This is a genomic window from Actinomadura gamaensis (genome assembly GCF_042652125.1).
GTDB lineage: Bacteria > Actinomycetota > Actinomycetes > Streptosporangiales > Streptosporangiaceae > Spirillospora > Spirillospora gamaensis.
In genome coordinates, this window is the sequence record NZ_JBHSIT010000001.1 from 278641 (window position 1) to 732119 (window position 453479).

Below are 453479 nucleotides of genomic sequence, written 5' to 3' on the forward strand. Positions count from 1 at the left end.
GCTTCCCCGAGACCGAGCGGGCGATCGCGCGGTCCTGCCGGGCGAGCTCCGGGAAGGACGCCTCGACGCGTCCGGTGCCGGAGCCGAGCGCGACCGTCGCCGAGGCGCGCTCGGGCAGCCGGACGGCGACGTCGGCCGTCACGGTCTGGATCTCGGTCCGGGCGTCGCCGAGCAGGTCCACGTCCACGGAGATCCGGCCGCTGATCGTGCGGGCGGTCAGCCGTTCCGGCGAGCCGCCCGCGAGCGCCAGCTCGCCGGACGCCGAGACGAAGCCGACCCGGCCGTCCAGGCCCTGCGCCTCCACGTCGCCCGAGACCGTGTTCGCCTCGATGTCGCCGGTCACGTCGTGCAGCGTGACGTCGCCGGTCGCCGACCGGACCTGGGTGCGGGCGGAGATGCCGGAGATCACGGCGTCCGCCGAGACCAGGTTCAGGCTGACCGGGCAGTCCGGCGGGACGGTCACGGTGACGTGCGCGCTCGCCTGCTGCGTGCGCAGCCAGCTCAGCACGCCCTCGATCAGCTTCTCGTGCGTGATGGACAGCATCCCGGCCTCGTGCGCGATCTGGAGCGGCGGCCCGTCCACCCCCTCGACGTGCACGGCGGGACGGCCCGTCCCGGCGACCACCGAGACGCTCCCGGCGATCAGCGTGGCGCGCAGCGCCACCACCCCGTCGAACTCGAGCGTGGTCGGCTCGTCGATCGTCCACCGCGACATCGCGCCTCAACCCTCCGTCCGGAACGCGTCACCCTACCGAACACACGATATGTCGCGTCGCCGGAAAGTCAAGATGTATCGCGTTGTCCGGACGGCGCGCCGGGCGCTACTCGTCGTCCGGGTCGTCGTCGTCCAGGCGGGCCATCCAGGTGGCCAGCCGCTCGACCGGCGTCTCGAACTCCGGGTTCAGGTCCACGAACTCGCGCAGCCGCTCGGCCAGCCAGTGGAAGCTCACCGACTCCTCGCCGCGCCGCTCCGCCAGCTCCTCGATGCCCCGATCCGTGAAGTACATGATCCTCCCTGCCGACACGGGAGGGGGTCCCGGCGCGCCGCGCCGGGACCCCCTCGTCGAACTCCGCTCGCTACTTGTCGCCGAACAGGCGGCCGAGCAGCGCCTCCTGCTCCGCCTGGTGCAGCTTCGCCGAACCGACCGCGGGGGAGGACGACGCCGGGCGCGACACCCGCGTCATCTTCAGCCCGTCGATCAGGTGCGGCAGCTTCAGCGCCATGAACGGCCAGGCGCCCATGTTCGCCGGCTCGTCCTGCACCCAGACGACCTCGACGCCCTCGGGGTACTTGGCCAGCTCGGCCTTGATCTCCTCGGCCGGCGCCGGGTACAGCCGCTCGACCCGCACGACGGCGGTGTCGGTGCGGTTCAGCTTGTCCCGCTGCGCCACCACGTCGTAGTAGATCTTGCCCGTGGTGAGCAGCACCCGCCGCACGCCGCCGGGGTCGATCTCGGCGTTGCGCTCCGGGATGACCGGCTGGAACGCGCCCTCGGTGATCTCGCTCACCGCGGACGTCGCGGCCTTCAGGCGCAGCAGCGACTTCGGCGTGAACACCACCAGCGGCTTGCCCCGGCCGGACAGCACCTGCCAGCGCAGCAGGTGGAAGTAGTTCGCCGGGGTGGTCGGGTAGGCGACCGTCATGTTGTCCTGCGCGCACATCTGCAGGTAGCGCTCGATGCGCGCGGACGAGTGGTCCGGCCCCTGGCCCTCGTAGCCGTGCGGCAGCAGCAGGACGACGCTGGAGCGCTGCCCCCACTTCTGCTCGCCGGACGAGATGTACTCGTCCACGACCGACTGCGCGCCGTTGGCGAAGTCGCCGAACTGCGCCTCCCACGCGACCAGCGCGTTCGGGCGGGTCATGGAGTAGCCGTACTCGAAGCCCATGGCCGCGTACTCGCTGAGCAGCGAGTCGTGCACGTAGAACTTCGAGGTGCCCTGGCCGAACTGCTTGAGCGGCGTGTACTCCTCGCCGGTCTTGCGGTCGACGAGCACCGCGTGCCGCTGGCCGAAGGTGCCGCGCCGGGAGTCCTGGCCGACGAGCCGGACCGGGTGGCCGTCGATGAGCAGCGAGCCGAACGCCAGCAGCTCGCCGGTCGCCCAGTCGATCGCGTTGTCGTCGACCGACTGCACGCGCCGCTGGAGGATCGGCTGGAGCCGCGGGTGCACCGAGAAGCCCTCGGGCAGGTTCACCTGCGACTGGATCAGCCGCTTGACCGTCTCGTCGGGGATCGCCGAGCCGGCCGCGCCGTGGTCGATCGGGATGATCTCCTCGACGTCCGGCTTGACGACCGCGCCCGGTTCGAGGGGCTTCTTGGCCGCCTCGCGGGTCTCGGTGAACGCGCGCTCCAGCTGCTCCTGGTAGTCGCGCAGCGCGGCCTCGGCCTCCTCGACGGTGATGTCGCCGCGGCCGATCAGCGCCTCGGTGTAGAGCTTGCGCACCGACCGCTTGGCGTCGATCAGGTCGTACATCAGCGGCTGGGTGAACGAGGGGTTGTCCGACTCGTTGTGGCCCCGGCGCCGGTAGCAGATCATGTCGATGACGACGTCCTTCTTGAACGTCTGGCGGTACTCGAACGCGAGCCTCGCCACCCGGGCGCACGCCTCGGGGTCGTCGCCGTTCACGTGGAAGATCGGCGCCTGGATCATCCGGGCCACGTCGGTGGCGTACACGCTGGACCGCGAGTACTCCGGCGCGGTGGTGAAGCCGACCTGGTTGTTGACGACCACGTGCACCGTGCCGCCGGTGCGGTAGCCGCGCAGCTGGGACAGGTTCAGCGTCTCGGCGACCACGCCCTGGCCGGCGAACGCGGCGTCGCCGTGGATGAGGATCGGCAGGATGGTGAACCCGGCCTCGCCGACGTCGAGCAGGTCCTGCTTGGCGCGGACGACGCCCTCCAGCACCGGGTCGACCGTCTCCAGGTGGGACGGGTTCGCGACCAGCTCGGTGTGGATCTTGGAGCCGTCGGCGGCGGTGAAGTCGCCCTGCGCGCCCAGGTGGTACTTGACGTCGCCGGAGCCCTGCGCGGACCGCGGGTCGAGGTTGCCCTCGAACTCGCCGAAGATCTGCCCGTAGGACTTGCCGATGATGTTGGCGAGCACGTTCAGCCGGCCGCGGTGCGCCATGCCGACGACGACCTCGTCCAGGCTCGCCTGGGCGGCGGCGGAGATCACCGAGTCGAGCAGCGGGATCAGCGACTCGCCGCCCTCCAGCGAGAACCGCTTCTGGCCGACGTACTTGGTCTGCAGGAACGTCTCGAACGCCTCGGCGCTGTTCAGCCGCCGCAGGATGTGCAGCTGCTCGTCGCGGTCGGGCTTGCCGTGCGGGATCTCGACGCGGGCCTGGATCCAGGCGCGCTCCTCGGGATCCTGGATGTGCATGTACTCGATGCCGATCGTCCGGCAGTAGGCCATGCGCAGGACGCCGAGGATGTCGCGCAGCTTCATGGTCGGCTTGCCGCCGAACCCGCCGGTCGCGAACTCGCGCTCCAGGTCCCACAGGGTGAGGCCGTGCTGGAGGATGTCGAGGTCGGGGTGGCGGCGCTGCTTGTACTCCAGCGGGTCGGTGTCGGCCATCAGGTGGCCGCGGACCCGGTAGGCGTGGATCAGCTCGTGCACGCGCGCGACCTTGGCCACGTCGTCCTCGTGCGTGGCCGAGATGTCCTTCACCCAGCGCACCGGCTCGTACGGGATGCGCAGCGCGGCGAAGATCTCGTCGTAGAAGCCGTCCTCGCCCAGCAGGAGCTGGTGGATCCGGCGCAGGAAGTCGCCGGACTGGGCGCCCTGGATGATCCGGTGGTCGTAGGTCGAGGTCAGCGTCATGACCTTGCTGATCCCCATGCGCGCGAGGGTCTCCTCGGACGCGCCGGAGAACTCGGCCGGGTACTCCATGGCGCCGACGCCGATGATCGTGCCCTGGCCTGGCATGAGCCGCGGCACCGAGTGGACGGTGCCGATCGTGCCGGGGTTGGTCAGCGAGATCGTGGTGCCCTGGAAGTCGTCCAGCGTCAGCTTGTTGCCGCGCGCCTTGCGGACGATCTCCTCGTAGGCCGCCCAGAACTGGCGGAAGTCCAGCGTCTCGGCCGCCTTGACGGACGGCACGACCAGCTGGCGGGTGCCGTCCGGCTTCTGCAGGTCGATCGCCAGGCCGAAGTTCACGTGCTCCGGCTTGACGAGGGTCGGCTTGCCGTCGACCTCCGCGTAGGCGTAGTTCATCTCCGGCATCGCGGCCATCGCCTTGACGATCGCGAACCCGATGAGGTGGGTGAAGGAGACCTTGCCGCCGCGGCCGCGCTTGAGGTGGTTGTTGATGACGATGCGGTTGTCGATCAACAGCTTGGCGGGCACCGCGCGCACGGACGTGGCCGTCGGCACCGACAGGCTCAGGTCCATGTTCTGGGCGGTGCGGGCCGCGACGCCGCGCAGCTTCTCCTGCTCGCCCGGGGGGACGGGCGGACCGGCGGGCTTGGCCGCCTTCGTCGCGTCAGCGCCGGCCGTGGCCTTCGGCGCGGCCGGCGCCGGCGTCGGCGGGGCCGCCGGGGCGCCCGCCGTGGGGGCCGTGGCTACGGGTGGAGTCGCGGCCGGCCGGGATCCCGGCTGGTAGTCCGCGAAGAAGTTCCACCACGCCTCGTCAACGGAGTTGGGGTCTTCGAGGTACTTCTGGTACAGCTCGTCGACCAGCCACTCGTTGGCACCGAAGTCTGTGGTCTTGGGGTCGGCACTTGATGGCGCTGACTCTGTCGACACGGCGGAGATCGCCCTCTTCCGCAGCTCGCAGGTGAGTTCTGAGACGAGTCAAGGCTACTCGCCTTTGGGCCCCCACCATGCCAGCGCGGCGCCGCGCTCGCGTCCGAGTCCCTAAAACAGGGGATTTTGCCCACTATTCGGGGGTTTAATCAGCGACGCCTGCCACACCCGTGTCCGCGCAGGCCACGGGTGTGGCGAGGGTCTCAGCGCCGGGGCCGGTCCGGGCTCCGCGGAAGGCTCCGCGGGACGGACCGGCCGCGGATGATCAGTGGCTGTGCTCGGGGACGGTCGGTCCCTCGCTCGACTGGACGAGCACGAAGCCCTGCCCCTGGAAGGCCAGCTGCATGGCCTCGCCGCTGCCGCGGCCGATCAGCGCGGCGGCCTTCATCGTCCGGTTGACGCCGACCTGGAGGCTGGTGCTCCACGCCACCGCCGCGTCGCCGTCGGCGAAGGTCGGGGCCCGGCCCGCGTCCAGCATGACCGGGGCGCCGTGGGTGTGCACCGCGACCCAGCCGGTGCCGCCGATCGTGGTGTTGAACAGGCCGCCGGACATCATGCCCGCGCCCTGGACGCGCTTGATGTCGGTCTGCAGGTGCGCGTCGTAGGCCAGGATGTTGGCCCCGTTCACGGTGATCTGCTCGTTCTCCAGGTAGAACAGGTGGACGTCCTCGGCGTTGTGCGCCAGGAACAGCAGGCCCTGCCCCTTCGCCCGCATCAGCGGCGCGCCCTCGCCGGTCAGCGCCTTCTTGAGGAACTTCCCGACGCCGCCCGCGCCCTGGTACTCGAAGTCCATCTGGCCCTGGAAGGCGACCATCGCGCCCTGCCGGGCGATGACGTCCCCGTTGAGGTGGACGCGGAGCATCTTTCCGTTCTGGAGCGCGAAGTGTCCGGGGACGGGCTCGCCCTGGTCCATGTTGTTGAAGAAGGGGCTGCGCATTTTCTGAGGGCGACCTTTCGGGGGTCCGATCGATGGGTGGCGCCGCGGGGAGGCGCGTTCGAGAGGTCCGACAGCGTAGTGATCGAACCTGAACGCTACCTGAAGGGATCCTCTAAGCGTTTAAGCAGGTGTTTAACCGGAATCGGACGAAGCGGCCGGGGCGGGCTCAGGCGGGTCCGAGCCGGGCGCGGTCGTGCGGCGCGGTCCAGTCGGTGAGCGGGCCCCGCGGGACGATCCCGGACGGGTTGATCATCTTGTGCGTCTGGTAGTAATGGCGCTTGATCTGGTCGAAGTCGGTCGTCCCGCCGAACTCGGGCCGGGCGTAGAGGTCGCGCGCGTAGCCCCACAGGTTCGGGTAGTCGACCAGCCGCCGCAGGTTGCACTTGAAGTGGCCGTGGTAGACGGCGTCGAAGCGGGCGAGGGTCGGGTAGAGGCGGACGTCGGCCTCGGTCAGCCGGTTCCCGACCAGGTAGCGCCGGTCGGCGAGGCGCTCCTCCAGGCGGTCGAGGGTGGCGAACAGGGCGTCCACGGCGTCCTCGTAGGCGTCCTGCTCGGTGGCCATCCCGGCCTTGTAGACGCCGTTGTTCACGTTCGTGTAGACCAGCTCGTTCACCTCGTCGATCTCCGGGCGCAGCTCCTCGGGGTAGAGGTCGGGCGCGCCGGGCCGGTGGAAGGCGGTGAACTCGGTCGCGAACATCGTCGTGATGTGCGGGAAGTCGTTGGTGACCAGGCGTCCGGAGACCGTGTCCCAGACGCAGGGGACGGTGTACCGCTTGCCGGTGTACTCCGGGTCGGTCGCCAGGTACAGCTCGGACAGGAAGGTCGCGCCGGTCACCGGGTCGGGCTCGGGGAAGCGCCAGCCGCGCTCGTCCCGGATCGGGTCGACCACGCCGAGCGAGATCACCTCCTCCAGGCCGAGCAGCCGCCGGACGATCATGCTCCGCTGCGCCCACGGGCAGGCGTAGGACACCAGCAGCCGGTACCGCCCGGCCTCGGCCGGGTACGGGGTCGAGCCGTCGGCGGAGAACCGACCGGTGAACCGGTTCGGCTGCCGGACGAACCGGCCGCGCTCCATCTCCTTCGGGAGCTCCGAGACTTGCTCCGCGGTCTCCCGCGCCTGCTTCTCCGCCTGCTTCTCCGCCTGCTTCTCGGCCTGCTCAGAGGTCTTCTGCTGCGCGGTCACGTCCGTGGTCCTCTCGATGGGCGTCGGTTTCCCGGACCCCTCCAAAGTAGGGCCTCGCCTGCGACCTCAGACGGATCCGGCGCGAAGGGGCCGCTGACTACGATGGCCGGAAAGGAACGCACCGCGAACCGCGCGGGGCGACGGCCACGGGGGACGGAATGCTCGAGAACTTCAACGCCCTGGTGGACGGCCTGCCGCCCGCGCTCATCTACCTGGTGATCGCGGCGCTGGTGTTCGCCGAGGCCGCGCTGTTCTTCGGGTTCGTCCTGCCGGGCGAGACGGCGATCGTGGTCGGCGGCGTCCTGGCGAGCCAGCACAAGCTGTCGCTGCCGCTGCTGCTGGTCATCGCGGTCGTCGCGGCCGTCGCCGGCGACTCGGTCGGTTACGAGATCGGGCGCAAGCTCGGGCCGCGGCTGCTCACGACGAGGGTCTTCGTCCGGCACGAGGGCAAGGTCTCGCGCACCCAGGACATGATCCGCAGGCGCGGCGGGCTCGCGGTGTTCATCGGCCGCTTCACCGCGCTGCTGCGCGCGCTCATGCCCGCGCTGGTCGGCTGCTCCAAGATGCCCTATCCGAAGTTCCTGCTGTTCAACTTCATCGGCGGCGTCGTCTGGGTGGTCACCTTCACGCTCGGCGGCTTCTTCGCCGGGAACGCGTTCGAGCACGTCGCCAAGCTCGCCGGGCGCGGCCTGGCGATCGGCGTCGCGGTGCTCGCGGTCGTCGCGCTGGTCGTCTGGCACTTCCGGAAGAAGAAACGCGAGGCGGCCGAGGAGGCCGGCGCGCACGCCGAGCGGGACGCGCAGGAGACCGTCCGGAGCTGACGGCCGGCCGCCCGGTTCAGGCGTTGCCGCCCGGCTCAGGGGGCGCCGCCCGGCTCAGGCCGCCAGGCTCGGGCATCGCCGCCAGGCTCAGGCGTCGGCGAGGTGGTGGACGGACGCGCGGCCGAACACCGGCGGCAGGTCCAGGAACGTGCGGATGCCGGGCGGCGCCGCGCAGACCACCGGGACGGCGTTCACCGCGTGCGCCGCCGCCGCGGCGATGCCGTTGGTGACCCAGTCCTCCTCGGTGGTGAGGGTGATCGACGGCCGCCCCTCGACCCGCACCGCGTAGCCGGGCCGTCCCCATTCGGGCGCGACGGCCGGGTCCGCCTTGTAGACCGTCTCCAGGCCGATCACGGGCCGCCCGCCGACCATCGCGCTGAACGTCCAGCGGACGGCCGCGACCGTGCCCCGCCGGACGGTCCCGGCGGCCACCTCGACGTCCTCGGCGGCGAGCCGGTAGGCGACGTCGGTGTCCACCTCGGGCGGGGCGAGGCCGAGCCCGGCGGCGACCAGGTGCAGGCTCTCGCCGAAGTTCAGGCGCATCATCGGGCGGGCGCGGCGCAGGAACGCCGCGAACTCCTCCTCGCCGCGTCCGAGCCCGACCAGATCGTGCAGCATCCGCCTGGACGGGTGCCCGGAGAAGTCCGAGCACTCGCGGGCGAACACGTGCGTGACCTGCCGCGACAGGCGGGACAGCAGCAGCGGCATCACATCGGACATGAAGCCGGGGTTCACGCCGCTGCCGTGCAGGGACGAGCCGCCGGCCGCGCAGGACTCCTCCAGGTCGTCCACCAGGCCGGGCCCGTGCGCGTGCGGGTAGACGTAGCCGGTCGTCGAGATGACGTTCTTGCCGGAGGCGAGCAGCGCGCGGACGGTCTCCAGGTCGGCGAACGGCGCGCCGCCGGGGGCCGGGGCGTAGATGACGCAGTCGGCGTCCAGGTCGAGCAGGGCCTCGGTGGACAGGGTCGCGGCGACTCCGGTCTCGGCGCGGCCCGCGAGGGCGCCCGCGTCGATGCCGTCCTTGGCGGGGTCGAACACCCGCACCCCGGCGAGCTCCAGGTCCGGGCGCTCCAGCACGGCGCGGATCGCGCTGCGGCCGAGCGCGCCCGTCGCCCACTGGATCACGCGGAGCGGACGGTCGCCGGAAGGGTCGGTCATTCCTGTCCTCCGTACTCGCCTGGCTGGGGTGGGTTCGAGTGGTAAGTCGGAGATCTCGAAGCAGAGGAGACTACGCGGCATACCTCGTGACGTGGGCTGGTCGGCGATATTTCTCAGCGGAATCCCAGACTGGGCCGCCGCCGGCCACCGGAGGAGCGCCGCCCGGACCGCGATCGCGGTGTGAGGTACGCCACCCCGAAGCCGAGCGCGATTCGGTTGGATGGTATGCAGTAACCGCCCAGTGATTACCTGGGAGTAGCAGCCGCCGCGAGGTGAGGAGAACCGGATGTCGGAACTGCGCTATGACGGACGCGTCGCGATCGTGACGGGCGCCGGGCACGGACTCGGCCGCCAGCACGCGCTGGAGCTGGCCGCGCGCGGTGCGAAGGTCGTGGTCAACGACCTGGGCGGGGACCGCTCCGGCGTCGGCGCGTCCGCGGGCCCGGCCCAGGAGGTCGTGGACGAGATCAGGAAGAACGGCGGCGAGGCCGTCGCGAACCCGGACAACGTCGCGACGCCGGAGGGCGCGGCGGCCATCGTCCAGGCGGCCGTCGACAACTTCGGCAAGGTCGACATCGTCGTCAACAACGCGGGCATCCTGCGCGACAAGTCGTTCAAGAACATGAGCGTCGAGGAGTGGGACGGGGTCATCGCCGTCCACCTGCGCGGCTCGTTCCTGGTCACCAAGGCCGCGTGGCCGCACCTGCGGGAGAACGGCTACGGCCGGATCGTCAACACCTCGTCCCCGGCGGGCCTGTTCGGCAACTTCGGCCAGGCGAACTACTCCACCGCCAAGATGGGCCTGGTCGGCTTCACCAAGACGCTCGCGCACGAGGGCGCCAAGTACGACATCAAGGCCAACGCGATCGCCCCCGTCGCGTGGACCCGCATGACCGAGGACCTGCTGCCCGCCGACTTCAAGGACCAGCTCGGCGTCGACAAGGTGACGCCGCTCGTCGCCTACCTCGTGCACGAGTCCAACCCGGACTCGGGCGAGGTCTACACGGTCGGCGGCGGCCGGATCGCCAAGATCCTGGTGGCCGAGGGACCGGGCTGGGGCACCAAGGACGAGCTCAGCGTCGAGGCCGTCCGGGACAACTGGGCCGCGATCAACGCGACCGAGCCGCACATCGTGCCGCGGAACGTGGGCGAGCAGATGGGACCGCTGATCCAGCAGCTCACCTCCTGAGCCCGTGGGCTCGCTGAGGCTCGACCGGCGGGACGGGGTGCTCACCGTCACCCTGTCCCGCCCCGAGCGGCTGAACGCGGTCACCGCCGAGCTGACCGAGGAGATGCTGGACGTCCTCAACGGGCTGACGGGCGACGCGGCGACCCGCGTCGTCGTCCTGACCGGGGAGGGCCGCGGCTTCTGCTCGGGCATGGACCTCCACGCGGACGCGCCGGACACCGGCGAGGGACGCGTCCAGCGGCTCTACCGGGGCATCGCGCGCGGCGGCGAGGTCACCGCGCGGCTCCGCGAGATCCCGCAGCCCGTGATCGCGGCCCTGCACGGACCGGTCGCGGGGATGGGCGTGTCCTGGGCGCTCGCGTGCGACCTGCGCGTCGCCGACCCGTCCACCCGGTTCGTCCTGCCGTTCACCGACCTCGGCCTGTCGGCGGGCGACTGCGGCCTGTCCTGGCTGCTGCCCCGCCTCGTCGGCCCGGCGAAGGCCGCGGAACTGGCCTACCTGTCCGAGCGCCTCGACCTGCCCGCCGCGGACGCGCTCGGCCTGATCACGAAGCGGGCCGCCCGCGGCGAGGACGTCCAGGAGGCGCAGGCCCTCGCCGGCCGGCTGCTGAGCAAGTCGCCGTACGGCCTGCGCCGCACCAAGGAACTCCTGAACGCGTCCCTCGACGCGCCGGGCCTGCGCGCGCACCTGCTCGCCGAAACCGGCGTCCAGACCCTCGCGTTCTTCACCGAGGACCTCGCGGAGGGCATGGCGGCGGCCCTGGAGAAGCGCCCGCCCGACTTCCACGACCGGTGACCGAAACGAAGATGCCGGTGTCGGACGACACCGGCATCTTCGTTGTGGACTCCTAGCCCGCGAGCGCGGCGGCGAGGGCTTCGGCGTAGCGGAGGGCGGCGAGGCGCGCGAGCGCCGGGTGGGCGCCCAGGGGGGCCGCGGCGGTGCCGCCGACGGCCGCCGCGGCGCGGGTGATGCGGTCGGGGGAGACCTCCGGGCCGATCAGGTGCGGCGCGAGCGCGACCGTCCGGACGCCGGACGCCCGCAGCTGGTCGGCGGCGCCGCGCAGCCCGGCCTCGTCGTCCAGGGACGCGGTGAAGACCGGGCAGGCGAGCCGGGACGCGAGCAGCACGCTCGTGATCTCGGCCTGCCGGACCGCGGACGCGTCGCCCGGCGGCGCGACGACCACGCCGCCCGCCTCGGTGACCATCGTCATCATCCGGATCCGGTCGGCGCGGGCGAGGCCGGACTCGGCGAGCCGGTCGTGCAGCGCCTCGGCGATCAGCGGGTGCGGGCCGAGCGGGTCGGCCGCCACGACCGGGACCGGCGCGGTGGCGACGGCCGCGCCCACCACGCTCATGATCGCCGGGTCGGGGCCGGTGACCAGCGGGACCACCACGGCGGCCGGCTCGTCCGGGCGGGCCGGGGCCAGCCGGGACAGCACCGCGCCGAGGCCGTCCGGGCCGCCGCCGATGCTCGCGACCACGGCGGGCTGGCCGGTGTTCTCCAGCTCCACCGCGCGCGCGAGCTCGGCCGCGACCGCTCCGGCCTGGCCGCTCGCGGGTCCCGGGACGGCCAGGACGAGCGCGGGCGAGCCCGGGGGCAGAAGGAAGGATTCGTCTCCGCGGTGCCGTCCGCCGCGCAGGGCGCGGCTCCGGCGCGACGGAAGTGCCTCGGATGCCTGGCTTTCGGGAGTCACGGCGGGAATCGTAACGCCGTCGGTAGCGCACCGGAACTCACGGTGTCGGAGACGTCCCCGTTCGACCGGGGGTATCGCGCCCGTCCGGAACCCGGACAGCGCCCTCGACAGCGGCGCTGCGGCCGGGTGGACAACGGCCCGGTCACGAACAGATCGCGGACGGGGCGGCGCTTCGTGATCGCGGCATAGTAGGCTCCGCAGACCCCCGCACAATACGCATCGGGAGGTAATCCCGCAGATGTCGTCTAAACGACGGCGGTTCTCCTCGATTCGGACGAGGATCGCCGTGCTGGCCCTGGTGCCGCTCGTGTCGCTGATCGCCCTCTGGGCGTTCGTCACGACGGTCCTGTTCGGCAATGCCAACAGCCTGCTGCAAGGGGGCAAGTTCCAGGACCGGTCGCTGCTGCCCACGCAGCGGCTGATCGTGGAACTCCAGAAGGAGCGCCGCCTCACCCAGGTCTACATCGGCTCCCGCGGCGCGCGCGACCAGGTGGACCTGGCCGCCCAGCGCGACCACACCGACGAGGCCGCCGCCGCCGTCCGGGCCGGCGCCCGCGACAAGGGGCTGCGCGGCAGCGTCGGCACGCAGGCGCTGCGCGCCATCGACGGGCTGGTCGCCAAGACCCAGACGCTGCCCGCGATCCGGCGCTCGGTCGACTCCGGCAACCTCCAGCGCGCCGGCGCACTCACCGACTTCAGCGAGATCATCGACGCGGGCTTCGGGATCTACAACAACGGGACCCCGAGCGGCAACGGCAGCCTCGCCGTGGACGCCCGCACCCTGACCTCCCTCGCCCGCGCCCACGAGTACCTCTCCCGCGAGGACGCCCTGCTCGCCGGGGCCCTCGCCGCCGGCCGGGTCACCGTCGCCGAGCGCGGCGAGTTCGCCCGGCTGAGCGGCGCGCAGCGCACCCTGTACGCCGACACCGCGCCCATGCTCAAGACCGAGGACCGCCTGGAGTGGGCCCAGATCGAGCAGTCGCCGGTGATGTCGCAGCTGCGCGAGATGGAGGACGACGTCGTCCAGAACATCGCGCCGGCGGAGAAGCGGCTGCACCGCCTCCCGCCGGTCGACGACGACGCCTGGCGCTCCGCGTCGGAGATCATGCGGGACCGGCTGTACAAGTTCGAGAACCAGGTGCTCGACCACATCGTCCGGGACGCGCGCGGCGTCGGCATGGGCGTGTTCCTGCGCCTCGGCGTCGCCGGCGGCCTCGGCCTGGTCGCGGTCGTGCTCTCCTCGCTGATCGCCTGGCGGGTCGCGCGGCGGCTGGTCGAGGAGTGCCGCCGGCTGGCGTCCCAGGTGGGCGACTTCGCCCGGGACCGGCTGCCGGTGCTCGCCGAGGCCGCCCGGCGCGGCGAGGCGTTCGACCCCGCCGAGGTGATCGGCGGCGAGGAGAACCGGGACTACAGCATCCGCGAGATCCGGCGCATCTCCCACGCGTTCGTGCGGACCCGCGACGCCGTCCTCACCGCGGCGGCGGGCGAGCTCGCCGCGCGGCGCGGCGTCAACGAGGTGTTCGTCAACCTCGCCCGCCGCAACCAGGCCCTGCTGCACCGCCAGCTCGGCCTGCTCGACACCCTGGAGCGGCGCACCGAGGACCCGGCCGAGCTGGCCGACCTGTTCAAGCTCGACCACCTCGCCACCCGCATGCGGCGGCACGCCGAGGGCCTGGTCATCCTCGCCGGCAAGCACGCCGGGCGCGGCTGGCGCAACCCCGTCCCGCTCGTGGACGTGGTGCGCGGCGCCGTCGCCGAGGTGGAGGACTACCCGCGCGTCCGGGTGCAGCCGCTGCCCCGCGTCTCGGTCGTCGGCTCCGCCGTCACCGACGTGGTGCACCTGCTCGCCGAGATCGTGGAGAACGCCACCGCGTTCTCCCCGCCCGGCGCGCCCGTGCTGGTCACCGGCCACCGCGTCGGGCACGGCCTGGCCGTCGAGGTCGAGGACCGCGGCCTCGGCATGGACGAGGCGGCGCTCGCCGACGCCAACGCCCGGCTCGCCGACCCGCCCGACTTCGACCCCGCCGACAGCGCCCGGCTCGGCCTGGCGATCGTCGGCCGGCTCGCCGCCCGGCACGACGTCAAGGTCACGCTGCGGCAGTCCCCGTACGGCGGGACGACCGCGATCGCGCTGCTGCCGGACGCGCTGCTCGTCGACAACCCGGAACCGGTCGCGATCGCGCGCCGTCCGACCGGCTCGATGACCCCCGCGCCGCTGTCGGAGGGCGCGGGCGGCGGCCGCTCGCTGGCCACGGCCCCGGCCGTCGTCCGGCTGGTCTCCGAGCCGGCCGCGGACGGCGCCCCGGACGGCGCCCCGGCCGCCGGCTCGCCGCCCGAGAACGGGCCGGAGATCCCCGTCGGCCCGGACGGCCTGCCGCGCCGCCGCCGCAAGAGCCCCGACCCGACCGCGTCGGTCCGTCCGGGCCGGTCGCTGACCGGCTCGAACGGTGTGACCGGCGCGAACGGTCTCGCCGGCGCGGACGGCCTTGCGGGTGATCCGAAGCGGACGGCCGTGGACGCCACCCTCACGGGCGACGCGCCGTCCGGCGGTGCCGAGCCGGACACCGGACCCGGCGGGCTGCCCCGCCGCAAGCGGCAGACGCACCTCGCCCCGCAGCTGCGGGACCGCGTGGACGCCCGCCTCGCCGCCCGGGGACGCCCCGCCGCCCAGCCCCGTCCGGACGCGCCGGACGGCGGCTACCCGGCCGAGCCCCACGTCGCCCCCGGCGACCTGGACGCCGCGACGACCGGCCCGCTACCGATCCAGTCCGACGTCCGCGCCTCGACCACGAGCGGCCCCTTCGCCGCCCCCGTGCCCACCGGCCCGGCGGACGGCGAGCGCTCGCCCGAGTCCCTGCGCTCGATGCTCTCGGCGATGCAGGCGGGCTGGCAGCGAGGCCGCGCGGAATCCGCCGAAGGCGAGTCCCCGGCCCCCGCCGACCCGTCCCGACCCGCCGACCCGTCCCGACCCGCCGACCCGTCCCGCACCGTGGAGTCGTCTCGACTCGCGGAGTCGCCTCGACCTGCCGAGCCGTCCCGCCCCGCGGAGTCGTCCCGACCTGCCGGGTCGTCCCGCACCGCGGAGTCGTCTCGGCCCGCCGAGCCGTCTCGACTCGCGGAGTTGTCTCGGTCCGCGGAGTCGTCCCGGTCCGCCGAGGCGGCGTCCGTGGGGCGCTCGGGCGAAGGCGCGGATCGCTCGGACGAGCGGGACTCCGGCTCGGCCGTCCCCTCGGAAACACGCGGCGCTGGCGCCGGACAGGACGCGCCGGAGCCGCCCACGACCCGCACCGCGGGGCCCGACGCGGCGCGCACACCCGCCGCGGGAGGCGACGCGGCGCACACACCCGCCGCTCCCGCAGGTTCCCCGGAACCGACCACTCCGTCCGACCAGGAGGATCAACGTCCATGACACAAGCCCAACAGGCCGGTGGTGCGGCGGCAGGCGAGCTGAACTGGCTGCTCGACAACCTGGTGCAGCGCGTCCCGCAGGTGCAGAACGCGGTGGTGCTGTCCAGCGACGGCCTGCGGATGGCGTCGTCCAGCGGGCTCAGCCGGGAGGAGTCCGAGCACATGTCGGCGGTCGCGGCGAGCTTCCAGAGCCTCGCCCGCGGCGCCGGGGAGACCTTCGGCGGCGGAGCCGTCCGGCAGACCATCGTCGAGATGGAGAACTCCTTCCTGATCATCTCGGCGGCCGGGCACGGCGCGTGCCTGGCCGTGCTCGCGGACGCCGGCGCCGACCTCGGCGTGATCGCCTACGAGATGGCCATGCTGGTCACCCGGGTGGGGCAGCACCTGTCGGCCGACCCGCGCTCGGCCGTCTCGGCCGGACAGCAGGGCGGCGCCTAGCCATGGCGCCGCCCGAGCAGCCGCCCGAGCCCGGCGTGGACGGGACCGGGGGCGACGCGTTCGCGGACGCGGGGGAGCGCCTCGCCGACCCGTCCGGCCCCGGCCCCGGCGGGACGCCCGCCCCGGCCGCGCCGCCCCAGGGCGGCCACGGCTGGTTCGACGAGGCGGCCGGGCCGGTCGTGCGCCCCTACGCGCTGACCGGTGGCCGCACCCAGTACGACGGGCACGACCTGGACATGGTCGCGCTCATCGAGACCGTCCCGGAACCGGGTGAGTCCGAGCAGGTCAGGGGCCTTCGGACCGGCGGGCGCGGCGACGCGCTCGACCCGGAACATGAGATGATCTTGTCGCTTTGCCGCACTCCGTTGTCGGTCGTCGAGATAGCGTCGGACCTGGAACTCCCCCTCGGGGTCGTCCGGGTGCTGCTCGGCGACCTGCTCGACCGCTCGCTGGTCCGGGTCCGCCGCCCCGCACCGGTGGCCCAGTTCCCCGGCGAGCGCGTACTCAAGGAAGTGATTGATGGAATCCGTGCGCTCTGATCCTTCCCCACAGGGCGATTCGGCGCTGACCGTCAAGATCCTCGTCGCCGGGGGCTTCGGTGTCGGCAAGACCACCCTGGTGAGCGCGGTCAGCGAGATCCGGCCGCTGCGCACCGAGGAGGCGCTGACCGAACGCAGCATCGGGATCGACGACACCTCGGCCGTGGCGGGCAAGACGACCACGACGGTGGCGATGGACTTCGGCCGCATCACGCTGCCGAACGGCCTGGTCCTGTTCGTGTTCGGCACGCCCGGCCAGGACCGGTTCTGGTTCATGTGGGACGAGCTCGCCAAGGGCGCGCTCGGCGCGGTCGTGCTGGTGGACACCCGCCGGCTCGCCGACTGCTTCCCGTCGGTGGACTACTTCGAGCGGCGCGGGCTGCCGTTCATCATCGGCGTGAACCAGTTCGACGGCTCCGGCCTGCACACCCCCGACCAGGTCCGGGACGCGCTGGACCTGCCGGCCGACATCCCGGTGATCAACTGCGACGTGCGCGACCGCGAGTCGGCCAAGCAGGTGCTCATCACCCTGGTCGAGCACATCATGCGGTCGATGGTCCGCCGCGACCCGGGCGCGCTCACCCGCTGAGCGCGCCGTCCCGGCCCCGCGCGCACCCCGGCGCGCGGGGTGGTGGACGCATGCCCGAAACCCCCTCGCCGGCGGGGCGGGCGCAGGAGGTCAGGCGCGGAAGTCGGCGAAGTCGAAGCCGGGGGAGACGACGCAGCTGACCAGGACCTCGCGGTCGCCGGACGGGCGCGCGGCCTGCCAGTGGCCCGCCGGGACGAGCGCCTGCGGCACCTGGCCGCCGGTGACGTCCGGGCCGACCACGACCGTCTCCGGCGTGCCGGACGGGGCGTCGCCGTCGCCGCCGAGGACCAGGTCGAGCGGTCCGCCGGAGTGCCACAGCCACAACTCGTCCGAGCGGACGGCGTGCCACATGGACTCCTCGCCGGGCGGCAGCAGGAAGTAGATGCCGGTCGCGCTGCTGCGCGGGCCGGGGTAGCCGTCCGGGGTGAAGGACGGGGACGTCCGCCAGGTCTCGCGGTACCAGCCGCCCTCGGGGTGCGGGAGCAGGTCGAGCGCCTCGGCCGTCGCGGGCCGGTCGAGCAGCGCGGAGTGCCGTCCGTCCGGGCCGCGCCGCAGGTACCGGACGCGCCGGGCGGACGAGGCGTCCACCAGGCCGCGCGGCGGGCCGGGCGCGGTGTCGAGGTCGACCGCGACCACCTGGCCGCCGCCCGCGAACGCGCCGTCGGCGAGTGCGAGCAGGTCGGCGGGGTCGGCGCCGTCCGGCACGTCGGGTCCCCACACCGCGCCGTTCTCGTCCAGGACGAACCTGTCCCCGGAACGGCCGTTCCACGCGTCGAGCGTCGTCAGCAGCACCACGGGAGACGACTGTAGCCCCCCGCCTTCCGCCGAGCCGCGCCCCACCGGGACGGGCGGCGCGCGCGGGTCGATCAACGTGCGGTGTGACGTGCGTTGATCGGATGTTGATCGCGGGCGGGCAGAGTGTGGGACGCACGGTCGAGGACCGCGCCGGGACGACTGCGGGCTCGGGGGAGGCCGCACGGGGGCCGTCCGGTCGCGGCGGGATCGTGCGGACTTGCGCCGGGTGGACGGCCGCGCCTCAGGGGATTCGGCGCGGCCGTCCACCGGCCAGGCCACCCTCGGAACTCCCCTCTCGGAACTCCCACCCCGGAATCTACGGCTCGGAATCCACGGCCCGGAATCCACAGGCTGGAATCCGGACGCGCCGGAAAACCGGTTGCCCTCCGCGCGCGGCGCGGGCATCGTGGGACGGTCAGGCAGCCGAGTGGGGGGAACGGTCCCGAATGCGCCAGGTCCAGGTGATCTCTCAGAGCCGTATCCGGACGAGCGTTCCCAAGGACCTGACCACCCATGACCACCCTGAATCTCGGCGTGCTCGCGCACGTGGACGCGGGGAAGACCAGCCTCACTGAACGACTCCTCTTCGACGCCGGGGCGATCCGCCGGCTCGGCAGCGTGGACGGCGGCGACACCCACACCGACACCGGTGACCTGGAGCGGCGCCGCGGCATCACGATCCGCTCGGCCGTCGCGTCGTTCGCGCTCGGCGGGCTGACCGTCAACCTGGTCGACACGCCCGGCCACACCGACTTCACCGCCGAGGTCGAGCGCGCCCTCGGCGTGCTGGACGCCGCCGTGCTGGTGCTGTCGGCCGTGGAGGGCGTCCAGGCGCGGACCCGCGTGCTGGCCCGCACGCTGCGCCGCCGGAACGTGCCGACGCTGCTGTTCGCCAACAAGATCGACCGGACGGGCGCGCGCGACGCCGAGCTCCTGGCGGCCGTCCGCCGCCGCCTGTTCCCCGGCGCGATCGCGCTGAACTCCGTGCGCGGCGTCGGCACGCGGGACGTCCGGACGGCGCCCCGCGACTTCGCCGACCCGGAATTCCGCGAGGCGGTCGCGGAGGTCCTCGCCGAGCACGACGACGCCCTGCTCGCCGACCTGGTGGACGGTCGCGTGCCAGGTCCCGGCCGCGTCCGCGCCGCGCTGCGCGCCCAGACCGCCGCCGCGCGGGCGACGCCGCTCGTGTTCGGGTCGGCCCTCAACGGCGAGGGCACGCGCGATCTGCTGGACGCGATCGCCGCGTACCTGCCGTCCGCGCGGGGAGACGCGTCCGCTCCGCCGCGCGGGACGGTCTTCGCCCTGGAGCGGAGCGCGACCGGCGAGAAGACCGCCTTGCTGCGGCTCTTCGAGGGTGAACTCCGTCCGCGCGACAAGGTGATCCTGCGCAGTCCCAGCGTGCCGGACCGGGGAGCGCGCGTCACCGGCCTCCGCGTCGGCCGTGGCACCGAACGCTGCGCCGGGCCGGGCGACATCGTGCGCGTGCGCGGGTTGGCCGAGGCACGCGTCGGGGACATCGTCACGACGGCCGAAGGCACGGCCGCGACCGACGACATCGAACCGGAGTTCGGGCGTCCGACGTTGGAGACGATCGTGCGCGCGCACGACGGCGCGGACGCGTCGCGCCTGCGAGCGGCGCTGCTCCGGCTCGCCGAAGAAGACCCGCTGATCGACGTCTCGCCGCTGCCGGACGGGACGACCTCCCTGCGGCTTTACGGAGAGGTCCAGAGGGAGGTCATCGGCGCGACGCTGCGCGAGACGTTCGGCGTGGAGGCGGCGTTCGAGGAGAGCCGGATCGTCCATCTGGAGCGTCCCGCCGGGGTGGGCGAGGCGGTGGAGGACATGGACTGGCGCTGGCGGCGTCCGGACTTCTGGGCGACCATCGGGCTCCGCGTCGAGCCGGGGCCGCCCGGTTCGGGCGTGGTGTTCCGGCGCGAGACCGAACTCGGCGCGCTGCCCGCCGCGTTCGACCGGGCGATCGTGGAGACCGTCCACCTGACCCTGCGGCAGGGGCTGCACGGCTGGCCGGTGACCGACTGCGCGGTGACGCTGACGGCGTCGGGATTCGGCGGGCCGGTCAGCACGGCCGCCGACTTCCGCGGGCTCACGCCGATGGTCCTCATGCGGGCGCTCGCGCAGGCCGGGACGCGCGTGTACGAGCCGTACAGCCGGTTCGAGGCGGAGATCCCGGAGGACGCGCTGAGCGCCGTGACCGCGCGGCTCGCGGCGCTCGGCGCCGACGTCCACGACACCAAGCCCGACCCGGAGGGCTGGCGCGTCGAGGGCGAGCTGCCGACCCGCCGGATCGCCGCGTTCGAGCGGGAGCTGCCGGGCCTGACCGGCGGGGACGGCGTGTGGTGGCCGCGCCCGTCCGGCGACCGGCCGGTTCCCGGGCGTCCTCCGGCGCGTCCGCGCACCGGCCCCGACCCGCGCGACCGCGACGCCTACCTCCGCGCCCTCTGACCGCGAGGACGCGTCATTCCATCTCGGAGAGGCGCGCCGGATCGAACTCGACGGGGAACGGCAGCTCCAGCCGGACCTCCTCGCCCGCGCGGGCGCGGCGGCGCGCCCGGTAGGCGGGACGGTCCGGCGCGCCGTCCAGATGCAGGACGGTCACCGAGGGACGCGGCTCCAGGTCCACGATCCAGTAATGCGCGATGCCGGTGGCGGCGTACTCGGCGACCTTCCGGACGCGGTCGGTGCGCTCGCTGGCCGTGCGCGGCGTGACGATCTCGGCGACGAGCAGCAGGTCGGGGCCGTAGTAGGTGCGCGTGCGGCGCTCCAGCGCGAGCCGGGCGACGTCGCGGTCCACGACGAACGCGTCCGGGCGGCGGATGCCCGCCGAGGTCGCCACCTCCTGCGGCGCGCCCGCCACGTGCACGTCCGCGTTGGCCTGCCGCGCCGCCTCCTTGAGGATCCTGCGGAGCTGCTCGGCCGCGTTGTCGTGCCACAGGTCGCCGGGCAGCTCGTGCAGCCAGCCGTCGGCGAGCTCGTGGCGGCGGCCCTCCTCGGGCAGCTCCTCCAGGTCGTAGAGCGTGTAGGGGCCGTGCGGATGGCCCGCGCCCGCGGTCATGACCGCCCGGGCCGGTGCCGGGTCCGCGGCCGGCGGCGGAGCCGGCGCCGGGGACGAGTGATCATCATCTCGCCGAGCGTAGTGGACCGTTCCCATCGGTCCGGGGAGACGCGGCCGGACGAACCTCTCGAAAGTCGAGGAAATTTGAGTTAAGATACATCGCGATTTGGAAGGAGCCTCCCATGAGCGTCGAGCCGTCGAACACGGCCGCCCGCGCGGACGACGGCACCGCCGTCGCGTCCGCGGGCGGGATGCGGGCGTCCGACCGGGACCGGGACCGGGCCCTCGTCCGGCTGCACAGCGCGTTCGCCGAAGGCAGGCTGACCGAGCCCGAACTGGACGAGCGCATCGAGCGGGCCCTGGCCGCGCGCACGATGGCCGACCTCACGAGCCTGTCCGCCGACCTGCCGGACCCGGGGACGGCGCACGCCGCGCCCGTCGGGACGTCCGGCAAGAGCGGTTTCGGCGGGCGGTTCCAGCTCGCCTACAAGAGCGGCATCCGGCGCGGCGGGCGCTGGCGGCTGCCCGAGAGCCACACGTCCGTCGTCTACAAGGGCACCGCGCTCATCGACCTGCGCAACGCCGAGTTCGAGTCGGCGGAGACGGTGCTGCGCGTGCTCGCCTACAAGTCGAACGTGACGGTCATCGTCCCGAAGGGCGTCCGGGTGGACGCGGGCGGGCTGGGCGTCTCGGCCGAGGTGCACGCCGATCCCACGCCGGACGCGCCGCTGATCCGCCTCAAGGGACTCGCCTACAAGGGCGCCATCGACATCACCGACCAGCAGCGCGAGCCCGAGCCGCGCCGCCTGCCGTCCTTCCACCGGTACGGCCACCACGGCCACCACGGCCACGCCTGACGGACGGCACCACCGGCGGACGGCGCGCCTGGCAGGCGCCATGCCTGGCAGGCGCCATGCCTGACGGGTGGCACGCCTGACGGTTGGCGTGAAGAAGCCCGCCGTCCGGGCGCGGACGGCGGGCATCGGTCGGTCGGTCGGGGGTCTCGGTCAGCCGTTGCAGCCGCAGGAGCAACCCTTCGGGCAGGAGCAACCGCCACCGTGTCCGCAACTGCATCCACCACTCGTCATGTCTCGGAACGTACCCTCCTCGTCGCGGTGGGGATAGTGGCCGGAGCGGGGAGGGAACTCTGGCCCTCCCGTCACATCGCCCGACGTCAGCCGTGGATGTGCAGGTCCGCGCCGAGCAGCACCAGGAACCAGAGCAGGATCGCCAGCAGCGCGCTCGCGACGCGGCGCAGCAGGTCGCTGGTCAGGTAGCCCCGGTTCCAGGCCACGAACACCCCGACCACCAGGTAGAGCGCCCCCAGCAGTCCGATGTGGGGCCGGATTCGGTACGCCATCGCGGCGGCCTCCTTCCGTGGTGACGGCGGACGCCGTCGCCTCACGGCTGCCCCGGCCGGTCGGCCGCGAAACGGCGACCGGATTGGGTGTCCGGCCCCCGGACGAGTTTCGGCCCCGGCCAAATCCCGACCAGGACACCGACCGTACGTCAGGGGACGGCGGGAATCGGGGCGCGGAGCCAGGGCGCGGAATCGGGGGCGCGGGGTCAGGGCGCGGGGAGCGGGGCGTCCGGACGCTCGGCGGGACCGCCCGGCTGGGCGACCGGGTCGGACGCCGGTTTCGCGGGCGGCGCGAGGGTGATGCGCACGAGCGACGGGTCGTGGTCGCCGGCGCGGTCGGCGAACTCCGACGCGCGGTGGACGATCTGGTACCGGTGCGGGCGCTTGGCGAGGGCGGGGCTGAGCAGGATGTGGTCCAGGTCCTCGGCGGCGCCGCCGGAGTCGGCGGTGTACCGGTCGCGCGGGGCCAGCTCGGACGACAGGTCGCGCAGGCCGACGTCCGGGGCGGTGAGGGCGCGCAGCGCGGGCGAGCCGTCGCCGGTGCCGAGGTTGCCGGTGACGATCACGTCGGCGTCGGGCGCGGCGCGGCGGACCGTCCGGACGAAGTCGGCGACGACCTTCGCCTGCGCCTCGCGCCGCGCCTCGCTCGGCCGGTCGAGCGGCTGGCGGCGGCCGTAGGCGATCGGGTCGGCGGACGTCCGCCCGTACCAGTGGTTCGCGACGACGACGATCCGCCGTCCGCGCCAGGTCAGCTCGCCCGCGAGCGGCTTGCGGGTCTCGGCCCACGCGGGGTCGGACGGCGCGACGCGGCCGGGGCTGAGGGTGAGCCGCGCGCCGCCCCGGCCGTCCGGCTGGACGTGCGTCGGCGCGACGGCCAGGTCCGGGACGCCGGGCGCGCCCAGATCGGACGATCCGGACGGACGGTCCGCGAACGCCAGCCCGCGGTCGGACCGGAACAGGAAGCCGATGCGTCCGTTCCCGCCGCGCTCGCCGCCGTCGGCGTTGTCGTGCGGGGCGACCGAGCGCCACTCGTAGGCCGGTCCGCCCGCCGCGCTGATCGCGGTGATCAGCTCCGAGACGGTCTGGTCGGCGGCGACCGTGCCGTCGTCGGCCGCGCCGGAGTTGTCCTCGACGCCGGTCACCGTGACGAGGTCGGGCGAGGCCAGGCCGTGCACCAGGTCGTCGGCGAGCTGGCCGATCCGGTCGGACGGCGTGTCCGGGCTGATGCCCTCCAGGTTGAGCGTGCCGACCGACAGCTCGTCCTGCCCGGCCGGGGGCGCGGCCTGCGGCTTCAGGCCGCCGTTCGCGCGCGCCGGCGTGGCGGTGGGCAGCAGGACGAACCCGGCCGCGGTGTAGTCGAGGACGCCGTCCACCGGGCCGGGCAGGCGGTCGCCCACGTCGGCGGACGGCAGCGGCGCGAGCGCGTCGCTCAGGACGATCCGCGCCGGGTCGGGCAGCCCGCCGGGGCCCGCGAGCGATCCGCCGCGCCGCGTCCGGTCGCCCGCGCCCGCGCCGCTGTTGCCCGCGCCGTCCGCGCCCGCGCCGCTGGTGCCCGCGCCGCTGGTGCCCGCGCCGCTCGTGCCCGGGCCGCTCGTGCCCGCGCCGCTCGTGCCCGCGCCGCTCGTGCCCGCGCCGCCCGCGGGCAGGACGGGCAGCGCGCCGTCCCGCGTCGGGCCGACGACGACGGCGTTCTCGACGCGGACGCGCATCCCCTCCAGCGAGGAGTAGAACGCGAGCGGGTCGGACTTCGGGTCGAACGTCCGGTCCGTCTCCGCGTCGCGCGGGACGGCCGGGAAGGACGCCGGGGCCCTGCGCCCCTTCGGCCCGCCGAGCACGACCGGCGGCGGAAGCGGCTGGTCGTGCGAGGACACGACGGTCTCGGTCGCGTCGATCTCGGTGCGGCTCAGGTTGGACGACCCGGACCCGCCGGGCCGGAACTCGCTGACCCGCCCGCTCACGCGCACCGCGTCGCCCGGACGGACCTGCGGCCGGGTACGGGTGAAGACGAAGATCCCGGAAGAGCCGGTGCCGGTTCCGGCGGGGGCCGGGTCCTGCATCCAGAAGCCGCCGTCGGTGACGGCCGTGGCGACGCCGCCGACGCCGGTGACGTCGCGTCCGTTGAGCGGGGAGACGTGCCCCGCGCCCTGCACGTCCCGGACGCGCGCGCTCACCGGCGCGCCGCCGGGATCAGCGGGCGCGACCGCGCCGGCGAGTGCGACCGCGCCGGCGGGCGCGGCGGCGAGCGGTACCGCGAGCACGGCCCCGGCGAGGCTCGCCGCGGCCCGTCCGATAGGCGCTGACCTGGTCAATCATCGCTCCACACGGGTTCCCCTCCGACCGACCGTGCCAGCATGGCACGCCGTCCGAGCGGCACGGTAGCCGTCGCGCGGAACTCTCAGCGGACTTCAAGTTCCCGGACGATTCCGGCCCGTCCGTAAAACGCCCCTCGACCGGCGAAACACCCCGCGCACGCGGACGCACGCCCCGCCGGGCAGGAACCGGTCGAAGCGTGCGTCTCGCACGATAGCGGGCGGGCCGCTCGCGCAGCGCGACCCGCCGGATCGTGACCTTCCGGATGACTCGGTCGAACAGCGCAACCTGCCGGACGGCTCGGTCGAACAGCGCAACCTGCCGGACGGCTCAGTCGAACAGGACGACCTGCCGAATGACGTCGCCCTGCTCCAGGGCGCGGACGGCGTCGTTCAGGTCCTCGAACCGGATCCGGCGGCTGATCAGGCCGTCCAGGTCGAGCTTCCCGGCCCGCCACAGGTCCACGAACAGCGGCACGTCGCGCTTGAGGTCGCTGCCGCCGTAGAGCGACGCCTTGACGTTCTTGCCCTCGAACAGCAGCGAGAACGCCGACATCTCCCAGTTGTCGTCGGCCGCGCCCGCGCCGACCACGATCACGTCGCCGCCGCGCCGGGTGAGGTTCCACGCCGTGGTGATCGCGGCGGACTTCCCGACCACCTCGAAGACCTGGTCGAAGCCCTGGCCGAGGGTGAGCAGGCCCTTGGTCTCCTCCAGCTTCTCCAGGGTGGCGGTGTGCGTCGCGCCGAACTGCTTGGCGGCCGGGTGCTTGGCCTCGTTCGGGTCGACCGCGAGGATCGTCGAGGCGCCGCAGATCCGGGCGCCCTGGATGACCGACAGCCCGACGCCGCCCGCGCCGACCACCGCGATCTTCGAGCCCGGCCGCACCTTCGCGGTGTTGAACGCCGCGCCGACGCCGGTCGGGATGCCGCAGCCGAGCAGCGCGGCGTACTCGAACGGGACGTCCTCGGCGATCTTGATGACGCCCTGGCTCGGCATCACCAGCTCCTCGGCCCAGGTGCCCGCGCCCGCCATGCCGAACGCCGGGGTGCCGTCGCCGAGCCTGAACCGCGGCTCGGAGAACGCCTGCCCGATGAAGCCCATGCACAGGTAGGGCTCGCCGCGCAGGCACTCGGGGCAGACCCCGCAGTCCGGCGTCCAGTTGACGACCACGTGATCGCCCACCTGGACGTTCGTCACGTGGTCGCCGACCGCCTCGACCACGCCCGCGCCCTCGTGGCCGATCACCGCGGGCGGGACCGACGGGAGCACGCCGGACATCGTGGACAGGTCCGAGTGGCAGACCCCGGTCGCCCTGATGCGGATCTTCACCTGGTCGGGACCCGGATCGACGGTCGTCACGTCGTCGCGCAGGTCCAGTTCCTTGTCGCCGACCGCGTGCAGTACCGCGGCACGTGCCATGAGACGCCTCCACAGTGAGGACGGACGCCGGCCCGTGCGCGGGCGCGGCGTCCCGATGGGGTGGGTTGGATGTGGCGTTCGAGAAAGGATCGGCGTGCGAGAACGGACGGCGTGCGACGGGACGGCCGGGCCGCGGGCCTCTGGCTTCGGCTCGGCGTCCCTACTCCTCCAGGCTCAGCGCCGCCTTCGGGCAGGACCGCACCGCGTGCCGGACCTTGTCCTGGAGCGCCGCCGGAACCTCCTCCTGGAGGATGACCAGCTCGTCGTCGTCGGTGAGATCGAAGACCTCCTCGGCGATGCCGACGCAGACGGCGTTGGCCTCACACACCAGCGGGTCGACTTTCACTCTCATCGCCTTCTCCGTTCACTTGCCGGTGAGCGCGCGGAGGGCCCAACATACCGATCGCGGTTCGGCGGGGGCCATGGGTCGGCGGCCCGCCGCGCTCGCCCACGCAGAAAGTAGAACACGTTTCAGTCTGGTGTCACAAGACCTCGGCCGACCGGATAAAGTGCGCGGCGGAGGAGATCAATGAGCGACACGACGGCGTCCACCCCCGCGGGGACGACCACAGCCCATGCCGACCCGTCGGCGCAGCCCCGGCCGCCGCAACCGGCCGACGTCCCGGACATGCCCGCCCACCTGCTGCGGATCGCCCGCGCGGCCAAGGGCTTCATGCCGGACGACGAGGGCCGCGCCCTGTACGAGACCGCCTTCGTCTACGGCTCGAAGTTCGGCGCGGACGCCCCGCTGCTGGAGATCGGCTCCTACTGCGGGAAGTCGGCCGTCTACTTCGGCGCCGCCGCCGGGCGAACCGGTTCCACGGTCGTCACCGTGGACCACCACCACGGCTCGGAGGAGAACCAGGCGGGCTGGGAGTACCACGACCCGTCCCTGGTCGACCCCTGCACCGGCCGCATGGACACCCTGCCGAGCTTCCGCAAGACGATCGCCGCCGCCGACCTGGAGGACGTCGTCGTCGCCGTCGTCGGGACGTCCAGGACCGTCGCGCGGTTCTGGCGCACCCCGCTCGCGCTGCTGTTCATCGACGGCGGCCACGCCGAGGACCTCGCGCAGGCCGACTACAGCGACTGGGCGCACCACGTCGCCCCGGGCGGCGCGCTCGCGATCCACGACGTCTTCCCCGATCCGGCGGACGGCGGCCAGGCCCCCTACCACGTCTACCTGCGCGCGATCGAGTCCGGCGACTTCGAGGAGCGCCGCGTCGTCGGATCCCTGCGCATCCTGGAACGCCGCCCCTGACCGTCCTGAGCGCACCCGACCGCCCCTGACGGCGTCTGAACGCTCCCACCGGCCTCCGAGCGTTCCCCGACCTCGCCGAGCCGCAAAGGCTCACCAGGCCGCGCCCGGGCGGCTCCCAGCCGCACCGGGCGCCCCTGGCGCACACCGCGCGCTCCAGGCGCACCGGGCGCTCCCGCCCCGGCCGGTGCCGCCGCCTCCAAAGAAGGCTCCCGGCCGCACCGTGGCGCTGCTGGCCGTACCTGGCGCTCCTGGTCGCACCGGGGCGCTTCCGGCCACACCGGACGCTGCTGGCGCATACGAGGCGCTCCCGGCGCACACCGGGCGCTTCTGGCACACCGGGCGCTTCTGGCGCACTGGGCGCTTTAGGCGCGGCGGGGCGCTCCTGGCGCGGCGGGGCGCTCTCGCGCCGGCCGGCGGCGGCGCATCTGAAGAAGGCTCCCGCGCGATCGCGCGGGAGCCTTCTCTGTAACGGGTTCTAGCGGGAGCCGGGTGCGGTCAGCGCCGGGTCCGGACGGGGTTGGCGAGCTGCCGCGGCACCCCGACCGCGCAGCCGCACGCCGCCGGGTCGGACGGCGCGGACGGCCCCAGCGGACGGCCCGCGATCTCCTTGAACAGGCGCGCGCCGGGTGAGGCGTCGGCCAGCACGTCGGCGGCGAGGATCACGGCCGCCGCCGTGTAGGTGGAGCGGTCGCCGGGGAAGTGCCGCCGGTTCTCGAACTGCCAGCCCGTCCAGTACGAGCCGTCCTCGTGCCGCAGGTGCTGGACGGTCGCGAACAGCTCCAGCGCGCGGTCGCGGTCGCCCGCGGCGTCCAGGGCCATGACCAGCTCGCAGGACTCGGCGGCCGTGACCCACGGCTGGTCGGAGACGCAGCGGCAGCCCAGGCCGTCCACGACGAAGGCGTCCCACTGCGAGGCGAGCCGCGCCGCGGCGGCCTCGCCGCGCACCGGGCCCGCGAGGACGGGGTAGTACCAGTCCATCGACCAGCGGGACTTGTCGGCGAACGCCTCCGGATGGGCGGCGACGACGTGGCCGAGCTGGTCGGCGGCGAGCTCCCACTCCGGCTGCGGCTCGCCGAGCCGCTCGGCGAGCGCGACCGCGCAGCGCAGCGACTGGTAGATCGACGAGCAGCCGGTCAGCAGCGCCTCGCCGGCGACCGAGCCGTCCTCGTGCCGGATCCACATGATCTCGCCGCGCCGGGTGCGCAGCCCGAGCGTGAAGTCGACGGCGCGGCGCACCACCGGCCACATCTCGCGGGCGAACACCTCGTCCCCGGTGACGAGCAGCTCGTGCCAGACGCCGACCGCGACGTAGGCGGCGTGGTTGGACTCGCCGCCCGGCTCGGTGACCTCGCCGAGCACCCACTTCGCGGGCCACGAGCCGTCCGGGCGCTGCACGGACGCCAGCCACGCGTACGCGCGCCGGGCGTGCTCGCCGAGGCCCGCGACGGTCAGCGCCATCGCGGCCTCGACGTGGTTCCAGGCGTCCACGTGGCCGGGCACGCCGTCCAGCGGGGCGAACCAGGGGATCGCCCCGGACGGCTCCTGCTGGCGGGCGATGCTCTCGGCGGTCGCGACGATGTCGGCCGAGGTCACGACGCCGGCGACGGACGGCGGCGCGACCTCAGAGCGCATCCGCCGGCTCCCTGTCCGCCGGACGGCCGGACGGCGCGGACGGCCGCGCGGGCTTGGTCACGTACACCACGACGCTCTTGCCGATCACCGGGTTCAGCGCCTTCTCCGCCAGCCGGGTGGCGAGCGGACGCTTCATGATGTCCCAGACCAGCACCTGGTGGTACGCCTTGGCGAGCGGGTTGCCGTCGTTGTTCACGCCGACCGCGCACTTGATCCACCAGTACGGCGAGTGCAGTCCGTGCGCGTGGTGGTGGCCGTCCACCCGGAAGCCGGTGGACTTCAGCTTCGCCTCCAGCTCCGCGCGCGTGTAGATGCGCACGTGCCCGCCGGGGGCGGTGTGGTAGTCCTCCGACAGCGCCCAGCACAGCCGCTCGGGCAGCCAGGACGGCACGGTCACCGCGAGCTGCCCGCCGGGCTTCAGCACGCGCAGCAGCTCGCGCATCGCCCGCATGTCGTCGGGGATGTGCTCCAGCACCTCGGACGCGACGATCTTGTCGAAGTGGTCGTCCGGGAACGGCATCGTCAGCGCGTCGCCCTGGACGGTCTCGGCGGACGCGTCCTCGGGGACCTCGCCCTCCAGCCGCATCGCGCCGAACATCTTCTCGACGCCCGCGAGCTCCTCGGCGTCGAGGTCGAAGGCCACGACGTGCGCACCCCTGCGGTACAGCTCGAAGGCATGCCGTCCGGCGCCGCACCCCATGTCGAGGACGCGCTCTCCGGGGGTGACGCGGAACCGCTGGAAATCCACGGTCAGCAGGGTCGTGCTCCTTCCGTACTGGGGACCTCCCCGGGGGCCGGTCCCGCATCCGTACCCGCGCGGCGGCCCGCGTGGGGCGCCGCCGCCGCTCGGGGCCGCCGCTACTTCCGCGCGGCTTTCCGCAGGTACTCGCGCTGGGTGATCGCCTCGCGGTAGTGGCCCACGGTGGCCTGCGCCACCGCCCGCCACGCGAACCGCTCGCGGACCCGCGCGAGTCCCGCCTCGCTCCACCTCGCCCGCTCCTCGGGGGAGTCGTGCAGGCGGCGCAGGACGGCTGCGAGTTCCTCAACATCACCGGGCTCGACGAGGATCCCGGCGTCGCCGACCACTTCGGGCAGCGCGCCCGCGCGGCTGGCGACCAGCGGCGTGCCGGACGCCATGTGCTCCACCGCGGGCAGCGAGAAGCCCTCGTACCGGGACGGCACGACCGCGACCTCGGCGGACGCCAGCAGCTCGCCGAGCTCGTCGTCGCTGATCCCGGAGACGAACCGCACCCGGTCGCCGAGCGCGAGCTCCTTCACGAGCTTCTCGGTCGGGCCGCCCTCCTTCGGGCGGGACACGACGACGACGTGCACGTCCCGCTCGGTGGCGACCTTGGCGACCGCGCGCAGCAGCACGTCCACGCCCTTGATCGGGGCGTCCGCGCTGGCCATCGCGACGATCCGGCCGGGCACGCGCTCGCCGCGCGGGTGGAACACCGAGGTGTCCACGCCGAGCGGCAGGATCTCGATGTCGCGCGGGTCGACCTTGAAGTCCCGGACGATGTCGATCTTGGACGACTCCGACACCGTGAGCACCGTGCCGATCCGCCGCGCGACCTGCGCCTGCATCGCCACGAACCCGTACCAGCGGCGCTTGCCGAGCTTGGCCTTCCAGTCCTGGGCGGCGTCCAGCTCGATCTGCCGGTCCACGCTGATCGGGTGGTGGATGCTCGTCACCAGCGGCAGCCCCAGCCGGGAGATGCCGAGGTTGCCGACGCCGAGCACCTGGTTGTCGTGCGCGACGTCGAAGTCGCGCCGCCGCCTCCTCAGCTCGCGCAGCACGCGGATGCTGAAGGTCAGCGGCTCGGGGAACCCGCCGGTGCGCATGTGCGCGAACTCCAGGACGTCGACCCAGTCCCGGAACTCCTCGCGCTTCGGCGTGCGGAACGGGTCCTCGTCCCGGTACAGGTCCAGGCTCGGCACCTTCGTCAGCACGATCTCGTCGCGGTCCAGCTCCGGATAGGGCTGCCCGGACAGGATCTCCACCGAGTGCCCGAGGTCCACCAGCTCCCGGCTCAGATGCCGGAGGTAGACGCCCTGGCCGCCGCAGTGCGGCTTGCTCCGGTACGACAGCAGCGCCACGCGCAGCGGCCGCTCATCGGCCCCGGACCCCGCCTCAGTCACGACCGCCCCAGCCCACGCGTCACTCCTGTCCGTCGGATGGACGCCGGGACCGTCGGCCGCACCGGCATCGCGAACGCCTCGTCAAACCAGACCGTTGAAACTAGACCTTAGCCTCCGCACGTTACCGGAGAGTTCAATACTGGGCATCGCGTCCAAAAGTGTTTCGAAAAGCACATGAAGTTCCAGGCGGGAGCGGGTTGCGCGCGGCTCCCTCCGCACCCGCCGCGCGCGTCCCTCCCACCAGCCCCACGACTCCCCGCGCCTCACCGCGCGGTCGCTCCGCCCTCACCGCGCGGTTGCTCCGCCCTCACCGCGCGGTCGCTCCAGGTCTCGCCGCGCGGTCGCTCCGGGTCTCGCCGCGCGGTTGCTCCGGGTCTCTCGGACGGCGTCCCGGTCAGCGGGGCGACGGGGTGAAGCGGACCGGCATGTCCTTGGTGCCGTTGACGAAGTTGGAGCGCAGCCGGCGCGCCGGTCCGGCGGGCCGGATGTCCGGCATCCGGGCCGACACCGTCTCGAAGATCATCTTCAGGTTCATCCGGGCCAGGTGCGTGCCCAGGCAGAAGTGCGGCCCGCCGCCGCCGAACCCGAGCTGCGGGTTCGGGTCGCGGGTGACGTCGAACCGGAACGGGTCCTCGAACACCCGCTCGTCGCGGTTGGCCGACCCGTAGAACAGCACGACCTTGTCCCCGGCGCGGATGCGCTTGCCGCCGAGCTCGGTGTCCTGGGTGGCCGTCCGGCGGAACTGGTTGATCGGGCTCACCCAGCGGACGATCTCCTCGACCGCCGTCGGCAGCACCGCCGGGTTCGCCTTGAGCAGCTCCCACTGGTCGGGGTGCTCGAACAGGGCCTGCATGCCGCCCGCCGTGGCCGTCCGCGTGGTCTCGTTGCCCGCGATCGACAGCATCAGGACGAACAGCTGGAACTCCTCGACGGTCAGCGTGTTGCCGTCCGCGTCCGGCTGGACGAGCTTGGTCGCGATGTCGTCGCCGGGCTCGCGGATGCGGCGTTCCCGCAGTTCCGACGCCCACTCCATGAACTCGGCCGCGCACGCGATCGACTCGCTCTTGTCCCCGATGAACTCGGGGTCGTTGAACGCGACCAGCGTGTTCGACCAGTTGAAGATCTTCTCCCGGTCCGCCAGCGGCGCGCCGAGGATCTCGCAGATCGTGTAGAGCGGCAGCGGCGCGGCGAAGTGCTCGACGAAGTCGCACTCGCCGAGCGGCGCCGCCGCGTCGATCAGCTCGTTGCAGATGGCGCGGATGTGGCCCTCGAGCTTCTTGATCATGCGGGGCGTGAAGCCCTTGTTCACCATGGACCGCAGCCGGGTGTGGTCGGGCGGGTCCTGGAACAGCATCATCTGCCCGTACAGGGCGATCTCGTCGTCGGTGAACTCCTCGAACATCGCCGTCCGGGTGTGCGAGGAGAACAGCTCGGGGTGCCGCGACACCCACGTCACGTCCTCGTGCCGCGTCACGGCCCAGAAGCCCGGCACGGACGGGTTGGGGTCGGCGTGCCAGTGCACCGGGTCGTGGTCGCGCAGCCACCGGAACTGCTCGTGCGGGATGCCGCCCGCTTCGTACACGCCGGGGTCGATGACGTCGATGACGGGCGGGTCGATCGTGCCGATCTCAGAGGGCATGGAGAGATCCTTCGCCGGGGTGGGAGGGCAGGGGTCGGCGACCGGTCGCGCCTTCGCGGTCGGGAGGTTCGTGCGGTGGGCGGGCATCTGACGTGGGAGGACGTGCGCGCGCACGCCCTCGACTAAGCGCTTGCTTGGCTAGCCGGGCCTACCGTGATTCTCACATGAGACTGGAGTCTCATCAAGGGTCTAGCCTGCCGACCAACTGTGCCCTGCGCCACGTTTCGGACGGCCGAAGCCGCGTCTCAGGCCGCGGTGTAACGCAGCGGAGCGTCGCCCGCACGGGCCGCTCTCCCACGCTTCTCCAGGACCCGGAGGTGCGCGGCGGCCTCGCCGGCGGCCATCTGGCGGGACTGGAGCGACATCGCGTCCCACGCCTCGCGCCAGGCGAGCGCCGAGGCCAGCTCCCACAGCGAGCGGGGCTCGTCGCCGAGCAGGGACGCCAGTTCGGTCAGCCGCGCCTCGTGGTGGGCGGCGATGTCCCGGGCGCGCGCGGCGAGGCCGTTGAAGCGGAACTGGTGGGCGGGGAGCACCTCGTCCACGGGCAGCGCGCCCACCCGGTCGAGCGAGGCGAGGAAGTCGCCGAGCGGATCGGTGTCGGTGCGGTCGTAGGGATAGAGGCCGATGTGCGGGGTGATGCGCGGCAGCACGTGGTCGCCGGTGAAGATCCGGCCGGCGTCCTCCAGGTGCAGGCAGAGGTGGCCGGGAGAGTGGCCGGGCGTCCAGACCGCGCGGAGCCGGCGGGCGGGCAGGTCGATCAGCTCGCCGTCCTCCAGCTCGCGGTCGGGCTGCGCGGGCGGGTCCACGTGGCGGCGGCGGGGATGCGAGGCGAGGTCGCGGTCGTCCGCCCCGGCGCGCCGGAGCGAGTCGGAAACCCACGCGCGGTCCGCGTCCTGCTCGACCATCGCCCGGAACCTGCGGACGAGGTCGGCGTCCGCGCGGTGCATCGCGATCCACGCGCCGGACGCCTCGCGCACGCGTCCCGCCAGCCCCGCGTGGTCGGGATGGTGGTGCGTGACGACCACGCCGTACACGTCCGCGACGGACATGCCGAACGCGGCGAGCCCGCCGGTCAGCGCCTCCCAGGCGTCCTCGTGCTGCCAACCGGCATCGACCAGGACGGGTCCGCGCGGGCTCTCCAGCGCGTACACCAGCGTGTACGCGAGCGGATTGCCCGGAATCGGCACCGGAACGCTCCACAGGCCGCCGCCGAGGTCCTCCGGTTCCGGCCGCACGCGCGCCCTCCCTTCACGGGGATGGATCGGGATGGATGACGGGAGCGATGAATGACGGGAGGGATGGACGTCGGGAGGGGATGGACGTCGGGAGGGTTAGACGGCGGGAGCGATGGACGTCGGGTCGGTGGAAGTCGGGAGGCTCAGCCGGAGCAGCGTTCGAGGACGGTCGCCGTGGAGAGGGCGCCGCCGCAGCACATGGTGACAAGGGCCGTCCCGGCGTCGCGGCGTTCCAGCTCGTGCAGGGCGGTCGTCAGGAGCCGCGCGCCCGTCGCGCCGACGGGATGGCCGAGGGCGATCGCGCCGCCGTTGACGTTGACGGTGTCCATGTCCGGTTCGTGGACGGACGCCCACGACAGCACGACCGACGCGAACGCCTCGTTGATCTCGGTGATGTCCATGTCGCGGATGGACATCCCGGTCCGGGCGAGGACGCGCTCGGTCGACTGGATCGGGCCGTCCAGGTGGTAGTACGGCTCGGACCCGACGAGAGCCTGCGCCTTGATGCGCGCGCGAGGACGCAGGCCCAGCGCGCGCGCCTTCGCCTCGTCCATCACCAGGACGGCCGCCGCGCCGTCGGAGATCTGCGAGGACGACCCGGCGGTGTGCAGCGCGCCCTCGCCCATGACCGGCTTGAGCTTGGCGAGCCCCTCGCGGGTGGTCTCCCGCAGGCCCTGGTCGCGGGTGACGGTGCGCGTCTCGCCGGTCGGTTCGCCCTCGGCGTCGAGGACGGGCGCGTCGATCGGGGCGATCTCGCGCTCGAACCGTCCGTCCGCCCAGGCCTTGGCGGCGAGCTGCTGCGAGCGGAGGCCGAACGCGTCCACGTCGTCGCGGGTGAGGCCGCGCCGCTTGGCGATCCGCTCGGCCGCCTCGAACTGGTGCGGCATGTCGATCGACCAGTCGTCCGGGCGCGGCTTGGCGGGCAGCACGTTGCTGCCGAGCGGCGAGCGGCTCATCACCTCGACGCCGCAGCCGATCGCGACGTCCACGACCCCGGCCGCGACCTGCGCCGCCGCCAGGTGGACGGCCTGCTGCGCCGACCCGCACTGCGCGTCGATCGTGGTCACCCCGGCCTGCCACGGCAGTCCCGCGTAGAGCCACGCGTACCGGCCGACGTGCCCGCCCTGCTCGCCCGCCTGCGTCACGCAGCCCGCGAAAACCTGTTCCACTTCCGCGCCGTCCAGGCCCGCGCGTTCGAGCACGGCGTTGAGCGCGTGCGCGAGCACCGCCTGCGCCTTGAGCCCGGCCAGCCAGCCGTTGCGCTTGCCGAGCGGCGTCCGAACCGCCTCCACGATCACCGGGGTGCCCATCCGCGACTCCTTGCTGGAACGACGTTCGGATTCCGACTGTAACGTGTTCTAGTTTTGGGTGGAAGGGGGCGCGGCGGGCGGGCGGCGCTTGCGACGTTCCGGACGGGTGGGGAACCATCGGCCTCATGCCGGACGAACTGCCGCCTTTCGACGACGACTTCATCGCGGGCGCGTCCATCTCCGAACCGTCCGCCCGCGAGCGCTCCCGCCGGCGCTCGCGCCTGCCCCGGCTGCCCCGGCCACCGCGCCGCCGGCGCCGCCGCCCGGACGGCGAGACGATGAGCTACCTGAAGGCGTCCGGGCTGGTCGGCGGGGCCGTCGTGGTGCTCGGCGCGGCGGCCACCGGGATGTGGTGGCTCGGCCGGGACGACTCGCCCGGGCCGTCCTCGGTGACGCTGAAGCTCCAGAGCCCCACGGCGAGCGCGCCGCCGTCCGACCCGTTCGCGGGCAGCCCGGCCGCCTCCTACGAGGACGGCGAGGCGGGGATCGTCATGCCCGCCGCCAAGGCCACCGCCGGTCTGACCGGCACCGACGTCGAGGCCGCCTACGCCCGGATCAAGCGCATCCTCGTCGCCGCCGACCTCGACCCGGCGACCGTCTACTCCGGGGACGGCAAGCCGCTCGCCGCCGCGCTCGACCCCGAGCAGGCCAAGAGCCTGCCGTCCCACCGGACCTGGGCGACCGCGTTCGCGCCCGGCACCGTCGTCGCGGCGACCGGGACGGTGAAGGTCCACGGCACGGTCACGCCGTCCGCCGGGAAGGACGGCCTGACCGTGCGGACCGACCACAACTTCGTCTACGCCGTCCACCGGCCGAAACGCGCCGAGGTGGTGCAGCGCGTCATCGTCCGGCGCACGGCGACGTTCACCGTGACGCGCGAGGGCGACGACGTGCGCGTCTGGATGAGCCGTTCGGGCCGCAGCGTCGCCCCCGCGCCCTGCGCGTCCGCGAACGACTGGATCCGCCCGACGTTCCCCGGCGACCCCGGCGGGGGTGATTCCACGTCTCCCCGCGAGGACCCCTACGACATGTCCAAGCCGCCCGCCTACGACGAGGGCTGCCGCCAGGTGATCCGTACCTGACCCTCACAACGGCGGCGGCTTGCGCGCCATGTGCGGTCCGGGGTGTTCCGTGGTGATCCGCGGGCGGAGCGGGCCGGGGGCTGCCAGGATGGCTGCTTTCGGAAGGGGCCGATCATGACGATTCCGCCGCCGGACCTGCTGTGGGCGCACGGCGCCGTCCGCGCCGCGCTCGGGCGCGGGTTCAGCCTGGACGCGGAGGGCGTCGCGTCCGAGGACATCGGGAACGGCTGGTGGCGGCTGTTCTGGGGCGAGGGCGGACGCGCCGTGCTGCTCGGCTTCGACAACGACTACAGCGACACCGCGGTGGGCGGCCCGCCGCTCGACCTGCTCGCGGACGCCCCGGACTGGCTGCCCTGGGAGCGGGTAACCACCCACCTGCACCGTGACTGGCCCGTCGGCTTCGTCTACTGGTGGGACGGTTCGTCCTGGGGGCGGACGTCCTATACGTGCGAGGACGGCGCCGAGTCCACGCTCCCGACCGACGACGGCGAGCTGGCGGAGCAGGCCGGGCTCGCGGGCGGGTCCGTCCGGCCGGAGGTGCCCGCGGGGCGGGGCGAGCCGCCCGGGCGGAAGGTGCCGTGGGACGGGCTGCCCGAGGTCCACGCGACGATCGTCGGAAGCGCCATGAAGCGGGCGGAAGAGCGCTCGCGTCCGGTTCGGCCGCCGAGCGAGGCGCTCTCGGCCGTGGTCGAGTTCCTTCGCGCGAACGGTCAGGACGAGATCCTCGCGGGCTACATCGGCGACCAGCACCTCCCGTATCGCGAGCCGCAAGGCCCGTTCGTCAAAGGCGAGCTCGGCACGCTGCTCGACGCCTTGCGCGCGCACGAGGCGGACCCAGAATCGGGACGCTGGCTTTACGTTCGCGTCACGGCGGACGGTCGCGTCTCGCGCGCGTACGACACGCTGCCCGACTGGTGGCACCCGTCGACCGAACACACGTGGGCTTGGCCGGACATGCTCAAGCTCGAACTCGCTTCGCGTGCCGAGCCGTGGCGTCCCGACTGGGAATGGCTCCTCGACGCGGCCGCCTTGGGCGACGGCGTCCCGCCGGACCTCTGCGCCAAGACGCGCTCGTAGACCGCGCTCGTAGAGAGGCGCGTCTGTGCGGACGAGGAGCCTCACGCGTTCGTGCGGACGCGCAATGTCACATGTCTGGGCGGACGAGGAGCCTCGCGTGTCTGTGCGGACGAAGAGACTCAGGTGTCCGTGCGGACGAGGAGTTTCTTGTAGGTCGGGACGAGGGCGCGGCGCGCTTCGAGCCGGGCCTCGATGCGGTAGGGACGTCCTGAGGCGAGCAGGGCGCGGAGCGTCGCGGCCACCTGCGCCCGCGCGACGGCCGCTCCCAGGCACAGGTGCCGCCCCGCGCCGAACCACAGTTGCCGCGTCTCGGGCACGTACGGACGCGTGACGTCGAACGGCCCGACCGCGTTGTTCGCCAGGTGCGTGAGCACGAGGATCCGCTGTCCCGGCCGGAGCCGGGCGCGCGGGGTGAGCTGGACGTCCCTGGCCACGTGGCGTCCGATCAGCGGAGCCGGGGTGGCGACGCGCAGACCCTCACGGACGACCGCGGGGAGCAGCGCTTCGAAGTCGTCCAGGACGAGGCGCTGCTGGTTCGAGTCGTGCAGGAGCGCGACCGTGCGCAGCGTGCCGGACACGCCGGTCTCGGTGCCCGCGACGACGAGCAGGGTCGCGAGGCCGCGCGCCACGTCCTCGCTGAGCCCGAGCATGCGGCATCGGCCCAGCAGGGTGGGCGGCCCTGCCGAGCGAGGCCCGGAAGGCCCGGACGGCGCGGCCGAGCGGTAGGCGGACGGGACGGCGGCGGTCAACTCGTCCACGATGGCACGCGCCTCCGACAGAACCGGCGCGGGCAGGTCGGTGGACGCCGTGGTGCCGAGCGCGAGCGACGCCAGGCGCTCTCCGAGCGTGAACATGCGGCGATAGTCGTCCGCCGGCTGCTCGGCCGGGAGTCCGAGCAGGTCGCAGACCATTCGTCCGGCCAGGACGCGGGCCGTGTCGGCGATGTCGATCGTCGCGCCGTTGGTGAGGTCGGCGGCGAGGCGCGCGTGGTGGGGGCCCTGCGTGCGCGCGATCAGGTCGCGCGCGGCGTCCTCGGTGAACAGGTCCCGGACGGCCGTGCGCAGCTCGGCGTGGCGCGGCCCGTCGAAGAAGCCGCCCATCTCCGGGCCGAAGAGCTGCGCCCACAGGTGTCCGACGCCGCCCTCGCCGCCCATCGTGAACGCGGCGTGGTCGTTGAGCACCCGGCGCGCCAGGACGGGATCGGTCACCACCCATCCGACGCGCGGGACGCGGGTGAGCGGCCCGGCATGCCGGAACGCGCACAGCAGGACGTAGAGCCACGGGTTGGCGGCCCAGATCAGCCGGGCCTCAGGTCGGGTCAGCACACGCCGATCCTCCCCGGCCGCGTCCGCCGGAGGCATGCGCCATCCGCCCGTGCCGGGTGGGCGAAGGTACTCAGGCCGGGGTGAGTGCCGTACGCAGCCGCTTTTCCGTAGGAAGCCCCTGTCGGGGCGCCGGCCCGCGGGCCACGCTGGTCCCCATGCCGGGCGGAGAGAAGTGGACCGAGATCGGGGGACCTGGACCGTGATCAGAGCGCGTATCGCCGGCGCCGCCGCGTATTTGCCCGAGACCGTGCTGACCAGCGCGGAGGTGGAGGAGCGGATCGAGGGGTACCGGCCGCACCCGACCATCGTCGAACGGATGACCGGAATCCGGGCCCGCCATGTCATGCGGCCCGACCAGCAGGCCTCGGACCTGGCCGTCGAGGCGGCCCGGCGGCTGGGCGCCGACCCCGCGGCCCTCGACCTGCTGATCTTCGGGTCGGCCTCGCAGGACCTGGTCGAGCCCGCGACCGCGCACATCGTCGCGGACAAGCTCGGCGCGTCCTGCCCGGTCTTCGACGTGAAGAACGCCTGCAACAGCTTCCTGAACGGGCTCGAGACGGCGGACGCGCTGATCCGGACCGGCCGGCACGAGCGGGTGCTGGTCTGCACGGGCGAGGCGCCGTCGCGGGCCGTCCGGTGGCGGGTGCGCGACCGGGCGCAGTTCGTGGACGCCTTCGCCGGGTACACGCTCGCGGACGCGGGCGCCGCCGTGCTGGTCGAGGCCGACCCGGACGGCCGCGGGATCTTCTACCGGGACTTCGCCGCCGTGTCGTCGGCGTGGCGGATCGGGACGCTGCCGGGCGGCGGGTCGATGCGTCCGCGCGACCCGGACGCCACCTACTTCAGCGGGGACGGGCGGCGGCTGAAGGAGGCGTTCCTCGCCGCCGGCCCCGAGATCTTCCTGACCGCCCTGGAGAAGACCGGGCTGACCTGGGACGACTTCGCCGTGGTGGCCGTCCACCAGGTGACCCTCCCGTACCTGGAGGTGCTGCGGTCGCTGCTCGGCATCCCGGCCGACCGGCTGGTCGTGACGCTCCCCGACCACGGGAACATGGCGTCCGCGACGCTGCCCGTCCAGCTCGCGACCGCCTGGCGGGACGGCCGCTGCGGCCCCGGCGACCGGGTCGCGATGATCGGGCTGGCGGGCGGCGTCAGCCTCGGCGTGATCTTCATGGAGCTGTGATGGACCTCTGGGTCGTGGTCCCCGCCTACAACGAGGAGCGGTCGATCGGCGCGACGCTGCGCCGGCTCGCCGAGCAGACCGACACCGGCTTCACCGCGGTCGTCGTCGACAACGCGAGCACCGACCGGACCGCCGCGGTGGTCCGCGAGTTCGCCGCGATACATCCGAAACCCGAGATCCGGATCGTCCTGGAGACGACGAAGGGGACCGGGGCCGCCGCCGACACCGGCGTCCGGCACGCGATCTCCGCCGGGGCCACGCACGTCGCCCGCACCGACGCCGACTGCCTGCCCGACCGCGGCTGGATCGCCGCGCTGAAGCGCGCGTTCGACGACGGACTGGAGATGGTCAGCGGGCCGCTGCGACCGCGCACCGACGAGTTCCCGCTGAGACTGTGGGAACGGCGGCTGCTGCCGTCGGTCATCGCGCTCGCCGCCTGGTTCGGGCGCTTCCGGCCCGGCAACCAGGACCCGCTCTACCTGGGCCCCTACGTGATGATGCCCGGCTGCAACGTCGCGATCACCGCCGACCTGTACCTGCGCTCCGGCGGCTTCCCGCGCACCCGCATCGAGGACGTCCACGAGGACCGCGCGCTGGTCAACCGCGTCCGCTACCTCAGCGACCGGTACGGCCTGCGCCCGGACGTGATCGTCTACGGCTCCGTCCGCCGGCTGCGCGCGTTCGGCCTCGTCCGGACCCTCGGCTGGTACGCCGACCACCGCTACCGCCCTCCGATCGTGGACATCCGATGACGCCGGCACCGCTGACGGGAGGGAGCGCCATGACCAGCGAGGCATTTCCGGCCGCTCGTCCGGCGCGGGGGTTTCGGCCGGCTTCTTTGAGCTGGGAGACGCGGTTGTATCTGGCCGCGCACCCGGTGGCGTACCCGCTGCTGCGGGGGCTGGCGCGGTGCGGTCCGGTGGTGCGCGTGCCGGGGGTCGGCGTGGTCGTGAACGACGCGTCCTGTGCCCGGTCGGTCCTGATGGACGGCGAGACCTTCCGCAAGGACGGCCCGGGCTCGCCCGGTGATCTCTGGACGCCCGTCCTGGGGCCGTCGGTGCTGCTCAACATGGAAGGCGAGGCGCACCGCGCGCTGCGCCGCCGCCTCACCGAGCTGTTCACTCCCGGCTACGCCGAAGCCCTGGTGGACGACGTGCTCGCCGTCCCGCTCCAGGCGGTCTCGCGACGCCTCGCCTCGGGCGAGACCGTCGATGTCGTCGCGATGATGCGGGTGATGGCGGGCGCGGTGATCAGCCGGGTCATCGGCCTGGAGACGGCGTCCGAGAACGACTTCCGGTCCCTGTTCGAGGCGGGCGAGCGGATCGTGTCCATGGTCTCGCTCCGGACGCGCCGCCTCTCGCCCGCCCAGATCGCCCGCGCCCGAGCCGTCCTGGACCCGCTGGGCGACATCGCGGCGAAGGCCTACGCGGACGGCTCGCCCTCGACGGTGATGGGCCGCATGCGCACTTTGGGCCTCTCCGAAACCGAGGCTCGCGGAGCCGCCGCGGCCTTCTTCCTCACCGGGACCGAAACCGTCGCGACACTCGTCCCGCGCCTGATAGCGCTCCTGCACGACACTTCCAGAGCCGTCTCCGGAGATGCGTCCCACCGGCCAGGCGGCTTTGCGGACGGTCCGGAAAGGCCGTTCGGCGGCGCGCACGAGGCGGCCGACTTCCTTGATCGCGCGATCGACGAGGCCATGCGCGCCACCACCCCGACCCCGGTGATGCTGCGCAGCGTGCACGCCGAAACCCGGATAGCGGACGTGCCGGTGCGACCGGGCGACCGCGTCCTGATCGCGACGCACAACTGCTGCCGCGCGTACGGGCCGTTCGATCCTTCCCGTCCGCAACCTCCCGAGCTGCGGCGACTCTGGTTCGGAGCCGGTCCGCACTTCTGCCTCGGCTACCCCCTCGCCATGGCCGAGATCCGGACCGTCACCCGGACGCTCCTCGCCGCCGGGCCGCTGACCATCACCCGTCGGCAGGCCGCCCGCGGCGTGCTGATCCCGACCTACCGCCGCCTCCACATCAAGCGCGGTCCCGAGGAGGGGCCCCGATGACACTGATCCGACGGCTCCTGGAGCAGGCCGAGCGGACGCCGTCCGCCGTGGCGCTCATCGCGGGCGACGACACGGAACTGACCTACGGCGAACTGCGCCACCGGGTTCTGGCCGTCCGAAACGGGCTGCGGGCCAACGGGCTGCGTCCCGGCGACGGCGTGCTCTTCTCGGTGCGCCCGTCCCCGGACAGCCTGGTCCTCGCCCTCGCGGTCGTCGCGGCCGGGGGAGTGGTCGTCTTCGCCGACCCCGGCGCGGGCCCGGAGATGTTCGCCGCCCGCCTGCGCCTGGCAGATCCCCGCTGGTCAGCGGCCGAATCCGGGCTCTACGCGGCGAGCCGCCTCCGCCCAGTCCGCGCCCTGGCCCGGCGCCGGGGCCTGCTCCTGCCTGACCTCGCCGACCTCCCGCTCCGCCACATCCACACGGGCCGCCGCCTCCCCGGCGTCCCGCGCTCGTCCCTCTCGCTGCACAGCCTCCTCACCACGCCGCACGCCGTCCCGGACGAGCCTGACCTCGATCTCGACCCTGACCCCGATCTCGACCCTGACCTCGATCTCGACCTCGACCTGGATCTCGGCCTCGATCCGGACGCGCCCGCGGCCGTCATCTTCACGTCCGGAACCACCGCGAAACCGCGCGCGGTCGTCCACACGCAGGCGTCGCTGGTCGCAGCGCTCGACCTCTTCCGCGAACGCCTGCCGCTCGGCCCCGGCGACGTCGTCCACACCGACCAGCTCATGCTGGGGATTCCGACGCTGGCGTCGGGCGCGCGCTGGTCGATGCCGCCGCTGTCGGCGTCACCGACGCGGTTCGCGCTGCAACTGCGCGAACGCCGTGTTACGCACACGTTCTGCGTCCCCGTCCACCTCGCCGAGATCCTGGACGTCGAACCCTCGCTGCCGAAGACCCTGCGCTACGTCCTGCTGGGAGCCGCGCCCGCACCGGCGGCTGTCCTCCGCCGCGCGATCGAGGCCGCGCCCCACGCCGAGGTCCTCTCCGTATACGCGATGACCGAAATCCTGCCCGTCGCCATAGCGTCCGCCTCGGAGAAGCTCGCGCACGCCGGAGAGGGCGACTACCTGGGCGCCCCGCTCGCCCGTGTCCGCGTCGCCCCGGACGGCGAACTCTGGCTCTCGGGCCCCAACCTCTGCCGCGGCTACCTCGGCGACCCTCCGTTGACCGAACTCCCCACCGGCGACCTGGTCCGGCTGGAAGGTGACCGGCTGGTACTCATGGGCCGCAAGAAGGACATGCTCATCCGCGGCAAGTTCAACTTGTACCCGGGCCTCTACGAACCCGCGATCACCACCCTGGACGGCGTGGACGACGCCGCCATCATCGGCGTCCCCGACCCCGAGACCGGCGACGAGCAGGTCGTCCTCGCCGTCACCGGCACCGCCACGCCCGACACCCTCCGCCGCCGCCTTCCCCACCTCATAGACCACGCCGCCCTCCCGGACCGCATCGTCGTCCTCCCCTCCTTCCCCTACACCGGCCGAACCCGGAAGCTGGACCGCGCCTCCCTCAAACAAGCCCTCCAATAACCCCCCATTCGCCTCCCTGGCTCACCCGCACCAGCCGCGCTTCGGAGCCCCCACCAGCCTCTTTGCGCCTGCATGGCTTCCTTCCCGTCGCCGGCGAAGCAGCGCGCTGCCCGCTCTGCGCGTCCCGCCTCCGACCCGCACGAACGCCGCCACCTGACCACCTCACCCACAGGGAGATCAGCTGATGAGGATCGCGGTGACCGGAGCGTCCGGTTTCGTGGGCGGTGCCGTCGCCCGCGCGCTCGCCGCCGACCACGACGTCCTGGAGTTCGGACGCCGCCCCGGCTACCGCTTCTGGGACCTCACCCGAGGCCCCCTGAGCGCGCCACCACCTGTCGACGCGGTGATCCACTGCGCGGGGAGCGTCACCGACTGGGGACCGTCCGCCGAACTCTTCGCCGTCAACCTGACGGGCACCCGCCACGCCTTGGCCACGTGGCCGGGCGCACGCTTCGTCCACGTCAGTACGGCCAGCGTCTACGACCCTCACGTCCCGCACGTCATGACCACCGAGGCCGAGGGACCGTCGCGCCGCCACCTCAACGCCTATGGCGCGTCCAAGGCCGCCGCCGAACGTCACGTGCTACGGCATCCGGACGCCGTCATCCTGCGCCCGCACGCCGTCTACGGCCCGGGTGACACGACCCTCCTCCCACGCGTCCTCTCGGCCGTGCGCGGCCGGTTCCTCCCCGCAGTGGGCACCGGCCGCCAGCGCATCAGCCTGACCTCGATCGACAACCTCGTCCGAGCCTGCCGCCAAGCCCTGACCGCCCCGCCCGGCGTCTACAACATCACCGACGCCGAACCCATCACGCTCGACTCCGCCCTCCGGACGCTCCTCCGAGAACGAGACATCGACGCCCGCCCGCTGTACCTCCCGCACCGTCCCACCAGAGCCCTCGCCGCCGCCGTCGAAGCCGCGTTCCTCCTGGCACGCAGCCCGCGCCCACCCCGCCTGACCCGCTACGCCATCAGCCACCTGGCCCAAGAACGCACCTACGACATCACCGCCGCCCGCAACGCCTTCGCCTACGCACCGACCCCGACAAGCTTCACCTCCGCATCCACCTGGTAACCCGAACCGCCCCGCCCCCGCCCAGGAAACGCCACCTCACCCCCACCACAAGACCGCGTACCGGACTGCGCGCCTCGGACCGGCTAGCCGGACACCTTCAGGTGGAAGCCGCCTCGGATGACCGGAGAGGCCGCCGCAGGAGCCATGCACTTGGTGAGGGACCCGAATCCCATGAACCTCGTCGCGCCGGAGAGCCCGATCCGGCTCGGCCCGCCGTGCCGTCCGGCGACGTAGAAGCTGACTCCCATGCGCGTGCCGATCTCCTTCTTCCAGTACGGTCCGGCGTCCTTCAGGATGCCCGTCACCGTCGCGTTCGGCCCGCCGGCCGTGACGCAGTCGACCGCGAGATCCCCCCAGTTGAACTTCGGCGGCTGACCGCCGGGCTGCGCCATGAGATGGGTGATCCGCACCGTCCCCCAAGCCCGTGTGGGGAACGCCCCGCCGCCGTAGACGGCGTGGGCGTCCACCTTGACCTCGACATCGTCGTCCTTCGCGCCGAAGGCCATCCGTCCCGCCCCGGAGATGTGGGCCGTCGTCTCCTGCCCCGGCCCCTTGGCCGTCTCCGGCACCGCCGCAGCCGCCGTCGCCGCGACGGCCGACGCGGCGGCAACGGTGGCGACACCGACCAGAACCCGAGTCCGTCCTTTGAGCATGTCTTCCCCGTTCCCTCTCAGCCGGCCCGGCGCCGCAGCGCACCCACCAGCCCGAACATCGACACCTCATGATCGTTAACGGGCCGATCCCCGAGCCTCCCCCGCAAGTCTCCGCCACCTCACCCCCAAGGGTGAATCTCCCGCCTCACCCATCCCGCCGACGCTCGGATCGCGGCCGGTTGCTCGCCCTGGCCCGCCAGCTCCTCAGCTTGCGCGCCCACGCGCCCCCTTAGTTCTGCTAGTTCTGCGTTAGTTGGAAGACATTCCAGCCTCCTCCTTGGCGGATGTTCCGAAGGGATTGTCGATGATGTAGCGCCAGTGGCCGTCCTTTCCGCGGCGGGCGACATCGGTGGCTGTTCCTTCGATCCGAACCGGTCGTCCCTCCGCGTCCGTCCCTTCGATGACCCAGTCGACGATGAGCAGCGCGGTGTCACCCGCGGCGTAGACGTGGCGCGGGCGGACGGTGATGGGGAGTCCCAGGCTCACGAACTGGCTGTTCGCGGCCTGGGCCTCCTCGCCGGTCAGCGGCGTGCCCGGCTCCGGGACGAACACGGCGCCGTCCTCGTAGACCTGCGCCAGTGCCTCCAGATCGCCGCTGTTGAAGCGTTCAGCGAATACCGTCGGCACGTCTTCGGGACGCTCGGCGAGCCCTCGCATTTCCTGCACCACCTTCCGACTGAGAAAATGCATCGGAACGGACGTTAGGAGGCGCTTTCGTGGCTCACCAAACGGTTGGTCACCCGGAACACGCCGGTGAGCGGATCGACACGGCCGAGCCCCGCCCTGGTCTTCCGGACGATCCACACGCGCACGTCGCAGCCCCGACGCCGAGCTGTCCCGTCGAGATCGCCCTCGACGTGCTCCGCGGACGCTGGACGACCCTCGTCATCCGCGAACTGCTGCGCGGCGAACGCAGCTACACGCAACTCCGCGAAGCGCTCCCCGCCCTCTCGGACAAGGTGCTCTCAGACCGGTTGACGCACCTCACCCAAGCCGAGGTCGTCGCCCGCCACCGAACCCCGGGCTGGCCACCGACCACGCGTTACGAACTCACGCCACGAGGCCAAGCCCTGGGCCCCGTCCTCCAAGCCCTCTGGGACTGGGGCACCAAAGCCGCCTCTCCCACCCCCGAAGCAAGTCCCCATCTCTGAACACCTCGGACAGGCACGGACCAGCTCGGTCCATGTCTGACCAGCTCGGACCAGCTCGCTCCATGTCTGACCAGCTCGGACCAGCCCGACGGGGCGGCCCCGCGGTCTTCGGGCGGGGGTCAGGCCGTGGCGGGGTAGGCCGATGACTCGCGGGTGGCCTGGTAGGCGGCTTCGTGGGCGTCCACCAGTTCGTCCCAGTGTTCTTCGGCCCAGGCGCAGGCGGCGGCGATGGGACCCAGGAGGCTGCGGCCCAGCGGCGTCAGGGCGTACTCGACGGAGCGGTGCTGCTCGTGGCGGGAGATCAGGCCGCTTCGTTCGAGGGAGCGCAGGGACTGGGTGAGGGACTTCGGCGTGACGTTGCGCAGGGCGACGCGCAGCTCGGAGAAGCGGCGCGGGCCGCCCTCCAGGCAGCGGATGATCATGCCTGCCCATTTGTCGCCGAAGCGGATCGGGCTCACGGAGCTCGGGCAGAGCTCGTCGAACATGTCCGCGGGGAGAGGTGTGCGCACGCGTTCACGGTATCCAATCGGATACCTCCCTTCTGGTTAGCGTCCTGCCATGACCGAGATCACCGTTTTCGGAGCGGGCGGACGCGTCGGACGCGCCGTCGTCCGCGAGGCCCTGGCCCGTGGCCACCGCGTGACCGCCGTCGTCCGCGATCCGTCCGCCCATACCAGCGTGGCCGACGACGCCACCGACCCGAAAGTCGACGCCCATCCTGTGGATAACTCCGGCGCGAACGAGGACGGCCGTAGCGCAGGCGTCGTCACGTACGTGCGGGGCGACATCCTTGACGCGGAGGCCGTCGCGCGATTCACCGAGGGGAAGGCCGCGGTCGTGAACGCCGCGGCCGACCTCAGCGCGGATCCCGGCGAGCACTTCCCGGCGGCCAACCGCGCGCTGCTCGCGTCCGAGGCGCCGCGGGTCATCGCCATCGGACTGGGGTCCTACCTGGAGATGAGCGACGGCGGCACCTGGATGGACCTGCCGGACTTCCCGCCCGAGTACCGGCCGTTCAACGAGGGGCACCTCGCGGGCGTGAACGTGCTGCGCGAGGGCGGGAACCGCCTGGACTGGCTGATCCTCAGCCCGTCCGGCGACTTCGACCACGACGCCGGACGGACGGGCGAGTACCGCGTCGCGCCCGGCTCCCCGTCCAGCCGGATCTCCCTGCCCGACTTCGCCATCGCGGTGCTCGACGAGATCGAGAAGCCGTCGCGCTCGCACACGCATGTCGGCGTCGAAAACGGGATGCGTTCATGAAAACCCCCGGATAGAACGTCCACATGGACGAACAAGCCCTGCCCGGCGGCAGAACGACCGGTACCGTGCGCGTCGGCGACACCGTCCGGCGGACGGTCCAGCCGTGGACGCCGTCGGTGCAGGCGCTCCTCCGCCACCTGGAGGCGGCCGGATTCGAGGGCGCGCCCCGCGTCCTCGGGTTCGACGACCGGGGACGCGAGGTGCTGACCTTCATGGAGGGCGACGTCATCGGCGACCTCCGACCCTGGCCCGCGTGGGCGGTAGCGGATGATTCGCTCGCGCAGGCCGGGGCCTGGGCGCGTCGCCTTCACGACATCACGGCCGATTTCGTCCCTCCGGCGGACGCGCGCTGGTTCACCGGACGTCCCTGGCGGCCCGGCCTGATCCTCGCCCACAACGACGCCGCGCCCTACAACGCCGTCTGGCGGGACGGACGCCTCGCCGGATTCGTCGACTGGGACACCGCGAGCCCCACCACCCGCGAGTTCGAACTCGCCTGGATGGCCCTGACCTGGGTTCCGCTCAACACCCGCAGCTATGCGGACGTGCTCGCTCCAGGCGACGCGACCGAGCGGTCACGTCGCCTGCACGTCCTGCTGGACGGCTACGGATACGACGGCGACCGGGCGTCCCTCCCCGAAGTGATCGCTCGCCGCGCCCGCGTGAACGCCCAGGTCATCCGCCAGATCGCGGCGGGCGGCGACCCCGTTTACAAGGCCCTGCTCCCGTTCGCGGACGACCAGGACCAAGCCGCCATCGACGTCCTCTCCCTCCCTGCCTCCTTCTGGGAGCCCTGACCCCGCCGTTCCCGGCCTCGACCACCGCGTCAGCTACCGCGCTCGGAGGCCGCGCGTCGCATCGTGTCTCGCCGCGGAACGGGCGCGGGGGCCGGTGGAGGGTCAGGAGGTCAGGGAGATGAAGAGGGCTTCGCCTTCCTTGCGGTAGCCGACTCTCGCGTAGACGCGGGCGGCCTGGTCGTCGGCGGGAGTGAGGAAGAGGGTCGTGATCCCGGCCTTGGCTCCGGCGCGGGTGAGGAGAGCGGTGACGGCGCCGGCTATGCCCCGGCGGCGGTGGGTCGGGGCGGTGGCGATGCCCGCGACCTCGGCGACGCCCGCGCGGGGGGCCAGGAGCTGTCCGGCGCCGACGATCTCGCCGGTGGCCGTGTCGCGGGCGGCGGCGATCAGGCCGTCCTCGGCGAGGAGCCTGAGCATCCGGGCCAGGTCGTGGTCGGCGGGCGGGGGCGCGTCGAAGGCGGCGTTGGTGACGCGGGCCACGGCCCACAGGTCGTCCGTCGCGGAGGCGGGGACGAGGTCCACGCGGAGGGACGGGTCGAGCGGGACGTCCGTGACCTGCGAGGGCGGGCAGACGAGCAGCGGGTAGCGGCCTTCGGGGGTGAATCCGGCGGCCAGCAGGACGGGTTCGACCTCCGGCGCGGCCCGCGGGATGTATTCGAGGCGGGGGACGCGGGAGCGGGCGCGGAAGGCGGCGACCAGCGCGGCGACGTCGGCGGGGGTGGGGACGGCGCCGTCGTCGGGGACGGCGTGGTTGAACGGCAGGTCGGGGTCGTCCGGATCGATCTTGGCGGTGAACGGGCCGACCCGCAGCCGGTGGTCGTCGGGGATGTTCCGCAGGAAGCCCTGCACGTCACTGATCAGCACGTTGCCGCACGGTACGCGCGGTGAGCGGCGGCGGGCCAGCGAATTATCGAGCGCGGTGAGCGGCGGCGGCCGGCGAATTATCGAGCGCGGTGAGCGGAGGGCCGGCGAAATATCGAGCGCGGGGAGCGGGGGCGGCCCGGCGAATCATCCGATGCAAGATCATCGGTTTTGTCATGATCAGCCGTTGTCCGGGGGAGACGTCCGTGTTGGTCTGCTGGGGGACGCGGACGGAAGGGGTCGACGATGACCGGCAGGCCGGAAGTGATCAACGCGGAGCACCGCCGCTACCACGAGCTCGGGTGGTGGCGGAGGGAGACCTTCCTGGACGACCTGGACCGCTGGGCGCGCGAGGCCCCCGACCGGCTCGCCGTCGTCGGGCACTGCTGGGAGACCTCGCGCGGGCCCGACCGCCTCCTCACCTACGCCGACCTCCACGACGCCGTGAACCGGTGCGCCGCGGGCCTCGCCGAACTCGGCGTCCGGCGCGGCGACCGGGTGGCGATGCAACTGGTCAACCAGTGGCAGACGACGGTCCTCGCGCTCGGGTGCGGGCGGATCGGCGCGGTGGTCGTGCCGTACTTCATCGCGACCGGGGCGTCCGACACCGAGTGGATCCTGCGGCGCAGCGGCGCGCGGGTCGCGGTGACGATCGACGGGGTGCGCGGGCTCGAACCGGCCGCGGTGATCGCCGGGATGCGCGACCGGCTGCCCGATCTGCGGCATCTGGTGGTCGTCGGGGAGAACGTCCCCGAGGGCGCGTTGCGGTTCGACGAGGCGCTGCTCGCGCCGTCCGTCCGGCTGGACGACCTCGACCTGGAGCGGCCCGGCCCGGACGACCTCTTCCAGATCATGTACACGTCCGGAACGACCGGGCGTCCGAAGGGCGTGCGGCACTCGTTCAACACGCTCTACGCGATGGCGCGCGGCTACGTCGATCCGCTCGGGCTGACCGGCGAGGACGTCATGACGACGCCGTGCGTGGTCGGCGGCCAGGGCGGTTGGCTGTACGGGATGCTCGCGCCGCTGCTCGCGGGCGGGACGGCCGTCTGGGCGGACGCGTTCGACGCCGCGGACCTGCTGGACCTGGCGCACGATTACGGGATCACCGTCGCGTACATCACGCCGTCCGTCCTCGGTGACTTCATCGAGGAGCAGGACGCGAACCCGCGGAAGGTAAGACTCAGGTATCTCGTCTCGGGATCGCTGCCTATCCCACCGGCCATGCCCGCGCGCGTGCACGAGGTGTTCGGTCTTCCGCTGCTGCCGCTATGGGGGATGACGGAGAACGGCGGCGTCACCATCGGACGTCCGGGCGATCCGGACGACATCGCCGTCCACAGCGACGGACGTCCCGTCGACTGGATGGAGGTGCGTCTCGTAGGAGACGACGGGCGCCCCGTCCCGGAGGGTCAGCCGGGACGGCTCGAAGTGCGCGGCGCGAACATGTGCCTCGGCTACCAGGACGACGACGCGCTGTTCGCCGCGTCCCTGCACGACGGCTGGTTCGCGACCGGCGATCTCGCGCGGCCCGACGGACGCGCCGGCATCAAGATCGTCGGACGGGTGAAGGACATGGTCAACCGGGGTGGCGTGCACGTTCCGGGCGTCGCGGTCGAGGGCGTCCTGCGGGAGCATCCGAACGTCGCCGAGGTCGCCGTCGTCGGCGAGCCCGATCCGGTGCTCGGCGAGCGCGTCGTCGCCGTCGTCGTCCCGGCCGGCGAGCCGCCGACGCTCGACGACCTGCGCGACCTCGCCCGCACGGCCGGGCTCACCCGCGGTTTCGAGCCCGACCGCCTCGAACTGGTCGAGGAACTGCCGAAGACCCCCACCGGCAAGGTCCGCAAGCGCGACATCGAGGAGGCCCTGGCCCGCCGCGCGGCGGACCCCGCCGCCCGGTGAGCCCGCGCCGCGCCCCCGCCGGACCGCTGGCCCCGGCCGCCGGGCCGGACCGGGGGCGGCGGGTCCTCGCGCTCGGATCGGTGCTGGTCGCGCAGGTCATGGCGGTCGTGGACTACAACGTCGTCAGCGTCGCGATCCCGTGGCTGCTCCGCGACTTCCCCGGCAGCACGCTGGCCGGGCTGTCCTGGACGATCACCGGGTACACGGTGGTGTTCGCGGCGGTGCTCCTTCCGGCGGGCGGCCTCGCCGACCGCTACGGGCCCCGCCGGATCTACCTGACGGGGCTCGCGGTGTTCACCACCGGGTCGCTCGCCTGCGCGCTCGCGCCCGGACCGGGCGCGCTCATCGGCGCGCGGCTGCTCCAGGCGGGGGGCGGCGGCGGGGTCGTGGCGCTCGGGATGTCCATCGGCGTGGACGCCTTCCCCGGCCGCCGCGCGCAGGCGTTCGCCCTGTTCGGGGCGGTGTCCGGGATCGCGGCGGCGGCCGGTCCCGCGCTCGGCTCGGCGCTGGTCGCGCTCGGCGGCTGGCGGTGGATCTTCCTGATCAACGTGCCGCTCGGCGTGCTCGCGTTCGGCTGCGGCGCGTTCGGGGTCCGGGCCGTCCGGCGGGACGGGACGCGCGGCCTCCCGGACCTGCTGGGCGCGGCGATGCTCGCCGTCGGCGTCGCCGGGATCGTGCTCGGCCTCGTGCGCGGACCCGACTGGGGCTGGACGTCCGGACGGGTGCTCGGACCGGTCGCGGCCGGGGCGGCGACCACGGCGCTCGGCGTGCTCGCGTCGCTGCGTCACCCGCGTCCGTCGGTGGACTTCACGCTGCTCAGAGCGCGTTCGACCGCGCTCGGGAACGGCGGGATGGTGCTGGCGAGCGTCGTGTCGTTCGCCGTGCCGCTCGCCGCCGCGCTGTTCCTCACCGCCCGCTGGGACTACTCCACGCTCGGCGTCGGGCTTGCGCTGACCCCGGCGCCGCTGACGTCGGCGCTGTCGTCGTGGCTGAGCGGCCCGCTGCTGCGGCGGCTCGGGACGCGGGCCGTCCTCGTGGGCGGCGGGATCGCGGGCGCGGCGGGCTGGGCCTGGCCCGCGGCCATCGGGTCGGACGGCCCGTACGCGCTCGTCCTGCTCCCTGCGCTGATCGTCGGCACCGCCGGGACGACCGTGCTCACGATCGCGCTCCAGACGCTGTCGATGGCGGCCGTCCCGGCGGGACGATCCGGCAGCGGCAGCGCGCTGATCATGCTCGCCCGGTCGGCGGGCTCGGCGATCGGCATCGGCGGGCTCACCGCCCTGCTGCACAGCGCGTCGGCGGCCGGGTTCCGGGCGGTATGGGCGGGGATGGCGCTGTCGCTGCTGCTCACCGCGCTCATCGGCGGCACCTGCGCGGGGCGCCCGCCACCCGGAGCGGATGGCGGGCGCCGGGACGCGGCCGAAGGGGGCCACGCCGCTGACAGCGTGCCGTGACCGGGCCGTCCGGCCGGACGAGAGCGAGCCCTCGATCCCGGCGGAACCCCGGCGGGCGCCGTTCGGAATCTTTACCACGGAGGCGTGCGCATGGCGGTCACTCCTTTCTTTCAAAGCGTGCCGTGAATTCGTGCTCATCGCGTTCTGGGGACGTTGAATTGTTTCGGCGACACACGGCCCATCGCCGAAAGAAACGTTCCCGAGTGGTTACCACGGGGGCGTGCGCATGCGGCTCACCTCCAATTCTGCCGGGAGCTGGCCCGGGGATGTCCGGGACGCTGGGAAGCGGGAGCGGAAAGGCGGCTCGGCGGGCGGCGGACGAGGAAGTCGGGAAGCGGACGGCGACCGGAGCCGAAGCCCGGAAACGCGAAGTCCGGGCGGCGGGGAGTCCGGGCGGCGGGGAATCGACGAAGGCGGGGGCCGGGAGGCGGGAGTGGCGAAGTCGAGAAGGAGGGCGGGGCCGGGAGGCGGGAAGCGGAAGCAGCGAAGTCGAGGACGAGGCCGAGGACGAAGTCGAGGTCGAGAGGCGGAGCGGCGAGGTCGAGGTCGGGAGCCGGGCGGGTGCGTCAGAGTTCGAGCAGCAAGAAGTGCTGGGGCAGGTGCAGGGCCAGGCCGAGCCGCATGGTCGCCACGATCACGGCCGCACCGTCCGACCCGGCGAAGCCGTCCGGTCCGGCGGAGTCGCCTGGCCTGGTCAAGCCGTCCGAGCCGACCGAGCCGTCGGAACCGGCCGAGCCGTTCGCTCCGAGCGAGCCGTCTGAACCGGCCGAGCCGCCGGGTCCAACGGAGCCACGTGGACCGGCGGAGCTGCCGGGGCCGATCGAGCCGTGTGGATCGGCCGAGCCACCCGCTCCGGCGGAGCCGTGTGGACTGGCCGAGCTGCCGCGGACGATCGAGGCGTCCGGGCTGGCCGAGCTGCCGCGGCCGATCGAGGTATCGGGGCCGGCTGAGCTGCCGTGGCCGATCGAAGTGTCGGGGCCGGACGAGCCGTTGGGGGCGGTGGAGCGTCGTAGCGCGAGCGTCGACTCCTCCCCGTCCAGCAGGGTGATGCCGGCGCGGAAGTCGCCGAGCAGCACCGTGTCGCGTTCGATCATGCGGGTGCGGGTGATGCGCAGGCCGGCCGCGTCCAGCGCGGCGAGCGCGCTGGAGCCGACCAGGCGCCAGTAGTTCGCCGGGTGCATGACCAGCCCGTCGCACGAGCCGCCCATCTCCTCGACCTCGGCGCAGCCGTCCATCAGCGCGTCCAGCAGGCGTTTCGGGCCGGCCGAGGCGCGCCGCACGCCGGGCGCGGCGAGCAGGCCGGTGATCGCGCCGTCCGGGGAGCCGCGCAGCAGCGCCTCGTTCTCGACCGTGCACAGCCGCACCACGACCCGATGCTCGACGAACCGGGCGAGCAGCGCGGGATCGGCGCACAGGTCGGCCGGGACGGGCACGCGCACCGACAGCTCGGCCAGCTCCGCCTTCGCGACGGACGGCCGGAACACGGCCTCGGGCGTGGCGGCGTAGGCGGTGTCGGAACGTTCCCCGGACCCTTCGTCGCGGAGTTCGCGCACGTAACGGAGGGCGTGGTCGGTGACGGTGCCGCCCTTGGTCTGCTCGCGGACGGTCGGCCGGGGCCGGGTGGAGGCGAGCGGGAAGAGCGTGGTCAGTGGCGTCCGCACCCGGACGACGGCGTCGCCGCCGCCCGCCCGCGCCACCGCGAGCGCGAACTCCTCGCCCACGCTGCGGCTGCGGAGCGCCGGGTCGTCGATGAGGTAGTCCAGCACGGGGAACTCCCCTCGTGTATTGCCGTTTCCCGGCCGTTCCGGATCGCGGACCGGCCGAGTCGGCGCACTCGATCTTGTCTGCGCCAGTTCGGAGACTAAGCAACCGGCGCACAAATGGAAAGGGGTGGGCGCAATCTTGTTGGATAAATACCCGCCGTGATAGAACGGGCCCTGCCGATTGGTCTCGGACCGTTCGAGGTGATGAGGTGCCGGAATTCAACGACGAGCCGAACGCGGAACGTCACCTTTTCCCTCGGGACCAGCGGAATATCTCATCCTCCTTCCCGCGTCCCGGCGGCGTCCCGACGGCCGCGTCCTCACTTCCCGGCACCGACCCGCATCGGCCCGTAGCCGTACACTCCGCGTTCACCGTTCCGTCCCTCGCCGACCCGGTTCTGGACCCCCTCACCGGGACCGGCCCGCGCCCATCCCGCCACCCGGCTCCCGCCTGTCCTCCACCCCATGGCACCACCGCCACCGCCGCCTCCGCCACCGCCGCCCCCGCCTCCGCCTCCGCCGAGGACAACGTGGAGGGCGATGGTCACCCGCGGATGGACGGAGATGCGGGACGCGATCGTTGGCGAGAGGACGCCGGGACGACGGAGTGGGGGATTCCCTGGTGGGAGGCGTTGCGGGCGGGGGAGAGCCGGGCAGCCGAGCCGGGGTGGCATCGGACGTTCCGGGCCGCCTACGAGAGTCCCGCGCCGGTGGACGGAATGCCATCGGACCTGGGGCTGCTCGAAGTGGCCCGTCCTCTGATCGCCGCCGCACGCCGCTCGCTCGCCGCCGATCTGCCCGCCGGCCTCGTGGACGTGCTCACGGCCGAGCCGCCTTACGGCTGGCTCACGATGGCCGTCGAGCCGTCGCTGGCTCATGAGCTTCGCCTGAGTGCGGCGCCCGCGCGTGCCGGTGGGACGGCTTCCAAACCGGACGAGTCATCCGCCAACGAGGGCGTCGGTTCCGAGGAGGGTTTCCGGGAGTTCGTGCGGGCGCTGAGGGAGGCGAAGCGGTCGCTCGCCGTGTGGGAACGGTATCCGGTGCTCGCTCGGCAGGTGGTGGACGTGCTGGACGGGTGGGTGGGCGCCCGGCGCGCGTTCGCGAGGGATCTCGCAGCCGACCTGCCCGCCCTCCGGGAGACGTTCGGCGGTGAACTCGGTGGGCTCGGTGATGGGCTCGGTGATGGGCTCGGCGGTGGGCTCGGCGAGCTTCGCTCGGTGCGGTTCGGGTCGGCCGAGACGCACCGAGGGGGACGGTCGGTCGCGCTCGTCGCGTTCGAGCACGTCACGCTGGTGTACAAGCCACGCGGTCTGGGCATCGATCTCGCCTTCGATCGGTTGTTGGGATGGTTCAACGAGCGCGGGCCCCGGCACCGGCTGCGGCGGCTGAGGCTGCTCGACCGCGGGGATCACGGGTGGACCGAGTTCGTGCGGGCCGCGCCGACCAGCGAGCGGGACGCGCCCGCGTTGCTGTGGCGGACGGGCGCGCTGCTGGCGCTGATGCACGCGGTCGGTGGCTTCGACCTGCACGCGGAGAACGTCATCTCGGACGGCGCGGATCCGGTCGTCATCGACCTGGAGGCGCTGTTCCACACCGAGCACACGCAGCCGCTCGTCCGGCGCGCGCGGCTCGGAGACCCGGCGGCGGAACGGCTCGCGACGTCCGTCCTGCGCACCGGGCTGCTGCCCGGGCCGCTGGTCATGCCGGACGTGTTCACCGAGCGTCCCTTCGGCGTGGACATCAGCCCCTTCGGCCCCGCGGAACGCCGCACGCTGATCCCGACGCCGAAGGTCGAGAACCCCGGGACGGACCGGATGCGGGTCGGCCGCGGTTACCGGACCGTGCCCGCGCCCCCGGGACGGGCACGCCACGAAGACGGCTCACCTCTCGATCCGCGCCCGCACCGCGACGCGCTGCATGAGGGACATCGCTTCGCCTACCGGCTCCTCGCCAGCGCAGGCTCCGCCCTACTGCGCTCCGCAGACACGCTGCCTTCCAGGGACGTGACGGCCTCCGCTGATACCGGGTGCTGTGAAGGCGCGTCGGCTCCTGCAGACGGGGTGGCCTCGGTGGGCGAGGCGGGTTCTCAGGGTGCGTTGACCTCCGGGGATGCGGCGGTGGCCGGGTTCGGGTCTGGTGGGGCCGGCTCCGATCTTTTGATGGATGAGGGAGCGGAGGATGGGCCGCTCGCGGGGTGTGGGGACGTGTCGATTCGGCTCGTGCAGCTTTCGACCTTTCTCTATGTGCGGTTGTTGCTGGAGAGCTGGCGTCCGGAGGCCATGCGGCGCGCGGACGAGCGGGAGCGCGGCCTCGCCCGGCTGGATGCCGGATGGCCCGGTGTTCCGCAGCGCGCGCGGCTGACCGCCGTCGAGCGCGATGCGCTCTGGCGTGGCGAGGTGCCCGTCTTCGAGCTTCGTCCGGGGCACCGCCATCTCTGGCTTGAGGACGGCACCCGGCTCGACGACGTCCTGCCGAGCACGCCGCTGGCCGAGATCGCCGAACGGCTCGACGGTCTGAGCGAGGACGACCTCCTCTTCCAGGAACGCGTCATCGACGCCGCACTCGGAACCATGCCGCCGCCCGCCCCCGCGAACGCCGACAAGCAGCCGTCGCCCGCGCGGGCCAGGGCTAACGAGCAACCGCCGCCGGTGCCGCCGAACGCCGACGAGCAACCGTCGCCAGCGCCGCCGGAGGCGGGCAAGCAACCGTCGCCCGCACTGTCGAATGCTGGCAAGCGGCCGGCGGCCGCGCTGGCGGAGGTTGGCGGGTGGGCTTCGGTAGGCGGCCAGGGGTTTTCGTTGGTGCCTCCTTCGGGATCTTCGAGCGGCCGGAATGAGGAGTGGGCGGCTCGGGTGGCGCTTGCGATTGCTCAGGAGCTCGACCGCAGCGCGCTGCGCGACGGCGGAGGACGGATCGGTTGGATCACCACCGAGGCGGTGGACGCGACGACGCGGCGCGTCTCGGCGGCGGGGCTTGATCTGTACGGCGGGCTGCCCGGGATCGGCATGTTCCTCTCCTACTTCTCGACTCTCACTAGTAACAACGTGCGACTGGCCGAGAACGTTGGGTACGAAGTCGCACGACGTTGCGAACTCGCCACCGCCCTGTCGCCCGGGGACCCCCGCTTCCATCTCCACGGGCTCGGCGCGATCTACTACCTGGCCCACGCCTCGGCCGTCCATCAGCGGCCTGAGCTGGCCGAACGCGCCCGCGCAACACTCCTCGCCCTGCCCCCGCCCCAGGAATCGGACGTGCTGGACGGCGCGGCGGGCACGCTCCTGTCAGCGCTCGCGCTGCACGCCGTCCTGCCCGACGAGGCCGTCCTCGATGTGGCGCGTGCCTGCGCCGATCACCTGCTCCAGGACGCTCCGGACGGCCCCGGTTTCGGTTACGGAGCACCGGGAGCCGCTGTCGCGCTGATGCGTTTCCATCGGCTGGTCCCGGACGCCCGGTACGCCGATCGGGCCAGGCGACTGCTCATGTCCGTCCGCCCGGAGGACGGAGCCGCAGCCACAGCCGCAGCCGGAGCCGCAGCCGCATCCGGAGCCGCAGCCGCATCCGGAGCCGGAGCCAGAGCCGGAGCGGGTTGGTGCCGGGGACCGGAAGGCACGGCACTCGCCCTCAGAGAGCTCAGTAGCGGTGACGACGACCTCGCTCACCTGCTGGAACGTGCCCTCTCCGCCGTCCGGCACGCCCGGGATCCACAGGACGACTCGCTCTGCCACGGCACGCTCGCCCGCCTCGAACTCGCGGCGCCACCGGCCCAAGGATCGGACCTTGGATCGCGATGGGTCCCCGAAAGCGGCGGATGGCGGACGGCGCTGCCGGCGCCCGTGCCGGGGCTGTTCGCCGGGCTGTCGGGGATCGGGTTCGGGATGCTCCGGCGGGTGTGTCCGGATCTGGTGCCCAGCCCGCTCACCCTCGCGCCGCCGCGCCGCCGACCCGCCCACGACCCGCCCGCTCCCTGGAGGATCCCCGATGTCCGTGGACGTTGAGCCGGACCAGCTCGCGATCGACGGCGCGCGACCCGTGCGCGCCGAACCGTGGCCCACCTACGACAAGGGCGACGTCTTCATCGAGGACGAGGATCTCGACCTCGTCCTGGAGACGATCCGGGCCCGCCTGTACTTCCGTTACGACCACCGCCCCTACGAGCTGACCCAGACCGGTGGCCTGGAGCGCGACCTCGCCGCGTTCTTCGGCGTCCCGCACGCGCTGACCTGCGCGAGCGGCACCACCGCGATCGCTCTCGGGCTGCTCGCGCTGGACCTGCCGCCCGGCTCGGCGGTCGCCTGTCCCGCGTTCACGTTCGCCGCGACGCCGAGCGCGATCCGGCTGGCGGGGCACCGGCCCGTCCTGGTCGAGTGCGACGACGACCTGCACCTGGACGTCGCCGACCTGCGCCGCCGCATGACGCCCGAGATCAGGGCGATCGTCGTCGTGCACATGCGCGGTTTCGCCTCCGACATGGACGCGGTGCTGGAGGTCGCGCGCGAGTTCGGGGTGCCGGTCGTGGAGGACGCCGTTCCGGCGCTCGGCGCGCGGCTGCGCGGGCGCCCGCTCGGGACGTTCGGCGATGTCGGGGCGTTCAGCACGCAGTCCGACAAGTCGCTGAACACGGGCGAGGGCGGGTTCATGCTGACCCGCGACCCGTCCGTCCACGCGCGCGCGATCGTGTACGCGGGGGCGTACGAAGGGCGCATGTCGCGGCATTTCGACGGTGATCCGCCGCCGGTGGACGACCTCGCCATGCCGATCTTCGGCCTGCGCATGGACGAGATCCGCGCGGCCCTGGCGCGGGGGCTGCTGCGCCGGCTGCCCGAGCGGCTCGCGGCGCACCACCGCAACTACGACCGCGTCGCGGCGGGTCTCGCCGACCTGCCGGACGTGGCGCTCCGCCGTCCGGTGGCCGATCACGCCTACCTCGGCGAGGCGCTGGTCTTCCGCGTGCCGGACGCGACGTCCGCGCAGACGGCGTGGATCGCGGCGGCCCTCAGAGCGGAGGGGATCGCTGCGCGCGCGCTCGGCGATCCCGGAGACACCAACGTGCGCGCGTTCTGGAACTGGCGGTTCCTCTTCCCCGACGCGGCGAAGGCCCGCGCCGAGTATCCGGTCACCGCGCGGCGCCTGGACGAGGCGATCGACATCCCGCTGTCGGCGAACCTCGCGGAACGCGACTGCGACCAGCTCGTCCACGCCGTCCGGAAGGTCCTGGCGGCGCGCGGCGGGAGGGGCGCGTGATCCGCGTCCTGTACGTCACGGGCTGGTGCCGGAGCGGGACGACCCTGATCGGCAACCTGCTCGCCGAGCTGGACGGCGTGGAGCACGTCGGCGAGCTGCGCTACCTGTGGACGAACGGCGTGCTCGGCACCGGCACCAACCGGCTCTGCGGCTGCGGGGACAAGATCGAGGACTGCGGGCTCTGGTCGGCCGTCCTCACCCGCGTGGCGGGCGGCGACCCGGACCGGCGGCGCGAGTACGCCGAACGGGCCGTCCGCCGCCAGGACGCGTCGCTGCGCACGCGGCACACGCGCGCCCGGCTGTCGGCCGCGCGCGCCCGCTCACTCGCGCTGCCCCCGGCGGTGACCGACATGGTCCGGCTGTACGAGGCGATCGCGGAGGAGTCCGGCGCGTCGGTGATCGTGGACAGCGGGAAGTTCCCCGCCGAGGCCGCCGCGCTCTGCGGCGCGCCCGGAGTGGACGTCCGCGTCCTGCACGTCGTCCGCGACCCGCGCGCGACGGCCGAGTCGTGGCGGACGGTCAAGGAGTACATTCCGGCCATGGCCCCGCTGCGGAGCACGGGCTACTGGGTCGGGTTCAACCTCGCGTCCGAGCTGATCGGACGCGCCTTCCCCGGCCGCTACCTGCGCGTCCGCTACGAGGACTTCGCCCGCGACCCGCGCGCCGCGCTCGCCCGGATCATGCGGCTCGCCGACCTGCCGGGCGATCCGCCCGTGGACGGCGAGGGCAACGCCGTCCTACACGTCAACCACACCGTCACGGGCAATCCGGACAGGCTGCGGCGCGGCCCGCTGCGCGTCCGCCGCGACGACCGCTGGCTCGCCACCCAGCCGCCGCGCGACCGAGCCGTCGCGACCGGCGTCGCCCTGCCGCTCCTGCCCGTCTACCGCTACCCCCTCGTCCCCCGCCGAAAGGGAGCTTGATGGATTACAGCGAGGTGCTGTCCCGTCGCCGGATGGTCCGCCGGTACCGGCCGGACCCCGTTCCCGAGGACGTGCTGGAGAGCGTCGTCGGGGTCGTCCGGCGGGCACCGAGCGCGGGCTTCAGCCAGGGGCACCGGGTCGTCGCCGTCACCGACGCCGCGACCCGGAGCCGCATCGCGGAGATCGCCGACGAGCGCTGGTACCTGGAGCGCGGCCGCGAGCCGTGGCTGTCGGTCGCGCCCGTCCTGCTGGTGCTCGGCGTCAGCGAGGACGCCTACCACGAACGCTACCGGCGGCCCGACAAGGTGGACGCCGAGGGCGAGGAGATGGCCTGGCCGACGCCGTACTGGTGGGTCGACTCGGGCGCGCTGATGATGCTGCTCCAGCTCGCCGCCATCGACGCCGGGCTCGCCGCCGGGTTCGCCATCGTCCACCGCACCGACGAGCTGAAGGACCTCCTCGGCCTTCCCGAGGACGTCGCGATCGTCGGCGTCATGACCCTCGGCTACCCGGCCGAGCCCCCGGACGGCGATCCCGCCGACCGCGCCCGCCTCCGCGCGATGCGCAAGCCGCTCGACGACCTCGTCCGGCGCGAACGCTGGTCCTGACCGCGAACGCCGGGCCTGAACGCGAAGACTGGTCCCGTCCGCGAAGGCCGGGCCTGCACGCGACGCTGGTCCTGAACGCGAACGCCGGGCCTGAACGTGACGCTGGTCTTGAACGCGAACGCTGGTCCTGGCTCCGAAGGCCGGGCCTGAACGCGATGCTGGTCCTGAAAAAGCCCTGGTCGGGTCGCGTCACGCGGCCCGACCGGGGCGCATTGCCCTCGCCGTAAGGTTAGGAAATCGTGGCGCCGCCGTCGACCGGAAGGATCGTCCCGGTGACGTACTCGGCGGACACCAGGTAGGCGATCGCGTCCGCGACCTCCTCGGCCTTCCCGGCGCGCGGCACCGGCAGCGCGGCGGTGAACTGGTCGAACGTGCCCGAGCGCTGCTCCTCCGGGATGAACGACCACCACGGGGTGTCGATCAGCCCGGGCGAGACGACGTTCACCCGGACCGGGGCCAGCTCGGCGGCCAGCGGCGGGACGATCCGCTCGATCGCGCCGTTCACCGCGGCGAGCACGGCCGTGCCCGGGTTGGCCGCGCGCGCCGACGCGGCCGACAGCAGCGTGATCGAGCCCTTGACCTTGCCGTGCGCGAGCCGGATCACCGACAGGTAGGCGAACAGCTTGCCCTCGAACGCGTCCCGGACGGCGTCGGCGCCGACCTCGGCGACCGGTCCCATCGCGGTGCCGCTGCGGCTGAAGGCGAGCACCAGGTGGTCGATCTCGCCCGTCCGCTCCAGGAACTCGCGGACCTGGGCCTCGTCGGTGCCGTCGACCTGCTCGGCGCCGGCCACGACGGCCTTCATCTCGGCGAGCCGTTCCGGGTCGCGGCCCGTGACGATCACCTCCGCGCCGCGCGCGGCGAGCCGCTCGGCCGCGGCGCGGCCGATGCCGGAGGTACCACCCATGATGACGACGCGCATCTGCGCACTCCTTCTTTCTAAGACGTTGCGTCTCGATATTAATCCGAGACGCGCCGTCTTGTAAAGTGGCGGCATGAACGGACAACGCGGTCCCGGCCGTCCGCGCAGCGAGGCGGCACGGCGGGCGATCATCGACGCGGCCATCGCCGAACTCCACGAGCGCGGGTACGCCGCGCTGACCATGCAGGGCATCGCCGCCCGCGCGGGCGTGGGCAAGCAGACGGTCTACCGGTGGTGGCCGTCCAAGGCCGACGTCGTGCTGGAGGCCGTCGCCGAATGGGCGGAGGAGCAGGTCGCCGTCCCCGACGAGGGCTCGCTGGAGGCCGACCTCGACGCCTTCCTCGCCGCGACGTTCCGGCAGCGCGGGCAGCGGCCGCTGCTGCTCGGGCTGATGGCCGAGGCGCTGCTCGACCCGGCGTTCGCGGTGCAGCTCCGGGACCGCTTCCTGCTCGCCCGCCGCGCCGCGTTCCGCTCGATCTTCGAGCGTGCCGCCGCCCGCGGCGAGGTCGCGCCGGACGCCGATCCCGAACTGCTCATGGACCTCGTCTACGGCACCCTCTGGTACCGGCTCATGCTCGACCACGCCCCGGTCGACGACGAGCTGGGCCGCCGCCTGAGCCGCCTGGTCGCCCGCGAGGCGAAGGCCACCCCGAGCGCCTGACCTGCGGCGAAGGGACGTTTCCGAGGGGCGACCCCGGGCTTCGTGCGGGTCGGCGGACGCGCGTCAGTCGTCGATGGCGATGCCCAGGGCGGCGGCCAGCGAGGGGAGCAGGGAGCGGGCGTCGGACGGCCCGACCGTCGCGCCGTCCAGCCCCTCCACGCCGCCGAGGCCGGACAGGTCGCAGCCCTCGAACCGGACGTCCCGCACCGACGCCTGGCTGAACTGGGCCGCGACCAGGGTGCAGTTCTCGAACCGGACGTCGCGCAGCTCGGCGCTCTGGAAGTTCGCCTCGGTGAGGTTGCAGTCGCGGAAGACGACGTTGCGGAGCACGGCGAAGCGGAAGCCCGCGAGGTCGGCGCGGCAGCCCTCGAACGTCACGTCGCGCAGGCCCGACTCGCTGAACTGCGTGCCGGTCATGCGGCACGTGGTGACCGCGGTGTTGAAGAAGCGGGCGTCGAAGAGCCGCAGGTTGGCCAGGTCGCAGCCGTGGAACGCCACGTCCGCGAAACCCGCGCGGTGCAGGGTGAGGCCCGCGAGGCCCGTGTCGGTGAAGCGGCAGCGCTCGAACGTCACGTCCTCCGGATCGTCGTCGGGCGTGAACAGGTCGAGCGCGCCGAAGGCGAGCGCGAGGCGCTTGGCGTCGTGGACGAGTTCGGCGTCGTCGCGTCCGGCGAGGGTTAGCTCCTGCGGCAGGCGCGGCGCGCGCGGGGACTTCGGACTCGTGCGTGACCCGGACATGCCGCCGACCGTACCCGACCCCACCGACCGCCCCGTCCGCCCCGATCTGCCGGGTAAGCCCGACGCCTCCGAGGCCCCGCCCCCGCTGCCCCCGTCATCCCGCTGCCCCCGTCGTCCCGCTGCCCCCGTCGTCCCGCCGCCTCCGACGTCCCGCCGCCTCCGACGTCCCGCCGCCTCCGACGTCCCGTCGTCCCGACGCATGAGACGTCCGGACGTCGGTGAGGGCGCGTCCGTGCTCGGACCTCGGGGCGGCCGTACGCTGGCCGGATCGGTTTCCCCAGAGACGGAGGGCGCGGCGCGGTGCCGAAGAAGGTCGATCATGAGCAGCGGCGCAGGCAGATCGCCGGGGCGCTGCTGCGGATCGCGGGCGAGCGCGGTCTGCGGGCCGCCACGATGCGCGAGGTCGCGGCCGAGGCCGGGGTGTCGCTGCGGCTCGTCCAGTACTACTTCGACACCAAGCAGGAACTGCTGCTCGGCGCGGTGCCGTACCTGGGCGAGCAGATGTCCGCGCGCATGGTCGCGCGCATCGGCGAGGAGAGCGGGGGCGCGTCCCCGCCCCCGCCGCGCGCGGTGCTGGAGGGCGCGCTCACCGCCGTCATGCCGCTGGACGACGAGGGCCGCCGTCTGTGGCGCGCCTACAACGCCTACTTCGTCCTCATGCTGGACGACCCGGAGTTCGCCGCACGGGTCGGCGCGCCGCACCACAGCGCGACCGACAGGTTCCTGGCCGAGCACATCGCGCGCGCGCAGGAGGCGGGCGAGATCGATCCCGAGCTGGACGCCCTGACGACGGCCGCCGGGCTGTTCACGATGGCGCAGGGGCTCGGGTCCGGGGTCATGGCGGGGCACCGGGACGGTCCGGCGGCGCGCGAGATCCTCGTCTACCACCTGGACCGGCTCTTCCGCCGATAGTGATACGCCTGTACCATCTCTTTCGGGTACAGGCGTATCACCATGCTCCGGGAGGACCGCATGACGACCGCGTCCGACGAGTTCCAGGCCCCCGGCGGCGAGCTGTTCCAGTGGGGGCCGCTGTGGCCGGGCGTGCTGCCCGACTGGATCACCAAGCCGGTGCTCCTGATCGTCCTGTCCGCCGTCGCGGTATGCCTCGTCTGCCGGCGCGCGTTCGGCCGTCCCACGCTCGTCCCGCGCGGGATGCAGAACCTGGGGGAGGTCGGCTACCTGTTCGTCCGCGACCAGATCGCGCGGCCGATGATCGGCGCGGACGGCGACCGCTGGATGCCGTTCCTGCTGCCGCTGTTCCTCTTCGTCCTCGCCATGAACCTCATGGGGGACGTGCCCGTCCTGCAACTGCCCGCGACCTCGCACTTCGCGATGCCGCTGCTGCTGGCCCTCGTCTGCTACGCGCTGTACCTGGTCATCAGCATCCGGACGCAGGGGTTCGTCGGGTACTTCCGGAACATCATGTTCCCGCCCGGCCTGCCGGTCTGGGTGTACGCGTTCTACGCGCCGATCGAACTGCTCCAGCACCTGGTCCTGCGGCCGTTCACGCAGTCGGTGCGGCTGTTCGCGAACATGTTCGCCGGGCACATCCTGCTGGCGTTCTTCGCGACCGTGGCCTGGTGGTTCCTTCTGGAGCGGCCCACCGTCGCGGGCTTCGGGCTGGGCGTGGTCGGGGTGCTGATGTCGGTGCTGCTGACCGCGTTCGAGATCTTCGTGCAGGTGCTGCAGGCGTACATCTTCACGCTGCTCGCCGCGTCCTACGTCGGCGGCGCGCTCCACCCCGACCACTGACCGCCCGGTCAGGGACGCGCGGTGACCCGGGTCGGCAGGGCGACGAAGCCGCGGTCGTTGGAGGAGTAGATGCGCTTCACGCCCGCCTCGTCCAGCTCGAAGTCGGCGACCGCGGACGCGATCTCGGTCAGCGCGACGCGCGCCTCCAGCCGGCCGAGCGCCGCGCCGAGGCAGTGGTGGCGGCCGATGCCGAAGGAGAGCGAGCGGCCGGTGTCGCGGTCGAGGTCGAAGGCGTCCGGCTCGTCGAACACGCGCGGGTCGCGGTTGGCCGACCCGAGCAGGGACAGCACGCGGCCGCCCTTCGGGATCGTCACGCCGTGCAGCTCGACGTCCTCGGTCGCGGTCCGCGCGAGCGCCTGCGTGGACGGGTCGTACCGCAGCGTCTCCTCGATCCACGCGTTCACGCGGCCGTCGCGGAGGGCGGCGGCGCGGGCGTCCGGGTGCGTCCAGGCGGCGTGCCAGCAGTTGCCGAGCAGCAGCATGGACGTCTCGATCCCGGCCCCGACCAGCAGGATCAGCACCCCGACGATCTCCTCGGGGGTGAGCCGGTCGTCCCCTTCCGAGGCGTCCAGCAGGCCGGAGAGCAGGTCGTCGCGGCGCTCCTTCGCGCGCTCGACCGTGAGCTGGGTGTAGTAGCCGACCAGCTCCCCGATCGCGGCGAGCGCCTCCGGCGGCAGGTCGGTGACCGGGCCGGGCACGTCCTCGGGCCGGTGCATGATCGCCGAGCCGAGGTCGCGGACCCGGTCCCGGTCGGCCTCCGGGACCCCGACCAGCTCGGAGATCACGTCGGTCGGGAACCGCGCGGCGAAGTCCGACATCAGGTCGAACTCCCCGGCCTCCAGCAGCGGCGCGAGGTGGCCGCGCGCGATCTCGCGCAGCCGCGGCTCCAGCGCGGCGACCCGCTTGGCCGTGAACGCCCGGGACACGAGGCCGCGCATGCGGGTGTGCTTGGGCGGGTCCATGGCGACGAAGGAGAAGAAGCGCTCGGCGTCCGGGCCCCAGAACGCGGGCTCGATGCGCAGCCCGTTCACGCTGGAGAAGCGCGCGGAGTCGCGCAGGACGGCCTCGACGTCCGCGTGCCTGGACAGGACCCAGATGTCGTCCTCGTCGTTCCGGTAGACCGGCGCCTCCTCGCGCAGGCGGGCGTACACCGGATACGGGTCCTTCTGGACGTCGAAGTCGAAGGGGCTGTAGCGGACACTCATGGGAAGGGCCTTCCGCGTCGTCGCGACCGAAGCGAGTCGATCATGACCGGAAAACCCCCCGCAATCCACCATGAAACGCGCCGACCGCCCGGCGTCCGGCACAATGATCACGCAGGACTACCCGAATCGAGGTGCCGTGTGAACGCCGAGCGCGCCCCACGTGGGATCGACCCGAGCAGGCCGCATCCCGCGCGCCGCTACAACTACTGGCTCGGCGGCAAGGACAACTTCGAGGCCGACCGCGTCTCCGGCGAGGCCGTGGCGTCCGGGTTCCCGACGATCCGCCTGGCCGCGATCGAGAACCGGCGGTTCATGCAGCGCGCCGTCCGGTACCTCGCGCGCGAGGCGGGCGTCCGGCAGTTCCTCGACATCGGCACCGGCCTGCCCTCGGCGGGCAACGTGCACGAGATCGCGCAGAGCATCGACCCGGCGTCCCGCATCGTCTACGTGGACAACGACCCGATCGTCCTGGTCCACGCGCGCGCCCTGCTGACCAGCTCGCCCGAGGGCGCGACCGCCTACCTCGACTCCGACCTGCGCGACCCCGAGCGCATCCTCGCCGACCCGGCGCTGCACGAGACCCTCGACCTCTCCCGGCCGGTCGCCCTCATGCTGGTCGCCATCACCCACTTCCTCACCGACGAGGACGACGCGTACGGCAAGGTCCGCACCCTCGTGGACGCCCTCGCCCCCGGCAGCCACGTCGCGATCACCAACGCCACCACCGACTACCTCACCCCCGAGGAGCTCGCCGCGGTGGACGAGGCGAACCGGCGCAGCGGCATCCCCTTCCGCAACCGCTCCCGCGCCGAGTTCACCCGCTTCTTCGACGGCCTCGACCTCCTCGAACCGGGCGTCACGTCCGTCGTCGAATGGCGCCCCGACACGCCACCCGAAGACCGTCCGCCGGTGGAGCAGGTCTCCATGCACTGCGCCGTCGCCCGCGTCCCCTGACCTACTGGCGGGAGAGGACGCGGGAGGCGCCGGCGATGATGGTCGTGGCGAGGATCCAGCCGGACGCGGTGAGGACGGCGGCCAGCCATTGGTAAGCGCCTCGCGGGGCGAAGGCGCCTTCCTGGCCGAAGCCCACGATCGGTAGGAGCAGGTCCAGGGCGTAGAGGAACGGGTTGAACTGCGGGGCCTCGTCCTTCTTGAGGGGCGGCGGGTGATGCAGCGCGAAAACGGTCGTGCCCACAGCCAGGAGGGCGAGCAGCCAGGCGGCGGCGCGCATGGGGCGGTAGCCGTAGCCGACCGTCCAGTCTTGGAGGTAACCCCAGGTGCGCTGGGGAAGCTGGTGCACGGCCCGGCGGCGGCGCTGTTTCGCTAGGAGGACGCCTCGGGCGGCGCCGTCGTGGCCTGTTCGGCGGTACACGGCTGCGAGTTGTTCGTACGGGTGGGGAATGTAGCCGTCGGTGTCTCGGGCTAGGAGCCGTAGGCGAGCGCCCACGGGCAGGGGGCGGTGCAGCCTTTCGTAGGTGAAGCCGTCGAAGCGGACGGATTGCGGCCAGGAGCTTGGGAAATCCGCTAGGACGTCGGTCGAAGCGTGCCGCAGGTCGGCCTTGCCTAGGAGTTTCGTCGTTTCGCCTAGGCGGAGGATGCCGGAGCGGGAGCGTTTCAGTTCCAGGTCGCCGTCGATGGTCGCGCCGTCGAAGCAGAGGTCGCGGCCGATCTCGGCGGACGTGAACGAGACGCGGCCCGAAGCCGCGAAGCCCTCGCAGCAGTCGGCCGCTCCGCCGACCTTGAGGCGGGCGGCGGTGACGGCAGCCAAGCCGGGGTTGTCGATGCGGGCCTCCTTGAGGATCAGTCCGGCGGCCACGGTCGTGTCGGTCAGGTCGATCCCACCGGTCAGCCTGGCCCGGCGCAGGGTCAGGCGGCTGCCGAGGGACGCGCCGGGAAGCGCCAGGGCGATGCCGCGGGGTTGGGAGATCCGGGCGTCGTGCAGGAGGAACGTGCCGGACACGCGGGCTCCGCCGAAGGTCAGCTGGCCCTCGGACGAGAACCCGTAGGCCAGCCGGACCCCCTCGCCGATCTCGCTGTGCGGGGCGAACAGGGCCGAGCCGCCGGGGTTGGAGAGGGTCGCGCCGTTCATGAGCAGCCCGCCGGTCAGGACGGCTCCGCGCAGGGTGAGGCGGCCTTGGGAGACGAACTTCCCGGACATCTCCAGGAGGCCGTCCACCTTGAGGGCGTCGGCGGCGAGGGCGTCGCCGCCGGGATTGGACAGGCGGGCGTCGGTGAGGTCGCAGCGGCGGCCGAGCCGGGCGTGCTGGAGGCGGATCTCGCCCGACGCGCGCAGGGCGCGGCCGAACAGGCCGGCCTGGACGGTGAGGTAGTCGGCGCGGACGGCCGGCGCGCCGCGCAGGTCGGCGCGGGTGAGGTCGAGCATGCCGGCGACGTCCGTGCCGTCCAGCCAGAGGGTGCCGTCGCAGCGGCATTCGCGCAGGCTGAGCGCGCCGTCGATGCGGGTGCCGAGGGCTTGCAGGCCGGGGAGGCGCGAGCGGACGAGCGTGACCGCCGCCATCTGCGCGCCGTCCAGGACGGGCGGCTCCTCGAACTCGCAGCCGACCAGGATCAGCGCGTTCGGGACGGCGGCCGGCGAGAGGTCCAGCCGTCCGGTGACGCGGGCGTTGAAGAGGCGGACGGCGGGGGCGCGGCCCGGTTCGGCGGGGAGGACGCCGAGGGCCAGGGCGGCGATGACCGACGCGCGGACGGGCGCGCCGGCGAGGTCGGTGACGCGGGATTCGGGGAAGGCGTCCCAGACGCGCTGTTCGGGCTCGGTCAGGTCGTCCACGGAAATGGGACGCCGCGCGCCCGCGCCCGGTTGCGGCGCGAATCTCCCGCCCGCGGCGGAGGCCCGCCCGGCGCGGAGGCCCGCCCGGCACGGAGGTCCGCCTGGGGTGGAGGTCCGCCTGGGGCGGAGGCACGGGACGACGTGCAGGCGTAGCCCGACGCGGAGGCCCCGCCCGGGGTGGAAGTCGGGCGGGGCCGCGCGTGGTGTCCGGTCATGGGGAACCGGACGGGGGTCCGTCAGGAGCGGCGCTCCTTGACGGCCGTCTCGACCGCGTGGCCGTACGCGGGGTCGGCGGCGCGGAAGTGGGCGACGGCGCGGTCCACGATCGCGTCGTCCGAGACCCGGGAGAGGCCGCCGGCGATGTTGGCGACGAGGCGGGCCTGCTCGGCGGCGTCCATGAGGCGGTACAGGGCCCCGGCCTGCGAGAAGTGGTCGTCCTCGCGGTGCCGGACGGGCTCGTGCGCGCCCGTGAGGCCGGAGACCTCGTAGCCCGGAGCGAGCGGTTCGCCGGTCTGGGCGGGGCCGCCGAAGCTGTTCGGCTCGTAGTTCTTGGCGCGTCCGCCGTTGCCGTCGAAGCGCATCGCGCCGTCGCGGCCGTAGTTGGACGCGGACGTGGCGTGCGGCGCGTTCACCGGTAGCTGCGTGTGGTTGATGCCGAGCCGGTAGCGGTGCGCGTCGCCGTAGGCGAAAAGGCGGCCTTGAAGCATCTTGTCCGGGGACGGCCCGATCCCCGGGACGAAGTTGTTCGGCGAGAACGCCGCCTGCTCGACCTCGGCGAAGATGTTCTCCGGGTTGCGGTTCAGCACGAGCTTCCCGACGCGGACGAGCGGGTAGTCGGCGTGCGGCCAGACCTTGGTGAGGTCGAACGGGTTGAAGCGGTAGGCGGGCGCGTCCTCGACCGGCATGAGCTGCACGTACAGCGTCCAGGACGGGAACATGCCGCGTTCGATGGCCCGGTGCAGGTCCTGCTGGTGCGAGTTCGGGTCGCGTCCGGCGAGCTCGGCCGCCTCGTCCGAGGTGAGGCACTTGATGCCCTGGTCGGTCCTGAAGTGGTACTTGACCCAGTGCGCGCGGCCCTCGGCGTTGACCCACAGGTAGGTGTGCGAGCCGAAGCCGTGCATGTGCCGGTAGGTCGCGGGGATGCCGCGGTCGCCCATCAGCCAGGTGACCTGGTGCGTCGCCTCGGGGGAGTGCGACCAGAAGTCCCAGACGTTGTCCGGCTCCTGGACGCCGGTGAACGGGTCGCGCTTCTGCGAGTGGATGAAGTCGGGGAACTTCAGCGGGTCCTTGATGAAGAAGACCGGCGTGTTGTTGCCGACGAGGTCGTAGTTGCCGTCCTCGGTGTAGAACTTCACCGCGAACCCGCGCGGGTCGCGGACCGCGTCCGCGCCGCCGAGCGAGTCGGCGACGGTGGAGAAGCGCACGAACACCTCTGTCCGCTTCCCGATGCCGGACAGGAACGCGGCGCGGGTGTAGGAGGTGACGTCGTCGGTCACCTCCAGGTGGCCGTAGGCCCCCGCGCCGCGCGCGTGCACGACGCGTTCGGGGATCCGCTCGCGGTTGAACCGGGCGAGCTTCTCGATGAGCTGCTGGTCCTGGATGAGAAGCGGACCGCCGGGCCCCGCGGACGCGCTGTTCTGGTTGTCCGCGACGGGCGCCCCGGACTCGGTCGTCAAGTGGCTCACTGTCACCTCCGTGGTGACGCCGACCGTACGGAAGCGACTCCGGGGACGGTCAAGGCGAGCCGGGCAACTCTGTACGAAGCTCCTCCTGGACGGGTGGGACGCGCCGGAGAAGTCCGCTCGATCCTCCAAAACCCGGAACTCAGCCGAGGCGCAGGGCGAGGAAGAAGTCCACGCGGTCCTCCAGCCGGGACAGGTTGCGCCCGGTCAGCTCCTCGATCCGCTGGATCCGGTAGCGGACGGAGTTGACGTGGAGGTGGAGCTGCTCGGCGCAGCGCGTCCACGAGCCGGAGTGCTGGAGGAACGTCTCCAGGGTCAGGATCAGGTCGGCCTTGTGCACCTCGTCGTAGGTGCGCAGCGGGTCGAGCAGCCGGACCTTGAACATGTGCCGGACGTCGTCGGGCACCGACGCGAGCAGCAGGACGTGCGTGGCCAGCTCGTCGTGCCCGACGACCGACACGTCCTCGCCGCGCCCGGTGGACAGCCGCCGGGCGTAGCGGGCCTCCTCCACCGCGCCGCGCAGCTCGCCCGCCGCGACGACGTCGCTCACCCCGACCGCGAGCCGGTCGCCGCCGAGGCCGGGGGCCAGCGCCCGCAGCGCCCGGTGCACCTCGCCCGCCACGTCGTGGCCGCGCTCGACCTGCACCAGCGCGATCGCCTCGTCGTCGAGCAGGCCGATGACCGGGCTCGGGCCGGGCATCGCCTCGCGCAGGACGGTCCGCAGCTCGCCGGGCCGCAGCCGGCCCGACGACGCGGCCGAGACGGCGGCGAACGTCGCCGAGGCGTCCAGGCCGGTCAGCTCCAGCCGGGGGACCACCTCGTCGGCCGCCGCCCCCGACACCACCAGCCGGACGAGCTCCTGCGTCAGCCGGCCCTCGACGCTCAGCCGGTCGTCCAGCCTGGCCCGTTCCAGCGCGACGATCGCGGTCAGCTCGGCGACCAGCGCGCGCCGCTCGGCGGGCCAGTCCTCCACGTCGCCCGCGCAGGCGAGGAACCAGTCGGCGACGCGCGCGGTCGTGTCCGGCGCGACGGGGAACAGCGAGAGGTCCGGCGAGGTCAGCCGGTGCGGCAGGCGCGGCGCGGTGAGGAAGACCCGCGCCAGCTCGGCCGGGTCGGCGGGCGGCTCGGCGCCGCCCGCGACGACGCGTCCGGCCGGGGTCAGCACCCAGCAGCGCATCCCGAGGTCGCGGTCGACCAGCTCCAGGACCGGGCCGAGGCCCGCGCCCTCGGTGACGCCCGCGACGAGCTGCCGGTGCCGGTCGAGGACGGCCGTCAGGTCGGCGGCGCGCGCGCCGGACAGCCGCCGGACGACCTGCTCGGTCACCGTCGCGAACGCCAGGTCCTCCGGGACCCGGAACAGCGGGATCCGGTGGCGCGCGCACGCCTCCACGAGGTCGGCGGGGATCGTCCCGTTCACCGCGTCCCAGGCGGCCAGCGCCGAGACCCCGGCCCGGGCGAGGGCGCGGACGAAGACCTGCGAGTCGTCCGGGGACGTCCGCCAGACCAGCCCGGTCAGCACCAGCTCGCGCCCGCTGAGGTAGCGGCCGGGGTCGAGCAGGTCGGTCGTGACCACCCAGCGGACCACCCGGTCCAGCTCGTCGTCGCCGGTCACGAGCTCGAGCCGGAGCTCGGGCATCGCCAGCAGGGAACGCAGCCTCATAGAGGCGAACGTTAACCCACGGTTCACGTGCGGGGGCGATTGGAGCAACGCACGAAATCGGTGGCGCGGCGGCGCGGCGACTTCGGACTTCCTGTCTCTCGACCCGCCGGGCGGGCGCTGTGTGTACTCGTGGCAACCCACCCGGAAGGGAGCCCGAGTGCTGGACCGGTTGAACGCGCTGCCGGCGGACGCGGCGGAGGCGGAGCTGCTGACCTGCTGCGCCTCCCGGCGCTGGGCGGCCGAGATCGCCGCCGGACGCCCCTACGCGGACGCGGCCGAGCTCGCCGCGGCGTCGGACGGGGCCCTCGCGGCCCTCGACTGGACCGACGTCCGGGAGGCGCTCGACGCGCATCCCCGGATCGGCGAGCGGGCGGCGGGCGCGGACCGCGAGGCCCGCTGGTCGCGCGGCGAGCAGTCCGCCGCCGCGACCGCCGAGGACGGCGTCAGGCGCGCGCTGGCCGAGGGCAACCGCGCCTACGAGGAGCGCTTCGGGCACGTGTTCCTGATCTGCGCGACCGGGAAGACCGCCGCGGAGATCCTCGCCGCGCTGCGCGTCCGGCTGGGGCACGACACCGGGACCGAGCGGACGACCGTCCGCGCCGAGCTCGCCGCGATCGTGCGGCTGCGGCTGGCCAAGCTGATCGAAGGGGTGTGAATGTCGCTCTCCACGCACGTGCTGGACGCCGCGCGGGGCCGGCCCGCCGAGGGCGTGCCCGTCCGGCTGGAACGCCGGGAGGACGGCGGGTACCGCGGGCTGGCCGAGGCCCGCACCGACGCTGACGGCCGGATCCGCGACTGGGGCGGGGCCGAGCTGGGCGCCGGGACGTACCGGCTGGTCTTCGACACCGCCGGCCTGTCGGACTTCTATCCCGAGGTGGCGGTGGCGTTCGTCGTCGCCGATCCCGGACAGCACCACCACGTGCCGCTGCTGCTGAGCCCGTTCGCCTACTCGACCTACCGAGGGAGCTGATCCGATGGCCATCGTTCTCGGCCCGAACCGCTACGGGAAGGCGGAGACGCGCGTGGTGCGCGTCACCAAGGACGGCGGGACCCACCGCATCAAGGACGTGAACGTCAGCGTCTCGCTCTCCGGCGACATGGACGTGGTGCACCTGACCGGGGACAACGCCCCGGTGCTGCCGACGGACACGCAGAAGAACACGGTGTTCGCGTTCGCGAAGAAGTACAACGTCGGGGAGATCGAGGAGTTCGCGCTGCTGCTCGCGCGGCACTTCGTCGACTCGCAGCCGACCGTCCACCACGCGCGGGTGGAGATCGAGGAGTACTCCTGGGACCGGATCCCGGTGGAGGACAACCCGCATCTCGGGCTGCGCGACGAGCAGCACTCGTTCGTCCGGAACGGCTCGGAGACGCGGACGTGCCTCGTGCACAGCGACGGCACCGGCGGCGAGGAGTCGGTGGTGTCGGGGCTGAAGGACCTGGTCGTCCTGAACTCCACGGGCAGCGAGTTCCACGGCTACATCAAGGACGAGTACACGACGCTGGAGGAGACCGACGACCGGATCCTGGCGACGGCGGTGACGGCCCAGTGGCGGCACCGGGGCACCTCGTCGGACTGGGGGCGGTCCTACCGGCGGGCCAGGACGTGCCTGCTGGAGGCGTTCGCGGAGACGCACTCCCTGTCGCTGCAGCAGACGCTGTACCAGATGGGCCGCCGCGTGCTGAACGACCGCAGGGAGATCTGCGAGGTGCGGATGGCGATGCCGAACAAGCACCACTTCGTCGTGGACCTCTCGCCGTTCGGCCTGGACAACCCGAACGAGGTCTTCTTCGCGGCGGACCGTCCGTACGGGCTGATCGAGGGCTCGGTGCTGGACGACGACGCCCCGCGGTCACCGTCGGCCTGGAAGTGAAAGGCTGAAATATGGAGTTTCTACGGCCCTTGACCTGGGCGGACGCGCTCGCCGCCAAGGCGGGGCAGCCGGCCGCGGTGCCGATCCAGGGCGGCACGGACGTCATGGTGGAGATCAACTTCGACGTGCACCGGCCGGCCGCGCTGCTCGACCTGAACCCCGTCCGCGAGCTGGCGGAGTACGAGACGCTGCCGGACGGCACGCTCCGGATAGGCGCGGGCGTCCCGTACGTGCGATTGATCGCCGAGCTGGGGGACCGGCTGCCGGGGCTCGCGCAGGCGTCCCGGACGGTCGGCTCCCCGCAGATCCGCAACCGGGGCACGGTCGGCGGGAACCTCGGCGCGGCCTCGCCCGCCGGGGACAGCCACCCGCCGCTGCTCGCGTCCGACGCGGTGATCGAGGCCGAGTCGTCCGCGCGCGGCACCCGGCTGATCCCCGCTGTGGATTTCTACAAGGGCGTGAAGCGGAACGCACTGGAGCCGGACGAGCTGATCCGCGCGATCCGGATCGCCCCGGCGTCCGGCCCGCAGTACTTCTCCAAGATCGGCACCCGGAACGCGATGGTGATCGCGGTCTGCTCGTTCGCGATCGCGCTGCATCCGGCGGAGCGCCGGGTCGGGACGGGCGTCGGGTCGGCCGCGCCGACACCGCGCCGCGCGACCGCCGCCGAGGAGTTCCTTTCGGCCGAACTGGACTGGGACGGCCGCGGACCGCTCTCGGTGTCGGCCGCGCAGCGGTTCGGTGAGCTGGTCCGCGAGGCCGCCGCGCCGATCGACGACGTGCGCGGCACCGCCGACTACCGGAAGCACGCCCTGTCGGTGATGGCGCGCCGCACCCTGACCTGGGCCTGGAACGACTACCGCGCGACCCGAGAGGAGGCGTCCTGATGCGCGTGAACGTGACCGTCAACGGCTCGAAGGAGACCGTGGACGACGTGTGGGAGGGCGAGTCCCTGCTGTACGTGCTGCGCGAGCGGATGGGCCTGCCCGGCTCCAAGAACGCCTGCGAGCAGGGCGAATGCGGCTCCTGCACCGTCTACCTGGACGGCACGCCGGTCTGCTCCTGCCTGGTCGCGGCCGGGCAGGTCGAGGGCCGCGAGGTCCGCACCGTCGAGGGGCTCGCCGCCGGACACGACGATCTGGACCCGGTCCAGAAGGCGTTCCTGGAGGCGGGCGCGGTGCAGTGCGGGTTCTGCACGCCGGGCCTGATCGTCCAGTCGCACGACCTGATCGAGCGGAACCCCGAGCCGTCCGACGCGGAGATCCGCGAGGCGCTCGCCGGGAACCTCTGCCGCTGCACCGGCTACGAGAAGATCCTCGACGCCGTGCGGCTGGCCGCGAAGCGGAAGGCCGACGCCAAGTGATCGTCATCGAGAACGCCCATGTCGTGACCGTGACCGGGGACGAGTACCCCGGCGGCCACATCGTCATCGAGGGCGACCGGATCACCGCGGTCGGCCCCGGCCCCGCGCCGGTGACCGGCGGCGAGCGGATCGACGCGCGGGGCTGCCTCGCCACGCCCGGCCTGGTCAACTCGCACCACCACCTGTACCAGTGGGCGTCGCAGGGCCTCGCCGCCGACAACACCCTGTTCGAGTGGCTCGTCGCGTCCTACCGGGTCTGGGGGCGGATGGACGCCGAGGTCGTGGCGGGCGCGGCGTCCGCCGGGCTCGGCTGGCTCGCCAAGTCGGGCTGCACGACGTCCACCGACCACCACTACATCTTCCCGAAGGGGCGCGGCGACCTGTTCGCCGCCGAGATCGAGGCGGCGCGGGAGCTCGGCGTCCGGTTCCAGCCGTGCCGCGGCTCGATGGACCGGGGCGTCTCGGACGGCGGCCTCCCGCCGGACGAGGTCGTCGAGGACATCGACACGATCATGGCCGAGACCGAGGCCGCGATCGACCGCTACCACGACGCGTCGTCCGGGTCCATGCTGCGGATCTCCGTCGCGCCCTGCTCTCCGTTCTCGGTGACCAAGGACCTGCTGGTCAGGTCGGCGGAGCTGGCCCGCGCCAAGGGCGTCCGGCTGCACACCCACCTCGCCGAGACGCTCGACGAGGAGCAGCACACGCTGGAGCAGTTCGGCATGACGCCGACCGAGTACATGGACTCGATCGGCTGGCTCGGCCCGGACGTCTGGCTCGCCCACTGCGTCCACCTGCACGACACCGACATCAAGCGGCTCGCGGAGACGAAGACCGGGACCGCGCACTGCCCCTCGTCCAACGCGCGGCTCGGCGCGGGCATCGCCCGGGTGTCGGCGCTGCTGGAGGCGGGCGCGACCGTCGGGCTCGGCGTGGACGGCGCGGCGTCCGCCGAGATGGTCCCGCTCGCCGGGGAGATCCGGCAGGCGATGTACTTCCAGCGCGCCAAGCACGGCCCGACCGCGCTGACCGCGCGGCAGGCGCTGGAGATGGCGACCATGGGCGGCGCGCGCTGCCTCGGCCGCCAGGACGAGATCGGCTCGCTGGAGGCGGGCAAGCTCGCCGACATCGCGCTCTGGCGCGTGGACGGCTTCCACGCCGCGATCGACGACCCGGTCGTCGCGTTCGGCTACGGCGGGACGCCGCCGCTCGCGCGCCTGCTCGTCGGCGGCCGGACGATCGTCCGGGACGACACGCTCGTCTCCGTCCCGCAGGACGAGGTCGGACGCCGCGGCGCCGCCGCCCACCGCCGCCTCATGAGCCTCGCCGAGGAGGTCCTGTAGCCATGCGCCCTGTAGCCATGCGCCCTGTGGACATGCGTCCGGGAGCCATGCGCCCCGTACCCCTGCGCCCGACCAACCAGTCCACACCGATCAAGTCGCCGGGACGCGTCGTCGCGCCGGGCAAGGGCGGCGTCGGCGACAGCCCGCTCCGCCCGGACGGCACGCTGAAGGTCGCGGGCGAGTTCGCCTACTCCTCCGACCTGTGGATCGACGGGATGCTGTGGGGCGCGACCCTGCGCAGCCCGCACCCGCGCGCCCGCATCACGCGCCTCGACATCGGCCCTGCGCTGGCCATGCCCGGGGTCCGGGCCGTCCTCACCCACGAGGACGTCCCGGGCACCAAGTACTACGGCCTGGACGACACCGAGGACCAGCCGGTCCTCGCCATCGGCGAGGTCCGGCACCAGGGCGAGCCGATCGCGCTGGTCGCCGCCGACCACCCGGAGAAGGCGCGGCGGGCGCTGGAGGCCATCGACATCGAGTTCGAGGTGCTCGAACCGATCACCGACCCGCGCCTGGTGATCTCCGATCCGGACAGGTACAAGGTGCAGCGGCTCGGCGGGATCACCCGGTACCAGCCCGTCCGGGTGGGCGACGTGGACGCGGCGCGCGAGCGGGCCGAGGTCGTCGTCCAGGGCGAGTACGAGGTCGGCATCCAGGACCAGGCGTTCCTCGGACCCGAGTCCGGGCTGGCGATCCCCACCGAGGGCGGCGGCCTGGACCTGTACGTCTCCACGCAGTGGATGCACTGGGACCTCAAGCAGATCGCTCCCTGCCTCGGCCTCGCCGAGGACGAGATCCACATGACGCTCGCGGGCGTCGGCGGCGCGTTCGGCGGACGCGAGGACCTGTCCATGCAGATCCACGCCGGGATGCTCGCGCTGCACACCGGCAAGCCGGTGAAGATGTCCTACAACCGGTACGAGTCGTTCTTCGGGCACGTCCACCGGCACCCGGCGCAGATGCGCTACGAGTACGGCGCGACGAAGGACGGCAGGCTGCTGTACGCCGACGTCGAGATCGTCCTGGACGGCGGCGCGTACACCTCGTCCACCCTCAACGTCACCGGCAACGCCGCCTCGCTCGGCGTCGGGCCGTACGAGATCCCGAACATCAGGATCGACGCGTACGGCGTCTACACGAACAACCCGCCGTGCGGCGCGATGCGCGGCTTCGGCGCGGTGCAGGCGTGCTTCGCCTACGAGTCGATGATGGACCGGCTCGCCGCCGCGACCGGCCTCAGCCCGGTCGAGGTGCGCCGCCGCAACGCGGTCTCGGAGGGGTCCAAGCTCGCGACCGGGCAGGTCATCGACTCGCCCGCGCCGCTGGCGGAGATGCTGACCCGGCTGGAGGCGATGCCGCTGCCGGCGGAGGCCGACCGGAGCGACATCCGGAACCTGCCCGGCGGAGCGTCTCAGACCACCCACGGCGAGGGCGTCGTGCGCGGCGTCGGGTACGGCGTCGGGATCAAGAACATCTGCTTCTCCGAGGGCTTCGACGACCTGTCCACCGCCCGCGTCCGGCTGGAGGTGATCGGCGGCGAGGCGACCGCGCTCGTCCACACCGCCGCCGCCGAGGTCGGGCAGGGCCTGGTCACGCTCGAAGCGCAGATCGCGCGCACCGAGCTGGGCGTGCGGAAGGTGACGATCGCGCCGGCCGACACCACGGTCGGCAGCGCCGGGTCGTCCTCGGCGTCCCGCCAGTCGTACATGACCGGCGGCGCGGTGCAGAAGGCGTGCCACGCCGTCCGCGACGAGCTGCTCGCGCTGGCCGAACGCAAGCTCGGCACCTCCTTCGGCCAGCTCTACCTCGCGGACGGCATGGTCGTCTCGCGCTGGAACGGGATCGTCGCCCCGATCGAGAAGGTGCTCGGCGACGAGGTCATCGAGGCCACCCGCGAGTTCCACCACCGGCCGACCCAGAAGATGGACCCGGTCACCGGCCAGGGCGACAGCCACACCCAGCTCGCGCTGTGCGTGCACCGCGCGGTCGTGGACGTGGACGTCGAGCTCGGCCTGGTCAAGGTCGTCGAGATGGCCGCCGTCCAGGACGTCGGGAAGATCCTCAACCGGCTGTCGCTGGAGGGCCAGATCCACGGCGGCTCCGCGCAGGGCCTCGGCCTCGCGGTGATGGAGGAGATCGTCGTCTCCGGCGGGCTCGTCCGGAACCCCTCGTTCACCGACTACCTCATCCCGACCATCCTCGACATGCCGCCGATGCGGCTGGACATCCTCGAACACCCCGACCCGCACGCCCCATACGGGCTGCGGGGCGCGGGAGAGCCACCCACGCTCTCCTCCACCCCGGCGATCGTCGCGGCGATCCGCGACGCCACCGGCAGAGCGCTCACCCGAGTGCCGGTCCGCCCGGAGCACATCGTGGCGTGACCCCGCCGCGCGCCCCGGTCAGCAGTTGATCAACGGGGGCGTCCCGCCCGTGTGCTTGGGGGACGGCGGACGCCCCACAACCGCTCCGATCGATCCGGACGGACGGCCCGGGACACGAGGGTCGCCCGGCGGTCGATCGCGCCCTGGAACACCTGCTTCCGGGGCGATCCGGACCCGAAGAAGGGCACCGCACCGTGACCGAGACCCAAGCCCCACCCCCGAAGTCACCCCCGTCCGCCGCCCGCGCGGACCGCTCGCCGCTCGACCGTTTCTTCGACCTCACCGGGCGCGGCACGACCGTCCCGCGGGAGATCCGCGGCGGCGTCACCACCTTCGTCGCCATGGCCTACCTGGTCGTGCTCATCCCGCTGATCATCGGCGACGCCAGGGACGTCACCGGAGCCAAGCTCGACCCCGCGCAGCTCACCACGATGGTCGCGCTGTCGGCCGGCCTGTCCACCCTGCTCATGGGCCTGGTCGGGAACGCGCCGCTCGCGATGGCCGCCGGGCTCGGCGTCACCCCGATCGTGGTCTTCCAGGCCGCCCCGCACATGACCTGGCCGCAGGCCATGGGCCTGGTCGTGCTGGAAGGCGTGATCATCGTGCTGTTCGCGCTGACCGGCGTGCGGCAGCTGATCATGGACGCCATCCCGCTCGCGCTGAAACAGGCCGTCGGCGTCGGGATCGGCGCGTTCATCGCGCTGATCGGCCTGGTGGACGCCGGGTTCGTCGGCCACCACGCCACCGCGCCCGCGTCCACGCCGGTCACGCTCGGCGTGCTCGGCAAGCTCGCCGGCTGGCCCGTCCTGGTGTTCTGCTTCGGGCTCGTCCTGACGCTCGTGCTGTTCATCCGGAAGGTGCCGGGCGCGATGCTGATCAGCATCGTCGTCTCCACCGTCTTCGCGATCGTGGTCAACAAGGCCGCGACGATCGACCCGAGGACGTGGGGGCCGGTCGTCCCCAAACTGCCGGACTCGGTCGTCGCCACGCCGAAGTTCGACCTCATGTTCAAGATCGACCTGTTCGGCGGGTTCGGCCGCGCCGGGATCGTCACCGCGTCGGTCGTGCTGTTCACGCTGGTGCTCTCGGGCTTCTTCGACGCCATGGGGACGATCCTCGGCGTCTGCGAGGAGGCCGGGATGACCGACGACCAGGGCCGGCTGCCCGGACTGTCCCGCATCCTCACCGTGGACGGCTTCGGCGCGATCATCGGCGGCGGCGTCAACGGCTCGGCGAACACCGCCGTGGTCGAGTCGGCGGCGGGCGTCGCCGAGGGCGCGCGCACCGGCCTCGCCAGCGTCGTCACCGGCGTCCTGCTGGGCGCGCTGATGTTCCTCACGCCGCTCGCCGGGGTCGTCCCGGTCGGCGCCGCCGCGCCCGCGCTGGTCGTGGTCGGCGCGCTGATGATGACGCACGCCCGCAAGATCGACTGGGAGGACCTGGAGATCGCCGTCCCGGCCTTCCTGACCATCGTGCTGATGCCGTTCACCTACTCGATCACGGTCGGCGTCGCGGCGGGCGTGCTGTCCTACACGCTGCTCAAGCTGGCCCGCGGGAGGATCGGCGAGATCCACTGGCTGCTCTACCCGCTGTCGCTCGTCTTCATCGCCTACTTCACCCTGCACCCGATCGAGGAAGCCCTGGGAATCAAGTGATGCGTGAGATCGCCGACCGGCTGCGCGCCTGGAACGCGTCCGGGACCCGCTACGCCGTCGCCACCGTGATCGGCGTGGGCGGCTCCGCCCCTCGCCCGCCCGGCGCGGCCATGGCCGTGTCCGAGGACGGCGAGGCGGTCGGGAGCGTCTCGGGCGGCTGCGTCGAGGGCGCCGTCTACGAGCTGTGCCGCGAGGTGCTCGACCACGGCGAGCCCGTGCGCGAGTCCTACGGCTACAGCGACGACGACGCCTTCGCGGTGGGTCTGACCTGCGGCGGCACCATCGAGGTGTACGTCGAGGCGGGGCCCGTGCCGGACGCCGGGCTGGCGGCGGTCTCCGCGTCCGAACCGGTCGCGTTCGCGCACGTGATGCCGCACGCGTCCGCGCCGATCGTGGTCTGGCCCGACCGGCACCTCGGCGGGACGGGCCTGGCCGACGTGGACGCGGCGGTCGTCGGGGAAGCCCGGGCGATGCTCGACGGCGGCCGCACGGGCATCCGCTCCGTGCGCTGCCGCGATGACCTCGATGTGTTCGTCCAGTCCTACGCGCCGCCGCCGCGGCTGCTGATCTTCGGGGCGATCGACTACGCGTCCGCGCTGGCCCGGCAGGGGTCGTTCCTCGGATATCGGGTGACCGTTTGCGATGCGCGGCCGGTGTTCGCCACCACCGCGCGGTTCCCGGACGCCGACGAAGTGATCGTGGACTGGCCGCACCGCTACCTCGCGGCGCAGGCCGAACGCGGCGCGATCGACGGCCGGACGGTCGTGTGCGTCCTCACCCACGACGCCAAGTTCGACGTGCCGCTGCTGGAGGTCGCGCTGCGGCTCCCGGTCGCGTACGTCGGCGCCATGGGGTCGCGGCGGACGCATCGCGACCGGCTCGCCCGGCTCCGGGAGGCGGCCGGGCTCGGCGACCGGGAGCTGGCCCGGCTGCGCTCGCCGATCGGGCTCGACCTGGGCGCCCGCACCCCCGAGGAGACGGCCGTCGCCATCGCCGCCGAGTTCGTCGCGGCCCGGCGCGGCGGCACCGGCCTGGCCCTCGGACGCACCGACGGACCCATCCACCACGACGACCACACGGCCGCCGAGGTGGCCTGAACCCGGCCGACCGGACAAGGAGGAACCGATGCCGCACGTCTTCCTGAACGGCGGGGCGATGCGCGGGGGACCGCTGCACCACCTGCTCGACGGGGCCCCGCTCGTCGCGACCACCAGGACCGCCGCCCGCTACCGCTTCTACTCCGTCGGGGACCGCTGCCCCGCGCTCGCGCCCGTCGCGCACGGCGGGACGGCCGTGTCCGGCGAGGTCTACGACGTCCCGATGGACGTCCTGCGGGACCGGCTGCTGCCCGCCGAACCCCCCGAACTGGAGCTCGGCGTGATCGAGCTCGCGGACGGCGCGTCCGCGTTCGCGATGCTGCTGCGCCGCCCGCCCACCTCCTACCCCACACTGACCGACATCACCGAGTTCGGAAGCTGGACCGCCTACCGATCGAGAAAGAAGGAGGCAGCTTGATGCCGCGACGCTACGCGGTCAACTGCTCGATCCTGTTCACCGAGTTCCCCCTGCTGGAACGGGCCGCCGCGGCCCGCGACGCCGGGTTCGAGGCCGTCGAGTTCTGGTGGCCGTGGCCGGAGGCGCCCGTGCCGTCCGAGCGCGAGATCGACGCGTTCTGCCAGTCGATCGAGGACGCGGGCGTGCGGCACGTCGGGCTCAACTTCTACGCGGGCGACATGCCCGCGGGGGAGCGCGGCGTCCTGTCGCATCCGGCGCGCGCGACCGAGTTCCGCGAGAGCGTCGGGGTGCTCGCGCGCATCGCCGAGCGGACGGGCGTGCGCGCCTTCAACGCCCTGTACGGGCAGCGCCTGGACGGCGTCGCCGCGTCCGAGCAGGACCGGGTCGCCACGCGGAACCTCGCGTTCGCGGCCCGCACGGTCGCCGCGTTCGGCGGGACCGTCCTGGTCGAGCCGCTCGCGCGCGGCCTGAACGGCGCGTACCCGCTGGAGACGGCCGCCGACGCGATCGCCGTGCTCCGCCGCGTGGACGAGCCGAACGTGAAGTTCCTGTTCGACGCGTTCCACCTGGCCAGCAACGGCGACGACCTGGAGGAGGCCGTCCGGGCGCACGCCGCCGACATCGGGCACGTCCAGATCGCCGACGCGCCCGGACGCGGCGCGCCCGGCACCGGCGACATCGACTTCGCCGCGCTGTTCCGCGCGCTGGACGAGGCCGGCTACGACGGCTGGACGGCCCTGGAGTACAAGCCCGACGGCCCGACCGAATTCGGGTGGATGAAGGAGTGGCCCGCATGAGCACGATCGGATTCGTCGGCCTCGGCATCATGGGCGCGCCGATGGCCCGCCACCTGGTCGCCGCCGGGCACGAGGTGACCGGCCACGACCTGTCGCCCCGGGGCGTGGACGCGCTGGTCGCGGCGGGCGGGCACGCGGCGTCCGGCGTCGCGGAGGCCGTCGCCGGGGCGGAGGTCGTGATCACGATGCTGCCGCAGGACGAGCACGTCGAGGAGGTGTTCTTCGGCCCGGGCGGCATCCTCGAATCGGCCAAGCCGGGCGCGCTCTACATCGACTTCTCGACCATCCGCCCGGAGACGTCCCAGCGCGTCGCCGCGGCCGGACGCGAGCGGGGCCTGCGCGTCCTGGACGCCCCGGTCAGCGGCGGCGAGAAGGGCGCGGTGGACGCCGTCCTGTCGATCATGGTCGGCGGCGCGCGGGAGGACTTCGACGCGGCGCGTCCGGTGTTCGAGGCGGTCGGGAGGACCTTCGAGCTGGTCGGCGGCAGCGGCGCGGGCCAGTACGTGAAGGCCGCCAACCAGCTGATCGTCGGCGGCACGTTCGGGCTGGTCGCCGAGGCGATCGTCCTCATGGAGGCCGCCGGCGTGGACGCGAGGGCGGGCCTCGACGTGATCGCGGGCGGGCTCGCCGCGTCCCGGATCCTCGACCTCAAGCGCGGCTCGATGCTGGCCCGGTCGTTCGAGCCGGGGTTCCGCATCGACCTGCACCACAAGGACATGGGCATCGCCACGGCCGCCGCCCGCTCCGCCGACGTGGCGCTGCCGATGACCGGCCTCGTCGCGTCCCTGATCGCCGCCGCCCGGTCGCGCGGCTACGGCTCCCTCGACCACTCGGCCTTGCTGAAGGTCGTCGAGGACCTCTCGGGCCGTTCCTGATTCTTGCCCAGAACGGACGGCCGGTCCCCACAACCGAGCGCCAACTCCGAACGCGGAGACCGGCCGTCCGCCCCAGAAGGGATAGTGAACCATGGCGAAAGTTCCCGTCATGCAGGCGGTCGTTGACATCCTGAAATCCGAGGGCGTCGACATCGCCTACGGGTGCCCCGGAGCCGCGATCCTGCCGCTGTACCAGGCGATGGAGCGGGACGGCGGCATCGAGCACCTGATCGTCCGGCACGAGGAGGGCGCCACGCACATGGCCGACGGCTGGTCGCGGACGACCGGCGGCGTCGGCGTGGCGATCGGGACGTCCGGCCCGGCCGGCACGAACATGATCACCGGCCTGTACACCGCGCACGCCGACTCGGTGCCGATCCTGTGCATCACCGGCCAGGCCGCCTCGTCCAAGCTGCACCAGGAGGCGTTCCAGGCGGTCGACATCGTGGAGATCGCCAAGCCCGTCACCAAGTGGGCGGTGCAGGTCAAGGAGGCCGCGCAGGCGCCCTGGATCTTCCGCGAGGCGTTCCGGGTCGCCCGGTCCGGACGGCCCGGCCCCGTCCTCATCGACCTGCCGATCGACGTGCAGAAGCAGGAGATCGAGTGGGACCCGTCGATCGACGCGCCGCTGCCGATCGCGCCGGTCGAGCCGCACGGTCCGCGCGTCGAGCGGGCGCTGGACATGCTGCTGGAGGCGGAGCGCCCGCTGCTGCTCGCGGGCGGCGGCGTCATCCTCGCGGACGCGTCGCCGGAGCTGGTCGAGCTGGCCGAACTGCTCCAGATCCCCGTCCAGGCGACGCTGATGGGCAAGGGCGCGATCGACGAGGACCATCCGCTGTACGCGGGGATGACCGGCATCCAGACGTCGCAGCGGTACGGCAACGCGTCCTTCCTCGAAGCGGACCTGGTGCTCGCGCTCGGCGCTCGGTTCGGCGACCGGCACACCGGGCAGCTCGACGTCTACCGGGGCGAGCGCAGGTTCATCCACGTGGACGTCGAGCCGACGCAGATCGGCAAGGTGTTCGGCCCCGATCTGGGCATCGTGTCCGACACGAGGCTCTTCCTGCGCGCGCTGATCGACGCCGCGCGGGCGCGCGGGGTGTCGGGTTCGCCGGGCGCTTGGGTCGAGCGCGTCCGGTCGCTGAAGGTGTCGCTGACGCGGCGCGAGGACTTCGACGACGTGCCGATCAAGGCGCCGCGCGTCTACAAGGAGATCAACGAGTTCTACGGCCGCGACACCTACTTCGTGACCGCGATCGGGCTCTACCAGATCTGGGGCGGGCAGCACCAGAAGGCGCCGAAGCCGCGGCACTACCAGGTGTGCGGGCAGGCCGGCCCGCTCGGCTGGGAGATCCCGGCGGCGATCGGCGTGAAGACCGCGCTGCGCCGCGCCGAGCCGGACGCCGAGGTGGTCGGGATCGTCGGCGACTACGGCTTCCAGTTCCTGGTGGAGGAGCTCGCCGTCGCCGCGCAGTACGACGTGCCGTTCGTGCTCATCATGATCAACAACGAGTACCTCGGGCTGATCCGGATGGCCGAGGACCACGGCGGCTACGGCATGTCCTACCAGGTGGACATCCACTACGACGAGCACGGCACCGACAACGTCAAGATCATGGAGGCGTACGGCTGCTCCGGGCGGCGGGTGCTGGAGCCCGGCGGGATCCGGCCCGCGCTGGAATGGGCGCGCAAGGAGGCCGACCGGACTTCCCGGCCGGTGCTGGTCGAGATCATGATTGACCGCGAGTCCGACACGGCCAACGGCGTGCGCATCGACCGGATGCGCGAGTACGAGCCGGTGCCCTAGCGAGCACGAGCCGGTGCGCCGAGCGCGCACATGCCGGTGCCCGAGCGCGTGCGAGCCGGTGTCCGGCAGGGCCGGTGTCCTAGAGAGAGGTGGCGAGGATGATGCGGGACCACGTGGTGATCGCGCCCGACAAGTTCAAGGGGTCGCTGACGGCGGCCGAGGTGGCCGCGCACGTCGCGGCCGGGCTGCGCCGCGCCCGCCCGGACGTCCCGGTCGTCCCGCTGCCCGTCGCGGACGGCGGCGACGGCACGGTGGACGCCGCCGTCGCGGCCGGCTTCGCCCGGCTGCGGACCGCGGTGACCGGGCCGACCGGAGAGCCGGTCGTCGCCTCGTACGCGGTCGGCGGCGGGACCGCCGTGATCGAGCTGGCCGAGGCGTCCGGGCTGCGCCGGCTGCCCGGCGGAGAGCCCGCGCCGCTCACGGCGTCCAGCCGCGGGACCGGCGAGCTGATCGACGCGGCGCTGCGCGGCGGCGCGCGGCGGATCGTCCTCGGGCTCGGCGGCTCGGCCTGCACCGACGGCGGCGCGGGCATGGCGTCCGCGCTGGGCGTCCGGTTCCTGGACGCGGACGGCGCCGAGCTGCCGCCGGGCGGGGCCGCGCTGCGGAGGCTGGCGTCGATCGAGCCGGGGTCCCTGCCGTCCCGGCTGGACGGCGTGGAGGTGATCGTCGCGAGCGACGTGGACAGCCCGCTGCTCGGCCCGGACGGCGCGGCCGAGGTGTTCGGCCCGCAGAAGGGCGCGTCGCCGACGCAGGTCCGGGTGCTCGAACAGGGCCTCGCGCGGCTGGCGTCCGTCGCGAGCCTCGTCGCGGTCGGCGGCCGCGGCCCGGTGCACGAGCGGCCGGGCGCCGGGGCGGCGGGCGGCGTCGGCTTCGGCGCGATGACGTTCCTCGGCGCGACCGTCCGGCCGGGCATCGGCTACCTGCTCGACCTGCTCGGCTTCACCGAGGCCGTGCGCGGCGCGCGGCTGGTGATCACCGGTGAGGGCTCGCTGGACCGGCAGTCGCTGCGCGGCAAGGCGCCGGTCGGCGTCGCCCGCGCCGCCGCGCGCGAGGGCGTGCCCGCGATCGCGGTCGCGGGCCGCCGCGCGCTGACCGGCGAGCAGCTCCGCAAGGCCCGCATCCAGGACGCCTTCGCGCTCACCGACCTCGAACCCGACCCCGCCGTCTGCATGGCCGAGGCGGGGCCGCTGCTGGAGCGCCTCGCCGCCGAGCGGATCGCCGGCGCGTGGCTGACCGACACCCCCGACCGGCAAGGAGCGTGACCTTGACCTTCGACCTGGTGGTCCGCTCGCGGCGGGCCGTCCTGCCGTACGGCGAGCGGCCCGCGGCCGTCGCCGTCCGGGACGGCCGGATCGCCGCGATCGAGGACCGCGACGCCCCGCTGCGCGCCGCCGCCGAGGTCGATCTCGGCGACCTCGCGCTGCTGCCCGGCCTGGTGGACACGCACGTCCACATCAACGAGCCCGGCCGCACCGAGTGGGAGGGCTTCGCGACCGCGACCCGCGCGGCGGCCCGCGGCGGCGTCACGACGCTGATCGACATGCCGCTGAACTCGCTGCCGCCCGTGGTCGAGCCCGCCGCGCTGGAGGTGAAGCGCGCGGCGGCGTCGGGCGCGGTCCACGTGGACGTGGGGTTCTGGGGCGGCGCGGTGCCGGGGAACGTTCCCTCGCTGCGCCCGCTGTGGACGGACGGCGTCTTCGGCTTCAAGTGCTTCACCGCCGATTCGGGCGTGCCGGAATTCCCGCCGCTGTCGCCGGAACGGATGCACGAGGCGTTCCGCGAGATCGCCTCGCTCGGCGGCCTGGTCATCGTGCACGCCGAGGACCCCTCGGCGCTGACCGCGCCGTCCTCGGGGGAGTACCCGGACTTCCTGGCGTCGCGCCCGCCGTCCGCCGAGCGCGCGGCCGTCGAGCTGGTCGTCCGGCTCGCCGAGCAGACCGGCGTGCGCGCGCACATCCTGCACCTGTCGGCGGCCGACTGCCTGGAACCCCTCGCCAAGGCCCGGTCGCGCGGCCTGCCCGTCACCGCCGAGACGTGCCCGCACTACCTGACGCTGACCTCGGCGGACGTCCCGTCGGCGGACGCCACGGCCTACAAGTGCTGCCCGCCGATCCGCGACGCCGCCAACCGCGAGGCCCTCTGGGCGGGCCTCGCCGACGGCGTGATCGGCTGCGTCGTCACCGACCACTCACCCTGCACGCCCGAGCTCAAGCGCGGCGACTTCGCGACCGCGTGGGGCGGCGTCGCGTCCCTGCAACTCGGCCTGCCCGCCGTCTGGACGGCCGCGCGGGAACGCGGGCACTCGCTGAACGACGTCGTCCGCTGGATGGCCGAAGGGCCGTCCGCGCTGGTCGGCCTGTCGTCCCGGAAGGGCCGCATCGCCGTCGGCAACGACGCCGACCTGGTCGCCTTCGCCGCCGACGAGACGTTCACGGTCGTCCCGTCCGAGCTCGAACACCGCCACCCCGTGACGCCCTACGCGGACCGCACCCTCACCGGCGTCGTCCAGGCGACCTGGCTGCGCGGCGAATCCGTGAACGGCACCCCCCGCGGCGTCCTGCTGCGCCGTCCCTGACCCGATTGGAACCCGCATGACGGACTTCTCCTCCCTCCCCGATCTGGCCCTGCGCACCCTGGGCGGCTCGGTGATCGCCGCGAGCGACGAGTCCTTCGAGGAGAAAGAGAACCTGATCAACCCCTGGGCGCCGAAGTTCTCCCCGGAGACGTTCGGCGCGAAGGGCCAGGAGTACGACGGCTGGGAGACCGCCCGCCGCCGCCCGGACGAGAACGGGCACCTGGGTCATGACTGGGCCCTCGTCCGCCTCGGCCTGCCCGGCGTGATCCGCGGCGTCGTGATCGACACGGCCTGGTTCAAGGGCAACTACCCGCCGCACGCCTCGGTCGAGGCGTGCGCGGCGGGCGGCTACCCGAGCCCGGCCGAACTGGAGGACGCCGCCTGGACGGAGATCGTCCCGAAGAGCGCCCTGCAAGGCGACGCCGCGCACGAATTCAAGGTGGACGTCGAACGCCGATTCACGCACGTGCGGCTGAACATGTTCCCGGACGGCGGAATAGCGCGCCTCCGCGTCCACGGGGAGGTCGTTCCGGACCCGCGACTCCTGTCCGGACTCACCATCGACCTGGCCGCCCTCGAAAACGGCGCGCGCGTCACCGAATGCAGCAACATGTTCTACTCGTCCCCCGACAACATGCTGTTTCCAGGCTCGGCCCGTAACCAGGCCGAAGGCTGGGAAACCGCCCGCCGCCGCGACCGCAACAATGACTGGGCCATCGTCAGACTGGCCGCCCCCGGCGAAATCACGCTGGCCGAATTCGACACCACGAACCTGAAATTCAACGCGCCCGCCGCAGTGACCCTCTCAGGCCGGAACTCCAGCGGCCAATGGCGGGAACTCCTGCCGAAGACCCACCTCCAGCCCGACACCCGCCACCGGATCCGCCTCGATTCCGACGCCGAGGTGACTCACGTCCGCGTGGACATCCACCCCGACGGCGGCCTGGCCCGGCTCCGCCTCTGGGGCTCCCTGACCTCCGCCGGCGAAACGCTCCTGACCTCGCGTTACACCGCCCTGACGGCCTGACCGGCAGGACGCCCGAGCCCCTGGCGGGCTCGGGCGTCCCAGGGGAAGTCATCCGAACTGGCCGGGCTTGTAGTCCCCGCCGACCTGCTTGTTGATGACGCCCATCCGGTTGCTGGCGTTGATCAGCGCGACGATCAGCAGCAGATCGGTCAGCTGCGCCTCGTCGTAGTACTTGCCCGCGTTCGCCCAGACCTCGTCCGAGACGCCGCCCGCCCCGTCGGCGATCCGCGTCCCCGCCTCGGCCAGTTCCAGCGCCGCCCTTTCGGCATCGCTGAAAACATTCGACTCCCGCCAGGTCGCGACGAGATTGATCCGGGTGGCGTCCTCTCCCGCGTGCGCGAGATCCTTGCTGTGCGCGTCGGTGCAGTATCCGCACCCGTTGATCTGGCTGGCCCTAAGCATCACCATGTCCCGAGTGGCCGCCGGAACGGTCGACTCCTTGAGAATCACCATGCTCGCCGTGGAGAAATGCTTTAACGCCTTGGCGGCGACCGGGGTACCGAAGAGATTCAGCCGAGCACCCATCACGAACTCCCTGCCGTAGAACACTGGGTCGCCATAAAGATGCCGCCGCCCTCCCATCCGTGACAGCTTCTCAATGTGACCTGCGCCATACAGCTCGTCGCGCGTCAGAGCCGCCCGCTGTGGATCCGCCGAGCGCCGGCGCGCGGCCGAACGCCGCGGGCGTCGAACTCCGCGAGCCAGGCGGCGAGCCTGTCGTGCCGGCCCTTGCCGACCAGGAAGGCGGCGGCCAGCCCGGGGAGCCGCTCGCCGAGCGACCACCATTCCTCCCACTGCTCGTACCGCAGCGCCAGCGACCGCAGCCCGTCCAGCTCGGCGATCACCCGCAGGTGGTGGACGGAGGCGCGCGACACGTCCAGGTGCGCCAGGCGGGGAAGCGTGCGCAGCGGCCCTAGATCGACGGCGTGCGGCGCGGACAGGGTCACGCGGCGCAGCGTCGGATGGCCCGCCAGAGGCGCCAGGTCGATCGACTTCAATTCGAGGTCGAGCGTCTCGACCGGCGCCTCGCGCAGCGGCGAGAGATCGGCGGACGCGCACCGGGACAGTTCCACGGCCAGCAGGTGCGGCGCCTGGCGCGCGGAACCCAGATCGACGTCGCCCGCGCCGTCCACGCGCAGGATCTGGACGCTCGGGCCCGGTTCGTCGCGCGGCGCGTCCAACCGGAGTTCGCCGTCGTCGCCGATCGTGTACGCGCCGCGCGCGAACGCGTCCACGTGCCGCCTGAGCAGCGACGTCACCGAGTCGGCGACGTAGCGGACCCCGCGACCGGCGCCGAGGCGGATGACCTGCCCGGGACGGCCCCCGCCGGCCGGATCCATGTCCACCGCGAGCAGGTCGCCGCCGGTGCACAGGACGAACGGGATCCAACCGGGACGATCCGCCGACCGGCGTACCGTCCCGGGAGGGTCGGCGTCGGGGACGAACGGACCGAAGAACCGCTCCGTCCGGCCGCCGCCCGCCCAGTGGCGGTCGCCACCGTGCACCGCCGCCACGGCCTCCACGCTCAGCCAGCACGACAGCCGCTCGAAGACGCCGGCCTCACCGTCACCGTCGGCCACGCCGTACAACGCTCGAAGATCGTCCGGCAGAGCCGTGCCGAGCCGGCCTTCCAGCCGGTCCAGCGACTCGGCCGAAGGCGGGGCGGGCAGGTTCCGGAAGGGGGCCTCGTCCGAAAACCCGAACAGTTCATCCCGGTACCTGAGGTACGCCCGGAGCAGCCGGACGGCCTCGTCAGGGTCGCCCGCCTGGGTGGAATCCACCGGCCCGTCCTGTTCGTCGCCGGGGTCGGCCGGAAGCGCGTCGGCATCGATCATGTATAGGAAGCCGCGCTTCGGCCGGTCCACGCCGCTCAGCTCGCACCCGGTGGCGACCTCGAACTCGCCGGACGCGGTGACGCCGGCCTCGACGCCGAGCACTCGTCCCGCCTCGCCGAACGCTCGGTACGCCCGGCGCAGGACGCTTTGCAGATCCATCTCGACGACGCGTTCGGCACCGTCCGCCAAGTCGTAAGCGACACCCGTCTGCCCGGCACCTTGCGCGTCGGCGACACCGGTCACCGATGCGCGCAGCCAGCCCTCCGGCGCCGCGTCGGCGACCCGGGAGCACAACTCGCGCAGCACCGCGGCGGGATCGGAAGCTTCTCGTCTCTTCGCCATGATCCGGGACCCTACGGACGGCCGGTGACGTTCCACCGCGGCCGGCCCGGTCGCTTCGCGAGATGAATTTGATAACGGTTTTCGTTATGCTGGTATCGGTTCCTAGGGAAGGGGATCCATGGCGCGTAACGAGGTGCGTCCGGTGGTCAGGCTTCGGTCCACGGCCGGGACGGGGCACACGTATGTGACCCGCAAGAACCGGCGTAACGACCCCGACCGGATGGTGCTGCGCAAGTACGACCCGGTCGTGCGGCGGCACGTCGACCACCGCGAGGAGCGCTAGGCGCTCGCATAGACCAAGGCCCCGCGCCCGTCCCGAGCACCCGGACGCGGGGCCTTGCCATGCTCAGGACGCGGGCTTGTCGTCCTTGGGGGCCGACAGGGCTTCGGCGATCGCGCTCTTCGGCGGCGGCGCCTCCGCGGGCGCGGGATCGGCGGGCTCGGGCTTCAGGGAGTCGGCCACCGAGACCGGCGGCGTCCAGCCCGGCTCGGGGGCCGGGGGCATGGACGGCAGCGACGGCTTGAGCGGGGCCGTGAGCTTGGGCGCAGCCGCGGGCTTGGGCGCGGCGGGCTTCTTGGCGGCGGCCTCGCCCGCCGGGGTCAGGATGCGCGGCTCGCGGTCGGGAATGAGGCCGGGACCGGGCTTGATCGCGGGAGATGGGACGTCCATCTTGCGGCGGGCGCCCTTACCGCGCGAGCGGGAGCGCGGGCCGGAACCGCCGCCGCGTCCGCCGCCGCCACCCATGCCGCCCAGCGGAATGCCGATCATGGGGACGACGGTCTGGTTCGGCTGGCCGCCGTGGTGGTCGGACGGCTTGTCGTCCTTGTCCTCTTTGTCGCTCCCGGACGGGTCGGCCGAGGCCAGGTGGACGCCGCGGCGCTTCGGCGGCGGGGCGTCGGCGGCGCCGTCGATCTTCTCCGGGAAGGCGTGCCAGAGCTCGGTGATCCGGGCGTTCAGGCGGCGCATGTACTGGTCGACGTCCTCCTGGACGGCGCCGTGCTCGGGCGCGTGCTCGATGTACCAGGGGAGGATCTCGCCGCCGTAGGCGCGCAGCGCCTCGCCCATCGCGCGGGCCGCCGCGAGCAGGTGCTCGGCGTCGGCGAGCAGGCGGCGGAGCGCGGCCAGGGACGGCGCGTCCTCGGCGGCCGGGTCCTCGGCGTGCCGCCGGACGAGGTGGAAGAGCAGGTCGCGGACCTCGGCCAGGCGGCGGGTCGCGTCGTCGTAGGCCGCGGCGGCGGTGGCGACGTCGGCGGGGGAGGTGCCGCGCAGCATGTCGCGGACCTCGTCGGCGTCCCCGTAGCCGGACAGGGTGCCCGCCGGAGGGTTGCCGGTGCGGACGGGAGCGTGGCGGGGGTCGGTCATGGGGTCTCCTGCGGGCCGCCCTCAAGGATCTCGCGGACGCGCCCGACCCGGTCCACGTTGGCGGCCTCGGCCTCCCGGACGGTGTCGGCGGTGCGTTCCAGGGCCTCGGCGGCGGTCCGGATCTCGCTGAAGAGCAGCCGGTAGGCGGCGGTGAACTCGGCGTGGCCGCGGGCGGCGGTCTCGGCCAGGGTGCTCGCGGCGTCCCAGTTCCCGAACGCCGCGGCGGGGACGTTCGTCCGGACGGTCACGTCGGAGGGCGACCCCGGCGCGCTCGGACGCGCGAGCTCGCGACGGAGCAGCGCCGCCGCTCCCCGGGCGAACTCGTGGTCGTGCGCCGTGCCCCCGTGGTTCGGTTCGGTCACGAGACGACTCTCCCTGGTGATCGGTAGAGGCGCCATCCTCGCCGAGGGCCGCGGCCCGGGTCAAACCGGACGGCGCGGTGCCTGAAAGGCTCTTTGCCGACCGTTTTGTCTGTAGTAACGCCGTTCCGGGGAAGACAGCGGGCGTGAGCAAACTCAACGCCGAGGAACGCCGCGAACTGTCACCGGACGAGTTCGGCATCCCGCCGCACGACGGCAAGCCGGGCAAGTACCCGATCGAGAACAGGGAGCACGCGGTCGCCGCGCTCGGCCGCGTCGACCGGTTCGGCACGCCGGAGGAGAAGGAGCAGGTCCGCAAGGCCGTCGCCGAGCGCTACCCGGACCTGCCGTCCAGCGAGGGCGAGGGCGGCTCCGACGCCGCCGGCGCCGAACGCGAGCGCGAGAAATGAGCGAGGCCCCCCGCGTCCGGGAAGGACGCCGGGGGCCTCACCGCCCTCGTCAGGACTCGGCCGGGGGCTCCTCTTCCAGCAGGTCGTCGAACTCGCCGTCCTTGACCCCGGCCACGAACGCGTCCCACTCCGCCTCGGTGAAGTAGAGGACGGGCCCGTCGTCGTCCTTGGCGGAGCGCATCACCACGGCCCGCTCACCGAACTCCTTGTGGTTCACCGGGACGTCCTTGCCGTCGATGAACTCGATGATGACGCCGTCGGTGACGATCGGTTCCTGGTTGTTCACTGCCACCCCTTCAGAGGCGAGTCCACGGTCCCTCCCACCCTAGAGCGGCGGCCCCCTCGGCGACCCCGCGAACGCGACCCCGTTCTCCGGGACCCGCGAACGCGACCGCGTTCTCCGGGACCAGCGAACGCGACCGCGTTCTCCGGGACCCGCGAACGCGACCGCGCCCTCCGGCGAAGGGAGGATGCAACCGTCCCCTCACGACGAAGGCCGACCATGTGCCCCCAACTGTGGAACCGCGGGTGGTGACCCGCGCGGTCACCGACGCGGCGACGATCGAACGCTCGCTGGACGAGCCGGAGCGCTTCGCCGACGTCTTCGACCGCTACTACGACGCGATCCACGGCTACGCCGCGCGCCGCCTCGGCCCCGCCGCGGCCGACGACGTGGCCGCCGAGACGTTCCTGATCGCCTTCGACCGCCGCGCAGGCTACGACCTGGCCCGCCCGGACGCCCGGCCCTGGCTCTACGGCATCGCGTCCAACCTGATCGCCCGCCGCCACCGCGCCGAGGCCCGCCAGTACGCCGCGCTGGCCCGCACCGGCGTGGACGGGCCGTCCGAGGGTCCCGAGGACCGCGCCGCCGCCCGCCTCGACGCGTCCGCCGCGCGCGGCCCGCTCGCCGCGGCCCTCGCCGATCTCGCGCCCGGCGACCGGGACGTCCTGCTCCTCATCGCCTGGGCGCAGCTCACCCCGCAGGAGGTGGCCGAGGCGCTCGGCCTGCCCGCCGGGACCGTCCGCTCCCGCCTGCACCGCGCCCGCACCCGCATCCGCGCCGCGCTGCCCGACGACCTCAAGGAGACGGCATGAACGACCTGGACGCGCTCCGCGCCGCCTGGGAGGCCCCCGCGCCCCCGTCCCCCGAAGCCCGCGCCAACGCCCGAGCCGCCCTCCTTTCCCGCGCCACCGCGTCCGCCGTGGCTCCCACCCCCACCCCAATCCTCGCGCTGCCGTCGGATCCCGCCGCGCCTCGCGTCGAACGCGCAAGTGCAGTCGTCGGGGGCGAGGGCGGGACGTCGGGTGGAGCGCGGCGGAGCCGGCGGAGGTGGGGGTGGAGCCTGGCCGCGGTCGGGGCGGCGGCGGCGATCGGGGCCGGCTTCGCGGTCGCGCCGTCCGGGACGGGAGGTGACGGCCACCGGAACGGCGGCGTCCGGCTGATGAGCGCGAACGCGCTGCTGGACCGGGCCGCCGACGCGGCGGAGCGGCGGCCGTTCACGGCGCCGCGTCCGGACCAGTGGGTCATGGTCGAGGAGCGGCTGACCACCTCGGCCGAGCCCGCCGGGGTCGTCACCGGCGGGCCGTACATGACGCGCGTGCGCCGCACCTGGCACAAGGCGGACGGGTCGCTGATGGCGTACTGGGTGGCTCCCAAGGGCAAGGTCCAGGTCCAGTCGGCGGCGGGGATGGACCCGCGCGTGGACTACGCCGCCATGTCCAGGCTGCCCACCGACCCGGACGCGCTGATCGCGCGGGTCAGGCGGGACGCGCCAGGCCAGTCCTGGGATCGCGTCCTGCAACTGCTGAACACGATCCTGCGCACGAGCACGCCACCGCCGAAGGTGCAGGCGGCGATCTTCCGCGCGATGCGGAGCATCCCCGGCGGGACGCTCGTGAACGGCGTCCGCGACGCGGCGGGCAGGCCCGCGATCGCGATCGGCTGGACCACCGAGGGATGGCTGCGCGAGGAGGTGCTGCTGGATCCGAAGTCCTACGCCTACCTGGGCGAGCGGGCCGTCGCCGGGCAGCGTCACGAGATGGAGAGCGCCAAGGGCACGGTGGTCGTCCCGAAGGGGGCCGTGCAGCGCGTCGAACTGCGCACCCGCGCCGGAGTCGTGGACGCGCCGGGCCTCCTGCCGCGCTAGAAGTCGTGGAGGAGGCGTTCGGCGGCGACCTCCAGGCGGGTCTGGATCTGGTCGGCGGTGGCGTGGCCGCGGAGCATCTCGATCATCTCCATGGTCCAGACGCTGGCCAGGGCCTTGGCGACGACGTAGCGGCGGTCGCCGGGCGGGACGGTCACGTCGCGGCCGACCGAGGCGCGCAGGAGGAGGCCGGTCATGCGGTCACCGAAGTCGGTCTTGACGTCGGAGAGCAGGAGGGAGCGGATCAGGGCCTCGGCCAGCTCGGGTTCGCGCATGAGGCCGCGCGTCGCGCGCATGAGGACGTCCACGGCGCGGCGGTGCGCGGCCTCGGTGCGCGGCGGGCGGCGCTCGATGCTGCCTTCGAGGAGGTCCAGCTCCTCGCTGACGACCGCGACGACCAGGTCCATCTTGGACGGGAAGTAGCGGTAGAGGGTGCCGAGGGCGACGCCGGCGCGCTCGGCGACCGTGCGCATCTGCATGGCCTCCACGCCGCCGCGCGAGGCGAGTGCCGCGGCGGCCTGGACGATCCGGCGGCGGCGCTGGTGCTGGCTGCGGGACCGCGCGCCGCCGCGCGGTGCCTCCTCCGCCGCCGCGGTGGCCGCCGCGGCGGCCACTTCGCTGTCCGCCACGCTCGGGTCCTCGGTCGGCTGGTCGCCGGTCACGGCCTGTTCTGCGCTCACCGGGTCATCCTACAGGCCGGACAGGAACGTGTTATCTGAACGCGATTCGGTTTCGCGATCCCGGTCCGTCCAGCGGCGGTCGGAGGGGGTGAGGGCGCCCCTGGACACAGACTAGAATCTGTTCTAGTTTTGCGGCCGGGAGGTGACGCCGGTGACCGTCGCGGAACTGCTCGCGGCCCGCGCCGCCGACGACCGTCCGGGACTCTCCTGCGCCGACGACGGGCGGCGCTGGAGCTGGCGGGAGGTCGTCGCCGAGTCCGCCGCCCGCGCCGCGTGGATGGCCGCCCGCCGGCCGGGCGAGCGCCCGCTGCACGTGGGCGTGCTCCTCGACAACGTGCCCGAGCTGGTCTTCCTGATCTGCGGCGCGGCGCTGTCCGGCAACGTGGTGGTCGCGCTGAACCCGACGCGCAGCGCCGCCGAGCTCGCGGGCGACGCGTGCCGCGCCGACTGCGACCTGGTCGTCCACCAGGCCGAGTACGCGACGCTCGCGCAGGGGACGGCCGTCCGGACCCGCGGTTTCGCCGACCGCACCCGCGAGGTCGTCGCCCTGGAGGAGCACGAGCGGGCCGTCGCGGAGTTCGCGGGGGCGAACCCGCCGAAGGCGGACCTCGACGCCGCCACGCTGATGATGCTGATCTTCACCTCGGGGACGTCGGGACGGCCGAGGGCCGTCCGCGTGACGCACCGCAAGATCGTCGTGCCGGGGGAGAGCCTCGGCGGGCGGCTGCTGACCCCCGAGGACGTCGTGTACTGCCCGATGCCGCTGTTCCACTCCGGCGCGATCATGGCGGCGCTCGCGCCCGCGCTGGTCGCCGGGGCGGAGCTGGTCGTGCGCAGCCGGTTCAGCGCGTCCGGGCTGCTGCCGGACGTCCGCGCGCACGGCTGCACCTACCTCCACTACGTCGGCAAGGCCCTGTCCTACGTGGTCGCGACGCCGCCCAGGCCGGACGACGCGGACAACCCGCTGAAGATCGCGTTCGGCAACGAGGCCGCGCCGCTGGAGCAGCAGGCGTTCGCCGAGCGTTTCGGCTGCTTCGTCATCGACGCCTACGGCTCGACCGAAACCGCGATCTCGTTCTCGCCCGACCCGCTCGGGCCACCCGGCGCGCTCGGCAGGCTCGCCGACGGCGTCAAGGTGCTGAACCCCGAGACCGGCGAGGAGTGCCCGCCCGCCCGCTTCGACGAGGCCGGACGCCTCACCAACGCGGACGAGGCGATCGGCGAGCTCGTCAACACCACCGGCGAGGGCCTGTTCGACGGCTACTACAACGAGGACGCCCCCGACCGCGTCCGCGACGGCATGTTCTGGAGCGGCGACCACGTCTACCGGGACGAGAACGGCTACGCGTTCTTCGCCGGGCGCGCCGCCGACCGGCTCCGCGTGGACGGCGAGAACTTCGGGGCCGTCCAGGTCGAGCGGGTGCTCGCGGAGTTCCCTGGCGTCCGGCAGCTCGCGGTGTTCGGCGTCCCGGACGCGGCGTCCGGCGACCAGGTGATGGCCGCGCTCGTCACCGAGACCGGCGAGTTCGACCCGGGAGCGTTCGCGGCGTTCCTCAAGGGCCGCGACGACCTGGGGCCGAAATGGCCGCCCCGGTACGTCCGGGTGGCGCGGGAGCTGCCCGCGACGCCGTCCAACAAGATCCTCAAACGTGCGCTGGCCCGGGACGGCTGGCGCACCGACGACCCGGTGTGGTGGCGGCCCGGCCGCGACCTCGCCTACCGCCGGATGACCGCCGAGGACGCGGCGGCGCTCGCCGCCGAGTTCCGGCGGCGCGGACGCCAGCACCTCCTGGAAGGGAGCGCCTGAGTGGACTTCAACCTCGACGAGGCCCAGCGCGAACTGCAAGGCCTCGCCGCCGGCCTGCTCGGCCGCGAGGCCTCGCCGCAGCGGCTCGAAGCGTTCGAGAAGGGCGGCGCGGCCTACGACGAGCCGGTCTGGAAGGCGCTCGCGCAGGCCGGGCTGCTCGGCGTCGTGGTACCCGAGGAGCAGGACGGCGCGGGCCTCGGACCGGTCGAGCTGACCGTCCTGCTGCGGGAGGTCGGCGCGCACGTCGCGCCCGTCCCGGCGTACGCGACGCTCGCGCTGGCCGCGCTGCCGATCGCCCGCACCGGCACGGACGCGCAGAAGGAGCTGCTCGCGGGCGTCGCGACGGGCGAGACGGTCCTGACAGGCGCGTACCGGGAGGTCGGGCCGTCCGGGACGGTCGAGACGACCGCCCGCGACGGCCGGCTCACGGGCGCGAAGACCTACGTCCCGTACGCGGACGAGGCGTCGCACCTTCTCGTCCCGGCGCGGACGGACGACGGAACGATCCAGGTGTACGTGGTGGAGCGGTCCGAGGTGACGATCGCGCCGCAGCCGTCCGCGACGTCCGAGCCGCTGTCCCGCGTCGCGCTGGACGGCGCGCGCGGCGAGCCTCTCGGCCCGGACGCCTGGAACGTGTTCCGCCGCTCGGCGGTCACCGGCGCGGTCGCGATCGCGTCCGGCGTGATCGACGGCGCGCTCAAGCTGACCACCGAGTACGTGAAGACGCGCGAGCAGTTCGAGCGCGCGCTCGCCCAGTTCCAGGCCGTGACCATGCAGATCGGCGACGTGTACATCGCCAAGCGTGCCCTGGACGTCGCGGTCTGGGGCGGCGCGTGGCGGTTCGCGACCGGCGCGGACGACACCGACGAGGTCCTCGCGATCGCGGCGTACAACGCGTCCGGCCCGGTGGTGAAGGCGCTCTACACCTGCCAGCACCTGCACGGCGGCATCGGCCTGGACGTGACCTACCCGCTGCACCGGTACTTCGCCTGGGCCAAGCAGGTCGGGCACCTGCTCGGCGGGGCCGAGGACCAGCTCGACACCCTCGGCGCGCTCGTCGCCGCTCAGGAGGTGCGGTAACCGATGTTCATCGACCTGACCGACGAGCAGAAGGCGCTGCGCGCCGAGCTGCGCGACTACTTCCGCGGCTGCCTGAGCAAGGAGCAGCGCAGGCAGATCGCGAACGACCCGTTCGGCGAGCACTACATGGAGCACTGCAAGCGCCTCGGCCGGGACGGGATGCTCGGCGTCGCGTGGCCGAAGGAGTACGGCGGACGCGGCTACGGGCCGGTCGAGCAGCAGATCTTCGCCAACGAGATCGCGCGCGCCGAGGTGCCCTACCCCATCATCACGCTGAACTCGGTCGCCCCGACGATCCTCCAGTACGGCACGGACGAGCAGAAGGCGTTCTTCCTGCCGAAGATCCTCGCGGGGGAGTGCCACTTCGCGATCGGCTACAGCGAGCCGGGCGCGGGCACGGACCTGGCGTCCCTGCGCACCACGGCGGTCAGGGACGGCGACCACTACGTGGTCAACGGCCAGAAGATCTTCACGTCGGGCGCGCACTACTCCGACTACGTCTGGCTCGCCGCGCGCACCGACCCGGACGCGAAGAAGCACAAGGGCATCTCGATGCTCATCGTGGACTGCAAGGATCCGGGCTTCTCCTGGACGCCGATCGTCACGATGGACGGCCGGCACCACACCAACTCCACGTACTACCAGGACGTCCGCGTCCCGCTGGACATGCTCATCGGCGAGGAGCACAAAGGCTGGGACCTCATCGTCAACCAGCTCAACCACGAGCGGGTCACGCTCGGTCCGGCGGGCAACATCGGCCACACCTACGACCGGTTCGCCGCCTGGGCGCGCACGGCCGTCGGACGGGACGGGCGCCCGCTGATCGAGGAGCCCGCCGTCCGGCGCGCGGTCGCGCAGGTGTACGCCTACCTGCGCGTCAACGAGCTGCTGAACTGGCAGGTCGCCGCGAACATGGACCTCGGCTGGCTGGGCGCGGCCGACGCGTCCGCGACCAAGATCTACGGCTCGGAGCGGATGCAGGACGTCGGGCGCATCGTCGGCGACGTCCTCGCCCGGTTCGGCGACCCCGGCGACCCGGCGACCGCCGAGTTCCTGGAGGTGCTCGACCACGGCGTCAAGGGCGCGGTCGTGCTGACCTTCGGCGGCGGCGTGAACGAGATCCAGCGCGAGCTGATCGCCATGATCGGCCTCGGCCTGCCCCGCGCACCCCGGTAAGGAGCGGCTGTGCACGACGAACTCACGGCCCTCGCCGAGCGGCTGGCCTCCGCCGGCGAGCAGCCCGCGCCGCCCTGCCCGGACGCGGTGAACCCGGCGATGATCCGGCACTGGACGCAGGCGCTCGGCGACACGTCCGGGGCCTGGGAGGACGTGGCCCCGCCCGCGATGATCCAGGTCTGGTCGATGCCCGGCCTGGTCGCGCAGAAGGCGGGCTCGGTCGCGGACGACCCGCTGCGGCTGCTCGACGAGAACGGCTACACCGGCGTCGTCGCGACGAACTGCGACCAGGTCTACGACCGGTACGTGAAGGTCGGCGAGCGGCTGCGCTCGACCATGCGCTTCGGCGGGATCACCGGCCCGAAGCGGACCGCGATGGGCGAGGGCTACTTCGTGACGTGGTACCAGTCCTGGTACGACGAGAACGACCAGCGCGTGGCCGAGATGCTGTTCCGGGTCCTGAAGTTCAAGCCGAAGCAGCGGAGCGCGAAACCCTCGGGGGCCAAGGCGGGGAAGTACCCGCTCCAACCGGCCGTCGGCCTGGACACGCAATTCTTCTGGGACGGCGTGAAAGAGGGCGAACTGCGCATCCAGAGCTGCGCGGACTGCGGCGCGCTCCGGCACCCGCCCGGCCCGATGTGCCCGCGGTGCCACTCCACGAACCGGACGTTCCGGAAGGCGAGCGGGCGCGGCGTCGTGCACAGCTTCGTCGTCCACCACCATCCGCCCGTCCCCGGACGCACGCCGCCCTACGTCGTCGCGGTCGTCGAGTTGGAGGAGGGCGTCCGGATCCTCGGCAACGTGATCGGCTGCGAGCCGTCCGAGGTCGAGGTGGACATGCCCGTCCGCGTCGTCTTCGAGCGGATGGATGACGAGCTCGTCCTCGCGCAGTGGACGCCGGCGGACGCGCCCGACCCCGAAGAACCGGAGGCCGAGGCTCCGGAAGCGGAGGGCTTGCGGATCGAGCTGACGCCGACGTTCGTCATCGCGACGGCGATCGCGACGCGCGACTTCACGCCCGTCCACCACGACACCGAACTCGCGCGCGCGCAGGGATCGAAGGACATCTTCGTCAACATCCTGACGTCGATCGGGCTCGTCCAGCGGTTCGCGCTGGAGACCGTGCCGGGCGCGGTGCTGGAGAGCATCCAGGTGCGGCTCGGCGTCCCGGCGTACGCGGGCGACACGCTCACGCTCACCGGCGAGCGCGCCGGCGACCGCACGCTCAAGGTGCGCGGCGCGGTCAGCCTCGGCGACCACCTGACCGCGACCGTCACGCTCAAGGAGGACGCGCAGTGACCGAGGCGGACGAGCTGGGCCTGTCCGGTAAGGCGGCGATCGCCGGGATCGGCGCGACCGAGTTCTCCAAGGACTCCGGCCGCTCCGAGCTCCGGCTCGCCGCCGAGGCGTGCCTCGCCGCGATCAGCGACGCGGGCCTGACCCCCGCCGACGTGGACGGCCTGGTCACCTTCACCGCCGACGCCAGCACCGAGATCGCCGTCCAGCGCGAGCTCGGCATCCCGGCGCTGCGGTTCTTCTCCCGCGTGGACTACGGCGGCGGCGCGGCCTGCGGCACCGTCGCGCACGCCGCGATGGCCGTCGCGACCGGGCAGGCGGACGCCGTCGTTTGCTACCGCGCGTTCAACGAGCGGTCCGGGCACCGGTTCGGGCAGGCCAACAAGGGCGGCGGTGCGGGCTCCAACGCGATGGAATTCTCCTGGCACCTGCCGTACGGGTTCGCCACGCCCGCCGCGTGGGTCGCCATGCAGGCCCGCCGCTACATGCACGAGTACGGCGCGACCAGCGAGGACTTCGGGCGCGTCGCCGTCGCCATGCGCAAGCACGCCGCGACGAACCCGAAGGCGTGGTTCCACGGCCGTCCGATCACGCTGGAGGAGCACCAGGCGTCCCGGTGGATCGTGGAGCCGCTGCACCTGCTCGACTGCTGCCAGGAGTCGGACGGCGGCCAGGCGATCGTCGTCACCAGCGCGGAGCGGGCCCGCGACCTGCCGAACCGTCCGGCGATCATCGCGGGCGCGGCGCAGGGCACCGGCCCCGACCAGATGATGATGTTCTCCTACTACAGCGGCGACATCGCCGCGCTGCCCGCGATGGGCAAGGTCGGCGAGCAGCTGTGGCGGCAGTCGGGACTGCGGCCGGAGGACGTCCAGACCGCGATCCTTTACGACCACTTCACCCCGTTCGTCCTGATGCAGCTGGAGGAGCTGGGGTTCTGCGGACGCGGCGAGGCGAAGGACTTCCTCAAGGACGGCGGCGTCGAGCTCGGCGGCCGGCTGCCGCTGAACCCGCACGGCGGGCAGCTCGGCGAGGCGTACATCCACGGGATGAACGGCATCGCCGAGGGCGTCCGGCAGGTCCGCGGCACCTCGGTCAACCAGGTCCCGGACGTGACGAACGTGCTGGTCACGGCCGGGACCGGCGTCCCGACGAGCGGCCTGGTCCTCACCGCCGGCTGAGCCCGTCGCCGCTCGGCGGGGGCCGAGTCCGCCGCTCCTCAGCGGGGGCTGAGGCCCTCGACGAGCGTGCGGGGCAGGTAGTCGGACTCGACGCGGACCGGGATGCCGCGGTCGTGGGCGAGGCAGGCGAGGCCGAGCGCGTCCAGATGGAGCTGGCCGTCCGGGTCGCCGATGTTGTCGCCCGCGCTGTAGTAGTCGCGGTAGAGGCCGAGCGCCTCGGCGAGGACGGTGTTGAAGCCGTCCGCGTCGTCCTCGGCGATGCGGTCCAGCAGGCGGACGCGCGGATGGCGCAGGCACTCGCCGTGCGGGTCGTCGGGCGGCGCGGCCAGCACGTCGCGCAGGTGCGGACGCGGGTCCTCGCCGCGCAGGACGGCGTGGCACGCGCGCGCGTAGGCGTTCGTGTCGGGGAGCGTCCGGTGCAGGTCGTCCACGTCGAAGGCGGCCAGCACGGCGCTGTCGGCGGACGAGCGGACGATCCACATCAGCGCGGCGGCCCGCGCGTACACCCAGTCGGACGCGTCGCTCACCGGCCCGCACGCGGGCAGCTCCTCGGCGCGTCCGGCGAGCGGGACGGTGATCGCCGTGCCCTGCGGCACCGACGCCAGCCGGAACGCCGACGCCGTGGCCTCGCTCGCCAGGACCAGCGAGTCGCGCCACACGGGCTGCTCGGCGCGCGGGTCGATGACCGCGCGGAACGACAGCGCGAGCAGCAGGTCGTCGGCGAGGCGCTTCATCGCCGCGAACCGGTAGTGGAGCAGCACGTCCGGGTTGAACGCGAACTCCTTCTTCCGCTCGGTGCGCTGCCCGTCGTCCTCCAGCCACTTCGCGGCGCGGGCGGTGTCGAAGTCGGGACGCGCGACCGGGCCGTCCGCGCCCGGCCTGGCCGGCCCGGCGCGGGTGTACAGCCGCTCGGGCAGGTAGCCGGACTCGACCTCGATCGGCAGCCCCGCGTCGTGCGCGAGCGCGGCCAGGGCCAGCGGCCCCCAGGCGATCAGGTCGCGCGGGTTCCGGCCCGCCCTCTCGCGGTGCCGCTCCAGCGCCGTGACCAGGGCGGCGTTGAAGGCGGCGGCGTCGCGGCCCACGATCGCGCGCAGCATCTCGCCCTCGGGGGAGGACGGCTCCAGCTCCACCGGTTCCGACGCCCAGTGCGCGACGAGCGCCTGCACGTAGGGATCGTCCTCGAAGAGGTGGGCGAGCTCGGACAGCGGGCCGAGGAGACCGTCGTTCCCGACGAGCAGCGCCAGGTGCCAGGAGCGGATCCACTCGGACGGGGCGAGCGTGCCCCGCGACTCCTGCTCGAACCCGAAACCGACGCCGAGGTAGTCCACGAACGCGCGGACCTCCGCGCCTTCCGGCCGGTTCACGGCGAGCGCGTAGTCGCGGTGGAGCGCGGCGGCCGAGGTGATCGCGAGCCAGGTGTCGCGCGACTCCAGGCGCGGGTCGAGCCCGGCGGTGCGGGCCGCCGCGTAGTCCAGCAGCATGTCGGCCAGCATCTCGACGCTGAACGCCCCGCCGTACTGGGCGAGCCTGGTCTGCCTCCCCAACTCCTCGGGCACCGCCGCGAGGGCGGCGTCCACCGACTTCTCCGGAATGTCGTGACGATCGACGCGCATGACGCGAGATCGTAGCGACGCCCGGTGACACCCGTCCGGCACTCGGTGAACACGTCCGGACGAGCGGAACCCGTGCTCCGGCCGTGCCCCGCACTCGGCGGACGGGGAGCGGGAGGGCGGTCAGTACTCGGCGAAGCCCTTTTCGAGGACCTCGAACGCGGCGTCCACGGCCTCGCTGAACGAGCCGAAGCCGCAGACGCCCATCCGGTAGGCGTCCGCGGCGACCATGAACGCGGTGGACGCCATCGCGGCGAACATGCGGGGCCGCAGGTCGCGCTCGGGGTCGGCGCCCATGCGCTCGGCGATGGCGCGGGTCATCTCGTCGTTCTTGCGGCGGGTGCGCTCCATGCTGCCCGCGCGCAGCGCCGGGCTCTCCTCGGTGAGGCGCATGAGGCAGTCGAAGCGGGACATCCGCTCGTCGGCCAGGCCGTCCACCTCGAGCGCCTCGATGAGCAGCGTCCCGGCGTGCCGCATCGCGGTCAGCGCCGACTCCTCGGGCGGACGCCGCCGGAACGCGTCCAGCACGGCGTAGAACTGCTCCTCCTGCGAGGTCAGCGCCACGTCCTCCTTGGACGCGAAGTAGCGGAAGAACGTCCGGGTCGACACGTCGACGGCCTCGGCGATCTCCTCGACGGTGGTGGCCTCGTACCCCTTCGACGCGAACAGCCGGAACGCGGCGTCGAGGAGGGCCTCGCGGGTCGCCTGCTTCTTGCGTTCGCGCCGACCGGGGGGCGGGGTGGGCTCGGTCTCGGGAGCGGGCGCGGTCATGGCCGGATTGTAGCGGCCCATGCGACCTCCGTCCAGGAAACTGTCATCATGTGTCTTACGTCATGAGATGAAGCTTGGCGCTTGACGACATGTGTCACGCCATGACACTTTGACTCTACCAACCTCCCTCCTCAAGGACTCCTCCATGGCACAGACATCCAGCGCCGAGCTGCTGCGACCGCCGTCGGACACCCGGGCCCGCTCGCGCCCGGGCCACGGCCACCCGTGGCTCACCCTCGTCGCCGTCGCGCTCGGCGTGATGATGGTGGGCCTGGACGCCACCGTCGTCTCGGTCGCCAACCCCGCCATCGCCCACGACCTGCACGCCTCCCTGTCCGGCCTCCAGTGGGTCACCAACGCCTACCTGCTCGCGCTCGCCGTCTCGCTGATCCCGGCCGGGAAGATCGCCGACCGGTTCGGCCGCAAGCGCACCTTCCTCGCCGGCGTCGTCGGGTTCGCCGTCGCCTCGCTCGCCATCGGGCTGTCCGGCGGCCTCGGCATGGTCATCTTCTGGCGCGTCGTGCAGGGCCTGGCGGGGGCGCTCCTGCAACCGGCCAGCCTCGCGATCCTGCGCAACACCTTCCCGGCCGAGCGGCTGAACGCCGCGATCGGCATCTGGGGCGCCACGGTCGGCATCTCCATCGCGGGCGGCCCGATCGTCGGCGGCCTGCTGGTCGAGCACGTCAACTGGGAGTCGGTCTTCTTCCTCAACGCGCCGCTCGGCCTGATCGCGCTCGCCGTCGGGTTCTGGGTGATCCGCGAGTCCAAGGCCGAACAGGACGCCGGCTCGTTCGACATCCCCGGCGTCGCACTGCTCACCGCGACCCTGTTCTTCCTGGTCTGGGGCCTGATCAAGGCCGGCGAGCACGGCTTCGGCCACACCACCCCGCTGGCCTCGTTCGGCGCGGCGGCCGTCCTCGGCATCGGCTTCGTGATCACCGAGCTGCGGACGAAGCACCCGGTGCTGCCGCTCTCGCTGTTCCGGTCCGTCTCGCTCTCGGCCGCGACCGGGCTGATCGTGCTCGGCTTCTTCGCGATGTTCGGGACGATCTTCTTCATCACCCTGTACCTGCAGGCCGTGCACGGCATGACCCCGGTCCAGGCGGGCGTGCGGATGCTGCCGATGACCGGCGTGTTCATCGTCGCCTCGCCCATCGCGGGCTTCCTGACCAGCCGGTTCGGCCCGCGCCTGCCGCTCGTGCTCGGCATGGCCTTCACCTCCGCCGCGATGTTCGGCCTCTCCCGGATCGGGGTGGACGCGCCCTACGTCCAGCTCTGGCCCTGGTTCGTGCTGGTCGGGCTCGCGTTCGGGATGGTGATCGTCGCCGGGACCGAGGCCATCGTCGGCAACGCCCCGGCGCACCTCGCCGGCGTCGCGGGCGGCCTCCAGCAGACGGCCTCGCAGGTCGGCGGCGTCCTCGGCACCTCGGTGCTCGGCGTGCTGCTGTCCACGAAGGTCGGCAACGTGCTGGTCGACCGGCTCACCGGAGCGGGCGTCCCCGGCCCCGCCGCGCACCAGCTCGCCGGGCAGACCGGCCTGGTCTCGCAGGGCGTCGCGCCCGTCCCGCCGGGCACCCCGGCGCCCGCCGCGCACGCCATCACCAGCGGCAGCCACCTGGCCTTCATGGACGGCTTCCAGACTTCGCTGACCGTCGCGGGCGCCGTCGCCGCCGTCGCCATCCTCGCCGCCCTGCTCGTCCGGCGCGGGCAGACCCCGGTGGAGGGCGGCGTCGCCGTCTGACTCTCCCCACCTCGGGACGTTTGGCCCGAGCCGTCCGAGGGAACCGGGCCCTACCGTCCATGTCCGGCTGTCACCTATCGGAAACGACACAGCCTGCTAACCCGGGCCGATCCGGGCGTCCGTGCCGCGCTCCGCCATCGACGATGGAAGGAACGCGGCACGACGCGCGAGGTCAGCACCCGTGCCGCTCCGGCGCCGGGAAACGTGGGACATGGCAGATGAACGTGAACATGCGAGCGGGGAGTTTTCCCCGTATGGGCCGTACCACTCCCGCGCCGGAACTAGCCTGCCGAGCGTGATGGGTGGCTTCCTCCGGCGGTATCCCATGCCGCTCGTTTTCCTCGTCCTGTTCGCCGCGTCCGGGTTCGTGCAGCTCTACCTGCTGTCCGAACCCGCCCGCCGGGCGCTGATCGCCTGGGCCAGCACCAACCTGGACAACCTGTCCTGGAACCCGGTCGGCACCCTGGTCACCTCGGCCTTCGTCGCCGAGGGCGAGCACGCCGCGCAGCTCGTGCAGCTCGCGGTGATGGCGCTCGGCCTGTTCCCGGTCGCGCGCCGGTTCGGCAACCTGCGCGGCGTGCTGCTCGTCGCCGCCGCGCACGTCGCCGGGACCCTCGTCAGCGAGGGCCTGGCCGCCGTCCGGCTGGAGCTCGGCTCGCTGACCGCCTCGGTCCGCGACATCAGCGACGTCGGGCCGTCGTACGTGCTCGCGGCGGCCCTGGTCGCCACGATCCTGTTCGGCCCCGGCCGGGTGCCGCGCGTCCTGGCCGCCGGGGCGCTGGCCGTGCTGTCCCCCTACCTCTTCGAGGGGCTGACCAGCCTGGACGTCGCCGCGGTCGGGCACGTCGTCGCGATGGCGACCGGCACCGCCCTGGGCGCCCTGATGATCCTGCGCGACCGCCGCCGCACCCGCTTCGTCCTCCCGGCGCTCGCCAAGGTCGGCCCCGGCCCCGCCATGTCCGCCGCGAGCCCCGCCTACGCCCGCCGCCTCCGCAAGGCCCGCCCGGCCCCGGCCCCGACCGCCCCCACCCCGGCCCCGCTACCCGCCGCCGCCTGACCCGCAGCGCTCTGGAGAGCGCGAACGGCCCAGCAGTCCGGACTGGCAGCGCTGTGGAGAGTGCGAACGCCCCCGCCGTCGTGGCGGGGGCGTTTTTGTTCGGGGTCAGTCGCCGGTCGGGGTCGGGGTTCCCGTGGGGCTGGGGGCCGGGCTCGGGTCCGGTTGCGTCGGGGTGACCGTCGGGGGCGGCGTGGACGGGCCGTTGGAACCCGGATCGGTCGGCGGGGTGGTGGACGGCGGGGTCGACGGAGGCGTCGAGCTCGGCGGGGTCGTGCCCGTGCCGGGGGCGGACGTGCCGCCCTTGCCCGGGCCGGTGGACGGCGGGGTGCCCGGCGCGGACGGCGCTCCGCCCGTTCCGGGCGCGCCCGCCCGCGGCATGGCACCCGGCTGCGAGGTGGTCTTCCCGTCGGGGGAGCCGGACGGCGCGGTCGCGATCGTCCGCTCGGTGCCGGTGAGGCCGGGCGCCTTCGCCGTGGCCGAGGGGCCGGTCGCGCCGGTGACCGAGGCGGTGCGGTCGGTCCGCGCGGACGGCACGATCGTGCCGCCGTCGCCGCCGCGCGAGGCCGTCCAGGACGCGAGCATGCCGACCGCGGCGGCGGCCGAGGCGGCGATGCCCGCGACCGCGCCGAACGTGCGGCGGGAGCGGCGCCGCCCGCTCGACGCCCGGTGCGCGGCGGCGCGGTACGCGGCGGTTCCGGCGGCGGGCGCGCCGAGCGCGGCCGGGCCGATCACGACGAGCGGGCTGGGCGAGGTCGCGGTCGGGGACGGCTCGTCCACCTCGCGCTCGTAGGCGTCGAGGACCCGCTCGCGCAGGGTTCCGGGCGGGCCGGCCGGCGCGCGGCGGGCCAGCAGGCGCGGCAGCGTGCCCTTCTCGAACGCGGCGATGACCTCGGCGGCTCCGGCGCCGGTCTCGCCGCGCATCAGCGCGTCGAGGACGCCGCGTTCGAGCCGCGCGCGGGCCGAGTGCAGCAGTTGCCGGACGGTGTCGGGCGCGAGCCCGAGCACGTGCGCGATGTCCGGGATCTCCAGCCACTCGCCCGCCTCCAGCAGCAGCGCCTCGCGCTGCTCGGCGCGGAGCGCGGCGGCGGCGCGCAGCAGCGGGTCGGTCTCGGCCGCGGCCACGTGCCAGGGGCGGGAGAACGCGCCGCGCGACTCGGCGGCCGTGCGGGACAGCGCGTACATCCAGAGCACGACGTCGCCGCGCGGGGGATGCCGGACCGCCGACACGAAGGCGTCGTGCACCGCCGCCGCGGCGTCGTCGCCGAGGAGCGACCAGCCGTGGGCGTAGAGCCGCTCGGCGTGCGCGTTGTAGAGGGAACCCGGGTCCCCGCCCATGTGACCTCCGAAGTGGGGCGGCTCGGACGAGCCGTTGGGAGCCGACCGGCGGGCCGCCCGGGCGATCGGGGCAGGGCTCGGGGCGGACCGGTGGGAAACGGGACTCTAGTGCATTCCGGAAACGGGTGCGACGTGCGGGACCCGGTGTGTCGCGTCCGGGACGCGGCGGGAGACGGGGCCGTTCCGGCCGGGGACGCGGCCGTTCCCGGCGGTGCGGGCGTCGGCGGAGGTGCGGCGGTTCCTGCCGGTTTAACCCTCGTTTGGGGATTGTTACCTGAATCACATGATTCCTGATGCGTTTCAGCAGGGAAGGATTCGAACCTGTGATCGAGAATTCTCGCCGTCTGCACCCCGGGGACGTCCGCCGGCACGTCGTCGGCACGTGCTTCAAGACCGGTCCGCCCGGCACCGTCGGGGCGGAGACCGAATGGTTCGTCACCGATCCGCGCGAGCCCGGGGCCCCGGTCCCGGGCGCCCTCGTCCGCGCCGCCGTCGAGAAGGCCGGGCCGCCGCCCGGCGGCAGCACCGTCACCTACGAGCCCGGCGGCCAGCTGGAGCTCAGCTCCGCTCCCTTCCCCGGCCTCGCGCCGCTGCACCGCGCCCTGGCCGGGGACATCGCCCACGTCCGCGCCGCCCTCGCACCCGCCGGGCTGGTCCTCAGCGGGCACGGCGTCGACCCGCACCGCCCGCCCGGATTCCAGAGCGAGCACCCCCGGTACGCCTGCATGCGGGACTACTACGTCGCGCGCGGCTTCACCGAGGTCGGCCCGCAGATGATGTGCTCCACCGCGTCCGTCCAGGTGAACCTGGACATCGGCGCGGACGAGGCGGACGCCGCCCGCCGCTGGCGGCTGGTGCACGCGCTCGGCCCGGTGCTGGTCGCCGCGTTCGCCAACTCGCCGCGCCGCGCGGGGCTGCGCACCGGCTGGGCGTCCACCCGGCAGGCCATCTGGGCCGAGCTGGACCCGTGCCGCACCGGCCCGGTGCTGCGCGACGCCGCCGAGAGCCCGGCCGACGCCTGGACCCGGTACGCCCTGGACGCCCGCGTCATGCTCGTCCGCGGCCCGGACGACGGCTGGATCAGCGACCCCGGCATGACCTTCGGCGAGTGGCTGGACAAGGGCGAGCCCACCCTCGCCGACCTGGACTACCACCTGTCCACGCTGTTCCCGCCGGTCCGCCCGCGCGGCTGGCTGGAGCTGCGCATGATCGACGCGCTGCCCGAGCCGTACTGGGCCGTCCCCGTCGCCGTCGCGACCGCCCTGCTGGACGACCCGCGCGCCTCCGCCGCCGCGGAGGCCGCCGCCCTGCCCTTCACCACCACCCGGCCCCACGGCGACGGGGGCTGGTGGGAGGTGGCGGCGCGGCGCGGACTGGGCGATCCCGTGCTCGCGGACGCGGCGCGGACCTGCTTCGACGCCGCGCTCGCCGCGCTGCCGCGGATGGGCGCGGGCGCGCTCGTCCAGGTCGTCGCCGACTACGCCGACCGATATGTCGAGCGGGGCCTGAGCCCCGCGCTCGCCGAGGAGACCTCCCGATGCTGACCGCACCCACCGAAGACGCGCTGAAGGAACTGGTGGCGGCGGAACTGACGTCCGCGCGCGACCGCAGCCTCGGCCTCACCACGGGGTCGCTCCCGCGGCCCGAGCTGACCGCGCAGGTCTCGCCGCTGATGTCGCCGCTGGTCTGGGACCTGGCGCACGTCGGCAACTACGAGGAACTGTGGCTGCTGCGCGCCGCCGCCGGGATCACGCCGATGCGCCCGGAGATCGACGACCTGTACGACGCGTTCGAGCATCCGCGCGCCGAGCGTCCGACGCTGCCGCTGCTGTCGCCGGACGACGCGCGCGCGTACATCGCCGAGGTCCGGGCGAAGGTGCTCGACTCCCTGGAGCGCGTGCGCTTCGACACCGACGATCCGCTCACGTCGGGCGGGTTCGTGTACGGGATGGTCGTCCAGCACGAGCACCAGCACGACGAGACGATGCTGGCGACGCACCAGCTCCGGAAGGGCGAGCCCGCGCTGCTCGACCGTCCGGGGCCGGAACTGCCCGTGTCGCCCGTCCCGGCCGGCGAGGTGCTGGTTCCGGCCGGGCCGTTCGTCATGGGCACCTCGGACGACCCGTGGGCCTACGACAACGAGCGTCCGGGGCACGTCGTGGACCTTCCCGCCTACTACATCGACACAGAGCCCGTCACGAACGCCGCCTACCAGCGGTTCATCGAGGACGGCGGCTACGACGACCCGCGCTGGTGGACGCCCGCCGGATGGGAATGGCGGAACTCCTCCGGCAAACGCGCGCCCGCCTTCTGGACGCTAGAGGGTCTAACGTGGGTGAGGAGGCGTTTCGGGCGCGTCGAGCCCGTGCCGCCGAACGAGGCCGTCCAGCACGTGTGCTGGTATGAGGCCGACGCGTACGCCCGCTGGGCGGGTAAGCGCCTGCCCACCGAGGCCGAGTGGGAGAAGGCGGCCAGGCACGACCCCGCCACCGGGCGCTCGCGCCGCTACCCGTGGGGCGACGCCTGGGAAGAGGGGCGCGCCAACCTCGGCCAGCGCCTCCTGCACCCGACCGAGTCGGGAACCTACGAATCCGGCGCGTCCGCCTACGGGGTGCGCAAGCTCATCGGCGACGTGTGGGAGTGGACGTCCACCGACTTCTACGGTTACCCCGGTTTCCGGTCCTTCCCCTACAAGGAGTACTCAGAGGTCTTCTTCGGACCCGAGTACAAGGTGCTGCGCGGGGGCTCCTGGGCGACGCACCCGCTCGCCGTCCGCGGCTCGTTCCGCAACTGGGACTACCCGATCCGCCGCCAGATCTTCAGCGGCTTCCGCTGCGCGAGGTCGCTCTGATGTGCCGCCACCTCGGATACCTCGGCCCGGCCCGTCCGCTGCACGATCTCGTGTACGACGGCGAGCACAGCATGGAGCACCAGTCGTACGCGCCGCGCATGACGCGGGGGAACCTGCTCAACGCCGACGGCTTCGGCGTCGGCTGGTACCAGGCGGGGGAGGCGTTCCGCTTCCGCCGCGCCCAGCCCGTCTGGACGGACGTCTCGTTCCGCGAGGTCGCCCGCGCGGTGTCCGCGCCGTGCGCGGTCGTCGCGATCCGGTCGGCGACGTCCGGCTTCCCCGTGGACGAGTCGTGCGCCCAGCCGTTCCGCGCCGGAACCCGCCTGTTCAGCCACAACGGCAAGGTCGAGGACTTCGCCGGGATCGAGGCGAAGCTGCGCGAGCTGGCCGGGGACCTCGCCGAGGTCCCCGACGCCCGCGCGCCGGTCGACTCGGCCCTGCTGTTCGCGATCGCCGCCCGGCACTGGCGGGACGGCGCGTCCCTCGCGGACGGCCTGGCCGCGACCGTCGAGGCCGTCACCGGCCTCGCGGGCGGCCGTTTCAACCTGCTCGCGTCCGACGGCACCTCGCTCGCCGCGACCACCCGCGGCGACTCGCTGTTCCTCCGCATCCAGCCGGACGCGCTGTGGCTCGCGTCCGAACCCCTGGACGCCGACCCCGCCTGGCAAGAGGTCCCGGACGCCTCCCTCGTGTCCGCCGACCTGGCGTCCGGCGCCCGCGTCCAGCCCCTCTGACACATGCCGCCTTCCCGGCGTCTGCCTCCCCTCTGACGCGACCTTCTGGTCTGGAGATCCCGTGGAACACTTCCTCACCGCCGACGACCTCGCCAAATCCCTGCGCCGGGACGTGGGCGACGGGCTCACCGCGAGCCCGAAGACGCTCCCGCCCAAGTGGTTCTACGACGAGCGGGGCAGCGCCCTGTTCGAGGACATCACCCGGCTCGACGAGTACTACCCGACCCGCCGCGAGCGGGAGATCATCGCGGCGCGCGCGGCCGAGATCGCCGAGCTGACCGGCGCGACGACGCTGCTGGAACTCGGCGCGGGCTCCGGCGAGAAGACGCGGCTGCTGCTGACCGCGCTCGCCGGGACGCTGGACGGCTACGTCCCGGTGGACGTGTCCGGCGACTTCCTCGGCGAGGCCGCCGCCGCGATCGCCGCCGACCATCCGGGGCTGGACGTCCGGCCGGTCGTCGCCGACTACGAGCAGCACCTGCACCTGCTGCCGACCGGGGACCGCCGCCTGATCGTGTTCCTCGGCGGCACGATCGGGAACATGCCGCCCGCCGAGCGCGTCGACTTCCTCGGCGGCCTGCGCGCCACCATGGGCCCGGACGACGCGCTGCTGATCGGGGCCGACCTGGTCAAGGACGAGGGGCGGCTCGTCCGCGCCTACGACGACGCGTCCGGGGTGACCGCGGCGTTCAACAAGAACGTGCTCCGGGTGATCAACCGGGAGCTGGACGCCGACTTCGACCCGGACGCGTTCGAGCACGTCGCCCTCTGGAACGCGGAGGACGAGTGGGTGGAGATGCGGCTGCGCTCGCTGCGCGACCAGACCGTCCGCGTCGGCGCGCTCGACCTGTCCGTCGGGTTCGCGGCGGGAGAGGAGACGCGCACCGAGATCTCCGCCAAGTTCCGCCGCGAGCGCATGGAGTCCGAACTCGGCGCGGCCGGCCTGCGCCTGGCCGAGTTCTGGACGGACGAGGCGGGAGACTTCTCCCTCAACCTCGCCCGCCCGCGCTGACCCGCCCCGCCGCTGCCCCGCCCCGCCCCGCACCGCCGCCGGCGCGGCCTGCCGCTGCCCGCCCCGTGCCGCTGCTGGCGTGGCCCGCTGCTGGCGTGGCCCGCTGCTGGCCCGGCCCGTGCCGCCGGCGTGGCCGGCCGGTGCCGCCGCCGGCGCGGCCGGCCGACCTGTGCCGCGGTCGGCGCGGGGCGGTTCGGCGGTGGCTCAGCTAGCCGCGGTGACGGCGAGGGTGGGGTAGTCGGTGTAGCCCTTCGCGTCGCCGGTGTACATGAGATACCGGTCCTGGATCTGGTTGAGCGGGGCGCCGATGCGCAGCCGCTCGACCAGGTCCGGGTTCGCCAGGAAGGGGCGGCCGAGCGCGACCAGGTCGGCGCCCGCCTCGGCGACGCGCTCGGCCTTCCGCGTGACCTCCTCGGTGCCGAGGCCGTCCAGCTTCGGGTTCGCGATCAGCGTGTTCGGCCACAGCGCCCGGATCGTCCGGAACAGCTCGGTGCCGGGGTCGGCGTAGACGACGTGCAGGTACGTGGGACCGATCTTCGCCAGCTCCCGGACGAGCACCGGGTAGAGCGCGTCGATGTCGTCCTCGCGCAGGTCGTTCGCGGTGACTCCGGGAGCGATCCGGACGCCGACGCGGTCGGCGCCGATCGCGTCCACGACGGCCCGCGTGACCTCCAGGGTGAAGCGGATGCGGCCCTCGATCGAGCCGCCGTAGCCGTCGGTCCGCAGGTTGGTGTTCGAGCCGAGGAACTGGTGCAGCAGGTAGCCGTTCGCCGAGTGCACCTCCACGCCGTCGAAGCCCGCGTCGATCGCGTTGCGCGCGGCGGCGGCGAAGTCCTCGACCGTGCGGCGGATGTCGTCCTCGGTCATCTCGCGCGGGACGACCGCGGGCCGCGGGCCGGACGGCGTGTGGATCGTGTCCGGCAGCGGGACGGGCGAGGGCGCGACCGGGTGCAGGCCGCTGTTGTCGGGGTGTCCGACGCGTCCGCCGTGCTGGATCTGGAGGAACATCCGCCCGCCCGCGTCCCGCACGGAGCCGGTGACGCCGCGCCAGCCGGTCACGTGCGCCGGGCAGTGGATCGCCGGGATGTTCGGGTAGGTCTGCCCGACGGCGTTCGGCGTCGCGGCCTCGGCGATGATCAGCCCGGCGGTCGCGCGCTGGGTGTAGTAGGTCTCCATCAGCTCGCCGGGGACGCCGTCGGCGTTCGCGCGGTTCCGCGTCATCGGGGCCATGACCAGCCGGTTCGGCAGGACGAGGCGGCCGAGGCGGGCGGGGGAGAGCAGGGTCTCGTTCAGCATGGCGGCGGTTCCTTTCGAGGCGCTCAGCAGGGCAAAGTCGGGGCGGGCAAGCGGGTCAGCGGGCGGGGAAGCCGTGGCGGCGGGCGGTGACGACCGTCGCGATGACGGGGGCGAGCAGGAGCAGGGCCGTCCAAGGGAGGGCGGACGTCCCGAACCGGTCGAGGAGCACGCCGCCCGCGACGCCCCCGCCCGCCATGGCGACGTTCCAGAGGGTGACGAGGAGGGCCTGCGCGGCGTCGGCGGCCTCGTCCCCGGAGCGGGATCCGGCCTGGCCGGCGGCGGTCTGGAGCAGCGTCGGCGCGCCGCCCCAGCCGAGGCCCCACAGCGCCGCCGCGGCGTAGACGAGGACGGCCGAGCCGGACACCAGCGCGAGGGCGGCGGCGCCCACGGCCACCAGCAGGACGCTCGCGATCGACAGCAGCCGCAGGTGCCGGTGGATCCGCGCGCCGACGACCGCGATGCTCAGCAGGGACGCCCCGCCGAACACCAGCAGGACGGCGTCGGTCGAGCCGCCCATACCGAGCGCGTCCAGGTAGGCGGCGACGTAGGCGTACAGGACGGTGTGCGCGAGGACGTACACCAGCGTCACGAACAGGACGGGCGCGACTCCCGGCACCCGCAGCACCCGCGGCCGTTCGGTCTCGGCCGATCGCCGCCGTCCGGGGAAGTCGGGGACGGACGCGGTGATCCACCCGATCAGGACGATCGTGAGAGCCGTCATCGTCCAGAACGCCGTCCGCCAGCCGAGCGCGGAACCGAGGAACGTGCCCGCCGGAACGCCCAGCGAGAGCGCGACCGGGATCCCGGCCATCGCGATCGCGATCGCGCGGCCCTCCAGCCCCTCCGGGGCCAGGCGGCGCGCGTATCCGGCGAGCAGCGCCCAGGCCAGGCCCGCCGCGACCCCGGCCGCGAACCGCGCGACCATCGTCAGGACGTAGTCGGAGGAGACCGCCGTGACGCCGTTCGCGACGGCGAACCCGGCGACCGTCGTCAGCAGCAGCCGCCGGCGCCGCCAGCCCGCCGTCGCGGCGGTGAGCGGGGCGGCGGTCAGGGCCGTCCCGAGCGCGTAGACCGTGACGGTCTGCCCGGTGGCCGACTCGCCCACGCCGAGGCCGCCGCTCATCTGCGTCAGCAGCCCGGCGGGCAGCGTCTCGGTCAGGCTCGTGATGAACACCGCCGTCGCCAGGGCCAGCAGCGGGGACATCGGCAGTCCCCGGGCCGCGGCCCGCGTCGGCTGCGCCGTTTCCGTGGTGACCATGTCGCCTCCTTCTCGGTCGTCTCGTCCTCGACAGGACGGGACGACAGTGCCCGCCCGGGCTTCGGGTCCGCTGACGAGCGGCTGACGGTCGATCCGAATAGGCTGCCGACGTGCGGTTCGGGGTGCTTGGTCCGGTGGCGGTGTGGGACGACGGCGGGACGCCCGTCGCGATCCCGGAGGCGAAGGTGCGGGCGCTGCTCGCCGACCTCCTCGTGCGGCCGGGCGCGGCGGTCTCCGCCGACCGGCTGATCGACGACCTGTGGGGCGACCGTCCGCCGGGGAACCCCGCGAACGCGCTCCAGGCGAAGGTGTCGATGCTGCGGCGCGTCCTCGGGCGGGACCGGGTCGTCCGGGAGGCGGCCGGATACCGCCTCGTCGTGGACGGGACCGACTCCGTGGACGCCGACCGCTTCACGTCCCTCGCTGAGCGCGCGCGCACGATGGACGACGCGCGCGCACGAGCCGCGGTCCTTTCCGAGGCCCTCGCCCTATGGCGCGGCCCCGCGTTCGCCGACTTCGCGGACGAGGAGTTCACGCGGACGGCCGCCGACCGCCTCGACGACCAGCGGCTGACCGTCCTAGAGGAGCACGCCGAGGCGCGGCTCGCCGCGGGCGAGCACCTGCTGCTGGCCGGGGAACTCGCCGATCTCGTGGCGCGCAACCCGCTGCGGGAGCGGTTGCGGGCCGTCCACGCGAAGGCGCTCTACCTGTCCGGAAGGCAGAGCGAGGCGCTGGCGTCCCTCGCGGACCTGCGCGAACTCCTGGCGGACGAGCTGGGCGTCGATCCGAGCCCCGAGCTGGCCGCGCTGCACGAGGCGATCCTCCGGCAGGACGCGTCGCTCGCGCCCGTCCGGGAGCGGCCCGCCGCGACGAACCTGCCCGTCCCGCTGACCGGCCTCGTCGGACGGGACGAGTGCGTGGCCGACGTCGTCCGCCTGCTGGACAGGGCGCGCCTGGTCACGCTGGTCGGCCCCGGCGGCGTCGGCAAGACGCGTCTCGCGCTCGAATCCGCGCGCGACGCGGCCCGGCCGGACGGAACCTGGCTGATCGAACTGACCGCGCAGGAGGGCGGCGCCTCCGAGATCGCCCAGCACATCGCGGCCGTCCTCGGCATCCGCGACGAGCTCCCGGGCACGGCCAGTGCCTGGGACGGCACGGGCGAACCGCTGGACCGGCTCGCCGCGGCGCTGCGCGACCGGCGGGTGCTGCTCGTCCTGGACAACTGCGAGCACGTGGTCGAGGCGGTCGCCGACCTCGTCGCCCACCTGCTGGCCGTCGCGCCCGGCCCGCGCGTCCTCGCCACCAGCCGGGAGCCGCTCGCGGTGCCCGGGGAGACCGTCTACCAGGTCGAACCCCTCGGAGAGGACGACGCCGTCCGGCTGTTCGCCGAGCGGGCCGCCGCGTCCGCGCCCGGCTTCTCGCTCGACCGGGACCGGGACGCCGTCGCCGAGATCTGCCGCCGCCTGGACGGCATCCCGCTCGCGCTGGAGCTCGCCGCGACCCGCGTCCGGGCGCTCGGCGCGCGCGAGCTGGCGGCGCGGCTCGGCGACCGGTTCCGCGTGGTGGCGTCCGAGCGGCGCGGGGCGCCCGCCCGGCAGCGCACCCTCCGCGCCATGATCGACTGGAGCTGGGAGCTGCTCACGCCGTCCGAGCGGATCGTGCTGCGCCGCCTCGCGGTGCACCGCGACGGCTGCGACCCGGTGGCGGCCGAGGCCGTGTGCGCGGGCGGCGGCGTCCACCCGGAGGAGGTCCTCGGCCTGGTCGGCCGCCTCGTGGACCGTTCCCTCGTCGTCATGGCCGAGGGCCCGGACGGGCCGCGCTACCGGCTGCTGGAGTCCGTCGCCGCGTACGCGCTGGAACGGCTGGACGAGGCCGAGGAACGCGCCGGGACCCGCGACCGGCACCTCCGCCACTACCTGGAGCTGGCCGAGACCGCCGAACCCGGCCTGCGCGGCGCGGACCAGCGCTCCTGGCTCACCCGCCTCGACGCCGACGCCGCCAACCTCCGCGCCGCCCTGGACGAGGCGTCCCGGCCCGAAGCGGCCCGCCTGGCGGCGGCGCTCACCTGGTGGTGGCTTCTGCGCGGCCGGTTCCACGAGGCCCGCGGCGTCCTGGCCGAACACGCCCCCGGCGGCCTCCTGCACGCCGCCTTCGCCCTCCTGACCGGCGACCACACGGCCACCGCCCCCGTGGACGACCCTGCCGGGTCGTCCGGGCGGGCCGTCTGGTTGTACGCGTACGGGTTGTTCCATGCGGGACGGGCCGCCGAGAGCCGTGAGGCCAACGCGCGGGCGCAGGAGCTGTTCGCCGCCGCGGACGACCGATGGGGGATCGCCGCCGCGCTCGCGTTGCGGGCGATGCACGCGATGACCGACGGAGACCTCGACGCGATCGCCGAGTCCGGGTCCCGCGCCGCCGGGCTGTTCCGCGACCTCGGCGACCGCTGGGGCGAGCTCCAGACCGTCCCGCCGCTGGCGATGCTGGCCGAGGTCCGGGGCGAGTACGCCGAGGCCGAGCGGCTCCAGACCGAGGGCCTGCGGATCGCGCGGGACCTCGGGCTGCGCGCCGAGGAGTCCGAGCGGCTGTCCGGCCTCGGCCGCCTCGCGCTGCTCGCCCGCGCCTGGGACCGGGCCCGTGACCTGCATGAACGGGCGCTGCGGCTGGCCGTCGAGCAGGGGTACCGGTACAGCGAGGTGGGCGCGCTGATGGGCCTCGCGCTCGGCGCGCGCCGCTCCGGCGACCTCGACGCCGCCGAGCGGCACCTGCTGGACGTCCGGGAGGGCTACGAGTCGTCGCTGCTCGGCGAGCACCTGATGGCCGCCGAACTCGGCTTCATCGCGGAGCTGCGCGGCGATCCCGAGACCGCCGCCGCGCATCACCGCGAGGGGCTCGCGATCGCCGTCGAACTGGCCGATCCGCGCGCGCTGGCCCTGTCCCTGGAGGGCGTGGCGGGCGCGTGCGCGCTGGCCGGGGACGCGTGGCGGGCCGCGCTGCTGCTCGGGGCCGCCGACGCGGCCCGGCGCGGCGTCGGAGCCCCGCTGCCGCCCGCCGAACGCGGCGACGTCGACCGGATCACCGCGTCCGCCGCGTCCGCGCTGGGGGACGAGGCGTTCGCCGGAGCCTTCGCCGAAGGCGCGCGCCTCACCCCGGACGAGGCCGTCAGCTGGTGCTCCCCGGATGCGCCAGGCCGATCCTCCGCAGGTCGCCGGCCAGCCGGGTCGCCAGGTAGCGGTGGCCGTCCGGGGTCGGGTGAACGTCGTCCGGCTTGATGTACCGCGGCGCGTTGCCGGTGCCGCGGTCCCGGTCCCCGGTGATCCACTTCTCGGCGAGCGGGTCGATGAACGGGATGCGCAGCCCCGCCGCCACCCCGCGCAGGCCGTCCCGCACCGCGACGGCGCCCCCGGTCGGATGGTCGCTGCCCCACAGCGGTCCCACCAGGACGATCCGGGTCCGCGGCCAGCGCGCCCGGGCCTTCTGCAGCAGGGTGCGCGCCGCGTCCGAGACCTGCTGCGCCGGGTACTTCGCGTCGTTGTGCCCGCCGGAAACCACCAGCAGCGCGGGCGCCGGCCGCCAGCCGAGCTGCTCCTCGAAGAGCCGGTCGAACGGGCTGTGCCTGCTGCCGGGCGCGACGAAGCCCGTCCCGCCGCGTCCGCCGAGGACGACCTGCCAGCCCAGCAGCCGGGCCGTCGCGGCGGCGTAGGTCGTCTCCGGCTGCACGCCGCGCTCGCCGACCGTGTAGGAGTCGCCGAGGAACATCACGACGGGCGCCGCGGCGGCGACCCGGTCCGCGGTCCTGGGCGGTTTCGCCGTCTTCGCCTCGTGCGCCTCCGAGGCGCATCCCGCCAGCAGGAGCGGAGCACAGACCAGCAGGGACGCCGCATCGCGGCGGAGGCGGCCAGCAGCCATTTACAAACCACCATTGTTCGGTATGGATCCCGCGCATCCTAGCGATCCAGACCTGCCACGAGTGTCGTTTGCCGCCGCTATGATCGGCGCTCCCGAGCCTCGAACGGAGCCCCGATGAGCACCGCCGAGCCCCCGGCTCAGCCCGCACCCGCCGCCGAGCCTCCGCCCGGCACCCAGCCTCCGCCCGGCACCCAGCCTGCGACCGACGCCGGCGCTCCGTCCGAGGACCCCACGTGCTTCCGGCACCCGAGGCGCGAGAGCCGGGTCCGCTGCGTCCGGTGCGACCGCTACGCCTGCCCCGACTGCCTGCGGGACGCGGCGGTCGGCCAGCAGTGCGTCGAGTGCGTCCGCGAGGGCCACCGCAGCACGCGCCAGGCCCGGTCGGTGTTCGGCGGACGCGTCGGAGCCACGCCCTGGGTCAGCTACACGATCATCGGCCTGTGCGTGCTCGGCTACCTGCTGGAACTCGCCGCCCCCGGCATCGTCGACCGGCTCGACGCGCTCGGCACCGGGCTGCGCGGCCCGGGCGGCCACTACTTCGTGGACGACGGCGGCGGCGTCCCGCCGGGGTTCGCGCAGGTCGGCATCGCGCACGGCGAGTGGTACCGGCTGATCACCTCGGCCTTCCTGCACCAGCCGCCCGGCAGCGGCTTCGGCGTCCTGCACATCGCCCTGAACATGTGGTGGGTGTGGAGCCTCGGCAGGCGGACCGAGGAGATGCTCGGGTGGGCCCGCTACGCCGCCCTCTACCTGCTGTCGGCGCTGGGCGGCTCGGTGCTGGTGTTCCTCGTCGCGCCGACGACCGGCGCGCTCGGCGCGTCCGGCGCGATCTTCGGGCTGGGCGCGGCCTACTGGGTGTTCAGCCGCCGCCTCGGCCACGACATGCGCGCGGTCAACCAGCAGACCCTCTACATGATCGTCTGGCTGGTGATCTCGGCCGGGCTGACGTCCTGGCAGGGACACCTGGGCGGCTTCCTCGCGGGCGGCGCGATCGCGCTCGCCTTCGCCTACGCGCCGCAGGCCCGCCGCCTCCTGGTGCAGGCCGCCGCGGCGACGGCCCTGTTCGCCCTGCTCGTGGCGCTCGTGGTGGTCAAGACGTCCACGCTGACCTGAACGGGCGCGGAGGGCCGCTCGACCCTCCGCGCCCCCTTCAGGTGGCGGGTCAGTCGTCGATGGGACGGAGCTCGTCGGCGTAGCTGACGGAGATCCGGCGCATGACGCCGTCATCGGTGATCGAGTACTGGCCCAGCCGCCACAGCGGGGGCGAGTAGGCGTGGATCGACACGCTCGCCTCGGCCGCGCCCACCAGGCGGTGGATGTGCTCCGGACCGAACGCGAACGACGTGCCCTCGCCCACGCGGACGCGCACGTGCTCGCCGCCGATGCGCGGGTTGCACTCCTCCAGCTCGCCCGCCACCACGCGGACGGCCCCGGACGAGACGTCGTGGTCGTGCCAGCCCGTGTCGTTCTCGGGCGTCCAGCAGAGGAGCCACACGTCCACGTACTCGTCCCGGTAGAGGGACGCGTAGTGCCGTTCCTCGTCGGAGAAGGCGACATGCGGCCGCCACAGCTCGGGCCGCTCGGCCAGGCCGTCCACCAGCCCGCGCAGCTCGTGCTTGTCCAGCGCACGGGCCGGCAGGTCCGGGATCGGGGGCCGCTCGGACGCTCCGGTCAGGTCCGGCGTACAGGAGTCGCCCTCGATGAGAACGGCTTCAGAAGACATGGGTTCGCTCCTCTCCTTCGAGTAGTCGGTACGGGTTGGCCACGCGGAAGGCGCGGCGGGCGGCCTCGCCGAGGCCGAGTTCTCGGGGCTCCGCGTACGGACGGTCGCTGCCGTGCACCACGACGTCCACGCCGAGGGCGCGGACGATGGCGTCGGCCGCGCGCGGCCCGTAGGAGGACGTCTCCACGAACGCGTTCCGGTCGATCTCGCCGCGTCCGCCTCCGCGCGCCGCGAGGCGCTCGCCGTGCAGGGGCGCAAGACCGGCCATGAGGGCGAAACAGACACGCAGGCGCGGGAACGCGGGACGCCCGAAGGCGCGGAACGCGTACCAGGCCGCGTGCATCTGCCCGACGTAGGGCACGACGGCCGCCCACCACGCCGGTCCCTCGGCCGCGGCGGCCGGGCCGGGATGGACGAACAGCGGGAGGCCGCGCTCCTCCAGGACGGCCAGCAGCGGCGCGCATCGCTCGTATCCGGTGGCGTCGAGCAGCGCGTTCGCGGGAAGCTGGAGACCGACGAAACCGCGATCGAGCTCCTTGACGAGGGCGTCCGGGTCGATCTCGGTCACGCAGGCGGCGGCCCAGGCGCGGAACGGCTCCGGCAGCGCCGACGCGCCGTCGTGGTACGCGTCCAGAAGCGGACGCGCCTCGTCCGGAGGCAGGAGTTCGACACCGAGCGGTGACGAGAGTGACACCAGCGCGAGTTCGAGACCGTCCGCGCGGGCCAGCGCGGCCCGGCGCGCCTCGTCGTGGTCGTCCGGTTCCACCTCGTAAGGAGGCTCGCCGTCGAGGTGGAGCGTCCAGCCGTCGAGGCGGGGCGCGGCCGTCCGGGCGCGCAGCGCGGCGCGCAGGGGCGCGCTCCAGAGGTGCTGATGGACGTCCACCCCCGACACGCGCCGCTCCTTACTGAACCGCATCAGTTAACCGTTTCAGTGAACCGGTTCAGTGGCCCCCGCGTCAATGGCCCGCCGGGAATCGTCGTACCGACCGTCTAGGGTTGGGGGGCGTGAGCGACAGGCGGAAGCGCGCGACCATCCGGGAGGTCGCGCAGGCGACCGGCCTCTCACCCGCCGCGGTCTCCTACGCGCTGCGCGGAATCCAGACGTCCGAGGAGACCCAGGAGCGGGTCCGCGCCGCCGCCGAGGAGCTCGGCTACGAGGCGCACCCGATCGCCCGCGCCCTGGCCAGCGGGCGCACCGACATGGTCGGCCTGCTCTGCGGCTCCCTGGAGGACTACTGGCAGCAGTCCCTCGCCGTCGGGATCGGCCGCGCGCTGCTCGCCCGCGACCGCTACGCCCTGATCGTGGACGCCGGCGGCGACCCCGAACGCGAGCTGGCCCTCGCCCGGCGCCTGCGCGACCAGCGGGTGGACGGGCTGATCGTCCAGCCGCTCGACCCGGCCGCCCCGCTCTGGTCCGAGCTCGCCGAGACCCTCCCCGTCGTCTCCATCGGGGACGCCCTGCGCGGCGGCAAGGCCCAGGGCGAGGTCGTCTTCGACAACCGGCGCGGCGTCACGCTCGCCCTGGAGCACCTGCGCGACCTCGGCCACCACCGCGTCGCGGTGTTCACCCCGACCCGCGCCAGCACCCCCGACCGGCCCGCCGACGTGCACGTCAACGCCGAGGCCGAGCGGCTCGGGCTCGCCGTCCAGGTCGTCGTCGCGCCGCCCACGCCGGCCGAGATCACCGAGGTCGCGCTGCGCGTCCTCGCCGGCCCCGACCGGCCCTCGGCCCTGTTCTGCTTCTCCGACACGATCGCCTACGCCGTCTACGCCGCCACCCGCGAGCTGGGCCTGTCGGTCCCCGGCGACCTGGCCGTCTGCGGCTACGACAGCCACCCGATGTCCGCGCTGCTCACCCCGCCCCTCACCACGGTCGACTGGGACATCGACGGCATCGTCCACGCCGCCGTCCGGCTGGTGGTGGACGTCATCGACGGCAAGCCGCGCAAGCGCCGCGTCGTCCGCGAGCCGGAGCTGATCGTCCGGCCGTCCACCGCCGCCTGACCCCGCTCACGGCCTCTGACCGCGATCACCCTGCCTGAGCCCGATCACCGGCTCGCCGCGGCTCATCCGGGCGCTCACTCGGCGCGGCGCAGGTGGACGGCCTCGTCCGGGCTCGGGAGCAGGCGGGCCAGCCGGGGGAGCAGGTCGGCGGCGATCGCGATGTCGACGTCCAGCGGACGGTCCTCCACGCCGTCCGGCAGCACCGAGGCGGCCTGGTCGAAGGCGGCCCGCAGGGCGCCCCCGGACGGCGCGCGCCCCTGCATCCGCAGCGCCCGCACGGCCGCGACCAGCTCGCACGCCAGCGCGATCCGGTACGCCGCGACCGCCTCGCCGGTCGCCCGCGCCGACTGCGTCGCGAACCCCGCGTGCTCCTCCACCCCGCGCGACAGCACCGCGCTGCCGAGCGCCGCCGGCGCCGCCTGCCGCCGGACGTCCGCCAGCGCCGAGTGCGCCACGTACTCCAGGATCATGATCCCGGACGCCGCCTCCGCGTTCGCCTGGAACGCCCGCAGCCCCGTGAACGACGGCTCGGTCAGCGTCCCCAGCCGCGCCGCCGACAGCGCGCCCGCCTGGAACAGCGCGAGCCGCGCCGCGTCGAGCGCGAGGCCCGTCCCGGCGGTGTGGAAGTTGCCGTTGTGCCAGACCTCCGCGTCCGGCACGTCCACCAGGGGGTTCTCCGCGGCGCTGTTGATCACCCGCGTGACGGTCCGCTCCGCGTGCCGCGCCGCCTCCAGCGCGGGCGCGTGGACCTGCGGAAACGCCCGGTAGCCGTACGGGTCCTGGATGCGCGCCGGGGTGTCGAGCTCGTAGGCGAGCAGGCTCCGCACCGCCGCCGCCACCTCCGCCTGGACGGGCTGCGCCACGTGCACGGCGGGCGCGTACGCCTCCCGGGACCCGCGCACCGCCAGCATCGACAGCGCCGCGATCACCACCGAGGCGTCCAGCGCCTCCCGCAGGTCGGTCACCGCGAGCGCCGCCTCGCCCAGCGTGGCCGCGTTCGAGCTCATGAAGCCGAGCGCGTCCGCCGAGCTCAGCGGGAAGTGCGGGCCGCGGGCGAGACCGGCGTCCGCGTCCGCCTCGCCGCCGCCGTCCAGGCCGCCCGCCAGCCACGACCGCTCGCCGATCAGGCACAGCGCGGTCGAGGCCATCGCCGTCAGGTCCCCGGTGCCGATCGCCCCGTACACCGGGACGGGCGGCAGCACGCCGAGGTTCAGCGCGTCCGCCAGCGCCGCCAGGACGCCCGGATCCACGCCCGAGCCGCCCGCCGCGATCTGGTTCGCCCGCACCACCAGCATCGCCCGCACCACCTCGGGCCTCGCCAGCGGACCGGCGCCCGCCGCGTGGCTGCGCATCAGCCGCAGCCCGTGCGCGTCGGCGTCCTCCCACTCGACCTCGACCGCCCGGTTCGCCCCGACGCCGGTCGTCCGGCCGTAGACCGGACGGCGCTCGGCCACCCGCCGGACCGTCTCCCAGGCCGCCCGGGCCCGCTCGCGGCCCGTGTCGGATATGGCGATCATCACGTCCCCGCGGGCCGCGCGGGCGACCAGATCGCAGGTGAGGGACGTCCCGTCAAGCTCGATCCGGCTGTGCGACACGGCGCTGCGCCCCTTTCTCGTGTTTTCAGGTCGATAACATCGACAGTCATCGGGTTGACCCGGCGGTACCCGTGCCGGAGATTGTCGGTTGTCTAAGGTTGGGTGGATGCCGGTACCGATCACCCAACAGTCAGCGAGCGGAACGGCGTCCCGGCGGCGCCCCAAGAGGACGTGACTCGTTTGATCACCTTCACGGGCGTGACGAAGCGCTACCCGGACGGCACGGTCGCCGTGCACGACCTCGACCTGGAGATCCCGGCCGGACGGATCACCGTCCTGGTCGGTCCGTCCGGCTGCGGCAAGACCACCACCCTGCGCATGGTGAACCGGATGATCGACCCGAGCTCCGGGACGATCACCGTCGACGGCCGGGACATCCGCGAGGTCGACCCGCCCACGCTGCGCCGTGGCATCGGCTACGTCATCCAGCAGGCCGGCCTCTTCCCGCACCGAACGATCATCGACAACATCGCCACCGTGCCCTACCTGCTCCACCAGGACAAGAAGCAGGCCCGCAGGCGCGCGCTGGAACTGATGGAGCGCGTCGGGCTCGACCCGGCCGTCGCCAAGCGCTACCCCGCCCAGCTGTCCGGCGGGCAGCAGCAGCGCGTCGGCGTCGCCCGCGCGCTCGCCGCCGACCCCCCGATCATGCTGATGGACGAGCCGTTCAGCGCGGTCGACCCGATCGTCCGCGCCCAGCTCCAGGACGAGTTCCTCCGCCTCCAGACCGAGGTCGAGAAGACGATCGTCTTCGTCACCCACGACATCGACGAGGCCGTGAAGCTCGGCCACCGCATCGCGGTCTTCCAGGTCGGCGGGGTGCTCGCCCAGTACGCCACCCCGGAGGAGCTGCTCGAGCACCCCGCCAACGACTTCGTCCGCGACTTCCTCGGCGGCGAGCGCGGCATCCGGCGGCTCCGGTTCGTCCAGAAGCTCGACGCGGAGGCCGCCGCCGAGAACGCGGCGAGACCGATCGCCTCGGGGGGCCCGGCCGGGCCGCACGGCGGCGAGGCAGCGGCGGCGGGCGAGCGGTGAACGCGCAGCCCCTCCCGCTCGCGGTCGGCGACAGCGGGGAACCCCTCGTCCGCTGGGACTGGATCGGCCGCAACTCCGACATCATCGTCCGGCACCTCAACGACCACCTGATCCTCTCGATCGTCCCGGTGGTGCTCGGCCTGCTGGTGTCGCTGCCGATCGGCCTGCTGTGCGCCCGGCACCGCTGGCTGTACGCGCCGGTCGTCGGCCTCACCAGCGTGCTCTACGCCATCCCGGCGATCGCGCTGTTCGTCGTGCTGGTCGCCTTCACCGGCCTGACCCGCACCACGGTGATCATCCCGCTCACCCTGTACACCCTGTCGGTGCTCGTCCCCGCCGTCGTGGACGGCATGGACTCGGTGCCCGAGCACGTCCGGCAGGCGGCCACCGCGATGGGCTTCGGCACGCTGCGCCGGCTCGTGCAGGTCGAGCTGCCGATCGCCGTCCCGGTGGTGATGGCGGGCCTGCGGGTCGCGACCGTCTCCAACATCAGCCTCGTCTCGGTCGGCGCGCTGATCGGCGTCGGCGGCCTCGGCGAGCTGTTCACCGACGGCTTCAACCGCGACTTCACCACCCCCATCGTGGTCGGCATCGCGCTGATCATCGTGCTGGCGATCATCGCGGACGTCCTGCTGCTCGCCCTCCAGCGGCTGCTCACCCCCTGGGCCCGCGCGGGCCGGGGCGGGCGGACGGCGCGCCGGGCCGCCCGCGCCGAACTGGCCGAACCGGAAGAGGCCGCCCTGTGAACGCCATCCTCGACGCGATCCGCTGGTTCTTCCACGACCAGCAGTGGCACGGCACCGACGGCATCCCGCACCGGCTCGCCGAGCACCTGTGGTACTCCGGCCTCGCCTTCGCGATCACCGTCGTGATCGCGCTGCCGCTCGGGCTGCTGCTCGGGCACGTCCGGCGCGGCCGGGCCGCCTCGTTCTTCGGCTTCTCGGTCATCGCGTCCGCCAACGGCGCGCGGGCGCTGCCGACGCTCGGCCTCCTGATCCTGGCCGTACTGATCACCTCGTCCAGCCTGGTGCCGACGCTGGTCCCGCTGATCGTCCTCGCGATCCCGCCCGTCCTGGTGAACGCCTACACCGGCGTCCAGCAGGTCGAGCCCGAGCTGCGGGACGCGGCGGAGGGCATGGGCATGACCGGCCGCCAGGTGCTCTGGCGGGTCGAGGCCCCGATGGCGCTGCCGCTGGTCCTGCTCGGGCTGCGCACCGCCGCGATCCAGATCGTCTCCACCGCGACCATCGCGGCCTACGTCGGCCTCGGCGGCCTCGGCCGCTTCATCGTGGACGGCCTGAAGCGGCAGGAGTACTCCAGCACCGCGGGCGGCGCGATCCTGGTCATCCTGCTCGCCTTCCTCATCCAGTTCGCGTTCGGCCTGCTGCGCCGGGTCGCGGTCTCGCCCGGCCTGCGGCGCTCCTCCTGACGCTCACCACTGAAGTTCCTGCGAAAGGACTGTTCGATGTTCTCCAAGATGCGCGGCGCCGCGGTGCTGCTCGTCGGCGCGCTGGCGCTGTCGGCCTGCGGGGGCGGCGGCGGTGACAAGAACCCGCTCGGCGGCTCGTCCGGCGGCGGGGGCGGGGGCGGCGGCACCCTCGTGATCGGCACCGCCGACTTCCCCGAGAGCCAGGCCCTCGGCGAGGTCTACGCCCAGGCCCTCAAGGCCAAGGGCCTGAAGGCCGAGACCAAGGTCGCCGGGACCCGCGAGGCCTACTACAAGGCCATCCAGTCCGGCCAGCTCGCGATCGTCCCCGAGTACAACGGCAACCTGCTGCTGCACGTGGACCCGAAGGCGACCGCCGCCACCACCGAGGAGGTGAACGCGGCCCTCGGCCAGAAGCTGCCGTCCTCGCTCGGGATCCTCAACTCGGCGAAGGCCGAGGACAAGGACTCGGTCGTCGTCACCAAGGCGACCGCCGACAAGGACCACCTGAAGACCATCGCCGACCTCAAGCCGGTCGCGTCGAGCATCGTCTTCGGCGGCCCGTCGGAGTTCAAGACCCGCGTTTCCGGCCTGGTCGGAATCAAAGAGAAGTACGGGATCGAATTCAAGGAGTTCAAGTCCCTGGACACCGCCGGTCCCATCACGGTGGCGCGCCTGAAGCAGGGCGAGATCCAGGCCGCGAACCTTTTCTCCACGGACGCCGCGATCACCAAGAACGGGTTCGTGGCGCTGGAGGACCCGAAGAACGTCTTCCCGGCGCAGAACGTGACCCCGCTGATCTACCGCAGCAAGGTGAACGCGGACGCCCAGGGCGTCCTGAACGCGATCGCCGCGAAGCTCACCACCCAGGACCTCCTGGACATGAACTCCAAGATGTCCGTTGACAAGGCCGAGCCGCGCGACGTCGCCAAGGACTGGCTGAAGAAGGCCGGAATCGCCTCCTGACGCCGTTCTCATGAAGAGGCCCGCACGATCGTCGTGCGGGCCTTTTTCATCGCGTTCACGGCGTCCGGCCGCCGAGGCGGGTGGTGAGGTCGGCGGCGGTGCGGCGGACCTCCGCGGCCAGGTCGGGCCAGGTGTCGTCGGGACGGGTCTCGCGCCGGAACGTGACGGTGATCGCGGCGGTGGGGTGGCCGGTGTGGTCGAAGGAGCAGGCGGCGATGGACGCGAATCCCTCGGTGACCTGGCCGTCCTCGGCGGACCAGCCGCGCCGGGCGTCGGCGGCGAGGACGCGCCGCAGCTCGCGCAGCGAGGCGGGGCCGCGGCCGGTGCGGTCCACCAGCGGGCCGGGGAACAGGGCGCGGACCTGCGCGGCGGGCAGGTGGGCGAGCATGGACAGGCCGCTCGCGGTGAGCTGGGCGGGCAGCCGGACGCCGACGTCGGTGACCAGGGTGGCCTGGCGCCGGGCCGGCTGCTCCTTGAGCAGGTAGAGGGTCTCCGCGCCGTGCAGGACGCCGAGCTGGGCGACGTCGCCGGTCCGGTCGACCAGGCGGCGCAGGAGCGGCCGGGCGAGGCGTTCGAGCGGGCCGTGCCGCAGGTAGGCCGAGCCGATCTCGAAGGCGGCGACGCCGAGGCCCCAGCGGCGGTCCTCGGGGACGTAGGAGACGAAGCCGTCCCCGGCCATGGCGGTCAGCAGGTGGTAGGTGGACGACCGGGGCAGGCCCAGCTCGCGCGCGATGGCCGAGGCGGGCAGCGGCCCGGCGGACTCGGCGAGCAGGCGCAGCACGGCGAGCGCCCGCCGCGCCGCCGGAACCTGCCCGCCACCGCCCGCGGCAGCGCGCGCAGTACCGCCCGCGGTATCGGCCCGGCCGGGACCGAGAGCGGCATCGGGGGCGGAACCGAGAGCGGCTTCGGGGGCGGGTCCGAGAGCGGGTCCGGGATCTCGGCCGGGAGGAGGGTCGGGCGCCGCGGAATTCGGGGTCACCGGCCCATTGTCTCGTATGTGAGACAGTACGGCGTTCGCGCGGGTCGTTCCGGAACGGTCCGGGCGCTGCAATGGGGGTATGAGTTTCGGCATGGGGGACACGAACATCCAGGTCGGACCGGAACCGCTGACCTTCGACGAGGTCGTCGCGGTGGCCCGGGACGGCGCGCGGGTCGCGCTGACCGACGAGGCGCTGAAGGCGATCACCGAGTCGCGGGCCGCGATCGAGGAGCTGGCCTCCCGTCCGACGCCCGTCTACGGGGTCTCCACCGGGTTCGGGGCGCTCGCGACCCGGCACATCGCCCCGGAGCTGCGGGCCCAGCTCCAGCTGAACATCGTCCGGTCGCACGCCGCCGGGTCCGGCCCGGAGGTGGAGCGGGAGGTCGTCCGGGCGCTGATGCTGCTGCGCCTGCACACCCTCGCGACCGGCCGGACGGGCGTCCAGCCCGAGACGGCGAGGGCGTTCGCGGCGCTGCTGAACGCGGGCATCACGCCGATCGTCCACGAGCACGGCAGCCTGGGCTGCTCCGGCGACCTCGCGCCGCTGGCGCACTGCGCGCTCGCGCTGATCGGCGAGGGCCAGGTCCGGGACGCCAAGGGCGACCTCCGCGAGGCGAGGGACGCGCTGGCCGAGGCCGGGATCGAGCCGGTCACGCTCGGCGCGAAGGAGGGCCTGGCCCTCCTGAACGGCACCGACGGGATGCTCGGCATGCTGGTCCTGGCGATCCGCGACCTGCACAAGCTGCTCACCGCCGCCGACCTCGCCACCGCGATGACCGTGGAGGCGCTGCTCGGCACCGACCGCGTGTTCGCCGCCGACCTCCAGGCGCTGCGCCCGCACCCCGGCCAGGGCGTCTCGGCCGCGAACCTGCGCGCGCTGCTCGCCGACTCGGCGATCATGGCGTCGCACCGCGGCCCGGACTGCACCCGCGTCCAGGACGCCTACTCGCTGCGCTGCGCCCCGCAGGTGAACGGCGCGGCCCGCGACACGCTCGCGCACGCCGAGCTGGTCGCGTCCCGCGAGCTGGCCTCGGCCGTGGACAACCCGGTTGTCCTGCCGGACGGGCGGGTCGAGTCCAACGGCAACTTCCACGGCGCGCCGATCGCGTACGTGCTGGACTTCCTGGCCGTCCCGACCGCGGACGTCGCGTCGATGTCGGAGCGCCGCACCGACCGGCTGCTGGACAAGGCGCGCTCGTTCGGCCTGCCGCCGTTCCTCGCCGACGACCCCGGCGTGGACTCCGGCCTGATGATCGCGCAGTACACGCAGGCGGCGATCGTCAGCGACCTGAAGCGGCTCGCCGTGCCGGCCTCCGCCGACTCCATCCCGAGCTCGGCGATGCAGGAGGACCACGTGTCCATGGGCTGGAACGCCGCGCGCAAGCTGCGCAAGGCCGTGGACGGCCTGACCCAGGTCGTCGCGATCGAGATCATGGCGGCGGCCCGCGCGCTGGAGCTGCGCGCCCCGCTGCGGCCGGGCCCGGCGACGGGCGCGGTCGTCGCGAGGCTGCGCGAGGGCGGCGTGCCCGGGCCCGGCCCGGACCGCCACCTCGCCCCCGAGATCGCCGCCGCCGTCGAGCTGGTGCGGGACGGCTCGCTCGTCGCCGCCGCCGAGTCCGTCACCGGCCCGCTGTCCTGAATCCCGCGCGCGGCGACTCCGCGCGCGACCCGTCTTCTCCGAGGAGTTCCCTCATGTCCGGTCCCCGTCCCGTCCGCGCGCCGCGCGGGACGCAGCTCACCACCGCCAAGGGCTGGCCGCAGGAGGCCGCCCTGCGCATGATCCAGAACAACCTGGACCCGGAGGTCGCCGAGCACCCCGACAAGCTCGTGGTGTACGGCGGCACCGGCAAGGCCGCCCGCGACTGGAACTCCTTCGACGGGATCGTCCGGTCGCTCGAGTCCCTCGACGGGGACGAGACGCTGCTCGTCCAGTCCGGCAAGCCGGTCGGGATCTTCCGCACGCACGAGTGGGCCCCGCGCGTGCTGATCGCGAACTCCAACCTCGTCCCGCAGTGGGCGAACTGGGACGAGTTCCGCCGCCTGGAGGCCGAGGGCCTCACGATGTACGGGCAGATGACCGCCGGGTCGTGGATCTACATCGGCACGCAGGGCATCCTCCAGGGCACCTACGAGACGTTCGCGGCCGTCGCCGCCAAGCGGTTCGGCGGCTCGCTCGCCGGGACGATCACGCTGACCGCCGGGCTCGGCGGGATGGGCGGCGCGCAGCCGCTCGCGGTGACCATGAACGGCGGCGTCGCGATCTGCGTCGAGGTGGACCCGTCCCGGATCGACCGGCGCGTCGAGCACCGCTACTGCGACGTGCGCGCCGACTCGCTGGACGAGGCGCTCCGCCTGGCCGTCGAGGCGCGCGACAAGCGCGAGCCGCTGTCGATCGGGCTGCTCGGCAACGCCGCCGACGTCGTCCCCGAGCTGCTGCGCCGGGGCGCGCCGATCGACATCGTCACCGACCAGACCAGCGCGCACGACCCGCTGGCGTACCTGCCGTCCGGCATCGCGTTCGAGGACTGGGACGCCGAGCGCGGCAAGGACCCGCAGGGCTTCACCGACCGCGCCCGCCAGTCGATGGCGAAGCACGTCGAGGCCATGGTCGGGTTCATGGACGCGGGCGCCGAGGTCTTCGACTACGGCAACTCGATCCGCGGTGAGGCGCAGACGGCGGGCTACGACCGCGCGTTCGCGTTCCCCGGGTTCGTCCCCGCCTACATCCGGCCGCTGTTCTGCGAGGGCAAGGGCCCGTTCCGCTGGGCCGCGCTGTCCGGCGATCCGAAGGACATCGCGCGCACCGACAAGGCGATCCTCGACCTGTTCCCGGAGAACGAGCCGCTGACGCGCTGGATCAAGATGGCGGGGGAGAAGGTCCACTTCCAGGGCCTGCCGTCGCGGATCTGCTGGCTCGGCTACGGCGAGCGCGACAAGGCGGGCGCGGTGTTCAACGACCTCGTCGCGCGCGGCGAGATCTCCGCGCCGATCGTCCTCGGCCGCGACCACCTGGACTGCGGCTCGGTCGCGTCCCCGTACCGCGAGACCGAGGGCATGAAGGACGGCTCGGACGCCATCGCCGACTGGCCGCTGCTCAACGCCATGCTGAACACCTCGTCCGGCGCCACCTGGGTGTCCATCCACCACGGCGGCGGCGTCGGGATCGGCCGCTCCATCCACGCGGGCCAGGTCTGCGTGGCGGACGGCACGGAGCTGGCCGGCGCGAAGCTGGAGCGGGTGCTGACCAACGACCCCGGCACGGGCGTCATGCGCCACGTCGACGCGGGCTACGAGCGCGCGGAGGAGGTCGCCGCCGAGCGCGGCGTCCGCATCCCGATGCGCGAGAACTGATCCCGCCCTGCCGATCCCTTCCTGAGGAGAACGGGTTGAGTTTCGAGGAGATGTGGGCGGCGCTGCTGCCCGTCGGACGGAGCGCCGCCACCGGCGGTTACGACCGTTTCGTGTGGACGCCGTCCGAGCTGGAGTGCCGCGCCTGGTTCCTCGACGAGGCCCGCGCCCGCTCACTCGACGTCGAGCCGGACGGGAACGGCAACCTGTTCGCCTGGTGGTACCCGTCGTCGGGACGGCGCGACGGCGCCGTCCTGACCGGGAGCCACCTGGACTCGGTGCCCGGCGGCGGGGCGTTCGACGGTCCGCTCGGCGTCGTGTCGGCGTTCGCGGCGATCGACCTCCTGCGCGCGCGGGGGATCGAACCGGACCGTCCGCTCGGGGTCGGCGTGTTCGCCGAGGAGGAGGGCGCGCGGTTCGGTGTCGCATGCCTCGGTTCCCGGCTGCTCTCCGGCGCGATCGACCCGGCCCGTGCGCGCGCGTTGACCGACGGCGAAGGGCTGACGTACGCGGCCGTGGCGGAGGAGAACGGCGTCGACCCCGCCGGGATCGGACGCGACGACGACCTGCTCGGACGCATCGGCTGCTACGTCGAGCTGCACGTCGAGCAGGGCCGCGCGCTCGCGCCGGGGACGCCGGTCGGCGTCGCGTCCGCGATCATCCCGCACGGCCGGTGGCGGCTGGACTTCACCGGCGAGGGCAACCACGCCGGAACGACCCGGCTGATCGACCGGCGCGACCCGATGCTGCCGTTCGCCTCGACCGTCCTCGCCGCGCGGGCCTCGGCCGACCGGCACGACAGCGTCGCGACGATCGGGAAGGTGCGGATCGTGCCGGGCGGCGTCAACGCGATCCCGTCCGCGGTGTCCGCGTGGCTCGACAGCCGCGGGCCGGACGAACGGTCCGTCCGCGCGACGGTTTCGGACGTGCTCGAACACGCCCGCGCGGCGGGGCTCGGGCACGGCGTCTCGGTCGAGCTGACCGAGGAGTCCTACACCGAGGTCGTGGACTTCAACCTGGAGCTGCGCGACCGGGTGGTGAAGGCCCTCGGCGGCGTGCGGGCCCTCGGCGGGGTGCCCGTCCTGCCCACGGGGGCCGGGCACGACGCCGGCATCCTGTCGGCCGTGCTGCCGACCGCGATGCTGTTCGTCCGGAACCCGACCGGCGTCTCGCACGCCCCCGCCGAACACGCGGAGACAGACGACTGCCTCGCGGGCGTGGAAGCCCTCGCCTCGGTACTGGCCGACCTGGTACGGGGGTAGGTACACCGGTATGCGATGGCACGCCGAGCACGCCTGGCTCGGAGACGACGTCGCCGCCGACGTCCTCATCGAGGCCGACGGCGAGCGGATCACCAGCATCAGCAGCGGCGTCCCGGCCCCGCCGGACACGCCGCGCCTGCGCGGCCTCACCCTCCCGGGCCTGGCGAACGCGCACTCCCACGCCTTCCACCGAGCCCTCCGAAGCCGCGTCCAAGCCGACCGCGGCACCTTCTGGACGTGGCGCGAGACGATGTACAAGGTCGCCGACCGCCTCGATCCGGACTCCTACAAGGCGCTCGCCACGGCCGTCTACGCCGAGATGGCGCTGGCCGGCATCAGCTGCGTCGGCGAGTTCCACTACCTGCACCACAAGCCCGGCGGCGGCTCCTACGACGAGCCGAACGCGATGGGCGAGGCGCTGATCGCCGCCGCCGACGCGGCCGGAATCCGCATCACGCTGCTCGACACCTGCTACCTGACCGGTGGTCTAGGGCAGCCCCTGGCGGGCCCGCAACTCCGCTTCGGCGACGGTTCCGCCGGGGACTGGGCACGGCGCGTGGACTCGCTCTACGAGCACAACGACAAGGACGCCCGTCCTCATGCGCGCGTGGGTGCCGCGATCCATTCCGTACGGGCCGTCCCGCGGGAGCAGATCCGGGCCGTCGCCTCGTGGGCCAAGGAGAGGCGCGCGCCGCTGCACGTCCACCTGTCCGAGCAGCCGGCCGAGAACGAGGCCTGCGTCGAGACGTACGGGATGACCCCGACGAGACTGCTCGCCGAATGCGGGGCGCTCGGGGCGCTCACCACCGCCGTCCACGCCACGCACCTGACGCCGGAGGACGTCGGGCTGCTCGGCGCGACCATGACCGGCGTGTGCATGTGCCCGACCACCGAACGCGACCTCGCCGACGGCATCGGCCCGGCCCGCGACCTGCACCGGGCGGGCTCCCCGATCAACCTCGGCTCCGACCAGCACGCCGTCATCGACCTGTTCGAGGAGGCCCGCGCCGTCGAGCTGGACGAGCGGCTCCGCACCCGCGCCCGCGGCCACTGGACGGCGTCCGAGCTCCTCGCCGCCGCCACCTGGAACGGCCACTACGCGCTCGGCTGGCCCGAGGCGGGCCGGCTGGAGCCCGGCGCGTACGCCGACCTCACCACGATCGCGCTCGACTCGCCCCGCACCGCGGGCGCGGGCCCGGACCTGGCGGCGGAGACGGCCGTGTTCGCCGCCACCGCCGCCGACGTCCGGCACGTCGTCGTCTCCGGCCGCCAGATCGTCGAGGACGGCCGTCACCTGCTCGTCCCCGACGTCCCGGCGCTGCTCCGCGACACGATCGAAGCCGTCACCAGAGAGGAGGAGCCGCCTCCCACCTAGTCCTCGGGCGGCCGGTCTCAGTACTCGGGCAGCGGTGCGGTCTCCACCTTCCGCCGCTTGGCTCCCGCCTTCGGCTGCCCGGAACGCCTGCCCCGGCCGGACGACCCGGACGGTCCCTTCTGGCGCGACGACGCCCCCGCCCCGTCGCGCCAGATTCCGAGCGCCCGCCACAGCCGCTTGCTGACGGGATTGATGAGGCCGACCTCCTGGCAGAGGTCGCGCAGCCCGGATACGGCGTCCGCGATGGTCTCCCTGGACGCGTCCGACCCCCAGTACGCCTGCCGCATCACGCTCTTCGGAATGCCGAACGTCCGCGCCATCGCGGGCGGCGGCGTGAGGATGACCGTCGCCATCACCTTCGCCGTCGGCGGCACCCCCAGGCTCAGGAGGAACCGCGAAGGGGCGGCCATTCGCGGCACGTGGTACCGGATGTACCTGCGTCCGAAGGAGATGTGCCGTGCCTCCTCCGCCACGTGGATGGCCATGATCCGGGTGATGAGCGGATGCCCGTCCTCTCCCTCGCGCAGCACCCTGCGCTGCATGTGGTCGATGGGCTCCTCGCCGGCGAGCACGCCGAAGAAGTACAGGGCGGGCGCGACCGCGCCGAACACCGGGACGATCTCGCCGACCCACCGGAACACCCGCGACATTCCCGGGACGTCGGTTCCGCTGCGGTCGACGAACTCCTGGAACATCAGCCCGTGGTGCCCCTCCTCGATCATCTCGTGGTACACGTACCGGAACTCCGCGGACCCGTTCGGCAGCCGCCAGGCGAACGCCAGCAGCCCCCTGTTCAGCAGGTTCTCGAACTGCATCCCGACCTTGGCGACGTTCGCCTGCCGGTACAGGCCGAGGCGGGCCCGCTTCTCCGGCGGCAGCGCCCGGTACCACGGGTGCGCCGACAGCGGATCCGCCTTCGGCAGCTCCCAGCGCGGGTCCTCCGGATCGATCGCGTACTCCGGCTCATCCCACGGAATGTCCCGGAACGGTTCCCAGTGCTTTTCGACGGACGCCTTGGACAGCCTTCGCAGAGCCTTCTCGTAATCGAGATCCGTGACAGTCATACCGCCCTCGGGGTTAATGTTTGACGCTTCAACAGGCGTGACTGAATCTTTCTTTCAAGGTCAACCTAGGAAGCCTCACCACACCCGGTCAACCGCTCGTGAACGCTCCGTCACCCCCGCCACCCCTCCCAACTGCGCAATCAACCCCTTACCGTCCAGTTGTCCAATCCCGGCCAACTCCATCTCCGCAGGTGGAGCCCAGGAAAGGACGTGGCGGCTCCGGTGACGTCAGTTCCTTCGCGGCATGCCTGGGACGACGGTTCGCAGCTGTTGCGCCTCCCTCGTCCCCACGCGGTCCTCATGGCCGCATCCGTCCATGGCGTTCATGAAGAATGCGGGCGAGAGTCGGTTCTGAGTAGGCGGTCAAGGAGGGCATGATGCCTCGCCTGGAAAAGCCGACTCCGATCGGCGCCATTGCTGCTGGCAAGGATATGATAACGGTGGCGGCGCCGCTGCTCACTGCGGCGGCTTTGACGTTGTCCGGCATCGTCGCCAGTGTCGAGGATAAATATTTTAGATGGCCGGGAGTCACGCTACTCGCTCTGGTGCTGGCATCGCTGTTGCTGATCGCCAGCATTGAACTGCATTTTCACGCGCGGCAATTCTTGTACTCCCGTGCGGAGATGGAGGAGTGGCTGGAGAATGAGGTCATCGATGGTGGTCTGATGTATCCGGTGTACTGCGCGTGGCATGATGAGGATTTTAAGCACGGGTGTCGCTACAAAGGATGGTCTGTTGGGTGCTTCAATCTAGGGGCGCTCTTCCTCGGGTTGGGTGTGGCAATCGCCTTGGTCCCGATGGCCGATACGCGCGAGAGTGGCTGGCGATGGGGCGCTTTCACGCTCGTTCTCGGCGGAACTATCTTGGAAGCGTGTTGGGTTCTTTATCTTTACTGGCACCGATATCGCCTAGTGAAGGATAGGAGTGAAGAAGCGCCGAGCATGATTGTCCGAGAAGTCCCTCCTTCTTCAAGTGAGGAGAATTCATGAGTGCGGCGACTTACGTGCTGCCCGGAGTGGATCCAGGGGCACTGCCCGATCGATTCGTCTATTGTCCGGACCCCAACTGTCCAGCCTCCTATGACCGAAGGGATAAGAAGTACGAGAGGGTGGATTGGCGTGACGAAGCCGTGCTTGACGAATGGCATGCGGTGTTGAAATCGGACGCAGTTCAGGTCCGGCAGTATCTGGACAGGCACGGAGCGGCGAATCACGCCCCACGCTGCGATTACGCGGTGCTCCCAGACGTTGTTCACCTATACTGTTCGAGTAAAGCTCACCCCTCGAAGGCGTACGCCCGGGAGCTGAAGCTCGTTCGAGACAAAAACATCGACCTCACCTGAACTCGAACGTCACGATTCGTCGCGATTCGCGTCGCGAAGACCGTGGTCGTAAGGGAGGCGGGTTGCAGTGCCCTTGAGGGCTTCTGACAATCGCTCGAACATCTCTTCTTCGTCTTCGCGGGCGGGGAGGGGGTGGTGGAGGGCGCGGGCCAGGTCGAAGCGGTGGAGGTCGTAGACGACGTGCATGAGGCCGGAGTACGTCTGGGCTGAGGTGACGGCGCCCTTGTAGGCGACGGCTGTTGCGATCACGGTCAGGGCCGGGAGCCACCAGGTGCGGGGCTCGTCGTACAGGCCCGCGGTGAGTAGCGCGGTGCAGGCGGCGAGGCTGTAGCAGAGGTGGACTGAGGCGTCGAGCATGTCGCGGGCCGACGAGACGGCGTCCGCCAGCGGGCGGGAGAGCTGGGGGTAGATGCGGGGCCAGGACGCCAGAGTGCTGAGGCCGTAGCGTTCACCCGCGCTCAGCTCGCCCGCTCGCAGAGCATTGCCCAGCGCGGTCGGGAGCAGGACGTCGGGGGCCGGCAGGGCCGCTAGCCGGCGGGCGGCGTCGGCGCTCCGGCGCAGGTCGCCGGGGCTCTGAGCCTCTCCTGACGCAGTTCGGGAAGCGGCCGCGCGGAGGGAGCGCCAGCGGCGGTGCTGGCGGGCCACCAGCAGGTCGGCCAGGCGGGCCGTAAGGGACCAGCGGTCCCAGTAGCCCTCCAGCACCCGGACGGCCCGAACCTGGTAAGGGACGAGGAGAAGGCCGAGCAGCCCGGCGGTGGCGCAGATGGTTGCCAGCAACTCGACCGCAGTCAGGGCGGTTGCGGGCGGGACACGACGCCACTCGCTGTGGCCGGTGAAGGAATGCGCGCGGAGCAGGGCGAGCAGGCAGGTGAGGAAGAGCGCCTGGGGCGCGAAGCCCACTGCCAGCACCCGCCGCACGTAGCCCGTCCTCCCCGGTGGTAACGATCAGGCTCGATTATGGCCGGGCGTGATCGTTGGGGCGGGGTCAGCGGGTTCGGTGCTCGTCGAGTTCGAGGTCGATGAACGCGGCGATCATGGCGCGCCAGACGGATTCGGCGACGGCGGGGGAGAGGTTCGCGGCCTCGGCGCGGCGGCGGGCGTTCGCGACGACCCGCTCGACGCGGTCCGGGGCGCGGACGGCCTGCTCGTCGGTCTTGAAGGCGGCGGCGGCCTCCACGAGGCGCTGGCGTTCGGCGAGCAGGCGGACCAGCTCGCCGTCCAGCGCGTCGATGCGGGCGCGCACCTCGTCCAGTGACCGTGGCTCCATGCCGGCGATCTTGGCACAGACTGGACGCATGTCGCAGTTGGACGAATCGTCGACACGGTCCCCGGCGCGGAGCGGCGAGCGGGCGGTGCTGGTCGACATCGGTGGGGTGTTGCGGTCGGACCGGACGCGCGAGGTGATCGCGGACTGGGCCGTCCGGCTGGGGACGTCGCGGCGGAAGGTGCTGCGGGCGGTGTTCGCGGGCAACGACGAGACGGTGCTGGTCGGGCGGATGGACGAGGACGAGTGGTGGGGAGTCGTCGCCGAGCGGCTCCGGCTCCGTCCGGACGAGCTGTCCGACCTGCGCGGGGACATGGGCGCGCGGGAGAGCTGGAACGAGGAGCTGGTCGCGGCGCTGCGGGGGCTGCCCGGCCCGGTCGCGATCGTCAGCAACGCGTGGCCCGTGGTCGGCAGGATCCTCGCGCGGGACGGCCTGGCCGACCTCGCCGACGAGATCGTCCTGTCGTGCGACGTCGGGTACGCGAAGCCCGATCCGCGCATCTTCGAGGCGGCGCTCCGGCGCCTGGGCGTCGCGGCGGAGGACGCCCTGTTCATCGATGACGCTCCGGCCAACGTGGAAGCCGCCCGGGCGCTCGGGCTGAGCGGGCACGTCCATGCCGGGAACGGCGGGACGCTCGCGCGGCTGGCGGCGTTCGTCCGGTGAGGGCGCGGGTTGATGGTAGACGGAACGGTCTATACATTCGGGGGATGAGTGAAGAGAACACCCCTCCGGCCCGCCGCCGCATCCTCGACGCGGCCGACGAGCTCTTCTACGCGCGGGGCATCAACTCGACCGGCGTGGACGCCGTGATCGAGGCGGCCGGTGTCGCGCGGATGACCTTCTACAAGCACTTCGGCGGCAAGCAGGCGCTGATCATGGCCTACCTGGAGGGCCGCGAGACGCGCTGGCAGCTGCGGTTGCAGCGCGCCATCGACGACGCCGGGGACGACCCGCGCGCCCGCCTGCTCGCCGTCTTCGACGCGCTGAAGGGGTGGGCGGAGTCCCAGTCCCGGTTCCGGGGCTGCTCGTTCGTGAACGCCCTCGCCGAGCTGGCCGAGCCCGACCACCCGGCCCGCGCCGTCGTCCACGCCTACAAGGCCGCGCTGCGCGACTGCGTCGAGCAGCTCGCGCGGGAGAGCGGCGCCGCCGATCCCGGCCTGCTCACCGACCAGCTCCTGCTGGTCTACGAGGGCGCGATCTCCACCAACTCCCTGCGCAACGTCGAGGCCGCCGTCGACAAGGCGCACTTCACAGCCCAGCAGCTCATCAACGCGGCCGTCCCGGTGGCGGGCTGAGGCCGTCCGAAAGGCCGCTTCCGGACACCTCCGGCGTAGTTGATCTCCGTAGGATCGCTCGGGACCCGCACCCGACGACAGGACGGAACCGATGCGCCGCATCCTCCTGCCCGCGACCGCCGCCGCCCTCACCGGCGCCGCGTTGCTCGCCGTCCCAGGCATGGCCGACGCCGCCGCCTACCAGTGCAAAGGCGCCCAGAAGGGCGTCTACAAGGCCTGCCTCTACGGCCAGCACGACAAGAAGATCAGCGGACGCACGTTCGCGAACGCCCAGAACGGGATCTTCATCAAGAACTCCCGCAACATCACCATCTCGAAGAACACCTTCAAGAACCTGCGCGGGCCGAAGGGCTATGCCGGCGTCCACGTGCAGGACTCCACCGGCATCACCATCATCGGCAACACGTTCACCAAGCTCAGCAACGCCGGGAACATGCACGGCGTGTACCTCGTCCGGACGTCGCGCAGCCGCATCACGAAGAACACCTTCACCTACATCACCGGCGACCCGGTGCGCGTCCGCGACGCGAGCAGCTACAACACCGTGGACGCCAACACGATGCACCACTCGGGCAAGTACGCGCTGCTCAGCGAGTGGGCCTACCTGCCGCCGTACGGCTCGGAGAAGTGCGGCAAGGGCAACGTGCTCAGGAACAACCGGTACCGCCTCACCACGTCGAAGCAGGTGAAGGTGCTCTCGGGCGGCAAGGGCAGCCCGCCGAGGTTCGGCTACTGCCACCCGGCCGGCGTGAAGGACGGCGGCGGTAACCGCAAGATCTGACCGGCGGCCTCCGGGCGTCCGCGTCCCGGGTGTCCGCGTGCCGGGCGTCCGTGTCCCGGACGCCCGGAGGCGGTTTCGGTCGACCGCCGCGCAGTGTGGTGGGGTTCGATGGCGTCCGTTCCGTCCCTGCGTGATCGGTAGGCTGAGCCGGTCGATTCCGGCAGGAAGGTCGCGGTGAGCCAGTCCCGTCCCCACTCCCTCTTCTCCTTCGGCACGCTGCTGGACGAGGGAGTCCAGAACAAGCTTTTCGGTCAGGCAGTGCCCAGCTCCCCGGCGTCGCTCGCGGGCCACACGACGCGGCCGCTGCGGATCACCGACCCGGCCGTGATCGAGACCAGCGGGCAGGAGGTCCACCTGACCCTGGCCCGCCGGCTCGGCGCCGCCGTCGAGGGCGCCGTCCTGCACCTCACCGACGACGACCTGGCCGCCGCCGACGCCTACGAGGTCGACGACTACGTCCGCCGTCGCGTCCGGCTCACCTCGGGCGAGACCGCCTGGGCCTACCTGGACGCGAACCCGCTGCGCCCCGCGGCCCGCATCGTGATCGTCGGCGACAGCATCGCGTACGGGCGCTGCGACCCGGCGGGCGGCTGGGCGGCCCGGCTGGCGTCCGCGCACATCGCCGCGAACGAGGCGGACCACCGCGTCTTCAACCTCGCCATCCCCGGCAGCACCCTGACCGACGTCCGGGAGCAGACTCCGGCCCTCCTCGCGCCGCGCCTTCCCGACACGCTGATCGTCGCGGCGGGCATCAACGATTCGGCCCGTCCGCAACCCGAGGACGAGTGGGTGGCGAGCGTCACCGGGAACCTGTCGGAGCTCGCCGTCCTCGCCCTCGACCACGGCGCCCGCCTCGTCGTCGCGGGCCCGATCTGGCTCGACGAGTCCAACGCGCCCGACTATCCGGGCCTGTCCTACACCCTCGCCCGAGCCGAGCGCCTACGCGACGTCACGAGATCCTGGTGCGCCGAAAACCACATCGACCACCTCGACCTGTGGCCTCCGCTCCGCGACGCGCCCGGACTCCTGGCGGACGGCGTGCACCCCAACGCCGAAGGCCACCGAGCCGTCTACGAGTACCTCGCCTCCCGCTGAAGCGCGTCGAGGACGGCCCGGACGCCGGGCGTCGGATACCTGGTCAGCACGTCGATGTCGCGCGTCAGCCGAAGCCCCGCCACGGGACGGAGGCGGACGTCCGGCGGAGGATCGGCCGCGCCGCCCTCGGGGACGAGCGCGACGCCCAGCCCGTGCCGGACCATCTGGAGGATCAGCCGGTAGTCGTCCGCCGAATGGCCGGTCTCCGGCTGGAAGCCGGACAGCGCCGCGGCGCGCTCGATGAGCCGGTGGTCGCCGGTGCCGCGCGAACCGACGATCCACGGCTCCGCGGCCAGCCGTCCCAGGTCGACCGCCTCGCAGCGTGCGGCGGGATGATCGCCGGGCAGGGCGACCAGGAAGGGCTCGCGGGTCAGCCGGTGCGCGGTCAGCCCCGCCGGGGGCGCGGCGGCGAGCAGGCTGTAGGAGTAGGTGATCGCCAGATCGGCGCGTCCCGCGCGCAGTGCGGCGACGGCGTCGGACGGTTCGAGCTCGTGGATCACGACGTCCAGCTCCGGATGCTCGGCTCGCGCCGCGAGGACGGCCGGTAGCAGGTACCGCGCCGCTGCCGTCGCGAAGCCGGCCACGTGCACCGGGCCTCGCGGAGTGTCCGCCTCACGAAGATCCTTCTCCGCCGCGTCCAGCGCGTTGAGGACGGTGTGCGCGTGCCCGACCAGGCGATGCCCCTCCGCGGTCAGCTCGACGCGGCGCCCGGCGCGGTGGAACAGCCGCACTCCCGCCTCCCGCTCCAGCCGGGCGAGATGCTGCGACACCGCCGAGGACGTCATGCCGGTGACCTCGGCGACGGCCGTCATCGTCCCGTACTCGGCGAGATCGCGCAGGAGGCGCAGGCGGGTGGGATCCAACATCAAGTGGAACTTACCGTCCTGCCCACGATCACTAAGTGGACCTTGGAGGATTTCCCGCGCGACACTGCCGCCAGACCACCGGAAAGGGGACACGATGTACACCGTCATCGAGGTGCCGCAATGGCAGGGCTCGCGTTCTCCCAAAGCGCCGAAGCTGGTCGAGGGCGCGGCGCGGGTCGCGGCGCTGGCCGGCGGCGAGCACGTCAGGGTGACCACCGGCGAGACGCTGGCGGAGACGGCCGCACGCGTCCGCGCCGTCCTGCCCGGGGACGGCCCGACTGTCACGGCCGGGGGAGACTGCGGCGTCGAACTCGAACCGATCGCCCGCGCCGTCCGCCTCCACGGCGACCGCCTCACCGTCGTCTGGTTCGACGCGCACGGCGATCTCAACTCGCCCGAATCGTCGCCTTCGGGAGCCTTCCACGGGATGGTCCTGCGCACCCTGCTCGGCGAAGGCCCGCCGGACCTGGTGCCCTCCACGCCGCTGCACCCCTCCCAGGTCGCCTTCTCCGGCGTGCGCTCGCTGGACCCGGCCGAGGCGGACTTCCTCGACCGCACCCGATGGGGCGACCTGGCCGACCTCCGCGACGACGCCGTCCTGTACGTGCACATCGACCTGGACGTCCTCGACGGCTTCACGTCGGTCGGCTACCCGGAACCCGACGGCCTGCCCGCCGCCGAACTCCTCTCGCAGGTCGAGCACCTCGCGTCCCGGCACCAGGTCGTCGGCCTCGGCATCACCGAATACGCCCCCACAACCCCCGCCGACGACGCACTCCTCACGACCCTCGTCCCCGAACTAGTCCGCCTCTGCACAACGCCCCACCCCCGGTAACGCGCCGCCCTCCACCCGCCGCAGACAACGCTTCTCCCACCCCGCATGCCGAGCGCGCAACGCGGCGGGCGTCAGGTCGTCCCGGCCGAGCGGGACGTAATTGCCCGCCCAGCTCCCGACGCTGGCGCGGGAGTTCCGGACGGCGAACAGATCCCACAGTTCGACGTTCGCGACGGGAAGGCCCGCGGCCTGCTCGTAAGCGCGCAGGAACGCGTCGGCGACGTCCGGGCCGTGCAGAAGGTGCAGGTCGAGGCGGCACCAGCTCACGTCGAACCCGCGCGGAGCCAGGCAGCCGCCGGCCCAGTCGATCACACCGGTGAGGGTGCCGTCGCCGGCCCAGAGGACGTTCCCGGACCAGAAATCGAAGTGCGTCAGCACGCGCGGCTCGGCGGTCAAGGTGCTCAGGTTCTCCGCCACGATGCACGCGGCCGGGTTCTGGGCGGACGGCCGGGGCGGCCCGGCCAGGCCGTCACGCAGGTGACCGAGCCGCGCGGGGCGCACCGAGTGGACGCGGGCCAGAGCGCGGCCGAGCTGGGTGGCGGCCTGGCCCGGATCGCGCGGCCGGACGTCGGCACGGCCCGGCAGCAGGGTGATCAAGGTGGCGGGACGTCCGGCGCGCGAGCCGTCGCGGTCGGCGGCGACGAGGCGGGGAACCCAGCCCGCCAGGTCGTCCAGCGAGGTCAGCACGTCCTCCTCGGTGGCCGCCGCCCGGTCCGCCGGAGGGAAGGCGCGCAGGACCAGCGGACCGGACGCGGTGTGCAGCAGGTAGGTGTCGGCGTGCGTGCCGCCCGCGAGGGGACGGACCGTCTCGCACGGCTCGCCGACGGCTTGCGAAGCCCAGGCAAGGAGGCGGGGGTGCGGGGACGGCATGTCAGGGGTGCGGGGTGCGGAACTGGTCGCCGGTGGTGCTGAGGGAGAGCAGGACCATCGCGTCGTGGTCCGGGGTGCCGGGTTCGGCCTGGTAGACGGTCATGCGCTGGCGGTCCTCGCCGAGGTGGAGGATCTCGAAGTCGAGGGTCAGGTCGCCGACGCGCGGGTGGTGGAACGTCTTGCGGTCCGAGCGCCTCGCCTGGACGTCGTGCCGGTTCCACAGGCGCGTGAAGTCGGGATCGGCGCTGAGCTCCTCGACCAGCGCGGTGAGGTGCGGGTCGTCCGGGTCGGTCGCGGCGAGGCTGTGGAGCTGGGCGGCGCTGGTCGCGGCGGCCTTCTCCCAGTCGGCGAGGACGTCCCGGGCGGCGGGATGCAGGAAGACGTAGCGGATCGTGTTGCGGCGCTCCGGCGGCCAGTCCTCCATGCCCGCGAACAGCACCAGCCCTTCCGGATTGGACGCGAGCACGTCGCTGGTGCGGTTGACGACGTACGCCGGGCACGGACGGACGCGTTCCAGAAGGCGCAGCACACCCGTCCGGACGGTGGGACGTTCCCGGACGGGCGGGGCGACGCGTCCGGCGGCGCGGTTCGCGAGCGCGAGGAGGTGCGCGCGCTCCTCGGCGTCCAGCCTCAGCGCGCGGCCGAGCGCGTCGAGCACGGCAGGGCTCGGATTCTTCTCTTTGCCCTGCTCAAGGCGGATGTAGTAGTCGATGCTCACCCCGGCGAGCGCGGCGGTCTCCTCGCGCCGGAGGCCCGGCGTGCGGCGCGGGCCGGGTCCTGCCGGCAGCCCCACGTCGGACGGGCGCAGACGGGCCCGCCGAGCCCGCAGGAACTCGCCGAGCGCGCTGCTGGAAGGCATTCATCCAGTCTGCCAGCGACCGGGCTCGCGCGGGTAGCCGTGTCACTGCCAGGAACGCCGCCGCCTTCCACGGGCGCGGCGGAGCTCGGCACGATCGAGGCGTCGCACTGTTCTCCGGCGCGTCAGAACTGGGAGCCACACATGACCTTCGACAGCACTTCCACGGCGTCCGACGTCATCGCCGGACACGACCTGAGCGGTGTGAACGCCGTCGTCACCGGCGGCGCGGCCGGGCTCGGCGCGGAGACGGCGCGGGCGCTGGCCTCGGCCGGGGCGCGCGTCACGCTCGCCGTCCGGGACACCGCCCGAGGCGAGACCGCGGCCCGCCGGATCGCCGCCGAGACCGGAAACCCGCGGGTCGAGCACACCGAGCTCGACCTGGCGTCGCTCGCGTCGGTGCGCGCGTGCGCCGCCCGCCTGCTGGACCGGGGCGAGCCGCTGCACCTGCTCGTGAACAACGCCGGGGTGATGGCCACGCCGCTCACCTTCACGGCGGACGGCTTCGAATCGCAGTTCGGGATCAACCACATCGGCCACTTCGCGCTGACCACCGCCCTGTACCCGGTGCTGCGCGCGGCGGACGGCGCGCGCGTCGTCGTGCTCTCGTCCCGCGCGCACCGGCGCGGCGACGTCGACTTCGACGACCCGAACTACCGGCACCGCCCGTACGACCCGTGGGAGTCCTACGGCCAGTCCAAGAGCGCGAACGCGCTGTTCGCCAGGGGGCTCACGGACCGCTGGGCGGACGCCGGCGTCACCGCCAACGCCGTCCAGCCCGGCATGATCATGACGGACCTGCAGCGCCACATCCCGCGGGACGAGCTGATCGAGCTCGGCTGGGCCGACGCGGACGGCAACATCATCACCCCGCCCGGCTGGAAGACCGTCGAGCAGGGCGCCGCAACGCCGGTCTGGGCCGCCGTCGCCCCCGAACTCGGCGGCATCGGCGGCCGCTACCTGGACAACTGCGCCATCGCCGAGCCCTGGACGTCCGGCGGCGACCCGCCCCACGGCCACTACCTGCCGCGCATCCTCGACCCGGACCTCGCCGACCGCCTCTGGACGCTGTCCGAGAAGCTCATCGCCGCCTAGCCCGCCGCTCGCCTCACCCGCCGCCCGCCGCCCGCCGGACGTCGCTCGCCGGAACGCCGACGCCCCGGTGTCGCGCCAGGCGACACCGGGGCGTCCGGTCCGTTTCAGAGGGGCAGATCGCACATCCTGCCGACCCGCTGCGTCCCCGGTGGGCACAGCGCGAGCGGCACCCGCGCCCTCGTCTTCGGCACCCGGTGCACCTGCGAACCGTGCGGCTTCGCAGCCGCCTTCGCGTGCGGCTTCGCGTGCGCTTTCACGGGCGGTTTTGCGGGGGCCTGCGCGTGATGCTTCGCCGGAGGCTGGGCGTGAGGCTTGGCGGGCGGCTTTGCGTGAGGCTTCGCCGCGGGCTTGGCCGGCGGTTTCGCGGGCGTCTTGGCCGGTGGCTTGGCGTGGGCGTGCGCGGGGGAATGGGCGTGGGGCTTGGCGGGCGGCGGGGGCGTGGACTGGGCGGCCGAGGCGGCCGTGCCGGGAAGGGCCAGGCACGCCGCCGCGGCGAGCACCAGGGCCGCGGAGATCTTCTTCACCGCTTTCCCTCCTCACTGTCGGGGGTGATCGCCGCCATTCGACTACGCGAGGTGGTCGTGCGGTGGCGGCTTCGATGCCCCTGAGACCTGAGGGACAGGTGCATGTAGTCGCGCCGGCCGGACCGTTCCATCGCGGTGGAGTGCGCGGACATGCGGTCACCGGAGAAGCGGTGACGGAGGGAGCGCCGGGCTCGGGCGCGGCGGGCGGACGGCACGCCTTAGCCGGGCGGACTGGCGGACTGGCGAGTCGGTGGGTCGGCGGGTCGGCGGGGTTTGCGCCGAAGCGCGGGGGAGCGGTGTCGAGCCGGGTCGGCGGGTCAGGTGCGGACGACGGTGTCGGGCCGGGGCGGCGGGTCAGGTGCGGACGACGGCGTCGGCCTCGATCTCGACCTGGAGATGGGACGAGAGGAGCCGGCTCACCTCGACCATCGTCGCGGCGGGACGGTGCGGGAAGAACTGCCGGAGCAGCGTGACGATCTCGGGCCAGCGGCCGATGTCGGTGACGTACACGCGGATCCGGACGATCTCGTCCAGGGCCGACCCGACCTGCCGCAGGGCGATGTCGACGCGGCGGATGGCCTCGGTGGTCTGCGCGATGATGTCGTCGCCGCCGACCGCGCCGTCCGGGGCGGCCGCGGTCGTCCCGCCGACCCAGACGGACTGCCCGACGCGCACGGCCTTCGGGTAGGCCAGTGCCTCGTTGAATTCCGGTTCGGTGTTGACTCTCTCGTTCACCGGACGAAGGTAGCGGCGGCCGGGAGCCGTCCGACAGGCCCAAGTCACACCTTGTTTCCGAAGTGTCGCGCGTCCGTGCCCGTCGGCCGCTAGGCGAGGTCGGCGATCTCGAACTTCGGCGCGTTGCCGCCGGTGCAGACGACGGCGACGCGCTGTCCGGCGAAGTCGTCCGGTGCGGCGAGGACGGCGGCGAGGGCCGCGGCGCCCGCGCCCTCGGCGAGGGTGTGCGCGTGCGTGGCGAGGACGCGCTGGGCCGCCCGGATCTGCTCGTCCGAGACCAGCCGGAACTCGGCGAGGTGCTTGCGCAGCACCTGTTGCGGAAGGTCGAAGCCGCGTCCCGTGGCCAGTCCCTCGACGACCGTGCGGTTCGGGCGCACCACGGTGTCCCCGGCAACCCACGAGTCGTGCGCGGCGGGCGAGGCCGCCGACTGGACGGCGATCACCCGGCAGCGCGGCGCGAGCGCGGCGGCGACCAGGCAGGCCGCGGCGGCGCCGGTGCCGCTCCCGACCGGGACGACCACCGCGTCCAGATCGGCCCGCGCCTCGAAGATCTCCAGGTAGGCGGTGCCGACCCCGGCCAGCAGCTCGGGCGTGTCACCCGGGCTGACCACCAGGAACTCGCCGGCCAGCTCTTCGGCCGCCTGCTGGGCCCCGGCCATGTCCGCGCCGCGCAGCAGCACCCGCGCGCCGAATCCCCGGGTGGCCCGGATCTTCTCCTCGCTCGCCGACTCCGGCATGACGACCGTGCAGGGCGCGTCGTACTCGGCGCACGCGTAGGCGATCGACTGGGCGTGGTTGCCGGTCGAGTACGTGACGAGCCCGCGCCGCCGCTGCTCCGGCGTCATCGAGGCCAGCAGCGTCAGGCCGCCGCGCACCTTGAAGGCCCCGGTCGGCTGCACGTTCTCGTGCTTCACGAACACCGGCGTGCCCGCCGCCTCGTCCAGGACGGGATAGGACCACATCGGCGTGGCGGGCAGCCGCGAGGACAGCAGGTCGCGGGCGGCGAGGACGTCGTCGAACACGGGAAGTCGCATGCGCCCATGGTCGCGACCGGCCGTCCCATAGGTCCAATGCCAATCTTCTCTGGAACACATCGACACTGTTGATACATTCGGGTCATGCTCGATGTCGTCCGGCTCCGCGTGCTGGCGGCCGTGGCCCGGCACGGGTCGGTCACCGAGGCCGCCCGCGCGCTCGGCTACGCGCAGCCCTCCGTCAGCCACCACCTCGCGCGGCTGGAGGCCGAGACCGGCAGCCGCCTCGTCCAGCGGGTCGGCCGGGGCGTCCGGCTCACCGAGGCCGGACGCGTGCTCGCCGAGCGCGCCGAGGAGATCCTCGGGCGGCTGGACGCGGCCGAGGCCGAGCTCGCCGCCCACACCGGCCTGCGCGCGGGCCGCGTCCGCCTCGCCGCGTTCCCGTCCGCGCTGGGGACGTTCGTCCCGCACGCCGCCGCCGCGTTCGCCGCCGCGCATCCGGACGTCGAGCTCCGCCTGACCGAGGCCGAACCGCCGGAGGCGATCCAGGCTCTCCGCGCGGGGGAGATCGACGTCGCCGTCCTCTTCGCGCACGCCACCGACCCTTCCTCCCTGGGTCCCGAGCGCCCCGGCTTTCCGGCCTCCGATTCCGGCGACGGATTGCGGCGGACGCCGCTGCTGACCGAGGCGATCCATCTCGTGATGCCCGCCGGGACGCCGGGCGACAAGCTCTCCGACCACGTGAACAGCCGGTGGATCAGCGGCTGCGAGCGGTGCCGGGCCCAGCTCGTCCGGGTCTGCGCGGACGAGGGGTTCACCCCCGACATCGCGTTCACCACCGACGACTACGTCGCGATCCAGGCGCTCGTCGCGCAGGGGCTCGGCGTCACGACGCTGCCCGCCCTCGCCCTGCGCGCGCTGCGGCACGACGGCATCCGGACGGTCCGGCTGGACGGGCAGACACGCCTGGTCAGCGCGGCCGTCCACGGCGAACCGCCCGACCCGCCCGCGACGGCCGCCGTCCTGGAACACCTGGTCAGAGCCGCCTCGGCCCTCGCCCAAGCCGACGACGAGCCCGAAGACCAGCCGAACGAGAGCCCGCGGGCGAGGTGGTCACGTCTCGGTGACCCGGGCTGCTGCGACGGCTTCCCGGACGGCTGGGACGACCTCGCGCGCCCATGCGTCCGGCTCGTCGCCGAAGTAGGTGAAACCGGACGCGCCGTGCTCCAGGACCGCGCCGGTCAGCTCCTCGATCCACTGGGCGGGGGAGCCGCCGACCCACCGGCCCTCGGCGTCGCGGGTGGCGGCGAGCGGCCGGGCGGTGATCCGGCCGGGGAAGTTGTAGATCGTCCGCACCTCGGACGGGTCGCGTCCCACGGACGCGGCGGCCTCGTCGATGATCGGCCGGGACCAGCGGTAGCGGTCGCTCAGCCAGTCGGCCGCGTGGCCCGGGATCCAGCCGTCCGCCTGCCGGCCGGTGACGGCGAGCGAGCGCGGCCCGTTGGAGCCCGTCCAGATCGGCGGGGTCGGCGCGGCGGCCGGTTCGAGCCCGCTGACCTGGTAGAACTCGCCGTCGAACGTGACCGTGCCGCCGCCGCCGGACAGGGCCCGGACGACCTGGAACGCCTCCTCGAACGCGCGCACCGCCTGGCCCGGCGAGAGCCGCGGGACGCCGAGGCGGGCGGCCTCGTCCCACAGCCCGCCCGCGCCGAGGCCGAGGATGACGCGTCCCCCGGACAGTTCGGACAGCGAGGTGATCGTCCGCGCGAGCATCGGCGCCGGCCGGACCGGCAGGCTCGTGACGTTCGCGAAGGCCGAGAGCCGCTCGGTCCGGCCGAGCAGCACGCCGACGGTGGCGTAGGCGTCGAGGCGGTCGGCGTAGTAGGGGTGGTCGGAGACGCTGACCATGTCGAGGCCGTCCGCGTCCGCCCGCGCGGCCTGGCGCAGCATGGCGGCGGTGGTCGCGACGGCCGACGAGAGGCCGAGGCCGAAGACAAGTTCGTGGCGCGAATTACGCATGATTTTCTCCGTCGGATATCGTGGGGGAATGGCGAAGGCAACGGGTGAGCGGATGGCGGTGGCGACCGCGCTGGTCCGCTCGTCCTTTCTGGTGAACGCCGTGTACGCGGCGTCCGCGCGGGAGTACGGGCTGACCCCCCAGCAGGGCCAGCTGCTCTGCGTGCTGATGGCGCGGCCCATCGGCATGGGCGAGCTGGGCGGCATGCTCGGCCTGGCGAAGTCCAGCCTGACCGGCCTGGTCGACCGCACCGCCCGGCGCGGGCTCGTCCGCCGCGAGGCCGATCCGGACGACGCCCGCGCCGTCCGGGTCGCGCTCACCGAGGCCGGGTCCGCGCTGGTGGACGACTTCTACACCGAGACCTGCCGCCGGATCGAGGAGCTGCCCGCCGGTTTCTCCGCCGCCGAGCGCGGCGCCCTGGTGGAGCTGCTCGCCCGCGTCGTCGAGGCGAACGACGTTCCGGAAGTCTTCATGGACGAGCCCTAACCCACGTCCACCGGCTCAGCGGTCGGCTCGGCGGACGGCTCGGAGGGCGGCTGAGGAAGCGGTTCGGCGGACGGCTCGGGAAGCGGCGCGGAGAGCGGCTCGGCGGTCTTGAACAGCTCGGCGAACCGTCCCACGAACAGGTCGCGGCCCTTGTAGTCGGCGACGGTCTCGGCGGAGACCACGAGCGGGCCGTCCGGGCCGGGGAACTGGCCGACGCCGCGGTCCGGTCCGAGCGGCAGCAGCACCGACGGGATCGGGGACGGCGCGTACGTCGCGGCCGGCTCCTCGCCCCGCACCCGCGCGGCGATGTTCGCGGCCACCACTTCGGCGTGCTTCATCGCGTAACCGGCCATCTTCGCTTCGTCGAGGTCGGTGACGTCGCCCAGCGCGTACACGTTCGGGAAGCCCTCGACGTTCAGGGTTTCGGTCACCCGAATCCGCCCCTCCGGAGTGCGGGCCGCGGCCAGGTCGGCACCCAGGTAGGACGTCTGGACGGCCACGCCGTGGGCGCGGAACCAGATGTCGGCGGTGATGCCGTCCACGGTAAACGTCCGCGCCCGCCCCGGCTCGACCGGCGGCGGCTCGCTCAGCGCGGTGCCGAGGCGCACCTCGATGCCGCGCTCGTCGAGCTGGCGGTGCAGGTCGGCGCGCATCTCGTCGGCGAAGGCCGGGACGAGGCGCTCGGCCGGATCGACGACCGTCACGCGCTTGTCCGGCCAGACCGCCTTGATCTCGCCCGCCAGCTCCAGCCCGACCGGCCCGGCGCCGGTGATCAGGACCCGTCCCGCCTTCGCCAGCTCCTCGTGCGTGCCGCGGAGCTGGGCCAGCGCTTCGTCGGCGACGTCCGTCCGCATCTTCGCGGGATACGGATAGCCGGAACCCGACGCCAGGACGATGTGGCCGGCCTCGATCCGCTCCCCGGACTCCAGCGTGACGCCGCCCGCGTCCACCGACGCGGCCCGCGCCCGGACGACCCGTCCGCGCGTCAGCAGCCGGTCGTAGCGGAAGAACATGTTCGGCGCCCAGTCCGGCCGGACCAGGGCCCGCAGCGCTCCGGCCGAGTGCACGAAGGCGTCCTTCGGCTCGACCAGCACGACGTCGGCGTGCTCGTCCAGTGCCGCCGCGACGGCGGCGCCCCCGTAGCCCCCGCCCACGACCACCACGGTTTCGTTCACGATGACCCACCTCTCGCTTCAGTTCGTAGTACGAACCATATTGATTCGTACTACGAACTTGCAAGCCGTGGTCATCGATCGGAGGGCTGAATTCCGGCTCGGATCCCCGCCGACCTGGCGGAACGGTTCCATGTGATCCAGGCCACCCGCGCGGCACGGGAGCGGGACCGGTGTCCCGGCCCCGCTCCCCGCCGCGCGCCCGCTACTTCTTCTTCGGCGGCAGGGCGGCGTAGATCCACATGAAGTTCTGGAAGAACGCGTCCCAGGTGAAGTGGAGAGGGAATTGGTCGGCGGTCGGCATCTTGTCGAGCTTGGCGACCACCTCGGCGGACTTCCAGCGCTTCTCCGCCTCCGCGCCGCGCTTGGTGTTCGGGTCGGCGATCACCGGGCCGTCCTCGGTGACGCCGATGACCGCGTAGTTGTGGCGCGGACCCCGCGCCGCCGCCGTCGTGATCGCGTAGCCGTCCTTGGCGAGCGACATGATCCTCGTCTTCGCGACGGCGGGCTTGCTCTCGTCGCCGGACATCCAGTTGACGTGGGTGATGTCGCCCAGCCCGAGCGCCGCGAACACGGGCCGCTCCTCCGCGCCGTCCAGCGCGGCGTAACCGCCCCACATCGTCGCGAACGCCTTCTCCAGGACGGCGGGCCAGATCGGCGTGGACGAGGTCGGCCCGTACGGCGTGCCGCTCAGCAGGTAGAGCGGGTTCTTGTCGTTCCTGGTCACGGGCAGGTAGTCGCTGATCTCGATCGCCGTCGCCGTCGCGCCGGAGGCGGGCATGGACTTCGGCCCGGCCGTCGGCACCAGCCGTACCCGGTAGACGTCCGTCCCGGTCGTGATCAGCGACTGGATCAGCGCCGGGCCGCCCGGCGTCGCGGCGACGGCCTGGAACGCCGACGCCACGCGGCAGTCGCCGACGAGGCCCTGCGCGATGTCCGCCGGATGCGGCGGCCCCTGGAACAGGGCCGTCCCGGCCTGGAAGTAGCCGCCCAGCACGTCGTGCTTGTCGATCAGGTCCGGTTCCCGGACGGACCGGTCGAGCAGTTCCGCGAGGACCGCGGTGGTGACCGTGACCTGCCACGACGCCACCGACCAGTCCGCCCCCGCGCGGACGACCCGGATCGTGGCCCGGTCGCCGGTCACCTCGCCGATCAGGAACTCGGCGACGTCCACCTGCGAGTCGGTGTCCATCCCCTGCCGCCGCACGGCGACCGTGTGCGAACCGCTCCGGACGCGCCAGCGTCCCCGGGGTGCCGGGGCGCCCGTCTGCTGCTCGGTCATGGCGACCTGCCCTTCGCCCCGCGCCGGCGGCCGAGACGCGGCCCTCCAGAAGGCCCGGGGGATGCCCCACACTCTGGCACCGAACGGGCACTCCATGGATCGTCCGCCCTGTCCGCAACCGGCCCGTCCGCGCGCGGACCGCGGGTGCCGGGCACCCGGACGGAAGTCTCGGATCCGAGACGGAGACGGATGGGGCGCGTGGTGGACGGCCCGGCCGCGGGTGCGATCCTGGGACGGTGAGCATCGTCATCACGAACATCGGGGAACTGGTCACCAACGAGCCCGGCGTCGGGGACGGGCCGCTCGGCGTCGTCCGGGACGCGGCGCTCGTCCTCGACGGGGAACGGGTCGCCTGGCTCGGCCGGGCCGCCGACGCGCCCGCCGCCGACGAGGCGTACGACGCGGCCGGGAACGCCGTCCTGCCCGGATTCGTGGACTCGCACGCGCACCTCGTGTTCGCGGGGGAGCGGGCCGAGGAGTTCGCCGCGCGCATGTCGGGACAGCCGTACGAGGCGGGCGGTATCCGGACGACCGTGGCGAAGACGCGCGCGGCGTCCGACGACGAGCTGCGCGCGACCGTCCGGCGGCTCGTGGACGAGATGGCGCGGCAGGGCACGACCACGGTCGAGTGCAAGTCCGGCTACGGGCTCACCGTCGCGGACGAGGAGCGCGCCGTCCGGATCGCGGCGGAGATCGCCGACGAGGTCACCTTCCTCGGCGCGCACGTCGTCCCGGCCGAGTACGCCGGCGACGCGCAGGGCTACGTGCGCCTGGTGTCGGGGGAGATGCTCGCCGAGTGCGCGCCGCACGCGCGCTGGATCGACGTGTTCTGCGAGCGCGGCGCGTTCGACGCCGACCAGGCCCGCGAGGTGCTGGAGGCCGGGATCAAGGCGGGGCTCATGCCGCGCGTCCACGCCAACCAGCTCGGCGAGGGGCCGGGCGTGCGGCTCGCGGTCGAGCTGGGCGCGGCGTCCGCCGACCACTGCACGTTCCTGAGCGACGAGGACGTCGACGCGCTCGCCGGTTCCGGCACCGTCGCGACGCTCCTGCCCGGCGTGGAGTTCTCCACGCGGCAGCCGTACCCGGACGCGCGGCGGCTGATCGACGCCGGGGTGACGGTGGCGCTGGCGAGCGACTGCAACCCCGGCTCCTGCTACAGCTCCAGCATGGCGTTCTGCATCGCGGTCGCCGTGCGGGACATGCGGATGACCCCCGCCGAGGCGGTCTGGGCGGCGACGGCGGGCGGCGCGCGGGCGCTGCGCCGCACCGATGTCGGACGGCTCGGCGTCGGGGCGCGGGCTGACGTGCTCGCGCTGTCCGCCGCGTCCCACATCCACCTGGCCTACCGGCCCGGCGTCCCGCAGGTCGCGGCCGTCTGGAAGCGCGGCCGCCGCGTCTGACGGCGCCGAGTCCCGGTCGCCGAGCCGGGCGCTGAGCCCTCGGCGTCAGACCCTCGGCGTCAGATCCTCGGGGTCAGACCCAGAAGGTGTCGTGTTCGAGGAAGAACGCGACGCGCTCCTCGTCGGTCATCTCGGCCAGGTGCGGGGTGCCCTCGAAGTACGCCTCGCGCGGGGCGCCCGGCGAGAAGTGGATCAGCATGGACGCCGGCTCGCCCGACTCGTTGCGGAAGCCGTGCACGCCGCCCTCCGGGACGTGCACCCAGTCCCCGGCGCGCGTGTCGATCCACGTCGCGCCGTCGAAGATCCGGACCGTGCCGGCCAGGACGTAGAACGACTCGGAGATCGAGCGGTGGAAGTGCGGCGACGGTCCGCTCGGCACCGGACCCATCTCCCACCGGTACAGCCCGAACCGCCCGTTCGTGGACGCCCCGGTCGCCAGGTAGTGGACGCGCGTGCCGTTCTTGTACACGTAGTCGGGCGCGGTCGAATCCGGCCGGTAGGTCGCGCTGCTCTCGCCGCCCTCGCCGAGGTACGCGGGATCCGGATAGGTCATCGGGTCGGGATGGGTCATGGCGGGCTGCTGTCTCCTCTCGGCTGCTCTTCCCGGAGCGTATCCGGCGCCCGCCGCGCCTTCGATCTCCGGGGCGTCCCCGGGTCAGGGGAGGTAGCGGCGGTTCACCCTGATCAGCGGCGAGCGGCGGCGGGCCACGTAGTCGGCCGAGAGAACCTCGGCGACGAACAGCGTGTGGTCGCCCGCCTCGATCGCCTGCCGCGTCTCGCACTCCAGCGCGGCGAGCCCCGAGTCCACGATCAGCGCGTCCGAGAGCGGGCCGCGGTGGTGCGGCTCGGACGCCAGCAGCAGCCGCGCCGACGGGCGTCCCTCCGCCGCGAACCGTCCGGCCAGCGCCCGCTGCTCCGCGCTCAGCACCGTCGCCGCCCAGCGCGGGCACCGCCGCAGCACCTCGGCCAGGTAGCCGGACGAGGCGACCCCGGCGAGCACCATCGGCGGCTCCAGCGACACCGACATGAACGACGTGACCGTCGTGCCGAGGTCGTCCCGCCCGTCCCGGACGGTCAGCACCACCACCCCGGTCGCGAACCCGGCGACCGCCTCGGTGAACTCGGTCGCGCTCAGCCCCTCGCCGTCCATCCCCGCGCTCGGTCCCTCGCCGTCCATCCCCGCGGTCAGCGGATCTCCCACGAGCCCGGCAGGGTCAGCGGACCGGCGGCGGGCAGGCCGAGGCGCGCGGCCAGCGAGCCGAGCGAGCCCCAGCCGTCGAAGCGGGCCGACGCGGCGGTGCGGTCCTCGCTGGACTCGGGCGGACGCAGCCGCTCCAGCGGGGACGTGTGCGGGAACGTGCGGATCGGCGCGTCCACGGGAAGGCCGGCCTTCTTGCGAGCCAGGTCGAAGGCGCGGTCGAGCCCGCCGAGCTCGTCGACCAGGCCGTTGGCGTGCGCGTCCGCGCCCGTCCAGACGCGGCCCCGCGCCAGCTCGTGGACGCGCTCGCGGGACATGCCGCGCCCCTCGGCGGCCTTGCCGGTGAAGTCGGCGTAGATCTTGTCGAGCGAGGCGTTGATCCGCTCCCACTCCGACTCGCTGAAGTCCTTGGTCGCGCTGAACATGCGGGCGTGCGCGCCGTCCTCGACGCTGCCGAGGCCCACGCCGATCCGGTCGAGCAGGCCGTTCACCACGGCCTTGCCGACCACCACGCCGATCGAGCCGGTGATCGTGCCGGGCTGCGCGACGATCGTGTCGGCGGCCATCGCGACGTAGTAGCCGCCGGACGCCGCGACGTCGCCCATCGAGACGATCACGTGCTTGCCCGCCTCGCGCGCGAGCACGACCTCCCGCCAGATCGCGTCGGACGCGACCGCCGAGCCGCCGGGACTGTTCACCCGGAACACGATCGCCCGGATGCGTTCGTCCTTCACCGCCGCCCGGAACGCCGCGCCGATCGTGTCGGAACCCATCGCGGCGCCCTGGCCGGGCAGCGGACCGCCGCGTCCGCTGCGGCCGAGCCGGATCTGCCCGTGCCCGTTGATCAGCGCGACGGCGTCCTGCCGTCCCGGCTGCGGGATGCGCTTGGCCAGGCCGTGCGTCCGGTTGTAGCGGGCGACGTAGCGGAGCTGCGCGTCCTCGCCCGCCTTCTCGCGTAGGTGCGCGTAGACCTCGTCGCGGTAACCGAGGCGGTCGACCAGACCCGCCTCCAGCGCCTCGTCGGCGAGGAGCGGGCCCCTGTCGGTGAGTTCGCGGACGCGCTCGGGCGTCAGCTCGCGCGCCCGCGCGATGCCCTGCGTGATCTGCTCACCGAGCGAGACGACGAGCCGCTTGGACGACTCCTCGTGCTCGGGCGTGTACGCCTTCTCCATGAAGGTGTTCGCCATCGTCTTGTACTCGTGGCGCTTCGCGAACTCCGGCCGGATGCCCGCCTTCTCCAGCGCCCCGGCGAAGAACGGCTCCACCAGCGCGACGCCCGTCAGCCCGACCTCGCCGGTGGGCTGGAGGTACACGCGGTCGAACGCCGAGGCCAGGTAGTACGGCACCGTCCCGCGACCGCCCTCGCCGAACGTCTCGGCCCACGCGACGGTGTACTTGCCCGCCTCGCGCAGCGCGGTGACCGCGTCCCGGATCTCCTGGGCGAGCGCCAGCCCTACGCCGCCGGTCACCTTCACCACGAGCGCCTTCACGCGCGCGTCCGAGCGAGCCCGGCGCAGGCCGTCCAGGACGTCCCGCAGGTGCGTCCGTCTCATGGCGAGGAACGCCGTCACCGGATCGCCGGGCGGAGCCTCCAGGATCCCGTCGGTGAGGTCCAGTTCCAGCACGAGCGGGGCGTTGCGCCGCTCGCGAGCCTGCCGGATGACGCTGAGAACGTTGCCGGGATCCACCATGCCCCCACCCTATGCGCCCCGCCGCGCTCCCACCCGGACGGCGGGCGCGCCTCGGCACGGCGCCCGCGCGGCTGGACGAGTGCCCGCGCACTTCAAGGGGCGGGTGTCAGCGGGCGGGTCCAGCGGGCGGTGTCAGCAGGCGGGTTAAAGGGGGCGGGTTCAGCGGGCGAAGGCGCGGTTGGGCAGGACGGATGCGCTGGCCTGCGCGAGGACGCGGCCGTTCTCGTCGGTGATCGCGGCGTTCGAGACGATCCGGGCGCGCCCCGGATGCACGCAGGTGCCGGTGACCGTGTAGGTGCCGCCGGCCAGGACGGGCCGGAGGTAGTCCACGTTCAGGTTGAGCGTGAGCATCGGCATGAAGTGCTCGCAGGTGGACGCGCCCGCGAGGCAGACGGCGTTGTCGAGGATCATCGCCACGTAGCCGCCGTGGACCGTGCCACCCGGGTTGCACAGGTGCTCGCCGGGCGTCCAGGCGAGTTCGATGCGGCCGGGTTCGGCGGAGCGGATGTCCTGGCCGATATGCCCGTCCACGGTGGAGACGGGCGGGAACCGGCCGTCCGCGATCGCCTGGATCAGCTCGGCGCCGGTCAGCTCGTCCCACATGCGGGCGTGCTCGGCCTGGACCTGGTCGGCCTGGACCTGCTCCGTCTGGCCCCGCTCCGCCTGGACCTGCTCGGCCCGTGCCCGTCCGCTCTCGGCCTGCCCGGTCTCGACGCTCAACGCTGCTCCCTCGGTGGACGTCACCAATCCGAAGGGTATTCGGACGGCGATGCGCGGACACTGTGCACTTCGTCACGGCTAGGGTCGCGGGCATGGGAGACGGCGACGGCTGGACGCGGTGCGAGCAGGGGCACAAGCACTGGGGCCGGTTCGGGGCGTCCGGACTGCTGCCCTACCACCGCGGGCCGGACGGGGTCGTCCGCGTGCTGCTGCAGAAACGCGCGTCCTGGGGCATCGGCGGTGGCACGTGGGGCATGTTCGGCGGCGCGAACCACAGCCACGAGGACCCGGTCGCGGGCGCGATCCGCGAGACGGGCGAGGAGTGCACGCTCGACACGTCCGCGGTGCGCCTGGTCGGCAGCCGCAAGGAGGACCACGGCGCCTGGGCCTTCACGTCGGTCGTCGGCTCCGTTGCCGAGATGGACCACGTGCGGCCCGCGTCCTTCGAGACGCGCCGCGCCGCCTGGGTCCCCGTGGACGAGGTGGAGGAGCTCAAGCTCTTCGCGCCGTTCGCCGGAACGTGGCCGGTGCTGCGCGACGCCCTGTTCCGGGTCGTCCTGATCGTGGACGCCGCGAACGTCGTGGGCGCGCGCGCAGAGCACGGCTGGTGGCGCGACCGCGCGGGTGCCAACGCGCGCCTGCGCGACGACCTGGCCGTACTGGCCGAGGGCGTGAGCGATCTGCCGGGTGACCTGCCGGGCGAACCGGTGCCCTACGACACCGTCTACCCGGAGATCGTCCAGGTGGTGGAGGGCGCCGCGCGGAACGTTCCGTCGTCGGAGTCCGTGCGGGTCAGCTCCGCGCCCGGCAGCGGCGACGACCACATCGTCGAACTGGTCGCCGCGTCCGCGCCGGGCACGAAACCGCTGGTCATCACCGCCGACCGTGAACTGCGCTCCCGAGTCGCCGCGGCCGGGGGCGCTTTCGCCGGCCCGCGCTGGCTGCTCGGCCACCTCGCCAGGTGAGCCTCACGGCTTGATCTTGTGCCCGGCCTCCTGGAGGGCGGCCATCGCGACCTCCAGCTTGTATTCGGGCACGAGCACCAGGTCGGCGTGGTAGGTGGACGCGACGAACACCGACACGCGCGCCTCGGCGAGGGGCGAGATGACGGCCGCCAGCATCCCTGGGACGTCCAGGCTGTGCGCGGTCTCGCCGCCGTAGAAGCCCACCCAGCGGTCGGCCTCCACGGACGGCGGAGCCTCACGGACGACCGTCAGCCCTTCGGGCGCGCGCACGAGGGCGACCCACTCGTCGTCCTCGGGGAACACCGAGTTCGGGAGATGCTCCAGGACGAACCGGTTCGGGACGATGGCGAGGGTCTGCGCGACGGTCATTCCGCCACTGTATTCGCGTCCCCCGCCTCCGCGTCGGTCACGAGGGTGCGCTTCGTTTCCGCGTCGCTCACGAGGGCGCCCTCTGTTTCCGCATCGCTCACGAGAGTGCCCTCTGTTTCCGTATCGTCCACGAGGACGCGCTCGATTTCCGCGTCGTCCGCAAGGGCAATCTCGGCTTCTGCGTACTCCGTGAGGGCGCGCTCGGTCTCCACCTCCGCCGGAAGCGTGCTGTGCTCGGGGGCCAGCCAGACGACTGCCAGCGGCGGGACACGGATTTCGGCCGACGCGGGCATCGCGTGGAGCGGCTTGTCGTGCGCTTCGACGCGTCCCATGTTGCCCACGCCGCTACCGCCGTACTCGTAGGCGTCGGTGTTGAGCATCTCCAGCCAGATGCCCGACTGCGGCAGGCCGACGCGGTAGTTCTCGTGGACGTCGCCAGAGAAGTTCACTACGCAGGCCAAGGGCGTCCCGTCATCCGCGTACCGGACGAACGAGAGGACGTTCCCTGCGGCGTCGTTAGCGTCGATCCACTGGAACCCTTCGGGGGACGTGTCGCGCGACCACAGCGCGGGCAGTTCCCGGTAGGCGTGGTTCAGGTCGCGCACCAGCTTCTGCACGCCGATGTGGTTCGCGCCTTCGGCGGCGTTGTCGAGAAGCCACCAGTCCAGCGGACGGCTTTCGGTCCATTCCGCTCCCTGGCCGAACTCGCCGCCCATGAAGAGAAGCTGCTTCCCGGGATGGGACCACATGTACGCGAGAAGCGTCCGGAGCCCGGCGAACTTCTTCCAGGTGTCGCCGGGCATCTTCTCCAGCAGCGATCCCTTCATGTGGACGACCTCGTCGTGCGAGAGCGGCAGGACGTAGTTCTCCGAGAACGCGTACACCATCGAGAACGTGATCTCGTTGTGGTGGTAGTGCCGGAAGACGGGGTCGTGCTTGAAGTAGTTGAGCGTGTCGTGCATCCAGCCCATGTTCCACTTGAAGCCGAACCCGAGCCCGCCCAGGTGCGTGGGCCGGGAGACGCCCGGCCACGCGGTCGACTCCTCGGCGATGGTGATGATTCCGGGATTCCGCTTGTAGGCGGTCGCGTTCATCTCCTGGAGGAACGAGATGGCCTCCAGGTTCTCGCGTCCACCGTAGACGTTGGGCGTCCACTCGCCTTCGTTGCGGGAGTAGTCCAGGTAGAGCATCGAGGCGACGGCGTCCACGCGCAGGCCGTCCACGTGGAATTCCTCTAGCCAGTAGCAGGCGTTCGCCACCAGGAAGTTGCGCACTTCGGCTCGGCCGAAGTTGAAGACGTACGTTCCCCAGTCGGGGTGCTCGCCCTTACCCGGATCGGCGTGTTCGTAGAGTGCCGTTCCGTCGAAGCGTGCGAGTGCCCATTCGTCCTTGGGGAAGTGGGCGGGAACCCAGTCGATGATGACGCCGATGCCCGCCTGGTGAAGGCGGTCTACCAGGTGCCGGAAATCGTCCGGCGTTCCGAAACGGGACGTAGGGGCGTAGTAGGACGTGACCTGATAACCCCAGGACGGCCCATACGGATGCTCGGCCACCGGCAGGAACTCCACATGCGTGAAGCCCATCTCCCGGACGTAGGTGGTCAGCTCGTCCGCGAGTTCCTGATAGCTCAGCCCGGTACGCCACGACCCCAGGTGAACCTCGTACACGCTCATGGGTTCGCTCACCCACTGGCGTTCCTTCCGGCGGGCCATCCAATCGCCGTCGCTCCACTCGTAGGACGACGTGTACACGCGCGAGGCCGTAGCCGGAGGCGTCTCGGTGTACTGCGCCATGGGGTCCGCCTTGACGCGCCACACGTGGTCCGCGCCGAGGATCTCGAACTTGTAGGTGTCGCCGTCGCCCACGTCCGGGACGAACAGCTCCCACACGCCCGTCGAGCCGAGCGACCGCATCGGGTGGGCGCGCCCGTCCCAGTGGTTGAAGTCGCCGACCACGCGGACGCCGCGCGCCGTCGGGGCCCACACCGAGAACGCCGTCCCGGTCACCGGGCCGAACGCCGACTCGTAGGTCCGGACGCGCGCCCCGAGGGCCCGCCAGAGCTCCTCATGGCGTCCCTCGCTGATCAGATGCATGTCCAGCTCCCCGAGAGTGGGGAGGTGCCGGTACGGGTCGTCCTGGACGATTTCAGGGGCGCCGGGGTAGGTCACCGCGATGCGGTAGTCGGGCACCGCCTGCGGCGCGCCGGTCCCGTCCGACAGCGACGACCCTTCGGGCAGCGTTCCGGTGAACACACCCGAGTGGTAATGGCGCAACCGTTTCCGGTCTCCGTTCGGCAGGACCACCTCGACCCGCTCGGCCAGCGGACGCAGGGCCCGGACGGTCACGCCGGACCGGCCGGGGTGCGCCCCGAGGATGGAGTGCGGGTCGTGGTGGTCGCCTCCGACCAGCTGGTCGATCTCCGCGCGGGTCACTCGTGACATCGGCACTCCTCCGGGGGTGACGAGAGCGTCCCTAGCCATGCCCCGAGATTCGCCGGTCTCACCCGTAAATCCCGATGATCCGGGATTGGCCCTTCGCCTGGGACTAGTCCCAGGCGAAGGGAAGGCGCCTGATGCCGTTGTCGAAGCTGGAGAGCAGGTACTCCGGCTCCCCGCACGCGCGCAACCCGGGCAACCTGTCGAACAGCTCGCGGAACATGATGCGCAGTTCCATGCGCGCGAGGTTCGCCCCCAGGCACAGGTGCGGTCCGGGCCCGCCGAACCCGACATGGGGGTTGGGGGAGCGGGTCACGTCGAAAGCATCCGGATCGGCGAACACCTCGGGATCGCGGTTGGCGGCCAGATAGAACAACACGACCTTGTCGCCCGCCTTCAGCGGATGTCCGTTCAGCTCGTAGTCGGTAGTGACCGTCCTGCGGAACTGGATGATGGGGGACGCGTAGCGCACGAGCTCCTCGATCGCCGGGCCGATCCGCTCGTCGTACTCCGCCAGCAGCAGGTCGCGCTGGTCCGGATGGTCGGTGAACAGCTTCAGCCCGTGCGCGAGCGCGTTGCGCGTCGTCTCGTTGCCCGCCACCAGCAGGAGATCGAAGAACGAACCGAGCTCCTTCACCGAGAGCCGCTCGCCGTCGGGATTGGCGTTGACGAGCGCCGACACCAGGTCGTCCGACGGGTTCTCCCGGCGCGCCTCGCCCAGGCGCGCGACGAGGCGGTGCAGATCCACGATGGCCTTGAGGTTCCCCGCCAGCAGCCGCATCGTGCGCGGGCTCGCCAGCGATCCGCGGACGCCGGAGTACTCGGTCATCGCGTCGATGCGCGACAGCACGTACGGCCGCGTCCGCTCGGGGATGCCCATCATCGCGCAGATGACGTTGATCGGCAGCCGCGCCGCGACCCGCGACACGAAGTCGCCCGGCCCCTCGGCGAGGACGTCGTCGACGATCCGCGCCGCCGTCGCCCGGACGTCGTCCTCGATCTTGGCGAGCATCTTCGGCGTGAACGCGCGGAACACGATGCGGCGCAGACGCGCGTGCGCGGGATCGTCCATGTTCACCATCGGCGTGCCGAACAGCTTCGACAGCCACGGCGGAGGCTCCGGCGACGTCGCCGCGGGCTCGCTGGAGAACACCTTCGCGTTGCGGCTGGCCTCCACGACGTCCGCGTGCCGGACCAGCGCGTAGAAGCCCTTCCCCGACCGGACGAACGGAACGTGCGGTTCCGCGAAGTACACCGGGGCGCCGCGCTCGCGCAGGCGCGCGAAGTCCGCGAGCCGCTCCTCCGGCGGACGGTCCCAGAACCGGATGTCCACGAGATCGATGTCCGTCGCGAGCGTCATGACGTGCCCCCTGTGCTCACTGGTTCCCGCTTGCTCACTGGTTTCCGCGTGCTCACTGGTTTCCGCGTGCTGACTGGTTCCCGCGTGGCCCGCATCAACGGCTCGCCCATCGGACCTCGTAGGGCGCGAGGTCGAGCCCGTGACCGTCCACCCGGGCCGAGACGGGCCGGGAGCCGGTGTTCACGACGACCATCTCGCGCGCCTGCGCCAGCACCCGCACGGACGGGTCGGACGACCGCACGTCCACGAGTCTGGTCCCCGGCGGGAACCAGTGCGCGAAGTTCTGCAACATGACCAGGTTCGGCGTCCCGCCACCGCCCTGCGCGGTCCCGAACCAGAGGCACCCCGGGCAGCTCCCGGACGTGTTCGTCTGCGGGCTCCAGTAGAGGGCGCTGGACGCGCCGCCCTTGACGAACTCCATCATCGCGGCCGTCAGGACCGCGCCCCTGTGCTCGTCCGTCCAGCCGGAACCGTCCGGCTCGACATACCACTCCGCCCACCACACCGGCAGTTCCGGCTCCAGCGCGCGCAACCATTTCGTGGTGTCGGAGAACTTGGCGAGCATCTGGAACTCGTTTACCGTCGCGTCCTTCTGTTGCGGCAGCGAAGAAGCGTCCACGGCGAGGAAATCGGCACCCGCCTTGTGGCGCGACCAGTACTTGACCGCGTCCAGCCCGCGCTGGTCCATGCTGCCCCACGCGCCGTGCAGTTCCGAAGGCGGACCAGTGGCCCTACCAGGGGCGTCGCTGTTGAGGACGATGTACGGACCGCCGACCTCGATGTCCGGGTTCACCTTCTTCAAAGCCGCGTAGACCTTGTTGTAGAGCTTCGTGTACCCCTCGTAGTCCCAACGGTTGGCGCCGTTGTTCCAGAAGCCTTTGAACTCGTTCCAGACGGCGTAGTACTTCACATCGGGATAGCGCTGCGCGACCTTCGCCGCGAGGTCGGCGAAATCATCGAAATGCTGCGGCTGGACGGCGTCCTCCAGGCGCGTCCAGTCTGTCTGGCCGGCCGCGCCGCCCTTCATCCAGTCCGGCGAGCAGCACAGCGTGACCACCGGGACGCCGTTCGTCTGCCGGATCACGCTCATCCGCCGGTCGAGCGACCCGAAGCTGTACTGCCCCGGGCTCGGCTCCGGATTGTCCAGCCCCCAGCCCATGATCGGCGTGACCTGCGGCATCGCCTGCCGGGAGATGTCGCTGAGCGCCTGCGCGGGCCCCTGCTGGCCGTCCACCGTGACCTGCGTGTGCGTGAACCCCCAGGCGGGCCAGCCCTTCGGCGCGCCCGGCGCCACCCTGGACGCCGCCCCCGCCGGCCCGGACGGCCCCGGCCCGCCGCCCCCCGGCCCCCATCCGGTCACCCAGACGACCAGCGCCGCCGTCAGCACACCCGCGATCGCCGCGACGACCGCGACCGGGATCAACCCGACGTTCCTCCGACGCCCGTGCCTTCCCTGCCGCCCCCGGAACAGTGCCGTGCGATCCGTCTCCCCCACCTCGTGGGCCCGCGACCGAACATCCACGTGCGCCTCCCGTGATCGGCGTCATCCGCGCACGTCCGTTAGAACGCCGTGAACGAAGACCGAGTTCGTCCGGCCCCCCATTTCGGCCGTCACATCTGCCTAACCCCGAGCCCCCGGAACCCGGAACCCCCACAAGTACGACCCCCCTGCGCCCCCTGCACGACCCCCGCCGGCGCCCATTCCCCAACGAACTCCGCAACTCGCTCCGCCCCACCGCCGCGCGCCCCCCTCCCCGCGCGCCCCCCTCCCCGGGCGCCCCCACTTCCCGCGCGCCCGCGCTTCCTGCGCGCCCGCGCTTCCTGCGCGCCCGCGCTTCCTGCGCGCCCGCGCTTCCTGCGCGCCCGCGCTTCCTGCGCGCCCGCGCTTCCTGCGCGCCCGCGCTTGCTGTGCGCCCGCGCTTGCTGTGCGCCCGCGCTTGCTGTGCGCCCGCGCTTGCTGTGCGCCCGCGCTTGCTGTGCGCCCGCGCTTCCTGCGGGGCCCGCTTCTTGAGCAGCGCCGTTACCCGTGCGCCTGGGGATCTTTCAGTGCGACCGGGGTCGGGCTGATCGCGGGGGTGGGGCCGCGGTGTCCTCGAGAGCGCCCCGCACGCGCTCTCGAGGACGTCCGGACGGGTGGGTCCGGAGCTTCACCGGGGGAGGGATGAGACCGCTGCGACCGGAGGAACAAGCGGCCCAGGCCGGATCGGCCGGAAGAATCACTCTGCGCGACCGCACGGACGACACGACTTCTCGTGGGGGTCGCGCCGATGTGTCATCCGTGCGGTCACGTCGTTCTGGCCCGCGAGGTGACATGCACCCCACCGACCAGGGCTCCACTCCTGTGTCACCTGAGCGCCACAGGTCACTGCCGTCGCGGGACCGCTCGGCCCGGCCCGCCCCCGAGACCGGGCCGGGCCGTCCGGTGCCCCTGCGGCCGGCCTCACCGCTCGCCGCCGTCCCGGCGGGACTGCTCGGCCAGGAGCGCCCGGAGGCCGTCGGCGTCGTCGGCGGCCACGGTCATCGCATATCCGGCCTGGAGTTGGGCGTCGGTGAGATCTCCGCTGCGCGTCGCGTACCACCGCCCGGCGTCGCTGCGCCACACCAGCCAGCCCGGGTACTCGCGCTCGATGGTCGTCTTCAGATCCTCGAAGTCGCCCATCAAGGTCGTCCTTTCCCCGGGGCGGCGGTTCTGTATACAAAAGTCTTACTCGGTCGAAGAGGTGTCAAGCTGTCCGTAAGAGGACCGTCCCCTCACGGACAGTGCCTAGGGAGGTGAGTCCGTGCCCGAACGCCCGGCCTACCTGCGCATCGCCGACACCATCCGCGACCAGATCCGCTCGGGCACCTATCCGCCCGGCTCCCGCCTGCCCACCATGCGGGACCTCGGGGACCGGTACGGCGTCTCGGAGATCGTGGTCCGGCAGGCGTTCGCGTTGCTGCGCGGCGAGGGGCTGATCGAGTCACGGCGCGGAGCGGGCACCACCGTGCGGCACACGCCGCCGGTGCGCCGCATCGCCATGGACCGGTACCGGACGTTCACCGCGCCCGTGGAGACGCCCGCCACCACCTTCACCCGCGACCAGCGGATCGGCTGGCAGGAGTACCGGCTGGACCGCGAGTTCACCCGCGCCGCCGCGACCGCCGACCTGGCGGCGCTGTTCGAGCTGCCCGTCGGCACCGAGCTGCTACGGCGCCGCTTCGTGTTCTACGCGCGCGGCGACCCGCAGCAGATCTCGGTCAACTACCTGCCCTGGGATCTGGTCGCCGAGACCCCGGTCTCCGATCCCGCGCGCGAGCCCTGGCCGGGCGGCACCCTCGCCCAGCTGGTCTACCTCGGACATCCGCCGACCCGGGTCGAGGAGGCCGTCGGCGCGCGCATGCCGACCCCCGAGGAGGTCGAGACGCTCGGCATGGCCGCGGGCGTCCCGGTCTTCACCATCACCCGCCGCATGATCGCGAACGACCGCGTGCTGGAGGTCTGCCGCGACATCGTCATCCCCGCCGACCGCGCCGTCCTGGACTACGCCATCGACCTCGACTCCCGGACGACCGACCTGAACACCCACCCCAACGGCCATCGCGACCCCAAGTGACGTCCCCGACCCGAGCGCGGGCGCCCCAAAGCGCCCGCGTTCCCTTCGCGGGCGCAGGTCCGCAGCCGTCCTTGCTCGATCCGCGCCCAAGGGGGCGGGGCACTCAAGGGTTGGGTGGGTCACTCCTTGAAGAGCCAGTCCTCGTCGTCCTCCTTTCGGACGCGGCGGGGGAGGGGGATGTCCTGGCGGGTAGTGGCGGGAGTGTTCGGAGGCGGGGCGTCCGGTGCGGGGACGGGCGTGGGTGGGCGGGATGGTCGGTGGACGCGGCTGAGGGCGGCCAGCGCGGCGCTGAGGAGGACGACCGCGAGGACGCCGTTCATCGGGGTCCACGCGTCGGCCATCAGCATGACCTGGGCGGTGCCCGCGAGGACGGCGAAGGAGCCCGCGGTGGCGACGACCAGGCGGCCCAGGGGATCGAGGCCGGACAGCAGCAGCCACCACGCGGTGGCGGGCGCGGCGAACAGCAGCAGCGCGAGCAGCGGGCTCATGAGATCACCAGGAACCTCTCGACGATCACCGCGACGACGCTGAGGAACAGCGGGATGGCGAGCACCGTCAGGGGGCGCAGCCGCCACAGCTCGCCCGGCGCCAGCCGGAGGCGCCGCAGCTCGCGGGCGAGCAGGACGCCGAGCAGAACCGGCAGGTAGATGAGCCCCGCCGGCGTCCACGGCGACGAGCGCAGCCCGAGGCCGGACGGTTTCGGCACCGGCGGGTTCGGCTCGGACGGAGGCTGCCGCAGGCGGTACACGGCGGCGTCGCGGTCGGCGTAGACGGTCTCGATGCGCGGGTCGGCGGCGAGGGCGGCGCGCATCTTGGGCGCGAAGTCCGTCGACAGGCCCGCGGTGAGGACCTGGAAGTCCTCGTGGCTGCGGGTGGTGACGAAGAACCCGCCGGGTCCCTGCTCGCGCAGCCGCTGGATGATCTCCGACAGGTCGGCCGGGTCGCTCCGGTTGGCGATCACGGGCGTGTAGTTGAACCGCTCGAACTCGCGGTACGACCAGGGCATCACGGGCGTGCCGCCCACCAGGTCGGGGTTGTCGGCGCTCATCCACACCACGCCGATCACGCCCTTGGTCCGCTGCGTCATGACGTCGAACGCGCGGACGTCGCTCGGCCGCACCTGCTCGTACCTCTCGTTGCCGTAGCGGACGGTCAGGAACCCGCCGACCAGCAGCAGCGCGAACACCGAAGCGGCCGCGACCGAGGGCCAGTGCCGGCGCGACCCGGTGCGCAGCCACCCCAGCCGCACGCGCACGCGCGGGTCGCGGACGCGCGGCGCGTCGAACGGCGCGGGGAAGAAGAGGTAGGCCACCAGCAGGCACGCGGCGGGCAGCATGAAGAAGTAGATGCGCAGCGCGATCTCGCCGCCGTAGTTCTGCAGGCCGAACGAGGAGAACGGCACGAGCAGCAGGACGAGCGCCACCCGGTCGTCGATGCCGCGCGCGCGGCGGCGCAGCAGCCCCATGACGGCCAGGCCGACGACCACGACGGCGATGATGATGCGGAGCTGCTGGACGTCGGCGGTCTGCGGGCTGGTCTGGCTGATCCGTCCGCCCGTGCTCTGCTGGACGTTCTGGAACACGTTGCCGAGCCCGCCGAACAGCTCGCCCTTGCGGCTCGACCAGTACCCGACCGTCATGAAGCTGACCCACGCCGCGTAGACGACGCCCGCGATGAACGGCAGCCCGCGCAGGCTGCACCGGCGGACGAGCACCAGGCCCGCGCACGAGGCGGTCATCAGGAACGGCGTGAGCTGGTGCGCGGCCGTGCCGACGAGGATCAGCACGAACAGCAGGCAGAGCAGGATCGTCCGGTCGCGGACGGTCGCGCTCGGCGCGGGCAGCTCGCCGGGATCCTTGGGGCCGAAGAGCCAGTTGTAAACGCGCCACAGGCCTCCGCTGCGCTGAGCGGTCTCCGGGGACCGGCGGCGTCCGGCGCGCTGCGTCGTCTCGTCGTGGTGGCGGAACCAGTTCACCAGGATCGCGACGAAGTAGAGGTAGAGCAGGTACGCGAACGCCTGGGGGGAGAGGTAGTCCTGGCCGACCCAGTTGGCGGCGATGAACAGCCACGCCGCGAACCACTTCGCACGCCACGTCGCCCTCAGCACCCGCAGGATCAGCATGTATGGGACGAGGTACATCAGGTCCGTGAGCGGCGGGGCCCACTTCAGCACCGGCGAGATGTTGTGCTGCCCGACGGCTTTCAGTACGAACGCCACGAAGGCGAAGAATCCGGGCGTGCTGAACCGGGCGTCCAGATCCCAGCTGACGGTGTGGGTGCGCTCGATGTACTCGATGAACCCCGCGGTCTGCCAGGCCGTGGGGAACCGCGCCTCGGGCTCCAGCGCCTGCGCGACGCCGTGCAACGTCGCGATCAGCACGAGGATCTGCGCGACGAGCAGGACCCGGTGCGGGCGCGGCAGCGCGAGCGTCAGCATGAACGATCCGACGATCACCGCCGCGCCGACCAGCGACGCGCCCGGCAGCACGCTGATCAGCCCGAACCCGTTGATCGCGTCGAGATCGACGCGCCGCAGCGGCGTCCAGAACAGCGCGGTGCCGAACACCAGCAGCGCCGCCGCGGCGAGCGTCGCCTTCCGGTCGGCGGCCTCGGGGGGACGCGGAACCGGCCGCGCCTGCTCGTCCGGTTCCTGGCGAACCGTCATGCTCAACTGATATCCCGCCCTCCGCCGACGGGGAAGACGCCCGCCGGACCGGAGCCCGCACCTCCCGGGCCAACGCCCCCGCCCCCTCCGGAGCCGCCGAGCCCACCGCCCCCAGGGCCGCCAGCCCTCTCACGCTCTGAGCCGCCGAGCCCTTCGTCCTCAGGGCTACCGAGCCTCTCGCGCTCGGGGCCGCCCAAGCTCTCGCCCTGGGAGCCGTCGAGCCTCTCGCGGCCAGGGCTGTCGAGCCCCTCGCCCTCGGAGCTGCCCCAGCTTTCGCTCCCAGGGCGGTCCAAGCTCTTGCTCTCGGGGCTGCCGTGGCTCTTCCGGTCAGGGCGCTCATCTCTGGAGGCGACCGCGCCTTCGCTGTCCGGACCGTCGGAGGTCTCGTCGCCGGAGCCGGCCCGGCGGGACGGGCCGGTTCCGCGGATCGCGCGCACGAGGCCGGGCAGGACGAGGAGGGCGACAACGGTGTTCACCGCGAGGATCGCCAGGCCGATGACGGCCAGATGGTGCGGGTCGATGAGCGGGAACAGCAGCGCCAGCACGCCCAGGAAGCGGATCGCCTGGAGGAACGCGATGAGGTTGGTGCGGTTCTCCACGCGCAGGACGCCGATGTACAGCTCGATGAGCGCCTTCGGGAGCACTGCGATCGCCAGGATCTGCAGCAGGGGCGCGCCGCGCGAGGCGTACTCGTGCCCGAAGAACGCCAGCCCGAAGGGCGCGCCCAGGACGACGACGAGCACGACCGGTGGCAGCAGCGTCATCGTCCGCCGCAGCGCCGCCCGCGCGGACGAGGCCATCCGGTCGGTGTCGAACGATCCCTCCACCGTCAGCGACATCGACAGCGTCAGGGCGAGCAGGTCGAGCATCATGCCGAGTGCCCACGCCATCTGGAAGTAGGCGTTGGCGTCCTCGGCGAGGTGAGCGGCGACGATGACGGGGATCAAGCTGATCGAGGCGTACTGGAACGCGCCGCCCAGGTAGGCGCCGCCGAGGTAGCGCCAGATCTGCCGGTAGGTCGGACGCGGGCCGCGGCCGTAGTTCTCCGCGCGGTGCCGCGGGATCATCCGGCCGAAGATGAGGTAGCTGACCGGGACGAGCGCCGCCAGCACCGGCACGAACCACGACAGCGTCACCCCGTCGGCGGGGAACGAGCCCGCCAGCGCGACCAGCAGCACGAGTTTGGCCAGCCCGAACGCCATGTTCACGACCGGGACCCAGCCCGCGTGCCGGAGCCCGGTGAACACGCCCTCCTGCTGATTCCACAGGTTCCAGGCGATCGCCATGACGAGGAACCACAGCGCCGAGTGCCAGTTGTGCAGGTGCCGGAAGGACGGCCCCCACCACGACAGCGTCGCGAGGAAGCCGAGCGCGAGCAGCGCCGCCGCCGCCGCGCCCGTCCCGTAGCAGGTCAGCACCAGCGCGCGGGTGTGCCGGGCGGTCTGCGGGACGAACCGGATCAGCAGGAAGTTCAGCATCGTGACGCTGCCGACGAACATGATCGCCTGGATCACGGCCCAGTTGCGGCCCATGTCGTCCGGCGCGTAGAGCTTGGCGCCGAGGGCCCAGTAGCCGAGCCCGAGGAGCCCGGTCAGCCCGCCGTTGACGACCAGCGCGTACGCGTTGCGGAACAGCGGGTTCGACAGTTCGCGCCGGAGCCATCCGGGCGCGCGCCCGCCGCCGCCCGGCGGAGCCCCCACGGCGTCGGCCCGCGCCTCGCTGGAACTGGTCACAACCGCTCCCCCAAGTGGTCGCCGCCACCAGCACCCGCGCCGCGGACGTCCCGTTCGCCGCCGGCGTCCCCGCCGCAGATGTCCTGTTCGCTGCTGGCGCCCGCGCCGGGGTCGCGCCGCTCGCCGCTGGTGCCTGCGCCGGGGACGTCCCGTTCAGCACTGGTGCCCGCGCCGGGGACGTGCCGTTCGGTGCGGGACCGTCCGGCGGCGCCGTGGTGCGGGGGCAGGTCGCCGCCGCGCGGTGCGAGGGCGCGGTGGACGGCGTAGCGACCGCGGCGGACGATCGCGTAACCGCGGGTCAGCGCGTGGTCCTTGAGGAAGATCCGGGAGATGTCCCGGCCCTCCACGACGCGGGCGAACGTGCCGGGGCCGGTCGTCGCGCGGACGGTCAGCCTGGGCACGGCGAGCGGATCGGCGCCCCCGGACGCCATCCGGTTGGCGACCGCGCACGCGGTGTCGTATCCCACTGCGCGCGCCATGCGACGCACGCGCGCGCTCGAATAGCCGAAGGGATAGGCCATGGTGCGGACGTCCCGCCCGAGCCGTTCTTCCAGCAGCCCGCGGTTGCGGGCCAGCTCCTCGCGCAGCGCGCGGTCGCCGAGCTGATCGAGCTGCGGGTGGCTGTGGCTGTGCCCGCCGATCTCGATCCCGTGTGCGGCGGCCTCGGCGACCTGCGTCCAGGAGAGCGTGCGGTCGAGCGGCCGTCCGGCGGCGTCGGGACCCGCGTCCGCGAGCCAGCCGGTCGTCACGAACAGCGTCGCCGTGAAGCCGTGCCGCTCCAGGATCGGCAGGGCGTTCTCGTGGAAGTCGGCGTACCCGTCGTCGAACGTGATGACCACCGGGCGCCCCGAGGCCCGTTCCGAAGGCGGCACGGAGCCCCGCGCCGGCCGCCGCGAGGCGGCGTGGGCGGAGAACGGGACGGGGGCGAAGCCGTGTTCGGCGAGGTGGGCCATCTGGTCGGCGAACGCGGCGACGGGCACCGAGAGGGCGCGCGTCTCGGGTGTCGGACGGTCGGTCACCGAGTGGTACATCAGGATCGGGACGGCGGTCACTGGGCGGGTTCCTCCCCGTTGGGACGGGCGGCCGCGCTGGGGGCGGCGCCCGTGGAGCGGCGGGCGGCGTACCTGCCGACGGCGTAGCCCCAGGCCGTCCACGCGAGTCCGACGGTGATGGCGGACGCGCGGCCGAGCCCGGCGAGGTCACCGCGGCAGGAGTCGCCGAGGCCGCGCAGGGCGCCTCGGGGAAGGGTGCGCAGCGCGTGGGCGCGCTCGCTGGCGAGGCCGTCCTGCGTGCCGACGCTGCGGGTGACCAGGGCCTTCGACAGTCCTTCGGCGTAGCAGCGGGAGCGGAAGTAGGAGAACCGGGCGCGTTCGGTCGGGACGCGGTGCCAGATGATCGCTTCGTCGTCGAGCAGCAGTTCGGATTCGGGGCTTCGTTGCCTCAGCCTGATGCAGAATTCCGTCTCCTCACAACCGAACGGCCTTCTGTGGATACCCCGACCGATCCCTGAGCTGAACCCTCCCGCGACCGGGAACATCTCCCGCCGGAACGACGCGTTGCCGCCCATGAGGTTGCGCACCGGACCCGCCTCCAGGCCCCGGTAGGTGCAACCGACCGTCCAGTCGAACTCTTCGGGAAACCATCGCGGACGGGTGCCGGTGGACGCGGGCACGGGTTCGGCGACCAGTTCCGAGGACGGTGTGGAACCCGGCCACATGGGGAGCGTCATACCGCCCACGCCCGCGACGTACGGGTTCGCGTAGTGCCGGGAGAACGCGCGCAACCAGCCGGGCGCGGCCACGGCGTCGTCGTCCAGGAACGCCACCACGTCGCCCTGCGCGACGGCGACGCCGGTGTTCTTCCCTCCCGACAGGCCGCGCTCTTCGCGGTTCTCTACGACGACGACATCGGGCAGGGACGCCTTGAGCCGTTCGTACAGCGCCGGGTTGTGGTCGATGACGAGGAGGATCTCCTCGGGCGCGAACTCCTGCGCGCGCACGGACGCGACGGCCGCGTGCACGTCGTCCCAGCGTTTCTCCGTGAAGGCGCAGATGACGACCGAGATGCGCGGCGCGCCCTCCAAAGGCTCCAGGGGTGGCACGCTGCTGAAGGACTCGGTCATTGGCCGCGTCCCCTCAACTTGGCATAGGTCTTGAGAACGCGGTCGGCCCGCTTGTACAGGGCGGGGTTGTCCAGGACGGCCCCGCGCGCCTTGTTCAGCGGAGTGGCGCGCACCCAGTGCACTCCCGCGCCCGCCGTCGCGCGCGCGACACGTCCCTCCGCGATGGGGATCTCGCGGCCCTTGAAACCCTCCTTGAACTCCTTGCCGCCGCGTCCCATCGCTATCTCGGTGATGCCGTTGCGGGTGCAGCCCTCGGCGAGGCGCAGATGGCCGATCATGCCGGGGGAGTACTTGCCGAACCGGGTGTCGTAGGCCGGGAACCAGCCCGCCATGACGCCCTCGTTGCGCAGGCCGAAGTGCGCCGAGACGGGTTCGTCGCCCGCCCACAGGACGCTCAGCACACCGAACCCGGTGCGGTGGAAGTGCTCCACCAAAGCGACGATCCACGGGCGCGCGAAGCGGTCCGTGCGTCCCGTCCGGTTGTACTGGTCGGATTTCCACGCCATGAGGCGGCGCAGGTCGTCCGGGTCGTCGGAGGCGAACACGTAGCGGATCTCGCCGACGTCCCGGCCGAGCTTGCGTTCCTTGTAGCGGATCGTCTTGTGCGTCTTGGGCGCGGCCCGCCGCATCTCCTCCTCGAATGCGGCGAACCCCGCGCCGAGGTCCATGACGGGCTCGACGCGCCGGACGGTGTGGTGCGGCGCGAAGGCGCGCTGCGCGGCGAGCAGGTGGTCGAAGTCCCACACCGCGAGACCGCACGCCCGCAGCAACGCGCGCGCGTTGAGCGGAAGGTCGGACGGCCCCACGATGCCCTGCAGGTCGGTGAGGCCGAACCCGACCGGGTGCCCGATGCCGAGGGGGCCGCGCTCGAACGGGAAGAACGCCGCGATCTCTCCGGCGTCCTCGACGACGGCGACCAGGACGTCCACCCGTCCGGGGCCCTCGCCGCGGAAGCGGCCGACGCCGAGGGTGAACTCGGGCGCGAGGAACGGGTTGGCCAGGTCGGGGTCGGCGCCCTGGAGCACGCGCCACCGTCCGATCTCGGCGGGGCCGAGGTCGGACGGGCGGACGACGGAGACCTTCACTCGGTGCCCGTCCGGCTGAGCGCGGCGGACCGCCAGGACAGCCGCACGTGGTCCGGGACCGTCTCCTCCGGCGACGCGGACGCGAGCGCGGACGCGGCGGCCCCCGGGACGGACGTGGCGAACGTGCCGGGGCTGAGGTGCTCGGCGGCGGGCAGCTGCGTGGCCGTGCCCCGCTCGGGGTCGAGCGGTCCCGCGAAGCGGAGCCGGATCATCGTGCGCAGGACGCGCCAGCCGTCGCGCCAGGTGTTGAGGTTGGACACCCCGTGCCTGCGCTCGGTCTCGTGGCTGGCGATCTCGGCGATGCGCAGGCCCGCGCGCACGGCGTTGACGCACATCTCGGTCTCGATCTCGAAACCGGTGGAGCGCAGCCGCAGCCGCTCGACCGCCTCGCGGTGCATCGCGACGTAGCCGTAGCACAGGTCGGTCCAGTGCTGGCGGTAGAGCCGGTTGGCGAGCCAGGTGAGGGCGCGGTTGCCGAGGCGGCGCAGGCCCGTCAGGTCGTCCGAGCCGCCCCCGCAGCCGTACCGCGTGCCCTTGACGAACTGGAAGCCGCGCCGGAGCAGCGCCAGGAACGCGGCGAACTCCTCGGGGTCCATGCTGCCGTCGGCGTCCAGCATGATGACCATGTCGCCGGTGGCGGCGGCGAGCCCCTCGCGCATCGCGGCGCCCTTCCCCCGGGGCGGCTGCGAGATGACGCGCACGACGGGGTGCGGCCCGGGCTCGAGCGAGTCCTGCTCGTAGGAGCCGGCGAGCTCGCGGGTGCCGTCGGTCGACTCGCCGTCGACGATGACGATCTCGTCCAGCTCCTCGTTCGCGTACAGCCGCGGGAGGAGCCATTCGAGGTTCTCGCGCTCGTTGAGGGTCGGGACCACGGCGGTCACGGTGCGCCATCGCCGACCGTGGTCGGTGAGGTTCACGAGGTTGTCGGTATGGGCTCCGGTGGCCGCTCTCGGCACGCCGTCGGCGCGGGCCGTGGGATTGGAGGATGACATGGGAGACCCCGTAAGTAGTTGACGTCCTGACCCGTTTAGATGCCAGGTGCGCCCATCATGTTTGGAGGATTCGCCCGAGCACTCGTTTAAGTTGCGCAGGACCGCCTACGCAGCTCGTACGGCTCCGGCAGGTAAGGGCATCATCACGGATTGCTCCACCGGACAAATGGCGGTAAATCCGCCGTACCCGCACATGTGACCTGGCCGGATCTGGCCATATCGATCTAGGTCACGGGATCGTAAAGATCGTCGGACGGGGAGCGGAGCGTTAATTCGGGCGGGAATTCGCTCCCTTTCCCGGATGTCCGCATCGAATCCGAGAATAGCCTGGGAGAACCCTGGGAACGGCCTGGGAGATCATTCCGTGAGATGCGCGAGTGACCGCAGGGGAACGGGGAGCCAGGAGGGGCGATTGGCCGCCTCGTAACGCACTTCGTAGACGGCCTTGTCGAACTCCAGCGCCCGCAGCAGGGTCTCGTGCGCGTCAGGGTCCGGTCCCCCCGCCGACGCGTACCCCCGGCAGAAGGCCGCGCGGTTGCGCGCCACCCACGCACGCGCGCGCAGCTCCAGCTCCCGTTCGGCCTCCGGAGGCGTCCGGGGACCGGTCATGTGCAGGAACCTCGCCGCGTACTCGAACGAGCGGAGCATGCCCGCCACGTCCCGCAGCGGATGCGACGGCTCCCTCCGCTCGACCGGGCTGCGCGCGGGTTCGCCCTCGAAGTCCAGCAGCACCCACCCCGTCTCCGTGCGCATCACCTGGCCGAGGTGGTAGTCCCCATGGACGCGCTGTACGGGCAGCGGACGGCTCCACTGCCCCAGGGCCGAGAACGTCGCACCGATCGCCTCCGCGTAGGGCTCGATCCCCGGAACGTTCGCACGGACCTCGTCCAGTTGCTCATGCATACGGGCAGCCATCGTGTGCACGTGTTCCGGTGGCATCTCCGCTTTGCCGAACGCTTCGGCCAGATCCTGGTGGACGGTGGCCGTCGCTTCGCCCAGACGTTCGGCCTCTCCGGCGAAGTCTCCGCCCGCAGCGCCGACGCCTTGGTCCGGGCTGAGCGTGTAGTGCGGCTGTGCGAACCAGTCACGGACGCTCGTGACGGCGAGTTTCCAGCCGTCCGTCCCTGTACGCAGGTACTCCGACAGGAGAGCGACCGTGGCCGACTCGCGGCCGTTGGCCTCCAGCTCGATCCAGCCGTAGACGCCGGCGACGTGGGCGCAGCCGAGCTTGGTCAGCGCGAGGTTCACTTCGAGATCCGGGTTAACGCCGGGCGAGAGCTTCCGGAACAGCTTGCAGATGTACTCGTCCCCGAAGATGAGCGAGGTGTTGCTCTGCTCGGCCGTCGCCACGGCGGGCGCGAGGCCGGTGTTCAGATCCGCTCCCGGCACGCGCCGGAAACGGAGCGGCCCTACGACGGCGTCGTCCGCCATGTAGGCGAGCAGGCAGCGCGCCAGTTCCGGATCGTGCGCCGCGTCGAAGGCATGTGCGGCGTCCTTGTAGTTACCGGTTCCGTCTTGCGCGCCCGCGTCCAGGGCGAGCCATCCGACCTCCGCCGCACGCAGCCGTTCGGGAAGGTCACGCCGCAGACCGAGAAGCAGCTGGTACTGCTCGACCTGCCCGTCCTGCCGGACGTCCAGCACCAGGTGGTGCAGGCCCGGATCGCCGGGGAGCAGCGCGGTCGCCGTCCCGATGCTGATCTCGTGGATCGGACGGTTCTTGCCGGCGAACCAGCGCTGGGTGGGGAGCCACTCGGCGAGCAGGTCGACCAGGGAGGGGACGGATGGCCGCACGTCACATCACCTCTGGCGTGTCCGGGGGCGGGAGCAGGAACCAGTAGAAGCCGTGCCCGGGAAGGGTCAGCAGATAGGGCAGCTCGCCGATCGCGGGGAACCGGACGCCGCCCATGCACTCGATGGGGGTGGACCCCTGGAACCGCCTGAGGTCCAGTTCCACCGGCTGCGGGAAGCGCGACAGGTTGTTGACGCAGAGGACGGTGTCCATGCCGCCCCAGTGGTTCGACTCGCCGTTGGGGATCTCGCGCACGAACGCCAGGACGCTCGGATTCGACGCGGAGAGCTCGACGTACTCGCCGACGCCGAAGACCGGGTGCCGCCGCCGGATCTCGATCATCTTGCGGGTCCAGTTGAGCAGCGAGCCCGGGTTCTCCCGCTGCGCCTCGGTGTTGACGGCCTGGTAACCGTAGATCGGGTCCATGATGAGCGGCAGGTACAGGCGCGCGGGGTCGCAGCGGGAGAAGCCCGCGTTGCGGTCGGGCGTCCACTGCATGGGCGTGCGCACGGCGTCGCGGTCGCCGAGCCAGATGTTGTCGCCCATGCCGATCTCGTCGCCGTAGTACAGGACGGGCGAGCCGGGCAGGGACAGCAGCAGCGCGGTGAACAGCTCGAGCTGGTTGCGGTCGTTCTCCAGCAGCGGGGCCAGCCGCCTGCGGATCCCGATGTTCGCCTTCATACGCGGGTCCTTGGCGTACTCGGCGTACATGTAGTCGCGTTCCTCGTCGGTGACCATCTCCAGGGTCAGCTCGTCGTGGTTGCGCAGGAAGATGCCCCACTGGCAGTTCTCGGGGATCTTGGGGGTCTGCGCCATGATCTCGGAGATGGGGTAGCGCTGCTCGCGCCGCACGGCCATGAAGATGCGCGGCATCACCGGGAAGTGGAACGCCATGTGGCACTCGTCGCCGCCCACGCCCGGGTCGCCGAAGTACTCCACCACGTCCGCCGGCCACTGGTTGGCCTCCGCCAGCAGGACGCGGTCGGGGTAGAGGCGGTCCACCTCCGCGCGCACGCGTTTGAGGTAGGCGTGGGTCTCCGGCAGGTTCTCGCAGTTCGTCCCCTCGCGCGCGTACAGGTAGGGGACGGCGTCGAGGCGGAAACCGTCGATGCCGAGGTCCAGCCAGAAGCGGAGGACTTCGAGCATGGCCTCCTGCACGGCGGGGTTGTCGTAGTTGAGGTCCGGCTGGTGCGAGAAGAAGCGATGCCAGAAGTACTGTCCGCGCACCGGGTCGTACGTCCAGTTGGACGTCTCGGTGTCGACGAAGATGACGCGGGCGTCCTTGTACTTGTCGTCGGTGTCGGACCACATGTAGAAGTCGCCGAACGGACCGTCCGGGTCGGTGCGCGACGCCTGGAACCAGGGGTGCTGGTCGCTGGTGTGGTTCATCACCAGGTCCGCTATGACGCGGATCCCGCGCGCGTGCGCCTCCTCGATCAGCTGGACGAAGTCCACGAGTTCCCCGAACTCGGGCAGGATCTTCGTGTAGTCGGCGATGTCGTATCCGCCGTCCTTCAGCGGCGACTCGTAGATGGGCAGCAGCCACAGGCAGTCCACGCCGAGCCACTGGAGGTGGTCGAGCTTGCTCACCAGGCCGCGGATGTCGCCGTAGCCGTCGTTGTTCGAGTCGGCGAAACCGCGGATCGACACCTCGTAGAAGACGGCCGTCTTGAACCAGTGCGGGTCGCGCGGGGTGCCGGGGTCGAAGGCGTCGGGGACGGGCTCGGCGGGCGTCGCCGAGAGCGCCTCTGGCGGGATTTCGGGGATGGGGTCGGCCTCGGGGAGCGGGACGGGCGGCTGGTCGTCTGACGGCTCTTCGGGGGCGTTGCGGAGGGTGTCGCGCGGGGCGCGGGGGGCTTGGTGTGGTGCTTCGCTCAACTCTGGCCTCTCCGGAGGGTGAAGACGTGGGCCGGTTGGACGTGGGGATCGAGCCGCACGTAGTTCGCCTGCCGCCAGGTGTAGGTCTCGCCCGACAGTTCGTCGGTGACGTCGAACTCCTCGTCCGGGCCGAGGCCGAGCGCGGGCAGGTCCAGGTGGACGGTCGCCTCGCGGACCATGTGCGGGTTGAGGTTCACCACGGCCAGCACCACGTCGTCCTGGCGCGCCTTGGAGAACGCGACGAACTCGGGCTGGTCCACGTGGTGGAAGCGGAGGTTGCGCAGCCGGTGCAGCGCGGGGTGGGCGCGCCGGAAGGCGTTGAGCCTGCCGATGAGCGGGGCGATGCTCAGCCCCTCCCTTTCGGCGGCTTCCCAATCGCGAGGCTTGTACTGGTACTTCTCGGAGTCGCGGTACTCCTCACTGCCGGGACGGACGGGGACGTTCTCGATGAGCTCGTAACCGGAGTAGACGCCCCACGCGGGCGCGAGCAGCGCGGCCAGGATCGCCCGGATCTCGAAGGCCGGACGTCCGCCGTGCACGAGGTACTCGTTGAGGATGTCGGGCGTGTTGACGAAGGCGTTGGGCCGCATGTAGTTCGCGGCGTCGCCCGCGAGTTCCTCGAAGTACTCCTGCAGCTCGTGCTGAGAGTTCTTCCACGTGAAGTACGTGTAGGACTGGTGGAACCCGATTTTCGCCAGCGTGTGCATCATCGCCGGACGGGTGAACGCCTCGGCCAAGAACAGCACGTCCGGGTCGGTGGACGCGATGTCCGCCAGTAGCCGCTCCCAGAAGGGGACGGGCTTGGTGTGGGGGTTGTCCACGCGGAAGATGCGGACGCCCTGGTCCATCCAGTGCCGGACGATGCGGAGCACCTCGGCGTAGATGCCCTCGGGGTCGTTGTCGAAGTTGAGCGGGTAGATGTCCTGGTACTTCTTCGGCGGGTTCTCCGCGTAGGCGATCGTCCCGTCCGCGCGCGTGGTGAACCACTCGGGATGCTCGGTCACCCACGGATGGTCCGGAGAGCACTGCAACGCCAGATCGAGGGCGACCTCCATGCCGAGGTCACGCGTGTAGGCGACGAACGCGCGGAAGTCCTCCAGCGAACCCAGCTCCGGGTGGACGGCGTCGTGCCCGCCCTCTTCCGAACCGATCGCCCAAGGGGAACCGGGGTCGTAGGGGCCGGCTTCCAGGGTGTTGTTCGGTCCCTTGCGGAACGTCCTGCCAATGGGGTGGATCGGCGGGAGGTACACGACGTCGAAACCCATCTCGGCGATGGCGGGCAGCCGCTTCATCGCGGTACGGAAGGTTCCCGACATGGGTCCGCGCCGTCCCATGGGATCGAACGACGCGCCCTCGGAGCGTGGGAAGAACTCGTACCAAGACCCGTAGAGTGCGCGCTCGCGATGCACGGCCAACGGCAACCACTCGGTCGTGGTGAGCAGGTCGCGCAGCGGGTAGCGGTCCTCCAGGTCGAGGACGTCCGGCGCATCGGCCGCTTCCAGTCGCTCGCCGGGGGGCAGCGTCCGGTTCCTGAGCGTCGCCACCAGGCGCGTGAAGACGGGCCGCTTCGCCGAAGGCAGCTGTTTGGCCGCGCGGGAGAACAGGCGTGCGCCTTCGCGGAACATGAGCTCGACGTCCTGGCCGCGCGGAATCTTGATCTCGGCGTCGTGCCGCCAGTGCGCGATGGGGTCGCCCCACGCCTCGACGCGGTAGTGCCAGACTCCCTCGGCCGTGGGGGTGATTTCGGCCGAGTATCGGTCCACCCCTTCGCCGACCTCGCGCATGCGCGCGGACTGGACCGTATCTCCGTCCGGATCCCGGAGCACGACGGCGCAGCCGAGCATCTCGTGCCCTTCGCGGAAGACCGTCGCGCCGACCTCGACCGTCTCGCCCACGACGGCCTTGGCGGGCCAGCGCCCGCATCCCACCAGGGGCGCGACGTCGAGGATGGGAATCCGGCCGATTCGCGTGAAGTCGTGCATCGCGGACGTTCCGGACTCGACTCGCATGCGCCCTCCCTTACCCGCTCGCGGTGATCAAAACCGTCCATGCCCGCGATCGGCCCGTTGCCGCCCCGGACGGTCCACTAACTTTTCGCCACATTTCGGCTACCTCCCGCTGGCCGGGGTCGGACGCCCGCGAACTCCCGCGGAGCCCGGCGCGTCGTCCCGGGTGTGCCGCACCTCGCGCATCTGCTTCCCCACCACGTCCCGATCGAGGCCGTCCGCGCGTTGACGCTGTGGTCGGCGCTGGCCCTCGGCGCGGTGGCCGTGTGGCGACCGCTCGTGCGCCGCACCGGATGGGCGCGGCTGCCGACGCTGGGACTGTTGCTGTGGACGTGCCTGATCCTCGCCATGACGGTTCCGCTGACCGTGAAGGCCGGGGCGGGGGAACGGCTGTCGATGTGCGTTTCCCACCCGGTGGACCGTGCGGCATGGTCCGTGCGTACGTTCGGCGACCGCGGCCTGGAGGACGTCATGAACGTGGCGCTCTGGATACCGGCGGGTGCGCTTTCCGTCGTCGCCACCAGGCGCCCGGTAGCGGCACCCGCGTTTCTGTCGCTGACGTTCGTCCTTGTGGAGTTCCTACAAACACTCGATCCCGGTCGTGAATGCGATGCGGGCGACGTGACCTACAACTCGTTCGGACTAGTCCTGGGTGCGGTGACGGCCCTGCTAGGAGTGCGCGTACGCAAGGCGTTCGCGTCCCGTTGAAGGCGGTGCGGACGGGTGACGGTCCCGTACCGCGGGTCGCGCGCGAACGAATCAGCGCCTAGCGTGGCCGTGCGTGAAGGCAATCCGTAGATTCACCGTACGCACCGTCCTTCCAGAACCCCTCCGCCCACTCGAAGAACTGATCCTCAACCTCCGGTGGTCGTGGCATCACGAGACCCTGGATCTGTTCCGCGAGGTCGATCCCGTGCTGTGGGAGAGAGTCCGGCACGACCCGGTCAGGCTGCTGGGCGAGATCACTCCGGAACGGCTGGAGCACCTCGCGCACGACCGCCGCTTCCTGCGCCGGCTGCACGACGCCTCGGACGAACTGCGCGAGTACCTGACCGCGCCGCGCTGGTTCCAGTCGCTCGGCGAAGGGCCGCGCGCCGTCGCGTACTTCTCACCGGAGTACGGGATCACCGCGGCGCTGCCCCAGTACTCGGGCGGACTGGGCATCCTCGCCGGAGACCACCTGAAGACCGCCAGCGACATGGGCGTGCCCATCATCGGCGTAGGGCTGCTCTACAGGCATGGTTACTTCTCCCAGTCACTGTCACCCGACGGGTGGCAACTGGAGCGCTACCCACCGATCGACCCGAACGGGCTACCGCTGACCCTCCTCCACGAGGAGAACGGCGATCCGGTGAGGGTCTCCATCGGACTGCCCCATGGACATGACCTGCACGCTCAGGTGTGGCTCGCCCGCGTAGGGCGCGTCCCGCAACTCCTCCTCGACTCCGACGTGGAGGACAACGACCAGGCGGCACGCGACATCACCGACCGTCTGTATGGGGGCGGCGGCGACCATCGCCTGCTGCAAGAGATGCTGCTCGGCATCGGCGGCGTCCGGGCCATTCGCGCCTACTGCCGCATCAGCGGCCACCCGGCACCCGAGGTGTTCCATACGAACGAAGGGCACGCCGGCTTCCTCGGACTGGAACGCATCCGCGAACTGGTCTCCGAAGAAGGGCTCGGATTCGAGGAAGCGCTGGAAGCGACGCGAGCGGGAACCGTGTTCACGACGCACACGCCCGTCCCGGCCGGTATCGACCGCTTCCCGAGAGAACTGGTTCAGCGCTACTTCGGCGGCCCGAACGAGGAACACCACGTCCCGGTGGAACGGATCCTCGAACTCGGCGCGGAGAACTATCCCGACGGCGATCCCACGGTCTTCAACATGGCCGTCATGGGAATGCGCCTGGCGCAGCGCGTCAACGGCGTCTCGACCCTGCACGGCGAGGTCAGCAGGGAGATGTTCGGTGGGCTGTGGGGCGGCTTCGACACCGCCGAGGTGCCGATCGGATCCATCACCAACGGCGTGCACGCCGGAACGTGGGTCGGCCGCGAGATCCTCGAACTCGCCGCACGCGAAGTGCCGTCCATCGTGGAAGCGGGGCAGGGCTGGGAGAAGGTGCGCGACGTCTCAGAACGTGAGATGTGGCGCGTCCGGCGCGTCCTGCGGGAACGGCTCGTGCAGGAAGCGCGGAACCGGCTGCGCGAGTCCTGGCGCGGACGCGGCGCGAGCGAGGCCGAGATCACCTGGATCGACGAGGCGCTCGACCCGGACGTCCTGACCATCGGCTTCGCGCGGCGCGTCCCGTCCTACAAGCGGCTCACGCTGATGATGCACGACCCGGAGCGGCTCCGCGCCCTGCTGCTCGACCCGGAACGGCCCGTGCAGATCGTCATCGCGGGCAAGGCGCACCCCGCGGACGAGGGCGGCAAGCGGCTCATCCAGGACATCGTCCGGTTCGCCGACGCCGAGGACGTCCGGCACCGCATCGTCTTCCTTCCCGACTACGACATGGCCCTCGGACGGCTGCTCGTCCAGGGCTGCGACGTGTGGCTGAACAATCCGCTGAGGCCCCTGGAGGCGTGCGGGACGTCCGGGATGAAGGCCGCGCTGAACGGCGGGCTCAACCTCTCCGTGCGCGACGGCTGGTGGGACGAGTGGTACGACGGCCAGAACGGCTGGGCGATCCCGTCCGCCGACGGCCTGTCCGGACCCGAACGCCGCGACGCGCTGGAGGCCGCCGCGCTCTACGAGCTCATCGAGGACCACGTCTCGGTGGTGTTCTACGACCGCGATGCCTCCGGCCTGCCCAGGCGATGGCTCGAAATGGTCAAACACACCATCGCCACGCTCGGTCCCAAGGTGCTCGCCACGCGGATGCTGCGCGACTACGTCATGGAGTACTACACGCCTGCTGCCTCGTCCGCGCGCGCGATGAGCGAGGACGGCTACGCGGGCGCGCGGGCCCTCGCCTCATGGAAACAGCGAATTCTCAAGGGCTGGCCCGGCGTGGCCGTCGAGCACGTGGAATCGCACGGCGAGGAGAGCCCGCACGTGGGGACGCGCCTGGAGGTCCGGGTCGTCGTCGACCTCAACGGGCTCGAACCGTCCGACGTCGCGGTCGAGATCGCCTACGGGCGGGTGGACGACTCCGACGCGATCGTCGAACCGTCCTACCTGGAGCTGAGCTGCCAGGAGACGGCCGACGACGGGCGGCTGCGGTACACGGGTGAGGTTCCGCTCGTGCGGAGCGGTGCGTTCGGTTACAGCGTCCGCGTCGTCCCGCGGCACCCGAAGCTCGCGAACCGCGCGGAGATGGGCCTGGTCGCGCTGCCGCCCGCACCGCACGGAATGACCAACGGCGTCCTGCGCTGATCCCGCCTACGCCCACGCGGACGGGCGCGGCCTCCGGAAGGTGGCCGCGCCCGTCCCTGTTGCTAGAGCTCTTCTTCCTCAGGCCTCTTCGTCGGGGATGGGGTCGGGCATCCGCCACGTGGCCACCAGCAGCGGCAGCGACAAGACCGTGACCAGCAGCGCCATGAAGGTGACGACCACGGCGGCGGACGGCGAGTGGTCGCCGGTGAGGGACATGCCCAGCTCGATCCCGAACAGGGACACGAACAGCAGCAGCAGCGTCAGGCGGTGCGCGGCGGAGTGCGCGCGCAGCTTCTCCACGGCCTGGCGCTCGTCCAGGAGGTGGTCGGGAAGGCGGGTGGTGCCGCGCGTGACCACGACCATCTGGCCCAGGACCGTTCCACCGGCGAGAAGGCCGATTCCGTCGCACGCGAGCGTCACGTACATCGCCGTGTCGCTGGGAGCCAGGATCCAGCAGACCACGGCGCTCGCATAGAAGAGGGCCAGGCACGCGATTCCTGCGCGCACGAGGTTCCGCCGTCCGCTCCGCGTCGCGTAACGACCCGGAAGGTCGGCCTGGAGGATGCCGAGCATCCGCTCCTCGTGCTTGGTGCGGGGGGTCGTCATTGGTGTTCTCCTTGCAACGTCGTGCTGCCGATGAGCGGGAACGGCCTCAGCGAGAAGACCACCTCCACCGGCACCTGGAAGTACTCGGCGATCTGGAGCGCCAGGTGCAGGCTCGGGCTGTACTCGCCCCGCTCCAGATAGCCGACCGTCTGGTAGTGCACGCCGAGCGCGTTCGCCAGCTCGCGCCGCGACACGCCCCGCTCCGCCCGCAACACCGCGATGCGGTTGTGCACGAGCTCCTTGTCCCTGTCCGTCGGCACCGGCCCTCGCCATCTCCTGCCACCGTAGAACTCTGACTGTTGATAGTAGGTGTACTACATTCGATCGCAGGAGTGCAAGAAAGTGTTCTCGTGACCAGCGGCGGAACGCGGGCTTGTCAGGACGGCGAAGATCGGCTTGGCTCGTCCTGCCGAAGGCCGTGGGACGCGAGTGGAGGTAGGCGGATGAAGGTGTTCGTCTCGGTGGACATGGAGGGCGTCACCGGGCTCACCGACCCGGAGGAGATGCGCGCGGGCGGGCGCGGGTACGAGCGGGGCTGCGAGCTGATGACCGCCGACGCCAACGCCGTGATCACCGCCGCGTTCGACGCCGGGGCCGAGAAGGTCGTGGTCGCGGACGCGCACGGCCAGGGCAAGAACCTGCGCGTGGACCTCATCGACGAGCGCTGCACCCTCGTCCGCGGCCCCTACAAGCCCATGCGCATGGCCGAGGGCCTCGGCGCCTGGTGCGACGTGGCCGTGTACGTCGGCTACCACGCCCGCGCCGGGACGCCGCGCGGCGTGCTGAACCACACCTGGATGGGCCGCGAGATCCAGAACGTGACCCTCAACGGCGAGGTCGCGGGGGAGATCCGGCTGATGGCCGCGTACGCGTCGTCCCTCGGCGTCCCGGTCGGGCTGGTCACCGGGGACGTCGCCGCCTGCGCCGAGGCGCGCGAGGTGCTCGGCGAGGTCGCCACCGTCGCGGTCAAGAAGGGCAGCGACCGCTACGCCGCCGAACTCGTCCCGCCGGCCCGCGCCCAGCGCATGATCTACGAGGCCGCGCGCGCCGTGCTGACCTCACCCGACCGCTGGCGCAAGCACGAGGTCGAGCCCCCGCTCACCCTCGGCGTCGAATGGAGCTCGACGGCGATCGCCCAGTCCTGCGAGGTCATCCCCGGCGTCCGCCTCACCGGCCCGCGCACCACCGAGTTCACCACCGACGACTTCCAGGAGATCGTCGGCCTGCTCGGCGTCTGGGCGACCATCGCCGGCGAGGTCGGCTGCACCGGCCGCCACTACGGCTGACCCCGATCCCCCGCGCCGTCGCCACGCCTCGCCCCCGCGACCGGCCGTGTCGGCGTGCGGGGCGCTGGGGGCGTGGGGGTCAGTCGGTGGTGAAGGGGGTCGCGGCCAGGGACTCGTAGGCGGGCAGGAGGACGTCGGGGAGGGGACGGCGGCGGACCTTCACCGGAGGCGGCTCGGCGACCTGGAGGATGAAGCCGGGCGGGACGGACGGGGCGGGCGCGCGGTCGCGCAGGCGGGCCAGGCCCGTCGGCGGGGCCCAGAATCCCTCGGCGGTGAGCGGCTCGTCCTCGGCCTCGAACGGGTCGGGGGCGTCCCGCGCGGGGGCGCGGCGGAGCGCGGTGAGGAGCTGGTCGCGGGTTCGGCCGTTCCAGGCGAGGATCAGGAACGGGTCGTCGTCGAAGGACTCGGCGAGCAGGTACAGGACGGCGGCGGCGTGCTTGCACGGGTCGCCCCAGTCCGGGCAGTCGCACATCAGGTGCAGGTCGGCGGCCGACTCGGGGAACAGCGACAGCCCGAGGCCGGCGAAGACCTCCTCGATCTCGGGCGGCATCTCCCCGGCGAGCAGCCGGGCCCGGAACACCGCGCGGGACGCGAGCTCGGCCTCCACGCGCCGCCAGCCGGCGTCGTCGATCGCGTCGATGCCGAGCGCCACCTCGTAGGGCTCCTCGACCGAACCCTGCACGCGCGCGGTCACCTCGTAGGGCGCGACCCGCAGATCGATGACCTGCCCCTTGCGCGCGTACGAGCGGCCGCGCTGGAGGCGTCCGGTGTCGGCGAACGACTCGACCAGGTCGATGAACCGGCGCGACCACCACTGCGAGCCGATCGACCCGCGCCTCGTGCGCGCGCGCAGGCCGTCCTCGACCTCGATCGGGTCGCCGTACTCGCCGAACCTCGGCATCAGTCGCTCACCGCCTCGGGGGACAGGCGGAGCACGTCGCGCAGGTCGGCGACCGACAGCTCGGTGAGCCAGTCCTCGCCGGTGCCGACGATCGACTCGGCGAGCGCCTTCTTGCGTTCGATCATCTCGTCCACCCGCTCCTCCATGGTGCCGACGCAGACGAACTTGCGGACCTGCACGTTCCTGGTCTGGCCGATGCGGAACGCCCGGTCGGTGGCCTGGTCCTCGACGGCGGGGTTCCACCAGCGGTCGACGTGCACGACGTGGTTCGCGGCCGTCAGCGTCAGGCCGGTGCCCGCGGCCTTCAGCGACAGCAGGAAGACCGACGGCTCGGTGTCGTGCTGGAAGTGCTGCACCAGGTCGTCGCGCTGCTGCTTGGACGTCCCGCCGTGCAGCCACAGGACGGGCCGCTCCAGCCGCGCCGCCAGATAGGGCTGGAGCATCGAGCCGAACTCCGCGTACTGGGTGAACACCAGCGCTTTCTCGCCCTGCTCCAGCACCTCGGCGCAGATCTCCTCCAGCCGCTCCAGCTTCCCGGACCGGCCGGGCAGCCGCGAGCCGTCCTTGAGCAGCTGCGCCGGATGGTTGCAGACCTGCTTGAGCTTGGCCATCGTCGCCAGCACCAGCCCGCGCCGCTGCTTGTCGTCGCTCTCGGCGATCTGCTCCAGCATGTCGTCGAGCGTCGCCTGGTAGAGGGACGCCTGCTCGCGCGTGAGGTTGCAGTAGACCTTGATCTCCTGCTTCTCCGGCAGGTCCGAGATGATGGACTTGTCGGTCTTGAGGCGGCGCAGGATGAACGGCTGCGTCGCGCGCTTGAGCGCTCCGGCCGCCCGCTCGTCGCCGTCCCGCTCGATGGGGACGGCGAACCGCTCCCGGAACGCCGCGCGCGGCCCGAGCAGGCCCGGATTGGCGAACTCCATGATCGACCACAGCTCGGTCAGGTGGTTCTCCACCGGCGTGCCGGTCAGCGCGAGCCTCGTGCGCGCGGGAATGCTCCGCACGGCCCGCGCCTGCCGCGTGCCGCTGTTCTTCAGCGCCTGCGCCTCGTCGCACACCACGCGCCGCCACGCCACCTCGGCGAGCATCTCCGCGTCGCGCGCCGCCGTCCCGTAGGTGGTCAGCACCAGATCGGCCCGCGACGCCGCCCGGACGAGCTCGTCGTCGCGATGGCGCCCCGTCCCGTGATGGACGTAGACCCGCAGCTTCGGCGTGAACTTGGCCGCCTCCCGCTGCCAGTTGCCCACCAGCGACATCGGCCCGACCAGCAGTGTGGGGCCGCCCGGCTCCCGCCCCGCCGCCCGCTCCCAGGCCAGCAGCGCGAGCGTCTGCGCGGTCTTCCCCAACCCCATCGAGTCGGCGAGGATGCCGCCGAGGCCGACGCTCTCCATGAAGGTGAGCCAGGCGAGGCCGCGCTCCTGGAAGGGGCGGAGTGTGCCGTTGAAGCCGGCCGGGGTCGTCACCGGCGTCAGGTGGCGGTCGGCGGTGCCGGAGAGGAGGTCGCCGAAGGCGCCGTCGGCGTCGACGTCGACCAGCGGGAGCGCCTCGTCGCCCGCGTGGATGACGGCGCGCATCGCCTCGGCGGCGGACATCGCGCCCGCGCGGGGGTGGCGGAGGAAGTCGAGAGCCGCCTCCAACTGGGCCTCGTCCAGCTCGACCCACTGGCCGCGCAGGCGGACCAGCGGCGCCTTGAGGCGGGCGAGCTCTTCGAGCTCGTCCTCGTCGATCGCCTCGTCGCCGATGGCGAGGTCCCAGCGGAAGTTCACCATGCCCTGGAGGTCGAAGCCGGAACTCGTGGCCGCGCCCGAACCCTCGCCCTCCTGCGAGCGGGTGGTGAGCTTCATGCCGAGCTTCGCCTTGCCCGCCCACTGCGGCAGCAGGACGCCGAACCCGGCGGCGGAGAGCATCGGGGCCGCCTGCTTGAGGAAGCGGAACGCGGCGGCCGTGTCGAGTTCGACCTCGCAGGGGAGCGGGCCGTCGAGCGCGGGGGCCATGTCGGGGAAGAGGCGGAGGGCCCGCCCCAGGCCGCCGAGCAGCGTCTCCTCGGCGTCGGGGAGAAAGCTGGCCTCGCCCGTCCAGACGAGCGCGGCGGGGACGTAGAGGCTCAGGTCCTCGGTGCCCTGGAGCGCGAACTCGACGCGCCAGACGTCCGACGCGGCCTCGTGCGGGCGTTCAGCCTGGTCGTCGGGGGCGCGGTCGCCTTCGCCGAGCTGGTCGTCGTCTTCGGGGAGGGCGGGCTCGTAGAGCCGGAAGCAGACGCGGAGGGGGCCGGACGGGCGGTGGGCGGCGGCGTGCCAGGCGTCCAGCTCGGCGATCAGGTCGTCGGGGTCGTCGCGCGGCTCGCGGGCCACCAGGGCGGACGGCCCGGTCAGCGCCTCGACCCAGCGCTCGGCCAGCGGGACGCGGTCGGGCGCCCTGCCCTTGCGCGGGGGCAGCAGCGGATGCGGCACCACGCCCCGGACGGCCGTGTCGACCATGCCGGACAGGGCCTCGCGCAGCACGTCGGCGGCCGGACGGCCGCCCTCGGCGGCGCGGCACGCGGCGGGCATCGCGCGCGCCAGGTCGCGGAAGCGGGCGGCGTCGTCGATCACCGGACGCCAGCGCGCGACGAGGTCGCCGTCCTCGCGGAGCAGGGCGGGCAGGACGTGGCCGCGCTGGGAGAGCCGGACGGCCTCGTCGGCGAGCAGGCACAGGAAGCGCAGGTCGGTGCCGGGCACCACGTCGCCGCTGTGCTCGGCGGCCTGGAGCAGCGCCATCGCCGGGAACGGCTCCAGCACGAGCGCGGGGACCCGCCAGGCGCGCAGCTCGGCCGGGCCGTCGAACGGCTCGGGCCCGAGCTCGACCGACGGCTGCGGGTGATCGCCGTGGGTGGGCAGGACCATCGCCAGCTCGATCCGCATCGCGCCCGCGACCATCGGTTCGTAGGACGTGCCGGTGAAGTCGCGCGTCGCGAACGGGTGGGCGTCGCCGGCCGGCTCGTGCGGACCGCTCCGCTCGGCCCACAGGCACAGCGCTCCGCCGTGCCACGTGCCGTGCGCCACCAGCATGATCGACGATCTCCAGCTCACTCGATTGCAGGACGGGAACCGAAGCTACCAGCGCCTTGCGACACCCGGCGGCCGACCGCCGGCCTGTGGATAACCGCGAGAGATTAGGCTCTGGGCGTTGCTGGTCCGAGGAGCGATGGAGGCGTTGGTGGGCGAGTTCGTACGTGTCGAGGCCGAGGACGGCGTGGCGACGATCCGGCTGGACCGGCCGAAGATGAACGCCCTGAACGCGCAGATGCAGCGCGAGCTGATCGAGGCCGCGCGCCAGGTGGGCGAGGACGGCACGGTGGCGGCGGTCGTCCTCTACGGCGGGGAGCGGGTGTTCGCCGCCGGCGCCGACATCAAGGAGATGGCGCCGCTCTCGTACGCGGAGATGTCGGGCGAGCCGTCGCGCCTGCTCCAGGACTTCACGCGCGCGCTCGCGGCGATCCCGAAGCCGGTCATCGCGGCGATCACGGGGTACGCGCTGGGCGGCGGTCTCGAAGTGGCGCTGACGGCCGACTTCCGCGTGGCGGGCGAGGGCGCCAAGGTCGGGCAGCCGGAGATCCAGCTCGGCATCATCCCGGGCGCGGGCGGGACGCAGCGGCTCGCGCGGCTCGTCGGCGCGAGCCGGGCGAAGGACCTGATCCTCTCCGGACGGCACGTGAAGGCGGACGAGGCGCTCGCCATCGGGCTCGTCGACCGGGTCGTCCCGGACGCCGACGTCTACGCCGAGGCCAGGAAGTGGGCGGCGACCTTCGTCGGCGGCCCGGCGCTGGCGCTGCGCGCCGCCAAGCAGGCGGTCGACGCGGGCCTGGAGGTCGATCTCCAGACCGGTCTGGAGATCGAGCGCACGCAGTTCTCCGCGCTTTTCGCCACCGACGACCAGCGCGACGGTATGAAGAGCTTCATGGAGGACGGCCCGGGCAAGGCCAAGTTCACCGGCCGCTAAGGGCCCACTCGGTACGCCGGCGGCTGAGGACTCCACTCGGCCGAGGCGTCATTCGTCGGGGATGCTGAGCGGCGACAACGGCCACCAGACGGCGGCGTGTACCGCCCACGCGGCGGCGACGAGCAGCCCTATGGCGAGGACGGGCAGAAGCAGCCTCAGCCATAGGGCTGCCGACGTGTTGTAGCGGCAGCGCAGGGCGACCACGGTCGCGGCCAGGACGCCCAAGGCGATTTCCGTGGCCCGTCCGGACGCGGGCGTCAGCCGCGTCAACGCGAAGATGGCCGCGTACGCGCCCGCACCGGCGACGGTCAGCAGGCCCAGGCGGACGATGACTTCGAGCGGGACGGCGATCAGAGCGGCCGTGCCCGCGCGTAGGCGCGCGCCACGTCCGCCTCGTGCGCTCGCGATACGCAACCGCATCCGGCGCACGGCGCGGCGAGCGTAGACGGAGAAGAAGAACAGCAGGCACACGATCGACGTCAGAACCGGCACGGCGAGTGCCGTTCCCGGCAGGACGGCCAGCATGAGCGCGCCGAACGCGCCGCGCAGCCTCCGTGGCCGTGCCCCGGCCGGACGGCGTGGCCCTTCACCTTTCTTCTCTGCTTTGTCCGGCTCCTGGCCTTCCGGCTCCTGCGCGCGCGAATCCACTTCGGGAACGTCGTCGGAGGGCTCGGCCGCCTCGACCTCGGGCGGACGCGGAGGGACGGGAATCTCTTCGGTCGGCGCGTCCGGTGGGGTGGGGCGCAGCAGGGGCAGCAGCTCGATCGCCGTGGGACGGTCGGCGGGATCCACCGAGAGCGCGGCCTTGACGGCGGGCAGGAGGTCGCGCGGGACACCCGCCAAATCCGCGCGCCCGCGCAGGATCCGCGAGCAGATGGCCGCCGCGGGCCCCGATCCGAAGGGCGGACGGCCCGTCGCGGCGTGCACGACCGAGGCGCCCCACGAGAAGACGTCGGACGCCGGAGTGGCCCGCTCCCCGTCCAGGACCTCGGGCGCGAGGTAGCCGGGAGTGCCGATGGCGGTTCCGGTGAGGGTGAGGCGGGTCGCGTCCAGCACGTGCGCGAGACCGAAATCGATGACGACGGGATCGCCGTCCACGAGCATCACGTTGCCGGGCTTGAGGTCGCGGTGGACGACACCGCCCTCGTGGATCGCGACGAGCGAGCGCGCCAGCCCGCGTGCGAGCCGCCGCAGCGCGGCCCCGCGCAGCGGACCGCGCTCGCGCAGGACTTCTTCCAGCGTGCGGCCCTGCACGTAGCGGGTGACGATGTACGGGCGGTGCGCGGTGAAGTCCGCGTCGAGGAGTTCGGCGACGAACGGACCGCGCACGCGGCGCATGGTCGCGACCTCGCGTTCGAGCCGCTTGCGGGCGACCTCGTCGCGCGCGACGGCCGGATGCAGGACCTTCACGGCCACGGCGCGGCCGTGCTCGTCCAGGGCGAGGCTCACCTCGCCCATGCCGCCCACGCCGAGCTCTTCGAGCACCCGGTAGGGGCCGATCCGATCTTCCGTTCGCACTGGGACACCCGTCGCCGCTCGGGGACTGCGGTGCATGATCGTATGGGGTTTGCCCCGTGATGTCCGTGAGGCACGACCAATTCGGTCTGGCCGGTCCACCCGATCACCTCCGGCGCCCCTGATCGTCCCTCCGGCGGCCCCGATCGTCCCGGCCCGGTCGGTGGCGGTCGGCGGGACGCAGTTGAACGGGCCCACCCGGGCGGGGGAGCGGCTACCATCACCCGCCATGCGGCAGGCGTTCCGAACCGCCCTCGTCACGGGCGCGTCCAGCGGTATCGGCGAGAGCTTCGCGCGCGAGCTGGCCGCGCGCGGGGCGGACCTGGTCGTCGTGGCCCGCCGCGCCGACCGGCTGGACGCGCTCGCGCGCGAGCTGGTCGAGACGTACCGGGTCGCGGTCGAGGTGATCGCCGCCGACCTCACCGACCCCGGCGACCGGGACGAGGTCGAGCGCAGGCTCCGGAACGAGCCGGTCGAGCTGCTCGTCAACAACGCGGGGTACGGCGCGTTCGGGGCCTTCGCCGACATCCCGATCGACGACCAGCTCCGCGAGATCGAGCTGAACGTGAACACGCTGGTCCGGTTGGCTCACGCCGCCCTGCCGGGGATGCTCGCGCGCGGACGGGGCGGCGTGCTGAACGTCGCGTCCATGTCGGGATTCGCGCCGTCCCCGGGGAGCGCCACCTACGGGGCGACCAAGGCGTACGTGGCCTCCTTCTCGGAGAGCCTGCACGCCGAGGTCGTCGGACGGGGCGTCCACGTCACCGCCCTCTGCCCCGGCTTCACCCGTACCGAAAGCGGTCACGACCCGCATCCCCTCTGGCTGCGCCGGGAGGACGTCGCGCGCGCGGGCCTGGACGCCGTGGAGTCCGGACGCGCACTGTGCGTGCCCGGCGTTCAGTACAAGGCGGCGATGCCCGCGCTGAAGGTCCTGCCCAGGCCGCTCCTGCGCGCCGCCGCGAATCGCTTGTGGAAGCAGGCCGCTGACTCTCAGTAGTCACTCGAAAAGCATCCCTAGCGGTATCCGGGCCGAGTTTCATCACTTCCGACAAGAAATCCGGCTCGCGGCTTGTGACGGGAGTGCCTTGACGTGACCGGGCCGTGATCGCGAACATCGAACCTACGCTTCAGTAGGTTCGATGATCGCCCGCTGGCGACCAACGACCACGGCCGAGCCCCCGCCCGCGCCGTGCGCCGCCGCGCCGGGACCGCGCGCGGACGCGCTCGACCTCCCTCCGTCCAGCGAAGGAACCGCATGACCGTGACGTCCGAGTCCAAGCACCAGCACCAGCTCCTCATCGAGCTCGAACCGGTCGTCGAGAACGAGCTCAACCGCCACCTCGGGGTGGCCAAGGAGTGGTTCCCGCACCAGTACGTGCCGTGGAGCCAGGGCCGCGACTACGACGGCCCGCTCGGCGGCGAGGGCTGGGAGCCCGGCGACTCCAAGATCACCCCTGAGGCGCGCGAGTCGCTGATCGTGAACCTGCTCACCGAGGACAACCTCCCCGGCTACCACCGCGCCATCGCCGACGTGTTCGGCCGCGACGGCGCGTGGGGCACCTGGGTCAACCGCTGGACCGCCGAGGAGAACCGGCACGGCATCGTCATCCGGGACTACCTCTCGGTCACCCGCGCCGTCGACCCGGTCGCGCTGGAACGCGCGCGCATGAAGCACATGGAGGTCGGCTACGAGGCCGACCACGGCGAGTCGCTGCTGCACGGTGTGGCGTACGTCTCGTTCCAGGAGCTCGCCACCCGCGTCTCCCACCGGAACACCGGTCGGGCGGCCGGCGACCCGATCTGCGACCAGATGCTCGCGCGCGTGGCCGCCGACGAGAACCTGCACATGGTCTTCTACCGGAACCTGCTCGGCGCGGCCTTCGACCTCGCGCCGAACGAGACGATGCGGGCCGTCACCGACGTCGTCAAGGCGTTCCAGATGCCGGGGCACAGCATCGACGGCTTCCTGCGCAAGTCGGTCGTGATCGCCAACGCGGGCATCTACGACCTGCGGCTGCACCACGACGACGTGCTGATCCCGGTGCTGCGCAAGTGGAACGTCTTCGACCGCTCCGACCTCACCGGCGACGGCGAGAAGGCGCGCGAGGAACTCGCCGAGTTCATGGACGGCCTCGACGCGGCGGCCACCAAGTTCGAGACCCGCCGCGAGGAGCGCCGCGCCCGCCAGGCCGCCCGCCAGGGCTGACCGTCCGCGAAGGCTGACCGTCCGCCAGGACGCCCGCTAGGGCTGACCGTCCGCGAAGGCTGACCGGCCCGCCGGGGCTGGCCGGTAGCCAGGGCTGACCGTCCGAGCCGCGCCGTCCGCGGGAAGGGCGTCCCTCGGGGCGATCGGTCTGCGTCCGCTGGCGGTGCGGGGCGCCGGTTTCTCAGGAACGACCCTGGCGGAACCGGCGTCAAAGGGAGTATGGGGACGCACCGGCGACTCGGGGACTACCGGTTGCTGCACGAGATCGGGCGCGGGGGGACCGCGGTCGTCCATCTCGCGCTGGACGCATCGGGCCGCGAGGTCGCCGTCAAGGAGCTGCGGCCGGAGTTCGCGCCCGACGCGGAGGCGCGGCGGCGGCTGGCCAGGGAGATGGCCGCCCAGCGGAGGGTGGACAGCCCGTACGTCGCGCCGTTGCTGGGCGGCCGCATCGACACCGACCGGCCGCATCTGGCAATGGGCTACGTGCCGGGGACGCCGCTAGGCGACCTCGTGGACGCCTACGGGCCGCTGCCCCGCGCGCGCGTGCCGAGGTTCGCCCGGACGCTGGCGCTCGCGCTGGCGGCCGTCCACGACGCGGGCGTGCTGCACCGGGACGTCGCGCCGGGCAACGTCATGGTCCTCGGCGACCGGCCCACGCTGATCGACTTCGGCATCGCGCACGAGCCGGGGGCCGACCACGTCCTGTACACGGCGGAGCGTCCGCAGCGCAAGCGGCGCGGCATGGTCGCGGGCACTCCGGCCTATCTCGCGCCGGAACTCATCGAGGGCGGGAACGCGGGCGCGGCCTCGGACGTCTTCGCCTGGGGGGCCACCGTCGCGTTCGCCGCGACGGGACGCTCCCCGTTCGGGAAGGGGTCGCTGCACGCGGTGTGCTTCCGGATCCTGCGGGGGATGGCCGACCTGGACGGGATCACCGGGCCGCTGGCCGAGCCGGTCCGGCGGGCGCTCGCCCGCGATCCGGCGGACCGTCCGTCGGCGCGCTGGCTGGCGGGCGCGCTGGCCGAATGGGCGCACGGATCCGGCACCGCTCCGAACCTGGCGGCCCGTACGGCCGTCGCATGATCGAGGAACCCACCGGGAACCGGGAACCGGGGCCGTGCCGAGAGCCGGGACCCTGCCCGGAACCGGGGGATGTGCTGAAAGGGGCGGCGAGGTGGCGGGAAGCGGACGGCGCGCGGTCCGGCTCGGTCCGGGCGGGCGGACGAAGGTAGGGTTTCGGAAACGATGAAGGGGGTTGCCACGTCCGGGGACAGTATCGGCCAGTCGATCGGCCACTACCGCGTCCTGGAGACACTCGGCGAGGGCGGCATGGGCGTGGTGTACCTCGGCGCCGACCCCGAGGGCCGCGACGTGGCCATCAAGGTGCTGCGCCCGTCCGTCGCGGGGGACGCGACGGCGCGCCGCAGGCTGGCCCGCGAGGTCGACTCGATGCGCCGGGTGCACAGCCCGAACGTGGCCGAGATCCTCGACGCCGACGTGACCGCCGAGCGGCCCTACATCGTCACCCAGTACGTCCCGGGCCGGACGCTGGAGGAGGTCGTCGAGGAGGGCGGCCCCCTGTACGGGCGCGCCCTGCAGCGGCTCGCGGTCGGCCTCGCCGGGGCGCTGTCGGCGATCCACGGCGCGGGGATCATCCACCGCGACCTCAAGCCCGCCAACGTGATGCTGCTGGACGGCGAGCCGATCGTGATCGACTTCGGCATCGCGCAGGCCGCGGACGCGACCCGGCTCACCGCGACGGGCATGGTGATCGGCACCCCCGGCTACCTGGCCCCGGAGATCATCGAGGGCGAGGACGCGGGCCCGCCGTCGGACGTGCACGCCTGGGCGGGCACGGTCGGGTACGCCGCGACCGGGCGCCCGCCGTTCGGCTCGGGCACCTTCGAGTCGATCTTCTACAAGATCATGCAGGGCCGGCCCGACCTGGACGGCGTCCCGGACGCCCTGCTCCCGGTGCTGCGCGCCGCGATGGCCCGGCACCCGGCCGAGCGGCCGACCGCGGTGGCGCTGACGCAGCTCGTCCGGCGCATCCACGTCGAGGCGACGTTCACCGACCACACGCGGATCGACGACCAGTTCAGCACCCGTCCGGACCACGGCAACCCGCTGCCGCTGCCGGCGCCGCCCGCGCCGGTCGCGAAGCCCGCCCCGGGCCAGGTGCGGCAGTTCGCCATGCCCGCGCCCGATCCCGCCGACCCGGAGACCGTGCAGGACGCGCCGTCCCCGTACGAGCCGGAGACCCTCCGCGACTCGGCGAAGCCCGCCGACGCGGTCGAGGCGTCGAACTCGGCGAGCACGCCGAAGCCGGACGCCGAGACGCTCCGCGACACACCGCCGCCGATGCCCGCGCCCGCGCCTGCTCCCGCGCCTGTCGCCGCGCAGCAGCCCAAGGACTTCATAGGGATGCTGCCTCCGGCGGCGCCCCCACCCACTCCGCCTCCCGCGCCCGCGCCGTACGAGCGCCCCGCCCGCGCCAGTTATCCACAGGCGCACCAGGGCCGCCCGCCGGCGCAGCCGCACGGGCAGACTTGGCCTCCCCGCGACGCGCTTCGCCGGGACGAGCCGCAGCCGCCGCAGCCGCCCCAGCCCTACGACCCGTACCGCCAGCCGACGCAGCAGCGCCCCGACCAGCGTCCGGAACACGACAAGCGCGAGCAGCGCGAGAAGGGAGAGCACCAGAAGCCCTACGGCTGGTACCGCGTGCTGAGCCTGCTCACGCTCGGCGCGCTGCTGGCGTTCGCGAACATCGCGCCGCTGCTCGCCGTCGCCGTGACCGTCGTCGGCGTCCTCGTGCTGCGCGCGGGGGACAAGGCGGCGCGCGGCATGGAGGGACGCCGCACCCGGCGCGGCCCGCGCGCGGGCGACGCGGTCGGCGCGGCCTTCCGCACGCCGCTGCACCTGCCCGGCGCGGTGGTGACGACCGCGCTGCTCTCGGGCCTGTCGGCGTTCGCGGGCGCGATCCTGCTCGGCGTGCTCATGTTCGCCTACCCGGACATGACCGCCTCGCGCGCGGTCGCGTACTCCAGCATGCTCGTGATCGGCCTGCTCACGCTCGCCCCGGGCAGCGGCGCCCCGCGCCGCCAGCTCGCGCGCGTGTGGGGCGCGCTGCTCCCGCGCGCCGAGGTGGCCCTGGCCGGGGTCCTCGTCCTCGGGATCTTCGCGACCGTCCTGGCCGTCCTGTCGCAGAGGCAGCCGCCCGACACGACCCCGGTGAACGGCATGAGCAACAACCTGGAGCACGTCCGGGGCCGCGTGGAGGACATCCTGCACGGCCACATCCCCTTCATGGGATGACGCCGCCGTCCCTCCGCCCCCACCCAGCGCCCGACCCCGCGCCCGAGGGACGTCGCCCCCGCTTCCGCAGGGTGGCCGAGCGCTGGTCCTGGTGAAGGGGCACTGGGGGTGGGCGGGGCGTGGTAGCTGTTCGGTGGGAGATGCGTTCGGCCGGGGGACGCTGGGGGGCGGGGCTGGTGAGGGTGTTGGTCGGCCGGGGGGAAGCGGTGTTCGCATGAGGCTTCGGGCGGGGCGTGCGGCCGGTAGGGTGCCGGGTCCATGAGCGGCGATACGAGCCACCAGGAGCACATCGGTCCGTACCGGCTGCTGGCCAGGCTGGACGGGCCGTCCGGCGTCGTGCACAGGGCGGCCGGACCGGACGGTCGCGACGTCGCGATCCGGATGCTCCCGCAGGGCACGGTTCTCGACGTCGAGCGCATGCGCGGCGTCATGAGTCCCTATGTGGTGGACGTTCTGGACGGCGATCCCAACGCGAGGCCGCCGTACGTCGTGTCGCGGCTCGTGCCGGGGCGTCCGCTGGCCGAGACCGTCGCGCGGGACGGTTCGCTACGCGGCCCCGCGTTGCGCTACCTCGCCGTCGCGCTCGCCAAGGCGGTAGCGGCGATCCACCGTGCGGGCCTCGCCCACGGCGTCCTCGATCCGCGCACGGTCCTCGTCGTGGACGGCGCGCCCGTCGTGGTCGACTTCGGCCTGGTGAACCATCCGGAGGGGCAGGCGGCCGACATCCGCGCCTGGTCCCGGACCGTCCTGTTCGCCGCCACCGGTCGTGCGCACGCCTCGCTGGACGCCGCCGCCATCCCGGACGCGCTACGCCGTCTCCTCCGCGCCGCCGCCGCGCCCGACCCGGCGTCCCGTCCATCCGCTGAGGAGCTGGTCGCCGCCGCTTCCGCGCTGGACCTGGGCGCTGCCCCTGAACCGTCCGTGCCGCCGCAGCGGGCTCCCTACCCCGAACCCGGTGATCTCCCCGCGCCTCGTGACGCAGGATACGGCGGGCAGAACGCCGGATTCGGCGGGCAGGGCACCGGCGGGTTCGCCGTGCCAGCCGTTCCGGGCGGAACCGCTGTTCCCGGCGGAACTGCTACTCAGGGAGCCGCTGTTCCTAGCGGTACTGGCGTTGTTTCGGCCGCGGGCGTCGGTGAAGCGGGAGCGGGCACGCTCGGCCGCGGGGACGTGAGCGGTGCGGGTGAGACGGAGGTGCGCGTTTCCCCGGATGCTCCTCCGGGCGGGAGAGCCGCGCGCGCGAGCGCGGAGAGCGTCGTGGTGGGGAGCGGGCGCCACGCGGGGAACGTGGACGCGCACGAGCTCGCCGTCGTGCGCGGATGGGCGCGGTTGCTCGCGGTACTGGTGATCGTGATCGCGGGAAGCGCGGCGGTCGTGATGCCGGTGGTCGGGACGGCGGTCTCGGCCGTGGCGGTGGCGCTGCTGCGGGTCGCGCGCGGCCGGGGCGCGGTCGGACGGCTCGGCGGTCTCGGCCGGACGGTCCTGTCGCTGCCCTACGCGGCGGTGTTCGCGGTCGTGGTCCCGCTGATGGTCGCGGCGCTCGCGGCGGTGGACCTCGAACTGTCGCCGCTCGGCGCGTGCGCGCTCGGCGCCGGGACGGGCACGATCGCGCTGTGGACGGCCCCGGGCGCGGGCGGCGCGCGGCGGGCGCTGGAACGGGCCTTCGAGCCGCTGGCCTGGCGTCCCGGGACGGTGGGGGTCGCGGGCCTGGTGCTCGGCGTGCTGTCACTCGCGGGCCTCGTCGCGGCGATGTCGCTCACGCCGAGCTTCGCGCCGCTCTACGGCCTGCAGAGCAGCCTGGAGAGCACGATCTCGCGGATCCAGAACGCCCTGCACTGATCCCCCGCCCGTCCGGGGAAGGGGAGCGGGCCTCTGGGGCTCGTCTGGCGATCATCGGCGTGGGTAAGGTCTCACGGTCTGGGTTTCGCCCAGGCGCTACTGACCGGTAACATCGAAGTCGAACGGTCCAACCGGGGACCCGGGGCCGAAGCACGTTCGGGTCTTTGGCAGGCTGTCAGGTGCGCTGCCGCCAGGTGGCGTTCGAGCACGCGTCGACCCGACCCACGGGCGGCGTCCTACTGTCCGCTTACCCCAGCGGCCAACTGAGTGCAGGGAGGTCGGCCACCGGCCATGAACATCGTCGTCTGCGTCAAGCAGGTTCCCGACACGGAGAGCCCGCGCAAGCTGAAGTCCGATGACAGCACCCTCGACCGCGGTGCCGCGGACGGTGTCATCAACGAGCTCGATGAGTACGCGATCGAAGAGGCGCTGCGCATCAAGGAGGCCCAGGGCGGCGAGGTGACCGTCCTGACCATGGGTCCCGACAAGGCGACCGACTCGATCCGCAAGGCCCTCGCCATGGGCGCCGACAAGGCCGTCCACCTCTCGGACGAGGCCCTCGCGGGCTCCGACGCCCTCCAGACCTCCTACGCGATCCAGCAGGTCCTCGGCCGCACCGGCTTCGACCTGGTCATCCTGGGCTCGGAGTCCACCGACGCCCGCACCGGCATGCTCGCCGCGATGCTCGCCGAGCGGCTCGGCGTGCCGCAGCTCTCGCTCGCCAACAAGGTGGAGATCGACGGCTCGGCCATCAAGGTCCAGCGGCAGACCGACTACGGCCACGACAAGGTCGAGGCGAGCCTGCCCGCGGTGGTCAGCGTGGTCGAGAAGATCAACGAGCCGCGCTACCCGTCCTTCAAGGGCATCATGGCGGCCAAGAAGAAGCCGGTCGAGACGCTGGACGTGGCGGGCGCGGGCATCGACGCCGGCCAGGTCGGCCTCGCCAACGCCGCGACCGAGGTCGTGGACTTCGCCGAGGCCCCGCCGCGCGCGCAGGGTCAGATCGTCACCGACGAGGGCGACGGCGGCGTGAAGGTCGCCGAGTTCCTCGCGTCGAAGAAGTTCGTCTGAGCGGGGAAGGGGACCCTAAGCAATGAGTGAGATCCTGGTCCTCGTCGACCACGTCGACGGTGACGTCAAGAAGGTCACCCTCGAACTGCTCACGCTCGCCAACCGCCACGGCGACGCCGCCGCGGTATGGGTGGGCCCGGGCTACGAGGGCGCCAAGGACAAGCTGGCCGAGTACGGCGCGAAGAAGGTCTACCAGGCCGCCGACGAGGAGCTGACCTCCTACGTCGTCGCGCCGAAGGCCGCGCTGCTCGCCAAGCTCGTCCAGGAGAAGTCCCCCGCCGCGGTGTTCGTCGCCGCGACCGCCGAGGGCAAGGAGGTCGCCGGCCGCCTGGCCGTGAAGACCGGCTCCGGCGCGCTGACCGACGTGGTGGACGTCACCGACGGCTTCGTCGGCGAGCACTCCATCTTCGGCGGCGGGATCATCGCGCACGCCAAGGTGAAGACCGGCACGCCGATCATCGCCGTCCGGCCGAACTCCGTCGCGCCCGAGGCCGCCCCCGCGACCCCGGCCGAGGAGCAGGTGTCGGTGGAGCTGACCGACGCCGACCGCGCCGCCAAGATCGTCGAGAAGGTCGTCGAGGAGAAGGGCGAGCGCCCGGACCTCACCGAGGCCGCGATCGTGGTCTCCGGTGGCCGCGGCGTCGGCTCCGGCGAGAACTTCAAGATCATCGAGTCGCTGGCCGACTCGCTCGGCGCGGCGGTCGGCGCGTCCCGCGCCGCGACCGACGCGGGCTGGTACCCGCACCAGTTCCAGGTCGGCCAGACCGGCAAGACGGTGTCGCCGCAGCTGTACGTCGCGGTCGGCATCTCCGGCGCGATCCAGCACCGGGCCGGCATGCAGACGTCCAAGACGATCATCGCGATCAACAAGGACCCCGAGGCGCCGATCTTCGAGCTGGTCGACTTCGGCGTGGTGGGCGACCTGTTCCAGGTGGCCCCGCAGCTGACCGAAGAGATCAACAAGCGCAAGTAGGCGCATGCGCGCGACGCCCCGGCCGGGTCCGCCCGGCCGGGGCGTTCCGCGTTCGGACGGCGGGAGTCCGGCGGAGCCCGGAAGTCCGGCAATGGCTACGGCGTCGGGCGGATGGACGTCGCCGGGTACGGGACGGCGGACGTGATCTCCGGCTTCAGCAGGTCCGCGACCTCGCCGTACGGGACGTCCGCGCCACGGTTCCCGCACGAGCCCGAGTAGCCGAGCACCGCGCCCTGGAAGGCTACGCGGACACCGGACGGCGTGAGCGCGACCGAGACCTCGCCGCTGGTGAGCTGCTTCGCGGTGATGCCCGGCCCCACCGGCTCGCGCGGGCACCACCTGTTGCCCGGCAGATGCGCGAGGACCTTCGGCGACAGCGCAGGGGACGCCGACCGGAACAAGTCGATCGGACGCGTGTAGGTCGCGCCGGTGTCGAGGTTGACGGTGACCGCGCGGGCCTGGTCCCAGCCCGTCCCGACCTGGCCTTCCACGTCGGTGTCGTAGCGGACGCTCAGCAGCTTCGGCCCGCGCAGCAGGATCGTCGGACGGACGGTCCCGGTGTAGGCGCCCGGCCCGCCGAGGAGGTTCTTCGCGTCCGCCCAGCGCTGGTCGAGCGGGGCGCGCAGCGCGGCGTTCAGCTTCCTGTCGACCGCCGGGTCCTCGTGCCCCGACACGGTCACGACCTGGCCGTTCACCTGCCACGTCCCGCCCGCGGGCAGCGTGCTCCGCGGCTCGTTCAGCGCCGCGAGCCGGATCGCGATCGGAGGCGGCGGCGGAGGCTTCTTCTTACCGGGATGGGTCGCGACGTACGCCGCCGTGCCGCCCCCGGCGACGACGACGGCCGTCCCGGCGACCGCGAGAGTGGCCTTGCCGCCCACGCCCGCCAAGATCCCCTTCCCGGCGGCCCCCGCGGCGGCCTGCCCACCGCCGCCAGCGCCCGCGCCCGCGCCTGCGCCTCCCGCGCCTGCGCCTGCGCCTGCGCCTCCCGCGCCTGCGCCTGCGCCTCCCGCGCCTGCGCCTGCGCCTCCCGCGCCTGCGCCTGCGCCTCCCGCGCCTGCGCCTGCGCCTCCCGCGCCTGCGCCTGCGCCTCCCGCGCCTGCGCCTCCTGCGCCCGCGCTGCCAGCTCCGGCCGCGCTGGCGCCCGCGCTCGCGCCGGCGGCGCCTGCGCCCAGGCCGGCGCTCGTGAGGGGGAAGAGGGCGACGAGCGCCGCCGCGGCGCCGCCGAGGGCGGCGACACCGCGCCGCTCCCAGTCGGGCCCGTACGCGCCGGACGCGACCGCTTCCAGCTCGCGGACGAACGCCGCCGCGCCGTGCGGACGCTCCCAGGGGTCCTTCGCCATCCCGCGCTCGACGAGCGGACGCAGCGCCTCCGGCACCGGCCCGGACGGCACGGGCGCGGACACGTGCAGCTCTCGCAGCTCCGCCGAGGTGGTCGCCCGGTACGGCCGCTCCCCGGTCACGCACTCGACGAACACGCAGGTCGCGGCGTAGACGTCGGTGGCGGGGGAGGCGGGTTCGGCGCGCCACTGCTCGGGCGCCATGTAGGCGGGCGTGCCGGAGCGGTCCGCCGCGCCCGCGTCCACCGCGATGCCGAAGTCGATCAGCTTGCTGAGCCCGTCCGCGCGGACGACCACGTTGGCGGGCTTGTAGTCGCGGTGCACGATCCCGCTCTCGTGCGCGGCGGCGAGGCCGAGCAGCGAGCCCTTGAGCACGGTCAGCGCGGCCTCGGGCGGCAGCGGGCCGCGCTCGGCGAGCACGTCGCGCAGCGAAGCGCCGTCGACCGCCTCCATCACGATGGCGAGGCCGGCCGGGTGCTCGACGAGTCCGAACAGCTGCGCGACGAGTCCGAACAGCTGCGCGACGTAGGGGCTGCGCAGCCGCCGCAGCAGCGCGGCCTCGCGCTCGAAGGTGTGCCGGAAGGTCGCGGACGCGGCGTGCCGCTCGGTGAGGTACTTGATCGCGGCGGGCCGTCCGGTGGCGTCGTGCCGGGCCAGCACCACCCGGCCCTGGCCGCCCTCGCCGAGGACGCGCAGCTCGGTGTATCCGGGAACCCGCCAGCCGTCCATGAGCGCCCCTCACCGGAATGGTCTCGTCCGAGGGTTTATAGCGAAAAAGGGGACCGTCCGTGTGGACGGTCCCCTCCGCAGGGCGCAGGACGGGTCAGGCGGCGACGGGCTGCGGGTCGCCGTCCGGCTGCGGCGCGGGGTTCCCCGCCGCTGCCCGCTCGGGCGCCGCGCCCTGCTCGGTCCGCGCGACCGGTCCGTCCGCCGTGACGACGGTCCGGGACTCGGTGGCCGCGCCGCCCAGCGAGCCGATCTCGCCGGCCCCGAGCGGGACGAACCGGGACCCGGCCGCGATCAGCAGGGCCAGCACCACGACGGTGCCGACGCCGATCCGCAGCGACGTGGCGTCCGCGAGGAACCCGACGACGACCGGGCCGAGCAGCAGGCCGCCGTAGCCCATCGCCCCGGCCTGGGCGACCGCGGCGGCCGGCTGCCCGGGCGCGGACGTCCCGGCGAGGGACATCGAGGTCGGCACGACGGTGCAGACCACGAGGCCGGTCAGGAAGAACCCGGCGAGCGCCACCGGCGTGTTCGGCGCGGTGACGACGACGGTCATCGCGACGGCGGTGCCGATGCCCGCGCCGGTCAGCAGGTTGCGGGTGCCGACCCACATGCGCAGGTGGTCCCCGGCGATCCGGCCGATGAGCATCGCGAGCTGGAACATCGGGTAGCCGAGCGCCGCGACGGCCTGCGTCGCGCCGAGCTCGCCGTGCAGGAGCAGGCCGCTCCAGTCGGCGATCGAGCCTTCGGTCATGAACCCGATGAACGCGAGCACGCCGACCAGGTAGACCGCGAGCGGCAGCCGGGCGCGGCGGCGTCCGGCGCCCGCCGCGGCCGGGGCCGGGCGGTCCGCCAGGTAGGTCGGGCCGAGCAGCAGCGCGAGCGGCAGCGCGGCGAGCGAGGCGGCGAGGACGGTGGCGCTGAAGCCGAGCCCGGCGTGCGCGGTGGCGAACCCGATCAGGCCGCCGCTCATCGCGCCCACGCACCAGCCGGCGTGCATGGACGACAGGATCGACCGCTTGTACGCCTGCTCGACCACGCTGGCCTGCGCGTTCATGGCGATGTCGGTGATCCCGAACGCCATCCCGAACAGCGCGACGGCGGCGATCAGCATGCCGTAGGTCGGCGCGAACGCGACGCCGAGGTAGGTCACCGCGGTGAGCGGCAGCGCGACGCGCAGCACCGCGCCGCTGCCGAGGCGTCCCATCACCGACCGCAGGCCCTGCATGGCGACGAGCGCGCCGAGGCCCCAGACGAGGACCACGATGCCGATCTCACCTTCGCTCGTCCCGAACTTGCCCGCGAGTGCGGGCATGCGTGACGTCCACACACCACAGAGCAGTCCTGCCAGGGCGAAGGTCAGGAACGTGCCTGTGCGAGCGCGCAGCAGCATGGTTCACCTCTTTCTCGTCTGAGGGGGCCGCAGGGGGCCCGGGGCATGGGTGGCCCGGAGCGCGCTGGAACGCTCCAAGACGCGTGGGGGCGTCCGGAGGCTCGGCGGCGCGCGCCGGGGCCGTGCTCATGGGTGGGTCGTGCAGGGGGTCGTGCGGGTGGACGAGGCGGCGGGACGGCGGCCCGGCGTCAGCCGGACGCCAGGGCCAGCAGCCGTTCCCTGAGCGCCGCGAGCTCTGCCTCGTCGTAGAGCCCGGGCGCGTGGCTCAGCACTTCCCAGAGGCCTTCGGCGGCCAGCCGGACGACCATGGCGGTCGCCGGGTCCGGATCCTCGCCGCAGGGCCGTTTGTGCCAGCGGCCCATGGCCTCGTTCAGCGGTTCGGCCAGCTCCGGATCGGTGGCGGCGGCCGTGATGGCCGACCATCGCCGGTGCGCCCTGGCCTCCCCGGTGAGGATCTCGAAGGTGGCCCGGACGTAGGCGCGGGTGTAGGACCCGGGCCGTCCGTCCTCGTAGGAGGCGATCAGCTCGTCGAACTCCGCGATGACCCGGGCGACCAGCTCCCGGACCAGGGCCTGCTTGTTCGGGAAGTGGTAGAGCAGCCCGCCCTTGCTGACCTCGGCGCGCTCGGCGACCGCGTTCAGCGTCAACGCGCGGCCGCCGTGCTCGAACAGCACGGCCTCGGCGGCGTCGAGGAGGGCTTCCTTCTTCATGGCCTCTTCACTGTACCGACCGGACGGTCAAGCGGGCAACTCGGAGATCTTCCGTAAAAATCACCTCGGGAGCGTAAATATTCCGCTGTGACCCCGGTCACCTCGGCGGTATCTCCGGGGCGCCCGCGAGCCGTCCGGGCCGGGGAGGGACCCGGCCCCCGCGCGGATAACCTGGGGCGCGTGGTGACCTATCTCGACCATGCGGCGACGACCCCCATGCTCCCCGAGGCGATCGCGGCGGTGACGGCCGAGATGGCCGGGCTGGGCAACCCCTCGTCCCTGCACGCGGCGGGCCGCCGGGCGCGCCGGGTGGTGGAGGAGTCCCGCGAGGTCGTCGCCGAGGCGTTCGGCGCCCGGCCGAGCGAGGTGGTGTTCACCTCCGGCGGCACCGAGGCCGACAACCTGGCCGTGAAGGGCCTCTACTGGGCGCGCCGCGCCGCCGACCCGGCCCGCACGCGGGTGCTCGCGGGCGCGGTCGAGCACCACGCCGTCCTCGACACCGTCCAGTGGCTCGCCGACCACGAGGACGCCAAGGTCGAGTGGATCCCGTGCGACGAGCTCGGCCGGGTCCGGCCCGAGACCCTGCGCGAGATGATCGGCACCGGGGACGACGTGGCGCTGGTCACCGTGATGTGGGCCAACAACGAGGTCGGGACCGTCCAGCCGGTCGCCGAGCTGGCGGAGATCGCGCGCGAGCACGGCGTCCCGTTCCACACCGACGCCGTCCAGGCGGCCGGGCAGCTCCCGGTCGACTTCGGCGCGAGCCGCGCGCACGCGCTGACCCTGTCCGGGCACAAGCTCGGCGGGCCGGTCGGCGTCGGCGCGCTGCTGCTCGGCAAGCCCGGCAAGCACGGCGGGGTCGACCCGGTGCCGCTGCTGCACGGCGGCGGCCAGGAGCGGGACGTCCGCTCCGGCACGCTCGACACGCCGTCCATCGCCGGGTTCGCGGTCGCGGCGCGGCTCGCCGCCGAGCGGCGCGAGGACGAGGCCGTCCGGCTCGCCGCGCTCCGCGACCGGCTGATCGGAGCCGTCCTCGCCGCCGTCCCGGACGCCGTCCTCAACGGCGATCCGGCCGACCGGCTGCCCGGCAACGCGCACTTCTCGTTCCCCGGCTGCGAGGGCGACGCGCTGCTCATGCTGCTGGACGCGCGCGGCATCGCCTGCTCGACCGGCTCGGCCTGCTCGGCGGGCGTCGCGCAGCCCAGCCACGTGCTGCTCGCGATGGGCGCGACGGCCGAACGCGCGCGCGGCTCGCTCCGCTTCAGCCTCGGCCACACCTCGACGGACGCCGACGTGGACGCCCTCGCCGAGGCCCTTCCGTCCGTCGTGGAGCGCGCGCGGCGCGCCGGCCTCTCCTGAGACTCCCGGCGGTTCGCCGGTTTCGCCGGGATTCATCGGGCGAGATCGCGTTTGTCGGCCTCCCCGGCTGGACACGAGAAGTGACGTAAGAGTCACCACCCGCAACGCAAGTGTGCGCCGACGAGGGAGCCGAGCCGTGGGACGTACCCTGCCGGAGGACCGCGCGAACCGTCCGGTCGTCGTGATCGGCGCCGGCACGCTGGGCCGCCGGATCGCGATGATGTTCGCGACGCGCGGCGGGACGGTCCGGGTGTGCGACCCGTCCGCCGACCAGCGGAACGCGGCCGTGGACTATGCCGCGCACAACCTCCACGACACGATCGGGGAGCTGGGGCTCGGCCCGGCGGGCACGGTCGAGGCGTCCGACGACCAGGCCGCCGCCGTCCGGGACGCCTGGCTCGTCGTGGAGGCCGTGCCGGAGCGGCTCGACCTGAAGAAGAAGGTGTTCGCCCAGCTCGACGCGCAGGCCCCGCCGGACGCGATCCTCGCGAGCAACTCGTCCTCGTACGCGAGCCGCCTGTTCATCGACGACGTCGACCAGCCGGAGCGGGTGCTGAACACGCACTTCTACATGCCGCCCGCCACGAACGCGCTGGACGTCATGTCCTGCGGCCGGACCGACCCGGACGTGATCGAGTACGTGAAGCGCGTGTTCCCCGACTACGGCCTGCACCCGTTCGAGGTGCGCCGCGAGAGCACCGGCTTCATCTTCAACCGCATCTGGGCGGCGATCAAGCGCGAGTCGCTGGAGGTCGTGCACGAGGGCGTGTCCACACCGCAGGACGTGGACGAGATGTTCAAGCTCAACTTCGGAACCAGGGCGGGACCGTTCCGCATGATGGACCAGGTCGGCCTGGACGTCGTCCTCGACATCGAGGAGCACTACGCTGCCGAGAACCCGTCCCTGCCGGAGGGCCCGCGCCGGCTCCTGCGCGAGTACATCGACAAGGGACGGCTCGGCGTGAAGAGCGGCGCGGGCTTCTACGACTACGACCAGGGCGGCAAGGCCCCCGACGCCTGGGGCTCCAAGGAGCGCGAAGGCTCCTAGAGGAACCGGAGCTCCTTGGAACGCCGGGCGTCCTAGGGCTGGAAGGGGGCCAGCGCGCGCCAGCCCGGATCCGGCGTCGAGGCGACCTTCGCCTTGCCCTCGCTCCAGCCCGCGGCGAGCTGGTCCAGCTCGGCGAGGACGCCTGAGTCGGGGTCGGCGTACAGGTGGAACACGCGCAGCCCGTCCCCGGTCTGCCGGACGACCAGGACCGCGCCAGGCAGCGCTGCGATCTTCTTCTCGAACGCGCGCAGCGCCGACGCGGACGGCTCGACCGGCAGCCGGTCGGGGTTGGCGTGCTGGTACGGCACCGACACCTCGACGTGCACGTCGGCGAGCGGGTGGTCCTGCCGGTGCACGGGGAACCGGATGCCGAACTGCGCGGGGTGCCCGCGCGGCGTGCGGCCCTCGCCGGACAGCCAGGTCGGCTCGCGGAAGTCCTCCACGATCTGCTCGACCACGGCGGGCAGCACGGCCGGGGGCAGCGCGTCCACCGGCTCCTCGGTCGAGATCTTCACCTCGCCGACCCAGCGCGCGACGTCGTCCTCGCCGAGCGCCCAGTGCAGCACGTGCAGCGCGACCGCGACCTGGTGCTCCTCGGAGACGAAGAGGAAGTCCGGGTGGTAGGCGACGATGTCCACCCGGCCGCGGAACTGGTCGGCCCGCATCCCGAACCGGACGTACTCCAGGTCGAACTCGTGGTCGCCGAGCTGGAGCTCCTGGCCGAGCATCTCCGGGTCGGCCGGACGCGCCGGATGGAACTCCCAGCCGGCCGCGGCGTCCCCGGTCGGCGCGGCGCGGAACCACCGCTCGGCGAGCCCGCGCAGTTCCGGCTCGCCCGCCCCGGACACCGTCAGCGTGGGCGCGCGGCCCTCGACCCCGCCGATCTCCCACTGGAGGTCGGGGTGGATCCGGTGCACGCGGCGGGACAGCTCCTCCATGATCTCCGCCGACAGGCCGGACTCGCCCGGCTCGGACTCGCCCCGCTCGGACTCGCCCGGCTCGGGCTCGCCGTCGCCCAGCAGCGCCTCCGGCGTGTCGGGCACCGCCGAGAGCGACGCCTCCACGTCCGGGCGCGCCTGCGCCCACCACTCCCAGAACTCGCTGATCGCCGGGCTCACGGCGGACGGCGTCTCGCGCGGACGGCGGAAGATTCCCACCAGTCGTCTCTTCCCTGTCTCGGACCCACACCCGGGCCCGGAAGGGCCCGCCCCGCAAACCCTACGCGAGCCCCCGCCCCTCTCGTCATCCACCACTCAGAGCGCCTCGCGACCCTCACGAGCGCGATCGCCGGCCGGTGCACTCGGCCGGAGGGACCGGCCGCTTCGCGGACGAAAGCGTGGATTCCGCCCGGCCGGGTCAGTCGTCGAGCCGGAGGGAGTCGATCACGGTGTTCACGTCCGGCCAGAGGCGCTTGTGGGTGTCGGGGATGTCGATCCACAGGTAGGACGGGCGCGGACGCCCGGTGTCCACGACGACGACCGCCGAGAGGTCCAGCTTGGCGCGGACGCCGGGCTTGGTGAACCGGATCTCGCGGACGACCGCCCACGCCTTGTGCCCGTCGATCGTGAGCGGCTGGGACGCGACGTCGCGTCCGCGTGCGGTGTCCGGGAAGTTCGACCACTGCCGGTCGTCCTGGACGGCGCCCGCGAGCGTGCGGAGCCGGTTCGGCCCGCGCGCGGCGGTCGCCAGGTCGCCGTCCACGAAGCCGGACGCGACGACGGCCTCCCAGTTCGCCTCGGTGTCGAAGGACTGCTTGCGCGAATGCCCCTCGAACTGCGGATCGACCGCGCGGCTGCGTCCCCAGTCGCCGCCCAGCGCGAGGTACGACAGGTGCGGGTCGCCGTCGTCGACCCGTCCCGCGGTGGGGGAGCCGGGGCCGGAGTAGCGCCTGATCGGGACGTTCCGGGTCAGCCGGGTCTCGCCCGGCAGCAGCCCGTTCCCCTGCGCGGGAACCCTGGCGCCGCGGACCGTCGGGGCGGTGGGGGTGACGCCCGAGCAGCTCGCGACCTTGCTCATGCCGAACTTCGAGCTCTGGCTGATGATCCGTTCGCCGACCAGGACGGTGCAGGTGACCGTGCCCGGGCCGTTCTGGTAGCGGTTCTGGACCGTCACCGACATGTAGCCGTCCTCCGGCATCCGGACGGTCTTGCGCATCGGCAGGGGCGCGGCGTCCATCTTCGTCTCGCGATCTGAGACGGTGTAGGAGACGTCGGCGGACCGGCGGTCGCCGGTGATGAGGAAGGTGACGTCGACCTGCTCCGGCTTCCCGCCGGACGCCGGGGCATGGTCCTTCTTCGAGGAACCGTCGGACAGGACGGCCGAGAGGCCCATGACCGCCTGGAAGAGCAGCAGGACACCGCCGAGGGGCACCAGCCAATCCGGAAGCCGCTCCAGCGGCGTCTCGGGTTTCGCGGTCGCGGTCTTCCGCTTGCTCATGTCGGTGCTCCTCAGACCTGCTCGGTGAGCAGCGATCCGGCCTCGCGCGCCTTGCGGAGGCTCTCGCGCAGGGCGGCGAGCCCGGACTGGTCCTCCAGGTCGCCGATCTCGTCCACGGCGAGCTCGTCCCGGACGGTCCGGGCGAGCACCTCGCGCGTGTCGGTGTCGATCTCGGCCAGCGCCTGGAGCGCCCGCCACTCGCGGTAGGCGCCGTCGGCCGCGCGGATCTGGTCGGCGTAGCGTTCCAGCGCCTCGACGCGCCGGGTCAGCGCGGCGACCGACTCCTTGAGGGCCTCCTGCTGCGGCCTGACGGCGTCGAGGAGCCGCGGGCCCGCCCCGCCGGTGCTGACGGCGGCCTTCAGCTGCCGTCCGATCCTGGTCAGCTCGGCGAGGGTCTGCGCGATCTCCCATTCCTGCCGCGGCAGGGTGACCGTGTGCGCGGCGTCGTCGAGCAGGTCGGCGGTGTGGACGTCCGATTCCAGGACGACCGCGACGGCGACCTGCGTCCGCTCCATCAGCCGGCGCAGGGAGAGGCCGAACCAGTTGCGCATGCCGCTGTTCGCGAAGTCGCCGTCCAGGTAGTAGCGGCCGTGGTGGACGCGGGCGAGTTCGGCCGGTTCGTCCTCCCTGCCGGCGAAGTACAGGATTGCCGGGTAGCAGAGGACCTGGAGGCCCGTCCCCGCCAGCAGGAAGGTCCAGAAGCCGCTGGACCACCAGGCGGCGGCGAGCGCGAGCTGCGCGGCCGCCCCGACCGTCCAGGCGAAGGCCGGCCTGAGGGCGGTCCTCAGCAGGACGGGCGCGGCGACGACCGGCAGGAAACCGCACACGGCCGCCACGGGGACGGCCCGGACCGCGTCCTCCGAGGTCAGGCCCCCGGCGCGGGGCGGAGGCGGAGCTTCCGCGCTCGCCGGCCGCAGGCTCGCCGGCGAGCTCAGCAGCGCTTCGCGGACGTCCGGCGGCAGCTCCGGGTCGATCACCGGCCGCAGCGTCTTGTTGGTGTCCAACCATCACCCCGATTGCGATCTTTGCGGGGATTGTGGCAGAAGCTGACGCGCGTGACCAGGTGATTCTCTGAGGGGCGCGGGGCGAGCGTGGATGCTCCCGCTGATGGCCGTTGTGTGCCGCTAGAGTGCGTATGTTCGTAATGAGGAGCCTCATGAGCCATCCCCCCATGCCCCCGAGGGATCCCCGGTACGCGCCGCCTCAGCAGGGCTACCCTCCGAACCCTTACGCGCCGCGGCCCGGCCATCCGCCGCAGCCGTACGCGCCGCAGCCCGCGCCTCCGCAGCCGGGACATCCCCAGCCGGGGTATCCACAGCCGGGCTATCCGCATCAGGGGCCTCCCCATCCGGGATATCCGCAGCCGGCGCCTCCTCAACCGGCGCCCCACCCCGGATACCCGCCGCAGGGCTACGCCCAGCCGGGATACGCGCAGCCCGGATACGGCCGGCAGGCTCCTCCGCCGCAGTACCAGCAGCCGGGCTATCCGCCGCAGGCGTACCAGCAGGCCCCGGCGGCCCCCGCCGACCTCTACGCCGAGTCGCTCCTGGTCTACGACCAGCCGCAGGGATTCTTCTCGGTGGAGGCCAACTACACGATCTGGTCGGCGGACGGACGGCCCGCCGCGTACGTCCGTGAAGAGGGCGTCAACGGCGCGCGCAAGGTCTTCCGCGCGCTCAACCAGGGCACCCAGAACAACGCCGAGCGCCGCCTGAGCATCATCCGCCCGGACGGCATGCCGCTGTTCTCCTTCTACAAGCCGTACGGGTTCGCGCACACGCCGAAGATGCACCTGCTCACCCCGCAGAACCAGCCCATCGGTTACCTGCGGAAACGCGCCCTGCGCGGGTGGGAGCTGCTCGACGCCTACGACCAGCAGATCGGCTACTACGAGCTGATGGGCGGCCGGGTCAAGGACAACGCGGAGAACGAGCTCGCCCTGTTCCGCCGCGCGAGCGAGGGCTTCGGCGACCTGCTCGCGCAGGCGTTCACCGGCTCCGACCGGTACGTCCTGCGGCAGCACGTCCAGCTTCCGGAGCCGTTCAAGACGCTGACGCTCGCCTGCCCGCTCGCCTTCGACACCGCCGTCTCCCAGAACCGCAGCCTGGGCGGCCTCCTGACCTGAGCACCCGCCCCCGTCCGGCGGGGCCGGGCCGGATCACGCTACGGGTGTGACCTCGGCCCCGGCCCCGGCCGCGGACGCGGACGCGGACGCGGCACGACGCTCGATGCTCAGGACGCCTTGTAGCCGGTGAAGCGGACGAGCAGCTCCTGAAGGGTGCGGCGTTCGGCGTCGGAGAAGCCCTCGAGGAGCTCCTCCTGGGTCTTCGCCACGACGGCGCCGGCCTTGCGGATCATCGCGCGGCCCTCGTCGGTGAGCGTGATGGCGTGGGTGCGGCGGTCGGCGGGGACGGGCGTGCGGGTGACCAGTCCGGCGTTCTCCAGGTCGTCCAGCAGCCGGACCATCGTGGACTTGTCGGTGGCCATCTCCTCGGCGAGCTGCCGCTGGCTGCACGGCCCCTCGCGGCGCAGGACCAGCAGCGCGCCGTAGTGGTAGCTCTTCAGGCCGAGCGGCCGGAGCGCCGCGGTGAACAGGTCGCGCGCGCGGACGTGGGCCAGCCGCAGCAGCAGGCCCACCGGCGGGCCTTCGGATGGGGTAGTCACGGCTTCCCACTCTAGACCATCTGAGATAGTTTCACTTGAGATAGATTCTGCTGTAACCCTTCTCGAAACTGGTGACACCCATGCGACGTCCCAAACGCTGGACGGTGGTCCTCTTCCGGGTGACGGCCGCGCTCCAGGCCCTCATGGTCCTGCTGCAGGCGGTCCTGGCCGGCAAGCTCCTGTCGGGCGGCTACGAGGCGCTGAGCCTGCACAGCGCCAACGCGATGTTCACCGCCACCGTCGGGCTCCTGACGATCGTCGCGGCGGTGCTGGTCTGGCGTCCGGGCGGCGGGCCGGCGAAGCTGATCGGCCCCTCGGTGGCGATGGTCGTCCTGGAGACCGTCCAGATCACGCTCGGGTTCGGCCGGGTGCTCGCCCTGCACGTCCCGCTGGGGACGGCGCTGCTCGTCGGCGCGGTCACCCTCGTCCGCCTCGGCATGGGCCTCGGGGGCCCCGCCGGGGACCCCGCCCCCGCGCGGGACGAGCGCGTCGAGGAGAACGTGTGAGCGGGTCCGGGAAGGCCAAGTCGGGACGGGGCATCTCGCGGCGCGGTTTCCTCGGCGCGGGAGTCGCCCTCGGCGTCGGCGCGGGCGGCGTGGCGCTCGGAGGGGCCAAGCTCCTCGGCACCGTGCCGCCCGGCAGGCTGCTCGCCAGCAAGCGTCCGCTCCCCGCCGCGTTCCAGCAGCCCCTGAAGCTGCCGCCCGTGCTCGCCCCCACGCGCACGGACGCGACGACCGACTACTACGAGATCACCCAGAAGGCCGCCGAGCTGGACATCCTCCCCGGCGCGCGGACGACGGCCTGGACCTACGGCGGAACGTTCCCCGGCCCGACGATCGTGTCCAAATCCGGCCGCAGGACCGTGGTCCGGCACACCAACGAGCTTCCCCGGCCCGTGGTCGTCCACCTGCACGGCGGGCACACGCCGCACGACGCCGACGGGTATCCGGGCGACGAGATCCTGCCCGCCGGGGGCAAGCCGACCATGGTCATGGGCGGTCACCCGATGCCCGGCAAACCCGTCATGGGACGGCGCGACTACGCCTATCCGATGAACCAGCGCGCCGCGACGCTCTGGTACCACGACCACCGCATGGGGTTCACCGGCGCGAGCGTGTGGCGCGGGCTGGCCGGGTTCCACCTCGTCCACGACGACGAGGAGGAGCGGCTGCCGCTGCCGCGCGGCGACCGGGACCTCCCGCTGATGATCGCCGACCGCTCGTTCGACGCGGACGGGTCGTTCCTCTACCCGTCGATCGACCGGACGCTGGAGCACATGCCGGGCGTCCACGCGACCCACATGAACGGCGTCCTCGGGGACGTCATCCTGGTCAACGGCGTGCCGTGGCCGGTGCACCGGGTCGAGCGGCTGCGCTACCGGCTCCGCCTGCTGAACGCCTCCAACGCCCGCAACTACCGGATCGCGCTCGACCCGCCGCCGCCCGGCGGCAAGGGCATGGTGCAGATCGGCTCGGACGGCGGCCTGCTCGCCGCGCCGATCGCGCACGAGGGCCTCGACGTGGCCCCGGCCGAGCGGTTCGACGTGGTGGTGGACTTCGCCCGGTACCGTCCGGGGACCCGCGTCCGGCTGGTGAACCTGCTGGGCAGCGGCCGGACGCGCGAGATCATGGCGTTCGACGTGGCCTCGTCCGGCCGGACGCCGCGGGACGACTCGGCCGTCCCGGCCAGGCTGTCCCGCGTCCGCGTGCTCGATCCCGCGAAGGCGGCCGTCCGCAGGACGTTCGTGCTGCAGCAGAAGTCGGGACGCTGGCGGATCAACGGGCACGAGTACGAGCCGGGCCGGCCGCTGGCGCGCCCGAAGCTCGGCCGGTTGGAGCTGTGGCGGTTCGTCACCGACTTCCACCACCCGATCCACCTGCACCTGGACGCCTTCCAGGTGGTCTCGCGGAACGGGCACGGCCTCGGCCCGTCGGACCACGGCTGGAAGGACACGATGGACCTGCGTCCCGCCGAGGCCGCCGAGGTCGCGGTGCGGTTCACCGACTACGCGGGGAACTTCGTCTTCCACTGCCACAACCTCGAACACGAGGACATGGCGATGATGGCGGATTTCGCCACGGAGTGACCGTCACCGGATTTTGCTCGCACGTTACCCTGATCGGCGATCACCGGGGGAAGACCTGCCCCCAGGTGATCATCTTCGGTGATCGGGTTCGGGGGAGACGTGCGAGGACGGACACTGCCGGCGGCCGCGCTGGCGCTGGCGGCGGCCGTCGCGGGCCTGACCGGATGCGGCTTCGAGTCGCACCGGGAGCGGACGGGCCCGAAGCCCGCGCCGTCCGGCTCCTCGGAAACGGCGGCGAAGCCGGCGAAGCCGAGGGCCGGGACGCCCACGCCCGCGCCGTCCCGCACGGTGAACGGACGGCCCCAGCCGCCGATCGTGCGCGTCCCCGAGTCCGGAAGCGGAAGGTACGCCGTGGCCAAGGGGACGCAGCAGCCCCCCGCGGGCGCGCGCGGCACGACCGTCCGGTACGCCGTGGAGGTCGAACGCGGCCTGCCTTTCGACGTCACCGAGTTCGCCGAGACCGTCCACCGGACGCTGAACGATCCCCGGAGCTGGGGGCACGGCGGCCGGATGCGGTTCCTCCGGGTGGACGACGGCCCGGTCGCGTTCCGGGTCGCGCTGTCCAGCCCGGAGCTCACCGACCGGCTGTGCGCGCCGCTGATCACCGGCGGCGAGCTGTCCTGCCGGCAGGGCGTCCGCTCGGTGATCAACGCGCGCCGGTGGGGGACCGGCGTCCCCTGGTACGGCGGCGACCTGGCCGCCTACCGCGAGTACGTGATCAACCATGAGGTCGGCCACGCGCTCGGCCACGGCCACGAGCAGTGCCCGGGCCCCGGCCGCCGCGCCCCCGTGATGGTCCAGCAGACCAAGTCCCTCTACGGCTGCCGCCCCAACCCCTGGCCCTTCCCCGCCTGACCCTCGCCCCACCCGTGGCCCTTCCCCGCCCGACCTCCGCCCCACCCCTGGCCCTTCCCCGCCCGACCTCCGCCCGTTGGCGGAAGTTCGCGCGCTCCTGAAATAAACGAGTGGCGGACGGCCCTTAGGCTGGAGTGGTTATGACTCTGCGCGTACTCGCCGCCATGTCGGGCGGCGTCGACTCCGCCGTGGCCGCCGCCCGTGCCGCCGAGATGGGGCACGACGTCACCGGCGTGCACATGGCCCTGTCCAGCAATCCCCAGTCGTACCGGACGGGCGCGCGCGGCTGCTGCACCCTGGAGGACTCGCGGGACGCGCGCCGCGCCGCCGACGCGATCGGCATCCCGTTCTACGTCTGGGACCTGGCCGAGCGCTTCCGCAACGACGTGATCGAGGACTTCGTCAGCGAGTACGCGGCGGGCCGCACGCCCAACCCGTGCCTGCGCTGCAACGAGAAGATCAAGTTCCAGGCGCTGCTGGACCGGGCCGTCGCGCTCGGCTTCGACGCGGTCTGCACCGGCCACTACGCCCGCTGGGACGGCGCCGTCCTGCGCCGCGCCGTGGACGCCGGCAAGGACCAGTCCTACGTGCTGGCCGTCTGCACGCCCGAGCAGCTTTCCCGCGCGATCTTCCCGCTGGGCGACACCACCAAGGCCGACATCCGGCTGGAGGCCGAGCGGCGCGGCATCCAGATCGCGAAGAAGCCCGACAGCCACGACATCTGCTTCATCGCCGACGGCGACACCCGGTCGTTCCTCGCCGAGCGGCTCGGCGCCGCGCCCGGCCCGATCGTGGACGTGGACGGCGCGGAGCTCGGCGAGCACGAGGGCGCGTACGCGTACACGATCGGGCAGCGCAAGGGCCTGCGGCTGGGCCGTCCGGCCCCGGACGGCAGGCCCCGGTACGTGCTGGACATCTCGCCCGTGACCAACACCGTGACGGTCGGGCCGCGGGAGGCGCTGGACGTCCACGAGATCACGGCCGAGCGTCCGGTGTGGCTGGGCGAGCCGCCCGCCGGGCCGGTCGGCTGCCAGGTGCAGCTCCGCGCGCACGGCGAGGTCCACGACTGCACGGCCGAGCCGGCCGGCGACGCCGTCCGGATCCGGCTGGACCGTCCGGCGCGGGGCGTCGCCGCGGGCCAGGCCGCGGTGCTGTACGTCGGCGACCGGGTGCTGGGCTCCGCGACGATCTCCGAGACGGCGCGCGTCCCGGCCTGACCGGAAGGCGCGGCTTACCCGCCGGGCGGACGTGGATTGTCCGGCTCCGTTCCGTATGCTCCCCTGATCATCCCCGTGGGAGAGGAACGAGCCCGTGAAGTTCGGCGTCTCGACGTTCGTCACCGATGACGGCATCGGCCCGGCCCCGCTCGGCCGGGCCCTGGAGGAGCGCGGGTTCGACGCGCTCTTCCTGGCCGAGCACACGCACATCCCGGTCTCGCGTGAAACGCCGTGGCCGGGCGGTGCGGAACTGCCGCGCAAGTACTACCGGACCTACGACCCGTTCGTGGCGCTGACGGCGGCGGCCACCGTGACCGAGCGGCTGACGGTCGCGACGGGCATCGCCCTCATCGTCCAGCGCGACCCGATCGTGCTGGCGAAGGAGGTCGCGTCCCTCGACCACGTGTCGAACGGGCGGGCCGTCCTCGGCGTCGGCGCCGGCTGGAACCGCGAGGAGATGCGCAACCACGGCACCGACCCGCGCACGCGCATGAGGCTGCTGCGCGAGCGCGTCCTCGCCCTCAAGGAGCTGTGGACGAAGGACGAGGCGGAGTTCCACGGCGAGTTCGTCGACTTCGACCCGGTGTTCTCCTACCCCAAGCCCGTCCAGGACCCGCACCCGCCCGTCCTGCTCGGCGGCTCCGGACCGACCACGTTCGACCGCGTCGTGGAGTTCGGCGACGGCTGGATGCCGATCTACGGCCGGGGCACCGAGGACCTCCCGAACCAGATCGCCGAGCTGCGCGAGCGCGCCGGACGGCGGCTGCCGGTGACGCTGTTCGCGGTCCCGCCGAAGCCCGAGGTCGTCGCGGAGATCGAGGCGGCGGGCGCCGACCAGGTCCTCTTCGACCTGCCCACCCAGCCCGAGGACGAGACCCTCCGCACGCTCGACAAGCTCGCCGAGCTGTTCTGACGCACGCCCCGGGGAGCCCCGCTGCGAAAGGCTCCCCGGAGGCGCGGCGGCGAAGCGCGGTGCGGGCGGTCAAGTGATCGTGAACCCGTTAAGCTGCCGTGACATGGCGTTTCCCTGGAATCCCGGCAGCGCGACCGCGGTCGGCTCGTACCCCGGCGACGACTTCGCGGAGGCGCTGCGCGTCGTGTCGGGCGAGCTGCCCGAGCTGCCGCACCTGCCCGAACTGCCCGCACGCGGCGTCGGCGCGGACATGATCGGCCGCACCGCCGGGATGCTCGTGGACCTGCCGGTGCGGGTCGAGCCGTCCGGCTGGCGGCTCGGTGACCGGCCCGGCCGCGACAACCGGCGGGCGGACGACCACCTCAAGCGCGACCTCGCGTTCCTGGAAGAGCTGCTCGGCGGCCACGACGGGCCGTTCAAGATCCAGGTGTGCGGGCCGTGGACGCTCGCCGCCGCGATCGAGCTGCCGAACGGCCAGCGCGTGCTGCGCGACCCCGGTGCCGTCCGCGACCTGATCGCGTCCCTCCGGGAGGGCGTCGCGAAGCACGTCGAGGACGTGCGCCGTGCCGTCCCGCATGCCGAGATCCTGCTCCAGCTGGACGAGCCGGGCCTGCCCGCCGTCCTCGCCGGACGCGTCCCGACCGCGAGCGGCCTCTCGCGTTTGCGCGCGGTGGAGGCCCCGCTAGCGGAACAGGGCATCCGCGATGTGTTCGAGGGCGTGGACGACGTTTTCCCGCTCGTGCACTGCTGCGCCGCCGACGTCCCTTACGGGCTGCTGCGCGGGGCCGGGGCCAAGGGCATCTCGGTGGACATGCGACTCGTCCCCAAGCGCGACGACGACGCCGTAGGGGAGACGATCGACGCGGGCGTCGCGCTCTTCCTCGGCGTCGTCCCCGGCACGGACGCGCCGCTGCCGTCGCTGGAGAAGACCGCCGCGCCCGTCCGGGAGCTGTGGCGGAGGCTCGGGTTCTCGGCCGGGCAGAGGGGCGAGCAGGTGGTCGTGACGCCGTCGTGCGGCCTCGCGGGCGCGTCGCCCCGATATGCGCGCGCCGCCCTCGCGCATTGTCAGGAAACGGCCCGTATGCTCCACGAAAGCGACGAGTAGACGGTCGCGCCCCGCGCGGCGGGCATCACGCGACACCCCCGGGGAGGCCCCGGAAATGTCGGTGGGGCGCGCAAGAATAGGGGCATGACCTTGAGCGACGGCACTTCGGCAGGCGGCGGCTCGGCGAGTGGGGTCCCGGCGGACGCGCGGCGGCGGCACGCCGCGCTGAGCCAGGAGATCGACGACGCGAACTACCGGTACTACGTGCTCGACCAGCCGACGCTGACCGACGCGCAGTACGACGCGAAGATGCGCGAGCTCCAGGCGCTGGAGGGCGAGCACCCGGAGCTGGTGACGCCCGACTCGCCCACCCAGCGGGTCGGCGCGCCGTTCGTCACCGACTTCGCGACGGTGGCGCACCTGGAGCCCATGCAGAGCCTCGACAACGCGATGACCGCGGACGAGCTGCTCGAATGGAACGACCGGGTCGTCAAGGAGGTCGGCGAGGGCAAGGCGTCCTACCTCTGCGAGCTCAAGATCGACGGCCTGGCGGTCGCGCTGACCTACCGGAACGGCGTGCTGGAGCGCGGCGCCACCCGCGGCGACGGCCGCACCGGCGAGGACATCACCCTCAACGTCCGCACCATCGACGCCGTCCCGGACCGGCTGTCCGGCGAGGGCTGGCCCGAGGTGCTGGAGGTGCGCGGCGAGGTCTTCCTGCCGGTCGAGGGCTTCGAGAAGGTCAACGAGACCCAGGTCGAGCAGGGCAAGGAGCCGTTCGCCAACCCGCGCAACGCCGCCGCAGGGTCGCTCCGGCAGAAGGATCCGCGCGTCACCGCGTCCCGGCCGCTGAGCATGCTCGTGCACGGCTTCGGTGCGTGGGAGGGCGGCGAGCGCCCCACGTCGCAGGCCGAGACGTACGCGCTGATGAAGGCGTGGGGCCTGCCGACCAGCGACCGCGTCCAGGTCGTCGCGACGCTCGACGAGGTCCGCGAGTACATCGCCCACTACGGCGAGCACCGGCACGACCCCGCCTACGAGATCGACGGCGTGGTGGTGAAGGTCGACCAGTTCCCGCTCCAGCGGCGGCTCGGCTCGACCTCGCGCGCGCCACGCTGGGCGATCGCGTGGAAGTACCCGCCGGAGGAGGTCAACACCAAGCTCCTCGACATCAAGGTCGGGGTCGGCCGCACCGGGCGCGTCACGCCGTACGGCGTGATGGAGCCGGTGAAGGTCGCCGGGTCCACGGTCGACCGCGCGACGCTGCACAACGCCGGCGAGGTCAAGCGCAAGGGCGTGCTGATCGGCGACACCGTCGTGCTGCGCAAGGCCGGCGACGTGATCCCCGAGATCGTCGCGCCGGTCACCGGCCTGCGGGACGGCTCGGAGCGCGAGTTCGAGATGCCGACGCACTGCCCCGACTGCGGCACCGAGCTGGCGTACGAGAAGGAGGGCGACGCCGACATCCGCTGCCCGAACGCCCAGTTCTGCCCCGCGCAGCTGCGCGAGCGCGTCTACTACCTGGCCAGCCGCAAGGCCCTCGACATCGACGCCCTCGGCTACGTCGGCGCGACGGCGCTCACCCAGCCCCTCGAACCGAAGGATCCGCCCGTCAGGAACGAGGGCGACCTGTTCCACCTGACCGTCGAGCAGCTGCTGCCGATCCGCAGCATGGTGCTCGACCAGAAGACCGGCACGGCCAAGACCGACCCGGAGACCGGCGAGCCCAAGGTCGTGACGTTCTTCGCGAACCAGGAGGGCGAGCCGAAGAAGACCGTCGAGCTGCTCTTCGAGTCGCTGGAGAAGGCGAAGAAGCAGCCGCTCTGGCGCGTCCTGGTGGCGCTGTCGATCCGGCACGTCGGCCCGCGCGCCGCGCAGGATCTGGCCCGCGCCCTCCGTTCGATGGACGCGATCCGCAGTGCCACCGAGGAGGAGCTCGCCGAGGTGGACGGCATCGGCCCGACGATCGCCAAGTCGATCAAGGACTGGTTCGAGGTCGACTGGCACCGCGAGATCGTGGCGAAGTGGGCCGACGCCGGGGTGCGGATGGCCGACGAGGGGGCCGACAGCGGTCCCCGCCCGCTGGACGGCGTGACCGTCGTGATCACCGGCTCGCTGGAGGGCTACAGCCGCGACTCGGCCAAGGAGGCGGTCGAGAACCTCGGCGGCAAGGTCTCGGGCTCGGTGTCGAAGAAAACGGGCTTCGTCGTCGTGGGCGACAGTCCGGGCTCAAAGTACGACAAAGCCGTCAAACTCGGTGTTCCGGTGTTGGACGAGGACGGTTTCGGCGTCCTGCTGGCCGACGGGCCGGATGCGGCCAAGGCCGTAACCGAACGCACGGAGGACTGACCTGCGGTGACATCGGAAGTGGTGACCAGCGGGTAGTTACTCAAGGGTACTTTTCGACTACCTACTGGTAGCATGTCCGTCCGGGGAGGGCATAACGGTACGTACCCAACCGGTTCCGCGAAGTTGCCCGAAAGCCGTACCCTCCCACCTATCACGGCGGACTCCGGGGCCCGGCCTCCGGTTCCCGGGGGCCCCTCCCGCCGCGCCGCCAGGGGATGACCTCCCGGACCCCCCGAGGAAGTGATGAAGGACCCGAACAACACGCGGAACACGTCGCCGCGCCGGGGCTCCCCGCTGTGGATCTTCTTCGCCGCCTGCATCGCGCTCGGCGCGGCGGCGGGCGCGGCGGCGCTCGCCGGGCTCGGCCGCGCCGACCTGGACGCCCTGCTCGCCAACCCCGTGTTCTGGATCCTCGGGGCCTTCATCGTGGTCGGCGAGATGCGCCCGATCATCGCCCCCGGCCTCACCGAGACCAGTGGCGCGACGACCTCCACCACGTTCAGCATCGCGGCCCTGCTCTACGCGGGGCTGCCCGTGGCCGCCGTGCTCCAGGCAGCCGCCGCCGTCACCTGCGGGATCTTCCGCGGCCGCAGCCCGCACCGGATCGCGTTCAACGCCGCCCAGTACACCCTCAGCCTCGGCGCGTCCGCGCTGGTGCTCCAGGCGTTCGGGATCCACCCCTCGCCGACCTCGCCGTGGGTGCCGGGCGGCCGCGACCTGCCGGTCATCGCCCTGGTCGGGATCGCCTACTTCGTCTGCAACGTCACGCTGGTCGGGTCCGCCATCGCGCTGCACGAGCGGATCTCGCTCGTCCGGGCGCTCCGCTGGGACCTGCCGTACCAGATCCTCGTCCACCTGGCGCTGCTCGGCCTCGCCCCGCTGATGGTCATCGCCATGGACCGGTCCGCCGCGTTCGTCCCGCTGATCGTGCTGCCGTTCATCGCCGTCTACCTGAACGCCTCGGTCTCGGTGCGGCGCGAGCACCAGGCCCTGCACGACGGGCTCACCGGCCTGCCGAACCGCAAGCTGCTGATCACCCGCACCGAGGAGGCGATCGCCCAGCTCGGCGGGGCGCCCGGCGGGTCGCCGCTGCGCCGCGGCGAGGCCGGCGGCGCGCGCCGCGCGGGCCTGTTCCTCCTCGACCTCGACCGGTTCAAGGAGGTCAACGACACGCTCGGGCATCCGACCGGCGACCGGCTGCTCCAGCTCGTCGCGCACCGCCTCACGCACAGCGTCCGCCCCGGCGACCTGGTCGCCCGGCTCGGCGGCGACGAGTTCGCGGTGCTGCTGCCGACCGTCCGGGACGAGGCCGCCGCGCGCGAGGTCGCCGCCCGCCTGCGCGCCGCGCTGAGCGAGCCGGTCCGGCTGGACGGGGTGTCGTTCGACCTGGCGGGCAGCGTCGGCATCGCGCTCTACCCCGACCACGCGCCCGACTTCGAGCTGCTGCTCCAGCGCGCCGACGTCGCGATGTACCACGCCAAGGGCAGCCGCACCGGCGTCGAGGTCTACTCGCCGGACCGCGACCGCAATTCGCCCGCCCGGCTCGGCCTGCTCGGCGACCTGCGCCGCGCGCTCGACCGGGGCGAGCTGGAGCTGCGCTACCAGCCGAAGATCGCGCTACGGGACGGCCGGCTCGTCGGCATGGAGGCGCTGCTGCGCTGGCGGCACCCCGAGCGCGGCGTCCTCGCCCCGGACGAGTTCCTGCCGGTCGCCGCGCAGACCTACCTCATGCGCGCGATCACGCACGAGGTCGTCGACATGGCCCTCGCGCAGGCCGAGGCGTGGTGGCGGGAGGGGCTGACCGTCCAGGTCGCGATCAACGTGTCCGGCCGCGACCTGCTGGACGCCGACCTCGCCGAGACCATCGCGGAGGGCCTGATCGCGCGCGACCTGCCCGCCGCCGCGCTCCAGCTGGAGATCACCGAGCGGGTGCTGACGGGGGAGCCCGCGTCCGGGTCGGGGACCGTCGCCGCGCTCACCGACCTCGGCGTCGCGCTCAGCCTGGACGACTTCGGCACCGGCTACTCCTCGCTCGTCCGGCTCAAGCGGCTGCCGATCGAGGAGGTCAAGATCGACTCTTCGTTCGTGCGGCGGCTCACCGGCTCGCCGGACGACGCGGTGATCGTCCGCTCGGTGGTGGAGCTGGTCGGCACGCTCGGCCTGCGCTCGGTCGCCGAGGGCGTCGAGGACGCGCAGACCGCCGCGCTGCTGCGCGAGATGGGCTGCGACGCCGCGCAGGGCTGGCACTTCGCCCGTCCGCTGGACGCCGTCCGCGCCACCGCCTACCTGCGCCGGGGCATCCACACCGACGGGCTCCCCGGCGACGACGGCGTCTTCACCGGCCCCCCGGCCCCGCGCCTCGCCTAGCGCCTCGCTTAGCCCCGGCCTGGCGGGCGACCCGGCCCCGTCCTCGCGGGGCGACTCGGCCGGTCCCCGGACACGCCTGACGCCCCAGGCCTGACGGCGAGGTCAGACGTAGGGCGCCAGAACGTCGCGCGCCGGCCGACAGGTGTCGGACGGTGTGGACCGGACAACGTCAGCCGTGCAGCGCGCGTCATCACGCGTCATCACGCGTCGACCGTGGGCGGCGGCGAGGACCACCGCGTACCGGTTGCGCCGCCGCGGGTCGGTAGTGCTGCCGCGGGTCAGTGGTGCTGCCGCGGGTCGGTACCGCCGGCGCGGGTCAGTAGCGCCGCCGCACTTCCGGGTCCTCGTAGTACCGCTCCTCCCGGACCGCGGGCGGCGGCAGGGGCGCGGCGCGCCGGGCGCTGACGATCCGGACGATGCCGATGATCAGGCCGACCAGGCCTCCCAGCATGAGGATGAAGCCGACCACGTGGATGTCCACGCCACTGAACCGGTAGTCGACCGCGTAGGCCAGGATGGCGCCGATGATGATCAGGGCGAGGCTGCCTCCGACGGTCACCGCGCTCTCCTCTCCGTCGTGGGGGTTACGCCGTCACCCTTCCCCTCGGACGAAGTTGAAACGGGCCTGAGACCGTCGTCACCGGTGGCGGGGCGCGAGGACGCGGCCGATCACGCTGGTAAACGAGTCGGGCCGCGGTGCCGCGACCCATAGGATGAGAGGGAATCCTGTCAACCCGTAGGAACGGTTTCCCACATGTCCGCGATCACCCGTGACGAGGTCGCGCACCTCGCCCGGCTGTCCCGGCTGGCGTTGGGCGAGGACGAGCTCGACCACCTCGCCGCCCAGCTCGACCAGATCATCTCCGCGGTCGCGCGGGTGCAGGAGGTCGCGGCGGAGGACATCCCGCCGACCTCGCACGCGCTGCCGCTCACCAACGTCTACCGGGCCGACGAGAACCGGCCCTCGCTGACCCCGGAGCAGGCGCTCGCCGCCGCCCCGGCGGCCGAGGAGCAGCGCTTCCGGGTACCGCGGATCCTGGACGAGGAGGCGTGAGCGTGAGCGAGCTGACCGGGAAGGGCGCCGCCGAGCTCGGCGAGCTGATCGCCGCCGGCGAGGCCTCCGCCGAGGAGGTCGCCGCCGCGCACCTCGACCGCATCCAGGCGGTGGACGCCGAGGTCCACGCGTTCCTGCACGTGGACCGCGAGGCCGTCCTGGCGCAGGCGCGGTCGATCGACGAGCGCCGCGCGGCGGGCGAGAAGCTCGGCCCGCTGGCCGGCGTCCCCGTCGCGCACAAGGACGTCTTCGTCACCGCGGACATGCCGACCACGGCCGGATCCAAGATCCTCGAAGGCTGGCGGCCGCCCTACGACGCGACCGTGACCGCGCGGCTCCGCGCCGCCGGGATGGTCATCCTCGGCAAGACCAACATGGACGAGTTCGCCATGGGGTCGTCCACCGAGAACAGCGCCTACGGGCCGTCCCGCAACCCGTGGGACCTCACGCGCATCCCGGGCGGGTCGTCCGGCGGGTCGTCGGCGGCGGTCGCGGCCTACGAGGCGCCGCTGTCCACCGGCACCGACACCGGCGGCTCGATCCGCCAGCCCGCCGCCGTCACCGGCATCGTCGGCATGAAGCCGACCTACGGCGGCGCGTCCCGGTACGGCATGATCGCGTTCGCCTCGTCCCTGGACACGCCGGGCCCGTTCGCCCGCAACGTCCTGGACGCCGCGCTCCTGCAGGCCGCGTTCTCCGGCCACGACCCGATGGACTCCACCTCGATCGACGCGCCCGTCCCGCCGGTCGTGGAGGCCGCCCGCCGCGCCGACGTCAACGGCCTGCGCGTCGGCGTCGTCAAGGAGTTCGCGGGCGAGGGCTACCAGGCGGGCGTGCTCAACCGGTTCAACGAGACCGTCGAGCTGCTCGAGTCGCTGGGCGCGAAGGTCGTCGAGGTGTCGTGCCCGCACTTCACCTACGCGATGCCCGCCTACTACCTGATCGCGCCGTCGGAGTGCTCGTCCAACCTGGCGCGCTTCGACGCCATGCGGTACGGCCTGCGCGTCGGCGACGACGGCACCCGCAGCGCCGAGGAGGTCATGGCGCTGACCCGCGCCGAGGGCTTCGGCGCCGAGGTCAAGCGGCGCATCATGCTCGGCACCTACGCCCTGTCGTCCGGCTACTACGACGCCTACTACGGCAAGGCCCAGCAGGTCCGCACCCTGATCAACCGCGACTTCGAGGCCGCGTTCGAGCAGGTGGACGTGCTGGTCTCGCCGACCACCCCGACCACCGCCTTCCCGATCGGCGAGCGCGCCGACGACCCGATGGCGATGTACCTGGCCGACCTGTGCACGATCCCGTCCAACCTGGCGGGCAACCCGGCCATCTCCGTCCCGTGCGGCCTCGCCGACGAGGACGGCCTCCCGGTCGGCGTGCAGATCATGGCCCCCGTCCTCGCGGACGACCGCGTCTACCGCGTGGGCGCGGCCCTGGAGAAGGCCCTGGAAGACCGCTGGGGCGGCCCGCTGCTGGCACGGGCCCCGAAGCTGGAGGCGGGCGAGTGAGCGTGGAGACGCCGATGAAGTACGAGCCCATGAGCTACGCGGAGGCGCTGGCGCGCTTCGAGCCGGTGCTGGGCATCGAGACCCACATCGAGCTGGGCACCGCGTCCAAGATGTTCTGCGGCTGCCGGACCGAGTTCGGCGCCGAGCCGAACACCCAGGTCTGCCCGGTCTGCCTCGGCCTGCCCGGATCGCTGCCGGTCACCAACCGCGCGGCGATCGAGGGCATCATCAAGATCGGCCTGGCGCTGGACTGCGACATCGTCGAGTGGTGCCGGTTCGCCCGGAAGAACTACTTCTATCCGGACATGCCGAAGAACTATCAGATCTCCCAGTACGACGAGCCGCTCTGCGTCGACGGCCACCTCGACGTCGAGGTCGACGGCGAGACGTACCGGATCGAGATCGAGCGCGTCCACATGGAGGAGGACACCGGCAAGTCGCTGCACGTCGGCGGCGAGACCGGCCGCATCCACGGCGCGGACCACTCCCTGGTCGACTACAACCGCGCGGGCATCCCGCTGGTCGAGATCGTCACCAAGCCGATCACCGCGACCGGCGAGAAGGCCCCGCTGGTGGCGCGCGCCTACGCGACCGAGCTGCGCGAGCTGGTCCGCTCGCTCGGCGTCTCGGACGTCCGGATGGAGCACGGCTCCATGCGCTGCGACGTCAACGTGTCGCTCATGCCGCGCGGCGCGTCCGAGTGGGGCACCCGCACCGAGACCAAGAACGTCAACTCGCTGCGTTCGGTCGAGCGGGCCGTCCGGTCCGAGATCGAGCGGCAGGCGGGCGTGCTGGCGTCCGGCGGCCGGATCACGCAGGAGACCCGCCACTTCCAGGAGGCGACCGGCACCACCACGAGCGGCCGGTCCAAGGAGGAGGCGCAGGACTACCGGTACTTCCCCGAGCCCGACCTCATCCCGATGGCGCCGTCCCGCGAGTGGGTCGAGGAGCTGCGCGCGTCCCTGCCCGAGCTGCCCGCCGCGCGCCGCCGCCGCGTCCAGGGCGAGTGGGGCCTCACCGACCTGGAGCTCCGCGACGTCGTCAACGCGGGCGCGCTCGACCTGATCGAGGACACGGTCAAGGCCGGCGCGGACGCCGCGTCCGCCCGCAAGTGGTGGATGAACGAGCTGTCCCGCCGCGCGACCGAGCAGTCCGTCGAGCTCGCCGACCTGCCGATCACGCCCGAGCAGGTCGCCCGCGTCCAGGCGATGGTGGACGCCAGGGAGCTGAACGACAAGCTCGCCCGCAAGGTCTTCGAGGGCGTCCTCGCCGGCGAGGGCACCCCGGACGAGGTCGTCGCCGCCCGCGGCCTCAAGGTCGTCTCCGACGACGGCGCGCTCGAGTCGATCATCGACGAGGTGATCGCCGGCAACGCCGACGCCGCCGAGAAGGTCCGCTCCGGCAAGGTCGCCGCCGTCGGCGCCCTGGTCGGCGCCGTCATGAAGGCCAGCCGAGGCCAGGCCGACGCCGCCCGCGCCCGCGAGCTCCTCCTGAAGAAGCTCGACCAGAGCTGACTTGTGCCAGCCCCGACGGCCGCCGCTCCCCAAAGGAACGGCGGCCGTCCTCGTCCTGTCGCCCCCCACCGGGTCGAGGCCTGAGCACTAGGCTGTGGCCCGGTAGCGACCACTGCGATGACGGGGGGCCGCATGGCGGCGATGCCGGACGACAGCTGGCTGCGCAACTTGCGGCCTCAGCCGAGACGATTGAGCGCCGAGGAGTACGAGGCGCTGCCCGAGGAGGTCGCGAAGACCATCGAGGTCGTGGACGGCTACGTGGTCTTCTGCGAGGCCCCGACCCGCGAGCGTCAGCGAGTGGTGCGGCGGCTGGCCACCCTCCTCGAACGCTTCACGCGGGACGCGATGGAGCGGGGACATCCGTGCGTGGAGGTCGATTTCGACATCGACCTGCGCATCCATGACGTGCCTCTGCAGAACCGGCGTCCGGACGTGGTGGTCTACCGGTGCCTTGAGCGCGGGGGCGACGTGCTCCTGCGTCCCGAGGGCGTCGTGCTCGTCTGCGAGGTGGTCTCGCCCGGCTCCGAGACCCAGGACGGCGTCGACAAGTTCGGGGAGTACGCGAAGGCGGGCATCCCGCACTACTGGATCGTGCGGACGGGCGGCACGGGCGTGTCGGTGATCGAGCGCTACCAGCTGGACCGGGCGGCCGGGCTTTACAAGCATGTCGGCACGTTCATGAAGGAGGCGGGCGGGCAGCCGCAGGTGGGCGAGCCCTTCCCTGTCACCATCGACTGGTCCGAGCTGGAGTACTAAGGGCTCGGGTACTGCGGTTCTCGGTCACTTCAGGGGGATGACGAGGATGCGGTCGTCGCCCTGCTTGGGGTCGCCTCGGCCGTCCTTGTTGCTGGTGGTGATCCAGAGCGAGCCGTCGGGGGCGCGGACGACGGCGCGGAGGCGGCCGTAGGTGTTGGTGTAGTAGGCGATCGGGGTGCTGACCTTGCCGTTCTTCAGGGGGATCTGCCAGAGGCGGGAGCCGCGGAGGGCGGCGGCCCAGAGGGAGCCGTCGGCGTAGGCGAGGCCGGACGGGGAGGCCTCCGAGACGGGCCAGGTCAGGAGGGGGTTGGTGTAGCGGGGGTCCTTGCCGAAGCCCTCGACGGCGGGCCAGCCGTAGTTCTGGCCCTTCTGGACGAGGTTGACCTCGTCGAAGCGGTCCTGGCCGAACTCGGTGGCGTAGAGGCGGCCCGTGTCGTCCCAGGCGAGGCCCTGGACGTTGCGGTGGCCCCAGGTCCAGACGGGGGTGCCGAAGGGGTTGCCGGGGGCGGGCTTGCCGTCGGGGGTGACGCGGAGGATCTTGCCGCCGAGCGAGTCCCTGTTCTGGGCGAGTTCGGTCCGGTAGGTCTCGCCGGTGCCGATGTAGAGCATGCCGTCGGGGCCGAAGGCGATGCGTCCGCCGTTGTGGTTCCCGCCCTTGGGCGCGCCGGTGAGCAGGGGCTGGGGCGGGCCCAGCTTGTCGTTGTCGAGGGTGAGGCGCACCAGGCGGTTGTCGGTCGCGGACGTGAAGTACAGGTAGACCCAGTGGTCGGTCGCGTAGGACGGGGAGACCGCGACGCCGAGCAGGCCGCCCTCGCCGGACGGCTCGACCCCCGGGACGCGTCCGAGGTCGGTCCGTTTCCCGTCCGGGGTGATTCGCAGGAGATGTGCGGTGTCACGCTCGGTGACCAGTGCGTCCCGGTTCGGCAGGAAGGCGATCGCCCACGGGACCGACAGGCCGGTGACCAGGTCGCGGGGGGTGCCGGGGGCGGCGGATCCGGGCGGTGGCGAGTCGGGGGCGGGTGAGGCGGGGGGCGGGGTCTGCGCGGTGCGGGTCGGGCTCGCGGAGTCGCAGCCGCCGAGCAGGACGGCCGTGAGAACGGCGGCGAGGATCCTCCCGGGCATGCCGATGGTGCGCATAGGACCATTCAATCCCCGGCCGGACGGCGGTCCAACCGTGCCCGGCCGACGACTACGCAGCGTGATGCCCGGCGTGTCGCGGGAAAACCGAGTGATCTTCGCGACACGCGACGGGACCGGGGGTCACGCGCCGGTTTGTCGCCGGGAGGACGCCCAGCCTCAATCGCTCCGTGACCTACGGAACGTACATTGAGCATCACGGTGATCCCGCCATACAGCAACGTCGCTGTCCCACCGCCGGCGCAGCCTGAGCGCTCGCCGCCGCCTCCCACGGCCGACCGCGCCCCGGGGGGCACGATCCGACCGGCGCCGGGCGTTGACCCTGCGACCGGCGGGTGACGGGAGACGACACGCATCGGGTGCGCGCCTCGGCGCGCCGGGGACCGCGAGGTCCCGACGGGCAGGAGGGGACACGGCGCGATGAGCGGCGAGGGAGCCAGACGGCTGCCGCCCTGGGCGGTGCCGGTCGGCATGGTCGCGGTCATCGGTGTGCTCTACGCGCTGGGCTCGCTGCTCGGCTGGGGCGGGCCGGCGTATCTCGGCTGGGCCGAGACGGCCGCCGCTGCCGCCGCCGCGGCGTGCCTGCTGCCGCTGTCGCTCCGCCGCGAGCGCCGGGCCGCCGTGGAGCCGGCCGGGGACGTGAACGCATCCGCGGACCTGAACGTACCCGCAGACGTGGACGTCCCCGGAGAAGCGGACGCATCCGCAGACGTGGAGGCGCCCGAAGGCGCCGGCGCCCCCGAGGGCGGCGTGCCCGCCGAGGGCAGGCTGTTCGGACGGGCGTCCTGGCGCTGGTTCGGGATCGCGGCGTCCGCGTGGGGGATCGGCGCGCTCAGCCGCACCCTGTCGGCGATGCTGCACGGCGGCGGCACGCTCGCGCTCTCGGTCACCGACCCGTTCTACCTGGTGGCGATGTTCGCGCTGGTCACCGGCCTGGTCGTGCCGATCAGGCTGCCCCGCTCGGCGCGCCTGTGGGCGCGGTACGCCGCCGACACCTACGTCTGCGTCGCCGGTCTGTTCGTGCTCGGCTGGGTGGCGCTGTTCGGCACGCTGTTCCACCGGTCCGGCGAGTCGCCCGGCGAGTTCCTGCTCGAACTGCTGTACCCGCTGGTCGGGACGGCCCTGGTCTGCGGTTCGCTGCCGTTCGTCCTCGGCGCGGACCGGCGCGACCGGCGCCCGGCGTGGCTGGCGTTCGGCGCGCTGGCGGCGTTCGCGGGCGCGGACATCGTGACGACGGTCGTCCGGCTGCGCGGCGGCGCGCCCGCCGACGACCCGGCCGACATCCTGCGCCTGGCGGGGCTGCTGCTGCTCGTCCTGATCCCGTGGCTCCCGGGGGACGCCGAACCCGCGGCCGGGCCCCGGCGCGGCCGGATGATCGGCCCCGGGCTCGCCACCGCCGCCGTCGCGGCGCTCGCCGCGCTGTTCGTGGCGGGCCACAGCCTGACCGAGCAGCCGGGCTCCGATCCGGTCGTGCCGATCGTCGCCGGGACGGCCACGCTCGTGCTGCTCGCGCGGCTCGCCGAGCTCCTGCGGGAGAACGACACGCTGCGCCGCGCGGTCGAGACCGGCGAGGACCACTTCCGCGCGCTGTCGGAGAGCATCAACGACGCGGTGCTGATCTGCGACCTCGACGCCGTCGTGCAGTACGCGAGCGCGGGCGCGCTGCGCATCTACCGGTACGAGGCGTCCGAGCTGCTGGGCCGCCCGCTGAGCGAGATCATCCACCCGGAGGACCTGCCGCGCGTGCGCGAGGTGTTCGCCGCGTTCCTCGCCGGGGACGACGAGACCGGCCTCGACATGCTGCGCGACCCCGCGTCCGACCTGCTGCCGGACACCTCCGACGCGTCCGGCGGCTCGTCCGGGCCGGACGGCGGGTCGCCGCCGGTGCTCGCGGGCCGCGACCCCGGCCGGTCGCTGCGGGTGGCGTGCCGGGTCCGCGCCGCGGACGGCACGTGGCTGCCGACCGAGTCGACGGTGTCGCGGTACAGCGGCGCGGGCGGCGCGGCGGCCCGGCTGCTGGTCACCACCCGCGACCTGTCGGAGCAGGCCGCGTTGCAGCGCCAGGTGGCGCACCTGACCTTCCACGACGGCCTGACCGGCCTGCCGAACCGCGCCTACTTCGAGGAGCGCGCCCGCGAGGTGCTGTCCCGGCTGGAGCACGCCGCCGCGCGGCGGAGCGAGGACCCCGCGCGGCGGAGCGAGGACGCCGAGCCCGACACGGTCGCGGTCGTCTTCGTCGACCTGGACGGCTTCACCGACATCAACGACTCGGCGGGGCACGCCGCCGGCGACCAGGTCCTCGCGCAGGCGGCGCGGCGGCTGCGCGGCACCGTCCACGCGGACGACACGGTGGCGCGCTGGGGCGGCGACGAGTTCGCCGTCATGCTCCAGCTCCCCGGCAGCGACTCGCAGCTCGCGGTCGAGCTGGCCGAGCGGCTGCTGCGCGTCCTGTCGACCGAGCCGTACCTGGTGGGCAGCAAGCACATCGCGCTGACCGCGAGCGTCGGCATAGCGTTCGCCGGGGACACCGATCCGCCGGCGGGGCCGGGCGGCCGGCCGGGCCGGGCGCGGCCGGAGCCGGGGAGCGGCGCGGCGGCGCGGCGCAGCGCGGCCGACCTGATCCGCAACGGCGACATCGCGATGGCGCGGGCGAAGGAGCTCGGCGGCGGGCGGGTGGAGGTGTTCGCGCCGCACATGCACGCCGACGCGGTACGCCGCCTGGAGCTCGGCAGCGACCTGCAGCGGGCGCTGGCCGAGGAGGAGTTCGCGGTCGAGTTCCAGCCGGTCGTGGAGCTCGGGACGTCCCGGGTGACCGGGGTGGAGGCGCTCGTCCGCTGGTGGCGGGGGAGCGAGCCGGTGCCGCCGGAGGAGTTCATCGCCCCGGCCGAGGAGTCCGGCCTGATGATCCCGCTGGGCGACTGGGTGCTGCACGAGGCGTGCCGGGAGGTGGCGCGCTGGCGCGCGGACTCCTGGGACATCGGCCTGTCGGTGAACTTCACCGCGCGGCAGATCGCCGCGCCGCGGTTCGTGGAGTCGGTCGCGGCGGCGCTGGAGCAGACCGGGCTGCCGCCGCACGCGCTGACCCTGGAGGTCCGCGAGGAGGTGCTCGTCGAGGACGGCGGGCAGAACGTGCAGCGGCTGTCGAAGCTGCGCGACCTCGGCGTCCGGCTGGCGATCGACGACTTCGGCACCGGCTACGCGTCGCTGGCCTACCTGGGGCAGCTCCCGGTGGACATCATCAAGATCGACCCGTCGTTCGTGGCCGGGCTCGGCCGGGACGAGACGCTCACCCTGCTCACCCGGACGATCGTCCGGCTCGGCCGTGACCTCGGTCTCACCGTGGTGGCCGAGGGCATCGAGCGGCCCGAGCAGCTCGAGCTGCTGCGCGAGATGGACTGCCCGCGCGGGCAGGGATTCCTGGTGGCGCGCCCGATGGCCGCCGGACGGGTCGAGTCGCTCGTCCGGACGAACCTGCGCGGGACGCCGGGCCAGATCGAACTGCCGCTGGAAGGCTCCGCGCTGACCACGTGAGATCTTTCGCAGTCTCACATAGTGAGACAAACTGTCCAAGGATTTGACCGCCGGGTGGAACGTCGGCCAGAGTGGTCACCGTGCAGAGCTTCCACATCATTCTCGTAGTACTTGGTCGGCGCGCAGGCTGATCGAGCACTCACACCTGCGCGCTTCCCTCGACCGCCATCCGGGCGGGCGGGGGTTTTTTGTTGGCCGAGTGATCCGAAGCACACCCGCCTCCGCCCGGACGCGGGCCTCTCCCCAAGGAATCAGAACCATGACGACCGAACAGATGACGGGAGCCCAGGCGCTGGTCCGCGCCCTGGAGAACGTCGGCGTCGACACCGTGTTCGGCATCCCGGGCGGGGCGATCCTCCCGGCCTACGACCCGCTCTTCGACTCCCGCCGGATCCGCCACATCCTGGTCCGGCACGAGCAGGGCGCGGGGCATGCCGCGCAGGGATACGCGCAGGTCACCGGGAAGGTCGGGGTGTGCATGGCCACCAGCGGCCCCGGTGCGACCAACCTGGTGACGCCCATCTCCGACGCCTACATGGACTCGGTCCCGATGGTGGCGATCACCGGTCAGGTGGCCACCTCGCTGATCGGCACCGACGGCTTCCAGGAGGCCGACATCTCCGGCATCACGATGCCGATCACCAAGCACAACTTCCTGGTCACCCGCGCCGAGGACATCGGCCGGACGATCGTCGAGGCGTTCCACATCGCCTCCACCGGACGGCCCGGACCGGTCCTGGTCGACATCGCCAAGGACGCGCTCCAGGCGACCTTCGCCTTCGAGTGGCCCGTCCAGATGCGGCTGCCGGGGTACCGCCCGGTCACCCGCCCGCACTCCAAGCAGGTCCGCGAGGCGGCCCGGCTGATCGTGGAGTCGGAGCGGCCCGTCCTGTACGTCGGCGGCGGCGTGCTGAAGGCGAACGCGGCGGCCGAGCTGAAGGTGCTCGCCGAGCTGACCGGCGCGCCGGTCGTCACGACGCTGATGGCGAAGGGCGCGCTGCCCGACAGCCACCCGCTGCACATGGGCATGCCGGGCATGCACGGCAGCGTCGGCGCGGTCGGCGCCCTCCAGCGCTCGGACCTGCTGGTCGCGCTCGGCGCCCGGTTCGACGACCGGGTCACCGGCAAGCTGGACGGCTTCGCCCCGCACGCCAAGGTCGTGCACGCCGACATCGACCCGGCGGAGATCTCCAAGAACCGGCACGCGGACGTCCCGATCGTCGGCGACGCCCGCGAGGTGATCGCGGACCTGATCGTCGCGATCCAGGCCGAGCACGAGGCCGGACGGCGCGGGAACTACGAGGCCTGGTGGCGCCAGCTCAACGCCTGGCGCGAGACGTACCCGCTCGGCTACGAGACCCCCGCGGACGGCTCGCTGTCGCCGCAGTTCGTCATCGAGCGGATCGGGCAGCTCGCCGGCCCGGACGCCTACTACGTCGCGGGCGTCGGCCAGCACCAGATGTGGGCCGCGCAGTTCATCAAGTACGAGCGTCCGGGCGCGTTCCTCAACTCGGGCGGCGCGGGCACGATGGGCTACTCGGTCCCGGCGGCGATGGGCGCCAAGGTCGGCCGGCCCGACTCGGCGGTCTGGTCCATCGACGGCGACGGCTGCTTCCAGATGACCAACCAGGAGCTCGCGACCTGCGCGATCGAGGGCATCCCGATCAAGGTCGCGGTCATCAATAACGGCAACCTCGGCATGGTCCGGCAGTGGCAGACGCTCTTCTACAACGAGCGCTACAGCAACACGAACCTGCATTCGCGGCGGATCCCCGACTTCGTGAAGCTCGCCGAGGCGTACGGTTGCATCGGGCTGCGCTGCGAGCGCCCCGAGGACGTGGACGCGGTGATCGCCAAGGCCATGGAGATCAACGACGTCCCGGTCATCATCGACTTCGTCGTCCACCAGGACGCCATGGTCTGGCCGATGGTCGCCGCCGGCACCACCAACGACGACATCAAGATCGCCCGGGACATGGCCCCCGACTGGGAGAACGGAGACTGACCCCGATGAGCCAACACACCCTCTCGGTGCTGGTGGAGAACACGCCGGGCATCCTGGCACGGGTCGCGGCCCTGTTCTCCCGGCGCGGCTTCAACATCGAGTCGCTCGCGGTGGGCACCACCGAGCACCCGGACATCTCCCGCATGACGATCGTGGTGAACGTCGAGGGACTGCCCCTCGAACAGGTCACCAAGCAGCTGAACAAGCTGGTCAACGTGCTGAAGATCGTCGAGCTGGACAACGCGCAGTCCGTCCAGCGCGAGCTGGTCCTGGTGAAGGTCCGCGCGGACGCCGAGACCCGCTCGCAGGTCCTGGAGACCGTGTCGCTGTTCCGCGCCAAGGTCGTGGACGTCGCGCCCGACGCGGTCACGATCGAGGTCACCGGCAACCGCGACAAGCTGGACGCCTTCATCCGCGTCCTGGAGCCGTTCGGCATCAAGGAGCTCGTCCAGTCCGGCATGGTGGCCATCGGACGCGGCGCGCGCTCCATCACCGACCGCTCGCTCCGCGCCATCGAGCGCTCCGCCTAGCTCCGCCCAGTTTTCCGCTCCGCAACGAAAGGCACACAGAAGTGGCTGAGATGTTCTACGACGACGCCGCCGACCTGAGCGTCATCCAGGACCGGCACGTCGCCGTGATCGGGTACGGCAGCCAGGGGCACGCGCACGCGCTGTCGCTGCGCGACTCCGGCGTCGACGTCCGCGTCGGCCTGCGCGAGGGCTCGGCCAGCCGGGAGAAGGCCGAGGCCGAGGGGCTGCGCGTGCTCACCCCGCGCGAGGCGGCCGAGGAGGCCGACCTGATCATGCTGCTCGCGCCGGACCACCACCACCGCGAGATCTTCGAGAACGACATCAAGCCGGCGCTGGTCGAGGGCGACGCGCTGTTCTTCGGCCACGGCTTCTCCATCCGGTACGGCCTGGTGGAGCCGCCGGAGGGCGTGGACGTCGCCATGGTCGCGCCGAAGGGCCCGGGCCACCTCGTCCGCCGCCAGTTCACCGCCGGACGCGGCGTGCCGGTCATCGTCGCGGTCGAGAAGGACCCGTCGGGCAAGGCGTGGGACCTGGCGCTCAGCTACGCCAAGGCGATCGGCGGCCTGCGCGCGGGCGGCATCAAGACCACCTTCACCGAGGAGACCGAGACCGACCTGTTCGGCGAGCAGGCGGTGCTGTGCGGCGGCGCGTCCGAGCTGGTCAAGACCGGCTTCGAGGTGCTGACCGAGGCGGGCTACCAGCCCGAGGTGGCCTACTTCGAGGTGCTGCACGAGCTCAAGCTGATCGTCGACCTCATGTACGAGGGCGGCGTCTCCAAGATGTACTGGTCGGTCTCCGACAACGCCGAGTACGGCGGCCTCACCCGCGGCCCGCGCGTGATCACGCCGGAGACCAAGAAGGCCATGGAGAAGATCCTCGGCGAGATCCAGTCCGGCGAGTACGCCAAGGAACTGATCAACGAGTTCGAGACGGGGCAGGCGAAGTTCGCCGAGTACCGCAAGCAGCTCGCCGAGCACCCCATCGAGGAGACCGGCGCGAAGCTGCGTCCGATGATGAGCTGGCTGAACGACTGACGCCGGGTCGTGAGGGAGGGGCGGACGCTTCGGCGCCCGCCCCTCTTCCCGTTCGCGACCCGGCCGTCAGCGGGTGAGGCGGCGGCGGATCTTGGTGCGCAGGGGCGCGGGCCGGCGCGCGGCCCTGACCAGCAGCGCCAGATGGCCGCCCTTGGTCAGGTACAGCGCGGCCTCCGCGTCGATCGCCGGGACGGCCCGGGGCGACTCGTCCAGCTTGAACCCCGGCGCCCGGACGCCGCCGTACCGCGCCTCCCGCGTGACGCCGAGGGCGGTCGCGACGACGTGCGCGTCCCAGCGTCCGGGGCCGAGCACGGCCGGGTCGGCGAACGCCTCGAAACCGTCGTCGCCGGACGTCGCGACGACGCGCTGCTCGGCGCCCGAGCCACGCTCGCGCAGCACGACGTCCACGGCCGTCCGGTGCGTCTCGACGCGCTCCACGACGGCGTGCCCCGCGATGCGGACCAGGCCGTCCCGCCAGCCCGCCGCGTCCAGCCGGTGCTCGACGCCGACCTCGGCGGTGATGTCGGCGTCCTGCCGGGGGACGCCGCGCAGGTAGGGGTACATGGCGTAGACCCGGCCGCCGACCACGACCGCGCCCGCCGCGCTGCCCGCCACCTCGTCGCGGATCAGCCGCTCCAGCTCGTCCCGCAGGCCGTTCTGGATGCAGAACGCGCGCAGCCGGAACGCCGCGGGCAGTCCGGCGCGGACGTCGTCGCTCAGGCCCGCGTCGCCGAGGTACCGCCGGGTGCCGTCCACGAGCCGGTCGCGCTGGGCCCGGTCCAGGCCCAGGAAGCGGTGGTCGTACACGCGCAGGACGTCGTGCAGGACACTGATCGTGCAGTCCGAGGTCACGGGCTCTCCAGGTCAGGCGGGTTTCCCCGGTTACGTTAGGGCTCGGGGCGGCGGCGCGCGGCCGAATCCTCACAGTGTGTCGCCGCCGCGGCGCGGCGGGTGAGATGTCCCGGGCGGGAGGCGGCCCGCGGCGGCGGCTGGTACCGTCCGGCTGGTGGCTGCTCCGGTGACGGCGGGTGACGCGACGGGCACGTGGTGGCGCGGCCGGCTGGGCGGCTCCACGGCCCCGCTTCTGCTCGCCGCCGCGGCGGCGTCCGGCTACGCGGTCTACGCGCTGCTGCGGCTGCACACGTTCCGGACGAGCACCTACGACCTGGTCATCTTCGACCAGGCGGTGCGGTCGTACAGCCGCTTGGAGGCGCCGATCGCGCCGGTCAAGGGCGTCCACAACGGGTTCGGACCGGACTTCTCGATCCTCGGCGACCACTTCTCGCCGATCCTGGCGCTGATCGCGCCGCTCTACCGGCTGCACGACGGCCCGGCGACGCTGCTGGTCGCGCAGGCGGTGCTGTTCGCGCTGGCGATCGTGCCGATCTGGGCGTTCACGCTGCGCCGCCTCGGCCGGACGGCGGCCCTCGGCGCGTCGCTCGCCTACGCGCTCTCGTGGCCGATCGCCGAGGCGCTCCGGTTCGACTTCCACGAGGTGGCGTTCGCGCCGCTGCTCACCGCCGCGGCGATCGAGCGGTTCGACGCGGGACGCCGGCGGCAGGCGCTGGCCGCCGCCCTGCTGCTGCTCCTGGTCAAGGAGGACACCGGTCTGCTCGTCGCGGGCTTCGGCCTGTACCTGCTGGTGCTCCGGCCGCGCACGCGGCTCGACCGGACGTGGGCGCTGCGCGGTGACCGCCCGCTCGCGCTGGCGCTGGTGATCGTCGGGCTGGTGACGACGGCCGTCGCGTCCCGCGTGCTGATCCCCGCGTTCGGCGGGAACGGGAACTACTACTTCGCTTACGGCGCCTTCGGACCCGACATGAAGGACGCCGTCCTGCATCTGCTGACGCATCCGTGGGACGCGGTGAAGGCGCTCGGGACGCCGCCGGTGAAGCTCGGCACGATGGCGCTGCTGGTCCTGCCGTTCCTGGCGCTGCCCCTGGTGTCGCCGTTGACGCTCGTGGTCGTCCCGCCGCTGCTGGAACGGATGCTGTCCAGCAAGTTCGACAACTGGTGGGCGCCGCACTACCACTACAACGCGTTCCTCGTGGCGACGCTCGTCCTCGCCGCGGTGGACGGCGCCGTGCGCGTCCAGGGACGCCGTCCGGCGGGGGAGCGGACCGGGACGTGGCTCGTGCTGGGGATGCTGGCGGGCACGCTCGTCACCGTCCCGGCGTTCGCGTTCCGCTCGTTCGCGGACGGATCGCTGTACGTGCGGGACGCGCGCGCACGAGCGGCCGCCGCCGCGGTGGCGCGGGTCCCGTCCGGTGTCGAGGTCGAGGCGGTGAACCACACGGGACCGGCGCTCTCCGGCCGCACCCACGTGCTGCTCTGGGACCGGACGCCGCGCTGGGCCGACTGGGTCGTCGCCGACGTCGCCTACGAGCAGTTCCCCTTCACCTCGCTCACCGAGCAGCGGGAGCGGATCGCGCTGCTCGACCGCTCCGGCTACCGGACGGTGTTCGCGCGGGACGGCTACGTCGTCCTGCGCCGCTAGCGCGAAGGGTTCGTTGGACGGTCCGTCCGATACGGCCCGGTCAGCACGGCGTGTAAAGATTTCCGGAACCAAAGGGCGAGGGGAATCTACCTTTTTGGAGCTCGCTGTCGGATACTGAAGTCAAGCCGCGACGGCCGCGGCGATTTCGCGCACCCGCGCGAACCTGCGATTGTGGCCGCGCCCCGACCGGCAGTGGGGCGAGAGTGATGGACGGCACGATCTCGGGGCGGCCCATCGGGGAGGGCCGCTACACGCAATTGGTGAACATCTGCCGACGGCGGGGCGGGCGAGAAGGTAATTCTCTGCAATTGCTTGCGGTCCGTCCGGAACCAGTTCCGACGGAGGTGTGAGGTGGTCCCGGCGGCGGGGAACGACCTCCAGCACTGGGAGACGTGCGGCCTGGCGTGGATCGCGCTGCTGCGGCACGTGTGGTCGGCCGGCGAGGCCGGCATGGAGGACCGCGGTCCGATCATCGAGGGGCCGCCCGTCCTCTTCGAGATCGGCTCGCTGAGCTGGCGCGACCCGATCCTGCTGCGCCACGGCGACCGCACGCGCATCGCGCACTGGTCCAGCGTGCCGCGCGCCCGCGCGGAGGCCGCCGGGGGCATCGGCGGGCGGCTGCGCGACCTGCACGGCGTCGACCAGCTGCACTGGGCGGCCGCGCTCCTGCGCGCCCGGCCCTGGACGACCAGCGCCTGGGTGTCGCTGAACGATCCGGGCGAGCCCGCCGACGCGGTGCCCTGCCTGGTCGCGCTGGCGTTCCGGCTGCGCGCGTACCGCCTGGTCATGACCGCGATGTTCCGCTCGCAGAACGTCCACCGGGCGTACCTGTCGTACATCCCGCTGCGCGAGGTGCAGCTGGAGGTCGCCGAGGAGCTCGGGCTTCCGGCGGGGCCGATGCGCGTCTACGTGGACGTCCCGCACGTCGCCGTCCGCGACGCCGAGCGCGTGGCCTCGATCCTGGCCGCCCAGCCCGAAGCCGCCTGACCGCGGCCCCCGGCGCGGAGCCGCCTGACCGCCGCCCCGCCCGACGCGGAGCTGCTTCCTCGCCGACCCATGCCGTGTGCGGCACAGGCCGCCGCGCCGCGGGCATCCGGGCCGCCGCGCGGCCCCGGCGCGGGTTTCCACGTTTGCGCAACTGTGAGCAAGATCACGAGTGTCGTGACCGGGGGATTTCCTACTTTTCCAGTAGGTTAAGCGATCAATTCCCCCTTCTCACAAAGGAGTGCGAATGCGCAGCAGCGCGCGCGCCGCGATCGCGGCGGCCGGTGCCGCCGGCGTCCTGCTCAGCGGGCAGGCCGTCGCGCAGGCGGCCCCGCCGTCGGCCGGGCCGGGAGCGCCGGGTGTCGGCGACCCCTACTACCCGGACTATGGCAACGGAGGCTACGACGTCTCGCACTACGGGCTCAAGCTCCACTACCAGCCCGCGACCGACCGCCTGGACGGCGTCGCGACCGTCCGGGCCCGGGCCACGCAGGGCCTGACCAGGTTCAACCTGGACTTCGGCCTGGCGGTCAGCAAGGTCACGGTGAATGGCCGGGCCGCGAAGTTCCGCGCCGAGGGCCAGCACGAGCTCGTGATCACGCCGCCGCGCACGCTCCGCAAGGGCCGGCACTTCACCACGGTCGTCACCTACGGCGGCGTGCCGTCCGCGGTGAAGATCTACGGCTTCACCAGCTGGCAGCGGACCACGACCGGTGGCGTCGCGGCGAACGAGCCCGAGAGCGCCTGGTGGTGGTACCCGAGCAACGACCACCCGCGCGACAAGGCGACCTTCGACGTCTCGGTGACCGTCCCCACCGGCCACCAGGCGATCAGCAACGGCGTGTCCACCGGCGTCCGCAGCAAGGGCGGCTGGACGACCTACGGCTGGCGCGAGACCCGTCCCCAGGCCACCTACCTGGCGACGCTCGCGGTCGGGAAGTTCGACGTCGTCAAGGGCCGGACCCCGAGCGGCCTGCCGTACGAGTACGCGATCGGCTCCGACCTGCCCGCCGACGTTAAGGCGAACGCGCTGACCAGCCTGAAGCGCACGCCCGAGATCCTCAAGTGGGAGAGCGGCCTGTTCGGGCGCTACCCGTTCGAGGCCACCGGCGGGACGGTCCCGAACACCAAGGCCGGCTTCGCCATCGAGACCCAGACGCGGCCGTTCTACAGCCCGAAGTTCTTCGCCAAGGGCAAGCCGAACTACAGCGTCATCGTGCACGAGAACGCGCACCAGTGGTTCGGTGACAACGTGTCCGTCCACAACTGGAAGGACATCTGGCTGAACGAGGGCTTCGCCACCTACGCCGAGTGGCTGTGGAGCGAGCACACCGGCCAGGCCACCGCCCAGCAGCTCTCGGACGAGACCTACAACGCCCACCCGGCGGGCGACGCCTGGTGGAACGTGCTGCCCGGCGACCCGGGCGCGAAGGACCCGTTCGCCGACCAGGTCTACGACCGGGGCGCCATCGCCGTCCACGCCATCCGGCTCCGGGTGGGGGACCGGGCGTTCTTCCAGGCGCTGCGGACGTGGCAGGCGGCCAAGGGCGGCGGCGACGCGAGCGTGGCCCAGTTCGTCCGGCACGTCGAGCGGGTGTCGGGCAAGAACATCGGCGACATCATCAAGACCTGGCTGTACACGGCGGGCCGTCCGGCCACCGCGCCCGGCCACTGATCTAGACCCCGGCCTGGCCCCCGGCCTGACCCCCGGCCTGGCCCCTGGCCTGGTCGGCGGCCTGGCCCCTGGTCTGGCCCCTGGTCTGGTCGGCGGCCTGGTCACCGGTCTTCCGAAGCCCTCTCCCTCTCCCCGGCGCCGCCGGTCCGCCCGTGCCGAACGGGCGGGCCGGCGGCGTCCCCGCGCGGTTACCGGCCAGTGTCACGGGGGCCGCCGTCCGGGGGCCGGCCTCCCTATAGACTCGTGGCGCAGGCGAGGGCACGACGGGGTGAGCTCGCGACGCTTTCCGCACGGCCCAGTGCAGACAATCCACCATCCGAAGGACTGTTCCTTGAGCAAGCCTGTCGTCCTTGTCGCAGAAGAACTCTCCCCGGCCGGCCTCGCGGTCCTCGAGAACGACTTCGAGGTCCGCCACGTGGACGGCGCCGACCGCGCCGCGCTCCTCCCGGCCGTCCAGGACGTGGACGCGCTGATCGTCCGCTCCGCCACCAAGGCCAACGCCGAGGTGTTCGAGCACGCCAAGCGGCTCCGCGTCGTCGCCCGCGCGGGCGTCGGCCTCGACAACGTCGACGTCGAGGCCGCCACCAAGGCGGGCGTCATGGTCGTGAACGCGCCGACCTCCAACATCGTCACCGCCGCCGAGCACGCGATCGCGCTGCTCCTCGCCATCGCCCGCAACGTCCCGCAGGGGCACGCGGCGCTGAAGAACGGCGAGTGGAAGCGGTCCAAGTACACCGGCGTCGAGCTCCAGGGCAAGACCGTCGGCGTCCTCGGCCTCGGCCGCATCGGCGTGCTGGTCGCGCAGCGGCTGGCCGCGTTCGACATGAACGTGATCGCCTTCGACCCGTACGTGCAGGCGGCCCGCGCGGCCCAGCTCGGCGTGAAGCTGGTCGGGCTGGACGAGCTGCTCGCCGAGTCCGACTTCATCACCGTCCACCTGCCGAAGACGCCCGAGACGCTCGGCCTGGTCGGCGACCGCGAGCTGCGCCTGGTCAAGCCGTCGGTGCGGATCGTGAACGCGGCGCGCGGCGGCATCGTGGACGAGGCGGCGCTCGACCTGGCGCTCAAGGAGGGCCGGGTCGCGGGCGCGGGCCTGGACGTGTTCTCCACCGAGCCCTGCACCGACAGCCCGCTGTTCGTGCACGACAACGTGGTGGTCACCCCGCACCTCGGCGCGAGCACGCACGAGGCGCAGGAGAAGGCGGGCACGCAGGTCGCCCGCTCGGTGAAGCTCGCGCTGTCCGGCGAGTTCGTGCCGGACGCGGTGAACGTCCAGGGCGGCGCGGTCGCCGAGGACGTCAAGCCGGGCCTGCCGCTCGCCGAGAAGCTCGGCCGCATCTTCACCGCGCTCGCGGGCGGCGTCCCGGTGCGGCTGGACGTGGTCGTCCGCGGCGAGATCACCGGCCACGACGTGAAGGTGCTGGAGCTGGCCGCCCTCAAGGGCGTGTTCGCCGACGTGGTCGAGGAGTCGGTCACCTTCGTGAACGCGCCGCTGCTGGCCCGCGACCGGGGCGTCGAGGTGTCGCTCACCACCTCCGAGGACAGCCCGGACTGGCGCAACGTCGTCCAGGTGCGCGGCACGATGGCCGACGGCGAGGTGGTCTCGGTGTCCGGCACGATGACCGGGCCGAAGCACCACGAGCGGATCATCGAGATCAACGGCTACAACATGGAGCTGCTGCCGACCGCGCACATGGCGTTCTTCTCCTACAGCGACCGGCCGGGCATCGTCGGCGTCGTGGGCCGCCTGCTGGGCGAGGCGGACGTCAACATCGCCGGGATGCAGGTCGGCCGCGACACCAAGGGCGGCCGCGCGCTGATCGCGCTGACCGTGGACGAGACGATCGCGCCGCAGCTGGTCGACGCTATCGCCGAGGCCGTCGGCGCGGACATGGGCCGCCGGGTGGACCTCGACTCCTGAAATCGGGAGATTCCAGAGTCTGAGACGGGCGGGCGGCTTCGGCCGACCCGCCCGTTTGGTTTGCGCAGTTCACGCCTTATATCGTCTCAATATGTGAGATGAATCGCCACGGGTCAAGACAACCCGGCGGTCGGGGGGTAACGTCGAAGACGAGCCACGCGGCCTTCCGCGGACATCCTCCGCGGCCGCGAGCGGGTTCCGACCGACCCGGTCCGTGCGAACCACGGTCCCCGGATCCGTCCCCGCGCCTCGACGATCAGCGACCTCGGAGTCCCATCATGCAGTCCCAGACCTTGTCCGTCCTGCTCTCCGACGACGACGCCGAAGAGGCGAAGCGCGCCCTCCAGACGGCACTGGACCGCCGCGGCCTCTGACGCCCCGCGAACCTGCGGCGTGTTGCCGCTCCGGCAGGCGCGAGCCGGCAACACGCCGCACCCTTTCTTGCCGCCCGTCCTTTCCGCTCGTCCTTCCCGCCCGTCCTTCCCGCCCGTGTTCAGGGCAGGGCGTCCAGGGCCAGGGCGAGCGCTCCGCGCAGGGCCGCGTCCGCGCCGAAGTGCGCGGGTTCGAGCGCCGGAGGGAACGGCACCGCGCGGGCCAGGAGCCGTTCCAGCCGGGACGCCGGCGCCGGCTCGGCGGCCATCCCGCCGCCGAGGACGATCCGTTCGGGATCCAGCGCGATCGCGAGGTTCGCGACCGCCATGCCCAGCTCGTCCAGGGCCGCGTCGCGCAGCGCGCGCAGCTCCGCCGGGACGGACGGCCCGAACAGCTCCCGCGCGGTGATCTCCCGTCCCGCCAGCGCGGACGCGCGCCGCGCCAGCCCGCCGCCCGAGACGTGCTCCTCCAGCGGGGCGCGTCCGGCGGCATGGCCGGGTTCGCCGGGGGAGCGCAGCAGGTAGCCGATCTCGCCCGCCGCGCCGTTCGCGCCGCGCACGACGCGTCCGCCCACCACGATGCCCGCGCCGAGCCCGGTGCCCAGGTTCACGTACAGGCCGGTGTCGACGCCGGCGAGCCCGCCCCAGCGGAGTTCGGCGGCCGTGGCGGCGTTCACGTCGTTGTCCAGGCGGACGATCGGCGCGCCGAGGCCGTCCGCGAGCAGGCGGGGGAGCGGCAGATCCTCCCAGCCGGGCACGTTCGGGGCCAGCAGCACCCGCTGGCCCCGGACGACCCCGAACGTCGCGACGCCCGCCGCGACGAGCCGCCCGCCGTCCGCGCCGGTCTCGGCGACCAGCCGCCGCGCCGCCTCCAGCGCCCGGCGGAGGACGGTCTCCGCGCCGTCCTCCGCCCGCGTCGCCAGCCGGACGCTGCGCAGCGTCCCGCCGTCCGGCCGCGCGGTGGACATGGCGATCTTGGTGCCGCCGAAGTCGAGGCCGAGCACGAACCCCGCGCTCACCGGCGGCCGCCGCGCGCGGCCGAGTCGATGGCCACGGCGAGGGCGAGCACCCCGGCCGTCACCATGAAGCGGACCGAGGAGTCCACGTTGAGCAGCAGCATCCCGTTGGCCACCGACTGGATGACGAGGATGCCGAGCAGCGCCGCGTAGGCGCGGCCCCGGCCGCCGAACAGGCTCGTCCCGCCGATGACGGCGGCGGCGATCGCGTTGAGCAGGATGTCGCTGCCGCCCGAGCTCTGGTTCACCGCCGACAGGCGGCTCGCCGCGAGGATGCCGCCCGCCCCGGCCAGCACCGATGCGCCGACGAACACCAGCACCCGGACGCGCGTCACCGCGATGCCCGCGCGCCGCGCCGCCTCGGCATCGCCGCCGACCGCGTAGACCCAGCGGCCCGGCAGGGTGAGCCGCAGCACCAGGTCCAGCAGCACGACCAGGCCGCCGAAGATCACCAGCGTCAGCGGGACGCCCCGGTCGCCCGACATGACGGCCACGGCGGCCCCGAGCAGGACGACCAGCCCGGCCGTCCGCAGCGCGAGCGGGAGCGGTCCGGACACCGGAAGCCCGGCCCCGATCCTCGCTCTGCGCACCAGCAGCGCCGTGACCAGGTAGGACGCGCCCGCCACGAATACGATCGTCCAGCTCAGCCAGGTGGGCAGCCAGGTGTCGCTCAGCTTGGCGATCGGGCCGTCGAACGGCAGGTTGATCGTCCCCTCCCGGCCGAGCAGGTACAGCATGAGCCCCTGCCAGCCGATCAGCCCGGCGAGCGTGACCACGAACGACGGCATCCGCAGGACCGTGAACATCAGCCCGTGCGCGAGCCCGATCAGCGCCGCCGCGCCCAGCGCGAGCAGCACCGCCACGCCCGCCGGGACGTGCCGGTGGACGTTCAGCAGCGTCATCACCACCGCGCACAGCCCGCTCACCGAGCCGACCGACAGGTCGATCTCGCCGAGCAGCAGCACGAGGACGATCCCGAGCGCGATCGTCCCGGTGGCGGCCATCTGCAACGCGAGGTTCGTCAGGTTCTCGGCGGACAGGAAGTGGCCGTTCAGCGAGCCGAAGACCACGGCGATCAGCGCCAGGCCGGCCACGACGGGCAGCGCGCCCGGCTCGCCCCCGGACGGTCGCGGGAGCCGGATCCGCCGCCCGCCGCCACCGGTCCCGGGCGGGTCGAGGAAGGTGTCGCGGAACGTGCCGCGGACGGTGTGCCGGAACGTGTTGCGGAGGGTCGGGTTCATGCGGCGGCTCCCGCTCCCGTGATGGCGGCGACGACGGTCTCGGTGCTGGTGTCCGCGGTGCGGAACACGCCCGCGCCGCGGCCCAGCCGCAGCACGGCGATGCGGTCGCTCACGGCCCGGACGTCCGCGAGGTTGTGCGAGATGACGAGGACGGCCAGGCCGCGGTCGCGCAGGCGCCGGATCAGCGCGAGGACCTGCGCGGTCTGCTCGACGCCGAGCGCGGCGGTCGGCTCGTCCAGCAGGACGGCGCGGGGCTCGCCCAGCAGCGCGCGGGCGATCGCGACCGACTGCCGCTGCCCGCCGGACAGGCTCGCGACCGGCGTGCGCAGGTCGGGGATGCGGACGTCCAGGGACGCCAGCAGGTCGCGCGCCGTCCGTTCCATCCGGAGCGAGCGCAGCAGCGTCCAGCGGTGCGGTTCCGCGCCGAGGAACAGGTTCGCGACGACGTCGAGGTTCTCGCAGAGCCCGAGGTCCTGGTGGACGGTCGCGATGCCGAGCGCGCGGGCGTCGTGCGGCCGGGCGATCCGCACCGGCTCGCCGCCGAGCAGGATCCGGCCCGCGTCCGGCGCGACGACCCCGGACAGGATCTTCACCAGCGTGGACTTGCCCGCGCCGTTGTCGCCGACGAGCGCCGTCACCTCGCCCGCGCGCAGGTCGAGCGTCACGTCGTCCAGGGCCCGGACGGCGCCGAAGGTGCGACCGACGCCGCGCGCCGAGAGGACGGCCGGCGGGGACCCGGCGCTCATTGCAGGCCCGCGTTCTTGCAGGCCGCGGCGGCGCCGGAGCAGATCTGCGAGACGGTGTAGAAGCCGTCCTTGAGGATGGTGTCCTTGATCTTGTCGCGGGTGACGGCGGTCGGGGCGAGCAGGAACGCCGGGACCTTGCCCGTTCCGTTCGCGACGGTCGTCGGGGCGGCGGGTTTCTCGCCGCGCGCGAGCGCCACCGCCAGCTCGGCCGACTTGTACGCCTGCGCCTTGATGTTCAGGTAGACGGTCATGTACTGGTCACCGGAAACGATCCGCTGGACGGCCGTCAGCTCGGCGTCCTGGCCGGTGATCGGGAGGAGCGGCCGGTAGCCCGCGCGCCGCATCGCGGTGATCGCGCCGCCCGCCATGCCGTCGTTCGCCGACAGGACGCCGACGATCGAGTCCCGGCCGAGCGCGGTGATCGACTGCTCCATCTCCTGCTGGGCCTTGTCGGGGCTCCAGTCCGGGGTGTCGAACTCGCGGCCGATCGACACCTTGCCGTCCAGGACGTTGTGCGCGCCCTTCTTGTAGTCGGCCGAGCTCGGGTCGGTGGGCGCGCCGTTCAGCATGACGACGCGTCCCTTGCCGAGGGTGTGCCGGGCGTTGAGAGCGTCGAGGAGGGCCTGGCCCTGCATCTCCCCGACGCGGACGTTGTCGAACGAGACGTAGTAGGCGTAGTTCACGCCGGTGATGAGCCGGTCGTAGGCGATGACCGGGACGTGCCGGCGTCCGGCCTCGTTGACCTGCGGCGCGACGGCCTTGGCGTCCACGGCGTCGAGGACGAGCACCTTCGCGCCCCGGGTCAGCGCGGACTCGACCTGGTTCTGCTGCTTGGCCGGGTCCTGGTCGGCGTTGGAGTAGACGATCTTGCAGCCGGCGCAGAGCTGCTTCACCCGCTGCTCGAACAGCGGGCGGTCGAACGACTCGTACCGGGTGGTCTTGGACTCGGGCAGCAGGAGCGCGATCGTCGCCGCGCCGTGCGACGAGGTGCTCTCTCCGCCGCTGGAACAGCCCGCGACCGCGATGAGCAGCGTCATCGCCGCCGTCGCGGTTCGTGTCGTCCGCAGCCGGATCGTGGTGTGCATGGCCCGCACCGCCTTCTGGTCGGCTCGCCGTTGCGCTGAACGTAAGGGAGGCTTCCTAACAAAGCAAGGGGGTGGGACGATCCGAGGGGGCGCGATAATCCGGTGAGCGCAGGAGCGCACGTGAGGGGGACGAGTGGCGTCGGCGAGCGGCAGACCGGTGGCCAGCACCACCAGTGTGCTGAGGGTGATGAACGAGCGGGCCGTCTACGAGCGGATCCGCGAGCGGGGACCGGTGTCGCGTCCCGAGGTCGCGCGCGAGACCGGGCTGTCCAAACCGACGGTCTCGCTCGCGCTGGCGGATCTGGAGCGCGTCGGGCTCGTCCGGACGGTCGGTCACCGCACGGGCGGCGCGGGCCGCGCGGCGATGCTGTACGAGATCCACCCCGACGCGGGACGGGCCGTCGGCATCGACGTCGGCCGCGAGTGGGTCCGCGCCGGACTCTGCGGACTGGACGGGAAAGTGCTGGTCAGGCGGGACGTCCGGTCTCGCGCCGGCGGCCCCGCTGAGCTGACGGCGCAGCTCGTCGCCCTGGTGGACGAACTGGCCGCCGACGCCGGATGCGCCCCCGCCGACCTCACGCACATCGTGATCGGCACCCCCGGCGTCCACGACACCGACGCCCACCGCCTGCGCCTGGCGCCCAACCTGCCCGGCTGGGACGAACCGGGCGTCACGCGCGAACTGCTCGAACGGCTGCCCGCGCCCGTCCTGATCGAGAACGACATCGCCCTCGCCGCGCTCGGCGAGCAGGCCCACGGGCTCGGCCGGGACGTCCCCGACTTCGTGTTCCTCTCCGTCGGCACGGGCATCGGCATGGGCATCGTCCTGGACGGACGGCTCTACCGAGGCGCGCGCGGCGCCGCGGGCGAGGTCGCGTTCCTGCCGCTCGGCGAGACCGACCCGCTCACCCGCGCGCCCGAAGCCCGGCGCCACGGAATGTTGGAGAGCGTCCTGTCCGCCGCCGGCCTCGTGGCCACGGCCCGCCGCCTGGGCATGGACGCCCAGCTCACCACGGCGGACGTCTACGACGCGGCCCGCGCGGGCGACCCGCTCGCGGTCGAGGCCGTCCAGTACGAGGCGGGCAACGTCTGCCGCGCCCTGGCCAGCGTCATCGCGGTGCTGGACCCGCGCCTCGTGGTGATCGGCGGCGGCCTCGTCCGGCACGGTCAGGACGTGCTGCTGGACGCCGTCCGCGAGAGACTCGCCGACATGACCCCGCTCGACCCGCCACCCGTCGAACCGTCCGCACTGGGGGCGGAAGCGACCGTCCAGGGCGCCCTGGCGATCGGCGTCGAGACAGCCCTCGACATTGTTTTCCACCGCGCCGTGGCCGAACCGGTGGTCGGCTGATGACCGACCCCACGCAGGCCCTTCAGCGCGCTTCCACCCTAGGCCCCTACTTCGGAATCACCACCGACCCGAACGAAGAGGTGGACCCGACCTGGCGTGCACTCCCCGAAACCGACCCGGACCACCTGAACACCCTTATCGACCAATACGCCCAACGCCTGGGCACGGACAACCGGCGCGTGGCCGCGAGCATCCTTTTCCAGGGCATCGCCTCGCGCCTCTGGTCACCAGTGGTCGCCTCGGCCGCCCAGGGCGTCGTCCCGGATCTGTCGTCCCTGCACTGGCGCTGGGCCCCGGGCGCGCCCATCGCCCTCTGGCTGGCGACGCCCACCGGCTGGCCCGCGTCCCCGCAGAAGGCGTTCGAGACCGTCATGGACATCCAGCTCCGCCCCCTCCGCGACACTCTTCACAAGGTCGTCAAGCTGGCCGACGGCCTGATCTGGGGAAACGCGGCCTCCGCCCTGGCCGGAACCCTCTACGCCGCCCGCCTGGCCCCCGACCTGGCCCCCAAGCTGACCCCACTCGTCCAAGCCCTCCTCACCCGTCCACCCCTGAACACGGCCGGGACGCTAGGCCCCCGAGGCTTCACCCGCCGAAGCTGCTGCCTCTACTACAAAGTCCCTCCCGGCGGCGAAATGTGCGGCGACTGCGCCCTTCTGGACCGCTGAAGACGGTCCCCGGCCCGTAGCCTGAAAAGCGCGACGGCTCAGGAGGTGCAGGCTCCATGGCAGCGGACGGCACGACGGAGACGGTCGGCACTCGCATCGCACGCGCCCGCAAGCGCCGGGGCCTGACCCAGCAAGGCCTGGCCGAGCGGGCGGCGTACTCGCGAGGCCACATCGCCCAGGTGGAGGCCGGGCAGAAGATGGCGACCCCGGCGTTCGTGGCGGCCGTGGCGGCGGCGCTGAGCGTGGACCCGGCCGACCTGTACGGCCAGCCGTACCGCCTGCCGGGCCACGACGACCGCGTCCACGCGTTCATCCCGGAGTTGCGCCGCATCCAGGCGTATGTGGACGTCGGCCCGGAGCTCGCCGGTCCGCCTCGCAGTGTCGAAGTGCTCGCGGCCGAGGTGGCGACGGGCCAGAAACTCATGCACAACGCCCAGCTGTCCAAGCTTGGCGCGCGCTTGCCCGCGGTGCTGGAGGAACTCACCTACTGGGCTCACGAAACCGGGAACCCCGAAGTATGGGGGCTGCTCAGCAAAGCGCTCAGACTGGGCGTCAGCCTCGCGCGGCGGCTCGGCTACAGCGGTGACGCCCTAGCCCTCCTGGAGCGCGCCTCGGACACGGCGCGGCGCTCGGGCGACCCGAACGTCCCCGCCCTGATCACGCTGGCCCGCGCCCTGGTGCTGCTGGGCCTCAACCAGCACCGTCCGGCGCTGATCCTGCTGGACCGCGCCGCCGCGTCCCTCGACTCCGCCCGCCCCGACGCGGCCGAGATAGCCGGCGCGCTGGACCTGCGTTCGGCCATAGTCGCCGCGCGCGCCGCCGACCCGGCCCGAAGCTGGGACTACTTCGGGCAGGCCGTGGACCGCGTCCGCGCGGGCAGGACGGGCCCGGTCGTCCACGGGCTGGAGTTCACTCCGGCGAACGTGGCCATCCACGGCGCGGCCGTCGCGTCCGAGCTGGGCGACACCGACGAGGCCGCCCGCCGCGACCACGAGATCGGGGAGCGCACCCTCACCTCGCTCCCACCCGAACGCCGCGCGCACCACGAGATCGACATGTCGCGCGTGCACGTCGAGGTGGGCGACCACGCCAAAGCCCTGGCGCGCCTGGCGAGCGCCGACCGCATAGCCCCCCAGATGGTGACGTTCCACCCCACCGCGCGTTCCGTCGTCGCGCACCTCGTGGACGTGCGCCGCACGCTGCCCGAACCGCTCAGGCGCCTCCAGCGGCGCATGACCGTGTAACACCCGGCCCCCGCGCGCGGCAAGCCCACCGTGCACCATCTTGGAACATTACGGAGCGTCCCCGCTGGCAACCTGTGCGTCATGACGCACAGGCCACGCCTTACGGCGGAACAGAAGGCAGCGCACGAGACGGCGCTGGAGGCGGAGTTTCCCGGGTGGTCGATCATTTGTGCTCGGGATACCGGGCGGTGGTGGGCGCTGCGCGGGCCAGGGCCGGGGGAGCTGGTGCAGCACGGGCCCTCGGCCGCGGAGGCCGACACGCCTGAGGGACTCCGGATCCAGCTCCGCGCCTACGCGCGCGAGGAGGCCCGGTGATCGACGTGCTGCGTGAACTCGGTGATCTCTTGGTCGGGCGGGGGCTGCGGGTGAAGGCGCATCTGGGGCCGCTACCCGAGGAGCCCGTGGCCGCGCTGCTGGTGACCAACGCCGCCGTCCCGCATCTCGGAGAGAGCGTGCAGATGCGGGCGGGACGGCTGGTCGACTCGTCCGGGTTCGGACTCGGCGACGTGCCTCAGGCCGTCGAGGAACTTGTAAGTCGCCTGCTCACTCCCGAAGCCATCGCCGCGCGCATCGCAGGCGCTGAGTAGCCTGGGAGCGCCGAGGCGTCAGGAGGTACGGGCCATGCCCGAGACCAGCACGATCGGGACGAATCTCAAGCGCATCCGCAGGGAGCGCGCGATGAGTCAGGAGGGCCTCGCGGAACGGGCCGGGCTCTCGCGCGACACGGTCGCCAAGCTCGAACAGGGGCGACGGCAGGGCGAGCGCACGACCACGCTGATGAAGCTGGCCACCGCGCTGGACGTGGACCTCACGGAGCTGACGGGCCGGCGCGAGCGGCTCGGCGGCGACCGGGGCGATGCCAGCGTCCTCGCGCTGAGGGACGCGCTGCTCGCGCCGTCGCTGCTGCCCGGCCTGGCCGGGCTCGACGTGGACGACGACGGCGCGCCGACGCCGCCCCACGAGCTGCGCGCCGCCGTGGGGCGGGGCTGGGACCTCTACTGGGCGGGCGACTTCGGAAGCCTGACGGCCGCGCTGCCCGGCCTGATCGGCGAGACGCGGCTCGCGCACCGCACGCTCGGCGCGGCGGTCGCCGCGTCGCTGGCGCAGGCGTACCAGCTCGCGGCCTGCCTGCTGGTGCACTTCGGCAAGCTGGACCTGGCGGCTCTGAGCGCGGAGCGCGCGGTCACGGCGGCGGCCGAAGGCGACGACGAGTGGCAGTGGGCGACCACGCACGGCACCTACGCGTGGGTACTGCTCCACCAGGCGCGTCTCGAAGAGGCCGAGCGCGTCGCGGTACTCGCGGCCGCCCGGATCGAGCCGTCGTTCTCCGCGCCCGAGGCGCATCTCGCGGTGTGGGGCAACCTGCTCATGACCGCGCTGGCCCCGGCCGCCGCGGCAGGGCGCGACCCGTCCGACTACATCGACAGCGCTGCCGCCGCCGCGCGGCGCATCGGCCACCGCGTGGACGCCTACCAGACCGCGTTCGGCCCGGCCACCGTGCGTATGCAGGCCGTCCACGCGTGGGCGACGCTCAAGGACCCCGGCCACGCCCTGGCCGAGGCCCGCCACGTCCGGCCCGGCGAGCTGCGCGGCATCTCCTACAGCCGCCACTTGCTGGACGTAGCCCAGGTCCACGTGGACGCGCGCCAGCCGCGCGCGGCCGAGACCCGCCTCGCCGAGGCGCGCGCCACCTCGCGCGTCTGGTTCCGCCACCAGGCCATCGCCCGCTCCCTCGTAGCCGAGGTCCGGGAGATCACCACCCGCCCCTCGCCGACAATCCGGTCACTGGTCGGCGAACTCGGCCTCGACTAGGACACCGCGTTCCTGGGCCTTCCTGCGAGCATGCGGCTGAATGGTCTGCGTGACCGAGAACGCAGAAAGCGCCGCCGTCGAGCGCGCGCTACAGGCCGGGAGTGGTCGATCATTCGTGCCCAGGCCTGCTCGGGTCGTTAGTGTGCGCACTGTCGGGACGGGACGGTCGGGACGCGGCCGATCGCGCGTTTGAAGTCGGGGCAGTCCACTACCGGGTCGTGGTCGCAGGTCGAGGCGTGTTGGAGGCTGTCGCGTAGGCGGGTGAGCTGGGCTATCTGGTCGTCCAGGGTGCGGGCTTTGGCGGCCATGCGGTCGCGGATGGCGGTGTCGCCGGGGCGGGCCGCGAGGAAGCCGGAGATCTCGGCGATGGTGAAGCCGGCGCTGCGGGCGCAGGTGATCAGGCCCAGGCGTTCGAGAATGTCCGGACGGTAGGTGCGGCGGAGGCCGTTGCGTCCGGCGGGTTCGATTAGGCCTTTCTTCTCGTAGAAGCGCAGGGCGGACGGGGCGAGCCCGGCGCGCTGGGCCACTTCGGCGATGTCGAGCAGATCGTCCGTCATGAGGCTCCTTGACTTGAACCGCGCTTCAAGTCGCAGCATAGCCCGCATGAGAATCCATCACCTGAACTGCGGTTCCATGACCACGATCGAGGCCACCTATGAAGGGCCTTCTCCTGCGCGTGCGGTGAACCACTGTCTGCTCGTCGAGACCGAGGAAGGGCTTGTGCTGGTCGAGACGGGCTTGGGGCTTGGGGATGTCCGCGATCCGGACGGGACGCTCGGGGCGGAGTGGGTCGCCATGACCGCCCCTGTGCTGGAGGAGTCCGAGACGGCGATCCGGCAGGTCGAGAGGCTCGGGTACGAGGCGTCCGATGTGCGGCACGTCGTCGTCACCCATCTCGACGTCGATCACTGCGGGGGCCTGCCCGACTTCCCGGACGCGTCCGTTCACGTGCTGGCGGCCGAGCGGGACGCGGCGCTAGCGGGAAATGCTTCCCGGTACCGGCCGGCGCATTGGGCGCATGGGCCCAAGTGGGTGACTTATGACGGGACGCCCGGCGAGCGGTGGTTCGGGTTCGGCGCGTTCGCCCTGGACGGCCTGCCGTCGGAGATCAGGCTCGTCCCGCTCGGTGGGCACACTCAGGGGCACGCGGGGGTGGCCGTGCGGGACGGCGACAAATGGCTGCTGCACTGCGGGGACGCGTACTACTACCACCGCGAGATGCAGGACGAGAAGGAGCCGCATCCGCTCATGGATCTCGTCCAGACCAACTCGCAGGTCCATGCCGACCTGCGGCTCGGCACGCAGGCGCGGTTGCGGGAACTGGTCCGCGACCACGGGGACGAGGTCGAGGTCTTCTCGGCCCATGACCCGTGGGAACTGGCCCGGTACCGCTGAAAGGGGGTCGGCGACGACGCCGGCCCCCTCGCCGGTGCTACTTGCGGACGGCTCGTTCGGTCAGCCAGCCGAAGAGCAGTCCCATCGTCGCCCACAGGACGGCCTGCATGCCCAGGGACGCCATGCGGAATTCCCAGAGCGTCCTAGCCGGGAAGTGGTCGGGGATCGCGTCCGGTTTCGGGGTGATCTGGAAGAGCACCGCGTTGACCAGGACGAAACCGATCGCCGACACGGTCACCGCGTTCCAGGTGCCCAGGCGCGGGGTGAGGCGGCGGCAGATGATCACCGCCGCGACGACCGTGGCGATGCCGATCGCGACCATGCCGAAGTACAGGGCCGTCCGGCCGCCGATGGTGGTCGGGTTGCCGACCGCCGGGGGAGTGGCCGGGTACTTCAGGAACGGCACGCCCTCGACGGCGACGAAGCCGAGCAGCGCGACGACGGCCGCCGTCGCGCGCGCGTGCAGGGCGCCGAGGCGTCCGTAGGCGAAGGCGAACGCGATCGCGAACAGGCCGCCGATCGCGACGCCGTAGAAGCCGACCGCGGTGATCAGGCCGGCCGTCTTCTGCACGGCCCGGGACACGATCTCCTCCTCGTGCCCGGCGCCGTGGTCGGCGTGCGACTCCTCGAACGCGATCGCGTTCCCCACCTGCGGCTCGCCGTAGACCCACGCGACGACCAGGGCCAGCGCCGCCCCGGCCAGCCCGGCCAGCATCCCCCGCACGAGCAGGGAACGCATGGTCATCGGGCGCGGGGCGGCGGTGACGTCCGCCGCCATCAGTGGCAGGGGAAGCCGAGCAGGTGCCGGCCGTCGTGGGTGAACTCGTGCACCCAGGTGCCGGAGAACAGGGAGGTCGCGCCCTGCTCGGCGCCGACGAAGTAGATCAGGACGAGCCCGAGCACGGCGGCGAACACCGCCCAGGGCAGGATGTCGCGGACGGGGACGCGCAGCGGCACCGGCTGCTGGGCGGCGCGCTGCTCGGGAACGGCGGACTGGGCCATCTGGGTCTCCTCACGGGGTTCACTCGCCCCGGTTGCGGGAGGACGACGGGTCAGTGTCCTGACTCCCAGATCGGCGCCTCCCGCCGACCTTCCAGCCGGTCTTCCGGCCGTGGTCGCACGCGGGGGAGGCTCCCTGGTCACAGTGGCGGGACCGTCCCGGAATCGCACCGGGTTCCTGCGCACCGTCGCCTCGATGTGAACTTGTCAGGCGAAGCGTCCCCTTTGGGGGATGCGACGTCAAGTCACACCGTTCTGTCCTGTCTCAGGGGGTGAGACCATTGCTCATTGGATGAGACGTTGCGGTAGAGTCCCCGCATGGCTTCCCGCAGCATCCGACTCGCGGCCATTCCCGGTGACGGGATCGGCCCGGAGGTCGTCGCCGAGGGGTTGAAGGTCCTCGACGCCGTCGCCCCCGCCCACGACCTGAGTTTCGAGCAGACCGAATACGACCTCGGCGCGGCGCGCTACCACCGCACCGGCGAGGTCCTTCCGGACTCGGTCCTCGCGGAGCTGCGCGACCAGGACGTCATCCTGCTCGGCGCGATCGGCGACCCGTCCGTGCCGTCCGGGCTGCTGGAGCGCGGCCTGCTGCTGCGCACCCGGTTCGAGTTCGACCACTACGCGAACCTCCGCCCGGTGAAGCTGCTGCCCGGCGCGACGTCCCCGCTCGCGGGCGTCGGCCCGGACGACATCGACATGCTCGTCGTCCGCGAGGGCACCGAGAGCCTCTACGCCGGGACGGGCGGCGTGATCCGCAAGGGCACCCCGCACGAGATCGCCACGCAGGAGAGCGTCAACACCGCCTTCGGCGTCGAGCGGGTGATCCGGTACGCGTTCGAGCAGGCCGCGGCGCGTCCGCGCAAGAAGCTCACGCTCGTCCACAAGGACAACGTCCTCGCCTACGCGGGCGACCTCTACCAGCGCACGCTCAAGCGCGTCGGCGAGGAGTACCCGCAGGTCGAGACCGACTACTGCCACGTCGACGCGGCGACGATGTTCTTCGTGAACCAGCCGCAGCGGTTCGACGTGATCGTGACCGACAACCTGTTCGGCGACATCATCACCGACATCGGCGCGGCCGTCGCGGGCGGCATCGGGCTCGCCGCGTCCGGCAACGTCAACCCCGACGGCACCGCGCCGTCGATGTTCGAGCCGGTGCACGGCAGCGCCCCGGACATCGCCGGGCAGGGCAAGGCGGACCCGACGGCGACTATCCTGTCGGTCGTGATGCTGCTCGACCATCTCGGCGAGGACGCGGCCGCGCGCCGCGTCGAGTCCGCCGTCGCCGAGGACCTGATCGAGCGCGGGGGCGCGGGCGTCCGGTCCACCGCGCAGATCGGCGACGCCATCGCCAAGCGAGTAGCCGGGTAGGCGCGCTCGCCGACCAGCCATGACCGGGCGCGCCGACCTCACGGCGCGCCCGGTTTTTCGTCGTGCTCGCCGTGGGTGGAGAGCCGGGTCTGGACGAAGTACGACAATAGGGACTAGGGAAGGTCGGACGGCAACGGAGCCGCCTGGCGATCCGGGAGAGGACACCCACGATGAGCACGACCCTGGACTTCGAGATCACGCGGAACGAGAACCCCGTCTCGGCGGAGGACCGCGCGGCCATCCTGGCCGATCCCGGATGGGGCCGGTACTTCACGGACCACATGATCACGATCCGCTACCACAAGGACCGGGGCTGGCACGACGCCAAGCTCCAGCCGTACGGCCCGATCGCGCTCGACCCGGCCTCCCAGGTGCTGCACTACGCGCAGGAGCTGTTCGAGGGCCTGAAGGCCTACCGGCAGGCGGACGGCTCCATCGTCACCTTCCGCCCCTACGCCAACGCCGCCCGGATGAACGCCTCCGCGCAGCGGATGGCGATGCCGGAGATCCCGGAGCAGCTGTTCGTCGAGGCCCTGGAACTGCTCGTCGCGACCGACCGCGACTGGGTCCCCACCAGCGAGGGCCACAGCCTCTACCTGCGCCCGTTCATGTTCGCCACCACCCGCCTGCTCGGCGTCAACCAGCCGGCGGACGAGTACCTGTTCATGATCATCGCGTCCCCGTCGGGGAACTACTACGCGCGCGGCATCAAGCCGGTCACCGTCTGGCTGTCGCAGGACTACACCCGCGCCGCCCCCGGCGGCACCGGCGCGGCGAAGACCGGAGGCAACTACGCCGCGTCCTTCGCCGGGCAGGCCCAGGCCGTCGCGCACGGCTGCGACCAGGTCGTCTGGCTGGACGCCGTGGAGCACCGCTGGGTCGAGGAGGTCGGCTCGATGAACCTGATGTTCGTCTACGGCGCCGGCCCGCAGCCGCGCATCCTCACCCCGGCGCTCACCGGCACGCTGCTGCCGGGCATCACCCGCGACTCGATGCTGAAGCTCGCGCCCGACCTCGGCATCCAGGTCGAGGAGGGCAAGATCGACATCGACGAGTGGCAGCGGGGCTGCGAGTCCGGCGAGCTGACCGAGGTCTTCGGCTGCGGCACCGCCGCGATCATCAGCCCGGTCGGCGCGGTGAAGGGCACCGACCGCGAGTGGAAGATCGGCGACGGCGAGCCCGGCGAGATCTCCATGCGGCTGCGCGAGGAGCTCATCGGCATCCAGTTCGGCCACCGCCCGGACCGCTACGGCTGGGTCCACAAGATCGCCTGACCTCCGTCCCGGGACACCTGTCACCTTTCCCCGGGACGCCTGACCTCCGTCCACAGGGACGCCTGGCATGCGTCCCCGTGACGCCTGAGAGCCGTCGCCGTGACGCCTGAGGCTCGTCCCCGTGAGGGCCGGGCCAGGCCGTTTCCCGGGGCCCGATGCTCGTCCGCCGGCTGCCGTTTCACCGTGTCGCCCCGATTTCGTCTCGACACGTGAGACGGCAGTTGGTGTTTTTGAGACGGCTGTGGCATGATCGGGGCATCATGCGCCACAGCCTCGTGATTATTGGCTGGCGCGCCGGCAACTGACGGAACACCGCCGGCGCGCAGACCTCTCACGCCCGTGAGGGGTCTTTTCGTTTTCCGGCGCGGTCCCGCCCACCCTCGAAGGGCTGATCCCACATGCAGGGCGACGCATTCCACGTGTACGACACCACGCTGCGTGACGGCTCGCAGCAGGAGGGCCTCAACCTCTCCGTGACCGACAAGCTCGCCGTGGCGCGTCACCTCGACGCGCTCGGCGTGGGCTTCATCGAGGGCGGCTGGCCGGGCGCCAACCCCAAGGACACCGAGTTCTTCCGCCGTGCTCGGACCGAGCTCGAACTGAAGAACGCGCAGCTCACCGCGTTCGGCGCGACCCGCCGGGCCGGTGTGAAGGCCGCCGACGACCCTCAGGTGGCCGCCCTGCGCGACTCGGGTGCGTCCGTCGTGACGCTCGTGGCGAAGAGCCACGACCGGCACGTCGAGCTGGCCCTCCGCACGACCCTGGAGGAGAACCTCGCGATGATCCGCGACACGGTCTCCCACCTGCGTGCGGAGGGCCGACGCGTCTTCCTGGACGCCGAGCACTTCTTCGACGGCTACAAGGCCAACCGCGCCTACGCGCTGGAGGTCGTCCGGACCGCGGCCGAGGCCGGGGCCGATGTCGTCGCGCTCTGCGACACCAACGGCGGCATGCTGCCGGACGAGCTGGCCGACGTCGTCCACGACGTGGTCTCGGCCGGCGCGCGCGTCGGCATCCACTGCCACGACGACTCGGGCTGCGCGGTCGCCAACTCGCTCGCCGCCGTCCGGGCGGGCGCGACGCACGTGCAGGGCTGCGCCAACGGCTACGGCGAGCGCAGCGGCAACGCCAACCTGTTCACGCTCGTCGGGAACCTCCAGCTCAAGCGCGGGATGCGGCTCGTCAGCGACGAGCAGCTCGCGCAGATGACCCGGATCGCGCACGCCGTCTCCGAGGTCACCAACGTCGCGCCGACCTCGCAGCAGCCCTACGTCGGGCTGTCGGCGTTCGCGCACAAGGCGGGCCTGCACGCGTCCGCGATCAAGGTCGATCCGGACCTCTACCAGCACATCGACCCCGCCGCCGTCGGCAACGACATGCGGATGCTCGTCTCCAGCATGGCCGGACGCGCGTCGGTCGAGCTCAAGGGCCGCGAGCTCGGCTACGACCTGTCCGGCGAGCGCGCCGCCGCCGTCGTCTCGCGGGTGAAGGACCTGGAGTCCACCGGCCACACGTTCGAGGCCGCCGACGCGTCGTTCGAGCTGCTGCTGCGCGAGGAGCTGACCGGCGTCCGGCCGCGCCACTTCGACGTCGAGTCGTGGCGGACGATCGTGGAGCGCCGCCCGGACGGCTCGATGGTCTCCGAGGCCACCGTGAAGATCCACGCGAAGGGCGAGCGGATCATCGCCACCGGCGAAGGCAACGGCCCCGTCAACGCGCTCGACAACGCGCTGCGGCTCGCCCTCGGCCAGCTCTACCCCGAGCTCGCCCGGATGGAGCTGACCGACTACAAGGTCCGCATCCTGGAGGGGACGCACGGCACCGACGCCCGCACCCGCGTCCTCATCGAGTCCAGCGACGGCGAGCGCGAGTGGGGCACCGTCGGCGTCGAGGACAACGTCATCGCCGCGTCCTGGCAGGCGCTGGAGGAGGCCGTCACCTACTGCCTGCTCCACGCCGGCCACGAGCCGACCGCGTGAGATCACCCGCACCGGGGAATCTTCGCCGCCGCCGGGTAATTGACCGGGCATGAGCAGAAACGTCACCGACGACCGCGACCAGAGCCGCTACGAGATCACCGTGGACGGCGCCCTCGCCGGATTCGCCGAGTACCGGCTGCGCGGGGACGGCGGGACCGTCGTCTTCACGCACACCGAGGTCTTCCCGGACTACGAGGGGCAGGGCGTCGGCGGCGCGCTCGCCCGCGGCGCGCTGGACGACGTCCGGTCCGCCGGCCGGACGGTCGTCCCGCAGTGCCCGTTCATCAAGTCCTGGATCGACAAGCACCCCGACTACCAGGATGTTCTCGCCTGACCTGCGATAATGACTCGTCGTGTTCATGTGAACACGGAGAAAAGCCGTTGAACATGGCCAAACAGGTGGCAGAACGCTGTCCGGACGGCCACCATGAGTTACCCGTGATCGCGCGCCGCGAACGACCGGCGCGCGTTCGCGTCCCCACGCACGCGACCCCACGCACCCGACCCCCGGAGCATCCATGCCCGTCCGAACCCGGCCTTCCGCACTGGCGCGGACCGTCCAGGACGAGACGTTCGCCGGCGTCGCCCTCGGCCTGGGCGAGACCTTCGAACGCGACGGCGACCTGGAGCAGGCCGCCGCCTGGTTCCGGTGCGCCGCCGAGGCCGGGAGCCCCGACGCCGCGCTCCGGCTCGGCGACGTCCTCGGCCGCCTCGCCGACGAGCGCCGCGCGGGCGACTCCGCCGAGAACCTCCTCGCCGAGGCCACCCGCTGGCTCAGCGGCGCCCCGGACACCACCAGCCCGGACGCGATCGGCCTGATCACCGACCTGCTCAACCGGCACCAGCGCCGCGCCGCCCGCCGCGCCACCGAGGAGTAACACCGCCTCCGCCACTGCGGTCGAGCCGCGGCGGTGCCGCGCGTCCGGCGGGATGATCGTCGCGCCGGGGCGAACCGGATCGCCCCGACGACCGTCCGATCCAGTGAACCGAAGCGCTGGAGAGGTGGCCAGGTGAGCGGCGACACCCCGGGATACGTCCCCCCGGACCACACGAACACCGCGGAATTCGCGATCCCGCCACGGGAACCCGCCGGACCCGCCCCGGAAGACACCGTCCTCGACGTCCCCCAGGCGGCCGACCCGCCGCCCCCGGCGACCACGCCCGACGACGCCCCGGCATCCGACGCCACGCCCGCGACCGACGATGTGCCTCCGGCCGACGATGTGCCTGCGGGCGAGGGCGTGCCTGCGAGGGCGGACGAGACGATCACCGATCTTCCGATGACGGAGGTCACCGCCACCGACCTCCCGGACGCGGACGTCACGGTGTGGGACTCCGACACGATTCCCGACGACGCCGTGGTGGACGACGTCCCGGCGACGTCCCCCGACGAGTCCGATCTCGCGTCCGCGACGGTCACCGACATCCCGGTCGGTGGGCGACCGCGCCCCGACGAACTCCCCGACGATCCGGCCGCGACGCCCTTCGGTCCGGTCGAACGTCCTCAGCCCACGCAGGTGGAAGCCGCGCCTACCCAAGTGGAGGGCATCCCGGTGCAAGGGGAGGCCGCGCCCACGCAGGTCGAAGGCGTGCCCATGCAGGCGGAAGCCCCGCCTCCGCACGTGGAGGGCGCGCCGGGGCGGTCGGAGACCGAGCCTGCGGGCTTGGACCCGGCGGGCGGGCAGGCGTGGACGGCTCGGTTCGGTGCGGAGGCTGCGGGGACTGCGGGGGCTGTGGGCGCCGCTGCGGCGCCCGGGGAGAACGTCGCTCAGGCTCGTCCTGAGGCGGTGTCGTCGCAGCAGGGGGCGTCGTCGCCGGACGCTCCGACGCCCGCAGTGGGACAACCGAGCGTTCCGGCCGCCATGGCGATGGGCGGCGGCGGAGGAGCGGCCGCTAACACGAGCCCTGCCGGGGGCGTGTCGCCGCGTCCGAACGGACGGAACCGGCGGCCCCTGGTCATCCTGGCGATCGCGCTGGGGGTGCTCGTTGTGCTGGCGGGAGCCGCAGCGGCGTTCTTCGTCGGCGGCTCGTCCGGGAAGTCGCACAAGGGGACGGCGGCCACGGCGGTGCCCGCGCCTTCGGGCACCGGGAGCGGGACCGGGTCGCCCTCCGCGTCGCCCCCGGGCTCGGCCTCGCCCGGCGGGGCCTCGCCCACCGGCGAGCCGTCGGGAGAGCCATCCGGAGAGCCGTCCGACGAGCCGTCCGGGATGCCTTCGGCGGCGCCCGGCGGGACGCCCGGTGCGGTGCCGCCCGGGGGCGCGAGCCCGCAGCCCACGGCGTCCGGGCCGGTGGTCCGGGGCAACGGGATCAGCTACCAGGTCGTCCAGCAGGACCAGGGCTACTTCGAGGGCCAGTTCGTCGTCACCAACGGCGGGAGCGCGCCGCTGACCGGATGGAAGATCACCTTCGACACGCCGCGCGCGGACGTGCACGCGATCTGGGGCGCGGAGCTCGTGCACGGCGGCACGCACGTGGAGATCGACGGGACGGTCGCGATCCCGCCCGGCGGCACCTGGACGGTCCGGTTCGGCGCGACGGGACAGCCCGCGCAGCCGCAGGGGTGCCTGCTGTCCGGGCGGCCGTGCGGCTTCTGAGTCCGCGCGCCGATTAGGCTGCTCGACATGCGAATCGCGAGGTTCTCCACCGGTGAAGGCATGTCCTTCGGGGTGGTCGAAGAGAACACCATCGCCGCCATCGCGGCGCACCCGTTCGGCGAGCTGTCCTTCACCGGGCAGCGCTTCCCGCTGGCCGACGTGCGGCTGCTCGCGCCGATCCTGCCCAGCAAGGTCATCGCGATCGGCAAGAACTACGCCGAGCACGCCCGCGAGATGGGCGGGGAGCCGCCCGCCGAACCGGTGATCTTCAGCAAGCCGTCCACGGCGGTGATCGGCTCCGGCGAGGCGGTCGCCTACCCGGAGAAGCTGTCGGAGCGGGTCGACTACGAGGGCGAGCTCGCCGTCGTCATCGGGCGGCTGTGCCGGGAGGTCCCGGCGTCCCGGGCGCGCGACGTCATCCTCGGCTACACCTGCGCCAACGACGTCACGGCCCGCGACCTCCAGAAGCGGGACGGGCAGTGGACCCGGGCCAAGGGCTTCGACACCTTCTGCCCGCTCGGACCGTGGATCGAGACCGAGCTCGACCCGTCCGACCTCGCGATCACCACCCGGCTGAACGGGGAGGTGAAGCAGCAGGCGCGCACCTCCGAGCTGACGCACGGCATCCCGGAGCTGATCGAGTACGTGACGCAGGTCATGACGCTGCTGCCCGGCGACGTGATCCTCACCGGCACCCCGGCGGGCGTCGGGCCGATGGAGATCGGCGACGAGGTCGGCGTCGAGATCGAGGGCATCGGCACCCTCACCAACCGCGTGGTCGCGCGCGACTGACCGCGCCCGCGCCCGGCGCTCCGCCGCCCGCGCCCGGCGTTCCGCCGCGTCCGGACGGCTCAGGCTGTCGTACGGCGTCCCTAGGCTCTGTCCAGGGGCGCCGTACGCGTTTCACAGGGAGGGACCGATGGGCTTCGAAGGCTTCGGCGAGGAGGCGTTCGCCTTCTACGAGGGGCTGCTCGCCGACAACAGCCGCGACTACTGGACGGCGAACAAGGAGCGTTACGAGCGGCACGTCCGGCGGCCGATGCTCGCCCTGCTGGACGAGCTGGAGCCGGAGTTCGGCGACACCAAGCTGTTCCGGCCGTACCGGGACGTCCGCTTCAGCAAGGACAAGACGCCCTACAAGGACCACCAGGGCGCGCTGGCCCTCGACGGCGGCCTCTACGTCGAGATCGACGCCGACGGCATGCTCGTCGCGGGCGGCATGTACTCGATGGACGGCGAGCGGCTGAAGCGCTACCGCGCGGCCGTCCACGCGCCCGCCTCGGGCAAGGCCCTCGAAGCGCTGCTGGCCGACCTGGAGAAGGCGGGCATGGAGATCGCTGGGGCGACGCTCAAGACCCGTCCGCGCGGCTTCGACGCCGACCATCCGCGCATCGGGCTGCTGCGGCACCGGGGGCTCTACGCGCGCCAGGGCTGGCCCTCGGACCCGTGGATGGCCACCGGCGAGGTCGTCGACCGCGTGCGGGACGCCTGGCGGCGGCTGCGCCCGCTCGGCGAATGGGCCGAGGAGCACGTCGGCCCGCCCGATTTCGGACGCTGACGACGCCGGTACCGGAAGGCGTTCCGGACGGTCGATTCCGGGCGGCGCCGCGGCGGCCGGAAGGCGCTGGTCGGGTGCCTCCGCTATTCGTTTTGGCACTCGTCCTGCAGTCCTGTATTCTCTTCGAGGCGCGAGCGGAACGGAAGGCCCGGAAGGGCCAAAGGGAAGCTCACGGCACTGGGGTATGGTGTAATCGGCAGCACGACTGATTCTGGTTCAGTTAGTCTAGGTTCGAGTCCTGGTACCCCAGCTGATCCCGATCTCGCGGAAGCGGAGATCGGTGTCGCGCAGGCCCCCGTCGTCTAGTGGCCTAGGACGCCGCCCTCTCAAGGCGGTAACGGCGGTTCGAATCCGCTCGGGGGTACGCAACTCAGCAGGTGAAAGCCCTGATCGCCGCGTGCGCGGTCGGGGCTTCGATCTTGTCGGGACGCGGCGGCCGGAACAAACCGGTCGGCGGCCCGCGCGAGATCCGCTAAGCTGGGCGAGGCCGAGCGGGAGACCGCGAAGGCCGCAGGCAAGATCAGGCCCCCGTCGTCTAGTGGCCTAGGACGCCGCCCTCTCAAGGCGGTAACGGCGGTTCGAATCCGCTCGGGGGTACGCGCGAAGTACGAGGCCCCGGTCATCACGACCGGGGCCTCGCGCATTTTCCGCATTGATCGCCACCCGCCCATTTCCATTAACGATCAAGCGCCGCGCCCGCACCCCGCGCCGCGCCCGCACCCCGCGCCGCGCCCGCACCCCGCGCCGCGCCCGCACCCCGCGCCGCGCCCTCGCCCCGCGCCCTCGCCCCGTGCGCCCGCGCCGCCCTCGTGCCGCGCCCCCGCCCTGCGTCCTGCGCCGGGCGCTCGCGCTGGGCAGCCGCGGGTGGTTGGGGTCAGAGCCAGCCGGTGCGTTCGGTCGAGGCGTGGGCGCGGAGGGCGGCGAGGGCCTGGTCCGCCGTGAGCGGCGTGACGCGGCGCGGGCCGGACGGGGTCGCGAGCCCGCCGTCCGCGTCGACCGCGCAGGTGCGGCCGTGCGGCCACACGCCGAACATGATCCCGACGGGCCGGTTGGCCGGGCCGCGCCGGACCAGCGGGAGCACGACGTCGTCGTCCCGGCCGGGCGTGGAGATCCAGTAGGTGGTCGGCATGCCGCGTCCGCGCGTCGGGCTGAGGTCCGGGTTCGCCTGCTCGGCGTCGCTGAGGAGCATCTCCAGTTCCAGGTGCTCGATGGCGTCCTCCAGCAGCTCGCAGACGTGCAGTTCGGGCGCGAGCGCCGAGCGCAGCGGCTCGTCGAACGCGTCGCCGAAGAGCCGGTCGAGCTCCGCCCGGGAGAGGACGACCTTGGCGCGCGGGCCGTCCCGGGTGACCAGCTCGGTGATCACGGCCCGGACGAACCCGTCCGCGCCGTCCCCGACCAGCCCCACCCCGGACGGGCGGGCCAGTTCGGCGGCCACCCGCACCGCCGGGACGGTCGGCCCCGTGTGCGCCGTCGTGGCGAACGTCGCGGACGGCGGCTCGCTGACAGCATCGTGGGGGACGTACCGCGCCCCGGGACGGCGCGAAGGACGGATCACCGCGCCCAGCACCGGCCTGACCCGCCGGTGCAGCAGGAAGGCCGCGCACATGGCCAGGATGGCGAGCAGGGTGGGCAGGAGACCGAACGAGCCCGTCCGCCCACTGCCCCGGACGGTCTCAGCGGCGCCGGACGGCCGCACAGCGCTCGACGGCACGCCCGCCGGAATCCCGCCGGGCACCGCAGCGCTGCCGAGAACGTCGCCAACCACCCCATAACGCTGTCGAGGACGGCCCAGAGGACGCGCGCTCGCCTTCTGATGCGGCGGTGTCGCGCGTCGGCGCGCCTCGGCGCGGTGCGGGCGGCGCGCCGGCCGCCCCTGCCGCGGGTCTCGCAGGGAGCTGCGCAGCGTGCGGCCGAAACCGTCGCGTCCGTGGAGGAGTTCTCGTCCGAGCTCGCGGCAGAGGGGCGTCTGCCCGAAGATCGCAGCCGCCGCCCCCTTGAGGCCCGGGCAATCGGTGCCCCCGCCGGCGTGTCCCGCCCTCGACGCGGAAACCGAGACCGCGCGTGCCGCGGACGCCGATGCGGGCGCTGGTGACAGCATCAGCACCGCTCCGGCCGCCAGTGCCGTGACAGATCCCCTCACAGGCGGTCACCTCCCCCCGGACGACCTGCTGAGCACGATGAAAGCAGCCGGGGGCCGGGGCGTCCCGCAGGCCGCCCGGCGGGTCGCGATCCGTGATGATCTCGATACTCACCGCCACTGTTTATGTGTCCTTGCTGACGGACGGCGGCCGGGTCAACTAAAGTCGTTGCCTGAGCGAAGGGGATGGTGCATGGAGACGACCGGGACCGAGACCGACGCCGAGACCGGGCGGGACGGCAAGCCGCCGACGCCGGGCGCGATGCTGGCCGACAAGGTCGAGTGGCTGATCCAGAACATGTGGCCGGCCGACGCGCCCGCGCCGCGCAACAACGTCGAGACCGCGAGCGCGATCGCGCACGCGACGGGGGAGGACATCTCGTCCACGACGGTCTGGAAGCTGCGCACCGGCCGCCAGGACAACCCGCAGCTGCGCACCCTCACCGCGCTGGCCACCTTCTTCGGCGTCCCGATCGGCTACTTCGGCTTCGCGTCCGAGGCCGGCCCGATCGACGACGACCTGACCTTCAAGGCGCTGCGCCGCGAGGTCGAGGAGGGCGTGGTCCGCACCGACGTGCTGCGCGCCCTGGTCGACCTGTCGCCGCAGTCCCGCTGGCTGGTGGACGAGATGATCCTCGCCGCCGCCCGCGCGGACGCCGAGCGGGCCGCCGCCGGCCGCCGCGCCGCCGCGCCGTCCGGCGAGGCGGAGGAGCCCGCCTGACCCGCGGCCCCCGCGAGAGTCCCGGTCCCGCGTGGCCTGTGCTCCCCGAGCGAGCCTCGGTCCCCGCGGGACCGGCGGTCTCGGCACGGGTGCCGGTTCCCGCGTGAGCTTCAGTTGAGGACGGCGTGGACCCGGGCGAGGTGGCGGGCGGCCTGGAGGCAGGCGACGCGGTCGGCCGGGTCCAGCGTCCGCGAGGTGGCGCTGACGAGGGCCTCGGTGAGCTGGAGGGAGAACCGGCTGAGCGCGTCCACGGTCTCCCGGACGCCGCCGCTCCGCTTCGGGCAGCCGGTCTCGGGGGAGCGGACGGACGGCGCGGCGGACAGCGCCCACCACGCCTGGGTGGCCTCGGCGAGGGCGGCGGCCAGGCCGGGGCGGACGGGCCCGCGGGACGGGTCGGTCAGCGCGGTGGCGGCCCGTTCGACCAGTTCGAGGCCGTCGATGGCGGCGGCGAGCAGGCTCGGCAGGGAGTCGGCCGCGCCGAGGCGTCCGGCGGCGTAGGCGATGTGGTCGTGCATGGGAACCCCCGTTGGCCGAATCTGACGTGTACTCGTTCCGTTACTTTGAGTTGCCAGCGGGTTTAGTGTGGGGCTCCGGCGGGGCGATGGTCAATCATTGTTGCCGCGTGTCGGCGGCGAATGATCAAAGTAGTCCGCGCTCGGCGGCCAGATCGAGCGCGGCGGCGGACGCCGGAGCCAGCAGAGCGCGGTCCTCGGGGCCGACGAAGCGGAACTCGTCCACCTCGCCCGTCGCGGCCATCTCGCCGCTGTGCCCGGCGGTGAAGCAGGCCATCCGGACGTGCGAGTGGCGCGGCTGGTCGTGCGCCGGGGCCCGGACGACGCCCAGCTCCCGGAAGGTCGCCGCGTCGAGGGCCAGCCCCAGCTCCTCGCGGACCTCCCGCGCGATCGCCGACCAGTCGTCCTCGCCGGGCTCGCGCTTGCCGCCGGGAAGGTAGAGCAGGCCCCGGCCGCGCGACCGGACGGTCAGCATCCGCCCGTCCGCGACGTGCACCCAGGCCACGACGTCGAGATCCATACGGGGATTCTCCCAGCCCCGCCGCCCCGCCCGGCACCGCCCAGCCCCGCCGCCCCCCCCGACGCCGCCCAGCCCCGCCGCCCCGCCCGACGCCGCCCGGCATCGGACGGGCGTGACGGAGGCGCCGATCAGGCGAGGACGCGCTGGACGTCAGAGGCGCCGCGAGGCGAGGACGCGCTGGAGGAACTCGCGGGTGCGCGGCTCCCGCGGCTCGGTGAAGATCTGCTCGGCCGGGCCGCGCTCCAGCAGGACGCCGTCGCTCAGGAAGCAGACCGTGTCGGCGATGTCGCGCGCGAACCCCATCTCGTGGGTCGCGAGGATCATCGTCATGCCCTGGTCCTTGAGCTCCCGGATGATGCCCATGACCTCGGTGACCAGCTCGGGGTCGAGCGCGGAGGTCACCTCGTCCAGCAGGAGCAGGCTCGGGTCGCAGGCCATCGCCCGGATGATCGCGACGCGCTGCTGCTGGCCTCCGGACAGCCGGTCCGGGTACTCCGCCGCCTTGCCGGCCAGCCCGAACCGCTCCAGCAGCTCGCGCGCCCGCTGCTCGGCCTCGCGCCGGCCGCGCTTGTGCACCCGGACGGGCGCGAGGGTGATGTTGTCCAGCACCGACATGTGCGGGAAGAGGTTGTACGACTGGAAGACCATGCCGATCCTCTTGCGGACCTCGTCCTGGTCGGTGCCGGGCGCGGTGATCTCGGTCCCGTCGAGGGTGATCGCGCCGTCGTCCACGTCCTCCAGCAGGTTCACGCAGCGCAGCAGCGTGGACTTGCCGGACCCGGACGCCCCGATCAGGCACACGACCTCGTGCGGGGCGACGTCCAGGTCCACGCCGCGCAGCACCGGGTGCGCGCGGTAGGTCTTCCAGAGGCCCTCGACCTCCAGCAGCGGACGGCTCATCACTTGCCTCCGGGGGCGCGGCGGCGCTCGGCGCGGGCCGCGAGGTGGTCGGTGAACCGGGCCATCGGCACCGTCAGCGCGATGAACAGCACCGCGGCCGCGAGGTAGGGCGTGTAGTTGAAGGTGTCGGCCGAGTGGATCTGCGCCTGCCGCAGCGCCTCGACGACGCCGAGCGTCCCGACGAGCGCGGTGTCCTTCTGGAGGGACGCGAAGTCGTTCAGCAGCGGCGGGACGACCCGGCGCACCGCCTGCGGCAGCACGACGAACCGCAGCGCCTGCGCCTGGGACAGCCCGAGCGACCGCGCGGCGGCGCGCTGGCTCGGGTGGATCGAGTCGATCCCGGCCCGGAACACCTCGGCGACGTACGCGCCGTAGGACAGGACGAGCGCCCCGCCGCCGAGCACGGCCGCGTCGGTCGGCACGCCCTGGAGCCCGAGCGCGGGCAGCCCGAAACCGATCATGAACACGAGCAGGATCGTCGGGATGCCGCGGAACACGTCGGTGTAGAGGACCGCGAGCGCCCGCAGCGGGAAGAACAGCGGGTTGCGCAGCCCGCGCGCGAGCGCGACCAGCAGGCCGAGGACGAGGATCACCGGCTCGGCGAGCAGGAAGATCCGGACGTTCATCCAGAAGCCGCTCAGCACGTCCGGGAAGGCGGCCTTGAACTCGCCCCAGTCGAAGAACTTGTCCTGAACGCTCGGCCAGCCGGGCGAGGCGACGACGCCGCCGGCCACGACCGCCAGGAAGACGATCGTGGACGCGGCGGCGATCGAGCCGTTGCGGATGCCGGCCCGGCGGCGGGCGCGCTCGCGGGCGAGCTGCCGCTCGCTCTTCGCCCAGGTCTCGGGGGTGGCGGTCACCGGTCCGTCCCTACTTGAGGATCGGCGCGCCCGCCGCCGAGGTCAGCCACTGCTGCTGGAGCTTGGCGAGGTCCCCGGACGACTTGAGCCGCCCGATGGCCTGGTTGAGGCAGCCGACGAGCGGGTTGCCCTGCTGGAGCAGCAGGCCGAAGTGCTCGCCGCCGCCCGAGCTCTGCGGCAGCTGCCCGGCGATCTTCGAGCCGTCCACCTGGGCGGCGGTGACGTAGAACGCGGTCGGCAGGTCCACGACGAGGGCGTCGACCTGCTTGTTCTTCAGCGCGTTCACCGCGTCGATCTGGTTGCTGAAGACCTTCGGCTGCCCGCTCGGCCTGATCTGGTCGCGGACGGCCGCGAGCGACGTGGTGCCGACCTGCACGGCGATCCTGGCGTCCTTGAGCTGCGCGATCTGCGTGGCGTTCGCGAACCTGCCGTCCTTCAGGGTCACGACGGCCTGCTGGACGTCGTAGTACCCGTCGGAGAACGTCACGGCCTTCTCGCGCGCCGGGGTCACCGAGATCTGGTTGACGTCGAAGTCGAACTTCTTCGGGCCGGGCGCGTAGGACGAGTCGAACGACTCGGTCACCCACTTCACCTCGTTCTTGGCGAAGCCGAGCTTCTCCGCGACGGCGTAGGCGACGGCGCTCTCGTAGCCCTGCCCGTTGGTCGGGTCGTCCTTCTTGAACCAGGGCTCGAAGGCGGGCTTGTCGGTGGCGACCGTGAGCTGCCCGGGCTTGACGAGCTTGAGCTTGTCCTTGGTGCAGGACGCGGCGGACGCCGGGGTCTTGCCCGCGGACGAGCCGCTCTCCTTCTGCGGCGCGCACGCGGTCGCGGCGACGGTGAGCGCGGCCAGCCCGGCGAGGGCGGCCAGCAGGGGACGACGGGCCAAGACGTGCCTCCAGCGATGCGACGGAGCGGTGCGAGGGTTGCGGCGGGAGCGGCGGGAGCGGCGGGAGCGGCGAGGGGCGGACGTTGGGTTCCGGGTTCGGGCCGGGCGAGGCGGGGGCCGGGCCGGGCCGGGTCAGGCTCGGGTGATCGTCAGGGGCATGCCGTCGGCGAGACCGTACCGCTCGGCCGCCGATCCCTGGTTGACGGCGAGGCCGAGCCGTCCGGACGAGTCGACCCAGACCAGGGACTCGCCGACGGCGACCTTGCCGAAGGTCTCCTCGAACGGCGCGCGCGCCTCGCCGCCGTCCCAGGTCAGCGCCAGTTCCGTGCCGAACGGCAGGTCGCCGAACGCGGCCCGCAGCTCGGCGGGCCCGGCGCCGAGGACGAGGCTGCCGAACTGGTCGGTGTAGAGGACCGACGCGGTGAGCGAGCCGTCCGCGACGACCGGGGCGGGCAGGTCGAGGGGGAGCGGCGCGTCCGCGGCGGAGCCCAGCTCGGCGATCGGGACGCCCGCGAGGAGGTGGCCGGCGGCGGGCGCGAAGATGTCCCGGCCGTGGAAGGTGGTGGAGACCGACGGCTGCCTGTAGGCGGGGTTCTCCAGGTAGTGCGCGGCGGTCACGCCGCCGAGCGCCTCGGCCGCCGGGACGAGCAGCCCGTTGTCGGGGCCGACCAGCACGTCGCCGCGTCCGGTCGCGACCGCCACCGGACGGCGCGGGGTGCCGACGCCCGGGTCGACGATCCCGACGTGCACGCCGACCGGCAGGTAGGGCAGCGCCTGCCGGAGCAGCATCGCGCCCTCGACGATCCGGTACGGGGTGACCTCGTCGCTCAGCACCAGCACGTTGGCGTGCGGCGCGATGGCGTACATGACCCCGGCGCACGTTCCGCTGTAGGCGGCGCCGAAGTCGGTGGTGAGGCTGGCGAACGGACGGTTCTCGGACACGTGCGTACCTATCGGAAGCTGCGGGGATCACGGAAAGTGATGCCTGAGCGTACCAAGTCGCCCCATAATCCACACAATCGCGGTGGGGTATCGGCGCGCGCGTGCGGATCGCTCGCGCGCGGCCGTAAGCTGCGGCGGTGCGCGCCGATGCCCTCGATCCCGTGCTGCTGCGGACGTTCGCGTCCGTGGCCGAGCTGGGTTCGTTCACCGCCGCCGCGACCGCGCTCGGTTACACGCAGTCGGCGGTCTCGCGGCAGATCCGGACGCTGGAGGAGGCGTGCGGCGTCGAGCTGTTCGCGCGCGGCGCGCGGGGCGTCCGGCCGACTCCGGCGGGGGAGCACCTGCTGCCGCACGCGCGTGCGCTGCTGGAGCGTTACGCCGACACCGCGCGCGCCCTGGAGAGCCTGCGCCGGGTGGACGCGGGGACGCTCCGGCTCGGCGCGTTCTCCACGGCGAACGCCGTGCTCGTCCCGCGCGCGCTCACCCGGTTCGGTGCGCGGCATCCGGGTGTGGACATCCGGCTGCGCGAGGGGCTGACCGAAGTGCTGCTGCCCGCGCTGGACGCCGGGGAACTCGACCTCGCCCTGGTCAGCACGCACAAGCAGGGCGGGCTCGCGCCCGCCGACCTCGTGGCGCTCGGCGACGACCCGCTGCTGGTCGCGCTGCCGGAGGGCCACCGGCTGGCGCGCCGCCGGACCGTCCCGCTGGCCGGGCTCGCGGACGAGAACTGGATCGTCGCCGACGACGCGGCGGCCGTCGCCGCCCTGCACGCCCGCTGCGCGCCTGCCGGGTTCGTCCCGAGGACGCCGCTCCGCGTCGCCGAGTGGACGTCCAAGCTGGGCCTGGTCGCGGCGGGGTTCGGGGTGACGCTCGTGCCCGCGCTGGCGGTCGGGGGCGTCCGCGAGGACGTGGTCCTGAGACCCCTGTCCGTCGCGGACGCCCGGACCGAGCCCCGGCGGACGGTCTACGCGGCGGTCGCCCGGCACGCCCGCCGCGCCCCCGCCGTCACCGCGTTCCTGGACGACCTGCGCGCCGTGGCCGCCGACCTGCTCCGTCCGGCCGGGACGCCCCCGCCCCGCTAGGAGGCGGGCGGCGCGGCGACGACCTCGACCTCCAGCAGGGCGTCCGGGTGGAACAGCTTGGACACCTCGACGGTCGTGCTGGTCGGCGGGTCCTTCGGGAAGTAGCGGTTGCGGACCTCGCCGTACTCGCGGACGCGGGACAGGTCGGTGACGAACGTCCGGACGTTGACCACGTCCGCGAACGTCGCGCCGTGCGCGGCGAGCAGCCGCTCGATGAGCGACATGACCACCTCGGACTGCCGGGTCATGTCGCCCGGACGGTCGATCTCGCCGTCGTCGCCGAACGCGACCTGCCCGGACAGGAACAGCAGCGGCCCGGCCGTCACGTGCGCGACGTGCGAGTAGAAGCCGTTGGTCGCCGGGACGGTGGACGGATTGTCGATGGCGACGCGCATCAGAGGGACTCCTCGGAGGGAACGAGAACGGTGATGTCGGAGCCGCCGAGGCCGCGCTCGACGGCGGCGGCGGTGTGCGCACGGGCCGCGGCGAACACCCCCGCAGCGAGGGCGCTCGCGTCCGCGCCGGAGGCGGTTGCGGAAACGGTCGTGTCCGCGGCGAGGGCGGTCGTGTCCGCGGCGAGGACGTCGAGGACGAGGCCGAGGTCCTTGTCGGCGAGCCCGACGGTGAAGGTGACGGGCGCGTCCGGGCGGCGGGTGCGGACGCGCTCCGCCTGCGGAAGCGTGCGGGAGAGCAGTTCGAGGGCGGTCTCGCGGTCGATCCCGAGCCGCGCGGCCAGCCGCACCCCCTCGGCGACCGCGCCGAACGCGGCGACCAGCCCGCCGTTGACGACGAGCTTCGCCGCCGCGCCGCGGCCGGACGGCCCGATGTGCCGGACGGTCCCGAGGACGCCGAGCACCTTCGCGGCGCGGTCGAGGTCCTCCTCCGAGCCGCCCGCGACGATGACCAGCTCCCCGGCCTCGGCCTGCGGCACGCTGCCGAGCACCGGCGCGTCGACCAGCGCGACGCCCTCGGGCAGCCGTTCGCGCAGGTCGCGCACGGCGTCCGGCCCGATCGTGGACATCTCGACGACCAGCGTGCCGGGCTCGACGCCCGCGCCGGGCAGCACGCCGAGCACGGCCGCGGCGTCGGTGAACATGCTGATCACGAGCTCCCGCCCGGCGACGGCCTCGGCGGGCGTCGCGGCGGCGGTCGCGCCGCGCTCCACGAGCGGGGCGGCGCGTTCGGGGGTGCGGTTCCAGACGGTCAGTTCGTGGCCGGCGGCGAGAAGGCGGCCGGCCATGGTGGCGCCCATGCGCCCTAGTCCGAGAAAGGCGATACGTGTCATAACGCGGACGACGCTAGGCGGCCACGAGCCATTCCACCAGCGAAGATCTGACATGCCAGCCATGCGAGACGAGCATGGCTAAGCCATCGGCGCGCTCAGGTCAGCCCAGCCCTACCCGACTCGGGTCAGCTCAGCGCGAAGGCGATGCCCATCACCCCGAGCAGGACGGTCACGCTCGCCAGCAGCAGGACGGACGCCGGGTCCGCCACCGGCTCACCCGCCCGCAGCCGCCGTCCGCGCCGGTTGCGCCGCCACCGCGTCCGGCGGACGTGCAGCGCCGCCAGCCCGAAGACCGCGACGGCCGCCAGCGCCGCGCCCAGCTCGTTCGGCGCGAGCCGGATGCACAGCAGGCCGGCGAGCATGAACGACACGGTGGTCCGCGTCCAGGCGAGCGAGGTGCGCTCGGGTTGCGCCCCCGGATCCCAGATGCCGCGCGGATCCGCCGGTTCCCCGCTCCCGTGCGGGGCGGCGTCCGTGCCGACGTCCGTGGCGGCCCCCGTGGCGGCCCCCGTGGCGGCCTCCGGGGCGGCGTCCGGGGTGGCGTCCGGGGCGGTCATCGGGTGAACAGCAGCGCCAGCAGGACGACGACCGCCGCCGCGGCGAGCCCGTAGGACATCAGGGGCGCGAGGACGGGCGGCGGGAGCGTCTCGTCCCGGCGCAGCGCCCGTTCGGTGCGCAGCCAGCGCCGGAACGCCAGCGCCGCGACCAGCGCGCCGACCGCCGCGAACGCCGCCGCGAGGCCGTGGTGGAGCGGTCCGGCGAGCAGGTGCCCGCTGAGCGCGAGGCCGACGCCGCCCGCGATGAGGGCGAGCGAGGTGCGGATCCAGGCCAGGAAGGTGCGCTCGTTGGCGAGCGAGAACCGGGGGTCCGGATCGCGGCCCTCGGCGAGCAGCCGTTCGGTCCAGCGCGCGCGCCGGTCCCGGGAGTCCTGGACGCTCATCGGCCGCTCACTTCGCTTTCTTGCGTTACGGAGGAATTCTCATATTACGGCCCGAAAACAGTGGGGAATTCCGACCCGATAAGCGGGGAAAGTCGAGAAAGCGCGGAAACGGCGCGGGCCGCGGCCGTCCGGACGTCCCGGAGGCCACGGCCCGCGCCGCCGCTTGAGGACGAGGTCAGCGCCCCGACGCGGACGTTCCGGACGAGACGGCGGCGGCCGGCCGCTCGTCCTCGGACCGGTCGTTGCCCATCGTCAGGAAGATGAGCACGCCGCCGATGTAGGTGCACAGCCGCACCGCGTCGGGAATGCCATTCCAGGTCTCGTTCATCCACATGCCGAACCATTCACCGGCCACGGCCTGGAAGCCGAAGAACCACAGGAACAGCCCGAGCGTGCAGCCCGCCACGCCCCACCGCTTGGCGCGGCGGAACTCGGCGTCGCCCGCGGTGAGGCGGCGCGCCTGCTGCCAGGCGGAGGCCAGGCAGGTGACCATGATCGCGGTCTCGGTGAGGATGACGCCGACGTAGGCGGCGTGGTGGAACCAGGTCCACTCGACGGCGCGGTAGTTGATGTTGCTCACCGCGTGCAGCGCGGGTTTCTGCGCGTCCATCGAGAACACGTGCGAGACGAAGCGGAAGTTCGTCCAGTAGTCGGTGACGTTGCCGAACACCACGAACAGCGCGAAGCCGCCGACGGTGAAGGTCAGCAGCGCCTTGCTGGCCCGGATGAACCACGTGGTGCCGAACGGCCGGACCTGCGGCGGGGACGCCGGGTGGGGCACCCGCCGGGTTGTCTGCTGGGACATGTCGCGTCCTTGGAACTCGCGGGACAGGGGAGTGGGATCCCCTCCGCGGAGCGCAAGAACCACCACCCGGGGATCCGTGGCGCCCGACCTTGCGTACGGATCCCCGGCGGGAGTCCGTGACGGGCGCGGTCCACTGGCTCCGCCGCTGGACGCGGCGTCGCGGGCCCCGTAAGCCTGAGGTGTGACCTGCGCGACCCATGATACGCGGTCAGGACGGTCCGGAGGCGAAGCGCCGCGCTGAGGCGTCCTCCTGGGCCAGCCGGTGCAGCGCGGTGAGGACCTGCTCGTAGATCACCGTCGAGGCGAGCATCGCGTGGACGGTCAGCGTGCGCGGGGTGTCGAGCGCGACCCGGCTGATCTCGTGCTCGGCCACCGAGGTGGCGGCGGTGACGTAGGGCCGCAGGTCGGTGAGGGTGACCGGGAAGCCGAGGCGGCGCAGGGCGACGAAGGTCTGGGCGAGCAGGGCGCGGGCGGGCGCGCGGTCGCCGACGCGCCAGCCGAGTTCGCGGACGAGCATGTCCACGTCCTCGCGCGCGGCCCGCCAGTGCGGGTCGTTCGGCGGCACGATGTGCGGGCCGAGCGCGTACTGGGTGGTGCCGAACAGCTCGTGCAGGCCGACCGACTCGTCCTCCATCGAGGCGACGATCTTCTTGATGGACGCCACCGGCAGGTCGCCGACCTCGCGCAGCGCGCGGATCAGCCGCAGCCGCTCCAGGTGGCGGTGGTCGTACTCGGCGCGGGTGACCGTGGTCGAGGTGCCCTTCGGCAGCAGGCCCTCGCGGATGTAGAACTTGATCGTCTGAACGGTCAGCCCGCTGCGGTCGCTGAGTTCGGAGATCTGCACCCGTCCACGCCCCTCGCCTGATGCCTGCCGCGTCTGGATATCGCCACTATCCAGCAGGAGGGGCATTGAATACCGGCACTATCCAACAAGCCGCCATGCCGTCCCGGCGGGCCGGGACGGCATAGTCTGACAAATCCGGCTTATCGCCGCGTGACCTCCCCTCAGGCGTCCAGCCGGAGGTCGGCCACCGAGCGCCCGACGCGCAACCGGCAGGACGCCGGAAGCCGGTCGTCCGGCTCGATCCGGACGGTCGCCGCCTCGCCCGGCGCGGCCTCCGCGACCGCGAACCCCGCCAGCCGGATCGGCGTCTCCCCGGACACCGGCATCCCGTCGGACGTCGCGTACACCTGCACGACCTCGCGTCCGAACCGGTGCCCGGTGTTGCGGACGGTCACCTCCACGACGCCGTCCACGGCCTTGGCGCTCGCGTACTCCCAGGTCGTGTAGCCGAGGCCGTGGCCGAAGGGGTAGGCGACGTCGTCCGCCGGGTAGTGCCGGTACCCGATCTTGTCGCCCTCCTCGTAGGCGAGCACGCCGTCCACGGGCAGCGGGGAGAGGACGTTGTCCTCCGACGCCGGGAACGTGGTCGGGAGGCGTCCGCCCGGCTCGGCCGCGCCGGTCAGCACGTCCGCGATCGCGTCGCCGCCCTCCTGGCCCGGCAGCCACGCCCACAGGACGGCCGCGACCTCGTCCCGCCAGGGCATGAGCACCGGGGACCCGGCGTTCACGACCACGACCGTGCGCGGGTTGGCGGCGGCGACGGCCGAGACCAGCTCGTCCTGGCGGCCGGGCAGCGCGAGGGTGTCGCGGTCGAAGCCCTCGGACTCCACGTCGTCGTTCGTCCCGACGACCACGATCGCGACGTCCGCCTCGCGCGCGGCGGCGACCGACGCGGCCAGCTCCTCGTCCTCGGGCAGGTGCGGCGCGAAGTAGCCGAGGCCGAAGGACGCCGCCCCGAACAGGCCCTCGCCGCTCAGCTCGTGTTCCAGCCGGAACGGGATCGTCGCGCCCGCCTCCAGGTGAACCTCGGCGCGGTGCTCCGGCGGGGCGAGCAGGCCGCCGAGCGGGTCGTCGCCCTCCACGGCGAGCGTGACCTCGGTGACCGTGGCGCCGAGCGTCACCCTGTACGCGCCGAGCCCCTGCGCGGCGAAGGTGTGGACGCCGGTCTCGGCGACCGTGACGTCCGTCCCGACCGTGATCTTCGCGGTGCCCTCCGGGATGCCCTCGAAGAACAGGAAGCTCGCGGCCCGCCGGTTCTCGGACCTGAGCACCGCGCCGTCCGCGTCCAGGAACGTCAGCCGGACGCCCGGCTCGCCCGACTCCGGGTCGGTGGCCAGCTCCATCGGCAACCCCGCGAACCGCTTGTGCGGGTAGACGCCCGAGCGAAGCTCGATCTGTGTGTCGTCCCCGAGGACGCGGCGCAGGCCCTCCAGCGGAGTGACCACGTGCTCGGGGTTGACGTGCGCGGACCCGCCGCCCTGCGCGCCGAACCGCACCGCGTTCGGCCCGATCAGCGCGATCCTCCGCGGCGCGTTGAGCGGCAGGACGCCGCCCTCGTTGCGCAGCAGGACCATCCCGCGCGCGGCGAGGTCGCGGAGCTGCTCGCGCGCGTCGGACGGCGTGCTCACCGGCGCCGGCTCGGGGAAGCCGTCCAGGACGCCGACGCGCGCCGCGAGCCGCAGGATGCGCAGCACCTTGTCGTCGATCAGCTCCTCGGCGACCGCCCCCGCGCGGACGGCCGCGACCAGCTTGTCCCGCCAGAAGTTCAGCGGGCCGGGCAGGCCGGGCATCTCCAGGTCCATGCCCGCGTTCGCGGACTCCTCGGTGGAGCGGATCGCCGTCCAGTCCGACATGACGACGCCGTCGAAGCCCCACCGCACCTTCAGCACGTCGGTGAGCAGCGGCCTGTGCTCGGTCATCGAGAACCCGTTGACCCTGTTGTAGGCGGCCATGACCGCCCACGCCCCCGCCTTCACGGTCTCTTCGAACGGCCGCAGGTACAGCTCGTCGAGCGTCTCGTCGTCGATGACCGCGTCGTAGGAGTTCCGCTCGGTCTCCGAGTCGTTGCCCACGTAGTGCTTCACCGTCGCGGCGACCCCGGCCGACTGGACGCCGCGCACGAAGGCCGCGCCGATGCGAGACACGAGCAGAGGGTCCTCGGAGTAGTTCTCGAAGTGCCGGCCGCCGAGCGGGGTGCGGTGCAGGTTGATCGTCGGCGCGAGCTGGACGTGCACGCCCTTGTCCCTGGCCTGCGCGCCGTTCAGCCGTCCGGTCCGCTCGGCGGAGCGGGTGTCCCAGGTCGCGGCGAGCGCGGTCACGCTCGGGAACAGCAGGCTCGGGTCGCGCTCGTCCCAGGTGGTGCCGCGCACGCCGGACGGGCCGTCCGAGAGCACCATCCGGCGCAGCCCGATCTTCGGGATCGGGTGCAGCGTCCAGAAGTCGGCGCCGGTCAGCAGCCCGACCTTCTCCTCCAGCGTGAGCCGGGCCACGCGCGCCCGCAGCTCGTCGTCCATGAGACCTCCCGAAACCAGCAGAGAACCAGCCACCGCTCCGGACCCTATGCCGCCATACCGAGTACTCGGTAGGTTTGTTACCAGTGCGTTACCAATTCCGGTGCGCGGAGACCCGATGCGTAGAGTGAGGCGCCGTGGCGACCAGGACGGACGGGCGGCGGGGCTACGCCGCCGGAGACGCGCGACGCGAGCGGATCCTGCACATCGCGATGCAGGAGTTCGCCGAGAACGGCTACCGGGGCACGTCCCTGGCCCGCGTCGCCGAGCGCGCCGGGCTCTCGCAGCCGGGCCTGCTGCACCACTTCCGCAACAAGGAACAGCTCCTGGTCGCCGTCCTGGAGCTGCGCGACCGCCGCGACGCCGAACGCTTCCTCGGCCCGGACGGCTCCGCCCCCGTCGGCCGGGCCATGCTGGACGCCCTCGCCGACCTGGTCGAGCACAACTCCCGCACGCCCGAGCTGGTGCGCCTGTTCGCCGTCCTGACCAGCGAGGCCGTGACCGCCGGCCATCCGGCCCGCGCCTGGGCCCGGAACCGCTACGCCCACGTGCGGGCCAGGGTGGCCGAGGCCTTCAGGGCCGGGGCCGCCGAGGGCCAGTTCCGTCCCGACCTGGACGCCGACTCCTACGCCGCCCGCGTCGTCGCCCTCATGGACGGCCTGCAAACGCAGTGGCTCCTGGACCCGGACAACATCGACATGCCCGCCCTCTTCCGGGCCGAGGTGGCCGACCTCCTCGCCAGTCTCGCCTGACAGGACAGAGCGAGGACGCAAAAAGGCCGGGCCTTCTGAAAGGCCCGGCGGGGGTGTCAGTTGGTGGTGCGGCGCATGGAGTCGCTGATCTTCTCGGCGGCGGCCGTGACCGGTCCGGCGTGGAGGCGGCCGGGGGTGCGGGTCAGGCGCTCCAGGGGGCCGGAGACGGAGACGGCGGCGATGACGCGCCCGCCCGCACCGCGGATCGGCGCCGAGACCGAGCCGACGCCCTGCTCGCGCTCGCCGACGCTCTGCGCCCAGCCGCGCCGCCGCACCTGGGCGAGGGTCGTGGCCTCGAACTTCGCGCCGCGCAGCCCGCGGTGCAGGCGGTCCGGCTCCTCCCAGGCCAGCAGGACCTGCGCGGCCGAGCCCGCCGTCATGGGGAGGGCGGCGCCCACGGGGATGGTGTCGCGCAGGCCGCTGGAACGTTCCGCCGCCGCGACGCAGACGCGCACGTCGCCCTGGCGGCGGAACAGCGAGGCGCTCTCGCCGGTCAGGTCGCGCAGCTGCGCGAGGATGGGCTGCGCGATCGCGAGCAGCCGGTCCTCGCCCGCCGCGACGGCCAGCTCGGCGAGCCGCGGGCCGAGGATGAACCGGCCCTGGGTGTCGCGGTGGACGAGCCGGTGGTGCTCCAGCGCGACGGCGAGCCGGTGCGCGGTCGGGCGCGCGAGACCGGTGCTCTGGACGAGCTGGGCGAGGGAGGCCGGCCCGGCTTCCAGGGCGTTCAACACGAGAACCGCTTTGTCGAGAACGCCGACTCCGCTAGAGTTGTCCATGCCTTGATATTGCCGTCTCGCGATGTGAGATGCAAATCGGGGAGAGACGACGCGGGCGCACCGGAGCGCCCGGCAGCCAGACACAGGTGAGGTGGAGCGATGGGCCGCACATTGGCCGACAAGGTGTACGACGCGCACGTCGTGCGACGAGCCGAGGGCGAACCGGACCTGCTCTACATCGACCTCCACCTCGTGCACGAGGTCACCAGCCCGCAGGCGTTCGACGGCCTGCGGATGGCCGGACGGCCCGTCCGCCGCCCGGACCTGACGATCGCCACCGAGGACCACAACGTCCCGACGACCGACCTGCTCGCGCCGATCGCCGACCCCGTCTCCCGGACGCAGGTGGAGACGCTGCGCAAGAACTGCGCCGAGTTCGGCGTCCGGCTGCACCCGATGGGCGACGACGGGCAGGGCATCGTCCACGTCATCGGCCCGCAGCTCGGCCTGACCCAGCCCGGCATGACCGTGGTGTGCGGCGACTCGCACACCTCCACGCACGGCGCGTTCGGCGCGCTCGCCCACGGCATCGGGACGAGCGAGGTCGAGCACGTCCTCGCGACGCAGACGCTGCCGCAGGTCAAGCCCAAGATGATGGCCGTGACCGTGAACGGGTCGCTGCCCGGGGGCGTCACCGCCAAGGACCTGATCCTCGCGATCATCGCGAAGATCGGCACCGGGGGCGGGCAGGGCCACATCATCGAGTACCGCGGCCAGGCGATCCGCGAGCTGTCGATGGAAGGCCGGATGACGGTCTGCAACATGTCCATCGAGGCCGGCGCGCGCGCCGGGATGATCGCCCCGGACGAGACGACCTTCGCGTACCTGAAGGGCCGTCCGCACGCCCCGCAGGGCGCGGACTGGGACCGGGCCGTCGAGTACTGGAAGTCCCTGCGCACCGACGACGACGCCGTGTTCGACAAGGAGGTCGTCATCGACGCCTCCGAGCTGACGCCGTTCGTCACCTGGGGCACCAACCCCGGCCAGGGCCTGCCGCTGGGCGAGTCCGTCCCGGACCCGGCCGCGATCGACGACCCGACCGAGCGCCAGGCCGCCGAGCGCGCGCTCCAGTACATGGGCCTCACCGCCGGGACGCCGCTGCGCGACATCGCCGTGGACACCGTCTTCGTCGGCTCCTGCACCAACGGACGCATCGAGGACCTGCGCGCCGTCGCCTCCGTCCTGGCCGGGCGGAAGGTCGCCGACGGCGTCCGGATGCTGGTCGTCCCCGGCTCGATGAAGGTCAAGCAGCAGGCCGAGGCCGAGGGCCTGCACGAGGTGATCTCCGCGGCGGGCGCCGAGTGGCGCGAGGCGGGCTGCTCGATGTGCCTGGCGATGAACCCCGACAAGCTCACGCCCGGCGAGCGCAGCGCGTCCACCTCCAACCGCAACTTCGAGGGACGGCAGGGACCCGGCGGCCAGACCCACCTGGTGAGCCCCGCCGTCGCCGCCGCCACCGCCGTCACCGGCCGCCTGGCCGCGCCCGCCGACCTGTAAGGAAGCTGAAAGAGCCATGGAGAAGTTCGTCACGCACACCGGGCGCGCGGTCCCGCTGCGCCGCAGCAACGTCGACACCGACCAGATCATCCCGGCCGTCTGGCTCAAGCAGGTCAGCCGCACCGGATTCGACAAGGGCCTGTTCTCCGCCTGGCGCGAGGACCCCGGATTCGTGCTGAACAAGCCCGAGTACGACGGCGCGACCGTGCTGGTCGCCGGGCCGGACTTCGGCACCGGATCGTCCCGCGAGCACGCCGTCTGGGCGCTCCAGCAGTACGGGTTCCGGGCCGTGATCGCGCCGCGCTTCGGCGACATCTTCCGCAACAACGCCACGAAGATGGGCCTGCTGCCGGTCGTCCTGCCCGCCGAGACGGTCGAGGCGCTCCAGGAGCGCGCCGAGCGCGAACCGCACGCCGAGATCGTCGTGGACCTGGAGAACCGCCAGGTCACGGCCGGGGACATCGTCGCGCCGTTCGAGATCGACGACTACACGCGCTGGCGGCTCATGGAGGGCCTGGACGACATCGGCCTCACCCTGCGCCACGCCGACGACATCGCCGCCTTCGAACGGAACCGCTCCGACCTGCTCCCGACCACCGCCTGAGGCGCCCCGCGCGGCGGCGGGTTCGCGCCCGCCGCCACGCCCCTGACCTGCGGTGCCGTCCGCTGGACGCACCCCGGGCGTACGAGCGTGCCCGCGTACCGAGGACAATTCCTCCTGTGCGAGGGCACGCTCGGCGTGCCGGGAAGGGGGCCTGGCGTGGCAGGAGGCACGCGGTGAGCGGCGTCCCGTGGGAGGGGCCCGCGTGGGACGACCCGGAGCTGACGCGGCTGGCCGAGCGGCTGCGCGAGGCGCACCGGAGGGTCGCGCCGCTGCCCGCCGACGACCGCCGCAGGCTCATCCGGCAGCTCCTGGCGATCACCGACCTGGCCAAACGCGACCCCGACCTGGCCGCCCGCAGGCTGGACGCCTTCCTGGAAGGGCGCGCCGCCGATTTCTCGTCTTCCCCCGACTCCCGCTAGCGTTCGCCGTGGCCGGATCCGGTCCGGCGCCCGCCCGAGACGGGGGCGAGACCGACCAAAACGCCTGCGACACGGGAACTCTCGCGTTCAGGTGATTGTGTCGGTGGCATGGCTCCCTTAGTTTCGTTCGGGCAAGGGGGGAACTAGAGGAGTAACCCATGAACAAGCGTGAGCTGGTCGACGCCATCTCAGAGCGGCTTGGCAGCAAGAAGGCCGCCGCTGAGGCCGTCGACGCGATCCTGGAGACGATCCAGACCACGGTCGCCAAGGGCGACAAGGTCGCGATCACCGGGTTCGGTTCGTTCGAGAAGGCCGACCGGCCTGCCCGCACGGCCCGGAACCCCGCAACGGGCAAGACCATCGAGGTTCCCGCGACGTCGGTGCCGAAGTTCAAGGCCGGCGCCGACTTCAAGAACCTGGTGGCCGGCAAGAAGTAGGCCCGAAAAGCAGGCCTACCGCCTGGACGGCGCCCGGCACCCGCACCCGCGGGTCCGGGCGCCGTCGCATGTCCGGGCCCTGCCGGCAGGGCTCTTGGGCGTCAGGGCACGGGGCACTGGGCGTCAGGGCAGGGGGAACGTGGAGAGGGTGATCGCGGTGACCCGGCCGCCCGCGTCCACGGCGAGGTTCACGCGCTGGCCGAGGCGGAGCAGGCGCAGGCCGCCCGCGTCGAACGCGGGGGCGTCGAAGGCGAGCTCGGAGCCGTCGTCCAGCAGGACGCTGCCGGAGCGGGTCTCCGGGTCGTACACGCGCACGGTCGCCTGCATGGCAACGACCCTACTGTCCCGGCTAGCGGCCGGTCACCGGTTCCGGCAGCAAGGCCGCGACCGCCGCGGTGCGCGGCCCGACGCCGAGCGCGAGCGCGGCCCTCAGGTCGGCGGGCGTGTCCACGTCGCGGCGCAGGCTGTCGATCTCCGGGAGCAGCAGCTCCCGCGCGCCCCGGGCGCGGTGCGCGGCGCGCGAGTCGCCGCCGAACGCCGGGGCGAACGGCACGCCCGGGCGGGCCGTGTACAGCGTGGTCCCGACGCCGGCCGCATCGGGGACGAACGCCTCGGCCGCGCCGGACGCCGCGTCCAGCGCCCTGGCCAGCTCGGCCGGGCGCAGGGCGGGCAGGTCGGCCGAGAGGGCGCCGACGCCCGCGTCCGGGTGGAGCTCGCGGCCCCGGCCCGCGCCGTGGACGAGGGCGGGGTTGAGGCCCGCGTCCGGCTCGTCCGGGACGACCGTGGCGCCGAGCGCGCCGAGCTCGGCGGCGGGCAGCGGGTCGTCGGTGACGACGATCACAGCGCGGACCCGGTCGCAGGCCAGCGCCGCCGCGACCGTGTCACCCGCGACCGCGAGCGCCAGCGCCTCGCGGTGCGGTCCGGCGCCGCCGGCCATCCGGGTCTTCGCCCTGGCCAGCACCTTGACCGGGACGACCAGGGTCCAGCCGGGGCGGGGCACGGCGCGTTCTGCTGTAGACATGGCCATTCGACTTTATGCGCTCGCAACCGCGACACTTGAGGACACCCCGCGTTCATCACGGCGGGAGTTTCGGAACGAGGAGGGACGGGCATGGGCCACGGTTACTCGCCCGGCTGGCGGAAGCTGACCATCGTCATCCTTCGCCCGTTGCTGTACGGGCTGCTGAAGCGGGACTGGCGGGGCCGGGGCAACGTGCCGGGCGAGGGCGGCGTGATCATCGCCGCGAACCACATCTCCGAGTCCGACCCGCTCGCCCTCGCGCACTTCGTCTACGAGTCCGGCCGCTACCCGGTGTACCTGGCCAAGTCCACCCTGTTCGACGTGCCCGTCATCCGGGCCGTGCTGCGCGGCACCGGTCAGATCCCGGTCTACCGCGACCGCGCGGACGCCGCCCTCGCTCTCCGGGACGCCGAGGAGGCCCTGCGCAACGGCCAGTGCCTGATGTTCTATCCCGAGGGAAGTTGCACCCGCGATCCCGAGCTGTGGCCGATGACCGGCCAGACGGGCGTGGCGCGGATGGCGCTGAAGACCGGCGCAAAGGTCGTCCCCGTGGCGAGCTGGGGCGCGCACGAGCTGCTGCCGTACAAGAAGGGCGAGCCGACCGGGCTGCGCGGACGTCTGAAGAAGGGCTTCCACCCCTTCCCGCGCAAGACCATGCAGGTGATCGCCGGACCGCCGGTGGACCTGTCGCGCTACGAGGGCCAGCCGCTCACCAAGGCCACCCTGCGCGCCGCGACCGACGACATCATGCGCCAGATCGCGGACCTGCTCGGCGAGCTGCGCGGCGAGGAGCCGCCCGCCGAGCTGTACGACCACCACAAGGTGCTGGAGGAGCGCCGCCGCGCCGCCGGCAAGCTCCAGGACGAACCGTCCGAGCCCGTCGCGGCTGTCGAGCCCGCTGAGCCCGCTGCGGCTGCCGAGGTCGTTGAGGCTGCCGAGGTCGTCGAGGGCGGCGGGGCGCGGGACGACGGTCGGGCCGCCGGGGCGGCGGAGCGGGGGGACGGCAAGTGACCTTCCGCTGCGCCGTGCTCGGGGCCGGTTCGTGGGGGACGGTGGTCGCCAAGCTGATGTGCGACGCGGGCAGCGAGGTGACGCTCTGGGGCCGCCGTCCGGAGGTCGTCGAGGCGGTCAACGAGCGGCACGAGAACCCGGACTACCTGCCCGGCGTCGCGCTGCCCGAGCAGTTGCGCGCCACCACGGACGCCGCCGAGGCGCTCGCCGGCGCCGACGTGGTCGGGATCGCCGTCCCGGCGCAGACGCTGCGCGACAACCTCGCCGACTGGGCCCCGCACCTCCCGCCGGACGCGCTGCTCGTCAGCCTGATGAAGGGCGTCGAGCTCGGCACCACCCGGCGGATGAGCGAGGTGATCGCCGAGGTCGCGGGCGTGTCGCCGGACCGGGTCGCGGTGTTCTCCGGCCCGAACCTGGCCCGCGAGCTGGCCGTCGGCGAGCCCGGCGCGGCCGTCGCCGCCTGCGCGGACATGGCGGGCGCCGAGAAGCTCCAGGCCGCCACGATGACCCCGTACTTCCGCACCTACACCTCCACCGACGTGATCGGCGTGGAGCTGGGCGGCGCGGTGAAGAACGTGATCGCGCTGTGCGTGGGGATGGCGGTCGGGCTCGGCTTCGGGGACAACACCAAGTCCGTGCTGATGACCCGCGGCCTCGCCGAGATCGCCCGGCTGGGCGCGACGCTCGGCGCGGACGAGCACACGTTCGCGGGTCTCGCGGGCATGGGCGACCTGGTCGCGTCCTGCTCGTCGCCGCTGTCCCGGAACCGGACGTTCGGCGAGAACCTCGGCCGGGGCATGACGCCCGACCAGGTCACCGCGGTGACGAAGCAGACCGCCGAGGGCGTCAAGTCGTCCAAGGCGGTGCTGGAGCTGGCGCGCAAGCACGGCGTGGAGATGCCGATCACCGAGGAGGTGGTCGCGGTGCTGCACGAGGGCAAGCCGGTGAAGGAGGCCGGGCTCGCGCTCATCACCCGGTCGCCGAAACCCGAGCGTTACGGCGTGACACCCAAGCGGGATAAGCACCGTCCGTGACACACTGGAGGCGATGCGTAGTCCCTCCAGATCCCGGCAGGGTGAGAACACCCGAGCCGCGCACCTGCCGCAGCCCGCCGTCCCGCAGCAGGCTCCGGTCGGCGCGCCCGTGTGGCGTACGGCCGCCTTCGCGTACGCGGGCGCGGCCGAGCACGCCGAGCTGACCGCGTCCGGTTCCGCCTCCGCTTCGGGGTTCGCCGATCCGGTGGACAATCCGTCCGCGGTCGCGTTCGCGTCCGGCGTCGCCGCGCTCGAAGGCGCCCTGCTGGACGGTCCGGCGACGGCCGAGGCGTTCCCGTCCGGCGCGGCGGCCGTCACGGGCGTGCTGCTCGCCTGCGCCACGTCCGGCGCGCACGTCGTGGCGCCCGCCGCCGCGCACGGGCCGCTCCGTGCGGTGCTGACCGGGCTGCTCGCCCGTTTCGGCGTCGAGACGACGTTCGCCGAGCCGTCCGAGATGGCGGCGGCGATGCGCCCGACGACGCGGCTCGTGTGGGCCGAGACGCTGTCCGAGCCCGGTCTCGCCGTGCCCGACCTGCCCGCGCTCGCCGAACTCGCGCACGCGAACGGCGCGCTGCTGGCCGTCGACTCGTCCCGGACGACCCCGGTCGTGTGCCGCCCGCTCGAACACGGCGCCGACCTGGTCGTGCACGACGCGTCCGGTCCGCTGGGCGGGCACGGCGACGCGGCGGGCGGCGTGGTGGTCGGCGGCGCGCACGTGATGGCGGTGATCCGGCGCGTCCGGGTGGAGACGGGCGCTTCGCTCGGTCCGGACGACGCGTTCCTGCTGCGGCGCGGCCTGGAGACGCTGCCGCTTCGCGTCCGGCGGCAGTGCGACACCGCGAGCGTGTTCGCCGCCGCGCTGGCCCGGCACCCGGCCGTCCGGTCGGTGGGATATCCGGGCCTTCCGGAGCATCCCGGACACGACGTCGCGCGCCGCCTGTTCGACGCCGGGCCCGAGGGCACGCGCTTCGGGGGAGTGGTGACGGTGACGCCGCACGGCGGGCTCGCCGCCGGGCAGGCGCTCGTGGACGCCGTCCGGCTGGCGCTGGTCGCCGGGACGGACGGCGGCGTCCGCACGGCCGTCGCGCACGCGGCGACCGAGATCCCCGGAGCGGACCCGGCGACCGTCCGGTTCCGGATCGGCCTGGAGGACGCGACCGACCTCGTCCGCGACGTCGGCCGGGCCCTCGACACGGTCGCGCGCGTCACCGGCCGGGAGACCGGCGGACCCGGCGGACCGGGCGGCGGATCGGTCACCGGATCGGCCACTGGATCGGGTGGCGGATCGGGCGCCGGGCCGGTGCCGAGCGTGGCAGATAGTGCCTGATCAGCGATAAGGTCGGACACCATGTCCCAGGTTTCAGGCAAGGTCCGGGTGGCGGTGGTGTTCGGCGGACGGAGCTCCGAACACGCCATCTCCGCCGTCACCGCCGGCGCGGTGATGGCCGCGATGGACCGCGACCGCTACGAGGTGGTCCCGGTCGGGATCGCGCGCGACGGGCGCTGGGTCCTGCCCCCCTCGGACCTGAACCTGGCGATCTCCGACGGCCGGCTCCCGGAGGTCGGCGGCGAGGGCAGCGCGCTCGCGCTGCCGTTCGACCCGGAGGCGCGCGGCCTCATGGTCGTCGAGCCCGGCGAGGTGCCCCGCACGCTCGGCGAGGTCGACGTCGTCCTGCCGCTGCTGCACGGCCCCTACGGCGAGGACGGCACCCTCCAGGGCCTGCTCGAACTCGCGGGCGTCCGGTACGTCGGCGCGGGCGTGCTGGCGAGCGCGGTCGGGCAGGACAAGGGCTTCATGAAGCTGGTCTGGCAGGCGCAGGGCCTGCCGGTCGGACGGTACGTGACGCTGACCGACCGCGAGTGGCGGCGCGAGCGCAAGCGCAAGCTGGACGAGATCGCCGAGCTGGGCCTGCCGGTGTTCGTCAAGCCCGCGCGCGCCGGGTCCAGCATGGGCATCACGCGGGTGACCGGCGAGGCGGACCTCCCCGCCGCGATCGAGGCCGCCCGCGAGCACGACCCCAAGGTGATCGTCGAGGCCGCGATCGCCGGCCGCGAGATCGAGTGCGGCGTGCTCCAGGGCGTCGGCGACGCCCCCGCCGAGGCGAGCCTGCCCGCCGAGATCCAGATGGCGGGCGAGCACGACTTCTACGACTTCGACACCAAGTACCTCGACGGCTCGACCTCCCTGTCCATCCCGCCGGACCTGCCCGCCGGCGTCATCGAGGAGGTCCAGCGCCTGGCCGTCCGCGCCTTCGAGGCGCTGGAGTGCGAGGGCCTCGCCCGGGTGGACTTCTTCTACACGCCCGACGGCCGGTGGATCCTCAACGAGATCAACACCATGCCGGGCTTCACGCCGAGGTCGGCGTTCCCGCAGATGTGGGCCGCGTCCGGGCTGGACTACCCGGCCCTGGTCGACCGGCTCATCCAGAGCGCCCTGACCAGGAGGATCGGCCTCCGTTAGGCCGCTGCTCGCAGCCGGGTGGCCACTCGCTGCCGGGCCGCTACTCGTAGCCGGGTCGCCACTCGCTGCTGGGCCGCTACTCGTAGCGGAGCCAGGCGCGTTTCCTCAGGTCGGTGAGGCCGGAGGCGAGGGCACCGGTGTCGGAGAACGTCCAGAGCGTGTCGCCGACGACGGCGGCGCGGGTGACCTGCTCCTGCGGGATGAATCCCGCAGTGCGGATGCCGTTGGCGTCGATGGTCAGCGCGACGGCGCCGTCCTGCGGGGGATGGGTTCCGATCTGCTGGGTCGGGATCACGGTGAGGCCGGTCGCGGGCCAGTAGAGGAACGCGTGCGGGTCCGTGCCGGTGTAGGAGACGCGTCCCTCGTCGGTGTGGGACGCGATGCGGCGCGGCGGTGCGGAGCCGTCGAACTCCGAGACGAGCATTCCGGTGGGGATGCCGCGCTGCGTGACGGTCTGCCCGACGCCGATGAGGTGGCCGTCCGGGGTCGGGTGCAGGTAGGACGAGAAGCCGTTGATCTTGATCTGGCCGAGCTCGCGCGGGTGGGCCGGGTCGCCGAGGTCGAGCTCGTACAGCGGATCGACCTCGCGGAACGTGACCGCGTAGGCGATGCGTCCCAGGTAGCGGACGGCGTAGAGGCGCTCGTCGCGGCCGAGCCCGTCCACCCGGCCGATCTGGACGAGACGGTCGTCCTTGCGGGTCAGGATGCGGACGCCGCTGACGTTGCCCACCGTCGTCGCGACGCGCAGCGCGCCCTGGTACTCCGACAGCGCGTACTGGTCGAGCAGCGTGCCGGGCACCGTGCCGGACGCGACCCAGCGGGGCCGTCCGGCACCGCCGACGTCGAAGCGGTGGATGCGCGTCTGGATCGTCCCGGACAGCGTGGAACCGGCGATGTACAGGGTCCGCCCGGTGCCGTAGACGGTCTGGCCGTCGCCGACGACGCTGACGGCCTGCGGGTCGGCGAGCCCCTTCGCGGGGGCGACGGTCAGCACGCTGAGCAGGCCGCCGCCGGTCGGCGCGGACGGTCGTCTCACCTGGTCGCAGGGTTCCTTGTACTGCCGGGTCGGCGTGCCGGGAGCGGTCACGGTCGCGGTGGGAAGCCAGTCGTCCAGGCGTGGTGGCTGCTGCGACGGGCTCGGTGGCGGCGGTGGTGGAGTCGTGTCGCGCGGCTTGCTGGTGGGCATGTCGCCGGGCGTGTCGGTGGGCACGTTGCCGGGCGGGTCGGTGGGCGTGTCGCGCGGTTTCTCCAGCGGGCCGTACACGCGTGGCGCCGCGCGGACGACGAGGCGGATCGTCGAGCCGGTCTGCCTCGCGTCCACGTACGAGCCGTTCACGGTCATCGTCCCGATCGCCTTCGGGGCGCCGGTGAGATCGACGAGCGTGAGGATCGTCCGGGCGCGCGGCATGCTCGGCATCGTTCTCGGCGGGGCGCCCGGCCTGACGACGCTCGGCGGCGGCAGCAGGACGCGCGACGTGATCACCAGCGCGCGGTCGCCGCTCAGCAGCACCTGGCCGTCACCGGTCGCGAACGGTCCGGGCGCGGTCGCGCTCAGGGACAGGCGTCCGGTCAGCGTCCTCGTCGCGGGGTCGATGACCTCCAGCGCGCCGCGGGTCAGAGCGACGATGCGGCGGCCGTCGGTCTTGACGGTGTCGGGCTCGTCGGCGTCCGGTTCGTGGACGTTCGTTCTGGAGTGGCCGGGGGCGGGCGCGATGTCCTTGGCCGTGCCGTCCGGGGCGTGGACGCCGCCGCGGAGTTCCGGTCCCAACGGTTCGGGCTCCGGCAGGGTCGCTTGCTGGACGTCCCGGAGGATCGCGTCGCACGAGTCGTACGCCACCAGCTTCAGCGGGGACGTACCGGCGGAGCCGTGGGAACGGGAGTGCGGGGAGCCGCAGGCCGCCAGGGCGAGCGTCGCGGCCGTGAGCGCGGAACCACAGGCCAGGGCACGCATGGGTGTTGGACGCCCCGGACGCCCGTTCGGTTCCTCGCCGCCCGAGTTCGATTCGCGCCGCGCCGGTGATGGCACCCTTACCTGGGTGTCTTACCGCCGAAACGGCTCGGTAACAGCCGCGTAGGCATGATCGGTGCTGTCATCCGCCGCCTCGGGAAGGGAAACCGCCGTGCCGTCCCCGCTCATCGACGCCCCGCGCCGCTGGCACCCCGAGATCCCTGCCGAGGCCGAGGTCATCACGGGCGGGACGGCGCGGCTCGCCGTTCCCGCGGCCGGACGTTCCGGACCGCTCGTGGTGGTCGGCGCGCAGCCCGGCGACGTGGTCCTCGTGGACGTCCTGTCCGTGACCGGCCCGCGCGGCCTTCCCGGCCATCCCAGCACGCTCGGCTGCGCCTCGCCCGACCCGGGCGACGCCGCCGGCTGCGCTCGGGCCGCGGACGGCCGCGCGTTGGACGCGGACGGCCGCGCGTTGGACGCGGACGATCGCGCGTGGGATGCGGACGATCGCGCGTGGGACGCGGACGACCGCGTGCGGGCTGCGGACGGCCGCGCGTTGGACGCGGACGGCTGCGCGTGGGATGCGGATGGCTGTGCCTGGGACGCGGACGGGGTTGTGCGGGGCGACGCGCGCGACGCCGCCGGGTGTGCCGTTGCGTTGCTGACGGCGGGGTCGCGCGTGTTGCTGCCCGTCCGCGTCCTCGGTGCTCGGCTGCACGTGGGCGCGCTGCATCTGCCCGCGCGCGGTGCGTGCCGTGTGGTGGGCGGGAGCGTCGAGTTGCGCGTGAACCTGACCAGGCGCGGCGTCGAGCGCTTCGCGGTCAGCCGTCCGATCCTGCTGCCCGACCCTTCTCCCACTTGGCGATGAGCGTCTCCACCTGCACCGACAGCTTCGAGCCGAGCGGCCAGCCGGCGTAGTGCGTCAGGAAGATCGCGATCTCGCGCAGCTCGTCCGGACCCAGGTCGCCGCTCTCCAGCGCCGCCGGGATCTGGATGTCGAGGACGTCGTTCAGCCCCTGCCCGGCGAGCATCCCGATCAGCAGCAGCCGCCGGTCGCGCATCGACAGGCCGGGCCGGGACCAGATCTCGCCGAAGAGGTGGTCGACCGTGATGCCGAAGAAGTCGCCGGGGGCGTCGCCGATCTCCCAGCCGTAGACCTCCCGCATCTTGGCCAATCCGCGGGCGCGGCGCTCATCCATCGCGTTCCTCCTCCTGCTCCGGCGCGGGTGACAGGCCGAGCCCGGACGCGAACCGGTCGAGGGCGAGCCGGGCGAGCGGGGTGTCGACGCCGAGCTCGTCCGCCAGTTCCAGCGCGAACGCCAGATCCTTCTCACCCAGCGTCCGGACGTGGTCGAGGATCGGCCGCAGCGGATCGTCGTCCGCGAGCGGCGCGGTGGTGGGCCGCAGCATGATCGATCCCGCGCCGCCGGTGATCGCGTCGGTGTGCCGGACGATCCGGGCCAGCTTGCGCAGCGAGACGCCGGACGCCTCGGCGAGCCGCTGCGCCTCGGCGGCGGCCGTGAACGCGGTGAAGTGCAGCAGGTTGCGGGCGAGCTTCGTGCGCGTGCCCGCTCCGACCGGCCCCATGTGCAGGACGAGTTCCGCCCACTCCCCGAACGGTTCCCGGCACCGCTCGAACGCCTCCTCCGAGCCGCCGACCATGACCGCGAGCGTGCCGTCCGCCGCGCCCATGAACCCGCCGCTGACCGGCGCGTCCACGACCTGCACTTCGTCCGGGTCCGCGCGGGCGGCCAGGTCCTCGGCGGTGCGGGCGCGGATGGTCGAGTGGATCGCGAACACGCTGCCGGGCCGCATCGCCGGGAGCGCCTCGGCGGCGACCTCGTTCACCTGCGCGTCGTTGCGGACCATGACCGAGACCAGATCGGACGCCGCTGCCAGCTCCGCGACGCTCGCCGCCGCCCGCGCGCCCTCGGCGACCAGCGGCGCGACCGCCTCGGGACGGGTGTCGTACACGACCAGTCCCCGCTTGACCAGGTGCTTCGCCATGGGCGCGCCCATCTGGCCGAGCCCCACGAACCCGGTCGTCATGCGCGCGGGCCCGGTGGTCGTCGTGCGCGCGGGCCCGGTCGTCGTGCGCGCGGACCCGGCCGTCATGCGCGGAACACCTCGCCGCCGTCCACGTTGATGATCTGCCCGGTGATCCAGCGCGCCTCGTCGGAGAGCAGGAACAGGCACATCCCGGTCAGGTCCTCGGGCGTGCCCATCCGCTTGATCGCGAGCTTGTCCCGGACGATCTTCTGCGACATGTTCCCCGGCACGACCGTCCGGTTCGCCTCGGTGTCGGTCGGTCCGGGCGCGATCGCGTTCACGCGGACGCCCATCGAGCCGAGCTCGTGCGCGAGCTGCTGCGTCAGGCCGTTCACGCCGACCTTCGCCAGCCCGTAGTAGCCGGAGTACTGCCAGGCCGCCGTGGACGACTGGTTCACGATCGCGCCGCCGCCGCGCGCCTGCATGTGCGGGATCACGGCGCGCGTGCAGAGGAGGGCGCCGTCCATGTTCACCGCCATGAACCGCTTGTAGTAGTCCCAGTCGACGGTGAACAGGAAGTCGAGCTTCATCGTCCCGAAGATCGCCGCGTTGTTGACCAGGAGGTCGACGCCGCCGAAGCGCTCGGCCGCCGCGTCCGCCATGGCCTGGACGGACGCCGGGTCCGACACGTCCGTGCGGGTGAACAGTCCCTTGATCTCGTCGGCGACGTCCTGCCCCGCCTCGTGCACGTCCGCGACCACGACCGACGCGCCCTCGGCGGCGAGCGCCCGCGCGTACGCCGCGCCGATCCCGCCCGCCGCGCCGGTGACGATCGCGACCTTTCCCTCGAACCGTCCCATCGTCACGCCCCTTCGGCGATCGCCTTGATCTCCAGGTACTCCTCGAAGCCGGCCACGCCCATCTCCCGGCCGATTCCGGACTGCTTGTAACCGCCGAACGGCACGTCCGCGCCGTACCAGACGCCGCCGTTCACGGCGACCGTCCCGGCGCGCAGCCGCGCCGCGACCGCGTTCGCCCGCGCCGTCCCGCCGTGCACCGCGCCGGACAGCCCGTACGGCGAGTCGTTCGCGATCCGGACGGCGTCGTCGTCGCCGTCGTGCGGCAGCAGCACCAGCACCGGCCCGAAGATCTCCTCGCGCGCCGTCCGGGCGTCGTTGGTGAGGCCGGTGACCAGCGTCGGCTCGATCCAGAAGCCGCGGTCGCGGTCCGCCGGACGGCCGCCCCCGCACGCGAACGCGCCACCCTCCTCGACCGCGAGCCGCAGGTAGGACTCCACCCGGTCGCGCTGCCGCGCCGAGATCAGCGGGCCGCAGATCGTCCCGTCGTCGGACGGGTCGCCCGGCCCGAGCCGGGACAGCGTCTTCGCCATGATCGCGGCGGCCTCGCCGTACCGGTCGCGCGGCACCAGCACCCGCGTGGTGATCGCGCAGCCCTGCCCGGCGTGCGTGACGCCCGCGAACGCCGCGTACGAGCAGGCCGCCTTGAGGTCCGCGTCGTCCAGCACGATGAACGCCGACTTGCCGCCGAGCTCCAGGAACACCCGCTTCAGCGTCGGCGCGGCGGCGGCCATGACCTTCCGCCCGGTCTCGGTCGAGCCGGTGAAGGAGACGAGATCGACGCGCGGGTCCTCGGCGAGCAGCGCGCCGAGGCGGTGGTCGGACGAGGTGACCACGTTCAGCACGCCCGGCGGGAGGTCGGTCTCCTCGGCCGCGAGCACGCCGAGCGCCGCCGCGCACCAGGGCGTGTCCGGCGCGGGCTTCAGCACGACCGTGTTACCGGCCGCGAGCGCCGGGCCGACCTTCGCCAGGTTGATCTGGTGCGGGAAGTTCCACGGCGTGATCGCCGCGACGACCCCGACCGGTTCCCGGACGATCCGCCGCTGCGACGCCATGCCCATCGGCTCGGCGCGGCCGAGGTCGCTCTCCCAGGCGTACGCCTCGGCGAGGTCGGCGAACCAGCCGAGATCGGACACCGGTCCGTCGAGCTGCGCGCCGAACGTCAGGAAGCGCGGCGCGCCGGCCTCGCTGATGGTGAGCTCGCGCAGCTCGTCGGCGTTCCGCTGGAGGGCGTCCCGGAGCTGCCGCAGGCAGTGCGCGCGGAACTTCACGTCGGACGACCAGCCGGACTCGTCGAACGCGCGCCGCGCGGCGGCCAGCGCGCGGTCGAGGTCTTCCGGCGTCGCGTCGGCCGCCTGGCCGACGACCTCGCCGGTCGCGGGGTTCAGGGTGTCGAACGCGCCGCCGGAGCCGGGTTCGAGACGGCCGTCGAGGAGCAGTGGGGAGGGGTGGTTGCCGAACAAGCGATCGGTTGTTCTGGACACCTGTCCAGACTATCTTCCAGGACATGACCCCACGCAAGCCCCGGCCCGACTATTCGGGCGACTTCGACCCCGACTTCCGCTTCGAGGACCTGTCGAAGGAGGCGCTCGTCCGGCTCGTCCGGGAGTACGCGCTGATCGTCCACCTGCTCGACCGCTCCGGCATGGCCGCCATCGGCCTGCGCTACGGCCAGGAGGTCGTCGAGCAGCTCGCCATCGAGGAGTGGAAGGGCGCCAGCCCGATCTACACCGACCGCATCCGCGAGATCATGCGCATCGAGGGCGACGGCGTCTCGGCCATCTTCAAGTGCCTCCAGCTCGACCCGGGCTTCGCCCAGCACTACATGGACGTCGAGTACGAGCTGATCGACGAGCGGCACGGCTTCTTCCAGCTCCGCTCCTGCGGTGCGCTGCTCGACGTTGAGCCGTTCGGCGAGCGGTCGGTCAAGGGCATGTGCCACACCATCGAGGACGGCACGTTCGACATCACCGCGCAGGCCGTGAATCCGAAGGCGCGGATCCGGCCCGTGCACCGGCCGCCGCGCGTGCCCGCCGGGCGCGTCCCGCACTGCCGCTGGGAAGTGGTCATCGACGACGACACCGAGACGCTGCCCGAGGCCGACATCACCCGCATGACCCGCGGCACCACCGCCGCCCGGCACCGGTTCCCGGCGATGCGGGACGGAACGCCGCACATCCCCGGGTGACGCGCCTCACCCGGACGGTACGTTGTCACCGGCTGAGCGTCCGTTGTACTTTCTGGACAGTTCGTCAATAAGACCCGCCCGTCCGCCGGAGCCGCCCATGACCGCCCAGCTCGGGGAGCCGGACAACCTCGTCCTGCAGGCCCGCGACGTGCGCTTCGACTGGTCCGCGGTGCCGCTGCACTGGATCCCCGGGGACCCGGTCGCCACGCACCTCATCAACGTGCTGCACATGCTGCTGCCCGCGGGCGAGGAATGGTTCGTCCGGGTGTTCAAGCAGGCCGTCCCGCTCATCCGGGACGACGAGCTCCGCGAGGACGTGCTCGGCTTCATCGGCCAGGAGGCCATGCACGCCGCGTCCCACGACGCCGTCCTCGACCACTTCATCGAGCAGGGCCTGGACGTGCGGCCGTTCGTCCGGCAGGTCGAGTTCTTCTTCGAGAGCATGCTCGGCGACCGCGGCCTCACCGGCGAGCGGCAGCGCGCCTGGCTCTACGAGCGGATCTCCCTCATCGCCGCGATCGAGCACTTCACCGGCGTCCTCGGCGACTGGATCCTCAACGCCGAGGCCCTCGACGAGGCCGGCGCCGACCCGATGATGCTCGACCTCCTGCGCTGGCACGGTGCCGAGGAGGTCGAGCACCGCCACGTCGCCCATGACCTGTTCATGCACCTCGACGGCCGCTACAGCGCCCGGCTCCGCGCCATGGCCGAGACGGTCACCGCGCTCGTCTCCCTCTGGCAGCGCGGCCACCGCTACCTCATGGCCGCCGACCCGATCGTCAAGGGACGGATCAAGGGCGGCGTCCGCCACATCCGCCGCACCGGCCGCGCGGGCCTCACCCCGGAGGGCCGCATGGTCGCCGCGTCCATCCGCCGCTACATGCGGCGCGACTACAGCCCGCTGAACGAGGGCTCCACCGAGCAGGCGCTGGCCTACCTCGCCACGTCCCCGGCGGCCCAGGCGGCGCTCCGGTGACCATCCCGCCCGACCTCTACGGCCGCCGCTCCCGCGACCGCTTCGTCCTCGCCGCGTCCGCCCTGTTCACGGGCGTGCAGAAGCTCCGCTCGCTCCGTCCGCCCGCGCTGCCGCCCGTCCGGCCGGTGGACCGCTCCATGCGCCTGACGGTGACCTCGGTCGTCCCCGTCGCCGAGGACGTCGTGGCCCTCACCCTGGCGGCCCCGGACGACCGCGTCCTGCCTGCCTGGCAACCCGGCTGCCACCTGGACCTGCACCTGCCGTCCGGACGCCGCCGCCAGTACTCCCTCTGCGGCGACCCGTCCGACCGCCGCACCTACCGCATAGCCGTCCGCCGCCTCCCGGACGGCGGAGGCGGTTCCCTGGAAATCCACAACGCCATATCCGAAGGCGACACCCTCAAAGTCCAGGGCCCCCGCAACGCCTTCCCCTTCATTTCCCGCGACCGCTACCTCTTCATTGCGGGCGGCATCGGCATAACCCCCATCCTCCCGATGGTGAAAGCCGCGCACAAAGCAGCCGCCGATTGGCACCTCATCTACACAGGCCGCTCCCGAGCAACCCTCCCGTTCCTGGACGACCTGGCAGGCCTCCCCGAATCGCGCATCACCATCCGCACGGACGACGAGCACGGTGTCCCCGACTGCGCCGACCTCCTCACCCGAGCCACCCCCGGAACCGCCGTCCACGTCTGCGGTCCCGCCCCCATGATCGACGGCATCCGCGCCGCGTTCCCCCCGGCCGCGACCCTCCACTACGAACGCTTCGCCCCGGCCCCCGTCACCGACGGCAAGCCCTTCGAAGTGGAACTCGCCTCCTCAGGCCGCGTCCTGCAGATCCCCCCGGCCCGCTCGGCCCTGGACGTCATCAAAGAGGAAAAGCCCGACGTCGCCTACTCCTGCCGCCAAGGCTTCTGCGGCACCTGCAAAACCCGCGTCCTCTCCGGCGAAGTAGACCAACGGGCCCCCTCAGATCCCCCAGGCGACGACACCATGCTCATCTGCGTCTCCCGAGCCACCCAAGGCCGCCTGACCCTCGACCTCTGAAAAAACCCATTGCCGCGCCGGACGCCGTTCTGGCACCTTGGGTGATGTCCGCACCGGACCACGAAGCACCGAGAGGAGGACCGGCCGATGCTGGAGCTTTATCGACTGCCCAAGGCGTCCCTCGCTCGCACCGGCCGGTATCCCGCTTCCTGACCTGCCGCCGCGTGCAGAGGTGACGCCGAGATTCCACCGACGCACGCGGCTCTGGTCCAACAGGTAGAGGCGTCGGCCCCAGATGCCGGATGTTCGGGGTTCGAATCCCCGGAGCCGCACCATGCCCTCGTAGTCCAACGGCAGAGGCGCTCGGCTAAGGACCGAGATGATGCAGGTTCGAATCCTGCCGAGGGCACGCGAGGGGCGGCGCCGACGCAGGAGAGTCGGACCTGCCTGTAAAGCAGGTGCCCCGCGCTGAGTGGGTTCGAATCCCACCCGCCCCACCTTCATGATGGAACGCTCAAGCTCTTTGGCAAGCACATGGCTCAGAACCCCGGCGCACACTTCGATGACGCTGTCCTCATCGCGTATTAGCGCGAGCGGTAGCGGTACCAGAGCCGGGAGGCGTGCGCGGTTTGGATGACCCACTTCGGCGTGCGGGCGTGGAGGACGTTGTGCCACAGGCGTCGCTGGCTGTCCGCCCAGAGGTCGAGGTCTTCGGGCGTCGCGAGTTTCCATGCGGGCACTCGTGCCGCCCATTCCTCCGCCTCACGCGGTGTGTGTCCGGCGGCGATCAGGAGGACGACCCAGGACGCCGCGTCGATCCACGCCGCTCCACGCGTGGAGCATGCCCAGTCGACGATGTGGGCCCGTCCAGCCGCGATGAGAATGTTGCTCCGGTTCCAATCGGTGTGCAGCAGATGCCGTCCGGAGAGCCGGTCGGGATGGACGCTGAAATTCCTCCAGCGTCGTTCGGCAAGGGGTAGCGGCACTTCGGGGCACACGGTCTCACCGACCGCGGTCATGGCGTTCACGAGCAGCGGCAGATCAGGAGAACCGGGCCGGTAGTCGGCGGGCCTGCCGGGGATGTACTCGAAGCCGAGCAGGTCCCAACCCTCTCCCTCGGCGGCCCACCGTAGCGGGGCGGACACGTGGCGGACGGACGGATTGATCCGGCGTTCGAGGACTTGCGCCCCCTTGTATCGGTCGTCTCCAGTACGGATTCCCTTGACGAACGTGTCGCCGTTGATGACGACCGCCACGGCCGAGTTGTGCCCGTTCGAAACGGGTCGCGCCGAGCGGACGGGACCAGTGTGCTGCTCGATGACCTCGCGAGCTGCTTCCCAACCCACGCGTTCACTCACAAGGACAGCCTCTCAGGAAGGAGGCCCCGCCTATCGGAAGGCGGGGCCCGGGGCGTCGAATGTCAGACGTCGAACTCGTTGGCCTTGACGCCGTCGAGGAACGCTCGCCACTCCTCCGTGGAGTACTTGACGGTGTCCCCACTGCTGTCCTTCAGCGACACGACACCGGGAACGTTGGTGGCGACTTCGACGCAGTACGACGGGTTGTCGCACTTCGTGCTGACCTGATAGGCGAACTCCATGGTTCCTCCTGCTCTGCTTCGTCCAGCGGGCCGGTACGTACGACGACTGTGGCTTCAGCTGAGGGACGGCGGCCAGAGAAGAGGCGAAAGGAGGCGGAGAAGCTCACCGGTAGCGGCCGGCCGCTACCTCGATCAACTTTCTGGCCTCCGTCCCGAAGACGGCGGACCGGTACAGGTCTTCGAACGCTGCCAGGTACAGGGAGACCTCGCCTGGCACCGAGATGGTGACGAGGGCGGACAGGATCTCCACTTCGACCTTGCCGCCGTCGAACACGGTGAAGTTCTCCAGAACCCATTGGGTGCGGGACTGCGAGAAGGGGATCACACCGAGAGCCACTGACGGGATCGCGGAGGCGGTGACATCGGCCAGATGGCTGAGCTGCCCGGCCATCACCTCGGGATCGCCGATGCGGTAGTGGAGCGCAGCCTCTTCCATGAGGAAAAGGAATTTTCGGCCGTGACGCCTTAGCACGCGCTGTCTGTCGATGCGTGCCGTCACGGCCCCGGGCACATCGTTGTCACTGCTGCCTGAACGACGGGATACCAGCTCCAACAGCTCGGTGACGTAGGCCCGGGTCTGGAGAAGGCCGGGAACGACCTGCGAGCAATAAGTCCAGTCGGTCGAGGTTCTCTCATAGAGGGCGAGCCGCGATTCTTGTAGCCGTCTCAGCCCTGCCCTCCCGCGCTGAAGGCGATTCCAGGTGACGTAGGCCGACTCGGTACTCCGCAAAGCGCCCACCAAGTCGTCCGCCTGGTCCATCGCATGGCAGATCCGGCACCAGGTCCGCACGTCGGCGACCGACGGGGAGCGTTTCGCGTGTTCTATCTTGCCGACCTTCCACCGATCCCATCCGGCGGCCTCGGCGAGGGCTTTCGTCTGAATGCCCGCGTCCAACCGGATCTCCCGGAGGCGTGCGGCCAAGGCACGGCGGCCGGCCTGGACGGCGGGATACTGGGAAGGCACAGCGATGATCCGTGTCGTTACGCCGGATGGTATTCCTCGTGGGGCATAGCCCGATCCCAAGCCGCCGCGAACGAGGCGGCGCATCTTTCGATCGCTTCGCGGTCGTTCGTCACCTCGTCGTACAGCCAGGTTCCGTCGCCCGCGAAGTGGTGGAAGCGAACGGTGTGATCGTCGAAGAGCCAGTAGTCGAGCCCCGGCAGGAGCAGGTCGCCCGTGTGCTTCCTGGGCAGCCACCGAACCTGCTCACCGGCGGTGATGTTCAATGCGTGGGTACATTCGTGTTCGAAGGCCGGGTAGGGCGCCAGCGGTTCGGACACGACACGGATCCTGCGCATCGAGACTCCCCGTGCCGTGGCGTCGCGCACGATGTCGAACCATTCCCGCTCGGCTTCCACCACGTTCACGGACTCGCCGGCGAGCCAGCGCCGAAATGCCGGGTCTTCAGGCGTGTAGGCGTCCCGCAGTTCCAGATGGACGGCGCTGCGTTCAGTCGCCGCGATCAGTTCGCCGAACGGCGGTGCGGGCCGTGTCCGCATCCCGGGCCTCCTCCAGGAGCTTCGCCAAGACGATCGCCTTCATCCGGGCGGGGAGCCGAACCAGGACCTCGTGGTCGCCGATGCCGCTGTTCGCCTCCACCTGCCGGAGGTTGGTGACATCGTCCTCGCGCCTTCCGGTGACCAGGAGGTCGCCGGTCTCGTCGTCCACGTGCAGGGCGGGGCAGTGGCCGCCGTTGGTGTCGGGGTCGATGCACAGAAACCGTAGCGCCATGACGGCCTCCCAGATGGGGTAAGGCGGAGCGAGGCGGGTCGCTACACGGTCTCGCCACACACGACCACGGTCTAGGGGGCGGACGGTAGGACTACGGTCGCCTCGCTGGTCGTGTTATTGGGCGGGAAGGAGTGACTGGACGCCGGGGATGACGGTGGCTCGGAAGGCGGTGTCCAGGTCGGACGGGGTGGCGGTGATCTCGTTGTCGGCCCAGCGGGTCAGCAGGGCCATCAGGGCGCCGTGGACGCAGGTGACCGTGAGTTCCAGGGCGGGTGTCGCGGGCGCGCCTCGGGCTTGTAGTTCGTCCCGGATGACGGCGCGGAGATGTTCGTTGGCGTGGGCGGTCTGCTCGTGGCCGCCGCGTTTGCCGAGAAGGGCCTGAACGATGCGGCGCTGCTCGTGGACGTGCTCGAACAGCGGGCGGCTGAAGGCGAACAGCGGGCCTTCGAGGTCCACTTCCGCGTTCAGGAAGCTGAGTTGCTCCATGGCCGCCGCGAGGACGGCGCGCTTGCCGTCGAAGTGGGCGTAGAAAGTGGAACGGCCGATGTCCGCGCGGTCGATGATGTCGGTGACGGTCACCGCGTTGTAGCCCTTTTCGAGGATCAGGTCCGTCAGGGCCTGCTGGATCGCCTGCCGGGTACGTCGCACTCGCCGGTCGACCTTGGCGTTGCCTGACACTTCGCCGCCTTCTGTTCGGTAGTGCACACCCGGGCCGAACTGCGTGTTGACCCGTTTCGAGCGCCGAACACACCATGCATTAACGAACACGTTGTTTCAACGAGGAGAACGACGATGGCACTGCGTGGACTGGTGCGCGCACACGGGGGCGAACACGGCGAAGCGGGCGGAACGCTCGACCACCCTCGCGCCTACGAGCTGGTGGCGGGCCTCGGCTTTCTGGGACGGCGGCGCGAGGTCTTCCTCAGGCTGGCCGCGCTGGCGGGCGTCCGTCCGGGGGCGCGCATCCTCGACGTCGGCTGCGGGACGGGATACCTGACGAGAATCCTGGCTCCCGTCGTGGACGGTGAAGGAGAGGTCGTCGGGCTCGACCCGTCCGAGCCGATGATCGACTACGCCCGGCGTCGCGCCCCGGCGAACTGCACGTACGTCGTCGCCGGCGGACGCGACACCGGACTCCCGGACGCCTCGTTCGACGTGGTGGTCTCCAGCCTGGCCGTCCACCACATGCCGGTGAACGATCGCGCGCCCGCGTTCGCCGAGATGTTCCGCGTCCTGCGTCCCGGCGGACGGCTACTGATCGCCGAGTTCCGCCCGCCGTCCAACCGGCTGACGGCCGCGCTCACCGGCCACATGACCGGCCCCGCGATGCGCCACGACCCCAAGGACCTGCTCGGCACCCTCATCCCGGACGCCGGCTTCAAGGTCGACGACGAAGGCGACCTCCCGGTGCTCCTCTCCTACGTCAGAGCCCACAAGCCCGCACGCTGAGGGTCTGCTTACCGAGCGCGGACGGCCGCCAGGACAGCTCCGAACCCGGCCCGGCTCAGCGCCAGCGCTCCGCCGCCTGGGTTCTTGCTGTCCCGCAAGGCCACCCCGCCCACCGCGTCCGCAACCTCAACGCAGTTGTCGCCGCTCTCGCTGCTGCGGGAAACCTTGCGCCATGCGGCGGGGGAGACTGTCCCGACCTCCACGCAGTTCGAGCCGTCCTCTTTGCTTCGCGACGCCTTGCGCCATGGGGCCGCGGGCACAGCTCCGACCTCGATGCAGTTGTCGCCGATCTCGTCACTACGCGACGCCTTGCGCCATGCGTAAGCGCGCATCGCGCCTACCTCCACGCATTCACCGCCGTTAGGGGCGCTGTAGCTGCTCTTTCGCCACTCGACACCCTTGAGGTCCATCGCCTGGCTACCTTTCGCGGACGGCTGCGAGGACGGCTCCGAATCCGGCCCGGCTCAGCGTCAGCGCTCCGGCGTCCGGGTTCTTGCTGTCTCGCAAGGCCACCCCGCCCACTGCGTCCGCAACCTCAACGCAGTTGTCTCCGCTCTCGTTGCTTCGCGACGCCTTGCGCCACACCAACCGGCTCAGTTCCATCGCTGGTCAAGGGCCCTTCTGATCTGTGACCGCGTTTCCCGGATGTTGAGAGCTTCGGCCTGCAACCGCGCGAAGGTCTCGTTGAGCATCGCGAGGTCTTTCGGATCAGACGAAGTCTCGCCACCGTAAGCTTTTACGGTGTAGCCTAGCTCTTTTTGATCAGACTGGGTAGCGATCGCAAAGCAGGACCAGAGGTTGCGGACGTAGACCACCGGAAGCAACTGGATGGTGATGGTAGGCCGGTAAGACAGCTCGTACAGGAATTCGAGCTGTTCCCGCATCGTCTCTCTGTCTCCTACCTCTCTATAGAGAACGCTCTCGTCCATTACGGAATGAATCGACGGCGGATCGGTCTGCGACAAACGTTCCTGTCGCTTCATTCGTGCTCGAACTTTGCTTTCGTTCAGTAGGAGTGCGGAAGCATACGCTTCAGTCTGAAACAGTCCGTAGACCAGGCGCTCCTCGAAGGTGCGAAGCATGTTCGCCGTACCTTCCGCCCGCGGGAAGTTGCCAAAATGACTGGCGTAGCGGGCGGCTTTAAGATCTTGAAGCAGGTCAGTCCATGCTTGGGTGATCTGTCCTTGAGCGTCAAGGGCCGAGTCCAGGCGCACGGCGTAGTCGTGGCGGCAGCGCGTCCGGCCAGTTTCGACCAGGCCAACGTAGCTGCGCGACACGTTGGTGCGTGCTGCAAGCTCCGTCTGATTGCGTTTCCTCGCCAAGCGGATCTGCCTGACTCCCTCACCGAAACTGAGCAGTACTGGATCAGTCCGGTTCTGCGGCATCTTCGATCACCGTCCTGCTAGCGCCCTGCTAACGAATGCGAGTGAGTTGTTGGTGCTCGCCAGTTGTCACGGAACGCTACGCCTCGTTGTGGCTGGATGAGTGCGCACTCGGCAACTCAGCGTGAGGAAGGTGGCGAGGGGTGCTCATGGCCGGGGAGAACGATCAGGGTGTGGCGACGGCGGACGCCGAGATCGGGGTGGAGGCGTGCGGGGAATCGATCAAGGTGGTGCGGGACTTCGTGGCGGAGTGGTTTCGGGCGCGGGGGTACGCGTCCGACCTGGAGTACATCGCGCGGACGGTCGCTTCGGAACTCGTCACGAACGCGCTTCTGCACGGCAGTGACCCGGGTGACCAGATCACCGCTCGTGTTCTCCTCACGGACGCGGGGCCGGTGATCGAAGTCGAGGACGGCTCGGACGTCCAGCCCGTCGTCCGTCCGCTCACGCTGGAGGCCACCTCCGGACGCGGGCTCGCGATGATCGAACTCATGACGCGGGCCTGGGGCGTCCGTCCGCGCGAGGGTGGTGGCAAGGTCGTCTACGCGGTGCTGGACGTCGAGTGACCGGCCGCGTCCTCCTCCTGCATGCCCTGCGCGACCATTTCCCGCAGTGGGACGTGTTCGTGGACGATCGCCAGATCTGGCGCGCGACCGGATTCATCGTCGTCAGCGCCTCGTCCGCCGAAGCCCTCGCCGACGCTCTCCTCAGAGCGGAAGGGGCCGACGATTAAGAATGCACGAGTCAGCGGAGCTGTCGGCGCGCGGCGCGGACTACGCGGCGCGGCTGCCTTCGTCGATCGACGAACTGCGCGGTCCGGTGACGGGACCCGTCGAACTGCCGCTGCGCGTTGTGTGGTCCGGACGAAGAACTTATGACCTCGATGACGTCCGCCAACGCCTGCTGCTCTACGCCCTGCTTCTCTCGGAGGCGCCGGCCGCAGATCTGCGCCAGTGGGTGAACCGCGATCTCCTGGTCGAGCAGTGGCCCAAGCTTCGCCAGATGCTCAGTCCCGCTCGGCGGCGTGCCTGGGAGTCCATGCTGCTCGGCAGCGCATGACGACGATCGAGCCGCTTCCCGAGCGCCGTTGACGTGTCGATGCGGACGGCCTTTCCGCTGGTGAGAGTGTCTGTCCGATTCGCTGGGTGAGCGCCCGGGCGGGGGCGGGCGCTCATTGGGGTCAGCGGCGGCCGTCTACTTGTGAGACGACTTTTCCGTAGACGAACTCTTGGGTGCCGTTGATGAAGTCGGACGGGAAGCCGGGCTTGAAGCCGGACGCCTCGTTGAGGCGCTGGACGGTCTCGGGGGAGAGCGTCAGGTCCAGGACGCCCAGATTGTCAATGAGCTGCTCGGCGGTTCGGGCGCCGATGATCGGGTGGATGGCCGGGGAGCTCGCGCGGACCCAGGCCAGGGCCACCTGGGCGCTCGTCGCGCCGAGGTCGGAGGCGACCTCGCCGACCGTCTTCGCCACGGCCAGGTCGTGGTCGCTGACCTGGCTCGGGTCGAGGCGGGTGCGGGTGGCGGTGCCGGAGTTGTACTTGCCGGACAGGATGCCGTTCGCCAGCGGGCTCCAGGCGGCGACGCTCAGGCCGAAGTGCTCGGCCATCGGCAGCAACTCGTTCTCGATGTCGCGCTTCAGCAGGCTGTAGGGGACCTGGAGTCCCGCGAACGGCGTCCAGCCGCGCCATTCGGCGAGGGTGTTGGCGCGCGCGACGACCCAGGACGGCGCGTCCGAGATGCCGACGTAGAGCACCTTGCCTTCGCGGACGGCGTCGTCAAGGGCCCGCATCGTCTCCTCGATCGGCGTGTCGCGGTCCCAGATGTGCACCCAGTAGACGTCGATGTGGTCGGTGCGCAGGCGGCGCAGGCTGGTCTCCAAGGACGCACGCAGGTTCTTGCGGTGGTTGCCCGCCGCGTTGGGGTCGCCGCCGTCGCGGGAGACGGTGTACTTGGTCGCCAGGACGAAGCGGTCGCGGCGTCCTTCGAGGAGTTCGCCCAGGTACTCCTCGCTCGCGCCGTTCCGGTAGTTGATGGCGGTGTCGACGAAGTTGCCGCCCGCGTCCGCGTAGGCGTCGAGGACGCGGCGGCTCTCGTCGAGGTCGGCGCCGGGGCCGTCCGGCTGTCCGAACGTCATGGCGCCGAGGAACAGTTCTGATACACGCAGGCCGGTTCGGCCGAAGAGTCGGTATCGCACACCTGTCACGGTAATGCGTGTCCTCGACGGCCGGCCTGTTCGGCGGTCGCCGGGTCAGGCGTTGCGGACGGCTTCGCTCACCTCGGCCGGGGAGGTCTGCCAGGGCGCGCCGTGGCCGGGGAGGATCCAGGACGCCTTGAGTCCGGCGATCCGGTCGAGGGAGGCGAGGGCTTCGGCCGGGTCGTCGGTGAACGGTGCGGGCTGCGGGCCGCTGCGTCCGGTGAGGACGTGCCGGGTGGTCAGGGCGTCGCCGACGAAGAGGGCGTCCGCGATGGGCACGTGCACCGCGATGCTTCCGGGGGAGTGGCCCGGCATGCCGACGATGACGGGGTTGCCCGGCAGGTCCAGGACGTCGCCGTCGGCGACCTCGGTGACCTCGCCGACGTAGCGGGCGCGCAGGCCGTTCTTGCGGATGGAGTAGGACAGGAAGCCGAGCGCCGGGCCGACGCGCATGGGACCGGTAGCGACCTTCGGCTTCTCTCCCGTCCGGGCGCGGACGGCGTCGGCGGCGTGGACGTACACCGGGACGCCGTGCTCGCTGCGCAGGCGCTCGGCGAAGCCGATGTGGTCGGAGTCGCCGTGGGTCAGGACGAGGCCCTTGATGTCGTCCACGGTCTTGCCGAGCGAGCGCAGCTCGTTCTGAAGGTCGCGCCAGTGGCCGGGGAGGCCGGCGTCGATGAGGGTGATGCCCTCCGGGGTGTCGACGAGGTAGCAGGCCACGATGTCGTTACCGAGGCGGTGCAGGTGGGGGGCGAGTTTCACGGCAGTCTCCGAACGCGGAACGAAGATCGTTGATGGCGAATATAATTAGCCATCATGGCTAACGTCAATAGTTTTGCCGACGGGGGGACGGGTCGTGCCGACGCCTGAGAAGACGTCGTTCGAGGAGATCGTGGCGGCGGGACGCGATCTTCTGGAGGCGGCCGGCCTCCAGAAGCTGACGATGCAGAGCGTCGCCCAACGGGTGGGCGTGCGCGCGCCGTCGCTGTACAAGCACGTCAGCAACCGCGCGGCCCTGCTGGCGGCGGTCGCCGAGGCCACCGTCGAGGACCTCGCCGTCCACCTGGAGGCGACCGACCGGTCACTCGAAGCGCTGACGCGCGAATACCGGCGGTTCGCCCTCAACTGGCCGGAGGGATTCCGGCTGATGCACTCCACGGAGGCGCCGTCCGAGGCTCGCGTCCGCGCGGCGGCCCCCGTCCTGCACGCCGCGCGTCAGCTCGTCGGCGAACAGGAGGCGCTCGAAGCCGCGCGCTTCGTGACGGCCTGGGCGACCGGCTTCATCGAAATGGAGCTCAACGGCGCCTTCCGGCTCGGCGGCGATGTCGAGCGGGCCTTCGAGTACGGCCTGACCGCCCTGCGGCGGGCACTCACGGACGCCCGCTGACGGACGCCCGCTGACGGACGCCCGCTGACGGACGGGCGCTGAGGGACGGGCGCTGACGGACGCGTGCCCACGCCGTCCGGGGTGGACGGCGCGGGGTTCCTGAACTAGTGTCTGGACATGTGTCCGGAAAAGAGATGGCCACCGAGCCGACGCGGCGGCGGTTGACGTCGCGGCAGGCGGAGACGGTGCGGGGGTTGACCGACGCCGCGGTGGAAGAGGTCAGGGAGGTCGGCTTCGACGCGCTGACCGTGCGGAACGTCGCGCGGCGCGCCGGAGTGGCGCCGGCCACGGCCTACACCTACTTCGCGTCCAAGAACCATCTGATCACCGAGGTGTTCTGGCGGCGGCTCAGCGCGCTGCCCGAGGTCGCGGGGGAGCCGGGGCGCGGACGCGTCGTCGAGGTGCTGCGGGAGATCGCGCTTCTGGTCTCGGACGAGCCGGAACTCGCCGCGGCCTGCACGGCGGCGATGCTCGGCACGGATCCGGACGTCCGGGAGCTGCGGTTGAAGATCGGCGTCGCGATCCGGGGGCGGCTCCGGGCGGCGCTCGGGAAGGACGACCCGAAGGTTCTCGGGGCGCTGGAGCTTGCTTACTCGGGGGCGCTCGTGCACGCGGGGATGGGCTACACCTCGTACGCGCGCGTGGCCGACCGTCTGGAAGAAGTGGCGGAGCTGATCCTGCCCGACTCCTAAGTGAGGTGGCGGCTGTGGACCCCTCCTACAGCCCGTACGACTACGCCGTTCACGAAGACCCCTATCCCCTGTACGCGCGGTTGAGAGAGGAAGCTCCGCTCTACCGGAACGAGGAGCTCGGGTTCTGGGCTCTGTCACGGCACGAGGATGTCGCCAAGGCGTTCCGTGATTTCGCGACGTTCTCCAGTAGCAACGGGGTTTCGCTGGAGCCGAGTGCCTGGGGGCCGCACGCGCATCGGACGATGTCGTTCCTGGCGCTCGACCCGCCCAAGCACACGCGGATGCGCGCGCTGGTGTCGAAAGGGTTCACGCCTCGGCGGGTCGAGCTGATGGGCGACGGCATCCGCGAGCTGACCCGGCGGTATCTCGACGAGGCGCTGAGCGGCGGCGAGTGCGACTGGGTCGCCGACTTCGCCGGGCTGCTGCCGATGGACGTCATCTCGCAGATGGTCGGGGTGCCCGCGGCGGACCGGGCGGAGGTGCGGCGGCTCGCGGACCTGGTCGTCCACCGCGAGGAGGGCGTGTACGACGTGCCGCCCGCCGGGATGGACGCGGCGCTCACGCTGGTCGGGTACTACCAGGACCTCGTCGCGGAGAAGCGGCGGCGGCCGGGGGACGACCTGACCTCGGCGCTGCTCGGCGTCGAGACCGACGGGGACCGGCTCGACGACAAGGAGATCATGGCGTTCCTGTTCCTCATGGTCGTGGCCGGGAACGAGACGACGACCAAGCTGCTGGCGAACGCCCTGTACTGGGGGTTCCGCAATCCGGAGCAGGTGCGCAAGCCGTTCGGCGATCCCGCGCGGGTGGACGACTGGGTCGAGGAGACCCTCCGCTACGACACGTCCTCGCAGATGATCGGACGGACGGTCGCCAAGGACGTCGAGCTGCACGGCACGACCGTCCCGGCGGGGGAGCGGATGCTGCTGCTCGTCGGTTCCGCCAACCGCGATCCGCGCGTGTTCGACCGGCCCGACGACTACGACCTCGATCGCGACACTTCGCAGCTCGTGAGCTTCGGCGGCGGGCGCCACTTCTGCCTCGGCGCGAACCTCGCCCGCCTTGAGGCCCGCATCGCGCTCACCGAACTCGTCCGGAGGGTGAGGGGCTTCGAGGTGGACGAGGCGAACGCGCGACGCGTCCATTCGATCAACGTGCGCGGGTTCGCGAGCCTGCCCGTCCGCTGGGAGGCCAGGTAGATGCCGAGGTTCGAGCCGCATCCGCAGCGGAGGCCGGCGATGGTGACGGGCGCTTCGTCCGGGATCGGGGCCGCGACGGCGACGGCGCTCGCGATGGCCGGGCATCCCGTGGCGCTCGGCGCGCGCCGGGTGGAGAAGTGCGAGGAGCTGGCCGCGACGATCCGGGCGGGCGGCGGCGAGGCATTCGCCCATGCACTGGACGTCGCCGACAGCGATTCGGTGAAAGCGTTCGCCGCGGCGGCCGAGTACCAGCTCGGCCCGGCCGAGGTCGTCGTCTCGTGCGCGGGTGACCTCTCCGCACAACGCTTGGACGAACTCGACTCGGACGAGTTCGCCGCACAGATTCACGTGCATCTCGTAGGCGCGCATCGTTTGGTGTCGGCGTTCGTTCCCGGAATGGTCGCGCGAAGGCGCGGCGACATCGTGTTCGTTTCGTCCGATGTCGTGCGGTCGCCGAGGACGCGCATGGGCGCTTACGTCGCGGCGAAGAACGGCGTCGAGGGCATGGCGCGGCAGATGCAGATGGAACTGGAAGGGACGGGCGTGCGCGCGTCGCTCGTCCGGCCGGGCCCGACGTCCACGGGGATGGGGATGAACTGGGACCCGGAGACCACCGGGAAGGTCCTCGACGAGTGGGTGAAGTGGGGGCACGCCCGCCATCCGTACTTCCTGCGCCCGTCCGACGTGGCGGCGGCCGTGGCGGCCGTCGTCGGGATGCCCCGCGGCGCGCACCTTTCACTCGTGGAAGTCCAGCCGGAAGCTCCGCTGGAGGAGAAGTGACGATTCCCGTGGTGTCGGGCGGTCCCGACCATCTGGAGGAACTGCGCGTCGATCCGATCGGGCTGATGCGGCGCGTCCGGGACGAGTGCGGCGACGTCGGCGAGTTCCGGATCGGCGGACGCCCCGTCGTGCAGCTGACCGGCGCCGAGGCGAACGAGTTCTTCTTCCGCGCCCCGGACGAGGATCTCGACCAGGCCGAGGCGTACCCGTTCATGACGCCGATCTTCGGCGAGGGCGTCGTGTTCGACGCGACGCCCGAGCAGCGCCGCGAGGCCCTGCACAACCAGGCGCTCAAGGGCTCGTTCCTCAAGGGGCACGCCGCGACGATCGCCGCCGAGGTCGACGGGATGGTCGCCGGCTGGGGCGGCGAGGGCGAGATCGACCTGCTCGACTGGTTCGCCGAGCTGACCATCTACACCTCGTCCGCGTGCCTGATCGGGCGCAGGTTCCGCGCGCAGCTCGACCGGCGGTTCGCCGAGCTGTACCACGACCTGGAGCGCGGCACCGACGCGATCGCCTACGTCGACCCGTACGCGCCGATCGAGAGCTTCCGCAGGCGGGACGAGGCGCGCGCGGCGCTGGTCCGGCTCGTCCAGCAGATCATGGACGGCCGGGACCCGGACCCGCCGCGCGAGGACCGCGACCTGCTCGACGTCCTGCTCTCGATCCGCGAGCCGGACGGCACGCCGAAGTTCACCGCCGACCAGATCACCGGCATGTTCATCTCGATGATGTTCGCCGGGCACCACACCTCGTCCGGCACGGCCGCGTGGACGCTGATCGAACTCCTCCGCCATCCCGGCGTGCTCAGCGACGTCACCAAGGAGCTGGACGATCTCTATGCGGACGGCGGCGACGTCAGCTTCCAGGCGCTCCGCGCGATTCCGCGCCTCGAAGCGGCGGTGAAGGAGGCGCTGCGCCTGCATCCGCCGCTGATCCTCGTGCTGCGCGTCGCGCAGAAGGAACTGGAAGTCCGCGGACACCGCATCGAACCCGGCACGATGGTCGGCTGCTCGCTCGCGGTCTCCAACCGCATCCCGGAGGACTTCCCCGACCCGGACGCCTTCCGCCCCGAACGGTACGCCTCACCGCGCGAAGAGGACCTGCTCAACCGCTGGACGTGGGTCCCGTTCGGCGCGGGACGGCACCGCTGCGTCGGCGCGAACTTCGCGATGATCCAGCTCAAGGCGATCTTCTCGGTGCTGCTGCGGGACTGGGAGTTCGAGCTGGCCCAGCCGCCCGAGACGTACCGCAACGACCACTCGAAGATGGTCGTCCAGCTCGCGCGGCCCTGCGTCGTCCGGTACCGGAGGCGGCGATGAGGATCGAGGCCGACCTCGACCTGTGCCAGGGGCACGCGATGTGCGAGCTCGAAGCCCCGGACGTCTTCGAGGTGCCGAAGCGCGGCAAGGTCCGCATTCTGGACCCCGAACCGGACGACGCGCACCGCGACGAGGTGGCGCGCGCCGTCCGGTACTGCCCGACCCAGGCCCTGCGCCTGACCGAGCCTCAGAAATGACCCGGACCCACCGGACGGAGCCGTGATGCCTGCGTTCCCCCGCGCCGAACTGGACGAGATGGTCGAGCACTGGCTGGAGGCCAACCGGCGCTGCGAGGCGGCGGGCGACTGGCGTCCGCTCGCCGACCTCTACACCGAGGACGCCACCTACGGCTGGAACATCGGCCCGGACCAGGACTTCATGGCCGTCGGACGGGACGAGATCCGCGACCTCGCGCTCGGCTCCGAGATGGGCGGCCTCGACGGCTGGACCTACCCCTACCAGGCGATCCTCGTGGACGAGCGGCGCGGCGAGGTCGTCGGCTTCTGGAAGCAGGTCGCCGACGCGCGCCGTCCGGACGGGACGCCGTACGAGGTCGCGGGCATCGGCGGGAGCTGGTTCCGGTACGCCGGGAACCTGCGCTGGTCCTGGCAGCGCGACTGGTTCGACCTCGGCAACGTCACGTCCGTGTTCGTCGAGATGATGAAGGCGGGCGCCCTGTCGGACGGCATGAAGCGCCGTCTCGACAGGGCCGCCTCCGGCGAGCCGGTCCCCGGCTACTACGCGCGCGGGGAGCTGCCCGTCCCGATGTGGTGAACGATCCGCCCGCGGTCGAGGACGAGCCGTGACCCGGTGAAGCGCGCCCGCGTCCGCCGGTCGTGCGTGACGACGACGAGCGCGCCGCCGTACCCGCCGAGCGCGTCCTCCAGTTCCTCGATGAGGGCGGGGGACAGGTGGTTGGTCGGCTCGTCGAGCAGCAGCAGGTCGGCGGGTTCGGCGACAAGCCGCGCCAGCTCGATCCTGCGGCGCTGCCCGTAGGACAGCTCGCCGACGCGCCGTCCCAGGTCGGACGGCTCGAACAGGCCGAGCGAGAGCAGCGTGTCGGCGTGCTCGTCCAGGTCTCCGGGGCGCCCGTGCGCGAACGCGCGCAGCACGCTCATCGCGGGCGGCCACGGAACCTCGTCCTGCCGGAGATGCCCGATCCGCTCCGGCCGGACGACCGTGCCCGCGTCCGGTTGCAGCTCGCCGGCGAGCACCTTCAGCAGTGTCGACTTGCCAGCGCCGTTCGGTCCGGTGACGAGCAGCCGCTCGCCGGGCGCGATCCGGAGCGACGGAACGTCCAGCCGCTCGCCGACCCGGATTCCGGTCAGTTCCACGGCGGTCTCGTCCCCGCCCGCCTGGACGTCGGCGGTGAACGACAGCGGCTCGGGCGGCGGTGCGACCGGGTTCTCGGTCAGCCGCTCGACGCGCTCCTTGGCCATCCGGATGCGGCTCATCGCACCGTGCGCCCGTCCGCGCGCCCGGAACGCGCCCGAACCGAACACGGCCCGCTCCATCTTGCGCGGGATCGCGTTCAGCCGGACGGCGTTGGCCGCGACGAGGCCGCGGTTGCGCCGGATCTCGTGCTTCCACTCCTCGTACTCGCGGAGGCGACGCGCGCGCTCCGCGGCCTTGGCTGCGAGATAGCCGTCGTAGCCGTTGCCGTACCGGACGACCTTCCCCGCCTCCACCTCCAGGATCGTGCTGGTCAGCCGGTCGAGGAACACCCGGTCGTGGGTGACCGCGACGACCGTCCCGCGATGCCCGCGCAGGTGCTCTTCGAGCCAGCCGACGGCCTGGTCGTCCAGGTCGTTGGTCGGCTCGTCCAGCAGGAGCAGCTCGGGCGCGGCGGCGAGGACGCCGGCGAGGGCCAGCCGCGAACGCTCGCCGCCGGAGAGCGCGCCGAGGCGGCGCGTCCGGTCGAGGCCGGGCAGGCCGAGGCCGTGCAGGGCGACGTCCACGCGGGCGTCGGCGTCGTACCCGCCGCGCGCCTCGAACCGTTCCTGCAGGTCGCCGTACAGGTCGAGGAGGGACGGATCGTCCGCGAGACGCTCCTCGACGGCCCGCATGCGGGCTTCGAGCGCGCGCAGGTCGGCGAGGGCGCGGTCGATCGCGTCCTGGACGGTCGCGTGCGCGGGCAGTCCGAGCGTCTGCGCGAGATGTCCGACGCCGCCGTCCGCGACGACGGTCACCTCGCCGTTGTCGGGGCGCTCGACGCCGGCGAGCAGCTTGAGCAGCGTGGACTTGCCCGCTCCGTTGTCGCCGATGACGCCGGCCTTCTCGCCGGGCTTGATCGTCAGGTCCACGCCGTCCAGGACGACGTGGTCGGAGTAGCGCTTGGTGATGTTGCGAAGGGTGAGTTGCGCGGTGCGCAAAAGGGCTCCCGTGGGTCTCTGATCGGCAGGACGCGTCAGGACGCGGCCCGCGGCGGAGCGGAGCTCAACGCGGCGGCCACGTACCGATCAGAGGAAAATCAGCGAACCCACGTTCGTGACGGTACGCGATCGGTGATCACGGAATCAAGGGGATTTTCTTGAGACCTAGATCTGGTTTTCGGGCTTGGCCGGAATCGTGGCGGCGATGGCCTGGCCGATCTCGATCAGGGTGTCCCCGGGCGGCGCGTACTTCGGCGGGATCGTCACCTCGACGTACGCCTGGCGGCCCAGCACCGTCCAGGTGACCGGGCGGTCGTGCGGGAAGCCGTGCCACTTCAGCCCGTTGATCTCCATGAGCTGCTCGTCCATCCGGTAGGTGGACGGCAGCGGCACGCCGCAGCGCAGCGCGATCGCCGGATCGCCCCACGCCGCCGTCAGCGGCGAGTCGGGCGAGGTGTCGCGCCGCTTCAGCCCGTGCAGCCGCGCGGGCAGCTGAAGCCCCTGGCACAGCTTGACCGTCGCCGCGTCCGGTCTGGGGGCCGGCACCTGCACCGCGCCGTCGCCGCAGGCGGCGAGCAGCGGCGCGGCGGCCAGCAGCGAGAGCCCCGCCGCCGTCCCGCGCACGACCGTCCTATATGTGGACGATCGGACACGTGAGCGTGCGGGTGATGCCTTCGACACCCTGGATCTGGGCGACGACGAGCTTGCCGAGCTCGTCGACATTGCGCGCCTCCGCTCGAACGATCACGTCGTAGGGACCCGTGACGTCCTCCGCCAGGGTCACGCCGGTGACGCCGCGGATGTGTCCTGCCACCGCCGCGGCCTTGCCCACTTCGGTCTGGATGAGGATGTAGGCCTGCACCATCACGTCCTCCCCGCGCGGAGATTCAACGTCGGACGGTCACCGTATCGTGTTACGCGCCGCCGCGGGGGATCGGGGGCCCGAGAGCGGTCAAACGGGGGAGAACGGGAGAAACGTGGAGAGCATCGGCGACCTCGGCGAGTTCGGCCTGATCCGGCGCGCGACCGGGCGCGCCCTCACTCCGGACGTGCTGCTCGGCCCCGGCGACGACGCCGCGGTGATCGCCGCCCCGGACGGACGCGTCGTCGCCACCACCGACGTCCTCATCGAGGGACGCCATTTCCGGCTCGACTGGTCGTCCCCTTATGACATCGGCCGGAAGGCCGCGGCGCAGAACCTCGCCGACGTCGTCGCCATGGGCGCGCGGCCCACCGCGCTCCTCGTCGGGTTCGGCGCGCCGCCGACCACGTCCGCCGAGTGGGCGCTGCGCCTGAACGACGGCATCGCGGACGAGGCCGCGCTGGTGGGGGCGTCCGTGGCGGGCGGCGACACGGTGTCCTCGCCCACCGTCACGATCGCGGTGACCGCGCTCGGCGACCTCGGCGGCGCGCCGCCGATCACCCGCTCCGGCGCGCGTCCGGGCGACCTCGTGGCGGTGCGCGGACGGCTCGGCTGGGCCGCGTCCGGGCTGCACCTGCTGGAGCATGCCCTCCTCGGCCGAAGCGGCGCCGGCCCGGACGGTCTCGACGGCCCGGACGGCTTCGGCGGAGCGGCGGCGTTCCTCGCCGCGCACCGCCGCCCGGAACCTCCCTACGCGGCGGGGGCGGAGGCGCGGGCGCTCGGCGCCACCGCGATGCTGGACGTCAGCGACGGCCTGCTCCAGGATCTCGGGCACATCGCGGACCTCTCCGGAGTCGCGATCGACATCTCGGCGGCCTCCGTCCCGCTTCCGCCACGACTCCCTGGCGAAAAGGGAACGGCGACACGGCCGGGCGAAGGTAAAACCTCGTCCGAATCGGCGGCCGGCGTCCCCGCGGCACCGGACCCGCTGCAGCTCGCCCTCACGGGCGGGGAGGATCACGCGTTCGCCGCGACGTTCCCGGCAGGCACCGCGCTCCCGGCCACCTGGACGGTCGTCGGACGCGTCGCCGAGGGCTCCGGAGTCACCGTGGACGGGGCCGTCCCGAGCGTCCGGGGATGGGACCACTTCCGGAGTTAAGCCCAGGTTAAAAGGGGTCGAGCGGGGTCCGGGCGTTTACTCGTCCAGTAGGCATGCTTGGTGAGGGTTTGGTATACATCCTGTGATCGAAGAGGGATGGGATGGGACGACACACCAGACTCCGGACGCCCGAGGACGAGGTCCTGCCGCCACCGGCCGGACCCTCTTCGCGGCCTCGCTGGAAGCAACTGGTCGCCCACGTCCCGTTCCCGCTGATGCCGCTCGTCGCGCTGATGCTCGCCGTCGGAGTCGTCGTCCTCGCCTACAGCACCCAGCAGATCTCCCTGAACTTCAACAAGTCGCCGCAGGCGGCCACGCCCCGGGACGCGGGCGGCCCCAGCGACGGCACCATGTCCGAGCGCTCGCCGGGCGAGCGGGCCAGCCGCGGCGCGGGCCGCACCGGCCTCACGGTCGCCTTCCGCGTCGCGTCCCGCACCTCCACCGGCTTCCGCGGCACGGTGACGATCAGCAACCACGGCTCGACGACCGTCCCGAAGTGGGCGCTCGCGTTCCGCGTCCCCGGCGGCACCGTCCGCGCGGTCACCGGCGCGGCCGTCGTCCAGACCGGCTCGGTCGTGCGCGTCCGCAGCCGGAGCGGCCAGGCGCTCCCGCCGGGCGCCTCGCTGCGCATCGCCTTCACGTCGGTCGGGGCCGTCGCCGCCCCGGTCGACTGCGTGATCAACCGCCAGACCTGCGCCCGCGCCTGACTCCGCCGCTCCGGCCCTGCCCCGTGAGCCCTGCCCCCTCCGGCCCCTGCGCCGCGTCGCGGGGCGTCCGAATTGCCTAGAGTGGGCTGCATGACGTCCCACCAGCCAGGTCAGGCCCCTCCGCTCGTGCTCACCGTCGCCGGCTCCGACTCCGGCGGCGGCGCGGGGATCCAGGCCGACCTGAAGACCATGCTCGCGAACGGCGTCCACGGCATGAGCGTCATCGCCGCCGTGACGGCGCAGAACTCCCTCGGCGTCCAGGGGTACTGGGAGCTGCCGCCCGAGGCCGTCCGCGCGCAGCTCGACTCGGTGCTCTCCGACATCGGCGTGGACGCCGTGAAGACCGGGATGCTGGCCTCGAAACCGCTGGTGGAACTGGTCGCCGAGGTCCTCGGCGAGGTGGCCGCCCCGGTCGTGGTCGACCCGGTGGGGGTGTCGAAGCACGGCGACTCGCTGCTAGCCCAGGACGCCGTCGAGGCCGTCCGGACGAAACTGCTGCCCGTCGCCACGGTCGTCACCCCGAACCTGTTCGAGGTCGAGCAGCTCACCGGCGTCAAGGTCGTGGACGAGTCGGGGATGCTCGCCGCCGCCGAGGCGGTCAAGGAGCTCGGGCCCGCATGGGTGCTGGTGAAGGGCGGCCACCTGCCCGGCGAGCCCGCCGACCTGCTCTTCGACGGGACGTCCGAGTACCGCTACACCGCCGAGCGCCACGACAACCGCCACACTCACGGCACCGGATGCACCCTGGCCTCCGCGATCGCCTCGAACCTCGCCAAGGGCGAGCCCGTCCCCGAGGCGGTGGAGAAGGCCAAGCGCTACGTCACCGGGGCCATCGCCGAAGGGTTCCCGCTCGGCGCGGGCATCGGGCCGGTCGACCACGGCTGGAACCTGCACCGCAGCTGACCGCCGAAAATACTCAGGGCATACGAGAACCGGCCCGGGGCGCGCCCCCGGGCCGGTTCTCGGAGTCTGGAAGGTCAGACGGTCGGCTTGACGACCTTGCCCGCCTTGATGCAGGAGGTGCAGGCGTTGATGCGCTTGGTGCCGCCGTTCACGACGGCGCGCACGCGCTGGATGTTGGGGTTCCAGCGGCGCGGGGTGCGGCGGTGCGAGTGGGAGACGCGCATGCCGAAACCGGGTCCCTTGCCGCAGACGTCGCAGACGGAAGCCACGGGAAACTCCAAGTTGGGTGTCGATGCTCTGGACCGGACCGCCCCGGGCTCGGTGACCGGCACCGGAGGCGCATCCTGAATGGCGCCCCGGACGAGGCGCATGGATCAGAGTAGCCCAGGGTGAGCCCGCTAGGCGAATCGGCCTGCGGATTTCCGGGCCGCCCGCTGTTCCCAAGAGCACGGTGGGCGCGATAGACCGGTGGTCCGGGATGCGGCGGCGGCTGGCGGGAGCGGGAGTGGGCGAGGTTCTCGACGGGGCGGCGGTCCGGCGGTGGTGCGCCCTGGCGGCCGAGGCGCTCGGCCGGACCCGCGCGGAGATCGACGCGCTGAACGTCTTCCCCGTCCCGGACGGCGACACCGGCACGAACCTGCACCTGACCGTCCTCGCCGCCGCGGACGCGATCCAGGCCCTCCCGCCGGACGCGAGCACCGAAGAGGTGTGGCGGACGCTCGCGCGCGGCGCCCTGCTCGGGGCCCGCGGCAACTCCGGGGTGATCCTCAGCCAGTTCCTGCGCGGGCTCGCCGAGATCCTCGGCGGCCGGGGCGCGCCGCCGCCGGACGGCCAGGTGCTCGGCGAGGCGCTCGGCTACGCGGCGCTGCTGGCCCGGCACGCCGTCGAGCACCCGGTGGAGGGGACGATTCTCAGCGTGCTCGCCGCCGCGTCGGAGCGGACCGGCGACGAGGCGACGCTCGCGGGGGCCGCGCGGGCGGCGGCGGCCGGGGCGCGGCGGGCGCTCCGGGCCACGACCGGCCAGCTCGACGCGCTCGCCCGCAGCGGCGTGGTGGACGCGGGCGGAGCGGGCCTCTGCGTGGTCCTCGACGCGCTCGCCGCCGTGATCACCGACGAGTATCCCGAGCGCTACGTCGTCCCGGCGCGCACCTCGCCCGGCGCCGCGTCCGCGCCGCCGGACGAGCGGCGCGGCCCGGGCTACGAGGTCATGTACCTCCTGGACGCGCCCGACGACGGCATCCACCGGCTGCGCGCCACCCTGGACGGTCTCGGCGACTCGCTCGTGGTGGTCGGCGGCGACGGCCTGTGGAACGTCCACGTCCACGTGGACGACGCCGGCGCCGCGATCGAGGCGGGGCTCGCGGCGGGCCGTCCGCACCGGGTCCGCGTCACCTACCTGAAGGCCGTGGACGGCGGCCCGCAGGCGCCGTGCGTAGGCCGGGCCGTGGTCGCCGTCACCGCCGCCGAGGGCCTCGCCGAGCTGTTCGAGCAGAACGGCGCGCGGGTCGTGCGGCGCGCGTCCGGGACCGTCCCGCCGCTGGCCGTCCTCGCCGAGGCGATCCTCGCGGCCGGGGACGAGGTGGCGGTGCTGCCGAACGAGCCGGAGGTGCTCGACCTGGCCGAGGCCGCCGCCGAGCGCGCCCGCGAGGGCGGCGCGCGGATCGCGGTGGTGCCGACCAGGGCGTCGGTGCAGGGCCTCGCCGCGCTCGCCGTGCACGACCCCCTGCGCCGGTTCGCCGAGGACGTGATCGCGATGACCCGCGCCGCCGGGGCCACCCGGTTCGGCCAGCTGGAGGTCGCCGCGGAGGAGGCCGTGACGAGCGTCGGGCTGTGCCGTCCGGGCGACGTCCTCGCCCTGATCGACGGCGACGTCGCCATGATCGGCCGGGATCTCGCGGGGACCGCGCTCGGCCTGCTGGACCGGATGCTGTCGGGCGGCGGCGAGCTGGTCACGCTCGTCCGCGGGGTGCGGGCCCCGGCCGACCTCACCGACCGCCTGGAGGACCACCTGCGCGCCCGCCACCCGGACGTCGAGACCGTCTGCTACGAGGGCCGGCAGGAGCTGTATCCGCTCCTCGTGGGCGTGGAATGACGGGCCGGCGCGGTAGAAAAGACGGGTGACGAACCTCGACGAGCCGTTGCGCAAGGTCCTGGGCGACAAGACCGCGAAGGTCCTCGACAAGGGGCTGGACCTGCGCACGGTCGGCGACCTGCTGCACCACTACCCGCGCCGCTACGCGCACCGGGGCGAGCTGACGCCGCTGAACGAGCTGGCCGACGACGAGCACGTCACCGTCATGGCCGAGGTCGTCAAGGTGCAGGGCCGCACGCTGACCCGCAGCCCCGGCTACGTGCTGGAGATCACCGTCACCGACGGGACCGGCGAGCTGAAGCTGAGCTTCTTCGGCCGGCGCGGCTCCTACGTGCCCGAACGCGACCTGTCGCCGGGCACCCGCGGCCTGTTCGCGGGCAAGATCAGCACCTACCGGCCGCGCTCGGGACGCCCGCAGCGCCAGCTGACCCATCCGCAGTACAAGGTCGTGCACGCGCGCGACGCGGACGCCGCCGCCCGCGAGTGGGCGGACGAGATCATCCCGATCTACCCGACCACCAAGGGCCTGGACATCGACGCGATCGGCAAGTCGGTCGCGACCGTCCTGGACCTGGCCGATCTCGGCGACGACCCGATGCCGGAGTCCATCCGCGAGCGCCTCGGTCTGATCTCCCTCGCGGACGCCTACGAGGGCATCCACCGTCCGAAGGACTGGGAGCAGCTCGGCCGCGCCCGCAAGCGCCTGAAGTGGGACGAGGCGTTCGTCCTCCAGATCGCGCTCGCGCAGCGCCGCCGCGCCGCCGCGGCCCTTCCCGCGAAGCCGCGCCCGGCCGTCCCGGACGGCATCCTCGGCGCCTTCGACCGGCGCCTGCCGTTCGAGCTCACGGAGGGCCAGCTCCAGGTTGGCGAGGAGATCGCCGCCGACCTCGCCGAGTCCCATCCGATGCACCGCCTCCTCCAGGGCGACGTCGGCGCGGGCAAGACCGTCGTGGCGCTGCGGGCGATGCTGCAGGTCGTGGACAACGGGGGGCAGGCCGCGCTCCTCGCGCCCACCGAGGTGCTCGCCCAGCAGCACTACCGGTCGATCACGAAGATGCTGGGCGAGCTGGGGCAGGCCGGGCAGATCGGCGGGGCCGAGAACGCGACGCGGGTGACGCTGGTGACCGGCTCGCAGGGCGCCAAGGCGCGGCGGGAGTCGCTGCTGGAGGCGGCGTCCGGGAGCGCGGGGATCGTCGTCGGGACGCACGCGCTGCTCGAAGATCACGTGCAGTTCGCCGATCTGGGGCTCGTCGTCGTGGACGAGCAGCACCGCTTCGGCGTGGAGCAGCGGGACGCGCTGCGCGAGAAGGTGTCGGGCGGACGCCCGCACGTGCTGGTCATGACGGCGACGCCGATCCCGCGGACGGTCGCGATGACGGTGTTCGGCGACCTGGAGACCTCGGTGCTGGGGCAGCTCCCGGCCGGGCGAGCGAAGATCAGCACGCACGTGGTGCCGCCGGAGAAGCCCGCGTTCCTGGCCCGCACCTGGGAGCGGCTCCGGGAGGAGGCCGGGCAGGGACGGCAGGTCTACATCGTGTGCCCGCGCATCGGCGAGCAGGAGGGCGACGAGGGCGACGTCCCCGCGCCGGACGAGGAGGGCCGCCGGTCCCCGCTCGGGATCATGGAGCTGCTGCCGATGCTGGAGGGCGAGCTGCTCTCCGGCCTGCGCATCGGGGTGCTGCACGGCAAGCTGCACCCGGACGAGAAGGACGCGGTCATGCGCCGGTTCGCGGCGGGCGAGCTGGACGTGCTGCTCGCCACGACGGTGATCGAGGTCGGCGTGGACGTGCCGAACGCCACCGCGATGGTGATCATGGACGCGGACCGGTTCGGGGTGTCGCAGCTGCACCAGCTGCGCGGCCGGGTCGGGCGCGGCACGCTGCCCGGCCTCTGCCTGCTGGTCACCGACGCCGAGCCGGGGTCGAAGGCCCGCGAGCGCCTGGACGCGGTGGCCTCGACGACCGACGGGTTCGCGCTGTCCCGCCTGGACCTGGAGCAGCGCCGGGAGGGCGACGTGCTCGGCGCGGCGCAGGCCGGACGGGCGTCCAGCCTCCGGCTGCTGACGCTCCAGCGGGACGAGGACGTGATCAGGCTCGCCCGCGAGGAGGCGGCGGCCCTGGTCGAGGACGATCCGGAGCTGGAGCGCCATCCCGGGCTGGCCGCCGAGCTGGCGTCCCTGCTCGACGAGGAGCGCACGGAGTACCTCGAAAAGGCCTGATCCACGGGCGCTGGAGGCGCCCGGTCCGCGAACGCGGCCGGGGGCCTCCTGCATTGTGATGCAGGTCACCCCATATACCCCCTAGGGGTGTGCTACGTTTCTCCGCGTCGGAAAGACATACCCCCTAGAGGTATAGGAGGCGGAGATGTCCGCGTCGAACCCGAGGCGGTGGTGGGCCCTGCTGGTGCTCGCCACGGCCCAGTTCATGGTCATCATGGACACCTCGATCATCGGAGTGGCGCTGCCCGACATGCAGCGCGACCTGGGCTTCTCGCCCGGCGGCCTGCAATGGGTCTTCAACGCCTACGTGGTCGTGTTCGGCGGCCTGCTCCTGCTCGGCGGGCGGCTCGCCGACCTGCTCGGCGCGCGCCGGGTGTTCGCGGCCGGCTGGGCGGTGCTGGCCGGCGGCTCGGTCGTCGCGGCGGCGGCCCAGGACGCCTGGGTCGAGCTGCTCGGCCGCGGGATCCAGGGCGTCGGCGGCGCGCTGATCACCCCGGCCGCGATGGCGCTGCTCATGGCGACCTTCGGCGCGAACCCGCGGGAGCTGGGCAGGGCGATGGCGCTGTACGGCGCGGCGGCCCCGGCGGGCGGCACCGCCGGCGTGTTCCTCGGCGGCGTGCTGACCCAGTGGCTGAGCTGGCCGTGGGTGTTCGTGATCTACATCCCGATCGGGCTGGCGACGCTCGCCGCCGTCCCGGCCGTGCTGCCCGCCGTCGCCGCCCGGCGCGGCTCGGTGGACCTGCTCGGCGCGGTCTCGGTCACCGGCGGGCTCGCCCTCGCCGTGCTGGCGGTCGTCCGGGCGCCGGAGCAGGGCTGGGGCGCGGCGTCCACGCTGCTGGAGCTCGGCGGCGCGGCGGCCCTGCTGGTGCTGTTCGCGATCGTGCAGAAGGCCGTCCGGGAGCCGCTCGCGCCGCCGACGATCTGGCGGGTGCCCGGCCTCGCCGCGGCCAACCTCGCGTTCGCGCTGCTCGGCGCGGCCTGGATCCCGGCCTGGTACTTCCTGAACCTCTACCTCCAGCAGGTGCTCGGGTTCGGGGCGTTCGCGAGCGGCGCGGCGCTGCTGCCGATGACCGTCACGATCATGGTCCTGATGATCGGCGTGACCGGGCGGCTCATGGCCCGGTTCGGGATGAAGCCGCTCGCGGTGACCGGCCTGCTGGTGCTGGCGCTCGGCCTGGCCGGGCTGACGTTCGTCCGTCCGGACGGGAGCTTCGCCGCCGACGTGCTCGCCGCGTCGCTGGTGGCGGCCCTCGGGATGTCGCTCGCCTTCATCCCGACCATGATGTCCGCGCTCGCCGGGGCCCCGGCGGAGCAGGCCGGGCTGGCGTCCGGCATCGTCAACACCTCCTACCAGGTCGGATCGGCGCTCGGGCTGGCCGGTGCGACCGCCTTCGCCGCCTCGCACGGCGCGGACGCGCTCGGCGACGCGGTCCGGCTCACCGACGGGTTCCGCGCGGCGTTCCTGGTCGCGGCCGTGATCGCGGCGGCCGGCGGGGTCGCGGCGCTGGTCCTGCTGCGCGGGCCGCGGGCCGCCGAGGCCGCGCCCGCCGCGGAGGCGGAGCGGGTCGGATGACCGACTGTACGGAGAGGGGACGCGGCCCGGCGCGTTCCCTCTTCCCGCCGTCAATCCATACTTTTCCAGTTGACTATAGGGAGAATATGGGCCACCATGGACCCGTGATCGCACGAACCGCCTTCGTAGCGCGCCGGCACGTGGACCTGCGCCGGCAGGCCAGCGCCCTGTGTAGCCGCCGCTGACCGCCCCCTCCGGACGCGTCGCGCCCGGACGATCCGCTCGGCACCACGGAGGCCGCCATGCCGCTCACATCCGATTCCGCGACGCCGGGACCCCTCGCCCGCGTCCTCGAACTCCACCGACTCGACCGGCCCACGCTCGCCGACCTCGACCCCTACCTGCGCGACGGCGAGGCGGCGGTGCGGGCCGCCGCCGTCGCCGTCCTCGCCCGGCTGCTCCGGGACGGCCTCGCCCCGCGCGGCGCCGCCGACACCCTCGCCTGGACGCTCGCCGACCCCGACGAGCGCGTCCGGTCGGCCGCCGCCGACGCCCTGGACGACCTGCCCGAGGCCGTCCTCGGCACCGACGGCGTGGAAGCGCTGCTCCTGGCGTCCGCGCCCGACCGCGACGGCCGCGTCCGCCGCACCGCGAGCGCGCTGCTCGACGCGCTCGTCCGCGCCGCGACCGAGCTCTACGCGCAGGGACTCCAGGAGGACGAGCCGCACATCCGCGTGCAGGCCGTCCTCGGCCTCGTCGCCCTCCACGCCGCGGCCGAGGTCGCGGAGGCCGCCGACGACCCGGCCCGCGAGGTCCGCGTCGCGGTCGCCGGGGGACTGGCGCGGCTCGCCCAGGGTTCGGCGTTCTCCGCCCTCGACCATCTGCTCGCCGACCACGACCCCGTCGTCCGGATGGCCGCGATCGACGCCGTGGCCGAACTCGGCGCGCCCGAGCCCCTCGTCGGACGCGTCGTCACCGCCACCGCGCACACGAGCTGGCAGGTCCGCCGCCGCGCGGCGATCGCCCTCGCGTTCGCCGAGCCGGACGTCGCCGTCCAGCCCCTCGTGCGCGCGCTGCGCGACCGCATCGTGGACGTGCGGCGCGCCGCCGTCCAGTCGCTCGAACAGTGGGCGCCGACGAACCCCGAAGTCCTGACCGCGCTCACGGAGGCGCTGGCGGATCCCGACCCTGGAGTCCGAACCCAGGTGCGCTGGGCGCTGTCCTAGTAAGAGCCGGTCCGGGCAGGCCGCTCGCGGATCGCGGTGCGGACGGGGAGTCTCGGGGTGGGGACTCCCTGTCCGTTCCCCGGTCCGCGAGCGGCCATACTGCTGGGGTGAGCAGGGTCATCGCGGGGAGTGCGGGCGGACGCCGGTTGGCGGTTCCGGCGGGACGGGACACGCGGCCGACCAGCGACCGGGCGCGGGAAGGGCTGTTCTCCACCGTCCAGGCGCTGCTGGGCCCCCTCGACGGGCTGCGCGTGGCCGACCTGTTCGCCGGGTCCGGGGCCGTCGGCCTGGAGGCGCTCTCGCGCGGCGCCGGGCACGCGCTGCTGGTGGAGTCGCATCCGCGCGCGGTCAGGGTCGTCCGGCAGAACGTCGAGTCGCTCGGGCTGCCCGGCGCGCGCGTGGTCGCGGACAAGGTCGAGCGGGTCGTGAAGCAGCCGCCGGACGAGCCGTACGACCTGGTCTTCGCCGACCCGCCCTACGCCCTCGCGGACGAGGCCGTCACCGGGCTGCTGGAGTCCCTCCGCGACCACGGGTGGCTCGCGGAGGACGCGCTCCTCGCCGTCGAACGATCGGTTCGATCGCCCGCTTTGTCGTGGCCTGAGGGGTATATGTCCGAACGTGACCGTCGTTACGGCGAAGCCGTCTTCTGGTACGGGCGCGCCCTCGGCTGATCACCTCGCGCCTGACTACGCTGGGTGTTCAGGCGATCTCGGAGGGCAGGAGTCCGCATGAGCTCCGGCGGCACGAACAGGGCGCTGCGCTGGACCTGGGTGATCACCCTGCTGATGGTGCTCGCCCTGATGGCGAACGTCACCTACGTGCAGGGGTTCGAGGCGCAGTCGCTGCGCGACGACCCGCAGAACACGCGCCAGTACTCCAACCGCGACGCGATCGCCCGGGGACCGATCGTCGCGGGCGGTGAGCGGATCGCCTGGTCCGACGCCGTCGCCAAGAACAAGTACCAGCGCCGGTACAAGGACAGCGAGACGTTCTCGCCGATCACCGGCTACTTCTCGATGTTCTCCCAGACGCAGCTGGAGAGCTCGGAGAACCACGTCCTCGACGGCAGCGACCCGCGCCTGAAGACCACGAGCCTCATGGACCGCATCCTCGGCAGGAAGGTCCCCGGCGGGACGGTCGAGACCACGATCAACCCGCGCGCCCAGCGCGCCGCCTACCAGGCGCTCGCCGGCAGCGGCGGACGCCGGGCGGCGGCCGTCGCCCTCGACCCGAGGACGGGCGCGATCCTCGTCATGGCGTCCTACCCGTCCTACGACGCGAACCAGGTCGCGGTGCCGAACGCCAAGCAGGCGCAGGCCGCCTTCGACCGGCTCAACAAGGACGCGTCGAAGCCGCTGCTCAGCAAGGCGACCGGCGAGGTCTTCCCGCCCGGCTCGACGTTCAAGACGGTCGTCGCCTCCTCCGCCATGGCCGCCGGGACGACCAAGGACACCAGCGTCCCCGCCGGACGCAGCTACAAGCCGCGCGGCGCCGGGCAGCCGATCAACAACGACGCCGGGGACATCGGCGGCGAGTGCGACAACGCGTCCATTCCGCTGATCACGGCGTACGCGCAGTCCTGCAACACCACCTTCGCCTACATGGGCGCCGAGCGGCCGGGCAACGGCGGGGTCTCCGACCAGGCCGCGCGGTTCGGCTTCTACAAGAAGATCGAGTACGACAAGGGCCTGTCCAGCGCGGTCAGCTCGTTCCCCAAGACCGGCCAGCCCTCGCTCAGCGCGCTCGGCTCGATCGGGCAGGGCAGCACCATCGCCACCCCGCTCCAGATGGCCATGGTCGCCGCCGCCGTCGTCAACGACGGCAAGGTCATGCGTCCCTACCTGGTCGCCAGGCTGCGCGGCGCGGACGGGACGGTCGTCCAGGGCGCGACGCGCCAGTCGCTCGGGCAGGCGCTGAACGCAGACCAGGCGGGCCAGATGCGCGACCTCATGCGGGAGGTCGTGAAGTCCGGCACCGGCAAGAGCCTCCAGGGATCGTCCGTCGGCGGCGGCAAGACGGGCACCGCCGACATCGAGGGCGTCTCCTACAACGACCGCTGGTTCATCGGCTTCGGACCGGGATCGAGCGCCAGGTACGCCGTCGCCGTCATGACCGAGGCGCCGGGCTACGGCATCGAGTCCGGCCCCATCGCCGCCAAGATCATCGACGCGCTCGGCGGCTGAGCACCGGCCCGCGCGCCGTGCTGAAAATCACTCGCCGGACGTCTCGAGGCGGAGCATCGGAGCAGGTCGGGGGCGGGATGGGCGATGCGGGCCGGGGACGCTCCGCGGGGCGGCGGAGAGGCCGCGCCCCGGTCGCCGACCCGGTCCGGGCGGTTTGGTACGGTCGCGCCGCAGGTCGTCCCCGCCCAAGGATGGAGCCGTCTCGTGCGCCGTGTCGTCTGCCCCGGCTCGTTCGATCCCGTGACCAACGGCCATCTCGACATCATCAGCCGCGCGTCCCGCCTCTTCGACGAGGTGGTGGTCGCCGTCATGATCAACAAGACCAAGCAGGGCCTGTTCACCGTGGACGAGCGGATGGAGCTGCTCCGCGAGGTGACCAAGGAGTACGGCAACGTCCGGGTGGACTCCTGGTACGGCCTGCTCGTCGACTTCTGCCGGATGAACGACATCCCGATGATCGTCAAGGGCCTGCGCGCGGTCAGCGACTACGAGTACGAGCTCCAGATGGCCCAGATGAACCACCGGATGGCGGGCGTGGAGACCATGTTCATGTCCACCAACCCGCTCTACTCCTACCTGTCGTCCTCCCTCATGAAGGAGGTCGTGAAGTTCGGCGGGGACGTCTCGGGCCTCGTGCCGGACGTCGTCCACGACCGCCTCGTCGAACGCCTCCGCGAGTCCTGATCCCCGCGGCGCGCGGGTCCGGTCCGGCGTGGATTCCAGGGCGGCCGGGCGGGAATCCATGGCCGCCGGGCGGGGGTTCGGGACGGCCGGGCCGGGGGTGCGAGGAGCCTCACGGGGCGTCTGAGTTGGGCGATCGCCCCCGGTCGGATACCCTGGGACATCGGCCAGGAACGACGGTCGCGATTCGCCATGCCTCACGAAAGCAGGAACATCCTGTCCCGCAACGACTCCGCGCAGAGCCCGCTCACGCTCGACACCCGAGCCCTCAGCAGGCAGCCCGGATCCGAGCGGCGGGTGCACCTCACCGTGCCGGCTCCGGAGAATTTCGGCATCGAGATGGTGCGGGTGCCCGAGGGCGCGCCGATGGAGCTGGACATCCGGCTCGAGGCGGTGCTCGAAGGCGTGCTCGTCACCGGAACGGCAACGGTTCCCCTCGAAGGGGAGTGCGCGCGCTGCCTGGATCCGATCGCCTCGGAGTTCGAGGCGAACTTCCAGGAGCTCTTCGTTTATCCTGACACCCGCTCCGGCGGGAACGCGGGCGACGACGAGCTCCGCCTCGAGGACGACCTGATCGACCTCGAGCCGGTGCTCCGGGACGCGGTGGTCCTCCAGCTGCCGCTCTCGCCGCTGTGCCGGGACGACTGTCCCGGCCTGTGTCCGGAGTGCGGTGTACGGCTGGCGGACGCCGGGCCCGACCACCACCACGACGCCGCCGACCCCCGGTGGGCGGCGCTCGGTTCCATCGACCTACGAGAAGGAAAGCAGGAGGGCTGAAGTGGCCGTCCCGAAGCGGAAGAAGTCGCGCAGCAACACGCGGCACCGTCGTTCGCAGTGGAAGACCGCTGCCCCGACCCTGGTCGAGTGCCCGACCTGCCGTGACACCAAGCTGCCGCACACCGCGTGCCAGACCTGTGGCACCTACGACCGGCGGCAGGTCATCGCGCCGTCGGCCTGACGGCTGATCTCGTCGTACCGGGGGGCGGTCTCGCGTGCTGAACGCGGCCGCCCCCTCGCGGTTCCCCGCACCGTTCCGGCATCCGCCGGGACGGTCCGGGAACCGGCCACCCGGCGCGTCGTGCCGCGTGGTGACCGGCCGAGGCCAGCGCCCGGAGCCGTGGTGCACGCCGGGATCGGATCCCACCGGCGCGCACCTCGCTTTCGCGGACAACCCTCCGCCGCCCACCGCCGCCGCGAGCGCCGTCCGCAAGGCGGCCCTCAGGGCTGCCCCGCCAGGCGAGGAGGGCCTGTGAGCGGCAAGAAGGACCGTCCCATCCCCGACAGCGCCGAGCTGGTCGCGGCACTTCAGGTCGAGGTGTCGCCGGACCTGCTGGAGCGCGCGCTGACGCACCGCTCCTACGCGTACGAGAACGGCGGCCTGCCGACGAACGAGCGCCTGGAGTTCCTGGGCGACTCGGTGCTCGGCCTGGTCGTCACCGACACCCTGTTCCGCGGCCACCCCGACCTGCCCGAGGGGCAGCTCGCCAAGCTCCGCGCCGCCGTGGTCAACATGCGCGCGCTCGCGGGCGTGGCGCGCGATCTCGGCGTCGGCCCGCACATCCGGCTCGGCCGGGGCGAGGAGGGCACCGGCGGGCGGGACAAGTCGTCCATCCTCGCCGACACCCTGGAGGCGCTGATCGGCGCGGTCTACCTCGACCGCGGCCTGGACGAGGCGTCCGCGCTGGTGCACCGGCTGTTCGACGCGCTGATCACCCGGTCGGCGGGGCTCGGCGCGGGCCTGGACTGGAAGACCTCCCTCCAGGAGCTCACGGCGGTCGAGGAGCTCGGCGTCCCCGAGTACCACGTCGCCGAGTCCGGCCCCGACCACCAGAAGACCTTCCGCGCGTCGGTGCGGGTGGGCGGCACGGCCTACGGCTCCGGCGAGGGCCGCTCCAAGAAGGAGGCCGAGCAGCACGCCGCCGAGGCCGCCTGGCACGCCATCCGCGAGGCGGTCGTCCAGCGCGAGGGCGGCCAGTCCGCCTCGGGTCAGTCCGGCTCGGGTCAGCCCGCCTCCGGCAAGGGCGGGTCCGCCGCGGGCGGCGACGGCGCGTCCGGCAAGGGCGGGTCCGGTGCGGGCGGCGACGGCAAGGCGCGGGACGGCGAGGGGAAGGGCGGCGCGGCGGCCGCGGTCGCCGGTGCCTGAGCTCCCCGAGGTCGAGGTCGTCCGGCGCGGGCTGGACCGCTGGGTCACCGGGCGGACGGTCGCGTCCGCCGAGGTGCTGCACCCGCGCGCCGTCCGGCGGCACGAGGAGGGCCCGGCCGACTTCGCCGGCCGCCTCGCCGGACGCGTCGTCGCCCAGCCGAGGCGGCGCGGCAAGTACATGTGGCTGCCGCTGCTGCCCGAGGGCGCGGCGGACGGCCGGGCGGACGGCGCGGCCGCCGAGTCCACAGAGTCCACCGAGCCCGCCGAGCCCACCAAGCCCGCCGAGCCCGTTGAGCCCACCGAGGCGCTGCTCGCCCATCTCGGCATGAGCGGCCAGCTCCTGGTCGGCGAGCCGGACCGGGAGCGCCACAAGCACCTGCGCGTCCGGCTGACGTTCTCCGACGGCGGCCCCGACCTGCGCTTCGTCGACCAGCGGACCTTCGGGCACCTGCTGGTCGCCGACCTGGTGCCGTCCAAGGTGGGCGACCGGGTGCCCGCGCCCGTCGCGCACATCGCGGCCGACCCGCTGGAGGAGGCCTTCGACGAGGAGGCGTTCTTCGCCGCGCTGAAGCGGCGCCGCACCGGCATCAAGCGGGCGCTGCTCGACCAGTCGCTGATCAGCGGCGTCGGCAACATCTACGCCGACGAGGCGCTGTGGCGGTCGCGGCTGCACTGGGCGCGCCCGACCGAGACGATGACGCGCGCCGAGGCGTCCCGGGTGCTGGAGGCCGCGCGCGAGGTGATGAGCGCGGCGCTCGGCGTCGGCGGGACGTCCTTCGACGCGATGTACGTCAACGTCAACGGCGAGAGCGGCTACTTCGAGCGGTCGCTGGAGGCCTACGGCCGCCGGGACGAGCCGTGCACCCGCTGCGGCACCCCGATCCGCCGCGACGAGTTCATGAACCGCTCGTCCTACAGCTGTCCCAAATGCCAGCCACGCCCGCGGCGGGCGCGCTACTGATCCGAGGGTCGCCGGACGGCGCGATCGGCGCTGAGCGGGCGAATCAGCCTGCGGCAGGGCCTTCCGGACGCGGCGCGCGGAGCATGTCGGGCGAAGTCGAAGGAGAGCGAAGATGTCGGACGAACCGGACGTGCGGCTGACCGCGTGGGTGCGCGGGCACGTGCAGGGCGTCGGCTTCCGGTGGTGGGTGCGGGCCCGCGCGCTGGAGCTGGGGCTGGTGGGGAGCGCCGCCAACCTGCGCGACGGCCGGGTCGAGGTGATCGCCGAAGGACCGCGCACGGCGTGTGACCGGCTGCTCGGGCTGCTGCGCCCCGACGGCCGGCCCGAAACCGGCCTTCCGAGCCGTCCGGGACGGGTCACCGGGGTGGTCGAGCGCTGGAGTGAGCCGCGCGGCGGGTGCGCCGGTTTCGAGGAAAGGTGACCGGGTAGGGAAGTCCGGTTTGAGCCTGCTAAACTGAGGACGACAGGTTGTTACCGGCCCGTGATGTCCGTCTTGACCAGGACACGCGCCGGTGCGACTCTAGATGATACGCGCACCGAATCCAGTTGGTTCCCGTGCGCGATTCCTGCTGGTTACTCAGCGTGGAGGACCCTTAGTCATGGCGAAGGCTCTACTCGGCCACGTCGGCGGTCCCGACCCCCGTATGGTCGCGGAGATGCGGCGCCTTCAGCAGCGCGTACGCGACCTGGAGGCCGAGCTCGTACGGCTCCAGGAGGAGAACGACGCGCTCGCGACGGCCGCCGACGGCGACATCGTGTCGCTCGGAGTGAAGGACCGTGAACCGGCGCTGACCTGATCGGCGCCGCTCTTTTACGTCAGCGGAGTCAGGGACGCCGTTTCCCGTGGCGTCCCTTAGTCTTTCCCGCCGCGCCACAGCCCACCGTCCGGTGGTCTTGACCCGTTCCCGGGTCAGACGGCCGATCGTCCGGACGGCGTCTTCGGGCTCGCCGGCCGCGGCAGTTCACCGCCACGCCCCACGCCGGGCGTGCCGTTCGGCTGCCCGGGAACCCGTCCGCCAGGCCGGGTTCCCGGCGCAATGCGGCCGATCATGGCACATTGGAGGGGAACCGCCGCGCGGATGCGGGGTGCCGGCGTCCTCTGCCGGTATCGTTCGACAGGCTCGCGGGCGTCCGCCCGGCGGGCCACGGGGGTGAGCGAGCCGCCCGGAGCCGTCCGTGCCGGTGGGCACGGCGGCGCCACGCGCGACGCCGGCGTCCCGGAGCGACCGCCCGGGACGGCGGGCCGGGACGCGCGGCCGGTGGCGCTCCCCCTCCGCGAATCCGGAGGAGGACGGCGAGCGCGTGTACCTGAAGACTCTGACCCTGCGCGGTTTCAAGTCCTTCGCGTCGTCGACCACCCTCAAGTTCGAGCCCGGCATCACCGCGGTGGTCGGGCCGAACGGCTCCGGCAAGTCCAACGTCGTGGACGCCCTCGCCTGGGTGATGGGCGAGCAGGGCGCCAAGTCGCTGCGCGGCGGCAAGATGGAGGACGTCATCTTCGCGGGCACCGCGAACCGTCCGCCGCTGGGCCGCGCCGAGGTCGTGCTGACCATCGACAACTCCGACGGCGCGCTGCCGATCGACTACACCGAGGTCACGATCAGCCGGCTGATGTTCCGGTCCGGCCAGTCGGAGTACGCGATCAACGGCGACTCCTGCCGGCTGCTGGACATCCAGGAGCTGCTGTCGGACTCGGGCATCGGCCGCGAGATGCACGTGATCATCGGCCAGGGGCAGCTCGACCGGGTGCTGCACGCCGGGGCCGAGGGCCGCCGGGCGGTGATCGAGGAGGCGGCGGGCGTCCTGAAGCACCGCAAGCGCAAGGAGAAGGCGCTGCGGAAGCTGGACGCGATGCAGGCCAACCTCACCCGCGTCCAGGACCTGGTCGGCGAGCTGCGCCGCCAGCTGAAGCCGCTCGGACGGCAGGCCGAGATCGCCCGCCGCGCCGCGGTGATCCAGGCCGACCTGCGCGACGCCCGGCTCCGGATCCTGGCCGACGACCTGGTCACGCTGCGGACGCGCCTGGACCGCGAGGCCGCCGACGAGGCGCAGATCCGCGAGCGCCGCGTCGAGACCGAGCGCGCGCTGGCCGAGGCGCAGGAACGCGAGTCCGTCCTTGAGGCCGAGGAGGCCGAGCAGGCGCCGCGGCTCGCGCTCGTCCAGGACACCTGGTTCCAGCTGTCCTCGCTGAAGGAGCGGCTGCGCGGCGTCGCCGACCTCGCGGCCGAGCGGCACCGCAACGCCGCCGAGGCGCGCGAGGAGGAGCGCCGGGGCCGCGACCCCGAGGACATGGAGCGCGAGGCCGAGGCGATCCGCGAGCAGGAGGAGATGCTGCGCGCGGCGCTGGAGGAGGCTCAGGACGGGCTGGGCGAGGCCGTCCGGGAGCGGTCCGCCGCCGAGGAGGCGCTGAACGTCGAGGAGCGCCGCCTCCAGTCCGCCGCGCGCGCTGCCGCCGACCGCCGCGAGGAGCTGGCCCGGCTCCGCGGACGCGTCGAGGCGCTGCGCAGCAAGGCGCAGGCCGGCCAGTCGGAGATCGGACGCCTGTCGGCCGCGCGCGCCGAGGCCGAGCAGCGCGCCGCGTCCGCGCAGGCCGAGTTCGAGGCGTTCGAGGCCGAGGTCGTGGAGGACCCGGCCCTGCTCGCCGAGCACGAGGCCGCGCAGGAGCTGCTGGCCGCGGCGAAGGAGACCGCCGAGACCGCCCGCGCGGCCGTGGACGTCCCGCGCCAGGCGCTGAAGGACGCGCGCGCCGCCGTTGCCGCCGCGCGGTCGGCCGACCAGGCGGCGCAGAAGCGGGTCACCGCGCTCCAGGCCCGGATCGAGGCGCTGAACCTGACGCTCGCGTCCGCTGCGGACGGCGGTGAGGCGCTGCTGGCGTCCGGGCTGGACGGCGTGCTCGGCACGGTCGCGTCGCTGCTGACCGTCCGGCCGGGGTACGAGACGGCCGTCGCCGCCGCGCTCGGTGACGCGACCCAGGCGATCGCGGTCGGGTCGCTCGACACGGCCGAGGCCGCGCTGGCGCTGCTGCGCGCCGAGGACGCGGGCCGCGCCGGCCTTGTGATCGGCGGCGGGGCCGTGAACCCCGCGGACCGGATCTCCGGGGTCGACTACGCGATCGACGCGGTGACCGTCCCGGAGGCGATGCGTCCCGCGATGGAGTTCCTGCTGCGCGACGTCGCGGTCGCCGACGACGTGACGTCCGCCGCCAAGCTCGTCCGGGCGCACCCGTCGCTGCGCGCGGTCACCCGCGAAGGCGACCTGGTGGGAGCGCACTGGGCGCAGGGCGGCGGCGCGGGCGGGGCGCAGTCGATCCTCCAGATGCGCGCGACGCTCGACGAGGCGACGGCCGATCTCGCGGCGGCCGAGACCGCCGCCGAGCGCAGCGCCCTCGATCTGGCCGAGGCGACCGAGGCCGAGCAGCAGGCGCAGCTCTCGCTGGACGCCGCGCAGGCCGCCGTGGGGGAGGCGCAGGCCGGCGTCAACGCCGCGCAGGCGGAGCTCGACCGCGTCCGCGCGCGCGTGCGCGAGTTCGAGTCGCAGGCCGCGCAGGAGGCCAAGCGCGCCGCGCGGCTCGAAGCCGACGTCCGGGCCGCGCGCGGCGAGGTCGAGCGGCTGGGCAGGGCGCTGGAGGCGGCGGCCGAGTCCCGCGAGGCCGACTCGAACGCGGCCGACGAGCTGGCGATGCGGCTGGAAGAGGCCGAGGAGGCCGCGAACGTCGCCGACGAGGTCGGGGACGACACGTCCGCGCGCGACGAGCTCGCCGCGCGCGTGCAGGAGCTTCGCGCGGGCGAGATGGAGGCGCGGCTGACGGTCCGCACCGCGGAGGAGCGCGTGCAGGCCATCTCCGGACGCGCCGACGCCCTCGAACGCGGAGCCCGCCGCGAACGTGAGGAGCGCGCCCGCGCCGCGCAGCGCCGCGCCCGCCGCGAGCAGCAGGCGCGGATCGCCGAGGCGGTGCACAAAGGTTCTCTGCTCGCCCTCGAACGGATCGAGCACTCGCTCACCACCGCCGTCACGCAGCGGGAGGCCGCCGAGGAGGCGCGGGCCGCGCGCGAGTCGGAGCTGCGGGTGATCCGCACGCAGGTGCGCGAGCTGTCGTCCACGCTGGAACGGCTCGTCAACGTCGTGCACGGCAACGAGGTCGCGCGCGCCGAGCAGCGCCTCCGCCTGGAACAGATGGAGCAGCGCGCGCTGGAGGAGTTCGGTCTCGAAGTGGACGCGCTGGTCAACGAGTACGGACCGGACCAGCCCGTCCCGCCCGGACCGGAGGCGGCGGAGGACGCTCAGCCCGTCCCGTACGACCGTCCGACGCAGGAGAAGCGGCTGAAGAAGGCCGAGCGGGAGCTGAACCAGCTCGGCAAGGTCAACCCGCTCGCGCTGGAGGAGTTCGCGGCGCTGGAGGAGCGGCACGCGTTCCTCACCTCGCAGCTGGAGGACCTCAAGAAGACCCGCCGCGACCTGCTGCTCGTCGTCAAGGAGGTGGACGACCGGGTGCAGCAGGTGTTCGCGTCCGCCTACGAGGACACCGCGCGCGAGTTCGAGCGGATCTTCGCCCGGCTTTTCCCCGGCGGCGAGGGCAGCCTGTCGCTGACCGAGCCGGACGACATGCTCACCACGGGCGTCGAGGTCGCGGCCCGCCCGCCCGGCAAGAAGGTCAAGCGGCTGTCGCTGCTGTCCGGCGGCGAGCGGTCATTGGTCGCGATCGCGTTCCTGGTCGCGGTGTTCAAGGCCCGCCCCTCGCCGTTCTACGTGCTCGACGAGGTCGAGGCGGCCCTCGACGACACCAACACCCAGCGCCTGATCAAGGTGTTCGAGGAGCTGCGCGAGTCGTCCCAGCTGATCATCATCACGCACCAGAAGCGGACGATGGAGGGCGCGGACGCGCTCTACGGCGTCTCCATGCGCGGCGACGGCGTGACGCAGGTGGTCAGCCAGCGGCTCGTCCGGGACGAGCCGGAGCCCGCGTCGGTTTGATCCGCTCCGGCCGGATCGATGACCGTCCGCAAATGTCACCGCCGAGTGACTTCAGGCGGAATGCGAAAGCGTCTGCAAAGGGTGCATAAACCTTAAGAATCTGAGTGGCCTTTGCGCTCGGACGGCTTTCTTGCCCGACAATCAAGGGATCGGGGGAGGCGTTCCATAATCGGGCCTTCGTAGCGTCCTTCACGTGTCCAGTCGGCTCAGAACGCTGATCATCGCCGTGACCGTCCCGGCCGTTCTCGTTCTCGCGGTCGGAGCGGCGTTACACGGGGCCACGGTTCGGTTACGGGACATCCGGGACGGGGCCTCGCGGCTTACGCTGCGTGACATGCGGCTGTTCCCCCACCGGGAGATCCGGCACCGCCGATCCGGCGGCCGGGGCGGCGATCCCGGACGTCCCGGCGAACCCTCCTCCGCGGCCGGTGCCCCGCCCACCGCCGCCGCGCGGTACGGCTGGGGCTCCCCGGTCGCCTCCGACGACTTCGCCTCCGCCCGCCTCGACCACCGCGCGTGGGAGGTCTACGACGGGCCCGGCCACGGCGGCGCGGGACGGCGCAGCCCGCGCGCCGTGAGCGTCCGCGACGGCGCGCTCACCCTGACGGGCCGTCCCGACGGCACGACCGGCGGGCTCGCCTGGAAGGCCGGTTCCCAGCACACCGGACGCTGGGAGGCGCGGGTCCGGATGAACCGCGCCTGCGCCGCCTACCATCCCGTCCTGCTGCTGTGGCCGATCGGCGCCGGCGGCGGGAACGCGCCCAAGGGCGGCGGCGGCGAGGTGGACTGGCTGGAGGTCGCCGACGACGGCACCCGGCAGCAGGCGGAGTTCTTCCTGCACTACGGCTCCGAGCACGCCAACGACCAGCTCTACGGGCGCACGCGCGTGGACCTGACCACTTGGCACGCCTTCGCCCTCGAATGGACGCCGAAGTCGATCAGCGGCTTCGTCGACGGCCGGCGCTGGTTCACCACGACGCGGCGGCGCGCCCTGCCCCCCGGCCCGATGGGCCAGACCGTCCAGCTCGACTGGTTCCCCGGCGACGCCGGACGCACCGCCCCCGGCATCGACCGCAACGCCCCCGCGACCTTCCAGCTCGACTGGATCCGCATGTACCGCCTCTGACACGTACCGCCTCTGACATTTGCCGCCTGTGACGTGTGGCGCCTCTGAGACGTGCCGCCTCCGACGAATGCCGCCTCCGACGAATGCCGCCTGTGACATGTACCGGCTCTGACATGTACCGGCTCTGAAAGGCGGCACGCGGCGGCCCGGGGCGGTTCTCAAGGCGGTCCGCCAGGCGGGTGGAGGCGTTCCGCTCGGAGCGCCGGCCGGCGCGCCGTCGTGCCGGGGTTCGGGGCATGGGCGGCCGTCTGGAAAACTGGACCCGCTATGGAATACGTGATCCTGATCGCCGGGCTGGCCGTCCTCGCGTTGATCGTGGGCGGCGTGATGTTCTTGCGGCCCGGCCGCCGCAAGCCCCAAGCTCCCGTCGAACCAGCGGAGCGGCCCGACATCCGGCCCGGCGCGACCACCACCGCGCCGCCGGAGGAGGATCAGGCCGCCCCGCCGGTGGAACGGGCCCCGCCCACGCCCGCCGCCCCGCCCAAGCCCGAGATCGAGGTCCCGCCGCCGTCGGCCGGCCGCCTGGTCCGGCTGCGCGCGCGGCTGGCCCGGTCCCAGAACACCTTCGGCAAGACCCTGCTCGGCCTGCTGTCGCGCGACCACCTCGACGACGACGCGTGGGACGAGATCGAGGACACCCTGATCGGCGCGGACATCGGCGTCGCCGTCTCCCGCCAGATCACCGACGACCTGCGCACCCGCGTCCAGGTGCTGGGCAGCCGCACGCCGGACGAGGTGCGCGCCCTGCTCCGCGAGGAGCTGGTCAAGCAGATCGGCCCGGACCTGGACCGCTCCCTGCGCGCCGAGCGACACGGCGACAAGCCCGCGGTGATCATGGTCGTCGGGGTCAACGGCACCGGCAAGACCACCACCACCGGCAAGCTGGCGCGCGTCCTGATCGGGGACGGCAAGACCGTCGTGCTCGGCGCGGCCGACACCTTCCGCGCCGCCGCCGCCGACCAGCTCCAGACCTGGGGCGAGCGCGTCGGCGCCCAGGTCGTCCGCAAGGACGAGGGCGCCGACCCGGCGTCGGTCGCGTTCGACGCGGTCAAGCAGGGCATCGACAGCAAGGTCGACACGGTGATCGTGGACACCGCGGGACGCCTGCACACCAAGACCGGGCTGATGGACGAGCTCGGCAAGGTCAAGCGGGTGGTGGAGAAGCAGGCCGCGGTGGACGAGGTCCTGCTCGTCCTCGACGCCACCACCGGCCAGAACGGCATGCAGCAGGCCCGCGTGTTCGCCGAGGTCGTCAACATCACCGGTGTCGTGCTGACCAAGCTGGACGGCACCGCCAAGGGCGGCATCGTCGTCCAGGTGCAGCGCGAGCTGGGCGTCCCGGTCAAGCTGGTCGGGCTCGGCGAGGGCCCGGACGACCTGGCCCCGTTCGAGCCCGGCGCGTTCGTGGACGCGATCCTCGGCGACTGATCCGCTTTTCCTGACCTTTCGGTCAGGTTTTCGGCCCCATCGGTTACCCCGCCGGTGGGGCCTTTCGCGTGAAAAGACGTGACAGAAATTCCCGAAACACCTATCCGAACCGGACAGTCGGTGAGGGGTACGAAACACACGCGCAACACGGCGTGACGGGGTTTCACACCGCCGAAACACGGGAGCCGAACAGGCGAAACGGCCGCGCCGGAATCTGTGGCCAGTCCACGTTCCCGGTCGAGGAGGGGCGTCCCCCGAGATGAAGATCGATACAGGCGCGACGGCCTGGATGCTGGCCGCCACGGCGCTGGTGCTGTTCATGACACCCGGACTCGCGTTCTTCTACGGCGGCATGACCCGCGCGAAGAGCGTCCTGAACATGATGATGATGTCGTTCGGCAGCATCATCAGCGTCACGGTCCTGTGGGTGCTGTTCGGCCACTCCGTCGCGTTCACCGACAGCGGCAGCTCGCTGGTCAACAAGTTCCTCGGCGGTTTCGGCGCGGTCGGCCTCAAGGGCACGGTCACCGCGATCCAGCAGGGCACGGCACCCGACCACAACATCCCGCTGCTGGTCTACTCGGCCTTCCAGCTCACCTTCGCGATCATCACGGTCGCGCTGATCAGCGGCGCGATCGCCGACCGGGCGAAGTTCGGCGCCTGGATGGTCTTCACCGTCGCGTGGGCGTCGCTGGTGTACTTCCCGGTCGCGCACTGGGTGTGGGGCACCGGCTGGCTCAACAAGCTCGGCATCGAGGACTTCGCGGGCGGGACGGTCGTGCACGTCAACGCCGGAGCGGCGGGCCTGGCGCTCGCCATCGTCCTCGGGAAGCGGCGCGGCTGGCCGAAGGAGCCGATGCGGCCGCACAACCTCCCGTTCGTCCTGCTCGGCGTGGCGATCCTGTGGTTCGGCTGGTTCGGGTTCAACGCGGGCTCGGAGATCGGCGTCGACACGACGACCGGCCTCGCGTTCATGAACACCCAGATCGCGACCGCGGTCGCCGCCGGCGCCTGGCTGATCGTCGAGAAGCTGCGCGACGGCCACGCCACCACGCTCGGCGCGGCGTCCGGCGCGGTCGCGGGCCTCGTCGCGATCACCCCCGCGTGCGGCTTCGTCGACCCGTGGGCCGCGATCGTCCTCGGCCTCGTCGCCGGCGCGGTCTGCGCCTACGCCATCGGCCTGAAGTACCGGCTCGGCTACGACGACTCCCTCGACGTCGTCGGCGTCCACCTGGTCGGCGGCGCGCTCGGCGCGGTGTCCCTCGGCTTCCTGGCCGCCTACCCGGCGCTGACCTCGCAGCACAAGGGCCTGTTCTACGGCGGCGGCGTGCACCAGCTCGGCCTCCAGGTGCTCGGTCCGGTCGTCATCGGCCTGTACTCGTTCGGGATGGCCTGGGTGATCGGCACGGTCATCGACAAGACGATGGGCTTCCGGATCGACGAGGAGGCCGAGGCGACCGGAGTGGACCTCACGACCCACGCGGAGACCGCGTACGATCTCGCACCGGCCGGCGGCGGCTCGGTGCGCACCGGCCACGCGGCCGCGGTGACCGGCCCGGTCGCCACCGGCGGCACCGCAGCGGAGAAGAAGGTGGAGGCATAAGGGTGAAGCTCATCACCGCGGTCATCAAGCCGTTCAAGCTGGACGAGGTCAAGGCCGCGCTGGAGACCTTCGGGGTCCGCGGGCTGACCGTCAGCGAGGCCAGCGGCTACGGCCGCCAGAAGGGCCACACGGAGGTCTACCGGGGCGCCGAGTACAAGGTGGACCTGGTGCCGAAGCTCCGCGTGGAGGTCCTCGTCGAGGACGAGGACGCCGACGACATCATCGACGTCATCGTCAAGGCGGCCCGCACCGAGAAGATCGGCGACGGCAAGGTCTGGGCCGTGCCGGTCGAGACGGTCGTCCGCGTCCGCACCGGCGAGACCGGCCCGGACGCCCTGTAGGCCGCCGCATGGTCCTCGCCCAGGGAGCACCGGGCCCCGCGGAACGCGACCGGGCCGGAGTCCTCGCCTCCGGCCCGGCCCCCGCCCGCGCGACCCTGGCCGCCGCCCGCGCCGCTCGCATCGCGTCCCTCGACCGGCACCTGGCCACGCTGTTCGCCACCGCCGTCTCCGGCCGTCCCGAACCCGTGCCCGCCCCGAACGACGCCTCCCCGTCCCGCGGGGCCGGGGTGGCGCTGGTGGCGGTCGGGAGCCACGCGCGGCGGGAGCTGACGCCCGGCGGGGACCTGGACCTGGTGCTCCTGCACCGGGGACGCGGCGACGTCGCGGAGATCGCGGACCGGATCTGGTACCCGCTCTGGGACGCCGGGCTCCGGCTCGACCACTCCGTGCGGACCGTCCAGGAGGCGCGGACGGTCGCGCGCGAGGACATGAAGGCCGCGCTCGGGCTGCTCGCGCCGCGCTTCCTCGCCGGAGACCGCACGCTGTCGAACGAGGTGCGCGCGGGCGTCCTCGCCGACTGGCGCGCGGACGCGCGGCGGCGCCTCGGAGATCTCGGCGCCCTGTGCCGGGAGCGCTGGGACGCGCAGGGCGAGCTGGCGTTCCTCCTGGAGGGCGACCTCAAGGAGGCGCACGGCGGGCTCCGCGACGTGCAGGCCATGAGCGCGGTCGCCGCGTCCTGGGTGGCGCCCGGCCCGGACGCGCGCGTGCGCGAAGCCCACGACCTGCTGCTGGACGTCCGGCACGCGCTGCACGAGACCACCGGGCGGACGTCCGACCGGCTCGTCCTGCAGGAGCAGGAGGCCGTCGCGGCGGCGCTCGGCCTGCTCGACGCGAACGTCCTGCTGCGGGCGGTCGCCGAGGCCGCCCGGACGATCACCCACGCCGGCGACCAGATCTGGCGGCGGGTGGACCGGTTCGTCCGGCCGCGCACCGGACGCGGCGGACCCGAACGCCGCCCCGTCGGGGACGGCGCGGTCGAGCAGGACGGCGAGGTCGTCCTGGCCCGCGGCGCCGACCCGGGCGATCCCGCGCTGGTGCTCCGCGTCGCCGCGGCCGCCGCGCAGAACGGCCTGCCTCTCGCTCCCGCGACCGTGGACAGGCTCGCCGAGAAGGCCGTTCTGCCCGGCACGCCGTGGCCCGCCGAGGCCCGCGACGCGCTGGTCTCCCTGCTCGGCGCGGGACCCGCCGCGATCGGCGTCTGGGAGGCCCTCGACCAGGCCGGGCTGATCGTGCGGCTGCTGCCGGACTGGGAACGTGTCCGCAACCGGCCGCAGCGCAACCCCGTGCACCGCTTCACCGTGGACCGCCACCTCGTCGAGACGGCCGCCGGCGCCGCCGCGCTGACCCGCGAGGTGGCCCGCCCCGACCTGCTGCTCGTCGGCGCGCTCCTGCACGACGTCGGCAAGGGCTGGCCCGGCGACCACTCGGTCTGCGGCGCGGTCGTCGCGCGCGACGTCGCCGCCCGGATGGGCTTCCCGCCGGACGATGTGAAAGTGCTGGAAACGGTCGTCCGCTACCACCTGCTGCTGCCCGAAACCGCCACTCGCCGGGATATCGACGACCCGAAGACGATCGAGACCGTCCTGACCGCCGTGGGGGAGGCCCCGGGGCGCGAGCGGGACGTCCTCGAACTGCTGGCCGCGCTGGCGATCGCCGACGGCCGGGCGACCGGCCCCGCGGCCTGGGGCTCGTGGAAGTCCCGGCTGGTCGCGGACCTGGCCCACCGCGCCCTGACCTCGCTGGCCGGGGGCACGCTGCCGCCCGCGCCGTCCCTCGGGCCGGACACCCTCGCCCTCGCGAGGCACGACGGCGCGGCCGTCCGCGTCCAGGGCTCGCGCATCACGATCGCCGCCCCCGACCGTCCCGGCCTGCTCTGGCGGGCGGCCGGCGTCCTGGCCCTGCACCGCCTCGCCGTGCGGACGGCGAGGACCGTCTCCCAGACGTCCGCCCGCGTCCCGACGGCCGTGCTCGACTTCACGGCCGTCCCGGAGTTCGGCGACCCGCCGGATCCGGCCGCGCTCGAATCCGATTTCCGGCGCATGCTGGCCGACCGCCTCGACGTCGCCGACCGGCTGGAACGCCGGGCCCGCTCCGTCCGGCTCCGGCCCGGCGCGTCCGTCCCGCCGCCGCGCGTGACGATCGTCCCGGACGCCTCCGCCACGGCGACCGTCGTCGAGGTGCGCGCCCACGACCGTCCCGGCCTGCTCTGGCGCGTGGGCCACGCGCTGGGCGAATGCGGCCTCCAGGTCATCGCCGCCCGCGTCGACACCCTGGGCGCCGAAGCGGTCGACACCTTCTACGTCGTGGACGCCGAAGGCCGCCCGCTGGGGGAGTCCGCCGCGTCCGTCCGGGCACACGTCCTGACCGCGCTCGGCTGACCGGCCGCGCCCGGGACGCGTCCCCGCCGCGCCTCGCCGGCCGTCCTGCGGACGATCTCGCAGGACGGTCCGCGGGAAGGCGCCCGGCGGACGGGGCGGGAGTCGGCGTGCGACCCGATAGTCTGATAGGCGATCCCACGAAAGCTTCCAAGGACGGGTCCACACGTGTTCGAGACGCTCTCCGACCGGTTGACGACGGTCTTCTCGTCGCTGCGCAGCAAGGGCCGGCTCTCCGAGGCCGACATCAACGCGACGGCCCGCGAGATCCGCGTCGCGCTGCTGGAAGCCGACGTGGCGCTGCCCGTGGTGAAGGACTTCATCGCGCGGATCAAGGAACGGGCGGCGAGCGCCGAGGTCTCCCAGGCGCTCAACCCGGCGCAGCAGGTCGTCAAGATCGTCAACGAGGAGCTCATCGGCATCCTCGGCGGCGAGACCCGGCGGCTGAACCTGGCCAAGAACCCGCCGACCGTGATCATGCTCGCCGGCCTCCAGGGCGCCGGTAAGACCACCCTGGCCGGCAAGCTCGCCCGGCACCTGAAGAAGGAGGGGCACGCGCCGCTGCTGGTCGCGGCCGACCTCCAGCGGCCCAACGCCGTCCAGCAGCTCCAGGTCGTCGGCGAGCGCGCCGGGGTGCGGGTCTTCGCGCCCGAGCCCGGCTCCGGCGTCGGCGACCCGGTGGACGTGGCGCGCCGCTCGATCGACCAGGCCCGGCGCGACCAGCACGACATGGTGATCATCGACACCGCGGGCCGCCTCGGCGTGGACGCGGAGATGATGCAGCAGGCCATCGACATCCGCGACGCCGTCACGCCGGACGAGATCCTCTTCGTCGTCGACGCCATGGTCGGCCAGGACGCGGTGAACACCGCGCAGGCGTTCATGGACGGCGTCGGCTTCGACGGGGTCGTCCTCACCAAGCTCGACGGCGACGCCCGCGGCGGCGCGGCGCTCTCGGTGCGGCACATCACCGGCCGTCCGATCATGTTCGCGTCCACCGGCGAGAAGCTGGACGACTTCAGCGTCTTCCACCCGGACCGGATGGCGGGCCGCATCCTCGACATGGGTGACATCCTCACCCTGATCGAGCAGGCCGAGCAGGCGTTCGACGCCCAGCAGGCCGAGAAGATGACCACCAAGTTCGCGTCCGGCGAGGACTTCACGCTCGAGGACTTCCTCGAGCAGATGATGATGATCCGCAAGCTCGGGCCGATCGGCAACCTGCTCGGCATGATGCCCGGCATGGGCCAGGTCCGGGACCAGATCTCCCAGATCGACGACAAGGACCTGGACCGGGTCGCCGCGATCATCCGCTCCATGACGCCGGACGAGCGCGCCAACCCCAAGATCATCAACGGTTCCCGCCGGGCCCGCATCGCCAAGGGCTCCGGCGTCCAGGTCGGCGAGGTGTCCAGCCTGGTCACCCGGTTCTTCGACGCGCAGAAGATGGTCCGCGCGATGGCCGGCAACATGGGCTTCCCGGGCATGCCCGGCCGGCGCCGCGCCAAGCAGGCCGCGAAGGCCGCCAAGAAGAAGGGCAAGCAGCGCAGCGGCGACCCGCGCAAGCGCGCCCTCGGCAAGCAGCCCGCTGCCGACCAGCCGGCCGCCGACGCGATGCCCCAGGGCCTCCCGCCGGGCCTCGGCGGCCAGCTCCCGCCCGGCCTCGCCAAGCAGCTCCCGCCCGGCTTCCAGATGCCCGACCTGGGCGACCTGGGCGGCGGCAAGAAGAAGTAACCGGCCCTCTCGGGCTGCCGAACGCCGCGACCCTTCTCCCCGGGGCGCGGCGTTCGCGTTGTTTCCGGGTTTCCGCGCATTCTCGACGTGATCTTGATGGGCGGACGGCGCGACGCGCGTGTTCGTTCTCGGCGGAACGTCCGTGCAGGTCGGGCGGCCTTCGCGGTCCGGGTGGCCGCGTGTCATCGCCCGATTGCGCTTTTTCCGCGATCGTCTGGCAGAATGGCAGGCTGGAAACCCGGAACGCGCGCCGGCGCCCTCTCTCGTCCCGCGCGACCGGAGTCCATTGAGCCGACCGGTCGCCGGTGTTCCCCACCTGGTGCGGTCGCGTTCGCCTGTATCGAGTCTGGAGAACACCACACCCGTGGCAGTCAAGATCAAGCTCAAGCGTCTGGGGAAGATCCGGAACCCGCAGTACCGGATCGTCGTCGCCGACTCCCGCACCAAGCGGGACGGTCGCGCCATCGAGGAGATCGGCCTCTACCAGCCCAAGCAGGAGCCGTCCCTCATCGAGATCGACTCCGAGCGCGCGCAGTACTGGCTCGGCGTCGGCGCGCAGCCGACCGAGCCGGTGCTGAACCTGCTCAAGATCACCGGCGACTGGCAGAAGTTCAAGGGCGAGCCGGGCGCCGAGGGCACCCTCAAGAAGGCCGAGCCCAAGCCGGACAAGAAGGCGGTCTTCGAGGCCGCGGTCAAGGAGTCGATGGGCGACGTCGACACCGAGGCCGCTCCGGCCGCCAAGCCGAAGAAGAAGGCCGAGCCGAAGAAGGCCGAGGCCGACACCGCCGCCGAGACCGAAGCCAAGAGCGAGGACTGACGTGCTCGAAGAAGCGCTCGAGCACCTGGTGCGCGGGATCGTGGAGAACCCGGACGACGTCCGGGTCCGCGCCCGCCGCATCAGGGGCGGCCGGGTCCTGGAGGTGCGCGTGCACCCCGACGACCTCGGCAAGGTCATCGGCCGCAGCGGTCGCACCGCCAAGGCCCTGCGCACGGTCATCAGCGCCCTCTCCGGAGGCCGCTACGTGCGCGTCGACCTGCTCGACGTCAACGAGGTCCGCTGACCCCGGAAGGCTCGGGCGCGGGGCTCCCGCCCGCGGACGGTACCGCCGTCCGCTGATCGGAGCGCGCCGAGGTTCCGCCTCGACGCGCCGATCCCGGGAGCCCACTTCACCGCCGTCCCCCGCGGACGGCGGCCTGCCCGGCCACACCGGGGAGGACGTCATCCGGGCCTCGGCGGAGGCCCGACCCTGATCCGAGCCGCTCGCGTCGTCCCGTCGACGCGGCGGCTCGGACCACGTTTCACCCCGGACCGGCCACCACCGGTCCGGACGCGGCACGCTCTTCCAAGAGCGCGCCGCACCCGCGTCCCGCGCACGGAACGCACCTCTCGCCCGGCTGCACGCCGCACCCGCTGCAAGGTGCCCGCGCCCATCGCACGGAGCACGACCGCCGCCCGTCGCTCACCACGCAGCCACCGAGACCGCGCTCCGCCCGCGGAACGCGGACGCACCCGACCGCACGCTTCGCTCCCCGCGAAGCCGCAGCCACCGCGCCCGCACCTCGCGGACGCTGCTCGGCGGCGGGCGCCGGGCGCCGGGCGCGCGGGGGAGTGGGCCGAATCACATGGGGGTTCGGTCGGCTTGGCGCGGGTGACGCGAACCGCGCGCCGTCCGGTGGACGAGGTTTCGGCTGGCAGGCTGAGGTCGAGACCTGCGCGGACGGAACGGCAGGACCTGTTCGATGATCATTTGCTGGAGGGACGGCTCGTGGCTGAGCGGATCGTGATCGGCCGGATCGGGCGTCCGCACGGCGTCCGCGGCGACAGCACGGTGGACGTGCGGACCGACGACCCGGAGCTGCGCTTCGCGCCCGGCACGGAGATCGCCACCGACCCCGAGAGCGCGGGGCCGCTGACCGTCGAGCGGGCGCGCTGGCACTCCGGGCGGCTGATCGTCCGGTTCGCGGGCGTCGACGACCGGAACGCCGCCGAGGAACTGCGCGGCATCTGGCTGGTCGTGGACGCCTCCGACATCCCCGTCTCCGACGACCCCGAGGACTTCCACGACTCGCAGCTCGTCGGGCTCGCCGTCCGCACCGTGGACGGCGCGGACGTGGGCGAGGTCACCGACGTCCGGCACCACGGCCAGGACCTGCTGGTCATCCGCCGCGCCGACGGGGGCCGCGGCGAGCTGCTGGTGCCGTTCGTCGCCGCGCTCGTCCCCGAGGTGGACGTCGCGGGCGGCAGGCTCGTGATCGACCCGCCCCCCGGCCTCCTGGACGAGGACTGAGCCCGATGCGACTCGACATCATCAGCATCTTCCCCGAGTACTTCGCCCCGCTCGACGTGTCGCTGATCGGGAAGGCCCGCCGCACCGGGCTGCTGGACGTCCGCGTCCACGACCTGCGCTCCTGGACCCACGACCGGCACCGGACCGTGGACGACACGCCCTACGGCGGCGGTCCCGGCATGGTCATGAAGCCCGAGCCGTGGGGCGAGGCCCTGGACGAGATCGCCCCGGCGGGCGACGCGGTGCCGCGCCTGGTGGTCCCCACCCCGTCCGGACGCCCGTTCACCCAGGCCATGGCCGCCGAACTCGCCGCCGAGGACTGGCTGCTGTTCGCCTGCGGACGCTACGAGGGCATCGACTCCCGCGTCGTGGCCGAGGCCGCCACCCGCATGCCGGTGTCCGAGGTCAGCCTCGGCGACTTCGTGCTGGCGGGCGGGGAGGTCGCCGTCCTGGTGATGACCGAGGCGATCGGACGGCTCATCCCCGGCGTCCTCGGGAACGCCGAGTCCGTCGCGGACGACTCGTTCGCGCCCGGCGCGATGGAATCGCTGCTGGAAGGGCCCGTCTTCACCAAGCCGCCGGTGTGGCGGGAGCGGGCCGTCCCGGAGATCCTCCTGTCCGGGAACCACGGCGCGATCGCCCGCTGGCGGCGGGACGAGGCGTTGCGGCGCACCGCCGCGCACCGTCCCGAACTGCTCGGGCGGCTCGACCCGGAAAGGCTTGACAAGCACGACCGGAAGGTCCTCGCCGACGCCGGTTTTCCGGTGCACGGCGAAGATATGGCAGACTAGAGCGTCGCCGTGTGCTCGTGACACACGGCGCGCCGACTTCCATGAAGATCCACTCCGCGCGGCGCGACGCCCCCAGCACGGTCATCACCGGGGCCTCTCGACGTCCGCGTTCGACACACTGAGGAACCGCTGTCATGCACGCATTGATCCAGGAGATCGAGAAGGCCGCCCTGCGGACCGACATCCCGGACTTCCGTCCCGGTGACACGGTGCGCGTGCACGCGCGCATCACCGAGGGCAAGGTCACCCGTGTCCAGGTCTTCGAGGGCGTGGTGATCCGGCGGCAGGGCGGCGGCTCCCGCGAGACCTTCACCGTCCGCAAGATCAGCAAGGGTGGCTACGGCGTCGAGCGCACCTGGCCGATCAACAGCCCGCACATCGAGAAGCTCGAGGTCGCGATCCGCGGTGACGTCCGCCGCGCCAAGCTGTACTACCTGCGCAACCTGCGCGGCAAGGCGGCCCGTATCAAGGAGAAGCGCGACTTCTGATCGCTCGCCGAAGCGTCCGGCGCCCCGGGAATCCGACCGCGGATCCCGGGGCGCCGCCCGTTATGGGGGAAAGTGCACGTCGCGCGCCGCCGGCTCGTGCGGACGACACGGCCATGCGCGAGATTCGGCGGCCTCCCCGCCGCTAGTCTGGCGCTCTGATGACTCACGAGGAGGATCGGAGAGACGTGCGTTCCGAAGCCGAGGGCGCGGTGCCCGAAGAGCAGCAGGCCGTGACCCCCGACCGCGAGCCCACGCCCGCCGAGCAGCCGACCGCGGACGCCCCGGACGACGAGAAGTCCGAGGAGTCCGACTCCTCCGCCAAGAAGCGCAAGAAGGGCTCCTTCTTCAAGGAACTGCCCATCCTGATCGGCGTCGCCCTCGTCCTCGCCCTGGTGATCAAGGCGTTCGTCGTCCAGGCGTTCTACATCCCGTCCGGCTCCATGGAGAACACCCTCCAGATCGGCGACCGCGTCCTGGTCAACAAGGTCGTCTACCACACCCGCGACATCGCCCGCGGCGACGTCGTGGTCTTCAACGGCCTCGACTCCTGGGACCCTGAGGTCCGGGTCAGCAAGCCGGGCAACCCCGTCACCAGGGCGCTGCGCGCCGTCGGCAGCGCGTTCGGCGTCGCCCCGAACGAGAAGGACTACATCAAGCGCGTCATCGGCATCCCCGGCGACCACGTCAAGTGCTGCGACGCCCAGGGCCGCGTCACCGTCAACGGCGTCCCCCTGAACGAGCAGTCCTACCTGTACACCGACCCGGCCACGCACGTGCAGAACAAGCCGTCCATCGACCCCTTCGACGCCACCGTCGCCCCCGGCCAGCTCTGGGTCATGGGCGACCACCGCGAGGCGTCCTCCGACTCCCGCTGGCACCGCGGCGACCGAGGCGGCGGCACCATCCCCACCGACCACGTCATCGGCCGCGCCTTCGTCATCGTCTGGCCCCTGAACCGCCTGGACACCCTCCCCATCCCCGGCACCTTCAAGCAACCGACCCTGAAAGCCGCCGCCGCCCTGGCCCCGTCCGCCCCGCTGGCCCTGGGCTTCCTGACCGCCCTCCCTCTCACCTACCTGACCCGCCGCCTCCGCCACCCCCGCACCTAAGGCAGCGCCGCCCCCCACATCCCCCTCCCCGCGGCGTCCCTCTCCGCGTGGTGCCGCCCCACCCGCCTGCGGCACCCCATCTCAGTGCACCCCGTCACCTGCCTGCGGCCCCTCCGAGCGGCCCCTCCGACCGGCTCCTCCAAGCGGCCCCTCCGAGCGGCCCCTTCGCGTGGCGCCTCCCTGCGTGTGGTGCTTCCCTCCGTGTGGTGCCTCCCTCTGCGCGTGGCGCTTCCCTCCGTGCGGCGGCGGGATCGGGTCGTGGCCTTCGCCGCCGGTGGGAGGCAGATGGATGGGAGGCATGAGCGCGGCTGGACAGTTGGGGCACTCGCCGCGGTCTGCGCCCGCCGACTGGAGTTACGGGGCGAGGGCGGAACGGGGTAGGGGTGTTCCGCCTTGAGCTGAATCAGGGTGGAGGCGGACATGAACTGCGGATTCACGACGGGTGTCCCGGGTGGACGGCGCTGAACCTCCAAAACGGAGTTTTCCGGCTTTGGCGGGACGTACGCTGCGGTCTATGAACGGTCGTCCACTGCGGTTCACGCCCCGGCGTGACGCCGGGCTGTACGGCTTCGAGCGGGCCCTCGGGCACGCGGGTTTCAGCCCGGTGGCAGGGGTGGACGAGGCGGGCCGCGGAGCCTGCGCCGGGCCGCTGGTGATCGGCGCCGCCATCCTGCGGGACGGGAAGCGCGGCCGGATCGAGGGTCTCAGCGACTCCAAGCTCCTGACGCCCGCCCGCCGCGAGGCGCTCTACGACGAGATCGTCGAGCGCGCCGAGAGCTGGAGCGTGATTATCGTTCCCCGGGACGAGGTGGACCGCTACGGCGTGCACCGCTGCAACATCACCGGGATGCGCCGCGCCGTGGCCGCCCTCGACCGGCGGCCCGCGTACGTGCTGAGCGACGGCTTCACGGTTCCCGGCCTGGTGGTTCCCAGCCTCGGTGTGATCAAGGGCGACCAGGTGGCGGCCTGCATCGCCGCCGCCTCGATCGTGGCGAAGGTCACCCGGGACCGCATCATGATCGAACTGCACGAGCGCTACCCCCAGTACGGCTTCGACGTGCACAAGGGATACGGGACCAAGGCGCACACCGCGGCGCTCGCCGAACACGGTCCCTGCGCCGAACACCGCCTCTCCTTCGTCAATGTGGGCCGGGCCGTGCGTAAGAATGGGAACGTGGTCATGGGGGAACCGGCCGGGGAGGACCACGAGGCCCGGACTGAAGGGACACGAGTGTGAGCGCCGAGGATCTCGAGAAGTACGAAACCGAGATGGAGCTCCAGCTCTATCGCGAGTACCGCGACGTCGTCGGCCTGTTCACCTACGTCGTCGAGACCGAGCGCCGCTTCTACCTGACCAACTCCGTGGACCTCCAGGTCCGCGGCGCCGACAACGGCGAGGTCTACTTCGAGGTCACGATGCAGGACGCCTGGGTCTGGGACATGTACCGTCCGGCCAGGTTCGTCAAGAACGTCCGCGTGGTCACCTTCAAGGACGTCAACGTCGAAGAACTGGCCAAGAGCGACTTCGAACTCCCCTCCGAGCAGTAACCCCACGCCCGTCTACTCCTTCCTCTCACCCAACCACTGCTCATCCGCCCTCCCAGCACGTCAGCCGCTTTCGCTCCCGTCCTCCCGCCCCCGAGGTCACTGGAGGCGGCAGCCGCGCGTCCGGCACCGAACCAGGCCACTGGATAGCCACCACGTCGAGGGCTCACGCCGTCTCCGGCCGGTCATGCGGCGGTGAGCCTGGTTGCCGCCGAGCTCACCGGGCGACGCTTTCAGAGGATGGGCGAAGCGAGCCCTAGCGCTCAAGGATCGCGACTGGCGGCGCGCGCGTGACCGTATCGACGAGACCGTCTCCTATCGGTGTGGGTCATCCACATGCGCCCTGCCCGGCAGGGCAGGACGGTCAGAACACGAGAGGTCATGGCGATTTGGCTTTCTGAGTGAGGCGCCAGCCGCCCGGGGCCCGTTCTACGAAGCCGCCGGCGGAGAGCAGGCCGAGTTTGGCGTTGGCGGTGGGGAGGTCGACGCCGGCCTTCGCGGCGATCTGGGCGGGACCGGCCGCGGCACGGGTGGGCAGGGCTTCCAGGACGGTGCGGGCCGCCTGGTCGAGAAGGTCGCGGGACAGGACGGGACTGGCGGGAATCGGCGCCAGGTCGGTGCCGAGTTCGCCGACGGCCTCGATCACCTCCTCGCTGCGGGTGACGAGCAGGGCGGGCGGTGGGTCGCGGAGGAGCACGTGGCAGCCGACAGAGGTCGCCGAGGTCACCGGGCCTGGGACCGCCATGACGACTCGGCCCAGCTTGCGGGCCCAGTGGGCGGTACTGAGGGCTCCGCTCCGGCGTCCCGCCTCGACGACTACCGTGCCTCGGGAGAGCGCGGCGATGACGCGGTTGCGTACGAGGAAGCGCTGGCGTCGCGGTGTGGTTCCCGGCGGTGATTCGCTGACGAGCAGCTCGCGGCGGGCGAGTTCGGCGAACATGCCGTCGTTGCAGGCCGGGTAAGGAACATCGACTCCGTTGGCGAGGATCGCGACGGTCGGACCGTCGGCGGCCAGCGAGCCTCGGTGCGCGGCGGCGTCGATGCCCATGGCGCCACCCGAGACGACCGTCCAACCGCGTTCGCCCAGCTCGGATGCCATCTCCGAGGCGACGCGCAGACCGTAGGGAGAGGCGGCCCGAGCGCCGACGAGGGCGACGGAGCGGAGGCAGCCGTGGCGAAGGTCGCTGGGACCGCGCAGCCATAAGGCGTACGGACGGCGAGTGCCGAGATCGTCCAGCGTGGTGGGCCACTCGGGATCGCCCGGACAGACCAACCTGACACCGAGCCGTTCGGCCACCAGGAGATCACTCGCCGGTTCGGCCGCTGACAGCCTGATGCGCCAGTGGCTCAGTCGCTCTGCCATCTGGGCTGATTCCGGGTCGTTCGGAGTCCGTCCGATCAGCTGCTCCGGTAAGCGACCCGACCGGATCGCGACGAGTGTCTCGGACGCCCCGATCCTGTCCACGATCTGATTGAGCACCGGTTCTCCCGGCTCAGCGAGGGCGGTGAGCGTCGCACGCGCGATCCGCTCTGCGGTCTCGTTCACTTTGGTCTCCTCAACTCAAGGTCTACGGCGTGGGAAGGTCGATGGGACGGCAGCGGCCACGCCCTGCCAAGGCGGTGTGCCGTGGACGGCCGCTCAGGGAAGCAGGCGTGTGAGGGCGAGAGGTTCATGACCACCGGCTGTTCCACAGGGCCAGCGCGCCGCCGATGTCGTCGTCGCCCGGGTCGCTGCGGCCCGCCAGATCGGCGATGGTCCAGGCGACACGGAGAACGCGGTCGAGACCACGCGCGCTGAGGGTTCCCTTCTGGAGGGCCTCGTCTGCGGCCCGCATCGCGTCGCCGGACGGTGTGAAGTGGCGGCGTAGCTCCGGGCCGGGGATCTCGGAGTTGGTCCGCCAGGGGGTCCCCGACAGGCGTTTCACGGCGCGGTCACGCGCGTCCAGGACACGTGCGGCCACGACGTCACTGGATTCGGCGAACTCCAGGTCGTATCTGAGCTCGGCGCGGCTCGCCGGAGTGAGTTCGAGCTTCAGATCGATGCGATCGAGCAGCGGACCTGAGACACGCGAGATGTACTTGCGGCGCACGCCCGGAGCGCAGGAGCAGTCCATCTGCTTGGCGGCCGCGCACGGGCACGGGTTCGCGGCCAGGACCAACGTGAAGTGCGCCGGGAAGCGGGCGGTGCCCTCGACCCTGGACAGCCTGACCTCTCCCTCCTCGAGAGGCTGGCGGAGAGCGTCCAGGGAGCCGCGCTGGAACTCGGGAGCCTCGTCCAAGAACAAGATTCCGCGGTGGGCCAGGGACACCGCTCCCGGCTGGAGGACGCGGCCGGAGCCGCCGCCCACGATCGCCGCCCGAGTCGCGGTGTGATGCGGTGCGTGGAACGGCGGCTGTGTGATCATCGGCTGGTCGGGCGGGAGCGTGCCCGCGACCGAGTGGATCGCGGTGACCTCCAGCGCAGCCTCCGGCTCCAGCGGCGGCATCAGCGTGGGCAGGCGTTCGGCCAACATCGTCTTCCCGCAGCCGGGCGGACCGCTGAAGAACAGATGATGGCCGCCCGCCGCACTGATCTCCAGGGCACGCCGCGCTTCGGCCTGCCCACGGACGTCCGCCAGGTCGAGGGCGGCACGCTGATCGAGAATGCGCGGAGCGAGACCGTCCACCCCGTACATGGGGGACGGGTCGGGCGGGTCCTCGTCCGTCGGGGGCGGTTCGTCCCGGAGCAGGCAGAGCAACTCGCGCAGCGACGCGACCGGAACGACCTCGACATCCGGGACGAGCCTTGCCTCGGCCGCGTTCGCGCGGGGGACGACGACCGTCTGGCACCCGGCGTTCGCCGAGGCCAGGACCGCGGGAAGGACGCCCGGAATGGCACGGACCCGGCCGTCGAGTCCGAGTTCTCCGACCAGTGTCAGGCCCACACACGAGAGCGGGGAGACCGCCTCGGCCGCAGCGAGCAGCGCCGTTGCGATGGCCAGATCAAACGTAGAGCCCTTTTTCGGAAGGCTAGCCGGGAAAAGCGACACGGTCACGTGCCTGTTGGGCCAATCTTCACCCGAATTGTAGATGGCCGCGCGAACCCTGTCCCGGGCTTCGTTCAGAGCCGCGTCGGGCAACCCGACCAGGTGCAGCCCCGGGACGCCGCTCGTGATCGCCGCCTCGACGTCCACCACGAAGCCGTCGACGCCGACCAGGGAGACGGAACGGGTCTTGGCGAGCGTCATTCAGCACACCTCCCGCAGGTGCTCCAGGGAGAAGCCGTCGCCCTGGCAGACCAGCGCGATGACGTCGACCCGGACGCGCGCGCCGGGAATCCGGTTCGCCGCAGCCCAGCGGAGCGCCAAGCGGCGTAACCTGGCCGCCTTGCGTTCGGTGATCGCTTCGACCGGGTCGCCGAAGGCCGTGGAGCGCCGCGTCTTCACCTCGCACGCCACGTGAAGTCGCCCGTCGTAGGCGACGATGTCGAGCTCGCCCTCCGAGCACCGCCAGTTGCGGTCGAGGACGTTCCACCCGAGGCGCTCCAGGTACGCGACCGCCGCGTCCTCGCCTCGCTGTCCGAGCATCTGGTTGCCGTTCATCGGCCTCACCTCCGAGATCCGACGATGCCGCCCGGCCACGCTCCGCAATAACCGAACTCCGTTCTGTGGATAACTCGGAGGAGTCGTGTGATGAGCCCCCGTGCGCCTGTTCCGGAACGGGTTCGGCGACGAAGCCTGCGAATGCGTGAGCGTCCCGTCTGCCTTGCCTTCTGGGCGCGGAGATGCGAGGTAGCTGATGCTTCCCGAGCTGTTCGGGGACAGCAGCGCCTGCCTTTTCGGTGCGACCTCCGCCTAGGCGCAAGGAGGTCCAGACAGGGTGCGGAGCCTCGTAGCGGGGGGGGGGTTCTGAGGACGGCATAGATGGCACTGATTTCACGGCTGAGCGTGTCGGCGACGTGCCGGTGCTTGATTTCGGGCATTCCAGGACGCAGCGTGGCCGATGTGAGTGCTGAGGAGCGTGACGAGGAAGTACCGGAAACGGAGGAGGCCGGCTCAGGACTCCTGGACGAGTTGCTTCCTGAGTTCGCGACCTTCCTGAAGGCAGAGCGCAACGTCTCTGATCACACGCTCCGGGCATATCTGGGCGACATCCGGGAGCTGTCGCGCTACGCCGCCTCGGTCGGACTGGCGACACCTGCCGACCTGGATGTGAACGTGCTGCGAGCATGGCTTGCCCGGCAGTATGCGCTCGGGCTGTCGCGCGCCACGCTTGCCAGGCGCACCGCCGCTGCGAGGACGTTCACCCGGTGGCTGCACCGGCGCGGGACACTCGCCGGCGATCCTGGGCCGCTTCTGGGCACGCCGAAGCGGACGCGCGACCTGCCGACCGTTCTCGCGCAGGAGGAAGCAGGCCGCCTCCTGGACGAGATGGACGTCACCGGGCCGATCGGCTTGCGGGACCTCGCGATCCTGGAGGTCCTCTACGGCACAGGCATACGCGTCAGTGAGCTGTGCGGCCTCGACGTGGACGATGTGGACGCCGGACGTAAGACCCTGCGCGTCTTCGGGAAAGGCGGCAAGGAGCGCACGGTACCCCTCGGTGAACCGGCGCTCCGTGCACTGGCGGATTGGCAGCGGGCAGGGCGCCCGCATCTGGTGACCGACGGCAGCGGACCGGCGCTCTTCCTGGGCGTGCGTGGAGGACGCCTGCACCCCACCAGCGCCCGCCGGATCGTCCACTCCCGTATCGCCGAGGTCGGTGAGATGCCCGATCTGGCACCGCACGGGCTGCGGCATTCCGCTGCCACCCACCTGCTGGAAGGCGGAGCGGATCTGCGGAGCGTCCAAGAGATCCTCGGCCACGCCTCCCTTCAGACCACGCAGCTCTACACGCACGTCTCGGTCGAACGTCTCAAGCAGGTACACCGACAAGCTCATCCCCGCGGCGTCGCGGAGTGAGCACTGGTCGGGCGTGTCCGGCGTTGGCGTGCGCTTCGGGCAGTGCAACGATCGCGGCCATCGGCCGCTCGATCCCGGTGCCGTAGCATCCCATTCCCAGGTGCACGCGGCTCCGCTTGCCGCGCGAACGGCCAGGTCGAGCGCACGTAGGACATGCCGCCAGGACCGCGCGCGGTCGCCCTGGTCTCAGCGCGCGCGTCATTGCCTGGACCCGTCTGGTCGTGCCTTTGCTGGCCTCGTTCGTCGGCCTCCTTCATCGGGCCTTGTCGGCGTTGGTCATTGAGGGTGGTGGGTTGCCGCCGGACGCCGGAGACGTCGTTCATGGGCCAGGTCGATCACGTTCGGCGGCGTCCGGTCGTGCTGGTGCGCTCGGCCAGCGCGGGAGCGGGAACGGCCCCGGGCTCTGCGGACGAAGGCGAGCGAAAGCGCGAGGACGAGGCAGGTCAGGGTGCCTGCCGCGGCCGTTGACGCGCTTCGAAGAGCAGGACGCAGCGGACGATCGTCCTCAGGTGCACGATGGCCCGTCTGCGGGCGGACGCCGTGCCGCGAGGTGTGCTCACCGGTAGGCGGTAGTGGCCGTGCGGAGGCCGGAACCTGCTGATCGTCTGGAGGACGAGGCGGGCATAGAGGCGGAGCTTCGCAAGTCAGGTGGAGGTCGTCCGGAAGCGACGTGCCTTGCGACGGCACCGGCGGAGGTCGCGGCGAGTTCGGGAAAGGGGGCGCGGGCTCTGACTGCCAGAGCGGAAGCAGCCGTACCAGTGGACGCACCAGGGCCAGCGGATCCAGGTAGGACGTTCCTCGCAGCAACCCCCAATGCAGGCAGACTTGGGGGCAGTGGGGCGGCTGCGCGACCTCGACGGTGCCGATACGGGCGCCTGCAGGGACGTCCCGTCCCACGGAGACGGCCGGATGGACCGGCAGGTACGTGGTTCGCAGCGTCCCGTGGGTGATCGCCACGACGCCTCGTCCGGCCAACGCGCCCGCGTACGAGACGCGCCCGGCCCCGGCGGCGTACACCGGATCTCCCGGGGACGCGGCCAGATCGATACCGCGATGGCCGGGTAGCCACGGTGACGCAGGCGGGCTGAACCCGCGGACGACCGCGGGCACGGGCGGCCCCAGCGGCCACCTCCACGTGCCCTCGTCACTGGACCACGAGCCTCCCGCAGCGGCCGCAAGGCCGCGAGCAGCGGGCACAGCGCCGCGAGCGACGCGCGCTGGGCCGAGAACGGTGCGCGCTGGGCCAGGGGCGGCGGGGGCAGGGTCGCGAACGCCGGGACCGGGAGCGCGGGCCGTCAGGGCGGCGATACGGGCAACGGACGCGCGGCCGGGCGCAGGGCCATGCCCGTCGGGCGCGGGACCCGTGACGGCGCGCGCAGGGCCAGGGGCGGTGCTCGTAGGGCCGCGAAGGGTGGGGGCGGGATCGGGGGGCGGCGGGGCGGCGATGCGGGTAGCGGACGCGGGGCTGCCCGCGGGAGGGGAATGCGCCGGGGCGTGGCGGCCGGGCGGCCCCCACAGCGCCGAGGACGGCCCGAAGGCCGCCGCGGACGGGCCGAAAGCGGTCAGGACGATGATGATCAGCGATGTGAGCAGGCTCATGCCCCAAGGCTCGCCACCGCCCACCCGACTCCGCCAGTCAATCCAAGATCTGTGGATAACCTCGGCCCCGCCGGGCCGTGATGGCGGTTGGTTCCGCGTCGGGTCCCGTCATCCCGTAGACTTGGGTGACGGTCGCACGGTGGTCAACCCCGGGCGGCCGAATTCACGCGCCCGCCCGCCACCTGGTGTGGGGCACCTGCCTCTCGGTCCGTCGTCTGCGGCGGTGGGGCAGTGTCCGGGCGCAGCGACCAACCGAGACGTGGCCCTGGCCCCACCAGGCCGGGCCGGACAGGAGAACACGGGCTATGGCTCCCGTCGTCACCATGCGGCAGCTCCTCGAGAGCGGCGTCCACTTCGGCCACCAGACGCGCCGGTGGAACCCGAAGATGAAGCGCTTCATCCTCACCGAGCGCAACGGCATCTACATCATCGACCTGCAGCAGTCGCTGTCCTACATCGACCGCGCCTACGAGTTCGTCAAGGCGACGGTCGCGCACGGCGGCACCATCCTGTTCGTCGGTACCAAGAAGCAGGCTCAGGAGGCCATCTCCGAGCAGGCCACCCGGGTCGGGATGCCGTACGTCAACCAGCGCTGGCTGGGCGGCATGCTCACCAACTTCTCCACCGTGCACAAGCGGCTCACCCGGCTCAAGGAGCTGGAGGAGATCAACTACGACGACGTGGCCGGCTCCGGCATGACCAAGAAGGAGCTGCTCGGCCTGCGTCGCGAGAAGGACAAGCTGGAGCGCACCCTCGGCGGTATCCGCGACATGGCGAAGGTCCCCTCCGCCATCTGGATCGTGGACACCAAGAAGGAGCACATCGCCGTCAACGAGGCGAAGAAGCTCGGCATCCCGGTCGTGGCGATCCTGGACACCAACTGCGACCCGGACGAGGTCGACTACCCGATCCCGGGCAACGACGACGCGATCCGCTCGGTCGCGATGCTGACCCGCGTGGTCGCCGACGCCGTCGCCGACGGCCTGATCGCCCGCGCGGGCGCCGGCCAGGGCGGCGACGAGAAGCCCGCCGAGGGCGGCGCCGCGGCCGAGCCGCTGGCCGAGTGGGAGCGGGACCTGCTCGAGGGCAAGCCCGCCGAGCAGGTCGAGGCCGAGGCCCGCGCCGAGGACGGCGGCGCCACCGAGGAGCAGAGCGGCGCCGAGACCGAGCCCGCCGCCGAGGCCCAGTTCGCCGCCGAGGCCCAGGCTGAGGCGCCCGCCGCGGCCGAGTCCGAGGCCGCGACCGAGGCGAAGCCGGCCGAGGCCGACCAGTCCTGAGCCCCCGATCCCCGGTGCGCCGCCCACCCGAGGCGGCCGCCGGGGATCGCCATGGGCACCACGACCACTGACGAGAGAAGCGAAGAGGGATGGCCAACTTCACCGCCGCGGACGTCAAGCGCCTCCGCGAGCTCACCGGCTCGGGCATGATGGCCTGCAAGAACGCCCTGACCGAGGCCGAGGGCGACTTCGAGAAGGCCGTAGAGATCCTGCGCCTCAAGGGCGCCAAGGACGTCGGCAAGCGCGCCGAGCGCACCGCCGCGAACGGCCTGGTCGCCGAGCACTTCAACGGCTCCGGTGACGGCGCCCTGCTCGAGCTGCGCTGCGAGACCGACTTCGTCGCGAAGAACTCCGACTTCATCGAGCTGGCCGACCGCATCGTCCGGTTCGCCGCCGGCAGCGACGCGACCGACGCGCAGAGCCTGCTCGCCGCCGAGATCGAGCCGGGCAAGACCGTCCAGGCCCTGATCGAGGAGAACAGCGCCAAGATCGGCGAGAAGCTGGAGCTCGACCGGTACGTCCACTTCAAGGGCGTCTTCGTCGCCAGCTACCTGCACAAGTCCGACCCGTCCCTGCCGCCGACCACCGGCGTGCTGGTCGAGCTGGACAAGGAGAACGCCGAGGTCGCCAAGGACGTCGCGCAGCAGATCGCCGCGATGGCGCCCAAGTACCTCACCTTCGAGGAGATCCCCGCCGAGGTGATCGAGAAGGAGCGCGCGCTCGCCGAGACCAAGACCCGCGAGGAGGGCAAGCCCGAGGCCGCGATCGCCAAGATCGTCGAGGGCCGGGTCAACGCCTACCTGCGCGACTTCGTCCTGCTGGAGCAGGCGTTCGTCAAGGACGGCAAGAAGACGATCGCCAAGCTGCTGGACGAGAACGGCGTCAAGGTCGTTCGCTTCGCCCGCTTCAAGGTCGGCCAGGCCTGACGCACCCTGGAAGCGGGACGAATATTCGCTGAAGACGACCGAGGAGGCCGCCGACGTGCCGGACAACAGGAAAACTGACACGACGGCGGCCTCGTCGTCTGCGAAGGGCGCGCCGTCTTCCCCTGACGCGCGCGGGAGGGAAACGCACGCGCCGAAGGCGGGCTGGAAGCGCGTCCTGCTGAAGCTCTCCGGCGAGGCTTTCGCCGGGGGCGACCCCATGGGCATCGACCCGGAGGTCGTGCAGCACGTCGCCGAGGCGATCGCCGAAGCCGTGCAGGACGGCGTCCAGGTGGCGGTCGTCTGCGGCGGCGGCAACATGTTCCGCGGCGCGGCGCTGGCCGAGCGCGGCATGGACCGGGGCCGCAGCGACTACATGGGCATGATCGGCACCGTGATCAACTGCCTGGCGCTGCAGGACTTCCTGGAGAAGCTCGGGGTCGACACCCGGGTCCAGACGGCCATCACGATGAGCCAGGTGGCCGAGCCCTACATCCCCCGCCGCGCCATGCGGCACCTGGAGAAGGGCCGCGTGGTCATCTTCGGCGCGGGCCTCGGCCAGCCGTTCTTCTCCACCGACACCACCGCCGCCCAGCGCGCGCTGGAGATCGGCGCGGAGGCGGTGCTCAAGGCCACGCAGGTGGACGGTGTCTACGACGCCGACCCCCGCAAGAATCCGGATGCGGTCAAGTTCGACCGTTTGGATTACGGTGAGGTTCTACAGCGGGGCCTGAAGGTCATGGACGCCACGGCCATCAGCCTCTGCATGGACAACGCGCTGCCCATCGTGGTCTTCGACCTGATGGGCCAGGGCAACATCGTCCGGGCCGTCCGCGGTGAGAAGATCGGCACGCTGGTCAGCCCGGCCGAGCAGTGACGGCACGGACCATCGGATGACACGGGAGTCGAAGTGATCGACGAGACCCTCCTCGAGGCCGAGGAGAAGATGGAGAAGGCGGTCGCGGTCGCCAAGGAGGACTTCCAGGCCATCCGCACCGGACGGGTCACCCCCGCGATGTTCAACAAGATCACCGCGGAGTACTACGGGACGCCCACGCCGATCAACCAGCTCGCCTCGTTCACGCTGCCCGAGCCGCGCCTGGTGATCGTGCAGGTGTTCGACAAGTCGTCCATGGGCGCGGTGGAGCGGGCGATCCGCGATAGCGACCTCGGCGTCAACCCGTCCAACGACGGCAACGTCATCCGGGTCGTCTTCCCCGAGCTGTCGGAGGAGCGCCGCCGCGAGTTCATCAAGGTCGCGGGTGGTAAGGCCGAGGAGGCGAAGGTGTCGGTGCGCAACATCCGGCGCCGCGCCAAGGACACCCTCGACAAGCTCGCCAAGGACGGCGAGGCCGGCGAGGACGACGTCCGTCGTGCGGAGAAGGAGCTCGACGACGCCACGCACAGGTACGTGGCGCAGATCGACGACCTGCTCGAGCACAAGAAGGCCGAACTGCTCGAGGTTTGATGGAACTGGACAACGCCGGGGGGCCCGCTCGCTCCCCGGACGAGCCGGTCGCCCCCGGTCCCGCGGACCCGCCCGGTGAGGCGGGTCGCGCGGACCGCGCGGTGACCGAGTCCGCCGCGGCGGACAGGGGCGGCGCTCAGGACGGGCCGGAGGAGTCTCCGGCCGGGTCGGGCGCCGCTTCAGGCGTGCGGGGCGAGACGCCGTCCGGGCAGGCGGCGGCCGAGGCCGTCGCCGCGGACTCGTCGGACGGCGAGTCTCCGGACGCGCCGGTGAAGCAGAAGAAGTCGGGCCGGAACCTGCCCATCGCCGTCGGCGTGGGCGTCACGCTCGGCGCGCTCGTGCTGCTCTCGCTCTACACGTTCAAGCAGATCTTCCTCGCCGTCATGGTGGTGTTCCTGCTGCTCGGCCTGCGGGAACTGACGGAGGCGTTCCGGACGCGCGGGATCGAGGTCCCGTTCATCCCGCTCGCGGCGGGCATGGTCGCGGCGCCGGTGGTCTCCTACGTGTGGGGCACCAACGGGCTGGTGGCGGCCGTCGCGCTGACGACGCTCGCCGTCCTCATGACGCGCATGGTGGACGGCGCGGACGGTTACGTCCGGGATGTCACGGCGGGCGTTTTCGCGATCGGCTATCTGGTGCTCATGGGCGGCGTCGTCGCGTTGCTCATGAAGCCGGACGACGGCGACCACCGCATCGTCATCTTCATCGCGGTGACGGTCGCCAGCGACATCGGCGGCTTCTTCGCGGGGTCGTTCCTGGGCAAGCACAAGCTCGCGCCGACGATCAGTCCGAAGAAGACCTGGGAGGGCGTCACCGGTTCGGCCCTCACCTGCATGCTGGTGGGCGGGGTCCTGGTGGACACGCTACTGGACGACGGCCGGTGGTGGCAGGGCGTGATCATCGGTCTGGCGGCCGTGGTGACCGCGACGGTGGGCGACCTCATCGAGTCGATGCTGAAGCGCGATCTCGGCATCAAGGACATGGGGACGCTTTTGCCGGAGCACGGCGGTGTTATGGACCGTCTCGATTCCCTCGTGGCGACGGCTCCGATCGTCTGGCTTCTGCTGGAGCTTTTCGTCCCTGCCTAGTCAGGTGACTCTGGCTGCCTGGACAGGCGGCGTGGTGAATCAGGCCCCGGGAGGCGTCCCGGGGCCTTCGTGTTCCGTCCCTTGGTGTTCCGTTTCTTGGTGTTGCGTCCGTGTCGTCGCTTCCGTACGGCTCCTGTTCCTTGGTCACGGTTCGGCAACGGCTTTGCAGGGTTGTAGTGCGTGACATTGCACTGCCACATGCTTCTGTCGGGCCGGACAGGCCCCGCGGGACCTTCCCTCGTCCCGTCCCGCGCACTGGAGGAGACACGCATGAGGAGATCCGTAGCGCTGGCGATCACCGCCGCGGCGGCCTCGTCCGCCCTGGTCGCCGCCGCTCTGCCCGCTCAGGCCGCGCCGGGCCGCACCCCCTCGGGACCGGCCGGGTACCGGCCGCACCTGGACTGGAAGTCCTGCGGCGACGCGGCCAACCCTCGGCTGCTGTGCGCCAAGCTGGAGGTGCCGCTCGACCACGCGCGGCCGGACGGTCCGAAGATCAAGATCGCGGTGAACCGGCTTCCTGCGACGGCGCCGGCGGGCGAACGGCAGGGGCCCATCCTGCTCAATCCGGGCGGTCCGGGCATCAGCGGCCTGTGGATGGCGCCGTGGGTTCCCTCGAAGATGCCCGCAGACGTCGCCGCCTCTTACGACTGGATCGGTTTCGACCTCCGCGGGACCCAGAGCAGCGAGCCGCACATGGCCTGCGACCCGAACTACTTCAACGGACCTCGCCCGGACTATCAGCCGAGCGCCGGTACCGAGCAGACCTGGCTGCGCAAGGCCGCGAGCTATGCGGCCGACTGCGCCTCCAAGTACGCCGACCTTCTGCCGCATCTGCGTACGGTCGACATCGTTCGCGACATGGACGACATCAGGCAGGCCATGGGAGCGAAGAAAATCAGCTTCTTCGGCTGGTCCTATGGGACGACCCTAGGGTCCACCTATGGCGCGCTGTACCCGAGCCACGTGAAGCGTCTTGTCCTCGACAGCATCGTCGGCCCGCACATCAGCTGGTACGAGCAGAACGTCCGGCAGGATCTCCAGCACGAGAAGCGCTTCAAGGCGTTCACCCAGTGGGTCGCCAAGGCGGACGGCACCTACCACCTCGGCACGGACCCGTCCGGTGTCGAGCGGAAGTGGTACGCGATGCGCGCCTCCCTGGGGGAGAACCCGGTGGACGGCAGAATCGGTGCGGACGAGTGGGACGACACCCAGCTCGCCGGTGGCTACGACCCGGCGAAGTGGCCGCGCCTGGCGACCGTGCTCGCCGCCTACACCAACGGCAAGGACGCCGGGCCGCTACGAGCGGCCTACGACAAGTACGCCGCGCCCGATCCCAACGACGACGCCTTCGACCTGTACAACGCCGTCCAGTGCAGCGACAGCACGTGGCCTCGGGACTGGAGCTTCTGGCGCAGGGACCAGGCTCGCATCGACAAGAAGGCGCACTTCTACACATATTCGAACATGTGGTACAACGCCGCCTGCGTCTTCTGGCCCGGTAAGGGCGGTGAGCGGACGCCCATCACCGGCAAGAAACTTCCCACGGCGCTGCTGTTCCAGGCCACCGAGGATGCCGCGACCGTCTACCAGGGCGGTGTGGAGATGGCGAAGGCCATGCCGAACTCGCGTTTCGTCGTCGAACAGGGCGGCGGTCGGCACGCCATCACGCTCGCGGGCAACGCGTGTCTCGACAAACCCCTGATCGATTACCTGCGCGACGGTACGCTGCCCAAGGATCACGGCCTGGTCGACCTGCGCTGCGCCAAGACGCCCGACCCCACGCCCGCGTGGGTAGGGGTGGCCAAGGCGAAGGCGCAGCCGGACGAGACGGTCCGTCCGCTGGACCACTACCGGATCCGCTGACCCGTGTGAGGCCGGAGCCTCAACGGAGCGGCCCCGGCCTCGCGCGCAGCACGAGCCGATTCGTAGAACTTCGGTTTCGCCTATGAACTCCGGGCCTCACCAACCGGCCCGGCCCCATGAGGAACGGCCTCCCCGAGAACCGGGGAGGCCGTTCACTTCCTTGAGCTCGGCGAGCCTTACCTGAGGTCGGCCATCCAGTTCTCGACCTCGTCCGGGTGGCGGGGGAGTTCGGAGGACAGGAGGCGGGCGCCGTCCTCGGTGACGACGAGGTCGTCCTCGATCCGGACGCCGATTCCGCGAAGTTCTTCGGGCAGAGTCAGATCGTCCGGCTGGAGGTAAAGGCCGGGCTCCACGGTGAGGACGTGCCCGGGCTCAAGGACGCCGTCCAGGTACGTCTCCGCCCGTGCTTTGGCGCAGTCGTGGACGTCCATTCCGAGCATGTGGCCACTGCTGCAAAGCGTGTAGCGGCGGTAGATGCCGGAATTGGGGTCCAGGGCGGCCTCGGCGTCCGGAATGACACCCCAGTCCTCGAGCCCCTCGGCGATGACGCGCATCGCGGCGAGGTGGAAATCGCGGAATCGCGCTCCCGGCTTGACCGCGGCGATTCCCGCCTCCTGCGCGCGGTAAACGAGGTCGTACACGCGCCGCTGCTCCGCGGTGAACTTCCCGGAGATCGGCAGGGTGCGTGTGATGTCGGCGGTGTAGAGGGTGTCGGTTTCGACGCCCGCGTCCAGCAGGAGCAGCTCGCCGGGACGCAGCGGACCGTCGTTACGGATCCAGTGCAGTACGCAGGCGTGCGAGCCGGCGGCCGCGATCGTCTCGTAGCCCACGCCATTGCCCTCGAGACGGGCGCGCATGTTGAACTGGCCCTCGACCCAACGCTCACCACGCCTGTGGGCAAGGGCCTTGGGCAGTGCCGCCACGACATCACGGAAGCCGAGAGTCGTGTAGTCCACCGCCGCGGAAAGCTGCGCGACTTCCCAGTCGTCCTTGACGAGGCGGAGTTCGGAGACGAAAGAAGCGAGTTCGTGGTCCGCCATCGGATCGGCGTGGGCGGAGGCCAAATCGTCGACTTCCGCATCGACGCCGCGCATCACGCGGGTCGGCACCTCGCGCCCGCGCAAAGCGTCAGCCAGCTTCTCCCTGGGCGCACCCTCGATCTGGAGGGTGGCCTGGAGTTCTTCCAAGGTGCGGCGTCGGCCGACCCAGAATTCGCCGTGGCGGCGGTCCCGGTAGAACTCTCCGGTGTCCCTGGGAGAGCGCGGGTGCGTGAAGAGGGTCGCTTCATGCCCGTTAGCCGTCGGCTCAAGGACCAGCACCGAATCCGGAACCGCGCCTACACCGTTCTCACCCGTCAGGTGGACGAACGCCGAATGCGGGCGGAACGGGTAGTCGCTGTCGTTGCTGCGGACCTTCAGCCCTCCGGCGGGGATGACGAGCCGTTCGCCAGGGAAACGCTCGGAGAGGGCGGCGCGCCGCTTCTCGGCATAGGGCGCGGAGTCGAAGGGCGCGGGCGTGAGCGACGTGTCGGCCCACGAATGGCGGAAGTACTCCGCCAGCGCGGGAGAGACGGGCAGGTCGTGGCTGCCGGTGGCGAAGCGGTCCGCCTCGGCGTCGGACATGGGCGCTCCCTTCGGGCGACCTGGGTGAAGGCCAGGTGAGGGGTGGTGGCCGCACTGTAACATTTCACATTGTACGCGTCGGCCGTGTTGTGACGGTGCGTCACAATGTGACACGCTACCGGCCAGGGGAAGAAGGAGCGCCCGTGACCGAAACGCCGAACCTGCCCGCACTCGGGGCCCGCCCGAACGTCCGGGAAGAGATCGCCGAAGCGCTGCGCGCCGCCCTGGTCGCGGGGGAGATGCGTCCTGGCGTCGTGTACTCCGCGCCGGTTCTCGCCGAACGGTTCGGGGTCTCGGCCACGCCCGTGCGCGAGGCCATGCTCGACCTCGCCAAGGAGGGGCTCGTCACGGCCGTCCGCAACAAGGGCTTCCGTGTGACCGAGCTGACCGCGCGCGATCTGGACGAGATCACGGCCGTCCGCACGCTGATCGAGGTCCCCACCGTAGGGCAGGTCGCCGAATCCGTCCCGTCCGAGCGGATCGCGGCGTTGCGGCCGATGGCCGAGGCGATCGTGGAAGCCGCCGAACGCGGCGACACCATCGCCTATATCGAGGCGGACCACGCTTTCCACCTGGAGTTGCTGGCGCTGGCAGGGAATCGGCACCTGATCGAGGTCGTGGAACGGCTCCGCTACCGCTCGCGCCTTTACGGCGTGCCCAAGCTGGCCCAGAAGCAGGAACTCGGCTTTTACGCGCGCGAGCACTTGGAGCTGCTGGACACGGTCGCTTCAGGCGATCCGGCTGCCGCGTCCGCCGCGATGAATCACCACCTGCGCCACGTCCGGAACGCCTGGGCGGACGACCCGACGCTGTAGCCGGGCCTGTGTAGGGCAGAGAGCGGGGGCCGGGTAGGGCGGAGACTTGTGTGTGGCGGCGGAGACGGAGGCTGCCTAGGGACGGCCTGAGAACGTTGCTCGGAGCGTCCAAGGCATAGGCCGGGGTTTGCGACACTGGAAGGACCATGTCTGCCACCGCCGAACCGGCCGCCACCGCTCAGAAGACCCCGCCGAAGCTCGTTTTCGCCGCGCCGCGCCGGGGCAAGCCGCCGCGCCACCTCGCCGACCTCACCGCCGCCGAGCGGCGCGAGGCCGTCGCCGAGCTCGGTGAGAAGCCGTTTCGGGCCGACCAGCTGTCCCGGCACTACTTCGCACGGCTGGAGGACGACCCGGAGCAGATGACCGACTTGCCCGCCGCCCTCCGTGAGCGGCTGGTCGGCGCTCTGCTGCCCAAACTCCTCGACCCCGTGCGCGAACTCGCCTGCGACGGCGGGAAGACGCTGAAGACCGTCTGGAAGGCGTTCGACGGTGTCCTGTTCGAGTCGGTGCTCATGCGCTACCCCGACCGCGCGACCATGTGCGTGTCGTCCCAGGCCGGATGCGGGATGAACTGCCCGTTCTGCGCCACCGGGCAGGCGGGGCTGACGCGCAACCTGTCCACGGCCGAGATCGTGGAGCAGGTGGCCGCGGGCGCACGAGCGCTGGCCCGCGGGCGCATCCCCGGCGGCCCCGGGCGGGTCTCCAACATCGTCTTCATGGGCATGGGCGAGCCGCTGGCCAACTACAAGTCCGTGATCGGCGCCGTCCGGCGCATCACCGACCCCGCGCCCGGCGGGCTCGGCATCTCCCAGCGTTCCGTGACGGTCTCCACGGTCGGCCTCGTGCCCGCGATCGAGAAGCTCGCCGCAGAGGACATGTCGGTGCGCCTCGCCCTCTCCCTGCACGCGCCGGACGACGAGCTGCGCGACGACCTCGTCCCGATCAACAACCGCTGGAAGGTCGCCGAGGTCCTGGACGCCGCCTGGGCCTACGCCGAGCGGTCCGGACGCCGCGTCTCCATCGAGTACGCGCTGATCAAGGACGTGAACGACCAGGCGTGGCGCGCCGACCTGCTCGGCCGCCTCTTGCGCGGACACCTCGTGCACGTCAATCTGATCCCGTTGAATCCGACGCCGGGTTCCAAGTGGACCGCCTCCAGGCCCGAGGACGAGCGGGAGTTCGTCCGCCGGCTGGAGGCCCACGGGGTCCCGGTCACGGTCCGCGATACGCGCGGGCGCGAGATCGACGGCGCCTGCGGCCAGCTCGCCGCGTCCACCAAGGACTGAGCCGAGGCCGCGCGCCCCGGAAGGAGCAGGCCGGTGGCTGTGACGGCCGGAGGCTTTCCCGTGAGCCTGCGCGGATACAACCGCGCCCAGGTGGACGAGCTGATGGGGCGCCTCCGCGCCGGCATGGACGGTGGCGGCCCGCCGCTGACGGCCGAGGACGTCCGCCAGGCACGTTTCGACGTGGTGCTGCGGGGCTACGACCGCCGGGTCGTGGACGCCATGCTCCAGGAATGCGTCCTGGAGCTTCAGGCCACTGCGCCGTCGGCGCCGCCGCGGCAGCGCCGTCCGCGCGTCCAGCACGAGTGGCTGATCTCGTGGATTCAGAACGTGCGCTTCCCGAGAGCCACCCCGCGCGCGGGATACGTCATGAGAGACGTGGACGCCTTCCTCGACCGCGTCGTCGCGGGCCTTCGCGGTACCCAGCCGCCGGTCACCGCGCGGGACGTGCGAGAGGTGACTTTCCGCACGGCCCGCTTCAGCGGCGCCTACGACGAGCAGGACGTCGATCGCTTCCTTGTGCAGCTGGCGGAAGCACTCGATCCTCGCTGACCGGAGAAGTTATCCACAGATCTTGAACTGAGTGGCGGGGGTCGGCGGCGGGCGGTCACGCTGGGTCACATGAACGCCGAACTGTTCCGTCGACTCCACCCGCTCTTCAGCGCCTTCCTGACGCCGGAGACCGCGGGGATCCTGCTCACGCTCGCCCGTCCGGCCCTGCGCCTGACCCGGGGCACGTCACCCGGTGTACACCTCGGCGGCTCACCGTTACTCCCGGCCGGGGAACCCTGGCCCACCGCGTCGGGCCGTCCGCTCGCCCACCTCAGCACGATCGCCTTCGCTGAGCTTCCGCCTCTGGACGGGCTGCCCGGGTCCGGCCACGCCTCCTTCTACTACTCGGGCAGCGCCCACAACTGGTGGGACGACTTCGACACGCGCGAGACGTGGCGCGTCTACGCCCACGACATGAAGCCCGCCGTCCCGCCCGTTTCATCGGCCGAGGCGAAGGGGCAGTCCTGGAGTGCGACGCCGTTCTGGTCCCTGCCGAGCCCGCTGGATCCGGCGCTCGGCCTGCTGGAGCAGGCCCGTCCCGGGACGCTGGGAACGTACCGGCCTCTCTACGAGAGCTGGCTCGAACAGGTCTGGCCGGACGAAGGCCCTCGCCACCAGCTCGGAGGATGGCCCGTTCTCCTGGAGCCGAACCGTCCCATGGGCCCGCCGACCCCCTGCGAACCGTCACCGCCCAAGGCTCCGCCGTACCTCGAACCGAAGACGAGCCTGACCAAGCCCCCGCTCGAACCCAGAGCCGACCAGGTCGTCCGTCTCTCCGACTACCGCCGCCCCGCCACGAAACGCCGGCGGACTGGTGCGACATCGTCCGATCCTCGAAAACCTCTTCCGATCTCCCGACGCGCCAGTTCCAAATCGGCGCCCACGGATTCGCGCCTCTCAACCGAGAATCCGACTGCCGCACAGCGCGAGTCGGCGAGCGTCGCTGCCCTCCGTCCCGTTGCCGATTCGATCCGGTCGGCTTCCGCGGTCCGGGCCGCAGAGCAAGCGAGCTGCCTCTCACCTCGTCCGACCCGAGAACCGAAGTCGGCAGCTCGCCGGGCTCCAGGTCTGGATCTCGTCACGGAACCGGCGATCCGCCCTCCGATCGGCCTGAGCGATACGCCGTCCACCCTCGCCCGCGATCACTTGGCCAAGGGCATGGACCGTGACCCGGCCTTCCTGTATCCGCGCATTCCCCGGCACTCGGTATCGGTGCTGCCGTCCAACGTGGACTCCATCCGCCTGGACGAGGTCCGCGCGGCCATCGCGGCCGCGAGATCGAGATCGGCCGACGCTCAGCAGGTCGCCGAGGGCCAGGCGAAGAAGGCGTCCGACGCCCGACGCTCGGCGACACGCAGGCTGACCGAACTGCTCCGCGAGCGCCTCAGCGAGAGACGGCTCGTCCTCCAGCTCGATTCCGACCCGAGCCTGGGCTGGTTCTGGGGCGATCCAGGTTTCCTGTACTTCACCGTCCAGCCCGACGCGCCCCTGGAAAGCGCCTGGCTCAACCGCCAAGCCCTCTAGCCCTTCCGCTTCGTGCCCGCGTCCGTGCTCGTGCCCGCGCCTGCCTTGTGCCGGCGCCAGCATCCGCGCACGTGCCAGCATCCACGCTCGTGTTAGCGCCAGTGCCAGCGGCATCGCTAGGTTCCAGCGCCAGCGCTCGCGTCGATTTGATGAGTTGGGCGTGAACGATGGGCGGTGTCCCGGCTGATTGGGTGGTGTGTTGGTCGGTAGGGGTACTGAGATCAACGCTGGCCTGAGTGGCTTGAAGCTGGAGAGCGTGTGGGCAGCGGAGGTTCTTCCAGGCGAGGGCCGGGGGAGCCGTCCTCGGTTGAGAGTGGCGGTAGTTGGGGGCGCTGCTGCGTTGCTTGGGCGTGCTTGAGACTGCGGCGGTTCTTCTCCCGGTTGCTCAGGTCGGGGTGCTGCGGCGGTGGAGGGTCAGCAGGTAACCGGCTGCGGCCACGACGCACCAGAGGACGAGATGGACGAGAACTGCGGGGAGGGAGGACTGAAGCTTGGACGGGCCGTCGTGGGCCGCCTTGATCCACTCCAGGTAAGGGATGGCCAGGAAGCTCAATCGGCCCAGGCCTAGCAGGAGGGACGCCGTGAGGACTGAGAGGAGCACCAGGAGGGAGGTGCCGGTGTTGGGGATGATCGCCCGGCTGGTCCAGGCGCCGATGAACGTGCCGGCTGCGCAGGCGAGGAGCGCCAGCAGGGCGGCGGCCGCGGTGGTGGTCGCGGGTACGCCGACGGTCGCTCCCTGAAGGAGTGGAGCGGCGAACAGCACGGCGCTGAGCGTGACGCTGGCTGCGAAGGCCGCGAGCAGTCCCGCCACGCCGGACCGGCGAACGGCCAGCACGCTGAGCCATCGCTGCACGGTGGGCTGGGTGTCGAGCAGTGAGCGGGCCGTCCACGCCGAGATCGGGACCATGAACGCGGCGGCGTCGCCGTAGGTGCCTGTCGCCAGTTTGACGGGGTCGGGACCACTAGGCCACTGCCCGAAGACCAAGAGCACGAGCAGCAACGTAATGATCAATGACGGGAGGAACCTCATGGAGCGGAGATAACCGGCGAGCTGGAACCGGATGAGCGCGATCATTCGCTGACGCCTCTCCGAACGGTTCGTCCGGCGGCACGTAGTTGGCGCTCGACGTCGTCGGCTTCGTCCGCTCGCACGATCACCTCGAGGAGCACACAGTCGGGCGGAATCTCGGCGGGCGAGGCGCCCCTACGGGAAACCGTTGAAGGTCTGTGCAAGCCACCGTCTGCGAGCCCGTGCGGGGGCTTTTCTACGCGGTCGTGTGCCTGACCGTCTGCGCCGCCGTGTTGGGGGTTGTCTGCGCGGCTGTGTTGGGGGTTGTTTGTGCGGCCGTCTGCGGGGCTGTGTGTGGCGTTGTCTGCGCGGCCCTGTGGGCGCTCGTGTGCTCCGTTGTCTGCGCGGCTGTCTGCGGGGCTGCGTGTGGGCTCGTGTGCTCGGGTGTCTGTGTGGCTGTTTGGGCTGCTGGCTGCGCTTTTGTTTGAGGTGCCGTCTGAGGCGTTGCCTGTGTTGTTGGCGAAGCGTCTTTTTAGGCGGACTGCGGGTGAGTCAGGAGATGGGGTGTTCTCGCGGTGGGAGGAGGGTGCTTGGCGGGGAGGAGTTCGGGGCGGAGTGGCTGGGGCTTCGGTCAGCGGCGCATCCGGGGATGCTGGGCTGGTGGTGTGTTCGGTCAGGACGGAGTCGCTCAGGTGTAGGTGCCGGAGGGAAGGGAGGTGGGCGGCTGCCTCGGGGTGATGCAGGACGCGATGGTGGTCGCTGAGAACGATCATGGTGCCTTTGGCGGCGATGGCGGCTAGGAGCTCGGGGAGGAGGGCCAAGGTCGTGGCGTCCAGGCCGGAGAAGGGTTCGTCCAGGAGGAGAAGTCGGGGGGAGGGCAGCAGGGCTTGGATCAGGCCGACTTTCTGAGCGCTGCCTTTGGAGAGGTCGGGGAGCGGGGTGTCCAGCAGGTGGTCGAGGTTGAGGAGGTGCGTCCAGTGAGTTGAGGCGGTTTTCGGGAGGCCGTGAAGCGCGGACATGTGCGCCAGGTAGGCCGTCACCGTGAACGGTTGGTCCGTGGGGAAGCGCTCGGGGGCGTAGCCGACCGAGGCGGGACGTTCGACGATCGTGCCGCGTCGGGGACGGTGCAGTCCGGCGAGGAGGCGCAGCAGGGTCGACTTGCCCGCGCCGTTCGGTCCGGTGAGCTCGGCGATGTCGCCGGGCCGGAGCGTCAGGGAGATGTCTCGGAGCACCCAGGGGCCACGCCGTCCATAGCGGAAGGCGACACTGTCCATGCGCATAGGCTGCGCACGGTAGCCGATCCGAAGTAACGGCGGCGTGAGCCGCGGGGAGGACGGGGCGTATGGCGGACACGCCGTGTGTGTTCTGCGAGATCATCCGGGGCGAGCGTCCGGCACACGTGGTGCTGGACGTCCCGGAGGCGATGGCGTTCCTGGACACCCGGCCGCTGTTCAAGGGGCATACGCTGCTCGTCCCTCGCGAGCACCACGAGACCTTGGTCGACCTTCCGGAAAAGGAGGTCGGGCCGTACTTCGCGCAGGCTCGTCGGCTCGCGGGCGCCATGGAGGCCGTTCTCGGCGCGGCCGGCTCGTTCGTCGCGGCCAACAACCGTGTCAGCCAGAGCGTCCCTCACTTGCATGTACACGTGGTCCCGCGCAACCGGAAGGACGGTCTGAAGGGCTTCTTCTGGCCGCGTCACAAGTACGAGTCCGATGAGGAAGCCGCCGAATACGCCACCCGTCTCCGCACCGCGTTGGAGTGACAGGGAGCGGTCGTGTTGGTCGCGGTGTGGCATGCCTGGCTGTGGTTTGGGCCTTGCGTCGCGAGTTCGTGGCCTGGGCTGGAGTTGGCGGCGGCTGCCCGGTCTGGGAAGTGGGTTTGCGTGGCGTCGTCGCCGCGTTGTGCTCGTGGCCTGGCTGCGTCGTGCTCGCGTCCTCGCCGTGTCGTGCCTGCCTGTGGTGGTGGCGCGCTGGGCGGGGTGCTCGCGGCGGGGGATCTGGGCGTGCCGATTTGGAGCTGCGACTGAGTCGCCTACTTGGGCAGGGGCTATCTCTGGCCTGCTGCTTTGGGAGGGGCTTCCTGCGGGATGCGCGTTTGTGGAGTCCAGGTGAGGGTGCGGGGTGGAGGGCGGTAGTTGCGCCCTTCCAAGGCTTGCTGTGAGGCGGGAACTCCGGAGTGGGAGGTGTGAGGCGGGGACTTTGAAACGGAAGGTGGGTGGCGGGGGCGGGGCGAGGGTTTAGGAGGTGGGGGTCAGGAGGGCGGTGTAGGGGGTCAGGGTGGCTTGGGTGAGGGTGGGCGGGGACGGAATGGTGGCGTTCTCGTAGAGGTCGCGTTCGGCTCGGTCGAGGGTGGCGGTGAGGACGTATTCGGGGACGGTCCAGCCCAGGAGGTCGGCGGCCCGGGTGATGGTGAGGAACTGGTCCTCGGTGGCTGGTACGTCAAGGTGGTCGGGGAGGGGGGTTTCGACCGGCATGGCTCGTCTCCTTCCGGGCGGTTTCTCAACGTACGCCGGTGAGGGACGGGCCGGCATCCCCGCTTTCGGGGGAGGCGGTCGTCAGTGGGTGCCCCAGGTGTAGGTCTGCTTGCGCAGCTTCAGGTAGACGAAGCTCTCGGTGGAGACCACGCCCGGGACGGCGCGGATGCGGCCGAGGAGTTCCAGGAGCTGCTCGTCGTCCTCGCAGACCAGCTCGACCAGGATGTCGAACGAGCCGGCGGTGATGACGACGTAGTCGATGGCCTCGACGGCGGCGAGGTCGTCGGCGATCTTCTCCAGGTCGCCCTCGCACTTGACGCCGATCATCATCTGGCGGGAGAAGCCGAGCATCAGCGGGTCGGTGACGCCGACGATCTGCATCACGCCGGTGTCCAGGAGCTTCTGGACGCGCTGGCGGACGGCCGCCTCGGACAGGCCGACGGCCTTGCCGATCGCGGCGTAGGAGCGGCGGCCGTCCTGCTGGAGCTGCTCGATGATCTGCTTGGCGGTCTCGTCGAGCGGGACGGCGGCGCGGCGCTCGCGCCCGGCGGGCGGGCGGCGCTCCGGGGAGCGGTCCGTCATGGTGGGGTCTCCTTGGTGCGGCATCATGGGTGGAAGTGGGCTTGGATGATGGATTCAGTCGTGAAACTCGATCGTAACAACGGAATCCCTTGCCATAGCGGGGAACCTCTGTAAGGGTCGGGGCCAACGACAGTTCCGGCTGCGGCGGCCATCAGGGAAGGGGTCGACGATGACCAGCGAGCAGGCGACCAGGCTGCGCAACTTTATCGGCGGCGAGTACGTGGACGCCAAGGACGGCAGGACGCTGGAGGTGATCGACCCCAGCACGGGCGAGGTGTGGGCGTCCTCGCCCAACTCCGGCGCCGAGGACGTGGACGCCGCGTTCCGCGCGGCCGCCGACGCGTTCCCCGCCTGGCGCGACGCCACGCCGAAGGACAGGTCCCTGGCGCTGCTCCGGTTCGCCGACGCCCTGGAGGCCCGCGCGGACGAGCTCGTCGCCGCGGAGTGCCGGGACACCGGCAAGCCGCTGAAGCTCACGGCGGACGAGGAGATCCCGCCGATGGTCGACAACATCCGGTTCTTCGCCGGGGCGGGACGCATCCTGGAGGGCAAGGCCACGGCCGAGTACATGGCCGACCACACGTCCTCGGTGCGGCGGGAGCCGATCGGGGTGTGCGCGCAGGTCACGCCGTGGAACTACCCGATGATGATGGCGGTCTGGAAGTTCGGGCCGGCGCTCGCGGCGGGCAACACGGTCGTGCTGAAGCCGTCCGACACGACCCCGGCGAGCACGCTGCTGCTGGCCGAGATCGCCTCGGAGTTCCTGCCCGCGGGCGTGTTCAACGTGGTGTGCGGCGACCGCGACACCGGCCGCGCGCTGGTCGCGCACCCGACCCCGCAGATGGTGTCGATCACCGGCAGCGTCCGGGCCGGGATGGAGGTCGCCCGCGCGGCGGCGGACGACCTGAAGCGCGTCCACCTGGAGCTGGGCGGCAAGGCGCCGGTCGTGGTCTTCGACGACGCGGACGTCGAGTCCGCCGCGCAGGGGATCGCCGGGGCCGGGTACTTCAACGCCGGGCAGGACTGCACGGCCGCCACCCGCGTCCTGGTCGCCGAGCGGCTCGCGGACGACTTCACCGCCGCCCTGACCGAGGCCGCGCGCGGCACCCGCGTCGGCCCGCCGAACCCCGACGAGGACGCCGACTTCGGCCCGGTGAACAGCCAGGCCCAGCTGGAGCGGGTGCAGGGCTTCATCGACCGCGCGCCGGACCACGCGAGGCTGGAGACGGGCGGCGGGCGCGTCGGCGACCGCGGCTACTTCTTCGCGCCGACCGTGGTCAGCGGGCTCCGCCAGGACGACGAGATGGTGCAGAACGAGATCTTCGGCCCGGTGATCACCGTGCAGCGGTTCGGCGACGAGGAGCAGGCCGTCCGCTGGGCCAACGACGTCAGGTACGGCCTGTCCGCGAGCGTGTGGACCCGCGACCACGGCCGGGCGATGCGGATGACCAAGGCGCTCGACTTCGGGGCGGTCTGGGTCAACACGCACATTCCGTTCGTGTCGGAGATGCCGCACGGCGGCTTCAAGCACTCCGGCTACGGCAAGGACATGTCGATGTACGGAGTGGAGGACTACACGCGCATCAAGCACGTCATGCACTACATCGGCGCCTGAGCCGCCGCGCCCGCGCACGCCCGCACGGCTCGGCCCGCCCGTGGAAACCGCAGGGACCGGCGACGTCCCGCCCGTCCCGACGCCCGGTCACAGCCTCCGCCCCCGCCTGAGTCTCGTCGTCCCGCGGCTCCGACCGGCCGCGGGGCGACGAGCCCCCGCCCCGCGGCTCGATCGGTCGCGGGTCGACGAGCCTCCGCCCCGCGGCTCGATCGGTCGCGGGAGGACACGTCTCCGTTCCGCGGTTTCGCTCGGCCGGGAAAAGGCGAGCTCTCGCCAGGCGGTCGCGATCGGCTGCGGGAGGGCGCGCTCCTGTGGTCAGTCCGGTCGGGCGCTGGGCTCCGGAGCCCTGTGCTGCCTGGGCGGTCCGTTCGGTTCGTCCTTGCCAGGTTTCCTCGGCTCGCCGTCGGTTGCAGCGGCGGGGCTGGTCGAGATCGGGGCCGGCGGGAGGGGCCGACGGGGCGTCGGGCGGGCCCGGGAGCTTCTCGACCACACGCCGGACGGGGTGGCGGTGGAGCGCTCCGGGCGCGGGCGGTGTGGATTGGCGGCTCCATCGCGGCCGGGGAATGCCGCGATGGAGTCGGAAGTGGTCGGTCGGCATGGAGGACGGATCCGTGCCGACGCATAGCATCTGGACGTCGCTTCGGCGCGTCCATCAGGGCCGGGTCCGTGGGCGGACCCGGCGCGAGGCCGAACCCCCGGCGGGGGAGGCCGCCCCCCAGGCGCTCCGTCCACGGGGCGCCGCACTCCGATTCCCGTGAAGGACCGTGTCATGACCGAGACCCAGCACGCGCCCCTACGCGACGACCCCGGGCGCGCCGAGGACGCCGTCCCCGCGATCGAGCTCGCCGGGGTGCGCAAGGAGTACCACGCCTACGGCGAGACCGTGGCGGCCGTCCGGGAGGTGGACCTGGCGATCGCGCAGGGCGAGTTCTTCTCGCTGCTCGGGCCGTCCGGCTGCGGCAAGACGACCACCATGCGGATGATCGCCGGCTTCGAGGAGCCGACGGCGGGCGAGGTGTACCTGCACGGCGACTCCGTCACGGGGGTGCCGGCGAACAAGCGCGACGTGAACATGGTGTTCCAGTCGTACGCGCTGTTCCCGCACATGAGTGTGTTCGAGAACGTCGCGTTCGGGCTGCGCCGCAGGCGGACGCCCAAGGCGGAGATCACCGAGCGCGTCACCGAGATGCTGGAGATCGTCGATCTGACCGGCCGGGAGAAGCGGCGTCCGACGGAGCTGTCGGGCGGGCAGCAGCAGCGGGTCGCGCTCGCCCGGGCGCTGGTGAACCGGCCGCGCGCGCTGCTGCTGGACGAGCCGCTGGGCGCGCTCGACCTGAAGCTGCGGCAGGCGATGCAGGTCGAGCTGAAGCGCATCCAGCGCGAGGTCGGGATCACGTTCGTCTACGTCACGCACGACCAGGGCGAGGCGCTGACGATGTCGGACCGGATCGCGGTCATGAACGACGGGCTGGTCGAGCAGCTCGGGACGCCGCGCGAGATCTACGAGCGTCCGGCCAGCAAGTTCGTCGCCGGGTTCATCGGGACGTCGAACCTGCTGTCCGGGGACGCCGTGGAGACCGGTGACGGCAGGGCCGTCCTGAAGCACGGCGACGGCGGCTGCATCGAGGTCGCCCTGCGCGAAGGCCAGAGCGTCGCGACGGGCGACAAGGTCGAGCTGACCGTCCGGCCGGAGAAGATGCAGATCACGCCGGACGACCCGGGCGACGGCCTGTGCCGGGTGCACGGGACGGTCAGCGAGGTCGTCTACCTGGGCACCTCCACCAACTACAACGTCACCACGAACGCCGGGGCGGACGTCGTCGTCTTCGTCCAGAACGCGATGAACGCCGAGGACGTCGCGCGGCGCGGGGACGCGGTATGGCTGTCCTGGGAGCCGCAGCACTCCTACCTGATCGGGAGCGCGGTATGACCGGTCGGTACCGGGCCTCGCGCACCCGCGCGGACGCGGCGCCGCCACCCGGCGCCCTGGACGCGGCGGTTCTGCGCGGCGGCATGGACGCGGCGTTGCGGCGCGGGTTGACCTCGCGGCGCGCGTTCCTCGGGGCCGTGGGCGCGGTCGCGGGCGCGGCGGCGCTGTCGGGATGCAGCATCCCGGGTCGGGGCGGCAACGGGATCGTCACCCAGGCCGAGATCGACGAGTACTGGCGCGGGCGGACCGGGAAGGGCCACATCAACTGGGCGAACTGGCCCGGTTACATGGAGGACGACCGCTCGACCCTCAAGGCGTTCACCAGGGAGACCGGGATCTCGGTCACCTACAAGGAGGCCATCCAGGAGGCGGCGGACTGGTTCGGCAAGATCCAGGCGCCGCTGGCGGCGAACCAGTCGATCGGGTTCGACCTGATGGTGGTCACCAACGGCATCCAGTTCACCGAGCTGGTCGAGCTGGGCTACCTCGCGCCGCTCGACCACAAGCGGCTGCCGAACTTCGCCCGGTACGCGAGCGAGAAGGCGAAGAGGCGGGCCTACGACCCGAACAACGTGTTCAGCGTCCCGTACATGTCCGGGATGACGGGGATCGCCTACAACACCAAGTACGTGAAGGAGCCGATCACCAGCGTCCAGCAGCTCTTCGACCCGAAGTACAAGGGCCGGGTCGGGATGATGAGCGACTCGCAGGAGCTCGGCAACTTCGGCATGTTCGCGCTCGGCATCGACCCGGAGAAGTCCACTGAGGACGACTGGAAGCGCGCCGGGGACGTCCTGCGGAGCCAGCGCGACAAGGGGATCGTCCGCAAGTACTACGAGCAGGGCTACATCGACGCGGTCACCAAGGGCGACGTGTGGCTGACGATGGCCTGGTCGGGTGACGTGTACACGCTGTCCAGCCCGGACGTGAAGTTCGTCATCCCGAAGGAGGGCGGCACCATCTGGAGCGACTGCATGATGCTGCCGAAGACGGCGGCGAACCCGGTGGACGCGATCCGGCTCATGGACTGGCTGTACCTGCCGCAGAACAACGCGCCGCTGACGGAGTTCATCAACTACGTCACACCGGTGCCGGGCGTCCAGGACGTCATCCGCCAGGAGGCGGCGAAGGCGGACGCGAAGGACAGGGCCGACCTGGAACGGCTCGCGACGAGCCCGCTGGTGTTCCCGAGCGCGCAGGAGTACGCGAAGCTCCGCACCTACCGGCCGCTCAGCAACGCCGAGGTGCCGCGTTACCAGAAGGTCTTCCAGACGATCTCGCAGGGGGCCTGAGCGATGGCACGGCTGCGCGGGGCGCTGACCCCGTACCTGATGATCCTGCCGGGCGGGCTGTGGATGGCGGTGTTCTTCGTCGTCCCGCTGGTCTTCATGTTCTCGGTGTCGCTGATGACCGGGAACATCATCGACGGCTTCGAACAGACGTGGCACTGGCGGAACTACACCGACGGCTTCCACACCTACGGCGACAAGCTGCTGCGGTCGCTCTGGTACGGCCTGCTGGCGACGGCCGCGTGCATCGCGCTCGCCTACCCGGCCGCCTACTGGATCGCGTTCAAGGGCGGACGGCGCAAGTCGACCTACCTGTTCCTGCTCCTGCTGCCGTTCTTCGTGTCGTTCGTGCTGCGGACGCTCGCGTGGAAGCTCGTCCTCACCGACAACGGGCCGCTGCTCGGGCCGCTGCGGAACCACGGGCTGGTGCCGAAGGACTTCCACGTCCTGGACAGCGGCTTCGCCGTGGTGTCCGGGCTGACCTACAACTTCCTGCCGTTCATGGTGCTCCCGATCTACGTGGCGCTGGAGCGGATCGACTACCGCGTCATCGAGGCGTCCTACGACCTGTACGCGAGCCGGACGCAGGCGTTCCTGCGGGTCGTCCTGCCGCTGTCGCTGCCGGGCGTCTTCGCCGGGGTGATCATGACGTTCGTGCCGGTGGCGTCGGACTACGTGAACTCCGAGGTGCTGGGCGGGCCGAACAACGTGATGATCGGCCACATCATCCGCACCGAGTACTTCGACAACAGCTCCTACGCGCTCGCGTCGGCGCTGTCGTTCTCCCTGATGGCGCTGCTGCTCGTCGGGATCTTCGCCTACGCCCGCGCGCTGGGCACCGAGGACGTTCTGGAGGCGGCGGGACGATGACGACGACCACCCTCAGCAAGCCTCCTGGCCGGAAAAAGCCGCGGCGCCGCCGGATCGAGCGGGACGGCCTGGGCCTGCGGCTCTACACCTGGCTGATCATCGCGTGGCTGATGCTGCCCATCGCGATCATGATCCTGTTCGGCTTCAACGACACCCACAGCAAGCAGAACTTCCAGTGGGAGGGCTTCACGCTCCGCTGGTACCGGCACCTGTTCGACAAGGGCGACCTCACCCGGGCGCTGTGGAACTCGATCTCGATCGCGCTGCTCAGCACGGTGATCACGACCGTGCTCGGCACGTTCGTGGGCATCGCGCTCGGTCGGTTCCGGTTCCGCGGCAAGGGCGTGACGAACCTGGTGCTGTTCGCCGCGATCTCCTGCCCGGAGATCGTGATGGGCGCGTCCCTGCTGTCGATGTTCGTCAGCCTGGACCTGCCGCGCGGCTACTGGACGGTCCTGATCGCGCACGTGATGTTCTCGATCTCGTTCGTCGCGGTGACCGTGCGGGCCCGCGTGGTCGGCCTCGATCCGAAGGTGGAGGAGGCGGCGAAGGATCTCGGCGCCGGGCCCGTCGCGACGTTCCGGCTGGTCACGCTGCCCATGATCATGCCGGGTGTGCTGTCGGGCGCGCTGCTCGCCTTCGCCCTGTCCATCGACGACTTCGTGATCACCAACTTCACCAGCGGCTCGACGGTGACCTTCCCGCTGTGGGTGTACGCCTCGACCCGCACCGGCACCCCGCCGCAGGTGAACGTGATGGGCACCCTGATCTTCGCGGTCGGCGTCCTGCTGGCCGTGATCTCCGCCCGGCGCGCACGCCGCGCCTGATCCGGCGCGCGTCGCCGCCGCGGGGCCGCCGGAACCGGCGCGTCCGCGGCGGCGACGCGCCGGGAACCAACGGGCACTGAACACCCCTGCCGCGCCGGGTCGGCGCGGCGGGGACCGAGGGAGTTGGAAATGTGAATCCGCTGAGGGCACTCGCCGACGCCGAGCCGGTCCCGTTCTGGCTGGCGGACGACGGACGACCCGACCCCGAACCCGCGCTCGTCGGGGAGCACGCCTGCGACCTCGCCGTCATCGGCGGCGGCTACAGCGGCCTCTGGACGGCGCTGCGCGCCAAGGAGCGCGACCCGTCGCTGGACGTCGTCGTCCTGGAGGCCGACCGCGTCGGCGGCGCGGCGTCCGGACGGAACGGCGGTTTCTGCGCCGCCAGCCTGACCCACGGCATCGGCAACGGGATGGAGCGCTGGCCGGACGAGATGCCGGCGCTGGAGCGGCTCGGCATGGACAACCTGGCCGGGATCGCCGACACGCTCACCCGCTACGGCATCGACGCCCAGTGGGAGCCGACGGGCGAGCTGGCCGTCGCGACCGAGCCGTGGCAGCTCGACGGCCTGCGCGAGGACGCCGAGACCGCCGCGCGCCTCGGCCGCGAACTCACCCTGCTGGACGCCGACGAGGTCCGCGCGCAGGTCGGGTCGCCGACCTACCTCGGCGGCCTCTGGGACCGGGACGGCGTCGCGATGGTCAACCCGGCCCGGCTCGCGTGGGGGCTCGCCGACGCCTGCCGCTCGCTGGGCGTCCGCGTCCACGAGAACACCCGCGTCACCGGGCTGGCCACCGACCGGCGCGGGCACATGAAGATCAGCGGCGCGTACGGCTCGGTGACCGCCCGCCGCGTCGCGCTCGCGACCGGCGCGTTCCCGCCGCTGCTGCGCCGCCTGCGGTACTACCTGGTGCCGGTGTACGACTACGCGCTGGTCACCGAGCCGCTGACGCCCGCGCAGCGCGAGGCCGTCGGATGGCGGGCGCGGCAGGGCGTCGGCGACAGCGCCAACCAGTTCCACTACTACCGGCTCACGGCGGACGACCGGATCCTGTGGGGCGGCTACGACGCGATCTACCACTACGGCAACGGCGTGCACGCCGAGCTGGAGCGGCGGCCGCGCACGTTCGCCACCCTCGCGCGGCACTTCTTCGCCACGTTCCCGCAGCTCGAAGGGGTCCGCTTCAGCCACGCGTGGGGCGGCGTCATCGACACGTGCAGCCGGTTCAGCGCGTTCTACGGCACCGCGCAATCCGGACGCCTCGCCTACGCCGCCGGATACACCGGCCTCGGCGTCGGCGCGACCCGGTTCGGCGCGGACGTCATGCTCGACCTGCTCGGCGTCGGCCTGCGCCCCGGCGAGAGGACCGAGCGGACGCGGCTGAGGATGGTCCGCTCCAAGCCGGTCCCGTTCCCGCCCGAACCGCTCCGGTACGGCGTGATCGAGCTGACCCGGCGCGAGATCGCCCGCGCCGACCGCAACGCGGGCCGCCGGGGGCCGTGGCTCGGCCTGCTCGACCGCCTCGGCCTCGGCTTCGACAGCTGACCTCAGGAGGCCCGCGGCCTGCGGCCGAGGATGACGGTGGCGCTCCAGTCCTCGTCCACGGCGATCCGCGGTTCCAGGCCGCCTTCGGCGAAGGCGGCCAAGGCCGCGGGCACCTGGCGCTCGCTGATCTCGCAGAGCAGGTGGCCGCCGGGCGCGAGCCAGGCGGCGGCGTCGGCGGTGACGCGGCGCAGGACGTTCAGGCCGTCCTCGCCGCCGTCCAGCGCGACGCGGGCCTCGTGGTCGCGGGCCTCGGACGGCAGCAGGCCGATCTCCCGGGACGGCACGTAGGGGACGTTCGCGAGCAGCACGTCGACGCGTCCGCGCAGGTCGGCGGGCAGCGCCTCGAACAGATCGCCCTCGTGCACCTCTCCGGGCACGTTCCGCCGCGCGCACCGGACGGCCACCGGGTCGATGTCGGCCGCATGCAGCTCGACACGCTCCCCACCGTCGCGCCGTGCGCCGTCGCCTCGTTCGTTGGCGTCCTGCCCGCCGTCGCGCTGTGGGCCGTCGCGCTGTGCGCCGTCGTGCTGTGCGGCGGCGGTCTGTGCGGTAACGTTCTGGTCGCGGGCGTCCTGTTCGGGGCCGTCCTGTTCGGGGCGGGCGCGGACTTCGGCGGCGAGGGCGGCGCCCAGGGCGCCGGAGCCGCAGCAGAGATCGACCACGACCGCGCCCGCGCGGGTGACGGCGGCGGCCTCGCGTATCAGGACCTCGGTGCGGCGGCGCGGGACGAAGACGCCCTTCTCGACGGCGATGCGCAGGCCGTGGAACTCGGCGAAGCCGACGACGTGCTCCAGCGGCTCGCCGTCCGCGCGGCGGGCCACCATCGCGTCCGCCTCGTCCGGCGTGGACGCGGCGGACAGGATCAGCTCGGCCTCGTCCTCGGCGAAGACGCATCCGGCCTTCCGCAGCCGAGCGGCGACATCGGCTACAGCGGTGCCGGGGGCCGGCGGCGTCCGGGAGGCGCGTTCCATGATCCCCATCCTCCCAGGGGCGGACGGGTGGTCCGGCCGGGCCTCTAGTCGGGGGCGGCGTCCTTGGAACCGAAGACCAGGGACGAGACCTCCAGGTAGAGCTGCTCCGGGTACGGCATGTAGGTGACGTGGTCGAAACCCTGGTTCTGGCCGGCCGACTCGATGAGGAACTCGCCGTAGCCCAGCATCCGGCCGAGGACCGACCGGTCGAACCGGATGTCGGTGACCTTCGCGAGCGGCATCATCGCGACCTTGCGGTTCAGCACCCCGGTGATCAGCATGATCCGGTGCTCGGTGACCAGGAAGAACTGGATCGACCAGGCGAACACCTTCCAGACCAGGTAGCCGAGCGAGGCCACCCAGAGGAACCAGATCCAGGCGAAGCCGGTGATCGCGTTCACGGCGGTGCAGGCCACCAGCGCGACGAACGCGACGACCACCGGGAGCAGCAGCCGCGCCGGGTGCTGGCGCACGGCGATCACGTGGCCCTCGTGGTTCATCAGATAGCGGTCGACGGTCCGCGATCCGGCGTCCCGGAAGACCATCATGTCCTGCATGTTCATGGCCGCGTCCTCGTCGTGATCTGTTGCCGTCAACGGTAGCGGACGGCCGCGCCGCCGGGCACTGGCCGCGCCCGGACAGTCCCACCCCGTGCCCGCCTGCGCGCGCTCTCGCGCCCGCCCGCGTGCGGTCTCGCGTCTGCCCGCGTGCGGTCTCGTGCCCGCCTGCGCGCGGTCTCGTGCCTGCCCGCGTGCGGTCTCGCGCCTGTCTGCGCGCGGTCTCGCGCGGGCCGGAGTGCTCCGCGTCGCGACGCCCCTTCCGGTCCGTCCCGTCCCGTCCACGGTCTGTGGCTCGTGTGGCCGGTGGGGGCAGGGGTTTCCCTTGGGAGGGCGGCCGTCCCTTGTGCGGGCGCGGCGGGGTCATGATGATGTTGCCCATGGACGCCGCGCGGGAGCCCCGGCCGGGAGCCGACGACGTGTTCGCGGGCGCGCGCGGGCCCAGCGGCGCCTTCACCCCCGACGTGACCGGACGGCCCGTCTGGCGGCTGCTCGTGCGCGGTATCGGCGTGTACCTGCCGGGCTGGTCCGAGCCGTCCGGGGCGGTGACCGTCGCCGTGCCCAACGGCCGGAGCGCGTTCGGGGAACCGCCGAGGGACGGTTTCGGCGGCACGCAATGGGACGTTCCGGAGAGCGCCCTGCCGCCGGGTTTCGGCCCGCCCGCCTTCGTCAACGGGGAGTCCGGGTTCGGGCTGCACCTGCCGGACCGGCGCAAGGGCCTGGAGCCCGACCGCGAGATCTACGTGCGCGGCCAGGAGAACCCGAGCTTCGGCATCGTCATCGCGGGTCCGGCTTCCGCGGTCGGGAGCCGCGTCGTGGACGCCGACGGCCTGGTCCGGTTCGCCCGGAAGCTCACGTTCGAGGAGCTGTTCGAGCCGGGCGACGCGTCGTCCGTGCCGTACGCCGTGCGCGCGGCGCGGGCGGTGCAGAACGTGGTGCTGCTCGACCGCGGGTCGGGGGTCGGGCTCTGCGCCGAGGCGGACCAGGAGTCCGGGACGGCGCGCTGCCCGGTGTTCGTGCGGATCGGCGGCCCGGCGGAGCGGAACGTCCGGGCCTACGCGCTCGCGCCCCAGGCGGTCAGCTCCCACAGCTGATGCGCCGGGAGGCGGCGCATCCGGACGATCGCCGTGGCCGGGTCCCAGAACACCTCGTCGTTCTCCAGCTCCAGCGACTGGGCCGGGTCGAGGACGGCCGCGACCAGCTCCTCGCGCGTCCGGACGGCCAGCAGCGGCCCGATCTGGGCAACCGCGCCCTCGCTCTCGTACAGCACGCGCAGCAGCGACTTCAGCGCGGCCTCGTCCTCGGGCGCGCGGCCCGCCGGGACGACGTGCCCCGGCCCGCGGCCCGACCCCAGGCCGCTGCCCGCCCCCGGTCCGCGGCCCGACCCCAGGCCGCTGCCCGCCCCCGGTCCGCGGCCGGACCCCGGCCCCCGGCCGCGGCTCGGTCCCGGGTCGCGGCTCAGACCGCCCGCCGGGGCGCCGGAGCCGCCCGGCGGCAGGTCCGCGCCGGTCGAGATCAGCAGCGCGGTGAACGCCCCGGCCAGCTCCTCCATCCGGCGGCCGCCGAGGAAGTAGCGGCGGTGCTCGGGGACGCCGGGGCCCGCGCCGTCGGCGTCCTCGACCGTCCGGAACCGGACCTGGAGGCCGTTGGCGCGCAGGCACGCCTCGTACATCTCGCCGAGGATGTCCTGGAGCTGCTCGTCGCGGCTCCACAATCGTCCGGTCGCGGTGACCGACAGGCCGTCGCCGCCGACCCGCGGACGCCCGGCGAGCGCGGAGGAGACGGCGCTGTCGAGCTCGCCCTCGGTGTACTGGAGCAGCTCGGCGACGACGTCCTCGACGTCCTCCAGGGTGCGGGTGAGGGCGCGTTGCAGCTCCAGCATCTCCGCGCCGCCGCGCTCGACCTCGGCCAGGCGCGAGATCGCCTCGTCCACCCGGCCCGCGACCGCCGCGCCGCTCCCGGCCGCGACCGCGCGCACCGACGTCTCCATCTCGCCGAGCTTGCGGCGCAGCGCGGCGAGCGTGACCCGCTGCTGTTCGAGCTCCTGCAGCCGGCCGGACTGCGAGCGCAGGTAGGAGTCGGCCTGGTGGACGAGCCGGGCGAGCTCCTCGACCTGGCCGGAGTTGTCGCGCAGCCGCGAGTCGAGCGCGGGCAGCACGTCCCGCTTGACCCGCGACAGCTCGGCGGTGAGCTGCTCGCCGACCGTGACCAGCACGCTGTTCTGCTTGGTGACCTGGTCGTTCAGCTCGTCCACGCGGCGGGCGAAGGCGCGCGCCTGCTCCCGGCTCTGCCGCCCCGCCCAGAGCTCCATGGCCCCGACCACGACGCACAGCACCACCAGGATGAGCGTCGTCATGGCACCCCTCAGGCCCGCGGTCGACGGTTCCGGCACGCTTTTAGATCGCGACCATAACTTACGATCACCGGACGCGACCGGCACTTACGTAACCGATGGATCTCAGTGACCGGCTGGTCTCAATCGTCCGAATCCCGCGGCGCGTCCGTCATTCGCAGCCCTCGAACTGCGGGACGGTCCCGGTGTAGGCCAGGCCGCTCGCCCCGAACCGCGACTGGAGGAGCCTGGTCGGGATGCCCTGCTGGTACATCCGCGTGATGGCCTTGTTGACCGCCTCGCAGCCGTCCACGTCGCCCTGCTTGATGCCGACGCCGTACGGCTCGTCCGAGAACGGGGCGTTGACCAGGCGCAGCGCCGGGCCGCCCGCCTGGACGTTCTGCGCGAAGAGCCCGGCGAGGATCAGGTCGTCGGTGGAGACGGCGTCGAGGCGTCCGGAGGTGAGCCCGTCGAGGCAGTCCTTGTAGCCGCTCGCGTTGACGGGGACGGCCGCGACGCCGCGCTCCTTGGTGACGCGCGGGTAGGACACCGAACCCGGCACCCGGCACACCTTCCGGCCGGCCAGGTCGTGCACGCTCCTGACACGGCCGCCGTCCGACGCGCGCACGAGGATGCTCTGGTGCGCGACGTAGTACGGCCCGGCGAACGCGACCTTCGTCTTGCGCTCGGGAGTGATGGAGTAGCTGCCGACGACGAGGTCGACCGAGCCGTCCCGGAGCATCGTCTCGCGGTTCGCTGAGGTGATCGCCCTGAACTCGACGTCGCGCACGCCCATGAACGCGGCGAGCTGCCGCGCGACGTCGATGTCGAAGCCCTGGTAGGAGCCGTCGGACTGCTGCTGGCCGAGCCCCGGCTGGTCCTTGTTGACGCCGATGACGAGCTTGCCCTTGTGCGCCACGGACGACTCGGACGCCCCCGCGATCCCGCACGCCGCCGCCAGGGCCGCCGACGCCGCCACCGCCAGCGCCGCCGCTCCGAACCGCCGTGCCCGCATCATGCGCCCCCTCGTCCGGTCGATCATCGGTACTCCGCCAGCCGGGGCCGGATTCCCGCGACGAGCAGCAGCAGGACGACCAGGCCCGCGGCCGGCAGCAGGTACTGCCAGCCCTTCGTGCCGCCCCTGCCGTCCTTCATGGCCTTGTCGAACGTCGCCTGGTGCACGGCGGCGAGGTCGACGACGCTCTTGTCGTAGGCGGCGTAGTCGGTCGCGGCCTGCCCGGTCTGCAACGCGATCGCGTCGTCGCGCCGGCCGCGCGCCGCCAGGTCGCGCATCTGCCGGTCGTTCTGCTGGAACCGCTGGAAACCGTGCAGGACGTCGTCCAGCGCCCGCGCGCTACCGCCCGGACGGTGCGCCTCGTCGCCCAGGAAGCCCAGCACGGCCTGCTTGCCGGGTTCGGGGCGCAGCGACTGGAGCTTCTTCACCTGGTCCTGGTATCCGGCGAGGTTGTCGGCCGGCAGGTAGAGGACGGTCTGCGCCTTGCTCTGGAAGACCTGCTCGTAGGTGTCGGCGCGGCCGGGGTCGAGCAGGAACCGCGTCTGGTCGGCCTGCGCGCTGTTGCCGATCGCGCGCGCACGAGCCAGCGCGAGGATCGAGTCGAACCCGTCGTGCTTCGCCTTGGCCAGCGAGGACGCCTCGGCGGAGAGCATGGCGGCCGTCCAGGCGACGACGACCAGCACCGCGACGGTCGTGAGCGCCAGCGGGAGGTTCAGCAGCCGCCGGAACCGCCGCGCCATGAACAGCTGGAACGCGCCCAGCAGCACCAGCAGGACGACCCCGGTGACGGCGACGACCGTGCGGCCGGTCAGCACCGCCGAGCGCTTGTCCTCGTAGGTGTGCCGGACGATCGTGCCGTTGTCGAGCGTCAGGTTGTACGCCTGCGGCAGCAGCTCCAGCTTCATCAGGTCGGTCGCCTGGCGGTAGAGCTGGGTGACGGCGGCCGACGGCGGTCCCGCCGCGTGCGGCGACCGCTCGTCCAGCAGGAGCGCCTGCCCGGCGAGCCGCTCGTAGCGGCCGAGCGCGTCCAGCAGCGACCGGGCCGTCTGCTTCTCGGTATCGTCGCGGGCCAGCCGCGCCGCCTCGACGAGCGCCTTGTCGGCCTCGCTGCGGCTCGCGTCGTAGCGGCCCAGCGCCCGGGCGCGGTCGTCGGCGTGCGCGGGCCCGGCGCCGACGAGTAGCGCGTGCGCGAGCTGCGCGTCCATGTCGGTGAGGCGGAAGTACAGGTCGCCGGTCGCGATGACCTGCGGACCCGCGGTGCCGATCACCCGGACGCCGGTGCGCGCGTCGTGGACGCCGTTCCAGGCGAGCAGGAGCAGCCCCAGCAGGACGATCACGACGCCCGCCGACAGCGCCCGGATCCGTCCGGAGTTGGTGCGCGGCAGGGCACGCCGGACGCCGCGGCGCGGCGGCATGGCCGCGGCCCGCGCGCGCACGTCCGCGAGCCCCGGCCGGACGCCGCCGGACGGCGCCGGCGGGCCGCCCGAGGACGCGGGCGAAGGCGCGGGCGGCTGCGCGGGAGGCGAGCCTCCCTGCTGCTGGACGGCCGTCATGGCGTCCCGCCTCTCGTGAGGGTGATGGTCGTCCAGGCCCCGACGTGGACGCGGTCGCCCTCGCCCACCGGGACCTCCACGTTGTTCGGGATCGGCTCGATCGAGTCGTTCACGCACGTCCCGTTGGCCGAGCCGGGGTCGACCAGCGACCAGCGGCCGTCCGGGCGGGCGAGCAGGAACGCGTGGGTGTGCGAGACGCCCGGATCCTCCGGCGGCTGGCGCAGGTCGATCTGCGGCTCGGTGCCGCGGCTCGGGCTGCGCCGTCCGATGAGCACCCGGTCGCCGGTCAGCGGGATGCGCCGCTCGGGCACGAACGGCGGGAACACGATGCGCGCCGCGTCCGGGCCGTTCATCGCGATCACCGCGTCGTAGTAGGCCCGGTCGGCGGACACGACCGCGACCCATCCGGCGGGCCGCGGTCCGGACTGCGACTGGTCGCGGTAGTGCAGGTCCGGCGCGCGCATCGGTTCGGACGGCTCGGACCGGGCCGGCTGCGGGACCGGCGGCGCGCTCGGCCGCCCGCCGCCGGTGGCGAAGTCGTAGCCGCACTGCTCGCAGAACCGGTCCGCCGCGGGGGTGCCGCAGTCCGGGCACGCCACACCGGGCGCGACCATCGCCTGCGTCGGGGCGCCCGGCGCGGCGGGCCGCGGGCCGGACGGCGGCGCGCCCGGCGCGGGCGGCGCGGACGTCCCGCCGATGCGCTCGCCGCACACGTCGCAGTAGTCGTCGGAGCCGGAGGCGTGCCCGGCGGGGCAGAGAGCCATGCTCAGACCTCGGTGCGCCGGGTGTTGACCGTCTCGTCCTTGCGGGTCCGGACGGTCTTGGTGGAGGTGGTGTCGAGGGACATCTCGTCCGCCTTCTCCACGTTCGCCTTCAGCCGGACGGTGCCGGTGGCGGGGTCGAGCACGTCCACGACCTTGCGCAGCGCGGCGGTGACCGCCTCGTTGCCCGCCTCGTCGGCGAGCTGCACGGCGCGGCCGAGCCGGGCGGTCGCGGTGTCGAAGTCGCCCTCGCGGCGCGCGGTCAGGCCCTCCTGGATCACGTCGGCCAGCTCGGACTGCCCGGTGTAGTGCGCCACCCGCGCGTTGATCTTGGTGGACAGGGCCTCGTCGTCGGTCCACTGCGCCAGCACGTTGCCGGTGGCGAGCACCTGCGCCTCCTGGCCCGGCCCGCCCGGGACCACCAGCTTCACCCAGGCCGCGCGCAGCTCCTTGCCGACCTCCCCCGGCGGGACCTCCACGCAGATCTGGTAGTCACGGCTCTCGGCGCCCCACGCGCCCAGCGGGTAGTCGCCCGCCTGCGGCCCGGCCTCGGCGCGCATGGCGGTGAGGTCCTGCACGGTCGGCATGACCTGCTTGACGAACTTCAGCCGCGCGGTCTGCGGCGTCCACACCCGCAGCGCCACGTCCGCGACGGCCTTGCCCATCGCCGCCTCGGTCATCGCGCGGAAGTCGGCGACGAGGTCGGCCGGGTCGGCGACGATGTCCACGGTGCCGAGCAGCGCGTTGGCGACCTTGCGCAGCTCGGCGACCTCCCAGTCGGTGCCGACGCCGCGGCAGTCGCACACGAACCGGCCGGAGCAGCGGAACAGCACCGCCTCCAGCTCCTCGGCGCTCTCGTGCTGGTTCTTGCCGTCGGTCAGCAGGATCGCGTGCCGGACGCCGTCCTGGTAGGGGTCGAACAGCTGGTCGGCCAGCCGCAGCCAGGAGCCGATCGCGGTGCCGCCCTGCGCGGTGAGCCGCTTCAGCGCGACCTTCGCCGCGTGCCGGTTCCGCTCGTTGGCGGGCACCAGCATGGGCTGCTGCGGGTACACCATCTGCGCGCTGTTCGACCCGGAGACGACGGCGAACATCACGCCGTCCCGCAGCGTGTCGACGGCGGTCTGCGCGGCGGCGATCGCCGAGCGCAGCTTCGTGTCGGGGTAGGTCATCGACCCCGAGGTGTCGATGATGACGACCTCGGCCGCCTGCGCGCTCGGCGCGGCCGCGGCCGCGCCCCCCGCCGACTCGACGGAGACGATGGCGTGCACCTCGCGCCCGCCCTCGGGCAGGAACTTGTTCTGGTCGATCTTGACGGTGAACTGCGGCTGGTCGCTCATCGGGCCTGCTCCGTGCTCGGGGCGGCCGCCATCGGGAGCACGGCCACCGTGATGTTGTCGCGCCCGCCCGCGTCGAGGGCGTGGCGTACCAGGGTCCTGGCCGCGCCGGCCGGGTCGGCGGCGGGGTCCGCCTGCGCGTTCCGCAGCACGGCCGCCAGCTCCTCGGCGCCGGGGAAGTAGTTCCAGAGCCCGTCGCTGCACACCAGCAGCGTGCCGGGCCGGTCGGGCAGGAAGGCGCGCACGTGCGGGCGCACCTCCCCGGCGTCCGCGCCGAGCCACGCCGTGATGACGTGCGCGTTCGGGTGGGCCTCGGCCTCCGCCTCGGTGAGCGCGCCGGACGCCACCATGAACGCCGCCCACGAGTCGTCGTCGGTCAGCCGCCGGGACGCCCCGAGCGGGAGTGTCTCGGCGTCCGGGGTGGTCGCGTTCGGGTCGCCGGAGAGTTCGGCGTTGTAAGCGGCGTCGAGTTCGGCGTTGAGCGCCGCCGCGTTCAGCTCGCCGGTGTCGGCGAGGTCGCCGTCGCCAGGGTCGCCGGCGCGGAGGTCGTCGGCGCTCAGCCAGTAGGCGCGGCTGTCGCCGACCCAGCCGACGGTCACGCCGTCCGGGCCGGTCACCGCCGCGACGAAGGTGCAGGACGGCGCCTGCTCGGGGGAATCGGCGAGCGCGCTCACGGCCGCCGCGGCCTTCGCGACCGCGGCGCGGACCGCGTCCCCCGGCGAGGCGCCCGCGCCGAGCGCCGACGCGATCTCGGTCGCGGCCGTGTCGGCGGCGGCCCGCGAGGCCGTCTCCGGACGCGGCGACGACCCGACCCCGTCGCACACCACGGCGGCGACGCCGGTGTTGTGCGGGGCGATCGCGAAGGCGTCCTCGTTGCGCGCGTACCGCTTGCCCCGGTCACTGACGCCCGCGACCGGGCCGCCGGGCGTGTCGAGCGCGACCTCCAGGTGGTCGCGGTCGGCGGGCTGCTTCAGCCCGCAGTGCTCGCAGTAGCCCTCGGCGTCCACGGCCGCCTCCCCGCACCCCACGCACTCGGTGCCGCCGGACGTCGCCGGCGCGCCGTTCCCGGGCTGCCCGGCGATCAGCCGGTGACCGCAGTTCTCGCAGTACACCTCGCCCGGGTACACCACCACGCCGCACTCGGGGTTCGGGCAGGTCAGCTCGGCGGGCTTCACCGCGCTCTGGTCCACCAGCGCGGCGGCGTCCCCGGTCGGCGCGCTTCCGGGCGCCTCGTGCGCGGCCGTCCCGCCGGCGGTCTCGTTCGCTTCCACTGCGGTGTCGTCGCCCTCCCCGTCCATGTTCCCGATCCCGTCCCGGTTCACAGCAGCGTCCGCGGCCGGACGGCGTTGGCGGCGTCGACCAGCAGCCGCTTCTCCTCGCGGTCGCGGGTGTGCCGGGCGAGCGTCCGGTACGTCCCCTCCAGGCGGCGGCGCAGCGGCAGCTCCGCCAGCGGCACGCCGAACAGCTCCCCGCCGTCGCCCGCCGGGCCGCCGCCCGGCGCGCCGCCGGGCCCGGACCCGTGCAGCGTCCAGTCGAGCGCGGCCTCCAGCACCTCGGCGGCCAGCAGGTCGCGGCGCTCCCCGGCCAGGTCGAGCCGCTCCAGCCGGCGCGCGGCGGCGACCAGCTCGCCCGGGGTCAGCTCCGCGGCGGGACGGCCCCGCACGGCGACGCCGACCGCCGCGACCTGCGCCGGGACGAACCGGATCGAGGTCGGCGGGACCGAGTCGAGCACGGCGACCGCGCCCGGCCGGTCGTTCGCGGCGAGCTTCATGCGGGCCAGCCCGAACGCGGCGTTGATGTGGCCGCGGTCGGTGCGCCAGACCGTCTCGTAGAGGCGCGCCGCGTCCTGCGGCGCCCGGTGCTCGCGGCACGCGGCGAGCGCGAGCTTCGGCGCGAGCTCGCCCGGCGCCAGCGAGTAGAGCCGGTCGAACGCCGAGTCCGCCTGCTCGACCCGGCCCGCCGCGAGCAGCGCGACCGCCCGGTACCAGTCGATCCGCCAGTCGTGCGGGCGGTCGGCGGCGACCTCCTGGAGCAGCTCGTACGCCCGGTCGAGCTCGCCGAGCTCGATCCGGACGCGGGCGAGCGTCAGCTTCACCTCGGGCGTGCGCTCGGGCGCGCCCTCGACCGCTACGGCGAGCTGCGCGGGCTCCAGCGCGGTGAGGCCCGCGAGGAACCCGGCGGCCGGGTCCGTGCCGTCCACGAGCGGGACGGGCAGGGACGCGGCGAGCTCGGCGGGCGTGAGCGCGGGCAGCGCCGGCCCGCTCACCCCGGACGCGGCGGCGGCCGGCACGAACCGCTCCGGACCGAACAGCCCCGACGGCGCGGGCCGCTCGTGGCCGTCCTCGGCGGCGAGCACCTCGCGCAGCACGCCGAGCAGCTGGTCGGCCATCTCGTCGGCGCTCTGGAACCGCTGGTCCGGGTCGAGGTGGGTGGCGCGGCGCAGCAGCCGGTCGAACGACTCGAACCGGGCGAGCAGCGGCACCTCGGCGCGCGGCGGGATCCGGTCGCTGTAGGTGCTGCCGTAGCCCTTGAACGGGAAGGTCATCACGGCCAGGGCGCGGCCGACGGTGTACAGGTCGGAGCTGATCGACGGGCCCCGGTCGGCGATCTCGGGGGCCTGGTAGCCGACCGTCCCGTAGATCGCGCCGTCCGGGTTGTCCAGCCGCCGGACGCCGCCGAGGTCGATCAGCCGCAGCCGGTCCTCGGACTGGATCACGTTGTCCGGCTTGAAGTCGCAGTAGATCAGGCCGTTCGCGTGCAGGTAGGAGAACGCGCGCAGCACCTCCAGCGCGTAGGCGATCGCCTGGGGGAGGGGCAGGCCGTCCGGGTTCACCGTGTTCCGGTGTTCGAGCAGGATGTCCTTGAGGGACTTGCCGCCGACGTACTCCATGACGATGTACTCGTCGCCGGCGTGCTCGACGAAGTTGTAGATCTGGACGATGTTGGGGTGCTTGACCGTGGCGAGGAACTCCCGCTCGGCCTCGGCGGCCTCGCGCGCGTCGGCGTCGCCGGTGTTGAGCAGTCCCTTCAGCACCACCCACCGGTTGTTGACCCGGTGGTCGCGGGCGAGGTAGATCCAGCCGAGCCCGCCGTGCGCCAGGCAGCCGAGCACCTCGTACTGCCGGTGCACCATGTCGCCGGGGCTGAGCTTCGGCGTGAACGAGAACGGGGCGCCGCACTTGGGGCAGAAGCCCTCGGTGCGTCCGGGGCGGTCGCCGCGGCTGCGGCCGACCTTCTCCCCGCAGCTCCCGCAGAACCGCCGGTGCTCGGGAACCTCCGGATTCGGGCGGACGGCGGTCGCCGGGTCGCGGTAGGGGACCCTCGGCACCTCGACCAGGCCGGACCCGAGGTACTCCATCATTCCGGACGGGCGCGTCCCGCCGCTGCCGGTGCCGCCCGTCCCGGCGCCGCCGGTCATGACGCTGCCGGACGCGAAGCTTCCCGACGAGCCGCTGGGCCGCGTCACCGGAGCCTGCCCGGACGAGCCGGACTGCCCGGACGAGCTCGACGGAGCGGACTGCCCCGAGCCCGTGCCCGAGGCGGCGGCCGGAACCTGCTCGGCCGCGCTGCCGCAGACGTCGCAGTAGCCTTCCTGGATCGTGCCGCCGCAGCCGGGCTGCGTGCAGCGCCCGGGCGCGGCGGCCGGCTGCTGACCGTTCGCCTGCCGGCCGGGGGGAGTCGGCGTGCCTTGCGAGGGGGGCATGCCACATATGACGCAGTAACCGTCCTCGACGTTTCCGCCGCAGCCGGGCTGCGTGCACGGGATCATCGATCGGCTCCCTTCGCCCGCGAGGTGACGGCCTGCTGGTAACCCGACAGCGCCACGGTCGCGGCGCGCAGGTCGCAGGGGGACGTCCAGAGCAGCTCGCGGGTCCGCTCGTAGATCGTCAGGAGTTCGGCGTCCTCGGCCAGGCCCAGCCGGGCGGCCTTGACGCGGTAGGCGGCGAGACGTCCGCGCAGTTCCTCGCGGCGCTCCAGCAGCCCGGAGGCGAGCTCGGCGTCGTGCCGGGCGCGGGCGCGCGCGTCGGTCGCAGCACGTTCCACGTCGGCCAGCCGCTCGGCGAGGTCGTCCCAGCGGCCGGTGGCGGGCGACCGCCGCAGCGCCGCGAGGCGGTCGGCGAGCGCGGCGGCGAGATCGGACGGTTCGGGCAGCCCGGGCGAGGCGATCTTCTCCAGGGCCTCCGCGCGGACGCGAAGGGCCTTCTCCTGGGCACGTCTCACCTCACCGATCAGGACGTCCATGGCGGCGAGCCGCTCGGCGAAGCCGTCGCGCAGGCTCGCGGCCTCGCGCAGGCGCGCCACGACCTCGTCCAACCGGCCGGACAGCCGCCGCAGGCGTTCGGTGTCCGGGCCGGACCCGTTCACCAGCGACAGCGGATCGGCGCGGACGGCGCGACCGGCCTCGGCCACCTCGCGGCCCAGGTCGTCCAGCCCGTCGGGGGAGACCTCCAGGGACGCGGCGAGCGCGGCGGCCTCGCGGTGCCGCGACTCGACGCCCTCCAGCGCGGGCAGCAGCGCCGTCCACGCCGCGTCCACGGCGGCCACGTCCTGCGCGACCTCGTCGTACAGGCCCGTCATGCGCCGGACGGTCGCGTGCAGCGTGAGGCGTTCGGGCTCGGGACCGCCCAGCAGGCCGCGCTTCTCGATCGGCACCTGCGCGGGCCGGAGCTCGACTGACGGGCCGTCCAGCAGCCTCGTCAGCGCCGCGAGCTCGGACGGCTTCGGACGGGCGTGCCGCTCGCGCAGCCGCTCGGCGTCCGACAGCGCCCGCTGGTAGAGGTCGAACAGCTCCCACAGCCGGGACATGCGGTCGGCCACGCGCGCCTGGAGCTCCGCGGTCGCGCCGGACAGCGCCGCGCCGTCGAGCATGCGGCGGCCCGGATGGGCGTCGAGGTCGAGCAGACCCGTGCCGATGCGTTCCCTCTCGTCCCGGAGCCGTGCGAGCGCCTCGTCGGCCTCTTCCCTCGTCAGGGGCCGACCGAGCCCCGCGTCAGCCAACGCGGCCCCCCAGCAAGCCCATGTCGCCCCCGATGTCCCAGGATGGTGCCGTTTTGAGGGATCAGTGTTCCCCATGCGCGGGCGCCACCTCAAGGGGAGGGACGACCGGTGCCGGACGACCCGCGAAATGTCGGTGTTCGAACATATAATCGAACCATGGCGAACGTCGCGACCCCCAGCTCCGGCCGGGCCACCACCGGTCCCGCCACCGACGCGCTCTTCGAGGCCCCCGAGCCCACCCTGACCGCGGCGGAGATCGCGTCCCTCGCGCTCTCCCTCGCCCACCTCGGCGCGGGCCCGCAGGCGGCCACCGCCCGCCGCGCCCTGCGCCACCTCATGCCGCCCGGCGCCGACCACGACGAGGTCGTCGCCACCACCCTCGCGACCCTCACCGACCCGCTCGACGCGCCCACCGCCGACCGCGCCCGCGTGATCGCCGCCGCCATCACCGACCACCGCGTCGTCCGGCTCTGCTACGGCGACGCCGACGCCCACGTCACGATCCGCGAGGTCGAGCCGGTCACCTGCCTCGTCCACCGCGACCACTGGTACCTCGTCGGCTGGTGCCGGCTCCGCCGGGGCGTGCGCGCCTTCCGGTTCGACCGCATCCTCGCGGTCGAGTCGACCGGCATGCCGTCCCGCCCGCGCCGGGCCGAGCGCTACCTGCCGTTCCAGCGCCGCCGAGCCGCCTGACCCGGTTCCGGCCGCGGGACGCCCGGCGTTCCGCGGCCGTCCGCGTCTTGCCCGTGCCGCTCAGCGCAGGGGGAGGGCGCGGGCCGTCCTGGTGAGGGTGCGGGTCAGGCGGCGCAGCGGCGTGCGGCCCCGGTCGGCCGACTGCTCCGCGCGGAGCGTGTCGATGATCTCCTGGACGGCCTTGCGGGCCAGGTCGCGGACCTCCGTGACGGCCAGGTCGTCGTGCTCGCGGCCCCGCCAGGGCGTGGTGTCGATCGGCGTGCCGAAGCGGAAGTAGAGGCGTTCGGGGCGCGGCACGAGGGTCGGGCCGATGCCGCGGGACAGCGGCATCATGATGTCGTCGCGCCCCCGGGCGCGGTCGCCGAGCACCGAGCGGGTGAGCGCGCGGGCCGGGGCGAGCAGGCGGCTGTCGGAGTCGAGGACGGTCGTGAACATCTCCTCCGCGCCGACCGACCCGAACGGGACGATCGGGCAGCCGGCCTCGACGGCGAGCCGGGCGAAGCCGAGGCGGCGCTCCCACTGGAGCTGGTAGCACTGGTGCCGGGCGCGGGTGGCCTCGCGCGCGCCGCCGGGGAAGACCACGACCATCTGGCCCGCGCTCAGCAGGGCGCGGCAGTTGTCGCGGGTGCCGTCCACCGAGCCGCCGACGTCCATGATCCGGCGCCAGCCGGGGATCCGCCAGTGCGCGTGGTCGGCGAGCGAGCGCACCCACACGCCGCGCCGCCGGTGGATCTCGAAGAAGATCAGCGGCGCGTCGACCACGCCGTACAGGGTGTGGTTGCCGACCAGCAGGGCCGGGCCGCGCTCGGGCAGGTTCTCCAGGCCGTGGAAGACGGGCGAGGTCCACGCGCGCCACGGTCGCAGCGCGAGGTCGGCGGCGCGGATGAGGTGGTCCGGCGGCGGGGTCCACTCGGCAGGGGAGGCCATGCCGCGCATGCTAGGCGAAACCGACCAAGCGCTTGACGCACGTGTCAGCACGGTTGGCAGCAGCGCAGGTCGGAGCGGCTGTGAATGTTGTCACAACATGAGTATCGCCGCCGGACTTGCCAAGCGGCCAGACCCGAGTCTCATTAACGCGTGGCAGGACCGGAACCGGTCGGCCGGGGGCTGACGGGACCGGTCAGAGCAGGCCGGCGTACTCGCCGCCGTCCACGGTGATGGCGCTGCCGGTGACGAACTTCGCCTGCTCCGAGCAGAGGAACGCGACGAACGCGCCGAAGTCGGCGGGGTCGCCCACGGTGCCCGTCGGGATCTCGTTGGCGACCGCGTCCCAGTCGCCGCCGCGCAGCGTGCGCAGGCGCTCGGTGGCGTGGAAGCCGGGCTGGAGCGAGTTGACCGTCACGCCGTCCTTGGCGACCTCCAGCGCGAGCGTCTTGAGGAAGCCGGTCGCCCCGGCGCGCGCGGTGTTGGACAGGATCAGCGTCGGGATCGGCTGGCGCACCGAGATCGAGGTGATGCCGACGACGCGTCCCCAGCCGCGCTCCTGCATCGCCGGGACGGCGGCCTTGCACATCGCGACGACCGACATCAGGTTCAGGTCGAGCGCGCTCTGGTAGGCGTCCAGCGGGGTGGAGGCGAAGCCGCCGGGCGGCGGACCGCCCGCGTTGGTGACGAGGACGTCCACGCCGCCGAGCGCGTCCTGCGCCTCCCGGACGAACGCGGTCGCGCCCTCGGGCGTGCCCACGTCGGCGAGCACCGGGTACGCGCGGTCGCCGAGCCGGCGGGCGGCCACCGTCAGCCGGTCGCGGTCGCGTCCGCAGATGGCGACCGACGCGCCCTCCGCGATCAGCGCCCGCGCCGCCTCGAGGCCGAGCCCGCTGCTCGCCGCCGCCACCGCGGCGCGGCGGCCGTGCAGTCCTAGATCCACCCTTCGAAGACTAGCGCGCGGCCCATGACATCCCTGGTCGCGGGGGTAGTCGCACGGTTCGCGCGAGGGCACCGCACGGTCCCCGCGGGGCGCGCCCCGCGGTTTGGGCGGCGGGTGTGCGCGGACGTCGGGCCGGGGGTGTGCCGGGCGCGTAGCATGGCGGCGATATGGGCGTGCAGGACGTTCTGGAGCACCTTCAGCGGCTCGGCCTTTCGGGCTACGAGGCCAAGGCCTACGTCGCGCTGGTCGCGGCCGGACGGCCCGTCAACGGGTACGAGGTGGCCAAGCGGTCCGGGGTGCCGCGCAGCACCGTGTACGAGACGCTCGGCAAGCTGGTGGCGCGCGGCGCGGCGTTCGAGCTGCGCGGGGCGTCCGACGCGACCGACTACCTGCCGCTGCCGCCCGCGTCCCTGCTGGACCGGATGCGCCGCGAGTTCGACGGGTCGGTCGCGGTGCTGGAGACCGCGCTGCCCGCCGTCGTCGCCGAGCCCGAGCAGCACATGATCCATAACCTCAAGGACGGCGAGGCGATGCTCGCGCGCGCCGAGGATGTGGTGGCGGGCGCGCGCCGCGACCTCTTCTTGTCGGTCTGGCCCGAGGAGACGGCGCGCCTCGGCGCGCGCGTGCACGAGGCGGCCGGACGCGGCGTGGACGTCTCCATCATGTCGTTCGGTTCGGGCGCGGACGCGAACGGCTCCGGCGGGGCGCTGCCGGGCAACGTCTACGAGCACCGCTACTCCGCGCCCGAGGCCGTCCTGGAGGATCTCGGGTACCGGCTCATCGTCGTCGTGGGGGACCGGCGCGAGGCGGTCGTGGGCGGCTTCGGCGCGGACGGCTCGGCCTGGGGCATCTACACCGCCGATCCCGCGGTCGCGCTCATGGCCGCCGAGTACGTCCGCCAGGACATCGCGCTCCAGCTCCTCGCGGACCGCGTGGGAGCGGCCGAACTCGACCGGCTGTTCGCCACCGATCCGGGCCTGCTCCGGCTTCTCGGCCGCACGCCCTCCAATCATTAGACAAACGAACTAGGTCTTTGTCCTCCTGTTGCGCAAATCGCTTCCACGCTTGGCCCGAACTTGAACAGTGAGGGGTCCCTGCGCAGGTCAGGCCCTACGCTGATAGCCTTCTCGCGGTTTTAACTCAGGTTGACCGTCCCCGACGGGGTAGTAGTTGTTTTCGTGCCTCCGGGGCGTGGAAGATCTCCCCGCGGGGCAGTGCGCATCGGGGGGATTGATGGCGGGGGAAGACTCCTATGAACCGGTGCATTCCGACCGGGAGCTCGGAATGCACAGGAAGATCAGCCGGCGCGACTTCATGGACGGCATGGCGGTCGCGGTCGGCGGCGCGGTGGCGGCGGGCGCCCTCTCCGGCTGCTCGGCGGGCTCCTACGGCGGCATCCACAACAAGGTCGTGACCCCGCCGGACGGCTGGACGTACGCGGGCGCGGGCAACAAGTCCTACCCGCCCGCGATGACCGGGCTCCGCGGCAGCGTGAACCCGGCGCTGCGCGTGCCGCACGAGCTGCGCGACGGCATCTACTGGGCGGGCAGCAAGCCCGTCGAGGACACCGGCGAGCGGTACGACCTCATCGTCGTCGGCGCGGGCATCAGCGGCCTGTCGGCCGCGCACTTCTTCAAGCAGAGGAAGCCGGACGCCAAGATCCTCATCCTGGACAACCACGACGACTTCGGCGGTCACGCGCGCCGCAACGAGTTCCGTCCGAACGGGAACCTGCTGGTCGGGTACGGGGGTTCGCAGTCGATCGAGGGCCCGTCGGTGTGGAGCCCGCAGGCGAAGAAGCTGCTGGCCGACCTCGGCGTCCAGTTGCAGAAGTTCGACAGGTACTACAACCAGAACTTCAACAAGCAGTGGAAGCTGAACGACTCGGAGTTCTTCACCCGCGACCTGTTCAGCGGCGACCACCTCGCCGTCATGCAGGACGACACGCAGACGGCGCGGACCCTCGCGAACGCCCCGATGAGCGCGGAGTCCAAGGCCGCCTTCCTCACGTTGCAGGACAAGCCCGGCGACTACCTGCCGGGGATGAGCGACGAGCAGAAGAAGCTCAAGCTCGTCGACCTCACCTACCGGCAGTACCTCCGGGACTACGCCAAGATGCCGGAGGAGGTCCTCAACTACCTCCAGACCTACACCAGCGACGAGTGGGGTTTCGGCATCGACGCGTTCGGTGCGATCGACGCGTGGGCGGAGGACTATCCCGGCTTCGGCGGCCTGAAGCTGAACCGGTCGAAGGAGCCTTACAAGTACTGCGGTCCCACGATCCAGATCCAGTGGAACGAGGACGACCCGTACATCTACCACTTCCCGGACGGCAACAACGGGATCTGCAAGCTGCTCATCGGCCAGCTCATCCCGAACACCGGCGCTCCGCAGAACATGGACGCCGAGCCGCTCGCGCGCATCGACTACAGCAAGCTGGACGTGGCGGGCAACGACGTCCGGCTGCGCCTCAGCTCGCCGTGCGTGCGAGTGCAGCACAAGGGCGGCGACATCGACGCGGGCGAGGTGGAGGTCGACTTCGACCGCGACGGCAAGGTGTGCCGCGCCCGCGCGAGCAACGTGGTCATGGCCTGCTACAACACGATGATCCCGTATCTCATGCAGGACCTGCCCTCGGACCAGAAGCAGAACCTCTTCTACGGCACGAAGCTGCCGGTCGTGTACGCGATGGTGCAGCTGCGCAACTGGGAGGCGTGGGAGAGGCTCCGGATCTACCACACGCGCTTCACCAGCGGCGACTGGGTGGTCGCCGAGCTGGACTACCCCGTCAGCTTCCCCGGCTACCAGTTCTCCAAGGACCCGTCCCAGCCGATCCTCGTGCACATGATCCGGATGGCGACCGCGCCGGGCGACAACCCGCGCGGCGGCGTCGGCCCGGGCCGCCGCGACCTGTTCGCTCGCCCGTTCTCGTCCTTCGAGCGGACGATTCGCGACCAGCTCACCCGGCTGCTCAGCGGCGGCGGTTTCGACCCGGCCAAGGACATCCAGGCCATCACGGTCAACCGCTGGGGACACGGCTACGCGCTGGAGTACGGCCGTCCGTGGGCGCCGTTCTGGCCGGACGGCCCGCTGCCGTCCGTGCTGGGACGCACGCCGTTCGGACGCGTCACCATCGCGAACTCCGACTCGCAGAACCGCGCCTACGCCGACGCCGCGATCGACGCGGCCTGGCGCGCCGTCAGCGAACTGGGCTGACACCCGCATGACGAGAACGGCCGGTGACGCACCCCGCGTCACCGGCCGCTCTCGCGAGTCCTAAGAACGCTCCCAGCGGACGGACGACAGCGCCAGCAACGCCACGTGCAACGACACGCACGACTCCACGTCGTCGAGGTCGGCGTCCAGGACGCGCTCGATGCGCCGCAGCCGCTCGTAGAACGCCGGACGCGACAGGTGGGCGCGCTGCGCCGCGACCGCCTTGTTGCGCCCGCACTCCAGGTACAGCTCCAGGATGCGGGTGAGGTCGCTGCCCTTCTGGGCGTCGTACGACAGGATCGGCCCGAGCTCGCGCTCGACGAACGTCTGGAGGCGCGCGTCGTCCCGCATGAGGTGCAGCAGGCCGCGCAGCCGCAGGTCGGGCAGCCGGTAGAAGAGCCGCGCCGGGCTGGAGGACGAGCGGGCGGCGACGTCGGCGACCTGCTCGGCCTCCAGGAACGACCGCCGGACGTCCCGGATCGACTCGACCACCGACCCGGCCGCCATCACGTAGTCGGTGCCGGAGTGCTTGCGGATGCGGGTGGCCGTGTCGTTCAGCGCGGTCTCGGCGTCGGCGCGCGCGGGCAGCGAGGCGAGCACGCCGACGCGGGCGTGCGGGCCGCCCTCGTCGAGGACGCTGACCAGCGCGGCGAGCCGGGCCTCCTTGCACGCGGCGGCGGCGGTCTCGGCGAGTTCGGCCAGCTCGCCGGTGACGATCGGCGCGGTGGGCGCGGGGGAGGTGCGGGGCCGCAGGACGACGCCGAGGAGGCGGCGCCCGGACAGCGGCACGCCCAGCGCGCGGGCGCGCGCGGCGGCCTCCTGCGGGTCGGAATAGGAGTGCGCGAGGATGCGGGCGATGATCGTCCGGTGCGCCTGCCGCTCCACCGACTCGGCGTGCCGGTCGAGCAGCCGGCCGAGCGCGAGCGTGGTGGCGGCGCGCTCGATGAGCACGGTCTCGCGCGGGGTGGGCGGGCGGCCGAGGGTGATGATGAGCCGACCCCAGTCCTCGCCGCGCGCGCCGACCGTCGTGACCAGCCACCCGGACGCGTCGTCGAAGGCGGTGCGGTTGCGCGGCCGGACGGCCCGCGACCGGGTCTCCCACGCCGACAGCAGCTCGGCCGGGTCGCGGGGACCGGAGTCCATCGCGAGCACCTGGTGGGCGAGGTTCTCCAGCACGACCGAGTGCCCGCAGAGCGCGACGACCTGCCGGACGACCTCCTCGGTGGACGCGCCCTCCACCGACAGCTGGGTGAAGATCTCGTGGAGCTGCTCGGAGGCGCGCAGCTCGGCGAACTGGTCCTGGAGGATGCGGGCGTGGACGGACTCGGTGATGTCCACGAACGCGGGCTCGTGCGCGAGCACGACGACGGGCAGGCCGTGCTCCTCGGCGGCGGCGAGCAGCGGGCCGGGCAGCGCGGCGGCGTACCGGCGGCCCAGCTCGACCATCAGGCCGGACACGCCGACCTCGGCCAGCTCGGCGATGTAGACGCGCAGCCGGTCCGGCTCGTCCGGGAGGGCGATGCCGGTGGTGAGCACCAGCTCGCCGCCGTGCAGCAGGTGCGCGATGTCGGCGACCTCGGCGACGTGCACCCAGCGCACGCGGTTGCCGAGGCGGTCGGCGCCGGCGACCACTCGGGGCTGCCCGCGGCGGACCGCCTCGAGCTGGAGGACGTCGGCGACGGTGGGAAGCATCGAGCACGATGGTAGCCGACACAGTGTCAGGACGATCCGGCCGGTCACTTACAGCCTGTAGCCCGACGGTATCGGGATGACCTGCGGATTCGGTGATAGGGGCCCCTAACCGGCTGCGGATATCGTGGCGGTCGGCCCGCCACAGCGTCAATACTTTGTCCGGCATGTTGACAGAGTGCCGGTAGCAGCGCCGCCGGACCGCGACGGAGGATGAAGTCATGTCCGAACACGCCTCGCTTCTCCAGCGCCACCGCGCGGTCATGCCGTCGTGGCTCGCCCTCAACTACGCGCACCCGATCGAGCTCGTCGGCGGCAAGGGCAGCCGCGTGACCGACGCCGAGGGCAACACCTACCTGGACTTCTTCGTCGGCATCCTGACGAACATGATCGGTTACGACGTGGCCGAGGTGCGCGAGGCCGTCGAGCGGCAGCTCGCCACCGGCGTCGTCCACACCTCGACCGCCTACCTGCTGCGCGGGCAGGTCGAGCTGGCCGAGAAGATCGCCCGGCTGTCGGGCATCCCGGACGCCAAGGTCTTCTTCACCAACTCCGGCACCGAGGCGAACGAGACGGCGCTGCTGCTCGCGACCTATGCGCGCAAGACCGACCAGGTGCTCGCGATGCGGCAGAGCTACCACGGGCGGTCCTTCGGCGCCGTCGGCGTCACCTCGAACCGGGCCTGGAAGAACAACTCGTACTCGCCGCTGAACGTCCACTTCCTGCACGGCGCGGACCGGCACCTGCCCCAGTTCAGGGGCATGTCGGACGCCGAGTACACCGAGGCGTGCGTCGCCGACCTGCGGCACGTGCTCGCCACGGCGACCGGCGGCGACGTCGCCGCGCTGATCGCCGAGCCGATCCAGGGCGTCGGCGGCTTCACCGCCGCCCCCGACGGCCTGTTCGCCGCCTACAAGGAGGTGCTGGACGAGCAGGGGATCCTGTTCGTCTCCGACGAGGTGCAGACCGGCTGGGGACGCACCGGCGACAGCTTCTTCGGCATCGGCAACCACGGCGTGACGCCGGACATGATGACCTTCGCCAAGGGCCTCGGCAACGGCTTCGCCATCGGCGGCGTCGTGGCGCGCGGCGACCTGATGGACGGCCTGCACGCCGTGGGCCTGTCCACGTTCGGCGGGAACCCGGTCTCGACGGCCGCCGCCAACGCCACGCTCGACTACGTGCTGGACCACGACCTCCAGGCGAACGCCCGGCGGCAGGGGGCGACGATCATCGGCGGGCTGCGGGAGGCCGCGCCGCGCTTCCCGTTCGTCGCCGAGATCCGCGGGCGCGGCCTGATGTTCGCGATCGAGTTCACCGACCCGGAGACCGGCGCGCCGAGCCCCGAGCTGGCCACCGCGCTCATGGAGACGACGCGCGAGCGCGGCCTGCTGGTCGGCAAGGGCGGCCTGTACGGCAACACCGTCCGGATGGCCCCGCCGCTGACCCTCTCCGACGCCGAGGCCGCAGAGGGCCTCGGCATCCTGATCGACTCCCTGGAAACCGTGAACGAGGCCCGCAAGTGAGCAAGCACGTCACCCACTGGATCAACGGCAAGCCCTTCGACGGAGCCGCCGCACGGCGAGGCGAGATCTACAACCCGGCCACGGGAGAGGTGGCGGGCAGCGTCGACTTCGCCGCCGCCGCGGAGGTGGACGCGGCCGTCGCCGCCGCCGAGGCCGCCTTCCCGGGCTGGCGCGACACCTCGCTCTCCAAGCGCACGGCGATCCTGTTCCGGTTCCGCGAGCTGGTGCACGAGCACCGGGACGAGCTGGCGCGGCTGATCTCGTCCGAGCACGGCAAGGTCGTGTCGGACGCGGCGGGCGAGGTCGCGCGCGGCCTGGAGGTCGTCGAGTTCGCGTGCGGGATCCCCCACCTGCTCAAGGGCGGCTTCTCGGAGAACGTGTCGTCGCGGGTGGACGCCTACTCGATCCTCCAGCCGGTCGGCGTCTGCGCCGGGATCACGCCGTTCAACTTCCCGGCGATGGTGCCGATGTGGATGTTCCCGGTGGCGATCGCCTGCGGCAACACCTTCGTGCTCAAGCCGTCGGAGAAGGACCCGTCCGCGGCGGTGCGGCTGGCCGAGCTGTGGGCCGAGGCCGGGCTGCCGGACGGCGTGTTCAACGTCCTGCACGGCGACAAGGCGGCGGTGGACGGCCTGCTGGAGCACCCCGGCGTGAAGGCGGTCAGCTTCGTCGGCTCGACCCCGATCGCGCGGCACATCTACGAGACGGCGGCCCGCACCGGCAAGCGCGTGCAGGCGCTCGGCGGCGCGAAGAACCACATGGTCGTGCTGCCGGACGCCGACCTCGACCTCGCCGCCGACGCGGCCGTCTCGGCGGGCTTCGGCTCGGCGGGCGAGCGCTGCATGGCGATCTCGGTCGTCGTCGCGGTGGACCCGGTCGGCGACGAGCTGCTCGCGAAGATCAAGGAGCGCGTCGCCGAGCTCAGGATCGGGCCGGGGGACCACCCGGAGTCGGACATGGGCCCGCTGGTCACCAGGGCGCACCGGGACAAGGTCGCGTCCTACCTGGACGGCGGCGTCGCCCAGGGCGCGACCCTCGCGATCGACGGCCGCGAGACGCCGGTGCTCGGCGGCGGCGCGGACGGCTTCTGGCTCGGCCCGACCGTCCTGGACCACGTCACCCCGGAGATGGACTGCTACCGGGACGAGATCTTCGGCCCGGTGCTGTCGATCGCCCGCGTCGGCTCCTACGAGGCGGCGATGGAGCTGCTCGCGGGCAACCCCTACGGCAACGGGACCGCGATCTTCACCAACGACGGCGGGGCGGCGCGCCGCTTCCAGAACGAGGTGGAGGTCGGGATGGTCGGCATCAACGTGCCGATCCCGGTCCCGATGGCGTACTACTCCTTCGGCGGGTGGAAGGCGTCGCTGTTCGGCGACAGCCACGCCCACGGCATGGAGGGCGTCCACTTCTACACCCGCACGAAGGCGGTCACGGCCCGCTGGCTGGACCCGTCCCACGGCGGCGTGAACCTGGGCTTCCCCACCAACGGCTAGACCGCGCCCAAGCGCGACGGCTGGACCGCGCCCACGCGTAGACGGCCCCGGCACCGCTGGGGCCGTCTCCGTTTCTCGGCGCGAACGCCAGCGCGGCGGCCAGGCACGCGAACGGCAGGACGGGCATCACGTACCGGTAGTCGAAGTCGCACGAGGCGATCGGGAACACCAGCAGCGTCACCGCCGCGCCGTAGGCGAGCAGGGCCGTGCGGCCCCGGCGCAGCACCGCGAAGGCGCCCACCACGAAGATCACGCCGAGGACCGGTCCGGGCAGGTAGACGTGCTTCTGGTAGGCGATCATGCGCTTCGCCTCGGGCAGGTTCACCCGGCTCGGGGTGCCGTCGTCGGTGTAGGTGAGGATGTCGCCGAGGGCCGTCCCGCCGTGCCCGCTCCAGCCGCGCCCGCCGGGGAAGATCTGCGGACGGTCCGGGAAGTGGTACAGCATCTCGGTCGTGTCGTTCGGGTACGGCCGCCGCCTGTTCTCGAACGTGTAGCCGATGCCTCGCGCGACGTCGCCGGCGTACGCGCGCGGCTGCGCGAGGATCGCGCGGATCGCGAAGTCGCGGAGGGTCTTGTTGGCCTCGGGCGTAGCGACGGTCCGCCAGCGTTTGCGCGGCGGGATCGTGCTGATCCAGTCGAGCCGTCCGGGCGGGATGCGCTGGGCCTGGACGCGCTTGGGCAGGCACAGGTCCCGCTCGTGCGCGGGCGGGCGGATCTTCGAGCAGGCCGCCCAGTTCGCCGTCCGGCCCCACAGGAAGATCCCGTCGCTGCTGGTCAGCGCGAACGTGCCGTTGACCTGCTGGAACCAGAGCGCGTAGGAGAGCAGCGGGACGGCCGCCGCCGTCCCGAACGCCACCGCCGTCCGCCAGCCGCCGCGCCACAGCAGCAGCCCGAGCAGCAGGACGGGCACCAGCGGCGCACCCGCCGACCGGACGATCGTCGCGGCGCTGAGCAGGGCGCCCGCCGCCACGGCCTGCCTCCAGCCGGGCCTCGCGCGGTCCGGGCCGAGCGGCCGCCAGAGCAGCACGGTCATCCCGGCTGTCAGGAGGAACGTGAACAGCGCCTCCGACATGAACAGGTGCTCCAGTTCGATCTGGTAGCCGTCGAAGAGCACCGGCAGCGCCGTCAGGACGGCGGCCCAGCCGGGCAGCCGGGCGCGCCGCACCAGGGCGTACAGCATGACCGCGACCGCGATCCCCATGACGTGCTGGAGGAACACGACCAGGTAGAGGCTGTGCGCCGGCCGGAGCAGCCACAGCAGCATCGAGTAGCCGGTGGTCCTGGTCGGGGACGGGCGCGGGTTCAGCGCGTGCCCGATGTAGAAGTAGGAGTCCCCGGTGAACCACAGGCCGGACGGATAGGCGCGCAGGGTCGTCCAGCGCAGGGCGATCGCGCCCGCCAGCGCGATGAGGAACAGCGCGTGCGGACGCAGCCGGTCCCGCGCGGCGGTGACCGCGCGCGGCGCGGACACTCGGCGAGGAATCGCCCAGATAGCTTGAAAATTCGCGAATTGCCCACCGGCGGAGCGGCGGCCGCGAGCGGTGTCGTCGGTCACAGGAGCGCCCACGCTAGGGGAGCGGGGTGTCGCCGGGGTGAACGCAGCGCAGCACCGGGTGAGCGGCGTCCGCCGGATCGGCGAAGCCCCAGGTCCCCGGGGCGGGACTTTCTGCCGCCCGGATGTTTCCGTCGTCAATTTTCGCCATTCGGCGTTCGACAAATAATAGCTACAAGTATTGACTGGCCCTGTGACGGGGGACACAATCTGAACTGTCCCAATTAATGGGGCGGAATTGAAAAAGGTCATGGCCCCACAGGCGCGTCCGGAGTCCGGATCCGCGCCGGCAGGAAGGTCACCCGATGACTGACGAGCACGCAGCGGAGGTCGAGGCGCTTTCCCGGCGCTTTCCGGGCTGGACCTTCTGGTTCGGCCTGTTCACCGGCCACTGGTGGGCGCTCCCGCCGCGGACGCTGGACACCGGGTGCTTCGTGGAGGCCGAGACCCCGCGCAGGCTCATCGCACGGATCGAGGTGATCCAACACAACGATCGCAGGCAGAACCCGCGTACGGACGGCCCCCGGCCGTCCCGCGACCTCCGGCGGGACGCGCGGCGTCCCTCGAATCTCCTCCGTCTCGAGGGCGTCACACCGTCGCCGCCTCGCCGGGGACCGGTGACCGCGTGGCCAGGCAGCACTGCAAGGTGATCCGCTGTTCCCCAACCTCGCCACGCCATCACCGGTGCCGCCGCGGCCCGGACGAACGGCAGTAGCCCGCGCCATATCCCTCTCCAGCAACCTCCGTGTGTGGCGCGGACGCCAGCACCCACTGCCGCCCGGGTCGCGGCGGTTTCCTTTCTTCCGAACCGCCCCTTAATGGCGCGCATAATTGCGGGATTATGCGCGCCCGCGCCTTCGCCGCGAGTGCGCCGCGGGGCACCGCGCGGACGTTCCGACGTAATGGTCGTCCAGCGGCCGCCGATGCGGCGGTAAAGTTTCCCCGACGGCGGACGGGGAGCGGGAGCGACATGCTGCGGTGGACCGGTGCGGGGCGCGCAGACCGGCGGGACGGGCGACGGGCCGGACGGCCCCTTCGGCGGGAATCCGGGTCGCCCTTCCGGCGGCGCGCCGGGTGGCCCCTTCGGCGGAACGCCGGACGGCGGCTCACGGCCGCCGCGGCGACGGCGGGCCTCGCCGCCTCGATGCTCGCGGCGTGCAGCGGCGAGTCCCACGAGACCGGCACGGTCCGGATGGCGACCGCGCTCGGCAAGGGCGAGGGCTCGCTGAACCTGGTCACCATGCCCGGCCAGATGGAGAACGGCGGCAGCGACCCGCGCGTCGACTGGATCACCCCGTTCGAGGAGCGCACCGGCTGCAAGGTCGGCTGGCGCGTCGTCCGCACCCCGCAGGACGTCCGCGAGCTCATGCACAACAAGGGCCGCCGCTACGACGGCGTCGCCGCCCCGCCGGAGGTCGCCGGGCAGCTCGTCGCCGACGCCGACGTCGCCCCCGTCAACCCCGACCTGGTGGACGGCTACCGCAAGCTGGAGCCGAAGCTGCGCACCCTGGTGCACGGCAAGGACGGCAAGGCCTACGCCGTCCCGTTCACCTGGGGCTTCAACCTGATCACCTACGACACCCGGCAGGTGCAGGCGCCGACCGGGTGGGGCGCGCTCTTCGACCCCGACCAGGTGCGCCGCTACCAGGGCAAGGTCGTCATGCGCGACTCGCCGCTGACCATCTCCGACGCCGCCCTGTACCTGCGGTCGCACCAGCGCGCGCTCAAGATCCGCGACCCGTACTCGCTGACGCCCAAGCAGCTCGACGCCGCCGTGGCGCTGCTGAAGCGGCAGCGTCCCTACGTCGCGCAGTACTGGAGCCAGGCGTCGGACGCGGTCGGCATGTTCGCCGGCGGCCAGCCCGACCTGAAGGGCGCGGTGACCAACGCCGTCCTCGGCGAGACCTGGCCCTACCAGGTGGACGTGCTGACCCGCGCGGGCCGTCCGGTGCAGGGCGTCGCGCCGTCCGACGGGGTGTCCGGGTGGATGACCGGCTGGATGATCGGCGCCCGCGCCGAGCACCCGAACTGCATGTACCAGTGGCTCCAGTGGACGGCCTCGCCGGACGTCCAGCAGCAGGTGGCCGAGTGGAACGGCGTCGCGCCCGCCAACCCACAGGCGTGCTCGGGCGACCGGCTCAAGCAGGCGTTCTGCGACGCCTACCACGTGGGCGACCGGGAGTTCATCGACAAGGTCCTGTTCGCGCACACCCCCGCGAAGGCGTGCGCGAAGGGCGGCGGCGACGGCGGCGGGACGACCTGCACCGACTACGCCGAGTGGGCGCGGCGCTGGAACGAGGTCCTCGCCGCGAAGGCGTAGCGCGCCGCGCGACGGATGATCCCGGCGGCGGCCTGGACGTCAACGGAAGGTGACCGGTCCGGGGCGGTGACGGGAGGGGCGGCGCGCCCGACCGCCCCCAGCCGGGCGCGCCCTCTGGGTGGCCCCGGATCTCCCCCCGAATCTCCGGGTCACCCTCCTGGAGAGAACTCCAGTGGTGAGGCGGCCTACTGGAAGGCCGCCGCTGCCGCCGACGCCGGCTCCACCGCCGGTCCTTCGGCGTCCGTGCCCCGCTCCCTCGCGTTCCGCGGCATCCTCGGCCGCCCTCGCGGCACGGGCAGCACGGGCGCGCAGTCGTCGCACGCCACCACCTCCCGGCCGTCCGGCAGGCGACCGACGCGCACGCGCGGACGCGGCCACCTCTTGTGGCAGACGACGCAAGCGTCGCCCTCGCGTTGCGCGGCGCTCAGCGCGCTGGGATCGAACCTCAGCTCGCCCTGCGGAACCATTGCCATTCCCCCCGTGGCGGGAGTCGGGATCACACTTCCAGTTATAGATCGCCGATTGTGTGCTACCAGCTACGGACGGTGCAAGTACCGGCAAAGCATCGGTGCGACGATCTCCCGCGGGGCCGTGTCGGGGCCGCGGGCCGGCGGCGCTGTCGGGTAAGGCCGGTGTGCCCCGCCCAGCGCGTCCGAACCGCGTCGGGGGACCGGGGAAATCCGGAACCAGGCGCGCACGCCACACAAGCGCCGCGCGCACGCCCCGCGCGCTGTAAGGGGCGTCCGCGCGCGCTGTGGGGACGCCGCGTGCGCTGTCGGGACGCTGCGCGCGTCGTGGGCACGCCGTGCGCGCGTCGTGGGCACGCCGTGCGCGCGCCGTGGGCATGCCGCGCGCTTGCCGCGCGCTGTGCGGACGCCGTGCGGGCCGCGCGCTGTGGGCACGCCGCGGGCCGCGCGCTGTGGGCACGCCGTGCGGGCCGCGCGCTGTGGGCACGCCGTGCGGGCCGCGCGCTGTGGGCACGCCGTGCGGGCCGTGCGCTGTGGGGGCGCCGTGCGCCCGCCGCGCGGTGTGGGGGCGCCGCGCGCGCCGTGGGCACGCTGCGCGCCGTGGGGACGCCGTGCGCCCGCCGTGCGCTGTGGGGGCGCCGTGCGGGCCGTGCGCTGTGGGGGCGCCGCGCGGACGCCGCGCGCTGTGGGGAGGGCGCGCGGACGCCGTGCGCGCTTGTGGGGACGTCGGGCGGGCGGGCGGCGGGTTCGGCTCGTTCGCGCCCGCGTCCGGCGGTTCGATCGGCGCCGGGCGCGGGCGCGTGGACGTTCGTGACGCCGCCGGACCTCAGGAGGACTGGGCGGTGTTGTACAGGTTCTGCGCGTCGGTCCCGAAATACGGGCCGAACATGTAGTTGGGCAGGAAGTTGTACTTGAAGCTGTTCACCGAGTTCTGCACGCCGGTGCCGGTCGACTCGCTGAAGTTCAGGAACCACGGGCCGCCGCTCGCGCCGCCGGTCTGGTTGCAGCCGATGCCCTGGTCGTTGCTGGTCAGGAAGTCGTTGATGACCGCGCCGGAGCAGTAGATCAGCTTCGTCCCGTCGTAGGGCGCCGCCGCCGGGTACCCGAAGGCGTACATGACCTGGCCGCGCGCCTGGTTGAAGGCGATGCCCTGGCCGCCGACGACGTCGGTGAGCGCCTGGCCGTTCAGCGGGGCGACGACGGCCGCGCCGACGTCGTAGTTGATGTCCTCGCTGGCCGTCCACTGCGGGGTGGACAGCGTCTTCGCGGCGGCCCAGGTGCCGAAGGGCGCGTTGCCGTTGCTGTAGCCCGGCACGAAGACCCAGTCGGTGTGCCAGGTGCCGCTCAGCTTGACGCAGTGCCCGGCGGTGATCACGACGCTCTTGTTCTTGCTCGTGATCGCGTCGCCCGAGCAGGAGTGCGTGCCGCCCTGGTAGGTGAAGAAAACCCGTCCGGCGGTCCTGGTGATCGCGCCGCCGCCGGTCCAGGCCGAGCCGCCGTTCGGCTGCGAGTACTGGATCACCGCGGGCAGGCCCCGCCTGACCTGCTCGGGCGTGGCCTTGCGCGAGCTGGTCAGGGTGTCCATCGGGACGGCCGACCGCATCCGCTGGGGCGTCCAGAACCGCAGCAGGTCCTGCTGCGCGGCGCCGCTGGTGGCCTGCGGGTGGACGACCGGCGCGGTGGGCCCCGGATCGAGCGGCGCCGTGGGGCCGGGGTCGAGGGGCGCGGTCGGCCCGGGATCGCGGGGGGCGGTGGGGGCGGGATCGGCGAGCGCGGTGCCCGCGGCGAGCGGGACGAGGGCGGCGGCGCCGAGCACCGTGAGGAGGATGCGGCGGGGCGTGGGGCGGTGAGGGATGCTTCCCATCGGGTCTCCTCGAGTCGGGGGGTGGAGACGGGGACGCGGTGGAAGCCCGCCTGCGGACGGTATGCCGGGCGCGCTGACGGGGGTACTGGCATATCTCGACAAACCTGGTCAAAGGCGACCAGCGGGTTTCCGCGTTCCGCCTCGTGGCGGGCCCGTGCGGGTTCCGTGCGGGCGCGCCCCGGCGTGGCCGGTCATGGCCGACAATGGGACGGTGACTGGAACCGCGAACGGAAACCCGGCCGAGACCCGGAACCCGGCCGAGACCCGGAACCCGGCCGAAGGCCCCGGCGGCGCGCACCCCCGCGAGGTGGCCGTGCTCGGCTCCACCGGGTCGATCGGCACGCAGGCGCTCGACGTGATCCGCCGCAACCCGGGACGGTTCCGGGTGACCGCCCTCGCGGCGGGCGGCGGCCGGGTGGACCTGCTCGCCGAGCAGGCCCTGGAGTTCCGTCCGGACGTGGTGGCCGTCGCGCGGGCGTCCGCCGCGCAGGACCTCCAGCTCGCCTTCTACGCCGAGGCGAGCAAGCGCGGCTACAGCTCGGGCGACTACCCCATCCCGAAGATCGTCGCCGGGCCGGACGCGGTCGCCGAGGTGGCCGCGCTGCCCTGCGACGTGGTGCTGAACGGCGTGACCGGCGCGCTCGGCCTCGCCTCCACGCTCGCCGCCCTCGACGCGGGCCGCACCCTCGCGCTCGCCAACAAGGAGTCGCTGATCGTCGGCGGGCCGCTGGTGAAGCGGCGGGCCCGGCCCGGCCAGATCGTCCCGGTCGACTCCGAGCACTCGGCGCTCGCGCAGTGCCTGCGCGGCGGCAGCGCCGCGGAGGTGCGGCGGCTGGTCCTGACCGCGAGCGGCGGGCCGTTCCGCGGGCGCACCCGCGCCGAGCTGGCCGGCGTCACCGTCGAGGAGGCGCTGAACCACCCCACCTGGGACATGGGCCCGGTCGTCACGATCAACTCGGCGACGCTGGTGAACAAGGCCCTGGAGGTCATCGAGGCGCACCTGCTGTTCGACGTGCCGATGGACCGGATCGAGGTGATGGTCCACCCGCAGTCCTACCTGCACTCCATGGTCGAGTTCGTGGACGGCTCGACCCTCGCCCAGGCCAGCCCGCCCGACATGCGGCTGCCGATCGCGCTCGGCCTCGACTGGCCGGACCGCGTCCCGGACGCCGCGCCCGGCGTGGACTGGACCCGCGCGCACACCTGGGAGCTGTTCCCGCTCGACGACGAGGCGTTCCCGGCCGTCCGGCTGGCCCGGCACGTCGGGACCGAGGGCGGCACGTACCCGGCGGTGTTCAACGCGGCGAACGAGGAGTGCGTTGACGCCTTCCGGGCGGGAACGCTGCCGTTCCCGGGGATAGTCGACACGGTCGCGCGGGTAGTGGATGAGCACGCGGCCCGCGCCGCCGCACCGGCGGACCCGACGGTCGAGGACGTCCTCGCCGCCGACGCGTGGGCCAGGGAGCGCGCCCGCGCGCTGACCGAGACCGGCTGACCGGGGGAGCGGCCCCCGGCGGCGCGACCGCCCGAAGGGGGCCCCGCGGATGGCGTTTCTCCTCGGCGCCGTGGCCTTCGTCGTAGCGCTGCTGGTGTCGGTCATGCTGCACGAGGGCGGGCACCTGCTGACCGCCAAGCGGTTCGGCATGAAGGCCGTCCAGTACTTCGTCGGTTTCGGGCCGACGGTCTGGTCGCGGACCCGCGGCGAGACCGAGTACGGCGTGAAGGCGCTGCCGTTCGGCGGGTTCGTCAAGATCGTCGGCTACACGCCGCTGGAGGAGATCGCCGAGGAGGACCGCGAGCGCGCCTTCTACCGGCAGCCCGCCGGGCGGCGGGCGGTCGTGATCGGCGCGGGCGTGGTGGCGAACTTCGTGTTCGCGTTCCTGCTGCTCGCGGTGACGGCGATGACGATCGGGGAGCTGCACCCCGGCACGCCGAGCACGACCGTCCAGAAGGTCGGCGACTGCGTCCCGGCGGGCTCGTCGGCGTCGTGCGCGGGGCGTCCGGTGTCGCCCGCGAAGGCGTCCGGGATCCGGCCGGGCGACCGGATCGTCTCGTTCGCGGGCACGCCGGTCGCCGGCTGGGCCGACTTCCGGACGGCGATCGACCGGACGAAGCCGGGCCAGGCCGTCCCGATGGTCGTCCGGCGCGACGGGACCGACCGGACGCTGCGGATCACGCTCGCCGACGTGGGCGGCGCGTCCTTCGTCGGTGTCTCGTCCAAGGTCGTCGGCCGCTCCTACGAGCGCAGGGGACCGGTCGGCGCGGCCGGATACGCGGGCCGGACGCTCGGCCAGATGGTCAAGGGCGTCGGGAAGGTCGCGGCCGACCTGCCCAAGGCGCTGCCCAAGCTGTTCTCGCCGGACCGGGCGAACTCGCCCGGCGGCCAGGTCGGCAGCGTGGTCGGCGCGACGGAGGTGTCCGGGCAGATCTTCTCCTCGCACGCCACCGCGCGGGACAAGACGTTCCTGTTCCTCCAGCTCGTCGTGTCGGTCAACGTCTTCCTCGGCGCGCTGAACGTGCTGCCGCTGCTGCCCCTGGACGGCGGCCACCTCGCGGTCGTGGTCTACGAGCGGGCGCGGGCGCGGATCGCGCGGCTGAAGGGACGGCCCGACCCCGGGACCGTCGATATGACCAAGCTCATGCCGCTCACCTACTTCGCCGTGCTGGTGCTGGTGGGGCTCGGGGTGCTCCTGATCGTCGCGGACCTGTTCAATCCCCTCCAGATACCGGGATGACACCGGATCGCTACAAAGAGTCACCGAGTTCGACACCCGTCCGCGTCACGCCACCCGCCGGGTGCGCTTAGGGTTGGGTGGGCGAGAGCGTTAGGGAGTGGGATGAGCGTTTCACTGGGTATTCCGACGGTCCGGGGTGGCGACCGGGAGTCCGGGGTGGTCTGGCCGCTGGGCGAACGGCGCAAGTCCCGTCAGATCATGGTCGGCGACGTGCCGGTGGGCGGCGACGCCCCGGTGTCGGTGCAGTCCATGACCACCACCCTGACCGCCGACGTCAACAGCACGCTGCAGCAGATCGCGGAGCTGACCGCGTCCGGCTGCCAGATCGTCCGGGTGGCGGTGCCCTCCCAGGACGACGCCGAGGCGCTGCCCGCGATCGCCCGCAAGTCGCCGATCCCCGTGATCGCCGACATTCACTTCCAGCCGAAGTACGTGTTCGCGGCGATCGACGCCGGATGCGCGGCGGTGCGGGTGAACCCGGGCAACATCAAGAAGTTCGACGACAAGGTCGGCGAGATCGCGCGCGCCGCCAAGGACGCGGGCGTCCCGATCCGGATCGGCGTGAACGCCGGCTCCCTGGACAAGCGGCTCCTGGAGAAGTACGGCAAGGCCACCCCCGAGGCGCTGGTCGAGTCCGCGCTGTGGGAGTGCTCGCTGTTCGAGGAGCACGACTTCCGGGACATCAAGATCTCGGTGAAGCACAACGACCCGGTCGTGATGATCGAGGCGTACCGGCAGCTCGCCGCCGCCTGCGACTACCCGCTGCACCTCGGCGTGACCGAGGCCGGTCCGGCGTTCCAGGGCACGGTGAAGTCGTCGGTGGCGTTCGGCGCGCTGCTCGCGCAGGGCATCGGCGACACGATCCGCGTCTCGCTGTCCGCCCCTCCGGTCGAGGAGGTCAAGGTCGGCACGCAGATCCTGGAGTCGCTGGGACTGCGGCAGCGCGGCCTGGAGATCGTCTCCTGCCCGTCCTGCGGGCGCGCGCAGGTGGACGTCTACACCCTCGCCGAGGAGGTCACCGCCGGGCTGAAGGACTTCCCCGTCCCGCTGCGGGTGGCGGTCATGGGTTGCGTCGTGAACGGCCCGGGCGAGGCCCGCGAGGCCGACCTCGGCGTCGCGTCCGGCAACGGCAAGGGGCAGATCTTCGTCAAGGGCCAGGTCGTCAAGACCGTCCCGGAGGCGCAGATCGTCGAGACGCTCATCGAGGAGGCGATGCGCATCGCCGAGGAGATGGGATTCGAGATCAACGAAGACGGCACGGTGAGCGGCGGGGACGGCACGGTGAGCGGCGGCGGCGTCGGCGGCGCCACGGTCACCGTCAGCTGACGCTTCTGCTCTCGCCGCGGTAGGCGTACCGCTCCTCAGGCCCTCGGGGTGACCCGGGGGCCTTCGCCATGCCCTGGAAGGGGGATTCTTACCTTTCGCTCATCTAAGTGGCAAAAGTTACAGCTGAGCAACTATGTAGCAACGATCGACGTCAACGGACTATCTCGGTGACCACGGCGATCGCCAATATTTCGGGCGAATCACCGTGAACCGGGCTCACTCGAGGGCCCGGTGTGGAGGAGTGGTCTGTGAAGAGACTCGTCATCGTGGCCGCGACGGCCGGCCTGGGGGTCACCGCCCTCGGCGCCACCGCCGCCTCGGCCGCCGCGGACTCCGCCGACGCCTACAAGGTGTCCGCGGTCAAGTGGCACGCCTGCCCCACCGACTTCGTCAAGACCGTGGCGGCCAACTACGACCCGATCTTCCCGGTCTCGAAGATCGTGCAGTGCGGCTACCTCCAGGTCCCGCTGGACTACGCCAAGCCGAACGGCAAGAAGATCAGCCTGTTCGTGACCCGCACGCCGCACACGGGCAAGGGCAAGGCCAAGGGCCAGATCGTCGTCAACCCGGGTGGCCCGGGCGGCGCCGGCGGCATCTTCGGCCCGCGCGTCTTCGCGCAGAACTCCCCGGCGATGCGCGCCGCCTACGACGTCATCGGGTTCGACCCGCGCGGCGTCGGGGCGAGCAAGCCGGCGCTGAGCTGCGACACCAGCTACGGCCACGAGCCGCGCCCGGACTACGGCACCGGTGACGCCAAGTCGGAGAAGATCTGGCTCAAGCGCACCTACGCCTACGACGCCGCGTGCAAGAAGGCCGACAAGATCGGCCTGCTCAAGCACATCCACACCACCGACTCGGCGCGTGACCTCAACACGATCCGCCGGGCGCTGGGGAACAAGAAGCTCGACTACTACGGCGCGTCCTACGGCACCTACCTGGGCTCGGTCTACGCGACCCTGTTCCCGACCAAGGTGAACCGCATGGTCCTGGACGGCGTCGTCGGCCCGTCCGGCGTCTGGTACAAGGCCAACCTGGACCAGGACGTCGCGTTCAACACGAACATGGAGTACTACTTCGGCTGGGTGGCCAAGTACGACTCCGTGTACCACCTGGGCAAGACCCAGAAGGAGGTCCGCTCCTTCTTCTACGGTCTGCGCGCCAAGCTCGCCAAGAAGCCGATCTACTCGGCGGACAAGAGCGCGGCCGTGTCGTCGGCGAACCTGACCGACGTCATCCAGAACGCCGGCTACCGCCGCAGCCAGTCCATGTGGCACGGCATGGCGTCCGGCCTGGCGGCGTACAAGAAGGGCGACATCGCCACCTTCGTCGACACCTTCGGCGGCCCGACCAACGCGCCGGTGGACGACAACAACTTCGCGGTCTACAACGCCGTCCAGTGCACGGACACCCAGTGGCCGACGAGCTGGAAGAAGTGGCACAACGACAACGTCCGGGTGAACAAGAAGGCTCCCTTCCTGACCTGGGGGAACGTCTGGTTCAACTCGCCGTGCCTCGGCTGGCCCGCGAAGGCCGCCAAGCCGGTCGACGTCGGCGCGGTCAAGAACCTGCCGAAGAACATCCTGATGTTCGAGGCGACCGCCGACGCCGCGACCCCGTACCAGGGCGCGCTGGACATGCAGCGCCGCCTGAAGGGCTCGCACCTGGTCGTGCAGGACGGCGACCGCACGCACTGCATCGTGCACCGCGGCTCGTCGGCCGTGGACGCCTACTTCGACGCGTACTTCCTCAACGGCAAGCTGCCGTCGAAGCGCACCGTCCACGTCCCGCAGCTGGGCGACCCGACCCCGCCGGCCGGGCTCCGCAGCGCCGCGGTGGGCGGCCTGCTGAACGACGTCATCAAGTAGGCGTCATCAAGTAGGCGTCACCAGGTAGGCGTCACCAAGCGTGACCCGCGTGGGCGTCGCCGATCGGGCGACGTCCGCGCGACGGGCCCCGTCTCTCCGGAGGCGGGGCCCGGTCGCATTTCGGACGGGTCCAAACCGTTCATTCGGCACGAAATCCCTGCGCGGCGGCGGTCTCGATCGGATCACGGCGCGGCCTCGGAGTCACTACAACATAATTTGGCGGCTGACTTCCCATATGTCCCGTTGACGAAGATCGCTCGGAACGTCCATTTCAGGGCTCTCGATCGCGAGGGTCCGAAGGAGGAGTGGTCCGTGAAACGACTCGTCACGGTCGCCGCGGTGACCGGCCTCGGGCTCGCGGGGCTCGGCCCGGCCGCCGCCTCGGCCGACCAGGGGGCGGCGAAACCGGCGCCGAAGCTGGCCTGGCACGCCTGCGCGGCCGACATCGTCAAGTCGGTCTCCGCGACCGACACCCCCCAGGCGCAGGGCTCCAAGCGCATCAAGTGCGCCGAGCTCCGGGTGCCGCTGGACTACGCCAAGCCGAACGGCACGAAGATCACGCTCGAGGTCACCCTCACGCCGCACACCGGCAAGGGCAAGGCCCTCGGGCAGATGGTCGTCAACCCGGGCGGTCCGGGCGGCTCGGGCGCCTACTTCGGCGGCCGGGTGTTCAACCAGAGCTCCAAGGCGATGCAGGACGCCTACGACTTCGTCGGCTTCGACCCGCGCGGGATCGGGCACAGCGTCCCGGCCATCCGGTGCGACCTGAAGTACCAGCTGGAGCCGCGCCCGGACTACGGCACGGGCGACCCCAAGTCGGAGAAGATCTGGCTGGCCAAGACCAAGAAGTACGCGCAGGACTGCGGCAAGGCCGACAAGGTCGGGCTGCTGAGCCACGACAAGACGATCGACTCGGCCAAGGACGTGGAGTCCATCCGCCGGGCGCTCGGAAACAGGAAGCTCGACTACTACGGCGCGTCCTACGGCACCTACCTCGGCCAGGTCTACGCCGCGCTGTACCCGAACAACGTCGGGCGGATGGCCCTGGACGGCAACATCGGCCCGTCCGGCGTCTGGTACGACGCGAACCTCCAGCAGGACATCTGGTTCGACCGGAACATCGACTACTTCTTCGGCTGGCTCGCCAAGTGGGACAAGGTGTACCACCTGGGCACGACCCAGAAGCAGGTGCGCAGCTGGTTCTACGACCTGCGCGCCAAGCTGGCGAAGAAGCCGGTGTTCGTGAAGGACCCGCAGTCCGGTGACGTCACGGCGGTCACGTCGGACTCGCTGACCGACAACATCCAGAACGCGGGCTACCGGCGGCTGCCGAGCTACTGGTTCCCGCCGGCGAACGGCCTGGCCGCCTACAAGAAGGGCGACATGGCCGGGTTCGCGGACGCCTTCGGCGGCCCGACGACCGGCGAGTCCGACGACAACAGCTACTTCGGTTACAGCGCCGTCCAGTGCACCGACGTGCAGTGGCCGACCAACTGGGCGAAGTGGCAGCGCGACAACACCCGGATCAACAAGAAGCACCCCTTCCTGACCTGGGGCAACGCCTGGTACAACACGCCGTGCCTGTACTGGCCCGCCAAGGCCGGCAAGCCGGTGGACGTGCGGCACGTCAAGAAGCTGCCGACGAACATCATGATGTTCAACGCCGCCAGCGACGCCGCGACGCCGTACCCGGGCGCGCTGGAGCTGCACCGCGCGCTGAAGGGCTCGCGGATGCTGGTCGAGTCCGACGGCCGGACGCACTGCATCGTGCACCGCGGCAACCCCGCCGTGGACGTCGTCTGGGACACCTACTTCCTGACCGGGAAGCGCCCCGCCAAGGGCCTGACCTACGTCAAGTCGACCGGTGACCCGGTTCCCCCGGCGAACGCCGCCCTCGCGGGCACGTCCGTCAAGGGCCTCGGCCTGGACATCGCCAAGTAAGACACCGCCCAGTAAGACATCGCTGGGTAAGGCTCCGGGCGACGGCGCGGTGCGCCGCTCCGGCGCCGCGGTGCGCCGCTCCGGCGCCGCGGTGCGCCGCTCCGGCGCCGCGGTGCGCGTCTCCGGCCCGCGGTGCGCTTCTCCGGCGACCGCGCCATCCTCCGCGGAACACGGGCTCCCGCTGACGTCTCGTCGGCGGGAGCCCGCTCTGTGCGGGCGATTCGTGACGTCCGGGCGGTTCGTCGTGTTCCCGCGGGTTGATCACAGTTTGATATCTACTCACATCGGCCTCTCCCGTCCGAACCTGAACAAACACCACAATCTGCCTAACTGTTGACGGAGCGATGCCGGGGGCCGCCCCCAGACGACCCCACCGAGGGGTGCGGTGCGCCCCGGCCGAGGGGGTTTGGTGAAGAAGCTCCTCCTGATCACGACCGCCGCGGCGGTCGGCGTCGGCGGCGCGGCCACGGCCGCGTTCGCGGACCCGGCCCCGACCGCGCCGAAGGCCGCGAGCGCGTCCAAGGTCACCTGGGGCGCCTGCCCCGACGACGGCTACGCCGCCTACTACAAGGCGACCAACGCCGAGTGCGGCCAGCTCGAGGTGCCGCTGGACTACGCGCGCCCGAACGGCAAGAAGATCTCCATCGCGGTGACCCGGGTGAAGCACACCGACACCAAGGACTACCGCGGCGTGCTGACCTTCAACCCCGGCGGCCCCGGTGGCGCCGGCCTGGTCTACGGCCCGTACTTCAAGCTGCTGCTGAACAAGCGCGGCTACGCCGCTCTCGCGGCCAAGTACGACCTCATCGGGTTCGACCCGCGCGGCGTCGAGTACAGCAAGCCCGCGCTGCGCTGCAACAGCGACTTCCAGAAGCCGGTGCGCCCGGACTACAACCCGGCCTCGCGCAAGGAGGAGGCCGCCTGGCTGGCCAAGTCCCGCAAGTACGCGCAGGACTGCACCAAGAAGTTCGGCTGGCTGCTGCCGCACATGCGGACCACCGACGCCGCCCGCGACCTGGAGCAGATCCGCCGCACGTTCGGCGCGGACAAGAAGCTCAACTACTGGGGCTTCTCCTACGGCACCTACCTGGGCGCCACCTACGAGACGCTGTTCCCGCGCCAGACCGGCAAGTTCGTCCTGGACGGCAACGTCAACCCGGACCACGTCTGGTACGACACGCAGCTCGACCAGGACCGCGCGTTCGAGCGGAACTTCAAGCTGTTCAACTCCTGGATCGCCAAGTGGGACAGCAAGTACCACCTGGGCACCACGGAGAAGGCCGTCGAGGCCAACTACTACAAGGCGCGCGCCGCGGCCGCCAAGGCCCCCATCGGCGGGACCATCGGCCCGGACGAGCTGGACGACATCGTCCAGCAGGCGCCGTACTACACCAGCGAGTACATCCCGGTGGCCGACGCGCTGTCCGCCTGGATCGTCAACAAGGACCCGAAGGGCCTGAAGGACCGCCAGGGCGACACCTCTGACGACAACAGCTTCGCGGTCTACAACGCCGTCCAGGCCGCGGACGCGCACTGGCCGCGGAACTGGAGCAAGTGGCACGACGACGCGGTCAAGCTGGTGAAGCAGGGCAACCGCTTCAACACCTGGCCGAACGTCTGGTTCAACGCGCCGATCTTCTACTGGCCGTTCAACGGCGGACCGAAGCTGCACATCAACGCCCGCCACACCAGCACGCCGACGCTGCTGATCCAGTCCACCCTGGACGCCGCGACCCCGTTCGACGGCGTGTTCGTCCAGCACCGCGAGCTCAACTCGCGCCTGCTGGCCGAGCTCGGCGGCAAGACCCACGCCAACAGCCTGGGCAACCAGTGCCTGTTCACCAAGGCCGTCTCCTACCTGGACACCGGCGCCCTCCCGGCGAACAAGCGCGGCGTGGACGACACCTGCGACGCCAACCCGGCGACCAACGACCCGAACCCGACGACCGTGTCGGCCAAGTCGCTGACCGCCGTGCCCGGCCTGCCCGACCTGGCGCTGCCGAAGATCCGCTGACCGGCGGCCTCCCGGCGCCCGAGCAGCACGCGACGGCGCGCCCCGCCCCCACCCGGGGCGGGGCGCGCCCCCCTTCCGAAGGACACACCGGATGAAGAAGATCGTCATCGCCGCGTCCGCCGCGGTCGTGGCCGTGGGCGGCACCGCCTCCGCCGCGGTCGCCGCCCCGGCGCAGGGCGCGGCCAAGCCGAAGGTCAGCTGGGTCAAGTGCACCGACCCGAAGCTGATCGAGGCCAAGGCCGACTGCGGTTTCGTGACCGTCCCGCTGGACTACGCCAGGCCCGACGGCAAGAAGATCCAGATCGCGATCTCGCGGACGCACCACACCGACGCCAAGAACTACCACGGCATCATGCTCGGCAACCCGGGCGGTCCGGGCGGTTCGGGCTACGCCTACTCCGAGAAGCTGCCGCGCTGGCTGAAGGGCGTGGGCCACCCGGAGGTCGCCGCCCAGTACGACTTCGTGGGCTTCGACCCGCGCGGCGTCGGGGCCAGCAAGCCCGCCCTGACGTGCGACGCGCACTACGCCAAGCCGCCGCGGCCGAACTACGTGCCGACCTCGGCGAAGATCGAGAAGTACTGGCTGGCGAAGTCGAAGAAGTACGCGCAGGACTGCGCGAAGAAGTACGGCTGGCTGCTGCCGCACCTGCGCACCACCGACGTGGCGCGCGACATGGACAGCATCCGCGCGGCCCTCGGCGCCAAGAAGACGAACTACTACGGCTTCTCCTACGGCACCTACCTGGGCTCGACCTACGCGACGCTGTTCCCGAAGCGCGTCGGCCGCATGGTGCTGGACGGCAACGTCAACCCGAAGACCGTCTGGTACGGCTCGCAGATCGAGCAGGACAAGGCGTTCGAGCGGAACATCAAGTTCTGGTTCGCGTGGCTCGCCAAGTACGACTCGGTCTACCACCTCGGCAAGACCGGGAAGGCCGTCGAGGCGCTGTACTACAAGACCCGCGCCGCCGCGCTGAAGAAGCCGATCGGCGGGGTCGTCGGCGGTGACGAGCTGGACGACATCGTCCTCAACGCCGGCTACTACACCTCGTCCTACGAGGACCCGGCCGCCGCGCTGTCGGCGTGGGTCGTCAAGAAGGACCCGAAGCCGCTGGTCGACAGCGTCGGCCCGGGCGACGACGACAACGGCTTCGCCGTCTACAACGCCGTCCAGGGCGCGGACGCCGCGTGGCCGCGCAGCTGGGCCAAGTGGAAGAGCGACGCGAACAGGCTCTACAAGCAGGGCTACCGCTTCAACACCTGGAGCAACGTCTGGTACAACGCCCCGGTGCTGTACTGGCCGTTCAAGGGCGGCCCGGCGCTGAACATCCAGGGCAAGAAGGGCCTGGGCGGCATCCTGCTCGTCCAGTCCACGCTGGACGCCGCGACCCCGGTCGCGGGCGGCTACGAGATGCACAAGCGCTTCCCGTCGTCGCGCCTGCTGGTGGAGCTCGGCGGCAAGACCCACGCCAACACGCTGAACGGCAACAAGTGCCTGGACGACAAGGTCGCCAAGTACCTGTCCACCGGCTGGCTGCCGAAGAGCCGTCCCGGCGCGGACGACTCCTGCAAGGCCGACCCGGCGCTGAACGACCCGAACCCGACGCAGCTGCGCTCGGCGGTCGCCGGCCCCGGCAAGGACCTCCCGGCCGGACGTCTCTGACGCCCGGACGCCCGTAGGGCCGTCTGCCCGCAGGGCAGGCGCCCGCAGGGCAGCGGGGCCGCTCCTCCTGGAGCGGCCCCGTTCCTGTTTGGCGCACCCTCCCGGTTCGGGCGGGCCCTCCCGGTTCGGGCGGGCCGTTCCTGTTCGGCGGACCGTCGCGGTTCGGGCGGGCCGACGTTGGCGTGAGAGAGCCGGGTTCCCGGTTTTCCTCGGTCTTCGCCCGGAAACGCGGGATTCTCAGATCTCCGGGACGGCGCCGACCCGGCCGGTAGAACACGAGGGTGCGCAACCCCATAGCCCACCGCGCGACGGCCGGGGCCGCCGCGACGGTCACCGCTCTCGCCGTCCTGTCCCTGCCCGCCACCTCCGCCGACGCCCGGCCCGCCCGCGCGTCGATCACCTGGCGGCCCTGTCCCAAGCACGATCCCGTAGAGAAGAACCGGCTGCGCGGCCTCCAGTGCGGGACGCTCCGGGTGCCGCTCGACCACGCCCACCCCCGCGGCGCCCAGATCACCCTCGCGCTGACCCGCGCCCGGCACACCGCCGCCCGCTCGCAGGGCGTCGTGCTGCTGAACCGCGGCGGGCCGGGTGCGCACGGCCGGGACATGCCGAAGCTGCTCACCCACGGGATGCCGCGCCGCGTCGCCGCCGCCTACGACTGGATCGGGTTCGACCCGCGCGGCGTCGGCGCGAGCCGGCCTGAGCTGGTGTGCGACCGGGCGTTCCAGGATCCGGGCCGTCCGCGCGCCGACACGATCCCTTCGAACGCCGCGGAGGAGAACGCCTGGCGGGCCCGCGCCGCGGCGTTCGCGGCCGACTGCGCGCGCCGCTACCCCCGCCTGCTGCCGCACATGGGCACCGCGGACTGGGTGCGCGACATGGACGACATCCGCGCCGCGCTCGGCCAGCGCAAGATCAACTATCTGGGCTACTCGTACGGCACCTACCTGGGCGCGGTGTACGCCTCGACGTACCCCGGCAGGGTGCGGCGCATGGTGCTGGACAGCGTCGTCCGGCCGAGCGGCGTCTGGTACGACGACAACCTCGACCAGGACGTGGCGTTCCAGAAGCGGATCCAGGCGTACTTCTCCTGGATCGCCCGCTACGACTCCGTCTACCACCTCGGCCGCACCGGGCCGCAGGTGGCCGCGGCCTACGCCAGGGCCCGCGCCCGGCTGAAGGCGAAGCCGGTGAAGGGCCGGATCGGCCCGTCCGAGCTGGACGACGTCTTCCTCTCCGACGGCTACGGGAACTTCGCCTGGCCGGATCACGCCAAGATCCTCTCGGCCTACCTGCGCGGCGACGCCAAGCCGCTCGCCGCGGAGTGGCGTCCGCCGACCCTTCTCGACCAGAACGACTACACCGTCTACACGGCCGTCCAGTGCCGGGACGCTTACTGGCCGCGCGACTGGACGCGCTGGCACGTCGACAGCGTCCGCCTCTACCGCTCCGGATACACGTTCGAGACCTGGAGCAACACGTGGTACAACGCGCCGTGCGCGACGTGGCGGGGGCCCGAGGGGCCGGTGCCGCGGGTCGGCGCGCCCGCGAACCTCGCCCCGGTGCTGCTCGTCCAGGGCACCGAGGACGCCGCGACCCCGTTCGACGGCGCCCTGGAGACCCGGCGGCGGCTGCCGCGCTCCCGGCTGCTGGTGCAGGTCGGGGGCGGTAACCACGGGGTCACCCTCGGCGGGGACCGGTGCGTGGACGGCGCCGTCGCGCGCTACCTGGCCAGGGGCGCGCTGCCCCGGCCGGGCGCGACCTGCAAGGCCCCGCCGCCGCCCACCCCGGACGGCAAGGGCAAGCGGGTCCGGGCCCGGGTCCCCGGACCGGTGTCCGCACCGGTCGGGGCGAGGTTCTAGTCTTGGATACGTGGTGCTGACAACGGCGATGGCGGCCCGATAGCCATGCGGATGCTGGGGGCGTCGCCCGTGCGGGTGCTGGACGACCGGCACCGCGACGAGGCGCTGCGCATCCTGGACGCCGATCCCGTGGCGAACGTGTTCGTCGGCTCGCGCGTCCACGCCGCCGGGCTCGACCCCCGGCGGCTCGGCGCGCAGATGTGGGGCTACTCGCGGGACGGGCGGCTGCTGTCGCTCTGCTACGCCGGGGCCAACCTGATCCCGGTGAACGCCGGGCCGGACGCCGTCCGCGCGTTCGCCGAGCGGGCCCAGGCGCAGGGGCGGCGCTGCTCGTCCATCGTGGGCCCGGTCGAGGCGGTGACCGGGCTGTGGGAGATCCTCGGCCCGTACTGGGGCCCGCCGCGCGCGGTGCGCGGGCTCCAGCCGGTCATGGCGACCTCGCGGCCCCCGCAGGTCCCGGCCGACCCGCTCGTCCGCCGGGTCGCGATGTCGGAGTTCGAGCTGATCTACCCGGCCTGCGTGGCGATGTTCACCGAGGAGGTCGGGGTTTCGCCGAACGCGGGCGACGGCGGCGTCCTGTACCGGGCGCGGGTCGCCGAGCTGATCCGGTCCGGCCGCGCGTTCGCCCGGATCGAGGACGGCCGGGTCATGTTCAAGGCCGAGGTCGGCGCGGTCACCCCGTACGCCTGCCAGGTGCAGGGCGTATGGGTGCCGCCCGACCTGCGCGGGCGGGGCCTGTCGGTGTCGGGCATGGCGGCGCTGGTCACCGAGTCGCTGCGCACGATCGCGCCGGTCGTGTCGCTGTACGTGAACGACTACAACGTCCGGGCCCGCGCCGCCTATCGCCGGGTCGGGTTCGACGAGGTCGGCGAGTTCATGTCCATCTTGTTCTGATTGTCCCTATTTGGACGGTCAGGAGACCAGGAGCGCCAGCAGGCGGTCGAGCTCGGCCGCCGGATCGCAGGTGAGGCCCGCGTGCACCGGGCCGGGCTGGACGATCGTGCTGCGCGGCGCGGTCAGCCAGCGGAACCGTCCGCCGGGCGGCTCCGCGGCGGCCTGGCCCGCGTCCTCGCCGCCCCGGCACAGCCCGGCCACGGCGGCCAGGGCCGTCCGGACGCCGTCCACGTCGAGGGACGGGTCGAGCGCCCGCAGCCGCGCCTCGTCCACGTGCGTCGCGCAGCCGAGGTAGTCGAGCGCGCGGCAGTAGACCAGCACGCCGACGTTCATGGACTCGCCGCGCTCGATGCGCGGCACCACCCGCACCGTCGCGTACTCGAACACCTGCTTCCCGGACGCCGTCGCCCCCACATTGGCCCTGCTCACCGCCGCGCTCGCGCCAAGGGCGCTCGCGCCGGCCGTGCTCGCGCCGGCCGTGTTCGCGCCGGCCGTGTTCGCGCCGGCCGTGCTCGCGCCGACCGTGCTCGCGCCGACCGTGCTCGCGCTGGGGGTGTTCGCGTCGGCCGTGCTGGCGCCGGGCGTGTTCGCGCTGGGGGTGTTCGCGCCGGGCGTGCTCGGGTCGGGCGTGTTTGCGCTGGGGGTGCTCGGGGCTGGGGGGGCGGTGTCGGGGGTGCTCGGCCGGACGGTGTTCACGCGGGGCCTCCCAGCCAGCCGGGACGCTTCTCGCCGCGCCGCTCGCCGGTGTGCGGCCGGCGGTCGCTGACGTCGAGCGACGGCAGCCAGTCGCGCGGGTTCTCGGTCCGCCGGGTCAGGATCCGGACGTAGGCGTCGCGCACCTCGTCCGCCGAGCCGAAGCCGGGCTCGCCCTCCAGCCAGGCGTCCGGGACGAGCTCGGTCAGCTCGCGCAGCACGTCCGGGGTGATCTTGGGAAGGAACTCGGCCTCGGCCTCCGCCAGGTGCCGGGCGAACGGGGTGAGGACGTGGTCGTCCACGTCGTAGGCGCCCGCGAACAGCCGCTCGGCGTTGGCCCAGGCGTGGTGGAAGATCAGGCTCGCGCCGTGGTCGATGAGCCAGACGTCCCGGTGCCAGACGAGCATGTTCGGGTTGCGCCAGCTCCGGTCCACGTTGCCGATGAAGGCGTCGAACCACAGCACGCGGGAGGCGAACGTCCGGTCCGGCTTCCAGCCGATCGGGTCGAACCCGAGCGAGCCGGGCAGGAAGTCGACCGCGAGGTTCCAGCCGGAGCTGGCCTTCAGCAGGTCCTGCACGTCGGGGTCGGGCTCGTGCCGCCCGATCGCCGGGTCCAGCTCGATGATCCGCAGCTCCGGGGTGCGCAGCCCGAGCCGGCGCGCCAGCTCCCCGGCGATCACCTCGGCGACCAGGGCCTTGCGGCCCTGCCCGGCGCCGTGGAACTTCATGACGTAGGTGCCGAGGTCGTCGGCCTCGACGACGCCCGGCAGCGATCCGCCCTCGCGGAGCGGCGTCACGTACCGGGTGGCGGTTACGAGCGGCAGCACACGTGCACGCTATCGGACGTCATGATGTGGCCATGACCTTCGTGGACCTCACCCAGCCGGTGGAGAGCGGCATGCCGGTCTACCCCGGCGACCCCGAGGTGCTGGCCGGGCTCGTGCTGACCGCCGTCAAGGACGGCGCGAACGTGGCGCGGCTGCATCTCGGCTCGCAGTCCGGCACCCACGTGGACGCGCCGTTCCACATCGACGACGCGCTGCCCCGCCTGTCCGACCTGCCGCTGGAGCGGTTCGCCGGCCGGGCCGTGATCATGGACGCGACGGACGTGCCGGACCGGGAGATCGGGCCGGAGCTGCTGCCGGACGGCCTGCGCGCGGGCGACGTCCTGCTCGTCCGGACGGGCTGGTCGGCGTACTGGGGCAGCCCCGAGTACTGGACGACCCACCCGTACCTCGCGATCCGGACGGCGTCGGCGATCGTCGCCGCCGGCGTCCGGACGGTGGGCATCGACGCGGCGAGCGTCGATCCGCCCGACTCGCTCGCCGCCCATGCGGTGCTGCTCGGGGCGTCCGCCGTGATCTGCGAGAACCTGACCTCGCTGGAGCAGGTGACCGGCCCCGCCGAGGTGATGCTGTTCCCGCTGCGGCTGGCCGGCCTGGACATGGGCGACGGCGCGCCCGTCCGCGCCGTCGCCCGCCTCACCGCCTAGCCGGACCCGGCCCGCCACGTAGCCGGACCCGGCCCGCCACGTAGCCGGACCCGGCCCGCCGCGTAGCCGGACCCGGCCCGCCATGGGACCGCCAGGTGGGCGGACGGACCGGGTCCCTCGCGCGGCCGGATCCGGCTCACATCTTGGCGATGACCTCGTCGGCGAAGCGCTCCATGCTCGCGATCTTGAGGTCCGTCCCGCTGTACCGGGCCTCCTCCTCGTCGGTCGGCATCCACCAGGGCGCGGCGAGCGTGCCGGAGACGCCGCGCTCGCGCCATTTCCGGTAGAGGCCGGCGCTCGGGCGCTTCGCGATCGGGGCCACGACCTGGAGGTCGTCCAGGGTGCGGCCGTGCTCGGCGAGGTGGCCCTTGAGCCGTTCGAGCAGGTCGGAGAGGTCGTCCTCCTTGTAGACGCGGTTGCCGATCCAGCCGTCGCCGATGCGGGCGGCGCGGCGCAGCGCGACGTCGCTGTCCCCGCCGACGAACACCGGCACCGGCGCGGACGGCACGGGCGCGATGCTGAGCGGCCCGTGGTCGTAGAAGCGGCCGTGGTGCTCGACCCGGCCGCCCTTCCACAGCTCGCGCAGCGCCGGGACCATCTCGTCCAGGCGCTTGCCGCGCGTCCGGAAGTCCTGGCCGGTCTGCCGGAACTCGTCCTCGCACCAGCCGACCCCCACGCCGAGGATCGCCCGGTCGCCCGACAGGACGGCCGCGGTGGAGACGGCCTTCGCGACGGTGAACAGGTCCCGCGCCGGGGCGACGTAGACGTTGGTGGCGAACCGGACCCGGTCTGTCGCCGCCGCCATCGCCCCGATGGTGACCCACGCGTCCGGCCAGTGCGTGCCCTCGGCGTAGGGCGGCGCGCCGGTCTCGCTGTAGGGGTAGGGCGCCTCGTAGTCGGCGTAAAACAGGTGGTCGGACACGGTGACCACGTCGTAGCCGAGCCGGTCGGCGGCCTTCGCCAGCGGCACGTACTCGCCGGCGTCCACGAAGGACGCGCCGAGCCAGAACTCCACGGCCGTCAGTCCTGGAACTCGGGGATGACCTTGGTGGCGAACAGCTCCAGGTTCCGCTTGACCGTGTCCAGCGGCAGGACGCCCTGCTGGCCCTGCATGAACAGCCCGAACCACTCCAGGTCCGGCATCCGGTCGAGCATCCGCTGGATGCCGCGCTTGACGTCGTCGGGGCCGCCGATGAGCGCCATCTCGACGTCGGCCATGCGCTTGAAGTCGCCCTTCTCCGGCGAGATCGGCTGGTGCCGGTCGTCCTCCTTCTTGCGCAGGACCTCCAGGTAGCCGAACGGGCCGAAGAACGACGCGAAGTCCTTCTGCATGCCCTTGCCGTAGGTGGCGATGGCCTCCTCGCGGGTGTCCGCCATCCCGACGATCTTCAGGATGCCGGTGTGCTCGCCGAGCTTGTACGCCTTGCCGAGCTTGGCGCACTCGTCCTGGTAGAGCTTGGCCTTCTTGGCGTGCTCGTCCGGGTTCGGGGTGAACATCCAGGGCAGGATGCCCTCCTGGGCAGCGCGCACCACCGACCGGTCGGACACGGTGAACGGCTGCCACAGCTCGGGGTGCGGGTCCTGGTAGGGCCGGGGGCAGACCGAGACCGAGCGCAGCACGCCCTCGTCGTCGATCTCGCCGGGCGCGCCGAACGTCCGCGTCCACTCCTGGGCGGGCCAGCCCTCGATGCCCTCGAACGGCGCGGGCACCTCGTAGTCGAGGACGTCGCTCTTGTAGCGCAGGCTGTCCTGCTCCCACGCCATCTTCATGATCTTCAGCACCTCGCCGAACACGTCGAAGTTGCGGTCGTCGGACTTCGAGCCGTCCGAGCGGGCCGCCGCCGCGTGCCAGCGCTGCCCGAGGACGTTCGCCCAGCGCGCCTGGTAGCCGCGCGCGACGCCGAGCCGGAGCCGTCCCCGCGAGAAGTGGTCGAGCAGCGCCACGTCCTCGGCGGCGCGGATGGGGTCCCACGCGGGCAGGACGAGCCCGAGCGGCGCGAGCAGGATCCGCTCGGTGCGGGCCGCGAGGTCGGTGAGGAACATCAGCGGGTTGACCGAGAACTCGAAGCCCTCGGAGTGGAAGTGGTGCTCGGTCATCATCAGGGCGTCGAAGCCGATCCGGTCGGCGTGCACGGCGATCTCGCGGACCTCGTGCAGCAGCTTCTGGTACGACTCGCGGTCGCGTCCGATCGGCCGCTTGGCCTTGGCGTTCTCCTCGGCGGCCCACCCGGAGCCGGGGATCTGCGGGTTCAGAAAGATCGCGAACTTCACGCGGGCGTCTCCTTAGCGAGCGGTTCGATCGGGTGATGCGACGGGGGCTGAGGTGCGCAGGGCCGAGGGCGGAGCCGGGGCGGCCCGGTCGAGCTCGTCCAGCCAGCGGCGGACGACGAGGGTGAACTCGGCCGGCCGCTCGGCGTGCAGCCGGTGGCCGGCGCCCGGCCACACCTCGGCGCGGGAGGCGGGATGCCGGAACAGGCCCCGCTCCCAGGAGGCCGACGCGCCCTGGGCGGCGGACCAGCAGGACAGCACCGGGCACTCGCGCCGGGCCAGGTAGGCGTCGCCCTGCGGGCGGACGCCGAACGCCGCGTCCCCGTCGTACAGCGCGGGGAACGCCTCGGCGAGGGCCTGCGGCGCGGTGGCGAGGATCTTGCGGCGGTGCCAGGCGAGCAGCCAGGACGGCGAGGCGGGCGTGTGGCACCATTCCTCGTTCGCCAGCGCGGTCGGGTACGGATCGCCGGACCGCAGGCCCTCGTACATGGCGGGGAAGCCGGCGGCGATCTCGGGCGTCTGGCCGTAGGCCGGGTCCACGCAGACGAGGGCGCGGACGCGGGCCGGGTACTCGACGGCGAGGGCGCTGACGGCCATCGTCCCGAGGGAGTGGCCGATCGCGACGACCGGTTCGGTGACGCCGAGGTGGTCCAGCAGCCGGACGAGGTCGCCGGCGAAGTCGTGCGGCGCGTAGCCGGTCGCGGGCGCGGACGACAGGCCGTGCCCGCGCAGGTCGGGCGCGATGATCCGGTACCGCTTGCCGAACTCGGGGAAGTGGAAGACCCAGTCGTCGGAGTCGGCGCCGTAGCCGTGCACCAGCAGCAGCGTGCCGCGCGGCTCCCGCCCGGCGGGGGAGTCGTCGGTGAAGAACACCCGCACGTCGCCCAGCTCTGCGAACGGCATCGGTCTGGCCTCCTCGGATTAACCGAACAAGCGCACGCTACATCAATCGATGGAAGCCGAGCAATCGCTTGGTTGTGGATACAGTGTGACGCATGTCGCGCCCGCGCGCACCGGACGCGCGCGCCCCGCGGGGCGAGGCGCGCGCAGCGGAGGGAGCCCGGATGCGCCTCGGGATCACGATGTTCGCCACCGACCGCACGATGCCGCCGCACGAGCTGGCCGCCGCCGCCGAGGAGCGCGGCTTCGCCTCGCTCTACCTGCCCGAGCACACCCACATCCCGGCCGCCCGCACGACCCCGCCCCCGACCGGCGACGACACCCTCCCCGAGGAGTACGCCCGCACCCTGGACCCGCTCGTCGCGCTCGCCGCCGCCGCCGTCGTGACCCGCACGATCACGCTCGGCACGGGCGTCCTGCTCGCCGCGCAGCGCGATCCGGTCGTCACCGCGAAGGCGGTCGCGACGCTCGACCGGATCTCGGGCGGACGGGTCGTCCTCGGCGTCGGCTACGGCTGGAACCGCGAGGAGGCCGCCGACCACGGCGTGGACTGGACGACCCGCCGCGCGCGCGTCCGGGAGCACGTGCTCGCCATGCGCGAGCTGTGGACGAAGGACGAGGCCGCGTTCAAGGGCGAGTACGCCGCGTTCGAGCCGAGCTGGTCATGGCCGAAGCCCGAAGGCCGGATCCCCGTGCTGCTCGGCGGCGCGCCGGGGCCGACGCTGTTCGCGCACGTCGCCGAGTACGGTGACGGCTGGATGCCGATCGGCGGCGCGGGCGTCCGGGAGGCGCTGCCCGCACTCCGCGCCGCCTGCGAGGCCGCCGGACGGCCGATGGCCCGGGTCGTCCCGTTCGGGACCGTGCCCACGCCGGGCAAGCTGGAGTACTACGCGGGGCTCGGCGTCGAGGAGGTCGTGCTGCGCGTCCCCGGCGGCGGCCGGGACGCGGTGCTGCCCGTCCTCGACCGGTACGCCGCCGAGCACGCCGGACGCTAGCGGATGATCCGGAAGCAGAAGAAGGTCGGGAACCGGATCCACTTCCCCTTGCCGCCGGACACCGCCCCGACGATCGGGAACACCCAGCCGCCGATCAGCAGCTCCAGGTAGACGAAGACCAGCGGGACCAGGAACGCCGGGTTCTTGAAGATGATCGCCGGAACCGCGCACACCGCGCCCAGCGCCAGCAGGTGGATCAGCATCGTGAGCTGGAAGTTCAGCGCCTGCGCCGTGTGGTACCGGACGAACGGCGAGGTGTTCTTCTTGATCAGGTAGATGACCAGCGGGGCGAGGAACCCGACGAACAGCATCAGCACGTAGCTGAGCACCACCATGTTCGTGTCGTCGCCGTTCACCGGCCCGCCCGGGCCGGGCGGGTGCGGCGGGACGCCCGGCGGGCCGTAGCCGTAGCGGGGGTCGTAACCGTACGGTGAGCCGTACGGGCCGGGTTGCGGAGGCGGTGGCGGCTGGTCGTTCACTGTTCTCCACATCGACGGGGATGCCAGGATGCAATCTAGCGTGAACCGGTCACCCGGTCCCGGCGTCGAACGGCGGAGGAGGGTGCGATGCCGGCGGCTCTGCGCGCGGACGACCCCGACCGGCTGGGCCGGTACGAGCTGACCGGCCGGCTCGGCGCGGGCGGCCAGGGCGTGGTCTACGCCGCGCTCGCCCCGGACGGCCGCCGGGTCGCCGTCAAGCTGCTGCGCACCGGGTTCGGCGACGACGAGGAGGCCCGCGGCCGGTTCCTCCGGGAACTGGACGTGGCCAAGAGGGTACGCCGGTTCTGCACCGCCGCGGTGCTCGACGCGGACGTGACCGGCGACCACCCCTACATCGTCAGCGAGTACGTGGACGGCCCGTCGCTGGACGAGGTCGTCCGCGCCGAGGGCCCGCGCGGCGGCGGCGCGCTGGAGCGGCTGGCCGTCGGCACCGCGACCGCGCTCGTCGCGATCCACCAGGCGGGCGTCGTCCACCGGGACTTCAAGCCCCAGAACGTCCTGCTCGGCCCGGACGGTCCGCGCGTGATCGACTTCGGCATCGCGCGGTTCTGGGAGGGCGCGACGCTGGTGCCGTCGGGCGTGGTCGGGACGCCGGTCTACATGGCTCCCGAGCAGCTCAGGGGCGAGTGGGTCGGTCCGGCCACCGACGTGTTCGCGTGGGCGGGGACGATGGTGTTCGCCTCCTGCGGGCGTCCGCCTTTCGGGGACGACACGGTCCCCGCCGTGTTCGGGCGGGTGCTGGGCGGCGAGCCGGACCTCGGGGCGCTGACGGGGACGCTGCGCGCGCTCGCGTCCCGCTGCCTCGCCAAGGACCCGGCGGCCCGTCCGTCGTCCTCGGAGGTGCTGCGCTCGCTGCTCGGCGACCCCGACACGGCGGACGCCGAACTGCCGGCCGCCGCGCAGCAGCGCGTCGCCGAACCGGAATTCGGCGGGGACGTGCCGCCCTGGTACACGACCAGGCCGTCCGGGAAGGGCGGCAGCCGCCTTCCGGCGGTCCTCTCGCTCGTCGCGGCGGTCGTCGCCGTGGCCGCCGCCGGGGTCGTCGGTGGCCTGCTGCTGGCCTCGCACGGCCAGCGGACGCCGCCGGCCGGCGGTCCGACGGGGGCGCGGTCGGCCCTCGCGCCGGCGACCGCGCCCGCGTCGACGCCGGCGCCCGCGTCCCCGGCCCCGTCCAGCTCGTCCGAGTCGCCGACCGAGCAAACGCCGTCTTCGGCCGCGCCCACCGCGACGGCGACGCCCAGTCCGTCCGCGGCGGCGTTCTCGGCGCAGGAGGCGGGCACGTGGAGCGGGCAGGTGCTCCAGAGCGACGGCAAGGTTCTCCCGGTGACGCTGACGCTGCCCGAGGGCGGGACGGTCGGCCACGTCGACTATCCCGCCCAGAGGTGCTCCGGTGACGAGACGCTCACCGGGCGGACGTCCGGCGCGATGGTGCTCCGCGAGAACATCACCGCCGGCGCGGACAAGTGCGTGCCCACCGGCACCCTCACCCTGACGCCCCGGCAGGACGGCCTCTACTTCGACTACTACGGCGTCGGCCGGACCCGCGCCTGGACGGTGAAGGGCCTGCTCACCAGGAGCTAGCCCGGCGCCGCCGGCGAGACGGGCGGCGAGCCCGGCGGCGCGGTCGGCGGCGCTGCCGGCGCGGCTAGTCGAAGACGATGACCGAGCGGGCGACCGCGCCGCCGCGCACGTGCGCGATCGCCTCGTTGACCTGCTCCAGCGGGACGCGCTCGCTGACCAGGCCGTCCAGGTTGAGGCGTCCGCGCCGGTACAGGTCGGCGAGGATCGGCAGGTCGCGGGCCGGGGTGGCGTCGCCGCCCTGGGTGCCCATGAGGCGGCGCGACCCGAACAGCTGGCCCGGCGGGATCGCGAGGTCCTGCCCGGCGGCGGGGGAGCCGACCATCACGGTCGTCCCGCCGGGCTGGGTCGCGGCGAACGCCTTGGTCAGCACCTCCGGGACGCCGGTGACGTCGAACGCGTAGTCGGTGCCGCCGCGCACGATCTCGCCGACCTGCTTGGGCAGGTCGTCGGCGAGCAGCGTGTGCGTCGCGCCGAACTCCCCGGCCAGCCGAAGCTTGGACTCGACCACGTCGGCCGCGATGATCGTGGTGGCCCCGGCCAGCACCGCGCCCTGGATCACGTTCAGGCCGACGCCCCCGCAGCCGACGACCAGCACGCTCGTGCCGGGCTCGACGCGCGCGGTGTTCACCACCGCGCCGTACCCGGTGACGACGCCGCAGGCGGTGAGCGCGAGCAGGTCGAGCGGGGCGTCCTTGGCGACCTTCACGCACATCGCCTCGGCCACGACCGCGCGCTCGGCGAACGCGCCGATGCCGATGTACGGCCGGACGGCCTCGCCGCCGAGTGAGAGGCGGGTCGAGCCGTCCGGGAAGACGCCCATGATGGCCGACATGCGGGCCTTGCCGGAGCACAGGTAGGCGCGTCCTCGCGCGCACGCGCGGCAGCGTCCGCAGGGGCCGTTCATGGCGATCACCACGTGGTCGCCCGGCTTGACGTTCGCGACACCCGGCCCGACCTGCTCGACCACGCCCGCGCTCTCGTGCCCGAGGACGCACGGCAGGTGCCGGACGACCGGGCTGTTGCCGTCCAGGGCCTTGATGTCGGAGCCGCACACGCCGGACGCGGCGATCCGCACCGCGACCTCGCCCGCGCCCGGCTCCGCCACCGCCACCTCGGCGATCTCCAGGGGCTCGCCGAACTCCCGCAGCACCGCCGCGCGCATCACCGTCTCCGCCACCGTGGCCTCCTCAGCTCGGCCACACCGTAGCACCAAGCACTTGCTTGGGAACAGCGCCGTCCCCCGGCCCGCGCCCGGACGGCTCAGTCGAACCAGACCACCAGGCGGACGTTGCCGGGCCCGTGCACGCCCGCCAGCACCTCCATGATCTTCCAGACCGGCGCCCACTCGGCGGTGTCCACCGCGTCCCGGCGGCGCGCCCGGTCGGCCCGGTACACCGTGCCGCCGTCGGTCCACTCCCGGCGCTCGGCCCAGGCCGCCGGGCCGCCGGCGTTCGCGGCGACGTCCAGCCGGTCGGTGAAGGCGGTGTCCCACAGGTAGGTCCCGACCAGTTCGAGCGTCCCGTCGCCGCGCCGCCGGTAGTGCCGGACGCGGCTGTCGGGCCGCTCGGACGGCTCGTCCCAGTCGATGCCCGCGAGCTCCTGCCAGCCGATCCAGGTGTGGCCGTGCAGGCCCTCGTGCTGGGCGGCGCGGGTCTGCGGCGCGGCGTCCAGCGGCAGCCCGCGCCCGCCCGCCACCGGCCGGAAGCCCAGCCGCTCGCACACGCCGAACAGGCACCCGAACGCCGGGTAGGACCGGCGGCCGTACACGTCCCGCAGGTCGAGCACGCCGCGCCAGCGGTCCAGCGGATCGGTGCGCATCCGGCACTCGAAGAATCCGTGAATATCCGTCGCCACGCCCTCATCGTCACCTCTGTCGCGGCGAAATGGGATGATCTGCGCCGTGATACTCCAGGACCGGGCCCCCACCGCGCCGGAACCGGTCGCGCCCCGGCCGGGACGCGTTTCCTAGAATCCCGTTCTGACAAGGGGAGGGTGCATGACCGGGGTGGGATCGGCCATCGAGCGGGCCCGCAGGGACCGCCGGGCGCTGGACGAGGAGCACCTGGCCGCGCTGGCCGGGCTGGCCGCGCGGGTCCGCGAGCTGGCCGCGGCCGTCGTGCTGACCGACGTGGAGATCGACGAGCTGGCGGCCGTGGGCGCGCAGGTCGAGGCGCTCACCGCCCGGCTCGGCGCGGCCCGCCGCGAGGCGCCCCCGGTCGCCCGCTACGGCGGCCGCGGCCGGCTGCGCCACGTCACCAATCCGGTGACCGGACCCGGCAACCCGTTCGCGCCGCCGGTCGAGGTCGAGTTCACCGAGGCCGGCGCGCGCGCCGTGGTCACCCTCGGCCACGTCTACGAGGGGCCGCCGACCTTCGTGCACGGCGGCGTCGCGGCCATGGTCCTCGACCAGGTCCTGGGCATGGCCGCCGGGTCGAAGGGCCGCCCCGGCGTGACGGCGTCCCTCGAACTGAAGTACCGCCGTCCCACTCCCGTCGGCGTGCCGCTGACCATCGAGGCCGAGGTCACCGGCTCGTCCGGGCGCCGCTCCCACGTCGAGGGACGCATCCTGAACCCGGAGGGCCTGCCGACCGTCGAGGCGACCGCGCTGTTCATCACGCCGCAGCGCTAGGTGAGCCGCAGCGTTGTGAACGGCAGCGTTAGGTGAAGAGCTGGCCGCCGTTGACGTCGAGCGTCGCGCCGGTGGTCGCGGCGGCCTGGTCGGACGCCAGGAAGACGACCGCCCGCGCCACGTCCTCCTCGGTCGCGATGCGGCGCAGGGCCATCGCGGCCGTGTCGCGGGCGCGGATCGCCTCGAACGTGGTGTGCTCGGCCTCGGCCCGCGCGCGCATCCAGTCGTCGAGGACGTCCGAGGCGATCCAGCCGGGCGCGACGCAGTTGACGCGGACGCCCGACGGCCCCAGCTCGTCGGCGAGGCAGTGCGACAGCAGGTGGACGGCGGCCTTCCCGGCAGCGTAGTCGCTGCGTCCGGCGTATCCCGCGCGGGACGACATGGACGTGAGGTTGACGATCGAGCCCGCCCCGGCGGCGACCATGTGCGGCGCGAAGTGGCGGCAGGCCAGCAGCGTGCCGTAGGCGGCGATCTCGACGGCCTTGCGCCACTGTTCGAGGTAGGCGTCGTCCATGTCGAGGACGTTGCGCCGGTGCGAGCCGGGGAAGGCGGCGTTGACCAGGACGTCCACGCGTCCGAAGCGTTCGACGACCGTGTCGGCGAGTCGCCTGACCTGGTCCGGGTCCGAGACGTCGGTGGGGACGGGCAGGGCCTCGCGGCCCTCGGCCCGCACCGCGCCGGCGATGGCCTCCAGCGTGTCCGCGCTGCGCGCGGCGACCGCCACGTCCGCGCCCTCGCGCGCCATCAGCACCGCCAGCGTCCAGCCGAGGCCGGGTCCCGCGCCGGTGATCACCGCGATCTTGCCGTCCAGCATCATGGCCGTTAACGTACCAAGCGCTAGCTAGGTTTGTCGGCCCGCGGGGAGGTGCGGATGGGCGTCACCCTCGCGACCGATGTCGGCGGGACGTTCACCGACGTCGTGCTCACCGGACCGGACGGCCGCGTCGCCGTCGCCAAGACGCTCACCACGCCGGACGACCCCACCGAGGGGCTGCTGCGCGGCGTCCGGCAGGCGCTCGCGGACGGCGGCACCGCGCCGGAGGAGGTCACCCGGTTCGTGCACGCGACGACGCTCGCGACCAACGTCATCCTGGAGCGGACGGGCGTCCCGGTCGCGTTCGTCACCACCGAGGGCTTCCGGTCGATGCTCGCGCTCGGCCGCCAGGCCCGCGTCGAGGAGGACCGGTACGACCGCTTCTACACCCGGCCCGAACCGCCCGTCCCGCTCACGCGCACCTTCACCGTGCCCGAGCGGATCGACGCGTCCGGCGCGGTCCTCACCCCGCTGGACGAGGACGCCGCCGCGTCCGTCGCCGACCGGATCGCCGCGCTCGGCGTCTCGGCCGTCGCGATCTGCCTGCTGCACTCCTACCTGAACCCGGCGCACGAGCGGCGGCTCGCCGAGATCGTCGCCGCGCGCCTCCCGGACGGCGCACCGGTCGTCGCGTCCTGCGACGTGTGGCCGGAACTGGGCGAGTACGAGCGCGCCACGACGACGCTGATGTCCGCCTACGTCGGCCCGGTCATGGCCGCCTACCTGCGCAGGCTGGAGGGGCGGCTGCGCGACGCGGGCATCACCGCGCCGGTCCGCGTGATGGAGTCGGCGGGCGGCGTCCTGCCCGCCGCGCTCGCCGCCGACCGCGCCGTCTACACCATCGAGTCCGGGCCGGCCGCCGGGGTCGTCGCCGCCGCGCGGCTCGGCGCCCGGCGCGGCCTGGCCGACCTGGTCTGCTTCGACATGGGCGGCACGACGGCGAAGGCCGGGCTCGTGCGCGGCGGACGCCCCGGGATCACGCACGAGTTCCAGGTCGGCGGCAAGGGCAGCCACGGCGGGCGGCGGCCGGGCACCGGCGTCCCGATCAAGGTGCCGGCGATCGACCTCGCCGAGGTCGGGTCGGGCGGCGGCTCCCTCGCCTGGACGGACGCCGGCACGCTCCGCGTCGGCCCCCGCTCGGCGGGCGCGGACCCCGGTCCCGCCTGCTACGGGCGCGGCGGAACCCTCCCCACCGTCACCGACGCCGACCTCGTCCTCGGCTACCTCGACCCGGACGGCTTCGGCGCGTTCCGGCTGGACGCGTCGCTCGCCCGGGCCGCGATCGAGGAGCACGTCGCCCGCCCGCTCGGCGTGGACGTGACCAGCGCCGCCGCGGCGATCCACGACATCGCGGGCGCGCAGATGGGCGCGGCCGTGCACGTCGTGACCGTCCGGCGCGGCATCGACCCGCGCGGGTTCACGCTGGTCGCGCTCGGCGGCGCGGCGCCGACGCACGCCGTCGGCCTCGCCGAGCGGTTCGGCATGGCGCGGGTGCTCGTCCCGCCGCACGCGGGCGTCGGGTCGGCGGCCGGGCTGCTGCACGCCGACCTCGCGATCGAGCGCGCCCGGACGTTCCTCGCACCGGTCGCGCGGCTCACGTCCTGCTCGGCGAGCCGCGACTCGCTGGGGGAACTCGCCGATCTCCTCGCGGAGCTGGAGCGGAGCGCCCGCGCGGACCTGTCGGCGGGCGGCGAGGCCGTCGTCGTCCGGTCGGTGGGCGTCCGGTTCATCGGGCAGGCGCACGCGTTCACGGTCGATCTCCCCGCGGGGCCGGTCACGCCCGAGATCGTCCAGCGGGCGGCCGAGGAGTTCTACAAGCGGTACCACGAGTCGTATGGCATCGATTTGCGCGATCCCGTGGAGCTGACCACCGCGCGCGTACGAGTCACGCTTCCCGGCGCCGCCCCGCCTACGGCACGCGTGATTCCGCAGCCGTCGCCGAGCGCGTCACGTCGGATCTGGCTTTCGGGTGAATGGCAGGACGTTCCCGTACGCGCGGGCACGAGCCATGCCCCTGGCGAGACCTTCGACGGCCCGTGCGTCGTCACCGAACCGCAGTGCTCGCTGCTCGTCCCGCCCGGCTGGCGCGGAACCGTGGACGACGAGGGCGCGATCATGCTGGAGGCACGGCCATGACGCCCGACCTCACCGCCGAGATCCTGCGGAACGCGCTGTGCGTGGCCGCCGAGGAGGCCGGGAGCGTGGTCGTCCGGTCCGCGTACTCGGCGTTCATCGTCGAGGGCGCGGACGCGGCGGCCGCGATCCTCGACGCGCGCGGACGGCTCGTCGCGCACTCCCTGTCCACGGCGCTGATCCAGTGCGCGAGCCTGCGCAGCGCGCTGCCGTTCCTGCTGGCCGCCCACCCGGCCGGCACGATGGAGCCGGGCGACGTGTTCGTGCTGAACGACGTCTACCAGGGCGGCATCCACGCCAACGACCTGATCGTCCTGCGTCCCGTGTTCGTGGACGGCGCGCCCGCCTACTTCACCGGCACGCTCATCCACGTCGCCGACCTGTCCGGGATCTCGGCGGGCGGCATGGCGTCGGACGCGACCGACGTGTTCCTCGAAGGGCTCCAGCTCCCGCCCGTCCGGATCGCGACGGCGGACGGCCTGGTGGACGACCTCGTCCGCGTGCTCGCCGCCAACAGCCGCACCCCGGACCGGCTCGTCGGCGACCTGCGCGCGCTCATCGCCGGGGCCAACGTCGCCGCCCGCCGCCTCGCCGAGATCATCGACGCCTACACCCCGGACGGCCTCGCGCGCGGCATCGCCGACTACCTCGCGCACACCGAGGCGCGCATGCGCGAGGGCCTCGCCGCCATCCCCGCGGGCACGCGACGCGCGTCCTACGCGCTGGACGACGGCCACACCGTCCGCGTCGCCGTCACCTCGGACGGCGCGGGCGCGCTCACCGTGGACTTCGACGGCACCGACGAGCAGGTGCCGCTGCCGGTGAACTCGGGCTTCTCCCAGACGATCGGCGGCGTCCTGTACGCGGTGCGCTGCTTCGTCGATCCGACGCTGCCGATGAACGAGGGCTGCTTCGCCCCCGTGGACATCCGCCTGCCGCGCGGCACGCTCGTACACTGCACGCCGCCGTATCCCGGCGGCGGACGGTTCGGCACGGTCGCCGCCGCCGAGGAGGCCGTGCTGTCGGCGATCGCGCCGGACGGCGCCGCCGCGTCCGGCATCCTCCAGGCGTTCAGCATCAGCGGCGTCCGCAGGCCCTGGCTGCACATGTCCTTCGACCTCGGCGGCACCGGGGCCCGCCCGGACGGCGACGGCGTGGACGCCACGGGCGCCCTGTTCGGCGGCGGGCGCAACATCGTCCCGCAGGTCGAACCGGTCGAGGCGCGCCTGCCCGTCCGGATCGAGGAGGTCTCACTGATCCCCGGCTCGGGCGGACCCGGCCGCAACCGGGGCGGGCTGGGCACCCGGACCGTCCTGCGGATGCTGGACGACGCCCGCGTGGACACGCGCGGCGACCGCCTGCTCCGCCCGCCGCCCGGCGCGGCCGGAGGCTCGCCCGGACGGCCCGGCGGCTACTACCGCGAGCGCGTCGACGGCGGGATCGAGCCCCTCGGCACCAAGGCCACCCGCCAGCCGCTGGCCGCCGGTGAAGCCCTCATCGTCGAGACGTCCGGGGGAGGCGGCTATGGGCCGCCCGGAGAACGCGCGGCCGAATCCGTCGAACGCGACCGTGCCGATGGGAGAATCACATGAAGTTCGGCGTGCCCCTCAGCCTCGTCCATCAGGCCGCGTGGAAGGACCTCGCCGTCACCGCCGATCGTGTCGGCTTCGAATCGGTCTGGCTGGCCGAACACCTGGTCTTCGCCACGGACCTCTCCATGGCGACCTACCCGTACACGAACAAACCTGGCATCACCCCGACGACGCCTCTCTACGACGCCCCCGCCTACCTGTGCGCTCTGGCATCACTGACCAGCCGCGTTCGCCTGGGCACGGCCGTCTACCTCTACGGCCTGCGCCATCCGCTCATCGGCGCGCGCACGTTCGCGACCCTCGACCAGATCTCCGGCGGCCGCGCGATCGTCGGCGTCGGCGCGGGGTGGTACGAAGGCGAATGGGTCGCCGCCGGGCTCGACTTCCGCACCCGCGGACGGCGCCTGGACGAGGCCATCGCCGTCTCCCGCCGCCTCTGGACCGAACCCGCCGTCGAGCATCACGGCGAGTTCTACGACTTCCCGGAAGTGGCCTTCGAGCCCAAGCCGGTCCAGGCCCGGCTGCCCGTCCTCGCGGGCGGCGAGTCCCGCGCCGCGCTCCGCCGGGCCGCGGCCCTCTGCGACGGCTGGATCTCCATGCCGCAGACCCCGGACGGGATCCGGCCCAAGATCGAGCTGCTCCGCGAGCTGCGCGAGAAGGCCGGCCGCGCGGACGAGCCGTTCGAGATCACGGCGCACGCCTACGAGCTGCGCGACCCCGGCGAGGTGGCCGAATGGGCCGAGCTCGGCGTGGACCGGCTGATCGTCCGGCCGTGGCGGCGGTCCCGGGACGCCGTCGAGGGGGCCACCGCGTTCGCGGAGATTTTTCACCTCGCCGACAACATGTGACATCTCGCCCCGCGTGGACCGTCCCTGACGTACCGTGCGGCCATGGCGAGTGTGCTCGTGGTGGAGGACGATCCGGACGTCCGCACTGCCCTGATCCGTGAGCTCGGCGCCCGCGACCACGTCGTCCGCAGCGTCGGGACCGCGATGGACGCGCTGCGCGAGGTGACCCAGTCGCCGCCCGACGTGGTCGTGCTCGACCTCGGACTGCCCGACCTCGACGGCGGCGAGGTGCTGAAGATGCTGCGGGGCGTCTCCGACGTCCCGGTCGTCATCGCCACCGCGCGCGACGACGAGCCCGAGATCGTCCGGCTGCTGAACGCCGGCGCCGACGACTACCTGATCAAGCCGTTCTCCGCCGAGCACCTGTCCGCGCGGCTGACCGCGGTGCTGCGCCGGGCGGCGCGCTCCGGACCCGCCGCCGAGCTGCGCGTCGGCGGCCTGCACATCGACCTGGACCGGCGCGAGGCGGCCCTCGACGGCGCGCCGCTGGAGCTGACCCGCCGCGAGTTCGACCTGCTCGCCTACCTCGCCGCCCGCCCCGGACGCGTCGTCGCCCGCCGCGAGCTCCTCGCCGAGGTGTGGCGGCAGGCGTACGGCGACGACCAGACCATCGACGTCCACCTGTCCTGGCTGCGTCGCAAGCTGGGCGAGACCGCCGCGAAGCCGCGCTACCTCCACACCGTCCGCGGGGTCGGCGTCCGCCTGACCAGCCCGTAGATCGACGCGCGCGCGTGAGGAGCGCGAAGGAGGTGGGGGTGTGAGGCGGACGCTCGTGGTGGTCGCGCTGGCGGCGTCGGCGATGACCGCGCTCGCGTTCCTGATCCCGCTGGCGCTGCTGGTGCGGGAGACCGTGCACGACCGGGCGCTGAACGCCGCCGAACGGCAGGCCGCCTCGATCGTCCCGGACCTCGCGACCGTGTCCGCGCCGGACGATCTGGAACGTGCCGTCGCGGCCCAGCCCGCCGGGATCGCGCACCGCATGACCCTGCACCTGGCGGACGGCTCGACCGTCCCCCCGGCGGGCCGCCGGAGCGCGACGCCCGCGCAGCTCGCGGCGTCGATCGCGCACGGCCGCTCGACCACGGTCGGCGTGCGCGGCGGCGAGTCGCTGCTCCAGCCGGTGTGGCTGGCGGGCGGCAAGGTCGTGGTGGTCGAGGTGTTCGTCCCGCGGTCGGAGCTGACGCGCGGGGTCACCCGGTCCTGGGTCGTGATGAGCCTGGTCGCGTTCGTGCTGGTCGGCGGCTCGGTGTTCGCCGCCGACCGGCACGGCGCGCGGGTCATCCGCGCGACCCGGCGGCTGTCCGGCGCCGCCGCGGCCTTCGGCGACGGCGACCTCGGCGCGCGCGTCGCGCCCGAGGGCCCGCCCGAGGTCGCCGAGGCCGGGGCCGCGTTCAACGCGATGGCCGACCACGTCGTCCAGCTCCTGGCCGCCGAGCGGGAGATGGCCGCCGACCTGTCGCACCGGCTGCGCACGCCCCTCGCCGCGCTCCGGCTGAACGCCGAGGCGCTCGGCGGCGGCCCGGTCGCCGACCAGACGCGCGAGGCGGTCGAGCGGCTCGAACGCGAGGTGGACCAGATCATCCGGACCGTCCGGAAGCCCACGGCGCGGGGCAGCTGCGACGCCGCGAAGGTGCTGCGCGACCGCGTCCGGTTCTGGTCGGTGCTGGCCGAGGACGAGGGCCGCTCCTGCGAGCTGATCGGCGCGGACCGGCCCGCGCCGCTCCCGCTGCCCGGCAGCGAGCTCGCCGCCGCCGTGGACGCCCTGCTCGGCAACGTCTTCAAGCACACGCCCGAGGGCGCCGCCTTCGCGGTCACCCTGCACCGCGGGCAGGGCGTGACCGGGATCCTCGTCGCGGACGCGGGCACCGGCATCGCCGACCCGGAGGCGGCCCTCCAGCGCGGACGCAGCGGCGGCGGCTCCACCGGCCTCGGCCTGGACATCGCCCGCCGTGCGGCCGAGTCGACGGGCGGCTACCTGCGCATCCACCGGTCGGTGCTCGGCGGCGCGCAGGTGCAGATGTGGTTCCGGACGCGCTGGCTGCCGCCGCAGCGCCGGTCCCGCCGCCTCGTCCGGCGCCGCCACTCCCGCTCGGCGTGACGCGCCGGTCACACCTCGGTGACCGACAGGCCGTTGCCGTCCTGGTCGCGGAACGCGAACATCGGCGGAGCGCCCTGCCAGCGCAGGACGTCGTCGGCGTCCACGCCCTTGGCGCGCAGCTCGGCGTGCAGCGCGTCGGCGTCGGCGGTCGCGAGCCTGATCTCCGTGCCGCGCCCGGCGGGCGACGCCCCGCCCGCCGGGACCAGCGCGATCGTCGTCGCGGACCCCTTCGGGGCCACCTCGATCCAGCGTCCGCCGAACTCGCCGAGCGGCACGTCCCGCCGCTTCTCCATGCCGAGGACGCCGACGTAGAACTCCACGGCCCTGTCCTGGTCGGTGACCGGGACGCCCGCCGCCCAGATTCCGGTGATGCCGCTCATGCCTTCCTCCTTGCTCGGGTTCTCGCAAGGAGAGACCCGCGGACGCGCCCGGACTCATCGGACCCCGGGCGGCGGACTTCCGGCTCAGGCCGCCGGGCAGGCGTGGAAGGCGTGCACCTTCCAGTCGCCGCCGTCCGCCGCGAGGACCCAAGTCGCCCGGATCCAGCGGTCGTCCGGCACGACCTCCTCGCTCGCGCGCGCGGCCGTGCTGCGGACGGTCACCAGTGCCGTCCCGCCCACGAACCTGAGGCCCTCGATCTCGTCCCGCAGGCGCGTGCCCTGGAGCGAGCCGGTGAACAGCGCGCTCATCCGGGCGCGGATCGCGTCCTTGCCGTCCGCGAACGCCTCCGCCGAGATCGAGGTCGCGTCGTCGGCGAACTCCGCGGCGAACGCGTCGGCGTCGCCGTCCGTCCACGCCTTGTCCAGACGGCCGAACAGGTCGCGGACGCGGGTCTCGTTGTCGGTCATGGTCACTCCCCAAGTCGATGCTGTCGCCGGTACGTACCGGCCACCCCGCCGGAATCCATCGCCCGCGACCGATGAATCTCGCGTCCCCACCCGGTAAGTACGGGACGTGGACTTCGAAGAACGCACCGCGCCGCACCGCCGGGAGCTCCTGGCCCACTGCTACCGGATGCTGGGTTCCGTCACCGACGCCGAGGACCTCGTCCAGGAGACGATGATGCGCGCGTGGCGCTCCTACGACCGCTTCGACGAGCGCAAATCCTCGATGCGGACGTGGCTGTACCGCATCGCCACGAACGCGTGCCTGAACGCGCTCCAGTCACGGGCGCGGCGTCCGCTGCCGTCCGGAATCGGCGCCCCCGGCACCGATCCGGACGCGCCCCTCGCGCGCGGCCACGAGGTCCCGTGGCTGCAACCGTTCCCCACGGACCCGGCCGAAGCCGCCGCCGCGCGGGGCACGCTCCGGCTCGCCTTCGTGGCGGCGCTCCAACTCCTGCCGCCGCGCCAGCGCGCCGTCCTGATCCTGCGGGACGTCCTGGACCGGCCGGCCGCCGAGGTCGCCGCGTTCCTGGAGACCTCGCCCGCCGCCGTGAACAGCGCGCTCCAGCGGGCCCGCGCGCGCCTGGCCGAAGAGGACCTCGACCCGGAGAACCTGGGGGGGCCGTCCGACCCGTCCGCGCGGGCGCTGGTGGACCGCTACGTGACCGCCTTCGAGAGCGCCGACCTGGAGGCGCTCGGCGGCCTCCTGACCGCCGACGCCGTCCTGGAGATGCCGCCGTTCGTCAACTGGTACGCCGGCCGCGACCACTACCTGGGCTTCATGGCCCGCGTCTACACCCTGCGCGGCACCGGCTGGCACCACATCCCGGTCGAGGCCAACGGCCAGCCCGGCTTCGCCGCCTACCTCGCCGCGCGGGGCGGCCCGGCCACGCTGCACACCCTCCAGATCCTGGACGCCACCCCGCACGGGATCCGCCGCAACACCGTCGTCCAGGACGAGGAGGTCTTCGACCTGTTCGGGCTCCCGAGGACCCTGGTCAGATGATCGCGAACCCGTACTCCGCGGCGAGCGGCTCCAGCACCGGCTCGCCGAACCGCTCCCTCATGGCCTTGAACGCCATGGCCTTCTCCTCGCCGAAGCGCCCGACCTTCAGCGTGTAGGTGGCGGCGGAGACGAACACCGGAGGCGACGTCTTGCTGTGGAACTTGTCCGCGTACATGACGACCGCCTCCTCGTCCGTCTCCGCAAGGAAGTCGGCCTCGGGCAGCGGCAACCCCTGCGAGCGGACGTCCTCGCACGTGAGCCCGACCCCGGTGTGATGCGAGCAGAATCGGCACAGGACTTCCGGTAGCCCTTCCTCGCGCAACAACTCCTCACCCAGTACTCCGTGCCGGATGTAGTTGGCCGAATCGAGCCGTCCGTCCGGCCCGTAGAGCCGGTACACCCCGATGTCATGCAACAGCGCCCCGGCTCGCACCAGAGCGCTGTCGCTGAACTGCCCGGCGACCCGGGCCACGATCTCGCAGTGCGCGAAGACCAGCTCGAAGGCCTCGGCCGAGGGAGCGTGCCGCAGGTGCAGCTCCCGAATCTCCTCGTCAGACGGAACCCGCATCTCCCAGATCCTAGGCGAGCAGCGACATCAGGAACCTCATGGTTTCGCCGGGCCCGGTCGCCGAAAGGGAGATGTTGTTCATCACCCCGCCGTACATGTCGAGATCACTCGGCTTGTCGAGATAGAGCGCCGAGGTCAGCTGCTCCAGGTACACCACGTCGGACAGGTCGGGCTCCGCGAACCGCAGGATGGTGAACGGGCTGTTCACGAGCGTGCTCGCCCTGAAGGCGAACGGCAGGATCTGCAACGTGACGTTGGGCAGGTGCGCCATCTCGATGAGATGGCGCACCTGGCCGCGCATGACCCCGCGGTCCCCGACCGGACGCCGCAGCACCGCCTCGTCCAGGACCGCCCACAGCGTCGGCGCGTCCGGCTCGGCGAACCGCCGCTGGCGCATGGCCTGGAGGCGGACGTGCCGCTCGACGTCCGCATCGGACGCGTCCGCCTGGCCCATCCTCGCGATGGTCCGCGCGTAGTCCTCGCTCTGGAGGAGCCCCGGCACGAAGTGCGACTCGTAGATGCGCACCACAGACGCGGCCTCCTCCAGGCCGAGGTACGTCTCGAACCACGGCGGCAGGACGTCCCCGTACCGGTGCCACCACCCGGGCGAGTTGGCCTCGCGCGCGAGCTCCAGCAGGGGGGCGCGCTCCGCGGGGTCGGTCACCCCGTACAGCGTCAGCAGGTCGTCGATGTCGCGTTGCTTGAAACTGACGCGGCCCAGCTCCATGCGGCTGATCTTCGAGTCGGAGGCGCGGATGGCGTACCCCGCCTCGTCCCGGCCGATCCCCCGGTTCTCGCGCAGGCGCCGCAGCTGGGCGCCCAGCAGGATGCGCAGCACGGTCGGCCCGCCACGCGGCCACTGGCTGAGCGGCGTCACCTCCTCGTGGTCCGGTGCGGCGAGCGAGACGGCCGCACTGCCACCGCGAGGCACGGACACGGCCGCGCCGCCACCGCGAGGCGCGGGCACGGCGGCGCCGACCACCTGCACCATGGACGACTCGGACCGGCGCGGCGCGGGCACGGCCCGGAGCGGCGGGGAGCGCTCCCCGGACTCGTCCGCGCCCGCGTCACCCGTGTGCCCGAGCCGCGCGGCGGTCTTCTTCCACCGCTGCTCCCACTCCTGGAGGTCGCCGTCGCAGGCCGCGACGTAGGCGCGCGTGATCTCCCAGGTGGGGAAGCGCCGTCCGGCCGCCGCTTCGGCGAGCGTGGTGAACCCGTAGTAGGACCGCTTCGACATGGCCCGGTAGCTCGGCGACCCCGCGCTCGCCCGCAGCTCCCGCAACGCGACCGCGAACGCCGCGACCGGACCCGACTCGGGATCGAGCGGATTCTCCGGCCGGGGCATCAGCGGACGGAGGTCCGCAGCAGGACCGCCGACGCCGCGAGCACCAGCGCCCACCAGGGATCGACGCCCCGCAGCACCAGCACCACGACCAGCACCACCACGGGCGCGGCCCACACGTCGCGCACCCCGGGCCGGGTAACGCAAGGACGGACTTCCACGGCATAACTCACGAAAGCTCCCACTTTGGACGAATGGCTCGGGCGGAGAAAGCGAGCGCGGTCCTTCCGGTCCTTCGCGGTTGCCGCCGCGAAGGACGCTCCGCGCCCCACTCGCGTTCATCGTGTCGGACACGTTCCGCTTCCGGAAGCGATATGGCCCGACTCGTTGTTCGAAGTCCGACCGCGCCCGAGCGCTTATCGCGCCGTCCCGTTCCCGGTCAAGCGAAAGTTGTTCGCACTTCCACGACCGAACCGGCCACCTGCTCATGCAGAGGCACGAACACCACCCCGTCCCGAAACCACGAACAACGAAGCCGGCCACCTCTCTCGCCATCCCCGCAGGTCAGCGCCCCGCCCCAACCCGCCCTCACCGGCAGGGCAGCGCCACCGCTCCCGAGGGGATGCCGAACAACGCGGCCCGGCCCGTACCTTGTACGTGTCGATGGCTCCACGTCTGATGGCTCGGGCGGGGCACCACGACCGGAAGGGCCTCCCGTTGCCGCGGGAGGCCCTTCACACTTCCTTCCCAGCTCAGCGCGCATGCGAAGGCACCCGGAATAACACCGACTCAGGCGAACCCTAAGTGAGGATTAAGAGGGTTCTCCGGAGGGTTCGGGGTGCTTAGCGTGGCGGGTGTCAGGTTGAGGGCTACGGCGGAGGTGGCGCGGGAGAGTTGAGGTTACGTCGGCTGAGGTTCCGACTCCTGGTTCCTGATTGAGACAGGTGACCGGCCCGTACGGCCCGCAGGACCCCGCTCGGGGCCGTGCGGGCCGGTCGTCTTTTCTCAGTACTTCAGGATGCCGGTGAACTCGTAGGGGGACTGGGAGACGCCCGAGCAGGTGGGGGAGACCTGGCCGTTCGGGCAGCCGCCGTTGTCGCGGCCCACGGACCAGAAGCGGATGAAGCCGATGTTGTTGGAGACGGCCCAGGAGTGGAGCTTCTGGGCGGCGGCCTGGGTGGTGGTCATGCCGCTGTCGTTCTTGCCGATCATCGGGGTGACGCCCAGGAGGGACTTCAGCTCGGCGTCGGACTTGCCCGGCCAGATCTGCTTCATCTGGGCGAGGCTCGCGGTGGCGGCGGAGACCATGGCGTCGCCCCAGTCGCCGGAGTAGCCGAAGTCCATGAGCATGGGGTTGACGCCGACGTTCAGGCCGCGCGACGCGGCGTCCTGGAGGATCTGGATCGAGTAGGGGTCCATGCCGTAGTCCTGGCCCTGGACGCGCATGGTGTAGCTGATCGTGGTGCCGCGCGCCTGCTGGAGCTGCTTGAGGGCGGCGTTGACCTTCGGGATGTCGATGGACGCCTCGATGTCCACGTCCAGGTTGTTCGTCTTGACGGTGTCGAGGATCTTCTCGTAGGCGGCGAGCAGGCTCGCGGTGTCACCGCAGGACTGTTCGAGGTAGGGGCCCGCCGCGCCGCCCGTCGCCACCACCACCTGGCCGCCGGACTGCTGGAGCGCGCGGACGTCGTTGATGATGCGCTGGTCGTCCAGGGCGATGGTGCCGCCCCACGCCGGG

General features: G+C 72.6%; 407 protein-coding genes, 6 tRNA genes, 4 pseudogenes and 1 riboswitch (2 of these 418 only partly in view). Of the genes and pseudogenes, 241 read left to right on the forward strand and 176 right to left on the reverse strand.

What is annotated here, in order from left to right; translation table 11 throughout:
* From ACFPCY_RS01340 to ACFPCY_RS01360, 5 genes are all read right to left on the reverse strand, one after another.
* A protein-coding gene (locus ACFPCY_RS01340) for a DUF4097 family beta strand repeat-containing protein (protein WP_378251681.1) crosses the window boundary here: on the reverse strand, nt 1-715 show its 5' portion. Its footprint begins 92 nt before the window's first position; only the first 715 of its 807 coding nucleotides appear in the window; it begins with the start codon at nt 713-715; its stop codon lies off the left edge, out of view.
* Between the two features lie 106 nt (nt 716-821).
* A complete protein-coding gene (locus ACFPCY_RS01345; RefSeq protein ID WP_117361200.1) occupies nt 822-1007 on the reverse strand; it encodes a DUF6104 family protein in 186 nt (61 codons plus the stop codon).
* 70 nt (nt 1008-1077) lie between these two features.
* Nucleotides 1078-4746, reverse strand: coding sequence for a multifunctional oxoglutarate decarboxylase/oxoglutarate dehydrogenase thiamine pyrophosphate-binding subunit/dihydrolipoyllysine-residue succinyltransferase subunit (locus tag ACFPCY_RS01350; protein WP_378251682.1), 3669 nt, complete (start codon nt 4744-4746; stop codon nt 1078-1080).
* A 265-nt stretch (nt 4747-5011) separates the two neighbouring features.
* Nucleotides 5012-5683, reverse strand: coding sequence for an AIM24 family protein (locus tag ACFPCY_RS01355; RefSeq protein WP_378251683.1), 672 nt, complete (start codon nt 5681-5683; stop codon nt 5012-5014).
* A 166-nt stretch (nt 5684-5849) separates the two neighbouring features.
* Nucleotides 5850-6866 (reverse strand): glutathione S-transferase family protein, encoded by a 1017-nt coding sequence (locus tag ACFPCY_RS01360; RefSeq protein ID WP_378251684.1) that lies wholly within the window; start codon nt 6864-6866, stop codon nt 5850-5852.
* 158 nt (nt 6867-7024) lie between these two features.
* Between ACFPCY_RS01360 and ACFPCY_RS01365 the strand changes: the two genes are divergently transcribed.
* Nucleotides 7025-7687 (forward strand): DedA family protein, encoded by a 663-nt coding sequence (locus tag ACFPCY_RS01365; RefSeq protein WP_378251685.1) that lies wholly within the window; start codon nt 7025-7027, stop codon nt 7685-7687.
* 87 nt (nt 7688-7774) lie between these two features.
* On the opposite strand, the gene ACFPCY_RS01370 is transcribed toward ACFPCY_RS01365, so the two are convergent.
* On the reverse strand, nt 7775-8845 hold the full coding sequence (locus ACFPCY_RS01370) for an NAD(P)H-dependent amine dehydrogenase family protein (RefSeq protein ID WP_378251686.1): 1071 nt from the start codon (nt 8843-8845) through the stop codon (nt 7775-7777).
* A gap of 286 nt (nt 8846-9131) precedes the next feature.
* On the opposite strand from ACFPCY_RS01370, the gene ACFPCY_RS01375 reads away from it, so the two are divergent.
* Together ACFPCY_RS01375 and ACFPCY_RS01380 are read left to right on the forward strand one after the other, a co-directional pair.
* Nucleotides 9132-10034 (forward strand): SDR family oxidoreductase, encoded by a 903-nt coding sequence (locus ACFPCY_RS01375; protein ID WP_378251687.1) that lies wholly within the window; start codon nt 9132-9134, stop codon nt 10032-10034.
* Nucleotides 10035-10038: 4 nt separating this feature from the next.
* Nucleotides 10039-10830: an enoyl-CoA hydratase/isomerase family protein gene (locus tag ACFPCY_RS01380; RefSeq protein WP_378251688.1), complete on the forward strand. Its 792-nt coding sequence runs from the start codon at nt 10039-10041 to the stop codon at nt 10828-10830.
* A 52-nt stretch (nt 10831-10882) separates the two neighbouring features.
* Here the strand turns inward: ACFPCY_RS01380 and ACFPCY_RS01385 are convergent, their stop codons facing one another.
* Nucleotides 10883-11728 carry a sirohydrochlorin chelatase gene (locus ACFPCY_RS01385; protein ID WP_378251689.1) on the reverse strand — a complete coding sequence of 282 codons (846 nt, stop codon included), beginning with the start codon at nt 11726-11728 and terminating at the stop codon, nt 10883-10885.
* A gap of 286 nt (nt 11729-12014) precedes the next feature.
* On the opposite strand from ACFPCY_RS01385, the gene ACFPCY_RS01390 reads away from it, so the two are divergent.
* The 4 genes from ACFPCY_RS01390 (at nt 12015) to ACFPCY_RS01405 (ending at nt 16702) form a co-directional block, all read left to right on the forward strand.
* The gene (locus ACFPCY_RS01390; protein ID WP_378251690.1) at nt 12015-15137 is read left to right on the forward strand and encodes a sensor histidine kinase; all 3123 of its coding nucleotides are present in this window, start codon (nt 12015-12017) and stop codon (nt 15135-15137) included.
* Complete coding sequence (locus ACFPCY_RS01395; RefSeq protein WP_378251691.1) at nt 15134-15574, forward strand: roadblock/LC7 domain-containing protein; 441 nt, start codon at nt 15134-15136, stop codon at nt 15572-15574. The genes ACFPCY_RS01390 and ACFPCY_RS01395 overlap by 4 nt, the downstream gene beginning before the upstream one ends.
* A gap of 179 nt (nt 15575-15753) precedes the next feature.
* Nucleotides 15754-16113 carry a DUF742 domain-containing protein gene (locus ACFPCY_RS01400; RefSeq protein WP_378252549.1) on the forward strand — a complete coding sequence of 120 codons (360 nt, stop codon included), beginning with the start codon at nt 15754-15756 and terminating at the stop codon, nt 16111-16113.
* Nucleotides 16094-16702: a GTP-binding protein gene (locus ACFPCY_RS01405; RefSeq protein ID WP_378251692.1), complete on the forward strand. Its 609-nt coding sequence runs from the start codon at nt 16094-16096 to the stop codon at nt 16700-16702. The genes ACFPCY_RS01400 and ACFPCY_RS01405 overlap by 20 nt, the downstream gene beginning before the upstream one ends.
* Before the next feature lie 90 nt (nt 16703-16792).
* Here the strand turns inward: ACFPCY_RS01405 and ACFPCY_RS01410 are convergent, their stop codons facing one another.
* A complete protein-coding gene (locus tag ACFPCY_RS01410; RefSeq protein ID WP_378251693.1) occupies nt 16793-17497 on the reverse strand; it encodes a cupin domain-containing protein in 705 nt (234 codons plus the stop codon).
* Nucleotides 17498-18010: 513 nt separating this feature from the next.
* Between ACFPCY_RS01410 and ACFPCY_RS01415 the strand changes: the two genes are divergently transcribed.
* Nucleotides 18011-19960 (forward strand): GTP-binding protein, encoded by a 1950-nt coding sequence (locus ACFPCY_RS01415; protein ID WP_378251694.1) that lies wholly within the window; start codon nt 18011-18013, stop codon nt 19958-19960.
* Between the two features lie 13 nt (nt 19961-19973).
* On the opposite strand, the gene ACFPCY_RS01420 is transcribed toward ACFPCY_RS01415, so the two are convergent.
* Nucleotides 19974-20570 carry a Uma2 family endonuclease gene (locus ACFPCY_RS01420; RefSeq protein ID WP_378251695.1) on the reverse strand — a complete coding sequence of 199 codons (597 nt, stop codon included), beginning with the start codon at nt 20568-20570 and terminating at the stop codon, nt 19974-19976.
* Nucleotides 20571-20752: 182 nt separating this feature from the next.
* Between ACFPCY_RS01420 and ACFPCY_RS01425 the strand changes: the two genes are divergently transcribed.
* Nucleotides 20753-21427 (forward strand): DUF1707 SHOCT-like domain-containing protein, encoded by a 675-nt coding sequence (locus ACFPCY_RS01425; RefSeq protein ID WP_378251696.1) that lies wholly within the window; start codon nt 20753-20755, stop codon nt 21425-21427.
* 317 nt (nt 21428-21744) lie between these two features.
* On the opposite strand, the gene ACFPCY_RS01430 is transcribed toward ACFPCY_RS01425, so the two are convergent.
* The 4 genes from ACFPCY_RS01430 to ACFPCY_RS01445 form a co-directional block, all read right to left on the reverse strand.
* Entirely contained in the window at nt 21745-21930 is a 186-nt protein-coding gene (locus ACFPCY_RS01430) for a hypothetical protein (protein WP_378251697.1), read from the reverse strand.
* A 206-nt stretch (nt 21931-22136) separates the two neighbouring features.
* Entirely contained in the window at nt 22137-24239 is a 2103-nt protein-coding gene (locus ACFPCY_RS01435) for an endonuclease/exonuclease/phosphatase (RefSeq protein ID WP_378251698.1), read from the reverse strand.
* 331 nt (nt 24240-24570) lie between these two features.
* Nucleotides 24571-25659, reverse strand: a complete 1089-nt coding sequence (locus ACFPCY_RS01440) for a Zn-dependent alcohol dehydrogenase (RefSeq protein ID WP_378251699.1) — start codon at nt 25657-25659, stop codon at nt 24571-24573.
* A gap of 160 nt (nt 25660-25819) precedes the next feature.
* Nucleotides 25820-26011 carry a ferredoxin gene (locus tag ACFPCY_RS01445; protein WP_378251700.1) on the reverse strand — a complete coding sequence of 64 codons (192 nt, stop codon included), beginning with the start codon at nt 26009-26011 and terminating at the stop codon, nt 25820-25822.
* A 276-nt stretch (nt 26012-26287) separates the two neighbouring features.
* On the opposite strand from ACFPCY_RS01445, the gene ACFPCY_RS01450 reads away from it, so the two are divergent.
* Nucleotides 26288-26920 carry a class I SAM-dependent methyltransferase gene (locus ACFPCY_RS01450; RefSeq protein ID WP_378252550.1) on the forward strand — a complete coding sequence of 211 codons (633 nt, stop codon included), beginning with the start codon at nt 26288-26290 and terminating at the stop codon, nt 26918-26920.
* A gap of 495 nt (nt 26921-27415) precedes the next feature.
* Here ACFPCY_RS01450 and ACFPCY_RS01455 read toward each other — a convergent pair whose 3' ends face one another.
* From ACFPCY_RS01455 to ACFPCY_RS01480, 6 genes are all read right to left on the reverse strand, one after another.
* Nucleotides 27416-28552 (reverse strand): prenyltransferase, encoded by a 1137-nt coding sequence (locus tag ACFPCY_RS01455; protein WP_378251701.1) that lies wholly within the window; start codon nt 28550-28552, stop codon nt 27416-27418.
* Nucleotides 28542-29309 (reverse strand): class I SAM-dependent methyltransferase, encoded by a 768-nt coding sequence (locus tag ACFPCY_RS01460; protein ID WP_378252552.1) that lies wholly within the window; start codon nt 29307-29309, stop codon nt 28542-28544. Before ACFPCY_RS01460 ends, ACFPCY_RS01455 begins: the two co-directional genes overlap by 11 nt.
* Nucleotides 29310-29410: 101 nt before the next feature.
* Complete coding sequence (locus tag ACFPCY_RS01465; protein ID WP_378251702.1) at nt 29411-30694, reverse strand: glycosyltransferase family 4 protein; 1284 nt, start codon at nt 30692-30694, stop codon at nt 29411-29413.
* A 394-nt stretch (nt 30695-31088) separates the two neighbouring features.
* Nucleotides 31089-32333 (reverse strand): cytochrome P450, encoded by a 1245-nt coding sequence (locus ACFPCY_RS01470; protein ID WP_378251703.1) that lies wholly within the window; start codon nt 32331-32333, stop codon nt 31089-31091.
* A 245-nt stretch (nt 32334-32578) separates the two neighbouring features.
* Entirely contained in the window at nt 32579-33568 is a 990-nt protein-coding gene (locus ACFPCY_RS01475) for an MBL fold metallo-hydrolase (RefSeq protein ID WP_378251704.1), read from the reverse strand.
* A gap of 143 nt (nt 33569-33711) precedes the next feature.
* Nucleotides 33712-34878: a steroid 3-ketoacyl-CoA thiolase gene (locus ACFPCY_RS01480; protein WP_378251705.1), complete on the reverse strand. Its 1167-nt coding sequence runs from the start codon at nt 34876-34878 to the stop codon at nt 33712-33714.
* Between the two features lie 125 nt (nt 34879-35003).
* Between ACFPCY_RS01480 and ACFPCY_RS01485 the strand changes: the two genes are divergently transcribed.
* On the forward strand, nt 35004-35960 hold the full coding sequence (locus ACFPCY_RS01485) for a hypothetical protein (protein ID WP_378251706.1): 957 nt from the start codon (nt 35004-35006) through the stop codon (nt 35958-35960).
* Between the two features lie 114 nt (nt 35961-36074).
* Nucleotides 36075-37037 carry a hypothetical protein gene (locus tag ACFPCY_RS01490; RefSeq protein ID WP_378251707.1) on the forward strand — a complete coding sequence of 321 codons (963 nt, stop codon included), beginning with the start codon at nt 36075-36077 and terminating at the stop codon, nt 37035-37037.
* Nucleotides 37038-37156: 119 nt separating this feature from the next.
* Here the strand turns inward: ACFPCY_RS01490 and ACFPCY_RS01495 are convergent, their stop codons facing one another.
* On the reverse strand, nt 37157-38362 hold the full coding sequence (locus ACFPCY_RS01495) for a cytochrome P450 (RefSeq protein WP_378251708.1): 1206 nt from the start codon (nt 38360-38362) through the stop codon (nt 37157-37159).
* A gap of 199 nt (nt 38363-38561) precedes the next feature.
* On the opposite strand from ACFPCY_RS01495, the gene ACFPCY_RS01500 reads away from it, so the two are divergent.
* From ACFPCY_RS01500 to ACFPCY_RS01520, 5 genes are all read left to right on the forward strand, one after another.
* Nucleotides 38562-39545 (forward strand): 3-oxoacyl-ACP synthase III family protein, encoded by a 984-nt coding sequence (locus ACFPCY_RS01500; RefSeq protein WP_378251709.1) that lies wholly within the window; start codon nt 38562-38564, stop codon nt 39543-39545.
* Nucleotides 39545-40297 carry a glycosyltransferase family 2 protein gene (locus ACFPCY_RS01505; protein ID WP_378251710.1) on the forward strand — a complete coding sequence of 251 codons (753 nt, stop codon included), beginning with the start codon at nt 39545-39547 and terminating at the stop codon, nt 40295-40297. Before ACFPCY_RS01500 ends, ACFPCY_RS01505 begins: the two co-directional genes overlap by 1 nt.
* A gap of 104 nt (nt 40298-40401) precedes the next feature.
* Nucleotides 40402-41607 (forward strand): cytochrome P450, encoded by a 1206-nt coding sequence (locus ACFPCY_RS01510; RefSeq protein ID WP_378251711.1) that lies wholly within the window; start codon nt 40402-40404, stop codon nt 41605-41607.
* Nucleotides 41604-43148, forward strand: coding sequence for a class I adenylate-forming enzyme family protein (locus ACFPCY_RS01515; RefSeq protein WP_378251712.1), 1545 nt, complete (start codon nt 41604-41606; stop codon nt 43146-43148). Before ACFPCY_RS01510 ends, ACFPCY_RS01515 begins: the two co-directional genes overlap by 4 nt.
* Before the next feature lie 184 nt (nt 43149-43332).
* Nucleotides 43333-44223: an NAD-dependent epimerase/dehydratase family protein gene (locus tag ACFPCY_RS01520; RefSeq protein ID WP_378251713.1), complete on the forward strand. Its 891-nt coding sequence runs from the start codon at nt 43333-43335 to the stop codon at nt 44221-44223.
* Between the two features lie 83 nt (nt 44224-44306).
* On the opposite strand, the gene ACFPCY_RS01525 is transcribed toward ACFPCY_RS01520, so the two are convergent.
* Nucleotides 44307-44876, reverse strand: a complete 570-nt coding sequence (locus tag ACFPCY_RS01525; protein WP_378251714.1) for a hypothetical protein — start codon at nt 44874-44876, stop codon at nt 44307-44309.
* Nucleotides 44877-45125: 249 nt separating this feature from the next.
* Complete coding sequence (locus ACFPCY_RS01530) at nt 45126-45566, reverse strand: YybH family protein (RefSeq protein WP_378251715.1); 441 nt, start codon at nt 45564-45566, stop codon at nt 45126-45128.
* A 26-nt stretch (nt 45567-45592) separates the two neighbouring features.
* Here ACFPCY_RS01530 and ACFPCY_RS01535 point away from each other — a divergent pair, with 26 nt between their 5' ends.
* Complete coding sequence (locus tag ACFPCY_RS01535; RefSeq protein ID WP_378251716.1) at nt 45593-46027, forward strand: winged helix-turn-helix transcriptional regulator; 435 nt, start codon at nt 45593-45595, stop codon at nt 46025-46027.
* Nucleotides 46028-46146: 119 nt separating this feature from the next.
* Here ACFPCY_RS01535 and ACFPCY_RS01540 read toward each other — a convergent pair whose 3' ends face one another.
* Entirely contained in the window at nt 46147-46536 is a 390-nt protein-coding gene (locus ACFPCY_RS01540; protein ID WP_378251717.1) for a winged helix-turn-helix transcriptional regulator, read from the reverse strand.
* A 49-nt stretch (nt 46537-46585) separates the two neighbouring features.
* Between ACFPCY_RS01540 and ACFPCY_RS01545 the strand changes: the two genes are divergently transcribed.
* Both ACFPCY_RS01545 and ACFPCY_RS01550 read left to right on the forward strand, forming a co-directional pair.
* A complete protein-coding gene (locus tag ACFPCY_RS01545) occupies nt 46586-47290 on the forward strand; it encodes an NAD(P)-dependent oxidoreductase (protein ID WP_378251718.1) in 705 nt (234 codons plus the stop codon).
* A 23-nt stretch (nt 47291-47313) separates the two neighbouring features.
* Complete coding sequence (locus ACFPCY_RS01550) at nt 47314-48087, forward strand: phosphotransferase (protein ID WP_378251719.1); 774 nt, start codon at nt 47314-47316, stop codon at nt 48085-48087.
* A gap of 102 nt (nt 48088-48189) precedes the next feature.
* Here ACFPCY_RS01550 and ACFPCY_RS01555 read toward each other — a convergent pair whose 3' ends face one another.
* Nucleotides 48190-48948, reverse strand: coding sequence for a GNAT family N-acetyltransferase (locus ACFPCY_RS01555; RefSeq protein ID WP_378251720.1), 759 nt, complete (start codon nt 48946-48948; stop codon nt 48190-48192).
* A 243-nt stretch (nt 48949-49191) separates the two neighbouring features.
* On the opposite strand from ACFPCY_RS01555, the gene ACFPCY_RS01560 reads away from it, so the two are divergent.
* Together ACFPCY_RS01560 and ACFPCY_RS01565 are read left to right on the forward strand one after the other, a co-directional pair.
* A complete protein-coding gene (locus ACFPCY_RS01560; protein ID WP_378251721.1) occupies nt 49192-50847 on the forward strand; it encodes an AMP-binding protein in 1656 nt (551 codons plus the stop codon).
* Nucleotides 50844-52301 (forward strand): MFS transporter, encoded by a 1458-nt coding sequence (locus tag ACFPCY_RS01565; protein ID WP_378251722.1) that lies wholly within the window; start codon nt 50844-50846, stop codon nt 52299-52301. The genes ACFPCY_RS01560 and ACFPCY_RS01565 overlap by 4 nt, the downstream gene beginning before the upstream one ends.
* A 566-nt stretch (nt 52302-52867) precedes the next feature.
* On the opposite strand, the gene ACFPCY_RS01570 is transcribed toward ACFPCY_RS01565, so the two are convergent.
* On the reverse strand, nt 52868-54067 hold the full coding sequence (locus ACFPCY_RS01570) for a family 3 encapsulin nanocompartment shell protein (protein WP_378251723.1): 1200 nt from the start codon (nt 54065-54067) through the stop codon (nt 52868-52870).
* A gap of 716 nt (nt 54068-54783) precedes the next feature.
* On the opposite strand from ACFPCY_RS01570, the gene ACFPCY_RS01575 reads away from it, so the two are divergent.
* The 4 genes from ACFPCY_RS01575 to ACFPCY_RS01590 are packed head-to-tail and all read left to right on the forward strand — an operon-like array spanning nt 54784 to nt 60836.
* Nucleotides 54784-58059: a type 2 lanthipeptide synthetase LanM family protein gene (locus tag ACFPCY_RS01575; RefSeq protein WP_378251724.1), complete on the forward strand. Its 3276-nt coding sequence runs from the start codon at nt 54784-54786 to the stop codon at nt 58057-58059.
* Nucleotides 58043-59305, forward strand: a complete 1263-nt coding sequence (locus tag ACFPCY_RS01580) for a DegT/DnrJ/EryC1/StrS family aminotransferase (RefSeq protein WP_378251725.1) — start codon at nt 58043-58045, stop codon at nt 59303-59305. The genes ACFPCY_RS01575 and ACFPCY_RS01580 overlap by 17 nt, the downstream gene beginning before the upstream one ends.
* Nucleotides 59302-60228, forward strand: coding sequence for a sulfotransferase (locus ACFPCY_RS01585; protein ID WP_378251726.1), 927 nt, complete (start codon nt 59302-59304; stop codon nt 60226-60228). Before ACFPCY_RS01580 ends, ACFPCY_RS01585 begins: the two co-directional genes overlap by 4 nt.
* Nucleotides 60228-60836 carry a nitroreductase family protein gene (locus tag ACFPCY_RS01590; RefSeq protein ID WP_378251727.1) on the forward strand — a complete coding sequence of 203 codons (609 nt, stop codon included), beginning with the start codon at nt 60228-60230 and terminating at the stop codon, nt 60834-60836. The genes ACFPCY_RS01585 and ACFPCY_RS01590 overlap by 1 nt, the downstream gene beginning before the upstream one ends.
* 229 nt (nt 60837-61065) lie before the next feature.
* Here ACFPCY_RS01590 and ACFPCY_RS01595 read toward each other — a convergent pair whose 3' ends face one another.
* The gene (locus ACFPCY_RS01595; protein WP_378251728.1) at nt 61066-61758 is read right to left on the reverse strand and encodes an SDR family oxidoreductase; all 693 of its coding nucleotides are present in this window, start codon (nt 61756-61758) and stop codon (nt 61066-61068) included.
* 73 nt (nt 61759-61831) lie between these two features.
* Here ACFPCY_RS01595 and ACFPCY_RS01600 point away from each other — a divergent pair, with 73 nt between their 5' ends.
* Nucleotides 61832-62419, forward strand: a complete 588-nt coding sequence (locus tag ACFPCY_RS01600; protein ID WP_378251729.1) for a TetR/AcrR family transcriptional regulator — start codon at nt 61832-61834, stop codon at nt 62417-62419.
* A gap of 63 nt (nt 62420-62482) precedes the next feature.
* Here ACFPCY_RS01600 and ACFPCY_RS01605 read toward each other — a convergent pair whose 3' ends face one another.
* Nucleotides 62483-63157, reverse strand: a complete 675-nt coding sequence (locus tag ACFPCY_RS01605) for a pentapeptide repeat-containing protein (RefSeq protein ID WP_378251730.1) — start codon at nt 63155-63157, stop codon at nt 62483-62485.
* Nucleotides 63158-63457: 300 nt separating this feature from the next.
* Between ACFPCY_RS01605 and ACFPCY_RS01610 the strand changes: the two genes are divergently transcribed.
* Both ACFPCY_RS01610 and atpB read left to right on the forward strand, forming a co-directional pair.
* Entirely contained in the window at nt 63458-64069 is a 612-nt protein-coding gene (locus ACFPCY_RS01610; RefSeq protein WP_378251731.1) for a TetR/AcrR family transcriptional regulator, read from the forward strand.
* Nucleotides 64070-64129: 60 nt separating this feature from the next.
* A complete protein-coding gene (gene atpB, locus ACFPCY_RS01615; RefSeq protein WP_378251732.1) occupies nt 64130-64912 on the forward strand; it encodes a F0F1 ATP synthase subunit A in 783 nt (260 codons plus the stop codon).
* An 8-nt stretch (nt 64913-64920) separates the two neighbouring features.
* Here atpB and ACFPCY_RS01620 read toward each other — a convergent pair whose 3' ends face one another.
* Nucleotides 64921-66117, reverse strand: a complete 1197-nt coding sequence (locus tag ACFPCY_RS01620) for a cytochrome P450 (RefSeq protein ID WP_378251733.1) — start codon at nt 66115-66117, stop codon at nt 64921-64923.
* Between the two features lie 138 nt (nt 66118-66255).
* On the opposite strand from ACFPCY_RS01620, the gene ACFPCY_RS01625 reads away from it, so the two are divergent.
* Nucleotides 66256-67071, forward strand: coding sequence for an SAM-dependent methyltransferase (locus ACFPCY_RS01625; protein WP_378251734.1), 816 nt, complete (start codon nt 66256-66258; stop codon nt 67069-67071).
* 1 nt (nt 67072) lies between these two features.
* Here the strand turns inward: ACFPCY_RS01625 and ACFPCY_RS01630 are convergent, their stop codons facing one another.
* From ACFPCY_RS01630 to ACFPCY_RS01640, 3 genes are all read right to left on the reverse strand, one after another.
* Nucleotides 67073-68905, reverse strand: a complete 1833-nt coding sequence (locus ACFPCY_RS01630; protein ID WP_378251735.1) for a hypothetical protein — start codon at nt 68903-68905, stop codon at nt 67073-67075.
* Between the two features lie 236 nt (nt 68906-69141).
* Complete coding sequence (locus tag ACFPCY_RS01635; RefSeq protein ID WP_378251736.1) at nt 69142-70590, reverse strand: catalase; 1449 nt, start codon at nt 70588-70590, stop codon at nt 69142-69144.
* A 139-nt stretch (nt 70591-70729) separates the two neighbouring features.
* Entirely contained in the window at nt 70730-72247 is a 1518-nt protein-coding gene (locus ACFPCY_RS01640; RefSeq protein ID WP_378251737.1) for a PucR family transcriptional regulator, read from the reverse strand.
* A 157-nt stretch (nt 72248-72404) separates the two neighbouring features.
* On the opposite strand from ACFPCY_RS01640, the gene uraD reads away from it, so the two are divergent.
* The 16 genes from uraD to alc all read left to right on the forward strand — a co-directional run bounded on the left by uraD (nt 72405) and on the right by alc (nt 89465).
* Nucleotides 72405-72902: a 2-oxo-4-hydroxy-4-carboxy-5-ureidoimidazoline decarboxylase gene (gene uraD / locus ACFPCY_RS01645; protein WP_378251738.1), complete on the forward strand. Its 498-nt coding sequence runs from the start codon at nt 72405-72407 to the stop codon at nt 72900-72902.
* Entirely contained in the window at nt 72903-73217 is a 315-nt protein-coding gene (uraH, locus tag ACFPCY_RS01650; RefSeq protein WP_378251739.1) for a hydroxyisourate hydrolase, read from the forward strand.
* 4 nt (nt 73218-73221) lie between these two features.
* Entirely contained in the window at nt 73222-74121 is a 900-nt protein-coding gene (gene pucL / locus ACFPCY_RS01655; RefSeq protein ID WP_378251740.1) for a factor-independent urate hydroxylase, read from the forward strand.
* 11 nt (nt 74122-74132) lie between these two features.
* Nucleotides 74133-75008, forward strand: coding sequence for an FAD binding domain-containing protein (locus tag ACFPCY_RS01660; RefSeq protein ID WP_378251741.1), 876 nt, complete (start codon nt 74133-74135; stop codon nt 75006-75008).
* Nucleotides 75008-75484, forward strand: a complete 477-nt coding sequence (locus ACFPCY_RS01665) for a (2Fe-2S)-binding protein (RefSeq protein WP_378251742.1) — start codon at nt 75008-75010, stop codon at nt 75482-75484. The genes ACFPCY_RS01660 and ACFPCY_RS01665 overlap by 1 nt, the downstream gene beginning before the upstream one ends.
* Nucleotides 75481-76827, forward strand: a complete 1347-nt coding sequence (locus ACFPCY_RS01670; protein WP_378251743.1) for an 8-oxoguanine deaminase — start codon at nt 75481-75483, stop codon at nt 76825-76827. The genes ACFPCY_RS01665 and ACFPCY_RS01670 overlap by 4 nt, the downstream gene beginning before the upstream one ends.
* 47 nt (nt 76828-76874) lie before the next feature.
* Entirely contained in the window at nt 76875-79214 is a 2340-nt protein-coding gene (pucD, locus tag ACFPCY_RS01675; RefSeq protein ID WP_378251744.1) for a xanthine dehydrogenase subunit D, read from the forward strand.
* A 194-nt stretch (nt 79215-79408) separates the two neighbouring features.
* A complete protein-coding gene (locus tag ACFPCY_RS01680) occupies nt 79409-80869 on the forward strand; it encodes an NCS2 family permease (protein WP_378251745.1) in 1461 nt (486 codons plus the stop codon).
* Nucleotides 80869-81966, forward strand: a complete 1098-nt coding sequence (locus ACFPCY_RS01685; RefSeq protein ID WP_378251746.1) for an XdhC family protein — start codon at nt 80869-80871, stop codon at nt 81964-81966. The genes ACFPCY_RS01680 and ACFPCY_RS01685 overlap by 1 nt, the downstream gene beginning before the upstream one ends.
* A gap of 28 nt (nt 81967-81994) precedes the next feature.
* Nucleotides 81995-82384: an allophanate hydrolase-related protein gene (locus ACFPCY_RS01690; RefSeq protein ID WP_378251747.1), complete on the forward strand. Its 390-nt coding sequence runs from the start codon at nt 81995-81997 to the stop codon at nt 82382-82384.
* A complete protein-coding gene (locus tag ACFPCY_RS01695; RefSeq protein ID WP_378251748.1) occupies nt 82384-83181 on the forward strand; it encodes a hydroxypyruvate isomerase family protein in 798 nt (265 codons plus the stop codon). The genes ACFPCY_RS01690 and ACFPCY_RS01695 overlap by 1 nt, the downstream gene beginning before the upstream one ends.
* Entirely contained in the window at nt 83178-84056 is an 879-nt protein-coding gene (locus ACFPCY_RS01700; protein ID WP_378251749.1) for a 2-hydroxy-3-oxopropionate reductase, read from the forward strand. The genes ACFPCY_RS01695 and ACFPCY_RS01700 overlap by 4 nt, the downstream gene beginning before the upstream one ends.
* Before the next feature lie 91 nt (nt 84057-84147).
* A complete protein-coding gene (gene gcl / locus ACFPCY_RS01705; protein WP_378251750.1) occupies nt 84148-85863 on the forward strand; it encodes a glyoxylate carboligase in 1716 nt (571 codons plus the stop codon).
* Between the two features lie 98 nt (nt 85864-85961).
* Nucleotides 85962-87125 carry a glycerate kinase gene (locus ACFPCY_RS01710; protein ID WP_378251751.1) on the forward strand — a complete coding sequence of 388 codons (1164 nt, stop codon included), beginning with the start codon at nt 85962-85964 and terminating at the stop codon, nt 87123-87125.
* Nucleotides 87126-87127: 2 nt separating this feature from the next.
* The gene (allB, locus tag ACFPCY_RS01715) at nt 87128-88438 is read left to right on the forward strand and encodes an allantoinase AllB (protein ID WP_378251752.1); all 1311 of its coding nucleotides are present in this window, start codon (nt 87128-87130) and stop codon (nt 88436-88438) included.
* 16 nt (nt 88439-88454) lie between these two features.
* The gene (gene alc, locus ACFPCY_RS01720) at nt 88455-89465 is read left to right on the forward strand and encodes an allantoicase (RefSeq protein WP_378251753.1); all 1011 of its coding nucleotides are present in this window, start codon (nt 88455-88457) and stop codon (nt 89463-89465) included.
* 48 nt (nt 89466-89513) lie between these two features.
* On the opposite strand, the gene ACFPCY_RS01725 is transcribed toward alc, so the two are convergent.
* Nucleotides 89514-89990, reverse strand: a complete 477-nt coding sequence (locus ACFPCY_RS01725) for a carboxymuconolactone decarboxylase family protein (RefSeq protein ID WP_378251754.1) — start codon at nt 89988-89990, stop codon at nt 89514-89516.
* 104 nt (nt 89991-90094) lie between these two features.
* Complete coding sequence (locus ACFPCY_RS01730) at nt 90095-91642, reverse strand: SMI1/KNR4 family protein (protein WP_378251755.1); 1548 nt, start codon at nt 91640-91642, stop codon at nt 90095-90097.
* A gap of 118 nt (nt 91643-91760) precedes the next feature.
* Between ACFPCY_RS01730 and rpmG the strand changes: the two genes are divergently transcribed.
* On the forward strand, nt 91761-91925 hold the full coding sequence (gene rpmG, locus ACFPCY_RS01735) for a 50S ribosomal protein L33 (RefSeq protein ID WP_378251756.1): 165 nt from the start codon (nt 91761-91763) through the stop codon (nt 91923-91925).
* A gap of 63 nt (nt 91926-91988) precedes the next feature.
* Here the strand turns inward: rpmG and ACFPCY_RS01740 are convergent, their stop codons facing one another.
* Together ACFPCY_RS01740 and ACFPCY_RS01745 are read right to left on the reverse strand one after the other, a co-directional pair.
* Nucleotides 91989-93005, reverse strand: a complete 1017-nt coding sequence (locus tag ACFPCY_RS01740) for a hypothetical protein (RefSeq protein ID WP_378251757.1) — start codon at nt 93003-93005, stop codon at nt 91989-91991.
* Nucleotides 93002-93367: a hypothetical protein gene (locus tag ACFPCY_RS01745; RefSeq protein ID WP_378251758.1), complete on the reverse strand. Its 366-nt coding sequence runs from the start codon at nt 93365-93367 to the stop codon at nt 93002-93004. The genes ACFPCY_RS01740 and ACFPCY_RS01745 overlap by 4 nt, the downstream gene beginning before the upstream one ends.
* Nucleotides 93368-93510: 143 nt before the next feature.
* On the opposite strand from ACFPCY_RS01745, the gene ACFPCY_RS01750 reads away from it, so the two are divergent.
* Nucleotides 93511-93774 carry a hypothetical protein gene (locus tag ACFPCY_RS01750; RefSeq protein ID WP_378251759.1) on the forward strand — a complete coding sequence of 88 codons (264 nt, stop codon included), beginning with the start codon at nt 93511-93513 and terminating at the stop codon, nt 93772-93774.
* Nucleotides 93775-93823: 49 nt separating this feature from the next.
* On the opposite strand, the gene ACFPCY_RS01755 is transcribed toward ACFPCY_RS01750, so the two are convergent.
* Nucleotides 93824-94060, reverse strand: a complete 237-nt coding sequence (locus ACFPCY_RS01755) for a DUF397 domain-containing protein (protein WP_378251760.1) — start codon at nt 94058-94060, stop codon at nt 93824-93826.
* Nucleotides 94061-94302: 242 nt separating this feature from the next.
* Here ACFPCY_RS01755 and ACFPCY_RS01760 point away from each other — a divergent pair, with 242 nt between their 5' ends.
* Nucleotides 94303-94869 (forward strand): RNA polymerase sigma factor, encoded by a 567-nt coding sequence (locus tag ACFPCY_RS01760; protein WP_378251761.1) that lies wholly within the window; start codon nt 94303-94305, stop codon nt 94867-94869.
* Nucleotides 94866-95921 carry a CU044_5270 family protein gene (locus ACFPCY_RS01765; RefSeq protein WP_378251762.1) on the forward strand — a complete coding sequence of 352 codons (1056 nt, stop codon included), beginning with the start codon at nt 94866-94868 and terminating at the stop codon, nt 95919-95921. Before ACFPCY_RS01760 ends, ACFPCY_RS01765 begins: the two co-directional genes overlap by 4 nt.
* Here ACFPCY_RS01765 and ACFPCY_RS01770 read toward each other — a convergent pair.
* The gene (locus ACFPCY_RS01770) at nt 95918-96532 is read right to left on the reverse strand and encodes a TetR family transcriptional regulator (protein ID WP_378252553.1); all 615 of its coding nucleotides are present in this window, start codon (nt 96530-96532) and stop codon (nt 95918-95920) included. The genes ACFPCY_RS01765 and ACFPCY_RS01770 overlap by 4 nt on opposite strands.
* 217 nt (nt 96533-96749) lie before the next feature.
* Between ACFPCY_RS01770 and ACFPCY_RS01775 the strand changes: the two genes are divergently transcribed.
* The 5 genes from ACFPCY_RS01775 to ACFPCY_RS01795 are packed head-to-tail and all read left to right on the forward strand — an operon-like array spanning nt 96750 to nt 103138.
* Entirely contained in the window at nt 96750-98405 is a 1656-nt protein-coding gene (locus tag ACFPCY_RS01775) for an AMP-binding protein (protein WP_378251763.1), read from the forward strand.
* Nucleotides 98406-99485, forward strand: coding sequence for an acyl-CoA dehydrogenase family protein (locus ACFPCY_RS01780; protein WP_378251764.1), 1080 nt, complete (start codon nt 98406-98408; stop codon nt 99483-99485).
* Nucleotides 99486-99488: 3 nt separating this feature from the next.
* Nucleotides 99489-100661 (forward strand): acyl-CoA dehydrogenase family protein, encoded by a 1173-nt coding sequence (locus tag ACFPCY_RS01785; RefSeq protein ID WP_378251765.1) that lies wholly within the window; start codon nt 99489-99491, stop codon nt 100659-100661.
* Between the two features lie 9 nt (nt 100662-100670).
* Nucleotides 100671-101960, forward strand: a complete 1290-nt coding sequence (locus tag ACFPCY_RS01790; protein WP_378251766.1) for an OB-fold domain-containing protein — start codon at nt 100671-100673, stop codon at nt 101958-101960.
* The gene (locus ACFPCY_RS01795) at nt 101957-103138 is read left to right on the forward strand and encodes a lipid-transfer protein (RefSeq protein WP_378251767.1); all 1182 of its coding nucleotides are present in this window, start codon (nt 101957-101959) and stop codon (nt 103136-103138) included. Before ACFPCY_RS01790 ends, ACFPCY_RS01795 begins: the two co-directional genes overlap by 4 nt.
* A 38-nt stretch (nt 103139-103176) precedes the next feature.
* Here ACFPCY_RS01795 and ACFPCY_RS01800 read toward each other — a convergent pair whose 3' ends face one another.
* Nucleotides 103177-104751, reverse strand: a complete 1575-nt coding sequence (locus ACFPCY_RS01800; RefSeq protein WP_378251768.1) for an immunity 49 family protein — start codon at nt 104749-104751, stop codon at nt 103177-103179.
* Nucleotides 104752-104871: 120 nt separating this feature from the next.
* On the reverse strand, nt 104872-105519 hold the full coding sequence (locus ACFPCY_RS01805) for a TetR family transcriptional regulator (RefSeq protein WP_378251769.1): 648 nt from the start codon (nt 105517-105519) through the stop codon (nt 104872-104874).
* 145 nt (nt 105520-105664) lie between these two features.
* Between ACFPCY_RS01805 and ACFPCY_RS01810 the strand changes: the two genes are divergently transcribed.
* The gene (locus ACFPCY_RS01810; RefSeq protein ID WP_378251770.1) at nt 105665-107260 is read left to right on the forward strand and encodes an MFS transporter; all 1596 of its coding nucleotides are present in this window, start codon (nt 105665-105667) and stop codon (nt 107258-107260) included.
* A gap of 298 nt (nt 107261-107558) precedes the next feature.
* On the forward strand, nt 107559-108317 hold the full coding sequence (locus tag ACFPCY_RS01815; RefSeq protein ID WP_378252554.1) for a rhomboid-like protein: 759 nt from the start codon (nt 107559-107561) through the stop codon (nt 108315-108317).
* Nucleotides 108318-108422: 105 nt separating this feature from the next.
* Here the strand turns inward: ACFPCY_RS01815 and ACFPCY_RS01820 are convergent, their stop codons facing one another.
* Nucleotides 108423-109652 (reverse strand): sigma factor-like helix-turn-helix DNA-binding protein, encoded by a 1230-nt coding sequence (locus ACFPCY_RS01820; protein WP_378251771.1) that lies wholly within the window; start codon nt 109650-109652, stop codon nt 108423-108425.
* Nucleotides 109653-109975: 323 nt separating this feature from the next.
* Here ACFPCY_RS01820 and egtA point away from each other — a divergent pair, with 323 nt between their 5' ends.
* From egtA to egtD, 4 genes are all read left to right on the forward strand, one after another.
* Nucleotides 109976-111196, forward strand: a complete 1221-nt coding sequence (gene egtA, locus ACFPCY_RS01825) for an ergothioneine biosynthesis glutamate--cysteine ligase EgtA (protein WP_378251772.1) — start codon at nt 109976-109978, stop codon at nt 111194-111196.
* Complete coding sequence (gene egtB / locus ACFPCY_RS01830) at nt 111190-112503, forward strand: ergothioneine biosynthesis protein EgtB (RefSeq protein WP_378251773.1); 1314 nt, start codon at nt 111190-111192, stop codon at nt 112501-112503. Before egtA ends, egtB begins: the two co-directional genes overlap by 7 nt.
* The gene (gene egtC / locus ACFPCY_RS01835; RefSeq protein ID WP_378251774.1) at nt 112503-113237 is read left to right on the forward strand and encodes an ergothioneine biosynthesis protein EgtC; all 735 of its coding nucleotides are present in this window, start codon (nt 112503-112505) and stop codon (nt 113235-113237) included. The genes egtB and egtC overlap by 1 nt, the downstream gene beginning before the upstream one ends.
* A 61-nt stretch (nt 113238-113298) precedes the next feature.
* Complete coding sequence (gene egtD, locus ACFPCY_RS01840) at nt 113299-114249, forward strand: L-histidine N(alpha)-methyltransferase (RefSeq protein ID WP_378251775.1); 951 nt, start codon at nt 113299-113301, stop codon at nt 114247-114249.
* A gap of 204 nt (nt 114250-114453) precedes the next feature.
* Here egtD and ACFPCY_RS01845 read toward each other — a convergent pair whose 3' ends face one another.
* A complete protein-coding gene (locus ACFPCY_RS01845; RefSeq protein ID WP_378251776.1) occupies nt 114454-115545 on the reverse strand; it encodes an alkene reductase in 1092 nt (363 codons plus the stop codon).
* 55 nt (nt 115546-115600) lie between these two features.
* Nucleotides 115601-116803, reverse strand: coding sequence for an MFS transporter (locus tag ACFPCY_RS01850; protein ID WP_378251777.1), 1203 nt, complete (start codon nt 116801-116803; stop codon nt 115601-115603).
* Between the two features lie 110 nt (nt 116804-116913).
* On the opposite strand from ACFPCY_RS01850, the gene ACFPCY_RS01855 reads away from it, so the two are divergent.
* Entirely contained in the window at nt 116914-120072 is a 3159-nt protein-coding gene (locus ACFPCY_RS01855) for a BTAD domain-containing putative transcriptional regulator (protein WP_378251778.1), read from the forward strand.
* Here the strand turns inward: ACFPCY_RS01855 and ACFPCY_RS01860 are convergent.
* Nucleotides 119963-120709 carry an SGNH/GDSL hydrolase family protein gene (locus ACFPCY_RS01860; RefSeq protein ID WP_378251779.1) on the reverse strand — a complete coding sequence of 249 codons (747 nt, stop codon included), beginning with the start codon at nt 120707-120709 and terminating at the stop codon, nt 119963-119965. The genes ACFPCY_RS01855 and ACFPCY_RS01860 overlap by 110 nt on opposite strands.
* Nucleotides 120710-120823: 114 nt before the next feature.
* Here ACFPCY_RS01860 and ACFPCY_RS01865 point away from each other — a divergent pair, with 114 nt between their 5' ends.
* A complete protein-coding gene (locus ACFPCY_RS01865; RefSeq protein ID WP_378251780.1) occupies nt 120824-121822 on the forward strand; it encodes a rhomboid family intramembrane serine protease in 999 nt (332 codons plus the stop codon).
* 49 nt (nt 121823-121871) lie between these two features.
* On the opposite strand, the gene ACFPCY_RS01870 is transcribed toward ACFPCY_RS01865, so the two are convergent.
* Entirely contained in the window at nt 121872-122432 is a 561-nt protein-coding gene (locus tag ACFPCY_RS01870; protein ID WP_378251781.1) for a cysteine dioxygenase, read from the reverse strand.
* Complete coding sequence (locus ACFPCY_RS01875) at nt 122422-123348, reverse strand: amidohydrolase family protein (RefSeq protein WP_378251782.1); 927 nt, start codon at nt 123346-123348, stop codon at nt 122422-122424. Before ACFPCY_RS01875 ends, ACFPCY_RS01870 begins: the two co-directional genes overlap by 11 nt.
* 89 nt (nt 123349-123437) lie before the next feature.
* Here ACFPCY_RS01875 and ACFPCY_RS01880 point away from each other — a divergent pair, with 89 nt between their 5' ends.
* A complete protein-coding gene (locus ACFPCY_RS01880; RefSeq protein ID WP_378251783.1) occupies nt 123438-124436 on the forward strand; it encodes a LacI family DNA-binding transcriptional regulator in 999 nt (332 codons plus the stop codon).
* Nucleotides 124437-124510: 74 nt separating this feature from the next.
* Here ACFPCY_RS01880 and ACFPCY_RS01885 read toward each other — a convergent pair whose 3' ends face one another.
* Nucleotides 124511-126031, reverse strand: a complete 1521-nt coding sequence (locus ACFPCY_RS01885) for an aromatic amino acid lyase (RefSeq protein WP_378251784.1) — start codon at nt 126029-126031, stop codon at nt 124511-124513.
* Between the two features lie 180 nt (nt 126032-126211).
* Here ACFPCY_RS01885 and ACFPCY_RS01890 point away from each other — a divergent pair.
* From ACFPCY_RS01890 to ACFPCY_RS01905, 4 genes and pseudogenes are all read left to right on the forward strand, one after another.
* Nucleotides 126212-126955, forward strand: a pseudogene (locus tag ACFPCY_RS01890) (ABC transporter ATP-binding protein); the annotation flags it as partial.
* 107 nt (nt 126956-127062) lie between these two features.
* On the forward strand, nt 127063-127812 hold the full coding sequence (locus tag ACFPCY_RS01895) for an ABC transporter permease (protein WP_378251785.1): 750 nt from the start codon (nt 127063-127065) through the stop codon (nt 127810-127812).
* Nucleotides 127809-128495, forward strand: coding sequence for an ABC transporter permease (locus ACFPCY_RS01900; RefSeq protein ID WP_378251786.1), 687 nt, complete (start codon nt 127809-127811; stop codon nt 128493-128495). Before ACFPCY_RS01895 ends, ACFPCY_RS01900 begins: the two co-directional genes overlap by 4 nt.
* Before the next feature lie 36 nt (nt 128496-128531).
* On the forward strand, nt 128532-129458 hold the full coding sequence (locus ACFPCY_RS01905) for an ABC transporter substrate-binding protein (RefSeq protein WP_378251787.1): 927 nt from the start codon (nt 128532-128534) through the stop codon (nt 129456-129458).
* A gap of 55 nt (nt 129459-129513) precedes the next feature.
* Here the strand turns inward: ACFPCY_RS01905 and ACFPCY_RS01910 are convergent.
* Nucleotides 129514-130266, reverse strand: a pseudogene (locus ACFPCY_RS01910) (IclR family transcriptional regulator); the annotation flags it as partial.
* Nucleotides 130267-130528: 262 nt separating this feature from the next.
* Here ACFPCY_RS01910 and hutH point away from each other — a divergent pair.
* The 4 genes from hutH to ACFPCY_RS01930 are packed head-to-tail and all read left to right on the forward strand — an operon-like array spanning nt 130529 to nt 136422.
* Complete coding sequence (hutH, locus tag ACFPCY_RS01915) at nt 130529-132076, forward strand: histidine ammonia-lyase (RefSeq protein WP_378252555.1); 1548 nt, start codon at nt 130529-130531, stop codon at nt 132074-132076.
* A gap of 53 nt (nt 132077-132129) precedes the next feature.
* Nucleotides 132130-133788 (forward strand): urocanate hydratase, encoded by a 1659-nt coding sequence (hutU, locus tag ACFPCY_RS01920; RefSeq protein WP_378251788.1) that lies wholly within the window; start codon nt 132130-132132, stop codon nt 133786-133788.
* A 35-nt stretch (nt 133789-133823) separates the two neighbouring features.
* Nucleotides 133824-135047 carry an allantoate amidohydrolase gene (locus tag ACFPCY_RS01925; protein ID WP_378251789.1) on the forward strand — a complete coding sequence of 408 codons (1224 nt, stop codon included), beginning with the start codon at nt 133824-133826 and terminating at the stop codon, nt 135045-135047.
* 10 nt (nt 135048-135057) lie between these two features.
* Nucleotides 135058-136422 carry a formimidoylglutamate deiminase gene (locus ACFPCY_RS01930; RefSeq protein ID WP_378251790.1) on the forward strand — a complete coding sequence of 455 codons (1365 nt, stop codon included), beginning with the start codon at nt 135058-135060 and terminating at the stop codon, nt 136420-136422.
* A 17-nt stretch (nt 136423-136439) separates the two neighbouring features.
* On the opposite strand, the gene ACFPCY_RS01935 is transcribed toward ACFPCY_RS01930, so the two are convergent.
* On the reverse strand, nt 136440-137486 hold the full coding sequence (locus ACFPCY_RS01935; RefSeq protein WP_378251791.1) for an AurF N-oxygenase family protein: 1047 nt from the start codon (nt 137484-137486) through the stop codon (nt 136440-136442).
* A 374-nt stretch (nt 137487-137860) separates the two neighbouring features.
* Here ACFPCY_RS01935 and ACFPCY_RS01940 point away from each other — a divergent pair, with 374 nt between their 5' ends.
* Nucleotides 137861-138475: a hypothetical protein gene (locus tag ACFPCY_RS01940; protein ID WP_378251792.1), complete on the forward strand. Its 615-nt coding sequence runs from the start codon at nt 137861-137863 to the stop codon at nt 138473-138475.
* Nucleotides 138472-138828: a hypothetical protein gene (locus ACFPCY_RS01945; protein WP_378251793.1), complete on the forward strand. Its 357-nt coding sequence runs from the start codon at nt 138472-138474 to the stop codon at nt 138826-138828. The genes ACFPCY_RS01940 and ACFPCY_RS01945 overlap by 4 nt, the downstream gene beginning before the upstream one ends.
* 9 nt (nt 138829-138837) lie before the next feature.
* On the opposite strand, the gene ACFPCY_RS01950 is transcribed toward ACFPCY_RS01945, so the two are convergent.
* Nucleotides 138838-139746 (reverse strand): hypothetical protein, encoded by a 909-nt coding sequence (locus ACFPCY_RS01950; protein ID WP_378251794.1) that lies wholly within the window; start codon nt 139744-139746, stop codon nt 138838-138840.
* Nucleotides 139747-139813: 67 nt separating this feature from the next.
* Nucleotides 139814-140095 carry a chorismate mutase gene (locus ACFPCY_RS01955; RefSeq protein ID WP_378251795.1) on the reverse strand — a complete coding sequence of 94 codons (282 nt, stop codon included), beginning with the start codon at nt 140093-140095 and terminating at the stop codon, nt 139814-139816.
* 28 nt (nt 140096-140123) lie between these two features.
* On the opposite strand from ACFPCY_RS01955, the gene ACFPCY_RS01960 reads away from it, so the two are divergent.
* From ACFPCY_RS01960 to ACFPCY_RS01975, 4 genes are all read left to right on the forward strand, one after another.
* Complete coding sequence (locus ACFPCY_RS01960; RefSeq protein WP_378251796.1) at nt 140124-140756, forward strand: HAD family hydrolase; 633 nt, start codon at nt 140124-140126, stop codon at nt 140754-140756.
* Between the two features lie 44 nt (nt 140757-140800).
* Nucleotides 140801-141388 carry a TetR/AcrR family transcriptional regulator gene (locus ACFPCY_RS01965; protein ID WP_378251797.1) on the forward strand — a complete coding sequence of 196 codons (588 nt, stop codon included), beginning with the start codon at nt 140801-140803 and terminating at the stop codon, nt 141386-141388.
* Between the two features lie 91 nt (nt 141389-141479).
* Nucleotides 141480-142169, forward strand: coding sequence for a right-handed parallel beta-helix repeat-containing protein (locus tag ACFPCY_RS01970; protein ID WP_378251798.1), 690 nt, complete (start codon nt 141480-141482; stop codon nt 142167-142169).
* A 174-nt stretch (nt 142170-142343) separates the two neighbouring features.
* On the forward strand, nt 142344-143264 hold the full coding sequence (locus ACFPCY_RS01975; RefSeq protein ID WP_378251799.1) for a GDSL-type esterase/lipase family protein: 921 nt from the start codon (nt 142344-142346) through the stop codon (nt 143262-143264).
* Here the strand turns inward: ACFPCY_RS01975 and ACFPCY_RS01980 are convergent.
* Nucleotides 143240-144130, reverse strand: a complete 891-nt coding sequence (locus ACFPCY_RS01980) for a LysR family transcriptional regulator (protein WP_378251800.1) — start codon at nt 144128-144130, stop codon at nt 143240-143242. The genes ACFPCY_RS01975 and ACFPCY_RS01980 overlap by 25 nt on opposite strands.
* Nucleotides 144131-144224: 94 nt before the next feature.
* Between ACFPCY_RS01980 and ACFPCY_RS01985 the strand changes: the two genes are divergently transcribed.
* On the forward strand, nt 144225-144965 hold the full coding sequence (locus tag ACFPCY_RS01985) for an arginase family protein (RefSeq protein WP_378251801.1): 741 nt from the start codon (nt 144225-144227) through the stop codon (nt 144963-144965).
* Here ACFPCY_RS01985 and ACFPCY_RS01990 read toward each other — a convergent pair.
* Together ACFPCY_RS01990 and ACFPCY_RS01995 are read right to left on the reverse strand one after the other, a co-directional pair.
* On the reverse strand, nt 144930-145835 hold the full coding sequence (locus ACFPCY_RS01990; protein ID WP_378251802.1) for a phosphotransferase family protein: 906 nt from the start codon (nt 145833-145835) through the stop codon (nt 144930-144932). The two genes, ACFPCY_RS01985 and ACFPCY_RS01990, sit on opposite strands and share 36 nt — an antisense overlap.
* 1 nt (nt 145836) lies before the next feature.
* Nucleotides 145837-146694, reverse strand: a complete 858-nt coding sequence (locus ACFPCY_RS01995; RefSeq protein WP_378251803.1) for a helix-turn-helix transcriptional regulator — start codon at nt 146692-146694, stop codon at nt 145837-145839.
* A gap of 141 nt (nt 146695-146835) precedes the next feature.
* Here ACFPCY_RS01995 and ACFPCY_RS02000 point away from each other — a divergent pair, with 141 nt between their 5' ends.
* A complete protein-coding gene (locus ACFPCY_RS02000; protein ID WP_378251804.1) occupies nt 146836-147786 on the forward strand; it encodes an SDR family NAD(P)-dependent oxidoreductase in 951 nt (316 codons plus the stop codon).
* A 104-nt stretch (nt 147787-147890) separates the two neighbouring features.
* On the opposite strand, the gene ACFPCY_RS02005 is transcribed toward ACFPCY_RS02000, so the two are convergent.
* The 3 genes from ACFPCY_RS02005 to ACFPCY_RS02015 form a co-directional block, all read right to left on the reverse strand.
* Nucleotides 147891-148310: a hypothetical protein gene (locus ACFPCY_RS02005; RefSeq protein WP_378251805.1), complete on the reverse strand. Its 420-nt coding sequence runs from the start codon at nt 148308-148310 to the stop codon at nt 147891-147893.
* 354 nt (nt 148311-148664) lie between these two features.
* Nucleotides 148665-149045 (reverse strand): Rid family hydrolase, encoded by a 381-nt coding sequence (locus ACFPCY_RS02010; protein WP_378251806.1) that lies wholly within the window; start codon nt 149043-149045, stop codon nt 148665-148667.
* An 89-nt stretch (nt 149046-149134) separates the two neighbouring features.
* Nucleotides 149135-150139: a threonine ammonia-lyase gene (locus ACFPCY_RS02015; RefSeq protein WP_378252556.1), complete on the reverse strand. Its 1005-nt coding sequence runs from the start codon at nt 150137-150139 to the stop codon at nt 149135-149137.
* A 24-nt stretch (nt 150140-150163) separates the two neighbouring features.
* Between ACFPCY_RS02015 and ACFPCY_RS02020 the strand changes: the two are divergent.
* Nucleotides 150164-151063: pseudogene (locus ACFPCY_RS02020) on the forward strand (LysR family transcriptional regulator); the annotation flags it as partial.
* A 69-nt stretch (nt 151064-151132) separates the two neighbouring features.
* Here ACFPCY_RS02020 and ACFPCY_RS02025 read toward each other — a convergent pair.
* Nucleotides 151133-152038, reverse strand: a complete 906-nt coding sequence (locus ACFPCY_RS02025) for an LLM class flavin-dependent oxidoreductase (protein WP_378251807.1) — start codon at nt 152036-152038, stop codon at nt 151133-151135.
* Between the two features lie 28 nt (nt 152039-152066).
* Here ACFPCY_RS02025 and ACFPCY_RS02030 point away from each other — a divergent pair, with 28 nt between their 5' ends.
* A complete protein-coding gene (locus ACFPCY_RS02030) occupies nt 152067-152522 on the forward strand; it encodes a MarR family winged helix-turn-helix transcriptional regulator (RefSeq protein WP_378251808.1) in 456 nt (151 codons plus the stop codon).
* Here ACFPCY_RS02030 and ACFPCY_RS02035 read toward each other — a convergent pair.
* Together ACFPCY_RS02035 and ACFPCY_RS02040 are read right to left on the reverse strand one after the other, a co-directional pair.
* On the reverse strand, nt 152519-153697 hold the full coding sequence (locus ACFPCY_RS02035; RefSeq protein WP_378251809.1) for an FAD-dependent oxidoreductase: 1179 nt from the start codon (nt 153695-153697) through the stop codon (nt 152519-152521). The two genes, ACFPCY_RS02030 and ACFPCY_RS02035, sit on opposite strands and share 4 nt — an antisense overlap.
* A gap of 202 nt (nt 153698-153899) precedes the next feature.
* Entirely contained in the window at nt 153900-154976 is a 1077-nt protein-coding gene (locus ACFPCY_RS02040) for a C2 family cysteine protease (protein ID WP_378251810.1), read from the reverse strand.
* Nucleotides 154977-155212: 236 nt separating this feature from the next.
* Here ACFPCY_RS02040 and hutI point away from each other — a divergent pair, with 236 nt between their 5' ends.
* Nucleotides 155213-156376, forward strand: a complete 1164-nt coding sequence (gene hutI / locus ACFPCY_RS02045; RefSeq protein WP_378251811.1) for an imidazolonepropionase — start codon at nt 155213-155215, stop codon at nt 156374-156376.
* A 73-nt stretch (nt 156377-156449) separates the two neighbouring features.
* Here hutI and ACFPCY_RS02050 read toward each other — a convergent pair whose 3' ends face one another.
* From ACFPCY_RS02050 to ACFPCY_RS02065, 4 genes are all read right to left on the reverse strand, one after another.
* On the reverse strand, nt 156450-156947 hold the full coding sequence (locus ACFPCY_RS02050) for a cupin domain-containing protein (protein WP_378251812.1): 498 nt from the start codon (nt 156945-156947) through the stop codon (nt 156450-156452).
* 84 nt (nt 156948-157031) lie between these two features.
* Nucleotides 157032-157577, reverse strand: coding sequence for a flavin reductase family protein (locus tag ACFPCY_RS02055; protein WP_378251813.1), 546 nt, complete (start codon nt 157575-157577; stop codon nt 157032-157034).
* Nucleotides 157562-159265: a signal peptide peptidase SppA gene (sppA, locus tag ACFPCY_RS02060; protein ID WP_378251814.1), complete on the reverse strand. Its 1704-nt coding sequence runs from the start codon at nt 159263-159265 to the stop codon at nt 157562-157564. The genes ACFPCY_RS02055 and sppA overlap by 16 nt, the downstream gene beginning before the upstream one ends.
* 159 nt (nt 159266-159424) lie before the next feature.
* Complete coding sequence (locus ACFPCY_RS02065; protein ID WP_378251815.1) at nt 159425-159985, reverse strand: PaaI family thioesterase; 561 nt, start codon at nt 159983-159985, stop codon at nt 159425-159427.
* A gap of 92 nt (nt 159986-160077) precedes the next feature.
* Between ACFPCY_RS02065 and ACFPCY_RS02070 the strand changes: the two genes are divergently transcribed.
* Nucleotides 160078-160950: an NUDIX domain-containing protein gene (locus ACFPCY_RS02070; protein ID WP_378251816.1), complete on the forward strand. Its 873-nt coding sequence runs from the start codon at nt 160078-160080 to the stop codon at nt 160948-160950.
* A gap of 3 nt (nt 160951-160953) precedes the next feature.
* Here ACFPCY_RS02070 and ACFPCY_RS02075 read toward each other — a convergent pair whose 3' ends face one another.
* From ACFPCY_RS02075 to ACFPCY_RS02095, 5 genes are all read right to left on the reverse strand, one after another.
* A complete protein-coding gene (locus ACFPCY_RS02075; protein WP_378251817.1) occupies nt 160954-161319 on the reverse strand; it encodes an ACT domain-containing protein in 366 nt (121 codons plus the stop codon).
* Nucleotides 161316-163760 (reverse strand): 1,4-alpha-glucan branching protein GlgB, encoded by a 2445-nt coding sequence (gene glgB / locus ACFPCY_RS02080; protein WP_378251818.1) that lies wholly within the window; start codon nt 163758-163760, stop codon nt 161316-161318. Before glgB ends, ACFPCY_RS02075 begins: the two co-directional genes overlap by 4 nt.
* A gap of 103 nt (nt 163761-163863) precedes the next feature.
* Entirely contained in the window at nt 163864-165114 is a 1251-nt protein-coding gene (locus ACFPCY_RS02085; RefSeq protein WP_378251819.1) for a cytochrome P450, read from the reverse strand.
* A 94-nt stretch (nt 165115-165208) separates the two neighbouring features.
* Nucleotides 165209-166537, reverse strand: coding sequence for a GH39 family glycosyl hydrolase (locus ACFPCY_RS02090; protein ID WP_378251820.1), 1329 nt, complete (start codon nt 166535-166537; stop codon nt 165209-165211).
* Nucleotides 166538-167554: 1017 nt separating this feature from the next.
* Nucleotides 167555-167773 carry a hypothetical protein gene (locus tag ACFPCY_RS02095; protein WP_378251821.1) on the reverse strand — a complete coding sequence of 73 codons (219 nt, stop codon included), beginning with the start codon at nt 167771-167773 and terminating at the stop codon, nt 167555-167557.
* 121 nt (nt 167774-167894) lie between these two features.
* Between ACFPCY_RS02095 and ACFPCY_RS02100 the strand changes: the two genes are divergently transcribed.
* Nucleotides 167895-168707: a GntR family transcriptional regulator gene (locus tag ACFPCY_RS02100; protein ID WP_378251822.1), complete on the forward strand. Its 813-nt coding sequence runs from the start codon at nt 167895-167897 to the stop codon at nt 168705-168707.
* Between the two features lie 119 nt (nt 168708-168826).
* Here ACFPCY_RS02100 and ACFPCY_RS02105 read toward each other — a convergent pair whose 3' ends face one another.
* The 10 genes from ACFPCY_RS02105 to ACFPCY_RS02150 form a co-directional block, all read right to left on the reverse strand.
* On the reverse strand, nt 168827-169195 hold the full coding sequence (locus ACFPCY_RS02105) for a hypothetical protein (protein ID WP_378251823.1): 369 nt from the start codon (nt 169193-169195) through the stop codon (nt 168827-168829).
* On the reverse strand, nt 169192-171372 hold the full coding sequence (locus ACFPCY_RS02110; RefSeq protein WP_378251824.1) for a hypothetical protein: 2181 nt from the start codon (nt 171370-171372) through the stop codon (nt 169192-169194). The genes ACFPCY_RS02105 and ACFPCY_RS02110 overlap by 4 nt, the downstream gene beginning before the upstream one ends.
* A gap of 2 nt (nt 171373-171374) precedes the next feature.
* Complete coding sequence (locus ACFPCY_RS02115; RefSeq protein WP_378251825.1) at nt 171375-173105, reverse strand: hypothetical protein; 1731 nt, start codon at nt 173103-173105, stop codon at nt 171375-171377.
* On the reverse strand, nt 173102-174157 hold the full coding sequence (locus tag ACFPCY_RS02120; RefSeq protein ID WP_378251826.1) for a polysaccharide deacetylase family protein: 1056 nt from the start codon (nt 174155-174157) through the stop codon (nt 173102-173104). Before ACFPCY_RS02120 ends, ACFPCY_RS02115 begins: the two co-directional genes overlap by 4 nt.
* Complete coding sequence (locus ACFPCY_RS02125) at nt 174154-175227, reverse strand: glycosyltransferase family 2 protein (protein ID WP_378251827.1); 1074 nt, start codon at nt 175225-175227, stop codon at nt 174154-174156. Before ACFPCY_RS02125 ends, ACFPCY_RS02120 begins: the two co-directional genes overlap by 4 nt.
* A complete protein-coding gene (locus ACFPCY_RS02130; protein WP_378251828.1) occupies nt 175224-176312 on the reverse strand; it encodes a GNAT family N-acetyltransferase in 1089 nt (362 codons plus the stop codon). The genes ACFPCY_RS02125 and ACFPCY_RS02130 overlap by 4 nt, the downstream gene beginning before the upstream one ends.
* Complete coding sequence (locus ACFPCY_RS02135; RefSeq protein ID WP_378251829.1) at nt 176309-177304, reverse strand: glycosyltransferase family 2 protein; 996 nt, start codon at nt 177302-177304, stop codon at nt 176309-176311. The genes ACFPCY_RS02130 and ACFPCY_RS02135 overlap by 4 nt, the downstream gene beginning before the upstream one ends.
* A 357-nt stretch (nt 177305-177661) precedes the next feature.
* Nucleotides 177662-179095, reverse strand: a complete 1434-nt coding sequence (locus tag ACFPCY_RS02140; RefSeq protein WP_378251830.1) for a maltokinase N-terminal cap-like domain-containing protein — start codon at nt 179093-179095, stop codon at nt 177662-177664.
* 1 nt (nt 179096) lies between these two features.
* Nucleotides 179097-180851 carry a maltose alpha-D-glucosyltransferase gene (gene treS / locus ACFPCY_RS02145; protein ID WP_378252557.1) on the reverse strand — a complete coding sequence of 585 codons (1755 nt, stop codon included), beginning with the start codon at nt 180849-180851 and terminating at the stop codon, nt 179097-179099.
* 116 nt (nt 180852-180967) lie between these two features.
* The gene (locus ACFPCY_RS02150) at nt 180968-182980 is read right to left on the reverse strand and encodes an alpha-1,4-glucan--maltose-1-phosphate maltosyltransferase (protein WP_378251831.1); all 2013 of its coding nucleotides are present in this window, start codon (nt 182978-182980) and stop codon (nt 180968-180970) included.
* 165 nt (nt 182981-183145) lie between these two features.
* On the opposite strand from ACFPCY_RS02150, the gene ACFPCY_RS02155 reads away from it, so the two are divergent.
* Nucleotides 183146-183685 (forward strand): VanZ family protein, encoded by a 540-nt coding sequence (locus tag ACFPCY_RS02155; protein WP_378251832.1) that lies wholly within the window; start codon nt 183146-183148, stop codon nt 183683-183685.
* A 73-nt stretch (nt 183686-183758) separates the two neighbouring features.
* On the forward strand, nt 183759-186353 hold the full coding sequence (glgP, locus tag ACFPCY_RS02160; RefSeq protein ID WP_378251833.1) for an alpha-glucan family phosphorylase: 2595 nt from the start codon (nt 183759-183761) through the stop codon (nt 186351-186353).
* A gap of 78 nt (nt 186354-186431) precedes the next feature.
* On the opposite strand, the gene ACFPCY_RS02165 is transcribed toward glgP, so the two are convergent.
* Entirely contained in the window at nt 186432-186959 is a 528-nt protein-coding gene (locus ACFPCY_RS02165) for a hypothetical protein (protein WP_378251834.1), read from the reverse strand.
* A complete protein-coding gene (locus ACFPCY_RS02170; RefSeq protein ID WP_378251835.1) occupies nt 186956-187219 on the reverse strand; it encodes a helix-turn-helix transcriptional regulator in 264 nt (87 codons plus the stop codon). Before ACFPCY_RS02170 ends, ACFPCY_RS02165 begins: the two co-directional genes overlap by 4 nt.
* Nucleotides 187220-187402: 183 nt before the next feature.
* Between ACFPCY_RS02170 and ACFPCY_RS02175 the strand changes: the two genes are divergently transcribed.
* The gene (locus ACFPCY_RS02175; RefSeq protein ID WP_378251836.1) at nt 187403-188245 is read left to right on the forward strand and encodes a M55 family metallopeptidase; all 843 of its coding nucleotides are present in this window, start codon (nt 187403-187405) and stop codon (nt 188243-188245) included.
* Nucleotides 188246-188324: 79 nt separating this feature from the next.
* Here ACFPCY_RS02175 and ACFPCY_RS02180 read toward each other — a convergent pair whose 3' ends face one another.
* The gene (locus ACFPCY_RS02180) at nt 188325-189146 is read right to left on the reverse strand and encodes an SWIM zinc finger family protein (protein ID WP_378251837.1); all 822 of its coding nucleotides are present in this window, start codon (nt 189144-189146) and stop codon (nt 188325-188327) included.
* The gene (locus tag ACFPCY_RS02185; protein ID WP_378252558.1) at nt 189146-192190 is read right to left on the reverse strand and encodes a DEAD/DEAH box helicase; all 3045 of its coding nucleotides are present in this window, start codon (nt 192188-192190) and stop codon (nt 189146-189148) included. Before ACFPCY_RS02185 ends, ACFPCY_RS02180 begins: the two co-directional genes overlap by 1 nt.
* 148 nt (nt 192191-192338) lie before the next feature.
* On the opposite strand from ACFPCY_RS02185, the gene ACFPCY_RS02190 reads away from it, so the two are divergent.
* Nucleotides 192339-193121 carry an enoyl-CoA hydratase/isomerase family protein gene (locus ACFPCY_RS02190; RefSeq protein ID WP_378252559.1) on the forward strand — a complete coding sequence of 261 codons (783 nt, stop codon included), beginning with the start codon at nt 192339-192341 and terminating at the stop codon, nt 193119-193121.
* Between the two features lie 48 nt (nt 193122-193169).
* On the opposite strand, the gene ACFPCY_RS02195 is transcribed toward ACFPCY_RS02190, so the two are convergent.
* On the reverse strand, nt 193170-194639 hold the full coding sequence (locus ACFPCY_RS02195) for a serine/threonine-protein kinase (protein ID WP_378251838.1): 1470 nt from the start codon (nt 194637-194639) through the stop codon (nt 193170-193172).
* Between the two features lie 226 nt (nt 194640-194865).
* Here ACFPCY_RS02195 and ACFPCY_RS02200 point away from each other — a divergent pair, with 226 nt between their 5' ends.
* The 7 genes from ACFPCY_RS02200 to ACFPCY_RS02230 all read left to right on the forward strand — a co-directional run bounded on the left by ACFPCY_RS02200 (nt 194866) and on the right by ACFPCY_RS02230 (nt 204040).
* On the forward strand, nt 194866-195633 hold the full coding sequence (locus ACFPCY_RS02200; RefSeq protein ID WP_378251839.1) for an SDR family NAD(P)-dependent oxidoreductase: 768 nt from the start codon (nt 194866-194868) through the stop codon (nt 195631-195633).
* Nucleotides 195634-195891: 258 nt separating this feature from the next.
* Complete coding sequence (locus ACFPCY_RS02205; protein ID WP_378251840.1) at nt 195892-196842, forward strand: acyl-ACP desaturase; 951 nt, start codon at nt 195892-195894, stop codon at nt 196840-196842.
* A gap of 219 nt (nt 196843-197061) precedes the next feature.
* Entirely contained in the window at nt 197062-197925 is an 864-nt protein-coding gene (locus tag ACFPCY_RS02210; protein WP_378251841.1) for a serine/threonine-protein kinase, read from the forward strand.
* Between the two features lie 162 nt (nt 197926-198087).
* The gene (locus tag ACFPCY_RS02215; RefSeq protein ID WP_378251842.1) at nt 198088-200157 is read left to right on the forward strand and encodes a serine/threonine-protein kinase; all 2070 of its coding nucleotides are present in this window, start codon (nt 198088-198090) and stop codon (nt 200155-200157) included.
* Nucleotides 200158-200415: 258 nt separating this feature from the next.
* Nucleotides 200416-201996 carry a serine/threonine-protein kinase gene (locus ACFPCY_RS02220; RefSeq protein WP_378251843.1) on the forward strand — a complete coding sequence of 527 codons (1581 nt, stop codon included), beginning with the start codon at nt 200416-200418 and terminating at the stop codon, nt 201994-201996.
* A 291-nt stretch (nt 201997-202287) separates the two neighbouring features.
* Nucleotides 202288-203067: an electron transfer flavoprotein subunit beta/FixA family protein gene (locus ACFPCY_RS02225; RefSeq protein ID WP_378251844.1), complete on the forward strand. Its 780-nt coding sequence runs from the start codon at nt 202288-202290 to the stop codon at nt 203065-203067.
* A gap of 22 nt (nt 203068-203089) precedes the next feature.
* Nucleotides 203090-204040: an electron transfer flavoprotein subunit alpha/FixB family protein gene (locus ACFPCY_RS02230; RefSeq protein WP_378251845.1), complete on the forward strand. Its 951-nt coding sequence runs from the start codon at nt 203090-203092 to the stop codon at nt 204038-204040.
* A 95-nt stretch (nt 204041-204135) separates the two neighbouring features.
* Here ACFPCY_RS02230 and ACFPCY_RS02235 read toward each other — a convergent pair whose 3' ends face one another.
* The 3 genes from ACFPCY_RS02235 to ACFPCY_RS02245 all read right to left on the reverse strand — a co-directional run bounded on the left by ACFPCY_RS02235 (nt 204136) and on the right by ACFPCY_RS02245 (nt 208206).
* Nucleotides 204136-206106, reverse strand: coding sequence for a serine/threonine-protein kinase (locus tag ACFPCY_RS02235; RefSeq protein WP_378251846.1), 1971 nt, complete (start codon nt 206104-206106; stop codon nt 204136-204138).
* Between the two features lie 94 nt (nt 206107-206200).
* Entirely contained in the window at nt 206201-207496 is a 1296-nt protein-coding gene (locus tag ACFPCY_RS02240) for an MFS transporter (RefSeq protein WP_378251847.1), read from the reverse strand.
* Nucleotides 207497-207684: 188 nt separating this feature from the next.
* Nucleotides 207685-208206, reverse strand: a complete 522-nt coding sequence (locus ACFPCY_RS02245; protein ID WP_378251848.1) for a TetR/AcrR family transcriptional regulator — start codon at nt 208204-208206, stop codon at nt 207685-207687.
* Between the two features lie 183 nt (nt 208207-208389).
* On the opposite strand from ACFPCY_RS02245, the gene ACFPCY_RS02250 reads away from it, so the two are divergent.
* On the forward strand, nt 208390-209565 hold the full coding sequence (locus ACFPCY_RS02250) for a cysteine desulfurase family protein (protein WP_378252560.1): 1176 nt from the start codon (nt 208390-208392) through the stop codon (nt 209563-209565).
* Between the two features lie 136 nt (nt 209566-209701).
* Complete coding sequence (locus tag ACFPCY_RS02255) at nt 209702-210613, forward strand: 3-hydroxyacyl-CoA dehydrogenase family protein (RefSeq protein ID WP_378251849.1); 912 nt, start codon at nt 209702-209704, stop codon at nt 210611-210613.
* 32 nt (nt 210614-210645) lie between these two features.
* Here ACFPCY_RS02255 and ACFPCY_RS02260 read toward each other — a convergent pair whose 3' ends face one another.
* The 3 genes from ACFPCY_RS02260 to ACFPCY_RS02270 form a co-directional block, all read right to left on the reverse strand.
* A complete protein-coding gene (locus tag ACFPCY_RS02260) occupies nt 210646-211770 on the reverse strand; it encodes a DUF695 domain-containing protein (RefSeq protein ID WP_378251850.1) in 1125 nt (374 codons plus the stop codon).
* 199 nt (nt 211771-211969) lie between these two features.
* Nucleotides 211970-213049, reverse strand: a complete 1080-nt coding sequence (locus ACFPCY_RS02265; RefSeq protein WP_378251851.1) for a hypothetical protein — start codon at nt 213047-213049, stop codon at nt 211970-211972.
* Nucleotides 213050-213060: 11 nt separating this feature from the next.
* Nucleotides 213061-214053 (reverse strand): hypothetical protein, encoded by a 993-nt coding sequence (locus ACFPCY_RS02270; protein ID WP_378251852.1) that lies wholly within the window; start codon nt 214051-214053, stop codon nt 213061-213063.
* Nucleotides 214054-214205: 152 nt separating this feature from the next.
* Here ACFPCY_RS02270 and ACFPCY_RS02275 point away from each other — a divergent pair, with 152 nt between their 5' ends.
* Entirely contained in the window at nt 214206-215174 is a 969-nt protein-coding gene (locus ACFPCY_RS02275; RefSeq protein WP_378251853.1) for a hypothetical protein, read from the forward strand.
* 107 nt (nt 215175-215281) lie between these two features.
* Here ACFPCY_RS02275 and ACFPCY_RS02280 read toward each other — a convergent pair whose 3' ends face one another.
* The gene (locus ACFPCY_RS02280) at nt 215282-215713 is read right to left on the reverse strand and encodes a MarR family winged helix-turn-helix transcriptional regulator (protein WP_378251854.1); all 432 of its coding nucleotides are present in this window, start codon (nt 215711-215713) and stop codon (nt 215282-215284) included.
* A gap of 80 nt (nt 215714-215793) precedes the next feature.
* Here ACFPCY_RS02280 and ACFPCY_RS02285 point away from each other — a divergent pair, with 80 nt between their 5' ends.
* The 8 genes from ACFPCY_RS02285 (at nt 215794) to ACFPCY_RS02320 (ending at nt 226545) form a co-directional block, all read left to right on the forward strand.
* Nucleotides 215794-216219, forward strand: a complete 426-nt coding sequence (locus tag ACFPCY_RS02285; RefSeq protein WP_378251855.1) for a hypothetical protein — start codon at nt 215794-215796, stop codon at nt 216217-216219.
* The gene (locus ACFPCY_RS02290; RefSeq protein ID WP_378251856.1) at nt 216216-217799 is read left to right on the forward strand and encodes a multicopper oxidase family protein; all 1584 of its coding nucleotides are present in this window, start codon (nt 216216-216218) and stop codon (nt 217797-217799) included. Before ACFPCY_RS02285 ends, ACFPCY_RS02290 begins: the two co-directional genes overlap by 4 nt.
* 99 nt (nt 217800-217898) lie before the next feature.
* Entirely contained in the window at nt 217899-218654 is a 756-nt protein-coding gene (locus ACFPCY_RS02295) for a DUF3152 domain-containing protein (RefSeq protein ID WP_378251857.1), read from the forward strand.
* Nucleotides 218655-218794: 140 nt separating this feature from the next.
* Nucleotides 218795-219871, forward strand: a complete 1077-nt coding sequence (mnmA, locus tag ACFPCY_RS02300) for a tRNA 2-thiouridine(34) synthase MnmA (RefSeq protein WP_378251858.1) — start codon at nt 218795-218797, stop codon at nt 219869-219871.
* Nucleotides 219872-219965: 94 nt separating this feature from the next.
* Nucleotides 219966-220784: an LLM class F420-dependent oxidoreductase gene (locus tag ACFPCY_RS02305; RefSeq protein WP_378251859.1), complete on the forward strand. Its 819-nt coding sequence runs from the start codon at nt 219966-219968 to the stop codon at nt 220782-220784.
* A gap of 103 nt (nt 220785-220887) precedes the next feature.
* Nucleotides 220888-221889, forward strand: a complete 1002-nt coding sequence (locus tag ACFPCY_RS02310; RefSeq protein WP_378251860.1) for a methionine synthase — start codon at nt 220888-220890, stop codon at nt 221887-221889.
* A gap of 84 nt (nt 221890-221973) precedes the next feature.
* Nucleotides 221974-224178: an NAD-dependent DNA ligase LigA gene (gene ligA / locus ACFPCY_RS02315; RefSeq protein WP_378251861.1), complete on the forward strand. Its 2205-nt coding sequence runs from the start codon at nt 221974-221976 to the stop codon at nt 224176-224178.
* Between the two features lie 243 nt (nt 224179-224421).
* On the forward strand, nt 224422-226545 hold the full coding sequence (locus tag ACFPCY_RS02320) for a putative bifunctional diguanylate cyclase/phosphodiesterase (RefSeq protein ID WP_378251862.1): 2124 nt from the start codon (nt 224422-224424) through the stop codon (nt 226543-226545).
* Between the two features lie 316 nt (nt 226546-226861).
* Here ACFPCY_RS02320 and ACFPCY_RS02325 read toward each other — a convergent pair whose 3' ends face one another.
* Nucleotides 226862-227104 carry a DUF6458 family protein gene (locus tag ACFPCY_RS02325; protein WP_378251863.1) on the reverse strand — a complete coding sequence of 81 codons (243 nt, stop codon included), beginning with the start codon at nt 227102-227104 and terminating at the stop codon, nt 226862-226864.
* Nucleotides 227105-227299: 195 nt separating this feature from the next.
* On the opposite strand from ACFPCY_RS02325, the gene gatC reads away from it, so the two are divergent.
* The 4 genes from gatC (at nt 227300) to ACFPCY_RS02345 (ending at nt 231377) form a co-directional block, all read left to right on the forward strand.
* Nucleotides 227300-227599, forward strand: coding sequence for an Asp-tRNA(Asn)/Glu-tRNA(Gln) amidotransferase subunit GatC (gene gatC / locus ACFPCY_RS02330; protein ID WP_378251864.1), 300 nt, complete (start codon nt 227300-227302; stop codon nt 227597-227599).
* Nucleotides 227596-229107 (forward strand): Asp-tRNA(Asn)/Glu-tRNA(Gln) amidotransferase subunit GatA, encoded by a 1512-nt coding sequence (gene gatA, locus ACFPCY_RS02335; RefSeq protein WP_378251865.1) that lies wholly within the window; start codon nt 227596-227598, stop codon nt 229105-229107. Before gatC ends, gatA begins: the two co-directional genes overlap by 4 nt.
* 29 nt (nt 229108-229136) lie before the next feature.
* On the forward strand, nt 229137-230621 hold the full coding sequence (gene gatB, locus ACFPCY_RS02340; protein WP_378252561.1) for an Asp-tRNA(Asn)/Glu-tRNA(Gln) amidotransferase subunit GatB: 1485 nt from the start codon (nt 229137-229139) through the stop codon (nt 230619-230621).
* 117 nt (nt 230622-230738) lie between these two features.
* Nucleotides 230739-231377 (forward strand): Uma2 family endonuclease, encoded by a 639-nt coding sequence (locus ACFPCY_RS02345; RefSeq protein ID WP_378251866.1) that lies wholly within the window; start codon nt 230739-230741, stop codon nt 231375-231377.
* 24 nt (nt 231378-231401) lie between these two features.
* Here ACFPCY_RS02345 and ACFPCY_RS02350 read toward each other — a convergent pair whose 3' ends face one another.
* Nucleotides 231402-232514 (reverse strand): PQQ-dependent sugar dehydrogenase, encoded by a 1113-nt coding sequence (locus ACFPCY_RS02350; RefSeq protein WP_378251867.1) that lies wholly within the window; start codon nt 232512-232514, stop codon nt 231402-231404.
* Between the two features lie 420 nt (nt 232515-232934).
* Here ACFPCY_RS02350 and ACFPCY_RS02355 point away from each other — a divergent pair, with 420 nt between their 5' ends.
* From ACFPCY_RS02355 to ilvC, 4 genes are all read left to right on the forward strand, one after another.
* On the forward strand, nt 232935-236045 hold the full coding sequence (locus tag ACFPCY_RS02355) for a putative bifunctional diguanylate cyclase/phosphodiesterase (protein WP_378251868.1): 3111 nt from the start codon (nt 232935-232937) through the stop codon (nt 236043-236045).
* Between the two features lie 202 nt (nt 236046-236247).
* Nucleotides 236248-238050, forward strand: a complete 1803-nt coding sequence (locus tag ACFPCY_RS02360; protein ID WP_378252562.1) for an acetolactate synthase large subunit — start codon at nt 236248-236250, stop codon at nt 238048-238050.
* 5 nt (nt 238051-238055) lie between these two features.
* Nucleotides 238056-238580 carry an acetolactate synthase small subunit gene (gene ilvN, locus ACFPCY_RS02365; protein WP_378251869.1) on the forward strand — a complete coding sequence of 175 codons (525 nt, stop codon included), beginning with the start codon at nt 238056-238058 and terminating at the stop codon, nt 238578-238580.
* A gap of 50 nt (nt 238581-238630) precedes the next feature.
* Nucleotides 238631-239614, forward strand: a complete 984-nt coding sequence (ilvC, locus tag ACFPCY_RS02370; RefSeq protein WP_378252563.1) for a ketol-acid reductoisomerase — start codon at nt 238631-238633, stop codon at nt 239612-239614.
* Nucleotides 239615-239680: 66 nt separating this feature from the next.
* Here the strand turns inward: ilvC and ACFPCY_RS02375 are convergent, their stop codons facing one another.
* Nucleotides 239681-240466, reverse strand: a complete 786-nt coding sequence (locus ACFPCY_RS02375; RefSeq protein ID WP_378251870.1) for a hypothetical protein — start codon at nt 240464-240466, stop codon at nt 239681-239683.
* Nucleotides 240467-240620: 154 nt separating this feature from the next.
* Between ACFPCY_RS02375 and ACFPCY_RS02380 the strand changes: the two genes are divergently transcribed.
* From ACFPCY_RS02380 to serA, 4 genes are all read left to right on the forward strand, one after another.
* Entirely contained in the window at nt 240621-242111 is a 1491-nt protein-coding gene (locus ACFPCY_RS02380; RefSeq protein ID WP_378251871.1) for a DUF2079 domain-containing protein, read from the forward strand.
* A gap of 351 nt (nt 242112-242462) precedes the next feature.
* Nucleotides 242463-243098 (forward strand): thymidylate synthase family protein, encoded by a 636-nt coding sequence (locus ACFPCY_RS02385; protein ID WP_378251872.1) that lies wholly within the window; start codon nt 242463-242465, stop codon nt 243096-243098.
* 244 nt (nt 243099-243342) lie between these two features.
* Complete coding sequence (locus tag ACFPCY_RS02390; protein WP_378251873.1) at nt 243343-244770, forward strand: M1 family metallopeptidase; 1428 nt, start codon at nt 243343-243345, stop codon at nt 244768-244770.
* 331 nt (nt 244771-245101) lie between these two features.
* Entirely contained in the window at nt 245102-246691 is a 1590-nt protein-coding gene (serA, locus tag ACFPCY_RS02395; RefSeq protein WP_378251874.1) for a phosphoglycerate dehydrogenase, read from the forward strand.
* 493 nt (nt 246692-247184) lie between these two features.
* On the opposite strand, the gene ACFPCY_RS02400 is transcribed toward serA, so the two are convergent.
* The 4 genes from ACFPCY_RS02400 to ACFPCY_RS02415 are packed head-to-tail and all read right to left on the reverse strand — an operon-like array spanning nt 247185 to nt 251150.
* On the reverse strand, nt 247185-248081 hold the full coding sequence (locus ACFPCY_RS02400; protein WP_378251875.1) for an ROK family protein: 897 nt from the start codon (nt 248079-248081) through the stop codon (nt 247185-247187).
* On the reverse strand, nt 248078-249319 hold the full coding sequence (locus tag ACFPCY_RS02405) for a sugar ABC transporter permease (protein ID WP_378251876.1): 1242 nt from the start codon (nt 249317-249319) through the stop codon (nt 248078-248080). The genes ACFPCY_RS02400 and ACFPCY_RS02405 overlap by 4 nt, the downstream gene beginning before the upstream one ends.
* Nucleotides 249316-250065 carry an ATP-binding cassette domain-containing protein gene (locus tag ACFPCY_RS02410; RefSeq protein ID WP_378251877.1) on the reverse strand — a complete coding sequence of 250 codons (750 nt, stop codon included), beginning with the start codon at nt 250063-250065 and terminating at the stop codon, nt 249316-249318. The genes ACFPCY_RS02405 and ACFPCY_RS02410 overlap by 4 nt, the downstream gene beginning before the upstream one ends.
* Nucleotides 250062-251150 (reverse strand): sugar ABC transporter substrate-binding protein, encoded by a 1089-nt coding sequence (locus ACFPCY_RS02415; protein ID WP_378251878.1) that lies wholly within the window; start codon nt 251148-251150, stop codon nt 250062-250064. Before ACFPCY_RS02415 ends, ACFPCY_RS02410 begins: the two co-directional genes overlap by 4 nt.
* A gap of 187 nt (nt 251151-251337) precedes the next feature.
* Between ACFPCY_RS02415 and ACFPCY_RS02420 the strand changes: the two genes are divergently transcribed.
* From ACFPCY_RS02420 to ACFPCY_RS02440, 5 genes are all read left to right on the forward strand, one after another.
* Nucleotides 251338-252501 carry an ROK family transcriptional regulator gene (locus tag ACFPCY_RS02420; protein ID WP_378251879.1) on the forward strand — a complete coding sequence of 388 codons (1164 nt, stop codon included), beginning with the start codon at nt 251338-251340 and terminating at the stop codon, nt 252499-252501.
* The gene (locus ACFPCY_RS02425; RefSeq protein WP_378251880.1) at nt 252501-253169 is read left to right on the forward strand and encodes a (2Fe-2S)-binding protein; all 669 of its coding nucleotides are present in this window, start codon (nt 252501-252503) and stop codon (nt 253167-253169) included. The genes ACFPCY_RS02420 and ACFPCY_RS02425 overlap by 1 nt, the downstream gene beginning before the upstream one ends.
* A 56-nt stretch (nt 253170-253225) precedes the next feature.
* On the forward strand, nt 253226-254413 hold the full coding sequence (locus tag ACFPCY_RS02430) for a helix-turn-helix domain-containing protein (RefSeq protein WP_378251881.1): 1188 nt from the start codon (nt 253226-253228) through the stop codon (nt 254411-254413).
* Nucleotides 254414-254724: 311 nt separating this feature from the next.
* On the forward strand, nt 254725-255000 hold the full coding sequence (locus ACFPCY_RS02435; RefSeq protein ID WP_378251882.1) for a hypothetical protein: 276 nt from the start codon (nt 254725-254727) through the stop codon (nt 254998-255000).
* 34 nt (nt 255001-255034) lie between these two features.
* Entirely contained in the window at nt 255035-256225 is a 1191-nt protein-coding gene (locus ACFPCY_RS02440) for a helix-turn-helix domain-containing protein (protein WP_378251883.1), read from the forward strand.
* A 137-nt stretch (nt 256226-256362) separates the two neighbouring features.
* Here the strand turns inward: ACFPCY_RS02440 and ACFPCY_RS02445 are convergent, their stop codons facing one another.
* Nucleotides 256363-256782 carry a MerR family transcriptional regulator gene (locus ACFPCY_RS02445; protein ID WP_378251884.1) on the reverse strand — a complete coding sequence of 140 codons (420 nt, stop codon included), beginning with the start codon at nt 256780-256782 and terminating at the stop codon, nt 256363-256365.
* A 46-nt stretch (nt 256783-256828) separates the two neighbouring features.
* On the opposite strand from ACFPCY_RS02445, the gene ACFPCY_RS02450 reads away from it, so the two are divergent.
* Nucleotides 256829-257620 (forward strand): MBL fold metallo-hydrolase, encoded by a 792-nt coding sequence (locus ACFPCY_RS02450; protein WP_378251885.1) that lies wholly within the window; start codon nt 256829-256831, stop codon nt 257618-257620.
* 37 nt (nt 257621-257657) lie between these two features.
* Here the strand turns inward: ACFPCY_RS02450 and ACFPCY_RS02455 are convergent, their stop codons facing one another.
* The gene (locus tag ACFPCY_RS02455) at nt 257658-258398 is read right to left on the reverse strand and encodes a CbtA family protein (RefSeq protein ID WP_378251886.1); all 741 of its coding nucleotides are present in this window, start codon (nt 258396-258398) and stop codon (nt 257658-257660) included.
* Nucleotides 258398-258622, reverse strand: coding sequence for a CbtB domain-containing protein (locus ACFPCY_RS02460; protein WP_378251887.1), 225 nt, complete (start codon nt 258620-258622; stop codon nt 258398-258400). The genes ACFPCY_RS02455 and ACFPCY_RS02460 overlap by 1 nt, the downstream gene beginning before the upstream one ends.
* Nucleotides 258623-258653: 31 nt before the next feature.
* Nucleotides 258654-258842, reverse strand: a riboswitch (cobalamin riboswitch).
* Nucleotides 258843-258937: 95 nt separating this feature from the next.
* Here ACFPCY_RS02460 and ACFPCY_RS02465 point away from each other — a divergent pair.
* The 11 genes from ACFPCY_RS02465 (at nt 258938) to ACFPCY_RS02515 (ending at nt 267995) form a co-directional block, all read left to right on the forward strand.
* Nucleotides 258938-259993, forward strand: a complete 1056-nt coding sequence (locus ACFPCY_RS02465) for a 3-isopropylmalate dehydrogenase (RefSeq protein WP_378251888.1) — start codon at nt 258938-258940, stop codon at nt 259991-259993.
* 170 nt (nt 259994-260163) lie between these two features.
* Nucleotides 260164-261267, forward strand: coding sequence for a branched-chain amino acid aminotransferase (locus ACFPCY_RS02470; protein WP_378251889.1), 1104 nt, complete (start codon nt 260164-260166; stop codon nt 261265-261267).
* Between the two features lie 398 nt (nt 261268-261665).
* Nucleotides 261666-263246 (forward strand): citramalate synthase, encoded by a 1581-nt coding sequence (cimA, locus tag ACFPCY_RS02475; protein ID WP_378251890.1) that lies wholly within the window; start codon nt 261666-261668, stop codon nt 263244-263246.
* Nucleotides 263247-263295: 49 nt separating this feature from the next.
* The gene (locus tag ACFPCY_RS02480) at nt 263296-263580 is read left to right on the forward strand and encodes a GNAT family N-acetyltransferase (RefSeq protein ID WP_378251891.1); all 285 of its coding nucleotides are present in this window, start codon (nt 263296-263298) and stop codon (nt 263578-263580) included.
* Between the two features lie 184 nt (nt 263581-263764).
* Nucleotides 263765-264124: a hypothetical protein gene (locus ACFPCY_RS02485; protein ID WP_378251892.1), complete on the forward strand. Its 360-nt coding sequence runs from the start codon at nt 263765-263767 to the stop codon at nt 264122-264124.
* 132 nt (nt 264125-264256) lie between these two features.
* Nucleotides 264257-265840: a cellulose binding domain-containing protein gene (locus ACFPCY_RS02490; protein WP_378251893.1), complete on the forward strand. Its 1584-nt coding sequence runs from the start codon at nt 264257-264259 to the stop codon at nt 265838-265840.
* 27 nt (nt 265841-265867) lie between these two features.
* On the forward strand, nt 265868-266632 hold the full coding sequence (locus ACFPCY_RS02495) for a fumarylacetoacetate hydrolase family protein (protein ID WP_378251894.1): 765 nt from the start codon (nt 265868-265870) through the stop codon (nt 266630-266632).
* A 127-nt stretch (nt 266633-266759) separates the two neighbouring features.
* Nucleotides 266760-267398 carry a DUF2461 domain-containing protein gene (locus tag ACFPCY_RS02500; RefSeq protein WP_378251895.1) on the forward strand — a complete coding sequence of 213 codons (639 nt, stop codon included), beginning with the start codon at nt 266760-266762 and terminating at the stop codon, nt 267396-267398.
* Between the two features lie 178 nt (nt 267399-267576).
* A tRNA-Gln gene (locus ACFPCY_RS02505) sits at nt 267577-267648 on the forward strand.
* A 41-nt stretch (nt 267649-267689) separates the two neighbouring features.
* Nucleotides 267690-267762 (forward strand) — tRNA-Glu (locus ACFPCY_RS02510).
* Between the two features lie 160 nt (nt 267763-267922).
* Nucleotides 267923-267995 (forward strand) — tRNA-Glu (locus ACFPCY_RS02515).
* A gap of 277 nt (nt 267996-268272) precedes the next feature.
* Here the strand turns inward: ACFPCY_RS02515 and ACFPCY_RS02520 are convergent.
* Nucleotides 268273-269163: a hypothetical protein gene (locus ACFPCY_RS02520; protein ID WP_378251896.1), complete on the reverse strand. Its 891-nt coding sequence runs from the start codon at nt 269161-269163 to the stop codon at nt 268273-268275.
* A gap of 565 nt (nt 269164-269728) precedes the next feature.
* Here ACFPCY_RS02520 and ACFPCY_RS02525 point away from each other — a divergent pair.
* Nucleotides 269729-270256, forward strand: a complete 528-nt coding sequence (locus ACFPCY_RS02525) for a hypothetical protein (protein ID WP_378251897.1) — start codon at nt 269729-269731, stop codon at nt 270254-270256.
* Nucleotides 270257-270366: 110 nt separating this feature from the next.
* Here ACFPCY_RS02525 and ACFPCY_RS02530 read toward each other — a convergent pair whose 3' ends face one another.
* The 6 genes from ACFPCY_RS02530 to ACFPCY_RS02555 form a co-directional block, all read right to left on the reverse strand.
* Nucleotides 270367-270771 carry a hypothetical protein gene (locus ACFPCY_RS02530; protein ID WP_378251898.1) on the reverse strand — a complete coding sequence of 135 codons (405 nt, stop codon included), beginning with the start codon at nt 270769-270771 and terminating at the stop codon, nt 270367-270369.
* Between the two features lie 124 nt (nt 270772-270895).
* Entirely contained in the window at nt 270896-271288 is a 393-nt protein-coding gene (locus ACFPCY_RS02535) for an NUDIX hydrolase (RefSeq protein ID WP_378251899.1), read from the reverse strand.
* Nucleotides 271289-271438: 150 nt separating this feature from the next.
* Nucleotides 271439-272188 carry an amino acid ABC transporter ATP-binding protein gene (locus ACFPCY_RS02540; protein WP_378251900.1) on the reverse strand — a complete coding sequence of 250 codons (750 nt, stop codon included), beginning with the start codon at nt 272186-272188 and terminating at the stop codon, nt 271439-271441.
* Nucleotides 272188-273048 (reverse strand): amino acid ABC transporter permease, encoded by an 861-nt coding sequence (locus ACFPCY_RS02545; RefSeq protein ID WP_378251901.1) that lies wholly within the window; start codon nt 273046-273048, stop codon nt 272188-272190. Before ACFPCY_RS02545 ends, ACFPCY_RS02540 begins: the two co-directional genes overlap by 1 nt.
* 10 nt (nt 273049-273058) lie before the next feature.
* On the reverse strand, nt 273059-273934 hold the full coding sequence (locus ACFPCY_RS02550; protein WP_378251902.1) for an ABC transporter substrate-binding protein: 876 nt from the start codon (nt 273932-273934) through the stop codon (nt 273059-273061).
* A gap of 132 nt (nt 273935-274066) precedes the next feature.
* On the reverse strand, nt 274067-274876 hold the full coding sequence (locus ACFPCY_RS02555; RefSeq protein ID WP_378251903.1) for an SAM hydrolase/SAM-dependent halogenase family protein: 810 nt from the start codon (nt 274874-274876) through the stop codon (nt 274067-274069).
* Between the two features lie 137 nt (nt 274877-275013).
* Here ACFPCY_RS02555 and ACFPCY_RS02560 point away from each other — a divergent pair, with 137 nt between their 5' ends.
* Complete coding sequence (locus ACFPCY_RS02560) at nt 275014-275958, forward strand: LysR family transcriptional regulator (protein WP_378251904.1); 945 nt, start codon at nt 275014-275016, stop codon at nt 275956-275958.
* On the opposite strand, the gene ACFPCY_RS02565 is transcribed toward ACFPCY_RS02560, so the two are convergent.
* From ACFPCY_RS02565 to ACFPCY_RS02595, 7 genes are all read right to left on the reverse strand, one after another.
* A complete protein-coding gene (locus ACFPCY_RS02565) occupies nt 275955-276353 on the reverse strand; it encodes a RidA family protein (protein ID WP_378251905.1) in 399 nt (132 codons plus the stop codon). The two genes, ACFPCY_RS02560 and ACFPCY_RS02565, sit on opposite strands and share 4 nt — an antisense overlap.
* A complete protein-coding gene (locus ACFPCY_RS02570; protein ID WP_378251906.1) occupies nt 276353-277210 on the reverse strand; it encodes an NAD(P)-dependent oxidoreductase in 858 nt (285 codons plus the stop codon). The genes ACFPCY_RS02565 and ACFPCY_RS02570 overlap by 1 nt, the downstream gene beginning before the upstream one ends.
* 158 nt (nt 277211-277368) lie before the next feature.
* On the reverse strand, nt 277369-277800 hold the full coding sequence (locus tag ACFPCY_RS02575; RefSeq protein ID WP_378251907.1) for a DUF202 domain-containing protein: 432 nt from the start codon (nt 277798-277800) through the stop codon (nt 277369-277371).
* Complete coding sequence (locus ACFPCY_RS02580; protein WP_378251908.1) at nt 277797-278183, reverse strand: YidH family protein; 387 nt, start codon at nt 278181-278183, stop codon at nt 277797-277799. The genes ACFPCY_RS02575 and ACFPCY_RS02580 overlap by 4 nt, the downstream gene beginning before the upstream one ends.
* A gap of 175 nt (nt 278184-278358) precedes the next feature.
* Nucleotides 278359-278988, reverse strand: a complete 630-nt coding sequence (locus tag ACFPCY_RS02585) for a DUF2165 family protein (RefSeq protein WP_378251909.1) — start codon at nt 278986-278988, stop codon at nt 278359-278361.
* A gap of 208 nt (nt 278989-279196) precedes the next feature.
* Entirely contained in the window at nt 279197-279832 is a 636-nt protein-coding gene (locus tag ACFPCY_RS02590) for a MerR family transcriptional regulator (protein ID WP_378251910.1), read from the reverse strand.
* Nucleotides 279833-279993: 161 nt separating this feature from the next.
* Nucleotides 279994-282345, reverse strand: a complete 2352-nt coding sequence (locus ACFPCY_RS02595; RefSeq protein ID WP_378251911.1) for a beta-glucosidase — start codon at nt 282343-282345, stop codon at nt 279994-279996.
* Nucleotides 282346-282479: 134 nt separating this feature from the next.
* On the opposite strand from ACFPCY_RS02595, the gene ACFPCY_RS02600 reads away from it, so the two are divergent.
* Nucleotides 282480-283094 carry a TetR/AcrR family transcriptional regulator gene (locus ACFPCY_RS02600; protein ID WP_378251912.1) on the forward strand — a complete coding sequence of 205 codons (615 nt, stop codon included), beginning with the start codon at nt 282480-282482 and terminating at the stop codon, nt 283092-283094.
* A 56-nt stretch (nt 283095-283150) separates the two neighbouring features.
* Here ACFPCY_RS02600 and ACFPCY_RS02605 read toward each other — a convergent pair whose 3' ends face one another.
* The gene (locus ACFPCY_RS02605; RefSeq protein ID WP_378251913.1) at nt 283151-283870 is read right to left on the reverse strand and encodes an IclR family transcriptional regulator; all 720 of its coding nucleotides are present in this window, start codon (nt 283868-283870) and stop codon (nt 283151-283153) included.
* A gap of 99 nt (nt 283871-283969) precedes the next feature.
* On the opposite strand from ACFPCY_RS02605, the gene leuC reads away from it, so the two are divergent.
* The 4 genes from leuC to ACFPCY_RS02625 all read left to right on the forward strand — a co-directional run bounded on the left by leuC (nt 283970) and on the right by ACFPCY_RS02625 (nt 286827).
* Nucleotides 283970-285367, forward strand: coding sequence for a 3-isopropylmalate dehydratase large subunit (gene leuC, locus ACFPCY_RS02610; protein ID WP_378251914.1), 1398 nt, complete (start codon nt 283970-283972; stop codon nt 285365-285367).
* 16 nt (nt 285368-285383) lie between these two features.
* Nucleotides 285384-285971, forward strand: a complete 588-nt coding sequence (gene leuD, locus ACFPCY_RS02615; RefSeq protein WP_378251915.1) for a 3-isopropylmalate dehydratase small subunit — start codon at nt 285384-285386, stop codon at nt 285969-285971.
* Nucleotides 285972-286144: 173 nt separating this feature from the next.
* A complete protein-coding gene (locus ACFPCY_RS02620) occupies nt 286145-286390 on the forward strand; it encodes an SCO5555 family protein (protein ID WP_378251916.1) in 246 nt (81 codons plus the stop codon).
* Nucleotides 286391-286548: 158 nt separating this feature from the next.
* Entirely contained in the window at nt 286549-286827 is a 279-nt protein-coding gene (locus ACFPCY_RS02625; RefSeq protein WP_378251917.1) for an HU family DNA-binding protein, read from the forward strand.
* A 123-nt stretch (nt 286828-286950) separates the two neighbouring features.
* On the opposite strand, the gene ACFPCY_RS02630 is transcribed toward ACFPCY_RS02625, so the two are convergent.
* The gene (locus ACFPCY_RS02630; protein WP_378251918.1) at nt 286951-287154 is read right to left on the reverse strand and encodes a hypothetical protein; all 204 of its coding nucleotides are present in this window, start codon (nt 287152-287154) and stop codon (nt 286951-286953) included.
* A gap of 22 nt (nt 287155-287176) precedes the next feature.
* Nucleotides 287177-287848 (reverse strand): 2-phospho-L-lactate guanylyltransferase, encoded by a 672-nt coding sequence (gene cofC / locus ACFPCY_RS02635; protein ID WP_378251919.1) that lies wholly within the window; start codon nt 287846-287848, stop codon nt 287177-287179.
* Between the two features lie 90 nt (nt 287849-287938).
* On the opposite strand from cofC, the gene ACFPCY_RS02640 reads away from it, so the two are divergent.
* The 4 genes from ACFPCY_RS02640 to ACFPCY_RS02655 are packed head-to-tail and all read left to right on the forward strand — an operon-like array spanning nt 287939 to nt 292354.
* Nucleotides 287939-288859, forward strand: a complete 921-nt coding sequence (locus ACFPCY_RS02640) for a lysophospholipid acyltransferase family protein (RefSeq protein ID WP_378251920.1) — start codon at nt 287939-287941, stop codon at nt 288857-288859.
* Nucleotides 288856-289893 carry an NAD(P)H-dependent glycerol-3-phosphate dehydrogenase gene (locus ACFPCY_RS02645; protein WP_378251921.1) on the forward strand — a complete coding sequence of 346 codons (1038 nt, stop codon included), beginning with the start codon at nt 288856-288858 and terminating at the stop codon, nt 289891-289893. Before ACFPCY_RS02640 ends, ACFPCY_RS02645 begins: the two co-directional genes overlap by 4 nt.
* Nucleotides 289894-289906: 13 nt before the next feature.
* Nucleotides 289907-291220 (forward strand): trans-sulfuration enzyme family protein, encoded by a 1314-nt coding sequence (locus ACFPCY_RS02650; protein ID WP_378251922.1) that lies wholly within the window; start codon nt 289907-289909, stop codon nt 291218-291220.
* Nucleotides 291221-291241: 21 nt separating this feature from the next.
* Nucleotides 291242-292354, forward strand: coding sequence for a D-alanine--D-alanine ligase family protein (locus ACFPCY_RS02655; RefSeq protein ID WP_378251923.1), 1113 nt, complete (start codon nt 291242-291244; stop codon nt 292352-292354).
* A gap of 76 nt (nt 292355-292430) precedes the next feature.
* Here ACFPCY_RS02655 and ACFPCY_RS02660 read toward each other — a convergent pair whose 3' ends face one another.
* Nucleotides 292431-294305, reverse strand: a complete 1875-nt coding sequence (locus ACFPCY_RS02660; protein ID WP_378251924.1) for a beta-propeller domain-containing protein — start codon at nt 294303-294305, stop codon at nt 292431-292433.
* Between the two features lie 169 nt (nt 294306-294474).
* Between ACFPCY_RS02660 and ACFPCY_RS02665 the strand changes: the two genes are divergently transcribed.
* Complete coding sequence (locus ACFPCY_RS02665; protein ID WP_378251925.1) at nt 294475-295170, forward strand: acetamidase/formamidase family protein; 696 nt, start codon at nt 294475-294477, stop codon at nt 295168-295170.
* Here ACFPCY_RS02665 and ACFPCY_RS02670 read toward each other — a convergent pair.
* The 4 genes from ACFPCY_RS02670 to ACFPCY_RS02685 are packed head-to-tail and all read right to left on the reverse strand — an operon-like array spanning nt 295124 to nt 298632.
* Complete coding sequence (locus ACFPCY_RS02670; protein ID WP_378251926.1) at nt 295124-295501, reverse strand: carboxymuconolactone decarboxylase family protein; 378 nt, start codon at nt 295499-295501, stop codon at nt 295124-295126. The genes ACFPCY_RS02665 and ACFPCY_RS02670 overlap by 47 nt on opposite strands.
* On the reverse strand, nt 295494-296417 hold the full coding sequence (locus tag ACFPCY_RS02675) for an NAD(P)-dependent oxidoreductase (RefSeq protein WP_378251927.1): 924 nt from the start codon (nt 296415-296417) through the stop codon (nt 295494-295496). The genes ACFPCY_RS02670 and ACFPCY_RS02675 overlap by 8 nt, the downstream gene beginning before the upstream one ends.
* Complete coding sequence (locus ACFPCY_RS02680; protein WP_378251928.1) at nt 296414-297151, reverse strand: SDR family oxidoreductase; 738 nt, start codon at nt 297149-297151, stop codon at nt 296414-296416. The genes ACFPCY_RS02675 and ACFPCY_RS02680 overlap by 4 nt, the downstream gene beginning before the upstream one ends.
* A 2-nt stretch (nt 297152-297153) precedes the next feature.
* Nucleotides 297154-298632 carry an aldehyde dehydrogenase gene (locus ACFPCY_RS02685; RefSeq protein WP_378251929.1) on the reverse strand — a complete coding sequence of 493 codons (1479 nt, stop codon included), beginning with the start codon at nt 298630-298632 and terminating at the stop codon, nt 297154-297156.
* A gap of 23 nt (nt 298633-298655) precedes the next feature.
* On the opposite strand from ACFPCY_RS02685, the gene ACFPCY_RS02690 reads away from it, so the two are divergent.
* From ACFPCY_RS02690 to ACFPCY_RS02715, 6 genes are all read left to right on the forward strand, one after another.
* On the forward strand, nt 298656-299336 hold the full coding sequence (locus ACFPCY_RS02690; protein WP_378251930.1) for a hypothetical protein: 681 nt from the start codon (nt 298656-298658) through the stop codon (nt 299334-299336).
* Nucleotides 299337-299433: 97 nt separating this feature from the next.
* The gene (locus ACFPCY_RS02695; RefSeq protein ID WP_378251931.1) at nt 299434-300312 is read left to right on the forward strand and encodes a metal-dependent hydrolase; all 879 of its coding nucleotides are present in this window, start codon (nt 299434-299436) and stop codon (nt 300310-300312) included.
* Nucleotides 300309-301358, forward strand: coding sequence for a PDR/VanB family oxidoreductase (locus tag ACFPCY_RS02700; protein ID WP_378251932.1), 1050 nt, complete (start codon nt 300309-300311; stop codon nt 301356-301358). The genes ACFPCY_RS02695 and ACFPCY_RS02700 overlap by 4 nt, the downstream gene beginning before the upstream one ends.
* A gap of 198 nt (nt 301359-301556) precedes the next feature.
* Nucleotides 301557-301633 (forward strand) — tRNA-Leu (locus tag ACFPCY_RS02705).
* Nucleotide 301634: 1 nt separating this feature from the next.
* A tRNA-Leu gene (locus ACFPCY_RS02710) sits at nt 301635-301707 on the forward strand.
* Nucleotides 301708-301712: 5 nt separating this feature from the next.
* Nucleotides 301713-301795: transfer RNA gene (locus ACFPCY_RS02715), tRNA-Tyr, on the forward strand.
* 87 nt (nt 301796-301882) lie between these two features.
* Here ACFPCY_RS02715 and ACFPCY_RS02720 read toward each other — a convergent pair.
* The 6 genes from ACFPCY_RS02720 to ACFPCY_RS02745 all read right to left on the reverse strand — a co-directional run bounded on the left by ACFPCY_RS02720 (nt 301883) and on the right by ACFPCY_RS02745 (nt 305278).
* Nucleotides 301883-302554, reverse strand: coding sequence for a hypothetical protein (locus ACFPCY_RS02720; RefSeq protein WP_378251933.1), 672 nt, complete (start codon nt 302552-302554; stop codon nt 301883-301885).
* Nucleotides 302555-302718: 164 nt separating this feature from the next.
* Nucleotides 302719-302898 carry a DUF397 domain-containing protein gene (locus ACFPCY_RS02725; RefSeq protein WP_378251934.1) on the reverse strand — a complete coding sequence of 60 codons (180 nt, stop codon included), beginning with the start codon at nt 302896-302898 and terminating at the stop codon, nt 302719-302721.
* Between the two features lie 103 nt (nt 302899-303001).
* Nucleotides 303002-303862 (reverse strand): helix-turn-helix domain-containing protein, encoded by an 861-nt coding sequence (locus ACFPCY_RS02730; protein WP_378251935.1) that lies wholly within the window; start codon nt 303860-303862, stop codon nt 303002-303004.
* Between the two features lie 17 nt (nt 303863-303879).
* Nucleotides 303880-304398 carry a DUF6879 family protein gene (locus ACFPCY_RS02735; protein ID WP_378251936.1) on the reverse strand — a complete coding sequence of 173 codons (519 nt, stop codon included), beginning with the start codon at nt 304396-304398 and terminating at the stop codon, nt 303880-303882.
* Entirely contained in the window at nt 304349-304630 is a 282-nt protein-coding gene (locus tag ACFPCY_RS02740; RefSeq protein WP_378251937.1) for a hypothetical protein, read from the reverse strand. Before ACFPCY_RS02740 ends, ACFPCY_RS02735 begins: the two co-directional genes overlap by 50 nt.
* A gap of 114 nt (nt 304631-304744) precedes the next feature.
* Nucleotides 304745-305278 carry a TetR/AcrR family transcriptional regulator gene (locus ACFPCY_RS02745; protein ID WP_378251938.1) on the reverse strand — a complete coding sequence of 178 codons (534 nt, stop codon included), beginning with the start codon at nt 305276-305278 and terminating at the stop codon, nt 304745-304747.
* A 144-nt stretch (nt 305279-305422) separates the two neighbouring features.
* Here ACFPCY_RS02745 and ACFPCY_RS02750 point away from each other — a divergent pair, with 144 nt between their 5' ends.
* Nucleotides 305423-306079: a class I SAM-dependent methyltransferase gene (locus ACFPCY_RS02750; protein ID WP_378251939.1), complete on the forward strand. Its 657-nt coding sequence runs from the start codon at nt 305423-305425 to the stop codon at nt 306077-306079.
* 8 nt (nt 306080-306087) lie between these two features.
* Here the strand turns inward: ACFPCY_RS02750 and ACFPCY_RS02755 are convergent, their stop codons facing one another.
* The 3 genes from ACFPCY_RS02755 to ACFPCY_RS02765 are packed head-to-tail and all read right to left on the reverse strand — an operon-like array spanning nt 306088 to nt 307464.
* Complete coding sequence (locus ACFPCY_RS02755) at nt 306088-306489, reverse strand: DUF397 domain-containing protein (protein ID WP_378251940.1); 402 nt, start codon at nt 306487-306489, stop codon at nt 306088-306090.
* A gap of 7 nt (nt 306490-306496) precedes the next feature.
* Nucleotides 306497-306682: a DUF397 domain-containing protein gene (locus ACFPCY_RS02760; RefSeq protein ID WP_378251941.1), complete on the reverse strand. Its 186-nt coding sequence runs from the start codon at nt 306680-306682 to the stop codon at nt 306497-306499.
* Nucleotides 306673-307464, reverse strand: a complete 792-nt coding sequence (locus ACFPCY_RS02765) for a helix-turn-helix domain-containing protein (protein WP_378251942.1) — start codon at nt 307462-307464, stop codon at nt 306673-306675. Before ACFPCY_RS02765 ends, ACFPCY_RS02760 begins: the two co-directional genes overlap by 10 nt.
* 146 nt (nt 307465-307610) lie before the next feature.
* Here ACFPCY_RS02765 and ACFPCY_RS02770 point away from each other — a divergent pair, with 146 nt between their 5' ends.
* From ACFPCY_RS02770 to ACFPCY_RS02780, 3 genes are read left to right on the forward strand one after another with little or no spacing between them, the layout of a single operon-like run.
* Nucleotides 307611-308027, forward strand: a complete 417-nt coding sequence (locus ACFPCY_RS02770; RefSeq protein ID WP_378251943.1) for an ATP-binding protein — start codon at nt 307611-307613, stop codon at nt 308025-308027.
* Nucleotides 308024-308194 carry a hypothetical protein gene (locus tag ACFPCY_RS02775; protein WP_378251944.1) on the forward strand — a complete coding sequence of 57 codons (171 nt, stop codon included), beginning with the start codon at nt 308024-308026 and terminating at the stop codon, nt 308192-308194. The genes ACFPCY_RS02770 and ACFPCY_RS02775 overlap by 4 nt, the downstream gene beginning before the upstream one ends.
* A gap of 2 nt (nt 308195-308196) precedes the next feature.
* Nucleotides 308197-308520 carry a hypothetical protein gene (locus ACFPCY_RS02780; RefSeq protein ID WP_378251945.1) on the forward strand — a complete coding sequence of 108 codons (324 nt, stop codon included), beginning with the start codon at nt 308197-308199 and terminating at the stop codon, nt 308518-308520.
* Between the two features lie 121 nt (nt 308521-308641).
* On the opposite strand, the gene ACFPCY_RS02785 is transcribed toward ACFPCY_RS02780, so the two are convergent.
* Both ACFPCY_RS02785 and ACFPCY_RS02790 read right to left on the reverse strand, forming a co-directional pair.
* Nucleotides 308642-309655, reverse strand: a complete 1014-nt coding sequence (locus ACFPCY_RS02785) for an aldo/keto reductase (RefSeq protein WP_378251946.1) — start codon at nt 309653-309655, stop codon at nt 308642-308644.
* Between the two features lie 54 nt (nt 309656-309709).
* Nucleotides 309710-310417 carry an MBL fold metallo-hydrolase gene (locus ACFPCY_RS02790; RefSeq protein WP_378251947.1) on the reverse strand — a complete coding sequence of 236 codons (708 nt, stop codon included), beginning with the start codon at nt 310415-310417 and terminating at the stop codon, nt 309710-309712.
* Between the two features lie 94 nt (nt 310418-310511).
* Between ACFPCY_RS02790 and ACFPCY_RS02795 the strand changes: the two genes are divergently transcribed.
* The 7 genes from ACFPCY_RS02795 (at nt 310512) to ACFPCY_RS02825 (ending at nt 315809) form a co-directional block, all read left to right on the forward strand.
* The gene (locus ACFPCY_RS02795; RefSeq protein ID WP_378251948.1) at nt 310512-311042 is read left to right on the forward strand and encodes a TetR/AcrR family transcriptional regulator; all 531 of its coding nucleotides are present in this window, start codon (nt 310512-310514) and stop codon (nt 311040-311042) included.
* Nucleotides 311043-311161: 119 nt separating this feature from the next.
* Complete coding sequence (locus tag ACFPCY_RS02800; RefSeq protein WP_378251949.1) at nt 311162-311734, forward strand: TetR/AcrR family transcriptional regulator; 573 nt, start codon at nt 311162-311164, stop codon at nt 311732-311734.
* 14 nt (nt 311735-311748) lie between these two features.
* Nucleotides 311749-312933 carry a cytochrome P450 gene (locus tag ACFPCY_RS02805; protein WP_378251950.1) on the forward strand — a complete coding sequence of 395 codons (1185 nt, stop codon included), beginning with the start codon at nt 311749-311751 and terminating at the stop codon, nt 312931-312933.
* Nucleotides 312934-313713 carry an SDR family oxidoreductase gene (locus ACFPCY_RS02810; protein ID WP_378251951.1) on the forward strand — a complete coding sequence of 260 codons (780 nt, stop codon included), beginning with the start codon at nt 312934-312936 and terminating at the stop codon, nt 313711-313713. It abuts the gene before it with no gap.
* Complete coding sequence (locus tag ACFPCY_RS02815) at nt 313710-315035, forward strand: cytochrome P450 (RefSeq protein WP_378251952.1); 1326 nt, start codon at nt 313710-313712, stop codon at nt 315033-315035. The genes ACFPCY_RS02810 and ACFPCY_RS02815 overlap by 4 nt, the downstream gene beginning before the upstream one ends.
* Nucleotides 315032-315232, forward strand: coding sequence for a ferredoxin (locus ACFPCY_RS02820; protein WP_378251953.1), 201 nt, complete (start codon nt 315032-315034; stop codon nt 315230-315232). Before ACFPCY_RS02815 ends, ACFPCY_RS02820 begins: the two co-directional genes overlap by 4 nt.
* A 25-nt stretch (nt 315233-315257) precedes the next feature.
* The gene (locus ACFPCY_RS02825; RefSeq protein WP_378251954.1) at nt 315258-315809 is read left to right on the forward strand and encodes a Cif family virulence factor; all 552 of its coding nucleotides are present in this window, start codon (nt 315258-315260) and stop codon (nt 315807-315809) included.
* Here ACFPCY_RS02825 and ACFPCY_RS02830 read toward each other — a convergent pair.
* From ACFPCY_RS02830 to ACFPCY_RS02840, 3 genes are all read right to left on the reverse strand, one after another.
* A complete protein-coding gene (locus ACFPCY_RS02830; RefSeq protein ID WP_378251955.1) occupies nt 315773-317407 on the reverse strand; it encodes a TlrC/CarA/OleB/SrmB family ABC-F type ribosomal protection protein in 1635 nt (544 codons plus the stop codon). The two genes, ACFPCY_RS02825 and ACFPCY_RS02830, sit on opposite strands and share 37 nt — an antisense overlap.
* A gap of 165 nt (nt 317408-317572) precedes the next feature.
* The gene (locus ACFPCY_RS02835; protein ID WP_378251956.1) at nt 317573-318031 is read right to left on the reverse strand and encodes a DUF3515 domain-containing protein; all 459 of its coding nucleotides are present in this window, start codon (nt 318029-318031) and stop codon (nt 317573-317575) included.
* A 7-nt stretch (nt 318032-318038) separates the two neighbouring features.
* Nucleotides 318039-318272: an Lrp/AsnC ligand binding domain-containing protein gene (locus ACFPCY_RS02840; RefSeq protein ID WP_378251957.1), complete on the reverse strand. Its 234-nt coding sequence runs from the start codon at nt 318270-318272 to the stop codon at nt 318039-318041.
* A gap of 112 nt (nt 318273-318384) precedes the next feature.
* Between ACFPCY_RS02840 and ACFPCY_RS02845 the strand changes: the two genes are divergently transcribed.
* From ACFPCY_RS02845 to thiD, 3 genes are all read left to right on the forward strand, one after another.
* Nucleotides 318385-319428: a thiamine-phosphate kinase gene (locus tag ACFPCY_RS02845; RefSeq protein WP_378251958.1), complete on the forward strand. Its 1044-nt coding sequence runs from the start codon at nt 318385-318387 to the stop codon at nt 319426-319428.
* 101 nt (nt 319429-319529) lie between these two features.
* Nucleotides 319530-320135 (forward strand): cellulose binding domain-containing protein, encoded by a 606-nt coding sequence (locus ACFPCY_RS02850; RefSeq protein WP_378251959.1) that lies wholly within the window; start codon nt 319530-319532, stop codon nt 320133-320135.
* Between the two features lie 90 nt (nt 320136-320225).
* Entirely contained in the window at nt 320226-321038 is an 813-nt protein-coding gene (gene thiD / locus ACFPCY_RS02855) for a bifunctional hydroxymethylpyrimidine kinase/phosphomethylpyrimidine kinase (RefSeq protein WP_378251960.1), read from the forward strand.
* Nucleotides 321039-321112: 74 nt separating this feature from the next.
* Here the strand turns inward: thiD and rpmB are convergent, their stop codons facing one another.
* The gene (gene rpmB / locus ACFPCY_RS02860) at nt 321113-321307 is read right to left on the reverse strand and encodes a 50S ribosomal protein L28 (RefSeq protein WP_026341916.1); all 195 of its coding nucleotides are present in this window, start codon (nt 321305-321307) and stop codon (nt 321113-321115) included.
* Between the two features lie 236 nt (nt 321308-321543).
* Here rpmB and ACFPCY_RS02865 point away from each other — a divergent pair, with 236 nt between their 5' ends.
* The 29 genes and pseudogenes from ACFPCY_RS02865 to ACFPCY_RS03005 all read left to right on the forward strand — a co-directional run bounded on the left by ACFPCY_RS02865 (nt 321544) and on the right by ACFPCY_RS03005 (nt 353857).
* Nucleotides 321544-323130, forward strand: a complete 1587-nt coding sequence (locus ACFPCY_RS02865) for a DAK2 domain-containing protein (protein WP_378251961.1) — start codon at nt 321544-321546, stop codon at nt 323128-323130.
* Between the two features lie 25 nt (nt 323131-323155).
* The gene (recG, locus tag ACFPCY_RS02870; RefSeq protein ID WP_378251962.1) at nt 323156-325348 is read left to right on the forward strand and encodes an ATP-dependent DNA helicase RecG; all 2193 of its coding nucleotides are present in this window, start codon (nt 323156-323158) and stop codon (nt 325346-325348) included.
* Nucleotides 325349-325493: 145 nt separating this feature from the next.
* Nucleotides 325494-326921: an MFS transporter gene (locus ACFPCY_RS02875; RefSeq protein ID WP_378251963.1), complete on the forward strand. Its 1428-nt coding sequence runs from the start codon at nt 325494-325496 to the stop codon at nt 326919-326921.
* Nucleotides 326922-327007: 86 nt separating this feature from the next.
* Nucleotides 327008-327106, forward strand: a complete 99-nt coding sequence (locus tag ACFPCY_RS02880; RefSeq protein ID WP_378251964.1) for a putative leader peptide — start codon at nt 327008-327010, stop codon at nt 327104-327106.
* Nucleotides 327107-327163: 57 nt separating this feature from the next.
* Nucleotides 327164-328087: a HEAT repeat domain-containing protein gene (locus ACFPCY_RS02885; RefSeq protein ID WP_378251965.1), complete on the forward strand. Its 924-nt coding sequence runs from the start codon at nt 327164-327166 to the stop codon at nt 328085-328087.
* 107 nt (nt 328088-328194) lie between these two features.
* Nucleotides 328195-328758, forward strand: coding sequence for a 16S rRNA (guanine(966)-N(2))-methyltransferase RsmD (gene rsmD / locus ACFPCY_RS02890; protein WP_378251966.1), 564 nt, complete (start codon nt 328195-328197; stop codon nt 328756-328758).
* Nucleotides 328759-328815: 57 nt separating this feature from the next.
* Nucleotides 328816-330270 (forward strand): penicillin-binding transpeptidase domain-containing protein, encoded by a 1455-nt coding sequence (locus ACFPCY_RS02895; protein ID WP_378251967.1) that lies wholly within the window; start codon nt 328816-328818, stop codon nt 330268-330270.
* Between the two features lie 204 nt (nt 330271-330474).
* A complete protein-coding gene (gene coaD, locus ACFPCY_RS02900; RefSeq protein WP_378251968.1) occupies nt 330475-330954 on the forward strand; it encodes a pantetheine-phosphate adenylyltransferase in 480 nt (159 codons plus the stop codon).
* A gap of 189 nt (nt 330955-331143) precedes the next feature.
* Complete coding sequence (locus ACFPCY_RS02905) at nt 331144-331728, forward strand: YceD family protein (protein WP_378251969.1); 585 nt, start codon at nt 331144-331146, stop codon at nt 331726-331728.
* A gap of 1 nt (nt 331729) precedes the next feature.
* The gene (gene rpmF, locus ACFPCY_RS02910) at nt 331730-331909 is read left to right on the forward strand and encodes a 50S ribosomal protein L32 (RefSeq protein WP_026414645.1); all 180 of its coding nucleotides are present in this window, start codon (nt 331730-331732) and stop codon (nt 331907-331909) included.
* A gap of 315 nt (nt 331910-332224) precedes the next feature.
* Nucleotides 332225-332902, forward strand: a pseudogene (rnc, locus tag ACFPCY_RS02915) (ribonuclease III); the annotation flags it as partial.
* A 184-nt stretch (nt 332903-333086) separates the two neighbouring features.
* Nucleotides 333087-334055: a bifunctional DNA-formamidopyrimidine glycosylase/DNA-(apurinic or apyrimidinic site) lyase gene (mutM, locus tag ACFPCY_RS02920; RefSeq protein WP_378251970.1), complete on the forward strand. Its 969-nt coding sequence runs from the start codon at nt 333087-333089 to the stop codon at nt 334053-334055.
* Nucleotides 334056-334167: 112 nt separating this feature from the next.
* Nucleotides 334168-334476, forward strand: coding sequence for an acylphosphatase (locus ACFPCY_RS02925; RefSeq protein ID WP_378251971.1), 309 nt, complete (start codon nt 334168-334170; stop codon nt 334474-334476).
* 178 nt (nt 334477-334654) lie between these two features.
* Nucleotides 334655-334852, forward strand: a complete 198-nt coding sequence (locus tag ACFPCY_RS02930; protein WP_378251972.1) for a hypothetical protein — start codon at nt 334655-334657, stop codon at nt 334850-334852.
* A gap of 505 nt (nt 334853-335357) precedes the next feature.
* Entirely contained in the window at nt 335358-339026 is a 3669-nt protein-coding gene (smc, locus tag ACFPCY_RS02935; RefSeq protein WP_378251973.1) for a chromosome segregation protein SMC, read from the forward strand.
* A gap of 334 nt (nt 339027-339360) precedes the next feature.
* Complete coding sequence (locus ACFPCY_RS02940; RefSeq protein WP_378251974.1) at nt 339361-340152, forward strand: glycoside hydrolase family 16 protein; 792 nt, start codon at nt 339361-339363, stop codon at nt 340150-340152.
* 267 nt (nt 340153-340419) lie between these two features.
* Complete coding sequence (gene ftsY / locus ACFPCY_RS02945) at nt 340420-341580, forward strand: signal recognition particle-docking protein FtsY (RefSeq protein ID WP_378251975.1); 1161 nt, start codon at nt 340420-340422, stop codon at nt 341578-341580.
* 259 nt (nt 341581-341839) lie between these two features.
* Nucleotides 341840-343183, forward strand: coding sequence for an ammonium transporter (locus ACFPCY_RS02950; RefSeq protein WP_378251976.1), 1344 nt, complete (start codon nt 341840-341842; stop codon nt 343181-343183).
* A 2-nt stretch (nt 343184-343185) separates the two neighbouring features.
* Complete coding sequence (locus tag ACFPCY_RS02955) at nt 343186-343524, forward strand: P-II family nitrogen regulator (RefSeq protein ID WP_378251977.1); 339 nt, start codon at nt 343186-343188, stop codon at nt 343522-343524.
* Between the two features lie 8 nt (nt 343525-343532).
* Nucleotides 343533-345902, forward strand: a complete 2370-nt coding sequence (locus tag ACFPCY_RS02960) for a [protein-PII] uridylyltransferase (RefSeq protein WP_378251978.1) — start codon at nt 343533-343535, stop codon at nt 345900-345902.
* 165 nt (nt 345903-346067) lie between these two features.
* On the forward strand, nt 346068-347633 hold the full coding sequence (gene ffh, locus ACFPCY_RS02965; protein ID WP_378251979.1) for a signal recognition particle protein: 1566 nt from the start codon (nt 346068-346070) through the stop codon (nt 347631-347633).
* A 364-nt stretch (nt 347634-347997) separates the two neighbouring features.
* Entirely contained in the window at nt 347998-348450 is a 453-nt protein-coding gene (gene rpsP, locus ACFPCY_RS02970) for a 30S ribosomal protein S16 (RefSeq protein ID WP_378251980.1), read from the forward strand.
* Between the two features lies 1 nt (nt 348451).
* Nucleotides 348452-348694, forward strand: coding sequence for an RNA-binding protein (locus ACFPCY_RS02975; RefSeq protein ID WP_026414632.1), 243 nt, complete (start codon nt 348452-348454; stop codon nt 348692-348694).
* Between the two features lie 705 nt (nt 348695-349399).
* Nucleotides 349400-349921 (forward strand): ribosome maturation factor RimM, encoded by a 522-nt coding sequence (gene rimM, locus ACFPCY_RS02980; protein WP_378251981.1) that lies wholly within the window; start codon nt 349400-349402, stop codon nt 349919-349921.
* 5 nt (nt 349922-349926) lie between these two features.
* Nucleotides 349927-350712, forward strand: coding sequence for a tRNA (guanosine(37)-N1)-methyltransferase TrmD (gene trmD / locus ACFPCY_RS02985; RefSeq protein WP_378251982.1), 786 nt, complete (start codon nt 349927-349929; stop codon nt 350710-350712).
* Nucleotides 350713-350846: 134 nt separating this feature from the next.
* Nucleotides 350847-351200: a 50S ribosomal protein L19 gene (gene rplS / locus ACFPCY_RS02990; RefSeq protein ID WP_378251983.1), complete on the forward strand. Its 354-nt coding sequence runs from the start codon at nt 350847-350849 to the stop codon at nt 351198-351200.
* A 185-nt stretch (nt 351201-351385) separates the two neighbouring features.
* Nucleotides 351386-352309: a signal peptidase I gene (gene lepB / locus ACFPCY_RS02995; RefSeq protein ID WP_378251984.1), complete on the forward strand. Its 924-nt coding sequence runs from the start codon at nt 351386-351388 to the stop codon at nt 352307-352309.
* 514 nt (nt 352310-352823) lie between these two features.
* Nucleotides 352824-353546: a ribonuclease HII gene (locus ACFPCY_RS03000; protein WP_378251985.1), complete on the forward strand. Its 723-nt coding sequence runs from the start codon at nt 352824-352826 to the stop codon at nt 353544-353546.
* The gene (locus ACFPCY_RS03005) at nt 353543-353857 is read left to right on the forward strand and encodes a DUF2469 domain-containing protein (protein ID WP_378251986.1); all 315 of its coding nucleotides are present in this window, start codon (nt 353543-353545) and stop codon (nt 353855-353857) included. Before ACFPCY_RS03000 ends, ACFPCY_RS03005 begins: the two co-directional genes overlap by 4 nt.
* Before the next feature lie 376 nt (nt 353858-354233).
* On the opposite strand, the gene dprA is transcribed toward ACFPCY_RS03005, so the two are convergent.
* From dprA to ACFPCY_RS03020, 3 genes are all read right to left on the reverse strand, one after another.
* Nucleotides 354234-355400, reverse strand: a complete 1167-nt coding sequence (gene dprA, locus ACFPCY_RS03010; protein ID WP_378251987.1) for a DNA-processing protein DprA — start codon at nt 355398-355400, stop codon at nt 354234-354236.
* A gap of 124 nt (nt 355401-355524) precedes the next feature.
* Nucleotides 355525-357081, reverse strand: coding sequence for a YifB family Mg chelatase-like AAA ATPase (locus ACFPCY_RS03015; protein WP_378251988.1), 1557 nt, complete (start codon nt 357079-357081; stop codon nt 355525-355527).
* Nucleotides 357082-357435, reverse strand: a complete 354-nt coding sequence (locus ACFPCY_RS03020) for a YraN family protein (protein WP_378251989.1) — start codon at nt 357433-357435, stop codon at nt 357082-357084.
* A 321-nt stretch (nt 357436-357756) separates the two neighbouring features.
* Here ACFPCY_RS03020 and ACFPCY_RS03025 point away from each other — a divergent pair, with 321 nt between their 5' ends.
* Nucleotides 357757-358794, forward strand: coding sequence for a tyrosine recombinase XerC (locus ACFPCY_RS03025; RefSeq protein WP_378251990.1), 1038 nt, complete (start codon nt 357757-357759; stop codon nt 358792-358794).
* 276 nt (nt 358795-359070) lie between these two features.
* Here ACFPCY_RS03025 and ACFPCY_RS03030 read toward each other — a convergent pair whose 3' ends face one another.
* Nucleotides 359071-360393, reverse strand: a complete 1323-nt coding sequence (locus ACFPCY_RS03030) for a peptidoglycan DD-metalloendopeptidase family protein (RefSeq protein WP_378252564.1) — start codon at nt 360391-360393, stop codon at nt 359071-359073.
* A gap of 305 nt (nt 360394-360698) precedes the next feature.
* Between ACFPCY_RS03030 and rpsB the strand changes: the two genes are divergently transcribed.
* The 6 genes from rpsB (at nt 360699) to ACFPCY_RS03060 (ending at nt 367012) form a co-directional block, all read left to right on the forward strand.
* Nucleotides 360699-361670 carry a 30S ribosomal protein S2 gene (gene rpsB, locus ACFPCY_RS03035; RefSeq protein ID WP_378251991.1) on the forward strand — a complete coding sequence of 324 codons (972 nt, stop codon included), beginning with the start codon at nt 360699-360701 and terminating at the stop codon, nt 361668-361670.
* A gap of 89 nt (nt 361671-361759) precedes the next feature.
* On the forward strand, nt 361760-362596 hold the full coding sequence (gene tsf / locus ACFPCY_RS03040; protein ID WP_378251992.1) for a translation elongation factor Ts: 837 nt from the start codon (nt 361760-361762) through the stop codon (nt 362594-362596).
* 175 nt (nt 362597-362771) lie between these two features.
* Nucleotides 362772-363470, forward strand: a complete 699-nt coding sequence (gene pyrH, locus ACFPCY_RS03045; RefSeq protein ID WP_378252565.1) for a UMP kinase — start codon at nt 362772-362774, stop codon at nt 363468-363470.
* Nucleotides 363471-363503: 33 nt separating this feature from the next.
* Nucleotides 363504-364061, forward strand: coding sequence for a ribosome recycling factor (gene frr, locus ACFPCY_RS03050; RefSeq protein WP_378251993.1), 558 nt, complete (start codon nt 363504-363506; stop codon nt 364059-364061).
* A complete protein-coding gene (locus ACFPCY_RS03055; protein WP_378251994.1) occupies nt 364061-365149 on the forward strand; it encodes a phosphatidate cytidylyltransferase in 1089 nt (362 codons plus the stop codon). Before frr ends, ACFPCY_RS03055 begins: the two co-directional genes overlap by 1 nt.
* Nucleotides 365150-365419: 270 nt before the next feature.
* Nucleotides 365420-367012, forward strand: a complete 1593-nt coding sequence (locus ACFPCY_RS03060) for an alpha/beta hydrolase (protein ID WP_378251995.1) — start codon at nt 365420-365422, stop codon at nt 367010-367012.
* Nucleotides 367013-367188: 176 nt separating this feature from the next.
* Here ACFPCY_RS03060 and ACFPCY_RS03065 read toward each other — a convergent pair whose 3' ends face one another.
* Nucleotides 367189-368634 carry an aminopeptidase P family protein gene (locus ACFPCY_RS03065; protein ID WP_378251996.1) on the reverse strand — a complete coding sequence of 482 codons (1446 nt, stop codon included), beginning with the start codon at nt 368632-368634 and terminating at the stop codon, nt 367189-367191.
* Between the two features lie 143 nt (nt 368635-368777).
* Here ACFPCY_RS03065 and ACFPCY_RS03070 point away from each other — a divergent pair, with 143 nt between their 5' ends.
* The 4 genes from ACFPCY_RS03070 (at nt 368778) to ACFPCY_RS03085 (ending at nt 372808) form a co-directional block, all read left to right on the forward strand.
* The gene (locus ACFPCY_RS03070; RefSeq protein WP_378251997.1) at nt 368778-369449 is read left to right on the forward strand and encodes a GntR family transcriptional regulator; all 672 of its coding nucleotides are present in this window, start codon (nt 368778-368780) and stop codon (nt 369447-369449) included.
* A gap of 146 nt (nt 369450-369595) precedes the next feature.
* On the forward strand, nt 369596-370735 hold the full coding sequence (gene rlmN, locus ACFPCY_RS03075) for a dual-specificity RNA methyltransferase RlmN (RefSeq protein WP_378251998.1): 1140 nt from the start codon (nt 369596-369598) through the stop codon (nt 370733-370735).
* A gap of 60 nt (nt 370736-370795) precedes the next feature.
* Nucleotides 370796-371284 carry a DivIVA domain-containing protein gene (locus tag ACFPCY_RS03080; protein WP_378251999.1) on the forward strand — a complete coding sequence of 163 codons (489 nt, stop codon included), beginning with the start codon at nt 370796-370798 and terminating at the stop codon, nt 371282-371284.
* A gap of 69 nt (nt 371285-371353) precedes the next feature.
* The gene (locus ACFPCY_RS03085) at nt 371354-372808 is read left to right on the forward strand and encodes a DUF1963 domain-containing protein (protein WP_378252000.1); all 1455 of its coding nucleotides are present in this window, start codon (nt 371354-371356) and stop codon (nt 372806-372808) included.
* A 385-nt stretch (nt 372809-373193) separates the two neighbouring features.
* Here ACFPCY_RS03085 and ACFPCY_RS03090 read toward each other — a convergent pair whose 3' ends face one another.
* Both ACFPCY_RS03090 and ACFPCY_RS03095 read right to left on the reverse strand, forming a co-directional pair.
* A complete protein-coding gene (locus ACFPCY_RS03090; RefSeq protein ID WP_378252001.1) occupies nt 373194-373883 on the reverse strand; it encodes a hypothetical protein in 690 nt (229 codons plus the stop codon).
* Nucleotides 373880-375091: an ABC transporter ATP-binding protein gene (locus ACFPCY_RS03095; protein ID WP_378252002.1), complete on the reverse strand. Its 1212-nt coding sequence runs from the start codon at nt 375089-375091 to the stop codon at nt 373880-373882. Before ACFPCY_RS03095 ends, ACFPCY_RS03090 begins: the two co-directional genes overlap by 4 nt.
* 68 nt (nt 375092-375159) lie before the next feature.
* Between ACFPCY_RS03095 and ACFPCY_RS03100 the strand changes: the two genes are divergently transcribed.
* Nucleotides 375160-375579: an HIT family protein gene (locus ACFPCY_RS03100; protein WP_378252003.1), complete on the forward strand. Its 420-nt coding sequence runs from the start codon at nt 375160-375162 to the stop codon at nt 375577-375579.
* Nucleotides 375580-376053: 474 nt separating this feature from the next.
* Here the strand turns inward: ACFPCY_RS03100 and ACFPCY_RS03105 are convergent, their stop codons facing one another.
* On the reverse strand, nt 376054-376290 hold the full coding sequence (locus ACFPCY_RS03105; RefSeq protein WP_378252004.1) for a type II toxin-antitoxin system TacA family antitoxin: 237 nt from the start codon (nt 376288-376290) through the stop codon (nt 376054-376056).
* Nucleotides 376291-376371: 81 nt separating this feature from the next.
* A complete protein-coding gene (locus ACFPCY_RS03110) occupies nt 376372-376872 on the reverse strand; it encodes an Lrp/AsnC family transcriptional regulator (RefSeq protein WP_378252005.1) in 501 nt (166 codons plus the stop codon).
* Between the two features lie 169 nt (nt 376873-377041).
* Here ACFPCY_RS03110 and ACFPCY_RS03115 point away from each other — a divergent pair, with 169 nt between their 5' ends.
* The 6 genes from ACFPCY_RS03115 to ACFPCY_RS03140 all read left to right on the forward strand — a co-directional run bounded on the left by ACFPCY_RS03115 (nt 377042) and on the right by ACFPCY_RS03140 (nt 384947).
* Nucleotides 377042-378487: a gamma-aminobutyraldehyde dehydrogenase gene (locus ACFPCY_RS03115; protein WP_378252006.1), complete on the forward strand. Its 1446-nt coding sequence runs from the start codon at nt 377042-377044 to the stop codon at nt 378485-378487.
* Between the two features lie 769 nt (nt 378488-379256).
* A complete protein-coding gene (locus tag ACFPCY_RS03120; protein WP_378252007.1) occupies nt 379257-380417 on the forward strand; it encodes an ABC transporter ATP-binding protein in 1161 nt (386 codons plus the stop codon).
* Nucleotides 380414-381709: a polyamine ABC transporter substrate-binding protein gene (locus ACFPCY_RS03125; protein WP_378252008.1), complete on the forward strand. Its 1296-nt coding sequence runs from the start codon at nt 380414-380416 to the stop codon at nt 381707-381709. Before ACFPCY_RS03120 ends, ACFPCY_RS03125 begins: the two co-directional genes overlap by 4 nt.
* Before the next feature lie 3 nt (nt 381710-381712).
* A complete protein-coding gene (locus ACFPCY_RS03130) occupies nt 381713-382576 on the forward strand; it encodes an ABC transporter permease (RefSeq protein WP_378252009.1) in 864 nt (287 codons plus the stop codon).
* Entirely contained in the window at nt 382573-383403 is an 831-nt protein-coding gene (locus ACFPCY_RS03135) for an ABC transporter permease (protein ID WP_378252010.1), read from the forward strand. The genes ACFPCY_RS03130 and ACFPCY_RS03135 overlap by 4 nt, the downstream gene beginning before the upstream one ends.
* A 131-nt stretch (nt 383404-383534) precedes the next feature.
* On the forward strand, nt 383535-384947 hold the full coding sequence (locus ACFPCY_RS03140; RefSeq protein ID WP_378252011.1) for an NAD(P)/FAD-dependent oxidoreductase: 1413 nt from the start codon (nt 383535-383537) through the stop codon (nt 384945-384947).
* 2 nt (nt 384948-384949) lie between these two features.
* Here the strand turns inward: ACFPCY_RS03140 and ACFPCY_RS03145 are convergent, their stop codons facing one another.
* Both ACFPCY_RS03145 and ACFPCY_RS03150 read right to left on the reverse strand, forming a co-directional pair.
* Nucleotides 384950-385918 (reverse strand): class I SAM-dependent methyltransferase, encoded by a 969-nt coding sequence (locus ACFPCY_RS03145; protein ID WP_378252012.1) that lies wholly within the window; start codon nt 385916-385918, stop codon nt 384950-384952.
* 44 nt (nt 385919-385962) lie between these two features.
* Nucleotides 385963-386481: a PH domain-containing protein gene (locus tag ACFPCY_RS03150; RefSeq protein ID WP_378252013.1), complete on the reverse strand. Its 519-nt coding sequence runs from the start codon at nt 386479-386481 to the stop codon at nt 385963-385965.
* A 374-nt stretch (nt 386482-386855) separates the two neighbouring features.
* On the opposite strand from ACFPCY_RS03150, the gene ACFPCY_RS03155 reads away from it, so the two are divergent.
* Nucleotides 386856-387569 carry a hypothetical protein gene (locus tag ACFPCY_RS03155; protein ID WP_378252014.1) on the forward strand — a complete coding sequence of 238 codons (714 nt, stop codon included), beginning with the start codon at nt 386856-386858 and terminating at the stop codon, nt 387567-387569.
* Here the strand turns inward: ACFPCY_RS03155 and ACFPCY_RS03160 are convergent.
* The 8 genes from ACFPCY_RS03160 to ACFPCY_RS03195 all read right to left on the reverse strand — a co-directional run bounded on the left by ACFPCY_RS03160 (nt 387530) and on the right by ACFPCY_RS03195 (nt 398468).
* Entirely contained in the window at nt 387530-388831 is a 1302-nt protein-coding gene (locus ACFPCY_RS03160; RefSeq protein WP_378252015.1) for a hypothetical protein, read from the reverse strand. The two genes, ACFPCY_RS03155 and ACFPCY_RS03160, sit on opposite strands and share 40 nt — an antisense overlap.
* Before the next feature lie 148 nt (nt 388832-388979).
* Complete coding sequence (locus ACFPCY_RS03165) at nt 388980-389825, reverse strand: glutamate ABC transporter substrate-binding protein (protein WP_378252016.1); 846 nt, start codon at nt 389823-389825, stop codon at nt 388980-388982.
* Nucleotides 389826-389845: 20 nt separating this feature from the next.
* Nucleotides 389846-391375 (reverse strand): hypothetical protein, encoded by a 1530-nt coding sequence (locus ACFPCY_RS03170; protein ID WP_378252017.1) that lies wholly within the window; start codon nt 391373-391375, stop codon nt 389846-389848.
* Entirely contained in the window at nt 391372-392139 is a 768-nt protein-coding gene (locus ACFPCY_RS03175; protein WP_378252018.1) for an FHA domain-containing protein, read from the reverse strand. Before ACFPCY_RS03175 ends, ACFPCY_RS03170 begins: the two co-directional genes overlap by 4 nt.
* Nucleotides 392140-392141: 2 nt before the next feature.
* Nucleotides 392142-393473 carry a vWA domain-containing protein gene (locus ACFPCY_RS03180; protein ID WP_378252019.1) on the reverse strand — a complete coding sequence of 444 codons (1332 nt, stop codon included), beginning with the start codon at nt 393471-393473 and terminating at the stop codon, nt 392142-392144.
* Nucleotides 393470-394768 carry a protein phosphatase 2C domain-containing protein gene (locus ACFPCY_RS03185; RefSeq protein ID WP_378252020.1) on the reverse strand — a complete coding sequence of 433 codons (1299 nt, stop codon included), beginning with the start codon at nt 394766-394768 and terminating at the stop codon, nt 393470-393472. The genes ACFPCY_RS03180 and ACFPCY_RS03185 overlap by 4 nt, the downstream gene beginning before the upstream one ends.
* 20 nt (nt 394769-394788) lie before the next feature.
* A complete protein-coding gene (locus tag ACFPCY_RS03190) occupies nt 394789-397173 on the reverse strand; it encodes a serine/threonine-protein kinase (RefSeq protein ID WP_378252021.1) in 2385 nt (794 codons plus the stop codon).
* A gap of 62 nt (nt 397174-397235) precedes the next feature.
* Complete coding sequence (locus tag ACFPCY_RS03195; RefSeq protein ID WP_378252022.1) at nt 397236-398468, reverse strand: hypothetical protein; 1233 nt, start codon at nt 398466-398468, stop codon at nt 397236-397238.
* A gap of 156 nt (nt 398469-398624) precedes the next feature.
* Between ACFPCY_RS03195 and ACFPCY_RS03200 the strand changes: the two genes are divergently transcribed.
* Nucleotides 398625-399161 (forward strand): helix-turn-helix transcriptional regulator, encoded by a 537-nt coding sequence (locus ACFPCY_RS03200; protein ID WP_378252023.1) that lies wholly within the window; start codon nt 398625-398627, stop codon nt 399159-399161.
* A gap of 60 nt (nt 399162-399221) precedes the next feature.
* On the opposite strand, the gene ACFPCY_RS03205 is transcribed toward ACFPCY_RS03200, so the two are convergent.
* Together ACFPCY_RS03205 and ACFPCY_RS03210 are read right to left on the reverse strand one after the other, a co-directional pair.
* On the reverse strand, nt 399222-400088 hold the full coding sequence (locus ACFPCY_RS03205; RefSeq protein WP_378252024.1) for a lysophospholipid acyltransferase family protein: 867 nt from the start codon (nt 400086-400088) through the stop codon (nt 399222-399224).
* Between the two features lie 193 nt (nt 400089-400281).
* Nucleotides 400282-401028: an SDR family oxidoreductase gene (locus ACFPCY_RS03210; RefSeq protein ID WP_378252025.1), complete on the reverse strand. Its 747-nt coding sequence runs from the start codon at nt 401026-401028 to the stop codon at nt 400282-400284.
* 167 nt (nt 401029-401195) lie between these two features.
* On the opposite strand from ACFPCY_RS03210, the gene ACFPCY_RS03215 reads away from it, so the two are divergent.
* On the forward strand, nt 401196-402044 hold the full coding sequence (locus ACFPCY_RS03215; protein WP_378252026.1) for a TrmB family transcriptional regulator: 849 nt from the start codon (nt 401196-401198) through the stop codon (nt 402042-402044).
* 268 nt (nt 402045-402312) lie between these two features.
* Nucleotides 402313-404244 carry an NAD(P)/FAD-dependent oxidoreductase gene (locus tag ACFPCY_RS03220; protein ID WP_378252027.1) on the forward strand — a complete coding sequence of 644 codons (1932 nt, stop codon included), beginning with the start codon at nt 402313-402315 and terminating at the stop codon, nt 404242-404244.
* 60 nt (nt 404245-404304) lie between these two features.
* Here the strand turns inward: ACFPCY_RS03220 and ACFPCY_RS03225 are convergent, their stop codons facing one another.
* Nucleotides 404305-405936 (reverse strand): PucR family transcriptional regulator, encoded by a 1632-nt coding sequence (locus ACFPCY_RS03225; protein WP_378252028.1) that lies wholly within the window; start codon nt 405934-405936, stop codon nt 404305-404307.
* 218 nt (nt 405937-406154) lie between these two features.
* Here ACFPCY_RS03225 and ACFPCY_RS03230 point away from each other — a divergent pair, with 218 nt between their 5' ends.
* Both ACFPCY_RS03230 and ACFPCY_RS03235 read left to right on the forward strand, forming a co-directional pair.
* Complete coding sequence (locus tag ACFPCY_RS03230; RefSeq protein ID WP_378252029.1) at nt 406155-407459, forward strand: aspartate aminotransferase family protein; 1305 nt, start codon at nt 406155-406157, stop codon at nt 407457-407459.
* Nucleotides 407456-408955 carry a CoA-acylating methylmalonate-semialdehyde dehydrogenase gene (locus ACFPCY_RS03235; protein ID WP_378252030.1) on the forward strand — a complete coding sequence of 500 codons (1500 nt, stop codon included), beginning with the start codon at nt 407456-407458 and terminating at the stop codon, nt 408953-408955. Before ACFPCY_RS03230 ends, ACFPCY_RS03235 begins: the two co-directional genes overlap by 4 nt.
* Here ACFPCY_RS03235 and ACFPCY_RS03240 read toward each other — a convergent pair.
* Nucleotides 408891-410426, reverse strand: a complete 1536-nt coding sequence (locus ACFPCY_RS03240; protein WP_378252031.1) for a phospholipid carrier-dependent glycosyltransferase — start codon at nt 410424-410426, stop codon at nt 408891-408893. The genes ACFPCY_RS03235 and ACFPCY_RS03240 overlap by 65 nt on opposite strands.
* A gap of 1051 nt (nt 410427-411477) precedes the next feature.
* Between ACFPCY_RS03240 and ACFPCY_RS03245 the strand changes: the two genes are divergently transcribed.
* Nucleotides 411478-412827, forward strand: coding sequence for an extracellular solute-binding protein (locus ACFPCY_RS03245; RefSeq protein ID WP_378252032.1), 1350 nt, complete (start codon nt 411478-411480; stop codon nt 412825-412827).
* A 1293-nt stretch (nt 412828-414120) separates the two neighbouring features.
* On the opposite strand, the gene ACFPCY_RS03250 is transcribed toward ACFPCY_RS03245, so the two are convergent.
* A complete protein-coding gene (locus tag ACFPCY_RS03250; protein ID WP_378252033.1) occupies nt 414121-415158 on the reverse strand; it encodes a trypsin-like serine peptidase in 1038 nt (345 codons plus the stop codon).
* Nucleotides 415159-415465: 307 nt separating this feature from the next.
* On the opposite strand from ACFPCY_RS03250, the gene dxr reads away from it, so the two are divergent.
* From dxr to ACFPCY_RS03295, 9 genes are all read left to right on the forward strand, one after another.
* Nucleotides 415466-416653: a 1-deoxy-D-xylulose-5-phosphate reductoisomerase gene (gene dxr / locus ACFPCY_RS03255; protein WP_378252566.1), complete on the forward strand. Its 1188-nt coding sequence runs from the start codon at nt 415466-415468 to the stop codon at nt 416651-416653.
* A 70-nt stretch (nt 416654-416723) separates the two neighbouring features.
* Entirely contained in the window at nt 416724-417893 is a 1170-nt protein-coding gene (locus ACFPCY_RS03260) for a M50 family metallopeptidase (protein WP_378252034.1), read from the forward strand.
* 102 nt (nt 417894-417995) lie between these two features.
* Entirely contained in the window at nt 417996-419219 is a 1224-nt protein-coding gene (gene ispG, locus ACFPCY_RS03265; protein WP_378252035.1) for a flavodoxin-dependent (E)-4-hydroxy-3-methylbut-2-enyl-diphosphate synthase, read from the forward strand.
* A gap of 248 nt (nt 419220-419467) precedes the next feature.
* On the forward strand, nt 419468-421084 hold the full coding sequence (locus tag ACFPCY_RS03270; protein ID WP_378252036.1) for an alpha/beta hydrolase: 1617 nt from the start codon (nt 419468-419470) through the stop codon (nt 421082-421084).
* A 312-nt stretch (nt 421085-421396) separates the two neighbouring features.
* Entirely contained in the window at nt 421397-423025 is a 1629-nt protein-coding gene (locus ACFPCY_RS03275) for an alpha/beta hydrolase (RefSeq protein ID WP_378252037.1), read from the forward strand.
* 409 nt (nt 423026-423434) lie between these two features.
* Entirely contained in the window at nt 423435-425039 is a 1605-nt protein-coding gene (locus ACFPCY_RS03280; RefSeq protein ID WP_378252038.1) for an alpha/beta fold hydrolase, read from the forward strand.
* 91 nt (nt 425040-425130) lie between these two features.
* Nucleotides 425131-426702 (forward strand): alpha/beta hydrolase, encoded by a 1572-nt coding sequence (locus ACFPCY_RS03285; RefSeq protein WP_378252039.1) that lies wholly within the window; start codon nt 425131-425133, stop codon nt 426700-426702.
* Between the two features lie 281 nt (nt 426703-426983).
* Entirely contained in the window at nt 426984-428564 is a 1581-nt protein-coding gene (locus ACFPCY_RS03290; protein WP_378252040.1) for an alpha/beta fold hydrolase, read from the forward strand.
* A gap of 51 nt (nt 428565-428615) precedes the next feature.
* On the forward strand, nt 428616-429458 hold the full coding sequence (locus tag ACFPCY_RS03295) for a GNAT family N-acetyltransferase (RefSeq protein ID WP_378252567.1): 843 nt from the start codon (nt 428616-428618) through the stop codon (nt 429456-429458).
* An 18-nt stretch (nt 429459-429476) separates the two neighbouring features.
* Here the strand turns inward: ACFPCY_RS03295 and ACFPCY_RS03300 are convergent, their stop codons facing one another.
* Together ACFPCY_RS03300 and ACFPCY_RS03305 are read right to left on the reverse strand one after the other, a co-directional pair.
* A complete protein-coding gene (locus ACFPCY_RS03300) occupies nt 429477-429887 on the reverse strand; it encodes a DUF3037 domain-containing protein (RefSeq protein ID WP_378252569.1) in 411 nt (136 codons plus the stop codon).
* 263 nt (nt 429888-430150) lie between these two features.
* Nucleotides 430151-430978 (reverse strand): HipA family kinase, encoded by an 828-nt coding sequence (locus ACFPCY_RS03305; RefSeq protein ID WP_378252041.1) that lies wholly within the window; start codon nt 430976-430978, stop codon nt 430151-430153.
* A 32-nt stretch (nt 430979-431010) separates the two neighbouring features.
* On the opposite strand from ACFPCY_RS03305, the gene ACFPCY_RS03310 reads away from it, so the two are divergent.
* Entirely contained in the window at nt 431011-431643 is a 633-nt protein-coding gene (locus ACFPCY_RS03310) for a cyclase family protein (protein WP_378252042.1), read from the forward strand.
* A gap of 136 nt (nt 431644-431779) precedes the next feature.
* Here the strand turns inward: ACFPCY_RS03310 and ACFPCY_RS03315 are convergent, their stop codons facing one another.
* From ACFPCY_RS03315 to ACFPCY_RS03325, 3 genes are read right to left on the reverse strand one after another with little or no spacing between them, the layout of a single operon-like run.
* Complete coding sequence (locus tag ACFPCY_RS03315; RefSeq protein ID WP_378252043.1) at nt 431780-432658, reverse strand: TIGR03619 family F420-dependent LLM class oxidoreductase; 879 nt, start codon at nt 432656-432658, stop codon at nt 431780-431782.
* Nucleotides 432659-432663: 5 nt separating this feature from the next.
* Complete coding sequence (locus ACFPCY_RS03320; protein ID WP_378252044.1) at nt 432664-433914, reverse strand: LLM class flavin-dependent oxidoreductase; 1251 nt, start codon at nt 433912-433914, stop codon at nt 432664-432666.
* 12 nt (nt 433915-433926) lie between these two features.
* The gene (locus ACFPCY_RS03325) at nt 433927-434814 is read right to left on the reverse strand and encodes an alpha/beta fold hydrolase (protein WP_378252045.1); all 888 of its coding nucleotides are present in this window, start codon (nt 434812-434814) and stop codon (nt 433927-433929) included.
* Between the two features lie 161 nt (nt 434815-434975).
* On the opposite strand from ACFPCY_RS03325, the gene ACFPCY_RS03330 reads away from it, so the two are divergent.
* On the forward strand, nt 434976-435806 hold the full coding sequence (locus tag ACFPCY_RS03330; protein ID WP_378252046.1) for a TIGR03619 family F420-dependent LLM class oxidoreductase: 831 nt from the start codon (nt 434976-434978) through the stop codon (nt 435804-435806).
* On the opposite strand, the gene ACFPCY_RS03335 is transcribed toward ACFPCY_RS03330, so the two are convergent.
* Entirely contained in the window at nt 435803-436297 is a 495-nt protein-coding gene (locus ACFPCY_RS03335) for a DUF4870 domain-containing protein (protein ID WP_378252047.1), read from the reverse strand. The two genes, ACFPCY_RS03330 and ACFPCY_RS03335, sit on opposite strands and share 4 nt — an antisense overlap.
* Nucleotides 436298-436372: 75 nt before the next feature.
* Here ACFPCY_RS03335 and ACFPCY_RS03340 point away from each other — a divergent pair, with 75 nt between their 5' ends.
* Nucleotides 436373-437887 carry a serine/threonine-protein kinase gene (locus ACFPCY_RS03340; protein WP_378252048.1) on the forward strand — a complete coding sequence of 505 codons (1515 nt, stop codon included), beginning with the start codon at nt 436373-436375 and terminating at the stop codon, nt 437885-437887.
* 64 nt (nt 437888-437951) lie between these two features.
* Here ACFPCY_RS03340 and ACFPCY_RS03345 read toward each other — a convergent pair whose 3' ends face one another.
* Complete coding sequence (locus tag ACFPCY_RS03345) at nt 437952-439049, reverse strand: alcohol dehydrogenase catalytic domain-containing protein (RefSeq protein WP_378252570.1); 1098 nt, start codon at nt 439047-439049, stop codon at nt 437952-437954.
* A 98-nt stretch (nt 439050-439147) separates the two neighbouring features.
* Complete coding sequence (locus ACFPCY_RS03350) at nt 439148-439741, reverse strand: hypothetical protein (protein ID WP_378252049.1); 594 nt, start codon at nt 439739-439741, stop codon at nt 439148-439150.
* Between the two features lie 142 nt (nt 439742-439883).
* Here ACFPCY_RS03350 and ACFPCY_RS03355 point away from each other — a divergent pair, with 142 nt between their 5' ends.
* The gene (locus ACFPCY_RS03355) at nt 439884-440516 is read left to right on the forward strand and encodes a PaaI family thioesterase (protein WP_378252050.1); all 633 of its coding nucleotides are present in this window, start codon (nt 439884-439886) and stop codon (nt 440514-440516) included.
* 28 nt (nt 440517-440544) lie between these two features.
* On the opposite strand, the gene ACFPCY_RS03360 is transcribed toward ACFPCY_RS03355, so the two are convergent.
* Nucleotides 440545-441333, reverse strand: coding sequence for an SDR family oxidoreductase (locus tag ACFPCY_RS03360; RefSeq protein WP_378252051.1), 789 nt, complete (start codon nt 441331-441333; stop codon nt 440545-440547).
* Nucleotides 441334-441387: 54 nt separating this feature from the next.
* On the opposite strand from ACFPCY_RS03360, the gene ACFPCY_RS03365 reads away from it, so the two are divergent.
* Genes ACFPCY_RS03365 through ACFPCY_RS03385 form a run of 5 tightly spaced genes read left to right on the forward strand, consistent with a single transcriptional unit; the run spans nt 441388 to nt 448001 of the window.
* Nucleotides 441388-443466: a hydantoinase/oxoprolinase family protein gene (locus tag ACFPCY_RS03365; RefSeq protein ID WP_378252052.1), complete on the forward strand. Its 2079-nt coding sequence runs from the start codon at nt 441388-441390 to the stop codon at nt 443464-443466.
* The gene (locus ACFPCY_RS03370; RefSeq protein WP_378252053.1) at nt 443463-445055 is read left to right on the forward strand and encodes a hydantoinase B/oxoprolinase family protein; all 1593 of its coding nucleotides are present in this window, start codon (nt 443463-443465) and stop codon (nt 445053-445055) included. The genes ACFPCY_RS03365 and ACFPCY_RS03370 overlap by 4 nt, the downstream gene beginning before the upstream one ends.
* Nucleotides 445052-445903: a TIGR03619 family F420-dependent LLM class oxidoreductase gene (locus ACFPCY_RS03375; RefSeq protein ID WP_378252054.1), complete on the forward strand. Its 852-nt coding sequence runs from the start codon at nt 445052-445054 to the stop codon at nt 445901-445903. The genes ACFPCY_RS03370 and ACFPCY_RS03375 overlap by 4 nt, the downstream gene beginning before the upstream one ends.
* A gap of 42 nt (nt 445904-445945) precedes the next feature.
* On the forward strand, nt 445946-446620 hold the full coding sequence (locus tag ACFPCY_RS03380; protein WP_378252055.1) for a response regulator transcription factor: 675 nt from the start codon (nt 445946-445948) through the stop codon (nt 446618-446620).
* 40 nt (nt 446621-446660) lie between these two features.
* Entirely contained in the window at nt 446661-448001 is a 1341-nt protein-coding gene (locus ACFPCY_RS03385; protein WP_378252056.1) for an ATP-binding protein, read from the forward strand.
* 8 nt (nt 448002-448009) lie between these two features.
* On the opposite strand, the gene ACFPCY_RS03390 is transcribed toward ACFPCY_RS03385, so the two are convergent.
* Together ACFPCY_RS03390 and ACFPCY_RS03395 are read right to left on the reverse strand one after the other, a co-directional pair.
* Nucleotides 448010-448381 carry a VOC family protein gene (locus ACFPCY_RS03390; RefSeq protein ID WP_378252057.1) on the reverse strand — a complete coding sequence of 124 codons (372 nt, stop codon included), beginning with the start codon at nt 448379-448381 and terminating at the stop codon, nt 448010-448012.
* Nucleotides 448382-448465: 84 nt separating this feature from the next.
* Nucleotides 448466-448849 carry an SgcJ/EcaC family oxidoreductase gene (locus ACFPCY_RS03395; protein WP_378252058.1) on the reverse strand — a complete coding sequence of 128 codons (384 nt, stop codon included), beginning with the start codon at nt 448847-448849 and terminating at the stop codon, nt 448466-448468.
* A 106-nt stretch (nt 448850-448955) separates the two neighbouring features.
* Between ACFPCY_RS03395 and ACFPCY_RS03400 the strand changes: the two genes are divergently transcribed.
* Nucleotides 448956-449891: a sigma-70 family RNA polymerase sigma factor gene (locus ACFPCY_RS03400; RefSeq protein ID WP_378252059.1), complete on the forward strand. Its 936-nt coding sequence runs from the start codon at nt 448956-448958 to the stop codon at nt 449889-449891.
* On the opposite strand, the gene ACFPCY_RS03405 is transcribed toward ACFPCY_RS03400, so the two are convergent.
* The 4 genes from ACFPCY_RS03405 to ACFPCY_RS03420 all read right to left on the reverse strand — a co-directional run.
* Nucleotides 449884-450459, reverse strand: coding sequence for an HD domain-containing protein (locus tag ACFPCY_RS03405; protein WP_378252060.1), 576 nt, complete (start codon nt 450457-450459; stop codon nt 449884-449886). The genes ACFPCY_RS03400 and ACFPCY_RS03405 overlap by 8 nt on opposite strands.
* 10 nt (nt 450460-450469) lie before the next feature.
* A complete protein-coding gene (locus tag ACFPCY_RS03410) occupies nt 450470-451336 on the reverse strand; it encodes a helix-turn-helix domain-containing protein (RefSeq protein WP_378252571.1) in 867 nt (288 codons plus the stop codon).
* Nucleotides 451337-451803: 467 nt separating this feature from the next.
* Entirely contained in the window at nt 451804-451929 is a 126-nt protein-coding gene (locus ACFPCY_RS03415; RefSeq protein ID WP_378252061.1) for a hypothetical protein, read from the reverse strand.
* Nucleotides 451930-452746: 817 nt separating this feature from the next.
* Nucleotides 452747-453479, reverse strand: partial view of a cellulose binding domain-containing protein gene (locus ACFPCY_RS03420; protein WP_378252062.1) — the 3' portion only. Its footprint extends 803 nt past the window's final position; the window shows 733 of its 1536 coding nt (coding positions 804-1536); the start codon falls outside the window, past its right edge — the gene reads right to left on this strand; the stop codon is at nt 452747-452749.

Bases quoted from the DNA above. Each gene is read 5' to 3' on its own strand.
- ACFPCY_RS01345 (WP_117361200.1), bottom strand. From the start codon at position 1,007: ATGTACTTCACGGATCGGGGCATCGAGGAGCTGGCGGAGCGGCGCGGC.
- ACFPCY_RS01355 (WP_378251683.1), bottom strand. From the start codon at position 5,683: ATGCGCAGCCCCTTCTTCAACAACATGGACCAGGGCGAGCCCGTCCCC.
- ACFPCY_RS01365 (WP_378251685.1), top strand. From the start codon at position 7,025: ATGCTCGAGAACTTCAACGCCCTGGTGGACGGCCTGCCGCCCGCGCTC.
- ACFPCY_RS01370 (WP_378251686.1), bottom strand. From the start codon at position 8,845: ATGACCGACCCTTCCGGCGACCGTCCGCTCCGCGTGATCCAGTGGGCG.
- ACFPCY_RS01375 (WP_378251687.1), top strand. From the start codon at position 9,132: ATGTCGGAACTGCGCTATGACGGACGCGTCGCGATCGTGACGGGCGCC.
- ACFPCY_RS01395 (WP_378251691.1), top strand. From the start codon at position 15,134: ATGACACAAGCCCAACAGGCCGGTGGTGCGGCGGCAGGCGAGCTGAAC.
- ACFPCY_RS01405 (WP_378251692.1), top strand. From the start codon at position 16,094: ATGGAATCCGTGCGCTCTGATCCTTCCCCACAGGGCGATTCGGCGCTG.
- ACFPCY_RS01415 (WP_378251694.1), top strand. From the start codon at position 18,011: ATGACCACCCTGAATCTCGGCGTGCTCGCGCACGTGGACGCGGGGAAG.
- ACFPCY_RS01420 (WP_378251695.1), bottom strand. From the start codon at position 20,570: ATGACCGCGGGCGCGGGCCATCCGCACGGCCCCTACACGCTCTACGAC.
- ACFPCY_RS01425 (WP_378251696.1), top strand. From the start codon at position 20,753: ATGAGCGTCGAGCCGTCGAACACGGCCGCCCGCGCGGACGACGGCACC.
- ACFPCY_RS01430 (WP_378251697.1), bottom strand. From the start codon at position 21,930: ATGGCGTACCGAATCCGGCCCCACATCGGACTGCTGGGGGCGCTCTAC.
- ACFPCY_RS01440 (WP_378251699.1), bottom strand. From the start codon at position 25,659: ATGGCACGTGCCGCGGTACTGCACGCGGTCGGCGACAAGGAACTGGAC.
- ACFPCY_RS01445 (WP_378251700.1), bottom strand. From the start codon at position 26,011: ATGAGAGTGAAAGTCGACCCGCTGGTGTGTGAGGCCAACGCCGTCTGC.
- ACFPCY_RS01450 (WP_378252550.1), top strand. From the start codon at position 26,288: ATGCCCGCCCACCTGCTGCGGATCGCCCGCGCGGCCAAGGGCTTCATG.
- ACFPCY_RS01455 (WP_378251701.1), bottom strand. From the start codon at position 28,552: ATGCGCTCTGAGGTCGCGCCGCCGTCCGTCGCCGGCGTCGTGACCTCG.
- ACFPCY_RS01470 (WP_378251703.1), bottom strand. From the start codon at position 32,333: ATGCCCTCTGAGATCGGCACGATCGACCCGCCCGTCATCGACGTCATC.
- ACFPCY_RS01480 (WP_378251705.1), bottom strand. From the start codon at position 34,878: ATGGGCACCCCGGTGATCGTGGAGGCGGTTCGGACGCCGCTCGGCAAG.
- ACFPCY_RS01485 (WP_378251706.1), top strand. From the start codon at position 35,004: ATGCCGGACGAACTGCCGCCTTTCGACGACGACTTCATCGCGGGCGCG.
- ACFPCY_RS01490 (WP_378251707.1), top strand. From the start codon at position 36,075: ATGACGATTCCGCCGCCGGACCTGCTGTGGGCGCACGGCGCCGTCCGC.
- ACFPCY_RS01505 (WP_378251710.1), top strand. From the start codon at position 39,545: ATGGACCTCTGGGTCGTGGTCCCCGCCTACAACGAGGAGCGGTCGATC.
- ACFPCY_RS01515 (WP_378251712.1), top strand. From the start codon at position 41,604: ATGACACTGATCCGACGGCTCCTGGAGCAGGCCGAGCGGACGCCGTCC.
- ACFPCY_RS01520 (WP_378251713.1), top strand. From the start codon at position 43,333: ATGAGGATCGCGGTGACCGGAGCGTCCGGTTTCGTGGGCGGTGCCGTC.
- ACFPCY_RS01525 (WP_378251714.1), bottom strand. From the start codon at position 44,876: ATGCTCAAAGGACGGACTCGGGTTCTGGTCGGTGTCGCCACCGTTGCC.
- ACFPCY_RS01530 (WP_378251715.1), bottom strand. From the start codon at position 45,566: ATGCATTTTCTCAGTCGGAAGGTGGTGCAGGAAATGCGAGGGCTCGCC.
- ACFPCY_RS01545 (WP_378251718.1), top strand. From the start codon at position 46,586: ATGACCGAGATCACCGTTTTCGGAGCGGGCGGACGCGTCGGACGCGCC.
- ACFPCY_RS01550 (WP_378251719.1), top strand. From the start codon at position 47,314: ATGGACGAACAAGCCCTGCCCGGCGGCAGAACGACCGGTACCGTGCGC.
- ACFPCY_RS01560 (WP_378251721.1), top strand. From the start codon at position 49,192: ATGACCGGCAGGCCGGAAGTGATCAACGCGGAGCACCGCCGCTACCAC.
- ACFPCY_RS01575 (WP_378251724.1), top strand. From the start codon at position 54,784: ATGCCATCGGACCTGGGGCTGCTCGAAGTGGCCCGTCCTCTGATCGCC.
- ACFPCY_RS01580 (WP_378251725.1), top strand. From the start codon at position 58,043: ATGTCCGTGGACGTTGAGCCGGACCAGCTCGCGATCGACGGCGCGCGA.
- ACFPCY_RS01590 (WP_378251727.1), top strand. From the start codon at position 60,228: ATGGATTACAGCGAGGTGCTGTCCCGTCGCCGGATGGTCCGCCGGTAC.
- ACFPCY_RS01595 (WP_378251728.1), bottom strand. From the start codon at position 61,758: ATGCGCGTCGTCATCATGGGTGGTACCTCCGGCATCGGCCGCGCCGCG.
- ACFPCY_RS01600 (WP_378251729.1), top strand. From the start codon at position 61,832: ATGAACGGACAACGCGGTCCCGGCCGTCCGCGCAGCGAGGCGGCACGG.
- ACFPCY_RS01605 (WP_378251730.1), bottom strand. From the start codon at position 63,157: ATGTCCGGGTCACGCACGAGTCCGAAGTCCCCGCGCGCGCCGCGCCTG.
- atpB (WP_378251732.1), top strand. From the start codon at position 64,130: ATGACGACCGCGTCCGACGAGTTCCAGGCCCCCGGCGGCGAGCTGTTC.
- ACFPCY_RS01620 (WP_378251733.1), bottom strand. From the start codon at position 66,117: ATGAGTGTCCGCTACAGCCCCTTCGACTTCGACGTCCAGAAGGACCCG.
- ACFPCY_RS01640 (WP_378251737.1), bottom strand. From the start codon at position 72,247: ATGAGGCTGCGTTCCCTGCTGGCGATGCCCGAGCTCCGGCTCGAGCTC.
- uraH (WP_378251739.1), top strand. From the start codon at position 72,903: ATGTCGCTCTCCACGCACGTGCTGGACGCCGCGCGGGGCCGGCCCGCC.
- pucL (WP_378251740.1), top strand. From the start codon at position 73,222: ATGGCCATCGTTCTCGGCCCGAACCGCTACGGGAAGGCGGAGACGCGC.
- ACFPCY_RS01660 (WP_378251741.1), top strand. From the start codon at position 74,133: ATGGAGTTTCTACGGCCCTTGACCTGGGCGGACGCGCTCGCCGCCAAG.
- ACFPCY_RS01665 (WP_378251742.1), top strand. From the start codon at position 75,008: ATGCGCGTGAACGTGACCGTCAACGGCTCGAAGGAGACCGTGGACGAC.
- pucD (WP_378251744.1), top strand. From the start codon at position 76,875: ATGCGCCCCGTACCCCTGCGCCCGACCAACCAGTCCACACCGATCAAG.
- ACFPCY_RS01685 (WP_378251746.1), top strand. From the start codon at position 80,869: ATGCGTGAGATCGCCGACCGGCTGCGCGCCTGGAACGCGTCCGGGACC.
- ACFPCY_RS01690 (WP_378251747.1), top strand. From the start codon at position 81,995: ATGCCGCACGTCTTCCTGAACGGCGGGGCGATGCGCGGGGGACCGCTG.
- ACFPCY_RS01695 (WP_378251748.1), top strand. From the start codon at position 82,384: ATGCCGCGACGCTACGCGGTCAACTGCTCGATCCTGTTCACCGAGTTC.
- ACFPCY_RS01700 (WP_378251749.1), top strand. From the start codon at position 83,178: ATGAGCACGATCGGATTCGTCGGCCTCGGCATCATGGGCGCGCCGATG.
- gcl (WP_378251750.1), top strand. From the start codon at position 84,148: ATGGCGAAAGTTCCCGTCATGCAGGCGGTCGTTGACATCCTGAAATCC.
- ACFPCY_RS01710 (WP_378251751.1), top strand. From the start codon at position 85,962: ATGATGCGGGACCACGTGGTGATCGCGCCCGACAAGTTCAAGGGGTCG.
- alc (WP_378251753.1), top strand. From the start codon at position 88,455: ATGACGGACTTCTCCTCCCTCCCCGATCTGGCCCTGCGCACCCTGGGC.
- ACFPCY_RS01725 (WP_378251754.1), bottom strand. From the start codon at position 89,990: ATGGGTGCTCGGCTGAATCTCTTCGGTACCCCGGTCGCCGCCAAGGCG.
- ACFPCY_RS01730 (WP_378251755.1), bottom strand. From the start codon at position 91,642: ATGGCGAAGAGACGAGAAGCTTCCGATCCCGCCGCGGTGCTGCGCGAG.
- rpmG (WP_378251756.1), top strand. From the start codon at position 91,761: ATGGCGCGTAACGAGGTGCGTCCGGTGGTCAGGCTTCGGTCCACGGCC.
- ACFPCY_RS01740 (WP_378251757.1), bottom strand. From the start codon at position 93,005: ATGACCGACCCCCGCCACGCTCCCGTCCGCACCGGCAACCCTCCGGCG.
- ACFPCY_RS01765 (WP_378251762.1), top strand. From the start codon at position 94,866: ATGAACGACCTGGACGCGCTCCGCGCCGCCTGGGAGGCCCCCGCGCCC.
- ACFPCY_RS01785 (WP_378251765.1), top strand. From the start codon at position 99,489: ATGTTCATCGACCTGACCGACGAGCAGAAGGCGCTGCGCGCCGAGCTG.
- ACFPCY_RS01800 (WP_378251768.1), bottom strand. From the start codon at position 104,751: ATGCGCGTCGATCGTCACGACATTCCGGAGAAGTCGGTGGACGCCGCC.
- ACFPCY_RS01805 (WP_378251769.1), bottom strand. From the start codon at position 105,519: ATGACCGCGCCCGCTCCCGAGACCGAGCCCACCCCGCCCCCCGGTCGG.
- ACFPCY_RS01810 (WP_378251770.1), top strand. From the start codon at position 105,665: ATGGCACAGACATCCAGCGCCGAGCTGCTGCGACCGCCGTCGGACACC.
- ACFPCY_RS01815 (WP_378252554.1), top strand. From the start codon at position 107,559: ATGGGTGGCTTCCTCCGGCGGTATCCCATGCCGCTCGTTTTCCTCGTC.
- ACFPCY_RS01820 (WP_378251771.1), bottom strand. From the start codon at position 109,652: ATGGGCGGGGACCCGGGTTCCCTCTACAACGCGCACGCCGAGCGGCTC.
- egtB (WP_378251773.1), top strand. From the start codon at position 111,190: ATGCTGACCGCACCCACCGAAGACGCGCTGAAGGAACTGGTGGCGGCG.
- egtC (WP_378251774.1), top strand. From the start codon at position 112,503: ATGTGCCGCCACCTCGGATACCTCGGCCCGGCCCGTCCGCTGCACGAT.
- ACFPCY_RS01845 (WP_378251776.1), bottom strand. From the start codon at position 115,545: ATGCTGAACGAGACCCTGCTCTCCCCCGCCCGCCTCGGCCGCCTCGTC.
- ACFPCY_RS01850 (WP_378251777.1), bottom strand. From the start codon at position 116,803: ATGGTCACCACGGAAACGGCGCAGCCGACGCGGGCCGCGGCCCGGGGA.
- ACFPCY_RS01860 (WP_378251779.1), bottom strand. From the start codon at position 120,709: ATGGCTGCTGGCCGCCTCCGCCGCGATGCGGCGTCCCTGCTGGTCTGT.
- ACFPCY_RS01865 (WP_378251780.1), top strand. From the start codon at position 120,824: ATGAGCACCGCCGAGCCCCCGGCTCAGCCCGCACCCGCCGCCGAGCCT.
- ACFPCY_RS01870 (WP_378251781.1), bottom strand. From the start codon at position 122,432: ATGTCTTCTGAAGCCGTTCTCATCGAGGGCGACTCCTGTACGCCGGAC.
- ACFPCY_RS01875 (WP_378251782.1), bottom strand. From the start codon at position 123,348: ATGCGGTTCAGTAAGGAGCGGCGCGTGTCGGGGGTGGACGTCCATCAG.
- ACFPCY_RS01905 (WP_378251787.1), top strand. From the start codon at position 128,532: ATGTTCTCCAAGATGCGCGGCGCCGCGGTGCTGCTCGTCGGCGCGCTG.
- hutH (WP_378252555.1), top strand. From the start codon at position 130,529: ATGGGGGACACGAACATCCAGGTCGGACCGGAACCGCTGACCTTCGAC.
- hutU (WP_378251788.1), top strand. From the start codon at position 132,130: ATGTCCGGTCCCCGTCCCGTCCGCGCGCCGCGCGGGACGCAGCTCACC.
- ACFPCY_RS01930 (WP_378251790.1), top strand. From the start codon at position 135,058: ATGCGATGGCACGCCGAGCACGCCTGGCTCGGAGACGACGTCGCCGCC.
- ACFPCY_RS01935 (WP_378251791.1), bottom strand. From the start codon at position 137,486: ATGACTGTCACGGATCTCGATTACGAGAAGGCTCTGCGAAGGCTGTCC.
- ACFPCY_RS01940 (WP_378251792.1), top strand. From the start codon at position 137,861: ATGATGCCTCGCCTGGAAAAGCCGACTCCGATCGGCGCCATTGCTGCT.
- ACFPCY_RS01945 (WP_378251793.1), top strand. From the start codon at position 138,472: ATGAGTGCGGCGACTTACGTGCTGCCCGGAGTGGATCCAGGGGCACTG.
- ACFPCY_RS01955 (WP_378251795.1), bottom strand. From the start codon at position 140,095: ATGGAGCCACGGTCACTGGACGAGGTGCGCGCCCGCATCGACGCGCTG.
- ACFPCY_RS01960 (WP_378251796.1), top strand. From the start codon at position 140,124: ATGTCGCAGTTGGACGAATCGTCGACACGGTCCCCGGCGCGGAGCGGC.
- ACFPCY_RS01965 (WP_378251797.1), top strand. From the start codon at position 140,801: ATGAGTGAAGAGAACACCCCTCCGGCCCGCCGCCGCATCCTCGACGCG.
- ACFPCY_RS01970 (WP_378251798.1), top strand. From the start codon at position 141,480: ATGCGCCGCATCCTCCTGCCCGCGACCGCCGCCGCCCTCACCGGCGCC.
- ACFPCY_RS01980 (WP_378251800.1), bottom strand. From the start codon at position 144,130: ATGTTGGATCCCACCCGCCTGCGCCTCCTGCGCGATCTCGCCGAGTAC.
- ACFPCY_RS01985 (WP_378251801.1), top strand. From the start codon at position 144,225: ATGTACACCGTCATCGAGGTGCCGCAATGGCAGGGCTCGCGTTCTCCC.
- ACFPCY_RS01990 (WP_378251802.1), bottom strand. From the start codon at position 145,835: ATGCCGTCCCCGCACCCCCGCCTCCTTGCCTGGGCTTCGCAAGCCGTC.
- ACFPCY_RS01995 (WP_378251803.1), bottom strand. From the start codon at position 146,694: ATGCCTTCCAGCAGCGCGCTCGGCGAGTTCCTGCGGGCTCGGCGGGCC.
- ACFPCY_RS02000 (WP_378251804.1), top strand. From the start codon at position 146,836: ATGACCTTCGACAGCACTTCCACGGCGTCCGACGTCATCGCCGGACAC.
- ACFPCY_RS02015 (WP_378252556.1), bottom strand. From the start codon at position 150,139: ATGTGTTCCAGAGAAGATTGGCATTGGACCTATGGGACGGCCGGTCGC.
- ACFPCY_RS02025 (WP_378251807.1), bottom strand. From the start codon at position 152,038: ATGCGTAATTCGCGCCACGAACTTGTCTTCGGCCTCGGCCTCTCGTCG.
- ACFPCY_RS02030 (WP_378251808.1), top strand. From the start codon at position 152,067: ATGGCGAAGGCAACGGGTGAGCGGATGGCGGTGGCGACCGCGCTGGTC.
- ACFPCY_RS02040 (WP_378251810.1), bottom strand. From the start codon at position 154,976: ATGACCGAGCAGCAGACGGGCGCCCCGGCACCCCGGGGACGCTGGCGC.
- ACFPCY_RS02050 (WP_378251812.1), bottom strand. From the start codon at position 156,947: ATGACCCATCCCGACCCGATGACCTATCCGGATCCCGCGTACCTCGGC.
- sppA (WP_378251814.1), bottom strand. From the start codon at position 159,265: ATGGTGGATCCCGGCAACGTTCTCAGCGTCATCCGGCAGGCTCGCGAG.
- ACFPCY_RS02070 (WP_378251816.1), top strand. From the start codon at position 160,078: ATGGGAGACGGCGACGGCTGGACGCGGTGCGAGCAGGGGCACAAGCAC.
- ACFPCY_RS02075 (WP_378251817.1), bottom strand. From the start codon at position 161,319: ATGACCGTCGCGCAGACCCTCGCCATCGTCCCGAACCGGTTCGTCCTG.
- glgB (WP_378251818.1), bottom strand. From the start codon at position 163,760: ATGTCACGAGTGACCCGCGCGGAGATCGACCAGCTGGTCGGAGGCGAC.
- ACFPCY_RS02085 (WP_378251819.1), bottom strand. From the start codon at position 165,114: ATGACGCTCGCGACGGACATCGATCTCGTGGACATCCGGTTCTGGGAC.
- ACFPCY_RS02095 (WP_378251821.1), bottom strand. From the start codon at position 167,773: ATGGGCGACTTCGAGGATCTGAAGACGACCATCGAGCGCGAGTACCCG.
- ACFPCY_RS02105 (WP_378251823.1), bottom strand. From the start codon at position 169,195: ATGAGCCCGCTGCTCGCGCTGCTGCTGTTCGCCGCGCCCGCCACCGCG.
- ACFPCY_RS02110 (WP_378251824.1), bottom strand. From the start codon at position 171,372: ATGACGGTTCGCCAGGAACCGGACGAGCAGGCGCGGCCGGTTCCGCGT.
- ACFPCY_RS02125 (WP_378251827.1), bottom strand. From the start codon at position 175,227: ATGACCGAGTCCTTCAGCAGCGTGCCACCCCTGGAGCCTTTGGAGGGC.
- ACFPCY_RS02135 (WP_378251829.1), bottom strand. From the start codon at position 177,304: ATGTCATCCTCCAATCCCACGGCCCGCGCCGACGGCGTGCCGAGAGCG.
- ACFPCY_RS02150 (WP_378251831.1), bottom strand. From the start codon at position 182,980: ATGCGAGTCGAGTCCGGAACGTCCGCGATGCACGACTTCACGCGAATC.
- ACFPCY_RS02165 (WP_378251834.1), bottom strand. From the start codon at position 186,959: ATGACGACCCCCCGCACCAAGCACGAGGAGCGGATGCTCGGCATCCTC.
- ACFPCY_RS02175 (WP_378251836.1), top strand. From the start codon at position 187,403: ATGAAGGTGTTCGTCTCGGTGGACATGGAGGGCGTCACCGGGCTCACC.
- ACFPCY_RS02180 (WP_378251837.1), bottom strand. From the start codon at position 189,146: ATGCCGAGGTTCGGCGAGTACGGCGACCCGATCGAGGTCGAGGACGGC.
- ACFPCY_RS02185 (WP_378252558.1), bottom strand. From the start codon at position 192,190: ATGCTGGTGGCGCACGGCACGTGGCACGGCGGAGCGCTGTGCCTGTGG.
- ACFPCY_RS02200 (WP_378251839.1), top strand. From the start codon at position 194,866: ATGCGGCAGGCGTTCCGAACCGCCCTCGTCACGGGCGCGTCCAGCGGT.
- ACFPCY_RS02205 (WP_378251840.1), top strand. From the start codon at position 195,892: ATGACCGTGACGTCCGAGTCCAAGCACCAGCACCAGCTCCTCATCGAG.
- ACFPCY_RS02210 (WP_378251841.1), top strand. From the start codon at position 197,062: ATGGGGACGCACCGGCGACTCGGGGACTACCGGTTGCTGCACGAGATC.
- ACFPCY_RS02215 (WP_378251842.1), top strand. From the start codon at position 198,088: ATGAAGGGGGTTGCCACGTCCGGGGACAGTATCGGCCAGTCGATCGGC.
- ACFPCY_RS02220 (WP_378251843.1), top strand. From the start codon at position 200,416: ATGAGCGGCGATACGAGCCACCAGGAGCACATCGGTCCGTACCGGCTG.
- ACFPCY_RS02225 (WP_378251844.1), top strand. From the start codon at position 202,288: ATGAACATCGTCGTCTGCGTCAAGCAGGTTCCCGACACGGAGAGCCCG.
- ACFPCY_RS02230 (WP_378251845.1), top strand. From the start codon at position 203,090: ATGAGTGAGATCCTGGTCCTCGTCGACCACGTCGACGGTGACGTCAAG.
- ACFPCY_RS02235 (WP_378251846.1), bottom strand. From the start codon at position 206,106: ATGGACGGCTGGCGGGTTCCCGGATACACCGAGCTGCGCGTCCTCGGC.
- ACFPCY_RS02240 (WP_378251847.1), bottom strand. From the start codon at position 207,496: ATGCTGCTGCGCGCTCGCACAGGCACGTTCCTGACCTTCGCCCTGGCA.
- ACFPCY_RS02245 (WP_378251848.1), bottom strand. From the start codon at position 208,206: ATGAAGAAGGAAGCCCTCCTCGACGCCGCCGAGGCCGTGCTGTTCGAG.
- ACFPCY_RS02265 (WP_378251851.1), bottom strand. From the start codon at position 213,049: ATGAGCAAGCGGAAGACCGCGACCGCGAAACCCGAGACGCCGCTGGAG.
- ACFPCY_RS02275 (WP_378251853.1), top strand. From the start codon at position 214,206: ATGAGCCATCCCCCCATGCCCCCGAGGGATCCCCGGTACGCGCCGCCT.
- ACFPCY_RS02285 (WP_378251855.1), top strand. From the start codon at position 215,794: ATGCGACGTCCCAAACGCTGGACGGTGGTCCTCTTCCGGGTGACGGCC.
- mnmA (WP_378251858.1), top strand. From the start codon at position 218,795: ATGACTCTGCGCGTACTCGCCGCCATGTCGGGCGGCGTCGACTCCGCC.
- ACFPCY_RS02310 (WP_378251860.1), top strand. From the start codon at position 220,888: ATGGCGTTTCCCTGGAATCCCGGCAGCGCGACCGCGGTCGGCTCGTAC.
- ligA (WP_378251861.1), top strand. From the start codon at position 221,974: ATGACCTTGAGCGACGGCACTTCGGCAGGCGGCGGCTCGGCGAGTGGG.
- ACFPCY_RS02320 (WP_378251862.1), top strand. From the start codon at position 224,422: ATGAAGGACCCGAACAACACGCGGAACACGTCGCCGCGCCGGGGCTCC.
- gatC (WP_378251864.1), top strand. From the start codon at position 227,300: ATGTCCGCGATCACCCGTGACGAGGTCGCGCACCTCGCCCGGCTGTCC.
- gatB (WP_378252561.1), top strand. From the start codon at position 229,137: ATGAGCTACGCGGAGGCGCTGGCGCGCTTCGAGCCGGTGCTGGGCATC.
- ACFPCY_RS02345 (WP_378251866.1), top strand. From the start codon at position 230,739: ATGACGGGGGGCCGCATGGCGGCGATGCCGGACGACAGCTGGCTGCGC.
- ACFPCY_RS02350 (WP_378251867.1), bottom strand. From the start codon at position 232,514: ATGCGCACCATCGGCATGCCCGGGAGGATCCTCGCCGCCGTTCTCACG.
- ACFPCY_RS02355 (WP_378251868.1), top strand. From the start codon at position 232,935: ATGAGCGGCGAGGGAGCCAGACGGCTGCCGCCCTGGGCGGTGCCGGTC.
- ilvN (WP_378251869.1), top strand. From the start codon at position 238,056: ATGAGCCAACACACCCTCTCGGTGCTGGTGGAGAACACGCCGGGCATC.
- ilvC (WP_378252563.1), top strand. From the start codon at position 238,631: ATGTTCTACGACGACGCCGCCGACCTGAGCGTCATCCAGGACCGGCAC.
- ACFPCY_RS02390 (WP_378251873.1), top strand. From the start codon at position 243,343: ATGCGCAGCAGCGCGCGCGCCGCGATCGCGGCGGCCGGTGCCGCCGGC.
- ACFPCY_RS02405 (WP_378251876.1), bottom strand. From the start codon at position 249,319: ATGAACCCGACCCTCCGCAACACGTTCCGGCACACCGTCCGCGGCACG.
- ACFPCY_RS02410 (WP_378251877.1), bottom strand. From the start codon at position 250,065: ATGAGCGCCGGGTCCCCGCCGGCCGTCCTCTCGGCGCGCGGCGTCGGT.
- ACFPCY_RS02415 (WP_378251878.1), bottom strand. From the start codon at position 251,150: ATGCACACCACGATCCGGCTGCGGACGACACGAACCGCGACGGCGGCG.
- ACFPCY_RS02420 (WP_378251879.1), top strand. From the start codon at position 251,338: ATGAACGAGCGGGCCGTCTACGAGCGGATCCGCGAGCGGGGACCGGTG.
- ACFPCY_RS02425 (WP_378251880.1), top strand. From the start codon at position 252,501: ATGACCGACCCCACGCAGGCCCTTCAGCGCGCTTCCACCCTAGGCCCC.
- ACFPCY_RS02430 (WP_378251881.1), top strand. From the start codon at position 253,226: ATGGCAGCGGACGGCACGACGGAGACGGTCGGCACTCGCATCGCACGC.
- ACFPCY_RS02440 (WP_378251883.1), top strand. From the start codon at position 255,035: ATGCCCGAGACCAGCACGATCGGGACGAATCTCAAGCGCATCCGCAGG.
- ACFPCY_RS02445 (WP_378251884.1), bottom strand. From the start codon at position 256,782: ATGACGGACGATCTGCTCGACATCGCCGAAGTGGCCCAGCGCGCCGGG.
- ACFPCY_RS02450 (WP_378251885.1), top strand. From the start codon at position 256,829: ATGAGAATCCATCACCTGAACTGCGGTTCCATGACCACGATCGAGGCC.
- ACFPCY_RS02455 (WP_378251886.1), bottom strand. From the start codon at position 258,398: ATGGCGGCGGACGTCACCGCCGCCCCGCGCCCGATGACCATGCGTTCC.
- ACFPCY_RS02460 (WP_378251887.1), bottom strand. From the start codon at position 258,622: ATGGCCCAGTCCGCCGTTCCCGAGCAGCGCGCCGCCCAGCAGCCGGTG.
- ACFPCY_RS02465 (WP_378251888.1), top strand. From the start codon at position 258,938: ATGGCTTCCCGCAGCATCCGACTCGCGGCCATTCCCGGTGACGGGATC.
- ACFPCY_RS02470 (WP_378251889.1), top strand. From the start codon at position 260,164: ATGAGCACGACCCTGGACTTCGAGATCACGCGGAACGAGAACCCCGTC.
- cimA (WP_378251890.1), top strand. From the start codon at position 261,666: ATGCAGGGCGACGCATTCCACGTGTACGACACCACGCTGCGTGACGGC.
- ACFPCY_RS02480 (WP_378251891.1), top strand. From the start codon at position 263,296: ATGAGCAGAAACGTCACCGACGACCGCGACCAGAGCCGCTACGAGATC.
- ACFPCY_RS02485 (WP_378251892.1), top strand. From the start codon at position 263,765: ATGCCCGTCCGAACCCGGCCTTCCGCACTGGCGCGGACCGTCCAGGAC.
- ACFPCY_RS02495 (WP_378251894.1), top strand. From the start codon at position 265,868: ATGCGAATCGCGAGGTTCTCCACCGGTGAAGGCATGTCCTTCGGGGTG.
- ACFPCY_RS02500 (WP_378251895.1), top strand. From the start codon at position 266,760: ATGGGCTTCGAAGGCTTCGGCGAGGAGGCGTTCGCCTTCTACGAGGGG.
- ACFPCY_RS02525 (WP_378251897.1), top strand. From the start codon at position 269,729: ATGGAGACGACCGGGACCGAGACCGACGCCGAGACCGGGCGGGACGGC.
- ACFPCY_RS02530 (WP_378251898.1), bottom strand. From the start codon at position 270,771: ATGCACGACCACATCGCCTACGCCGCCGGACGCCTCGGCGCGGCCGAC.
- ACFPCY_RS02535 (WP_378251899.1), bottom strand. From the start codon at position 271,288: ATGGATCTCGACGTCGTGGCCTGGGTGCACGTCGCGGACGGGCGGATG.
- ACFPCY_RS02540 (WP_378251900.1), bottom strand. From the start codon at position 272,188: ATGAGCCGTCCGCTGCTGGAGGTCGAGGGCCTCTGGAAGACCTACCGC.
- ACFPCY_RS02565 (WP_378251905.1), bottom strand. From the start codon at position 276,353: ATGCGCGTCGCCATCGACAATCCGTCCACCGTCCCGGCGACCAACGGC.
- ACFPCY_RS02570 (WP_378251906.1), bottom strand. From the start codon at position 277,210: ATGGGCGCCACCATGGCCGGCCGCCTTCTCGCCGCCGGCCACGAACTG.
- ACFPCY_RS02575 (WP_378251907.1), bottom strand. From the start codon at position 277,800: ATGACCGCCCCGGACGCCACCCCGGACGCCGCCCCGGAGGCCGCCACG.
- ACFPCY_RS02580 (WP_378251908.1), bottom strand. From the start codon at position 278,183: ATGAGCGTCCAGGACTCCCGGGACCGGCGCGCGCGCTGGACCGAACGG.
- ACFPCY_RS02585 (WP_378251909.1), bottom strand. From the start codon at position 278,988: ATGTCCCAGCAGACAACCCGGCGGGTGCCCCACCCGGCGTCCCCGCCG.
- ACFPCY_RS02595 (WP_378251911.1), bottom strand. From the start codon at position 282,345: ATGGACGACGAGCTGCGGGCGCGCGTGGCCCGGCTCACGCTGGAGGAG.
- ACFPCY_RS02605 (WP_378251913.1), bottom strand. From the start codon at position 283,870: ATGGACAACTCTAGCGGAGTCGGCGTTCTCGACAAAGCGGTTCTCGTG.
- leuC (WP_378251914.1), top strand. From the start codon at position 283,970: ATGGGCCGCACATTGGCCGACAAGGTGTACGACGCGCACGTCGTGCGA.
- leuD (WP_378251915.1), top strand. From the start codon at position 285,384: ATGGAGAAGTTCGTCACGCACACCGGGCGCGCGGTCCCGCTGCGCCGC.
- ACFPCY_RS02625 (WP_378251917.1), top strand. From the start codon at position 286,549: ATGAACAAGCGTGAGCTGGTCGACGCCATCTCAGAGCGGCTTGGCAGC.
- ACFPCY_RS02630 (WP_378251918.1), bottom strand. From the start codon at position 287,154: ATGCAGGCGACCGTGCGCGTGTACGACCCGGAGACCCGCTCCGGCAGC.
- cofC (WP_378251919.1), bottom strand. From the start codon at position 287,848: ATGTCTACAGCAGAACGCGCCGTGCCCCGCCCCGGCTGGACCCTGGTC.
- ACFPCY_RS02640 (WP_378251920.1), top strand. From the start codon at position 287,939: ATGGGCCACGGTTACTCGCCCGGCTGGCGGAAGCTGACCATCGTCATC.
- ACFPCY_RS02650 (WP_378251922.1), top strand. From the start codon at position 289,907: ATGCGTAGTCCCTCCAGATCCCGGCAGGGTGAGAACACCCGAGCCGCG.
- ACFPCY_RS02655 (WP_378251923.1), top strand. From the start codon at position 291,242: ATGTCCCAGGTTTCAGGCAAGGTCCGGGTGGCGGTGGTGTTCGGCGGA.
- ACFPCY_RS02660 (WP_378251924.1), bottom strand. From the start codon at position 294,305: ATGCGTGCCCTGGCCTGTGGTTCCGCGCTCACGGCCGCGACGCTCGCC.
- ACFPCY_RS02670 (WP_378251926.1), bottom strand. From the start codon at position 295,501: ATGGATGAGCGCCGCGCCCGCGGATTGGCCAAGATGCGGGAGGTCTAC.
- ACFPCY_RS02675 (WP_378251927.1), bottom strand. From the start codon at position 296,417: ATGACGGCCGGGTCCGCGCGCACGACGACCGGGCCCGCGCGCACGACG.
- ACFPCY_RS02680 (WP_378251928.1), bottom strand. From the start codon at position 297,151: ATGGGACGGTTCGAGGGAAAGGTCGCGATCGTCACCGGCGCGGCGGGC.
- ACFPCY_RS02690 (WP_378251930.1), top strand. From the start codon at position 298,656: ATGACCCCACGCAAGCCCCGGCCCGACTATTCGGGCGACTTCGACCCC.
- ACFPCY_RS02695 (WP_378251931.1), top strand. From the start codon at position 299,434: ATGACCGCCCAGCTCGGGGAGCCGGACAACCTCGTCCTGCAGGCCCGC.
- ACFPCY_RS02725 (WP_378251934.1), bottom strand. From the start codon at position 302,898: ATGGAGTTCGCCTATCAGGTCAGCACGAAGTGCGACAACCCGTCGTAC.
- ACFPCY_RS02735 (WP_378251936.1), bottom strand. From the start codon at position 304,398: ATGCGGACACGGCCCGCACCGCCGTTCGGCGAACTGATCGCGGCGACT.
- ACFPCY_RS02740 (WP_378251937.1), bottom strand. From the start codon at position 304,630: ATGGCGCTACGGTTTCTGTGCATCGACCCCGACACCAACGGCGGCCAC.
- ACFPCY_RS02750 (WP_378251939.1), top strand. From the start codon at position 305,423: ATGGCACTGCGTGGACTGGTGCGCGCACACGGGGGCGAACACGGCGAA.
- ACFPCY_RS02755 (WP_378251940.1), bottom strand. From the start codon at position 306,489: ATGGACCTCAAGGGTGTCGAGTGGCGAAAGAGCAGCTACAGCGCCCCT.
- ACFPCY_RS02760 (WP_378251941.1), bottom strand. From the start codon at position 306,682: ATGGAACTGAGCCGGTTGGTGTGGCGCAAGGCGTCGCGAAGCAACGAG.
- ACFPCY_RS02765 (WP_378251942.1), bottom strand. From the start codon at position 307,464: ATGCCGCAGAACCGGACTGATCCAGTACTGCTCAGTTTCGGTGAGGGA.
- ACFPCY_RS02770 (WP_378251943.1), top strand. From the start codon at position 307,611: ATGGCCGGGGAGAACGATCAGGGTGTGGCGACGGCGGACGCCGAGATC.
- ACFPCY_RS02780 (WP_378251945.1), top strand. From the start codon at position 308,197: ATGCACGAGTCAGCGGAGCTGTCGGCGCGCGGCGCGGACTACGCGGCG.
- ACFPCY_RS02810 (WP_378251951.1), top strand. From the start codon at position 312,934: ATGCCGAGGTTCGAGCCGCATCCGCAGCGGAGGCCGGCGATGGTGACG.
- ACFPCY_RS02820 (WP_378251953.1), top strand. From the start codon at position 315,032: ATGAGGATCGAGGCCGACCTCGACCTGTGCCAGGGGCACGCGATGTGC.
- ACFPCY_RS02825 (WP_378251954.1), top strand. From the start codon at position 315,258: ATGCCTGCGTTCCCCCGCGCCGAACTGGACGAGATGGTCGAGCACTGG.
- ACFPCY_RS02840 (WP_378251957.1), bottom strand. From the start codon at position 318,272: ATGGTGCAGGCCTACATCCTCATCCAGACCGAAGTGGGCAAGGCCGCG.
- ACFPCY_RS02850 (WP_378251959.1), top strand. From the start codon at position 319,530: ATGGGACGACACACCAGACTCCGGACGCCCGAGGACGAGGTCCTGCCG.
- thiD (WP_378251960.1), top strand. From the start codon at position 320,226: ATGACGTCCCACCAGCCAGGTCAGGCCCCTCCGCTCGTGCTCACCGTC.
- ACFPCY_RS02875 (WP_378251963.1), top strand. From the start codon at position 325,494: ATGTCCGCGTCGAACCCGAGGCGGTGGTGGGCCCTGCTGGTGCTCGCC.
- ACFPCY_RS02880 (WP_378251964.1), top strand. From the start codon at position 327,008: ATGGGCCACCATGGACCCGTGATCGCACGAACCGCCTTCGTAGCGCGC.
- ACFPCY_RS02885 (WP_378251965.1), top strand. From the start codon at position 327,164: ATGCCGCTCACATCCGATTCCGCGACGCCGGGACCCCTCGCCCGCGTC.
- ACFPCY_RS02895 (WP_378251967.1), top strand. From the start codon at position 328,816: ATGAGCTCCGGCGGCACGAACAGGGCGCTGCGCTGGACCTGGGTGATC.
- ACFPCY_RS02905 (WP_378251969.1), top strand. From the start codon at position 331,144: ATGCCTCACGAAAGCAGGAACATCCTGTCCCGCAACGACTCCGCGCAG.
- ACFPCY_RS02925 (WP_378251971.1), top strand. From the start codon at position 334,168: ATGTCGGACGAACCGGACGTGCGGCTGACCGCGTGGGTGCGCGGGCAC.
- ACFPCY_RS02930 (WP_378251972.1), top strand. From the start codon at position 334,655: ATGGCGAAGGCTCTACTCGGCCACGTCGGCGGTCCCGACCCCCGTATG.
- ACFPCY_RS02940 (WP_378251974.1), top strand. From the start codon at position 339,361: ATGCGGCTGTTCCCCCACCGGGAGATCCGGCACCGCCGATCCGGCGGC.
- ftsY (WP_378251975.1), top strand. From the start codon at position 340,420: ATGGAATACGTGATCCTGATCGCCGGGCTGGCCGTCCTCGCGTTGATC.
- ACFPCY_RS02950 (WP_378251976.1), top strand. From the start codon at position 341,840: ATGAAGATCGATACAGGCGCGACGGCCTGGATGCTGGCCGCCACGGCG.
- ACFPCY_RS02960 (WP_378251978.1), top strand. From the start codon at position 343,533: ATGGTCCTCGCCCAGGGAGCACCGGGCCCCGCGGAACGCGACCGGGCC.
- trmD (WP_378251982.1), top strand. From the start codon at position 349,927: ATGCGACTCGACATCATCAGCATCTTCCCCGAGTACTTCGCCCCGCTC.
- rplS (WP_378251983.1), top strand. From the start codon at position 350,847: ATGCACGCATTGATCCAGGAGATCGAGAAGGCCGCCCTGCGGACCGAC.
- ACFPCY_RS03000 (WP_378251985.1), top strand. From the start codon at position 352,824: ATGAACGGTCGTCCACTGCGGTTCACGCCCCGGCGTGACGCCGGGCTG.
- ACFPCY_RS03015 (WP_378251988.1), bottom strand. From the start codon at position 357,081: ATGACGCTCGCCAAGACCCGTTCCGTCTCCCTGGTCGGCGTCGACGGC.
- ACFPCY_RS03020 (WP_378251989.1), bottom strand. From the start codon at position 357,435: ATGAACGGCAACCAGATGCTCGGACAGCGAGGCGAGGACGCGGCGGTC.
- ACFPCY_RS03025 (WP_378251990.1), top strand. From the start codon at position 357,757: ATGGCACTGATTTCACGGCTGAGCGTGTCGGCGACGTGCCGGTGCTTG.
- ACFPCY_RS03030 (WP_378252564.1), bottom strand. From the start codon at position 360,393: ATGAGCCTGCTCACATCGCTGATCATCATCGTCCTGACCGCTTTCGGC.
- rpsB (WP_378251991.1), top strand. From the start codon at position 360,699: ATGGCTCCCGTCGTCACCATGCGGCAGCTCCTCGAGAGCGGCGTCCAC.
- tsf (WP_378251992.1), top strand. From the start codon at position 361,760: ATGGCCAACTTCACCGCCGCGGACGTCAAGCGCCTCCGCGAGCTCACC.
- ACFPCY_RS03055 (WP_378251994.1), top strand. From the start codon at position 364,061: ATGGAACTGGACAACGCCGGGGGGCCCGCTCGCTCCCCGGACGAGCCG.
- ACFPCY_RS03060 (WP_378251995.1), top strand. From the start codon at position 365,420: ATGAGGAGATCCGTAGCGCTGGCGATCACCGCCGCGGCGGCCTCGTCC.
- ACFPCY_RS03065 (WP_378251996.1), bottom strand. From the start codon at position 368,634: ATGTCCGACGCCGAGGCGGACCGCTTCGCCACCGGCAGCCACGACCTG.
- rlmN (WP_378251998.1), top strand. From the start codon at position 369,596: ATGTCTGCCACCGCCGAACCGGCCGCCACCGCTCAGAAGACCCCGCCG.
- ACFPCY_RS03085 (WP_378252000.1), top strand. From the start codon at position 371,354: ATGAACGCCGAACTGTTCCGTCGACTCCACCCGCTCTTCAGCGCCTTC.
- ACFPCY_RS03090 (WP_378252001.1), bottom strand. From the start codon at position 373,883: ATGATCGCGCTCATCCGGTTCCAGCTCGCCGGTTATCTCCGCTCCATG.
- ACFPCY_RS03095 (WP_378252002.1), bottom strand. From the start codon at position 375,091: ATGGACAGTGTCGCCTTCCGCTATGGACGGCGTGGCCCCTGGGTGCTC.
- ACFPCY_RS03100 (WP_378252003.1), top strand. From the start codon at position 375,160: ATGGCGGACACGCCGTGTGTGTTCTGCGAGATCATCCGGGGCGAGCGT.
- ACFPCY_RS03105 (WP_378252004.1), bottom strand. From the start codon at position 376,290: ATGCCGGTCGAAACCCCCCTCCCCGACCACCTTGACGTACCAGCCACC.
- ACFPCY_RS03110 (WP_378252005.1), bottom strand. From the start codon at position 376,872: ATGACGGACCGCTCCCCGGAGCGCCGCCCGCCCGCCGGGCGCGAGCGC.
- ACFPCY_RS03115 (WP_378252006.1), top strand. From the start codon at position 377,042: ATGACCAGCGAGCAGGCGACCAGGCTGCGCAACTTTATCGGCGGCGAG.
- ACFPCY_RS03120 (WP_378252007.1), top strand. From the start codon at position 379,257: ATGACCGAGACCCAGCACGCGCCCCTACGCGACGACCCCGGGCGCGCC.
- ACFPCY_RS03125 (WP_378252008.1), top strand. From the start codon at position 380,414: ATGACCGGTCGGTACCGGGCCTCGCGCACCCGCGCGGACGCGGCGCCG.
- ACFPCY_RS03130 (WP_378252009.1), top strand. From the start codon at position 381,713: ATGGCACGGCTGCGCGGGGCGCTGACCCCGTACCTGATGATCCTGCCG.
- ACFPCY_RS03135 (WP_378252010.1), top strand. From the start codon at position 382,573: ATGACGACGACCACCCTCAGCAAGCCTCCTGGCCGGAAAAAGCCGCGG.
- ACFPCY_RS03145 (WP_378252012.1), bottom strand. From the start codon at position 385,918: ATGGAACGCGCCTCCCGGACGCCGCCGGCCCCCGGCACCGCTGTAGCC.
- ACFPCY_RS03150 (WP_378252013.1), bottom strand. From the start codon at position 386,481: ATGAACATGCAGGACATGATGGTCTTCCGGGACGCCGGATCGCGGACC.
- ACFPCY_RS03155 (WP_378252014.1), top strand. From the start codon at position 386,856: ATGGACGCCGCGCGGGAGCCCCGGCCGGGAGCCGACGACGTGTTCGCG.
- ACFPCY_RS03160 (WP_378252015.1), bottom strand. From the start codon at position 388,831: ATGACGACGCTCATCCTGGTGGTGCTGTGCGTCGTGGTCGGGGCCATG.
- ACFPCY_RS03165 (WP_378252016.1), bottom strand. From the start codon at position 389,825: ATGATGCGGGCACGGCGGTTCGGAGCGGCGGCGCTGGCGGTGGCGGCG.
- ACFPCY_RS03170 (WP_378252017.1), bottom strand. From the start codon at position 391,375: ATGACGGCCGTCCAGCAGCAGGGAGGCTCGCCTCCCGCGCAGCCGCCC.
- ACFPCY_RS03175 (WP_378252018.1), bottom strand. From the start codon at position 392,139: ATGGCTCTCTGCCCCGCCGGGCACGCCTCCGGCTCCGACGACTACTGC.
- ACFPCY_RS03180 (WP_378252019.1), bottom strand. From the start codon at position 393,473: ATGAGCGACCAGCCGCAGTTCACCGTCAAGATCGACCAGAACAAGTTC.
- ACFPCY_RS03185 (WP_378252020.1), bottom strand. From the start codon at position 394,768: ATGGACGGGGAGGGCGACGACACCGCAGTGGAAGCGAACGAGACCGCC.
- ACFPCY_RS03190 (WP_378252021.1), bottom strand. From the start codon at position 397,173: ATGCCCCCCTCGCAAGGCACGCCGACTCCCCCCGGCCGGCAGGCGAAC.
- ACFPCY_RS03200 (WP_378252023.1), top strand. From the start codon at position 398,625: ATGGCGAACGTCGCGACCCCCAGCTCCGGCCGGGCCACCACCGGTCCC.
- ACFPCY_RS03205 (WP_378252024.1), bottom strand. From the start codon at position 400,088: ATGGCCTCCCCTGCCGAGTGGACCCCGCCGCCGGACCACCTCATCCGC.
- ACFPCY_RS03215 (WP_378252026.1), top strand. From the start codon at position 401,196: ATGGGCGTGCAGGACGTTCTGGAGCACCTTCAGCGGCTCGGCCTTTCG.
- ACFPCY_RS03220 (WP_378252027.1), top strand. From the start codon at position 402,313: ATGCACAGGAAGATCAGCCGGCGCGACTTCATGGACGGCATGGCGGTC.
- ACFPCY_RS03225 (WP_378252028.1), bottom strand. From the start codon at position 405,936: ATGCTTCCCACCGTCGCCGACGTCCTCCAGCTCGAGGCGGTCCGCCGC.
- ACFPCY_RS03230 (WP_378252029.1), top strand. From the start codon at position 406,155: ATGTCCGAACACGCCTCGCTTCTCCAGCGCCACCGCGCGGTCATGCCG.
- ACFPCY_RS03245 (WP_378252032.1), top strand. From the start codon at position 411,478: ATGCTGCGGTGGACCGGTGCGGGGCGCGCAGACCGGCGGGACGGGCGA.
- ACFPCY_RS03250 (WP_378252033.1), bottom strand. From the start codon at position 415,158: ATGGGAAGCATCCCTCACCGCCCCACGCCCCGCCGCATCCTCCTCACG.
- ispG (WP_378252035.1), top strand. From the start codon at position 417,996: ATGAGCGTTTCACTGGGTATTCCGACGGTCCGGGGTGGCGACCGGGAG.
- ACFPCY_RS03285 (WP_378252039.1), top strand. From the start codon at position 425,131: ATGAAGAAGATCGTCATCGCCGCGTCCGCCGCGGTCGTGGCCGTGGGC.
- ACFPCY_RS03295 (WP_378252567.1), top strand. From the start codon at position 428,616: ATGCTGGGGGCGTCGCCCGTGCGGGTGCTGGACGACCGGCACCGCGAC.
- ACFPCY_RS03310 (WP_378252042.1), top strand. From the start codon at position 431,011: ATGACCTTCGTGGACCTCACCCAGCCGGTGGAGAGCGGCATGCCGGTC.
- ACFPCY_RS03325 (WP_378252045.1), bottom strand. From the start codon at position 434,814: ATGCCGTTCGCAGAGCTGGGCGACGTGCGGGTGTTCTTCACCGACGAC.
- ACFPCY_RS03330 (WP_378252046.1), top strand. From the start codon at position 434,976: ATGCGCCTCGGGATCACGATGTTCGCCACCGACCGCACGATGCCGCCG.
- ACFPCY_RS03335 (WP_378252047.1), bottom strand. From the start codon at position 436,297: ATGTGGAGAACAGTGAACGACCAGCCGCCACCGCCTCCGCAACCCGGC.
- ACFPCY_RS03340 (WP_378252048.1), top strand. From the start codon at position 436,373: ATGCCGGCGGCTCTGCGCGCGGACGACCCCGACCGGCTGGGCCGGTAC.
- ACFPCY_RS03345 (WP_378252570.1), bottom strand. From the start codon at position 439,049: ATGCGCGCGGCGGTGCTGCGGGAGTTCGGCGAGCCCCTGGAGATCGCC.
- ACFPCY_RS03355 (WP_378252050.1), top strand. From the start codon at position 439,884: ATGACCGGGGTGGGATCGGCCATCGAGCGGGCCCGCAGGGACCGCCGG.
- ACFPCY_RS03360 (WP_378252051.1), bottom strand. From the start codon at position 441,333: ATGATGCTGGACGGCAAGATCGCGGTGATCACCGGCGCGGGACCCGGC.
- ACFPCY_RS03365 (WP_378252052.1), top strand. From the start codon at position 441,388: ATGGGCGTCACCCTCGCGACCGATGTCGGCGGGACGTTCACCGACGTC.
- ACFPCY_RS03370 (WP_378252053.1), top strand. From the start codon at position 443,463: ATGACGCCCGACCTCACCGCCGAGATCCTGCGGAACGCGCTGTGCGTG.
- ACFPCY_RS03375 (WP_378252054.1), top strand. From the start codon at position 445,052: ATGAAGTTCGGCGTGCCCCTCAGCCTCGTCCATCAGGCCGCGTGGAAG.
- ACFPCY_RS03380 (WP_378252055.1), top strand. From the start codon at position 445,946: ATGGCGAGTGTGCTCGTGGTGGAGGACGATCCGGACGTCCGCACTGCC.
- ACFPCY_RS03390 (WP_378252057.1), bottom strand. From the start codon at position 448,381: ATGAGCGGCATCACCGGAATCTGGGCGGCGGGCGTCCCGGTCACCGAC.
- ACFPCY_RS03395 (WP_378252058.1), bottom strand. From the start codon at position 448,849: ATGACCGACAACGAGACCCGCGTCCGCGACCTGTTCGGCCGTCTGGAC.
- ACFPCY_RS03405 (WP_378252060.1), bottom strand. From the start codon at position 450,459: ATGCGGGTTCCGTCTGACGAGGAGATTCGGGAGCTGCACCTGCGGCAC.